384 protein-coding genes, 11 tRNA genes, 1 other RNA gene, 6 pseudogenes and 1 riboswitch (2 of these 403 running past the window's edge) are annotated in these 461,373 nt (G+C 72.3%); of the genes and pseudogenes, 189 read left to right on the top strand and 213 right to left on the bottom strand.

The features are described 5' to 3' along the window. From BTM25_RS04275 to BTM25_RS04255, 5 genes are all read right to left on the bottom strand, one after another. Window positions 1–1,451, bottom strand: partial view of an AAA family ATPase gene (locus tag BTM25_RS04275; protein WP_103561428.1) — the 5' portion only. Its footprint begins 904 nt before the window's first position; the window shows 1,451 of its 2,355 coding nt (coding positions 1–1,451); its start codon is at window positions 1,449–1,451; its stop codon lies off the left edge, out of view. Continuing rightward, on the bottom strand, window positions 1,345–3,060 hold the full coding sequence (locus tag BTM25_RS04270; RefSeq protein WP_103561427.1) for a hypothetical protein: 1,716 nt from the start codon (window positions 3,058–3,060) through the stop codon (window positions 1,345–1,347). Before BTM25_RS04270 ends, BTM25_RS04275 begins: the two co-directional genes overlap by 107 nt. Window position 3,061: 1 nt before the next feature. After that, window positions 3,062–6,490: a DEAD/DEAH box helicase gene (locus BTM25_RS04265; RefSeq protein WP_103561426.1), complete on the bottom strand. Its 3,429-nt coding sequence runs from the start codon at window positions 6,488–6,490 to the stop codon at window positions 3,062–3,064. Beyond that, window positions 6,487–7,938: a protein kinase domain-containing protein gene (locus BTM25_RS04260; protein WP_168211997.1), complete on the bottom strand. Its 1,452-nt coding sequence runs from the start codon at window positions 7,936–7,938 to the stop codon at window positions 6,487–6,489. Before BTM25_RS04260 ends, BTM25_RS04265 begins: the two co-directional genes overlap by 4 nt. Before the next feature lie 77 nt (window positions 7,939–8,015). Continuing rightward, window positions 8,016–8,708, bottom strand: coding sequence for a vWA domain-containing protein (locus tag BTM25_RS04255; RefSeq protein ID WP_103561424.1), 693 nt, complete (start codon window positions 8,706–8,708; stop codon window positions 8,016–8,018). Between the two features lie 457 nt (window positions 8,709–9,165). Between BTM25_RS04255 and BTM25_RS04250 the strand changes: the two genes are divergently transcribed. Next, window positions 9,166–9,777, top strand: a complete 612-nt coding sequence (locus tag BTM25_RS04250; RefSeq protein WP_146058953.1) for a hypothetical protein — start codon at window positions 9,166–9,168, stop codon at window positions 9,775–9,777. A 1-nt stretch (window position 9,778) separates the two neighbouring features. Here the strand turns inward: BTM25_RS04250 and BTM25_RS04245 are convergent, their stop codons facing one another. The 8 genes from BTM25_RS04245 to BTM25_RS04210 all read right to left on the bottom strand — a co-directional run bounded on the left by BTM25_RS04245 (window position 9,779) and on the right by BTM25_RS04210 (window position 19,825). Next, window positions 9,779–12,022, bottom strand: coding sequence for a hypothetical protein (locus BTM25_RS04245; RefSeq protein WP_146058952.1), 2,244 nt, complete (start codon window positions 12,020–12,022; stop codon window positions 9,779–9,781). After that, window positions 12,019–12,555, bottom strand: coding sequence for a hypothetical protein (locus BTM25_RS04240; protein ID WP_146058951.1), 537 nt, complete (start codon window positions 12,553–12,555; stop codon window positions 12,019–12,021). Before BTM25_RS04240 ends, BTM25_RS04245 begins: the two co-directional genes overlap by 4 nt. A gap of 29 nt (window positions 12,556–12,584) precedes the next feature. Beyond that, a complete protein-coding gene (locus BTM25_RS04235) occupies window positions 12,585–15,113 on the bottom strand; it encodes a hypothetical protein (protein WP_146058950.1) in 2,529 nt (842 codons plus the stop codon). 65 nt (window positions 15,114–15,178) lie between these two features. Then, window positions 15,179–15,559: a hypothetical protein gene (locus BTM25_RS04230; RefSeq protein ID WP_103561419.1), complete on the bottom strand. Its 381-nt coding sequence runs from the start codon at window positions 15,557–15,559 to the stop codon at window positions 15,179–15,181. A 59-nt stretch (window positions 15,560–15,618) separates the two neighbouring features. Next, window positions 15,619–16,194: a PadR family transcriptional regulator gene (locus tag BTM25_RS04225; protein ID WP_168211996.1), complete on the bottom strand. Its 576-nt coding sequence runs from the start codon at window positions 16,192–16,194 to the stop codon at window positions 15,619–15,621. Between the two features lie 31 nt (window positions 16,195–16,225). Next, the gene (locus tag BTM25_RS04220) at window positions 16,226–17,113 is read right to left on the bottom strand and encodes an alpha/beta fold hydrolase (protein WP_103561418.1); all 888 of its coding nucleotides are present in this window, start codon (window positions 17,111–17,113) and stop codon (window positions 16,226–16,228) included. Window positions 17,114–17,129: 16 nt separating this feature from the next. Then, window positions 17,130–18,530: an NAD(P)/FAD-dependent oxidoreductase gene (locus tag BTM25_RS04215; protein ID WP_146058948.1), complete on the bottom strand. Its 1,401-nt coding sequence runs from the start codon at window positions 18,528–18,530 to the stop codon at window positions 17,130–17,132. A gap of 59 nt (window positions 18,531–18,589) precedes the next feature. Beyond that, window positions 18,590–19,825: a lipase family protein gene (locus tag BTM25_RS04210; protein ID WP_235828219.1), complete on the bottom strand. Its 1,236-nt coding sequence runs from the start codon at window positions 19,823–19,825 to the stop codon at window positions 18,590–18,592. Between the two features lie 203 nt (window positions 19,826–20,028). Between BTM25_RS04210 and BTM25_RS04205 the strand changes: the two genes are divergently transcribed. Next, window positions 20,029–20,256, top strand: coding sequence for a hypothetical protein (locus tag BTM25_RS04205; protein WP_103561416.1), 228 nt, complete (start codon window positions 20,029–20,031; stop codon window positions 20,254–20,256). A gap of 55 nt (window positions 20,257–20,311) precedes the next feature. Here the strand turns inward: BTM25_RS04205 and BTM25_RS04200 are convergent, their stop codons facing one another. Both BTM25_RS04200 and BTM25_RS04195 read right to left on the bottom strand, forming a co-directional pair. Further along, window positions 20,312–21,454 carry a sensor histidine kinase gene (locus BTM25_RS04200; protein ID WP_103561415.1) on the bottom strand — a complete coding sequence of 381 codons (1,143 nt, stop codon included), beginning with the start codon at window positions 21,452–21,454 and terminating at the stop codon, window positions 20,312–20,314. After that, a complete protein-coding gene (locus tag BTM25_RS04195; protein ID WP_103561414.1) occupies window positions 21,441–22,115 on the bottom strand; it encodes a response regulator transcription factor in 675 nt (224 codons plus the stop codon). The genes BTM25_RS04200 and BTM25_RS04195 overlap by 14 nt, the downstream gene beginning before the upstream one ends. Before the next feature lie 122 nt (window positions 22,116–22,237). Here BTM25_RS04195 and BTM25_RS29460 point away from each other — a divergent pair, with 122 nt between their 5' ends. From BTM25_RS29460 to BTM25_RS04160, 8 genes are read left to right on the top strand one after another with little or no spacing between them, the layout of a single operon-like run. Then, window positions 22,238–22,714, top strand: coding sequence for a hypothetical protein (locus BTM25_RS29460; protein ID WP_168211995.1), 477 nt, complete (start codon window positions 22,238–22,240; stop codon window positions 22,712–22,714). Then, window positions 22,711–23,781: a peptidoglycan-binding protein gene (locus BTM25_RS29455; RefSeq protein ID WP_168211994.1), complete on the top strand. Its 1,071-nt coding sequence runs from the start codon at window positions 22,711–22,713 to the stop codon at window positions 23,779–23,781. Before BTM25_RS29460 ends, BTM25_RS29455 begins: the two co-directional genes overlap by 4 nt. Next, entirely contained in the window at window positions 23,778–24,467 is a 690-nt protein-coding gene (locus BTM25_RS04185; protein WP_103561412.1) for an ABC transporter ATP-binding protein, read from the top strand. Before BTM25_RS29455 ends, BTM25_RS04185 begins: the two co-directional genes overlap by 4 nt. 1 nt (window position 24,468) lies before the next feature. After that, window positions 24,469–25,689 carry an ABC transporter permease gene (locus BTM25_RS04180; protein WP_103561411.1) on the top strand — a complete coding sequence of 407 codons (1,221 nt, stop codon included), beginning with the start codon at window positions 24,469–24,471 and terminating at the stop codon, window positions 25,687–25,689. A gap of 3 nt (window positions 25,690–25,692) precedes the next feature. Further along, a complete protein-coding gene (locus tag BTM25_RS04175) occupies window positions 25,693–26,196 on the top strand; it encodes a D-alanyl-D-alanine carboxypeptidase family protein (protein ID WP_103561410.1) in 504 nt (167 codons plus the stop codon). 32 nt (window positions 26,197–26,228) lie between these two features. After that, window positions 26,229–26,993, top strand: a complete 765-nt coding sequence (locus tag BTM25_RS04170; RefSeq protein ID WP_103561409.1) for an SDR family NAD(P)-dependent oxidoreductase — start codon at window positions 26,229–26,231, stop codon at window positions 26,991–26,993. Beyond that, window positions 26,990–28,087, top strand: coding sequence for an MBL fold metallo-hydrolase (locus tag BTM25_RS04165; RefSeq protein WP_103561408.1), 1,098 nt, complete (start codon window positions 26,990–26,992; stop codon window positions 28,085–28,087). Before BTM25_RS04170 ends, BTM25_RS04165 begins: the two co-directional genes overlap by 4 nt. Then, the gene (locus BTM25_RS04160) at window positions 28,084–28,722 is read left to right on the top strand and encodes a TetR/AcrR family transcriptional regulator (RefSeq protein WP_103561407.1); all 639 of its coding nucleotides are present in this window, start codon (window positions 28,084–28,086) and stop codon (window positions 28,720–28,722) included. The genes BTM25_RS04165 and BTM25_RS04160 overlap by 4 nt, the downstream gene beginning before the upstream one ends. On the opposite strand, the gene BTM25_RS04155 is transcribed toward BTM25_RS04160, so the two are convergent. The 3 genes from BTM25_RS04155 to BTM25_RS04145 form a co-directional block, all read right to left on the bottom strand. After that, entirely contained in the window at window positions 28,712–29,677 is a 966-nt protein-coding gene (locus BTM25_RS04155) for an NAD-dependent epimerase/dehydratase family protein (protein ID WP_103561406.1), read from the bottom strand. The genes BTM25_RS04160 and BTM25_RS04155 overlap by 11 nt on opposite strands. Before the next feature lie 24 nt (window positions 29,678–29,701). Beyond that, window positions 29,702–30,829, bottom strand: a complete 1,128-nt coding sequence (locus BTM25_RS04150) for a fatty acid desaturase family protein (protein WP_235828217.1) — start codon at window positions 30,827–30,829, stop codon at window positions 29,702–29,704. 74 nt (window positions 30,830–30,903) lie between these two features. After that, window positions 30,904–32,175, bottom strand: coding sequence for a lipase family protein (locus tag BTM25_RS04145; RefSeq protein WP_235828215.1), 1,272 nt, complete (start codon window positions 32,173–32,175; stop codon window positions 30,904–30,906). Between the two features lie 148 nt (window positions 32,176–32,323). Between BTM25_RS04145 and BTM25_RS04140 the strand changes: the two genes are divergently transcribed. Next, entirely contained in the window at window positions 32,324–32,938 is a 615-nt protein-coding gene (locus BTM25_RS04140) for a TetR/AcrR family transcriptional regulator (RefSeq protein WP_168211993.1), read from the top strand. Here BTM25_RS04140 and BTM25_RS04135 read toward each other — a convergent pair. The 3 genes from BTM25_RS04135 to BTM25_RS04125 are packed head-to-tail and all read right to left on the bottom strand — an operon-like array spanning window position 32,935 to window position 35,083. Continuing rightward, entirely contained in the window at window positions 32,935–33,276 is a 342-nt protein-coding gene (locus BTM25_RS04135; RefSeq protein WP_205647956.1) for a GatB/YqeY domain-containing protein, read from the bottom strand. The genes BTM25_RS04140 and BTM25_RS04135 overlap by 4 nt on opposite strands. Window positions 33,277–33,306: 30 nt before the next feature. Continuing rightward, window positions 33,307–34,524 carry a flavin-containing monooxygenase gene (locus BTM25_RS04130; RefSeq protein WP_103561404.1) on the bottom strand — a complete coding sequence of 406 codons (1,218 nt, stop codon included), beginning with the start codon at window positions 34,522–34,524 and terminating at the stop codon, window positions 33,307–33,309. A gap of 10 nt (window positions 34,525–34,534) precedes the next feature. Further along, window positions 34,535–35,083 (bottom strand): OsmC family protein, encoded by a 549-nt coding sequence (locus tag BTM25_RS04125; protein ID WP_103561403.1) that lies wholly within the window; start codon window positions 35,081–35,083, stop codon window positions 34,535–34,537. Between the two features lie 70 nt (window positions 35,084–35,153). Between BTM25_RS04125 and metX the strand changes: the two genes are divergently transcribed. From metX to BTM25_RS04100, 5 genes are all read left to right on the top strand, one after another. Then, window positions 35,154–36,314, top strand: coding sequence for a homoserine O-acetyltransferase MetX (gene metX / locus BTM25_RS04120; protein ID WP_103561402.1), 1,161 nt, complete (start codon window positions 35,154–35,156; stop codon window positions 36,312–36,314). 14 nt (window positions 36,315–36,328) lie between these two features. Continuing rightward, entirely contained in the window at window positions 36,329–37,645 is a 1,317-nt protein-coding gene (locus tag BTM25_RS04115; protein ID WP_103561401.1) for an O-acetylhomoserine aminocarboxypropyltransferase/cysteine synthase family protein, read from the top strand. Next, complete coding sequence (locus BTM25_RS04110; RefSeq protein ID WP_103561400.1) at window positions 37,642–38,112, top strand: CoA-binding protein; 471 nt, start codon at window positions 37,642–37,644, stop codon at window positions 38,110–38,112. The genes BTM25_RS04115 and BTM25_RS04110 overlap by 4 nt, the downstream gene beginning before the upstream one ends. A 63-nt stretch (window positions 38,113–38,175) precedes the next feature. Then, complete coding sequence (locus BTM25_RS04105) at window positions 38,176–39,030, top strand: hypothetical protein (RefSeq protein WP_103561399.1); 855 nt, start codon at window positions 38,176–38,178, stop codon at window positions 39,028–39,030. Window positions 39,031–39,169: 139 nt separating this feature from the next. Further along, window positions 39,170–40,486 (top strand): esterase-like activity of phytase family protein, encoded by a 1,317-nt coding sequence (locus BTM25_RS04100; RefSeq protein WP_103561398.1) that lies wholly within the window; start codon window positions 39,170–39,172, stop codon window positions 40,484–40,486. A gap of 275 nt (window positions 40,487–40,761) precedes the next feature. Here the strand turns inward: BTM25_RS04100 and BTM25_RS29450 are convergent, their stop codons facing one another. After that, the gene (locus BTM25_RS29450; protein ID WP_168211992.1) at window positions 40,762–40,914 is read right to left on the bottom strand and encodes a hypothetical protein; all 153 of its coding nucleotides are present in this window, start codon (window positions 40,912–40,914) and stop codon (window positions 40,762–40,764) included. Window positions 40,915–41,107: 193 nt separating this feature from the next. Between BTM25_RS29450 and BTM25_RS04095 the strand changes: the two genes are divergently transcribed. Further along, window positions 41,108–41,611, top strand: a complete 504-nt coding sequence (locus tag BTM25_RS04095) for a hypothetical protein (RefSeq protein ID WP_146058947.1) — start codon at window positions 41,108–41,110, stop codon at window positions 41,609–41,611. Between the two features lie 14 nt (window positions 41,612–41,625). Here the strand turns inward: BTM25_RS04095 and BTM25_RS04090 are convergent, their stop codons facing one another. Together BTM25_RS04090 and BTM25_RS04085 are read right to left on the bottom strand one after the other, a co-directional pair. Further along, the gene (locus tag BTM25_RS04090; protein WP_146058946.1) at window positions 41,626–42,315 is read right to left on the bottom strand and encodes a hypothetical protein; all 690 of its coding nucleotides are present in this window, start codon (window positions 42,313–42,315) and stop codon (window positions 41,626–41,628) included. Window positions 42,316–42,515: 200 nt separating this feature from the next. After that, the gene (locus BTM25_RS04085) at window positions 42,516–43,367 is read right to left on the bottom strand and encodes a hypothetical protein (RefSeq protein WP_103561395.1); all 852 of its coding nucleotides are present in this window, start codon (window positions 43,365–43,367) and stop codon (window positions 42,516–42,518) included. 152 nt (window positions 43,368–43,519) lie between these two features. Between BTM25_RS04085 and BTM25_RS04080 the strand changes: the two genes are divergently transcribed. The 3 genes from BTM25_RS04080 (at window position 43,520) to BTM25_RS04070 (ending at window position 46,391) form a co-directional block, all read left to right on the top strand. Next, a complete protein-coding gene (locus BTM25_RS04080) occupies window positions 43,520–45,106 on the top strand; it encodes a PHP domain-containing protein (RefSeq protein WP_235828211.1) in 1,587 nt (528 codons plus the stop codon). After that, complete coding sequence (locus tag BTM25_RS04075; protein ID WP_103561394.1) at window positions 45,103–45,621, top strand: hypothetical protein; 519 nt, start codon at window positions 45,103–45,105, stop codon at window positions 45,619–45,621. Before BTM25_RS04080 ends, BTM25_RS04075 begins: the two co-directional genes overlap by 4 nt. 125 nt (window positions 45,622–45,746) lie before the next feature. After that, a complete protein-coding gene (locus BTM25_RS04070; protein WP_103561393.1) occupies window positions 45,747–46,391 on the top strand; it encodes a ferritin-like domain-containing protein in 645 nt (214 codons plus the stop codon). Window positions 46,392–46,414: 23 nt separating this feature from the next. On the opposite strand, the gene BTM25_RS04065 is transcribed toward BTM25_RS04070, so the two are convergent. Further along, window positions 46,415–47,455, bottom strand: coding sequence for a pyridoxal-phosphate dependent enzyme (locus tag BTM25_RS04065; protein ID WP_235828209.1), 1,041 nt, complete (start codon window positions 47,453–47,455; stop codon window positions 46,415–46,417). A 2-nt stretch (window positions 47,456–47,457) separates the two neighbouring features. After that, entirely contained in the window at window positions 47,458–47,640 is a 183-nt protein-coding gene (locus BTM25_RS30210) for a hypothetical protein (RefSeq protein WP_407923366.1), read from the bottom strand. Window positions 47,641–47,734: 94 nt separating this feature from the next. Here BTM25_RS30210 and BTM25_RS04060 point away from each other — a divergent pair, with 94 nt between their 5' ends. From BTM25_RS04060 to BTM25_RS04050, 3 genes are read left to right on the top strand one after another with little or no spacing between them, the layout of a single operon-like run. Further along, window positions 47,735–48,478 (top strand): MerR family transcriptional regulator, encoded by a 744-nt coding sequence (locus BTM25_RS04060; RefSeq protein WP_235828207.1) that lies wholly within the window; start codon window positions 47,735–47,737, stop codon window positions 48,476–48,478. A gap of 41 nt (window positions 48,479–48,519) precedes the next feature. Further along, a complete protein-coding gene (locus tag BTM25_RS04055) occupies window positions 48,520–49,395 on the top strand; it encodes a serine hydrolase (RefSeq protein ID WP_103561390.1) in 876 nt (291 codons plus the stop codon). Between the two features lie 16 nt (window positions 49,396–49,411). Then, window positions 49,412–51,172, top strand: a complete 1,761-nt coding sequence (locus tag BTM25_RS04050) for a prolyl oligopeptidase family serine peptidase (protein WP_103561389.1) — start codon at window positions 49,412–49,414, stop codon at window positions 51,170–51,172. Between the two features lies 1 nt (window position 51,173). On the opposite strand, the gene BTM25_RS04045 is transcribed toward BTM25_RS04050, so the two are convergent. Together BTM25_RS04045 and BTM25_RS04040 are read right to left on the bottom strand one after the other, a co-directional pair. Further along, the gene (locus BTM25_RS04045; RefSeq protein WP_168211991.1) at window positions 51,174–51,440 is read right to left on the bottom strand and encodes a DUF6295 family protein; all 267 of its coding nucleotides are present in this window, start codon (window positions 51,438–51,440) and stop codon (window positions 51,174–51,176) included. A gap of 2 nt (window positions 51,441–51,442) precedes the next feature. Continuing rightward, complete coding sequence (locus tag BTM25_RS04040; RefSeq protein WP_235828205.1) at window positions 51,443–52,174, bottom strand: dienelactone hydrolase family protein; 732 nt, start codon at window positions 52,172–52,174, stop codon at window positions 51,443–51,445. Window positions 52,175–52,224: 50 nt separating this feature from the next. Between BTM25_RS04040 and BTM25_RS04035 the strand changes: the two genes are divergently transcribed. Next, window positions 52,225–52,656, top strand: a complete 432-nt coding sequence (locus BTM25_RS04035) for a MarR family winged helix-turn-helix transcriptional regulator (protein WP_103561387.1) — start codon at window positions 52,225–52,227, stop codon at window positions 52,654–52,656. A gap of 171 nt (window positions 52,657–52,827) precedes the next feature. Here the strand turns inward: BTM25_RS04035 and BTM25_RS04030 are convergent, their stop codons facing one another. Genes BTM25_RS04030 through BTM25_RS04020 form a run of 3 tightly spaced genes read right to left on the bottom strand, consistent with a single transcriptional unit; the run spans window position 52,828 to window position 55,619 of the window. Continuing rightward, window positions 52,828–53,493, bottom strand: coding sequence for a TetR/AcrR family transcriptional regulator (locus BTM25_RS04030; protein ID WP_103561386.1), 666 nt, complete (start codon window positions 53,491–53,493; stop codon window positions 52,828–52,830). 9 nt (window positions 53,494–53,502) lie between these two features. Next, complete coding sequence (locus BTM25_RS04025) at window positions 53,503–54,897, bottom strand: sensor histidine kinase (RefSeq protein ID WP_103561385.1); 1,395 nt, start codon at window positions 54,895–54,897, stop codon at window positions 53,503–53,505. Beyond that, window positions 54,894–55,619, bottom strand: a complete 726-nt coding sequence (locus BTM25_RS04020; RefSeq protein WP_235828203.1) for a response regulator transcription factor — start codon at window positions 55,617–55,619, stop codon at window positions 54,894–54,896. The genes BTM25_RS04025 and BTM25_RS04020 overlap by 4 nt, the downstream gene beginning before the upstream one ends. Window positions 55,620–55,742: 123 nt before the next feature. Between BTM25_RS04020 and BTM25_RS30205 the strand changes: the two genes are divergently transcribed. From BTM25_RS30205 to BTM25_RS04005, 3 genes are read left to right on the top strand one after another with little or no spacing between them, the layout of a single operon-like run. After that, a complete protein-coding gene (locus tag BTM25_RS30205) occupies window positions 55,743–57,326 on the top strand; it encodes a ferredoxin reductase family protein (RefSeq protein ID WP_235828201.1) in 1,584 nt (527 codons plus the stop codon). 14 nt (window positions 57,327–57,340) lie between these two features. Continuing rightward, a complete protein-coding gene (locus tag BTM25_RS04010) occupies window positions 57,341–57,760 on the top strand; it encodes an FMN-binding protein (RefSeq protein WP_103561384.1) in 420 nt (139 codons plus the stop codon). Then, window positions 57,753–58,526, top strand: a complete 774-nt coding sequence (locus tag BTM25_RS04005) for an FAD:protein FMN transferase (RefSeq protein ID WP_235828199.1) — start codon at window positions 57,753–57,755, stop codon at window positions 58,524–58,526. The genes BTM25_RS04010 and BTM25_RS04005 overlap by 8 nt, the downstream gene beginning before the upstream one ends. A 4-nt stretch (window positions 58,527–58,530) precedes the next feature. Here BTM25_RS04005 and BTM25_RS04000 read toward each other — a convergent pair whose 3' ends face one another. The 6 genes from BTM25_RS04000 to ffs all read right to left on the bottom strand — a co-directional run bounded on the left by BTM25_RS04000 (window position 58,531) and on the right by ffs (window position 64,148). Then, complete coding sequence (locus BTM25_RS04000; RefSeq protein ID WP_103561383.1) at window positions 58,531–59,805, bottom strand: aspartate kinase; 1,275 nt, start codon at window positions 59,803–59,805, stop codon at window positions 58,531–58,533. A 100-nt stretch (window positions 59,806–59,905) separates the two neighbouring features. Beyond that, window positions 59,906–60,430 carry a DUF5063 domain-containing protein gene (locus BTM25_RS03995; protein WP_103561382.1) on the bottom strand — a complete coding sequence of 175 codons (525 nt, stop codon included), beginning with the start codon at window positions 60,428–60,430 and terminating at the stop codon, window positions 59,906–59,908. Next, a complete protein-coding gene (gene recR / locus BTM25_RS03990) occupies window positions 60,423–61,022 on the bottom strand; it encodes a recombination mediator RecR (RefSeq protein ID WP_103561381.1) in 600 nt (199 codons plus the stop codon). The genes BTM25_RS03995 and recR overlap by 8 nt, the downstream gene beginning before the upstream one ends. Window positions 61,023–61,038: 16 nt before the next feature. Further along, window positions 61,039–61,395 carry a YbaB/EbfC family nucleoid-associated protein gene (locus tag BTM25_RS03985; RefSeq protein WP_146058945.1) on the bottom strand — a complete coding sequence of 119 codons (357 nt, stop codon included), beginning with the start codon at window positions 61,393–61,395 and terminating at the stop codon, window positions 61,039–61,041. 239 nt (window positions 61,396–61,634) lie between these two features. Continuing rightward, complete coding sequence (locus tag BTM25_RS03980; RefSeq protein WP_103561379.1) at window positions 61,635–63,986, bottom strand: DNA polymerase III subunit gamma and tau; 2,352 nt, start codon at window positions 63,984–63,986, stop codon at window positions 61,635–61,637. 66 nt (window positions 63,987–64,052) lie between these two features. Beyond that, window positions 64,053–64,148, bottom strand: an RNA gene (gene ffs, locus BTM25_RS03975) — signal recognition particle sRNA small type. A gap of 57 nt (window positions 64,149–64,205) precedes the next feature. On the opposite strand from ffs, the gene BTM25_RS03970 reads away from it, so the two are divergent. Beyond that, window positions 64,206–64,544, top strand: coding sequence for a DUF952 domain-containing protein (locus tag BTM25_RS03970; RefSeq protein ID WP_103561378.1), 339 nt, complete (start codon window positions 64,206–64,208; stop codon window positions 64,542–64,544). 10 nt (window positions 64,545–64,554) lie between these two features. Continuing rightward, a tRNA-Ser gene (locus BTM25_RS03965) sits at window positions 64,555–64,642 on the top strand. Window positions 64,643–64,837: 195 nt separating this feature from the next. Here the strand turns inward: BTM25_RS03965 and BTM25_RS03960 are convergent. Continuing rightward, complete coding sequence (locus BTM25_RS03960; protein ID WP_103561377.1) at window positions 64,838–66,952, bottom strand: hypothetical protein; 2,115 nt, start codon at window positions 66,950–66,952, stop codon at window positions 64,838–64,840. After that, window positions 66,949–67,989 carry an AfsR/SARP family transcriptional regulator gene (locus BTM25_RS03955; protein WP_103561376.1) on the bottom strand — a complete coding sequence of 347 codons (1,041 nt, stop codon included), beginning with the start codon at window positions 67,987–67,989 and terminating at the stop codon, window positions 66,949–66,951. The genes BTM25_RS03960 and BTM25_RS03955 overlap by 4 nt, the downstream gene beginning before the upstream one ends. A gap of 194 nt (window positions 67,990–68,183) precedes the next feature. On the opposite strand from BTM25_RS03955, the gene BTM25_RS03950 reads away from it, so the two are divergent. Next, complete coding sequence (locus tag BTM25_RS03950; protein ID WP_235828197.1) at window positions 68,184–68,447, top strand: DUF397 domain-containing protein; 264 nt, start codon at window positions 68,184–68,186, stop codon at window positions 68,445–68,447. A gap of 38 nt (window positions 68,448–68,485) precedes the next feature. Here the strand turns inward: BTM25_RS03950 and BTM25_RS03945 are convergent, their stop codons facing one another. Beyond that, window positions 68,486–69,388: a helix-turn-helix domain-containing protein gene (locus BTM25_RS03945; protein ID WP_103561374.1), complete on the bottom strand. Its 903-nt coding sequence runs from the start codon at window positions 69,386–69,388 to the stop codon at window positions 68,486–68,488. Window positions 69,389–70,025: 637 nt separating this feature from the next. Between BTM25_RS03945 and BTM25_RS03940 the strand changes: the two genes are divergently transcribed. Both BTM25_RS03940 and BTM25_RS03935 read left to right on the top strand, forming a co-directional pair. After that, window positions 70,026–70,295, top strand: coding sequence for a type II toxin-antitoxin system prevent-host-death family antitoxin (locus BTM25_RS03940; protein ID WP_103562734.1), 270 nt, complete (start codon window positions 70,026–70,028; stop codon window positions 70,293–70,295). Beyond that, complete coding sequence (locus tag BTM25_RS03935; RefSeq protein ID WP_103561373.1) at window positions 70,285–70,767, top strand: type II toxin-antitoxin system VapC family toxin; 483 nt, start codon at window positions 70,285–70,287, stop codon at window positions 70,765–70,767. Before BTM25_RS03940 ends, BTM25_RS03935 begins: the two co-directional genes overlap by 11 nt. Before the next feature lie 133 nt (window positions 70,768–70,900). Here BTM25_RS03935 and fabD read toward each other — a convergent pair whose 3' ends face one another. The 12 genes and pseudogenes from fabD to BTM25_RS03885 form a co-directional block, all read right to left on the bottom strand. Continuing rightward, complete coding sequence (gene fabD, locus BTM25_RS03930; protein WP_205647955.1) at window positions 70,901–74,029, bottom strand: ACP S-malonyltransferase; 3,129 nt, start codon at window positions 74,027–74,029, stop codon at window positions 70,901–70,903. After that, window positions 74,026–91,932, bottom strand: coding sequence for a non-ribosomal peptide synthetase (locus BTM25_RS30630; RefSeq protein ID WP_103561372.1), 17,907 nt, complete (start codon window positions 91,930–91,932; stop codon window positions 74,026–74,028). Before BTM25_RS30630 ends, fabD begins: the two co-directional genes overlap by 4 nt. A 54-nt stretch (window positions 91,933–91,986) precedes the next feature. After that, entirely contained in the window at window positions 91,987–94,569 is a 2,583-nt protein-coding gene (locus BTM25_RS03920; protein WP_103561371.1) for a type I polyketide synthase, read from the bottom strand. Window positions 94,570–94,579: 10 nt separating this feature from the next. Next, a complete protein-coding gene (locus BTM25_RS03915; RefSeq protein ID WP_103561370.1) occupies window positions 94,580–95,713 on the bottom strand; it encodes an adenine nucleotide alpha hydrolase family protein in 1,134 nt (377 codons plus the stop codon). 53 nt (window positions 95,714–95,766) lie between these two features. Next, a complete protein-coding gene (locus BTM25_RS03910) occupies window positions 95,767–99,201 on the bottom strand; it encodes an amino acid adenylation domain-containing protein (protein WP_103561369.1) in 3,435 nt (1,144 codons plus the stop codon). Next, window positions 99,198–113,393: an SDR family NAD(P)-dependent oxidoreductase gene (locus tag BTM25_RS03905; protein ID WP_268877636.1), complete on the bottom strand. Its 14,196-nt coding sequence runs from the start codon at window positions 113,391–113,393 to the stop codon at window positions 99,198–99,200. The genes BTM25_RS03910 and BTM25_RS03905 overlap by 4 nt, the downstream gene beginning before the upstream one ends. A 64-nt stretch (window positions 113,394–113,457) precedes the next feature. Then, entirely contained in the window at window positions 113,458–114,894 is a 1,437-nt protein-coding gene (locus BTM25_RS03900) for a DHA2 family efflux MFS transporter permease subunit (RefSeq protein WP_146058944.1), read from the bottom strand. A 2-nt stretch (window positions 114,895–114,896) separates the two neighbouring features. Beyond that, complete coding sequence (locus tag BTM25_RS03895; protein WP_103561367.1) at window positions 114,897–116,378, bottom strand: tryptophan 7-halogenase; 1,482 nt, start codon at window positions 116,376–116,378, stop codon at window positions 114,897–114,899. Then, window positions 116,371–119,226, bottom strand: a pseudogene (locus BTM25_RS30870) (condensation domain-containing protein); the annotation flags it as partial. The pseudogene BTM25_RS30870 and the gene BTM25_RS03895, both read right to left, overlap by 8 nt. Before the next feature lie 201 nt (window positions 119,227–119,427). After that, window positions 119,428–120,762: pseudogene (locus BTM25_RS30865) on the bottom strand (amino acid adenylation domain-containing protein); the annotation flags it as partial. A gap of 231 nt (window positions 120,763–120,993) precedes the next feature. Next, window positions 120,994–125,598 (bottom strand): annotated as a pseudogene (locus tag BTM25_RS30860) (amino acid adenylation domain-containing protein); the annotation flags it as partial. Next, window positions 125,598–137,564, bottom strand: a complete 11,967-nt coding sequence (locus BTM25_RS03885) for a non-ribosomal peptide synthetase (RefSeq protein ID WP_103561365.1) — start codon at window positions 137,562–137,564, stop codon at window positions 125,598–125,600. The gene BTM25_RS03885 and the pseudogene BTM25_RS30860, both read right to left, overlap by 1 nt. A gap of 691 nt (window positions 137,565–138,255) precedes the next feature. Here BTM25_RS03885 and BTM25_RS03880 point away from each other — a divergent pair. The 5 genes from BTM25_RS03880 (at window position 138,256) to BTM25_RS03860 (ending at window position 147,440) form a co-directional block, all read left to right on the top strand. Then, window positions 138,256–139,377 carry a DUF6421 family protein gene (locus BTM25_RS03880; RefSeq protein WP_103561364.1) on the top strand — a complete coding sequence of 374 codons (1,122 nt, stop codon included), beginning with the start codon at window positions 138,256–138,258 and terminating at the stop codon, window positions 139,375–139,377. Window positions 139,378–140,742: 1,365 nt separating this feature from the next. After that, window positions 140,743–142,248: a DUF3375 domain-containing protein gene (locus BTM25_RS03875; protein WP_103561363.1), complete on the top strand. Its 1,506-nt coding sequence runs from the start codon at window positions 140,743–140,745 to the stop codon at window positions 142,246–142,248. Beyond that, a complete protein-coding gene (locus BTM25_RS03870) occupies window positions 142,241–142,876 on the top strand; it encodes a DUF4194 domain-containing protein (protein WP_103561362.1) in 636 nt (211 codons plus the stop codon). The genes BTM25_RS03875 and BTM25_RS03870 overlap by 8 nt, the downstream gene beginning before the upstream one ends. Window positions 142,877–142,878: 2 nt before the next feature. Then, window positions 142,879–146,220, top strand: a complete 3,342-nt coding sequence (locus tag BTM25_RS03865; protein WP_235828346.1) for an ATP-binding protein — start codon at window positions 142,879–142,881, stop codon at window positions 146,218–146,220. After that, window positions 146,172–147,440, top strand: a complete 1,269-nt coding sequence (locus BTM25_RS03860; RefSeq protein WP_103561360.1) for a Wadjet anti-phage system protein JetD domain-containing protein — start codon at window positions 146,172–146,174, stop codon at window positions 147,438–147,440. The genes BTM25_RS03865 and BTM25_RS03860 overlap by 49 nt, the downstream gene beginning before the upstream one ends. A 22-nt stretch (window positions 147,441–147,462) precedes the next feature. Here the strand turns inward: BTM25_RS03860 and BTM25_RS03855 are convergent, their stop codons facing one another. Both BTM25_RS03855 and BTM25_RS03850 read right to left on the bottom strand, forming a co-directional pair. Beyond that, window positions 147,463–147,672, bottom strand: a complete 210-nt coding sequence (locus tag BTM25_RS03855) for a tautomerase family protein (RefSeq protein ID WP_103561359.1) — start codon at window positions 147,670–147,672, stop codon at window positions 147,463–147,465. 17 nt (window positions 147,673–147,689) lie between these two features. Continuing rightward, window positions 147,690–148,427: an SDR family NAD(P)-dependent oxidoreductase gene (locus BTM25_RS03850; protein WP_103561358.1), complete on the bottom strand. Its 738-nt coding sequence runs from the start codon at window positions 148,425–148,427 to the stop codon at window positions 147,690–147,692. A gap of 103 nt (window positions 148,428–148,530) precedes the next feature. Between BTM25_RS03850 and BTM25_RS03845 the strand changes: the two genes are divergently transcribed. Together BTM25_RS03845 and BTM25_RS03840 are read left to right on the top strand one after the other, a co-directional pair. Further along, a complete protein-coding gene (locus BTM25_RS03845) occupies window positions 148,531–149,466 on the top strand; it encodes a LysR family transcriptional regulator (RefSeq protein WP_103561357.1) in 936 nt (311 codons plus the stop codon). Between the two features lie 10 nt (window positions 149,467–149,476). After that, a complete protein-coding gene (locus BTM25_RS03840) occupies window positions 149,477–150,304 on the top strand; it encodes an isocitrate lyase/PEP mutase family protein (protein WP_103561356.1) in 828 nt (275 codons plus the stop codon). Between the two features lie 9 nt (window positions 150,305–150,313). On the opposite strand, the gene BTM25_RS03835 is transcribed toward BTM25_RS03840, so the two are convergent. The 11 genes from BTM25_RS03835 to BTM25_RS03785 are packed head-to-tail and all read right to left on the bottom strand — an operon-like array spanning window position 150,314 to window position 167,030. Next, the gene (locus BTM25_RS03835) at window positions 150,314–151,627 is read right to left on the bottom strand and encodes an aminotransferase class III-fold pyridoxal phosphate-dependent enzyme (protein WP_103561355.1); all 1,314 of its coding nucleotides are present in this window, start codon (window positions 151,625–151,627) and stop codon (window positions 150,314–150,316) included. Window positions 151,628–151,658: 31 nt separating this feature from the next. Beyond that, a complete protein-coding gene (locus BTM25_RS03830; protein WP_103561354.1) occupies window positions 151,659–152,414 on the bottom strand; it encodes an AfsA-related hotdog domain-containing protein in 756 nt (251 codons plus the stop codon). Next, window positions 152,411–152,653, bottom strand: a complete 243-nt coding sequence (locus BTM25_RS03825; protein WP_168211990.1) for a phosphopantetheine-binding protein — start codon at window positions 152,651–152,653, stop codon at window positions 152,411–152,413. The genes BTM25_RS03830 and BTM25_RS03825 overlap by 4 nt, the downstream gene beginning before the upstream one ends. 26 nt (window positions 152,654–152,679) lie before the next feature. Further along, complete coding sequence (locus tag BTM25_RS03820; RefSeq protein ID WP_103561352.1) at window positions 152,680–153,687, bottom strand: beta-ketoacyl-ACP synthase III; 1,008 nt, start codon at window positions 153,685–153,687, stop codon at window positions 152,680–152,682. A 32-nt stretch (window positions 153,688–153,719) separates the two neighbouring features. Beyond that, complete coding sequence (locus BTM25_RS03815) at window positions 153,720–154,922, bottom strand: dihydrolipoamide acetyltransferase family protein (RefSeq protein WP_103561351.1); 1,203 nt, start codon at window positions 154,920–154,922, stop codon at window positions 153,720–153,722. 5 nt (window positions 154,923–154,927) lie between these two features. After that, a complete protein-coding gene (locus BTM25_RS03810) occupies window positions 154,928–155,899 on the bottom strand; it encodes an alpha-ketoacid dehydrogenase subunit beta (protein ID WP_235828195.1) in 972 nt (323 codons plus the stop codon). Window positions 155,900–155,902: 3 nt separating this feature from the next. After that, the gene (gene pdhA / locus BTM25_RS03805; protein ID WP_103561350.1) at window positions 155,903–156,964 is read right to left on the bottom strand and encodes a pyruvate dehydrogenase (acetyl-transferring) E1 component subunit alpha; all 1,062 of its coding nucleotides are present in this window, start codon (window positions 156,962–156,964) and stop codon (window positions 155,903–155,905) included. Between the two features lie 48 nt (window positions 156,965–157,012). Further along, entirely contained in the window at window positions 157,013–158,533 is a 1,521-nt protein-coding gene (locus BTM25_RS03800; RefSeq protein ID WP_407923365.1) for an FAD-dependent monooxygenase, read from the bottom strand. A gap of 38 nt (window positions 158,534–158,571) precedes the next feature. Next, the gene (locus BTM25_RS03795; protein WP_103561349.1) at window positions 158,572–159,594 is read right to left on the bottom strand and encodes a ketoacyl-ACP synthase III family protein; all 1,023 of its coding nucleotides are present in this window, start codon (window positions 159,592–159,594) and stop codon (window positions 158,572–158,574) included. Continuing rightward, the gene (locus tag BTM25_RS03790) at window positions 159,591–166,334 is read right to left on the bottom strand and encodes a type I polyketide synthase (RefSeq protein ID WP_103561348.1); all 6,744 of its coding nucleotides are present in this window, start codon (window positions 166,332–166,334) and stop codon (window positions 159,591–159,593) included. The genes BTM25_RS03795 and BTM25_RS03790 overlap by 4 nt, the downstream gene beginning before the upstream one ends. Before the next feature lie 45 nt (window positions 166,335–166,379). Beyond that, a complete protein-coding gene (locus tag BTM25_RS03785; RefSeq protein WP_235828191.1) occupies window positions 166,380–167,030 on the bottom strand; it encodes an HAD family hydrolase in 651 nt (216 codons plus the stop codon). Window positions 167,031–167,323: 293 nt separating this feature from the next. Between BTM25_RS03785 and BTM25_RS03780 the strand changes: the two genes are divergently transcribed. Further along, a complete protein-coding gene (locus BTM25_RS03780) occupies window positions 167,324–167,638 on the top strand; it encodes a type II toxin-antitoxin system VapB family antitoxin (RefSeq protein ID WP_103561347.1) in 315 nt (104 codons plus the stop codon). Here the strand turns inward: BTM25_RS03780 and BTM25_RS03775 are convergent. The 7 genes from BTM25_RS03775 to upp all read right to left on the bottom strand — a co-directional run bounded on the left by BTM25_RS03775 (window position 167,635) and on the right by upp (window position 173,276). Then, the gene (locus BTM25_RS03775; protein ID WP_103561346.1) at window positions 167,635–168,840 is read right to left on the bottom strand and encodes a CynX/NimT family MFS transporter; all 1,206 of its coding nucleotides are present in this window, start codon (window positions 168,838–168,840) and stop codon (window positions 167,635–167,637) included. The two genes, BTM25_RS03780 and BTM25_RS03775, sit on opposite strands and share 4 nt — an antisense overlap. Before the next feature lie 37 nt (window positions 168,841–168,877). Then, window positions 168,878–169,546, bottom strand: coding sequence for a FadR/GntR family transcriptional regulator (locus BTM25_RS03770; RefSeq protein ID WP_103561345.1), 669 nt, complete (start codon window positions 169,544–169,546; stop codon window positions 168,878–168,880). Window positions 169,547–169,656: 110 nt separating this feature from the next. Continuing rightward, the gene (locus BTM25_RS03765) at window positions 169,657–171,078 is read right to left on the bottom strand and encodes a helix-turn-helix transcriptional regulator (protein WP_103561344.1); all 1,422 of its coding nucleotides are present in this window, start codon (window positions 171,076–171,078) and stop codon (window positions 169,657–169,659) included. A gap of 267 nt (window positions 171,079–171,345) precedes the next feature. Continuing rightward, a complete protein-coding gene (locus tag BTM25_RS03760) occupies window positions 171,346–171,867 on the bottom strand; it encodes a PH domain-containing protein (RefSeq protein WP_103561343.1) in 522 nt (173 codons plus the stop codon). Window positions 171,868–171,874: 7 nt separating this feature from the next. Then, window positions 171,875–172,033: a hypothetical protein gene (locus tag BTM25_RS29445; RefSeq protein WP_161103607.1), complete on the bottom strand. Its 159-nt coding sequence runs from the start codon at window positions 172,031–172,033 to the stop codon at window positions 171,875–171,877. A gap of 74 nt (window positions 172,034–172,107) precedes the next feature. Then, complete coding sequence (locus BTM25_RS03755) at window positions 172,108–172,368, bottom strand: three-helix bundle dimerization domain-containing protein (RefSeq protein ID WP_103561342.1); 261 nt, start codon at window positions 172,366–172,368, stop codon at window positions 172,108–172,110. Window positions 172,369–172,637: 269 nt separating this feature from the next. Beyond that, complete coding sequence (gene upp, locus BTM25_RS03750) at window positions 172,638–173,276, bottom strand: uracil phosphoribosyltransferase (RefSeq protein WP_103561341.1); 639 nt, start codon at window positions 173,274–173,276, stop codon at window positions 172,638–172,640. 450 nt (window positions 173,277–173,726) lie between these two features. Here upp and BTM25_RS03740 point away from each other — a divergent pair, with 450 nt between their 5' ends. The 4 genes from BTM25_RS03740 to BTM25_RS03725 all read left to right on the top strand — a co-directional run bounded on the left by BTM25_RS03740 (window position 173,727) and on the right by BTM25_RS03725 (window position 175,286). Beyond that, window positions 173,727–174,215 carry a tRNA adenosine deaminase-associated protein gene (locus BTM25_RS03740; protein ID WP_103562728.1) on the top strand — a complete coding sequence of 163 codons (489 nt, stop codon included), beginning with the start codon at window positions 173,727–173,729 and terminating at the stop codon, window positions 174,213–174,215. A gap of 56 nt (window positions 174,216–174,271) precedes the next feature. Further along, window positions 174,272–174,712 (top strand): tRNA adenosine deaminase-associated protein, encoded by a 441-nt coding sequence (locus tag BTM25_RS03735; protein ID WP_103561339.1) that lies wholly within the window; start codon window positions 174,272–174,274, stop codon window positions 174,710–174,712. A 38-nt stretch (window positions 174,713–174,750) separates the two neighbouring features. Further along, window positions 174,751–175,191, top strand: a complete 441-nt coding sequence (locus BTM25_RS03730; protein WP_103562727.1) for a nucleoside deaminase — start codon at window positions 174,751–174,753, stop codon at window positions 175,189–175,191. 10 nt (window positions 175,192–175,201) lie between these two features. Further along, window positions 175,202–175,286 (top strand) — tRNA-Ser (locus tag BTM25_RS03725). Window positions 175,287–175,445: 159 nt separating this feature from the next. Here the strand turns inward: BTM25_RS03725 and BTM25_RS03720 are convergent. Then, window positions 175,446–176,012, bottom strand: a complete 567-nt coding sequence (locus BTM25_RS03720; protein WP_103561338.1) for a PGRS family protein — start codon at window positions 176,010–176,012, stop codon at window positions 175,446–175,448. A gap of 272 nt (window positions 176,013–176,284) precedes the next feature. Here BTM25_RS03720 and BTM25_RS03715 point away from each other — a divergent pair, with 272 nt between their 5' ends. Then, a complete protein-coding gene (locus BTM25_RS03715; RefSeq protein ID WP_103561337.1) occupies window positions 176,285–177,958 on the top strand; it encodes a flavin-containing monooxygenase in 1,674 nt (557 codons plus the stop codon). Between the two features lie 105 nt (window positions 177,959–178,063). On the opposite strand, the gene BTM25_RS03710 is transcribed toward BTM25_RS03715, so the two are convergent. From BTM25_RS03710 to BTM25_RS03700, 3 genes are all read right to left on the bottom strand, one after another. Further along, complete coding sequence (locus tag BTM25_RS03710) at window positions 178,064–179,149, bottom strand: hypothetical protein (protein ID WP_146058943.1); 1,086 nt, start codon at window positions 179,147–179,149, stop codon at window positions 178,064–178,066. Continuing rightward, window positions 179,136–179,756 (bottom strand): RNA polymerase sigma factor, encoded by a 621-nt coding sequence (locus tag BTM25_RS03705; RefSeq protein ID WP_103561335.1) that lies wholly within the window; start codon window positions 179,754–179,756, stop codon window positions 179,136–179,138. The genes BTM25_RS03710 and BTM25_RS03705 overlap by 14 nt, the downstream gene beginning before the upstream one ends. A 178-nt stretch (window positions 179,757–179,934) precedes the next feature. Beyond that, entirely contained in the window at window positions 179,935–180,798 is an 864-nt protein-coding gene (locus tag BTM25_RS03700) for an EamA family transporter (protein WP_235828189.1), read from the bottom strand. A gap of 174 nt (window positions 180,799–180,972) precedes the next feature. Between BTM25_RS03700 and BTM25_RS03695 the strand changes: the two genes are divergently transcribed. After that, window positions 180,973–181,536, top strand: a complete 564-nt coding sequence (locus tag BTM25_RS03695) for a helix-turn-helix domain-containing protein (RefSeq protein ID WP_103561333.1) — start codon at window positions 180,973–180,975, stop codon at window positions 181,534–181,536. A 5-nt stretch (window positions 181,537–181,541) separates the two neighbouring features. On the opposite strand, the gene dnaN (BTM25_RS03690) is transcribed toward BTM25_RS03695, so the two are convergent. From dnaN (BTM25_RS03690) to BTM25_RS03680, 3 genes are read right to left on the bottom strand one after another with little or no spacing between them, the layout of a single operon-like run. After that, a complete protein-coding gene (gene dnaN, locus BTM25_RS03690; RefSeq protein ID WP_103561332.1) occupies window positions 181,542–182,687 on the bottom strand; it encodes a DNA polymerase III subunit beta in 1,146 nt (381 codons plus the stop codon). Between the two features lie 55 nt (window positions 182,688–182,742). Continuing rightward, window positions 182,743–183,228 carry a methylated-DNA--[protein]-cysteine S-methyltransferase gene (locus BTM25_RS03685; RefSeq protein ID WP_103561331.1) on the bottom strand — a complete coding sequence of 162 codons (486 nt, stop codon included), beginning with the start codon at window positions 183,226–183,228 and terminating at the stop codon, window positions 182,743–182,745. Continuing rightward, complete coding sequence (locus BTM25_RS03680; RefSeq protein ID WP_103562726.1) at window positions 183,225–184,697, bottom strand: AlkA N-terminal domain-containing protein; 1,473 nt, start codon at window positions 184,695–184,697, stop codon at window positions 183,225–183,227. Before BTM25_RS03680 ends, BTM25_RS03685 begins: the two co-directional genes overlap by 4 nt. 129 nt (window positions 184,698–184,826) lie before the next feature. On the opposite strand from BTM25_RS03680, the gene BTM25_RS03675 reads away from it, so the two are divergent. Next, complete coding sequence (locus BTM25_RS03675) at window positions 184,827–185,186, top strand: nuclear transport factor 2 family protein (RefSeq protein WP_103561330.1); 360 nt, start codon at window positions 184,827–184,829, stop codon at window positions 185,184–185,186. On the opposite strand, the gene BTM25_RS03670 is transcribed toward BTM25_RS03675, so the two are convergent. After that, on the bottom strand, window positions 185,167–185,535 hold the full coding sequence (locus tag BTM25_RS03670; RefSeq protein WP_235828188.1) for a YrdB family protein: 369 nt from the start codon (window positions 185,533–185,535) through the stop codon (window positions 185,167–185,169). The genes BTM25_RS03675 and BTM25_RS03670 overlap by 20 nt on opposite strands. A gap of 64 nt (window positions 185,536–185,599) precedes the next feature. Between BTM25_RS03670 and BTM25_RS03665 the strand changes: the two genes are divergently transcribed. Beyond that, complete coding sequence (locus tag BTM25_RS03665) at window positions 185,600–186,724, top strand: methyltransferase (RefSeq protein ID WP_103561328.1); 1,125 nt, start codon at window positions 185,600–185,602, stop codon at window positions 186,722–186,724. 336 nt (window positions 186,725–187,060) lie between these two features. Here BTM25_RS03665 and BTM25_RS03660 read toward each other — a convergent pair whose 3' ends face one another. Together BTM25_RS03660 and BTM25_RS03655 are read right to left on the bottom strand one after the other, a co-directional pair. Then, window positions 187,061–187,939 (bottom strand): LysR family transcriptional regulator, encoded by an 879-nt coding sequence (locus BTM25_RS03660; protein WP_103561327.1) that lies wholly within the window; start codon window positions 187,937–187,939, stop codon window positions 187,061–187,063. Window positions 187,940–187,969: 30 nt separating this feature from the next. Then, window positions 187,970–188,899 carry a quinone oxidoreductase family protein gene (locus BTM25_RS03655; protein ID WP_103561326.1) on the bottom strand — a complete coding sequence of 310 codons (930 nt, stop codon included), beginning with the start codon at window positions 188,897–188,899 and terminating at the stop codon, window positions 187,970–187,972. Window positions 188,900–188,973: 74 nt separating this feature from the next. Here BTM25_RS03655 and BTM25_RS03650 point away from each other — a divergent pair, with 74 nt between their 5' ends. Then, window positions 188,974–189,438, top strand: coding sequence for a MarR family winged helix-turn-helix transcriptional regulator (locus tag BTM25_RS03650; protein WP_103561325.1), 465 nt, complete (start codon window positions 188,974–188,976; stop codon window positions 189,436–189,438). A gap of 7 nt (window positions 189,439–189,445) precedes the next feature. Here BTM25_RS03650 and BTM25_RS03645 read toward each other — a convergent pair whose 3' ends face one another. Then, a complete protein-coding gene (locus tag BTM25_RS03645; protein ID WP_103561324.1) occupies window positions 189,446–190,078 on the bottom strand; it encodes a hypothetical protein in 633 nt (210 codons plus the stop codon). A gap of 262 nt (window positions 190,079–190,340) precedes the next feature. Here BTM25_RS03645 and BTM25_RS03640 point away from each other — a divergent pair, with 262 nt between their 5' ends. Continuing rightward, window positions 190,341–191,780 carry a lysyl oxidase family protein gene (locus BTM25_RS03640; protein ID WP_205647951.1) on the top strand — a complete coding sequence of 480 codons (1,440 nt, stop codon included), beginning with the start codon at window positions 190,341–190,343 and terminating at the stop codon, window positions 191,778–191,780. 41 nt (window positions 191,781–191,821) lie between these two features. Here the strand turns inward: BTM25_RS03640 and dnaB are convergent, their stop codons facing one another. After that, window positions 191,822–194,041 (bottom strand): replicative DNA helicase, encoded by a 2,220-nt coding sequence (gene dnaB / locus BTM25_RS03635; RefSeq protein WP_103561322.1) that lies wholly within the window; start codon window positions 194,039–194,041, stop codon window positions 191,822–191,824. A 335-nt stretch (window positions 194,042–194,376) separates the two neighbouring features. Here dnaB and BTM25_RS03630 point away from each other — a divergent pair, with 335 nt between their 5' ends. Together BTM25_RS03630 and BTM25_RS29045 are read left to right on the top strand one after the other, a co-directional pair. Continuing rightward, window positions 194,377–195,681 carry an MATE family efflux transporter gene (locus BTM25_RS03630; RefSeq protein ID WP_103561321.1) on the top strand — a complete coding sequence of 435 codons (1,305 nt, stop codon included), beginning with the start codon at window positions 194,377–194,379 and terminating at the stop codon, window positions 195,679–195,681. Between the two features lie 45 nt (window positions 195,682–195,726). Then, complete coding sequence (locus BTM25_RS29045) at window positions 195,727–195,909, top strand: hypothetical protein (RefSeq protein ID WP_146058942.1); 183 nt, start codon at window positions 195,727–195,729, stop codon at window positions 195,907–195,909. Between the two features lie 2 nt (window positions 195,910–195,911). Here the strand turns inward: BTM25_RS29045 and BTM25_RS03625 are convergent, their stop codons facing one another. The 6 genes from BTM25_RS03625 to BTM25_RS03600 form a co-directional block, all read right to left on the bottom strand. After that, window positions 195,912–196,604, bottom strand: coding sequence for a peptidoglycan recognition protein family protein (locus BTM25_RS03625; protein WP_235828186.1), 693 nt, complete (start codon window positions 196,602–196,604; stop codon window positions 195,912–195,914). Window positions 196,605–196,754: 150 nt separating this feature from the next. Beyond that, a complete protein-coding gene (gene rplI, locus BTM25_RS03620; RefSeq protein ID WP_103561319.1) occupies window positions 196,755–197,201 on the bottom strand; it encodes a 50S ribosomal protein L9 in 447 nt (148 codons plus the stop codon). Between the two features lie 17 nt (window positions 197,202–197,218). Continuing rightward, window positions 197,219–197,455, bottom strand: a complete 237-nt coding sequence (rpsR, locus tag BTM25_RS03615; protein ID WP_019631633.1) for a 30S ribosomal protein S18 — start codon at window positions 197,453–197,455, stop codon at window positions 197,219–197,221. Between the two features lie 67 nt (window positions 197,456–197,522). Next, window positions 197,523–198,101, bottom strand: a complete 579-nt coding sequence (locus BTM25_RS03610) for a single-stranded DNA-binding protein (protein ID WP_103561318.1) — start codon at window positions 198,099–198,101, stop codon at window positions 197,523–197,525. 38 nt (window positions 198,102–198,139) lie between these two features. Next, window positions 198,140–198,430 (bottom strand): 30S ribosomal protein S6, encoded by a 291-nt coding sequence (gene rpsF, locus BTM25_RS03605; protein ID WP_103561317.1) that lies wholly within the window; start codon window positions 198,428–198,430, stop codon window positions 198,140–198,142. Between the two features lie 164 nt (window positions 198,431–198,594). Continuing rightward, complete coding sequence (locus BTM25_RS03600) at window positions 198,595–198,783, bottom strand: hypothetical protein (protein ID WP_103561316.1); 189 nt, start codon at window positions 198,781–198,783, stop codon at window positions 198,595–198,597. A 163-nt stretch (window positions 198,784–198,946) separates the two neighbouring features. Between BTM25_RS03600 and BTM25_RS03595 the strand changes: the two genes are divergently transcribed. From BTM25_RS03595 to BTM25_RS03585, 3 genes are all read left to right on the top strand, one after another. Further along, window positions 198,947–199,270 (top strand): hypothetical protein, encoded by a 324-nt coding sequence (locus tag BTM25_RS03595; protein ID WP_103561315.1) that lies wholly within the window; start codon window positions 198,947–198,949, stop codon window positions 199,268–199,270. 77 nt (window positions 199,271–199,347) lie between these two features. After that, complete coding sequence (locus BTM25_RS03590; RefSeq protein ID WP_103561314.1) at window positions 199,348–200,118, top strand: deoxyribonuclease IV; 771 nt, start codon at window positions 199,348–199,350, stop codon at window positions 200,116–200,118. A gap of 187 nt (window positions 200,119–200,305) precedes the next feature. Beyond that, window positions 200,306–200,680: a DUF4190 domain-containing protein gene (locus tag BTM25_RS03585; RefSeq protein ID WP_103561313.1), complete on the top strand. Its 375-nt coding sequence runs from the start codon at window positions 200,306–200,308 to the stop codon at window positions 200,678–200,680. 7 nt (window positions 200,681–200,687) lie between these two features. Here BTM25_RS03585 and BTM25_RS03580 read toward each other — a convergent pair whose 3' ends face one another. Together BTM25_RS03580 and BTM25_RS03575 are read right to left on the bottom strand one after the other, a co-directional pair. Next, window positions 200,688–201,125, bottom strand: a complete 438-nt coding sequence (locus BTM25_RS03580; protein WP_103561312.1) for a barstar family protein — start codon at window positions 201,123–201,125, stop codon at window positions 200,688–200,690. A 21-nt stretch (window positions 201,126–201,146) separates the two neighbouring features. Next, a complete protein-coding gene (locus tag BTM25_RS03575) occupies window positions 201,147–201,560 on the bottom strand; it encodes a ribonuclease domain-containing protein (RefSeq protein WP_103561311.1) in 414 nt (137 codons plus the stop codon). Between the two features lie 123 nt (window positions 201,561–201,683). Here BTM25_RS03575 and BTM25_RS03570 point away from each other — a divergent pair, with 123 nt between their 5' ends. Further along, entirely contained in the window at window positions 201,684–201,926 is a 243-nt protein-coding gene (locus BTM25_RS03570; protein ID WP_103561310.1) for a hypothetical protein, read from the top strand. A 9-nt stretch (window positions 201,927–201,935) separates the two neighbouring features. On the opposite strand, the gene BTM25_RS03565 is transcribed toward BTM25_RS03570, so the two are convergent. From BTM25_RS03565 to BTM25_RS03545, 4 genes are all read right to left on the bottom strand, one after another. Next, entirely contained in the window at window positions 201,936–202,778 is an 843-nt protein-coding gene (locus tag BTM25_RS03565; protein WP_146058941.1) for a D-alanyl-D-alanine carboxypeptidase family protein, read from the bottom strand. Between the two features lie 52 nt (window positions 202,779–202,830). Next, window positions 202,831–204,246, bottom strand: a complete 1,416-nt coding sequence (locus BTM25_RS03560; protein WP_103561308.1) for a glycosyltransferase family 87 protein — start codon at window positions 204,244–204,246, stop codon at window positions 202,831–202,833. A 63-nt stretch (window positions 204,247–204,309) separates the two neighbouring features. Next, window positions 204,310–206,871 carry a transglycosylase domain-containing protein gene (locus tag BTM25_RS03555; RefSeq protein ID WP_235828184.1) on the bottom strand — a complete coding sequence of 854 codons (2,562 nt, stop codon included), beginning with the start codon at window positions 206,869–206,871 and terminating at the stop codon, window positions 204,310–204,312. Between the two features lie 368 nt (window positions 206,872–207,239). Further along, window positions 207,240–209,453: a transglycosylase domain-containing protein gene (locus BTM25_RS03545; RefSeq protein ID WP_103561305.1), complete on the bottom strand. Its 2,214-nt coding sequence runs from the start codon at window positions 209,451–209,453 to the stop codon at window positions 207,240–207,242. A gap of 990 nt (window positions 209,454–210,443) precedes the next feature. On the opposite strand from BTM25_RS03545, the gene BTM25_RS03540 reads away from it, so the two are divergent. From BTM25_RS03540 to BTM25_RS03520, 5 genes are all read left to right on the top strand, one after another. Continuing rightward, complete coding sequence (locus BTM25_RS03540; protein ID WP_103561304.1) at window positions 210,444–211,058, top strand: PadR family transcriptional regulator; 615 nt, start codon at window positions 210,444–210,446, stop codon at window positions 211,056–211,058. Window positions 211,059–211,131: 73 nt separating this feature from the next. After that, window positions 211,132–212,211 carry an inositol-3-phosphate synthase gene (locus tag BTM25_RS03535; protein ID WP_103561303.1) on the top strand — a complete coding sequence of 360 codons (1,080 nt, stop codon included), beginning with the start codon at window positions 211,132–211,134 and terminating at the stop codon, window positions 212,209–212,211. A 156-nt stretch (window positions 212,212–212,367) separates the two neighbouring features. After that, the gene (locus tag BTM25_RS03530) at window positions 212,368–214,137 is read left to right on the top strand and encodes an ABC transporter substrate-binding protein (RefSeq protein WP_235828182.1); all 1,770 of its coding nucleotides are present in this window, start codon (window positions 212,368–212,370) and stop codon (window positions 214,135–214,137) included. Window positions 214,138–214,254: 117 nt separating this feature from the next. Continuing rightward, a complete protein-coding gene (locus BTM25_RS03525) occupies window positions 214,255–215,553 on the top strand; it encodes a PP2C family protein-serine/threonine phosphatase (RefSeq protein WP_205647950.1) in 1,299 nt (432 codons plus the stop codon). A 95-nt stretch (window positions 215,554–215,648) separates the two neighbouring features. Continuing rightward, window positions 215,649–216,548: a DMT family transporter gene (locus tag BTM25_RS03520; RefSeq protein WP_103561301.1), complete on the top strand. Its 900-nt coding sequence runs from the start codon at window positions 215,649–215,651 to the stop codon at window positions 216,546–216,548. A 30-nt stretch (window positions 216,549–216,578) separates the two neighbouring features. Here BTM25_RS03520 and BTM25_RS03515 read toward each other — a convergent pair whose 3' ends face one another. Beyond that, the gene (locus BTM25_RS03515; RefSeq protein ID WP_103561300.1) at window positions 216,579–216,776 is read right to left on the bottom strand and encodes a hypothetical protein; all 198 of its coding nucleotides are present in this window, start codon (window positions 216,774–216,776) and stop codon (window positions 216,579–216,581) included. 209 nt (window positions 216,777–216,985) lie between these two features. Between BTM25_RS03515 and BTM25_RS30180 the strand changes: the two genes are divergently transcribed. The 6 genes from BTM25_RS30180 (at window position 216,986) to BTM25_RS03490 (ending at window position 223,107) form a co-directional block, all read left to right on the top strand. Beyond that, complete coding sequence (locus BTM25_RS30180; RefSeq protein ID WP_235828180.1) at window positions 216,986–217,105, top strand: DLW-39 family protein; 120 nt, start codon at window positions 216,986–216,988, stop codon at window positions 217,103–217,105. Between the two features lie 158 nt (window positions 217,106–217,263). Further along, a tRNA-Ala gene (locus BTM25_RS03510) sits at window positions 217,264–217,337 on the top strand. 224 nt (window positions 217,338–217,561) lie between these two features. Continuing rightward, on the top strand, window positions 217,562–218,203 hold the full coding sequence (locus BTM25_RS03505) for a Crp/Fnr family transcriptional regulator (RefSeq protein ID WP_103561299.1): 642 nt from the start codon (window positions 217,562–217,564) through the stop codon (window positions 218,201–218,203). Between the two features lie 76 nt (window positions 218,204–218,279). Then, window positions 218,280–219,026 (top strand): hypothetical protein, encoded by a 747-nt coding sequence (locus BTM25_RS03500; protein WP_103561298.1) that lies wholly within the window; start codon window positions 218,280–218,282, stop codon window positions 219,024–219,026. A 1-nt stretch (window position 219,027) separates the two neighbouring features. Further along, window positions 219,028–221,169: a hypothetical protein gene (locus BTM25_RS03495; RefSeq protein WP_103561297.1), complete on the top strand. Its 2,142-nt coding sequence runs from the start codon at window positions 219,028–219,030 to the stop codon at window positions 221,167–221,169. A 468-nt stretch (window positions 221,170–221,637) separates the two neighbouring features. Further along, window positions 221,638–223,107 (top strand): DEAD/DEAH box helicase, encoded by a 1,470-nt coding sequence (locus BTM25_RS03490; RefSeq protein ID WP_103561296.1) that lies wholly within the window; start codon window positions 221,638–221,640, stop codon window positions 223,105–223,107. 293 nt (window positions 223,108–223,400) lie between these two features. On the opposite strand, the gene BTM25_RS03485 is transcribed toward BTM25_RS03490, so the two are convergent. Beyond that, on the bottom strand, window positions 223,401–224,474 hold the full coding sequence (locus BTM25_RS03485; protein ID WP_103561295.1) for a cytochrome P450: 1,074 nt from the start codon (window positions 224,472–224,474) through the stop codon (window positions 223,401–223,403). After that, window positions 224,464–225,870 (bottom strand): ABC1 kinase family protein, encoded by a 1,407-nt coding sequence (locus BTM25_RS03480; RefSeq protein ID WP_103561294.1) that lies wholly within the window; start codon window positions 225,868–225,870, stop codon window positions 224,464–224,466. Before BTM25_RS03480 ends, BTM25_RS03485 begins: the two co-directional genes overlap by 11 nt. Before the next feature lie 53 nt (window positions 225,871–225,923). Between BTM25_RS03480 and BTM25_RS03475 the strand changes: the two genes are divergently transcribed. Then, on the top strand, window positions 225,924–226,511 hold the full coding sequence (locus tag BTM25_RS03475) for a TetR/AcrR family transcriptional regulator (protein ID WP_103561293.1): 588 nt from the start codon (window positions 225,924–225,926) through the stop codon (window positions 226,509–226,511). Window positions 226,512–226,527: 16 nt separating this feature from the next. Here BTM25_RS03475 and BTM25_RS03470 read toward each other — a convergent pair whose 3' ends face one another. Together BTM25_RS03470 and BTM25_RS03465 are read right to left on the bottom strand one after the other, a co-directional pair. Beyond that, entirely contained in the window at window positions 226,528–227,370 is an 843-nt protein-coding gene (locus BTM25_RS03470) for an acyltransferase (protein ID WP_103561292.1), read from the bottom strand. Between the two features lie 88 nt (window positions 227,371–227,458). Then, window positions 227,459–227,929, bottom strand: a complete 471-nt coding sequence (locus BTM25_RS03465; protein WP_103561291.1) for a hypothetical protein — start codon at window positions 227,927–227,929, stop codon at window positions 227,459–227,461. 154 nt (window positions 227,930–228,083) lie between these two features. Between BTM25_RS03465 and BTM25_RS03460 the strand changes: the two genes are divergently transcribed. After that, entirely contained in the window at window positions 228,084–228,614 is a 531-nt protein-coding gene (locus tag BTM25_RS03460; RefSeq protein ID WP_103561290.1) for a peptidylprolyl isomerase, read from the top strand. Between the two features lie 41 nt (window positions 228,615–228,655). Beyond that, window positions 228,656–229,549 (top strand): rhomboid family intramembrane serine protease, encoded by an 894-nt coding sequence (locus BTM25_RS03455; protein WP_103561289.1) that lies wholly within the window; start codon window positions 228,656–228,658, stop codon window positions 229,547–229,549. A 124-nt stretch (window positions 229,550–229,673) separates the two neighbouring features. Here BTM25_RS03455 and BTM25_RS30855 read toward each other — a convergent pair whose 3' ends face one another. Beyond that, window positions 229,674–229,931, bottom strand: coding sequence for a cell division protein CrgA (locus BTM25_RS30855; protein ID WP_103561288.1), 258 nt, complete (start codon window positions 229,929–229,931; stop codon window positions 229,674–229,676). A gap of 171 nt (window positions 229,932–230,102) precedes the next feature. On the opposite strand from BTM25_RS30855, the gene BTM25_RS03445 reads away from it, so the two are divergent. The 3 genes from BTM25_RS03445 to BTM25_RS03440 are packed head-to-tail and all read left to right on the top strand — an operon-like array spanning window position 230,103 to window position 231,565. Continuing rightward, window positions 230,103–230,729 carry a class E sortase gene (locus tag BTM25_RS03445; protein WP_235828178.1) on the top strand — a complete coding sequence of 209 codons (627 nt, stop codon included), beginning with the start codon at window positions 230,103–230,105 and terminating at the stop codon, window positions 230,727–230,729. A 10-nt stretch (window positions 230,730–230,739) separates the two neighbouring features. Then, window positions 230,740–230,916 carry a hypothetical protein gene (locus BTM25_RS29435; protein ID WP_168211989.1) on the top strand — a complete coding sequence of 59 codons (177 nt, stop codon included), beginning with the start codon at window positions 230,740–230,742 and terminating at the stop codon, window positions 230,914–230,916. A 34-nt stretch (window positions 230,917–230,950) separates the two neighbouring features. Next, complete coding sequence (locus BTM25_RS03440) at window positions 230,951–231,565, top strand: anthranilate synthase component II (protein ID WP_103561287.1); 615 nt, start codon at window positions 230,951–230,953, stop codon at window positions 231,563–231,565. Between the two features lie 216 nt (window positions 231,566–231,781). On the opposite strand, the gene pknB is transcribed toward BTM25_RS03440, so the two are convergent. The 6 genes from pknB to BTM25_RS03410 all read right to left on the bottom strand — a co-directional run bounded on the left by pknB (window position 231,782) and on the right by BTM25_RS03410 (window position 239,867). Further along, window positions 231,782–233,602, bottom strand: a complete 1,821-nt coding sequence (gene pknB / locus BTM25_RS03435) for a Stk1 family PASTA domain-containing Ser/Thr kinase (protein WP_103561286.1) — start codon at window positions 233,600–233,602, stop codon at window positions 231,782–231,784. A gap of 354 nt (window positions 233,603–233,956) precedes the next feature. Beyond that, window positions 233,957–235,426, bottom strand: coding sequence for a penicillin-binding transpeptidase domain-containing protein (locus BTM25_RS03430; protein ID WP_235828344.1), 1,470 nt, complete (start codon window positions 235,424–235,426; stop codon window positions 233,957–233,959). Window positions 235,427–235,466: 40 nt separating this feature from the next. Then, entirely contained in the window at window positions 235,467–237,053 is a 1,587-nt protein-coding gene (locus tag BTM25_RS03425; RefSeq protein ID WP_103562722.1) for an FtsW/RodA/SpoVE family cell cycle protein, read from the bottom strand. Window positions 237,054–237,055: 2 nt separating this feature from the next. Next, on the bottom strand, window positions 237,056–238,603 hold the full coding sequence (locus tag BTM25_RS03420; protein WP_103561285.1) for a Stp1/IreP family PP2C-type Ser/Thr phosphatase: 1,548 nt from the start codon (window positions 238,601–238,603) through the stop codon (window positions 237,056–237,058). Continuing rightward, window positions 238,600–239,100 carry an FHA domain-containing protein FhaB/FipA gene (locus BTM25_RS03415; RefSeq protein WP_103561284.1) on the bottom strand — a complete coding sequence of 167 codons (501 nt, stop codon included), beginning with the start codon at window positions 239,098–239,100 and terminating at the stop codon, window positions 238,600–238,602. Before BTM25_RS03415 ends, BTM25_RS03420 begins: the two co-directional genes overlap by 4 nt. 11 nt (window positions 239,101–239,111) lie before the next feature. Further along, window positions 239,112–239,867: an FhaA domain-containing protein gene (locus tag BTM25_RS03410; protein WP_103561283.1), complete on the bottom strand. Its 756-nt coding sequence runs from the start codon at window positions 239,865–239,867 to the stop codon at window positions 239,112–239,114. Window positions 239,868–239,995: 128 nt separating this feature from the next. Between BTM25_RS03410 and BTM25_RS03405 the strand changes: the two genes are divergently transcribed. Then, window positions 239,996–240,078, top strand: a tRNA-Leu gene (locus BTM25_RS03405). Between the two features lie 192 nt (window positions 240,079–240,270). On the opposite strand, the gene BTM25_RS03400 is transcribed toward BTM25_RS03405, so the two are convergent. From BTM25_RS03400 to BTM25_RS03385, 4 genes are all read right to left on the bottom strand, one after another. After that, entirely contained in the window at window positions 240,271–241,221 is a 951-nt protein-coding gene (locus BTM25_RS03400) for an esterase/lipase family protein (RefSeq protein WP_103561282.1), read from the bottom strand. A 95-nt stretch (window positions 241,222–241,316) separates the two neighbouring features. Next, the gene (gene dapA, locus BTM25_RS03395; RefSeq protein WP_103561281.1) at window positions 241,317–242,195 is read right to left on the bottom strand and encodes a 4-hydroxy-tetrahydrodipicolinate synthase; all 879 of its coding nucleotides are present in this window, start codon (window positions 242,193–242,195) and stop codon (window positions 241,317–241,319) included. Window positions 242,196–242,236: 41 nt separating this feature from the next. Beyond that, window positions 242,237–244,021 carry a sensor histidine kinase gene (locus BTM25_RS03390; protein WP_235828169.1) on the bottom strand — a complete coding sequence of 595 codons (1,785 nt, stop codon included), beginning with the start codon at window positions 244,019–244,021 and terminating at the stop codon, window positions 242,237–242,239. Further along, window positions 244,018–244,701 carry a response regulator transcription factor gene (locus BTM25_RS03385; RefSeq protein ID WP_103561279.1) on the bottom strand — a complete coding sequence of 228 codons (684 nt, stop codon included), beginning with the start codon at window positions 244,699–244,701 and terminating at the stop codon, window positions 244,018–244,020. Before BTM25_RS03385 ends, BTM25_RS03390 begins: the two co-directional genes overlap by 4 nt. 117 nt (window positions 244,702–244,818) lie before the next feature. Between BTM25_RS03385 and BTM25_RS03380 the strand changes: the two genes are divergently transcribed. Together BTM25_RS03380 and BTM25_RS03375 are read left to right on the top strand one after the other, a co-directional pair. After that, on the top strand, window positions 244,819–245,547 hold the full coding sequence (locus BTM25_RS03380; protein WP_103561278.1) for a L,D-transpeptidase: 729 nt from the start codon (window positions 244,819–244,821) through the stop codon (window positions 245,545–245,547). A gap of 14 nt (window positions 245,548–245,561) precedes the next feature. Then, window positions 245,562–245,876, top strand: a complete 315-nt coding sequence (locus tag BTM25_RS03375; RefSeq protein WP_103561277.1) for a hypothetical protein — start codon at window positions 245,562–245,564, stop codon at window positions 245,874–245,876. A gap of 397 nt (window positions 245,877–246,273) precedes the next feature. On the opposite strand, the gene BTM25_RS03370 is transcribed toward BTM25_RS03375, so the two are convergent. Together BTM25_RS03370 and BTM25_RS03365 are read right to left on the bottom strand one after the other, a co-directional pair. Then, window positions 246,274–247,188, bottom strand: a complete 915-nt coding sequence (locus BTM25_RS03370) for an AraC family transcriptional regulator (protein WP_103561276.1) — start codon at window positions 247,186–247,188, stop codon at window positions 246,274–246,276. Then, entirely contained in the window at window positions 247,145–247,366 is a 222-nt protein-coding gene (locus BTM25_RS03365) for a hypothetical protein (protein ID WP_103561275.1), read from the bottom strand. Before BTM25_RS03365 ends, BTM25_RS03370 begins: the two co-directional genes overlap by 44 nt. A 1,078-nt stretch (window positions 247,367–248,444) precedes the next feature. Between BTM25_RS03365 and BTM25_RS03360 the strand changes: the two genes are divergently transcribed. Then, window positions 248,445–249,335, top strand: coding sequence for an SGNH/GDSL hydrolase family protein (locus BTM25_RS03360; RefSeq protein WP_103561274.1), 891 nt, complete (start codon window positions 248,445–248,447; stop codon window positions 249,333–249,335). A 243-nt stretch (window positions 249,336–249,578) separates the two neighbouring features. After that, window positions 249,579–250,367 (top strand): alpha/beta fold hydrolase, encoded by a 789-nt coding sequence (locus BTM25_RS03355; protein WP_103561273.1) that lies wholly within the window; start codon window positions 249,579–249,581, stop codon window positions 250,365–250,367. 127 nt (window positions 250,368–250,494) lie between these two features. On the opposite strand, the gene BTM25_RS03350 is transcribed toward BTM25_RS03355, so the two are convergent. The 6 genes and pseudogenes from BTM25_RS03350 to recF all read right to left on the bottom strand — a co-directional run bounded on the left by BTM25_RS03350 (window position 250,495) and on the right by recF (window position 258,426). Further along, window positions 250,495–250,568: transfer RNA gene (locus BTM25_RS03350), tRNA-Ile, on the bottom strand. Window positions 250,569–250,746: 178 nt separating this feature from the next. After that, a pseudogene (locus BTM25_RS30850) lies at window positions 250,747–251,118 on the bottom strand (DUF3566 domain-containing protein); the annotation flags it as partial. A gap of 693 nt (window positions 251,119–251,811) precedes the next feature. Then, window positions 251,812–254,322, bottom strand: coding sequence for a DNA gyrase subunit A (gene gyrA, locus BTM25_RS03340; RefSeq protein WP_103561272.1), 2,511 nt, complete (start codon window positions 254,320–254,322; stop codon window positions 251,812–251,814). Between the two features lie 46 nt (window positions 254,323–254,368). Beyond that, complete coding sequence (gene gyrB / locus BTM25_RS03335; RefSeq protein WP_407923376.1) at window positions 254,369–256,330, bottom strand: DNA topoisomerase (ATP-hydrolyzing) subunit B; 1,962 nt, start codon at window positions 256,328–256,330, stop codon at window positions 254,369–254,371. A gap of 364 nt (window positions 256,331–256,694) precedes the next feature. Beyond that, window positions 256,695–257,285, bottom strand: a complete 591-nt coding sequence (locus BTM25_RS03330; protein ID WP_103561270.1) for a DUF721 domain-containing protein — start codon at window positions 257,283–257,285, stop codon at window positions 256,695–256,697. A 16-nt stretch (window positions 257,286–257,301) separates the two neighbouring features. Continuing rightward, entirely contained in the window at window positions 257,302–258,426 is a 1,125-nt protein-coding gene (recF, locus tag BTM25_RS03325) for a DNA replication/repair protein RecF (protein ID WP_103561269.1), read from the bottom strand. A 143-nt stretch (window positions 258,427–258,569) separates the two neighbouring features. On the opposite strand from recF, the gene BTM25_RS03320 reads away from it, so the two are divergent. Further along, window positions 258,570–259,094, top strand: coding sequence for a GlcG/HbpS family heme-binding protein (locus BTM25_RS03320; RefSeq protein ID WP_103561268.1), 525 nt, complete (start codon window positions 258,570–258,572; stop codon window positions 259,092–259,094). Window positions 259,095–259,144: 50 nt separating this feature from the next. Here BTM25_RS03320 and gnd read toward each other — a convergent pair whose 3' ends face one another. The 3 genes from gnd to dnaA all read right to left on the bottom strand — a co-directional run bounded on the left by gnd (window position 259,145) and on the right by dnaA (window position 264,253). Beyond that, on the bottom strand, window positions 259,145–260,116 hold the full coding sequence (gene gnd / locus BTM25_RS03315; protein WP_146058939.1) for a phosphogluconate dehydrogenase (NAD(+)-dependent, decarboxylating): 972 nt from the start codon (window positions 260,114–260,116) through the stop codon (window positions 259,145–259,147). 33 nt (window positions 260,117–260,149) lie between these two features. Further along, window positions 260,150–261,280 carry a DNA polymerase III subunit beta gene (gene dnaN, locus BTM25_RS03310; RefSeq protein WP_103561266.1) on the bottom strand — a complete coding sequence of 377 codons (1,131 nt, stop codon included), beginning with the start codon at window positions 261,278–261,280 and terminating at the stop codon, window positions 260,150–260,152. A gap of 525 nt (window positions 261,281–261,805) precedes the next feature. Then, window positions 261,806–264,253 carry a chromosomal replication initiator protein DnaA gene (dnaA, locus tag BTM25_RS03305; protein ID WP_103561265.1) on the bottom strand — a complete coding sequence of 816 codons (2,448 nt, stop codon included), beginning with the start codon at window positions 264,251–264,253 and terminating at the stop codon, window positions 261,806–261,808. An 814-nt stretch (window positions 264,254–265,067) separates the two neighbouring features. On the opposite strand from dnaA, the gene rpmH reads away from it, so the two are divergent. The 5 genes from rpmH to BTM25_RS03280 are packed head-to-tail and all read left to right on the top strand — an operon-like array spanning window position 265,068 to window position 267,402. Continuing rightward, complete coding sequence (rpmH, locus tag BTM25_RS03300; protein WP_103561264.1) at window positions 265,068–265,205, top strand: 50S ribosomal protein L34; 138 nt, start codon at window positions 265,068–265,070, stop codon at window positions 265,203–265,205. 31 nt (window positions 265,206–265,236) lie between these two features. Continuing rightward, the gene (rnpA, locus tag BTM25_RS03295) at window positions 265,237–265,608 is read left to right on the top strand and encodes a ribonuclease P protein component (RefSeq protein WP_103561263.1); all 372 of its coding nucleotides are present in this window, start codon (window positions 265,237–265,239) and stop codon (window positions 265,606–265,608) included. Then, the gene (yidD, locus tag BTM25_RS03290) at window positions 265,605–265,931 is read left to right on the top strand and encodes a membrane protein insertion efficiency factor YidD (protein WP_103561262.1); all 327 of its coding nucleotides are present in this window, start codon (window positions 265,605–265,607) and stop codon (window positions 265,929–265,931) included. Before rnpA ends, yidD begins: the two co-directional genes overlap by 4 nt. Continuing rightward, entirely contained in the window at window positions 265,924–266,880 is a 957-nt protein-coding gene (gene yidC / locus BTM25_RS03285; protein ID WP_103561261.1) for a membrane protein insertase YidC, read from the top strand. Before yidD ends, yidC begins: the two co-directional genes overlap by 8 nt. Window positions 266,881–266,916: 36 nt before the next feature. Continuing rightward, the gene (locus BTM25_RS03280) at window positions 266,917–267,402 is read left to right on the top strand and encodes a Jag family protein (protein WP_103561260.1); all 486 of its coding nucleotides are present in this window, start codon (window positions 266,917–266,919) and stop codon (window positions 267,400–267,402) included. 82 nt (window positions 267,403–267,484) lie between these two features. Here BTM25_RS03280 and BTM25_RS03275 read toward each other — a convergent pair whose 3' ends face one another. Further along, the gene (locus tag BTM25_RS03275; protein ID WP_103561259.1) at window positions 267,485–267,910 is read right to left on the bottom strand and encodes a DUF6458 family protein; all 426 of its coding nucleotides are present in this window, start codon (window positions 267,908–267,910) and stop codon (window positions 267,485–267,487) included. A gap of 129 nt (window positions 267,911–268,039) precedes the next feature. Between BTM25_RS03275 and rsmG the strand changes: the two genes are divergently transcribed. The 5 genes from rsmG (at window position 268,040) to BTM25_RS03250 (ending at window position 272,698) form a co-directional block, all read left to right on the top strand. Beyond that, a complete protein-coding gene (gene rsmG, locus BTM25_RS03270; RefSeq protein ID WP_103561258.1) occupies window positions 268,040–268,690 on the top strand; it encodes a 16S rRNA (guanine(527)-N(7))-methyltransferase RsmG in 651 nt (216 codons plus the stop codon). A gap of 236 nt (window positions 268,691–268,926) precedes the next feature. Continuing rightward, a complete protein-coding gene (locus BTM25_RS03265; RefSeq protein WP_103561257.1) occupies window positions 268,927–269,811 on the top strand; it encodes a ParA family protein in 885 nt (294 codons plus the stop codon). Beyond that, window positions 269,808–270,773 carry a ParB/RepB/Spo0J family partition protein gene (locus BTM25_RS03260; RefSeq protein WP_103561256.1) on the top strand — a complete coding sequence of 322 codons (966 nt, stop codon included), beginning with the start codon at window positions 269,808–269,810 and terminating at the stop codon, window positions 270,771–270,773. Before BTM25_RS03265 ends, BTM25_RS03260 begins: the two co-directional genes overlap by 4 nt. After that, window positions 270,770–271,726 (top strand): pentapeptide repeat-containing protein, encoded by a 957-nt coding sequence (locus tag BTM25_RS03255; RefSeq protein ID WP_103561255.1) that lies wholly within the window; start codon window positions 270,770–270,772, stop codon window positions 271,724–271,726. The genes BTM25_RS03260 and BTM25_RS03255 overlap by 4 nt, the downstream gene beginning before the upstream one ends. Window positions 271,727–272,158: 432 nt before the next feature. Beyond that, complete coding sequence (locus BTM25_RS03250; RefSeq protein ID WP_103562720.1) at window positions 272,159–272,698, top strand: AAA family ATPase; 540 nt, start codon at window positions 272,159–272,161, stop codon at window positions 272,696–272,698. A 15-nt stretch (window positions 272,699–272,713) separates the two neighbouring features. On the opposite strand, the gene BTM25_RS03245 is transcribed toward BTM25_RS03250, so the two are convergent. Both BTM25_RS03245 and BTM25_RS03240 read right to left on the bottom strand, forming a co-directional pair. Continuing rightward, a complete protein-coding gene (locus BTM25_RS03245) occupies window positions 272,714–273,664 on the bottom strand; it encodes a D-alanine--D-alanine ligase family protein (RefSeq protein WP_103561254.1) in 951 nt (316 codons plus the stop codon). Between the two features lie 69 nt (window positions 273,665–273,733). After that, a complete protein-coding gene (locus tag BTM25_RS03240) occupies window positions 273,734–274,969 on the bottom strand; it encodes an aminotransferase-like domain-containing protein (protein WP_407923375.1) in 1,236 nt (411 codons plus the stop codon). A gap of 308 nt (window positions 274,970–275,277) precedes the next feature. Here BTM25_RS03240 and BTM25_RS03235 point away from each other — a divergent pair, with 308 nt between their 5' ends. Then, window positions 275,278–275,880, top strand: coding sequence for a GNAT family N-acetyltransferase (locus BTM25_RS03235; RefSeq protein ID WP_235828165.1), 603 nt, complete (start codon window positions 275,278–275,280; stop codon window positions 275,878–275,880). 65 nt (window positions 275,881–275,945) lie between these two features. Here the strand turns inward: BTM25_RS03235 and trxA (BTM25_RS03230) are convergent, their stop codons facing one another. Continuing rightward, complete coding sequence (trxA, locus tag BTM25_RS03230; protein ID WP_103561252.1) at window positions 275,946–276,263, bottom strand: thioredoxin; 318 nt, start codon at window positions 276,261–276,263, stop codon at window positions 275,946–275,948. 52 nt (window positions 276,264–276,315) lie between these two features. Continuing rightward, window positions 276,316–277,299: a thioredoxin-disulfide reductase gene (gene trxB, locus BTM25_RS03225; RefSeq protein ID WP_103561251.1), complete on the bottom strand. Its 984-nt coding sequence runs from the start codon at window positions 277,297–277,299 to the stop codon at window positions 276,316–276,318. 111 nt (window positions 277,300–277,410) lie between these two features. Between trxB and BTM25_RS03220 the strand changes: the two genes are divergently transcribed. Further along, a complete protein-coding gene (locus BTM25_RS03220; protein ID WP_103561250.1) occupies window positions 277,411–277,980 on the top strand; it encodes a dienelactone hydrolase family protein in 570 nt (189 codons plus the stop codon). A gap of 33 nt (window positions 277,981–278,013) precedes the next feature. On the opposite strand, the gene BTM25_RS03215 is transcribed toward BTM25_RS03220, so the two are convergent. The 5 genes from BTM25_RS03215 to BTM25_RS03195 all read right to left on the bottom strand — a co-directional run bounded on the left by BTM25_RS03215 (window position 278,014) and on the right by BTM25_RS03195 (window position 285,068). After that, on the bottom strand, window positions 278,014–278,763 hold the full coding sequence (locus tag BTM25_RS03215; RefSeq protein WP_103561249.1) for an anti-sigma factor family protein: 750 nt from the start codon (window positions 278,761–278,763) through the stop codon (window positions 278,014–278,016). Then, window positions 278,760–279,383, bottom strand: coding sequence for an RNA polymerase sigma factor SigM (gene sigM / locus BTM25_RS03210; RefSeq protein WP_103561248.1), 624 nt, complete (start codon window positions 279,381–279,383; stop codon window positions 278,760–278,762). Before sigM ends, BTM25_RS03215 begins: the two co-directional genes overlap by 4 nt. 160 nt (window positions 279,384–279,543) lie before the next feature. After that, entirely contained in the window at window positions 279,544–281,064 is a 1,521-nt protein-coding gene (locus tag BTM25_RS03205) for a protein kinase family protein (protein WP_103561247.1), read from the bottom strand. A 184-nt stretch (window positions 281,065–281,248) separates the two neighbouring features. Continuing rightward, complete coding sequence (murJ, locus tag BTM25_RS03200; RefSeq protein ID WP_407923363.1) at window positions 281,249–282,994, bottom strand: murein biosynthesis integral membrane protein MurJ; 1,746 nt, start codon at window positions 282,992–282,994, stop codon at window positions 281,249–281,251. Continuing rightward, the gene (locus BTM25_RS03195; RefSeq protein WP_205647949.1) at window positions 282,903–285,068 is read right to left on the bottom strand and encodes a DUF6049 family protein; all 2,166 of its coding nucleotides are present in this window, start codon (window positions 285,066–285,068) and stop codon (window positions 282,903–282,905) included. The genes murJ and BTM25_RS03195 overlap by 92 nt, the downstream gene beginning before the upstream one ends. A 196-nt stretch (window positions 285,069–285,264) precedes the next feature. On the opposite strand from BTM25_RS03195, the gene BTM25_RS03190 reads away from it, so the two are divergent. Both BTM25_RS03190 and BTM25_RS03185 read left to right on the top strand, forming a co-directional pair. Beyond that, the gene (locus BTM25_RS03190) at window positions 285,265–286,698 is read left to right on the top strand and encodes a CCA tRNA nucleotidyltransferase (RefSeq protein WP_103561246.1); all 1,434 of its coding nucleotides are present in this window, start codon (window positions 285,265–285,267) and stop codon (window positions 286,696–286,698) included. Further along, the gene (locus tag BTM25_RS03185) at window positions 286,695–288,008 is read left to right on the top strand and encodes an adenosylmethionine--8-amino-7-oxononanoate transaminase (RefSeq protein WP_103561245.1); all 1,314 of its coding nucleotides are present in this window, start codon (window positions 286,695–286,697) and stop codon (window positions 288,006–288,008) included. The genes BTM25_RS03190 and BTM25_RS03185 overlap by 4 nt, the downstream gene beginning before the upstream one ends. A gap of 170 nt (window positions 288,009–288,178) precedes the next feature. Here the strand turns inward: BTM25_RS03185 and BTM25_RS30165 are convergent. The 3 genes and pseudogenes from BTM25_RS30165 to BTM25_RS03170 all read right to left on the bottom strand — a co-directional run. Next, window positions 288,179–288,376: pseudogene (locus tag BTM25_RS30165) on the bottom strand (helix-turn-helix domain-containing protein); the annotation flags it as partial. 162 nt (window positions 288,377–288,538) lie between these two features. Continuing rightward, the gene (locus BTM25_RS03175; protein WP_103561244.1) at window positions 288,539–289,000 is read right to left on the bottom strand and encodes a hypothetical protein; all 462 of its coding nucleotides are present in this window, start codon (window positions 288,998–289,000) and stop codon (window positions 288,539–288,541) included. 5 nt (window positions 289,001–289,005) lie between these two features. Then, window positions 289,006–289,191, bottom strand: a complete 186-nt coding sequence (locus BTM25_RS03170) for a hypothetical protein (RefSeq protein WP_103561243.1) — start codon at window positions 289,189–289,191, stop codon at window positions 289,006–289,008. Between the two features lie 317 nt (window positions 289,192–289,508). On the opposite strand from BTM25_RS03170, the gene BTM25_RS03165 reads away from it, so the two are divergent. The 3 genes from BTM25_RS03165 (at window position 289,509) to BTM25_RS03155 (ending at window position 291,448) form a co-directional block, all read left to right on the top strand. Further along, the gene (locus tag BTM25_RS03165) at window positions 289,509–290,327 is read left to right on the top strand and encodes a helix-turn-helix domain-containing protein (protein ID WP_168211988.1); all 819 of its coding nucleotides are present in this window, start codon (window positions 289,509–289,511) and stop codon (window positions 290,325–290,327) included. Further along, complete coding sequence (locus BTM25_RS03160; RefSeq protein WP_103561241.1) at window positions 290,324–290,524, top strand: DUF397 domain-containing protein; 201 nt, start codon at window positions 290,324–290,326, stop codon at window positions 290,522–290,524. Before BTM25_RS03165 ends, BTM25_RS03160 begins: the two co-directional genes overlap by 4 nt. A 312-nt stretch (window positions 290,525–290,836) precedes the next feature. Next, window positions 290,837–291,448, top strand: a complete 612-nt coding sequence (locus BTM25_RS03155) for a hypothetical protein (protein ID WP_235828149.1) — start codon at window positions 290,837–290,839, stop codon at window positions 291,446–291,448. On the opposite strand, the gene BTM25_RS03150 is transcribed toward BTM25_RS03155, so the two are convergent. From BTM25_RS03150 to BTM25_RS03130, 6 genes are all read right to left on the bottom strand, one after another. Beyond that, on the bottom strand, window positions 291,426–292,295 hold the full coding sequence (locus BTM25_RS03150) for an aldo/keto reductase (RefSeq protein WP_235828147.1): 870 nt from the start codon (window positions 292,293–292,295) through the stop codon (window positions 291,426–291,428). The two genes, BTM25_RS03155 and BTM25_RS03150, sit on opposite strands and share 23 nt — an antisense overlap. Next, the gene (locus tag BTM25_RS03145) at window positions 292,229–293,440 is read right to left on the bottom strand and encodes a JmjC domain-containing protein (protein ID WP_103561240.1); all 1,212 of its coding nucleotides are present in this window, start codon (window positions 293,438–293,440) and stop codon (window positions 292,229–292,231) included. The genes BTM25_RS03150 and BTM25_RS03145 overlap by 67 nt, the downstream gene beginning before the upstream one ends. A 73-nt stretch (window positions 293,441–293,513) precedes the next feature. Further along, window positions 293,514–293,654, bottom strand: a complete 141-nt coding sequence (locus BTM25_RS29430; protein WP_168211987.1) for a hypothetical protein — start codon at window positions 293,652–293,654, stop codon at window positions 293,514–293,516. Window positions 293,655–293,746: 92 nt separating this feature from the next. Beyond that, entirely contained in the window at window positions 293,747–294,604 is an 858-nt protein-coding gene (locus BTM25_RS03140; protein WP_268877633.1) for a helix-turn-helix domain-containing protein, read from the bottom strand. After that, window positions 294,605–295,093, bottom strand: a complete 489-nt coding sequence (locus BTM25_RS03135) for a DUF6879 family protein (RefSeq protein ID WP_103561238.1) — start codon at window positions 295,091–295,093, stop codon at window positions 294,605–294,607. A 19-nt stretch (window positions 295,094–295,112) separates the two neighbouring features. Further along, window positions 295,113–295,439, bottom strand: coding sequence for a hypothetical protein (locus tag BTM25_RS03130; protein WP_146058938.1), 327 nt, complete (start codon window positions 295,437–295,439; stop codon window positions 295,113–295,115). 81 nt (window positions 295,440–295,520) lie between these two features. Between BTM25_RS03130 and BTM25_RS03125 the strand changes: the two genes are divergently transcribed. Together BTM25_RS03125 and BTM25_RS03120 are read left to right on the top strand one after the other, a co-directional pair. Next, entirely contained in the window at window positions 295,521–295,871 is a 351-nt protein-coding gene (locus BTM25_RS03125) for a hypothetical protein (protein WP_146058937.1), read from the top strand. A 38-nt stretch (window positions 295,872–295,909) separates the two neighbouring features. After that, window positions 295,910–296,716: a UTRA domain-containing protein gene (locus BTM25_RS03120; protein WP_103561235.1), complete on the top strand. Its 807-nt coding sequence runs from the start codon at window positions 295,910–295,912 to the stop codon at window positions 296,714–296,716. A 52-nt stretch (window positions 296,717–296,768) separates the two neighbouring features. Here the strand turns inward: BTM25_RS03120 and BTM25_RS03115 are convergent, their stop codons facing one another. The 7 genes from BTM25_RS03115 to BTM25_RS03085 all read right to left on the bottom strand — a co-directional run bounded on the left by BTM25_RS03115 (window position 296,769) and on the right by BTM25_RS03085 (window position 300,861). Further along, window positions 296,769–297,587 (bottom strand): protein kinase family protein, encoded by an 819-nt coding sequence (locus tag BTM25_RS03115; protein ID WP_146058936.1) that lies wholly within the window; start codon window positions 297,585–297,587, stop codon window positions 296,769–296,771. Window positions 297,588–297,592: 5 nt separating this feature from the next. Further along, entirely contained in the window at window positions 297,593–298,165 is a 573-nt protein-coding gene (locus BTM25_RS03110) for a glycine-rich domain-containing protein (RefSeq protein WP_146058935.1), read from the bottom strand. After that, window positions 298,162–299,001 carry a helix-turn-helix domain-containing protein gene (locus BTM25_RS03105; protein WP_103561232.1) on the bottom strand — a complete coding sequence of 280 codons (840 nt, stop codon included), beginning with the start codon at window positions 298,999–299,001 and terminating at the stop codon, window positions 298,162–298,164. Before BTM25_RS03105 ends, BTM25_RS03110 begins: the two co-directional genes overlap by 4 nt. Beyond that, window positions 299,001–299,519 (bottom strand): DUF6879 family protein, encoded by a 519-nt coding sequence (locus BTM25_RS03100; RefSeq protein WP_103561231.1) that lies wholly within the window; start codon window positions 299,517–299,519, stop codon window positions 299,001–299,003. Before BTM25_RS03100 ends, BTM25_RS03105 begins: the two co-directional genes overlap by 1 nt. After that, a complete protein-coding gene (locus BTM25_RS03095; protein ID WP_103561230.1) occupies window positions 299,503–299,688 on the bottom strand; it encodes a hypothetical protein in 186 nt (61 codons plus the stop codon). Before BTM25_RS03095 ends, BTM25_RS03100 begins: the two co-directional genes overlap by 17 nt. 35 nt (window positions 299,689–299,723) lie before the next feature. After that, window positions 299,724–300,035 carry a hypothetical protein gene (locus tag BTM25_RS03090; RefSeq protein WP_205647948.1) on the bottom strand — a complete coding sequence of 104 codons (312 nt, stop codon included), beginning with the start codon at window positions 300,033–300,035 and terminating at the stop codon, window positions 299,724–299,726. Between the two features lie 79 nt (window positions 300,036–300,114). Further along, window positions 300,115–300,861 (bottom strand): phosphotransferase enzyme family protein, encoded by a 747-nt coding sequence (locus BTM25_RS03085; RefSeq protein WP_103561229.1) that lies wholly within the window; start codon window positions 300,859–300,861, stop codon window positions 300,115–300,117. Between the two features lie 174 nt (window positions 300,862–301,035). Between BTM25_RS03085 and BTM25_RS03080 the strand changes: the two genes are divergently transcribed. Continuing rightward, window positions 301,036–302,034 carry a trypsin-like serine peptidase gene (locus tag BTM25_RS03080; RefSeq protein WP_168211986.1) on the top strand — a complete coding sequence of 333 codons (999 nt, stop codon included), beginning with the start codon at window positions 301,036–301,038 and terminating at the stop codon, window positions 302,032–302,034. A gap of 75 nt (window positions 302,035–302,109) precedes the next feature. On the opposite strand, the gene BTM25_RS03075 is transcribed toward BTM25_RS03080, so the two are convergent. Beyond that, window positions 302,110–303,225, bottom strand: coding sequence for an alpha/beta hydrolase (locus BTM25_RS03075; protein ID WP_168211985.1), 1,116 nt, complete (start codon window positions 303,223–303,225; stop codon window positions 302,110–302,112). Window positions 303,226–303,375: 150 nt separating this feature from the next. Here BTM25_RS03075 and BTM25_RS03070 point away from each other — a divergent pair, with 150 nt between their 5' ends. Continuing rightward, the gene (locus tag BTM25_RS03070; RefSeq protein ID WP_146058934.1) at window positions 303,376–303,984 is read left to right on the top strand and encodes a TetR family transcriptional regulator; all 609 of its coding nucleotides are present in this window, start codon (window positions 303,376–303,378) and stop codon (window positions 303,982–303,984) included. On the opposite strand, the gene map is transcribed toward BTM25_RS03070, so the two are convergent. Then, complete coding sequence (gene map / locus BTM25_RS03065; protein ID WP_103561226.1) at window positions 303,981–304,745, bottom strand: type I methionyl aminopeptidase; 765 nt, start codon at window positions 304,743–304,745, stop codon at window positions 303,981–303,983. The two genes, BTM25_RS03070 and map, sit on opposite strands and share 4 nt — an antisense overlap. A gap of 86 nt (window positions 304,746–304,831) precedes the next feature. Between map and BTM25_RS03060 the strand changes: the two genes are divergently transcribed. Then, window positions 304,832–305,101, top strand: coding sequence for a helix-turn-helix transcriptional regulator (locus BTM25_RS03060; RefSeq protein WP_103561225.1), 270 nt, complete (start codon window positions 304,832–304,834; stop codon window positions 305,099–305,101). Here BTM25_RS03060 and BTM25_RS03055 read toward each other — a convergent pair. Continuing rightward, entirely contained in the window at window positions 305,098–306,354 is a 1,257-nt protein-coding gene (locus BTM25_RS03055) for an MFS transporter (RefSeq protein WP_103561224.1), read from the bottom strand. The genes BTM25_RS03060 and BTM25_RS03055 overlap by 4 nt on opposite strands. 88 nt (window positions 306,355–306,442) lie before the next feature. Between BTM25_RS03055 and BTM25_RS03050 the strand changes: the two genes are divergently transcribed. The 3 genes from BTM25_RS03050 (at window position 306,443) to BTM25_RS03040 (ending at window position 309,411) form a co-directional block, all read left to right on the top strand. Continuing rightward, window positions 306,443–306,970: a pyridoxamine 5'-phosphate oxidase family protein gene (locus BTM25_RS03050; RefSeq protein ID WP_103561223.1), complete on the top strand. Its 528-nt coding sequence runs from the start codon at window positions 306,443–306,445 to the stop codon at window positions 306,968–306,970. 130 nt (window positions 306,971–307,100) lie between these two features. Further along, window positions 307,101–308,531 (top strand): hypothetical protein, encoded by a 1,431-nt coding sequence (locus BTM25_RS03045; RefSeq protein WP_146058933.1) that lies wholly within the window; start codon window positions 307,101–307,103, stop codon window positions 308,529–308,531. An 82-nt stretch (window positions 308,532–308,613) separates the two neighbouring features. After that, window positions 308,614–309,411 (top strand): SAM-dependent methyltransferase, encoded by a 798-nt coding sequence (locus tag BTM25_RS03040; protein WP_103561221.1) that lies wholly within the window; start codon window positions 308,614–308,616, stop codon window positions 309,409–309,411. A 1-nt stretch (window position 309,412) separates the two neighbouring features. Here BTM25_RS03040 and BTM25_RS03035 read toward each other — a convergent pair whose 3' ends face one another. From BTM25_RS03035 to BTM25_RS03015, 5 genes are all read right to left on the bottom strand, one after another. Beyond that, a complete protein-coding gene (locus BTM25_RS03035; protein ID WP_103562713.1) occupies window positions 309,413–310,570 on the bottom strand; it encodes a cytochrome P450 family protein in 1,158 nt (385 codons plus the stop codon). A gap of 31 nt (window positions 310,571–310,601) precedes the next feature. Continuing rightward, a tRNA-Met gene (locus BTM25_RS03030) sits at window positions 310,602–310,677 on the bottom strand. 16 nt (window positions 310,678–310,693) lie between these two features. Further along, window positions 310,694–310,765: transfer RNA gene (locus BTM25_RS03025), tRNA-Arg, on the bottom strand. A gap of 25 nt (window positions 310,766–310,790) precedes the next feature. Further along, window positions 310,791–310,860 (bottom strand) — tRNA-Ala (locus BTM25_RS03020). Window positions 310,861–310,874: 14 nt separating this feature from the next. Continuing rightward, window positions 310,875–310,947, bottom strand: a tRNA-Trp gene (locus BTM25_RS03015). 195 nt (window positions 310,948–311,142) lie between these two features. Between BTM25_RS03015 and BTM25_RS03010 the strand changes: the two genes are divergently transcribed. Beyond that, complete coding sequence (locus tag BTM25_RS03010; RefSeq protein WP_103561220.1) at window positions 311,143–311,421, top strand: hypothetical protein; 279 nt, start codon at window positions 311,143–311,145, stop codon at window positions 311,419–311,421. A gap of 44 nt (window positions 311,422–311,465) precedes the next feature. Here the strand turns inward: BTM25_RS03010 and BTM25_RS03005 are convergent, their stop codons facing one another. From BTM25_RS03005 to BTM25_RS02995, 3 genes are all read right to left on the bottom strand, one after another. Next, window positions 311,466–312,911 carry a DHA2 family efflux MFS transporter permease subunit gene (locus BTM25_RS03005; protein WP_103562712.1) on the bottom strand — a complete coding sequence of 482 codons (1,446 nt, stop codon included), beginning with the start codon at window positions 312,909–312,911 and terminating at the stop codon, window positions 311,466–311,468. Window positions 312,912–312,916: 5 nt separating this feature from the next. Continuing rightward, complete coding sequence (locus BTM25_RS03000; protein ID WP_103561219.1) at window positions 312,917–313,492, bottom strand: NADPH-dependent FMN reductase; 576 nt, start codon at window positions 313,490–313,492, stop codon at window positions 312,917–312,919. Between the two features lie 151 nt (window positions 313,493–313,643). Continuing rightward, complete coding sequence (locus BTM25_RS02995) at window positions 313,644–314,054, bottom strand: hypothetical protein (protein ID WP_103561218.1); 411 nt, start codon at window positions 314,052–314,054, stop codon at window positions 313,644–313,646. A 317-nt stretch (window positions 314,055–314,371) separates the two neighbouring features. Here BTM25_RS02995 and BTM25_RS02990 point away from each other — a divergent pair, with 317 nt between their 5' ends. Then, entirely contained in the window at window positions 314,372–314,980 is a 609-nt protein-coding gene (locus BTM25_RS02990) for a TenA family protein (protein WP_103561217.1), read from the top strand. A gap of 24 nt (window positions 314,981–315,004) precedes the next feature. Next, window positions 315,005–315,583 (top strand): GNAT family N-acetyltransferase, encoded by a 579-nt coding sequence (locus BTM25_RS02985; protein WP_103561216.1) that lies wholly within the window; start codon window positions 315,005–315,007, stop codon window positions 315,581–315,583. Here BTM25_RS02985 and BTM25_RS02980 read toward each other — a convergent pair. After that, entirely contained in the window at window positions 315,568–316,509 is a 942-nt protein-coding gene (locus BTM25_RS02980) for a LysR family transcriptional regulator (RefSeq protein ID WP_103561215.1), read from the bottom strand. The genes BTM25_RS02985 and BTM25_RS02980 overlap by 16 nt on opposite strands. A 116-nt stretch (window positions 316,510–316,625) precedes the next feature. On the opposite strand from BTM25_RS02980, the gene BTM25_RS02975 reads away from it, so the two are divergent. The 3 genes from BTM25_RS02975 (at window position 316,626) to BTM25_RS02965 (ending at window position 318,507) form a co-directional block, all read left to right on the top strand. Beyond that, entirely contained in the window at window positions 316,626–317,015 is a 390-nt protein-coding gene (locus BTM25_RS02975) for a hypothetical protein (RefSeq protein ID WP_103561214.1), read from the top strand. Continuing rightward, on the top strand, window positions 317,012–318,052 hold the full coding sequence (locus tag BTM25_RS02970; protein WP_103561213.1) for a radical SAM protein: 1,041 nt from the start codon (window positions 317,012–317,014) through the stop codon (window positions 318,050–318,052). Before BTM25_RS02975 ends, BTM25_RS02970 begins: the two co-directional genes overlap by 4 nt. 92 nt (window positions 318,053–318,144) lie before the next feature. Continuing rightward, the gene (locus BTM25_RS02965) at window positions 318,145–318,507 is read left to right on the top strand and encodes a hypothetical protein (protein ID WP_103561212.1); all 363 of its coding nucleotides are present in this window, start codon (window positions 318,145–318,147) and stop codon (window positions 318,505–318,507) included. A 119-nt stretch (window positions 318,508–318,626) separates the two neighbouring features. On the opposite strand, the gene BTM25_RS29425 is transcribed toward BTM25_RS02965, so the two are convergent. The 4 genes from BTM25_RS29425 to BTM25_RS02945 all read right to left on the bottom strand — a co-directional run bounded on the left by BTM25_RS29425 (window position 318,627) and on the right by BTM25_RS02945 (window position 322,185). Further along, entirely contained in the window at window positions 318,627–318,803 is a 177-nt protein-coding gene (locus tag BTM25_RS29425) for a hypothetical protein (protein WP_168211984.1), read from the bottom strand. Between the two features lie 62 nt (window positions 318,804–318,865). Next, window positions 318,866–321,073 carry a heavy metal translocating P-type ATPase gene (locus BTM25_RS02955; RefSeq protein WP_103561210.1) on the bottom strand — a complete coding sequence of 736 codons (2,208 nt, stop codon included), beginning with the start codon at window positions 321,071–321,073 and terminating at the stop codon, window positions 318,866–318,868. 13 nt (window positions 321,074–321,086) lie between these two features. Beyond that, window positions 321,087–321,977, bottom strand: coding sequence for a hypothetical protein (locus BTM25_RS02950; protein WP_103561209.1), 891 nt, complete (start codon window positions 321,975–321,977; stop codon window positions 321,087–321,089). Between the two features lies 1 nt (window position 321,978). Next, a complete protein-coding gene (locus tag BTM25_RS02945; RefSeq protein WP_103561208.1) occupies window positions 321,979–322,185 on the bottom strand; it encodes a heavy-metal-associated domain-containing protein in 207 nt (68 codons plus the stop codon). 310 nt (window positions 322,186–322,495) lie between these two features. Here BTM25_RS02945 and BTM25_RS02940 point away from each other — a divergent pair, with 310 nt between their 5' ends. From BTM25_RS02940 to BTM25_RS02925, 4 genes are all read left to right on the top strand, one after another. Next, a complete protein-coding gene (locus tag BTM25_RS02940; RefSeq protein ID WP_103561207.1) occupies window positions 322,496–323,359 on the top strand; it encodes an Fpg/Nei family DNA glycosylase in 864 nt (287 codons plus the stop codon). Window positions 323,360–323,425: 66 nt separating this feature from the next. Further along, on the top strand, window positions 323,426–323,824 hold the full coding sequence (locus BTM25_RS02935; protein ID WP_103561206.1) for a MerR family transcriptional regulator: 399 nt from the start codon (window positions 323,426–323,428) through the stop codon (window positions 323,822–323,824). Beyond that, window positions 323,821–324,153: a thioredoxin gene (gene trxA, locus BTM25_RS02930; protein ID WP_103561205.1), complete on the top strand. Its 333-nt coding sequence runs from the start codon at window positions 323,821–323,823 to the stop codon at window positions 324,151–324,153. The genes BTM25_RS02935 and trxA (BTM25_RS02930) overlap by 4 nt, the downstream gene beginning before the upstream one ends. 54 nt (window positions 324,154–324,207) lie before the next feature. After that, a complete protein-coding gene (locus BTM25_RS02925) occupies window positions 324,208–324,609 on the top strand; it encodes a tautomerase family protein (RefSeq protein ID WP_103561204.1) in 402 nt (133 codons plus the stop codon). Here BTM25_RS02925 and BTM25_RS02920 read toward each other — a convergent pair. Further along, window positions 324,576–325,115: an NUDIX hydrolase gene (locus BTM25_RS02920; RefSeq protein ID WP_103561203.1), complete on the bottom strand. Its 540-nt coding sequence runs from the start codon at window positions 325,113–325,115 to the stop codon at window positions 324,576–324,578. The genes BTM25_RS02925 and BTM25_RS02920 overlap by 34 nt on opposite strands. Before the next feature lie 117 nt (window positions 325,116–325,232). On the opposite strand from BTM25_RS02920, the gene BTM25_RS02915 reads away from it, so the two are divergent. Beyond that, entirely contained in the window at window positions 325,233–325,703 is a 471-nt protein-coding gene (locus BTM25_RS02915) for a MarR family winged helix-turn-helix transcriptional regulator (RefSeq protein ID WP_205647946.1), read from the top strand. Here BTM25_RS02915 and BTM25_RS02910 read toward each other — a convergent pair. The 3 genes from BTM25_RS02910 to BTM25_RS02900 all read right to left on the bottom strand — a co-directional run bounded on the left by BTM25_RS02910 (window position 325,700) and on the right by BTM25_RS02900 (window position 327,867). Next, window positions 325,700–326,797 carry an NAD(P)/FAD-dependent oxidoreductase gene (locus tag BTM25_RS02910; RefSeq protein ID WP_103561202.1) on the bottom strand — a complete coding sequence of 366 codons (1,098 nt, stop codon included), beginning with the start codon at window positions 326,795–326,797 and terminating at the stop codon, window positions 325,700–325,702. The two genes, BTM25_RS02915 and BTM25_RS02910, sit on opposite strands and share 4 nt — an antisense overlap. Window positions 326,798–326,893: 96 nt before the next feature. After that, the gene (locus BTM25_RS02905; protein WP_103561201.1) at window positions 326,894–327,427 is read right to left on the bottom strand and encodes a cysteine hydrolase family protein; all 534 of its coding nucleotides are present in this window, start codon (window positions 327,425–327,427) and stop codon (window positions 326,894–326,896) included. Window positions 327,428–327,456: 29 nt separating this feature from the next. Next, window positions 327,457–327,867: an SSI family serine proteinase inhibitor gene (locus BTM25_RS02900; protein ID WP_235828145.1), complete on the bottom strand. Its 411-nt coding sequence runs from the start codon at window positions 327,865–327,867 to the stop codon at window positions 327,457–327,459. Between the two features lie 89 nt (window positions 327,868–327,956). On the opposite strand from BTM25_RS02900, the gene BTM25_RS02895 reads away from it, so the two are divergent. The 4 genes from BTM25_RS02895 (at window position 327,957) to BTM25_RS02880 (ending at window position 332,639) form a co-directional block, all read left to right on the top strand. Beyond that, a complete protein-coding gene (locus BTM25_RS02895; RefSeq protein ID WP_103561199.1) occupies window positions 327,957–328,292 on the top strand; it encodes a rhodanese-like domain-containing protein in 336 nt (111 codons plus the stop codon). Between the two features lie 34 nt (window positions 328,293–328,326). Beyond that, a riboswitch (TPP riboswitch) is annotated at window positions 328,327–328,441 on the top strand. After that, window positions 328,435–329,757, top strand: coding sequence for a purine-cytosine permease family protein (locus BTM25_RS02890; RefSeq protein WP_103561198.1), 1,323 nt, complete (start codon window positions 328,435–328,437; stop codon window positions 329,755–329,757). Its footprint overlaps the riboswitch before it by 7 nt. A gap of 89 nt (window positions 329,758–329,846) precedes the next feature. Further along, window positions 329,847–331,739 (top strand): sensor histidine kinase, encoded by a 1,893-nt coding sequence (locus tag BTM25_RS02885; protein ID WP_103561197.1) that lies wholly within the window; start codon window positions 329,847–329,849, stop codon window positions 331,737–331,739. 381 nt (window positions 331,740–332,120) lie between these two features. Continuing rightward, on the top strand, window positions 332,121–332,639 hold the full coding sequence (locus BTM25_RS02880) for an ATP-binding protein (RefSeq protein WP_235828131.1): 519 nt from the start codon (window positions 332,121–332,123) through the stop codon (window positions 332,637–332,639). 3 nt (window positions 332,640–332,642) lie between these two features. On the opposite strand, the gene BTM25_RS02875 is transcribed toward BTM25_RS02880, so the two are convergent. The 5 genes from BTM25_RS02875 to BTM25_RS02855 all read right to left on the bottom strand — a co-directional run bounded on the left by BTM25_RS02875 (window position 332,643) and on the right by BTM25_RS02855 (window position 339,232). Then, the gene (locus tag BTM25_RS02875) at window positions 332,643–334,451 is read right to left on the bottom strand and encodes a WD40 repeat domain-containing serine/threonine protein kinase (protein WP_103561196.1); all 1,809 of its coding nucleotides are present in this window, start codon (window positions 334,449–334,451) and stop codon (window positions 332,643–332,645) included. A gap of 1 nt (window position 334,452) precedes the next feature. After that, window positions 334,453–336,390, bottom strand: coding sequence for a WD40 repeat domain-containing serine/threonine protein kinase (locus BTM25_RS02870; protein ID WP_103561195.1), 1,938 nt, complete (start codon window positions 336,388–336,390; stop codon window positions 334,453–334,455). Window positions 336,391–336,618: 228 nt separating this feature from the next. Then, window positions 336,619–337,836, bottom strand: coding sequence for an arginine deiminase (locus BTM25_RS02865; RefSeq protein WP_205647945.1), 1,218 nt, complete (start codon window positions 337,834–337,836; stop codon window positions 336,619–336,621). A gap of 34 nt (window positions 337,837–337,870) precedes the next feature. Next, the gene (locus BTM25_RS02860) at window positions 337,871–338,632 is read right to left on the bottom strand and encodes an SDR family NAD(P)-dependent oxidoreductase (RefSeq protein ID WP_103561193.1); all 762 of its coding nucleotides are present in this window, start codon (window positions 338,630–338,632) and stop codon (window positions 337,871–337,873) included. A 15-nt stretch (window positions 338,633–338,647) separates the two neighbouring features. Beyond that, window positions 338,648–339,232, bottom strand: a complete 585-nt coding sequence (locus BTM25_RS02855) for a TetR/AcrR family transcriptional regulator (RefSeq protein WP_103561192.1) — start codon at window positions 339,230–339,232, stop codon at window positions 338,648–338,650. Window positions 339,233–339,350: 118 nt separating this feature from the next. Here BTM25_RS02855 and BTM25_RS02850 point away from each other — a divergent pair, with 118 nt between their 5' ends. Further along, the gene (locus tag BTM25_RS02850; protein ID WP_103561191.1) at window positions 339,351–340,646 is read left to right on the top strand and encodes an MFS transporter; all 1,296 of its coding nucleotides are present in this window, start codon (window positions 339,351–339,353) and stop codon (window positions 340,644–340,646) included. On the opposite strand, the gene BTM25_RS02845 is transcribed toward BTM25_RS02850, so the two are convergent. Beyond that, window positions 340,616–341,827: an MFS transporter gene (locus BTM25_RS02845; RefSeq protein WP_103561190.1), complete on the bottom strand. Its 1,212-nt coding sequence runs from the start codon at window positions 341,825–341,827 to the stop codon at window positions 340,616–340,618. The genes BTM25_RS02850 and BTM25_RS02845 overlap by 31 nt on opposite strands. An 83-nt stretch (window positions 341,828–341,910) precedes the next feature. On the opposite strand from BTM25_RS02845, the gene BTM25_RS02840 reads away from it, so the two are divergent. From BTM25_RS02840 to BTM25_RS02825, 4 genes are all read left to right on the top strand, one after another. Further along, window positions 341,911–342,828: a LysR family transcriptional regulator gene (locus tag BTM25_RS02840; RefSeq protein WP_103561189.1), complete on the top strand. Its 918-nt coding sequence runs from the start codon at window positions 341,911–341,913 to the stop codon at window positions 342,826–342,828. Between the two features lie 154 nt (window positions 342,829–342,982). Continuing rightward, a complete protein-coding gene (locus tag BTM25_RS02835; protein WP_235828129.1) occupies window positions 342,983–343,264 on the top strand; it encodes a type II toxin-antitoxin system Phd/YefM family antitoxin in 282 nt (93 codons plus the stop codon). Window positions 343,265–343,270: 6 nt separating this feature from the next. Next, complete coding sequence (locus BTM25_RS02830) at window positions 343,271–343,552, top strand: type II toxin-antitoxin system RelE family toxin (protein ID WP_103561188.1); 282 nt, start codon at window positions 343,271–343,273, stop codon at window positions 343,550–343,552. 132 nt (window positions 343,553–343,684) lie between these two features. Then, window positions 343,685–344,575: an endonuclease/exonuclease/phosphatase family protein gene (locus BTM25_RS02825; RefSeq protein ID WP_103561187.1), complete on the top strand. Its 891-nt coding sequence runs from the start codon at window positions 343,685–343,687 to the stop codon at window positions 344,573–344,575. 1 nt (window position 344,576) lies between these two features. Here the strand turns inward: BTM25_RS02825 and BTM25_RS02820 are convergent, their stop codons facing one another. Beyond that, a complete protein-coding gene (locus tag BTM25_RS02820; RefSeq protein ID WP_103561186.1) occupies window positions 344,577–346,136 on the bottom strand; it encodes a long-chain-fatty-acid--CoA ligase in 1,560 nt (519 codons plus the stop codon). Between the two features lie 90 nt (window positions 346,137–346,226). Continuing rightward, window positions 346,227–346,397, bottom strand: coding sequence for a hypothetical protein (locus BTM25_RS29420; RefSeq protein WP_168211983.1), 171 nt, complete (start codon window positions 346,395–346,397; stop codon window positions 346,227–346,229). A 307-nt stretch (window positions 346,398–346,704) separates the two neighbouring features. Here BTM25_RS29420 and BTM25_RS02815 point away from each other — a divergent pair, with 307 nt between their 5' ends. Beyond that, entirely contained in the window at window positions 346,705–348,090 is a 1,386-nt protein-coding gene (locus tag BTM25_RS02815) for an FG-GAP-like repeat-containing protein (RefSeq protein ID WP_103561185.1), read from the top strand. Window positions 348,091–348,258: 168 nt separating this feature from the next. Here BTM25_RS02815 and BTM25_RS02810 read toward each other — a convergent pair whose 3' ends face one another. After that, the gene (locus BTM25_RS02810) at window positions 348,259–348,621 is read right to left on the bottom strand and encodes a hypothetical protein (RefSeq protein ID WP_103561184.1); all 363 of its coding nucleotides are present in this window, start codon (window positions 348,619–348,621) and stop codon (window positions 348,259–348,261) included. A gap of 168 nt (window positions 348,622–348,789) precedes the next feature. Between BTM25_RS02810 and BTM25_RS02805 the strand changes: the two genes are divergently transcribed. From BTM25_RS02805 to mptB, 3 genes are read left to right on the top strand one after another with little or no spacing between them, the layout of a single operon-like run. Continuing rightward, entirely contained in the window at window positions 348,790–349,125 is a 336-nt protein-coding gene (locus BTM25_RS02805; RefSeq protein ID WP_205648046.1) for an STAS domain-containing protein, read from the top strand. Between the two features lie 32 nt (window positions 349,126–349,157). Next, window positions 349,158–349,874 (top strand): glycosyltransferase family 2 protein, encoded by a 717-nt coding sequence (locus tag BTM25_RS02800; protein WP_103561182.1) that lies wholly within the window; start codon window positions 349,158–349,160, stop codon window positions 349,872–349,874. Further along, a complete protein-coding gene (mptB, locus tag BTM25_RS29040) occupies window positions 349,871–351,334 on the top strand; it encodes a polyprenol phosphomannose-dependent alpha 1,6 mannosyltransferase MptB (RefSeq protein ID WP_146058932.1) in 1,464 nt (487 codons plus the stop codon). The genes BTM25_RS02800 and mptB overlap by 4 nt, the downstream gene beginning before the upstream one ends. On the opposite strand, the gene BTM25_RS02790 is transcribed toward mptB, so the two are convergent. Continuing rightward, entirely contained in the window at window positions 351,231–353,429 is a 2,199-nt protein-coding gene (locus BTM25_RS02790; protein ID WP_235828127.1) for a hypothetical protein, read from the bottom strand. The two genes, mptB and BTM25_RS02790, sit on opposite strands and share 104 nt — an antisense overlap. A gap of 39 nt (window positions 353,430–353,468) precedes the next feature. On the opposite strand from BTM25_RS02790, the gene BTM25_RS02785 reads away from it, so the two are divergent. The 5 genes from BTM25_RS02785 to serS all read left to right on the top strand — a co-directional run bounded on the left by BTM25_RS02785 (window position 353,469) and on the right by serS (window position 359,601). Further along, entirely contained in the window at window positions 353,469–354,791 is a 1,323-nt protein-coding gene (locus BTM25_RS02785; protein ID WP_103561179.1) for a glycosyltransferase 87 family protein, read from the top strand. Next, window positions 354,791–355,243 carry a DUF4446 family protein gene (locus BTM25_RS02780; protein WP_103561178.1) on the top strand — a complete coding sequence of 151 codons (453 nt, stop codon included), beginning with the start codon at window positions 354,791–354,793 and terminating at the stop codon, window positions 355,241–355,243. Before BTM25_RS02785 ends, BTM25_RS02780 begins: the two co-directional genes overlap by 1 nt. A 48-nt stretch (window positions 355,244–355,291) precedes the next feature. Beyond that, entirely contained in the window at window positions 355,292–356,209 is a 918-nt protein-coding gene (gene pheA, locus BTM25_RS02775) for a prephenate dehydratase (protein ID WP_103561177.1), read from the top strand. Window positions 356,210–356,382: 173 nt separating this feature from the next. Beyond that, window positions 356,383–358,293: a carboxypeptidase-like regulatory domain-containing protein gene (locus BTM25_RS02770; RefSeq protein ID WP_103561176.1), complete on the top strand. Its 1,911-nt coding sequence runs from the start codon at window positions 356,383–356,385 to the stop codon at window positions 358,291–358,293. 48 nt (window positions 358,294–358,341) lie between these two features. Next, window positions 358,342–359,601: a serine--tRNA ligase gene (serS, locus tag BTM25_RS02765; protein ID WP_103561175.1), complete on the top strand. Its 1,260-nt coding sequence runs from the start codon at window positions 358,342–358,344 to the stop codon at window positions 359,599–359,601. A 43-nt stretch (window positions 359,602–359,644) separates the two neighbouring features. On the opposite strand, the gene BTM25_RS29415 is transcribed toward serS, so the two are convergent. The 3 genes from BTM25_RS29415 to BTM25_RS02755 all read right to left on the bottom strand — a co-directional run bounded on the left by BTM25_RS29415 (window position 359,645) and on the right by BTM25_RS02755 (window position 361,856). Next, window positions 359,645–359,809, bottom strand: coding sequence for a hypothetical protein (locus BTM25_RS29415; RefSeq protein ID WP_168211982.1), 165 nt, complete (start codon window positions 359,807–359,809; stop codon window positions 359,645–359,647). Beyond that, window positions 359,810–361,159, bottom strand: coding sequence for a glycosyltransferase family 2 protein (locus BTM25_RS02760; protein ID WP_205647943.1), 1,350 nt, complete (start codon window positions 361,157–361,159; stop codon window positions 359,810–359,812). Window positions 361,160–361,229: 70 nt separating this feature from the next. Further along, complete coding sequence (locus BTM25_RS02755; RefSeq protein ID WP_103561173.1) at window positions 361,230–361,856, bottom strand: class F sortase; 627 nt, start codon at window positions 361,854–361,856, stop codon at window positions 361,230–361,232. A 106-nt stretch (window positions 361,857–361,962) separates the two neighbouring features. On the opposite strand from BTM25_RS02755, the gene BTM25_RS02750 reads away from it, so the two are divergent. Continuing rightward, window positions 361,963–362,766 carry an HAD family hydrolase gene (locus tag BTM25_RS02750; RefSeq protein ID WP_235828125.1) on the top strand — a complete coding sequence of 268 codons (804 nt, stop codon included), beginning with the start codon at window positions 361,963–361,965 and terminating at the stop codon, window positions 362,764–362,766. On the opposite strand, the gene BTM25_RS02745 is transcribed toward BTM25_RS02750, so the two are convergent. Next, window positions 362,763–363,296, bottom strand: coding sequence for a bacterial proteasome activator family protein (locus BTM25_RS02745; protein WP_103561171.1), 534 nt, complete (start codon window positions 363,294–363,296; stop codon window positions 362,763–362,765). The genes BTM25_RS02750 and BTM25_RS02745 overlap by 4 nt on opposite strands. 10 nt (window positions 363,297–363,306) lie before the next feature. After that, window positions 363,307–364,266 (bottom strand): NAD(P)H-quinone oxidoreductase, encoded by a 960-nt coding sequence (locus BTM25_RS02740; protein ID WP_103561170.1) that lies wholly within the window; start codon window positions 364,264–364,266, stop codon window positions 363,307–363,309. Window positions 364,267–364,459: 193 nt separating this feature from the next. Between BTM25_RS02740 and BTM25_RS30160 the strand changes: the two genes are divergently transcribed. The 5 genes from BTM25_RS30160 to BTM25_RS02715 all read left to right on the top strand — a co-directional run bounded on the left by BTM25_RS30160 (window position 364,460) and on the right by BTM25_RS02715 (window position 369,004). Continuing rightward, window positions 364,460–366,877 carry a MinD/ParA family ATP-binding protein gene (locus BTM25_RS30160; protein ID WP_235828123.1) on the top strand — a complete coding sequence of 806 codons (2,418 nt, stop codon included), beginning with the start codon at window positions 364,460–364,462 and terminating at the stop codon, window positions 366,875–366,877. A 19-nt stretch (window positions 366,878–366,896) separates the two neighbouring features. Then, the gene (locus BTM25_RS02730; protein ID WP_103561169.1) at window positions 366,897–367,262 is read left to right on the top strand and encodes a cupin domain-containing protein; all 366 of its coding nucleotides are present in this window, start codon (window positions 366,897–366,899) and stop codon (window positions 367,260–367,262) included. 147 nt (window positions 367,263–367,409) lie between these two features. Beyond that, window positions 367,410–368,219, top strand: a complete 810-nt coding sequence (locus BTM25_RS02725; protein WP_103561168.1) for an SAM-dependent methyltransferase — start codon at window positions 367,410–367,412, stop codon at window positions 368,217–368,219. Between the two features lie 55 nt (window positions 368,220–368,274). Next, window positions 368,275–368,718, top strand: coding sequence for a GNAT family N-acetyltransferase (locus tag BTM25_RS02720; protein ID WP_235828121.1), 444 nt, complete (start codon window positions 368,275–368,277; stop codon window positions 368,716–368,718). A gap of 13 nt (window positions 368,719–368,731) precedes the next feature. Next, window positions 368,732–369,004: a hypothetical protein gene (locus tag BTM25_RS02715; protein WP_103561166.1), complete on the top strand. Its 273-nt coding sequence runs from the start codon at window positions 368,732–368,734 to the stop codon at window positions 369,002–369,004. On the opposite strand, the gene BTM25_RS02710 is transcribed toward BTM25_RS02715, so the two are convergent. Continuing rightward, window positions 369,001–369,474: a hypothetical protein gene (locus BTM25_RS02710; protein WP_103561165.1), complete on the bottom strand. Its 474-nt coding sequence runs from the start codon at window positions 369,472–369,474 to the stop codon at window positions 369,001–369,003. The two genes, BTM25_RS02715 and BTM25_RS02710, sit on opposite strands and share 4 nt — an antisense overlap. Continuing rightward, the gene (locus BTM25_RS02705) at window positions 369,471–370,823 is read right to left on the bottom strand and encodes a helix-turn-helix domain-containing protein (RefSeq protein WP_103561164.1); all 1,353 of its coding nucleotides are present in this window, start codon (window positions 370,821–370,823) and stop codon (window positions 369,471–369,473) included. The genes BTM25_RS02710 and BTM25_RS02705 overlap by 4 nt, the downstream gene beginning before the upstream one ends. 129 nt (window positions 370,824–370,952) lie before the next feature. Here BTM25_RS02705 and BTM25_RS02700 point away from each other — a divergent pair, with 129 nt between their 5' ends. Both BTM25_RS02700 and BTM25_RS30155 read left to right on the top strand, forming a co-directional pair. Next, the gene (locus BTM25_RS02700) at window positions 370,953–371,189 is read left to right on the top strand and encodes a hypothetical protein (protein WP_103561163.1); all 237 of its coding nucleotides are present in this window, start codon (window positions 370,953–370,955) and stop codon (window positions 371,187–371,189) included. A 17-nt stretch (window positions 371,190–371,206) separates the two neighbouring features. Continuing rightward, window positions 371,207–371,377, top strand: a pseudogene (locus BTM25_RS30155) (helix-turn-helix domain-containing protein); the annotation flags it as partial. Between the two features lie 150 nt (window positions 371,378–371,527). Here BTM25_RS30155 and BTM25_RS02690 read toward each other — a convergent pair. Together BTM25_RS02690 and BTM25_RS02685 are read right to left on the bottom strand one after the other, a co-directional pair. Then, window positions 371,528–371,617, bottom strand: a tRNA-Ser gene (locus BTM25_RS02690). Between the two features lie 32 nt (window positions 371,618–371,649). Further along, on the bottom strand, window positions 371,650–372,240 hold the full coding sequence (locus tag BTM25_RS02685) for a helix-turn-helix domain-containing protein (protein ID WP_103561162.1): 591 nt from the start codon (window positions 372,238–372,240) through the stop codon (window positions 371,650–371,652). Window positions 372,241–372,344: 104 nt separating this feature from the next. Here BTM25_RS02685 and BTM25_RS02680 point away from each other — a divergent pair, with 104 nt between their 5' ends. The 5 genes from BTM25_RS02680 to BTM25_RS02660 are packed head-to-tail and all read left to right on the top strand — an operon-like array spanning window position 372,345 to window position 377,613. Continuing rightward, window positions 372,345–373,736: a purine-cytosine permease family protein gene (locus BTM25_RS02680; protein ID WP_168211981.1), complete on the top strand. Its 1,392-nt coding sequence runs from the start codon at window positions 372,345–372,347 to the stop codon at window positions 373,734–373,736. Then, window positions 373,733–374,677, top strand: coding sequence for an isopenicillin N synthase family dioxygenase (locus tag BTM25_RS02675; protein WP_103561160.1), 945 nt, complete (start codon window positions 373,733–373,735; stop codon window positions 374,675–374,677). The genes BTM25_RS02680 and BTM25_RS02675 overlap by 4 nt, the downstream gene beginning before the upstream one ends. After that, window positions 374,674–375,699 carry an adenosine deaminase gene (gene add / locus BTM25_RS02670; RefSeq protein ID WP_103561159.1) on the top strand — a complete coding sequence of 342 codons (1,026 nt, stop codon included), beginning with the start codon at window positions 374,674–374,676 and terminating at the stop codon, window positions 375,697–375,699. The genes BTM25_RS02675 and add overlap by 4 nt, the downstream gene beginning before the upstream one ends. Further along, window positions 375,687–376,709: an isopenicillin N synthase family dioxygenase gene (locus BTM25_RS02665; RefSeq protein ID WP_103561158.1), complete on the top strand. Its 1,023-nt coding sequence runs from the start codon at window positions 375,687–375,689 to the stop codon at window positions 376,707–376,709. The genes add and BTM25_RS02665 overlap by 13 nt, the downstream gene beginning before the upstream one ends. Window positions 376,710–376,758: 49 nt before the next feature. Next, window positions 376,759–377,613 (top strand): alanyl-tRNA editing protein, encoded by an 855-nt coding sequence (locus BTM25_RS02660; protein WP_235828111.1) that lies wholly within the window; start codon window positions 376,759–376,761, stop codon window positions 377,611–377,613. Between the two features lie 4 nt (window positions 377,614–377,617). On the opposite strand, the gene BTM25_RS02655 is transcribed toward BTM25_RS02660, so the two are convergent. After that, window positions 377,618–377,989 (bottom strand): winged helix-turn-helix transcriptional regulator, encoded by a 372-nt coding sequence (locus tag BTM25_RS02655; RefSeq protein ID WP_103562706.1) that lies wholly within the window; start codon window positions 377,987–377,989, stop codon window positions 377,618–377,620. A 94-nt stretch (window positions 377,990–378,083) separates the two neighbouring features. On the opposite strand from BTM25_RS02655, the gene BTM25_RS02650 reads away from it, so the two are divergent. Further along, window positions 378,084–378,914, top strand: coding sequence for an alpha/beta fold hydrolase (locus BTM25_RS02650; RefSeq protein ID WP_205647942.1), 831 nt, complete (start codon window positions 378,084–378,086; stop codon window positions 378,912–378,914). A gap of 5 nt (window positions 378,915–378,919) precedes the next feature. On the opposite strand, the gene BTM25_RS02645 is transcribed toward BTM25_RS02650, so the two are convergent. Continuing rightward, window positions 378,920–379,654, bottom strand: coding sequence for a M15 family metallopeptidase (locus BTM25_RS02645; protein ID WP_103561157.1), 735 nt, complete (start codon window positions 379,652–379,654; stop codon window positions 378,920–378,922). Between the two features lie 126 nt (window positions 379,655–379,780). Here BTM25_RS02645 and BTM25_RS02640 point away from each other — a divergent pair, with 126 nt between their 5' ends. Then, complete coding sequence (locus tag BTM25_RS02640; RefSeq protein ID WP_103561156.1) at window positions 379,781–380,185, top strand: hypothetical protein; 405 nt, start codon at window positions 379,781–379,783, stop codon at window positions 380,183–380,185. Here BTM25_RS02640 and BTM25_RS02635 read toward each other — a convergent pair. Next, complete coding sequence (locus BTM25_RS02635; RefSeq protein ID WP_103561155.1) at window positions 380,182–380,640, bottom strand: MarR family winged helix-turn-helix transcriptional regulator; 459 nt, start codon at window positions 380,638–380,640, stop codon at window positions 380,182–380,184. The genes BTM25_RS02640 and BTM25_RS02635 overlap by 4 nt on opposite strands. A gap of 151 nt (window positions 380,641–380,791) precedes the next feature. Here BTM25_RS02635 and BTM25_RS02630 point away from each other — a divergent pair, with 151 nt between their 5' ends. Continuing rightward, entirely contained in the window at window positions 380,792–381,799 is a 1,008-nt protein-coding gene (locus BTM25_RS02630; RefSeq protein ID WP_103561154.1) for a pirin family protein, read from the top strand. A 224-nt stretch (window positions 381,800–382,023) separates the two neighbouring features. Further along, complete coding sequence (locus BTM25_RS02625) at window positions 382,024–383,205, top strand: ATP-binding protein (protein WP_456356085.1); 1,182 nt, start codon at window positions 382,024–382,026, stop codon at window positions 383,203–383,205. Between the two features lie 103 nt (window positions 383,206–383,308). On the opposite strand, the gene BTM25_RS02620 is transcribed toward BTM25_RS02625, so the two are convergent. Further along, entirely contained in the window at window positions 383,309–384,136 is an 828-nt protein-coding gene (locus tag BTM25_RS02620; protein ID WP_103561152.1) for a MauE/DoxX family redox-associated membrane protein, read from the bottom strand. Beyond that, entirely contained in the window at window positions 384,130–385,065 is a 936-nt protein-coding gene (locus BTM25_RS02615) for a hypothetical protein (RefSeq protein WP_103561151.1), read from the bottom strand. The genes BTM25_RS02620 and BTM25_RS02615 overlap by 7 nt, the downstream gene beginning before the upstream one ends. Window positions 385,066–385,352: 287 nt before the next feature. Between BTM25_RS02615 and BTM25_RS02610 the strand changes: the two genes are divergently transcribed. Continuing rightward, window positions 385,353–385,850, top strand: coding sequence for a SigE family RNA polymerase sigma factor (locus tag BTM25_RS02610; RefSeq protein ID WP_103561150.1), 498 nt, complete (start codon window positions 385,353–385,355; stop codon window positions 385,848–385,850). Window positions 385,851–386,064: 214 nt separating this feature from the next. Further along, complete coding sequence (locus BTM25_RS02605) at window positions 386,065–387,798, top strand: RNA polymerase sigma factor (RefSeq protein WP_235828109.1); 1,734 nt, start codon at window positions 386,065–386,067, stop codon at window positions 387,796–387,798. A 1-nt stretch (window position 387,799) separates the two neighbouring features. Here BTM25_RS02605 and BTM25_RS02600 read toward each other — a convergent pair whose 3' ends face one another. Beyond that, window positions 387,800–388,564, bottom strand: coding sequence for a MerR family transcriptional regulator (locus BTM25_RS02600; protein ID WP_103561148.1), 765 nt, complete (start codon window positions 388,562–388,564; stop codon window positions 387,800–387,802). 87 nt (window positions 388,565–388,651) lie between these two features. Between BTM25_RS02600 and BTM25_RS02595 the strand changes: the two genes are divergently transcribed. Next, entirely contained in the window at window positions 388,652–389,677 is a 1,026-nt protein-coding gene (locus BTM25_RS02595) for an adenylate/guanylate cyclase domain-containing protein (RefSeq protein ID WP_103561147.1), read from the top strand. Window positions 389,678–389,680: 3 nt separating this feature from the next. Here the strand turns inward: BTM25_RS02595 and BTM25_RS02590 are convergent, their stop codons facing one another. Both BTM25_RS02590 and BTM25_RS02585 read right to left on the bottom strand, forming a co-directional pair. Continuing rightward, a complete protein-coding gene (locus BTM25_RS02590) occupies window positions 389,681–390,247 on the bottom strand; it encodes a class E sortase (RefSeq protein WP_103561146.1) in 567 nt (188 codons plus the stop codon). Window positions 390,248–390,511: 264 nt separating this feature from the next. Then, window positions 390,512–390,772, bottom strand: a complete 261-nt coding sequence (locus tag BTM25_RS02585) for a hypothetical protein (protein WP_103561145.1) — start codon at window positions 390,770–390,772, stop codon at window positions 390,512–390,514. A 531-nt stretch (window positions 390,773–391,303) separates the two neighbouring features. Here BTM25_RS02585 and BTM25_RS02580 point away from each other — a divergent pair. From BTM25_RS02580 to BTM25_RS02525, 12 genes are all read left to right on the top strand, one after another. Continuing rightward, window positions 391,304–391,849, top strand: a complete 546-nt coding sequence (locus BTM25_RS02580) for a hypothetical protein (RefSeq protein WP_103561144.1) — start codon at window positions 391,304–391,306, stop codon at window positions 391,847–391,849. A 319-nt stretch (window positions 391,850–392,168) separates the two neighbouring features. Then, on the top strand, window positions 392,169–393,596 hold the full coding sequence (locus tag BTM25_RS02575; protein WP_235828107.1) for an exopolysaccharide biosynthesis polyprenyl glycosylphosphotransferase: 1,428 nt from the start codon (window positions 392,169–392,171) through the stop codon (window positions 393,594–393,596). Beyond that, the gene (locus tag BTM25_RS02570; RefSeq protein ID WP_103561143.1) at window positions 393,593–394,942 is read left to right on the top strand and encodes an O-antigen ligase family protein; all 1,350 of its coding nucleotides are present in this window, start codon (window positions 393,593–393,595) and stop codon (window positions 394,940–394,942) included. The genes BTM25_RS02575 and BTM25_RS02570 overlap by 4 nt, the downstream gene beginning before the upstream one ends. Continuing rightward, window positions 394,939–396,756 (top strand): lipid II flippase MurJ, encoded by a 1,818-nt coding sequence (locus BTM25_RS02565; RefSeq protein WP_103561142.1) that lies wholly within the window; start codon window positions 394,939–394,941, stop codon window positions 396,754–396,756. The genes BTM25_RS02570 and BTM25_RS02565 overlap by 4 nt, the downstream gene beginning before the upstream one ends. After that, complete coding sequence (locus tag BTM25_RS02560) at window positions 396,753–397,457, top strand: polysaccharide deacetylase family protein (RefSeq protein WP_235828100.1); 705 nt, start codon at window positions 396,753–396,755, stop codon at window positions 397,455–397,457. Before BTM25_RS02565 ends, BTM25_RS02560 begins: the two co-directional genes overlap by 4 nt. Continuing rightward, window positions 397,454–398,638, top strand: coding sequence for a glycosyltransferase (locus tag BTM25_RS02555; RefSeq protein ID WP_103561140.1), 1,185 nt, complete (start codon window positions 397,454–397,456; stop codon window positions 398,636–398,638). The genes BTM25_RS02560 and BTM25_RS02555 overlap by 4 nt, the downstream gene beginning before the upstream one ends. Then, the gene (locus tag BTM25_RS02550; protein WP_103561139.1) at window positions 398,575–399,204 is read left to right on the top strand and encodes a YveK family protein; all 630 of its coding nucleotides are present in this window, start codon (window positions 398,575–398,577) and stop codon (window positions 399,202–399,204) included. The genes BTM25_RS02555 and BTM25_RS02550 overlap by 64 nt, the downstream gene beginning before the upstream one ends. Next, entirely contained in the window at window positions 399,201–400,286 is a 1,086-nt protein-coding gene (locus BTM25_RS02545) for a glycosyltransferase (protein WP_168211980.1), read from the top strand. Before BTM25_RS02550 ends, BTM25_RS02545 begins: the two co-directional genes overlap by 4 nt. An 8-nt stretch (window positions 400,287–400,294) precedes the next feature. Further along, window positions 400,295–401,461 carry a carboxylate--amine ligase gene (locus BTM25_RS02540; protein WP_235828092.1) on the top strand — a complete coding sequence of 389 codons (1,167 nt, stop codon included), beginning with the start codon at window positions 400,295–400,297 and terminating at the stop codon, window positions 401,459–401,461. Continuing rightward, window positions 401,458–402,663 (top strand): FAD-dependent oxidoreductase, encoded by a 1,206-nt coding sequence (locus BTM25_RS02535; protein WP_103561136.1) that lies wholly within the window; start codon window positions 401,458–401,460, stop codon window positions 402,661–402,663. The genes BTM25_RS02540 and BTM25_RS02535 overlap by 4 nt, the downstream gene beginning before the upstream one ends. Before the next feature lie 411 nt (window positions 402,664–403,074). Continuing rightward, complete coding sequence (locus BTM25_RS02530) at window positions 403,075–403,512, top strand: hypothetical protein (RefSeq protein ID WP_103561135.1); 438 nt, start codon at window positions 403,075–403,077, stop codon at window positions 403,510–403,512. A 48-nt stretch (window positions 403,513–403,560) separates the two neighbouring features. Then, window positions 403,561–404,745: a homogentisate 1,2-dioxygenase gene (locus BTM25_RS02525; RefSeq protein ID WP_103561134.1), complete on the top strand. Its 1,185-nt coding sequence runs from the start codon at window positions 403,561–403,563 to the stop codon at window positions 404,743–404,745. 1 nt (window position 404,746) lies between these two features. Here BTM25_RS02525 and BTM25_RS02520 read toward each other — a convergent pair whose 3' ends face one another. Further along, window positions 404,747–406,066, bottom strand: coding sequence for a DUF1266 domain-containing protein (locus BTM25_RS02520; RefSeq protein ID WP_103561133.1), 1,320 nt, complete (start codon window positions 406,064–406,066; stop codon window positions 404,747–404,749). Window positions 406,067–406,169: 103 nt separating this feature from the next. On the opposite strand from BTM25_RS02520, the gene BTM25_RS02515 reads away from it, so the two are divergent. Then, the gene (locus tag BTM25_RS02515; protein WP_235828090.1) at window positions 406,170–407,372 is read left to right on the top strand and encodes an alanine racemase; all 1,203 of its coding nucleotides are present in this window, start codon (window positions 406,170–406,172) and stop codon (window positions 407,370–407,372) included. Here the strand turns inward: BTM25_RS02515 and BTM25_RS02510 are convergent. Next, window positions 407,363–408,013, bottom strand: coding sequence for a TetR/AcrR family transcriptional regulator (locus BTM25_RS02510; RefSeq protein ID WP_168211979.1), 651 nt, complete (start codon window positions 408,011–408,013; stop codon window positions 407,363–407,365). The two genes, BTM25_RS02515 and BTM25_RS02510, sit on opposite strands and share 10 nt — an antisense overlap. An 84-nt stretch (window positions 408,014–408,097) precedes the next feature. Here BTM25_RS02510 and BTM25_RS02505 point away from each other — a divergent pair, with 84 nt between their 5' ends. Together BTM25_RS02505 and BTM25_RS02500 are read left to right on the top strand one after the other, a co-directional pair. Then, a complete protein-coding gene (locus tag BTM25_RS02505; RefSeq protein WP_103561131.1) occupies window positions 408,098–408,799 on the top strand; it encodes an SDR family NAD(P)-dependent oxidoreductase in 702 nt (233 codons plus the stop codon). Window positions 408,800–408,967: 168 nt separating this feature from the next. Next, complete coding sequence (locus tag BTM25_RS02500; RefSeq protein WP_103561130.1) at window positions 408,968–409,243, top strand: helix-turn-helix domain-containing protein; 276 nt, start codon at window positions 408,968–408,970, stop codon at window positions 409,241–409,243. A gap of 11 nt (window positions 409,244–409,254) precedes the next feature. Here BTM25_RS02500 and BTM25_RS02495 read toward each other — a convergent pair whose 3' ends face one another. Further along, entirely contained in the window at window positions 409,255–409,467 is a 213-nt protein-coding gene (locus BTM25_RS02495) for a hypothetical protein (RefSeq protein WP_103561129.1), read from the bottom strand. Between the two features lie 86 nt (window positions 409,468–409,553). Between BTM25_RS02495 and BTM25_RS02490 the strand changes: the two genes are divergently transcribed. From BTM25_RS02490 to BTM25_RS02475, 4 genes are all read left to right on the top strand, one after another. Further along, entirely contained in the window at window positions 409,554–410,162 is a 609-nt protein-coding gene (locus BTM25_RS02490) for a phosphatase PAP2 family protein (RefSeq protein WP_103561128.1), read from the top strand. A gap of 62 nt (window positions 410,163–410,224) precedes the next feature. Further along, window positions 410,225–410,587 carry a BlaI/MecI/CopY family transcriptional regulator gene (locus BTM25_RS02485; protein WP_103561127.1) on the top strand — a complete coding sequence of 121 codons (363 nt, stop codon included), beginning with the start codon at window positions 410,225–410,227 and terminating at the stop codon, window positions 410,585–410,587. Between the two features lies 1 nt (window position 410,588). Continuing rightward, window positions 410,589–411,539 (top strand): M56 family metallopeptidase, encoded by a 951-nt coding sequence (locus BTM25_RS02480; protein WP_103561126.1) that lies wholly within the window; start codon window positions 410,589–410,591, stop codon window positions 411,537–411,539. Window positions 411,540–411,575: 36 nt separating this feature from the next. Continuing rightward, complete coding sequence (locus tag BTM25_RS02475; protein WP_146058931.1) at window positions 411,576–412,844, top strand: glycosyltransferase family 4 protein; 1,269 nt, start codon at window positions 411,576–411,578, stop codon at window positions 412,842–412,844. Here the strand turns inward: BTM25_RS02475 and BTM25_RS02470 are convergent. The 5 genes from BTM25_RS02470 to BTM25_RS02450 all read right to left on the bottom strand — a co-directional run bounded on the left by BTM25_RS02470 (window position 412,823) and on the right by BTM25_RS02450 (window position 415,539). Further along, window positions 412,823–413,200: a BlaI/MecI/CopY family transcriptional regulator gene (locus BTM25_RS02470; protein WP_103561124.1), complete on the bottom strand. Its 378-nt coding sequence runs from the start codon at window positions 413,198–413,200 to the stop codon at window positions 412,823–412,825. The two genes, BTM25_RS02475 and BTM25_RS02470, sit on opposite strands and share 22 nt — an antisense overlap. A 132-nt stretch (window positions 413,201–413,332) precedes the next feature. Continuing rightward, on the bottom strand, window positions 413,333–413,929 hold the full coding sequence (locus tag BTM25_RS02465; RefSeq protein ID WP_103561123.1) for an Rv1733c family protein: 597 nt from the start codon (window positions 413,927–413,929) through the stop codon (window positions 413,333–413,335). Window positions 413,930–414,147: 218 nt separating this feature from the next. After that, the gene (locus BTM25_RS02460) at window positions 414,148–414,570 is read right to left on the bottom strand and encodes a VOC family protein (protein ID WP_103561122.1); all 423 of its coding nucleotides are present in this window, start codon (window positions 414,568–414,570) and stop codon (window positions 414,148–414,150) included. Window positions 414,571–414,688: 118 nt separating this feature from the next. After that, window positions 414,689–415,084 (bottom strand): MarR family winged helix-turn-helix transcriptional regulator, encoded by a 396-nt coding sequence (locus BTM25_RS02455; protein WP_103562702.1) that lies wholly within the window; start codon window positions 415,082–415,084, stop codon window positions 414,689–414,691. 35 nt (window positions 415,085–415,119) lie between these two features. Then, the gene (locus BTM25_RS02450) at window positions 415,120–415,539 is read right to left on the bottom strand and encodes an SRPBCC family protein (protein ID WP_103561121.1); all 420 of its coding nucleotides are present in this window, start codon (window positions 415,537–415,539) and stop codon (window positions 415,120–415,122) included. A 278-nt stretch (window positions 415,540–415,817) separates the two neighbouring features. On the opposite strand from BTM25_RS02450, the gene BTM25_RS02445 reads away from it, so the two are divergent. Continuing rightward, window positions 415,818–417,668 (top strand): DUF262 domain-containing protein, encoded by a 1,851-nt coding sequence (locus tag BTM25_RS02445; RefSeq protein WP_103561120.1) that lies wholly within the window; start codon window positions 415,818–415,820, stop codon window positions 417,666–417,668. 907 nt (window positions 417,669–418,575) lie between these two features. Here BTM25_RS02445 and BTM25_RS02440 read toward each other — a convergent pair. Next, window positions 418,576–420,129 (bottom strand): CBS domain-containing protein, encoded by a 1,554-nt coding sequence (locus BTM25_RS02440; RefSeq protein WP_103561119.1) that lies wholly within the window; start codon window positions 420,127–420,129, stop codon window positions 418,576–418,578. Window positions 420,130–420,354: 225 nt separating this feature from the next. Here BTM25_RS02440 and BTM25_RS02435 point away from each other — a divergent pair, with 225 nt between their 5' ends. The 7 genes from BTM25_RS02435 to BTM25_RS02405 all read left to right on the top strand — a co-directional run bounded on the left by BTM25_RS02435 (window position 420,355) and on the right by BTM25_RS02405 (window position 439,380). Further along, window positions 420,355–421,374, top strand: a complete 1,020-nt coding sequence (locus BTM25_RS02435; protein WP_168211978.1) for a serine/threonine-protein kinase — start codon at window positions 420,355–420,357, stop codon at window positions 421,372–421,374. Between the two features lie 50 nt (window positions 421,375–421,424). Then, complete coding sequence (locus BTM25_RS02430) at window positions 421,425–424,190, top strand: DEAD/DEAH box helicase (protein ID WP_235828081.1); 2,766 nt, start codon at window positions 421,425–421,427, stop codon at window positions 424,188–424,190. Further along, window positions 424,187–429,253: a restriction endonuclease gene (locus BTM25_RS02425; protein ID WP_103561117.1), complete on the top strand. Its 5,067-nt coding sequence runs from the start codon at window positions 424,187–424,189 to the stop codon at window positions 429,251–429,253. Before BTM25_RS02430 ends, BTM25_RS02425 begins: the two co-directional genes overlap by 4 nt. Window positions 429,254–429,281: 28 nt before the next feature. Continuing rightward, complete coding sequence (locus BTM25_RS02420) at window positions 429,282–435,797, top strand: DEAD/DEAH box helicase (protein WP_103561116.1); 6,516 nt, start codon at window positions 429,282–429,284, stop codon at window positions 435,795–435,797. Next, window positions 435,794–437,995: a UvrD-helicase domain-containing protein gene (locus tag BTM25_RS02415; protein ID WP_103561115.1), complete on the top strand. Its 2,202-nt coding sequence runs from the start codon at window positions 435,794–435,796 to the stop codon at window positions 437,993–437,995. The genes BTM25_RS02420 and BTM25_RS02415 overlap by 4 nt, the downstream gene beginning before the upstream one ends. A gap of 271 nt (window positions 437,996–438,266) precedes the next feature. Then, a complete protein-coding gene (locus tag BTM25_RS02410) occupies window positions 438,267–438,980 on the top strand; it encodes a DUF433 domain-containing protein (protein ID WP_146058930.1) in 714 nt (237 codons plus the stop codon). Further along, window positions 438,955–439,380, top strand: coding sequence for a PIN-like domain-containing protein (locus tag BTM25_RS02405; protein WP_103561113.1), 426 nt, complete (start codon window positions 438,955–438,957; stop codon window positions 439,378–439,380). Before BTM25_RS02410 ends, BTM25_RS02405 begins: the two co-directional genes overlap by 26 nt. Window positions 439,381–439,609: 229 nt before the next feature. On the opposite strand, the gene BTM25_RS02400 is transcribed toward BTM25_RS02405, so the two are convergent. Further along, window positions 439,610–439,683, bottom strand: a tRNA-Pro gene (locus tag BTM25_RS02400). 88 nt (window positions 439,684–439,771) lie between these two features. Beyond that, the gene (locus tag BTM25_RS02395; RefSeq protein WP_103561112.1) at window positions 439,772–440,692 is read right to left on the bottom strand and encodes a metallophosphoesterase; all 921 of its coding nucleotides are present in this window, start codon (window positions 440,690–440,692) and stop codon (window positions 439,772–439,774) included. A gap of 68 nt (window positions 440,693–440,760) precedes the next feature. Between BTM25_RS02395 and BTM25_RS02390 the strand changes: the two genes are divergently transcribed. Continuing rightward, window positions 440,761–441,216 carry a GatB/YqeY domain-containing protein gene (locus BTM25_RS02390; RefSeq protein WP_103561111.1) on the top strand — a complete coding sequence of 152 codons (456 nt, stop codon included), beginning with the start codon at window positions 440,761–440,763 and terminating at the stop codon, window positions 441,214–441,216. 4 nt (window positions 441,217–441,220) lie between these two features. Here BTM25_RS02390 and BTM25_RS02385 read toward each other — a convergent pair whose 3' ends face one another. Both BTM25_RS02385 and BTM25_RS02380 read right to left on the bottom strand, forming a co-directional pair. Beyond that, window positions 441,221–441,814 (bottom strand): hypothetical protein, encoded by a 594-nt coding sequence (locus BTM25_RS02385; protein WP_103561110.1) that lies wholly within the window; start codon window positions 441,812–441,814, stop codon window positions 441,221–441,223. Window positions 441,815–442,310: 496 nt separating this feature from the next. Then, window positions 442,311–444,626, bottom strand: coding sequence for a penicillin-binding protein (locus BTM25_RS02380; RefSeq protein WP_168211977.1), 2,316 nt, complete (start codon window positions 444,624–444,626; stop codon window positions 442,311–442,313). Between the two features lie 324 nt (window positions 444,627–444,950). Between BTM25_RS02380 and BTM25_RS02375 the strand changes: the two genes are divergently transcribed. Then, window positions 444,951–445,262 carry a WhiB family transcriptional regulator gene (locus tag BTM25_RS02375; protein ID WP_103561108.1) on the top strand — a complete coding sequence of 104 codons (312 nt, stop codon included), beginning with the start codon at window positions 444,951–444,953 and terminating at the stop codon, window positions 445,260–445,262. A 238-nt stretch (window positions 445,263–445,500) separates the two neighbouring features. Here the strand turns inward: BTM25_RS02375 and BTM25_RS02370 are convergent, their stop codons facing one another. Together BTM25_RS02370 and BTM25_RS02365 are read right to left on the bottom strand one after the other, a co-directional pair. Further along, entirely contained in the window at window positions 445,501–446,631 is a 1,131-nt protein-coding gene (locus tag BTM25_RS02370) for an ArsA family ATPase (protein WP_103561107.1), read from the bottom strand. 17 nt (window positions 446,632–446,648) lie between these two features. Next, complete coding sequence (locus BTM25_RS02365; protein WP_103561106.1) at window positions 446,649–447,644, bottom strand: ArsA-related P-loop ATPase; 996 nt, start codon at window positions 447,642–447,644, stop codon at window positions 446,649–446,651. Window positions 447,645–447,819: 175 nt separating this feature from the next. Here BTM25_RS02365 and BTM25_RS02360 point away from each other — a divergent pair, with 175 nt between their 5' ends. From BTM25_RS02360 to BTM25_RS02345, 5 genes are all read left to right on the top strand, one after another. Then, window positions 447,820–448,770 (top strand): slipin family protein, encoded by a 951-nt coding sequence (locus tag BTM25_RS02360; RefSeq protein WP_103561105.1) that lies wholly within the window; start codon window positions 447,820–447,822, stop codon window positions 448,768–448,770. A gap of 67 nt (window positions 448,771–448,837) precedes the next feature. Beyond that, window positions 448,838–448,996: a DUF4177 domain-containing protein gene (locus BTM25_RS29035; protein WP_146058929.1), complete on the top strand. Its 159-nt coding sequence runs from the start codon at window positions 448,838–448,840 to the stop codon at window positions 448,994–448,996. Next, on the top strand, window positions 448,993–449,460 hold the full coding sequence (locus BTM25_RS02355) for a RidA family protein (RefSeq protein ID WP_103561104.1): 468 nt from the start codon (window positions 448,993–448,995) through the stop codon (window positions 449,458–449,460). Before BTM25_RS29035 ends, BTM25_RS02355 begins: the two co-directional genes overlap by 4 nt. 83 nt (window positions 449,461–449,543) lie before the next feature. Then, window positions 449,544–450,338 carry an NUDIX hydrolase gene (locus BTM25_RS02350; protein ID WP_103562700.1) on the top strand — a complete coding sequence of 265 codons (795 nt, stop codon included), beginning with the start codon at window positions 449,544–449,546 and terminating at the stop codon, window positions 450,336–450,338. Further along, window positions 450,335–451,246, top strand: coding sequence for an MBL fold metallo-hydrolase (locus BTM25_RS02345; protein WP_235828079.1), 912 nt, complete (start codon window positions 450,335–450,337; stop codon window positions 451,244–451,246). Before BTM25_RS02350 ends, BTM25_RS02345 begins: the two co-directional genes overlap by 4 nt. Window positions 451,247–451,283: 37 nt before the next feature. On the opposite strand, the gene BTM25_RS02340 is transcribed toward BTM25_RS02345, so the two are convergent. Then, on the bottom strand, window positions 451,284–451,970 hold the full coding sequence (locus BTM25_RS02340; protein WP_019633543.1) for a Crp/Fnr family transcriptional regulator: 687 nt from the start codon (window positions 451,968–451,970) through the stop codon (window positions 451,284–451,286). Between the two features lie 520 nt (window positions 451,971–452,490). On the opposite strand from BTM25_RS02340, the gene BTM25_RS02335 reads away from it, so the two are divergent. Continuing rightward, complete coding sequence (locus BTM25_RS02335) at window positions 452,491–456,531, top strand: bifunctional nitrate reductase/sulfite reductase flavoprotein subunit alpha (protein ID WP_235828077.1); 4,041 nt, start codon at window positions 452,491–452,493, stop codon at window positions 456,529–456,531. Window positions 456,532–456,691: 160 nt separating this feature from the next. After that, a complete protein-coding gene (locus BTM25_RS02330; protein WP_103561102.1) occupies window positions 456,692–460,168 on the top strand; it encodes a bifunctional glycosyltransferase/CDP-glycerol:glycerophosphate glycerophosphotransferase in 3,477 nt (1,158 codons plus the stop codon). Window positions 460,169–460,445: 277 nt separating this feature from the next. Here BTM25_RS02330 and BTM25_RS02325 read toward each other — a convergent pair whose 3' ends face one another. Then, window positions 460,446–461,373 carry the 3' portion of an NAD(P)-dependent oxidoreductase gene (locus BTM25_RS02325; protein WP_103561101.1) on the bottom strand. It continues 62 nt past the right edge of the window, so only the last 928 of its 990 coding nucleotides appear in the window; its start codon lies beyond the right edge, outside the window; it ends in the stop codon at window positions 460,446–460,448.

The following is a 461,373-nucleotide window of genomic DNA, read 5'->3' as shown; positions in this document are numbered from 1 at the left end:
TTGCCGATGCCGCTGATTCCCTGGAGCAGGTGGAGCCTGCTGGTCGCCAGTCCCGCGACGAAGCACCGCATGTCCTGCTCGGAATAGAAGAGCCCGAGATCGGCGGCCATGCGGTGCCGGACGCGCGTCACGAGATCGGCCAGGTCGACCGGACCGACGGACAGCGGGGGACGGTGGTTGAGCGTCGGATCGGCGTCCATGGAGAAACAGGACGGGAACGGTGAGGTGCGCTGGGATTCCGCCTGGAGTTGTTCCAACGTCACCGTCTGCTGGTGGATTTCGGCGCGGAGCGTTTCGTTGAGCCGTTCCAGCGCCTGGTTCACCATGCGGCTGTTCTCGCGCTCCACCGTCGAGATCTTCGCGGCGGCGACCTGGCGGCGCAGCTCGGCGTTCCGCTGGGCGAGCCCTTCCCGCTCGACCGTCAGATCGTGGAAGCGGGACTCCAGTTCGGCGACCCGGTCCTGGTCCGCGACGGGCCGGGCCGCCGCATCGCGGCGTAGCTCGGCGTTCTCGGCGCGGAGGCGGGTGAGCTCCTCGGCGATCTCGTGCTCGCTCCGGCCGCCGAACACGGCGATCGCGACGTCCCGCTCGGCGAGCGCCCGGTCCCGTTCCTCGGCGAGCCGGTTGACGGCCTCCCACCGCAGGCGCCAACTGGACGCGTTGTGCCGCTCGCGCTCCAGTTCGGCCTCCAGTTCGGCCCGCAGGTCGTCGGCCCGGTCCGCGGCCTCCTGCTCCAGGTACTCCTCGCGCGCGGCGAGGCGCCGTTCGGTGCGCTGTTGTTCGAGCCGGACGGCTTCCAGCTCGGCTTCCCGGTCGCGCGCCTCCTCCTCCCGGCGCGCCAGCGCGCTCTCCCGCTCGGCGAGGGCGCGGACCAGCCGTTCTTCACGGGCGTGCAACTCGGCGTCGAACAATGCGCGCCGCTCGTCCAGTTCGCCGCGCAACCGTTCGAGTTGTTCGTGGCGGTAGCCCGCGAAACCGCGTTTGGCGTCCTCTTCCAGCTCCAGGACGCGTTCGGAGCGTTCCGTCAGCGACAGCTCGCGTTCGTCCAGCGCCGATTCGCGGCGGTCCAGTTCGGCGGCGCGCGTTGACAGGGCGGTCTTCTCGGCCTCCAGTTCGCGCACGTTCGCAGCGAGCCGGTCCGCCTCCCGCCGGTACTTGTTCTCGAGCGCCTCCTCGGCGGCCTGCGCGGCGGCCGCGCGCCGGTCGGCGAGTTCGCGGGCGCGCTCGGCGCGGACGACGGCCTCGCGCAGGTGCGCCTCGTCGACCGGACCGGTGGACGCGGGCGCCTCGACGAGGTCGGTGCTCCGGTCCCCGGTGGTCTCCAGCTCAGCGGCCTCCAGCTTCTCAGCGTCGGCGGCCAGGCGCGCGGCGTCCCTCGCGGCGTCCGTCCGTGCGCCCGCGCGCGCCCTGGTGCGCTGGGCGTTGGTCCGCTTGCTGCGGCTCTTGGCCATCGTCCTGGTTCCTCTCGGGGGCCGGCGGCGGAAGTGTGATCAGGAGGCGGGCCGCGTCCAAGGCGAGCTCGCGGCACCATGCGATGTCGTCTTCGACGGTGGCGTCCCGTTCCGCATGGGAGCCGCGGTTGCGCAGGTGACCCAACGCTTCGAGATCGACGAGAAGGGCGGGTCGCCGCGCGGCGAGGTCGCGCAACGGATGGCCGGTCCGGTGCACGCTCCGGGCATCGGCCGCGGCGACCAGGAGATAGGGGACAAGCTGGGGCACGAAGGCGCGCGCAAGGCCCACGGGCGGATTTCCAGCGCGGACCCGGCCGGGATACTTCCGCAGCCCTTCGAGCGGCCTGCCGGTGAAGGCGGGCGGGAGCGTCGTGAATCCGATCTCGTCGGCCGCCTCGCCGAGAGCGGACCGGACGACCTCGGCCGCCGCCGCGGAGTTCGCCCGGTCCCAGCTCGGCCGATCGGGCACCGGATACTCCCGCGCCAGCAGGCGGAACAGGTACTCGTACAGCCGGTACGCCTCGCGGGCGACCTCTTCCACGCCGCTGTCACCGCCGCGCGCCGCCGCGTCCTCCAGCCCGAGCAACAGCGTCAAAGCCTCGGGACGGCGCCGGATCTCGGCGCCGAGCGCCTGCACCAGCCTCGCCTCCGCGCTCGCGCGCAGGTCGTTCGCGGCGGATCGGTAGGCGGCGCGCCGGCGTGCCTCCCCGGCCTCGCCGAAACCGAGCACCCGGGCGGCGAGGTCGGCGTCGTCGCGCAGCCGGTCGGCCAGCAGGCGTTGCGGAAACGGGTTCGGGTCGAGGCCGAACGGATCTTCGGCCCGCCGTCCGCCGCCGTCCGGGCCGTCGTCGCGCCACCAGAGCAGGAGGTACTCGGGCAGGGGCCGGCCGACGTCGAGGACCTGGCGCACCGTGTCATCGGACGGCATCGTCAGCTCGGTCGTGAACGCCTCCAGGTCGCGTTCGGCGAGGTACGCCGCCGGCGCCCGCCCGCCGCGCGCGTCGGCGAAGTCCTCGGCCCGGTGCGCGATCTTCGCCCTCCGGTGCGCGGCGACGGCGTCGATGATCTCCTGCGCGGTGGGCCGGGGGACGTCGGCGGGATCGACGGGGCACCCGACCACGTGCGCCGTCACCGAACGCGGCGCCCCGGCGGTGTTCAACCGCAGGTCGGCCGTGTCGCCGTCGCTGCGCCGCACTTGCCGGTACCGCAGGTCGTCGGCGGTCCTCGGCCACAGGCGCCGCGTGACCGGATCTTGCAGGACGTGGGTGACGATCAGCTCCGGCTCCTCGCCCAGCTGGCTGGTGAGCAGTGTCCGGACACCTTTTTCGGTCGGCGCGTTGGCGCCGTCCAGCTGCCCGGCGGCGTGCAGTCGGCCCAGGACGAACTTGCAGAGCTCGATGTTCTGGTGGATCCGCGCGGCGATGTCGGGCGGATGCCGGAGACCCGCGTGGCAGAGCGCCAGGACCACTTTTTCCAGGATGTTCAGATGCCGGACGCGGACGACCGGCGCCGTCACCCGGTACACGAGCACCGGCCAGCACAGGAAGAGGAGGTCGTCGTCGTCCGGCGGACGTGCGGCCTGGATCACCCCGCGATGGATGCGGAACATGTCAGCGCTCCCCGCTCAGCACGACCCCGGACGCCGCGCAGAGCTCGTAGAAATCCCGGATCGGCCGTGCACCCGGCGGCGTCACCGGCGAGGTGAACAGCGCCTCGTCGCCGGCCACGACGAGAAGGCGCTGCTGCCGGCTCATGGCGACGCACAGCCGGTTCTGGAGCAGCAGGTGCCCGTAAGTTCGCCGCACCCAGCGTTCGTAGGCGGCGTGACGGGGATGGTCGGGACGCGTCTGACCCGGCTCGAACGCCGGGACGGGACCGGACCGGGTGACGGACAGGATGACGACGTCGAATTCCTTGCCCTGGAACGCGTCCACCGTGCCGACGTGCAGCCGCTCCCGCAGCGTGTCGACGGGCCGGTGCCCGCCGTCGGCGGTCTCCGCGAGCCCGTCGCGGACGAGCTGCTCCCAGATGAGCCGGACCTGCGCGCTGTAGAAGCTGATCACCCCGAACGTCAGGTCCGTCCGGTGCAGCACGTGGCGTTTCAGCTCCCGCGCGATCGCGCGCGCCTCCGCCGGACGCGACTTGCTCTGCCCGGCGTGCTCACGACCCGCCGAGGCGGGCACGCTCAGCCACGCGGCCGGACGTCCGTCGTAACCGTCCAGCCCGTGCTCGAAGCCAGCGGTTCCGCGCGGCGACTCCAGGTGCCCGCCGTAGAAGTGCCGCCCGACGAAGTCCCCGAGCGTCTTGTGCATCCGGTACTGCTCGTTGAGGCGCACGGCCCGGCGCCGTCCCCCGGTGTCCCCCTCGTGCAGGAGGGCGAACAACCGTCCGAAGAGGCTTTCGCGCAGCAGGCCGAGCGCGTCGTTCCCGCCGGTGCCCAGTTCCTGTTCGACGTCGGGTTCGAGCATGTGCGGAAGCTGGTTCTGGTCGCCGACGAGGATCACGCGCCGCGACGCGAGGGTGAGCGGGATGAGCAGGTCGAGCGGGTTGGCGCGGGCGGCCTCGTCCACGATCACGGTGTCGAACAGCTGCGCGCCGTCCCGGGCGTCCTGGACGGCGCGCGAGTCGGCTTGCTGGCAGGTCGCGGCCAAGGACGTCGTGTAGAGCCGGAGCATCGCGAGCACCGCCTCCGGGTCGCCCTCCAGTTCGTCGAGGAACTCCAGCAGCGCCGTGCTCACGCCGGCGGCGCCCGAGCGCCGCCGCGCGTCGAGGTCGTCGATGATCGCGTTCAGCAGGTCCACCACGTCCTCGCGGGCGACGGGCCGGACGAGCCGGTCCGCGCCGCCGGTCAGCCGGTCCAGCAGTTCGTCCCGGGCCGCCGTCAGGTCGGAGAGGAAGTCCGGCGGGTCGTCGTCCGTCCAGTCCGCCGCCCGCCGGACCAGGTCGAGATGGGCTTCGTCGACCCCGGGGGTGCGTTCGAGGTAGGTGAGCGCGGCGGCGGCCATCTGCGGGCCGTCGTCGCCGAACGCGAGGGGAAGATGGCGGATGCCCCGTACCGCCCGCAGCACGCTCTCCCGCCGGCGGTCGACGCGCAGGTCGGCTGCCTTCTGGGCGGCGCGGATCTCCATGCGCAGGTTCTCCAGCCGGACGCGCAACGCATCGGAGATGAGTCCGGACGCCTGCTCGGCGACGTCCGCGAGGAGCGAATCGAGTTCTTCGGTCGAGACGGGCGCCGTGCAGTACGCGGCGGTCCTGCGGGCTATGGTCCGCATCGCGGTCGCGATCCGGCCCTCCTCGGTGCCCGCCAGGTCGCTCCGCAGCGCGGCGATCGTCGCGTCCCGCCATTCCTCGATGTGCGCGGTCGAGCCTCGGTTCTGCGAGTCGATCTTCATCGACGGCAGATCCCACACTTTCGAGCGCTCGACGAGATTGTCGACGGCGGCGTGCTGGTAGCTGGTGAGCAACATGCTCTGGCTGATCACGGCGTGCGGCCGTCGCGTTTCGGCCAGCCTGACCTGGAGCGCGGCGATGAGCTGTGTTTTCCCGGTACCGGGCGGCCCCTGAATGACGGCGATGTCGGGGGTGTTCAGCGCGGTCTCCAAGGCGAGCCGCTGCATGGCGTTCGGTGTGTCCCGGAAACACGCGGCGACGGCCTCCGACATCGCCTTCACACCCCGCACCGGTTCTTTTCCTCGCGCGGGCGACCCCTGGAGCAGGGAGAGGAGCTGCGGCAGCGGAACTTGTCCTCTGAGCAGCCGCTTCAGCGCCCGGCTTCGCCGTTCCAGGCGCCGCCGGTCGCCCCAGACGGCCGCGTGCAGGAACCCCCGGCGCGGCGGGTCGACGGGCATTCCCGAGGACGCGCGGCGCGGGATCATGCGCAGGTCGACGACGTTCTGCGCCACGTCGACATGGGTGACGACACCGACCGTGTTGCCGCGGGCGATTTCCTCTTCCAGCAGCCCGTCGGGCGTTTCGGCCCGGGCGGCGCCGCCGAGGACGGCGGGCAGTTCGACCGCGCATTCCAGTTCGGTCTCCTCACCGGCGTCCAGGTCGTCGCGCAGCCGACGCAGGAGCGCGTTGCCCGTCCCGTCGACGTGGAAGCGGACAACGCCCTCGCTGTCGTCGAGCGGGGTGCGTCCGGTGTAGACGAGGAAGCCGAAGTCCCGCAGTTTCCGCAGGCCGTGCCTGTTGTCCAGCTCGTGGTACCGGCGCCAGACGGCGAGGAAGGTCTCCGCGCCGTCTCCCTCGCCGAGCCGGTCGAGTTCCTCGCGCATTTGGAGCCGCAGTCGCGCTTTGACCGTGGTCTCGATGAAGTCGACCTTGGCGTGGACGAGCGCGGGCCGCATCCATTCCCGTGTCGTCGAGGCGTCGCGATGCAGCCGGTTCAGACGCCATTCGCCGTCGACGAGCTGCATTCGGGCGACCACGCCGTCGCCGCGCAGCAGGCATGCGGTCGGTGCGCGCAGGTCCTGGCCGGGCGCGGCGAGGACCACCAGGCGCCGCATCTCCTTCCGCGTCGCGCCCGGTCGCGCGTCGAGCGGTGTCGGCGCGGCGGCGCTCATGCCGGACGGCGCCGGGAACAGCAGGGTGCGGCGCAGCCAGCCGAGCGCCTTGGCGGGGCTTCCTGCCTGGTCGCGCCCGGCGATGCGGCGGACGGCCGCGATCGCTTCGTCGTCCACCCCGATGTCCAGCGGCTCCCACGCGTAGCGACCCTCGATCTCGTAGACGCGCAGCCGCAGCCATCGGCGCGCCGGGTCGTCCGGGTCGACGTCCTGCGCGAAGGCGGCCACCCGGCCGTTCTCCGTTACCAGCGCGTCCAGCAGGTCGTCGTCCGCGGCGGTCCTGCCTCGTACGACATGCTCGTTCGAGGCGCCGCCGGGGCCGTGATGGGTCGCGAAGAGCGCCGTCCCCACGCGTTCCAGGTGGATCTCCTGGTCGAGCGTCGGTTGCGCGAGCCCGGCCGGCAGCTCGACCCACACGAACGCGGGCGGTCCCGGCAGCGCGTCGGCGAGATGCGCCGTCGCGGCGCGGGCGCTCATCGTGCCCCCATACGCGGAACCAGCAGGGTGAGGTAGCGGTGGGGCTCGCGTCCCGTGCCGAACCGGACGGTCCAGCGGCCCGCCTCGGAGAGGTCGATCGGCCGGACATCACCGGTACCGAGTTCGAAGGAGCGGTTCTCGGGCCGGTTGACCACCCACACGTGATGCCGTCCCGCACACCGCACTAGGACGCGCGGTCCTCCGTCCCAGCGGAGTTCCGCCACCGGTTCGCCCAGGTCGACGGGCGCATGGGACGGGCCGCGGTCCAGCCAGAGCAGCACGTCCCGCGCCCGCAGCACCTGCGGCCGACCCGGCGTCAGGATCACCGAGTAGAGCCGGCCGGTGTCCCCTTCCTCCTCGACATCCGGAATGCCGCCGGGCGGGACGTACCCGTGCGCGTCGCAGCGCAGCAGCACGGGCCGCGCACGCCCGCACCAGGGGCAGATGGCCCGTCCGGCGTGGAACGTCCCGCCGCACCCGTCGCACGCGACCATCAGGAACGCCGCCTGCTCCAGCTTTTCCTGCCACTCGCGCATCGTCGGCCGCGCGCCCGGGTCGTGGAGTCCTTGCTCGAACGCCCGGCCGGCGAGAGACCGCAGCCCGCGGGTGAGCACCGTCTCGCGGTCGAGTCCCGTGGTGGACCGATTGCGGTCGTCATCCGGATGGTCGATCCAGGGGAGCGCGCCGGAGAACGCGTCGGCCTCGTAGCGTTCGGGTTCCTGGTCGACGAGGTCTCCGACGAACGGATGCGTCAGGGTGAGGACCTGGAACGCCAGGACGGCGAACGAGAACACGTCGGTGAGGCTGTCCGGGCCCGACGTGCCGGCGACCACCTCTGGTGCCGAGTATCCGGGCGTGTAGTAGGACGGCTCTCCGGGGACCGTCTCCACCGACAGGTTGTCCGGATCGATCAGCCACACCTGGTCGTGGTCGCTGCTCGCCGACACGAGGACGTTGCCCGGTGAGATGTCACCGTAGGCGATCCCGCGCGCGTGCAGCCGGGCGAACGCCTCGGCGGCGAGGGCCAGGAGACGGAGCCGGCGCCGCAGTCCGCCGGTCCCGTGGAACCAGTCGCCCACGCCGGACGCGGGGACGGCGGCCAGGTTCCCGATCGGCATGAGGTCGGCGAGCAGCTCCATCGTGTAGCCGACGTGGTCGCCGACGAGGAGGGACAGCGGACGCGCGATCGGAATGCCCGACAGGTCGAAGCGGCGGATGACCGCGAGCCGCGCCCGCAACCGGTCGGCGCTCATCGCGTGCTCCGGCCGGACGATCTTCACCGCCGCCTGGCCGCCCGCAAGCGTCCAGACCGTGCCCTGGCCGCCGCTGCCGATCTCCGCGGACAGTTCGAGGTCCTCGCCGCGGTCGTCGCGGACGAGGTCGCCCGGTCGTGGCCGACGCCGGGCACGGCGCGGGTGAGGCGTCCTCTCACCGGAAAGCGCGGACACGTCGTCTCCCTCGCATTCGTCGTCCTTGCCGACCCGCACCGCGGTTCCCGGCATTGCGGAACGTTCGGTCCCCGAATTCAGTCGCTGAGATCGAACAGATCGTCCAGGTCGAACATCGAGGCGTCATCCGGGCGCGTGCTTCGCGCGCGCACGCTGACGCTCCGGGTGATCGAGCGGAAGATCTCCGCGATTCTGGGAGCCTCGTCCGCGCGTACCACCGGATACCGGGGATCTCTGACGAAGGATTCCAGAACGCGATAGGCGCGCGTACCGGTTTCCGATCCGATCGCCACGGCGAGACGCAACGACCGCGCACCGCGCGGGGACGACAGGAATCTGTCGAGATGCTGTTCCCATTCGCTTGTGGGGGCGCCGTCGGAGACGAGCACGAGCGTCGGCGCGTAGGCACGGGACGGCACGACGTCCTCATCGTGCAGGACCGAACGTGCGAGCTCGAATGCGTCGCCCATCGGGGTTCCGTGCGGGCCGCCCACCGCGCTCATATCGGCCCAGCGGAAGTCGGCGGCGGGTGTCGGGGGGTGGTGCAGCGCGACGCCCGTGCCGCCGAACGCGATGACGCCGACCATGATCTCCCCATGGACCGACCGTTCGGCGGCGAAACTCCGGACCATTTCCGCCATGGCGCTGTTAAGGGATTCGATCTTGCCGTCCTGCGCCATGCTGCCGCTGACGTCCGCGAGGACCAGGACCGGAAGGGGACGAGGCCGCCGCACGGCCGCGAAAGGAGAGTCAGGTTCGTTGCCCGCCATCGAGACTGTTCAGTTCCTCATCACGAAAAGAGCCCGGGGAATTCGCCCTCCAGGTGGAGAACATTGCAACCTACTACCGGGCTGCCGTCCGGTCAAGCCACTATTGATTCAGCCCGTCCGTGAGACACACGGGTCAGTGGCAGCGGGGACCGGGTGGTGGGTGCGGACGGAAAGCTGATCTCGATGGTGAGACCTTCAGCGGGCGTGGCCGATCAGGCGAACGCCGTGGGCAGCCGCTACCGCGCGAACGATCGAGGTCGAGTCCAGAGTGGTCATCGTCGCGGCTGTCCGGGCGGCTAGGCGCTGGAGGGCCTCGATAGTGCGGGGAACCTGGTCCGCAGGACGGGCGCCGGTCCGAGGTGGAGCGCCGTCGTGGTGCCGTGGGGGACGTTCGGCCGGGTGGGGCGGGTGCCTGTGATCCGTCTCACTCAAACGTGGTCGTTCATCAATGCGTCTGATGGACGTGACGGCATCGATCATTCGAGGGGGCGCGGCCACCGCCGCGACCGCGGCCGGGATCGGCGGCTACGTCGCCGTGGGCTGGCTGGACTTCTACGGGCCCGGCAGCCTCTCTTGGCTGGGCGTGATCGTCGCCCTGTCGGCCACCGCCCTGGGCGTTGGCGCGGCCTTCGCCGCGTCCGGGCACATGGCGACTCCGGTCCTGCTCCTCCTCGCCCTCCCGTTCTGCGGGTTTTTCCTCCACAACGCCGCCGAGGACCGTGTTCTGGCGGTCCGGGGCGTCAGCGGCGCCTGCCGGGTGGACGACGTTCGCAAGACGTCCGCGACCGTCCTCAACGGAGCCCCGGAAGGGGGCAACTCGACCATCACCGGCAACGTCCACCGGCTGAGTTGCCCTTCCGGCGGCCCCAGCGAACTGAACATCGAGAAGGCCGCGCGGCCCGGTTCGACCCTCCACCTCACCTGGGACCCCGATCGGCGAGTGGACCCCCGTCCCACCGCCGACGTCCCGCACGGCGAAGAACTCGTCTTGCCGTCCCTGGCGGTCGTGGCCGTCCTGCTGCTGGCCATGACCGCAGGCTTCGGCCACGACCGGACCGAGCCGTCATGACTCAGCCGGTGGCGGCGTCCAGGACCGCTCGGGCCGCGGTGACCTGCGCGTCGTCGTCGCGGACCGAGCGCCACTGGTCGTGCGGAACCGGGCGTTCGTCGGCGTCGATCAGTGCGCGGAGGGCCGGGATCGCGGGGGCGACCGATTCCGGGTCGGCGGCGGCGACTTCGGCGAGAAGCGCAAGCGGTTCGAGGACGGTGAGGCGAGCGGAGCCCGGCGGCCCGCACGTGTGGAACAGTTCGATCAGTGGCGGCGCGGCCTGCCGCGGGTCGCCGGTCAACTTCCACAGGGTCCGGGCGATCCACATGACTTCGAACGTGCCGGAGCCGAAAGGGCTGGTCTTCTGCGCACAGAAATCGCGCAACCGGGGGACGACGGTCTCCGCCAGGGACGGATGAGTTTCGGCGATTTCGGCGAGCAGGGACAGGCGGCTGTATTCCGTCACGTCGGCTCTCCGAAGGACGCGCTGGGCTTCTTCCGGGTCACCGGTGATCCGCCACAGCGCCTGAGCCACGAGCGCGCTGTCGTCCGATTCCCGGATGGGGCCGGCCAGGAACGTCGCGCGCAGGTGGCCGGCCATCGGGGCGGCGGCCGGGCCGAGGGCCGAGCAGACACGGAGCAGCAGCGCACGCTGGTGCGCTCCGTCGCCGGGTCGCTCCAGCGACGCCAGCAGGGTGCGCAGCGGGCCGTCGTCACCGGTCAGCTTCTGGAAGTCGAACGCGTCGATCCGGTCGGGATATTCGTGTAGGAACGGCACGGTCGGGACGAGCTTTTCGCGGAGCAGTTCCCGGTGACGTTCCGAGACGATGCCCTGGTGGACACGCCGCAGCGCGCTGACGTCGGCCAGCGGATCCCGGCGGTCGAGGAGGTCGAGGAAGTACGGAGCCAGGTCCGCGCCGTCGCGCTGCCAGGCGCGGATAATCGCATACATCCCCAGCCGGTAATCCGGACGGGCGTTGCGGATCCGGGTGAGCAACGGTTCGAGGAACGTCCCGGCGTGCGCGGGAAAGGGGGCGAGCGCCTCCCCCAGGTTGATCTCGTGACCACTCCAAGGTGTCGATCCATCGCCATAGCTATGGTCGTTGTGAAAACCGCTGTCGGGCTCGGTCAGCATCCGTGCCAGCGGGGCGACGCACCTGTCATCGCCCATCAGGGCCAGGGCCCAAATTGCGTTGCGTCGTGCGACGGCGTCCGGCTCCTCGGCTTCGGTGATGTGCGCGGCGACACGGTCGGCGAAGGGACGCGCGGCCGGTCCGCACATGGCGAGGATCCGCAGGGCGAGGGCCCGGTGCTCGGATCCGGCGTCATCGACCCGGCGGGCGACGCCGGGCAGGAGGTCGGGAACGGCCGAGCGCCACCGGGACATCAGCGACGCGGCGAGCCGCAGGCCGACGTCACGCTGACTCGCCGGGCCACGGGACAGCAGCATGTGGGCGAACGGAACCCGTCCGAGCACGGCCGCGCCGAGTTCCCGGTCGAGCGGGACGGCTTCGGTCCCGGCGGCACGGACGCCGGACGCGGCGCTGCCGGATTCGTGGCCGGTCAGTGCCAGCTCCAGGCCGGACGCGGCCCGGTCACGGAGGTCGTGGAGCGCGACGCCCTCTTCGTCCCGGAGCCTCCGCAACCAGGTCAACGCCTCGTCCCGCCGGTGCGCGGCATGGCGGGCGAGCTTGCCCACGCTCTCGGCCAGCAGCCCCGCCACGTTCTCGTCGGGCTCACGCGCACAGCGCTCCCGGAGCACGTCGATGAGCTCGTCGGCGCGGCCGGCGGCCTCTCCCAGCGCGGCGGCCTTGGCCGCCCTGACGTCGACGGGGTCGAGCCGCGACGGCACCAGGAGCGGGGCCGCCCGGTCCCACGCGGCCTGCCAGGCCGGGTCGACGTGCGGGTACCAGCGTCCCTCCCCGGCCAGGGTCGCCTGGGCGGCGGTGTTCCCCGTGACGGCGATGTCGTCGATCATCCGCACGATCGCCACCCGGTTCTCCAGGGCCCGGTCGTTGGCCGCTTCGACCAGGAACGGCAGCAACTGGGCCGCCGCGGGCCACACCGCGCTGCCATCGCCCAGGCACGCGATGCGCAGGTCTTTCACGGCCTGACTCGCAGGGTGGTGGCCCGGCTCCCAGAGATTTTCCAGGACGTGCCACCCGTAGCGTCTGATGCCGTACGGGTCCAGGACCTTCGACCAGTCGACCTCCCGATGGAACCGGGCTGCCCGCCCCCTGGTCTCCCAGCTCAGTTCGTCCATCACGCGCCCCAGCTCTGGCCGGGCGGGCGCCCGTTGTAGGGTCCCGGCTGCTGCGGGACGGGGTACGCGGGCCGTACCCGGGTGGGCCCGCGCAGGGCGAAGGCCGCGGTCAGGCCGCCGGCCACGAGCGCGGTGAGCAGGGCGGACGCCCAGCTCAGCATGGTGTAGCGGTCGTGGTCGCTCATCGACAGGTGCAGCGAGATCGTGATGTCCCGGCCGGTGAACCCGGTGAGGTGTTCGACCGCCAGCCAGCCCGCGCGTTCGGCGATCAGTGCTCCGGCCGCCGCCGCGACGGGCGCGACGGGGCCCCGCGCCTTCGCGACCACGAAGGCCACGGCCATGACCGCCCCGATCACGACCGCCGCGATCAGGTGCACGGCGCTCGGCACCAGGACCGCGCCGGTCGCCTCGATCGCGAACCGGGCTGCGAGGGCGAACAGGGCCGCGACGGCGCCGGCGGCGGCACCGCCGCCGAAGAACGCGGCGACCAGACGGCCGGGAGACACGACCGGGGGCGTCGAATGAGGCTGCATCATCAGTCCAATAGTCATTCGCGCTGACGCGCTCAGTGCGGGTCGGCGAGTTCGGGCAGCGTTTTCCGCAGCGCGGTCACGGTCGGCAGTGTGAGGGGGACGGAGTCGGGCTTTTTCCTGGCGTAATTCCGATCGCACCATGCGTTCCAGGCTTCCCGATCCATCACGAAGTCCGGTTCCGGGTCCGGGGTGCGTTCCACGAGTTCGCGGAGCCAATCCACCGCATCTTCGCGCCACACCTCGGCGTTCGCCGCCAGCTCACCGATCACCCGCACCAGGTCGTCCTTGGAGACGGCGCCCAGGACCGGGTCTCGCGCCAAGAGGCGTCTGAGGAGTCCGTCCGCCCTGTCGGCGGAGGTGCGGTGGACGGCGTAGGACAGGATCGTGACCGCGTCGTCGGCGTGGGCGTCGTCGTCAAGGAGCGGGATCAGGTCCGTCATCGCATTGTCGAAGGCGTCGTCCCAGTCCGCGTCGGGCTCCATCGGGCGGGTCACGTGGTTGCCCTGCTTCTCCGACCTGTGCGCCATCATGACGATGTACTCGATCGTTTGCAGCACCGACGAGCGGGCAGGTGCGGCCGGATCGAGAGCGGCTTCGACCAGGAAGGGGAGGAGCACCGCCGCCGTCCGCGGGCGGAAGTACACGAGGGAGCCTCCGCATTCGCGGCGCATCTCCTCCACCGTGATCCGCTCGACGTCGTACAGGAAATGCCGCACCCGGTCCGGATCCCAGAGTTCCAGGAGCTTTTCCGGGCCCTCCATGCGCTCCCCGCGGACATCGAAGAAACTGACGAAGCAGATCCGGTGGATCCGCCGCCATTCCTTGTCCGTGAGCGGGCGCGGAATCGTTCCGGCCGCGGCGCGGAGGGCGTCGTCGTCCAGGACCGCGCGCCATTGCGGGGTGCGCGGCGGGCAGAAGTACCAGCGGGTCCGGGGGCGTTCGTCGGCGTCGGTCGCGGCCTGCAAGAAGGGGTAGGCCGGCGCGATCGCCCGGGGGTCGGCGGCGGCGATGCCGGCGAGGAGTTCCAGGGCCGCGAGGATGTTCGGCGGACGGCTGCTCGCGGGCGGGCAGATACGCAGCAGGCCGGCCATCAGAAGCGTGAGGTCGTCGTAATAAGGCGTGCCGATGTTGTCCCAGAGAGCTTGCAGAAAGCGCAGGGCGTCGCGGTGATTCCCCTTTCTGATGCACGTGGACGCTCCCCGCGACAGTTGCCCTGTGTAATATCCATGCATCGGACGGCCCTTTCCCCAAGCCGCCGCGATCAAAAGCAGCGGCTCGGGGTCGAAATCTCGGTGGCCGGACTTCTCGGCGAGCCGGGTCAAGGGGTCGATGATCTCCCCCTGATTCCCAGTGAGCTTCCACAGTGCGCGGGCCAGCCACACGGGGTCGGCGGGCTCGGTGAACGGAGGCCTGGTCTCTCCGCGAAGCGCGGCGCGGAACGCGTCGCGCGCCGAGTCGGCGAACCGGTCGGCGAGCGCAGGCCCCAACGCGATGCAGGCGTTGATCATGTTCCGCGCCTTGACCTCGGAACGCTGCCGGGGGAACCCGCTCCAGTCCGACGGTCCGATCATCCTCCGCAGGGGGGCCGCGTCGCCGGTGATCCGCAGGAAGTCGAACGGGTCGAGAAGGGTGCCGTCCTTCACGTGCTCGGGCAGGCGGAGCCGTTCTTCGAGCCGTTCCTTGTGGCGGGGGGCGAGCGTTCCCGTCCGCACCCAGATGAGGTCCTCGACGGCCGCCAGCGGGTCGTCGTCATCGAGGAGCCGCAGGATTCGCGCGGCCACGTCGGCGCCGTCGTCCTGCCACCGGTTGATGATCTTGTAGTAGCCGGCGCGCTCCGTCGGCGGGGTCGCCCGGACGCGGGCCAGCAGCGGGTCCAGGAGTACGGCGGTGTGCGCGGCAAAGGGGGCCAGCGCCTCGGCGATGTTGGGTTCGTTGGCCTCCCGGCCGCGCTCGCCGTCGGGCAGGTCGATGAGGAACCCGTCGTGACCGGCGGCGAGCAGGTCCGCCAGCGGCGGCACGGCGCGCTCGTCGCCCATCCGGCTCAGCGCCATGAGGGCGTACCGCCGGGCGACGCCGTCCGGTTCGCGGTCCGCGGTGAGATGCGCGGCGGCCAGGTCGGCCCACGGACGGGCGGCGGGGCCGCACATGTCCAGGATCCGCAACGCCAGGATCCGGTGCTCCGCGGATGGGTCGTCGGCGAACCCGGCGACGGCGGGCAGGAGTTCCGGGACGGCCGACCGCCACCGGGACATCACCCGCGCCGCGACCAGCAACCCGCCCAGCCGGTGCTCGGCGTCCGCGTGGTGCAGCAGGGAGCGGGCCAGGGCCAGGCGTCCGTCGCGGTCGCCGTCCAGGGCGTGGTCGGCCCTCGCCGCCTCCCGCACGTGACCGCTCCGCAGCCAGATCGTCACGTCAAGACGGCGCTGCGGGTCGTGCGGGGCGAGGGCGCCGAGGGTCTCGCCGAGCAGGTCGGCGACGCCGGGGTCGGGCTCGGCGTCGAACCTGGCGAGCAGCGGCGGAATCACGTCGGCGGCGTGCCCGGTCGCATCGCGAAGGCGCACGGCGGCCTTCGCGCGCCGCGCGGACTCGGGGTCATCGAGCTCCCGCAGTGCGTCGGCCCAGGCGTTCACCACCAGCGCCGGATCGCGGCGCCCAGCTCGTCGGTCCATTCGACGTCGGCGGGGACGTAGTCGCGGTCCCGGACGTCCTCGACGAAAAGGGCGGGAAGGACGAGCGGACGGGCCGTCAAGTACACCAGGCTGTCAGTGCGCCACACCCAGATTCCATCGGTGCTGAGCGACGGGCCGCCCGGAATGTACTCGCCGGACCGGAACAGGTTGGGCACCGATTCCATCACGTCGAAGCCCTGCCGGGCCTTGCGCATATAGTCCAGGATCCGCTCCCGGTCCGGCTCGACGATCCTGGCGGCCGCGTTCTGGATCGACGGCAGATCCTCGCGCTCGCCCTGGTACATCTCCCGGTACAGCGCCACCGGCTTCAATTCCATGATTCCCTCTCCTCTTCGTTCAGAGAACGATCATGTCTATCTAACCGGGGCGGGCCGGGTCAACCGTCCGTCGGCGGAGACTTCTCGGCGGCTTGTTCCAGCCGTTCGATGGTTTCGTCCACCCAGTCCACCCACGTTTGCGCGACCATCTCGCCGGCCCGGCGCACCGAGTCCCAGATCAGCGGGTCGAGTTCGGTGGCGTTGGTGCTCGCAGCGAAATTGGTGATGTATCCGGGAAGCTCTTCGGCGAGCTGGTCCCGGGCCTTGACGTGCAGATCGCGCATCACCCGGAGCTGGGTCACGAGGTCCTGCGGCGGCCGGGTGCCGCCGAAGAAGAACCGGACGAGGAACGGCACGCGGATCGGGTCCAGTTCGGTCACCAGTTCACCGACCCATGACTCGAACGCCTGCCGTCCGGCGTCGGTGGCCGAATAGACGCGGCGATCGGGCCGGCCCTGCTGCGGAATCACCTCGGACACGACCAGGCCGTCGTCCTCGAGCTGCCCCAAAGTGCGGTAGATCTGACTGAGCTGGGCGGGCCAGACGAAATTGATGCTGTTTCGGATCACCGCGGCCAGGTCATATCCCGTCATCGATTGCCGCAACAGAAAGCCGAGCAGGGCGAATTTGAGCATGGAACTCCTTCCGGCGGATGCGGGAAGGATATCAATGGCTCGCGTCAGACTCCTCGGCATGCCGCGCGCACCAGGACGTGAGAAGTTCGGTCACGCGCAGGGGCTCTTCGCGATGGGGCCAGTGCCGGGTGTCGAGCCAGTGCAGTTCGGACTCTTCGCACATCGCGGCGCTCGGTTCGGCGAGGTGCCGGCCGAGTACGCCGTCCCGGCGTCCCCAGATGATCTGGGTCGGCACGCGCACCGTCATGTCGGGCAGCGCGCGTCCCGCGCGGATCGACGGCAGCATCGTCCGGAACATCGCGCGGTACCACATCAGGGGCCGCTGGATGGTTCCCGGATGGCGCCAGACGGCGCGGTGCCGTTTCAGGTCGGCGTCGCTGAGGCGTGCACCGTGTTTGAGCATCGACGCGAGGAACGCGCCGTCGCGGGCGCCGAGCACCGCCTCCGCCAGGCCGGGAATCTGGAACGCGATCATGTACCAGCTCCGCAGCATCTGCGACGGCTTGCGCGTCAGCGCTTCGGCGAACACCTGCGGATGCGGGCAGTTGACGATGGTGAGCGAACGCACCAGGTCGGGCCGCTCGATCGCCAGCGCCCACGCGACCGCGCCGCCCCAGTCGTGCCCGACGAGATGGACCGGCCCCAGCTCCTGGCGCTCGATGAGCAGGACGATATCGCCGATCAGCTTGGGCATCGCGTAATCGGAGACCGCGGCGGGCTTGGACGACAGGCCGTATCCGCGCTGGTCCGGCGCGAGCACCCGGTAACCCTGTTCGACGAGCGCGTTCATCTGCTGCTCGAAGGTGAACCAAAGGTCGGGCCAGCCGTGCAGGAAAAGGACGGGCGGGCCGTCTTCGGGGCCGTCGGCCTCGACGTGGAGCAGGACGTCGTCGGCGTCCACGAATTGCGGCAGGAACATGGGGGGCGCTCCTCGTTCAGGAAAGGCCGAGCACGGCGAGGACGGTCTCGGACAGCACGGCGGGATTGCGATCGCGCAAGGGCCGCAGCACCCGCCGGGCGATGCGCGGGGAGCCGAGCGACGACAACGGCCGCTGGAGATTGAGGACGTCGTTGAAGGCCATCGCCACCTCCGGATCCAGTGCCGCCGCCCGCTCCAGCCGGTCGCGGTAGCCCGCGTCGAAGCGGACCGACAGGGGCGTCCGGACGCCTTCGGTGCGGCAGCCGTAGCGCAGGTCCTCCCCGAGGGCCAGGCGCCAGGCTCCGGACGAGGTGGCGGCGACGGCCCGCGCCGCGCGCCGCTCGAACCCCGTCCGCAGCGCACCGCCCTCGGCGGTGAGCAGCCGGCCGAGGGCGACCGCCGACAGGGCGGCCACGCTCATCCCCTGGCCGTAGACCGGGTTGGACGCGCTGGCAGCGTCGCCGAGCGCGACGAGACCGGCCGGCATCTCGATCATCCGGTCGTAGTAGCGGCGGACGTTCTTGCGGATGTGGAACGTCCGGACCGGGCCGAGGGGCGTCGAGCGGCGGAGCGCTTCGGCCGTGACCGGTGCGGTCGTCCGGTCGGCGAAGGCGCGCAGCCCGTCGATGTCGGTGGGAATGGGCGCCTGCCCGCCGGTCGTGCCCAGCGAGATGTGCAGCAGGCCGTTCTCGATGCTGAGGACGACGCCGCCGACGGACAGGCCGGCGGCGGCCTGCGCGCCGAGGACGATCAGCCATTCGGGAGCGAAGTCCGAGTCCGGTTCGGCGAGCAGGCTGGCGTACCGCACGTCGGAGTGGACCACCGACTCCGGCGGGGGCCGGTACCCGATCTTCTCCAGCCATTCCGGCAGGGGCGAGCGGCGGCCGGACGCGTCCACGACCAGGTCGGCGCCCAGGTCTCCGTCGGGCGTCTGGACACCGGTGACCAGGCGCCGGGACGCGCTGGTGACCAGCCCGAGGGCGGGCGTCCGATCGCGCACCGTCACGTTCGGCAGCGCCCGGACGCGGGCGCGGACCGCGTGCTCGATCAGGATGCGGCTGGCGCAGAACCCGCCGGTCCACCAGATGGGGATCCGGATGGTCGTGCCGCCCCGGACGACGAAGATCGACCGATCGCCCATCTCCGGGCCGCTCGACGCCGCGGTGATCGCCCCGGCTGCCTCCATCTCCGCGGAGAAGCCGGGGAACAGGTTGATCAGCACCTGACGGCCCGAGCCGAGCAGGCCGTGCGCGTGATGCGACTGGGGCACGAACCGCCGGTGGTCCGGACGGTCCGGAAGCTCGTCGCGTTCGACCACGACGACCTCGTCGTAGTGCTCGGACAGGACCCGGGCGGTCAGCAGCCCCGCGATCCCGGCGCCGAGCACCACCGCCCGACCGTTCTCTCCATATGACATGATTCATATATAACTTGTTGAACATCGACCGTCAATGGCCGGTGCGGCGGACGGACGCCTCAGCAGTTGCCGGTGACGGGCTTGCCCTGGAACCGGTCGTTCAGGAAGTTGCTGGCGTCCGGGTAGGACTGGACGGCGCCGAGAAGGTGCTCGGCGAGGGGGTAGACCTTCCAGGTCAGATTCGCGCCGAGCTTGCACCAGTCCTTGTGGACGGCGTCGGCCTGGCCGAGCGGCAGCACCTCGTCGAAGAGCGCGTGGCCCTGGAAGACCGGGACGGACGGCTTGACGGCCCCGAGCTTGTTCTCGGCGAACCGGGCGAGCCACGCGGGGTCGTGCATGAGGTCGCGGGTGGTGAAGTCGCTGAACCGGCGGAACGCGGTGTCGAACGCGGCGGGCCCGAGATCCACGCTGACGAAGCAGAGCCCCGAGTAGCGTTCCTTCATCCTGCGGCCGTCGGCGTTGAGGTAGGAGTCGAGCTTCAGCTCGGGGTAGGCGGCGTCGAAGCCGAGGGCCGCCATGAGGGCCGAGCCCACGAACAGGCCGCCTTCTTCGAAGGCCCCCACGGCGACCATGTCGGAGATGACCCCGCTGGCCGAAACGCCTTTGAGGTCGAGGTCGGGGGCGTAGGTCGCCGCCAGTTGCGCGGCCCAGCCGGCCGAGCCGCCGCCCTGGGAGTAGCCGAGGATCCCGACGGGCGTCGCGGCGTTCAGGCCGGTGCCGGGCAGGCGTTCCGCGGCGCGGGCCATGTCCAGCACGGCGCGGCCCTCGGACCGGCCGACGACATACGTGTGGACGCCGGGCGTGCCCAGGCCCTCCATGTCGGTGACGGCGACGGCCCAGCCCTTGTTGAGCAGGTCGTTGATGGCGAGCTGTTCGTAGTCCAGGCCCCGGCTGAGGGAGTAGGAGGGGGCGCAGGAGTCCCCGAGCCCCCTGGTGCCGACCGCGTAGGACACCAGCGGCCGCTGCCCCTTCCCCGACCACGCCGTCTTGGGGACGAGCACCGTCCCCGACACCGCGATGTGCTTCCCCGTCGCGTTCTGGGTCCGGTAGAGCACCTGCGTCGAAGCCACCTCGGACGACAACGGATAGGCGGCCGGCCTGGACCGCACGATGTCGCCCGACGCGCCCGGGGGCAGCGGGGACGGCGGACGGTAGAACGGGTCGGCGGACGGGACCGGCACGGTGTCGGCGTCGGCCGGGACGGCGGCGACCGCGCCCCCGCCGAGCAGGCCGGCGGCGCCCAGGGCCAGGGCGACGCGAACCGGTGGCCGAAGTCGCGCACGTCGGGTTCTCACAGGCGGTTCCTCGCTCCTCGACGGGCGGCGGCCATGGGGAAACCGGGCCTCCGGCACGGCCGATAGTCTATTTTGGACTATCGTCCAGGGACGGGCCGGAACCGTCAAGAGCGAGCCGGCGAGTCTTCATCGCGGCCGATGAAAAAAACGGAATTCTGCGTTCGTACGGTGTACGCACCACCGATGTGACCGCATACTGAGGTATGACACGTCCCCGGCTCTCCGCCCGCCGCCACCTTCCCACCAGCCCGTTCGCTCCTCCGGCGCCCGCCGCGCCGCTGGAGACCTACGAGGTCGACGACCGCGTGACCCACGATGCGTACGGTCTCGGCACCGTGGTGGGAGTCGAGAACAACCGGGACGTCCTGGTCGACTTCAGCACGCGCAAGGTCCGCATCCGCGCTCCCTACGCCCGGATGTACAAGCTCTGATTCGTCCCGGCGAGCGCGCTGCCGAACCGGGATCCCGCGTCAGCCCGTCCGCGCGTCAGGCGTGGACGGGGACGCGGCTCGCGGGGAAGGCGATCTCGATCGCCAGACCGCCGTCCGGACGGGCGCGGGCGGTGATCGACGCGCCGTGCGCCGTCGCGATGGCGCGGACGATCGAGAGACCGAGGCCGTGGTGCCCGTCGGCACGGGCCGTCCGTCCGGCGAGGCGTTGGAACGGCTCGAAGAGGCCGGCCACCTGATGCGGTGAGATCAGCGGGCCGCTGTTGGCGACCCCGACGAACGCCCGTCCGCCCCGGAGTTCGGTCACGATCTCGACGTGACCGCCCGGAACGTTGTGGTGGACGGCGTTGTCCACGAGGTTGGCGACGAGACGGCCCGCCAGGGCAGGGTCGCCGGTGGACGGCGCCGAGGCGATCCGGGCGTTGATCCGGACGCCGCGCGCGTCCGCCTCCAACCGCGCCGTGTCGAGCGCCTGGCGGGCCAGGTCCGACAGGTCGAAGGGCTCCCGGCGGTTGAGGCCGCGTTCGCTGCTGGTCAGCGTCAGCAGGGCTTCGAGCAACTGCGCCTGGTCCTTGCTGAGCGAGAGCAGCCGTTCCGACATGGCCCGGTAGGTGTCCGGCGTGGCCGCGCGGTCGGTGAGCGTCTCTTCGAGCAGCGCGCGTTCCAGCGTGAGCGGCGTGCGCAGTTCATGGGCGGCGTTGGCCACGAAGCGCTTGTGCGCGTTGAGCGCGGTCTCCAGGCGGCCGAGCAGGCCGTCGACCGTGTCGGCGAGGTCTTTCAGCTCGTCGCGCGGCCCGGTGACGGCGAGCCGTTCGTGCACGTTGCGGGCGGAGATCCGCTGGACGGTGGCCGTCATCGTCCGCAACGGCCGAAGGACGCGTCCGGCGACCACCCACCCCAGCGCGATCGAGATCACCACCATGATGGCGAACGCGATGCCGAACTGCAGCAGGAGCTGACGGAGTTGCGCCCGCCGGAGCTGTTCCATCTGCTCGCGGCGCCACGGCCCGCTGTCGTCGTAGACGATGAGCACCCATTTGGTGCGGCGCATGAGCACGTAGGTGATGACGAGAAGCAGGCCGCTGGAAATGGTGAACAACGAGCAGTACAACGCGGTGAGGCGCATCCGCACCGTCCGGAAGGGCAGCCCGGACGCGAGCAGCCGTTCATGAAGGCGCATGCGCGTCACCGATCCGGTAGCCGCCCTGCGGGACGGTCTCGATCACGGGCGGCGGGCCGAGTTTCGACCGCAGCCGGTTCATCGTCGCCTTGACGGTCGTCGTGAACGGGTCGGCCATCTCGTCCCAGACCCGTTCCAGCAGTTCTTCGGCCGACACCGCGCGCCCCCCGGCGGCGAGCAGGTACTCCAGCACCGCGAACTCCTTCGGGCTCAGCGCCAGCCGCATCCCGGCCCGGGTCGCGATCCGCTGCGCCGGGTCCAGCCGCAGGTCACCGCGCTCAAGGACGGGCGGGACCGCCGGTTGCGCCCGGCGCCCGAGCGCCCTGATCCGGGCGACCAGCTCGGCGTACGCGAACGGTTTCGGCAGGTAGTCGTCGGCGCCGAGGCTCAGCCCGGTGACGCGGTCCGCGACCGTCCCGGACGCCGTCAGCATCAGCACGCGCGTCCGCCCGGCCCGGCGCACCAGCGAGCGGCACACGTCGTCGCCGTGGACGACGGGCAGGTCCCGGTCGAGGACGACGACGTCGTACTCCAGCAGCGCGGTGTGCTCCAGGGCCGCCGCGCCGTCGTGCACGACGTCGACCGCCATCCCCTCGCGGCGCAGCATCCGCGCGACGGACGCCGCGAGTTCGACGTGATCCTCGGCCACCAGCACTCTCATCGTCTTCAGGATGCCCCTGCCCTGGTCACAGCGGAGTCACAGGCGCTCTGACCGTCGTGTGACCGCCTCTTGCCTAGAAATGGCCTCCGACGCACGTCCACCGACGCGAAGGAGACCATCCCGTGTTCAACCGGATTCTGCCGCTGGCGGCGCTCCCGATCCTCCTCCCGGCGCTCACCGGGTGCGGCGGCTCCGGCGGCTCCGGCACGTCGACCGCCGCGCAGAGCGACCTGTTCGTCAAGTACGCGCAGTGCATGCGGCAGAACGGCGTCCCGGAATGGCCCGACCCGATCGACGGGGACAAGTACCGCTTCAAGATGGGCACCGTCGATCCCAAGTCGCCGCAGTTCAAGGCCGCGTTGCAGAAGTGCAAGGACCTCGCGCCGCCCGGCTGGGACGGCAAGCCCACCAAGCAGGATCCGGCACAGCAGACGCAGATGCTGAAATACGCCCAGTGCATCCGCAAGAACGGGGTGCCGAGCTTTCCCGACCCTCAGGGCGGAACGCTCGACCCGGGGAACGTCGACCTGGAGTCCCCGCAGTTCAAGGCCGCCGACGAGAAGTGCAAGGAGCTGCGCCCGGCGGGGGCCGGCGGATGAGCGCGAAACGAAGAGTGCTGGCCGGGGCGGGCGTCCTGGCCGTGCTGGCAGCGGGCATCGTCGTCCTGAACCCGTTCGGCGAGGAGAAGGCGAAGTCCGCGCCGGCCACCGGTGGCACCGAGCTGGCGGCGGTCCGCGAAGGCTCGCTGTCCACGCAGGTGACCCAGAGCGGGACGCTCTCCTACGCGGCCCACGCCGACGGCACCCCGTACACCGTGGTCAACCAGGCCAAGGGCATCTACACCTGGATCCCCGGGGCGGGGAAGCAGGTCGACTGCGGCAAGGCCCTCTATCGGGTGGACGAGCGACCGATCGTCCTCATCTGCGGTGACACCCCGGCGTACCGAACGCTGTCGGTGGGCGACAAGGGCCGCGAGGTGCGCGACCTCAACGCGAACCTGGTGCGCCTCGGTTATGCCGCCACGTCCGTACGCACGTCCGACTACTACAGCGCGGAGACGGCGGACGCGGTCGCCGAGCTTCAGGACGACCTCGGCGTCACCGCGACCGGACGCCTGGACCTCGGCGACGCCGTCTTCCTGCCCGGCCCGCTCCGCGTGACGAAGACGATCGCCGAGCCCGGGACCCCGGCGGCGCCCGGCGGCCGGGTCGCCACCGCCACGACGGCCCGCCGCCAAGTGCTGGTGGAGCTGGACGCGGGCCAGCAGGCGCAGGTCAAGGTCGGCGACCGCGCCGAGATCACGCTGCCGGACGACCGGACGACCACCGGCCGGGTCGGCCGCATCGGGACGGTCGCCCGCGCCGACGACGACAAGAACCCCACAATCCCCACGTACATCACCCTCGACCGCCCGAAGGACGCCGGCACGCTCGACGCGGCCCCGGTGCGCGTCCGGATCACGACCGACGGCGTCGCGAGGGCGCTGATCGTCCCGGTGACCGCGTTGCTGGGCCGGCCGGAGGGCGGCTACGCCGTCGAGGTGGCCGCGAACGGACGGAACCGGCTGGTCAAGGTGACGCTCGGCATGTTCGACAACGACAACGGGCTCGTGCAGGTGTCCGGCGCCCTGTCGGCCGGCGACCGCGTGGTGGTGCCGGCCTCATGAGCGCGGCACTGGACCTCGAAGGCGTCACCAAGACCTACGGCGGACGGGCGCCCGTGCCCGCGCTGCGCGGTGTGAGCTTCACCGTCGCGCACGGCGAGCTGGTCGCGATCGTCGGCCCGTCCGGGTCGGGGAAGACGACGCTCCTGCACGTCATGGGCACGTTGGAGCGTCCGACCGAGGGCGTCGTGAAGATCGACGGCATCGACGCGGCGGGCCTGAACGACCGGCAGCTCGCCGCGCTGCGCGCCCGCAGCATCGGGTTCGTGTTCCAGCAGTTCTTCCTGGCCGAGCACGCGACCGCGCTGGAGAACGTCGCGGACGGCCTGCTGTACGCGGGCGTGGAGGTCGCCGAGCGGCGGCGCGGGGCGGCCGAGGCGCTGGAGCGCGTCGGGCTCGCGCATCGCGGCGGGTTCCGGCCAACGCACATGTCCGGCGGCGAGCGGCAGCGCGTGGCCATCGCCCGCGCGCTCGTCGGACGGCCCGCGATCGTCCTCGCCGACGAGCCGACGGGCAATCTCGACAGCGCGACGGGCGCGTCGATCCTCGACCTGCTGCGTGAGCTGAACGCCGAGGGCGCGACGATCGTCATGATCACCCACGACGGCGGGCTCGCCGCGCGGCTGCCGCGCCGGATGCGCGTCCTGGACGGCCGGGTCGTCTCCGACGAGCACGGCGAGGCGGCCTGACATGGCGACCGCTCTCGTGCCGGCGCGGCTGCGCGCCGGCGACCAGGCCCGCGTGGCGAGCACCGGCCTGCGCGCCCGTCCGCTGCGCGCGGCGCTGTCCGCGCTCGGGATCGCGATCGGGACGACGGCGATCGTCGCGGTCCTCGGCCTGTCGTCGTCGTCCCAGGCGGGCCTGCTGGCGCAGATCGACCGGCTCGGCACCAACCTGCTGACCGTCAAGACCGGACAGAGCTTCACCCAGGAGGAGGCGGTGATGCCGCTCGCGGCGCCCGCGCGGGTGTCGCGGCTCCCGTCCGTCGAGGCGGTCGCGCACACCGGGACGGTCGACGACGCGAAGGTGTACCGCAGCCCGCTGATCCCGTCCGTCAGCACGAACGGCCTGCAAGTGCAGGCGGCGAGCCTGAACCTGCCGCAGGTGGCGGGCGCCGGGGTCGCGCACGGACGCTGGCTCAACACGGCGACGGCCACCCGGCCGGCCGTCGTGCTCGGCGCGGCGGCGGCGCGACGGCTCGGCTTCGACCGCGTCTATCCGGGCCAGCGCGTGTGGCTGGGCAGCCAGTGGTTCTACGTCGCGGGCATCCTGTCCCCGGCGACGCTCGCGCCCGAGATCGACACGAGCGCGCTGGTCGGTTATCCGGCGGCGAGCCGCTATCTCGGCCACACGAGCGACGGCACGGCGGACGGCCCGCCGAGCACGCTCTACGTGCGGTCCGCGACGGACGCCGTCGAACGGGTGCAGTCCGCCCTGGCGCGGACGGCGAACCCGGAGGCGCCGAACGAGATGGACGTGAGCCAGCCGTCCGACGCGCTCACCGCCCGCGCCGCCGCCAAGGGCGCGTTCAACAGCCTGTTCCTCGGCCTCGGCGTGGTCGCGCTGCTGGTCGGAGCGGTCGGCGTGGCCAACATCATGATCATCTCGGTGCTGGAGCGCCGCGCGGAGATCGGCCTGCGCCGCGCGCTCGGCGCGACGCGCGGCCAGATCCGCACGCAGTTCCTCGCGGAGGCGATCATGCTGGCGGTTCTCGGTGGGGTGGCCGGCGTGGCGGCCGGGGCGGCGGCGACGGCGGTGTACGCGGGCGCCAAGGGATGGACGGTCGTCGTCCCCGCCGAGGCGTGGGCGGGCGGGCTCGGCTCGGCGCTCGTCATCGGCGCGGTCGCGGGGCTCGTCCCCGCGCTGCGGGCCGCGCGGCTCGCGCCGACCGAGGCCCTGCGGACGGCCTGAGCGATGAAGGCGCACGTCCTCGCGGCCGTCACCCGGCTCGTCGCGGTGCTGCTGGTCCCGGCCGCGTTCTGCCGCGCGCCGGGCCGCGCCCGCTTCCTCGCCTGCCAGTGGGCGCTCAGCCTGCGGTTCCCCGCCGAGGACCTGCGCGGCCTGGCGGCCGAGACCCGGACGGCCTTCACCCGCGCGCGGGCCGAGGCGTTCTGGCGGGACGGCCAGTTGATCGGCCTGACGTCCGGGCACCGCGACGCGGCCGAGCAGTACCGGATCTTCCTCGCGGAGGTGCGGCGCACGGGCTCGGTCGCGGCGGCGCGGCGCCGGGTGCTGCCGCCGCAGGAGTCCAGCCACGTGCGGGGGCTCGCGCTGGACGTCCGGCCGACCGAGGGCGCGCGGTGGCTCGAACGGCACGGCGGACGGTACGGGCTCTACCGCGTCTACGACAACGAGTGGTGGCACTTCGAATACTGCCCGGCCGAACCGATCCGGCTGCCGCATCCGGGCGCCGCTTGACAGCCGCCGCGCAATCCTGAAATCTGTATTTCATGATTGCGGTCGTCACCGGAGCGGCGGGCGGACTGGGCGCGGCCCTGTGCCGGGCGCTCGCCGCGCGCGGCTACGCGGTCACCGGCGTGGACGTCGCCCCGGGCCCGGACGTCGCCGAGATCCTGGACGTCACCGACCTCGCCGCCTGCCGCGACCTGGCCGAACGCCTGCGGCCCCGGGTCTGGATCAACAACGCCGGGGTGCTGGCGGCCGGGGACGTCCTCGGCCAGCCCGACGCCGACGTCCGGCGCTGCGTCGAGGTCAACCTGCTCGGCGTCATCAACGGCAGCCGCGCGGCGGCCCGGGTGATGGCCGAGGACGGGCGCGGCCACATCCTGAACATCGGGTCGCTCGCGTCCTGGGTGCCCGTGCCCGGCGAATCGGTGTACGCGGCGACCAAGCACGGCGTCCGCGCGTTCACGCTCGGCCTCGCCGCCGAGTTGCGGACGTCGAACGTCAAGGTCTCCCTGCTGTGCCCGGACGGCATCTGGACGCCGATGCTGCACGACCGGCTGCGCGACGGGCACGCCGCCATGAGCTTCACCGGCCGCCGCCTGCTGGACGCGCCGCGCGTCGCGTCCGCCGCGCTGGACCTGCTGGACTCCGGCTCGCTCGTCGCGAGCGTGCCCCGTGCGCGCGGCGCGCAGGTGCGGGTGCTCGGCGCGGTGCCGGAGCTGTGGCTGGCGCTCGCGCCCGTGCTGCGCCGGATCGGTTCGTTCAACCAGCGGCGCCTCGTCCGCCGGAACGCTGAGGAGAGGTCATGACGGTCAACGAGCGCGGCGACCTGCCGTCCGGGTTCCGCGGGATCGAGGTGTTCGACGAGGTCAACGCCATCGCCGAGCCCGGTCGGCAACTCCAGGCGATCCGGTCGCGCGCCCCCGAGTTCCAGAGCTGGTTCCGCGCGCAGGGCACGGCCGTCGCGGTCGAGACGTGCGACCTGGTCGCGACGCCGTTCCCCCGGGAGTACGCGCTGTGGCGGGCGGCGCTGTCGCCGACGCCGTTCGTCCGGATCTACAACCGGATGATGGTCGTGCGGTTCGACGACTTCGACGGCGTCCGGCGCACGCTGCTCGTGGAGCCGACCGACTCCAGGCTCGCCGAGAACACGCCGTTCTTCCGGGCGCTGGCCGACCGGTTCGGCCCGCGGATGCGCGACCTGGCCGTCGTGTGGGGGCCGACCGTCGCCGAGCACCTGGCCCGGCTCGGCATCGACCCGGCCGAGATCGACTACATCACGTTCGACCACCTGCACGTCCAGGACCTGCGCCCGCACCTCGGCACGACGACGCCGCAGCCCGACCTCGGCACGGCGGAACCGCTGTTCCCGAACGCGAAGCTGCTCGTCATGCGGCCGGAGTGGGAGCAGATGCAGCGCCTGCATCCGTTGCAGCGCAACTTCTTCCAGCCGGAGACGTACCGCGACCTGCGCACGGACAACGTCGTCTGCCTGGACGGGGACGTCCTGCTCGGCCCCGGCGTGGCCATCATCGCGACGCCAGGGCACACGATCGGTAACCAGACGCTCGTCCTCAACACCGACAGTGGGATCTGGACGCAGTCGGAGAACGGCGTGCACCCCGAGAGCTACCAGCCCGAGCGGTCCCGGATCCCGGGCCTGGCGCGGTGGGCGAGGTCGTCCGGCCAGGAGGTCGTCATCAACGCCAACACCCCCGAGCTGGCCGCGCTGCACTACAACTCGATGGTCAAGGAGAAGCTCATCGCCGACCGGGGCGGGCCGGGCGGCGGCTGGATGCAGCACTTCGCCAGCTCCGAGCTGACGCCCTGGCGGCTCGCGCCCCTGGTGTCGCCCTCGTTCACGTACGGCGCGCTGCGCCACGGTAGCCTCAAGGAGGAATGACAGGACGACCGTACGGCGGACGCGACCCGCAGCAGCGCCAGCGCGAACGACGGGACCGGCTGCTCGCGGCGGCCCTGGAGCTGTACGGCACGGCCGGCTACAACCCGACGACCATCGCCGACGTCTGCCGGACGGCGGGCGTCGCCCCCGCGCACTTCTACGAGCTGTTCGGCAGCCGCGAGGAACTGCTGCGCGTCCTGTACGACGAGATCGTCACGACGACCTTCGACGCCGTCCTCGCCGCCGTCGCCGACCAGTCCGTCGACCCGGCGGTCCGCGTCCGCGCCGGGCTGACGGCCTACTGCGACCATCTGCTGACCGATCCCCGGCGCGCCCGCGTGCAGTGCATCGAGGTCGTCGGCGTGTCCGCCGAGATGGAGGCGCACCGCCGCGCGGTCATCCGGCAGTACGCCGAGTTCCTGGCCGCCGAACTGAACGCCATCAACGACCGGAGGCCGAACCCGGCCGAACCGGACCCGGCCTCCGACGCGCTGCTGGCCACGGCCGTCGTCGGCGGCGTCAACGAGGCGATGATCGACTGGCTGCTGCTGGACGAGCGGCCCCCGGTCTCCGCGCTGCTGTCCGGCCTCACGCTGATGCTCACCGCGGTGGCCGACGCGCGGCTCAACCCGTAGGGACCAGGCCGCGCGCGGCGAGCCACTCCCGGGTGAGGGCCATGCCGTCCGCGAGGACGACGGCGGGCTGGTAGCCGAGCGTCCGGCGGGCCTTGGCGATGGAGTACGTGCCGGTCCGCGTGAGGTAGCGCAGGCTGACGGGGTTCAGCTCGCTGCGCACGCGGGCGACCCGGGCGAGCGCCGCGAGCGCCGCGACGGCCGGGAGCCCGGCGGCGGTCGGCACGACGAGCGGCCCGCGCTTGCCGAGCATCCGGTGGTAGTACCCGAAGAACTCCTTGCAGGTCACGCCGGTGCCGCCGCTGAGCGTGAACACCTGCCCGGCGGCGCCGGGATGCCATGCGGCGAGCAGGAGGCCGTCCACCAGGTCGTCGATGTAGACCGGGCTGAAGACGCCGTTGCCCATCGCGGGCAGCACGAACCGGTTCTTCCTGATCAGTTCGACGGGCAGGACCGTCCACGGCCGGCACCCCGGTCCGTACACGTCGCCGGGCCGGACGATCACGGCCTCGATCTCCCCGGCGGCGTGCGCCTGGAGCGCGACCTGCTCACACGCGATCTTGGTGTCGACGTACGGGTTGCCGTCCGGGCGCACGGGATGGTCCTCGGTGACGCCGTCCGGGAACCCGGTGTCGGAGAACGCCCGCACCGACGACAGTAGGACGAACCGGGACACTCCGGCGCGCCCGGCGGCGTCGAGGACGCGGCGCGTGCCGACGGTGTTGACCCGCCACTGCGCGTCCATCCCGGCGGCGTTGGAGACGATCGCGGCGGTGTGGACGACCACGTCCGCGCCGGCGAGCCCGTCCTGCCACGCCCCCGGCTTCGTGATGTCACCGCCCTCGACGCCGGGGCCCGGCACCAGGTCGACGCCGGTCACGACGTCCCCGCGCGCGGTCAGCCGTTCGGCGAGCGCGCGGCCGATGAAGCCGTTCGCGCCGGTGATGAAGACGTGCATCGGCCACCTTTCGAGGGGGGCGTCTCAGCCCCAGTGCTTCCCGCGGCTCGGGAACGCGTGCCGGACGACCTTTCCCCAATGGCTCGCGACCTGCCGGGGAAAGGAGCCGGAATGGTAGGGCAGCCCGTAGCGGGCGCAGATCTCCTGGACGCGCGGCGCGATGCGGGCCAGGCGGTTGCTGGGGACGTCCGGGAAGAGGTGGTGCTCGATCTGGTGCGACAGGTTCCCGGTGAGCAGGTGCAGCAGCGGGCCGCCGGTGATGTCGGCGGAGCCGAGGAGTTGCCGCAGGTACCACTGGCCGCGCGTCTCGCCGTCCAGGACGGTTTCCGGGAACACGTCGACGTCGCCCGGGAAATGGCCGCAGAAGATGACGGTGTGGACCCAGGCGTTGCGCAGGATGTTGGCGGCAAGGTTCGCGGTCAGCACGTACCGGGCGTTGCGCCCGGCGAGCACCGGGAAGGCGACGTAGTCCTTGAGCGCCTGGCGGGCGAACTTGCGTCCGATGTCGGCGAGGCCCTGCTTCAACTCCTCCTCGGTCTTCTCGCCCGATTCGAGCTGGGCGCCGAGGTCGTACACGGCGTTGCCCAACTCGAACAGCCCGGCGAACAGCAGATTGTAGAAAGGCTGGGCCAGATGGACCGGGTGCCACGGCTGGGCGCCGTTGACGCGCAGGATCGTGTAACCGATGTCGCGGTCTTTTCCGAGGATGTTGGTGTAGGTGTGGTGCAGGACGTTGTGGGCGTGCTTCCACTGGTCGGCGGGGCAGGCGTTGTCCCACTCCCAGGTCGTGGAATGGATTTTCGGATCCCGCATCCAGTCCCACTGGCCGTGCATGACGTTGTGGCCGATCTCCATGTTCTCCAGCGCCTTGGCCACGGTCAGGCAGGCCGTCCCCGTCCACCACGCCCACCGGCGGGACGCGCCGAACAGCAGCGCGCGGCCCGCGACCTCAAGGCCGCGCTGCGCCGCGATGACGCGCCGGATGTAGCGGGCGTCGGCGGCGCCGAGATCGGCGAGGACCTCCTGGCGGAGCGCGTCGAGTTCGTTCCCGAGTTCTTTCACGTCCGCGTCGGACAGGTGCGCGCCCGCGCGCGGGACGGAACCGTCGTGGGCGAGCAGCCGCATCATGCGGGACACCACGGTGCTGGTCATGTCGAGGGCTCCGTTCCTGCGTCGGGCGGGGAGACCGGGGCCCCGGGGAGGTGTGTCCGGGGCCCCGGCCGGGATCAGCAGCCGTTCTGGAACGGCTTGCCGTCGAAGCGGTCGGTCAGGAAGTTCAGGACGTCACCGGCGGCGCCGAACATCGTGGTCGCGTGCTCCAGCGGGTACCCGATCTTGTAGGTGTTCTGGACGCCGGCCTGGCAGTAGGCCTTGTGGAGCTGGTCCTGCGGCTCGTGCGGCAGGATCTCCTCGAAGAACCCGCGGTACAGGAAGACCGGGAAGCCGATCTTGTACGTGGCCGAGGAGTTCGGCCCGCCGACGTCCTGGCCGAGGTTGAGGCTGTCGGCGATCTCGCCCCACGTCTGGCCGTTCGGGCCCTTCACGGCGTAGAGCTGCTCCAGCGACAGCTTGTCGGTGGAGAAGTTCTCGACCTTCGCGCCGGCGAACACCGCGAGCGTCCCGAACAGGCAGTTGGCCTTGACGTCCTTCTCCGCCTGCCGGCCCGCGTCGTTCATGAGCTGGTCGAAGGGCATCTCGGGGTACTGCGCCTTGAGCCCGATGAGCGTGTCGGCGAGGAACCCGGCGAAGAAGCTGCCGTTGAGCTGCTTGGCGGCGGCCTTGAGGTTGGCCGGGATGCCGCCCGCCGCCGCACCCACGACGTTGAGGTCGGGGGCGTAGGACGCGGCGAGCTGCGCGGCCCACCCGGCGGTGTTGGCGCCCTCGGAGTAGCCGTCGATGGCGACCTTGCCGTCCGCCGTCAGGCCGGTGCCCGTCAGCTTGCGGGCCGCGCGCACCACGTCGAGGGTGGCCGGGCCGTTGGCCTTGCCGTTGACGTAGTAGTGGGTCTGGCCGTCCAGGTAGCCGACGCCGTCCGTGGCGGCGAGCGCCCAGCCCTGGTTGAGGAAGCCGGACAGGTTCGGCGCCTCGTACTGGTCGTTGAACCCGGTCGTCATCTGCTTGGACAGCGAGCACTGCGAGCCCGAGCCGTGCGTGAACGGCGCGTAGGCGACGGTCGGCCGGGATCCGCCCTTGGTCCAGGCGGCCTCGGGCACGGCGACCGTGCCGGACGCGGCGACCTTGTTGCCCTTGGCGTCGGTGGTGACGTACTGGACCTTCCACGCCTTGAGCTTGGGCGCGTTCGGGATGAACGTGAGCTGCGTCGGCGCGCACGCGAGAATGTCGCCGGGGCTGCCCGTCACGGACGCGGGCGGCTTGTAGATGTCGGCGTCACTGGCGGAACACCCGGTGTCCGCCGACGCGGTCTCGGCCCAGGCGACGGGGACCGTCACCAGCGCGGCACTTACACTCAGTGCCGCGAGCGCGGACGTGATCTTCACAGCTCCTCCTCGGGGGGCATCAGAGACGGCCCCGTCTCCGATGAGCAGGACGCAAATGTGACAGACGACGGCGACGGAAACTATGAAGCCGGAGACGAAAACGACGATGGCGGGACCGGAATCCAGTGACAAGCGTCGCTATCGCGGCATGGACGGCGACGAACGCCAGGCCGCACGTCGCACCGGCCTGCTCGAAGCCGGGCTGGAGCTGTTCGGCACCGTGGGATACCCCGCCACCACCGTCGAGGCCGTCTGCCGGCAGGCGGGGCTCGCCAAGAAGTACTTCTACGAGTCGTTCGCCGACCGCGAGGCCCTGATGCTCACGATCTACGACGACCTGATCCGGCAGGGGCAGGAGGCGGCGCTCATCGCCGTCGCCGAAGCCGGTCCCACGATCGAGCAGCGGATCACGGCCGGGCTGACCGCCACCGTCCACGCCTTCGGCACCGACCCGCGCGTGACGCGCCTGGCGTTCCGCGAGATCATCCGGGTCGCGACGCACGGCTCCGAGGAGCGGTACCGGCAGGTCAAACGCGACTTCGCCGAGTTCATCATCGGCGTCCTGACCGAGACCGTCGGGATCCCGCGCACCAAGCGCATCCAGATGGGCACGACGCAGCTCGTCGGGGCGTTCAACGAGCTCATGACCGAACGGGTCCTCGGCCATCTGGACGCCACGCTGGACGAGATCACCGAGATCTCGATCACCCTGTTCACCGTCTTGTACGAGCAGTACATGCGCGAGCTGGCCGAAGGGCGCTAGCCGAGGACGCCGGCGAGGACGTCGGCCTCGGCCTGGAAGCGCTCGGCCTGCTCTGCCTTCCCGGCGCGGGCGTAGTCGGCGGCGAGCGTGCGGCGCTCGGCGAGTTCCGCGCGGACGATCTTCTCGACGTCGTCCTCGGTGAGGTCGCGCCGGGGCACCTCGGTCGCGCCGACGCCGACCGGGGTCAGCTCGACGGCCTGCGCTCCCGCGTCCGCGACCGCGACGGCCCCGGCGTTGTCGATCGCGGCGAGCGTCGTCCGCAGGACGGACGCGGCGGTCCGGTCCCGGCTCTTCATCGCGACGACGAGCGCGTCCTTGAGTCCCTGGCGCAACGGCACGGCAGCCCCCTTTTCGGGCTTACCGTACCGTCACAGCGCGGCGGCGAGGTGCGCGATCACCTCGCGGGCGTCGTCCTCGACGCCGTGCAGGAACGTGGACTTGCGGCGCCGCAGCACCGGCAGGCCCAGCGCGTACAGCCCGGGTCCGACGACGCCGCCGTCGTGGCGCAGGCGTCCCTTGTCGTCCAGGACGGGCACGTGCAGCCAGCCGTACTCGGGCCGGAACCCGGTCGCCCACACGACCGTGCGGATCTCGCCGCCGCGCAGGTCGAGCCGCAGCCGGGGCGACGCGGGGACCCGTGTCGGCGCGAACCGCTCGGGCGGCGGCGCGTCGGTCCCGGACGAGGCCGCCCACGCGTCGAACGTGTCCAGCAGCCGTTCCATCTTGAGGTCGGCGAGCGACGCGACGTTGCGCAGCCCGCCGGAGAACAGCGCCCACCCGTCGCGCACGGCGGCGAGCCGTCCGACGATCTCGACGCCGAGCGCCGACAGCTCGTTGAGCCCCAGCGTCTCGCGCGCGGGAGACCCGACGAGCTGCGGCGACGGCAGCCGCCGGGCGCGCGTCAGGTCGTCGATCTCGTCGTACCGCTGGTCCCAGACGCCGGACGCCTCCATCCACCCGAGCACGTCGCGGCCCCGGTAGGTGCGCGGCAGCCGGACGTGCTCGCCGGCCGCGAGCGTGACCGGACGGCCCGTCCGGCGGATCTCGGCCGCGAGCTGCACGCCGGTCGCCGACGCGCCGACGACGAGCACGCCGCCGTCCGGGAGCCGGTCGGGCGCGGCGTAGTCGAACGGCGTCACCTGGACGACGGACGCGGGCACCTCGGTGTGGAACGGCGGCACGACGGGCCGGTTGCACGCGCCCGACGCGAGGACGACCGACCGCGCGCCGAGCGGCCCGAGGCTCGTCTCCAGCTCGTAGCCGGTGCGCCCGGCCCGCACCGACGTGACGTCCACGCCGGTGCGGACGGGCGCGTCCGCGACCTTGGCGAACCCGGCGATGAAGTCGGCGACCTCGCCCGCCGTCATGTAGCCGTCGGGGTCCGGGCCGTCGTAGCGGTGGCCGGGCAGGCGGCTCTGCCGGTTGGGCGTGAGCAGCCGCAGCGAGTCCCAGCGTTCGCGCCGCCAGGAGTTGGCGATCTCGCCGCGTTCCAGGACGACGTGCTCGATTGAGCGGTCGCTCAAGAAGCGGCTCGCCGCCAGGCCCGCGTGCCCCGCGCCGACGACGGCCGTCGTGACGTGCTCGATGTCGGCGCTCCTAGGCCACTTCGACGGTGACGCTGGTCGGGTTGGTGAGCGCGTCGAACACCGCCGACCGCTTCTGCGACTGGGCGACCAGCGCCTCGATGTCCTTCTCGGACGCGTCGGCGTCGATGGTGAACGTCACCTTGATGTCGTTGAACCCGTTGCGCACGTCGCTGTCCGCGCCGAGGATGCCCCGGATGTCGTGGTTGCCCTCGACCGTGGACTCGACGGACCGGAGCTGGATCCCCCGGTTCTGCGCGACGGACGCGACCCCGGCGGTCAGGCAGCTCGCGAGCCCGACGAGCAGGTACTCGATCGGCGTGATGCCGTTGTCCTCGGCGGCGAAGACCTCGGGGTGGTCGGCCTCGAAGACGGCCTCGGACTTGTGGTTCTGCTCCTGGCCGAGGCCGAAGAACTGCTGGATGCGCGTCGTGCTGTGGACGCCGTCCTGCCACTTCGACGTGGCGCGCCACGTGAACTGGGCGGCCTCGGGGGCGCCCTTCAGCGCGTCCCGCGCGTCGAGCAGCGCCTTGACGTTGACACCGTTGGAGACCGTGGTCATGGCGACCCTTTCCATGTTTGCCTACCGGTAAGCTTGACAATACACGCGGTGAGCCGGGCAACATAGCCCCATGAAGCTCGCGGCCGGTTCCGTCGGAACCGTCGAGACGCGGATCCTCGACCTCCCCGGCCCGGTCCCGCTCGACTGCGGGCGTGCGCTGTCCCCCGTCCGCGTCGCCTACGAGACGTACGGGACGCTGTCCCCCGCGCGCGACAACGCGATCCTCGTGTGCCACGCGCTGAGCGGCGACGCGCACGCCGCCGGGACGTCCGCGACGCCGACCGGCACGCGCGACGGGTTCGCGGCGCGCGGCGGCCGGAACCTCGGCTGGTGGGACGGCATGATCGGCCCCGGCAAGGCGTTCGACACCGATCACTTCTTCGTCGTCGCGGCGAACGTGCTCGGCGGCTGCGGCGGGACGACCGGGCCGTCCGCGCCCGATCCCGCGACCGGCCGCCCGTACGGGCCGGACTTCCCGGTCGTCACGGTCGCGGACATGGTCCGCACCGAACGCGCGCTGCTCACCGCCCTCGGCGTCGACCGGCTCGCCGCCGTCGCCGGGGGCTCGCTCGGCGGGATGCGGGCGCTGGAGTGGGCCATCCTCTACCCGGACAAGGTGGACGCCGTCGTGGCCATCGCGTCCACGCACGCGCTGTCGCCGCAAGGTGTGGCGTGGAACGCCATCGCGCGCGAAGCGATTCTGCGCGACCCCGATTGGCAGGACGGCCGCTACTACGGCACCGGACGCTCCCCCGACTCAGGGATGGGCCTCGCGCGGATGGTCGGGCACATTACGTACCTGTCCGCCGCCGCACTCGACGGCAAGTTCGGACGGCGTCTCCAGTTCTCCGACGACATCCGCCACACGCTCACCGAACCCGAGTTCCAGGTCGAGAACTACCTGCGGCACCAGGCGGACGGGTTCGTCCGCCGGTTCGACGCGAACACCTACCTGCTGCTGTCGCGGGCGCTGACGTACTTCGATCTCGCGCGCCAGCACGGCGGCTCGCTGGAACGGGCGTTCGCCGACGTCACGGCCCGCACGCTGCTGATCTCGTTCGACTCGGACTGGCTGTACCCGCCGTCCGGGTCGCACGCGATCGAGCGGGCGCTGCGGGCGCTCGGCAAGCCGGTCGAGGCGCACGTGCTCGACGCGCCGTACGGGCACGACTCGTTCCTGCTGGAGGAGGCGCGGCAGATCCCGATCGTCCGGCGGTTCCTGTCCCTGTGAGATCCGAGGAAGCGATGACCGACACACCTCCGCGCGCCGAGGACGGCCGCGCGTTCGGGTTCGAGACCCGGCAGTTGCACGCCGGGCAGCGGCCCGACCCGAACACGGGCGCGCGGGCCGTCCCGATCTTCCAGACGACCAGCTACGTCTTCGAGGATCCGGAGTCGGCGGCGGCGTACTTCAACCTCCAGGAGTACGGCAACACCTACTCGCGGATCATGAACCCGACGGTCGCGGTGCTGGAGGAGCGGGTCGCGAACCTGGAGGGCGGCTGCGGCGCGGTCGCCTTCGCCAGCGGGATCGCGGCGCAGGCGGCGGCGCTGTTCACGCTGCTGGAGCCCGGCGACCACGTGGTGTCGTCCACGGCTCTGTACGGCGGGACGGTCAACCAGCTCAAGCACCTGCTGCGGAAGATGAGCGTCGAGCTGACCTGGGTGGACCCGGGCGATCCGGACGCGTGGCGGAAGGCCGTCCGGCCCACGACGAAGGCGTTCTTCGCCGAGACGATCGGGAACCCGGCCGGGAACGTCCTCGACATCGCGGCCGTGGCGGACGTCGCGCACGAGCACGGCCTGCCGCTGGTCGTGGACAACACGTTCGCGACGCCGTACCTGTGCCGTCCGATCGAGTGGGGCGCGGACATCGTCGTCCACTCGGCGACGAAGTTCCTCGGCGGGCACGGGACGAGCATCGGCGGCGTGGTCGTGGAGGCCGGGACGTTCGACTGGTCCAACGGGCGTTTCCCGGTCGTCGCCGACCCGTCGCCCGCCTACCACGGCCTGAAATTCCACGAGACGTTCGGCACGTACGGCTATCTGATGAAACTCCGCGCCGAGACGCTGCGGGACCTCGGCGCCGCCCTGTCGCCCTTCAACGCGTTCCTTCTGCTCCAAGGCTTGGAGACGCTGTCGCTGCGGATGGAACGGCACGTCACGAACGCCCGGACGGTCGCCGAATTCCTTCGGGGCCATGACCAGGCGTCGCGGGTGACCTATGCCGGGCTGCCGGGCAGCGAATACCGTCCGCTGGTCGAGAAGTATTTGCCGCGCGGCGCCGGCGCGGTGTTCTCGTTCGACTGCGCGGGCGGGCGGGACGGCGGCCAGGAATTCATCAAGGGCGTCACGCTCTGGTCCCACCTGGCCAACGTCGGGGACGCGAAGAGCCTGGTCATCCACCCTGCGAGCACCACGCACCGGCAGCTCTCCGACGACGAGCTGGCGGCGGCCGGCGTGAGCCCGGGAACGGTGCGGCTGTCGGTCGGGCTCGAATCCGCCGATGACCTGCTGTGGGATCTGGAACAAGGCTTCGCGAACGCCAGGGCGGTGGCATGAGTAATCAGGATCCGCTGACCATTCAGCGAGTGCTCAACTCGGCCCGGACGGTCGCGATCGTCGGCCTTTCGTCCAACGAGCTGCGGGCCAGCTATTTCGTCGGCTACTACCTCAAGCGGCACGGCTACCGCGTCATCCCCGTGAATCCGCGCGAGACCGAGATCCTCGGCGAGACGTCCTATCCGAGCCTTCTCGACGTGCCCGTCCCGGTGGACGTGGTGAACGTGTTCCGGGCGCCGTCCGCACTGCCGGGCATCGCACGCGACGCCGTCGCGATCGGCGCGGGCGCCCTCTGGTGCCAGTTCGGCGTCATCGACGAGGAGGGCGAGCGGATCGCGGCGGACGCCGGGCTCGCGGTCGTCGTGGACCGCTGCCTCAAGATCGAGCACGCGCGGTACCGGGGACGGATGCACTGGCTCGGCTTCGACACCGGACGCGTCACGTCCGTCCGGACGGGCCTGCAGTAGCGGTTCACGTCCCGCACACGCGGCGGCCACGCGGAGATCATCCCCGGCGGCGAAGGTCCCCGCATGACCATCATGTCTCTGGTGCGCCGGTCCGCCGCCGCGTCGCTGCTCGCCCTCTCGACGTCGGCCGCGTTCGCCGTGCCCGCGCACGCCGCGTCCAACGCCGTCCCGACGTACGAAGTGAAGATCAACCTGACGGTCGCGGCGCTGGACGCGTCGCACAATCCGACGTCGGCGGTGAAGTCGGCGTTCGGCATCACGGGGTCGGCGAACGCGCGGTCGTACGCGTACTACGACACGAACCCGCTGGAGCTGAACGGTGAGGGCTGGGACGTCCGGCTGCGCCACAAGTCCGGCAAGTCGTTCGAGGAGACGTACAAGAAGCGCTGGCCCATCACCAACGGTGACATCAACGGCGCGCTGACGACGGCGAACAATGACGGCTTCGACAGCAGCGACACCAACTACGACTGCGAGGTCGACTGGGGCTACGCCAAGCAGACGTTGAGCTGCGCGACCGAGAAGAGCCACAGCTCCAGCGGCTACTCGGGCACGGCGCTGCCGACGAGCGACACCGGACGCACCTGGCTGGTCAACGACATTCCGGGCAAGCTGACGGACTGGTCGGCCAGCGGCTGGGGCAAGACGATCCTCAAGGCGTCGCGGGCGCACGGCCCGGTGACGTCGAAGGTCTACGGCGGCGCGTGGGGCGCGTCCGACGACGCGAGCATCGAGGTCGTGCCCGTCGTCGGCGCGGACGGGACCGGCACCGAGTACATCGTCGAACTGTCCTTCAAGACGGACAACTACAACGACGCCGCCACACTGCACAACGACGCCATCGCCGTGGCGGACGCGCACGGCTGGCTCTACCACGGGGACATCCTGAAGACGCAGCTCGTCCTCGGCCGCTACTGACGACCTGCGGGGTTCCGGTCGCCGCCGACAGGTGTTCCGGACGCGGCGGATCTGGGTTCACGACGATGTCAGCGCCGGTTCACGCGTTCCGTGGACCGTCTCGGAAGAATCTTCACGTCTCGCCGAGGAGCGCATCTTCATGGCACGACCCATCCGCCGCGGGATCACCGTCGCGGCGACCGCCGCCGCGCTGCTGGCGCCGGCCGCCGCCCACGCCGACGCGCCGCCGCCCGGCACCGTCGTCGCCACGGCGACCCTGCCGGACATCCCCCTCGGCACGTTCTCCAACGCGCTGCTGCCCGGTTCCGTCGCCGACGACCGCGGCGTCGACCTCGGCGGCATCGGCAGCGACCTCTACCCCGCCGGCCGGCCCGGCGAGTTCTGGACCGTCACCGACCGCGGCCCGAACGGCCAGATCAAGATGGACGGCGACAACCGCCGCACGTTCCCCGTCCCCGGCTTCGACCCGGCGATCGTCAAGGTTCGCGTCCACGGAAAGCGCCTGGACGTCATCAAGGCCCTCCCGATCACGACCGCGCACGGCAAGCCGGTGACCGGCCTGTCCAACCAGCCGGTGCGCGACGAGACGCCCTACGACTACAACGCGACCGCCAAGCTGGACTTCAACCCGAACGGCCTGGACACCGAGGGCGTCGTCCCGGCGCACGACGGGACGTTCTGGCTGGTGGACGAGTACGGCCCGTCCCTGGTCCACGTCTCGGCGAAGGGCCGGGTGCTCGCCCGGTACGTCCCGAAGGGCCTGGCTCTGACCGGCACGGACTACCCGGTGGTCGAGGCGCTGCCGTCGATCTTCCTCACCCGCAAGGGGAACCGCGGGTTCGAGGGCCTGACGCCGCTGCCCGGCGGCGACCTGGTCATCGCGCTCCAGAGCCCGCTGCTCAACCCGTCCAAGGCGGTCGGCAACGCGTCCCGGACGACGCGCCTGCTCCGCTTCTCGCCCCGCCTGAACAAGGTGACGGCCGAATACGCCTACCGCTTCGACCCGGTGAACGTGGTGGACCCGTCCGCGACCGACACCAGCGACCTCAAAATCTCCGCACTGGCGGCGATCGGCCCGGAGACGCTGCTCGTCCAGGAGCGCACCGACAACGCGTTCCGCCTGCACCGCGTCACCCTGACCCGTTCCGCGAACATCCTCGGCACCCCGTGGGACGCGCCCGCGACGACGCCGTCCCTCGAAGCCCTGCCCGACCCGGCCGCCGCCGGCGTCCCGGTCCTGCCCAAGCGCCTCGCGATCGACTTCACAAAGGTCGCGGGCGCACCGAAGAAGGTCGAGGGCATCGCCGTCCTCAACCCGTGGACGATCGCCGTCATCAACGACAACGACTTCGGCATGACCGACGGCCCCGCCGCCTTCGACACGAACGGCCGCCTGGTCGACAGCGGCGTCCAAACCACACTGGTCACCATCCACCTGACCACCCCCCTGCACTGACCCCCACCGAACACGGCCGGACGCCCCACAGCGCCCGGCCGTGCCCCATTCCAGGCCGTCCACAGGATCCGCATGGCGCCGGCACCATCGCCATCGAACTAGGGCTGTGCAGAACGGCCAGCGCCCGCGCACGCGCCTCCGGCTCGCCGACGTTGAGCAACCGGTGGATCGCGTCCACGCTGTACCGGCGGTGCCTGACGTCGTCCTGCCGTCGCGGGTCGGGAAGCAGCTTTCCCGGCTCCTCGGGGGCGAGGCCGTCGAGTGCGGGACGGGATTCACCCCGGCGCGGCCGACCGCATCGTGGTCACGAGCCGGGACGGAGTCTCGTCCCGCTGGTTCGTGAAGACATCCGGCATGATCATGCTCTCGCCGCCAGGTATCGAGGCGAAGGTGGCGAGATCGCTGCCCCCTTCGGTCGTGATTCCCACCTTCGCTGGTCGGGCGGCTCGGCGACCGGACGTTCTGGTCTTCGCCAGCGCCGGGTCCCATGACGCTTGACGCACGCCCCACTGATCCGTGAAAGCTACGTAGCGGGCATGTGTTCCCGCTAACTTGGTGCCGCCCGGAAACCGGTAGTTGAGGATGGTTGTGAGAAATTACGCCGTGCGACTCGGGGGCAGCGTGCTGACGCTGGCCGTTGTCTTTGCCGTGTCCGCGTGCGAGGACGACGCGAAGCCCGGCAGCGCCGTGTCCGGGCCGCAGGCTGGGCGGACGACGGTGAGTTCCACGCCGTCGGTGCCCGCGCCGCCTCCGTCGCCGTCCCCGACTTTGGTGCCCAGGACCGTTGACGCGGCGATTGCGCGTTATTTGACGGCTGTGCGCGCGCTTGGCTCGGGGGATCTTACGACCGTGTGCGTCATTGCCGGGCCTGCGGCGAAGCGGGCCGAGGCGCAGGGGTTCGGCAAATGCCGGACTACCTTCTCCATCACGCGGAGCATGTTCTCCGACGCTCAGTTGGCTGCGCTGCGGACCGCGACCGTCAACAAGGCGATGGTGACGAAGCGGGCCAACGGTGACGTGGACGTCCCGGCGCGCGCCGTCGTCGCCGCCACTCGGTTCACCGCGCATGACCTGAGCGACCTGACGCTGTCCTATCGTCACGGCGACTGGTTCATTGTCGACTGATTCGTGGACGGCTCTCAGGCGGGTGGAGACGTCAGGCCGGCGGTCTGGGCCGTGTGAAGGGCTGCGGCGAGGTCGAGTGGGAATGCCGCTAGCCAGGTGAAGTCGTCTGTTGAGAGTCGGCGGGCGTGGGCGGCTCGGATCAGGTGTTCCAGGGCGCCGGATTGGGCTTGGTGGATCGCTTCGTCCAGGGCTTCCTCCAGGGCGTCGAAGTCTTCGGCGTCTTCATCGAGGGTCTCGCCGAGTTTGTAGCCGAGCAAGACGTCGGCGGCGCTGTGGATAAAGGTGCTCAGGTCGGCGGCGCGGCCTACCGTGGCGGCTACGCCGTCGTCTTTCAGGTCCTCGGGATAGGGGACGCGGTGCCACGCGGTGTCGTGCCAGTAGACGAAGCCGAGTTCGTTGGCCTTCTGGAGGTCGGCCAGGTCGTCCAAGGGGAGCCAGGACGGTGCGCCGGACAGGAGGTCCAGGCCCGCGTCACGGGTGTGACTCATTTCGTGGTCGCAGCCGTAGAGGACGGCCCGGTCGTCCGTGAGCAGCAGCGTCCACGTGTTGCCGCCGCCGTCGTCGTGCGTGACCTCGGCGCCGCGCAGCGCGAAGGTCGGGTACCCGTCGAACGGGATCGCGGCCTCCAGGGCGGCCATCGCGGCGGCTCGCGCCCACAGGTCCCAGGGGGCGGGCAGTTCTTCCGGACGTGCTGGCTTGTGCATCGCCGTCCCATCGCATGGCGGAATGTCGTAGATCAGATGATGCGCGTGCCGGAGAGGTTCGCGCGCGGGAACGGCCGATCTGCGGCCGTCGGCCGGCTGGCGCGGACGTCCGGCGGAGATCCGGGTGGAGCGGGGCGCTTCGGGAGCTGAGCGCTCGGGCCGTCCGGCGCGCAGGCGTCGCGCGCCGGACGGGCCGGGGGTCAGCGGCGGAAAGTGTAGACGGTCGTGTTCGCGTCGCACGGGGCCGGCGGGACGACCTCGACGCGCAGCAGCCCGGTGGCGGGGTCGTAGTCGTTGCCCTCGGTCTCGAACTCACCCTGGCACTTGCTGACCAGCGGAAGCTGGCCGAGCGAGGTGACCCGGGCGGTGACGTCGCGTCCCCGCAGCGGACGGCTCAGCTTGATCTGGAGGAGCTGCTTGGTGGTCGGGAACAGGTCGGTGCCCGTGTCGTCGGTCGCGCAGAGCAGCGTGGTGGGGTTGACGAAGTCGCAGCCCTGGACGTCGCGGACGGGACGGTCCAGCGTGATCCGACCCGCGAGCTGGAGCGTTCCACCCGCGCGCGGCGTCGACCGGTTGAGGATCGGCGTCGGCAGCACCAGGAGCCGGTTCATCGTGCCCCACTCGCCGCTGACCAGCCACTGCCCGTCCGGCGAGACGGCGGCGTAGGAGTTGTTCATCAGCTCGCCGGGCGCCAGCGGGTGGACGTACCGGTAGTGCTCGCCGCGCGGGGTCGTGACGTAGAACATCTTCGCGGCGGGGTCGGCGGCGGTCCACTGGTAGGCGTCGAAGAGGTAGCCCCGGGCGGCGTCGGGGTCGCCGACGTGGCCCCAGCCGTCGGCCCGCAGCGCGTCCGGCACGGTGCCGTTCCCCTCGAAGTGCAGTTCGTGGCGCAGCGTGGTGAGGCCCTGGTTCGCCAGGGGCGACGGCTGCTCCGCGCTGCCGGTCAGTTTCCAGGCGCCGAGGCGGAAGGTGCCGGCGGACGCCGTCCCGGCCAGCGCCACGACGAGCGCGGCCACGGCGGCCAGGCAGCGGGCGGTACGTGAGGTGATCATGGCGGGCAACCCTGGCAGCCACGCGTTGCCCGATGGTGAACCCTGTCCCGACATCCGGTGAGTTTCGATGAATGATCACTCTTCGTACGCCTGGCCGTCGTTTCGCTCGCCTACGGTCACGCTCGCTGAAGATTGTCATCGAGGAGGACCACGTGGGCCATCACCACGACAACGCGGCGCCCTACGCCGACACGACGGTGCCGGACGCCGAGCTGCCGCCGGGCGAGCTGGCGCGGCGCCGCTTCCTGCAACGGCTCGGCCTCGTGGGCGCGGCGGCGGCCGGGAGCGGCCTGCTGGAGGGCACCGCGTCGGCGGCGGCGCGGCCCGGCCCGGACCCGGGACGGCTCCAGTGGCTCGCCGGGGACCACCACGTCCACACGCAGTACAGCTACGACGCGATGCACACGGTCGCCCAGCAGGTCACGGCCGGACGGCGGCACGGCCTGGACTGGATGGTGATCACCGACCACGGGCACGTCGCGCACGAGAAGTTCGCGGTGGAGACGACGTACGCCGACGTCCTCAAGGCCCGCGCCGCGAACCCGTCGATGCTGCTCTGGCAGGGACTCGAATGGAACGTGCCATCCGGGGAGCACGCGACGGTGTTCTTCGACGCGACCAAGAACGAGATCGCCGCGCTGCACGCCTTCGAGAAGCTGTTCGACGGCAACGTCAACGGGACCAACCACACGTCCGACGCCAATGAGGCGACCGCGCTGGCCGCGCTGCGCTGGATGTCGGGCCAGATCGACCGGGGCGCCATCGACTCGGCGCTGATGATCGCCAACCACCCGAGCCGCAACGGCCGCTACACGCCGCACGAATTCCGCAACTACCGCGACACCGCGCCGCACATCGCGGTCGGCATGGAGGGCTCCCCCGGCGCGCAGAACGACGGCGGGCACCGGGGCGGCTACGGCAACGCGCCGGGCGGCGACTCCTGGACCGGCTGGCCGTCGGAGTCGTACCGGACGTTCGGCGGCTTCGACTGGATGACCGCCAAACTCGGCGGGCTCTGGGACGCCCTGCTGGCCGAGGGCAAGGGCTGGTGGATCACCAGCAACTCCGACATCCACCAGGCGAACGGCAGCACGCTCGTCCGGCCCGACACCCCGGGGGACTGGTACGACACCCACGGCGGTTATCCCGCCCCGGTCGATTCCGGCACGCCGCAAGAGCACGCCGACTTCTGGCCGGGCGAGTTCAGCCGGACGGTCGTGGGCTCGACCTCGCGCAGCTTCCACGGCGTCATGGCGGCGATCCGCGCGGGCCGCGTGTGGGTCGGGATGGGCGGCCTGGTGTCCGCGCTGGACGTGCGCGTCCACGGCGGCGGACGGCCCGCCACGCTGGGCGGACGGGTCCGGGTCCGGCGCGGGGACGACGTCACGGTGCGCATCACCGTGCGCCCGGCCACCACGCCGAACACCACCGGCCGGATTCCCCGGCTGGCGCGGCTCGACCTGATCCGGGGCGCCGTCACCGGCCCGGCCGCCGACCGGGACGCCTTCACCAACCCGGACGTGTCGGTGGTCGAGTCCTTCACCCCGTACGGCCGGAGCCCGGTTCTTCACTTCGAGCACCGGTTCCGCAAGGTGCGCGACCCGTTCTACGTGCGCGTCCGGGGCACCGACGGCCACCGGTCGAACGGGCTGGAACCGATGATGGACGTCCAGGGCGCCCCCGCCCCGTGGGACGACCTGTGGTGCTACGCCAACCCCGTCTTCGTGGACGTCGTATGACCGTCCTCGGTGTGAACGCGGGCCTGCGCGATCGGTCGGCGCTGGAACAGATGGTGCTCGACGTGGTGCCGGACCCGGTGTTGTTCTGCACGCATCCGGGGCGCGGCCACCAGGCGGCGTCGGTGGAGCTCGGGACGCAGGACGTGGAGTCGGTCGTCGCGGCGTTCGTCGCCCGGGGCGCGGCGGTGGCGCTGGACGACCGGATCGCCGGCCCGGACGAGCACCGCCCCGGGGCCGTGGCCGCTCGTGCCGCGCACCGCCGCGCGGGCCGCGCCGTGCGGTTCCCGGGCCAGCACCTGCTGTGCGGCACGCTGACGGTCGAGGACGCGGTGGCGACGGGCGCCGTGGACCGCGTCGAACCGCTCGGCGGGCCGGTGCCGCCCGGCACGCCGCTCGTCACGCACGATTTCGTCCGGCCTGTGTACCGCGCGGGGACGCTGGTGCTGGAGGTGACTCCGGCGGCGGCCGGGGTGATCCCGTTCGAGCTGGAGCACCAGGACCTCTGCGGCCACTGATTTGAGCGGTTGCTCAACCACCGCGTTGAGCAACCGCTCAAATCCTGCGGTTGACCGTCCCGCCGGTCCACAAACCGCCATATTCAGGACGAACCACCTGGGCATTCGCCGCGTCAGACCCGGTCATGACCTTCGTCTCCTGGCGCACGAACTTCGAGCAGGCCGCCCTCCACCGTCCGAGCGACCCCGACTGGACGCGCGGCGCGCGGCTCCCGCGGGCGGTCGTGCGCAGCGTCCAGCGGTTCCAGCTCGGCGAGAGCGGCGACGGCGCGGGCCTCATCCGCAAGGCCGAGCGGACCGGCGACGCCGACTACGCGACGGCCGTGAAGCTGTTCGTCGCCGAGGAGCGCGACCACGCCCGGCTGCTCGCCGAACTCCTGTACGCGGCCGGCGCCCCCACGATCGACGCCCACTGGACCGACACCGCGTTCGTCCGGATGCGCCGCCCCTTCGGACTGCGCGCGGAACTGCTGGTGCTGATGGTCGCCGAGGTCGTCGCGCTGCGCTACTACCGGGCGATGCGCGACGGGTCCACCGACCCGCTGGCCGCCGAGGTGGGCCGCCGGATCCTCGCCGACGAGCGCCGGCACGTCCCGTTCCACCTGGCGAGACTCGACGGCCTGCCCGTGCCCGTCCGCTGGGCGTGGCGCGCGGTCGTCGCGGCGGCGACCGTGGTGGTGGCCGTCGACCACGGCACGGCGCTGCGCGCGTGGGGCGTGTCCCGGCGCGCGTTCATCCGCGACACCCTCGCCGAAGCGCACCTCGCCTGACCAACGGTCCGTGGCGGGAGGGCTCAGAGGACGGACGGGTTGGCGGACGCGCCCTCGGTGCTGAGCAGGACGACCGTCTCGGCGTGATGCGGGGCGAGGAGCGGGCGCCGGTCGGGCGTCAGAGCGGCGCGTGCGCCGGCCAGGGCCGCCGCGCCGCAGGGGCCGGCGGGGACGCCGAGCGCGGCGAGGTCGCGGGCGGCCCGGACGGCCGCGGCGTCGGCGACGGCGACCGCCGCGTCCAGGCCGTCGCGCAGGTACGGCCAGGCCAGGCTGGACAGCGTCGCGCAGTTGAGGCCCTGCATGATCGTCCGGCCGGGCGCGAGCGTGGCGGGGGCGCCGGCGCGCAGGCTCGCGAGCGCGCACGCCGCCGACGTCGGCTCGACGGCCAGCACCGACGGCGCGGCGCCCGGACGGCTCCGGTAGTGCATCACGGCCGCCTGCGCGAGCGACCCGACGCCGACCGGGACGCCCACGAGCCCGGCCGGGGCGGCGCCGAGCGCGGCGAGTTGCGCGTCGATCTCGGTGAACAGCGTCGCGTAGCCCTCCACGATCCACGCCGGGACGCGCTCGTAGCCGGGCCAGGCGGTGTCCTGGACGAGCAGCGCGTCCGGGTCGGCGGCGGCCTCGGCGGCGTGCCGGACGGCCGTGTCGTAGATCCCGTCGACCAGGACGACCTCGGCGCCCTCATCGCGGATCGCCTCGATCGAGGCGGGGTGGACGCCGTCCGGCACGAAGATCGTCGCGGCGAGCCCGCGCAGCCGCGCGATCGCCGCCACGGCCCGGCCGTGGTTGCCGTCGGTGGCCGCGACCAGCCGCTTCTCGCCGCGATGCGCCCGGTGGACGCCCCACGACGCGCCCAGCATCTTGAACGCGGGCAGCCCGAGCCGCTCCGACTCGTCCTTCACGAACAGCCGCCGCACGCCCAGCTCGCGGGCCAGCGCGGGAAGCTCGACCAGCCGCGTCGGCGCGTAGCCGGGCAGGGTGGCGTGGAAGGACGTGACGTCGGCGGGCGGAGCGCACGTCCAGTCCCGGGCGGCGGGCCGGGCGAACCACTCGGCGGGCACGGTCAGTGCTTCTTCTTGTGGGAATGGCCGGTCTCCCACTCGTAGCCCCGGACGTGATTCTTGCAATACCGATCGGCCACCTTCGTGTCGGTCGCATCGTGTTCGCACCAGCGGTGGCTGCTGGAGCATCCGGACAGACCGAGCCCGGCGGCCAGGACGATGAGGGGGACGAGGGCGCGCATCACGATGCCTCCGGCAGGGGACGGGAACGTCACCCGAGCGTATCCCGGCCATCACGCACGGATCGGGACGAGCCGCCCCGGAACTATGCTGACGGACGTGACCGACGACGTGCCCGAACCCCCTGCCGAGTACCGGCTCGGCGAGCTGGCCGAGGCGGCGGGCGTCCCGGTCCGGACGCTGCGCTACTACCAGGAGCGCAAACTGCTGCCCCCGCCGCGGCGCGTCGGGCGGATCGGCCTGTACTCGGCGGAGCATCTGGCGCGGCTGCGGATGATCGCGAACCTGCTGGAGCGCGGCCACACGCTGGAGGGCATCCGGGAGCTGCTGGCGGCGTGGGAGGAGGGCCGCGGCATCGCGGCCGTCCTCGGCGTGGAGAAGGCCGTGACGGCGCCGTGGTCGACCGAGACTCCGGTGACGATGCCGCTCGCCGAGCTGGCCGCGCTGTTCCCCGGCGAACTCGACCCGGGCGCGGTCGAGCGGGCCGTCGAACTCGGGATCCTGCGTGTGGACGGCGACCGCGTCACGCACTGGAGCCGCCGCCAGCTCGACGCGTCGGTGGCGCTGGTGCGCGCGGGCGTGCCGCTGGCGGAGGTGCTGGAGGTCAGCCGGGATCTCCAGCGGGCGATGGACGACCTCGCCGCGCGGTTCGTCGGGCTGATCACCCGGCACGTCGTCGGGACGTTCGCCGCCGACGGCCTGGACGCGCTGGAGGAGACCCTGGCGGAGCTGCGGCCGGGCGCGCAGGTGTCGGTGGAGGCGGGCTTCGCGCGGTCGATGGACCGGCAGGTCCGGACGGCGATCGAGAAGGTGCTGGCGGATCTCGCCGAGTCCCGGGAATGATCTTGGCTGCGCGCTGACTTCAAGATCGTTAACGTGGGGGGATGCGCTTTCTCCGCGTTCCGGTCGCCCTGTGCGCCGTCCTCGCGCTCCTTCCGGTCCCGGCGGCGCGGGCGGGCGGCCCGTGCGCGTCCGCGACGCGGCCCCGGCTGGCGGCGTCGCTCGGGCGGCAGGTCGCGGCGGCGCTGCGCGGCCGCGCCGGGACGGAGTCGGTGGCCGTCCTGGACCGCGAGCACGGCATCGTGTGCAGCGTGCGGGGCGACCGGCGGTACGACTCGGCGAGCGTCGTGAAGGTGACGATCCTCGGCGCGCTGCTGTACCAGCGTCGCGGCCTGACGTCCCGTGAGAAGGCCCTCGCCCGCCGGATGATCACGCGGTCGGACAACGACGCGGCGTCCGCGCTGTGGCGGCAGATCGGACGGACGCGGATGAACCGGTTCCTCGTCCGGGCCGGGATGCGGCACACCAGGCTCGGCCCCACGCACTTCTGGGGCCTCACGCAGATCACGGCGAACGACGAGCTGCGGTTGTTGCGCGTCCTCACGTCGCACGGGACGGTCCTCAGCGACAAGGCACGCCGTTACATCCTCGACCTCATGCACCAGGTGATCCCGCAACAACGCTGGGGCGTGCCCGCCGGACGTCCGCCCGGCGTCGTCTGGCACGTGAAGAACGGCTGGCTGCCCCGGCACGATCGGTACTGGCGCGTTCACAGCATCGGGTCCTTCAGCGGACGCCACCGCGACTACCTCATCGTCGTGCTCACGCAGGACACCCCGTCGATGCGGTACGGCGTGGCGACGATCGAGCGCGTCGCCCGCGCCGTGCACGGGACACTGAACCCCGCCGATCGGTCCGCGCTCCCGCCGGAGCCGCAGGTCCGGGAGGAATCGGACGGATCGGTCCCGCCCTGGGCCTGACCCCATACTGGGACGCATGGTCGACGACACGCGCTGGAAGGCGCGCTTCCGGGCCGCCCGGGTGAGCCTCCCCCGCTGGGCGCGGGACGCGCCGCACCGCTGCCTGTACCGCTCCAACGTGACGGGCACCTGGGAGCTGTACGCGTGGGACCGCCGCGCCGACACGCGCCGGCAGGTCACCGACCGTCCGCACGGCACCGAGTACGGGCTGCTCACGCCCGAGGGCGACGCGATCTGGTGGTTCGCCGACACCGACGGCGACGAGTTCGGCGTGTGGATGCGGGAGCCGTTCGACGGCGGGACGGCCGTCCCGGCGGTTCCCGAGTTGCCCTCGACTTATCCGTCCGGGCTGGCGCTCGGCGCGGACGGGGTCGCGCTGGTCGGGAGCACGGGCGAGAGTTCCGGAACCGTCCATCTGTGCCGTCCGGGTGCCCCGCCCGTCACGCTGTACGAGCACGCCGAGGACTCCTACGCCGCCGCGCTGTCCCGCGACGCCGCGCTGGCCGCGATCGGGCACAGCGAGCACGGCGACAGCCGCCACATGGCGCTGCGCGTGCTGCGTCCGGACGGCACCGTCGTCGCCGAGCTGTGGGACGGCCCCGGCAGGGGCGTCTGGGGCCTGGCGTTCGCGCCCGGCGGCTCCCGGCTGCTCGTGACCCACGAGCGCCACGGCCGCGAGGAGCCGCTCGTCTGGGACCCGCTGACCGGCGCGCAGGACGAGATCGCGCTCGGCCTGCCCGGCGAGACCGACGCGAGCTGGTACCCCGACGGGTCCGCGCTGCTCGTCGCGCACTCCTTCGAGGCGCGCGTCGAGTTGTACCGGTACGTCCTGGCCGACCGGTCGCTGACCAGGATCGACACGCCGCGCGGCGTGATCGGCTCGGCGGCGGCCCGCCCGGACGGGACGGTCGAGTACTCCTGGTCGTCGGCCGCCGCGCCGCCGGTCGTGCGGTCCACGTCGGGCGCGGTCGTGCTCGTCCCGCCCGGCGAGCCCGCGCCCGCGTCGGTGCCGGTGGAGGACGTCTGGGTCGAGGGGCCGGGCGGACGCGTCCACGCGCTGGTCAGCCGGCCGGTCAACGCGTCCGCGCCGCACGCGACGGTGTTCGAGGTGCACGGCGGGCCGATGGCGCAGGACGAGGACGCGTTCGCCCCGTCCGCCGCCGCCTGGGTGGACCACGGGTTCGCGGTCGTCCGCGTCAACTACCGGGGGTCGACCGGGTACGGGTCGGCGTGGCGGGACGCGATCGAGGGCCGCGTCGGGCTGACCGAGCTGGAGGACGTCCAGGCCGTCCGGGACTGGGCCGTGGAATCGGGGCTCGCGGATCCATCCAAGCTGGTCGTTACCGGCGGGTCCTGGGGCGGGTACCTGGCGTTGCTCGCGGTGGGCGTGCATCCGGGCGCGTGGTCGGTGGCCATCGCGTCCGTACCGATCGCGGACTACGTCGCCGCCTATGAGGACGAGACCGAGCCGCTGCGCGCGTTCGACCGCTCCCTGTTCGGCGGGTCGCCGGACGAGGTCCCCGATCGGTACCGCGCGTCGTCCCCGATCACCTACGTGGACCGCGTGACGGCGCCGGTGCTCGTCATGGCCGGGGAGAACGACCCGCGCTGCCCGATCCGGCAGGTCGAGAACTACCTGGCGCGGCTCGCCGACCTCGGCCGTCCGCACGACGTGTACCGCTTCGACGCGGGCCACGGCTCGCTGGTCGTCGAGGAGCACATCGAGCAGATGGAGGCCGAGATCACCTTCGCGCGCAAGCACCTCGGGCTGGCCTGAGTCAGGTGAGCATCTCGCCGGGGACGGCGGCCAGCGCGTCCTGGATCGCGGCGACGAGCCGCCGCGCGGACTCGGCGCTCAGCTCGACGGCGACGCGCCGCGCCGGGTCCGCCGACTGATCGCTCAGGTCGATGTTGAGCGTGTGCTCAAACTGCGCGTGGACGGGGTGGTCGAAGTAGACGGTCGCGTCGGCGACGTGGAACCAGGCGCCGCCCGGCCCCTTGGCGCTGCCGTCGATCGCGGCCCGCACGGTCGTGTAGGTGCACATGGTCAGGCTCCCAGGTGGGTTGCGAAGAAGGCGGCGATCTTCTCCCAGCCGTCGTTGGCGGCGGCCACGTCGTAGGACGGACGGTCGACGGCGAAGAACGCGTGCCCGGCGCCGTCGTAGGTGTGGAAGTCGAAGTCCTTGCCGTGCGCGGTGAGGACGCGGGCCAGCTCGTCCACCTCGGCCGGGGCGGGGAACTTGTCCTCCGCGCCGAACAGGCCGAGCAACGGGGCGCGCAGCGCGGGCAGCCGGTCCTCCAGGCCGGACACCTTCAGCGGGAAGCCGTCGGGCGGGGCGGCGAGGACGAACGCGCCGTAGCAGTCGACGGCCGCGTCCACGTCGAGTTCGCAGGCGGCGAGGACGGCCTGCCGTCCGCCCGAGCAGTGGCCGATCACCCCGGCCCTCCCGTTGGACGTGGGCAGGGCGCGCAGGTGCGCGAGGGCTCCGGCGACGTCGCCGAGCAGCCGCTCGTCGGGGACGCCGCCGTTGGCCCGGCCGACCGCCGCCGCGTCGTCGGGCGCCGCGCCGGGCGCCTCGCGGAAGAACAGGTTCGGGCAGATCGCGTCATAGCCGAGTTCGGCGAAGCGCCGGACCATCTCCTTGGTGGCGCGGTCGTAGCCCGGCAGATGGTGGATCACGACGACGCCGCCGCGCGGGCCGCCGCCGTCGGGACGGGCGAGGTAGGCCTCGATCTCGTCGCCGCCGTGCCCGGTGACGCGTACGGTCGTCGCGCTCATGTCGCTCATGGTCCCAGCTATACCACAGGCAAGACTGATAAGTTCAGACTGTGAGAAGTGATCCGGAGGTCCTCGCCACCGACCTGCGCGCCTGCCTCGGCCCGCTGCTGCGCCGCCTCCGCCAGGCCAAGGTGGACGACGAGCTGACGCCGTCGCAGACCGCCGTCCTGGTCCGGCTCTACCGTGAGGGTCCCTCGACTTCCAGCGCGCTCGCCGTCGCCGAGGGCGTCCGGCCGCAGTCGATGGGCGCGATCGTCGCGGCGCTCGTCGCACGCGGGCTCGTCGTCCGCGCGCCCGACCCGGCGGACGGACGGCGCGTCGTCCTGTCCCTGTCCGACACCGGACGCGACGGGGTGCGCGGCGCCCGGCGGGAACGGTCGCGGCGGCTGACGGCCGCGCTGCGCGACGAGCTGACCGCCGACGAACGCGCGCTGCTCGCCGCCGCCGTCCCGCTGCTCGACCGCGTCAGCCGACGCGTCTAGAGGTATTTCGAAGTCACCCAGCCGTCGCGCGAGCGCGTTAACTGAGGGCCGGGACGAGCCGAAGGCGAGCCCCGGACCGAAGATCGCGAAGCGATGCGCGCTCGCAAAGGCACGGTTGCGGAGCGAGCCGCCAGGCGAGCGCAGCAGGCCGGGACTTCTAAAAACACTCGTCTAGTCGCGGACCTCGCGGATGATGCCGACGAGCTGGCGCGTGACGGACTTGAAGCCCGGCAGCCGCGACATCGACACCATGCGGTCGACCAGCGGCACCGTCCGCTCCACCAGCAGGTACGTCTTGCGGCAGCCCGGCGAGGAGTCGTGCACCCAGTACAGGACGATGCCCATCGAGTAGATCCACAGCAGCTCGGGCAGCTCCTGCCGGAACCCGTCGTCGATCTTGAGGCTGGAGCCGTCCACGACCTCGCGGTACAGCGCGACGGCCGCCGAGCGCGACGGTCCCGCCTCGGCGCTGAACGGGTTGAGCGGACTCGTCGGCTCGGCGGCGAACTTGAAGAACTTCCCGGCGAACGCGTGGTAGGGGACCATCGTGTCGACGCGGGCGCGCAGCACGCCGAGCAGCCGGGGCGCGAAGTCGCGCTCCTTGGCCAGGACCTCCCGGCAGGCGCGGGCGTGCTCCTCCTGGAGTTCGTCGTAGTACGCCTGGATCAGTTCTTCTTTGGACGCGAAGTAGTAGTAGGCGTTGCCGACCGAGACGCCCGCCTCCTTGGCGATGACGCGCATCGTCGTCGCCTCGTAGCCGCGCTCGCGGAACAGCCGCAGGGCGGTGGCGACGATGAGCGCGCGCGTCTGCTCGGACTTGGCGGCCTTCTCGTCCACGGTGTCAGCCTAGACGGGGAGGGTCACGCGGAAGACCGTCGCGCCGGGCTCGCTGGTGAACGCGACCGCGCCGCCGTGCGCGGCGGCGACGCCGTGGACGATCGACAGGCCGAGGCCCGCGCCGCCCGCGCGCCGCGATCGGGACGGGTCCGCCCGGACGAACCGGTCGAAGATCTCGTCGTGCAGCGCGTCCGGAATGCCCGGACCGTCGTCGGCGACCTCCACGGTCACGTGGTCGTCCGCCGGGACCAGCCGGACGGTCACCGTCGTGCCCGGCGGCGTGTGGACGCGGGCGTTGGCCAGCAGGTTCGCGACGGCCTGGTGCAGCCGGTGCTCGTCGCCGGTGATCTCGACGGGCTCGCCGGGGAGTTCGAGCGTCCACGCGTGGCCCGGGGCGGCGGCGCGGGCGTCGCTCGTCGCGTCCAGGACGAGCCGGGTGAGGTCGACGGGTTCGGCGGCGAGCGGGCGGCCCGCGTCCAGCCGGGCGAGGAGCAGCAGGTCCTCCACGAGGTCGCCCATCCGGGTGGCCTCGGCCTGGATGCGGCGCAGGGCGTGCGGGACGTCCGCGTCGGCGCGCAGCGCTAGTTCGGCGTGGCCCCGGATCGCGGCGACGGGCGTGCGCAATTCGTGGCTGGCGTCGGCGGCGAACGCGCGCAGCCGCTCCTGCGACTGCTGGCGCCGGACGAGCGACGTCTCGATGTGGCCCAGCATCCGGTTGAACGCGCTGCTCAGCCGGGCGACCTCGGTGCCCGAGCCGGTCGCCGGGACGCGCTGCGCCAGGTCCACCTCGCCGCCCGACAGCGGCAGTTCGGCGACGCTGCCGGCGAGCGCCGTCACCCGGCGGAGCGGACGCAGCGCCACCCGCACCCAGGCCGCCGCCGCGCCGCCCGCCGCGAGCACCGCCAGCCCGAACACGACGCCTTCGATTCCGAGCAGCCGGGTGACGGCGCTGTTCACCGGTTCCATCGGCAGGCCCGTGATGAGCAGGTCGTTGTCGTCGCCGCGCACGGCCAGCAGCCGGTAGTCGTCCAGTCCCGACAGGTCGGCCGTGCGGGGACGGTTCGGGCGCAGTGACCTCAGCACGCGCCGGTCGGCGGCGCTCAGCGGGGTGCCGACGGTGGCGCGGCCCCGGACGATCCACTCGCCCGTCACCGCGCCGTCCACGACGCGGGCGCAGAACGTGCCCTCGGACTGGCCCCGGCTGTCGGGACGGTTGTCGGCGTCGGGCGGCCACTCGTGCTCCAGGCTCGCCGGGAACCGTCCGCGCTGGTCGGCGAGCTGCTGGTCGAGGCGGCCGACGAGGAACCGGCGCATCTCGACGGCCGTCGCCGCGCCGACCGCGACGCAGCTCAGCGCCAGCAGCAGCACCAGCCCGGCGGTGAGCCGCACCCACAGTGACCTCATGCGGCCCCCGGCCGCAGCACGTACCCGACGCCGCGCACGGTCTGGATCATCGGCGGACGGTCCCGGTCGATCTTCTTGCGCAGGTAGCTGATGTACAGCTCCACCACGTGGGCCTCGCCGCCGAAGTCGTAGTTCCAGACGTGCCCGAGGATCTGCGCCTTGCTGAGCACGTGGCGCGCGTTGCGCATGAGGTAGCGCAGCAGCTCGAACTCGGTCGGCGTGAGGTCGATGAGGTCGCCGCCGCGCGTGACCTCACGGGCGGACTCGTCCATCTCCAGGTCGCCGACGGTGAGCAGGCCCGGACGGGCCGTCCGGCGGGCGATCCCGGCGCGGCGGACGAGCCCGTTCAGCCGTGCCAGCACCTCTTCCAGGCTGAACGGCTTGGTGACGTAGTCGTCGCCGCCCGCCGTGATGCCGGCGACCCGGTCCTCCACGGCGTCGCGGGCCGTGAGGAACAGGACGCACACCTCCGGGGCGCGGGCGCGCAACTCGCGCAACACGGCGAACCCGTCCATGTCGGGCAGCATGACGTCGAGGATCACGGCGTCGGGCCGGACGGCGCGGGCGGCGGCGAGCGCGGCGGTCCCGTCGGCGGCCTCGGCCACCGCCCAGCCCTCCGCGCGCAGCATCCGCACCAGGACGTCGCGGATGTCCGGTTCGTCGTCCACGACGAGGACGCGGACGGGCGTGCCGTCCGCTCGGCGCGGGCCGGTGCCCGTCACGGTCGCTCCCGAGATCGCATCTCTGAATGTTCGCTGAGAATCGGGTGAGATCGTTCCATCTCAGAGGAAACACAGAGGTTGGTGGCCCAGGGTGGCGGCAGTTCACCCAGGGAGGCACACTCCGTGACGTCCACCACCTCTACCCTGCCCCGCAGCGCGCCGGGCCGAACGCGGCGCCGGGTCCGGCTGCCGTTCTCCGTCCCGGCGGCGCTCGTCCTGCTCGGCGCTCTGGCCGTGCTCGCGCTGTGGTGGCGGACGACCCCGGACATCGGCTCCGGCCCGGCGGGCTGGACCACCGAGGCCGGCCGGATCACCGGGCTCCTCGCCGGGTACGGCTGCGCGGTGCTGGTCGGGCTGATGGCGCGCGTCCCGGCGCTGGAACGCGGCGTCGGCGCGGACCGGATCGCCCGCTGGCACGCGCTGGGCGGGCGGTACACCGTCAGCCTCGTCTGCGCGCACGCCCTGTTGATCGTCCTCGGGTACGGGATGACCGCGCGCACCGACCCGCTGCACGAGACCGCGACGGTCGTGTTCGACTACCCCGAGATGCTCAAGGGGACGCTCGGCTTCCTGCTCCTGCTCGCGGCCGGCCTCACGTCGGCGCGGGCGGCGCGGCGGCGGCTGCCCTACGAGCTTTGGCACCTGATCCACCTCGGCTTCTACCTGGCGTTGTTCCTGGCGTTCTCGCACCAGCTCGCGAACGGCGCGAGTTTCGCCGCGTCGCCGCTCGCCCGGACGCTCTGGTACGCGCTCTACCTCTCGGCGGCGGCGCTCGTGCTGTGGTTCCGGGTGCTGACGCCCGTCCGGCAGGCGCTGCGGCACCGGCTGCGGGTCGCGGACGTGACGTGGGAGGCGCCGGACGTCCTGTCCGTCACAATGACCGGCCGCTCCCTGGATCGCCTCGCCGCCGAACCGGGCCAGTTCTTCCGCTGGCGCTTCGCCGCGCGGGGCCTGTGGTGGGCGGCGAACCCGTACTCGCTGTCCGCGCCGCCCCGGTCCGACCGGCTGCGGATCACCGTGAAGACCGTCGGCGGCCACAGCGCGGCCCTCGCCCGCCTGCGCCCCGGCACGCGCGTCTTCGCCGAAGGCCCGTACGGCGCCCTGACAGCGTCCCGCCGCGACCGCTCACCGCGAACGTTGCGGCGCAGCGGGCGCTCGACGGCGGCAGACCCGCGCGCGCCGCGGACGGCGGCGATCCAGCGGTCGCCGTCGGCGGCGCGGCGGGACGGGGGCTCGCTGCCGACGGCGCAGTGGGACCCGGGCTCGCCGCTGGCGGCGCGGCGGGACCGGGACTCGCCACTCGCGGCGCGGCGGGGCTGGGGCTCGCTGCTGGCGGGGCGGCGGGGCGGGGGCACGTTGTTGCTGGCGGGCGGGGTGGGGATCACGCCGTTGCGGGCGTTGTTCGAGACGCTGCCCGGGGACGTCGTCCTGCTGTATACCGCGCGACGACCTGAGGACCTGGCGTTGCGCGGCGAGCTGGACGCGATCGCGGCGGCGCGCGGCGCCCGCGTCCTCTACTTCGTGGACGAGCCCGCCGCGCACCGGCTGACGCTCACCGGCCCGGCGCTGCGCCGGTTCGTCCCGGACGTCGCCGACCGCGACGTCTACCTGTGCGGGCCGCCCGGGATGGCCGCCGCCGCGCGCACCGCGCTGCGGGACGCGGGCGTGCCGCGCGGGCGCGTCCACCACGAGTCGTTCGAGTTCTGAGTCCGGGGGTTCCCTTGCGTCGCATTCTCGCGTCCACCGGCGGCACCGTCGCCGGGATCGCGCTGCTCATCGCGCTGAAGCCGACCCACGCCGCGCCGCCCGCCCGCGCCGCCGCACCCGAGCCGTCCGGGAGCCCGGCGCCGTCCGCCGGGACGGTCAACGGCACCTTCACCGGGGACGCGATCGAGACGCGGTTCGGACCCGTCCAGGTGAGAATCACCGTGCGGAACGGAAAGCTGGCGAAGGTGAAGGTGCTCCAGGTGCCGTCCACCCGGGGTCCCGAACCCGAGATCGCGCGCGTCGCGGTGCCGCAGCTCAACAAGGCCGCCGTGACCGCCGGAAACGCCCGGATCGACAGCATTTCGGGCGCGACCTACACCAGCGAGGGCTACCGCGAGTCCCTCCAGAGCGCGCTGGACGAGGCCGGTGTCTGAACCGCTGCGGCACGTCGAGCACGTGATGGGGACGGTCTTCTCCTTCGACGTCCGGACGCCCCCGACGCCCCGGATCCGCGCCGCGCTGACCGTCGCCGTCGACTGGCTGCACCACGTGGACGCGGTGTTCTCCCCCTACCGTCCGGACAGCCAGATCAGCCGGCTGCGCGACGGAACCCTCACCCTCGCCGAGTGCGATCCGGACGTCCGGGACATCCTCGCCTTCTGCGCCGAGGTGGCCGCCGAGACCGGCGGACGGTTCACCGCGTCCCCCGGCGGACGCCTGGACCCGAGCGGCGCCGTCAAGGGCTGGGCGATCGAGCGCGCGTCGGACCTGCTGTTCGCGGCGGGCGCCGTCGACCACTGCGTGAACGGCGGCGGCGACGTCCAGGCGCGCGGCGGGCCCGCGCCCGGCGAGCCGTGGCGGATCGGCGTCGCCGACCCCCGCGACCGGACGCGCGTCGCCGCCGTCGTCGAGGGCCGGGACGTCGCCGTCGCCACGTCCGGCACCGCCGAGCGCGGCCCGCACATCATCGACCCCGCGACCGGCCGGCCCGCGACCGCGCTGCTGTCGCTCACGCTCGCGGGCCGCGCCCTCACCCGGACCGACGCTCTCGCCACCGCCGCCTTCGCGATGGGCGCCGAGGCTTGCGCATGGCTCGCCGCCCGTCCCGGCCTGCACGCCTGCACGGTCACCGCCGCGGGCGACGTCCGCACCACGCCCGCGTTCACCGCGCGCGGCGACGTCCCGTGGCTGTGCCTCTGACGCGTCAACGGCCGGAGCCGCCGTAGACGACCGCTTCGACCTGCTCGGCGTCCAGGTCGAAGGCGCGGTGCGCGGCGGCGACGGCCGTGTCGATGTCGTCCTGGGCGACGACCACCGAGATCCGGATCTCCGAAGTGGAGATCATCTCGATGTTGACGCCCGCGTCGGCGATGGCGGCGAAGAACGTCGCGGTGACGCCCGGGTGCGAGCGCATGCCCGCGCCGATCAGCGACACCTTGCCGATCCGGTCGTCGTAGCGCAGCGACTCGAACCCGATGCGCTCCTTCAGCTTGTTCAGCGCGGCGAGCGCGCTCTGCCCGTCGCTGGCCGGGAGCGTGAACGAGATGTCGGTGCGTCCGGTGGACGCCGCCGACACGTTCTGCACGATCATGTCGATGTTGATCTCGGCCTCGGACAGCACCGTGAAGATCGTGGCGGCCTCGCCGACCTTGTCGGGCACCCCCACCACGGTGATCTTGGCCTCGCTCCGGTCGTGCGCGACGCCGGAGATGATCGCCTGCTCCATCTCGTGCCCCTCGATGTCACTGCTGTCGACGACCCACGTGCCCTCCTTCTGGGAGAACGAGGACCGCACATGGATCGGGATGTTGTAGCGCCGCGCGTACTCGACGCACCGCAGGTGGAGGATCTTCGCGCCGGACGCCGCCATCTCCAGCATCTCCTCATAGGAGATCCGCGGGATCCGGCGGGCCGCCGCGACGATGCGCGGATCGGCGGTGAACACGCCGTCCACGTCGGTGTAGATCTCGCAGCAGTCGCCCTCCAGCGCGGCGGCGAGCGCGACGGCCGTCGTGTCCGAGCCGCCCCGGCCGAGCGTCGTGATGTCCTTGGTGCCCTGCGAGACGCCCTGGAACCCCGCGACGATGCAGATCGAGCCCTCGTCCAGCGCGGCGCGGATCCGGCCCGGCGTCACGTCGATGATCTTGGCTTTGCCGTGGGCGCCGTCGGTGATCACGCCGGCCTGGGAGCCGGTGAAGGAACGGGCCTCGTGGCCCAGGTTGGCGATGGCCATCGCGAGCAGCGCCATCGAGATGCGCTCGCCCGCGGTGAGCAGCATGTCCAGCTCGCGGGCGGGCGGCAGGGGGCTGACCTGCTCGGCCATGTCGATGAGGTCATCCGTCGTGTCGCCCATCGCGGACACCACGACGACGACGTCGTTGCCCGCCTTCTTCGTCGCGACGATGCGCTGGGCGACCCGCTTGACGCACTCGGCGTCGGCGACGGAGGAGCCACCGTACTTCTGCACGATAAGAGCCACGAGTGGGCGCTCCTCGGATCGGGGTCTGGCGTAACGCCACGAGTCTACCGATGCCGCCGCCGACGGTTACGAGCAGGTAACTCCCCAGATGGCGGACACGTCAGCGCACCGCCACGTCCAGCCGCGCACCCGCGATGACCGCGTGCAACGCGCGCAGCGCCGCCCCCGCGTGGTTGCCCCAGTGGTTGAAGTACGAGTACTGCCACCACCACAGCGCCTCCAGCGGACGCTCCTGCTCGAAGTGGCGCAGGCCGTGGACGAGGTCGCTCGCGACGTCCACGAGATCGTCCGACAGCCGGTACGACGTCGGCTCGGTGTCCTTGTACGGGTCGAAGACCTCGACGTACTCGTCCACCGACGCGAGCCGCTCGCCGAGCCCCTGCCGGACCGTGTCCAGGTCCGGGTCGGGGCCGACCTCGGGCTCCCAGTTGTCGGGGAGGATCACGTCCGCCGTCGCACCGAGCTGCGCGCCCGCCAGGATGACCTGCGACACCTCCAGCAGGAGCAGCGGGATCGTGTGGACGCCGCCGTCGCCGCGCGCCACCGCCTCCAGCCCGTTCAGGTAGTTCCGGACATGGGTCGCGACCCTTTCGGCCAGGGCGTTCCAGGTGCCGGTGTCAGACATCGAGCAGCCTCCGTCCTTCAAAAGCGCGTCCCAGCGTGACCTCGTCGGCGTACTCCAGGTCGCCGCCCACCGGCAGCCCGCTCGCGAGGCGGGTCACCGTGAGTCCCATCGGTTTCACGAGCCGGGCGAGGTACGTCGCGGTCGCCTCGCCCTCCAGGTTCGGGTCGGTCGCGAGGATCAGCTCGGTGACGGCCCCGTCGGCGAGCCGCTGCATCAGCTCACGGATGCGCAGGTCGTCCGGGCCGACGCCCTCGATCGGGGAGATCGCGCCGCCGAGCACGTGGTACCGGCCGCGGAACTCGCGCGTCTTCTCGATCGCGACGACGTCCTTGGACTCCTCGACCACGCAGATCACGGCCGGGTCGCGGCGGACGTCCCGGCAGATGCGGCACTCCTCCTCCTCCGCGACGTTCCCGCACGTCCGGCAGAACCGGACCTTGTCCTTGACCTCCTTGAGCGCCCGGCCGAGCCGCTCCACGTCGGCCGGGTCGGCTGCGAGGAGGTGGAAGGCGATCCGCTGCGCGCTCTTGGGGCCGACGCCGGGCAGCCGGCCCAGCTCGTCGATGAGGTTCTGGACGACCCCTTCGTACAACGGTCTCTCCTTCTGGTCAGGCGCCGGGAAGGCCGGGAAGGCCCGGCATGCCGCCGCCGAGGCCGGACGTCAGCGGGCCCATCTTCTCGGCCGCCAGCTCCTCCGCGCCGCGCCTTGCGTCCCGGATCGCGGCGACGACGAGGTCGGCGATCGTCTCGGCGGTGTCGGCCGGGTCGTCGGCGTCGATCGTCTTCGGGTCGATGGTGAGGGCCGTCAGCTCGCCCTGGCCGTTCACCGTCGCGGCCACCAGGCCGCCGCCCGCGGTGCCCGTGACCTCGGCCTCCGCCAGCTCCTGCTGCGCGGCGACGAGCTGCTCCTGCATGCGCTGCGCCTGCTGGAACAGCTCCTGCATGTTGAAACCACCGGGTTCCACGGGGTGCGCTCCGTTCCGTCTCGCCCGCCGGGCGTTCGCACTCCCGACGACCGCGCCCGACCGTCGGACGTGTTGTCTTCCACGAGCCTACGGCTTTACACCCACATCCGATACGCACCTGTCGTCCCCACCGTCCTGCGCGTGGTCCGGGGGTGCGTCTAGCGGTTCACGGGGCGCGTTCGGTGGCGCACGTTCGGGTGTTCCGCGGGGGTCGCATTTCTGACGCGCGTTCCGGGCGGTCAGAAGTCGTCGAGTTCGCGGATGACCTGGCCGCCGAGTTCGCGCTGGATGAGGGCCATGCTGTCGGTGTAGGTCTCGGCGCCGTCGGCGTCCAGGTCGCCGTCGAAGTCGACCTCGTCGGTGTCGTCCACCGGGGTGGGGCCCGGCGGCGGGGGCGGCTCGTCCGGCGGTGGGGCCGGGCTGGGTTCGCGGCGGACGGGCGCGGTGCGCTCCGGCTGCGGCGGAGTGATCGGCGGGGCCGATGGCCGTGCGGGCGGAGGGGCGTCCGCGGGCGGGGCCGCCGGGGGCACGGACGGGGTGGTCGGCGCTGCGGGCGCCGGGGCGGGGGGCGGTGCGGGCGCGGCGAAGCCCGTCGGCGGGGTGGATGGCGTGCCCTGCCGGGACGGGGGCGTTCCGCCGCCGCCCTTGAGGACGGTGTCGATGCGCCAGTCGACGTTCAGGCGCTCTTTGAGCACGTCGCGGACGATGGCGTCCCGGCCGCCGTTGGTGAAGTTCGTCCGCTTGCCCTCGGCGTCGAAGGCCAGGGTGAGCAGGTTGCGGTCGAGCGAGAACGGCTCGACGCCCGACATGATCATCATCCAGGCGACGCGGCTCTTGCGCTTGACCGCCTCGACGATCTCCGGCCAGAGGCGCTGCACCATGACGATGTCCGTGCCGCCTGCCGGCGCCTGGGTGCCGTGGGCTGCGCCCGGCTGTCCTGGGTGTGTCGCCTGGCCCGCGTAGTTGCTCTGGCCTGCTGGGACGTCCTGGTGTCCACCTTGCGTGCGCTGTGGCCGTCCGTCCGACGGGCCGTTGGGCTGGCTCGCGGAAGAGCCGCTCGGCTGGGCGGAGTGTCGCTGCGCCTGGTCGGCCGGGGTGTCCGGCTGGGCGGCGGGAGTGTTCGGCTGGGTCGGCGCGTGGTCGCCGGGCGCGTGGTTATCCACAGAACGGGCTTCGACTGTTGCCGGGGTGTCCGGGCGTTGGACACTGGAAGTGGGGTCGCCCCCCTGGGCGGGAGGGGGCTGTTCTGGGGGCGAAACGTTCGCGGGCGGCGGCGCTGCGGACGACGGGCCCGGGCCCGCCGGACCCCGCCCGCCGGAGCCCGGCGCGGACGCCGCCGGCCGCTGGGCCTCGGGCCGGCCGCCCTCCGGCGGCGCGAACCGCTGCGGCCCGTCCGCCGAGGACATCCCGGCCCCGGCGAACCCGCCGCCCGACGCGCCCTGACGCTCCAGCCGGTCCAACCGCGCGTACAGCGAGGCCTCGTCCTGATAAGCCGCAGGCAGCAGGATCCGAGCCGAGATCAGCTCCAGCAGCAGCCGGGGCGACGTGGCCCCGCGCATCTCGGTCAGCCCGGTGTGCAGCAGATCAGCGGCCCGCGCGAGATCCCCCGGCCCCATGGACGAGGACTGCGCCCGCATGCGCTCCATCTCGTCCGCCGGCCCGCTCAACAACCCCGTCCCCACGGCGTCCGGGACGTTCGCCAGAATCACCAGGTCACGGAACCGCTCCAGCAGATCGGCCGCGAACCGCCGCGGATCCTGTCCGCTCTCGATCACCCGGTCGATGGCCGCGAACACGGCCCCGCCGTCCCGACGCGCGAACGCCCCGACGACGTCGTCCAGCAGCGACGCGTCCGTGTACCCGAGCAGCGACACGGCCCGCGCGTAGGTGATCCCGTGCTCGTCCGACCCGGCGAGGAGCTGGTCGAGGATCGACAGCGTGTCCCGCGCGGACCCGGCCCCGGCCCGGACGGCCAGCGGCAGCGCCGCCTCCTCGTACGGGACGTTCTCCGCGTCCAGGATCTCCACGACGAGCTGCGTCAGCACTCCGGGCGGAATCAACCGGAACGGGTAGTGATGGGTGCGCGACCGGATCGTCCCGATGACCTTCTCGGGCTCGGTCGTGGCGAACACGAACTTGAGGTGCGGCGGCGGTTCCTCGACGAGCTTCAGCAGCGCGTTGAAGCCCTCCCGGGTGACCATGTGCGCCTCGTCGATGATGTACACCTTGAAGCGCGCGGACACCGGCGCGAAGAACGCGCGTTCCCGCAGGTCACGAGCGTCGTCCACACCACCGTGGGACGCGGCGTCGATCTCGATGACGTCGATGTGCCCGGTCCCGGTCGGCCCGAGCGCGACACACGAATCGCAGACGCCGCACGGATCGGGCGTGGGCCCCTTCTCGCAGTTCAGCGAGCGGGCGAGGATCCGGGCGCTGGACGTCTTGCCGCAACCGCGCGGCCCGCTGAACAGGTACGCGTGGTTGATCCGCCCGTTGCGCAACGCCTGCTGCAACGGCTCGGCGACATGTTCCTGCCCCTTGAGCTCGGCGAACGTCGCCGGTCGGTACTTGCGGTACAGAGCCAAACTCATCGGGGTGTCCGCCCTCCTCGGGAGCAGAGCGTTCGGCGGGGATGCGCGTCAGACCGCCCCCGCAAGCAAAGGGACCCCCCGCACACCCGCCAGAGCCCGCTTATCCTTGCTGCCTTCCGGCCCTGGGGAGGTTCACAGGATGACGCCGCGCGAGGGGTCTGACCCGAGTCTATGCCATCCCCGGCCCCCTCTTCACACCTTCCGCCTAAGCTGCACCCCATGACCCTCGCGAAGACGATCCTGCACATCGCCGAACGCGAGCACTGGGACGCGGCCCGCACGGCGGACGCCCCCTACACCCGCTCCACCCGCGGCCGGTCACTGGCGGAAGAGGGTTTCGTCCACTGCTCGTCCGACGAAGCACAGGCATCCGCCGTCCTGTCCCGCTTCTACGCGGACGTCCCACCCGCCGACCTGATCCTGCTGGTCATCGACGTCGCGTCCCTGGACGCCCCCGTCCGCCACGAGCCCGCGGACGGCGAACTCTTCCCCCACGTCTACGGCCCGATCCCCCTCCACGCGGTAATCGAGGTCCGCCCAGTCCCCGCGACCCGGTAAGCTCGCACGCGGAGGATTCGCCTAGTGGCCTAGGGCGCACGCTTGGAAAGCGTGTTGGGTGCAAGCCCTCACGAGTTCGAATCTCGTATCCTCCGCCAGCCTGACCAGGCAAGACACAAGCCCCGGGTCCCTGTTGGGAACCGGGGCTTCGTCTTGCGTGGTTGCAGTTGGCCTCCAGAGGCCCAGCCAGGTGCTGCTACCGGGCCTTCTCCCCCTTCTTATTGTGGCCCGCCACCAGCTGGACGGTCATCGTCATGACCGGTGCCGGATTCCACCCGGCCCTGCTTGCCAGGTCAAAGGATGATCTGTTGGGCGCGCATCTGCGCATGCCGTACCCAGTCGCTGCCCTCGGCCGCCACCTGCTCGAGGATGCGCAGCGCGCTGCTCACTCCTGAGTCGTCGAGCGCCAGTCGTCGCAGGTAGGTCACATCGTCCCCGACCGTCTCGTCGACCTCGGCCAGTTGCTCCACCGTCACGGTGAACCGCTCTCTGTTGACCAGCATGAGCCGGAATAGCTGCAGCATCACCGGTGCCACGTTCGTGTTCGACGTCGACTTCGGCGTTTCGTTCTCCTCCGTGTCCGGCTTCCCGTCCGATTTCTCCTTCACCTCCGTGTCAGGTATAGAGGCCGGTGGCCGACGTTTCCGTTGACTCGGCGGGAGCACAGCCCGTCTGTCCTCGTCGAAGCAGATTCCGATCTCGATGATGCTCGCTGAAGCGACCGAGTCGTACCGGAACGCCGTACGCTCCTGGTTGCTCAGCGTCCCGCTGGCGAAGTCCAGGTGCACGGCGATTTGCCTTACTCCGGAGTTGGTCAGCAAGTAGATCCACATTCTGTACGACGAGTACCGCCAAGGGCCACGGCGAACCCGCGATCGTCTGGCGCCAGGGGCTGGCTCTGTGAGTACCGCATCGGCGATGACGTCTTCGCTATCCATGCCGTACTGCTTCAATACGAGGGTGCGGAAGTAGTGCTTGTCGTCGTCCAGCCAGCGGGCCATCTCGGTGTCGTCAGGCCGGTCGGCCAGTTCCTCCAGCCGTTTTACGTAAAGTTCCTTCTCGACGAGTAACCGCTGGGCTGCCATGACTCGCTCGCGGCTCCGGTGCAGCAACCGGATGAGGAAGACGTCTCCATGGCTCGCAGGAAGTATCAGACCGGCACAGAACGTCAGGCCGATCGGGCCCGCTGCCAGCGTCGGTTCGACGAGGAGGAGCCGGATCACAGTGCCGAGTGCGATGACTGCGAGGGCGACGGCCGCGCAGTCGAACCATGTAGCTTCTCTCGGCCGTGTGTTGAGCTTCCCGTCGCGGAAGCGTTTCCAGGCGTTTTGGGCATGTCTCTTGATCAGATAATCGACACCGCCGGGCGGAACCTTGGGGCTGCCGTAGACGCTTGCGTACTCCCTGGTCAGGACTGTTTGGACAGCCCGTGTCGCCGCACTCCACCCCTCTGTGCTCTCTCCGTCTGAGGCGTTCCTGCGGACGCGTTCGAAGACCCGCTTCACAGCGGCTCTCATCTTGTCGCTCGTCTTGGTCGCCGGGTCCTCTTGCCACGGGGAGAAGCGGATCGGGAAGCGGACCGGGGCAAGCCAGCCAAGCAGTGCCGCGCACACGAGAGCCGATACCGTCAGCACAGGCCCCGTACCGCCATGCCGCAGAGAGAGGCTTTCCCCCCAGAGCGCTCCGGTCGCACCCATCAGGATGGCGACGCTGGCAACCACCGCTTGGGCCGGGTGGAGTGTCGGGCGAGGTGACAAGGTGCTCTGCGGCGGGTAAGGCACCGGCTCGAAGAACTTCGGGACTCGTCTCTTGCGCTCGTTCCCAAGCCTCTGGCCGCGTATCCGTTCTGCACGGATGTGCTCGAGCTGCCGCCGAAGTCCTGTGGTGAACAGGGTGTCGAGGTGGCGGCGGATCTCCTCGCGACGTTCTTCCGGTAGGTCCTCAAACGACGCCAGCACCTGGTCCATTCTCGCTGTTCCCGCCGCGTCGCCCTGCGGGTCCTGAAGCAGCACGATCAGGTCTTTGATCACCTTCGCCGCGGCGAGCCAGTGGTCATCGCTTTGCTCGACCTGTTTCCAGGCGCTCCGGAACCGGTAGCGGCCCTCCTCGTCCAAGTCGGCCAGCGCCTTGCCGCTCAGGATCGCGAGCATCCAGTAATAGGCGGCCTCGCCCTGGCAGTACCGCTCGGCGATCACTGACGTCAGGAGCTCTTGGGCTTGGCTCGGAAGCAGGGCTGCGAGATAGTTCTTGGCGACCCGCAGCCTCTGCTCGGGAGGATCGTCAGGACCGGCTACATAGATGGTGACTTCATCGTTGAAGACACCCTGCGCCCCGACGGTCCCGTCAGCGTTGGAGAACGTGGCGTCCGAGTCCTTCTCGTCCTTGGGAGCGGGCTTCTGATCCTTCATGATGCCTGGCCGCTGGTGTCGTCCTTAGGCGGCCCGGACTGCTCCTTCTGCTCGGGCGCGCGCTTCTGGGGAAGACCTCCGAGGTTGATGGTGACCTCCTGGTTGAACTCCTTAGCCTGTGCGCCGATGTACGAGTGCTCGTTGTGGAACAAGGCATGCTCCTCCTGCTCACTCACGGTCGTCGTCTCCTTCGTTTGGCCTGTGATGGCGGTGAGGGGGTAGGCGCTCGCTGTAGCTGAGTTACTGAGCCATGTGAGGGCAACGCCTCGGGGACCGGCCAGCTCGGGGTCGTGTTCTTGGATGCGGCGAGCCAGTTCCGCGAGTGGCTGGCTGACAGGACGCCCCAGTGAGCGCGTCCAGTGCTCTTCTGCCCTGTGGAAGACCCATAGCGGGAGGTCGGGCCCACTCGTGCAGTAGGCGGTGACCATCCACATCGCGACGAATTTTTCGTCGAGCATCGCGTCGGCGTTGTCGTCCAGCATGCGGCACTCTTCGGCCACCTGTTCGTGCCCACCGTTCTGCGCGATGCGCTCCATGCGGAAGAGGTTGGCGCTGCGGTGCTCCATTCGCAGCTTTTCGCGGTTGCTGTATGCCCAGGTCCCTGGGATGCCCGCGAGAGGCCGGCCGTACAGGCCGTGGCCCTCGGTCCACTCATCCAGGGCATCGCCGATCATCTGTATCGCTGCGTCGTCGGCCAGCGTCTTGGCCTTCGCAGCTTTCGCGCGGAAGCGATGTACGTCGGCTTGCTCTGGGCGCATCACGAGCTTGTATGCGTCCCCTGTGCCGGGCACCGGGTCGGGTACCTCGGGGGCGACTGCTCGGAGACGTTGCCGGAGTTCGCTGGCGATCCGCGTGAGCCGAGCATCACGACCGATCGGATCGGGGTCGTCCCACAAGATTTGGATTAGCCGCTGACGTGACACCGGCTGCCCGTTCTCCAGGACGAGAACGGCGAGCAGGTGCTGGCACTGCTGCGGAAGCTGCATGTTCCGCTCGTTCGACAGGACGGCCACGGGGCCGAGGACTTGGTATTCCATTGCTGCCTCCTCGCACGTCGAGTGCGTACGCGAAGCGGATCGATGGCGAATCGACCGGACGGAAAACGGATCGAAAGCGGATCGGGATCGGATTGGCAGCGGATTCGTAGCGGATGTTCGCCTGGGAATCTGATGCCAGCGCAGAAAGCACGAAGCCTCAGAGAAGGGACAATGTAATGCGAGAGGCTAGCGAGATGCCGGAGTTCGATTTCCGGTGCAACGGCGGCGGCTGCGTTATCGTCGAGCGGGTCGCAGGGGCCGTCGTCATCAGGGACTCCAAGAACCCGTACCAGCCCGGGCTCGTGTTCAGCCGGAAGGAGTATGCGGACTTCCGCCGGCGGGTGCGGAAGGGTAGGGGCGCGTGGCTGCGCGAGTTCGCCGTCCAGTCCGTCCAGTTCATCCTCCAGTCCGCTCAGCTCGCCGTGCGGTTCGCGCTGACGCGGATCGGCTCCGCCTGACCAGTTGAGGGCGTGGGGGTCGGCCGACCCCCGCGCCCTCATGGCGGGTGCGGGCATTGTTCCCACGCTCGCACTTCGGTGGTGAGTTCGTTGAGAAAAATACGAGCGTCCTCGCCGTATTGGGCCACCTCGCTCAGCAGGCACCATTCACGCTTGTAGCGTGCGACGCTCTCTGGATCGTTGACAGTGAGGTTCGCATGCACGGTCTCAACCATTGCGATGGTCTCGCCGTAATCGGCCTGAGAATCTTCGTGGAGGTCGAACAGAACGAAACCATGTGGCACATAGGTGACTGCTTCATCCGCGTGCGGGAGTAGCCCGATCAGCACGTTGTCGAGCGTTGCCAGCGAAGCGATCCGGTCGAGTTGCGCCTGGAGTAGACGGGGCGGCCCGGGGCGCCAGCGTAGTGCCGCCTCGGTGATCAGGAACTCAAAGTGGTGGTCGTGATCGAAGAGAGCAAGCTGCCGGTCCAGCCGCCCGGCCACGGCCGCCGACAGGTTGGCATCATCATCGTCCGGCGCGAAGAACGAGAAGACACGGCGAGCGTATTCGGCGGTTTGCAGCAATCCCGGCACGATCGTGTTCTCGTAGACCATGATTCGGTGAGATCGGGCCTCCACCTCCTGCACGTCGCCTTGCACGTGCGGGCGATCTCGCAGTGTCCGCGACCAGCGCTGCACCTCCGTGAAAGCAGCCTCCGTGAGCGCTTCCAGCAGCGTCACCGTATCGACTGGCGCATTAACGGCAGCCGACCACGCCGCCACCTCAGGCGCGGTGGGCAGAGTGCGGCCCGACTCGATGCGCGACACCTTCGACTGGCTGATGCCGACCCGCCTGGCCAACTCCCGCCCGGACACCCCGGCCAAGTCGCGGAGCCGCCGCAACTCGTCGGCGAGCCGCCGTCGACTCACCGACGGTTCCGCATGGTCAGAGCCAGCCACCCAAAATCCTTCCTCGTGACTCGTTGTGAATCAGGTTGAATCATACAGGGTCGCGCCATGCTCGGCCATGAGCAGAACGATGGAAGTTGCGGTCGTCAGTCGCTTCGTGCCACCAGTTGAGTTGGCGATGGCCCTGGTGGCAGTGGAGATGGCGACAATCGGCGCTGACGCCCACGTCAGCATCTACGGCCGACCGGCTGGCCACGGCCTTAGCCCGGCCTCAGCGGTTGCAGTTGTGGTCGCATTTGCACGTGTTCGGGGGCGTTCAGGAGCGTCCAGTGGAACGCCAAAACCCAGGCCAGCCGGGGTTACGACCACCGGCGAACACCAAGGCGCAGTCTTGGAAAGCGTGTTGGGGGCAACCCCTTACGAGTTCGAATCTCGCACCCTATACACAGCCTGACCAGGCAAAACAACAGCCGGTGCTCGCACGAGCACCGGCTTTTTGTTGTCTTCGATCTGAGTTGGCCGCTCTGGCTCGTAGCGCAGGCGGCTGTCCTGGTTCAGTCGGGATGGCTGAGCCAAGAGCAGGCGGGAGTGCCCTGCCGTCTCGATGGGTCGGCCAGGCGGGTTGCCAGTGGATCGTGCGGTGTCACGTTGCGGCACTGGGTGGCACACGTGGTCTATCCTGGTCGGTATGAGCGCTCAGCCTGAGGTCACTCAGCGGGACCTGCGCAGCCGGTCCAAGGAGATCATGGACGCGGTCGAGCGCGGTCAGGCGTTCACCGTGACGCGCGACGGGCACAAGATCGGTGAGCTGGTTCCCTTGCGGCGTCGCCGCCGGTTCGTCCCGCGTGCCGAGTTCGCGGCCATGTCCGCCAACGCGCCGGCCATCGCCTTGGAGGCGTTCCGGGAGGACCAGGATGCGGTCGCCGAGCAGGAGCTGAGTGATCCCTATGAGCGCTGAACAGCGCGTGCAGGGGTTGCTCGATACCAACATCATGATTTTGCGCAGTTGGATCGACCCGGCGGAACTGCCCGACGAGATGGCGATCAGCGCGATCACGCTCGCCGAGTTGTCGGCCGGTCCGCATGAGGTTCGGCGCAATGAGGAACAGACGGTCTATGACGAGCACATTGAACGGGCCCGGCGCCTGGACGTGCTGCAGCGGGCCGAGAACGAGTTCGATCCGATTCCGTTCGACGTCGAGGCCGCCCGGATCTACGGGCGGGTGTGCGCGGCGGTGGTCGCGGCGGGCCGTAAACCGCGGCGTCGGATCGCGGACCTGATGATCGCCTCCGTCGCCATTGCCGAGGGGCTGCCTCTCTATACGACCAATCCGCAAGACTTCCACGGGCTTGAAGATCTGCTGGCCATCGTTCCCGTCACCAGGCCCGATATTCCGCACGAATCGCGACGCGCATCCGGGACGTCCTGATTGCCCGAAGAGCGGGGCGGTGGCTGTTCAAGACTTCGCGAGACCGCTCGTTGGTTCTCAAAGCTCGCACCGGCTGACCGGGTAGGACGCTAGGCCGGTACCTCTGTGGGTACCGGCCTTCGTCGTTGGTCGGTCAGGACGGGTTGGGGAAGGATTTCAGGCGGGTGTTCAGGTAGGTCGCGGCTTCTGTCATGAGGTAGTCGGCGATCGCTTCTACCGTGCGGGATTGCCAGGGGCTCAGGTCGGTGCCTTCGACGGCCTGGTTGAAGGCGCCCATGGCGGGGCCGCAGTGGATCAGGTAGTCGACCTTGGATCGCTGGTCGCCTGTTATCGCTAGGCGGAAGGCTCGGTCGAAGTAGGTGCGGAACAGGTTCGCCAGGTCGGCTTTGGGGTCGGTGCTGGTGAGGGGGCGGGGTTCGTCGGCTAGGAAGCGGTCGAAGATCTGGGTTCTGGTCGCCTCGTCTAGGTCGTCGATCGAGGAGTGGCGGCGCCAGAGGTCGCGTAGTTTCGTCGCGCGGACGGGGAAGAACAGGCCGTGTTTGAGGTAGTTGGCCTGTGTTTCGAATTCCAGCATCTCGCCGAAGGGGGCGGGGGCGACGTCGAACTCGCGGGCCTTTCGCAGCAGGTCTTTTACTTCGGGGCTGGTGGCTGCCTCTACCGAGCACTGGTTGACCGAACCTGCCAGCACGAAGTCGGCTCCGAGCAGGAACGCCGCTGCGGCGGCTTCGGGGGTGCCCACGCCGCCGGAGTAGCCGACGTGGACGCGGTGGCCGGGGCGTGCCAGGCGGTCGCGGAGCCGGAGGACGGCCGGGAGCAGGGACGGCATGTCCCCCGTGCCCGTCAGCCAGCCGCCGGACGCCTCGACGCACAGGTCGTCGGCCATGGGTCGGTCGGCTGCGCGTCGCGCCTCGTCCTCAGTCACCTCGCCGGACGCGAGCAGTCGCGCCACCAGGTGGTCGGGCGGCGGGGCGAGGAATTCGGCGGCGACGTCGGTGCGCGCGACCTTCGCGATGATCCGTCCGCCCTTGAGGCGGAACCGGACCAGGGCGGGGGTCATCAGCGGGAAGCCGGACGCCTCGACCAGGTCGACGCCGTGCCGCAGGAGCAGGTCGACCATCGCCGACTCCTCCTCGGGAGCGGTGTGGCGGTACAGCAGGTTGACGCCGAACGTCTTGGGGTCGCCGGCCAGGTCGCGGAGCTGGCGGTCCACTTCGGTGGGGCTCTGGCCGCCCGCTCCGAGGAAGCCGAGGAGTCCTGTTTTGGCGAGGGAACGCAGCATCTCGGGGCCGGAGATGCCGCCGTACAGCGAACCGGCCAGGTAGGCGAGGCGGAGGCCGTACCGTTCGCGGAAGCTTCGCGCGCCTAGGTCGGCGGCGCCTAGGTCTCCTGCCTGGGCCGACGCGGGGGCGGACGTGGGACGGGTCGTGGGTGCGGGGAGCGGCTCGGCCGCGGCTTTGATGCGCGACACCAGCTTGGTGAGGACGGTGCCGGGGCCTAGTTCGACGAACTCGAAGTCGCCGTGGCCCATCAGGCGTCGCACGGTCTCCGTCCAGCGGACGGGTGCGGTGATCTGGCGGGTCAGCGTGTCCTTGACCTCGCCGGGCCCGTAGGGCTGCGCGTCGGTGTTCGCCAGCACCGGGACGGCGGGCGGACGGAAGGTGAAGCCGTCCAGGAACCCGCCGAACTCCCCGGCGACGGCCGCCATGTGCCGGGAGTGGAACGGCGCGCTCACGTTCAGGCGGACGGCCCGCGCGCCCGCGGCCTCGAAGGCGGCGCGGACGGCGTCGATCCGGTCCGCAGGCCCGGACAGGACGAACTGGTCGAGGGCGTTGTGGTTGGCGACGTCCACGTCGTCGATGCGCGACTCGGCGAGGACCCGGACGACCGTCGCCTCGTCGGTTCCGACGACGGCCGCCATCCCGCCGCCCTCGACGGCGGACATCAGCGCGCCGCGCCGCTGCACCAGGCGGAGCCCGGTCTCGAAGTCGAAGACCCCGGCGGCGAACAGCGCGACGTACTCGCCCAGGCTGTGGCCGATCAGGTAGTCGGCCGGGACGGGGTCCTGGGCCGTCCGTTCGAGGAACGACAGGGCGCCGACCACGTACAGGGCGGGCTGGGTGAACTCGGTGCGGCCGAGCCTGCGCAGCGGGTCGGTCAGGCACAGCTCCGCGATCGAGTAGCCGAGCACCCGGTCGGCGATCGCGGTCTCCTCCGGGTACCGCTCGAAGAGGCCTTCGCCCATCCCGCGCCGCTGCGATCCCTGACCGGGGAAACCGTAGACCTTCACTGAGTGCGCCTTCCTTCGTGACCGCCGGGCGGCGGCGGCCCGGGCCCGGGCCAGCGGGCCCGGGTCGTGGCCGAACGGGTTGAGAAACGGCAGGGACCGCGACCGGGTCTCCGGGGGGAGGTTGCCGCGGACGAAGTTGTGCAGCGTGCCCGCCGGACCGAGGTCGAAGTAGTGGAAGTCGCCGCGGTCGCGCATGGCCGCCATCGTCAGCTCGAACTCGACGGGCAGCCGGGCCACCCGCCGGAAGTGCTCGGCGGACGGCCGGCCGACCGGCAGGCCGTCCACCGAGGAGATCCACGGGACGCGCGGCGCCGCGAACGCGACGTCCGCGAACGCGGCCTCGCCCGCGCCGACCGCGTGGTCCATGAGGTGGGAGTGGTAGCCGTACTCCACCGGGATCCGCTGGTGCAGGACCTCGGCGTCGCGCAGCGCCGCCTGCACGCGGTCGACGACCCGCAGCGGGCCGGCGACGACGAAGTGGCCCGGCGCGTTCCGGGCGGCCACCTCGCACTCGCGCAGCGCCGGCACCCGGTCGAACACCTCGGGCGCGGCGAGGACGGCGAGCATGCCGCCGGGCGGGCTCGCCCGCAGCGCGTCGGCCTGCCGGACGAGCAGGCGCAGGCAGTCCGCGCCGTCCAGAGCCCCCGACACGACCGCGGCGGCGTACTCGCCGAGGCTGTACCCGAGGACGTAGTCGGGTTCGACGCCCGCGGACCGCAGCGTCTCGGCCAGGGCGAGTTCGACCATCACGATCGCCGGATGGGTGAAGCGGGTGTCGGTGAAGGGCTCGTCCTTGCGCCGTCCCGCCTCGTAGACGCGGTCGAGGACGGACGCGCCGAGTTCGTCGGCGGCCACGGCGTCGAAGCGGCGCAGCGCCGCCCGGAACACCGCGTTCTCCCCGTAGAGTTCCCGGCCCATCTGGTAGTACTGCGAGCCCTGGCCGGAGAACATGAAGACGATCGGCAGATCGGTCACGCCGGTTCCCCCGCTTCCTGGTATTCGTCCCAGAACATTCCGTTCGACGGCGCCGGGTAGGCGTCCCAGAACAGGCCGGGGCCGGTCTCCTCGACGCCCCGGATCACGAGCCTGCGGTCGAGCGGAGGCGCGTCCAGCGGGACCCGGGAACTCTCGCCGACGGGAGCCGGGGCGACCAGCAGATGCGCGTTCGTCCCGCCGTCGGCGAAGCAGTTGATCGCGGCGACGTTCGCGGCGTCCGGCCAGGGACGGCCGTCGCGGGGCAGGTGGAGCGGGGACGCGTCCAGGTCGAAGTGCTCCAGCGGCCGCTGGCCGGACCGGAACGGGACCTGCCGCCCGTGGTGCAGCATCAGCACGACCTTGATGAAGGCCGCGATCCCCTCGGCGGCGAGGGGGTGCCCGATGTTCGGCTTGATCGACCCGAGGGCCACCGGCCGGTCCGGCTCCGTCCCGTAGACGGCCTCGACCGCCCGCAGTTCGAGCAGGTCGGTGACGGTCGAGCCGGACCCGCTCGCCTCCACCCAGCCGACGTCCCCCGCCCGGACGCCGCCGCTCGCCAGCGCGTCGGTCATCACCGCCCGCAGCGCCCGCGGGTTCGGGGCCGACGGGCCGGCGGTCCGGCCGTCGTTGTTGATCGCCGCGCCCTTGACCACCGCCAGGACGCGGTCACCGTCGGCCATGGCCCTGGCCAGCGGCTTCAGGACGGTGACGCCGACGCCCTCGCTGAGCACGATGCCCGCCGCCCTGCGGTCGAAGACGTGGAACTCCGCGCCCGGGTTGAGCAGCCCCCGGTTCCCGAAGATCTGGAGCGCCCGGTCGTCGGCGAGCAGGCTGACGCCCGCGACGACCGCCGAGTCGAGCGCGCCCGAACGCAACGCCTGGATCGCCAGGTCCATCGCGACGAGCGCCGAGGAGCAGGCGGTGTCGACCACCAGGCTCGGGCCCCGGAAGTCGAAGAAGTGCGAGATGTTCGCGGCCAGATAGTTCTGGCCCGTGGCCACCACCGGGTTCTTCGCCTGCTCCAGCCGTTCCGGGTCGAACGCGTGGGTGCCGCGTCCGCCGACGTAGACGCCGACCCGGCCGCCTCGCAGCTCGTCCGGGCGGTACCCGGCGTGGCGGACGGCGTTGGCGACCTCCTCCAGCAGCAGCAGCGCCTGCGGGTCCATCGCCAGGGCGTCGGCGTCGGCGAGCAGGAAGGCGCCCGGGTCGAAGCGGAGCAGGTCGTCCAGCAGGCCCGCGTGGAACCCGTTGGGGCCCCCGAGACGCCGGTCGGCGGCCGTGATCCGGCGCAGCGCCGAACGTCCTTCGCGCAGCAGCTCCCAGTACTCCGCCAGGGACGGCGCGTCCGGGAACCTGCACGCCATGCCGATCACGGCGATGTCGCCGGAGTCCCCCACGGGGCCCCGGTCCGGGGGTTCGGCCGTCCGGACGGCCGCCACCGGCACCGCCTCCCCCGTGCCGGACGTGCCGGACGTGCCGAACGCGGCGGCCAGTTCGGCGGGATGCTCCTCGGCCAGGTACGCCGCGAACCCGTCGACCGTCGGGTACTCCAGCAGCGAGGACGGGTCGAGGGACACCCCGAGCCGCTTCGCCAGGGTCTGCACGAGCTGCGACACCAGGATCGAGTCCACCCCGTAGTCGGGCAGCGGCACGTCGCCCGCCAGCTTCGACCGGTCGAACCGGAGTTCGGCGGCGAGCTGGTCGAGCAGCCACGCACCCACCGCCCCGACCGAGTCCGCCGAGCCGACAGCGCCGACCTGAGCCGCCGAGCCCGCCGGGACAGCCGGTCCGGCCGGGGCCGCAAGGGCCGAGCTGGCCGAGGCAGCCGCGCCTACCTGAGCCGACAAGTCCGGCGAGGCCGCCGGTCCGGCCGGGACCGCGACCGGAGCCGGGACCGCGACCGGAGTCGGGGACGCGGTGGGCGCCGGGGTGAGGCGGCGGGCCGTCAGGCGCTCGGGCCGCCAGTCGGCGTCCGGGCGCGGCACTGCCGGCATGACCACGCGGGTGTCGGCGGCGAGCGCGCGGTCGAGCAGCGCCAGTCCTTGCGCGTCGGTGAGCGAGTCCAGCCCCGAGGCGCGGTAGGCGGTGCCGCGCGCCTTGCCCATGCCGGTGTCGCGCCAGCTCGGCCACTGGACGCTCACCAGCGGCAGCCCGTGCGGGCGCGCCTCGGCCACGGCGTCCAGGTAGGCGTTGGCCAGCGCGTAGTCGGCCTGGCCGACCGCGAGCGCCGGAACCGCCGCCACGACCGAGGAGAACAGCACGAACACGCTCAGCGGCTCGTCGCGGAAGCACTCCACGAGCGTGTCGACGCCCTGCACCTTCGGGGCGATGATGTCGGCCATCCCCGCCGGTGTCTTCCGCACGAACGCCGGGTTCTCGAAGTCGGTCAGCCCGGCGCTGTGGACGACTCCGCCCACCGGCCCGAGCCTGCTCCGCACCCCGGCCAGCGCCTCGGCGGTCGCGCGCCGGTCGTCCAGCGGGACGGCGAGGCACTCCAGTTCGACGCCCTGCCCGGCGAGGTCCGCCAGGTCGCGCAGTTTGCGGCCCAGCGCGCCGCCTGCGGCGATGTGCGCGGCCCACTCGTGGCGCGGCGGCAGTTCCTCGCGGCCGGTGAGGACGAGCTTGCGCACGCCGTACCGGGCGACGAAGTGCCGGGCGGTCAGCAGGCCGATGCCCCGCGTGCCGCCGGTCACCCACAGCACGTGGCCGGACGGGAAGACCGGGGCGCGGCCCGCACCGTCCGGCAGCGCGCGGAGTTCGGAGCGGAGCCGGACGCCGTCGCGGTAGGCGACCTCGGCGAGTTCGGAGTCGAGGGCCAGCTCGTCGGCGATCACGCGGCAGCACACGTCGTCGGGCAGGTCGTGGGCCAGCCGCACCTGGCGGGAGCGGACGTGGCCGTACTCGCTCTGGAGCATCCGGTAGAGGCCCGCCCGCGCGGCGCCGCCGAGCGCCGTCCGGGAGACCAGGAGAAGGCGCTGGTCCCGGCTCCCCAGCCGGACGAGCCGCTGGAGCCAGGCCAGCCAGGGCGCGAGGTCCGCGTGGCCGGGCGCGGCGGGTTCGGCGCACCCGGCGAGGTCCACCACCGCGTCGAAACGCTCCCAGTCGGTGCGCGGGTCGTCCGCCTCGGCCGCGAGACGGTCGGGGGTGATCGTCTCGGCCGCCGGCAGCGCGGCGGCCAGCCGTGCCGCCAGCGCCTCGGTTCCCGGCGCGACCAGCACGGCCGTGCGCGCCGGCGGCCCGGTGCGGGCCTCGGGCGCGGCGGGCTCCCAGTGCCGGCCGAGCAGCGTCCCTTCGAGGGCCGCCGGGCCCGCGAGGTCGGCTTCGGCCGCCGCCAGCCAGACGCGGCCCCCGTCGAACGGGTAGCCGGGCAGCGCGGTCTTGGCGGGGGCTCCCGCCGGGTGCAGGACGGACCAGTCCACGCGTCCGCCCGCGACGAAGGCCGCCGCGCAGGACGCGGGGTCGGCGGGCGCCGTGCCGGTGGCGGCCGGACGGCGCACGTCCACGACGCCCGTCGCGACCCCGGCCGGTTCCCCGCCGGCGAACGCGTCGAGCCGGGCGGCCAGTTCGGGGACGTCGTGGAAGACGACCGCGAGCCGGTGCGCCATGGCCTCGCGTCCCGTCTGGAGCGTCCAGGCAATCTCCTCGGGCGCGGACGCGGCGCCGTCGCCGCGCAGGAACTCCGCGAGGCGGCGCGCCTGCGCGCGGAGCGGGCCGTCCTCGCGGGCGGACAGGACCGCCACCTGCGGGCCGCCCGCCGACGGCCGCGACGGTGCGGCGCCGGTGTGCTCCTGGAGGACGAGGTGGGCGTTCGTCCCACCCGCCCCGAACGAACTCACCACGGCGGTCCTCGGCCGCAGCGCGCCGTCGGCGCCGGTCCGGCGGGGCCACGGGGCCGGCTCGCGCTGCACCGAGAACGGCGTGGCGTCGAAGTCGATGTTCGGGTTCAGCTCGTCGGAGTGCAGCGACGCCGCGAGTTCGCCGTGGCGCAACTGCATCAGGACCTTCGTCACGGCGGCGATCCCGGCGGCCGACTCGGCGTGCCCGATGTTGGACTTGACCGAACCGATCGGCAGATGCGCGGGCATGTCGTCCTTGAACGCGCGGAGCATACCCGTGACCTCGATCGGGTCGCCGAGGACGGTTCCCGTGCCGTGCGCCTCCACGTAGTCGAGGTCGCCGGGACGCAGCCCGGCCCGGTCCAGCACGGAGCGGAGCAGGTCGCCCTGCGCCTTCGGGTTCGGGACGCTGTAGCCCTTGCCCGTCCCGCCGTGGTTGACGGCCGAGGCCCGGACGACGGCGAGGACCCGGTCGCCGTCGGCCAGCGCCGCGTCCAGGCGCTTCAGCAGGACCGCGCCGGATCCCTCCGCCGGGACGTATCCGGTCCCGCCCGCGCCGAAGCTGCGGCAGCGGCCGTCCTCGGCGAGGAACCCGCGCTGCGCCAGTTGCAGGTACTTCACCGGGTGGCTCGAAATGTTCACGCCGCCCGCGACGGCGACGTCGCAGTCCCCGTTGCGGATGGCGAGGCAGGCCTGGTGGATGGTGACCAGGGACGACGAGCACATCGTGTCCAGGGCCACGCTCGGGCCGGTGAAGTCGTAGAAGTACGACACCCGGTTGGCCACCGACGCGTACGACGACGACGCGGCGATCCCGCCGCCGTGCAGGGCGTCCCGCGCGCCGTACAACTGGTAGTGGCCGTACATCAGGCCGACGAACACGCCCGTGCGGGCGCCCCGGAGGCTCGCGCGGGTGTGGCCGGCGTCCTCCAGGAGGTGCCAGACGGTCTCCAGGAAGACCCGCTCCTGGGGATCGACGTGCTCGGCCTCGATCTGCGACATCCGGAAGAACATCGGGTCGAAGCGGTCCGCCCCCCGGACGAAACCGCCCCATTTGCCGTAGGTCTTGCCGGGGACGGACTTGTCGGGGTCGTAGAACCGGCCGTGGTCCCACCGGTCGGCGGGGATCTCCTCCACGCAGTCGCGGCCCTCCCGCAGGTTGCGCCAGAACTCCGTCACGTCGTCGGCCTGCGGGTAACGGCCCGCCACCCCGATGATCGCGATGTCGTCCCGTCCCGGCCGGGACGCCGGTGTCCCGACCTGCACGGGCACGGCGGTGCGCACGGCGCCGTCCTCGGCGGCGTTCTCGACGGCGTGCTCGGCGGCGTTCCCGGCAGCGTTCTCGCTGGCGTGCGCGGCGGCGGGCGAGGTGGCGGGCGCGGGCGTGTCGGCGGGGACGGTCAGCGCTCCGGCGTGCTCGGCGGCCAGGTGCTCGGCCAGTTCGCGGACGGTCACGTACTCGAACAGGAGCGTCTTGGACAGCGGCCCGAACCGCTCTTCGAGCCGCCGGACCATGCTCATCGTGATCAGCGAGTCGACGCCGTAGACGTCGAACGGCTCGGTCACGTCGATCTCGTCCGCCGGGATCTTCGCCTCCTCCGCGAGGACGCGGAGGACCAGTTCCTCGGCGCGGGTGCGGGCGTCGCCCGGCTGCCCGGCGGGTTCCGCCGGGACGGGCGGGGACGTCCGGGAGCCGTCGAGGGCGCGCTCGATGCGGGCGGGGTCGCCCGGGGCGAGCAGGAGCCGCGTCGCGGTGCCGCGCATCGCCCGCTCCAGGGCGTCCAGTGCGGGCGCCGTGCGCAGCGGGCGGATGCCGAGCACCCGCTCCATGTAGCGGGCCGCGTCGGCGTCCACGCTCATCGCGCCCTCGGACCAGACCGGCCAGGCGGCCGCGAGCGTGCGGCCCCGGCGCCGTCCGGCGCGGACCTCCCGTTCGCGCCACGCGGCGAAGTGGTCGAGGAACGCGTTCGCGAACGCGTAGTCGGACTGGCCCGCGTTGCCGAACGCGGCGGCGGCCGACGAGAACGCCACGAAGTAGTCCAGCGGCTCGTCCCGGGTCACCTCGTCGAGGAGGACGGCGCCGCGCAGCTTCGGCCCGAGGACCGCGTCGGCGTCCGGGCGGCTCTTGCGCGCGAGGAGGCCGTCCCTGAGCTGTCCGGCGAGGTGGAGCACGCCGCGCACCGCGCCGTGCGTCCGGCGCGCCTCGGCGACCAGCGCGGCGACGTCGGCCGCGTCGGTGACGTCGGCCCGGACCAGGACCGCGCCCGCCGCCTCGGCGCGGGCGCGCGTCTCGGGACCGGGGTCGGAGCGGCCGACGAGCACGATTCCGGTGCGCGGCGCCCCCGCCGCCCGCCGCGCCGCCGCGACGTGCTCGGCGAGCAGCAGCCCGAGCGCCCCGGTGCCGCCCGTGATCACGTGCGCGCCGTCGCCTGTGAAGGACGATCCCGCGGCGGCGGGCAGGTCCGTCCGGCGCCACGTCCGGCGGGTCCGGCCGTCCGCGCCGTACCGGACCTCCGGGTCGGCGTCGGAGCGGAGTTCGCCGAGCACCGCGTCCGCGAGCGAGCCGGACGCGACCGCGACGGCCCGGAAGTCGATCGCCGGGTGCTCCTGGACGACGCAGCGCCCGAACGCCGCCATCGCCGGGTGCGCCGGGGACGCCGCCGGGTCGCGGTGGACGTACAGGTACCGCAGCGGGCCGCGCCGGAGCCGCTGCCACTCCTGGAGGAAGGCCAAAGCCTGGTGGAAGTCGGACTCCGGGGCCGCGTACTCGTCGGCGACGTGGACCACCTGGACCGGCCCGGCGGCCTCGGCGTCGCGCGGCCCGGACCGCCGGACGGTCAGTCCCGCCGCTTCGAGCGCCGGACGCAGTGAGGCGTCCTCGGGGCCGAGCAGCAGGACGGTCCCGGCGGCCTCGCGGACGGCCGGGGCGGCGGGTTCCCACCGGGCCTCGAAGGCCGCGACCGTGTCGGCGGACGTCACCGCCCGGAGCGTGAACCCCTCGATGGCCGCCACGACCGCGCCGGTGCCGTCGAGCAGCGCGACGTCGAAGGCGAGCATCCCCGCCGGGACGGGACGCGCCGCCGCGCGGGCGTGCGCGTGGACCTCCTCGGGCAGGTCGGCGTACAGCCGGACCGAGCCGAGCGAGAACGGGAGGTAGGGCACGGGCCCGGCGGGACCGCCCGAGGCGGGAGCGAGCCTGCCCGCCGTCTGGAGCGCGGCGTCCAGGAGCGACGGGTGGAAGACGTAGTCGCCGAAGTCCGCCCGCAGAGCCTCGGGGAGACGCAACCGGGCGAGCGCTTCGTTCTCCCCCGTCACCAGGTGTTCGATCACCCGGAACCCGTCGCCGTAGTCGAAGCCGAGCCGGGCGAACTCCGCGTAGCAGTCGGAGCCGCTGTGGACGCGTCCGCAGCGGGCGCGCACGGCCGCGAGATCGACCGGGACGGGGCGCGCGCCCGGATCGCCGAGGACGAGCACCCCCCGGGCGTGCACGGGGGAACCCGCCGCGCCCGTGACCTCGAACGCGGCCCGGTCCGGCCCGGTCTCGACGGCCAGCCGCAGCCCCGTCCCGTCGGCGAACCGGACCGGCGCGGCCCACACGAGGTCGTCGACGCCCCGGACCGGGACGCCGCCGGAGGCGAGTTCGCCCGCCAGCCGGGCCATCTCCAGGTACGCGACGCCGGGCAGGACGAGTTCCCCGCCCACCACGTGGTCGCGGAGGAAGAACTCCCGGCCCGTGAGCGTCTTGGTGAACGCGGTTCCGCCGGCGTCGGCGGCGTCCAGCAGGGTGCCGTGCAGCCGGGGGGACGACGCGGGCTCCACCCAGTGCCGTGGCCCGGCGAACGGGTAGGTCGGCAGGTGGACGCGGCGGCGCGGCCTGCTCCGGTGGAGCTGCGCCCAGTCCACCTCGGCTCCCGCCAGCCACTCGTCCAGGACGGCGGCCGGGTCGGTGTGGTCGGTGACCTTCCGGGGCGTCAGCGTCCGCTCGGCCGTGCCGGTCCGCACCGACGACGGGCGTCCGGCCAGGTGGTCGAGCAGTTCGGCGCGCAGGGCCGCGACGCTGTCGGCGACGACGGCGAGCCGCTCCCTCATCGGCTCGCGGCCGACCTGGAGGGTGTAGGCGAGGTCCCCGGCCGGGACGTCCTGCTCACCGAGATGGTCGGCGAGCCGCCGGGCCGTCCCGCGCAGCGCCTCGGGATCCCGTGCGGACAGCACGTACACCTGCTCGCCCGGGTGCTCCGCGTCGGCTTCCGGCATCCTTGCCTCCTCCAGGACGACATGGGCGTTGGCGCCGCCGAACCCGAAGGAGCTGACGCCGCCCCGGCGGGGCGCGGGGTTCCCGGCCGCGTCGCGGGGACTCGGCCAGGGCCGCGTCGCGGCGGCGATCTCGAAGGGCCCGCCGCCGAGGTCGAGGCGCGGGTTGTGCTCGCGGAGGTGCAGGCTCGCGGGGATCGTCGCGTGGCGCAGGGCGAGGACGACCTTGAGCAGCCCGGCGACCCCGGCGGCGGCCTCCAGGTGGCCGATGTTCGTCTTGACCGAGCCGAGGACGCAGCCCGCGGACTCCTCCCCGTCGGCGCGCAGGCGGCGGAACGCCGCGCTGAGGCCGAGGGTCTCGATCGGGTCGCCGAGCGCGGTGCCGGTGCCGTGGGCCTCGATGTACCCGACCGTCTCCACCGGCACGCCGGCGGACCGGTAGGCGTCGACCAGCAGTTCGGCCTGCGCGTCGGGGTTCGGCGCGGTCAGGGACGTGGCGCGGCCCCCGTGGTTGATCGCGGCGGCCTTGATCACCGCGTGGACGGCGTCGCCGTCGGCCTCGGCCCGGTCGGCGGCCTTCAGCAGCACCACGCCGACGCCCTCGCCCCGGACATAGCCGTTCGCGCCGCTGTCGAACGCCTTGCAGCGCCCGTCCGGGCTCAGCATCTCCCCCTCGCTCAGCGCCTCATAGACGGCCGGGGTGAGGATCAGGCTGACGCCGCCCGCGATCGCCAGATCGCAGACGCCCGCGCGGAGGGCGGCGCCCGCCTGGTGGACGGCGGTCAGCGACCCGGAGCAGGCGGAGTCGATCGCCATGCTCGGGCCGCGCAGGTCCAGCAGGTACGACACCCGGTTCGGGATGATCGACAGGGCGGCGCCGGTGAGGGTGTGGCCCGCGCTGGGGCGGCCTGCGGCGCGCTGCACGTCCAGGTAGTCGGAGTTGGTGGCGGCGAGGAACACGCCGACCCGGCGGCCGGCCAGGTCCGACGGCCGGTAGCCGGCGTCCTCGATCGCCGCCCAGACCACTTCGAGCACCAGCCGCTGCTGCGGGTCCATCAGCTCCGCTTCACGCGGGGAGATCCCGAAGAACGCGGCGTCGAACCGGTCGACGCCGGACAGGAAGCCGCCCCACCGGGAGCGGGAGCGCGGATGGTCGCGCCAGTCCCAGCGGTCGGCGGGGACCTCGCCGACCAGGTCGTCCCCGGCGGCCAGATGGCGCCAGAACTCGGCCAGGTCGGACGAGCCGGGAAGCCGTCCCGCCATGCCGATGATCGCCACGTCCCGGCTCGCGGGCTCGCGCCGCTCCTCGGCGGGGGACGCGGGCACGGGTTCCTCGGCGGCCCCGAACCGTGCCGCCAGCTCGGCCGGGTGGTGTTCGGCGAGGTGGGCGGCGAGCGCGGTCAGCGTGCCCCGGCTGTAGAACAGCGTCGGCTCCACCTCGATGCCGAACGCGCGGCCCAGGTCGGCGCTGAACGCCGTGAACGTCACCGAGTTCATGCCGAGTTCGCCGAGCGGCGTGCGCGGGTCGGCCTCGCCGGGCTCCAGCCCGGCCAGCCGCTCGACCATCGCGGCCAGTTCGGCGACCAGCTCGGGGTGGCGCGGCCCGCCGGACGGCACCGGACGTCCGGGCTCCGCCGCGCCGTACCGGGCCCGCAGCTCGGCGTCGGGCAGCGCCGCCAGCGCCGTCCGGTCGGCCTTCCCGTTGAGCGTGCGCGGCAGCCCCGTCACCCGGACCAGCACGTCGGGGATCATGTGGGGCGGGAGCCACGCGGCGAGCTGCTCGCGCGCCGGTTCGGGCGCGCCGTCCGCGAGGACGTAGCACCCGACCAGCGACCGGACGTCCCGCCGCTCCCGGACGACCACCACGGCCTCGCGGACCCCGTCCATCCGCCGCAGCGTCGCCTCGATCTCGCCGAGTTCGACGCGGAAGCCGCGGATCTTGACCTGGGAGTCCATCCGCCCCACGTACTCGATCCGCCCGTCGGGCAGCCGCCGGACCAGGTCGCCGGTCCGGTACATGCGGGCGTCCGGACGGCCGTCGAACGGGTCGGGCGGGAAGCGCTCGGCCGTCAGCTCGGGACGGCCCAGGTAGCCGTCGGCGACGCCGTCCCCGCCGATGTAAAGCTCCGCCGCGACCCCGGACGGGACGGGCCGCCGCTCGCCGTCCAGCACGTACAGCCGGGTGTTGGCGATGGGGCCGCCGATCGTCACCCGGTCGCCGGGCTCGAGCCGGCTCGCCGCCGACCAGATGGTCGTCTCGGTCGGCCCGTACAGGTTCCACACCGCGCGGTTGGCCGCGACCAGCGCGTCGGCGGTGGCGGCCGACAGCGCCTCCCCGCCGCACAGGACGGTCAGGTCCGGGCTGCCGCGCCAGCCCGCGGCGAGCAGCATGGTCCACGTCGCCGGGGTGGCCTGGATGATCGTCGCCCCGCTGCTCTCGACGGCCTTGCGCAGCAGGACGCCGTCGCGGGCGGTCTCCGCCGGGAGCACGTCCACCGTGGCCCCGGTGACGAGCGGCAGGAGGAGTTCCAGCGCGGAGATGTCGAAGCACACGGTCGTCAGCGCGAGCAGCGTGTCGCCCGGTCCGCAGCCGGGTTCCCGCGCCATCGACCACAGGAAGTTCGTCAGGGCGCGGTGCGGGACCTGGACGCCCTTGGGACGGCCGGTCGAGCCCGAGGTGTAGATCACGTACGCGGGGTCGGCGGGTCCCGCCGGGCCGGGCCACGTCGCCTCGGCGGGCTGCTCGGCGGTGTCGGCGACGAGCCGGGGCACGTCCCCGAACCGCGCCCGCACGGACGAGTGGGTGAGCATGAGGTGCAGGCCCGCGTCCTCGGCCATGTAGGCGAGCCGGTCCTCGGGGTAGGACGGGTCGAGCGGCACGTAGGCGGCCCCGGCGGCGTGGACGGCGAGCAGCGCGACCGGCAGGTCGAGACTGCGGGGCATCAGGATCCCGACCGTCCGGCCGCGCCCCGCCCCGCACGCGCGCAGCCGGGCGGCGAGCGCCTCGACCCGTTCCACGAGCAGCCGGTAGGTGAGTTCACCGTCGCGGAACCGCACGGCGACGTCGTCGGGGCGCTCCCCGGCCTGCCGCCGGACCAGCTCCCACACCAGCGTCTCGGACGGGTACGCGACCGGCTCCACGGCGGCCTGTTCCGCCTCGGTGAGCAGGTCCAGTTCGCCGACCGGCGCGTCCGGCGCCGCGACCGCGTGGGACAGCAGCGTCGTCAGGTGCTCGCCGAGCCGCCGCACGGTCGCGGCGTCGAACAGGTCGGGGTCGTACTTGAGCGAGAAGCGGCACGCGTCGGCGTCCTCGATCACCTCCAGGGTGAGGTCGAACTCGCCCTCCTGGTGGACGCCGTCCACCGGGCCGAGCACGACGCCGTCGCCGCCCGCGCCGCGCGTCCAGTTCTGGAAGTAGAACGCCACGTTGAACGGCGGCGACTGCTTCAGTTCCTCGGCGAGCGCGAGCAGCGGGTAGGCGCTGTGCTCCAGCGCCGCAAGGACCGTGCCGCGCACCCGGCCGACGAGCGCGCGGAACGGCGCCCGGCCGTCGATCCGCTCGGCCAGCACGACCATGTTCATGAAGTAGCCGAGCACGTCGTCGAACCCCTCGGCCGGGCGTCCGGCCGCCGGGGTGCCGACCGCCACGTCGTCCTGGCCGCTGTAGCGGTGCAGCACCGCGAACCAGCCGGCGAGCAGGACGCCGAACAGGGACGTCCGCTCCTCGGCGGCGAGCGCGCGGGCGTTCCGGGTGACGTCCGCCGGGATGCGTCCCTCCAGGACGTCGCCCCGGAACCCGGGCACGGCCGGCCGGGGACGGTCCAGCGGCAGCTCGACCGTCGTCGTCCGGTCCCGCAGGCGTCCGACCCAGTAGTCCCGCAGGCGGCGGCCCTCCGCCCCGGCGAGCAGGTCGTCCTGAAGGCGGACGAAGTCGCCGTAGGTGCGCTCGGGCCGGACGGCCGGCGGCGCCCCGCCGGCCGCCACGGCGGCGTGGCCGCGCCGCAGCTCGTCCAGCAGCAGGGCGATCGACAGGCCGTCGAAGACCAGGTGGTGGAACGTCAGGAGCAGGGCGTGCCGGCCGTCGCCGAGCGTGTAGAGCGTGGCGCGGACCAGCGGGCCTTCCGCCAGGTCGAACGGGCGGCGCAGGTCGGCGCGCATCCGGGCGCGGAGGTCCGCGTCGTCCACGCTGGTCAGGAACACGTGCTGGAACGGCAGCTCCGGCTCGGCCGCGATCCGGACGAACGGGCCGTCCTCGCCGGTCCGCACGGTCGCCCGCAGTTCCTCGTGCCGGTCGACCAGGTTCTGGAGGACGACCCGCAGCGCGAGCACGTCGAGGTCGGGGCCGAGCCACAGGGCCAGCGGCAGGTTGTAGGCGTAGCCGCCGGGGGCGATCCGGTCCAGGACCCACAGGGCGCGCTGCCCCGCCGACAGCGGGTGCCGTCCGGCCTCGGCGTCCGCGCGGGGGCGCAGGACCTGCCGGGCCGCCGCCTGGCCGCCCGGGGCGGCGGGCGCCGGGACCGGGGCGGGGGCCGCGGGGGCGTCCGCGAGCAGGTCCCCCGCCAGGTGGCGCGCCACCTGGCGCAGGGTCGGGAACTCGAAGAACTCGCCGAGGGCCACCGGGACGCCGAACGCGTCGTCCACCGCCTTGACGATCTTCATTCCGCTGAGCGAGTCGAAGCCGTAGTCGGCCAGCGGACGGTCCGGGTCGATCCGGCCGTCCAGCTTGAGGACCCGTTCGACCAGCTCGCCGAGGCGGCCGGTGAGGGCGTCCACCGCGTCGGCCGCGCCGGACGCCGGGGCCGCGGACGCTGCGGGGGCGGGCGCCGGGGCCGTCCCGACGACGCCGTCGCTCACCGCGACGATGACCGTCTGGCCGGTCTCGGCCCGTCCGCCGTCCAGCGTCGTGACGCCGGTGAATCCCTCTTCGTGCAGGAGCCGCGTCCACTCGCGGGGCGAGGCCAGCGGGGAGTCGGGGAGGCGCAGCTCGGCGTCGTCGAACGCCCACCAGCCGTCCAGGACGCCGCCGCCGAGGGTGAGCAGCGGCCGGACCTCGGTCAGCTCGTTCAGGACGAGCCGCCCGCCGGGCCGCAGCAGCGCCTTGGCCCGGCGCAGCGTGGCCCGCAGGTTCCGGGTGGCGTGGACGACGTTGGTCGCGAGGACCATGTCGGCCGCGCCCGTCGCGAACCCCTGCGCCCCGAGGTCCTTCTCCGCGTTCAAGACCTGGAAGCCGACGAACGGGAAGCGGTCGGCGAACCGCTCCCGGCCGTGGTCGAGGAAACGCGGCGAGATGTCGGTGAAGGTGTAGCGGACGGCGGACGGGTCCCCCGCGAGCACCGGCAGGACCGCCTCGGTGGTCGCTCCGGTTCCCGCGCCGAGTTCGACCACGTGGAACGGCTCGGCCCTCGACGGGCGCCGCGCGTCCAGGTGGCGGCGCACCTCGTCCCGCACGAACCGGTTGAAGGAGTCGGTGAGCGGGTTCCCCTTGTAGAAGTTCTGCACCAGCTTCATCGACGTGCCGGGGAACATGATCTCGGTGGCGCCGACCTCGCCGCGCAGGATCTCCGGATACGCCGCCAGGAACAGCCGGTTCAGCGTGACGGTCGGTTCGATGTCGGGGTAGTCGGCCGCGATCCGGTCGAACTCGCCGTCCCGGGGCGCGGCGCCCTCGACGGCGGCGGTCGTGGTGACCCGGTCGCCGTCCCGGGTGAGGTAACCCGCCGCGGCGAGGATGTTCAGCAGCGCCTCGTGCAGGCGCGCGAACCTTTCGGCGATGCCGAGGCTTTCGCGCAGGGCTGCGGCGCCGTGCGTCTCGCCCCGTCGGCGGAAGACGCCCATGCGCCGGTACGCGTCCAGCAGGACGGGGAGCGCCGCCGCCTCCAGTTCGGCGTACCCGGCGAGGACGGCGGCGGCCCCGGCGTCCACGTCCCCGGCCGCGTCCGGGCGGACGGTCGCCGGTTCTTTCGCGAGGGGCGCGACCAGTTCGGCGTCGAGCGCGGGATCGTGGCCCATCGCCTCCAGGGCGTGCCGTCCGGCCCGGATCGGCATCGCCTGCGCCACGCCGCTGCCGAGGACGCGCGCCATCGCCGCGATCCCCGCGTCGGCGCTGAAGCCCTCGATGCCGAGGCCGTCGAAGATCTCGGCGAGGCCGGGGCGGGACCCGGAGCCGACCAGGCCCCAGTAGCCCTGGTTGATGACGGTGACGGGGACATCCAGCCGCTCCCGCAGGAACAGCGCGTAGGCGTCCTCGGTGGACGACGCGCAGATGTAGGCGGAGTTCCCGGCGAAGCTGCCGAAGGACCCGGCCGAGGAGAAGAAGACGAGGAAGTCCAGCGGCTCCCCGGCGACCGCCGCCGCCAGCGCCGCCGCCCCCTCGGTCTTCACCCGCGTGGCGGCCGTGAAGGCGGCCGTGTCGAGTTCGTCGATCCGGTGGTCGTCGAACGCCATCGCCGCGTGGACGACGCCGTGGAGCGCGCCGAAGCGGTCGTGCGCCTCGGCGACGGCGGCTGCCGCGTCCCTTGCCGAGCAGACGTCGCCGCGCACGTGGGCGACGTCCCCGCCCAGCTCTCTGATCCGCTCGGCGGTCTCCTGCTGCTCCTTGCCGAGCGGGCTGCGGCTCAGCCACACCAGCCGCGCGCGGTGCTTTCGGGCCAGGTGGACGCTGAGTTCGGCGGCGATGCCGCCGGTGCCGCCGACCAGCAGGTAGACGCCGCCGTCCCGGAACACCGGAGCGCCCGCGGGCAGCTCGATCCGGCCGAGCCGCCGGTGGTAGCGGACGCCGCCGCGCAGCGCGACCGTCCGTCCCGCGCCGTCGGCGGCCTCGGCCAGCAGGGCTTCGGCCAGTGCCGCGCGCGACGCGTCGTCGGTGACGTCGGCGGCGGCGAAGTCCACCCCCGTCACCCGGAGCGCGGCGCGCTCCTTCGGCGCGACCTGGAGCAGCCCGTGCACGCCCGCCGCGAACGGGTTCGCCACGGGGCTGCCCGCCACCGCGTACACGTCGCTGGTGACCGCGACGATCCGGTCGGCCGCACCCGACCGCAGCAGCTCGAACAGGGACAGCGACGCGTGGCGCATCTGCTCCCGCGCCTCGTCCGCGCCGCCCCGGACGGACGCGCGGGCGCCGACCCCGCCGAGGTGGAACACCAGCTCGGCGCCGCGCACCGCGTCCGTCAGATCCGGCGCGACCGCCCCGTCGAGCCGGACCAGGTCGACCCGCCCGGCGGGGAACCGGTCGGCGATGGCCGCGCCGAGCCCGGCCGACGCAGCCGTCACCAGGACGACCACTCGCCCGGCCGAAAACGCCCCGTCCCGCCGCTCCACGCTCCCGGCCCGCACCCAGACCGGCCGATAGAACGGCGGCACCCCGTCCCCGTCCGACGCGGACACGCCCAACGCGGGCACGCCCGACGCGGGCACGCCCGACGCGGGCACGGCCTGCGCGGGCATGGCCTGCGCGGGCATGGCCTGCGCGGGCATGGCCTGCGCGGGCATGGCCTGCGCGGGCATGGCCTGCGCGGGCATGGCCTGCGCGGGCATGGCCTGCGCGGGCATGGCCTGCGCGGACACAGCCGACGCGGGCACAGCCGACGTGGATACGGCGTGCGCGGGCACAGCCTGCGCGGACACGGCCGACGCGGGCACAGCCGGCGCGGAGACCGCCTGCGCAGGCGCGGGCTGCGCGGGCGCGGGCTGCGCGGAGGTGGCGTGCGCGGGGGTGGGCTGTGCGGGGGTCGGGGGGAGGTCGGGGATCCAGTAGCGCTTGCGCTCGAACGGGTAGGCGGGCAGGTCGATCCGGCGTGCCGAGGGCGGGGTGATGCGCTCCCAGTCGATCCGTGCCCCGGCCGTCCAGCGTTCGGCGACCGCGTTCAGGTCGCGCCGGGCGAGGGCGCGGTCCAGTTCGGCCGCTTCGGCGGGGGCGAGCGGTACTTCGGCGCGGGCCGCCGTGCCCGTTCTGATCTCGGGGCGGCTCTCGCCGGCGGCGTAGGCGTCCAGGGTCCGGACGGCCTCGGCCACGGACGCGGCGGGGAACGCCATGCGGTGTTCGTGGGCGGTCCGGCCGGTCTGGAGGGTGAGCGCGGCGTCCGCGAGCAGGTGGTCGGGCTCCCGTGGGGCCGGGACGGCGACGGCGCGGGCGATCTCGGCGATCGTGCGGGCGACGGCTACCGTGGCCGGCAGCTCGGTGCCGAGTTCGGCCGCCAGGCGGTCGTGGTAGCGGGCGCGTTCGGCGACGCCGAAGCCGTAGTCCGCCAGGTCGGCGGCCGGGTCGAGGTCGGCGGCGGGCACGCCCGCCGTCTCCGCCGCGAGCCGCAGGCACAGGTCGTCCGCCGCCGGGGAGGCCGCCGGTGCGTCGGTCGCGCGGAGGCGGGCCGCCAGCCGGGCCGCCGACACCCGCAGGCGTTCTTGGCTCTTGGCCGACAGCACGAGAAGCTGGGGCTGCCCGGTGGCGGCGGCCTCGCGCGCCTCGGCGCGGTGTTCCTCCACGAGCACGCAGGCGTTGGCCCCGCCGCCGCCGAACGAGCTGACGAGCGCCCGCAGCGGCGGGGCGTCCCCGTCGCCGCGCCGCTCCCAGGGCGCGAGCGTCTGCTGCACCGCGAAGGGGACGGCCTTGAAGTCGATGTCGGGGTTGCGGCGCTCGGAGCCGAGCGACGGCGCGAGCATCCGGTGCCGCATCTGGAGCAGGACCTTGGTCAGGCCCGCGATCCCGGCGGCCGACTCCAGGTGCCCGATGTTGGACTTCACCGAGCCGATCGCGACGGGCGGCGTCCCCTCCGGACGGGCGCCGCCGAACGCCCCGGCCAGGCCGGCGATCTCGATCGGGTCGCCGAGGGGCGTGCCGGTCCCGTGCGCCTCGACGTAGCCGATCGTGTCCGCGGGCACGTCCGCACGGCTCAGGGCGGCGCTGATGACCGTGGTCTGGGCCTCCGCGCTCGGCACGGTGTACCCGCCGGTCTTGCCGCCCGCGTTGACGGCCGAGCCGCGGATGACGCCGAGGATGCGGTCGTTGTCGGCGACGGCCGCCGACAGCGGCTTGAGCAGCACCGCGCCGACGCCCTCGCCGTCCACGAAGCCGTCGGCCCCGGCCCCGAAGCTCCGCAGCCGGTCGCCCCGGGAGATCATCCCGCGCTGCGCCAGGGTGCGCAGGTGCATCGGGTGGAGGATGAGGTTGACGCCGCCCGCGATGGCCGCGACGCACTCGCCCGACCGGATGCTCTCGCAGGCCAGGTGGACGGCCGTGAGCGAGGCGGAGCAGGCGGTGTCGATCGCGAGGCTGGGGCCGGTGAAGTCGAAGAGGTAGGACACCCGGTTGGCGATCGACCAGTGCCCGGAGTGCGCCTCGGTCCAGACGCCGCGTGCGCTCGCCTCGCCGCCCATCCACTCGTAGTCGTTGTTCATCACCCCGGCGAACACGCCGACCGGGCCCCGGGCGGCGAGCCGCGCCGCCGGGTACCCGGCGTCGTCCAGGACGGCGGCGGCGGTCTCCAGGAACAGGCGTTCCTGCGGGTCCATCCCCTCGGCGTCGGCGGGCGAGATCTGGAAGAACAGGGGGTCGAACTTATCGACGTCGTCGACGAAGCCCGCCCACTTGCTGTAGGAGGCGTCCGCGCCGGACGGGTCGTAGTGCGCGTCCGCGTCCCAGCGGTCGCGGGGGACCTCCCGGACGCAGTGGCGTCCCGCCGCCAGGTTGTCCCACAGCTCGTCCACCGAACCGGCCAGCGGATAGCGGCCGGCGACACCGACGACCGCCACGCCCTCGCGCGACGAAGCGGGGGCGGACGCCCGGCCCAGCAGGCTCAGCAGCAGCTTCCTCTTGTCGTCCACAACTACTCTCTCTCAGGGTCGGGCGTCCGCGGGGGGTCGGGCTCGGGGCGCGGGTCAGTGCCCGCCGTCGTGTCGGGTCGCGGCGCGCATCGCCCGCCGGGACGTCCGCACCGCGCCCGCGGCCGGGGGACCGGACGCGGCGATGCCCAGCAGCTCGGCGAGGTTGCCGGTGAAGGAGCGGATGGTCGGGAACTCGACGAACGCGGTGGCCGGCACCGGTTCGTCCAGTTGCTCGCTGAGCTTGGCCGCGACCTCGATCAGCACGAGCGATTCGAGCCCGAGTTCGAAGAGGTTGGTGTCGAGCGCCGCGTGCTCGCGTCCGCCGAGGACCTGGCCGATCTGGTCGACCACGTAGTCGGTGATGAGCTGCCGGTTCCGCTCCGGGTCGTCCGGGACGAACCGGTCGACGAGACGGTCCCCGGCCACGGGCCCGGCCGGACGCGGGTCGCCCGGGTCGATCCAGTACCGGCGCCGCTCGAACGGGTAGGTGGGCAGCGGAACCCGTCCGGCCGGGGCCCCTTCGAGGACGGCCGCGAAGTCGACGCGGGCGCCGTGCACCCACTGCTCGCCGCAGAGCAGGAGCAGGTGGGCGAGCCCGGACGGGCCGTCCGGCGCGACCCGCACCGGACGCAGCCCGCTGCCGTCCAGGAGCGCGTCCAGCCCGGACAGGTCGCCGTCGCCGGTCCAGGCGGCGGGCGAACCGGCCTCCGCCGCCGTCATCCACCGGCCGGTGCGCGGTGAGTAGACCGGCAGGCGCGGCTCGCTCGGCGGCCCGGCGGCCTGCGTCAGCGCTTCGGCGAGGGAACGCGACCCGGCGAGCACCGCGGCGACCGCGGCGCCGGTCCCGGTGGCCGCGAGCGCCGCGGGGGCGACGCCCCAGGCGATGAGCGCGGACGCCAGCGCGTACTCGTGCGCGAACGCGCCCCGCTCGGCGGAGTGCGCCGCGCACGCGTCGATCGCGGCCCGGTAGGCGGGGACGGACCGGTACAGCTCGGCGTCGTCCTCGTCGCTGAGCCGCGCCCCGGTGAGGACGAGCACGGGTCCGTCGGGCTGGTCGGCGGCGACGCCCCGGCGCTGGCGCTCGCCGTCGCCGAGCGCGAGGACCATGGCCGCGTCCCGGACGTCGCGGGCGACCAGGGCCAGCCGGTGCGCGTGGGCGCGGCGGCCGAGGCCGAGGGTCCGCGCGACCGCCGCGAGGTCCAGCCCCGGGTTCTTGCGCAGGTGGCGGGCCAGCGCGCCGGCGAGCTGCTTCAGCGCCGCCTCCGACCGCGCCGAGAGCACGAGCAGCCGTCCGTCGGCCGCGTCCCCGGCGGGGGCGGGGACGCGTTCGGGCGGCTCCTGGAGGATCACGTGGGCGTTGGTGCCGCCGATGCCGAACGAGCTGACCCCGGCGCGGCGCACCCCGGACGCGTCGGGGAGGGGCCAGTCCGCGGTCTCGGTGCCGACGTAGAACGGCGACGACGCGAAGTCGATCTCCGGGTTCGGGGTGGTGAAGTGCAGGCTCGGCACCAGGGTCCGGTGCTCCAGCATCAGCGCGGTCTTGATCAGGCCGGCGATCCCGGCGGCGGTGTCGAGATGGCCGATGTTCGTCTTGACCGAGCCGAGCGCGCAGTAGCCCGTCGCGTCGCCGTCGCCCTGCCGGAACGCGCGGGTGAGCGCCGCCACCTCGATCGGGTCGCCGAGCGGGGTCCCCGTCCCGTGCGCCTCGACGTAGCCGATGCTCAGCGGCTCGACGTCGGCGACCTCCTGGGCGTCGGCGATGACCTCGGCCTGCCCGGCGATGCTCGGCGCGGTGTAGCCGGTCTTGTTGGAGCCGTCGTTGTTGACCGCCGAACCCTTGATCACCGCGTGGATCCAGTCGCCGTCGGCGAGGGCGTCCTTGAGGCGCTTCAGGACGACGACCCCGGCGCCGCTGCCGATGACGGTCCCCCGCGCGGCGGCGTCGAAGGCGCGGCAGTGCCCGTCCGGCGAGAAGATCATGCCTTCCTGGTACTGGTGGCCCCGGCCGGGCTCGCCGACGTGCACCGCCCCGGCGAGGGCCAGGTCGCACTCGCCGCCGAGCAGGCCGAGGCACGCCGTGTGGACGGCGACCAGCGACGTGGAGCAGGCCGTGTTGATGTTGATGCCGGGGCCGCGCAGGTTGAGCTTGTAGGCGACCCGGGTCGCCAGGAAGTCCTTGTCGTTGGCCAGCATGAGCCGGTAGCGGTCCACCGACGTGCCGGTCCGGTAGCGGTCGCCCAGGTTCTCCAGCAGGTAGGTGTTCATTCCGGCGCCCGCGTAGACGCCGATGTGGCCTTCGGCGCGGTCGGGGTCATAGCCCGCCCGCTCCAGGGCCTCCAGGGCGCATTCCAGGAAGATCCGCTGCTGCGGGTCGAGGATCTCGGCCTCGTCGTGGGTGATCTGGAAGTGGTCGGCGTCGAAGAGCTCGATTCCGGTGAGGTCCTGGCCCGCCTTCACGAAGTTCGGGTCGGCGAGGCGCGCGGCCGGGACTCCGGCGGCGAGCAGTTCCTCGTCGGTGTACCGCGTCAGCGTCTCCCCGCCCTCGCGCAGGAGGTCCCAGAACCGGTCCACCGAATCGGCCCCCGGAAAACGGCAGGCCATCGAGATGATCGCGATGTCAGCGTCAGAAACGGTCATGATGTCCCCGTCAGTTCAGTTCGATGCCGAGATCGGCCGCGACCGCGCGCATTTCCAGAAAGCTTCCGGCCACGAACCGTGCCGCGTCCTCGGACGCGTCCATGCGCTGGAACAGGTCGATCAGGGTCCGTTCGTGTTCGGACCGGTCCCCCTCGTCGGCGGCGAGCGACAGGACCACCTCGCCCAGGCGCTTTTCGACGTCCGCGAGGTCGAGGGAGCGGGGGAACTTGATGCTGAAGGTGTTGCGGTCGTGGTCGGCGTTCCGTTTGACCGCCCGCACGTGACTGGCCGCGTTCAGCTTGTAGAACATGCAGTCCCAGTTCTTGTACGAGTAGAAGTTCAGCAGCGGGAAGAGCGTGCAGTGCGTCTCCATCGGCGAGGACTGGTACAGCCCCTTCGCCTGGAGTTCGGCGACGATCGTGTCGGGGTCGTACTCGTGCCGGGTCGCGATGAACGGGAAGACGATCTTCGGCAGCTCGGCGTCGTCGGCGAAGAGGATCTCCTCCAGTTCGCCGCCGAAGAGCGTGTCGGTCAGCCGCTCCCCGAAGGTCCGGTAGAAGCCCCGGACGATCTCGCGGACGTTCGACTCCATCGTGAGGATCTGCTGCGGGTCCGCGCACAACGCGATGTAGGGGATTTTCCGGCGGTGGGCCGTCAGGATCGCCCGGAGCACGAAGAAGGTCCGGCAGGAGACGCACGGAAGTTTCTCGTCCAGATAGGAGCCCGGCTTCTTCGGCGCGGGCCGGTTGAAGACCTCCCGCATCATGGCCTTGATGTTGTCGTCGTCGGAGTCCACGACGAACGTCGCCGGAATCTTCTCCTTGGCGAGCGCGATGTTCTGGGCGGCGTGGACGCTCTCGAACGGCACGTCGAAGGTGTACGCGAGGACCCGCCTGCCGTACTCGTTGACGAACTTGTCCAGCATGTAGGTGCTGTCCTTGCCGCCGCTGTACATGAAGAGGCAGTCGAATTCACCGGACGCCGGCGGCGCCTGCTGGAACTCGGCGAACACCTCGCTGGTGTAGCGGTAGTTGTCCAGCAGTTCCTCGGCGAAATTCATCGTGCACAGGTTGCACACGCCCTGCGCGTCCAGCACCACCCCGGGATGGCCCTCTTTGAGGGAGCAGACCGTGCAGCTTGCCATCGGATCCCCTGTTTTCACTCGTGAGATGGAATGACGTTCCGTGCTCGTCCGGTTCATGACGTCCCGCGCCTGCGGTCGCGGCGCCGCGCGAGCGCGTCGGCGTTCCGGCTCCGCCGCTGCGCGGGCGCCGGTTCGGCGTCGCCGCCCGCCAGGTGGACCGCCATGGCCCGGACGGTCGGATGGCCGAACATGTCGAGGCGGGTGACCGGACGGCCGAGCCGCCGCCGCAGCAGCGCGACGACCGAGGTGAGCTTCAGCGAGTCGCCGCCCTGGTCGAAGAAGTTGTCCTCGGCGCCCACCCAGTCCACGCCGAGGACCTCGCACCACGCCGCGGCGACCCGGCGTTCCATGTCCGTGCGGGCGGGCGCCGCCGCGCCGGCCGGACGGGCGGCGCGCGGCTCGGGCAGGGCTTTGCGGTCGATCTTCCCGTTCGGGGTGAGCGGCAGGCTCGGCAGGATCGTGACGGTCGCCGGGACCATGTAGCCGGGCAGCCGTTCGCGCAGGGCGGCGCGCAGCTCGGCGGAGGCGGCGGGCGTCCCGGCCCGCACGGTCGCGTACGCGGCGAGCGCGCGGTCGCCGGGCCGGTCCTCCCGGATCACCGCGACCGCCGACTCGATCCCCGGCAATCGGCGCAGCGCCGACTCGACCTCGCCCAGCTCGATGCGGTGGCCGTGCAGCTTGACCTGGCCGTCGATCCGTTCGAGGTATTCGAGGCGGCCGTCGGGCAGGTACCGCACGAGGTCGCCGGTGCGGTACGCCCGTCCCTCGCCCGCGGGGGACGGGACGAAGCGCTCCGCGGTGAGTTCGGGCCGTCCGAGGTAGCCGTCCGCCACGCCGTCGCCCGAGAGGTACAGCTCGCCGGGCACGCCGGGCGGCACGGGGACGCCCCGCTCGTCGAGCGTGTGGCAGCGGGTGTTGCCGATCGGGCGCCCGATCGTGACCGGCCCCCCGCCCGGGACGACCCGGTCGACGGTCGACCAGATGGTCGTCTCGGTGGGGCCGTACATGTTGTGGAGTTCCCCGACGATGCCCGACAACCGGCTCGCCAGTTCGGCGGGCAGCGGCTCGCCGCCGCACAGCGCCCGCAGCGCGGGGTCGCCCGCCCAGCCCGCGGCGATCAGCATCTGCCAGGTGGTGGGCGTGGCCTGGAGCACCGACGGGGCCGACCGCTCGATCCGCTCCCGGAGCGCGAACCCGTCCGCGCAGACGTCGGCGGTCAGCACCTCGACGGTCCCGCCCCGGACGAGCGGCAGATACAGCTCCAGGCCCGCGATGTCGAAGCAGACCGTGGTGAGCGCCAGCAGGGAGTCGTCCGAGCCGAACCCGGGCCGCCGCGCCATCGTCCAGAGGAAGTTGACCAGCGCCCGGTGCCCCACCTGGACGCCCTTCGGGACACCGGTCGAGCCCGAGGTGTAGATGACGTACGCCGCCGCGTCCGGGTCGGACCGGTCGACCGGCGGCCCGGACGGCGTTCCCGCGAGATCGGCGACGACCCGCGTCACCGCGCGGCCGTCCGGGACCCCGTCCAGCGTCCCGGCAAGCCCCGCGTCGGTGACGACCAGCGCGGTGCCCGAGTCCGCCAGCATGTGGCCGATCCGGGCGGGCGGGTACACCGGGTCGATCGGCACGTAGGCCGCGCCGGTCTTCATCACCGCCAGCAGCGCCACGACGAGTTCGGGCGACCGCTCCAGGTAGACGCCCACCCGGCCGCCCGGCCCGGCGCCGAGCCCGATCAGCTCGTGGGCCAGGGCGTCGGCGGCCTCGTCCAGCGCGCCGTAGGTCAGGTCGCGTCCCTCGAACCGGACCGCGACCGCGGCCGGGGCGGCGCAGGCGACGTCGGCGACCAGCGCGCTGACCGTGCGGTCGCGCGGGTAGTCCTCGGCGGTGTCGTTGACGGCCGCCAGCGCGCCGCGCTCGGCGTCGGTGAGCAGCGGCAGATCGCCCAGCGCGACCGTCGGCGCGGCCGCGGCGGCGTCGAGGAACAGCGCGAAGCGGGCCGCCAGCCAGTCCTCCCGGCCGCCTTCGGCCGTGAAGGTCACCGTCCCGTCCTCACCGACGCGGATCGTCAGGGGACGGTCGGCGGCGACCGCGCCGGGGCGCAGGACGGCGACCGGCAGCCCGATCGCGGTGACGCCGGGACGGCGCAGCGGCAGGTCGCCCCGGACCGGACTCCGCCCGGCCAGGCGGTCGAGTTCGGCGGCGACCAGCGCGGCAAGGTCGGGCAGCGTCCGGTCCAGCGGCGCGTCCGGGGCGCGGAACGGCACGTCGGCCGCGACCAGCCCGGACGTCACGCCGATGCCTGTCCCGGCGGAGAGGGCGATGTCGCGTTCCCCGCCCCGGACGAGCCGGGCGAGGAAGGCGAGGACGGCGGCGACCGCCCACGCCTCGGCGCCGCCGTCCGGGCGCAGCGCGGCGGGCAGCGCGACCGGACGGGCCGGTTCCCCGACCGGGGCGAGGTCGCCGAGCCGGGGCGGCAGCAGCGGTTCGAGGGCGCCGAGGACGCGCAGCCAGCGCTCCTCCTCGCGCAGCGCGGCACGTCCCGCCGCGACCAGGGCCGCGACGTCCTCCTCCGGCGGGTCGGCGAACCGCCCGCCGACGTCGCGGGCGACCGCGACCGGGTCGAGCCGCTCGCCGTCCAGGCTCGCGAGGTCGGTGAGGCGGACGTCGTGGTCGACGGTCGCCACGGTGAGCGCCTCGGCGGCGGCCTCGACCACCGTCCCCGGCGGGAGCGTGGACGGGCGGCCGGTCGTCTCGACGCCCCGGACGGCGATCAGCCGGGACCCGGCCGCCAGCAGCGCGACGCCGAAGCCGTTGCCCTTGCGCCCGAACGTCGTGGCCCTGACCAGGGCGTCCAGGTCCCCGGACGGGCGCCGCCAGTCGACGATCCCGCCGCCCGGAGGCCCGTCGTACTTCCCGTGGTAGGTGCGCTCCGCGAGGTCCTGCGGCGTCCGGGTCGCGGTTCCCCGCGCCAGCTCGTCGATCAGCTCGGCGAAGGACTCGACGCCCGCCTCGAAGCACGCGAGGTCCAGGTCGTGCGCCGTCGCGGCGGGATCGACCGGGACGGTGACCTGCTTCAGGACGTCCCCGGTGTCGGCCTCCTCGGTCATCACGTGCCAGGTGACGCCGTGCTCCTTCTCGCCTTCGAGGATCGCCCAGCTCGTGGCGTAGAGGCCGGCGTGCCGGGGCAGCGGGCCGTCGTGGAAGTTGACCGGCAGCGCCGCCGGCAGGGCCAGGACCTCCGCCGGGAGCATCCGCAGGTTGGCGATGCTGAACAGGTAGTCGAAGCTCAGGGACGCCAGGCGGTCGGCGAGGCCGGGCCCGAACGGGACCGTCGGCAGGCCCTCCCGGGCGGCCCACGCCACCAGTTCCGCGCCCGAGAAGACCACGGCCGCCACCCGGTGCCCGCGCTCCAGCAGGAGCCGCGTGCACTCGGCCGCCAGGGTCTCCTCGCCCACGACCACGCAGGTGAAGGTCTCGCCGTGCGTCATGCTCGGTCCCCGTTCTCGCCGAGCCGGGCGAGCAGCTCGCCCAGCAGTTCGTCAACGACGTCGTCGGGAAGGTCCGCGACCAGCCGCTCGGCGTCGCCGGACGGCACGGGCGCTGGCACGGGCACCGGCGCGGGCACCGGCTCCTCGGGCGGCTCGGGCTCGGACCGCAGGTGCCCGGCCAGCTTCCGGATCGTGATCCGCTCGAAGAGCAGGGTCGCGGGCTGCGGCCCGTACACCTCCTCCAGGGCGCGCGTGAGCTGGAGCGCCACCAGCGAGTCGACGCCGTAGTTCTCGAAGGTCAGGTCGGGGTCGAGCCGGTCCGCCGGGATCTCCAGGACCGAGGCGAACACCGCCGTCACCCGGGCGAGTTCGTCGCCCGCGGGGACGTCGGCCCGAACCTCGGTCCGGGCCTGTGCCGGGGCCGCCGGGGCGGCCGGAGCCGGAGCCGGGGCCGCCGGGACGAGTCCGTCGCTGACCGCCGCGATGACGCTCTGGAACAACGGCCCGGACGGCGACCTGGGGGCGTCCGCGCTGACGTCCCGGAACCCGGCGTCGGCCAGCAGGTCGCGCCACTGCCGTTCGGTCGCCAGCGGCGAGGACGGCATCCGGTGCTCCGGATCGGTGAACCGCCACCACCCGGACGTCATGCCGAAGACCAGGGACAGCCGGTGCTGCGGCCGCGTGCCCTCGGCGAGGAGGAGCACCCCGCCCCGGCGGAGCAGCCGCTTGGTGCGGGCCAGGGTGTCGGCGAGCCGCCGGGTCGCGTGGAAGACGTTCGTGCCGAACACCACGTCGAACCCGCCCGGGGCGAACCCCTGGCCGTCCGGGTCCGCCTCGATGTTCAGGACCTCGAACCGTCCGAAGGGATGCTCGGGTCCGAACCTGGCCCGGCCTTCGCGGACGAACCCGCCCGAAAGGTCGGTGAAGACGTACTCGACGCGCCCGGCGTGGGGGGCGAGCGCGGCGAAGACGGCCTTGCTCGTCCCGCCGGTCCCGGCGCCCACTTCGAGGACCCGCACCGTCCGTCCGGGCTCGGCCGCCAGCCGCGTCCGGACCTGCTCGGCGACGAGCGCCGCCGTCTCGGCGTTGCACAGGTCGGTGACCGGATCGCCCGCGTAGACGGCCGCGACCCGTTCGTGGGAGCCGCCGGGGAAGAGCACCTCCATGCCGTTCCGGCGTCCGGTGAGGACGTCGGGCAACGCGATCAGGCAGTCCCGCAGGAGCGTCGTGGCGGGGGCGAGGTCCGGGCGGCGGGCGGCGAGGTCGGTCAGCGCCGCGACGAGCGCCGCCTCCGGCTCCACCGCGCGGGCGGCGCGCCGCCAGCCGCCGTCCGCCGGGCGCAGCCACCCGGTGTCGGCGAGGGCGTCGAGCTGGGACCGGAAGAAGGACTCGTGCTCGGCGACGACGCCGAGCCCGGCGACCAGCTCCGCCTGCCCGGCCGGACGGTCCAGCCGCCGGAACAGGCCGAGACGGTCCAGGACCGACGCCAGCAGGCGCGTCGCCAGGTCCTCGGCCTCCGCGACGGCGGCCTGGAACGGCTCCAGTTCCGGCGACGGCGCCCAGGCCGACCCGACCACGGGCGGCCGCGCCGTCCCGTCCCCGGGCAGGACGACCAGCGCGGGGCCGGGTTCGGCGCCGAGGTCGTCGAGGATGCGCCGGTCGGCGTCCAGCGCGAGCACCTGGGGCTGGTCGCCCGCGAGGACGCGCTCCACGACCGCCATTCCGCGCTCCGCGCTCAGCGGCCGGATGCCCGCCGCCTCGAACCGCCGCAGCACCCGCTCCCGGTCCGGGTCGCCGGCCGCGTGCCAGTACCCGAGGTTGAGGACCCGCACCGGGAAGGGGACGTCGCGGGCCGCGCCCAGCGCGAGCGCGTCCGCGAACGTGCAGCCCGCCGCGTACCCGGCCTGGCCGTGGTTGCCCTCGAACGCCACTCCCGAGGAGTAGAAGAGGACGAAGTCCAGCGGCTCGTCCGCGACCGTCCGCAGGAGGCTCCAGGCGGAGTCGGCCTTCGACTCCAGCGCCGACCGCAGCTCGGTCTCGGGCAGCTCCCGGAGGGGGCGGTTCACCAGGACCATCGCCGCGTGGATCACGCCGTGCAGCGCGCCGAACTCGCGTTTGGCGGTCTCCACTGCGTCGCGCAGCGCCGCCGGGTCGGTGGCGTCCGCCGTCAGGTACCGCACCTCCGCGCCCAAGCCCTGGAGTTCCGCGACGGCCGCCGCGCGGCGGCCGTCCAGCGGCGACCGTCCGACGACGACGAGCCGCGCCCCGTACTCCCGGGCGAGGTACCGGCAGGTGTCCGCGCCGACGACGCCGAGGCCGCCGACGACGAGGTAGACCCCGCCCCGCCGGAACCGGGACGGCCCGGCCGGGAGGTCGACCCGGCGCAGGGTCCTGACCCGGCGGACGCCCGCCCGCAGGGACACCGGGGCCGTCCGCGCGGGCAGCGGCTCGGCCGCCAGCGCGGCGGCCGGTTCCGCGCCGTCCGCCGAGCGGACGTCGATCAGGGCGACGCGCAGGTTCGGGAACTCCTTGCCCGCGACCATCGCCAGCCCGGCCAGGCCCGCCGACCAGGGCGCGTGCCCGTCCCGCTCGCCCAGGGGGTGGACGTCGGACGTGACGACCTTCAGCCCGATCCGGCCGTCGCCGGGGCACCGCCGGTCCAGCGCCCGCACCAGGCGGTAGAGCGCGACGACGTTCGCGTCCGTCACGGCGCGCAGGTCGGCGGGTTCGCCGTCCGGTCCCGAGCCGAGGAAGTACACCAGGTCGGGCGTTTCGGCCAGCGCCCGGTCCAGGTCGGTCTCGGTGAGGCCGCCGGACGGGACCGGCAGCGAGCGCAGGTCGGCGTCGGCGTGCTCGCCTGCGATCCCGGCGGCCAGCGCGGTGTCGAGCCGCGCGCCGACCAGGAGCACCCGGCGGGGGCGCGCGTCTTCGGTCGTGTCGGCGCGGCGCGGCGTCCAGACCGGGAGGTGGCCCGGCACGGCCGCCCGCTTGGCCGCCCGGTACACCAGGCCGGAGAAGCGCACCCGGACCGCGCCGGTCTCGTCGGCCAGCAGGACGTCGCAGCGGTCCCGGCCGGTCTCCCGCACGTGCGACCAGCCGGCGACCGGCACCGGGCCGAACACGTCGACCCGGTCGAGCGAGAACGGCAGCATCGGCGGGGCTTCCGGCCCGCGCCGCGCGAACAGCGCCGCGATCGTGTGCAGGGCCGCGTCCAGGACGCCGGGGTGCAGCGCGTACGCCGGGTCCGCCGTCGTCTCGATCCGGCCGAGGGCTTCGCCGGGACCCGTCCAGACCCGGCGCACCAGCCGGAAGAAGCCGCCGTAGGCCAGCCCTTGGGCGTCGAGCGCGCGGTAGAAGTCCGCGTGCCCGGGGCCTTCGTCCAGACGGTCCCGGATCTCGGCGACGTCGAGGCGCGGCGGGGCCGGGAGCGCGTCGGCCAGGCGGCCGGTGGAGCGGACGGACCCGTCGTCCGCCAGCACGTCGTACCGGTCGCCGTCGAAGCGCACCGACACCGGCGTCTCCGCGCCCGTGCCCCGCAGGGGCGCGAGCCAGCGGACGTCGGCCACGGCCCGGCCGTCCACGCCGCGCGCCCGCGCCACGAGATCGAGGTGGCCGACGCCCGGCAGGATCGGCGTGCCCTGGACGACGTGGTCGGCGAGCACCGGGTCGTTGTCGCGCAGCACCGTCGTCCACAGGGCGTCAGCCGCAGGCGGCGCGCTCGTGTCCAGCCAGTGCCGCACGCGCTCGAACGGATAGGTCGGGAGGGGGACCCGCCGCCGCGTCCCGCCCCGCAGGCCGGACACCAGTTCCCAGTCGACGGCGACCCCCGACACCCACAGGCGGCAGAGCAGGTCGTCGTCCCCGGCGCGGATCTGGGCGGTCAGGAACTCCTCGCCGCCCACCCCGTCGGTGAACAGCCCGGCCAGCGGGGGGTGCTGCCCGACCCGGCCCCGGTGCAGCCACTGCCCTTCCTCGCCGCGCCCGAAGGCGGCGAACCGCTCGGCCGCCTCGCTCAGGCTCGTCGCGACGAACGCCAGGCGCTCGGCCATCGGCTCCCGGCCCGTCCGCAGGGTGTGCGCGACGTCGGCGAGCGCGCGGGTCCCGGACGCCGCCAGCTCGCGTCCCAGTTCGGCCGCGTAGCGGCGGAGCCGGTCCTCGTCCCGGGCGGAGAGCACCAGCGCCTCGGGACCCGTGGCGCGCTCGGCGGGCGCGGCGTCGCGGTACTCCTCCAGGATGATGTGCGCGTTCGTGCCCCCGGCCCCGAACGAGCTGACCGCCGCGCGGCGCGGCAGTTCCCCGCCGTCGGCGTCGCGCGGACGCGGCCACGGCGCCGTCTCCCGCTGGACGGCGAACGGGGACCGGCTGAAGTCGATGACGGGGTTCAGCTCGTCGGCGTGCAGGGTGGGCAGCAGCGTCCCGTGTTCGAGCTGGAGGATCGCCTTGGTGAGCCCGGCGACGCCCGCCGCGCCCTCCAGGTGCCCGATGGCCGACTTCACCGAGCCGAGGGAGCAGAACCCGACGTCGGAGGTGTGCGCGGCGAACGCCTTCGCCAGGGCCGAGTGCTCGATCGGGTCGCCCAGCGCCGTGCCGGTGCCGTGCGCCTCGACGCAGCCGATCGTCCGCGCGTCGATGCCCGCCGCCGCCAGCGCCCGTTCCACGAGCGCCTGCTGCGCCTGGGGGTTGGGGACGGTGTAGCCGCTGGTGCGGCCCCCGTGGTTGACCGCCGACGCGCGGATGACCGCGTGGACGGTGTCGCCGTCGCGGACGGCCTCCGACAGCCGTTTGAGGACGACCGCCCCGACGCCCTCACCGGGGACGTAGCCGTCGCCGCCCGCGCCGAACGCGCGGCAGCGGCCGTCGGAGGAGAGCATCGTCTTCGCGCTGAGATGGACGTACCGATCGGGGTGGACGGCGACGTTCACGCCTCCGGCGACGGCGTAACCGCACTCGCCCCGGCGCAGGCTCTCGCACGCCTGGTGCACCGCGACCAGGGACGCCGAGCAGGCGGTGTCCACCACCACGCTGGGGCCCCGGAAGTCCCCGAAGTACGACACCTGGTTGGCGATCGAGGACCGGTTGGCGAGGACGACCTGGGGGTTGCCGCGCGCCGACTCGGCGGCGGCCAGCACCGCGTAGTCGCCCCACATGACGCCGACGAACACGCCGACGTCGTGCCCCTGCCCGCCGAACGCGGGCGGCGGGATCCGCGACGGCGGGTAGCCCGCGTTCTCCAGCGCCGACCACGCGGTCTCCAGGAACAGCCGCTCCTGCGGGTCCATCGAACGCGCCTGGGCGGGCGAGATCTGGAAGAACAGCGAGTCGAACTTGTCGACGTCGTCCAGGAAGCCGCCCCACCGTCCGTGGCTGCGGCCCGGAGCGGACGGGTCGGGGTCGTAGAGCGCGGCGGCGTCCCAGCGGTCGGCGGGGACCTCGGTCACGCAGTCCCGGCCGGCGGCGAGGTTGTCCCAGAACTCCGCGAGGTCGCGGGCGCCGGGATAACGGCCGCCGATGCCGATGACGGCGATCGGCTCGTCCGGGTCGGTGCCGCGTCCGGCGGGTGCGCGCCGCTCCACGGTCCGCGCCGGGGGTTCGGGCCGCTCCACCGGGGCCGGCTCGGCGGTCTCGGGGAACAGCCGGGCCACCGCGTCCGCGTGCTCGGCGTCCAGGTGGTCGGCCAGCTCCTCCACGGTCCGGTGCTCGAAGAACACGGTGCCGCGCAGGTCGGGGAAGTCGCGGACGAGCACGGAACTGGACTCCATGACCAGCACCGAGTCGAGCCCGTAGTCGTCGAGCGGGACCCGGCTGTCGAGTCGGCCCGGCGGCAGTTTGAGCACGTCGGAGAACGTGCCGCGCAGGTACTCGACCAGCCGGTTCCGCCGTCCGGCCGGGGCCGCCGCCGGGCGGCGCGGCGCGGCGGCGGCCGGGCGGGGCGCGGCCAGTGCCGCGTCCACCTGCGCGGGGACGCCCCAGGCCGGGACGAGCCACGGCCCGTCCGCCGCCAGCGCGAGTTCCAGCGCGGCCACGCCCTGCTCGGGCGTGAGCGGACGCATCCCGCTCCGGCGGCTGTAGGCCGCCAGCTCCTCGGCCCCGACGAGTTCGTCCACGCCGCCGGCCGCCCACAGCGGCCAGTCGAGCGTCAGTCCGCGACCGCGCCGCTCGCCCCGGGCGACCCGCGACGCGCGCAGGACGGTGAAGGCGTCGGCGAAACGGTTCGCCGTGGCGTAGGCCGCCGCGCCGAAGTCCCCGATCACCGAGGCGATGGAGGAGAACACGACGAACAGGTCCAGCGGGTCGTCCCGGGTCAGCCGGTCCAGGTTGAGCAGGCCCCGGGTCTTCGGGGCCAGCACCCGGGCGAACCGTTCGCGGTCGCCGTCGGCGAGGGTCCCGTCGTCGGCGGTCCCGGCCAGGTGGAAGACGCCGTGGAGTTCGCCGAAGCGGTCGCGGGCCTCGGCCAGGGCGGCCCCGAGCCGGTCGGCGTCCGTCACGTCGGCGCGCGGGGCGAGCACCTGCGCGCCGAGATCGGCGAGCCGGGCGTGCCACCGGGCGACGGTCTCGTCCGGTTCCGACCGGCCGACCAGCACCAGCCGCGCCCGGTACTCGCGGGCCAGGTACTCGGCGAGGGTCCGGCCGAGGGCGCCCCCGCCGCCGGTGATCACGTAGACGCCGTTCTCGCGCAGGTCCCGGGCCGGGCCCGCGGCCTCGGCCCGGCGCAGCACGCGCACCTCCCGGTCGCCCCGCGCGGTCCGGCGGACCTCCAGGCCGGCGGCGCGCGGCCCCGCGCGCAGTTCGGCGACGAGCGCGGCGGCGGTCCCGCCGGGCGGCGTCCCGGCGGGAAGCGCCAGCGTGAGCAGCTCGACCCTGGGAGCGACCACGGACGCGGACCGGGCGAACCCGGCGAGCGCGGCGTGCTCCGGTCGTTCGCGCCCGTCCTCGTGCGCGTGGACCACCGCCGCCCGGACCCGTCCCGCGACCGCTCGCGCGGCGAGGACGACGTCCGTCAACGTCCGGAACGTCGCGTCCGGAACGTCCGCGGCTTCTTCGGGGACGACGACGAGATCCAGCCCGTCCGTCGTGCCGAGGTCCGCGAGCCGGCCGGGCGTCTCGTCCGCGCCGAGGGCGGTCACGCGGGTCCACGCGCCGGTCGCGGCGAGGGCGGACTCCAGCGCGGCGTCCCCGCCGATGAGGACCAGCGGGCGGAGCGCGCCCTCGGCGGCGGGGGCGGGGACGGCCGTCCAGAACGGCTCGTAGAGGAGCGGCCGGCCCGCCTCGGGGGCGGCGGCGCCGAGCAGCCTGCCCGCGAAGTCCCGGACGGACGCCAGCACGCGGCCGGTGTCGTCGCACAGGGACACGTCGAAGCGGCGCACGCCCGCGGCCTCGCCGAGGAGGCGGGCGTGGGCGTGGCTCACGTCCGCGAGGTCCCCGTGGACGTCGAACGCGTCCAGGCTGAACGGCACGGCCAGTTCCCCGGCGCGGGGCGGCGCGGTCCGGCCCGCCCAGTGGCACGCGCGCAGCGCGCCGTCGAGGACGGCAGGGGCCGGTCCGCCCGGGGCCAGCCGCACCAGCGCCTCGTCCCGGCCGCTCCGGATCGCGTCGATGACCTGGAACGACGGCCCGTAGGCGAACCCCGCCGCGCGGTAGTCCGCGTACGCGCCTTCGCGGTCCCGGACGACGTCGGTCCGGCGGCGGACGGCGTCGAGGTCGAGGTCGCCGGGGACGTCGGCCGGGGCGGCGGCGACGGTCCCCCGGGCGTGCACGGTCCGGTCCGGGCCGCTGTGCACCTCGAAGGAGAACCCGTCGGCGAAGGAGACGTGGAGGTCGAGGTCGCCGCCCGCGGGCTCGATCGTCGTCCCCCACACCACCGAGCGGAGCACGTGCCGCACGCCGGGTTCGGCCAGCGCGGCGGCGGCGCGGACGAACTCCAGGACGGCCGCGCCGGGCAGCACCGCCCGTCCGTCGATCACGTGGTCCCGGAACAGCGGGTCGGACGGGCCGAGCGTCTTGCGGAACCGCAGCCCGGCGACGGTGGACTCGTTCGCGTCGACCAGCGGGTGCGGAGCGGGCGCCCCCAGCTCGGGATCGAGGGGGATCCAGTAGCGCTCGGGCGCGAACGGGTACAGCGGGGCGCGGACGCGGCGCGGCGCGGGACCGGAGGCGTGCAGCGCGGACCAGTCCACGTTCTCGCCGGCCAGCCACCGGCGCGCGAGGTCGCCGAGCGGCCCGGCGGCGGTGACGTCCGGCCGCTCGCCCGTCGCGGCGAACCGGCGGAGGGCCGCGACGATCTCGTCCGCCGTGACGGCCGGGATCGCCAGCCGCCGGTCCATGGGTTCGCGGCCGACCTGGAGGGTGAAGCACAGGTCGGCGAGCGACGTCGGCCCGGTCTCCAGGAAGGACGCGGCATTCTCGGCGTAGGCGCGCAGGCGCTCCTCGTCGCGCGCCGACAGCACGAACAGCACGGGCCCGGCCGCGCGTTCCCCGGCCGGGGCGGCGGGTGCCTCCGCGAGGACCAGGTGCGCGTTCGAGCCGCCCGCGCCGAAGGAGCTGAGCCCGGCCTTGCGCGGCCCGTCCCCGGCCGTCCAGGGCTCCAGCTCGCGCTGGACGCGGAACGGCGCCCGGGCGAAGTCGATGTTCGGGTTCAGCTCGGCGGAGTGCAGGGACGGCACGAGCGTGCGGTGCCGGAACTGGAGGAGGACCTTGGTCAGTCCGGCGATCCCGGCGGCGGACTCCAGGTGCCCGATGTTGGACTTCACCGAGCCGACGGGCCAGCGTCCGGGCGCGGCGGCGTCCCCCGCGTACGCGCCGGTCAGGCCGGTCACCTCGATCGGGTCGCCGAGGGACGTGCCCGTGCCGTGCGCCTCGATGTAGCCAATCTCCGCCGGGGCCACCCCGGCGCGCTCCATCGCGGCGCTCACGGCGCGCTGCTGGGCGCGCGGGCTCGGCACGGAGAAGCCGTTGGTCCGGGCGCCGTGGTTGATGGCGCTGCCGAGGATCAGCCCGTGGATCTGGTCCCCGTCGGCCAGCGCCTGCGCGTAGGGCTTCAGCAGGACCGCGCCGACGCCCTCGCCGGGCACGTAGCCGTCGCCGTCCGCCCCGAACGCGCGGCAGCGGCCGTCGGACGACACGAACCTGCCCTGGCTCAGGAAGGCGTACTTGTACGGGTGGATCGAGACGTTGACGCCGCCCGCGATCGCCATCTCCGTCTCGCCGCGCCGCAGGCTCTCGCAGGCCAGGTGGATCGCGGTGAGCGACGACGAGCACATGGTGTCCAGCGCCAGGCTCGGCCCGGTGAGGTTGAGGACGTAGGAGACCCGGTTGGCGATCGTCGCGAAGGACGAGCCGGTGAGGGGACGTCCGCCGCGCAGCACGTCCACGGCCCCGTGGAACTGGTACTCGCCGTACATGACGCCGACGTAGACGCCGACCGGGCGGCCGGCCAGCGCGGACCGCCGGTACCCGGCGTCCTCCACCACGTGCCAGGCGGTCTGGAGGAACAGCCGCTCCTGCGGGTCCATCAGCTCGGCCTGGCGCGGGGAGATGCCGAAGAACAGCGGGTCGAAGCGGTCGACGTCGCGCAGGAAGCCGCCCCAGCGGGTGTGCGCGCGTCCGGGCGACGCGGGATCGGGGTCGTACCAGCGCGTGGCGTCCCACCGGTCGGCCGGGATCTCGGTCACGCAGTCGCGGCCCTCGGTGAGGTTGGTCCAGAACTCGTCCAGGTCGTCGGCCATCGGGTAGCGGCCCGCCACGCCGATGATCGCGATGGCCGAGTCGTCGACCTCCGGGCTCGGGGGCCGGGGGGCCGCCGGGACGGGCGCGCTGATCGCCGCCCCGTGCTCGCCCGCGAAGTGGTCGGCGAGTTCGCCGAGCGTCGGGTACTCGAAGAAGAGGGTCTTGGACAGGTCGCCGAACCGGCGCTCCAGCTCCCGGTTGAGCTTGGTGATCATCAGGGAGTCGATGCCGTGCCGGTCGAAGGTGTCGTCCTCGCCGAGTTCGTCCGGGTCCAGCCCGGTCTCCCCGGCGATCAGCAGCCGCAGCATCCGCAGCGCCTCCGGGCGCGTGCCCGCGTCGGCGGGCGCGGCGGCGGACGGTGCGGGCGCGGCGGGCGCGGGACGGCCGAGCGCCGCTGCGATCCGCTCGGTGTCGCCGTACGCGGCCACCACCGCGCCGGGACGGCCCAGCACCCGCTCGAACAGGTCCAGGCCGACGCCGGTCGGCAGGACGCCGAAGCCGGTGCGCGCGGCGATCTCGGCCGCCGCGTCGGCGGTCTGGCGCATCCCGCCGTCCGCCCACATCGGCCAGGCGACGGCCGTCAGCCCCGGGACCCGTTCGGCGAACGCTTCGAGGAAGGCGTTCGCGTAGGCGTAGTCGGCCTGGCCGACGCTTCCGATGTGCGCGGCGATCGAGGAGAACGCCACGAAGAAGTCGAGCGGGTCGTCGGCGGTCGCGGCGTGCAGCGCCCGGACGCCCGACACCTTCGGCGCCAGCACGGCCGCGACGTCCGCGTCGGACTTGGTCATCGCGAACCCGTCGCGCAGCACGCCCGCCGCGTGGACGACGCCGTTGACCGGCCCGAACTCCCGCCGGACGTCCGCCAGCAGCGCGGTGAGCGCCGCCGGGTCGGCGACGTCGGCGCTCCGGTACGTCACGCGCTCGTCCAGGCCGGACGCCGTCGCGGCGCGTCCGACCAGGACCACCCGCGCGTCGGCGCGCTCCAGCAGCCGGCCCGCGACGGCGCGGCCGAGACCGCCGGCCCCGCCGGTGACCAGGTAGACGCCGCCGTCGCGGACGGCGACCGGTTCGGTGTCGGGGGCGGGCACGAAACGGGGGACCCGCCGGCCGGACGCGGTGTGCGCGACCTCCGGGTCGCGGCCGTCCCCGGCCAGCTCCGCGCGGAGCGCAGCCGTCTCGTCCACGCCCGCCGCCAGGCCGACCGCCTGGACGGCGAGCAGCGGGTTCTCCGCCCGCACCGTCCGGGCGAGGCCGGCGAGCGCCGCGCGTTCCGGCAGCGGCCCCGACGCGTCGTGGCGGTGCAGCAGCACCACGCGCACCGGCTCGGACGGGCGGCCGTGCAGCAGCCGCCGCACGACGTGCAGGACCAGTTCGGGTTCGGGCTCGTCCAGGACGACGGCGGAGACGCCGGTCAGCGGGCCGTCGTCGGTGGGCGCGGCCCGTCCGGCCTCGGGCAGGGCCGCCGCGAGGGCGCTCGCACGGTCGTCGGCGGCGATCACGAGCACCGGCCCGGCGGGAGTCGCCGCGGGCACGGCCGGGGCGTCGTCCCACTCGCGGACCAGCAGGTCGGCGGCGTCGGTGCGGCGCAGCACGCGGACGGCGAGCCCGCGCAGCCGGGCCAGGACCGTCCCGGCGGCGTCCAGCAGGACGAGGTCGGCGCGGACGGAGCGGTCACCGCGCTGATCGACCGTGACGTGCACGCGGCACGGTCCGGTGACGGGCGCGAGAACCGTCAGTTCCTCCAGGGCCAGCGGCAGGAACCCGCGCGCCCCGCCGCCGTAGGTCCGGGCGAGCAGGACGACGAGCGCGTGCAGCGCCCCGTCCAGCAGCGCGGGGTTCAGCACGGCGCCGTCCAGGGCGGCTCCGTCGGGGAGCCGCAGCGTCCCCCACGCCTCGTCGGCGCCGAGCGCGACCTCGGCGAGGGCCCGCATCCGCGCGCCGTAGTCGAGGTCGTGCTCGCGCAGCAGCGCGTAGCAGCGCTCGTGGGAGACGGTCTCGGCGTCCGGTCCGGCCGGTTCCGGGACGGGCCGGACGGTCCCGTGGTCGAGCGGGCTCACCGATCCCGAGGCGTAGACCGTGCCGTCGTCGGTGATCTCGAACGCGGCCGTGCCGGGCTCGCGCCGCAGCGACACCCGCGCGGCGCGCGGCCCCGAGGCGTAGGACATCAGCCGGTCGAACGAGACGTCGTGCAGCCGCACCGGACCGCCGGTCGCCAGTTCGCCCGCCGCGCGGGCGAGTTCGAGGAACGCGGCGGCCGGCATGACCGGCTCCCCGCCGACCCGGTGGTCCGCCAGGTAGAACTCGGTCCCCGACCACGCGCTGCGGTAGGCGAAGGACTCCAGCGTGGACACGTTCTCCGCGAGCATCGGGTGCGGCCCCGGCCCGGCCGGGGCGTCCGCGGGGACGTCCATCCAGCAGCGGCGTCCCTCGAAGGGGTAGGTGGGCAGCGGCACCCGGCCGCGCGCCTCACCGGCGAACCAGGCCGTCCAGTCGATCTCGGCGCCCGCCTGCCAGGCCCGCGCGACGGCTCCCCAGGGGCCGTCCGCCACGCTCAGCGCGACGCCCCGCACCTCGGCGTCCGCGCCGCGCAGCGCGCGGTCCGGGGGCGGCGGTCCCGTGTGGCGGGCGGCGTCGGCGAGGTCGAGGACGCCGAGCACGGCGGCTCCTGCGGCCGGGCCGTCGCCGTGGATCGCGACCGGCCGCAGGCCCCAGCCCAGCCAGAGCTTGCCCAGCGCGTACTGCACGGCGAACGACGCCGCCTCTTCCTCCGGACGGTCCGCCGCCGCCAGCGCGGCGGCGTAATGCTCCGCGAACGCCGGTTCGGCGGCGCCCCACTCGGCGGCGAGTTCGGCCGCCCCGGCGACGTGCTCGGCGAAGACGAACGACACGCCGCCGCCCGCCGGAGCGCCGGGGACCGGCGCCGAGCGCAGGGCGGCGGCCAGGTCGGCCCGGCCGGTCCCGGCGACGGCGATCCGGTACTCGTGGACGCGCCGTCCGACGGCGAGGGTGTGGGCGACGTCCGCGAGCGCCGCGCCGTCGTCGCCGTCGAGGTGGTCGGCGAGCAGCCGGGCGGCGGTGCCGAGCGCCGACGGGGTCCGCGCCGACACCACCAGGACCTGCGCGGGACGCGACGGCGCGGCGACCCCGGCGGCGGGCGCCTCCTCCAGGACGGCGTGCGCGTTGGTCCCGCCGATGCCGAACGAGCTGACTCCGCCGCGCAGGGGGCCGGGGGCCGTCCACGGCGCGGTCCGGGTGCTGACAGTGAACGGGCTCGCCGGGAAGTCGATGGCGGGGTTGGCCGTCGCGAAGTTCACCGTCGGCACCAGCGTGCGGTGCCGCATCATCAGGACGGTCTTGATCACGCCCGCGACGCCCGCCGCCGCGTCGAGGTGCCCGACGTTGGACTTGACCGAGCCGATCGCGCAGAACCCGGTGTCGCCCGTCGCCTCGCGGAACGCCCGGGTGAGCGCCGAGACCTCCACGGGGTCGCCGAGCCGGGTGGCGGTGCCGTGCGCCTCGACGTGGCCGATCGACCGGGGGTCGACGCCGGACACCAGGTGCGCCTCGCGGACGACGGCCGCCTGCCCGGCGGCCCCCGGCGCGGCGAAGCTGACCTTCCCCGCGCCGTCGTTGTTGGTGGCCGTGCCCTTGATGACGGCGTGGATCGTGTCCCGGTCGGCGAGGGCGTCGCGCAGCGGCTTGAGGACGAGCACCCCGACGCCGTTGCCGAGCACGGTCCCGCCGGCGTCGGCGTCGAACGTCCGGACGCGCCCGTCCGGCGACAGGATCGCGCCCTCTTCGTACAGGTAGCCCTTGGTCTGCGGGAACTTGACGGTGACGCCGCCCGCGAGCGCCACGTCGCACTCGCCGTTGATCAGCCCCTGGCACGCCAGGTGGATCGCGACCAGCGACGTCGAGCACGCCGTCTGGACGGTGTAGGCGGGCCCGCGGAGGTCGAGTTTGTAGGCGAGCCGCGTGGCCAGGAAGTCCTTGTCGTTGCCCACCATGACGGCGAAGTGGTCGCTCGTGGCCGTCTGGTCGACCGCGGGGAGCACCTGCTGCTGGAGGTAGGTGTTGATCGCCGCGCCGGCGTAGACGCCGATCAGCCCGTCGTGGCGCGCGGGGTCGTAGCCGGCGTGTTCGAGCGCGGCGTGCGCGGTGGTCAGCAGGACGCGGTGCTGCGGGTCGGTGATCCGCGCCTCCGCCGGGGTGAACTCGAAGTAGCCCGTGTCGAACAGGTCCACGTCGGGGATCACGCCGTGCGCCGCCACGTAGGCGGGGTCGTCCAGCAGGCGGGCGGGCACTCCGGCCGCCGCCAGCTCGTCCCGGCCGAACCGGCTGATCCCCTCGCGGCCCTCGCTCAGCAGCCGCCAGAAGGAGTCCAGGTCGTCCGCTCCGGGAAACCGCCCGGCCATGCCAATGATCGCGACATCCGTCTCGACCGCCGTGCCACGCTCGGCGCCGTCCACCAGACACCCTCCCCAGGCCGGGCCGCGCGGAAGCAACGGGCCTCCGCGCGGCGTTCCGGCATCGTCAGTCCTGCCGCCGCATCCAGTTCGCGGGCAGCCCAAACAGCAGTGCGAATACGACGGCCGTCCCCGCCACCGCCCACCACAGGGCGGTCTGGCCGTGCCCCGGGTAGTCGTACGGCGCGCCGAGCGCGGGGGCGAAGACCAGGCCGACCAGCGCGACGCCGATGGCGCCGCCGAGCTGCCCGGCCGTGTTGATCAGTCCGGTGGCCGAGCCCGCGTCCCGGGGCGGCACGCCGGACAGGATCGCGTTGGTCAGCGGGGCCACGATCAGGCCCATGCCGAACCCGACGACCAGCAGGGCGGGCGCCTGCTCCAGCGAGTTGAACGACGTCCCCTCCCAGGCCATCCCCCCGGCGAACAGGGCCAGCCCGGACGCCATCACCAGCGCGCCGATCATCATCGTGCGCCGGCCCAGGCGGGGCACGAAGGACTTGAACGCCACCGTCGCCCCGACCGCCACCGCGAACGAGTAGGGCAGCGCCGTCAGGCCCGCGTGGATCGGCGACCAGCCCATGCCGCTCTGCATGAACAGCGTCCACACCACGGCGAAGCCCGAGATCACCAGGGTGAAGATCAGCATCACCAGCAGCCCCGCCGCGAACCCCGGCGCCCGGAACAGGCCGAGCGCCACCAGCGGGTCGCCGCCGCGCCGCCGCCGCGCCACCTGGTGCGCGACGAGCACGCCGAGGATCACCACGGCGGCGGCGATCGCCCCGATCGACCAGGCCGGCCAGTGCCGCGCCCGGCCCTCGATCAGCGCGTAGGTGAGCAGGCCGACGCCCGTGCTGGCCAGCAGCATGCCGACCGGGTCCGCCTTGAGCGGCACCGGCGACCTCGACTCCCGCACCAGCCTGGCCGCCGCGACGAGCGCGAAGACGCCCACCGGCACGTTCACCAGGAACACCGAGCGCCAGCCGAGGCCGAACAGGTCGATCTGGACCAGGAACCCGCCGAGGACCGGCCCGAGCACGGCGGCCAGGCCGGTGATCGACCCGTAGAGGCCGATCACCTTGCCGATCTCCTGCGGCGGGAACCCGACATGGATGATCGCGAGGACCTGCGGGATCATCAGGCCCGCCGCCGCGCCCGCCGCCAGCCGCGCGACGATCAGCGTCTCCGGGCTGCCCGCCAGCCCGCAGGCCAGCGAGCTCACCGTGAACGCCGCCATGCCGACGAGGAACACGCGCTTGCGCCCGTAGATGTCGCCGAGCCTGCCGCCGGTGATCAGCAGCACCGCCAGGGCCAGGCCGTAGGCGGCGATCGTCCACTGGAGGGCCGAGTACCCGGCGTCGAGGTTCCGCTGGATGCTCGGCACCGCGACGTTGACGATGGTCGCGTCCAGCAGGTCCATGAACGCCGCGATGAGGATCACCGCCAGCGCGGTGAACCGCTTCGGGTCGGCCTGGACCTCCGGCGCGGCCGGCGGCCGGTCGCTCACGCTCACGTGCTCTTCCGCCAGAGCAGCCCGTCCGCCGACGGGACGAGACCGCCCTCGAACAGCGGCGGCTCCTCCTCGGCGTCCTCGCCGAGCATCGCCTGCAACTGCACCTTCGAGCCCTCGACCATCGCGTCCCGGACGACCGGGGAGTTCATCATCGGCACCCAGCCGCCGCCGTCCCCGCCGGTCGCGCCGACGGCGGAGCCGAACTCCGCCGACTGCTGCTCCAGCCGCTTCATGAGGGTCTCGGCGTCGCCGAGGGCGGCCTCGCCCGAGGAGACGCCGCCGACCAGCTCCACGAACGCCTCCAGCTCCGGCCGGGCGCTCTGGGTGAGCTGCTTGGCCGCCCAGAAGTAGGAACCCTCGGCCTGGTGGGTCTGGTAGAACGACACCAGGAACTCGTAGAACACCCCGTACTCGCGCCGGTAGCGGGCCTCGAACTCCCGCAGCGCCGTCTCCTCGTCCAGGACGCCGCCGAGCACGCTGTTGATCGACCGGGCGGCGAGCAGGGCGCTGTAGGTCGCCAGGTGCACCCCGGACGAGAAGACCGGGTCCACGAAGCAGGCCGCGTCGCCGATGAGGACGAGCCCCGGCCGCCAGAACTCCGTCTGGTGGTAGGAGTAGTCCTTGCGGACGCGGATCTCGCCGTACTGGCCGGTCGTCACCCGCTCGGCGGGGGACAGGAAGTCCGCGATCATCGGGCACTCGGCGATCAGGTCGTTCAGCGCCGTCTCGGGGTCGCCCTGGACCTTCTCGGCCATGTCGCGCCGCACGACCGCGCCGACGCTGGTCAGCGAGTCGCTCAGCGGGATGTACCAGAACCAGCCGCTCTCGAACGCGACGCAGAGGATGTTGTAGCGCGTCGGCTCGGGAAGCCGCTTGCCCCCGGTGAAGTACCCGAAGAGGGCGAGGTTGCGGAAGAACTCGGAGTACTCGCGCTTGCCGCCCACCTTGTCGTGGAGCCGGCTCTTGTTGCCGGACGCGTCGACCACGTACTTCGCCGTCGCCCGCCGCTCCGCGCCCTGGTCGTCGGTGTACCGGACGCCGGTGACGCGGTCGCCGTCCTCCAGCAGGTCCAGGACCGAGCAGCCCTCCTGGACGCGCGCCCCGCGCTCGCGGGCGTTGTCGAGCAGGATCTTGTCGAACTTCGACCGCTCGACCTGGTAGGCGGTCGAGGTCGGTCCCGCCATCTGCGGGGACACCGCGAACGAGAACGTCCACGGCTCCGGGTTCGCGCCCCAGCGGAACGTCCCGCCCTTCTTCAGCGGGAAGCCGGCCTTCGCCAGCGCGTCCGCCGCGCCCGTCAGGCGGCAGACGCCGTGGATCGTCGACGGCAGGAGCGACTCGCCGATCTGGTACCGCGGGAAGTGCTCCTTCTCCAGGACCAGCACCGAATGTCCCTGCTTGGCGACCAGGGCGGCCAGCGTGGAACCGCCGGGCCCGCCACCGACCACGATGACGTCGAACTCTTCGGCACTACTCACGTTCGGCCTCTTTCTCTTGGGTTCCCGAAAGGTCCTGCTGCGTGGTCTGTTCGTCCGGCCCGGAACGCAGGCGGTCCAGGTCCCGGTCCGGGTGCCGGACGGCCCGGTCGAGCAGGAGCGTGAAGTCGCGGGCCAGCCGTTCGGCCGTGGCCCGCGCGAACAGGTCGGTGCTGTACTCCAGGTGGCCCGCCAGGCCCGCGCCGGTCTCGCGCAGCGACAGGTTCAGGTCGAACCGCGCCGTCCCGGCTCCGCCCGGCAGCAGCTCGACGTCCAGACCGCCGGTGTCGGCCGGGGGCCGGGCGCCGCCGCCGGGCGTCGCCGCCAGGTTGAACATCACCGGGAACAGCGGCGGGCGGGACGGGTCCGGGTCCGGCACGAGGTCCCGGGCCAGGTCCTCGAACGGCAGGTCGCGGTGCGCCTGCGCCTCGGCCACCGTCTTCGCCGTCGCGGCCAGGACGTCGGCGAAGGACGTCCCGGGGGCGACGCCGATCCGCATCACCAGGGCGTTGACGAAGTAGCCGACGACCTCCTCCAGTTCCGGCGCGGGCCGGTTGGTCACCGGGGAGCCGATCGCCAGCTCCGGGTCGTCGGAATGTCCGCCGAGCAGCACGGCGTAGGCCGCGAGCAGGGTCGTGTAGAGCGAGACCCCGTGCTCCGCGCCGAACGCGCGCACCCGGTCGGCCAGCTCGCCGGGGACGGTGAACTCGACCGCCGCGCCCTGGTGCGTCCGCACCGGGCAGCGCGGGTAGTCGGTGCGCAGCGACGGCCGTTCCGGCAGCCCCGCGAGCCGGGTCCGCCAGTAGTCCCGCTGCCGGTCGAGGACGGCGCCGTCGACCACGCTCCGCTGCCAGGCCGCGTAGTCGGCGTACTGGAGGGACAGGGGCTTGAGCAGCGGTTCCCGGCCGTCGCTCAGCTCCCGGTAGGCCGCCAGCAGTTCGGCCAGCAGGATGCCGGTCGACCAGCCGTCGAAGATCCCCCAGGGCCGGGTGAGCACCAGCACGTGGTCGTCCTCGGCGAGGGCCGCCAGGTGGGCGCGGAGCATGTGCCGGTCGGCCGGCGCGAACGGGCGCAGCCGCTCGGCCCGCGCCCATTCGGCGAACGCGGCCTCCCCGGGGATCGCGACGGGGACGACCTCGAACCCGTCCGCGCCGTTCACCCGCTGGACGGTGACCCCGTCCCGCTCCACGTAGCTGGTGCGCAGGATCGCGTGCCGTTCCACGAGGACGCGCACGGAGCCCGCGCAGGCCGCCCGGTCGAGCGGGCCGCGCAGGCGCAGGGCGACCTGCACGTTGTCGTGGGCGGCGCCGAGGTGGTCGGGGCCGCGCAGGAACCACAGGTCGCGCTGCCCGGTGGACAGCGGCGCCTCCGTCCCCTCCGCCGCCGGGACGTCCGGCACCAGGTCGGGCGGCGACTCCGGCGCCGCGTCGGCCAGCGCCTCGGCCAGCGCGGCGGCCATGTCCTCGATCGTCGCGGCGGCGAGGATCAGTTCCAGGGGCAGCTCGGCGCCCGTCGTCTTCTTGACCCGCAGGTTGAGGCGCGTCGCCAGCAGCGAGTGCCCGCCCAGGTTGAAGAAGTTGTCGTGGACGCCGACCCGTTCGATCTCCAGGACCCCGGCGACGAGACGGCACATCGTGCGTTCGGCCTCGGTGCGCGGCGCGACGTACATCTCCTTGGCGACGTCCTGCTCGTCGGGGGCCGGGAGGGCGCGCTTGTCGACCTTGCCCTGCGCGGTGACGGGCAGGTCCTCCAGCACGACGAACGCGCTCGGGACCATGTAGTCGGGCAGCCGCTCGCCGAGGTGGTCGCGCAGCTCCCGCACCAGCCCGCCGCCCAGCAGACCGGCCTGCGGGACGTTCGCCGGGCGCGGGTTCCGGTAGGCCGAACGGGCGCGGACGGGCGGCAGGCCGCCCCGGCCGAGCACCAGGTCCAGCCCGTCGGGCCGGTCCTGCGACCAGGTGGCCGCCACCTCGTACCCCAGCTCCTCGGCCCGTGCGAGCGCGGCCTCCAGGTCCGCGATCCGCCGCCGGGCGTCCGCCGACAGCCGGTCGCCGCCGGGCAGCGGCTCCACCTGCCGGGACGGCGCGAGGGTCGTCAGCGACGCCTCGACGCGCACGTCGTCGGCGATGCGCGGGTTGGTCAGGCCGACGACGCCGAACCGGTCGGGCGCGCCGGATTCCAGGAGCGCCACCAGGTCGGCCGGCTCGGCGGCCTCCAGCCACGGATGGTCGCCGGCCGGGACCGCGGAACCCTTGGTCAGCACCACGTCGTAGCGGTAGGAGAGCATCTCGTTGCCGCCGAGCCCGCGCTTGACCAGGACGTCCACGGAGCCGACCCCGTCGAAGCGTCCGGGCAGCCCCGTGAAGTAGGCGGGGCTCACCAGCAGCTCGGTCTCCTGCCTGCGGCGGCGCTGCACCTGCGCCGCCAGCGCCCCGGCGGTGCTCGGGACGCCCGCCCGGCTGCGCTCGACGGCGCAGACGTGGGCGGAGAACAGGTCGAGGTTGCGGATGTCGCCCAGCAGGACACGGCCGCCGTCGGCGACCAGGGGCAGGATCCGGGTCAGCACCTCGTCGAGGTACGCGCGGCTCGGGAAATACTGGACGACGGAGTTGAGCACCACTACGTCGAAGGGGTCCTCGCCCGCCAGCTCGGCCACCGCGAGGGCGTCGCCCTGCCGCAGCGCGACGTGGTTCCAGCCCCGGCGTTCGGCCCCCCGGCGCACGTCGGCGAGGGCCGCGCCGGAGATGTCCATGCCGTGGACGGCCGCGCAGTCCCCGGCGTACCGGAACAGCAGCAGGCCCGTCCCGCAGCCGACCTCCAGGATCCGCTTCGGGCGGAGCCCGGCGATGCGCGCGACCGTGCCGTCGATCCATTCGCGCATCTCGGGCTCGGGGATCGGCTCGCCGGTGTAGCTGCTCTCCCAGCCGGCGAGGTTCAGGTCGTCGGGCGTCTCCTCCTCGCCGGTACGGGAGTACTGCTCCTCGAACAGCCGCCGCCACTGGCCGAGATGCTCGGCGACCTGCGCTTCGGCCGCCGCGTCCAGCCACTCCCGGGTGGGGCTCAGGTAGGCGTTCAGGGTGTGGACCTCGCCCGCCGTCCGCGGCACGACCACCGCGCTGTGCACCGACGGATGGGCTTGGAGGACGGTCTCGATCTCGCCGGGCTCGACCCGGAACCCGCGGACCTTCACCTGGTCGTCGACGCGGCCCCGGAACTCAAGCGTCCCGTCGGGGAGCCTGCGCACCAGGTCGCCGGTCCGGTAGAGACGCCCGCCGGGGTCGTCGCCGAACGGGTCGGGGACGAACCGCGCGGCCGTCAGGACCGGGTCGCGGAGGTAGCCGCGCGCGACGCCCGCGCCGCCGAGGCACAGCTCGCCGATGACGCCGTCCGGGACGAGCCGGAGGTTTTCGTCGGTGACGTAGGCGGTGGTGTGCGGGATCGGACGGCCGATCGGGATCCGGGCGTCGTCGGCGATGTCGCGCGGGATCACGTGGTAGGTCGAGGCGATGCTGTTCTCGGTCGGGCCGTAGCCGTTGACCACGGTCAGGTCCGGGCGCTCCGCGCACAGCCTGCGGACGTCCCGGGCGGAGAAGGTGTCGCCGACCACGGCCAGGTAGCGGAGCGGCAGGTCCCGGCCCGTCGCGGCGACCACGAAGTCCGGGAGGAGCGCCGCCGAGAGCAGCATCGTGGTGACGCCCGCGCGCCCCACGACGTCCAGCAACTGGGCGGGGTCCTTGGAGTCGCCGTCGTGCAGAATCAGGACGCCGCCCGCCAGCAGCGGCGTCAGCACCTCCTGCGGGCCGGCGTCGAACGAGATGGACGAGTGGTGCATGACCACGGTGTCCTCGTCCGCCGCGAAGTAGTCCGGGTTGCGGACGAGCCGGGCCACCCCGCGCTGCTCCACCAGGACGCCCTTGGGCCTGCCGGTGGAGCCCGAGGTGAAGATGACGTAGGCGAGGTTCCCGGGGGACGCGCCGGCGTGGGACGGGTCGTCCTCGGGCATCGCGGCGAGGACCTGCGCGCCGTCGGCGGCCCGCGCGCCCGTGTCGAGGTGGATCACCTCGTCCACGCCGTCGAGCAGGCCGTCCCGCAGGGTCGACTGCCCGAGGACGACGCGCACGCGGGACCCGTCGAGGATGGCGCGGACCCGCTGCTCGGGGTAGCCCGGGTCGATCGGGACGTACGCGCCGCCCGCCTTGAGGACGCCGAGCAGGCCGATCACCAGGTCGGGGGACCGGTCGGCGCAGAGCCCGACGAGCACGTCGGGGCCGACGCCGGTCGCCCGCAGGTGGTGGGCCACCCGGTTCGCGCTCCGGTTCAGCTCGGCGTAGGTCAGCGTCCGGCCGCCGAAGCGCACCGCCACCGCGTCGGGCCGCCGGGCCGCCTGCCGCTCGAACAGCTCCGCGAGGCACGCGTCCCGCTCGTAGGGGTGGAGTTCGCCCCGCCCGGTCGCGACGAGCCGCCGCCGCTCCTGCGCGGGGAGCACGTCCACGTCGAGCGCGCGGGTGCCGTGGCCGTCGTCGGCGGCGAGCGCGTCCACGATCCCGGCGAGGGCGGTCTCGACGTAGGTCAGCAGCGCCTCCGGCTCCACGCCCTCCTCGACCTGGACGGTCAGCGACATCTCGTCGCCGAGGTCGTCCAGCGACATGCCCATCGGGTAGTTCGTGCGGTCCACGAACTCGACCGAGCCGATCCCCTGGGCCGCCAGCGTCGGCACCGCGGCCTCCTCGGCCGGCGCGTCGAAGTGGCGGAAGTTGATGGCGGCGCTGAACAGCGGCGTGTCGCTCTCCAGGCCGCTGCACCGCTGGGCGAGGCTCAGCGAGGACTGCTCGCGGACGATCAGCTCGCGCAGCCCGGTCGCCACCTCCTCGACCAGTTCCCGGACGGTCCGGTCGGCCAGCCGCACCCGCAGCGGGAGGGTGTTGATGAAGTTGCCGAGCATCCGCTCGATCCCGGGCACCGCCGCCAGGCGGCCCGACATCACGGTGCCGAACACCACGTCGTCCCGGCCGCTCGCCGCCGCGATGACCCGGGCGCACGCCGCGTGGTACAGCCACGCCGGGCTCAGGCCGAGCCGCCCGGACTCGGCCCGCAGCCGCCGGGTGAGGTCGGCGGGCAGCGAACGGCGCGGCTTGCGGGTCCGGCGGCCGTCGCCCCGCACGTTGGCGAGGCCGAACGGCACGGTCGGCTCGGTGACGTCGCCGAGGACGTCGCGGAAGTAACTCTCGGCGTCGCCCGTGCGCAGCCCGTGCAGGGTGCGGGCGACGAAGTCCCGGTAGGCGGGCGCCGGGCCGATCAGGTCGTCCCGGCCCGCCATGTGGGCCGTCAGCTCGTCGACGATCAGGCGCAGCGACGTCGCGTCCTCGATGAGGTGGTGGAAGTTGACCACCAGGAAACGCCGTCCCGAGTCCGGGTCGGGGACCAGGCGGACCTTCAGCATCGGCGGCCGGTCCGGCGGCAGGACGGCCGGGTCGCCGAGCAGCTCACGGGCGTGCGCCTCGGCGTCCCCCGTGGGCTCGATCCGCTCGACCGGCAGCGTCGCCGACCGGTGCACCACCTGCACCGGCTCGGGCAGCCCGGCCGTGAGCACGGCCGTCCGCATCACGTCGTGGCGGTCGATGAGCGTCTGGAGCGCGTCCAGGAAGGCCGCGCACGCCGCCTCGTCGTCGGCGACGAACATCCCGGACATGACGTACGGGTCGTTCTCCGGGTCCATCAGGTGGTGGAACAGGATGCCGTCCTGCGACGGCACCAGCGGGTAGACGTCCTGGACGTTGGGCGCCCCGCCGGGGACGTGCGCCGCGATCACGTCCAGGTACTCCTGCTCCAGCGCGACCAGCGGCAGCATGGCGGGCGTCAGCAGCTCGCAGCCGTCGGGGACCAGGTTCGGCGGCACGACGGCCTCCGCGCGGCCGGCCGGGGCGCCGTCGCCCGCGTCGATCCGCGCCGCGAGCGCGGCCAGGGTGGGGATGCTGAACAGGTCCCGCACGGTGAGGCCGAGGCCCTGTTCCCGCAGCCGGGCGGCGAGGACGGTGACGAGCAGCGAATGCCCGCCGAGCGCGAAGAAGTTGTCCTCGACGCCGATCTGCCCGGCCGGGAACCCGAGCAGGTCGGCCCAGATGTCGGCGAGGGCCCGTTCGGTCGCGGTCGCCGGGGCGACGTGCTCGCGTTCCTCGCGTCCGGTGTAGGAACCGATGTCGGGGACGGGGAGCGCGGCCGTGTCGAGCTTCCCGTTGGTGGTCAGCGGCAGCCGGTCCAGGAGGACGTAGGACGCGGGCCGCATGTAGTCGGGCAGCGACCGGCGCGCGAGTTCGTCCAGCTCGGCGCGCAGGCCGGGCGCGGCGTCGCCGTCGGGCACGACGTAGGCGACGAGCTGCCGGACGCCCGGCTGGTCCTCGCGCACCACGACCGCGCACCCGCCGACGCCGGGGTGCCGACGCAGCGACGCCGAGATCTCGCCCGGCTCGATCCGGAAGCCGCGGATCTTCACCTGGTCGTCGTTGCGGCCGACGAAGTCCAGCGTGCCGTCGGCCCGGCGGCGGGCGAGGTCCCCGGTCCGGTACATCCGGGCGCCCGGACGGAACGGGTCGTCCAGGAAACGTTCGGCGGTCAGCTCCGGCCGGTTCAGGTAGCCGCGGGCCACGCCCTCGCCGCCCACGAACATCTCGCCGACGGCGCCCGGCGGCACCGGCACGCCGTGGCCGTCGAGAACGTACACGTACAAGTCGGGCAGGGGTGAGCCGATCGGGCTGGCGGAGCGCTCCGCGTCGGCCTCGGTGATGACGCGGCTGGTGACGTGCACGGTCGTCTCGGTGATCCCGTACATGTTCACCAAGGTCGTCGCGCCGTTGACGGGCCGCGCGAACCAGGGGCGCAGCGCGGCGGTGTCCAGCGCCTCGCCGCCGAACACGACCGTCCGCAGCCGGTGCGGGCGGCCGTCGTCGCCCTGCGCGGCGGTGAGCTGGGCGAACGCGCTCGGCGTCTGGTTCAGGACGGTCACGCCCTCGTCGCACAGCAGCGCGTAGAAGTCGGCGGCGCTGCGCGCGATCTCGTGCGGGACCACGACCAGCCGGCCGCCGTACAGGAGCGCGCCCCACATCTCCCACACGGTGAAGTCGAACGCGAACGAGTGGAACAGGGTCCACACGTCGTCGGGGCCGAAGCCGAACTCGTCCTCGGTGACGGTGAACAGCCGGGACACCTGCCGGTGCTCGACCACCACGCCCTTCGGACGGCCCGTGGACCCGGACGTGTAAATCACGTAGGCGGGGTCGGACGCCGAGGCCCCGGCGAGCGGTTCCGGGTTCCCGTCCGGCAGGCCCGTCCACTCCCCGGCCTCGACGTCGATCACCGTGACGCCGCCGGCGTCCAGGTCGGCGGGCACTCCGCCCGCGACCAGCAGGACCGTCGGGGCGGAGTCCGTCAGCACGTGCCGGGCGCGCTCGGGCGGCGCCGCCGGGTCCAGCGGCACGTACGCGCCGCCCGCCTTCAGCACCGCCAGCGCGCACACGGCCGGCCACTCGCCGCGCGGCAGGCACAGCGCCACGAGCGACCCGCGCTCCACGCCCCGCTCGCGCAGGGACCGGGCCAGCCGGTTCGCCCGCGCGTTCAGCTCGGCGTAGCTCAGCTCGCGGCCGTCGCACCGCACCGCCACCGCGTCGCCGCGCTCGCGCGCCACGTCCTCGAACCAGGTGTGCAGCGGCCGGGGGCGCGGCGCGGGGACGGCGGACGGCGCCGTCCACTCCCCGACGAGGCGGTCCGTCTCCTCCCGGTCCATCAGCTCCAGCCGCGAGACGCGCTCGCGCGGCCGGTCCGCGACGGCGGACAGGAGCGTGGTGAAGTGGCGCACGAAGCGCTGGATCGTCGCGCGGTCGTACAGGTCCGTGTTGTACTCCACCGCGCCCGTCAGGCCGTCGGGGGCCTCGCGCAGGTCCAGGGTGAGGTCGAACTTGGCGAGGTCGAAGTCGAAGTCGACCGGGTCGACCCGCAGGTCGCCGAGCCGCAGATCCGGTTCGGCCTGGGCCTCCTGGAGCACGAGCACGGTCTGGAAGACCGGCGAGAGGCTGAGGCTCCGCTCGACCTGGAGGGCGTCCACCACGGCCTCGAACGGCACGTCCTGGTGGTCGTAGGCGTGGAGGGCGGTCTGCTTCACCTGGGCGAGCAGGTCGGCGAACGTCGGGTCGTCCGCCAGGTCGTTGCGCATGACGAGCGTGTTGGCGAACAGGCCGATGAGCCCTTCGGTCTCGGCCCGGTTGCGGTTGGCCACCACGGTCCCGACGGCGATGTCCGTCCGCTGGGTGTAGCGGTGGAGCACGACGGAGTAGGCGGCCAGCAACGTCATGTAGAGGGTGGCGTCGTACCGTCCGCTCACCTGCCGGAGCCGTTCGAGCAGGTCGGCGGAGCACCGGAAGTGCTCCCGCGCGCCGGCGTGCCCCCGGACGGGCGGACGCGGACGGTCCGTGGGCAGGGTCAGGCCCGCCTCGGCCCCGGCGAGCCGCTCCTTCCAGTAGTCGACCTGGCGTGCCTGGACGTCGCCGGTGAGCCATTGACGCTGCCAGTGGGAGAAGTCCGCGTACTGCATCGGCAGCGGGTCCAGGGCCGCGTCCCGGCCCTCGCGCGCCGCCTCGTAGAGGACGTTCAGCTCCCGGAACAGCACGCCGATCGACCAGCCGTCCGAGGCGATGTGGTGGATCGTCAGCACCAGGACGTGCTCGGTGTCGCTCCGCCGCAGCAACAGCGCCCGGATCAGCGGGTCGCGGGCGAGGTCGAAGGGGGCCAGCGTCTCTTCGCGGCACAGCTCGGCGAGGTCGTCGGCGACGCCGAGATCCCGCTCGCGCACCGTGAAGTCGGAGCCGTCGCCGACGCACTGGAACGGGACGCCGTCGCGGTCCTCGAACCGCGTGCGCAGCGCCTCGTGCCGGTCCACCAGCCCGGTCAGCGCGCGGCGCAGCGCGTCGCGGTCGAGCTTCCCGTCCAGGCGGAGCGCGATGGGCACGTTGTACTGGGGGCTCGCGCCCTCCAACTGGGCGAGGAACCAGAGCCGCTGCTGCGCGAACGACGGCGCGATCGGCTCGTCCCGAGGCACGCGCGGGATGAAGTCCAGCGCCGACACGTCGACGCCGCGCTTGCGCAGCAGCGCGAGCACCGCGCTCTGCCGGTGCGCCGGCAGAGCCTGGAGTTTCCGGATCAGTTCGTGCCCGCTGTCCGGCTGCGGTGTGCTCATCATCGCCTCTCTGCCTGGCTGTCGCTGTCGAGGAATGCGGTGTCGAGGTCCAGATCGCCGAGTTCCGCGTCGGTCAGGCTCTCGATGAGGCTGATGCTCCGGCTGATCTCGTCCAGGTCCAGCGCGGCGTCGGGGCCGTCGCCGGACGTGCAGGACTCGACCACGGCCGCCAGCTCCGCCAGCCGGTGCGCGTCGAAGACGGTCTGGACGCGCAGTTCGGCGCCGGTCCGCTGCTTGACCATGTTGATCACGCGGGTGACCAGCAGGGAGTTGCCGCCGAGGGCGAAGAAGTCGCTCTCGGTGCTGAGCAGGCCCGGGTCGAGATGGAGCAGTTCGGACCAGATCGCCGCGATGACGTGCTCGGCGTCGGTGCCCGGCGGCGTCTCGGGGCCGTCGGGCCGCCGCATGGCCTCGGGCTCGGGGAGGGCGCGCTGGTCGAGCTTGCCGTTGCCGGTCAGGGGCAGTTCGTGCAGCACCGCGTACCCGGACGGCACCATGTACGGCGGGAGCGCCACCCGCAGGACGGAGTCCAGCTCCACCAGCAGGACCTGTTCGTCCGTCCACCGGGGCAGCGCGGTCGGGCGGGGCGGCGGCGCGGCCGAGCCGGTGCGGCGGGCGTAGACGTCGTACCGGTCCGGGACATCGTCGTCGGGCTCGCTCACGGCGTCGAATCCGTGTTCCTTCAGCAGCGCCATGACGTCGTCGTGGCGTCCTCCGACGTCGCGGAGCCCGACGACCAGCCGGTCGACCACGGGTTCCGCCGACGCGACGGCGGACCGGAGCACGTCGTACCCGACGCGTTCGGCGTCCAGCAGCAGCAGGTCGATCCGGTCGGTCCCGGCCTCGGCCGGGTCGGCGCTCTCGAGAATCTCGACGGCCAGGCCGTAGAGGGCGGCGTTGCGGCGGAGCGCGTCGCGGGCCGCCGGCTCGGGCTCGTAGGCGTACACCCTGCCGTCGGGGCAGTGCAGTCCGGCGAACAGCGCGCCGAGCCCGGAACCTGCGCCGAGGTCCACGACGCGGGCGTCCTCGGCGAGGGTGATGCCGTGCCGCAGCGGGCTCGCGTCGTCGAAGACCCTCTGCGAGCGGGTTCCGGTGCCGTCCCGTCCGAACACCGGCAGCCCGTTGGGCAGCTCGCGGAGATCCGCGAGGGCTGCGGGGTCGGTGGCGGCCAGGCGCCGCAGTTCGCGCACCGGCCGCGCGGTCCGCGCCGACGGCACCACGTAGGCGACCAGGCGGCGGTCGTCGCCGTCGCCCCGCACGACCACGCGGCTGTCCTCCACGGCCGGGTGGTCGTTGAGGCGCGCGGAGATCTCGCCGAGTTCGATGCGGTAGCCGCGGATCTTCACCTGGTCGTCGTTGCGGCCGAGGAACTCCAGCGACCCGTCGGGGAGCCTGCGCCCGAGGTCGCCGGTGCGGTACATCCGGGCGTCCGGACCGTCCCGGAACGGGTCGGGCAGGAAGCGCTCGGCCGTCAGCTCCGGCCGGTTCAGGTAGCCGCGTCCGACGGCCCCGCCCGCGATGACCAGCTCGCCCACGCCGCCGGTCGGCATCGGACGGCCGTTGCGGTCCAGCACGTACACGCCGAGGCCGGGCATCGGCGTGCCGATGGGCCGGGTCGTCAGCCGGGTCTCGGACTCCTCGACCTCGCGGTAGTTGGTGACCACCGTCGTCTCGGTGGTCCCCCACATGTTCACCAGGGTCGTGTCGGCGTTCATCGGGCGCTCGAACCACGGGCGCAGCGCGGTCGCGTCGAGCGGTTCACCGCCGAGCACGACCGTCCGCACCCGGTGGGAGCGTCCGCTCTCGTCCTGCGCCTCGATGAGCTGGCCGAACCCCGTCGGCGTCTGGCCGAGCACGGTCACGCCCTCGTCGCACAGCAGCTCGTAGAACGCGCGGGGGCTGCGCGCCACGTCCCGGGTGACGACCACGAGCAGGCCGCCGTGCAGGAGCGCGCCCCACATCTCCCAGACGGTGAAGTCGAACGCGAACGAGTGGAACAGCGTCCACACGTCGCCCCGGCGGTAGCCGAACCACTCCTGGGCGGCCAGGAAGAACCGCGTCACGTGGCGGTGCTCGATCATCACGCCCTTCGGGAGCCCGGTCGAGCCCGACGTGTAGATCACGTACGCGAGGTCCGCGGCCGACGACTCCGCCGGCGGCTCCAGGTCCCCGTCCGGCAGGTCCGCCCACTCCGCCCGGTTCTCGACGTCGACCACGGCGGTGCCGTCGCCGACCGTCAGGCCGTCCGGGACGCCGCCCGCGACGAGCACGACCTTCGGGGCGGAGTCGCGGAGCACGTGGCCCGTCCGCTCGGCGGGGGCCGACGGGTCCACCGGCACGTACGCGCCGCCCGCCTTCACGACCGCCAGCGCGCCCACCACCAGCCACTCGCCGCGCGGCAGGCACAGCGCCACGAGCGACCCGCGTCCCACGCCCCGCTCCCGGAGGCGGCGGGCCAGGCGGTTCGCCCTTGAGTTCAGTTCGGTGTAGCTCAGCTCGCGGCCGTCGCACCGGACGGCCACCGCGCCGCCGCGCTCGCGGGCCACGTCCTCGAACCAGCGGTGCAGGGGACGGTCCGCGTCTCCCGCGTCCGATGCCACAGCCGTCCAGCCGTGCTCGACCAGTTCGCGGTGGAGCATCGTCTCGGACGTCACGGACAGGCCGAGCGCGGGGAGGTCGGCGCTTTCGTCCGCGAGGGCGTCGAGCAGCGAGGCCATCGCCGTTTCGAGGCAGTCGATGACCGCGTCCGCGCTCTGCGCCCGGTGGATCTGCGCGTCGATCTCGAACGCGTCGCCGTGGTCGTCCACGGAGACGGTCACCGGGAAGTTGTTGCGCTGGATGGCCTCCGACAGCGGGGTGACGCCCACGCGGGCGAGGAGCCGGTCGACGCGCTCGTCGTCCGGGAGCTGCCGGTAGTTGAAGATGACGTTGAACAGCGGCGCCTCGGGGCCGGTCAGCGCGCTGTGGCTCTTGGCCTCGCCGAGCGGGACCTGCTCGTGCCGGACGAGCCCGTGCATCTGTTCCTCGGCGCGCGTCACCAGGTCCCGCGCGCTCAGCCCGGCCAGGTCGAAACGGATCGGCAGCGTGTTGATGAACGTGCCGATCATCCGCTCGACCCCGGCCGGTCCCCGCATCCGGCCCGACATGACGGTGCCGAACACGACGTCGTCCCGGTTCGCGCAGGCCGCGACGACCAGCGCCCAGCCGGCGTGGAACAGGACGGCGGGGCTGGTGCGCAGCTCGGCCGCCACCGCGCGGACGCGTCGGCCCAGCGCCTCCGGCAGCGGCCTGCGCACGTCGAGGACCTGCCGTCCGTCGCCGTGGACGTCCCGCAGCCCGAAGACCACGGTCGGCTCGTCGACGTCGCCGAGCATGCCGGTGAAGAACGTCGCGGGGTCGAGGTCCGCGCGCTGCCGCAGCGTGTGGGCCACGAAGTCGCGGTAGTGCGGCGGTTCCGGCAGCGTCTCGGCGCGGCCCTCGGCATGGGCGACGATCTCGCCGAACAGCAGACCGAGGGAGGACGCGTCGTGGATCACGTGGTGCAGGCTCATCGCCGCGTGCCACGTCCCGGTGTCGGGGTGCCGTCCCGCCCGCAGCCGGATCAGCGGCGCGCGGTCGAGCCGGATCGGCGGGGCTTCGGCGAGCAGTTCTTCGAGCTGGTCCGTGGCGGGACGGCCCGGCGTCAGCTCGATCTCCTCGACCGGGACTTCCACGTCGCGCAGCACCGCCTGCAACGGCCGGTCCAGGCCCGCCGAGAGGATCACGGTCCGCAGCGCGTCGTGCCGGGCGGTCACGGCCCGCAGCGCCGCGACGAACCGGTCGAGCGCGGCGCGGTCGGCGAACGCGAACAGGCCGGACGAGACGTACGGGTCGTGCCCGTCCTTGGCGTAGAGGAGGTACATCCCCTCCTGCATCGGGGCGAGCGGGTAGGCGTCCTGGACGTTCGCCGCTCCGCCCGGGACCGCGGCGGCGACCGTCGCCCGCTCCTCCTCGGTGAGGGACATCAGCGGGGCGGCGGACTCCGCGACGGGCGGCGCCTCCGGTGCCGCCGCGTCGGCGATGGCCGCGATCGACCGGGCCCGCAGGATGTCGACCGGGTCGCAGTGGACGCCCCGGTCGCGCAGCCGCACGCTCAGCCGGTGCGCGAGCAGGGAGTGGCCGCCGAGGGCGAGGAAGTCGTCGGCGGCGCCGATCTCGTCCGGCCGGTAGCCGAGCACGTCGGCGACGGCCGCGAGGACGACGTCCCGCGTCCCGCCGGGTTCCACGGCCTCGACGGTCTCGACGACTGGGGCCGGGGCGGGGGCGGGCGCTCGGTCCAGCCAGTAGCCGCCCCGCCGGAACACGGTGCCCGGCAGGGGCAGCAGCCGCCGGCCCGGCGTGTGCAGCACGTCCCAGGGGACCGGGACGCCGCGCACCCAGAGTTCGGCGAGCCGGTCCAGGTCGCGGTCGGCGGCCAGCGCCGCGAGGAACGCCTCGCCGCGCACGCCGTCGAGCATTGCCAGGAGCGGCGCGGCGGTGTCGTCGGCGGCGTCGCCGGTACGCGTCACCGGCCCGGCGAACGCGGCGACCTGCTCGTCCCCGGCCAGGTACCGCGCGAGGCCGCTCCTCAGCTCCGCGACCGAGCCCGCCACGACGGCGAGCCGCGCCGCCATCGCCTCGCGGCCCCGGTGCAGGGTCGCGGCGACGTCCACGAGGTCCACGGTGTGCTCGGCGAGGTAGTCGTCCAGTCGCCGCGCGGCCTCCCGCAACCGGTCCGTGTCGGGGGCGGACAGGACCACGAGCTGGGGCCTTGTGTCCGGCTCGGCCTCCCGCGCGATCTCCGGCGGCGCCTCGACCACCAGGCTGACGTGGCTGCCGCCCGCCGCCACGGAGTTGATCAGGGCGCGCCTGGCCGTGCCGGAACGTTCCGCCCACGGCGTCAGCCGTTCGCACAGGACCAGCGGGCCGCCGTCCAGGCCGAGGTCGGGGTTGGGCGCGCCGACCTGCGCGAGCGGGGGGAGTTCCCGGTGCCGGAACTGGAGCGCGACCTTGGTGAGCTGCGCCACGCCCGACGCCGCCTCGGGATGCCCGAGGTTGGACTTGACGCTTCCGACCGCCACCGGCTCGCCCGCGTCCGCGAACACCTCGCGCAGCGCGCTCAGCTCGATCTCGTCGGACATCGCGGTGCCGTTGGCCGACGACTCGACGTACCCGATCGTCTCCGGCGCGACGCCCGCGTTCTCCAGCGCGCGGCGCATGACCGTCTCCTGGGCCTTGCGGCTCGGCGCGAGGAAGCCGTTGCCCCGGCCGCTGTGGGCCGACGCGGTGCCCTTGATGACGGCGTGGATCGTGTCGCCGTCGCGCAGGGCGGCGTCGAGCGGCTTGAGCAGCACCGCGCCGACGGCCTCGGCGGGCAGATAGCCGTCCCCGGCGCGGAAACTGCGGCTGCCCGCGTGGGTGCCCAGCAACCGCATCTCGGCCAGGCCCCGGAACTTGTCGGGGTGCGCCGCCAGGTTCACGCCCCCGGCGACGGCCAGTTCGCTCTCACCGCGCGCGAGGTCGGCGCAGGCCAGATGGATGGCGACGGTCGAGGACGTGCACATGCTGTCGACGGCCAGGCTCGGGCCCTCCAGCCCGAAGAAGTGCGAGACCCGGTTGGCGATGAGGTTGTAGGACGCGGTGGACGTGAGCGCGGCCAGCGCGGGGTCGGCGGCGTCCGCGCGGTACAACTGGTAGGCGGCCCCGACGTAGACGCCGACCCTCCGCTCGTACTTCCGCTGAAGGACGTCCTGCGTGACGCCGCAGCTCTCCAGCAGTTCCCACACGGTCTCCAGGAACAGCCGCTGCTGCGGGTCCATCACCTCCGCCTCGCGGGGCGCGACGCCGAACAGGGCGGCGTCGAACCTGTCGATCCCGTCGAGGAAGCCGCCGAGCGACCCGGCTCCGCCGAGGCCGTCCCAGCGTCCGGCGGGCGGGCCGGTCACGCAGTCGCGGCCGTCGCGGAGGACGTCCCAGAGCGCGTCCGGGTCCGCGGCCTGCGGGTAGCGGCCGGCCATGCCGATGACGGCGACGTCCCCGGACCCGCGCACGCTCCGGGACGACCGGGCCGGCGCGGCCTCGGCGACGGCCGGTGCGGCCTCGGCGCGGACGACGGCGGGTGCGGCCGGGGCCGGGGCGGGCTCGCCCACAAGGGCGCGCAGCGCGGGCGCGTGGTCGGCGACGAGGTACCCGGCCAGATCCCGGAGCGTCGGCCACTCGAACAGCAGCGTCCGGGCCAGCGGGCCGAAGACCTCCTCCAGGGAGGTGACCGTCTCGACCGCGAGGACGGAGTCCATGCCGTACCGCTCCAGCGGGGCGTCCGGGTGGATGCGCTCCGGAGCGATCTTCAGGACCCCGGCGAGGACCCGGCGGAGATGGGCGATCGTCCGCTCCTCCAGCGCCCCGAGGTCCGCCGACGCGGACACCGGCGGCGCGGAGGCGGCAGGCGCAGTGACGGCGGGGACGGGGGCGGCAGGCGCCGGGGCGGCCGGTGCGGTGAGGCGGGACAGCGTCTCGCGGGTGCCGGAGTACACGATCGTTCCGCCTTCCGCCGTGGCGTCGGCGTCGCTCATGATCCGGTGCAGGGCGGCCAGGCCCCGCCGGGTGTCGAGGGGGACCACGCCCATGGCCCGGAGCCGGTCCGCGACCGCCGCGTCCGTTCCCATGCCGCCGTCCGCCCACAGGGGCCAGCCGATGGACACGCTCCGGCCGCTGCGCTCGCCCGCCGCGACCAGGCGTTCGCGGTGCGCGGTGTAGGCGTCGAGGAAGGCGTTGGCGGCGGCGTAGTCGGCCTGGCCCGGATTGCCGAAGACGCCGCTCGCCGAGGAGAGGCAGACCAGGAACTCCAGCGGCTCGTCGCGGCTCAGCTCGTCCAGGTGGACGAGCCCCGCGACCTTCGGGGCGAGGACGCGCTCCAGCTCGGCGGCCGACTTCGCCACGATGAGCCGGTCGTCGGTGGACCCCGCGCCGTGGACGATCCCGGTCAGCGGTCCGTGGTCGGCGCGGACACCGGCCAGCAGCCGCTCGGTCGCGGCGCGGTCGGCGACGTCCGCGCGGCGGTGCTCGACGGTCAGGCCTGCGGCGCGCAGCGCGTCGAGCGCGGCGGCCTGCTCGGCGGTGAGCGCCGACCGGCCGACGAGAACGACCGTGGCGTGCCCGACCGAGGCGGCGACGTCGGCGGCGATGATCCGCCCCAGCGCCCCGGCGCCTCCGGTGACGAGGTAGACGCCGTTCTCGCGCCACGGGGCCGCGTCCGGGCCGTCCGCGCCGAGTTCGTCGAGGACGGCGGTGTACCGGCGGCCGTCGCGGTACCGCACCTCGGGCTCGGCGTCGGCGGTCAGCCAGTCGGCCACCTGCGCGGCGGACGCGCCGTCGAGGCAGTCGAGAAGCTGGGTGCGCAGGCGCGGGTCCTCAAGTGAGGCCGTCCGCAGCAGGCCGGTGAGGCCGCGCAACCAGCCGAGCCCGTCCGGTTCCGGCCCGGTCAGTACGACTTGCAGGAGCGCAGGCCGCGGCCCCCCGTCCCGCAGCATCTCCTGGACGACCGCGAAGGTCTCCGTGACCGCCTCGGTGTACCGGTCGCCGACGGTCCCGTCGGCGAGGTCGAAGAACCGGCACGTGGTCCCCGGCGGCAGCGCGGCCCGCAGCGTCTCGCGCTCGGCGGCGGCGAGCGCGCCGAACACGACCACCGCGCGGGCGGCGAACACGCCGCTCGGCGGCAGCGACTCACCGGCGACCCAGCGGCGGCGCAGCAGCACCACCTCGCCCGACGCGTCCGCCCCGGCCGGGGCGGGTTCGCCGAGGTCGACCCAGCAGCGTTCGCGGGCGAACGGGTAGCCCGGCAGCGGGACCCGGCGCGGCGGCGGTCCGCCCGCGCGGGACGTCCGCACCGTCTCCCACGGCACCGTGGCGCCCGCCGTCCACGCCCGGAGCAGCGGGCCGGCGTCGCTTCGGCCGGACCACGCCGCGACGGCTCCGGCGAGTTCGGCCTCATCGGTGGCGACGTCCCGGTAGACCGAGCCGCGCAGCCAGTCACCCGGCGCGTCCGGCGCGTCCGCGAACCGGGTCAGCAGCGCGCGGGCCTCGGCGACCGAGTCCGCCGCGAACGCCAGCCGCTCCTCCAGGACGAGTCGGCCGGTCTGCAACGTCCAGGCCACGCCGGGAAGCTCGTCCTCGGTGAGTGCGCCGAGCCGGGCCGCCAGCCGCCGCGCCTGCTCGGCGAGCTGGGCCTCGCTCATCGCGGAGAGCACGAACAACTGCGGGCGCGGCCCGCCGGACGGCGGCGCGGGCTGCTCGTACTCCGCGAGGACGACGTGCGCGTTCGCCCCGCCCGCGCCGAAACTCGACACGCCCGCGACGCGCGGGGAACGTTCCCCGGCGGGACGCGGCCACGGCGCGAGGTCCTGCTGCACCGACAGCGGGGTCCCGTCGAGGCCGAGGCGCGGGTTCAGGGTGGCCGAGTGCAGGCTGGGGACGAGCTGCCCGTGCCGCAACTGGAGCAGCACCTTGGTGATCCCCGCGATGCCCGCGGCGCTCTCGGCGTGGCCGATGTTGGACTTGACCGAGCCGACGGCGAGGTGTTCCGGCGCGCCGTCCAGGGCCCGGAACGCCTTCGTCAGCCCGGCGATCTCGATCGGGTCGCCGAGCGAGGTCCCGGTGCCGTGCGCCTCCAGGTAGCCGACGGTCCGGGGATCGACCCCGGAGTCCTCGATCGCCGCGACGATGACCTGGCTCTGCGCGGCGGGGCTGGGCACCGAGTAGCCGGTGGTGCGTCCGCCGTGGTTGACCGCCGTCCCCTTGATGACGGCGTGGATGTGGTCGCCGTCCCGGACGGCCTGCGCCAGCGGCTTGAGCAGCACCGCTCCGACGCCCTCGCCCGGCACATAGCCGTCGCCGCCTTCGCCGAAGCTGCGGCACCGGCCGTCGCCGGCCAGGTAGTCGCGCTGTCCCAGCAGCAGGTACTTGCCGGGGTGGGAGGTCAGGTTCACGCCGCCCACGAGCGCGGCACCGATCTGGCCGCTCCGGATGGCCTCGCAGGCGAGGTGGAGGGCGGTCAGCGAGGACGAGCACATCGTGTCGACCGTCATGCTCGGCCCGGTGAACCCGTAGAAGTAGGACACGCGGTTGGCCACCGACGCCGCGCTGGCCGACAGCGCGACCGGCAGCCCCCGCTCCTGGGCCTGCGCGCCGTAGAGCTGGTAGTCCTGGTACATCACCCCGGTGAAGACGCCGACCTTGCCGCTGGTGCGGCTCAGCAGGTCACCGGTGTACCCGGCGTCCTCCAGGACGTGGTGCGCGCATTCGAGGAACAGCCGCTCGTGCGGGTCGAGGTACTCGGCCTCGCGCTGGGAGATCTGGAAGAAGACCGGGTCGAACAGGTCGATCCCGTCCAGGAACCCGCCCCAGTGGTCCTCGCCGTCGGCCCAGCGGTCGGCGCGGGTCACGCAGTCCCGGCCGGAGCGCAGGTTCTCCCAGAACGCGTCCAGGTCCGCCGCCTGTGGATAACGTCCCGCGACTCCGACGATGGCGACGTCGCCGTCCGCCGGAGCGGGGGCCTCGGCGGGGACGGCCGGCAGGGCGCGGGTGGCGAGGCCCGCCAGGTCCACCGCGACGCGGCCGGACTCGTCGAAGACGGTGACGTCCAGCAGCGGTTGCCGCGTGTCCGGGCCGTTGCCGGGGCGGTAGCGCGTCCAGGCGAACGCGCGGGCCGGGGTCGGGCCGTGCACGTCGATCCGCCCGACCGAGAACGGCAGCGCGGGCCGCCGCTCCTCGGCGTCGCCGGACGGACGCAGCCCCGCCGTCGCCTGGAGCGCCCCGTCCAGGATCGCCGGGTGCAGGACGCACCCCGGCAGCGGATCCGCGTCGGCGGGCAGGCTCAGCTCGGCGAGCACCTGGGGATGGCCGGCCGCGTCGGTGCCGGTGCGCAGCGCGGTCAGGGAACGCTGGGCGGGACCGTAGGCCAGCCCGGCGCGGGCGTGGCCGTCGTAGACCTGCGCCACCGGGATCTCCCCGGCGCACGCCTCCCGGGCCTGCGCGAGGCTCGCCGGTTCACCTCCGGCGTCCGCCGCGAGGCTCGCCCGGCCGAGGCAGCACGGGGCGCCGTCGTCGCCGGTGATCTCGAACTCCACGCGTCCGCCCGTGCCGCGCACGGTGACCCGCAGGTTCAGGCCGTCGGGACCGGACGCGGCGGGCCGCAGCCAGGCGACGTCTTCGAGCCGCACCGTGTCCCCGGGCCCCGCGCCGAGCGCGGCGGCCGTCGCGGAACGTGCCAGTTCCAGGTGGACGACTCCGGGCAGCAGCGCGGTTCCGCGCACCCGGTGGTCCCGCAGGTACCCTTCGCCGCCGTCGAACCGCGCCTCGCGCACGACTCCGTCGGCGCGGTCCGTCGCGGGCCCCAGCATCGGATGCGCGGCCGTCCGGACGTCCGGGCCGCCGAGCAGGGCGGCCACGTGGTCGGCCAGTCCGCCCACGGTCGGGTGCGCGGCGAGCGCCGCGGGCGTGAGCGCGAGGCCGTAGCGGTCGTTCAGCCACTCCACGAAGGCGGACCCGCCGGCGAGGTCGAGACCGAGTTCGGTGAACTCGCCCGTCTCGTCCAGCTCCCCGGCGGGCAGGCTCAGCAGCGCGGCCAGTTCGCCGCGCAGTTCGGCCAGGACGCCGTTCCCGGCCGGCCCGTCGCCCCGGAGCATCTCCACGTGGGCGGCCAGTTCCGCGATCGTGGTGTGCTCGAAGATGACGGTCGGCGACAGCGCCAGGGAGAGCCGGTCCTCCAGCGCAGCCACCACGCCCACGAGGTCGGCGGAGGCGAGCCCGAGCTGGTAGTAGCCGACGTGGGCGCTCACGTCGGCGGCACTCGTCCCGAGGCGCGACGCCACAAGGTCGCGCAGCAGCTCCACCAGATCCGTGCCGTCCGCGCCGGACGCGGGTCGCGGCGCGGCAGGCGCGGGTCGAGTCGCGGCACGCGCGGGCTGCTGCGCGGCAGGCGCGGGTCGCTGCGCGGCGGCGGGTGGCGTCGCGGCGGTCGCGGGTCGCTGCGCGGCAGTCGCCGCGGGTCGCGGCGCGGCGGGGGCGGGGCGCGGGGCGGCGGGGGCGGGGCGCGGGGCGGTCGTGCTCCGGGTGCGCAGCGCCGAACCGGCCCGTACCCGCTTGGCCGCGAACCGGTCGAGCCTGGCCACCTGCCGGCCCTGGGCGTCGAAGAACTCCAGCGACATCCGGATCAGCTCGTCGTCCCGCCGCACCGCCTCGGCCGGGACCCGGACGTAGCACCGGTCGCCGAGCGGAGCCGTCGCCCGGAACGACTCGAACGCGAGCGGCAGGTAGAGGCCCGCGCCGGGCTCGTCGTCACCGTCGTAGAGCATCCCGGCGGCCACGCCCGCGCCCAGCAGCCCGGCCTCGAACAGGGCCGGGTGGAAGAGGAAGCGGTCCGCGCCGGAGCGCTGGTCCTCGGCCAGGCGCACCTCGGCGACCCAGCTCCCGGGGGTGCGGTGCACCGTTCCGGTGGGCTTCATCATGCCGGAGTGGACCAGGTCGTGGTCGCGGCACCAGGCGTAGATCTGGTCCATCGGGATGTCCGTGGGGGCGTCCGCCGGAAGGTCGAGCCGTCCCGGCAGCGGCCCGGCGGGGCCGGGCTCGGCCACGGCGGTCGCGTGCAGCACCTCGGCCGAGCCGACGGCACGGCCCCGCACCTCGACCCGCACTCCGCCCGCGGGCGCGGGACGTCCCTCCAGCGTGACCGTGACGGGCGCGTCGGGCCGGACGACCAGCGGTTCCAGGATCACGAGACTGCGCAGTTCGGCCTCGGCGAGCGGGACGCCGTTGCGGGCGAGGACCTCCAGCACCAGTTCCACGTGGCCGACCCCCGGCAGGAAGGGGTCGCCGTACACGACGTGCCCTCCCACCAGCGGATTGTCAGCGGTGATCTTGAAGGTCTCGGCGAACATCCGTGGATCGGTCATCGGGTCCTTCCCGGGACGGCGTGCCGCCGCCGTCGAAATCGCTGGAGATTGCCCGTTCAACGAACACACAAAAGCGGACCCCGGGCACTCTCCGTAATGGATCAACGACCCAATAAGGCATTTCCCGAGGTCAGCCCACGTGCGAATGACGAATTAACACCATCGGCCTTCGGGCAACCTTTGGAAGTATCAATCACAGCCCTTTGCGCTTCAATGTGACATGGATCACCCGACTTCCGATTGCGATTCTAGGTTATGGTGAGGCGCGAATTCCGGGATCACAACTGGCCACGATAGAAGTGAACAACAGGAGCCTAACTTCCGTATTTATCGTGACCGATCGGCCGTGCACTCGAAGTGGAACCGATCCGAGGCGCCGTCACCACCTCTTCACCGCGCACGAATCGGCTGCGCCAAGGCCGGATGATCTGTTGTTCGTCAAGACGGGCGCCGTGACCTGTAGCGATACCGGCGGTATTGGCAGAGGCTCGGCGACCCCCCGACGGGGAGGTTGCTTCACTTGCCGTTAACGGCCGTCCCGCCGGCGTCCCGGCCGCCCCCGGGAGCGTGACCGACCCACCGGACCCACGCCGCGGGACCCTCCCCGTCGGCGCCCGGCCGCCGCGTTCGCCGAGCGCGGCCGGCCCCTCTCACGTGCAAGCACCCCATCCAAAGAAGGCCTGCCACTGCCATGTCACACAGCACGGCATCCGAGGTAATCGAAGAGGTCAACCAGATCCGCGAGAAGATCAAGGAGTCGCGCGAGTCCTTCCGCGACCCGGACTTCCTCGGTCGGCTCGCCCAGCAGATCGAGGACTCGCCCGCCCTGAGCCGTCAGCCCATCGCCCGGGCGCTGGCCGACGACCTGCGGAAACTCCCGTCGGAGCCGCGTCTGTCCGCCGTCAAGGCGCACATCAACGAGCAGCGGGACAACCATCTCTTCTCGCTGTTCGACGCCTCGTACTTCCCCGCCCTGTCGCTGGAGTACCTGACGTACGAGACGCTGCCGACCAACCCGCACCTGGCCGCCCGGTACGCGAGCAACACCATGCCGGTCAACATCACGGAGTGCTCGGAGGGGTTCAAGTCCCGGGTGGTCGTGGCCCTCTTCCCCGAGAACCACGTCGACGGCGTCCAGCACGGCGACGACATGATCTTCTACTTCATCGACAAGTTCGTGGAACGCCACAACCGCATCACCCGCAAGATGATCGACGCGGTCATGGCGGACGGGAGTTTCCCCGCGCTGCGCGGCATCGACGACAAGACCGTCGAGCAGGCTTCGTCCTGGTGGGTGCGGTTGCACGAGTACCACCACCGGCAGGGCGACATGCCCATCCCGGAGTTCCTTCCCATCAAGAAGTTGAAGCCTCTAGCAGGGCTGGAAGAACTGCGGGTGGACGTCTCGGGAATGCTCGCCTGCCTGAATGACCCCGACCTGCCCGCGACCGAGGCGCAGCTCGCGTACGAGTACATCCTCTCCGAGCGGCTGCTCCGCTATTCGGTGGAGGGGATCCCGCGTCCGAACTACGACGCGGTGGCGTCCCAGCTCCTCTTCAACTACCTCTCCGAACACGGTGGAATCGGACTCGACGGAGGTTTGATCAGCCTGTACCCCGAGCTTCCCTCTGTACTGGCGGAGTTCCTCGGGGAGATCGAACGAATCGAAAGCGAGATCCACTTCCTTCCCGCGGAGGACGTACAGCGAAAACTTCTCACATTCACCAATCAGTACACCGACTACGACCCCGAGGCCCGCGACTACCGCCACATCCCGTTCTTCGGCGAGATCAAGGCCCGCCTGGGCGTCTGACCGACACCGGCCCGCCGCACCGCACGGCGGCCTTGGCGGGCCGGACCCGGGCCGGCGGACCGCGTTCACTGCGGACCGGTCCCGGCCTTCGAGGAACCTGATCGACGTGGAGAGGGGCGCGGGGCTGACCTGGAGCCGCCGGCCGACTTCGGACGCGGCGACGCTGCCGGATCGGTCGTGCAGCGGCAGACCAGCACCCGCGCCACCGTCTCGCCGGACCTGCCCGAACGCCGCCGCTCGCCGGCGTGCCGCACGCCCGGCGACCGCCTGAAGCTCCGGCCCTCCGTCGACCACGTCCGCGCGAAGCGTCGGATCTCTGCGCCGCACCCGTCTCCAGGTACGGATCCGGAACCAGCCTGACAGCCAAACTTACCGGGCCAATTCAATCAGAAAGGCCTGAAGAAGAGCTATCGGCAAATTCCGCACTGACATGCGAGAACACGGCGAACTCGGATCCCCGCCAGAACACCCTTCCTGGCGACACCACCGGCCTGAAGAGCCGTATCCCAGAAACGGACCGGCGAAGAGACCGCCGAGCGGCAAGGGCTGGCCGCCGACAGTTGCCCACGGTAACGATCGCAGGAAGAGGCAAGGCGGATGAGCGATCGCCGAGGCCGCGCGCTCGTCCCTTCGCCGTCAGAGATGGCGCCGGAATCCCCGTCTCGTTCACGGTCGTTCTCGCACCTCTAACAGTTTAACGTTTCCGCACGTCAGGGGCGGCGTGGACGTCCGCGAACGGCGTTTCACCGCATGGGACAGCGCGTCGAGAACGCCCCGCACGAGTTCGAATCAAGCATCGTTTGACCCGTCCTACCAGGCACAACGCAAGCCCCGGCCCCTTCTGGGATCCGGGGCTTCGTCGTTCGCGTTCACGGTCGAACTCGAAGGCTCGGCGAGTTTCCACTACCGACCTTTCTGGAGCCGACTGGTGGTGTTCAGGCCCGGCGGACCACCGGACGACACGGCGATGATGCCGACCTGCCAGCACCGGCACTTGCGGGCTTCAGTTTGGACATGTCCATCTTGAAAGAGAGCCCGATCCGCTCCTCGACCGCGACCTATCCGGCGACGAGAAGCACCGAACAGTCCCGCTCGCTCGGCGTCCGCACCTCGCGAACCGGGCCGCTCCCGACTTCGGCGGCGCCCGAGTGGAATATCCGGGGCGTGCGCCGCGACCCGCCGATCAATGGCGAGGACCCGCCACCACCGACATTTCTCGGACGAGGAACCATGACTTTCAAGGCGCACGTCCACCGCTCCCGAGCGTTCTCGTCGAGCCCGCCGACCGTGCACGCTCCGGAACCGGGCACGGAACCCGTCACGTTCGGGACGCGCCCACCGCCGCAAGTCGTACTCTGTTCGGCGATGGCTACGAGAGGCGTGGAGGGCGCGTACCAGGGTGCGCTCCGGGCGTTCCAGAGCCCCATGCTCGACCTGCTCCACCGGACCTACGCGCCCTTCGTCGTGACGGTGCTGGCGATGATGTTCACGCCGGAGCGTCCGATGGTGGCCGTGGCGGACGCCCACGCGGAGATCGCCGACGCGCTCGACCAGTTGCGGGCCGCCGGGTACGGCCACGCGGACGACCAGCCGTTGCCCGCGGGGAACGCCCGCGACCTGTGCAGGCAGTGGGTGAACGCGGGCTGGCTGGTGCGGCAGGTCCGCGACGACGTCGAGGTGTACCGGCTGTCCGCGCACGCCGTCGGCGCGCTCGAAGTGGCCGGACGGGTCGGCGGGGCGCGGACGAGGGTGTCGGAGTCGCGGGTCCGGACGCTGCTGGAGGCGGTCGAGCGGCTCGCGCGGGACGCGGACCCGGACGTGATGGCCCGCATGGCGCGCCTGCAAACCGAGATCGACCAGCGCCGCCGCGAACTCGCCCGGCTGGAGCGGGGCGGCGCCGTGGACGCCGTCGAGGACGACCAGCTCCTCGAAGCGGCCGAGAACGTGCTGCACCTGGCGCGGGAGCTGCCCGCCGACTTCGCCCGCGTCGCGGAGTCGATCAAGGCCATGCAGCGGGACGTCGTCGCCGAGCTGCGGCAGGACGTGCGGCCGACCGGTGAGGTGCTGCGCGAGTACCTGGAGCGCGGCCGGCAGATCATGGACGCGACGCCGGAGGGCCGCGCGTTCGCCGGGGCGCTCCGCCTGATCGGCGACCCGGCGCAGATCGAGGATCTGTGGAACCTGCTGCGCACCGTGCTGCGGCACGGGTTCACCGGCATGATGCCCGAACCGCAGCGGCGGGAGCTGGCCGAGATCGCGCGCCGGATCGAGCGGGGCGTCGCGGAGGTACTGGCCGCGCAACGGCAGGCGTCGCACGTCATCACCGCCCAGGTGCGCGACCACGACCCGCTGCGGGACCGCCAGGTGGACGAGCTGCTGCGGGACGTGATGTCCGGCCTCCACACCTGGGTGCCCGGGTCGCGGCGCGGCGCGCACGTCGCGCCGCTGCGCCGCCTGCCGGTGGCCGACATCGGGCAGTTGCGGCAGTCGCTGAGCGACCTGCGGCCGCCCCGACCGCCCACACCGCTCCAGGAATGGGACGAAGAAGACATGCCCGGCGCCGACACCCGCGCGTGGGGCGGTCCGCAGTACGCCGCGCTGCGGGCGCATCTGGGGGAGTTCGCGAACGACGCGGGCGACGCGGACGGCGTCGACGTGGCCGCCGCGTTCCGCGCCGCGGCCGAGCGACTGCGGCGGCCGGTGGACCTGCTGGGCCTGCTGGAGATCGCGCACGGCCTCGGGATGACCGACACGTCCGAGGTCGCGGTGGTCGACACGGTCCGGCCGGACCGGACCCGGCGGCGGTTCGCGTTCGGCGGCGTGCTGGCGGCGAACCCGTCCGGCGAGGAAGCGGGGGACGACGATGAGTGAACCGGCCAGCTTCATCGAACCGGTCCCGATGGAGGACGACCCCGCCGGGCTGTTCCCCGGCGACACCGGCGCGCTGGACGTGGAGGTGCGCCGGGTCCTGGTGCGCCTGCTGCGGCGCAGGTTCCTGCTGGCCGAGAAGAACACGGCGCAATGGCGCACGCTGCTGGAGAACCAGCAGATCATCGAGTCGCGGCTGCACGACCTGTTCGTCCGGCTCGTGGTCGATCACGATCGGGGCATCGCGTACAAGCAGCAGGTGCGCTCGGACGAGCTGGACGTCCCGATCCTGCTGAAGGACGACGCCTACAGCCGGGCCGAGACCCTGGTGCTGGTCCACCTGCGGACCGTCTTCCAGCGGGAGCGCGGCAACGGCGAGGCGTCCGCGCGCGTCGACATCGAAGAGCTGGAACAGACCGTCCTGACGTATTTCGATCCCGACGACCACAACCTCGCGCGCAGCCAGCACGAGATCCGCAACGCGGTGCAACGGCTGGCCAAGGAGGGGCTGCTCGCGGAGGAGTCCGCGGGCCGGTACCGGATCACCCCGCTGGTCGAGGTCGTGCTGAGCACCGAGAAGCTCACCGAACTGGCGCAGTGGCTGAGGGAACAGAACGGGGTCGCGCCGTGAGCATGATCGACACGCTGTTCGGACTGATCCCGGCGGCGTCGCGGGGGCAGCAGTGGGTGGCGCGGGATCTGCAGCTCGTCAACTGGGGCGGCTACGACGGGTACCACCGCATCCGGTTCGCTCCCGGCGCGACGCTGTTCAGCGGCGGTTCCGGGTCGGGCAAGTCGACGTTGATGGACTCCTACATCGCGTTGCTGATGCCGCACACCACGCCGTTCAACGGAGCGTCCAACGGCGGGGTGGTCGGCCGGCCCCGCGGCAAGGACCAGCGCAACATCCTGTCCTACGCGCGCGGCAAGCTCGACGAGTCGCGGACGGGCGGCGAGACGAGGTCGCGGGTGCTGCGCGGGGACGGCCGCGACACCTGGTCGGCCATCGCGATGACGTGGGCCGACCGGGGCGGTGCGGTGTTCACCGCGCTCCGCGCCTGGTACGTGCCGGCGTCCGCGCGCGGCCTCGACGACGTCGTCCCGGTGCGCGCCACCCGCGACGACGACTACGACCTGCACGAGCTGGAGGGCCCGGCGGGCGGCAGGCTCGCCCGCGCCGCCGTCGAGGCCACGGGGCTGACCTGCTTCGGCACCGACCGGGACTTCACGGCGCGGCTGCACACGACGCTCGGCATCGGCGCGGCCGGGGACGGGCACAAGGCGGTCGGGCTGCTCGGCCGGATCCAGGCCGGCCAGCAGATCACCACCGTCGACGCGCTCTACAAGACGATGGTGCTGGAGGAGCCGCCCACCCTGGCCACGGCGGACGCGGTCGTGCAGCAGTTCGACGAGCTGTCCGGCACCCGGGAGCGGATGATCACCGCGCGCCGGCAGGTGCGCGCACTGGCGCCGTGCCGCGAGCACCGGGACACGATCGACCGCGCGGTGACCCGGCTGCGCGTGATCGAGGACGTCGGATCGTTCACCGACCCCGGCTCCCCCGCGGCGCGGTGGCGGCACGAACGCCGGCTCGACCTGCTGCGCGCGGCCGAGGCGGACCTGACCGCGCGGCGCCGGCGGGCCGAGCAGGACGTGCGGGAGACCGACGCGCTGATCAAGGCGGCGGAGTCCCGGCGGGACGCGGTCCTGGAGACCCTGCGCGCCTCCGGCGGCGACCGGCTCGACACCGCGCGCCGGGAGGTCCGCGCCGCGGAGCAGCGGCTGGCCGACGTCGAACGCGCGCGGCAGCGGCTGGACCGGGCGCTGGACGTCCTCGGCGCCGCCGTGTCGGCCGCCGAGGACTTCGCCGCGCTGGTCGGCGCGGCGCACCGGGCGCTGGCCGACGCCGACGCCCGCAAGAAGGCCCAGAACGCGTTCGCCGAAGCCACGTCCGAATGTAGGGAAAGCGAGCGCGAACTCGCCGCGCTGCGCGCCGAGCACCGCGCCGTCACGTCCCGCCGGGGCAACATCCCCACCGACCTGCACGCCGCGCGCGACCTGCTGGCCGACGCCGCCGGGCTGACACCGGGCGATCTGCCGTTCGTCGGCGAGCTGATCGAGGTGCGCACGGAGTTCGAGCCGTGGCGGGAGGCGTTCAACCTGGCGCTCGGCGGGTTCGCCACCCGGATGCTGATCGACATCGGCCGGCTGAACGCGTTCCGCGCGGCGATCGACGCGGTGCCCGTCGCCCGGCGCGTCCACTTCGAAGGCGTCCGCACCGGCATGCGCGACGAGGTCGGGCTGAACGACAAGACGCTGCCCGGCCGGCTCGACTACCGGCCGTCGCCGTTCACCGCGTGGCTCAAGAGCGAACTCGTCCGCAAGTTCGACTTCGTCTGCGTCGAGACGCCGGCGCTGCTGGCGCAGTACGCCAACGCGCTCACGATCACCGGCCAGACGTCGCAGGGCGGCCGGGGCGCCCACGGCGGCCACGGCCGGGCCAACCTGCTGGGGTTCACCAACTCCCGGCTGCTCGCCGACCTCGGCGCCCGGATCGGCCGCGCCGAGGAGCGCCACGACGACGCCGTCGCGCGGGCGGCGCAGGCCGAGCGGGACCTCAACTCGTTCGAGGAGAGGCGCACCGCCCACCGGGCGGTGACCGAACTGTCCTGGGACCAGGTGGACGTGGACGCGGTCCGCGCCGACCGGGACCGCTGGCAGCGGATCATCGATGACGTCCGCGCGGGCAACCCCGAGATCGACCGGCTGCAAGGCGAGGCCGAAGACCTCAAACAGCAGGTCACCGACCTGACCGAGCGCGTCGGCGGGCAGAAGAAGGACGCGGCGGAACTCGACGGCGCCTGGGAGGCGATCGTCGACGAGGTGGACGTCACCCAGCGGGCGCTCGACGCGACCGGCGCCGAGGTCGGCCGGGAGCACCGGGAGTACCTGGCGGACCTGTTCGAGGCCGCCCCGCAGGGAGCTGACCCGGCGACCGCGCTGGCGGAGTTCGACGCCGCGCACCGCCGCGGCGTCGAGCGGATGAACGACGACCGCAAGTCCGCACAGGAGGCGATCGGCCGCGCGCGGGCGGCGCTGCGGGAGACGTTCTCGACGTTCGTCGAGCGCTGGCCGAACCCGAACCTCGGCACCGACCCGGACGCGTCCTACCGCGACTTCGAGCGCCTGCTCACCGACCTGGAGACCAGCGGCCTGCACGAGTTGGAGACCGAGTGGCGCGACAGCCTGCTCAAACTCTCCGGCAACGACCTGACCAGCCTGGACAGCGAACTCGCCGCCGCCGTCCGGGAGATCCGCGACCGGATCGACCCCGTCAACCGCATCCTCGCCGGACTGCCGTTCGCCGACGACGGCCACCGGCTGCGCATCGACCCGCAGGAGAGCCACTCCGCCGCGCGGGCCCGGTTCCGCAAGGAACTGCGCGACGTGCGCACGGTCATCGACAAGGCGGCCACCGACGCCGACCGCGAACGCGCCTACCACCGCATGGCCAAGGTGATCGACCGCATCCGCCGCACCGCGCCGGACTTCGCCGACCTGGTCGACGTGCGCAACCACGTCCGGATCAGCGCGGAGAAACGCGACCTCGACGGTCGGCACGTCGCGGTCTACGACCACATCGGCGAGAAGTCCGGCGGCGAGTCCCAGGAACTGGTCGCGTTCATCGTCGGCGCCGCGCTGCGCTACCAGCTCGGCGACGCGGGCGCCGAACGTCCCCGCTACGCCCCCGTCTTCCTCGACGAGGCGCTGATCAAGGCGGACGCGCACTTCACCGGACGGGCCATCGGCGCGTGGCGCGGGCTCGGCTTCCAGCTCGTCATCGGCGCCCCGAACGACAAGCACAGCGCGATCGAGCCCCATGTGGACGCGGAGTACCTGATCCTCAAGAACCCCGAGGGGCGGTCATGGGCGAAACCCATCGTGGCGATTCCCGACGCGCCGGCCCCCGGCTGATCGACCCCGCCGACGCGGTCGGCGAACTCGGCCGCAAGGTCGCCCGGACCTGGGCGGACGCCGTGTGCGCCGACCTCGCCGGCGACCCCGTCACGTTCTCGGTCCCGCTCCGTCCCGGCGTGGCGAGCGGCGGCGCGGTGGCGCGGATCGGGCACGCCGCCTGGCACGAGTGGCACATGCGCTGGCGCGAGTTCGCCGACCGGCATCCCGGCGTCGGGATCGTCCGTCGGCCGGTGTCCGTCCAGAACGTGACCGGCGACTACCCGGCCGTGCTCGCCGTGGATCTGGACACCGCCGTCGCGCTCGTCTCCGCGACCGGATCTCCGGCGGTCGACATCGTCCGCGCCCGCGCGCTCGCGTCAGCGCTGAGGTCCGCCGGAGCCGTGCTCACCCCGGCCGTCCTGCGCGCCGCCTGCCGCCTGGGCGCCGACGACGCGGACGTGCTGGTCAGCGCGCTGACCTGGCTGCGCCGGCACCCGGACGCGGGCGCGTGGACCGCACGCGGGCTCCCGGTCCCCGGCATGCACTCCAAGTGGCTCGACGCCCATGGCGCGTTGCTGCGCGACGCCGCAGGACGCGACGTCCGCGCCGAGGTCCGGGCCCGCCCCGCCGTGCTGCACCTGACCTACGTCGACCCGGGCCACCTCGCGTCGGGCCGCCGCCGGCACGACGCCTGGACCACCGGCGACACGCACGACGTCGGCTACCGGCCGCGCGTCGTGCTCGTGGTCGAGAACCGCGACTCCCGGCTCTGGTTTCCGCCCGTGCCGGACACGATCGTGGTCGAGGGCGGCGGGAAGGCCGCCGCCGCCCTGCTCGCGAACGTGCCCTGGATCCGCGCCGCCGACCACGTCGTCTACTGGGGCGACATCGACGCGGACGGATACGCGATCCTCGACCGGTTCCGCGCCGCGCTGGCCGAGCCCGCGCCCGACGACGCGCCGCCCAAACCCGTCACCTCCCTCCTGATGGACGCCGCCGACCTGCACCGTTACGCCCGGCACGGCGTGAACCACGACAGGTTCGGCCGCCCCCTCAAGCCGTCCCCGGCCGTCCTGCCGCACCTCACCGCGGCCGAGACGACGGCCTACGACACCATCGCGACCGCGGGCCCCACCCCGTTCCGCCGGATCGAGCAGGAGGCCGTCCCCCTCGACCACGCTGCGCAGCGCCTGCGGGAGGTCACCGCGCGGCGGCCGGACGACCGGGGAAACGCCTGATCGCAAGCCTGCCCGGCCGCCGTCAGGTCGCCTGCTTCCGGCGGCGGTACTCGTGGACGGGCAGCCCGCCGACTCCCCAGTCCCCCACCTCGACCTCGTCGATGACGACGAACGTCGCGGCCGGGTCCTTGTCGAGCACCCGCACCAGCAGATCGGTCACGCCCGCGATGATCTCGGCCTTCTGGTCGGCCGTGACGCCCTCTCGCGTCACTTTCACGTTCACGTACGGCATGGCGGTTCAGTCCCTTCTCACGCGCGTCCGGTCACGTGGCCGCCGTCCACGCGCAGGGCGTGGCCGGTGGTGAACTCGGCGCCCGCCAGGTAGACGACCGCGTCCGCGACCTCGGCGACCTCGCCGACGCGGTTCAGGAGGGCGAGACCGCCGAAGGAGTCGACGTCCCAGTCCGCGTGCAGGGGCGTTCGGATCATCCCCGGCGCCACCAGGTTGACGCGGATCCCGTCCGCCGCGAGTTCGGCGGCGAGGCTCGTGGTGAGCGCGTGCACGCCGGCCTTGCTGATGACCGGTGCCGACGCGGTGAGGCCCGCGACCGCGTGGTCGACCAGCACCGTGCCGACGTTGACGATGCTCCCGCCGCGCCCCTGCTCCCGCATCCGGCGCACGACGGCCTGGGTGGTCAGGTAGGTCCCCTTGAGGTTGGCCGTCAGGAAACCGTCCACTTCCTCTTCCGTCACGTCGGTGAAGGGCTTCGCCGCGAACGTGCCGGCGTTGTTGACCAGGACGTCCACGCCGCCGAAGCGCTCCACGGCCGTCCGGACGAGCGCGGCGCCGGTCGCCGCGTCCCCGATGTCGCCCGCCACCTGCGCGACGTTCGCGTCATGCCCGAGGTGCGCGGCGGCCTTGGCGAGCCGGCCTGCGTCCCGTCCGTTGATCACGACGTCGGCGCCCCGGGCCAGGAACGCCGCCGCGACGCCCAGCCCGATTCCGCTCGACGCGCCCGTCACGATGACGGTGCTGTTCTTCGCCATTTCGACCAGTCCTTCGCTCTCGTCTGTTCCGACACCAGCGAAGCTAGGACCGCACGACCGATAACACCACGTCGAAGTTTGGAGCCTGTAATAAGGTGGCGTTATGGACGTGGATCTGCGCGATCTCGAACTGCTGGCCGCGACCGCCGACGCCGGTTCGCTCACGGCGGCGGCGGAACGGCTGTACGTCAGCCAGCCCGCGCTCAGCCAGCGGCTCACCCGGCTGGAGGACCGGCTCGGCATGCCGCTGTTCGACCGCGCCGGCCGCCGGCTCGTCCCCAACGCCGCCGGACGGCGGATGCTCGTCGCGGCCCACCATGTCCTGAACGAACTGCGCTCGGCGACCCGCGACGTGCGGGAGATCCGGGACGGACGCGACCGCCGCGTCCGCTTCACCGCCGAGTGCAGCACCACGTTGCAGTGGTTGCCTCCGGTCATCCGCGCGTTCCGCGAGCGGTGCCCGCGGGCGGAGGTCCGCGTCGAGTCCGTCCCCGACGACGCGCCGGTGCCCGCGCTGCTCACCGACCACATCGACGTCGCGCTGATCACCAAGCCGCATCCGGAGATGGACCGGGTCAGCCTGACCCGCCTCTTCGACGACGAGATGGTGGCCGTCGTCCCCGCCGACCACCCCTGGGCCGGGCGCTCCCACCTCACCGCGCGCGACTTCACCGACGCCCACCTGATCCTGTACGACTCCTACGACCAGACCCGGATCCCGTCGATCCCGCTGCCCCTGCCGCCGCGCGCCCGTCCGGCCCGCATCACGACGATGCCCGTGGTGACCGAACTGGTCGTCGAGATGGTCGCCGCCGGGCAGGGCGCGACGATCCTCCCCAACTGGGTCGCCGCGCCCTACACCGGCTCGCACGACCTGGCGCTCGTCCAGATCGGCGCCGTCCCGATGACCCGCACCTGGTACCTCGGCACCCGCCAGGGCCCGCGCACGCCGCTGCTCCAGACGTTCGTCGACGAACTCGTCGCGCGCCTGACGCCGGAGGCCCCCCGGTCGGTGGTCCGCGCGGGGTCGTCCTCCTAGAGTGACGGGCATGACCGACGAGCTGCGCCGCGCGCAGGCTTCCGCGTTCCTGGCCCTGCACCACGGTCCCGTGCCGCTGGTGATCCCGAACGTGTGGGACGGCGGGTCGGCGCGGATCATGGAGCAGGCGGGCTTCCCCGTTCTCGCGACGACGAGCGCCGGCATCGCCTTCAGCCACGGCGTCCCCGACGGCGCGCTGGACCGGGGCGCGATGATGGCGCGGATCGCCCAGATCGTCGCCGCGACCGGCCGCCCGGTCACGGCCGACCTGGAATCCGGGTACGGCCCCGAGCCCGAGGACGTCGCCGATTCGGTCGCCGAGGTGATCGCGCTAGGCGTCGTCGGCGTCAACCTCGAAGACGTCCTGCCCGGCGCGTCCGGCCTGATGGACATCGCGCGGGCGGCCGACCGCATCGCCGCCGCACGCAGAACCGCCCCAAAGGGCACCTTCGTCCTGAACGCCCGCACCGACGCCTACCTGGCCGGCATCTCCGACCCGTTCGCCGAAACGCTGCGCCGCGCCGAGCGCTTCCTCGACGCGGGCGCCGACTGCGTCTTCGTCCCCGGCGTCGACGACCTGCCGACCATCGCCGCGCTAGCCGACCGTATCCCCGGCCCGCTGAACATCGTCGCCGGCCTCACCGGCAAGGCCAGAACAGTGGCCGAACTGGACAACGCGGGCGTCGCCCGCATCACCATCGGCGGCAGCCTGGCCCGCGCCGCCCTCGCCACCGTCGAGACCGCCGCCCGCACCATGCGCGACCACGGCACCTTCGACTTCGCCGCGACCGCCCTCCCCCACACCGACCTCCAACACCGCTTCACCCGCCCGAACTGAACCGCGCGGTCAGGGCGTCGTGTACTCGTCGGCCACGGACAGGGCTTTGTCGAGGACGGCCATCCCTTCTTCCAGTTCGGCGTCGCTGATGATCAGGGGCGGGGCGATCAGGGCGACGTTTCCGTTGGTGAGGACGTACAGGCCCGCGCCGAAGGCGGCGGCGCTGAAGCGGCGCATCGGCTCGGCCGCCGTGGCGTCGGGGTTGAACGGGACGAGCGGTTCGCGGGAGGTTCGGTCGCGTACGAGTTCCAGGCCCCAGAAGCAGCCGCTGCCGCGGATGTCGCCGATCGAGGGGTGGCGGTCGGCGAGCCGGCGCAGGTGGGACTCGATGACCGGGCCCAGCGCCGCCGCCCGCTCGATCAGGCCGTCGCGGCGGTAGACGTCCAGGGCGGCGACGGCGGCGGCGCACGCGACGGGGTGGCCGCTGTACGTCAGGCCGTAGGGGAAGACGGAATCGGCCAGCCAGTCGGTGAGGCGGTCGCTGACGGCCGTCGCGGCGAGCGGGACGTAGCCGGCGGTCAGGCCCTTCGCGCAGGTGAGGATGTCGGGGACGACGTCCCAGCGGTCGCACGCGAACCAGGTGCCGGTCCGGCCGAACCCGGTCATGACCTCGTCGAAGATCAGCATGATGCCGTGCCGGTCGCACGTCTCGCGGAGGGAGCGCAGGTAGCCGTCGGGCGGGACGACGACGCCGCTGCTCCCGGTGACGGGCTCCACGATCACCGCCGCCACGTTCTCCGGGCCCTCGTACTGGAGCAGTTCCTCCAGGTGGGGGCCGCCCGAGCAGACGGGGCACGGCGACGGGTGCCCGGCCGGGCAGCGGTAGGTGTACGGGTCGAGCATCCGCACGACGCCCGGGACGCCCGGCTCCCCGTGCCAGCGGCGCGGATCGCCGGTCACCGACAGCGCCCCGGCCGAACTCCCGTGGTAGGACCGATAGCGGGCGATCACCTTGCTGCGGCCGGTGCGGGCGCGGGCGAGCCGGATGGCCGCCTCGTTCGCCTCGGCGCCGCTGCCGGCGAAGAACATCGTGTTGAGGTCGCCGGGGGTCACCTCGGCGAGGCGGTCGGCGAGTTCGTGGACGACCGCGAGGTCCCACGGGCGGCCGAGGGTCGCCCCGGCGCCGACCTGTTCCCGGACGGCGTCCTGCACGCTCGCGCAACTGTGTCCGAGGTTGGCGTTCACCATCTGGGACGAGAAGTCCAGATAGCTTCGTCCCTCGGCGTCCTGGAAATGGCAGCCGTGCCCGCCGACGATCCGCGGTGCGGACGCCCCGCCCTGCGCGGACCACGACCGGATCACCTTTCCCCGGGCGGTTTCCATCGTGCCTCCATGTCGAGATGGTTGCCGGAATCTAGCTGTTTCCGCCCGCGAGGGACGGTGTGTGCTCTGCGGCCATCAGGCGCAGTGCGCGAGCGGCTCCTCTTTGCTCCTTGTGCGCCAGCGCGTCCGCGTGGACGGCGGAGCACACCATGCGGATCGTGGCCGCCGGAAGCCCGGACTGCATGATGTGGATACGGACGTCGAAAGTGAGGTGTTCCGGGTCGTCCAGGCCGACGGAGAGCACTTCGTATTCGATCGTCGCGGCCAGCGGGTACAGGAACGTGCGGAACTTGGTCTCCATCGACTCCAGGACGTAGCCGTACCGGTGTCCCGGCCACCGGGAGGCGTGGTAGCGCTCGCTCACGGCCAGGAACATCTGCCGCGCGGCCTCCAGGACGACCATTCCCTGGACGTGCCCACCCTGGTGGTCGAGCAGCAGTTCTTCGTCGTTGTGGAGCCGCAGCGCCGCCCGGAACGTCGTCTCGCCGGTCTGTTCGAGTCCGGCGATGAGGACGTTCTCCTCGCGGTGCTTGTGAATTTCCGTGTCCCGGGCGAGCGGTCCCGTGTCGTTCTCGCGGATGTCGGCGGTGACACCGGCGCGCGTCAGTTCGGCGCGTATTCGTTCCCAGTCCCGGGCGTCGATTCCCTGGCCCTCGATCAGGACCAGGTCCCCTTCGTACGCGCGGGCGCGCAGCGCCGCTACCAGGCCCGAGACGGTGAGGGCGCCGGTACCGTCGGCGAAGGGGGCGAACCGGTCGCCCACGACACAGAGTTTCGTGGGCGTCATCCGACGGCGCTCCTTTCTTCCAGCAGGGCCATGACGGCGCGCACGGTTCCCGCTTCGACCAGTTCGTCCTCGAAGATCTTGACGCCGCAGGTGCGTTCCAGGACCACCGAGAGTTCCAGCAGCACCAGTGAGTCGATCTCCAGATCGGCGAACCGGGAGTCGGCGTTTATCTCCGGTACTTCGATATGGCTGTCCGCCACGATTTTGCGGAGGGTTTCGAGAACAACGTCGCCGGTCATGAAAAGCTCCTTCGTCATGGGTCGGGTCAGATGCTCAGGACGTCCATTGCGGGCCAGCGGACGGCCGTCGACCCCCAACTGAGTCCGCCGCCGAAAGCCGTCATCAGGACGCCGTCACCCGCCTGGAGGCGCCCGGCCCCGGCGGCGTCGGTCAGCGCCAGCGGAATGGACGCGGCCGACGTGTTGCCCACGCGGTCCAGATGGACCAGCATGCGTTCGCGCGGCAGTTCGAGAACGTCGGCGATCGTGTTGATGATGCGCACATTGGCCTGGTGCGCCGCGCACCAGGTGACGTCTTCGACGCCCCAGCCGATCCGGTCGAGAAGCCGCTGGGACGATTCGGCCATGCGGTTCACGGCGTGCGTGAACATTTCCTTGCCCTGCATGGTGAGATAGGCGTCGTCGGGGCGCGGCGGCCGTCCGGCGGACAGTTCCCGGGAACCGCCGCCGGCCACCTGGGCGAGTTCGCGGCCGGAACCGTCGCTGCCGAGTTCGAAGCCGAGGAGCGCGCCCGGCTCGTCGGCGTCTCCGGCGCGCAGCACGGCGGCGCCGGCCCCGTCGCCGAAAATGATCGCGGTGGACCGGTCGTCGGGATTGAGGCGCGTCGACCAGACGTCGGCGCCGACCACGAGCACGCGTTCCGCACCGCCGATCGCCAGCGCTCCCGCGGCCGAGGAGAGCGCGTAAATGAATCCGGCGCACGCGGCCGACACGTCATGGGCGGCGACACGGCCGAGGCCGAGCGTTTCGGCGACCTCGGGCGCGGTGGCCGGCATGACCTGGTTGCCGGTGCTCGTCGCGAGAATGACCATGTCGACGGAATCGACGCCCGCCGATTTCAGGGCGCGCTGCCCCGCCTCGGCGGCCAGGTCGCCCGTCGTGGTGCCCGCGTCGGTCCAGTGGCGCTGACCGATTCCCGTCCTGGTGCGGATCCACTGGTCATTGGTGTCCAGCGACCGGGACAGTTCGTCGTTGTCCACGACGCGGGGCGGGACGACGGCACCGATTCCTTGGAGTACTGCTGCGCGTGACACGTTGCATCGACCCCTTTCCTGTTTCGCCGGGGCTAGGACCATCCGATGATCCGTTTGGGCTGTTCGAGAACCGCTCCGGTCCGGGCGAGCACCTTCGACCCGAGTTCGCCGTCGACCAGGCGGTGGTCGAAGGAAAGCGCCAGGGTCACGACGTGGCGCGGCTTGATCTCGCCCTTGTGCACCCACGGCTTCAACCGGATCGCGCCGACCGCGAGAATCGCTGCCTCGCCGGGATTGAGGATCGGCGTTCCGGCGTCCACGCCGAAGACCCCGATGTTCGTGATGGTGACGGTTCCGCCGGTCAGGTCACCGGGTTGTGTGCGCCCGGACCGTGCGGTCTCCGTGAGGTCCTGCAACGCCTGGGCGAGTTCGGGCAGCGTGCGGGCGTGCGCGTCCTTGATGTTGGGGACGATCAGGCCGCGCGGCGTCGCCACGGCGATGCCGAGGTTGACCGCGTCGTGCAGGACGATCGCCTGTCCCTCTTCGTCCCAGGACGCGTTGATCTCCGGATGCGGACGGATCGCGACCAGCAGGGCTTTGGCGACCAGCAGCAACGGCGTCACGCGCAGACCCGCGTATTCGGGATCGGATTTGAGGTCGCCGACGAGCCGCATCGTGCGCGTCACGTCGACCGTGAGGAATTCCGTGACGTGCGGCGCCGTGAACGCGCTTTCGGTAGTGGCACGCGCCATGGCCCGGCGCACTCCGTTGACCGGAATCCGCCGACCGCCCTTCTCCGGTTCGGTGGAACGCGCGGCCGACTGGACGTCCTCACGCGTGACGACGCCATTCGGGCCGGTGGGCACGACGGACGCGAGATCCAGGCCGAGGTCTTTGGCCAGTTTGCGCACGGGCGGCGTCGCGGCGGTCCGGTGATCGCGTCGTTCGACGTCCGGACGTTTGCGCGGACGGCGCCGGACGGCCGGTTCGCTCGCGCCGTACCCCACCAGCACCGGCTCCGCCGCGGGCTCCTCGGCCTCCGTTTCCACCGTGATGAGGACGGCCCCGACGTCCACCGTCGCGCCCCGCTCGAAATGCAGCGCGTGCACCTTCCCGTCGAAGGGAATGGGCAGTTCGACCAGCGCCTTGGCCGTCTCGATCTCGCAGACGGCCATGCCGTCGCGCACCGGGTCGTCCGGCGCGACGAACCATCGGACGATCTCGGCCTCGGTCAGTCCTTCGCCGACGTCGGGCAGTGTGAACTCGCGGAGCCTGCGCACCGTTCCTCCTCCCATTCCGGTCAGTAGGCGAGAGTTCGCTCGGCCGCGTCCAGCACGCGGTCGAGGTCGGGCAGGTAGTCCCGTTCCATGCGCCCGGCGGGATAGGGCATGTGGTAGCCGCCGACCCGCAGGACCGGCGCCTCCAAATGGTGGAAACAGCGTTCGCTGATCCGGGCCGCGATCTCGGCGCCCGCCCCGAAGAACACCGGCGCCTCATGGACCACGGAAAGGCGGCCGGTCCGGCGCACCGACGCCTCGATGCCGTCGAAGTCGATCGGGGAGAGCGAGCGCAGGTCCAGCACTTCGAGGCTGACGCCGTCCTCTTCGGCCGCCGCCGCCGCGTCGAGGCACGTCCGGACCGTCGGCCCGTAACCGACGAGCGTCATGTCGCGGCCCGGCCGGACGACGCGGACCGAATGCAGTGTCGCCGCCGGCGCCGTCGTGTCGACCGGCTCCTTTTCGTAATAGCGCCGTTTCGGTTCGAGGAAGATGACCGGGTCGTCGCAGTCGATGGCCTGCCGGAGCATCCAGTAGGCGTCGCTCGCGCAGGACGGCGAGACCACCCGCAGCCCCGGGACATGGGCGAACAACGCTTCCGGCGATTCGCTGTGGTGCTCGACCGCGCCGATTCCGCCCCCGTAGGGGATACGGATCACGACGGGAAGTCCGAGCCGTCCGCCGGATCGGGCCCGCATTTTGGCGAGCTGCGTGACGATCTGGTCGTAGGCGGGAAAGACGAAGCCGTCGAACTGGATTTCCACCACCGGCCGGTGACCGCGCAGCGCGAGGCCGATCGCGGTGCCGACGATCCCGGATTCGGCGAGCGGCGTGTCCAGGACTCGGTGCTCGCCGAAGTCCTTCTGAAGCCCTTCCGTCGCGCGGAAGACGCCGCCCAGTTTTCCGATGTCCTCGCCCATCAGCACGACCTTCGGGTCGTCGGCGAGAGCGCCGCGCAGCGCTTCGTTGATCGCCCTGACCAGGCTGAGCGTCACCGGTCACCCCTCCTCTGCGGCGACGAAGGACGCGGAGTACTCGCGGAACCACGCCAGTTCCTCGGCGACCAGCGGATGCTCGCTTCCGTACGTCCGGCCGAACGCGTCGGCCAGACCCGGATCGGGCATGCCGCGGACGCTCGCACGCAGGTCCGCGGCCAGGTCCGCGCCTTCCCGGTCCGTCCGCGCGAAGAATTCGTCGTCGGCGAGGCCCGTTGTGCGCAAATGGAGCCCGAGCCGCGCGATCGGGTCCTTGCCCCGCCATTCCTCGACCTCGACCGGATCCCGGTAGCGGCTCGCGTCGTCGGCGGTGGTGTGCGCGCCCATGCGGTAGGTGAACGCCTCGATCAGCATCGGTCCCGCCCCGCTCCGGGCGCGGGCGAGAGCCGCGCGGGTCACCGCGAGGCAGGCCAGGACGTCGTTGCCGTCCACCCGGACGCCGGGAAACCCGAATCCGGCGGACCTCCGGAAGAGCGGCACCCGGGACTGCCGTTCGTTCCCGGCGGAGATCGCCCATTGGTTGTTCTGGCAGAAGAAGACGATCGGCGCGTTGTAGACGGCCGCGAAGTTGAACGCCTCGCTCACGTCGCCCTGGCTCGTGGCGCCGTCGCCGAAATAGACCGCGACGGCCGTCCCCGCGTCCTCGGCGGCCACCCCCATCGCGTATCCCGTCGCATGGAGGACCTGCGACCCGATCACCAGCGTGTAGAGGTGGAAATTGTGGTCGGCCGGATCCCAGCCGCCGTGCGTGACGCCACGGAACAGCCGGAAAACGTGCAGGGGATCGAGGCCGCGGCAGAGCGCGACGCCGTGGTCCCGATAACTGGGGAAGACGTGGTCGTCGTCGCGCAGCGCCCGCGCCGACCCGATCTGCGCGGCCTCCTGCCCGAGCAGCGACGGCCAGAGCGCCAGTTCGCCCTGGCGTTGCAGGGTGACGCCCTCGCCGTCGGCGGCGCGGGCCAGCACCATGTCCCGGTAGAGCCCGCGCAGTTCGCCGGGCGTCGGATCCAGTTCGTAGTCGGGATGGGGAACTCGTTCGCCGTCCGGGGTGAGAAGCTGCACCATTTCCCCCGGCGTGTGCTCGGTCAACCCGCTTCCCTCCGGTGAGCGTTCTTACGCATTGCCGCGCACGGTCTCGGCCGGCGCACGGCGCGGGACGCCGTGCTCGATCTCGGCGCGCAGCCGGTTCAGGTCGTCGGCATGGCCGTGGGCGGCGATATGCCCGTCGGGCCGGATCAGGTAATAGCCGGGCTTCTCGCATAGTTGGGGCGTTTCGGGGGCGGCGCCGACGTTCAGCCCCGGCGTCGCCTCGGCGAGACGGCGCAGGGCGGGCAGCAGACCGGGCGACGCGGTCACGACCGTCCACCGGCCGTGCACGACGCCGAGCGCGTCCGCGAGCCGGTACGGCACGGCCGCCCCGGGACGCAGCCCGCCCCGCCCGCACCGCCGGCCCGGCACCTGGGTCGCACGCGTCGGCGGATAGCGCAGCCGCCGCCCCGCCATGACGGGCAGGTAGAAGCGTTCGATCGCCCCGCTGCGGTCGGCGGCGCGGAACGCCAGATCGCGCAGCCCGGTCCAGGGCTTGCGCCGGACCATCCACGCGCGGGTCTGGAGATCGGTCTCGCGGACGACCCGCGCCGCGACGGCCAGGCGCTCCTGCTCATAAGTGGCGAGCAGGTCGTCCGGCGCCTCTCCGCTCAACACGGCGGCGAGCTTCCACGCCAGGTTGTGCGCGTCCTGCACGCCGGTGTTGAGCCCCTGCCCGCCCGCCGGGCTGTGCACGTGCGCGGCGTCGCCCGCGAGGAACACCCGTCCGCGCCGGTAGATGTCGGCCTGCCGGGCGTGGACGCGGAACGCCGTCTGCCACACCGGATCCGCCAGGCGCACCCCCGCCGGACCCCGCTCGTCCACGGCCTTCTGCATCCACGGCAGGCTCATCTCCTGACCCGGCGGCAGGACGGAGAAGAACCGGAACACCCCGCCCGGCAGCGCGACGACCGCCAGCACGCCCTGCGCGGACAGGTAGTAGTGCGCGCGGTCGGTCGGCAGCTCCGCGCCGGTCGGGCGGCAGTCCACCAGCGCGAACGTGCTCGCGTAGGTGGCTCCGGTGAAGCTCGCCCCGATCTGGCCGCGCACCGCGCTGCTCGCGCCGTCCGCACCGACGACGAACGCGGTGCGGATCCGTTCGACGCGTCCGTCCGGGTGTTCCAGGATCGACGTGACGCCGTCCGCGCTCCCCGAGAAGTCGAGGTCGTCGAACGCCAGCAGCCGGACGCCGCGTTCGATCCGTCCGCCGAGAGCGTGCAGCCGATCGGTCAGGACCCGTTCGGTGTCGTTCTGCGGGATGCACAGCGGGACGAGTTCCTCCGGCATCGTGAACGTCGCCACGTGCGCGCGGTCGGAGAAGTAGCTGAACGCGTTGAGCGTGTGCCCGGCGGACCGGGCCGCGTCCAGCGCGCCCAGGTCCTCCAGCAGGTCGAGCGTGCGCGGCCACAGCAACTGGGCCCGGGCGTACGGCGACGCGGCGGGGGCCCGGTCGACGAGCCGCACGCCGACTCCCCTGCGGATCAGTTCGCACGCGGCGACCAGCCCGGTGGGGCCGGCTCCGACGATGAGGACCTGGGCGTCCAACACTTCTCCTCCCGACTGACGGTTCGGCACGGACGGCGGACTCAGTCCCGCCAGCCCGGGTTCTCGTCGATCGCGACGACCGCGCAGGTGACGGTGACTCCCGCGCCCTGGGCCATGAGCAGCACATGGTCGCCCGGACCGACCTCCCCGGACCGCACCAGGTGCTCCAGGCCGACGACCTGGTCGTTGACGGTCAGGTGGCCGAAACCCCGGGCGAATTCGAGGATCCCCCGGTCGGTGCTCAGCCCGAGGGGGTCGAGGATCGTCTTCACGTAGCTCTCCAGGCCGGTGAAGATGTGGACGACCCGGGTCACGTCCGACATGTCGATGTCGGCCTCCGCGACGGTGCGGATCGCCAGATCGGTCCGGCAGTCGCCCTGCCGCCGGACGATCTCGGCCAGCGCCTCCGGCTCCTGCGCGGCGAAGTCCGCCGGCTGCCGGCGCTTGGGCGGACGCGGCGGGAACATCGGCACGTCCCGCCGGAAATGCTCTTCGACCTCGGCGGTCGATCCGGTGTTGACGGCCAGCAGCCGACCGAATCCCGAGCGGGTGGAGAGCACGACGGCGCTTCCGGCGTCCCCGATCACGCCGTTCATGAGGCCGATGCCCCAGCGGTTGACTTCGGGAATGCCGATGTTGTCGGCCCCGGTCACCAGCGCGGCCCTTCTTTCCGGGCTCGCCAGGAGATGGGACGCCGCCAGTTCCAGGGCGCCCATCAGCCCGCTGCACGCCTGCATCACGCCGAACGACGGAATGTCCTTGTCGGTCACCTGGCTGAGGACGTAATGCGTCGCCGGCCACCCTTCCGGGCCCTGGTCGTGGAGATAGGCGTGGAGATGGACGTCGAGGTCGTCGCCGGGGATCCCGGCCCGCTCCATCGCCTGGCGGGCCGCCGACACGGCCATGTCGGGCGCCGGGGTGTCACCCGCGACGGGCGTTCCCGTCCAGCCGTACCATTCGTAGTCCTCTTGGGCGTAGAGGCCGAGTTCGACCGCCTCGCGCGCGTCCATGATGGGCGGGATGTGGACGCCGAGACCGGCGACGTGGATGCCGGGAGTCTTCACGCCGCGCCCTCCGCCATGAACTTGCGGATCGCGGTCGCGACGGACGTGATGTTGCCGCCCTTGAGAAGCTGGACGATCGGGAGCGTCATTCCCAGCTCTCGCTGCAAACGGTTCCGCAGTTCCACGGCCATGAGCGAGTCGAGTCCCATCTTGTTGAGCGGACGCTTGGTGTTGACCCGATCCGGGTTCAGCCCGAGGACCTCGGCGACCTTCGCCCGGAGAACGTTCTCGACGTCGTCGTCCGCCGCGCTCTGCTGCGGAGGCCGCTCGGCGGGACGACTCGCGGCCGGGGCGGGCGCGGCCTGGGGTGCCGGCCGCGAAAGCCGCTCGGACGGCTCCGCCCGGACCGGGGCCGGTGCCGCCGGGGCCGCCGCGCTCTGTCGCGGCAGCGGCTCGGCGGGACGGCTCGGGGCCGGGGCCGCCTGAGGCGCCGGTCGCGAAAACCGGTCCGCGAGTCGGCTCGCGGCCGGAGCGGCCTGGGGCAGCGGTCGCGCGAGCCGGTCGGCGAGAGGACCCGCGAACGCCTCGGCCGGCACCGGCGCGGGGGCCGGGGGAGCCTGGCGCGCGGGCCGCTCGGCGGGACGGCTCGCGGCCGGGGCGGGAGACGGGTCTCGGTGCGGGAGCTGGTCGGACGGAGCCTCCGCGACCGCCGGGTCCGGGTCCGGGAGCACCGGGCGCGGCACGACGTTCTCCGGCCGGTCGCCGACGAGGCCGCTGAGGAACCGGCTCGTCGCCGCCTCCGGATACGCGTCGGCCCATTCGTTCCAGTCGGTCGGCAGCACGGCCGTGTGGGGCGCGTCCGTCGCCATGAGGTGCCCGAGGACCGCCAGCCCCTCGCCGGGGCTGAAGCCCGTCACGCCCGTCGGGAGCAGGCTCCGGCCCTCTTCGCGCTCGAACCGGGGCACCAGCCCGACCTCGTTCCAGTACCCCCAGTTCACGGTGATCGCGGCGGCGCCCCGCGCGCGGCGCCGGTGCGCGACCGCGTCGAGGAACGCGTTCCCGGCGGCGTAACCGCCCAGGAACGGCGAGCCCAGCAGCGCGGCGCCGGACGAGAACAGCACGAAGTGGTCCAGGTCGTCGGGCACGAGCCGGTCCAGGTTCAGCGTGCCGCGGACCTTGGGCCGCAGCAGGCCGTCCAGTTCGCTCGCGCCGAGCCGCCGCACCAGCGCGTACCCCAGGGTCCCGGCGGTGTGGAAGACGCCGCGCAGGTCGGGGAGCCGGGCCAGCAGGTCTTCCATGGCGTCCGCGTCGGCCACGTCCACCTGGGCGTACGCGCAGTCGGCGCCGCGCGCCCGCAGCCCTTCGAGAACGGGGTGCTCGGGGCTCGCCGCGCTGCGGCCGGTCAGCACCAGCCGCCGGGCGCCGTTCTCGACGAGCCATTCGGCGACCTTGGCGCCGATCCCGCCGAGTCCTCCGGTGACCAGGTAGGACGCGTCGGCCCGGAACTGCGGGACGGCGGCGGCCGGCGCCGGGTCCTCGAAGGAGAGGATGACCTTGCCGGTGTGCCGCGCCTGCCCCATGTACCGGAACGCTTCGACCGCCTCGGACGCCGGGAAGCACGTGTACGGCAGCGGGTCGATCACCCCCTCGTCCACGAGGGCGCACACCTCCCGGAACATCCGCGCGATGCGTTCGGGCGCGTCGTTCAACGTGTCGACGTGGTCGACCGTGTGGAGGCTGCGGTTCCGGGTGAACGCCGCCAGCGGGATCGTGTTCCCTTCGAGGATGTCCCGCTTGCTCAGCTCCAGGTAGCGCCCGTACGGCGCGAGCAGCGAAAGGTTCGCTTCGAGCGCGGGTCCGGTGAGGGTGTTGAGGATCAGGTCGAAGCGGACGTCGGCGAAGTCCTCGGCGAACTCCGTCGAGCGGGACGTGGACGTCCCGGCCACCCCGAGGTCTTCGAGCATCCGCCGCTTCTCGGGGCTGCCGGCGGTGCCGTAGACCACCGCGTTCTTCCAGCGGGCGATCTGGAGCGCCGCGAGTCCGACGCCGCCGGTCGCGGTGTGGACGAGCACCTTGTCGCCCGCCTCCATCCGGCCGAGTTCGCACAGCGCGTGGTAGGCGGTGATGACCGCGGACGGCAGCGTGACGGCCTCGGCCGCCGTGAGCCGCCGGGGCTTCGGGACGACCAGCGCGGCCTTGGCGACGACCCGCGACGCCATCGCGGCCTCGGCGATCGCGAGCACCTCGTCGCCGACGGCCACCTCCGTGACGTCGGAACCGACGGCGGCGACGACGCCGCAGCACTCCCAGCCGAGGGCGGGCGGGTCGGTGAGCGACTGGCCCGGGTACATGCCGACGGCCAGGAGGACGTCGCGGTAGTTCAGGGACGCGTGCGACACCTCGATAACGACTTCGTCCGCCGCCGGGCGCAGGTCGCCGAGCGGGACCTCGGTGAGGTCGTCCAGCACGCCCGGCATCGGCATGGTCACCCGCCGGGCCCCGCCCGTCACCGGACGTTCGGCCAGCCGCGCGGTGTAGGCGCGTCCGTCGCGGACGGCGATCTGGTCCTCCGGGGTGCCGGAGAGCAGGACGTCCACCGCCGTGCGCGCGCTCGCCTGGTCGTGGTCCAGGTCGAGGAGCCCGACGCGCAGGTTCGGCTGCTCGGCGGCGGCGGCGCGGCCGAGCCCCCACAGCGGCGCCTGCATGTAGCCGGTCACCTCGTCGCCGGGCAGCGCCTTCTGCGCGTCCCGCGTGACGAGCCACAGCCGGGGGTCGCCGGGCAGGCCGAGGTCGGCCAGCGCCTGGACGAGATGGACGGCGGACCGGCAGGCCAGCAGTTCCGCCCGCTCGATCTCCTTCCCCGACGGGACGGGCGAGCGCGTGGCGTCCGGCGACCACAGATGGACGACCCCGCTGATCTCTCCCTGCTCCGCGATCTCCGTGAGCGCGGCCCGGTAGTCCGCCGCCCGGTCGGGGTCGACGCGGAACTGGTCCGGCGCGACGGCGTGGAACCGTCCGGCCGCGGTGATCACGATCGGCCGCGCGCCCTGCTCGCGCAGCGCGTTCACCACGCGCCGTCCGGACACGCCGCCGTCGGCGAGCACGACCCAGGTCCCCGGGCGTCCGGCGGGCCGCCGTACCGCCGGAAGCTCCACGAAGTCCACGTCGTACAGCCAGCCGACGCGTCCGCCCCGCGGAGCGGGCTCGGCAGCGGGTTCGGCAGCGGGCTCGGCACGGGTTTCGGGAGCGGGCTCGGCCGCCCGGCCGAGCAGGTACTGCAGACGTGCGCCGCGCATTTCGGCCACGAGGTCGTCCTCCTGATCGTAGATCTTGACTTCGCCCATGAAGGAGTCACCGCGCGCGGAGCGGGCGAGCAGCGCGTGACTGTGGCCGTCCGCGGTCGCCGCGCCGTAGACGCGGACCTCCTCCAGACCGCCGAGGACGAACACCTGGTCCTGTCCGGCCGCCACGTCCGGACGGGCCGCGACGAGCGCCTGCCCGGACGCGTCGAGCAGAGCGGGATGAAGGTCGTGCCCGCCGAGCGAGGGCCGCAGCGCGGGCGGGCACTCCACGCGGGCGAGGGCCTCGCCGCCGGTGCGCCAGACCTCGGCGATCCCCTGGAACGTGCCCTCCCACTGGTTGCCGCGCGCGGCGTGCGTCCGGTAGAAGTCCGCGCGTTCCTGGTGCTCGGTGCAGCGCGCCTTGATCGCGTCCCACGATCCCCGCTGCGGTGCTGGCGCCTCCAGCGTCATGGCGACGGCCTGGCTGTGCAGCGTCGGCGTCCCGTCGTCCCCGACGCTTTCGACGGTGCAGCGCACCGAGCCTGCGGAGTCCGGGACGACGCTGACGCGGATCGGCTCTGCCGGTTCGTCCGGGTCCAGGAAGATCGCCCGGAGGAGCTGGACCTCGGTGAGCCGGAGCGGTCCCGCGCCGATGATCGTCCGGGCCGCCGCGATCATCATTTCGAGGTGGGCGGTGCCCGGCAGGATCACCGTCTCCTGCACCAGGTGGTCCAGGAGGTAGGCGTTGCGCTCAAGGTCGATGGGGCCTTCGAAGACGAACCCCCCGTCCGGGCCGGCCGACCGGACGCCGAGCAGCGGATGGTCCGGCTCCGGTTCGGGCTCGGGCGCCGGTTCGTCGGCGGGCAGCCAGAAGTCCGTCCGCCGCCACGGGTGGTGCGGGACGGGAACGAACTCGCCCGGACCGAACAGCGCCGGATAATCGACCGGCACCGCCGCCGTGAACAGCGCGGCCACGCCCGCGAGCAGCGCGGCGCGTTCCGGCTCGTCCCGGCGGAGCGAGCCCACCGAGGTGATCTCCTCCCCGCGCGCCCGGGCCGTCTCCTTGACGGCGTTGACGAGCAGCGGATGCGGGCTCATCTCGATGAACACGGTGTCGCCCGTGTCGAGCTGGGCGTGCACCGCGCCGACGAAGTCGACGGGCTCGCGGATGTTGCGGACCCAGTAGCCCGCGTCCAGCTCGGCCCCGGAGAGCGGTTCCCCGAGCAGTGTGGAGTGCAGCGGGATCGTTCCCGCCCGGGGCGCGACGTCCTTCAGCTCCCGGCGCAGGTCGTCGGCGATGCCGTCGATCTGCGGGCAGTGCGACGCGAAGTCGACGCGGACGACGCGGTTGAAGACGTCGCGGCGGTCGAGGTCGGCCAGGATCGTCCGGACGGCGCCGGCGTCCCCGGAGATGAGCGTGGACGTCGGGCTGTTGCAGGCCGCGACGGCGACCGACCGCTCGTGCCCCGCGATGGCTTCGGCGGCCTCGGCTCCCGACAGCGCGACCCAGGCCATGATCCCCTGCCCGGCCAGCCGCTCGGCGAGCTTGCTGCGCCGGCAGATGACGGCGGCGGCGTCCGCCAGGCTGAGCGCGCCGGAGACGTGCGCGGCGGCGGCCTCGCCCATGCTGTGCCCGATGACGACGTCGGGCTCGACGCCCCACGACCGCCAGAGCGCGGCGAGGGCGATCTCCATCGCCCACAGCGTCGGCTGGACGATCGAGGTCAGCTCGAACCAGTCGCCGGTGCCGTCCGCCAGGAGGTCGAGCAGGGACCACCCGGCCTCCTTCTCGATGGCGGCGGAGCACTCCTCGATCGCCCGGGCGAACACCGGCTCGGACGCCAGCAGCTCGCGTCCCATGCCGACCCACTGCGACCCCTGGCCGGGGAACACGAACGCCACGCGCGGACGGCTCGCGGCGTCGGTGTACTCGCTGGTCGCCAGGTCCGGCGCGTCGCTGCCCGCGACGAACTCGCGGAGCGCTTCGGCCGCCTGCTCGCGCGACGCGACGGGCACCGCGAGCCGGCTCTCCAGATGGGACCTGCGCGTGGCGAGCGAGAAGCAGACGTCGTGCAGGGACTGCCCGGTGTCGGCCAGGTGGTCGGCCGCGCGGGCCGCGAGGTCCGTCAGCGCCTCGGGACCGGCCGCCGAGAGCACCAGCAGTTCGTCGCGTTCGGGCACTGGGGTCGGGACGGGCCGCTCGGGCGCCGTCGTGAGGACGACGTGCGCGTTGGCCCCGTTGAACCCGAAACTGCTGATCCCCGCGATGGACGGCCGGTCCCCGCCGGGCAGCGGCGTGGTCTCGGTGACGACCGTGAGGGGAATCTCGTCCCACGCCACCTGCGGGTTCGGGTCGTGCAGGTGCAGGTTCCCCGGGACGACGCCGTGCTCCAGGCTGAGGACGGTCTTGATGAGCGCGACGATCCCGGCGGCGGCCTCGGTGTGCCCGACGTTGGTCTTGACGGACCCGACGAGGCACGGACGGTCGGCCGGCCGGCCCCGTCCCAGCACCTCGGCGAGCGCCGCCAGCTCCACCGGGTCGCCGACCGCCGTGCCCGTGCCGTGCGCCTCGACGTAGTCCGCGTCGGCCGGGTCGATCCCGGCGTCGGCGAAGGCGCGGCGGATGACGGCGCTCTGCCCCTCGACGGCAGGCGTGACGAGGAAACCGCTGCTGCGTCCGTCGTTGCCCACGGCCGAGCCGCGCAGGACGGCGCGGATCCGGTCCCCGTCGGCGAGTGCCCGGTCCAGGGGCTTGAGGATGACGGCGCCGATGCCGTCGCTGCGGACGAAGCCGTCGCCGGACGCGTCCCCGAACTTGCAGCGGCCGTCGGTGGCGAGCATCCCCGCGCTGGAGTAGACGACGCCCTCGTCGGGGAGCAGGACGAGGTTCGTCCCCGCCGCGATCGCCAGCCCGCACTCGCCCAGCCGGATCGCCTGCACCGCGTGGTGCACCGCGACCAGCGACGACGAGCACGCGGCGTCCACGGTCACGCACGGTCCGCGCAGGTCGAAGACGAACGACACGCGGCCCGAGGTGATGGACCGGGCGGCGGAGCCGGTCATCGCGTACAGGTCGGGACGCTGCGCCAGCCGGGACCGCATGGTCCAGTAGTCGGCGCCGATCTGGCCGACGAACACGCCGGTGTCGCTTCCCGCGAGCGCGTCCAGCCGCTGGCCGGCGTCCTCCAGCGCCTCGTGCGAGACCTCCAGCAGGATGCGCTGCTGCGGGTCCATCATCTCGGCCTCTTTGGGGGCGATGCCGAAGAACTCGGCGTCGAAGCCCCGCACGTCGTCCAGCAGGCCGCCCCACTTGCTCACCGTCTTGCCGGGCGTCTGCGGCGTCGGGTCGTAGACGGCGTCGATGTCGTAGCGCGAGCGCGGGATCTCCGACACCGCGTCGGCCCCGGACAGGAGCAGCTCCCAGAACGCGTCGGGGTCGTCCGCCCCGGGGAAACGGCCGGCCATCCCGATGATCGCGATGGGCTCCGCCGGGCGGGCGCGCGAGAAATCAGCGGACATCATGGTTCCTTTTCCAGCGTGCGGTTGCGGAAATGGGCGTTCGGCTCAGGCGGCGGCCGGTTCCAGGCGCGTCCAGCCGTTGCGGCGGGCGTGGGCGGTCAGGACGGGGTCCGCGCCGACGACGACGGGACGTCCGACCGACTCCAGGAGCGGCAGATCGCTCACGTGGTCGCCGTAGGCCGTGCACGCCGCCCGGGGGACGCCGACGACCACGGCCGCCGCGCGGGCGGCGTGGCCCTTCGCGGCGCCGATCATCGGCACCAGCACCTCACCGGTGAGGCGGCCGTGCCGCAGGAGCGGACGGGTGCCGAGCGTCCAGTCGGCGCCGACGGCGGCGGCGATCGGGTCCAGGCAGGGGAAGAACGACCCCGACAGCAGCACGATCCGGTCACCCGCCGCGCGGTGCCGCCGCAGCGCCTCGACCGTGCGGGGGTTGAAGAGGCGGTCGTCCCGCGCGTCGAACCAGTCCCGGCCGGCGTCGGCCAGGGCGAGCGCCCGCTCGCCCGCGAGGAAGCGGTAGTAGGAGCGGTTGATCTCGTCCCGGGGAACGCCCCGGGCCGCCGACGCGCGCAGGCTCGCCGCGATGCGCTCGAAGGTGCCGGAAGGCTCGCCGCGCCGGCGGAGGTGGAACTCCAGGAAGGAGAACATGCTCTTGATCGAGATCAGGGTCTCGTCGACGTCGAAGAAGGCGATCACGCGTGCGTCCCCACGTCCGGCACGTGTCCGGCCATCCCGCTCCCCCCGGCGATGCGGTCGGCGCGGCGCCGCCCTCCCGGCGCCACGCTCAGCGCGGACGCTACCAGACAATCGTGTCTATTTAATGGCCGCACAGCGGCGCACACCCCGTTCCCCCTCGTAGATCCGGACGAAAAGGAAGTTACGGAGTCGCCGGACGGAGATCGTCACCGTCGCGAGGGAGCGGCGTCCCCCGCGCGGGGGACGCCCGCGCGGACCGGACGGACGGCGCGGCGAGCCTTTAGACTCGCGGTGTGATCTTCAAGGCGGTGGGCGACGGGAAGCCGTATCCCGAGCACCGGCTCTCCTCGGGGGACTGGGCCCGGATCCCGCCGCGCCAGGTGCGGCTGGACCAGCTCATCAGCACCAAGCGCGAGCTGGACCTCCAGTCGCTGCTGGCCAAGGACTCGACGTTCTACGGCGACCTGTTCCCGCACGTCGTCCAGTGGAAGGGCGACCTGTACCTGGAGGACGGCCTGCACCGCGCGCTGCGGGCCGCGCTCCACCAGCGGCAGGTGCTGCACGCGCGGGTGCTCGACCTGGACGCGATCGACCTCGGCTCGTCCTAGCGGACGGCGACCGGCTCCGGCGCCGGGACGGGCGCGCCCGCGGCGGCCCGGACGAACCCCGGCCGCGCCGCGACCAGCCCGAACACCACCTCGGGCACGACGAGGACGAGCAGCAGCGTCAGGGAGACCGTCCAGCCGCCCGTGGCGTCGCGCAGCACGCCGACCGCGAGCGGCCCGAACCCGGCGAGCAGGTAGCCGCCCGTCTGCGCCATCCCCGACAGCCGCGCGGCGACGGCCGGGCTCGGCGAGCGCAGGTTGAGCAGCGTGTAGGCGAGGGGGAACGCGCTGCCGGTCGCGACGCCGAGCAGCACCACCCAGACCCAGCCGATCCCGGGCGCGGCGATCAGTCCGCCGACGCCCGCGACCATGCAGCCGCCCACGGCGAGGACGAGGACGCGCTGGTCCGGCAGCCGCGCCGCGAACACCGGCACGACGTAGCCGAGCGGGATGCCGATGAGCAGCATCGCCGACATCATGATCCCGGCCGTCCCCGCGGCGACGCCGTGGTCGCGCATGATCTCCGGGAGCCACGACATCAGGACGTAGAACATCAGGGACGCCAGCCCCATGAACGTCGCGACGGCCCAGGCGAGCGGGCTGCGCAGCAGCGACACCGAAGCGGTCCGCGTCGGTTCCGGCGGGGCGCTGCGCCGGGCGAGCGGCCCCCACGCCACCACGGCGATCAGCGACGGCACGGCCCAGACGGCGAGCGCGAGCCGCCAGCCGCCCGCGTCGTCCAGCGGGACGGCCAGCGCTGCCGCGAACGCCCCGCTGCACGCCATCAGCATCATCGCGAGGCCCGTCAGCGGCCCGACGCGGTCCGGGAACGCCCGCTTGATGACGGCGGGCAGCAGGACGTTCCCGAGCGCGATCCCGGCCCCGGCGACGATCGTCCCGGCGAACAGCGCGACCGCCGACGGCACCAGCCGCAGCGCGATCCCGCCGGTGATGAGCGTGAGCGCCCCGGCGATGGCGGTCTCCGTCCCGAACCGCCGCGCGGCGGCCGGCGCGAGCGAGGCGAACGCGCCGAGGCACAGCACGGGCAGCGTCGTGAGCACGCTGACCTCGACCCCGGACAGGCCGAGCGCCGTGCGCAGGTCGGCGAGGACGGGCGCGACGCCGGTGATGGCGGCGCGCAGGTTGACGGCGAGCAGGACGAGACCCGCGAGGGTCCAGGCGGCGGTGAGACGGGCGTGCGACATGGGCCTTGAGTTCTGCGCGAACGCGGTAGGGGGCGGGTCAGTCGAGGGTGCGCAGGATGTGGTCGAGGCAGCTCTGCGCGGCGGCAGCGGCGGCGGAGGCGTCCCCGGCGCGGACGGCGTCGGCGATCGGCGCGTGCGGGACGTCGGCGTGGTCGAGGGCGTCCCCGGCCCCGCCGATGCTCAGTTTCAGCGCGGCGCCGAAGTCGCGGTAGAGGTCGGTGAGCACGCGGTTGTGGGTGGCGTCCACGACGGCGGTGTGGAAAGCCAGGTCGGCGTCCACGAACGCGTCGCGGTCCCCGGCGGCGAAGGCCGCGTCGCGGTCGGCGAGCGCGGCGTCGATCGCGGCGATGTCGGCGTCGGTGCGGCGGGACGCCGCGAGCCGCGCCGCCTCGACCTCCAGCCCACGCCGGACCTGGAGGATCTCGATCAGCTCGGCCGTCGCCAGCCGCCGCCGGACGGCGCCCGACAGCTCGCTGGTCGCGATGACGTACGTGCCGTCGCCCTGGCGTCCGGCGAGCAGGCCCGCGTGGGTCAGGGCGCGGACGGCCTCGCGGACGGTGTTGCGTCCCACGCCGAGCTGTTCGACCAGCGCCGGTTCGGCGGGGATCCGGCCGCCGAGGGGCCAGGCGCCCGACGCGATCTCGGCGCGCATCTGGTCGATGACCTGCTCGACCAGTGATGAACGTCGAGCCGTCCGCAACGTCATTCCGTCTCCTCGGTCTGCCGGTGACCCAATCATCCCATGTTTGAGCTCGCAAAGAACCGTGACGCTCGTCGCACCGGCCCCGGGAGCGGCCCGGGGCCGGTGCGAACGCGTCAGACGCGCGGCAGGTCGGCCCCGGCCGGAACCGGACGCGTCGCGCGCAGCCCGGTCGCCTCCAGCGCCCGGCGGTAGGCGTCGGCCGCGGCCGGCCGATCACCCGCCGCCTCGAACAGTTCGCCCAGCTCCCGGGCCAGATGCGCGGCCGGACGGCCCGGCGGCAGCGCCGCGAGCTGCCCGGCGGCGGCGCGCAGGACGACCAGCGCCGCCGCGCCGTCCCGCTGCGCGACGCGCGCCCGCGCGAGGACGAGCCGGGCCTGCACGGTCGTCCGCGTCCGGGCGGACGGGGCACCGTCCGGACGCTTGACCGTGCTCTCCGGCGCCGCGAGCGCGTGCCCGGTGTCCAGGAACTCCTCCAGCGCGGCGATGGCCGCGCCGACGTCCCCGGCGAGCACCAGCCCGCGCGCCCGTTCGATCGTCGCCTCCGCCGCCTCGCCGCCGACGAGCGAGCCCGTCCCGGCGAGCAGGTCGAGCGCGGCGCGGGCCGCCGCCGCGCTCGGCACGGCGCGCGGGGCGGCCGGGTCGAGCGGTTCGGGCGCGGTGGCGTCGGTGAACGGCGGGACGCCGCGCAGCAGCGCCCGCGCGGCGGCCAGCCGCAGCCGCGCCTCGGCGCGCTCGGCGTCCTCCCCGCCGCGCGTGGCGAGGGCCTGGTCGGCGAAGTAGAGCGCGTCGCCGATCGCGCCCTCGTCCAGCGCCCGGATGCTGGCCCGGCGGTAGTGGGCGCACAGCGGCATGACCTCGGCCGGGGGCGCCAGCAGGCGGCGGCCGAGGGCGTGGGCGCGCACGACGTCCGCGCGGTCCAGGTAGCCGGTGAGCAGGACGCGGCCCGCCTCGGCGCGCTCGGCGCCGGCGGTGAGCCCGAGGGCGGTGAGCCGGTCGAGCGCGCGTTCGGCCAGCGCGATGGCCTGGCCGAGGTCGCCGACGGCGTGGTAGCAGCGGGCCAGCGCGATCACGGCGGGCAGCCGGCTGGACCGGCCCGGATCGCGGTCGGCCTGCTCGCGCAGGTCCTCGAAGAGGGCGATGGCCTCCTCGACCCGGCCGAGTTCCTCCAGGGCGCGGGCACGGCCCCAGCGGGCGCGGGCGACGAGGTCGGCGTCGTCGCTGCGGTCCAGGACGTCCTCGAAGGCGGCCTCGGCCGCGGCGGCGTCGCCGGCGAGCAGGGTGAGGTGCGCGTGCCGTTCCCGGACTTCGAGGTGGGCGCGCTGTTCGGGCTCGACGCCCTCGGCGAGGTATTCGGGGGTGCAGCCGAGGCGTTCGGCGAGCATCCGCAGGACGGTGGGGGTCGGAGTCCGCTTACCGGACTCGATCAACGAGATGTAGCTGTCGGAGAGGTCGTGACCGGCGAGCTGCGCCTGCGAGAGGCGTCTGGTCAGCCGCAGGTTGCGGACGCGTTCGCCGACATTGCCTGGACCCGGCATGTGGACTCACTTAGCGGAAGTATTCAGGCGGCTGGGGTGCCGACATGATGGCACATTGCCGGATATCGCACACCGGAAGTCACGAAGCGGCACGAGATCACCCGATCGGTCCCCGGCCCGCCGTCGCTCGGCAGGTCAGCAGCACGGCCGCCGCCGCACCGCTCCCGGCGCAGCGAAACCACGCTGTACTCCGACATTATCGGACGTTGACCGGGTGTCCGGCCACCGCACCGGAATGGGTCAGGACGTCAGAGCGCGGATCAGCCGTCACGCGTTCTTGTTCGGGAAGATCATTTCGCAGACCTCCAGGTACAACTGCTCCGGATACGGCAGGTACGGGACGCGGTCCAGCGCCTGGTCCTGGCCGGCGGACTCCATGATGAACTCGCCGTAGCCGAGCATCCGCCCCGCCAGCGACCGTTTGAAGCCCATGTCGGTGACCTTGGCCAGCGGCATCATCGCGACGTTGCGCGTGATGATCCCGGTGGTCAGCAGCATCCGCTGGTTGGTGATGACGAAGTAGTCCACCGACCACTCCGCGACCCGCCACACGAACCAGGCCAGCAGCGCCAGCCACGCCCACCAGATGTAGCTGATCGCGCTGCCCGCGCCCGACCCGGCGCCGATGTTGCTCAGCACGCCCGCGACGATCAGCCCGCCGAGCACCAGCCCGACCGGGACCATCAGGACGGCCGGGTGCCGCCGGACGGTGATCACCTGCGTCTCGTGCGGCAGCAGGTACTTGTTGACGGACGCCGGGGCGGAGTCCCCGGGGGTGACCAGTCGCATGGCGTCCTCAGCCCAGCTCGGTGACGAAGGTCGCGAACGCGTCGCCGGCCCGCGCCAGAGCGCCCGCCGCCTCGTTGAGGGACTGGGTGGCCTCGGCCGGACGGCGGATCACGACGAACACGACGAGCGCCGCGGCGGCCCACGTCAGGTACTTTCTGGCGGGCACGTCAGCCTCCCGGAGCGATCACCCTCAGACCCCCGGCAAGTCTCGCACAGCCGGGAGTCGGCGCAAAGCGCCCGTCACGGCGCGTTGCCGAGGGTGCTGCGCGGCCGTCGCCGCCGCCGCTCGGCCGCGACGAGCGCGAGCACCTCCAGATGTTTTCGCGCGATCCGTTCCACCAGGCCCGGTTCGGCCGACCCCACGACCTCCAGCGCCCCGTAGCGGGCGGCGGCGACGCAGCGCGCCACGGTCTCGGGCGGGTGCGCCGCGGCGAACTCGGCGGCCAGGCGCTGCTCGACGTCCTCGTACGGCTGGCGTTCGTCATCCCCTGGGTGAGTCATCACGCATCCTCGCGACTCGCTCGCGCCGCCCCGGTCCGAAACCGATCCCCTGTGCGCCGGGACGACGGACGGAACGATTCTGACGTTCCGTTATTCGCTATTACCCAAGGTGATGCGTCGGCGAACATGCGGCGAGCCCGAGCAAAGCGGTCCTGGCCGGGACGGATGGTGACGACCCGTCCGCCGCGAAGTCAGGGAACTCTCACTTCGTCGGCCGATCGGGCGAAGAATCCGCCCTTTATTGGACGAGCAATGAAATAAAGCCGCGCTCACACCACGCCGTAGAGCCGGTCGCCCGCGTCCCCGAGGCCCGGGACGATGAAACCGCGCTCGTTCAGCCGCTCGTCCACGCCCGCCGTCACGACGCGGATCGGCGCCTCGGTCCCGGCGAACGCGTCCTCCAGGAAGCGCAGGCCCTCGGGGGCGGCGAGGAGGCACAGCGCCGTCACGTCGTCCGCGCCCCGGTCCAGCAGGAGCCGGATCGCCGCGGCCAGCGTGCCGCCCGTCGCGAGCATCGGGTCCAGGACGTAGCACTGGCGGCCGGACAGGTCGTCGGGCAGCCGCGACGCGTACGTCTCCGCCTGCAAGGTGCCCTCGTCGCGGACCATGCCGAGGAAACCGACCTCGGCGGTCGGCAGCAGGCGCGTCATGCCGTCCAGCATCCCGAGGCCCGCGCGCAGGATCGGGACGACCAGCGGCTTCGGGCTCGTGAGCTGCACGCCGTGCGTCCGCGTGACGGGCGTCCGCACCTCCACGTTCGTGACGCGCACGTCCCGGGTGGCCTCGTAGGCGAGAAGCGTGACCAGCTCGTCGGCCAGCCGCCGGAACGTCGGCGAATCGGTCTCGACGTCCCGCAGCGTGGTCAGCTTGTGCGCGACGAGCGGGTGATCGACGGCGAGGGTCTGCATGCGCTCACCGTACCGGCAGCGAACTGATCGGCCGCGACAGGATAGGGAGCGTTCCGTTCGGGCAGTATGGCGATATGACCAGCCATCGGGAACAGGAGAACCCGCAGGTCGGAGACCGTCGACGGGACGATCCGGACCGTCGGTCCGCGACGGCGCCGACCCCGGAGGAGGTCCGCGAGCGCCTGCGCCGCCGGGCCGTCTTCCTCCGGGAACTGGCCGAGGCCCGGGAACTGCGCCGCCGCGTCACGCCGCACCGGTCCCGGCGGGCCCGCATCCACGCCGCCCTTCGCAGGCGTACTTTCCGCATCAATTAACGGCATCCGGTAGGTTCGTCCGGCGGCGTCGGTCGACGCCGCCCATCCGCGCCGGACGGAGTTCGGCGGTGATGGCCGCGAGGGCGCGCTGCATCTGCGACCATGCCGTGGCAGGAGACGGGCCGGTGGGGTGGAGATGACGGATGTTGACGACGCGACGGATTTCGCCGTCGTCGTGTATCGCGAGGACGAGCGCTGGGAAGCGGAGATCCTCCCGGTCGCGCTGACGGAAGATCTCGACGGGCTCGTCCACGCCCTCCGCCAGCAGCCCAGCCTCGGCGGCACGATCGGTCTCGTGGCGGTTGGCGACGATTTCTTCGTCGGTATCCGGCTGCTCGGCGACGAGACGATGATCTTCCTGTCGGACGTGACCGCGTCGGTGGACTGGTCGCTCGCCCGCCAGGTCCTCGACCGGCTCGACATCCCCGTCCCCGACGACGAGGAACTCGACCAGGTCCTCCCCGTCGGCGACATGTCGATCTTCGCCGACCTCGGCCTGGACGAGATGGAACTCGGCGCCATCTCCGGCGACCTGGAGCTGTACCCCGACGAGATGCTGCTCAGCATCGCCGGCCGCCTCGGCTTCGCCCAGGCCTTCGAACGCGCCCTGGACGCCCTCGGCTGAGCCAACTCTTCGTTTTGCCTTCGCCCGTCCGGGGTTGCGGCTGCGAGAATGAGACGGTGCACACATTCGCGGCCGTCTTCGCCCGCGCGCCGGAAGGCTGGTCGGGCGCCGAGACCCCGCTGGACGAAGCCGAGGACGTCGCCGACGTCGCCGACCTGATGCGCGGCGTCGCCGCCGAGACCGCCGGGGACCCCGTCCTCCTGCTCGTCGAGGAGAACGACGACTGGTTCGGCGTCCTGCGGATGGACGCGATGGGCGAACCCCGCGCCTACGTCTCCGCCGTCCGCGACGACGGGCTCGGCGCGCTGTTCCGCCCACTGTTCGAGGACGTCCCCGTCGGCTCCGCCGGCGGCGACCCGGCCGTGCTGCGCGACCTCGGCGTGGACCCCGTCCGGCTCGGCGACCTCGCCGACCGCGCCCTGCCCGGCGACCCGCTCGGCGCCCTCGCCGAACTGGCGGGCTTCGCCGACGAGTTCGACCGGCTGCGCGACGCGTGACCGACCCGTCCGCGGCCCACCCCGAGTACGTGCCCGCGATGCGCCGCGCCCTGGTCGAAGCCCGCGCCGCCGCCGAGCACGGCGACATCCCCGTCGGCGCCGTCGTCCTGGACGCCGCCGGGACCGTCCTCGGCGTCGGCCACAACGACCGCGAACGCACCGGCGACCCCACCGGGCACGCCGAGATCATCGCCCTGCGCGCCGCCGCCGCGTCCCACACCGACGGCTGGCGCCTCACCGGCTGCACGCTCGTCGTGACCCTCGAACCCTGCACCATGTGCGCCGGCGCCGCCGTAGCCGCCCGCGTCGCCCGCATCGTCTACGGCGCGGTCGACCCCAAGGGCGGCGCCGTCGGGTCCCTCTGGGACGTCGTCCGCGACCGCCGCCTCAACCACCGCCCCGAAGTCCTCGCCGAGTACCTCGCCGCCGACTGCGCCGAACCCCTTATCGAGTTCTTCGCGCACCGCAGAGTCCGGTAAGCTCTCCGGCGGTGGTGTCGCCTAGTGGACGAGGGCGCACGCCTCGAAAGCGTGTGAAGTGCAAGCTTCCGTGGGTTCGAATCCCACCACCACCGCTGGGTCCGGCTGTTCGGTGCGCTTCGCCGCACCTTCCCGGTGGCCCGCAGCGTCCATCGGGGGGACGACCCCCCGAACCCCCCGATGTGGGGGCTCCGCCCCCACGCCCCCGCGCGTGGGTTGCGGACGCCCGTTCTCCTTTGTCCTTGTTCTTTCTGTTAGACCGGCAGGGACATCAAGGGGGTCTTGTAGGCCGCCGCCTGCTTCTTTGTCAGAATCCCTGATATGCGCAGCAGGACGCCGCCCTTGATCAGGTGGTACTCCTTCGTCAGGATTCCCACCGCCGCGATGGACGCCTTGATGTAGGCCGAGCGCGCCTGGGCTCCCGCGTTCGTCGCGAAGACCTCGACGTCGCAGCCCAGGTCCACGTTGCCCTTGCTGCGGTCGCGCACCTTCGACAGGTTGACGCGCTCGTCGGCGCAGGTCGCCTTGCTCGTGTACTTGCCCTCTTTGCCCAGCATCTCGTTCGGGTCGGTCTTCGCCGTGTAGACGACCGTCGTCTTGATCGGAAGCCCCGCCGCCTCCAGCGCCTTCAGGACGTCCGCCGCCGTCATCGGCTTCTTGGGGGCCGGTTTCGGCGCCGAGGTCGTCGGCGCCGCCGCTGCCGAGGCCGCCGGGTCCTTGTCCTTCGTGGACGAGTCGCAGCCCGCCAGTGTGATGAGCAGTGCCCCCGTCAGGCCCGCCAGCGCATAGCGCTTCGTGCTCTTCCGCTCGTTCATGATCATGGGCGGAAACTATCCGGGCCCGCGGCGGGCGGGCTAGTGGATACAGCCAGAGTCGTCCGGATCCGGCAACTTTCTGTCAGCCGTTCCGTCAACTTACCGTGATCAGGGCGATACTCGTCACCACCCTTCTCCGGGGCGCGTTTTCGGTCCTGAACCAGGTTCTTCGGCGCGACTTCCATGTCTGATTATGTGTTTTGGATAAGTCTTGACTGGTCAATCCCCAGCCACTAGCTTCGGTTTTCATCGTCGCCCATGGCCGGAGGATGGCCCGCATGATCGAAGAAACTGATGTCATCGTGGTCGGTGCCGGATTCGCCGGTCTCTACGCGATTCACCGGCTCCGCCGGTCGGGCTGGCGGGTCCGGTGCTTCGAAGCCGGCAGTGGGGTGGGCGGGACGTGGTACTGGAATCGGTATCCGGGCGCGCGGTGCGATGTCGAAAGCATCGAGTACTCCTATTCCTTTGACGAGTCGCTGGAACAGGACTGGACGTGGTCCGAACTCTACGCGGGCCAGCCGGAGATCCTTCGTTACCTCGAACACGTCGCCGACAGGTTCGACCTGCGGCGCGATATCCGTTTCGACTCCCGTGTCGAATCCGCCACCTATGACGACGGCACGAATCTTTGGACCGTTCGCACCCGAGACGGTGTGACGGCCAGGGGCCGCTTCCTGGTGATGGCCACCGGGGCGCTGTCCTCGGCCAACGTTCCGGACCTGCCCGGACTCGGCGACTTCACCGGCCGTGTCCTGCACACCGGCCGCTGGCCCCATGAACCCGTCGATTTTCGTGGTGCGCGTGTCGGCGTCGTCGGTACCGGATCGTCCGGAATCCAGGCCATACCGCGGATCGCCGAGCACGCCGAGCAAGTGGTCGTCTTTCAGCGAACCCCCGGCTATTCCGTTCCGGCGCGCAACCGGCCGCTTCCGCGCGAGGAACTGGACGAGGTCAAAGCGAACTACGCGCGACTGCGCGCGGAAGGCCGGAGCCGGGCCACCGCCTTCGGTGCCCGCACGCCGCTGGGAACGGCCGAAAGCCTCAGCACGCCCGCCGCCGCGCGCGAGCGAGAATTCGAGGAGCGGTGGCGGACCGGTGGCTTCGGGTTCATCTCCGCGTTCACCGATCTCGTCGTCGAACGCGCGGCCAATGATCTCGCGGCGGACTTCGTGCGCCGCAAAATCCGGAACGTCGTCCGTGATCCCGCGGTGGCCGACGCGCTCATGCCGACGGCCGCGATCGGCTGCAAACGGCTCTGCCTCGACTCCGGGTACTTCGAGACCTACAACCGTGCGAACGTCCGGCTCGTCGATCTCAACCGCTCGCCGATCCAGCGGATCACCCCGACCGGGATCCGGACGGCGACTGAAAGCCTCCCGCTCGACCATCTCGTCTTCGCGACCGGGTTCGACGCCATGACCGGGGCGCTTCTCGCGATGGACGTCCGAGGACAGGACGGGCTGCCGCTGCGCGAGGCGTGGCGGGATGGGCCGCGCACCTATCTGGGGCTCGGCGTTCCCCGCTTCCCCAACATGTTTATCGTCGCCGGGCCCGGCAGCCCTTCCGTCCTCACGAACATGGTGATGGCCATCGAGCACCACGTCGAATGGATCGGCGACTGCCTCGACCATGCGCGGCGCTCCGGGATCGTCCGCATCGAAGCCACGACGTCCGCTGCCGCGGGGTGGGTCCGGCACGTGAACAACGTCGCGGCGTCCACATTGTTGCCCACCTGCAATTCGTGGTACCTCGGCGCCAACATTCCGGGCAAGCCCAGGGTCTTCATGCCACTGCCCGGATTCCCGCAGTACGTCGAGCGCTGCGCCACGGTGGCCGCCAACGGCTACTTCGGATTCAACCTCACCCATCGGCGGATCCGCTCGCACGTCCCGTCGCCGACCGCGTTCACGGCCCAGGCGTCGCGGCCGCTCGCGGGGCTGCGCCGCTGACGACGTCCCACGCCCCCTCGGGCAGATGGCCGCTGACTCAGCCGAACGCGTTGAGGGTGGCACCAATCGGTGCCACCCTCAACATTTTCCAGTCTCAGCAGAGCCTCAGTTGACCGGGTTGGTGGTCCAATTCGCCTCGTCAACGCCGAGAATCGTCATCCGGTTGAACAGGCCCGCGAGCCCGCCGGTCCTGTTCAGCTCCGCCAGGATCGAGCCGGAGGCGCTGAGCTGGACGTCGAAGCCGTTGACTCCGTACACGTACATGAGACGCGGTGTCTGGTAGGCGGGATATCCGCGCAGCCTCGTGTTGGGGCGGGGCTTCGTGTTGTTGCGAAGATCCGATTCGACGATGCCGATGCCCAGTTCGGATGACGGCTCGGCGAAGTAACCTATGATGACGCTGACCTGCCCGTATGCGCCGTTGTTGAGCACCGTCCGATCCGGCTGCAACCCGCCGGGAACGCCGCCGACATGCAGGGGCAGTGCGATCGGCCGGCTGCCGCCGAACGTCGCGGACTCGGCGATCTTGTACGCCGTCCTGGTCAGCTCGGCGCTGTCCCCGGGAATCTGGTCGCCTTCCAGGTCGGCCCATCTGTTCGGGGCGTACTGCCAGCGCAGCTCGAACGACGACTGTCCGGATGGGTCCGGTTTGAAGATCCAGTAAGCGCGGTGGCCGTTGATGGGCATCGCGGGGATCCGCTTGGCCGGGACACCACCGGGAAGGTACCCCAGAGGCGGCTCCGTTCCGCGTTCGTAGGCGGTGAGAGTCACGCTCTTTCCCCCCTTCGCCTTTCCCGTCCGTGCGGTGACTTGGAAGTATTTCTCGTCCTGGCTGTCGGCGACGTAGCCGTTGGCGCGCATGCCGTCCGGCAGCCAGCCGAAGGCCGCGCGTTCCACCAGCGGATCGGCGTATTTGGCCCACTCGGCGGCGGGAGTGAGGTTGTGCAGCGTGACGGGGGAACCGCCGGTCCGGGTGGCCATGGCCACACCGGCGGCGGTGACCGCGGCCACGCCACCGGCGAGCAGCAAGCCCCACACGCCTCCGAAACGCCGGCCCGCCCCCGCGGCGCGCGGGGCCACGGACGGGGAGTCGATGGCAGCCAGCAGTTGCTCCCGGCCGGTGTCCAAACGCCGTTGCGACGGGATGGGAGCATCCACGCGCATCGTGCGCACGAGGTCAAGGTCGTTCACGGTCGGTACCTCCGCCGTTCCCTGTGACGAACATGGGGTTTGCGTCGCCGAGCGCGGCGCGGATCTTCTTTCGGGCCCGGTGCAGCCGTGACCGCACTGTCCCCACGGAGGTGTCCAGCGCGCGGGCCGTCTCCTCGTAGGACAGATCGGCCCAGGCGATCAGCAGCAGCACCTCCCGGTGCGCCCGGCTCAGGCCGGCGAGAGCCGCCGCGAGCGATTGGTGCATCCCGGTCGCCGTCACCCGGTCGTCGGCGCCTTCCAGCTGACCGCCGTAGGTCTGGGCCACGGGATCGGCGCCGCTGCGGGCGAACGCCCGCAGCATCCGGGTCTCCTTGCGGTGGTGCTGGGCCATGACGTTGGCGGCGATCCCGTACAACCACGGCCGGGCGTCCGGACGGTCGAGGTCGTAGTGTCGGCGTTTCTCGAACGCCCGGTAGAACGTCTCGGCGGTGACGTCATCGGCGAGATCGTCACCCAGCCTGCGGGCGACATAACGGCTGATGTGGGGTGCATGGCGCTCATACAGCGCGGCGAATACTCCGGGCTCTTGCCAGGACTGCTCGATGACAGCGGCGTCACTCATGCCCTGTCGAGTCGTCACCGTCATACGGCTCCTGTCTCCTGCAGCCGGTGATCCGGCCGTGCGCGGCGTGCGCCTCACCCGTTGTTCCCCGAAGCCGCGATCGGGTTCCCTCGCCAGGATGATCTTGGGCCGCGTCTGCGGTGGAAGAGCCACAACCGATCTTCCGAGCCCTCTCCCGCTCTCCGCGCTGACGAGTCCGGGCTCAGCCCACCGTGACCAGGGTGACTCCGGCCACCGCCAAGGCCATGCCCACCCGTTGGATCGCGCGCAGGCGCTCGCTGAAGGCGAAGCGGGCCAGCAGGACGGTCACCGCCGGGTACAGCGACGTCAGCACCGCCGCCAGGCTCAGCATCCCGGACTGGGCCGAGAGGAAGTAGAACGCGTTCGCGCCCGCGTCCAGCGTCCCGGACAGCACGGTCAGGCCGACGAGTCTGCGTCCCCGGATCGGTGTTCCGGGGAGGCCGCCGTGCGCACGCAGCAGGAACGCGGCCGCTACTGCCACGACCGCGAGGTTTCCGACGCGGGACGCCACGATCGGCCACAGGCCGCCGTCGCCGCCCGCCTCCTTCAGCAGGATGAAGAAGATCCCGAAGGAGACGCCGGAGACGCCCGCCATGATCGGGCCGTTGTCGAAGGCGCGCCGTCCCGCGACGGCCCGTTCCTCATCGCCCTTCTCCATGCTGACGAGCCCGATCGCGACCAGGCACAGCAGCACGCCGAGCACGACGGGCACGCCGAGGCGCTCCCCGCGCAGCACTCCCGCCGCGACCGGCAGCACGGCCGCCGCCAGCGCCGACACGGGCGCGACCACGCTCATCGGGCCCCGCGCGAGCGCCCGGTAGAACGCGAGCATCCCCGCACCGCCCGACAGGCCGGCGCCGAAGCCCCAGGCGATCCCGTGCCATGTCGGCGCAGCGCCCGGCAACGCCGTGGCGACGATCACGACGATCCCGGCCGGGACGCTCACCAGCAGCACCCGCACGGCCGTCGAACGCCGCGACACCGATCCGCCCAGGAAATCCGCGACGCCGTAGACGACCGCGGCCCCCAGGGCCAGCAACGTCACCACAAGTCACACTCCAGACCGGCGCAAGCCGACGCGCTCACCGACCGCACAACTCACCGATCGACCCGGCACATTCCGCCGGTCGGCGGCGCCCGGCGATCCCCGTGCGGTCATTTTAATGCACTACCGAGTTCATCATAACGAACTAACGCGGGGATCGTTAGGCTGAGCCGCGTGAGCGACCAGGAGGTGATCGGCGCGGCCGTCGCGCGCACCGTCCGATCGCTGCGCGCCGGGCACGGCTGGAGCCTGGACGAGCTGGCCGGACGCGCCGGGGTCAGCAAGGGCGTCCTCGTCGGGCTCGAGCAGGGACGCGGCAATCCCAACCTCGGCACGCTCATCCGTATTTCCGAGGCGCTGCGCGTCCCGCTCACCCGCCTGGTGCAGGTGGAGGAGACACCGCCCGTGCAGGTCTTCCCGCCGGAGCGGCACGTCGTCCTGTGGCGCGGCGACGACGGCGGCACCGGAACGCTCCTCGCGGGCAGCGATCCGCGGCCGTCGCTGGAGTTGTGGAACTGGCACCTGCGTCCGGGCGAGGCGCGGCGGACCGAGGCTCACGCGCCCGGCGTCAGGGAGGCCCTCTACGTGCAGGACGGCACGCTGACGCTCACCGTCGACGACCGGACGGACCAGATCCGCGCGGGCGGCGCCGCCGTGTTCGTCGGCGACCGACCACACGCCTACGTCAACGAGACCGGCGCGGACGTCCGGTTCGTCCTCGCGGTGCTGGACCCGTAAGCCGCTCAGGACGTCAGGCGGATCGGCATGACCAGGTACCGGAAGCCGGTGTCGGCGTCCTCGTCGGGTTCTTCGTCTCCTTCCGGGTCGGGGATGCCGGTGAGCAGCGCGGCCTTCGTGGACGTCGTGCACTCCAGCCGCGCGTACCGGCCGTGGACGCCCGCGAGGCCGTCCAGCAGGTACTGCGGGCTGAACGCGATGTCGAGGTCGGCGCCGTCGAGCCGGGCGGCCACCTCCTCGTTCGCGCGCGCCGCGTCGCCCGCCGCCGCGCGGACGCGCACGCGGTCGCCGGTGAACTCCAGCCGGACGGGCGTGGCCCGGTCCGCGACGAGCGCCACGCGGCGGATCGCCTCGGTGAACGGGCCGGTCTCGACGCGCGCGACCGACGACCAGGTGCCGGTGAGCCGGGAGCGGTAGTCGATGAACTGGTCGTCCAGCAGCCGCGTCGTCATGCTGCGGCCCCCGCCGGACACGCCGATCAGCGTCGCGCCGTGGCCGGCTAGGCCGATCGTGACCTCGGCGCCGGGGCGGATCGCCTTGGCGGTGTCGGCGAGCGTCCGGGCCGGGACGACCACCCCGGTCGCGAACTCGGGGTCGGCGGGCGTCCAGGCGACCTCGCGGGCCGCGATGCGGTAGCGGTCGGTGCAGGCCAGCCGCATGGTCGCGCCGTCGAAGTCGATGCGGACGCCGGTCAGCATCGGCAGCGTGTCGTCGCGTCCGGCGGCGGGCGTGACCTGCGCGACGGCCGCCGCGAACACCTCGGACGGGATCGTCCCGGCGGGGGCGGGCGGTTCGGGCAGCGCCGGATAGTCCTCGACGGGCAGGATCTGGAGGCCGAACTCCGCGCTCCCGCAGCGCAGCACGACCTCCGAGCCCGTCGCCGTGACCTCCACCGGCTGGGCGGGCAGGCTCCGGACGATCTCGGTGAGCAGCCGTCCGGGGACGAGCGCGCGGCCCGGCACGGTGACGTCCGCGTCGATCTCGGCGCGGGCGGAGACCTCCAGGTCGAAGCCGGCGACCGTCACCGTCCCCGACTCGTCCGCCGTCAGCAGCAGGCCCGCCAGGACGGGCAGCGCGGGCCGGGACGGGACGGTCCGCACGGCCCACGCCACGCCGTCCGCCAGCGTCTGCCGGTCCACCCGGAACTCCACGATGCTCTCCCTCGCTCGGTGCGTCCCCCGCACGGTAACTCGCGGGTCCGACAGTTCAGAAAAGGGCGCCGCCGCGCTCGAAGTCCAGCAGGGCCCGCTTGCGCTCCAGCCCGCCGCCGTAGCCGGTAAGGCTGCCGGACGCCCCGATCACCCGATGGCACGGGACGATGATCGACACCGGGTTCTTGCCGTTGGCGAGCCCGACCGCCCGTGCCCCGCCGGGGCTGCCGATCGCATCGGCGAGCTGTCCGTAACTCCACGTCGTGCCGTACGGGATGGCGAGCAGTCCTTCCCACACGCGGCGCTGGAACGGGGTGCCGTGCAACGACAGCGGGACGTCGAACGTGGTGAGGTCGCCCGCGAAGTAGGCGTCGAGCTGCTTGCGGACGGCGTCGAACGGCCCGTCGTCGGGTGGACCGAACGTCTCCTCGTCCGGCAGGTGCCGCTGCCGGTTCATGTAGAGGCCGCGCAGTCCGTCGTCGTCGGCGACGAGCGTCAACGGACCGATCGGGCTGTCCACAACGGTGTGCACAACGCTCATGTGAGGTCCTTTCCAGGGAGATGGTTGATGGCGTGGTCGCCCGCCGCCCACAAGTACTGGACGGCGTACGCCCGCCACGGCCGCCAGGCCGCCGACCGGGCGGTCAGCGCGCCCGGCGTGGCGGGCAGCCCGAGGTCGCGGGCCGCCGCGCGGACGCCGAGGTCGCCGGGGATGAACGCGTCGGGGTCGCCGAGCGCGCGCATGGCGATGGTCTCGATCGTCCAGGGTCCGATGCCGGGCAGGTCCGCGAGCCGGGCGCGGGCCTCGGTCCAGTCGCTGCCGACGCCGAGGTCCAGGCCGGGGAGGGCGGCGACGAGCGCGGTCAGGGCCGTCCGCCGCGCGCCCGGGACGGCGAGCCGCTCCGGATCGAGGTCCGCGAGCGCCGCCGGGCTCGGGAACAGGTGCGTCAGCCCGCCGGACGGGTCGGCGACCGGTTCGCCGTGCGCGGTGACGAGCCGGGCCGCGAGCGTGCGGGCGGCGGCGGTCGACACCTGCTGGCCGAGGACGGCCCGGACGGCGAACTCCGCCCCGTCCACCGTGCGCGGCACGCGGCGTCCCGGCGCCTTGTCGACCAGCGGGGCGAGGACGGGGTCGGCGCGCAGCAGGTCGTCCACGGCGACCGGGTCGGCGTCGAGGTCGAGCAGCCGGCGGCAGCGGGCGATGGCGACGCCGAGGTCGCGGTGGTCGGCGAGGGTGAGGGTCAGCGCGACGTGCTCGGGACCCGGGCGCAGGGCGGCGACGCCGGGGCCGTGCGGGAGCCGGAGCGTCCGCCGGTAGGCGCCGTCGCGCCACTCCTCGACGCCGGGGACGCCGGTCGCGGCCAGATGACCGAAGAGGTTGTCCGGATTGAGCGGTTTGCGGAAAGGCAGCCGGAGCGCGATCGTGCCGGGCGCGCCGGCCGGGGCGCCCGCGCGCCGGGCGCGGAGCTGGGTGGGCGTCAGCGCGAACACCGCGCGGACGGTCTCGTTGAACGCCCGGATGCTGGCGAACCCGGCGGCGAAGGCGATGTCCGACATCGGCAGCGCGGTCGTCTCGATCAGGACCCGCGCGGTCTGGGAGCGCTGGGCGCGGGCGAGCGAGCGCGGCCCCGCGCCGAGTTCGGCGGTGAGCTGCCGCTCGATCTGCCGGGCGCTGTAGCCGAGCCTGCTCGCGAGGCCGGGCAGGCCCTCGCGGTCCATGACCCCGTCGGCGATGAGCCGCATCGCGCGGGCCACGACGTCGGCGCGGTGGTTCCATTCGGGGGAGCCGGGACTGGTGTCCGGACGGCACCGCTTACACGCCCGGAACCCGGCTTCGGACGCCGCCGCCGCGCTCGGGTAGAAGCGCATGTTCTCGGGCTTCGGCGGGACGGCGGGGCAGCTCGGACGGCAGTAGATCCCGGTGGTTATCACGGCCGTGAAAAACCAGCCGTCGAACCGGTCGTCCTTGGCCTGGACCGCCCGTACGCATCGTTCCACGTCCTCGTGCATGTCCCCCAGCATCACCGATCGGGACGGGTGCTCACTGGCGGAAATCCGACATCGACCTCATGACCTCCGAGGTCATCGCCTTCGTGCCGCGGGTGCCGCGAAGCTGAGGACGTCGAAAGGAGCAAGGACATGAGCGACGTACACGACCTGGTGGAACGGTACCTGGCGGCCTGGAACGAGACGGACCCGGCGGCGCGGCGCGCGGCCGTCGCGGCGGTCTGGGCGGACGACGCCGTCTACGTCGACCCGCTGGCCGTCGCGGAGGGCCCGGACGCGATCGACGCGACGATCGGCGCGGTCCAGGGCCAGTTCCCCGGCTTCGTCTTCCGGCTCGTCGGCGCGGTGGACGCCCACCACGACATCGCCCGCTTCACCTGGGAACTCGGGCCCGCGGACGGACCCGCGCCGATCGAGGGGTTCGACGTCGCCGAGATCGCGGACGGGCGCTTCGTCCGCGTGAACGGGTTCCTCAACCGCGTCCCGGGCTGACGCGGTGGGCGTCGCGGTCCGCCGCAGCGACCAGCGCGTTAACGACCGCGACGCCTACGAACACGGCACCCCACACGGTGTGGCCGACGCCGTGCAGGGCCAGTCCCGCCGCTACGAACACGACGGCTTTGACGGTCAGGATCCCGGCGAGGGGCAGCCGCACCCTGGCTTTGGGCGCGGCGAACAAACCCCAGAGCACGGCGGCGGCCAGGGGCGCGGCGATGCCCAGCAGCACGCCCGGGACGCCGCCGATCGCGAACCCCCACCAGGCGAGCGCGGCCAGTGCCACGAGTTCCAGGACGAACGCCAGACCCTCGTTCGCCACGTGCATCGGGCCAGGAAGACGCATCAAAACCCCTTTTCGGTCAGCCCTGATCGTCTCACTCCGGGCCCGGAGCTGGAAGGATCGCCCCGTGGCCGACGTGATCGAGTGGGACGAGACGGGCACCGCACGATCGGCCGCCTGGCGGTCGGCGGCCGGTGCCCCGCCGCCGCGCCGCGTCGTGGCGGCCGACGACTCACTGCGCGCCGACGACGCGTACCGGCTCGTCTCGCAGGGGACGGCGGTGCTGTGGCGCGGCGACTACCAGAACGCCCGGACGCTGCTTCAAGCGCTGGCGCGACGCGTCGACCAGCCGAAACGGCGTCCGAAGGCCGTCCCGGACGGCCCGCAGGCGTTCCACCTGTTCCGCCAGGCCCGCGCGCAGCGGGCGCGGCAGCTCGGGTCGCTGCTCGTCCCGTTCGCGCCCGGCCACCGGCTGGACCTGCGGCGGGCGCCGGACGTCCGGACGGCCTGCGAAGAGGTCCACGGCCCGTCCGACGAGCCGTACGTGTCGTCGTTGCGCGAGGTCCTGGGTCTGATCGGCGCGCACGAGTGGCGGGTGAAGGGCGTGCCGATACCCGCCCTCGACGGCGACCGCATCCACCCGCACTACGGCGTCTTCTCCCCGGTCCGCGGCGAATACGTCGACCTGGTGGCGCAGGCCCCGCTCCCATCGTCCGCGCGGGCCTTCGACATCGGGACGGGCACGGGAGTACTCGCAGCGGTGCTGGCACGACGCGGCGTCCGCGAGGTCGTCGCCACCGACCAGGACCCCCGCGCCCTAACCTGCGCCCGCGCGAACCTGGACCGCCTCGGCTACGCGCGGACCGCGCAGGTCGTCCGCGCCGACCTGTTCCCCGCCGGCCGCGCCCCTTTGATCGTCTGCAACCCGCCCTGGCTCCCCGGCAAGCCCGCCTCACCCCTGGAACACGCCGTCTACGACCCCGACAGCCGCATGCTGCGAAACTTCCTCACCGGCGTCACCGCGCACCTGGAACCGGGCGGCGAAGCCTGGCTGATCCTCTCCGACCTGGCCGAACACCTCTCCCTGCGCACCCGCGAAACCCTCCTGACCCACTTCCGGGCAGCGAACCTGACGGTCCTGGCACGCGACGACATCCGCCCCCGCCACCCGAAGGCCCTGGACCCCACAGACCCCCTCCACACGGCCCGCGCCGCCGAAACAACCTCCCTCTGGCGCCTCACCCCCACGTAATCCCACCGAACGCCCTCAACCCGAGCCGCACCACAGCCGCAAAGCCACAGGCAGGCGCACAGCACACGCAGGCGCGGGCACAGGCGGGCACAGGCAGATGCGACCGAGACGGGCGCGGCAGACGCTGCCTCGCAAGCGGGCGCAGGCACAGGCAGTCGCGGCCCAGACGAGCGCGGGCACAGGCGGACGCAGCGGAGGAACCGCCGGCACGGCGCTGCCTGGTGACGGCGGACGCGAGCACAGACAGGCGCAGCCGAGGCGGGCGCGGGCACAAGCAGACGCAGTCACAAGCGAGCGCAGCCCACGAGCGAGCGCAGCCCCACGAGCGAGCGCGGGCTACAGGCGGGCGCGGGCTCGGGTGGTCAGGACGCGGGCGGCGGGGCTCACCGGGCCGTCGGAGCGCCACGCAAGGACGAGGCGGCCGCGCAGGACACCGCCTTCGATCAGGACGCGGCGCCACTCGTCCGAATGGGCGTCAGCGAGGGAGCGCGGAACGAGCGCCACGCCGAGGCCGCGTGCCGCGAGTTGCGCGACCACGTACGGGTCGGCGGCCTCGAACGCGACGCGGGGGGTGAGGCCCGCGGCGGCGAACGCGCGTTCGACGGCGTCCCGCACGCCCGTCCCGGTGGGCAGGACGGCGAGGGCGCGGTCGCCGAGCGCGTGCAGCGGCACGGTCCCGGCGGACGCCAGCGGATCGTTCGGCCCGACGACAGCGACGAACTCCTCGTCCCGGACGGTCTGCACGCCGACCCCGGCGGGCGGCTCCCCCGCCAGCCCGACGAACACCACGTCGAGCGCGCCCGCCAGCAGTTCCCTCAGGAGCCCGTGCGAGTTCCCCTCGACCAGCCGGATCTCGACGTTCGGATGGTCGCGGTGGTAGCCGGCGAGCAGGTCGGGGACGATGTCGGACGGCATGGACGTCACCATCCCGATCGACACGCGTCCCCGGACGAGGCCCGCCAGCTCGGCGACCGCGTCCCGCGCGCCGTCCACCGCCGCGAGCGCCGCCCGCGCGTAGGGGAGCACCGCCTCGCCCGCCGCCGTGAGGCGGACGCCGCGGCCCGTCCGGTCGAGCAGTTCCGCGCCGAGTTCGCGTTCGAGCAGCCGGATCTGCGCGCTGATCCCCGGCTGCGCGACGTGCAGCCGCTCGGCCGCGCGCGTGAAGCCGCCTTCTTCGACAACGGCGACGAAGTACCTGAACCGGCGCAGCTCCATGAGCCGATCAAACCATCGGACCTCCCGCGATCAGGGACGAAGGACGACCTTTCCGAGGTTGGCGCGCGCCTCGATGATTTCGTGCGCGCGGGCGGCGTCGGCCAGCGGGATCTCCGCGTGGACGACCGCCGTCAACCGCTTCTCGCGATGGTAGGTCCAGAGGTCGTCCGTGTGCCGCTCGTACACATCCCTGTGGATAACCGAGAACCGCCCCATCGTCAGGCCCGTGATCGTCTTGCCGCCGGCGAGCAGGTCGAAGGCCGGGACGGTCCCGCCGCCGGACCCGAAGAACACGAGCCGTCCGCCCGGGACGAGCGCGGCGAGGGCGCGCGGGAGGACGTCGCCGCCGACGCCGTCCAAGACGACATCGACCGGTTCGCCCCAGTCGCCCTCGTCGTAGGCGACCACTTCGTCCGCGCCGAGCCCCCGCAGGAAGTCCGCCTTGGCGCGCGAGCCCACCGCGGCGACCACCCGCCGGACGCCCTGGAGCTTCGCGAGCTGCACGGCGAGATGCCCGGCGCCGCTCGCCGCCCCGGTGATCAGGACGGCGTCGGACGGCGTGACCGCCCCGGTGACCAGCGCGGCGAGCGCGACGTGCCCGCCGCGGACGAGCGCGACCGCGTCCACGGCGTCCGCATCGTCCGGGATGCGACTGGCGAGGAACGTCGGGGCGACGACGATGTCGGCGTACGAACCGCTCAGCGTGAGCGAAGTCACGCGGTCACCCACCGCGAAGCCGTCCACCCCGGCGCCGACCGCGAGCACGGGTCCGGCGACCTCGCCGCCGAGCACGCCGGGCAGCGCGGTCCGCTCGTCCCGGACCCTGCGCACCGACGGAAGCGTCACCCCGATCGCCTCCGCGCGGACCAGCAGCTCACCCGGACCGGGTTCGGGGACGTCGGCCTCCTCCAGCCGCAGCACCTCGGGACCGCCGTGCTCATGGTGACGGATACGACGCACGCACCCTCTCCTTTCATTGGGATTCCCAACATTATCATGGGTTGACCCAACGACTTCCGGGATACGCTTTCCCCATGCCCGACGCTCCCGCCGCACCGCAGACCATCCGCGCGCTCCCGAGCTGGCTGCTCGGCCGCGCCGCCGCCCGTGGCCACCGCCTCGTCGCCGCCGCCCTCGCCCGCGCGGACCTGCGGATGACCCACCACGCCGTCCTCGCCGCCGTCGCCGAACTCGCCCCCGTCTCCCAGGCCGACCTCGGCCGCAGCCTCGGCGTCGACCCGAAGGACATGGTCGTGATCCTCAACGACCTCCAGGCCGACGGGCTGGTCACCCGTCGGCCCGACCCGCGCGACCGGCGCAAGAACGCGATCGAGCTGTCCGCCGAGGGACGGCGCCGGTTCGACCTCACCGAACGGCTCGGCCGCGAGGCGAACGACGAACTCGTCGCGCCGCTCACCCCGCGGGAGCGCGAACAGCTCATGGCGCTGCTGGCGCGGATCGTCGACCCGGACGAACCCTGCGGGCCCGCCCGGGTGTGAGGAACGGTCAGCGGCGCGCACTGCGGACGATCGAGATCCCGAGCGCGAGCAGCCAGTAGCTGAGGATCGCGCCCATGAGGGCCGTGGTCGCCCAGCCGTTCGCGGCGTAGAAATGGGCGGGCTCGTTCCCGAAGAAAAGGGACGGGATGAACGCCACGTTCACCACCGCGAGCACAAAGGCGGAAACGCTCGTCCAGCGCGGCAGGGCACGCGTCCGGGAGATCGCGAAGCCGATCGCGGTGAGGAACATCGCGAGGAGCATCCGGCCGATCGAGCCGTAAAGAATATAGGTTCCGTGGACGGTGATGGTCGGGTCGATGGACGCGTCCGTCGCGATGACGTCCCCCGCCTCCAGGCCGCTGGAGACGAGCGTGACCACGGAATACGCGAGCCCGGTGGCGAACGCGAGCGTCCCGATCCATTCGTGCTCCGGGCTCACCCGCTTGATCAGCTCGCGGAACCCGGTCGCGAAGAGGAGCAGGGCGCCGAGGGCGAGAATGCCGAGCAGCAGCCGGCTGAGAATGTTCGAGTCCGGCGGCGGACCCGAGTAGACGAAATACAGCGGCACTTCGACGATCAGCGCGACGGCGGCGGCGAGCGCGGTGCAACCGCTGAATCGGCGGGCGAGGACCTCGTTCATGGGGGGACTCCGTTCTTTCGACTTCCTGAATCCTCGCCCGCGGGAACGGTCCTGTCGGTGGGCGTGAGGGCCGTGTCACGGTGGGTCTAGGCCCACCCCGGATCGCCGGGAAAAGTTCCAGCCTCCGGCGTCCTCATGCGGACCGGACGGGCACCGAACCCCGCCCGCGTCGGTCGGCGTCTCATCGACGTCTCCGCCTTCATGGGGCGCCGATTCACGGAGGATCGCCATCAACAGAATTTCGCATCCGGGCCGTCCGGTCGTGCTCACCGTCGCGGGACTCGCCGCGCTCGCCGTCACCGGTGTGCCCGCGGCCGAGGCGGCTCCGGCGAAAAGCGGACTGGAACTGATCGCCGCGTCGTCCGAGGTCACGCTCACGCAGTACAAGGACTGGCCGCGCTCCGATCTCGACCTCGGCGTCTATCTGGGCGCGACGGGAACGCCGTTCGAGATCCGCGCGCAGCGGAAGTCCTACAAGGACCCGATCACCGCGAGCCGCGTCGTCCGGACGGGCGGGAAAACGCGCACCGAACCGCTGCCCGCCGGTCTCGTCAAAAATTTCGGCGGCTTTTCGCGCTTCCTGCACGTGACGCTGACCGACGCCAAGGGAAAAAAGGTCGTCGACCGGTACCAGGACGTATGCCCGTCCGCCTCGCCCGCCCGCGTAAAACCCGGCGCACCGGACAAGAGCCCGTATCCCGACGGCTGCTCCGACAACCCGTGGACGCTCGGCTCGGTCTGGGGCGTCCAGAACGGCTGGGCGACGGCCATCACCGGCTACAACCAGGCGAACCCGCAGGTGAAGCTGGCGGACGGGACGTACACCGCCACCGTCAGCGTCACCGCGCCCTACCAGCGGCAGTTCGGGATCTCCGCCACCGCGAAGAAGATCAAGGTGAAGGTGCGGACCGTCACCGACGACGAGGGACGCCCCCGCGCCAGCGGAACGCCGACACTGAAGGCCGGTCCGAAGCCGTCCGGCGGGGGCGCCGTGCCGAACGGCCCGAAGCCCGACCTGCGCGCCCTGCCCGCGTGGAACATCGAGGTGAACCACGACGCCGAGGAGCACGGCACGGCGGCGACCCGGCCCGACTACCTCGCGTTCGCCGCCAATGTGTGGAACGCCGGGCCGTCGCCGCTGGTCGTGGACGGTTTCCGCGTCAAGCAGGGCCTCATGGACGCCTACCAGTACTTCTTCGACGGCAACGGCCGCCAGGTCGGCTACGCCCGGACGGGCGGCATGGAATGGGACGCCCGCCACGGCCACGAGCACTGGCATTTCAAGGACTTCGCGAGCTACCGGCTGCTCGGCGCGGACAAGAAGGAGGTCGTGCGCAGCCAGAAGGAGGCGTTCTGCCTCGCCAACACCGACGCGATCAACCAGCTCGTCCGCAACGCCAACTGGAAGCCCGAGAACACCGACCTGCACACCGCCTGCGGTGACCTTTCATCGCTGTCGGTGCGCGAAGTGCTGGACGTCGGTTCCGGCGACACCTACGTCCAAGATCTGCCAGGCCAGTCGTTCGACATCTCCCATCTGAAGAACGGCACGTACTACATCCAGGTCATCGCCAACCCGGCGCACCGCCTGTTCGAGGGAAACCTCAACAACAACGTGTCACTGCGCAAGGTGATCCTCGGCGGCACGCCCGGAAAGCGCACCGTGAAGGTGCCCCCGGTCGGCCTCGTCAACGCCCCCTGATCCCCCCGCCGCCGGGCCCACCCGGTCCGGCGGCGGACCGATCACTGGGCCATGTCGACGAAGCGGCTGTAGTGGCCTTGGAAGGCGACGGTCACGGTTGCGGTCGGGCCGTTGCGGTGTTTGGCGACGATCAGGTCGGCCTCGCCGGCGCGGGGGGACTCCTTTTCGTAGGCGTCCTCGCGGTGGAGCAGGATCACCATGTCGGCGTCCTGCTCGATCGAACCGGATTCTCGCAGGTCCGACACCATCGGTTTCTTGTCGGTGCGTTGTTCGGGGCCTCGGTTGAGCTGCGACAGCGCGATGACCGGGACGCCGAGTTCCTTCGCCAGGAGTTTCAGTGAGCGGGAGAACTCCGAGACCTCCACCTGGCGCGACTCGACGCGTTTTCCGGACGACATGAGCTGCAGGTAGTCGATGATGACGAGGCGCAGGTCGTGCTGCTGTTTCAGGCGCCGGCATTTCGCGCGGATCTCCATCATCGACATGTTCGGCGAGTCGTCGATGAACAGGGGGGCCTCGGCGACTTCGCTCATCCGGCGGGCGAGGCGCGTCCAGTCCTCGTCCTGCATGGTGCCCGAGCGCATCGCGTGCAGCGCCACGCGCGCCTCGGCGGACAGCAGCCGCATCGTGATCTCGTTGCGGCCCATCTCCAGGCTGAAGAACGCCGAGGTCAGGCCGTGTTTGATCGAGGCGGCGCGGGCGAAGTCGAGTGCGAGCGTGGAGTTGTGCGTCGGGACGCAGGAGCGGCCCGCCAGGTACAGGTGGTCGGTGTTGTCGACCTGGACGCACCGGACCGGCACGCTGCGCACCGGACGCACCGCGACGATCGCGCGGCCCGTCCCGGCGGAGATCGCCACGCGGTAGCCGTCCGGCGCGGCGGCGACGACCGCGTGCCGGCCCAGGCCGAGCGCGAGTTCCCGCACGTCGTGCGCCAGGCCCTCGTCCGCGCAGGCGAATCCGGACGCCGACGCGCCGAGCAGGCCGTGCAGGAGCGCGCGGCGCTGTTCGGCGGACGCGCGCAGGTACCGCGCGGGGATCCGCGCCGCGCCGCGCCGCGCGAGCCGGGCACCGAGCGCGAACGGGTCCGTCGGCAGGTCGGCGTGCGGCAGCGCGAACGCCGCCGCGTGCTCGACCACGTGCCGGACGCCGCGGCGAAGGTCGTCCGCGATGGCCCGCGTCACCGTCACGCCCGCCGCGCCCCGGCACGCCATGACCGCACGCCGTCCCGCCCCGCCAGCACGCCTCAAACGGGCGCCCAGCACGGCTGTGCGCCCGTACCGGCGCTCCGTGAGGCCGTGGACGCCGCCGTGAGCCGTGATGCCGTGGGCGGTGACGGCGTGGGCGGTGGTGCTCCGGGCGAGGTGGCGTTGGGGCGTGGGGGTGGTGCGCCATTGGTGGTCGGCGTCGGCGACGATGGTCTCGCCGTCGCAGAACTCGATCTCGAAGCAGGGGCGGCCCGCCATGACCTCGGTCGCTGCGACGACGCGCGTCGGGCGGCCGTCGGCGCCGATCAGGCGGTCGCCGACGCGGACGCGGCCCATCGTCGTCCAGCCGGTGGGCGTGGGGAGCGGGGTGTCGAGGGCGAGGGCCTTGCCCATCGCGGGACGGGCCGCGACGACGATCATCTGCCCGGAGTGCAGGCCGTTGGTCAGGGAGTCCAGGTCGGCGAAGCCGGTGGGGACGCCGGTCATCTGGCCGCCGCGGCTGCCGATCGCCTCGATCTCGTCCAGCGCGTCCGGCATGATCTCGCTGAGCGGCAGGTAGTCCTCGCCGGAGCGCTTCTCGGCGATGGCGAAGACCTCGGCCTGGGCGCGGTCGAGGACGTCGTCGGCGTCGGCGCCGTCCGCCGCGTAGCCCATCTGGACGATCCGCGTGCCCGTCTCGACCAGTTTGCGCAGCACGGACCGCTCGCGGACGATCTTGGCGTAGTAGCCCGCGTTGGCCGCCGTCGGCACCGACGAGATGAGCGTGTGCAGGTAGGGCGCGCCGCCGACGCGCCCGATCTCGCCGCGTTTGGTCAGTTCGCCCGCGACCGTGACGGCGTCGGCGGGCTCGCCCCGGCCGTACAGGTCGAGGACGGCGTCGTAGAGGATCTGGTGCGCGGGCCGGTAGAAGTCGGCGGTGCGCAGCACCTCGACCACCTCGGCGATCGCGTCCTGGGAGAGCAGCATCCCGCCGAGCACGCCCTGTTCCGCGGCGATGTCGTGCGGCGGGGTGCGTTCGAACTCGCGCTCCTCAGAGCCGAGGTCCGTGACGCTCATGGCGGCCCCCTCCCTCGGCGCCGGCGGCCCCGTTCGCCGTCGCCGTGTGTTCATCCCACGTCTATCCCGAGCGTCTGACATTCTGCGAGCCCCCGCGCCCGGGGAGCAAAGAGCAATGTGGACGACCCTGTGGATAACCTGTGCAGACACGCCGTCAAACGTGTGCAGGACCTGTGGACAACCCCTGTGGACAACAACTGCCGTCGCGCCGCGAACACCGGTTGACCTGCACGGACTTCATCCACCGGGTGTGGGCGAAAGAAAGTTCGCCCGAAATGTCGTGTAAGTACTAAAATGGGATTGTCGGTTACCGGCCCGGCCGCGTGAGGAGGATCATGCTCGGCCCCCGCGACCGGGAGATCCTCCGCCTCGCCGTCCCGGCCTTCGGCGCGCTCGTCGCCGAACCCCTGTTCCTGCTGTCGGACTCGGCGATCGTCGGGCACCTCGGCACCGAGAGCCTCGGCGCGCTCGGCGTCGCCGGGCAGATCCTCGCCACGCTCGTCTACCTCTGCGTCTTCCTCGCCTACGGCACGACGGCCGGGGTCGCGCGGCTGGTCGGCGCGGGCGACCTGCGCGCCGCCGTCCGGCAGGGCGTGGACGGCGTCTGGCTCGCCGCCCTGATCGGCGTCGCGCTGGTCGTGCTCGGGTTCCCGCTCGTCCCGTCGCTCGTGGACCTGTTCGGCGCGTCCGCCGCCGTCGCGCCGCACGCCGAGACGTACCTGCGCGTGAGCCTGTTCGGGATCCCGGGGATGCTGGTCGTCCTCGCCGGGACGGGCGTCCTGCGCGGCCTCCAGGACACCCGCACGCCCCTCGCCGTCTCCGTCGGCGGCTTCTCGGTCAACCTCGCGCTCAACGCGCTGTTCGTGCTCGTCCTCGATCGGGGCATCGCCGGGTCCGCCGCTGGAACGGTCCTGGCGCAGACCGGGAGCGCCGCCGTCTACGTCGCGGTCGTGCTGCGCGCGGCGCGACGGCACGGCGCGTCCGTCCGGCCCGACACGGCCGGCCTGCGCACCGCCGCGACCGCCGGGGTCGCGCTGCTGCTGCGGACGGCCGCGCTCCGCGCCGTCCTCCTCGTCGGGACGTCCGTCGCCGCGCGCATGGGCGACCCGCAGATCGCGGCCTACCAGGTCGGCTTCCAGATCTGGACGCTGCTGGCCTTCGCGCTGGACGCCATCGCCATCGCCGGCCAGGCCGTCACCGGCCGGTACCTCGGCGCGGCGGACCCGGCGGACGCGCGCGACGTGACCCGCCGCATGGTGCGGTGGGGCGTCGGCTGCGGGGTCGTCTTCGGCGCGCTCGTCCTCGCCGTCCGGCCGTGGCTGCCCGGCCTGTTCACCGACGATGCGGACGTGCGGCGCCTGCTGCTCGCGTCCCTGATCGTCGTCGCGCTCATGCAACCGGTCGCGGGCGCGGTCTTCGTGCTGGACGGCATCCTCATCGGCGCGGGCGACGGCGCGTACCTCGCCCGGACGACCGTCCTCGCCACCGCCGTCTTCCTCCCCGCCGCGCTCGCCGCCCGCCACGCCGGGCTGGTCGCGCTGTGGCTCGCGATCGGCCTGTGGATGGCGACCCGGCTGGTCACGCTCACCGCACGGGCACGCGGCGACGCCTGGCTCGTCACGGGTGCCGTGCGTCACTAGCGCGAACACGGACGCGACAACGATCACTCTCGCTACGATCCGAACATGTGTTCTACGTACGGCGAGCGGATGGCCCGGCTCCAGCAGGCCATCGACGATCTCGCGGCCGACGGTCCCGCCGGCCTGCCGCCGGACGTGCTGGTGGAGCGCATCGCCCTCCTGTGGACGCTCGTCGAGACCGTCGACCCCGACATCGCCCGCCGCCGCACGCGCTACGGACGCGACTGACCTCAGTCGCGGCGGAACGTGCCATGCCGCCCCGCCACACGCGTCCGCCGGACGGCCCGCACGCGCCGGCCGAGCAGCGCCCCCACCTCCTGCCGCAGCTCCGGCAGCCGCGCGTACAGGACGTCGCCGGGGCAGTCCGTGGAGTTGAAATCGCGGTGCCCGACGATCGCGTCGCCCGGGTCCAGGTCGTACGCCGCGCACAGCCACGCGCAGGTCTCGGCCAGGGACGCCCACAGCGGATCGGGGACGTCCACGTCCATGTACGTGCCCTCGTTCTCGATGCCGAGCGTGTGCTCGTTGTGGCCGAGCACCTGCGCGCCGACGGTCAGCCGCCCGGACGCGATCGAGGCGAGACTGCCCGTGCGGCCCTCCATGACCTGGCCGCCCCGGCTGATCGTGAGCTGCTCCCCGATGTCGCTCCAGCCGCGTCCCTCCATGTGGAACCGCTGAATGGAACGTGACAACTCGTAGGCGTGCTCGACCGAGACGTCCGTGGCGTTCGCTCCGCCCGTGTGGTGGACGACGATGCGGTCCGGCGCGCGGTCCAGCACCCGGATCGCGGACGTCGCCGGAACCGCCCCCCACCGCTCCCGCGCCGCCACCTCCGGCCTGCGCGCCGCCGCCGCCGTGCCGCCGCCCAGCCCGAACGGCACCGCCGCCAGGCCCCCGAGCAGCACCCGCCGTGTGAACTCCACCGGCCACCCCCGTCCGCACATGATCTTGTAACGGACGGTAATCGACGCAGGCCGCGGGGGGCGGCAACCAGATGATCTTGGGCGTTGCGCCGGAACGCGGAACGGCCGGGCCCCCGTCGCGGGGACCCGGCCGTCGGTGCTCGCGTTGCGTCAGGCGGACACGACGTTGACGTCGATCGTCGCGCTGACCTCCGCGTGGAGGCGGACGCTGACCTGGTGCGTGCCGGTCGTCTTGATCGGGTTGCCGATCTCGATCCGGCGGCGGTCCAGGTCGGGACCGTCGGCGTCCTTGACGGCCGCGGCGATGTCGGCGGCCGTCACGGCGCCGAACAGGCGGCCGTTGGCGCCCGTCCGGGTCCGCAGCGTCACCTTGATCGACTTGAGCCGGCCGGCGACCTCCTTGGCGTGCTCGACCGTCGCGATCTCGCGCGCCGACCGCGCCTTCTTGATCGACTCGACCTGCGACTCCGCGCCGCGCGTCCACTTGATCGCGAACCCGCGCGGCACGAGGTAGTTGCGGCCGTAGCCGTCGCGGACCTCGATCACGTCGCCGGGCTCGCCGAGCCCGGACACCTGCTGAGTCAGGATGAGCTTCATCTCGGTGACCCCCCTTCTCAGCGCGCGGTGCTGGTGTACGGCAGCAGCGCCATCTCGCGCGCGTTCTTGATCGCCGTGGCGACGTCGCGCTGGTGCTGCGTGCAGTTGCCGGTCACGCGACGGGCACGGATCTTGCCGCGGTCGGAGATGAACTTCCGCAGCAGACCGGTGTCCTTGTAGTCGACGTAGGAGATCTTCTCCTGGCAGAAAACGCAAACCTTCTTCTTGGGCTTGCGGGGAGGTGGCTTCGCCATCGTGGTGCTCCTTAGAGAGAGCCCCGCTCACGCGGGAATGGACGTGGTGATTTCGTGCAAGTGCCGGTTAGAACGGCGGGTCGTCGGAGTAGCCTCCGCCGCCCCCGCCGCCACCGCCGCCGGTGGCCCAGGGGTCGTCGGCCGGGGCGCCGCCCTGACCGCCGCCCCCGTTGAACCCGCCGCCGCCCTGACCGCCGCCGTTGAAGCCGCCGCCCTGGCCGCCGCCACCGCCGTTGAAGCCGCCGCCGCCCTGGCCGCCGCCGAACCCGCCGCCGCCCTGCCGCTGGGTCTTGTTGACCTTCGCGGTGGCGTTGCGGAGGGACGGGCCGACCTCGTCGACCTCGACCTCGAACACGGTGCGCTTCTCACCCTCGCGCGTCTCGTACGACCGCTGCTTGAGCCGGCCCTGCACGATGACCCGCATGCCGCGGGTGAGGCTCTCGGCGCAGTTCTCCGCCGCCTGCCGCCACACGTTGCAGGTCAGGAACAGCGCCTCGCCGTCCTTCCACTCGTTCGCCTGGCGGTCGAAGAACCGCGGGGTCGACGCGAGACGGAACGACGCGACCGCCTGGCCGCTCGGGGTGAAACGCAGGTTGGGATCCTCCACGAGGTTCCCGACGATGGTGATGACGGTGTCGCCTGCCATGGTGGCTCGCTCCGGCTGGTGTGAGGGCTGGCCGTGGCTCAGTGGACCTCGGGGCGGATGACCTTGGTGCGGAGGACCGACTCGCTCAGGTTGAGCTGACGGTCCATTTCCTTGACCGTGGCAGGCTCAGCCGACAGGTCGACCACCGCGTAGATGCCTTCGGACTTCTTCTGGATGTCGTACGCCAGCCGGCGGCGACCCCAGACGTCGACCTTCTCGACGCTGCCGCCGTCGGTCTTGACCACGTTCAGGAACGGCTCCAGGGCCGCTCCGGCGGTGCGCTCGTCAATGGCCGGGTCGAGAATGGTCATGACTTCGTAACGACGCATGCTGTGTCCCTACCTCCTCTGGACTGGTGCGGTCACGGTCTTTCCGTGACAGGAGGGCTCGTGCGTCCACCGCGGCCGTCGGCTCCGGATGGGGGCGACCTGCCGCGGGACCGCTACAGGCTACCAAGCGCCGGTGACGACCGCGCCAGCCTCGGCGAACCCGCTCAGCGCCGGTGCGGACGCGGTGGATGCGGCGGACGGGACGGCGGCGGTGTCCGGTGCGTCCGCCGACGGTCGAGTTCGGCCATGATGTCGGCCATCCGGGCGCGCATCCGGGCCGTCTGGGTCGTCAGGATCGACAGCTCCTCGACCAGCTCCACGTCGCCGATGACCGCCAGTTCGCTCTCCCGCATCGCGCTCCGCCCTCCCGGTCTCTCGAAACCTTGTTCGACCGTACCGCCTGCGTCCGACGTTTTCGCCGACCGGCCCCCGGTTGATCCGGGATCATCCGGGAATCTCTACGGGACCGGCGCGCAAGCGCCGCCGCGCCGGGTCCTACCGAAAGGGGAGGTCGGCATGACGCAGCACGTCACCGGCGGCCGGGAGAGCGGAGCGGGCGACACCGCCCACGCCACGACCGCCGCCCACGCCCGGGTCGTCGCGCGGTTCAACATGGTCGCCGCGGTCGCGTTCGTCCTCGGCGTCGTCGCCCTGTTCCTCGGCTTCATCTCGGCCACGCACGTCGCCGGGCTCGTCCTCGGCATCATCGGGCTGCCCGTCGCGCTGTACTCGCAGATGATGTCGGTCACCACCGGGCAGCGGTGGCTGAACGTCGTCGGCATGGTCGGCTCCTTCGTGGGGGCGGGGTTCGCGCTGCGGCACGGCGGCTTCACCATGTGACCCCGAGCGTGACCCGGTGCGCGACCGGTACGGGCGTTCGGACGCGTCCCGTCCGGAGCCCGGCTACTCTCGGAAACATGCGCATCGGAGCCCATGTCGATCAGAACCGGCCGATCGAGAGCGCCCGCGAGCGCGGCGCGGACGTCGTCCAGTTCTTCCTCGGCGACCCGCAGGGCTGGAAGAAGCCGGTCCTGCCGGAGGGGATCGAGGCCGTCCGGGACGCGGACGTGGAGGTGTTCGTCCACGCCCCGTACGTGATCAACGTGGCGACGTCCAACAACCGCATCCGCATCCCGAGCCGGAAGCTGCTCCAGCAGCAGTTGGAGGCGGCGGCGGGGATCGGGGCGAAGGCGCTGATCGTCCACGGCGGCCACGTGCTCAAGGACGACGACCCGGAGAACGGCTTCGAGAACTGGCGCAAGGTGTTCGAGCGCCTGGAGACGCCGATCCCGATCTACATCGAGAACACGGCGGGCGGGGGCAACGCGATGGCCCGCCGGTTCGACCGGATCGCCCGGCTGTGGGAGATCCTGTCGGGCGTCACCGACATCGACAGCAAGGTCGGGTTCTGCCTGGACACGTGCCACGCGCACGCGGCCGGCGAGGAACTGATCGACGCCGTGGACCGCATCAAGTCCGTGACGGGCGGCATCGACCTCGTCCACTGCAACGACAGCCGGGACGCGTTCGGCTCCGGAGCGGACCGGCACGCCAACATCGGCAGCGGCACGATCGACCCCGAGCTGATCCTCGGCGTGGTGCGCGCGGCGGGAGCGCCGGTCGTGGTGGAGACGCCCGCGGCGGGGCAGGCGAACGACATCGCGTGGCTGCGGGAGAGCCTGGCCTGATCAGGCCGACCTCCGTTTTTCCGGTCTGCCGGGAACCGCGCCGTCGGACCCGGCATCTAACATCCTGAGGGACCGGGACGGCGACAAACCGCCCCCTGGGACGTCACACTGGCATAATCCGGAACCCAGCCCCCCAGCGCACAGTCCGGCCTACGGCGGCACGCGCGCGATCCCGATCAGGAATCCCATGTCGAATCCGTACGACCCCTATGGCCAGCACGACCCCTACGCGCAGTACTCCCAGCAGCCGCCTCCGGTGCAGCACCACTACTACGGCGGCCCGCCGGCCGTCGCGCCGACCAACGGCATGGCCACCGCGTCGCTCGTCTGCGGCCTGATCGGGTTCGTCGCGTGCGGTTTGACGTCGATCCTCGCGATCATCTTCGGGCACGTGGCGCAGAGCCAGATCAAGCGTACCGGCGAGGGCGGCTCGGGGATGGCGGTCGCCGGACTGATCCTCGGCTACATCGTGTCCGTCGGCTGGATCCTGTTCTGGCTGTTCTACATCGGCCTGTTCGCCGCGATGGGCCTGGCGGGCGCGGGCAGCAGCAGCACCTACTGACGGCCGGTCAGGCGAGTTTCGGGACGCCCGCGATCTCCGTGGTGGTGCTCGGGAGCAGCACCACCACGGGGGTGCCGGTGTCGCGCCACGTCTCGGCGGTCCGGGTGAGGACCTCGAGCGCCCGGCGGAAGGACGCCTCCTCGGTCTCGGCGAGTTCGGTCCACGCCTCGTAGACCAGCAGGCGCCCGCGTGCGGGGGGCAGCCAGGACAGGTCGGCGAGGCGGGTCTCCAGTTCGTCCCAGTCGGCCGGACGGGGGAACGCGAACGCCTCGGCGCAGTGGCGCAGCAGGGCGTCCTTGCCCCGGATGAGGTGCCCGTCCAGGTGGAACACGTGCCAGCCCGCCCGTTCGGCGGGGCCGCGCCAGCCGCCGCGCGCCGCTGTGCGCCACTGGTAGACGCCGGCCTTCACGCGCCCGGTCACGAGGTCGCCGACGGGGCCGTCCACGTCCTCTCCCTTCCTCCGCGATCACCGCGTCCGCTTCCACAGGACGCGGGCGAAACTGCGGTAGTGGTCGCCGCTGTAGTAGCGCTCGCCGTTCTTACCGGCCACGACGCGCCGGGCGCCGCGATCCTGCGAGCGCGGGGTCGGAACCGTGTACTCGCGGTAGTAGCCACTGGGCTCCTGGGGCAGTTTGTTCTCACGGTTCCGAAAGGTCGTTCCGTCCTTGCGGTAGGGGAACGGCCCGCCCCGGTCGATCAGTTCCAGCGTGCGGACGGCTTCTTTGGGCAGTTTGTCCGGCGAGACGTCCGGGAGCGCGGTCGACGCGGCGGGCCGCGGCGCCGCGGCCGTGGTCGCCTCGCCGCCGGTCCCGCAGGCCGTGCCGCCGAGCAGCAGGGCGGCGGCGAGGGCGCCGTGGGCGACGGTCCGGTGCGCGATCATGGTGGTCTCCTGTCGTGGCGGTCGTGGGAGAGCGTTTCCGGCCGCTCGTCCGGCGACGCCCCGACCGGCGCGAACGTCCCAGCGAGGTAAGCGAGGTCAAGCCGTGTGTGCCACGCTGCGGGCATGCAGGAATACCGCTACGTCCTCGACATGCGGCCCCGGCAGGGCATCATGGCCGGGCCGGTGCACCTCCACGCCGCCGACCGGGACGCCGCCGACGCGTCGATCCGGGCGTCGATCCGCCGGTGGGCGCAGGGCCTGGCGACCGACGCGGGCGAGCCGTTCTCCTGGACGATCCGCGAGAGCACCGGCCGTCCGGTGGACGAGGGCCGCGCCGAGCCGGACGCTCCCGCCCGGGTGCCCTGACCGGCGGTTTCACGTGGAACGTCCGGTGAAGCCCCGGTCGAGGAGCCGCCGGGCGTCGGCGAACCGGGCACCGCCGTCCGTCCGCGAGCTGTTCAGGACGATCCCGACCAGCGTCCGCCCCCGGCGCCGCGCCGCGAACAGCAGGCTGTAGCCCGCCGCCCGCGTGAAGCCCGTCTTGACGCCCGTCGCGCCGCGGTACGTCGTGAGCAGCGCGTTCGTCGTGCGCCAGACGTAGCGGCCGTGCGCCGCCGTGCGCGGCACGATGTATCGGGCACGCCGGACGATCCGCGCGAAACCCGGCACCCGCAGCGCGCGGCGGCCGAGCACTACTTGATCCCGGGCCGTCGAGAAGCTCGTGTCCGCGCCGGACGGCTCCGGCAGCCCCGCCGCGTCGGTGTACCGCGTGTTCCGCAGGCCGAGCGCGCGGGCGGTCGCGTTCATGCGCCGGACGAACTGCGTCCGTCCCGGCCCGTAGGCGTCGGCGAGCGCGGCGGCGGCGTCGCAGCCGGACGGCAGCAGCAGCGCGGCGAGCAGGTCCCGCGCCGTGAGCCGGTCGCCGACGCGCAGGCCCGCCGTCGAGCCGTGCCGGGCGACGGCGTAGGCGCGGTGGGCGGCGGCGATCCGGATCGTCCGGTCGAGATGCCCGGCGCGCAGCACGACGAGCGCGGTCATGACCTTGGTGATGCTCGCGACGGGACGCCGTTCGTCCGCGCGGCGCGACCAGAGCGTCCGGCCGGTCGCGTCGTCCACCAGCAGGCCCGCCCGCGCGCCGACCGGCGCCTCCCGCGCCACCGCGACCCCGGGTAGCCCGGCGATGAGCAACGTCATGACCAGCACGAACACACCACGCATGATCAACTGACTACCCCGCGCGGCGGCCTGGCAACACGGTCAGGCAACACGGTCAGGCGAGCGCGGGCTCCGGGTCGCGGACGGCGCGGCGGGCGCGCAGCCGCGCCAGGCTGAACCGGTCGGCCGCGCCGTCGAGGACGCCGCCCGCCGGGTCGTCGGAGCCGTCCGCGCGCACCGCGTCCGACCCGGGCCGCAGGATCTCCCACACCACCAGCACCGCGAGCAGCGCGACCGTCGCGAACCGGGCGAACAGCGCGAGGTAGTACACGTCCTCCGAGATGCCGTCGGCGGGCGCGCTCAGATGGACGACGGACGACAGCGTCGCCGACAGGTCCGCGCCGTGGCGCTGCAACGTCACCGACAGCAGGTACCACCAGATGCCGAAGAAGTAGGCGATCTCGCCCGCCTGCCACAGCAGGAACGCGGGCAGCTTCGGCCGCGCCAGCACGACCAGCGGCAGCAGCCACAGCACGTACTGCGGCGACCAGACCTTGTTCGGCAGCATGAACGCCACCAGCACCAGCAGCAGCAGTTGCGGCAGGCGCGGACGGCGCGGCGCGCACAGCGCCAGCACCGCGATCCCCGCCGCGAGGACGAGGAACGTCCCGGTGCCGAGCAGGTTCAGCGTGTCGCGCTCGGCGGCCTGCGGGACGCCGTGGTCGCGCAGGTAGAAGAACACCGAGCCCCAGTCGATGCCGCGCTCCTGGCTGAACCGGTAGAACTCCAGCCAGCCGTCCCACGACAGGACCATGATCGGGACGTTCACGACGAGCCACGCGCCGGCCGTCCCGGCGAGCAGCCGTCCGAGCGCGCGGTACTGCCCGGCGCGCACGCACAGCAGCACGAGCGGACCGAGGAACAGCAGCGGGTAGAACTTCGCCGCGATCGCGAGCCCCAGCAGGACCCCGGCGAGCGCCGGACGCCGCGCCGACCACGCCCACAGCGCGACGGCCGCGAGCGCGACGGCCAGCAGGTCCCAGTTGATGTACGCGGTGAGCAGCAGCGCGGGGGACAGCGCGACCATCAGGCCCGTCCGCAGCGAACGCCGTCCGGCCGCGTACGCGGTCGCGAGGACGGCGACGATCGCGAGCACGGCCAGCAGCCCGACCGTGATCCGGTAGAACGCCATGCCCCGGGCGTCCGCGCCGAACGGATGCGCCAGCCACGCCGTGACCTGCATGAAGAAGCCGCTGAGCACCGGGTACTCGACGTAGTGGATGCTGTCGCCGGCGAACGAGTCCAGGTAGGGGACCTTGCCGTCGGACAGTCCGCGCGCGAAGTACAGCGGGTAGACGTCGGTGTAGCAGGCGTTCGTCGTCGTCTTGACGAAGTCGAACCCGGCCCGCGCGCACGGCTGCTTCTGCGCCCAGCCGAGCAGCGCCACCAGCGCCGTCACCCCGGTCAGGACGGGGACGAGCCGCGCGACGCGCCCGGGGACGTCGCTTTCCTGCTGTTTCGGCGTGGACATGGGGCCAAGACTAGAGGCGCCCCGGGGTGGACCGCGCGCCCCCGGCGGGGCGCGCGGCCCGGGTCAGCCCGTGCCGTTGTTGCGGCCCGGCGGCTTCGGCGTCCGGGTCGTGGGCGGGGACGACGACGGCGTGCAGCCCGGCGGCTGGCCGAAGAAGTCGCACGGCACGCCCGGCGTCGGGGTCTTGGTCGGCATCGTCGGGGTCACCGACGGCACCGGCTTGCACGGGTTGCCCTCGGCGTCCTGACCGTCCTCGCCGGGGCCGCAGGTCGGCGTCGCCTCGGGCTTCGGCGTGTTGGTCGGCGTCGGCCTCGGCTTCGGCGCCGCCCAGTTGGGGATGTCCCCGCCGTTGACGGCGGCGGGCAGTTCCTTGATGGGGGCGTTCTCCAGCGCCTTCGTCATGTACCGCTGGAAGGTCATGGCCGGGACGTCTCCACCGTAGATCTGGCTGTAGCCGCCGATCCCCTGGAGCGAGAGGCGCTTCCTGCCGTCCTTGGTCTGCCGCCACATCGCCACGGCCGTCGCGTACTGCGGGGTGTAGCCGACGAACCAGGCCGACTGGTTCTTGTCGGTCGTACCGGTCTTGCCCGCGACCGGACGCGACCCGAGGCTCGCCTTCCGTCCCGTACCGGACGTCACCACCGCGCGCATCGCCTTGGTCGCGTCACCGGCGACGCCCGGCGAGAAGATCTCCTTCTCCTTGTAGGGCAGGCGCTTGATGACGTTGCCCCGCGCGTCGGCGATCTTCTTGATGACGTGGACCTGGGTGTGCTTGCCGCTGTTGGCGAACGTCGAGTACACCGACGCCATGTCGACGGCGCTGACGTTCATCGGCCCGAGCGGCAGCGACGCGTTGTTCGCGCTCAGTTCCTTGGACGCCGGGACGCCCATCTTCCGCGCCATCTCGACGACGTTGTCCAGGCCCACCTTCTGCCCGAGGTCGACGTAGGCGGTGTTGATGGAGAGCTGCGTCATCTGGACCAGGTTGTAGACGCCGTTCTCCGACCGGGAGTCGTTGGTGGGGGTGTAGTCGCCGAACGTCCGCTTGTAGGCGCCGTTCACCGTCGTGTTCAGGCTGATGCCCTTGTCCAGCGCCGTCGCGAGCACGATCGGCTTGAAGGACGAACCGGGCTGCACCGCGCCCTGGAACGAGTCGTTGAACGACTGCTTGGTGTACCCCGGACCGCCGTACGCCGCGACGACGCCGCCGGTCTGCGGGTCCACCGACGCCAGCCCGAAGTGGATCAGCCCGTCGAGGCCGTTCTCCTTCTTCACCTGCTGGATGAGCGTCTGCGTGTAGTTCGTCAGGTTCTTGTCGAACGTCGAGGTGATGCGCAGGCCGCCGCGCTCCAGCACCTGGTCGCTGATGCCGAGTTCGCGCAGCTCGGCCAGGACGACCTGCTTCATGTACTCGGTCTGGCCGCCGTCCTTGACGTCCGTCCAGACCTTGTAGGTCTTCGGGAACCGCTGCTGCGCCCGCTCGGACTCGTTCAGCCAGCCCTTCTTGACCATGCCGTCCAGGACGTAGTTCCAGCGCTCGATCAGGGCCTTCTTGGCGGGCTGGTCGTCCGGGCCGTACGTCACGAAGTAGTACGGACGCTGGATCATCGCGGCGAGCATCGCGGCCTGGCTGATCGAGAGCTTGCGGACGTCCGTCCGGAAGTAGGCCCGCGCCGCCGCCTGGATCCCGTACGCCTCACGGCCGAACGCGACCGTGTTGAGGTACTGGTTGAGGATCCAGTCCTTCTCCTTCTCGTTGCCGAGACGCACCGAGATGAGGACTTCCTTCAGCTTGCGGCTGATGCTGCGCTGCTGGCTCAGGCCCTCGTAGTAGTTGCGGGCGAGCTGCTGCGTGATCGTCGAGCCGCCGCGCACGTCGCCGCCGGTCGCGGCGCTGAACAGCGCGCTCGCCACGCCCCTCGGGGAGACGCCGGGCTCGCTGTAGAAGTCGCGGTCCTCGGCGGCGAGCACCGCCTTGCTGACGTGCGGCGGGACGTTCTTCAGGTCGACGTCCTCGCGCCGCGTGCCGATGCGGGCCAGCGGAGTCTCGCCGTCGCTGTAGTAGATCACCGACTCCTGCGCGGTGGCGGCCTCCTGGGTCGCCTCCGGGATCGGCGTCTGCCAGTACGCGACGCCGACGAGCGAGGCCATCGCGAGGATCAGCACGCCGGCGATGGCCAGCGACTTCTTCCAGCCGGGGACGTAGCGGCGCCAGCCGGTCGGCTTGTCGGCGTCCTGCTCGTCCTTGCGGGCGCGGCGGCCCTTGCGCTCGTCGCCCCAGAAGTCGTCCGGCCCCTTTGGGCCGCCGGGGCCACCCGGCCCACCGCCGCGCGGACCACCGGGTCCGCCCGGACCGCCCGGCCCACCGGGACCACCTGGACCACCGGGGCCGCCCGGACCGCGTGGGCCGCCGCCGCCCGGCGGGACGCCGGGGGGGCCGCCGGGACGCGCCGGGCCGCCCGGAGCCGCCGGGGGGACGCCGGGGGTGGGGTTGCCCGTGCGGCGCTGCGGCGGACCGCCCATGCGCCGCCGTCCGCCACCGCCGCCGGACGGGGCGCCGCGCCGGCCGGTGCCGCGCCGTCCGCCACCACCGCCCGCCGCGCGGCCACCCGGACGCGGGGGCACCGGGGACTCGCCCGGCACGCCGCCCGGTGCCGGGGGGCGGCCGGGTCGTCCGGGGACGTTCGGCCCGCCCGCTGCGGGCGGGCGCGGACCCCGTCCACGGGGGTCTCCGTATTCGGGTCCGAACTGGCTTCCGTTACTCACGCGACCTCATCACCTGGGGTACGGCTGCGTCGTCCGAGGGTACTGCGCCGTTCGCGGCAAGGGGTCCAGACCTGTGTGACCTGGTGATATCGCCCGCTCCCGGACGATCTGGACCACACGTTCCGTGCCGAAGCCGCCGTCCCGCCCAGGCCCGGCGAAACGGCCGCCAGCGCGTGGGACCGTTCCGAAAACGTCGTCGCCGACCCGTCCCGAAGGCGGGCACGGCGTCAGCGTGTTCGGCGCTGGGCATCGAGCGGGACCTCGTGCACGAACTGCTGGACGTACGGCCACCCGGGGCGCTGCCGTCCGCCGCCGCCCCGGCGGCACGCCTTCTCGCCCGGATGCATCGCGCACCACCACTGCGGCGGCGGGCTGGACGGCGGCTTGTTCGGGTCGCAGTTCTGCGCGAACGGGGAGTCGCACGCCGGCTTCTTGGAGTTGTCGCCCTTGCAGCGCGGGTCGATGCCGCCGAGCGGGCCCTTGCACCACTTGGGCTTGTCGGCGTGTTTCGGCGGCTTGTAGACCTGCGCCCACTTCTGCTGCGTGCCGATGTTGGCGGCGGGCGGGAACTGGTCCACGGGCGTCCCGGCCGTGGCCTGCGCCATGTAGGCGTGCCAGATCCGCGCCGGGACGCTGCCGCCCTCGACCACCGCGCCGTTGACGATCAGCGGCTTGCGCTTGTCGTTGTACATCGTCACGGCCGTGGAGATCTTCGGCACGTAGCCGACGAACCACGTGGCGATGTTGTTGTCCGTCGTTCCGGTCTTGCCCGCGACGGGACGGTCCGGCAGCGCCGCCGCGACGCCCGTCCCGCCCGGCTTGACGACGCCCTGGAGCGCGGCGGTGACGTCCGCCGTGACCCCCGCGGAGAAGGCGTTCTCGGTGGTCTTCCAGGTCAGCCGCCGGACGCGCTGGCCGTCGCGGTTCCGCAGGTCCCGGACGACGTGCGGCTGGTGGTACGTCCCGCCGCTGGCGAACGTCGCGTACCCGGCGGCCTGCTCGATCGGCCGCAGGTCGTTGATGCCGAGCGTCAGGCCGACCTGCCCCTTGCGCGCGTACGGCTCGACCATCGACGGGTCCACGCCCGCCTTCTCCGCCGCCCTCGCGACGTTCCGGATGCCCGTCTTGCCCGCGAGCTGGAAGAACGCGCTGTTCGTGGACTGCTTCATCGCCTGGAGCAGGTCGATGCCGCCCTTGGCGGGATGGCTGTTCGGGATCGGGCCGTAGCCGCGTCCGCGCGGGACGACGTTGCCGTTGCCGTCGAAGTAGAGCCCGGACCGTCCCTCCACCAGGCTCTTGAGGCTGTAGCCCTTCTCCAGCGCGGCGGCGAGCGTGTACGGCTTCATCGCGGACCCGGCCTGCGCGCTGCCGTACCAGACGTTGTCGTACTGGTCGTCCAGGTAGTCGGTGCCGCCGTAGATCGCCTCGACCTCGCCGTTGCGCGTGTTGACCGAGACCAGGCCGAGCTGGACGTGCTTCTTCGCCAGCTTCTTCGGGTCCACGCCGGGGACGGTCGTCTCGACGGCCCGCTTCGCCGCCGCCATCTTGCGCTTGTCGAACGTCGTGTAGACCTTGAGGCCCTGGTCCACGACGGTCTTCTGGTCGATCCCCTGCCGCTGCAGCTCCAGCAGCGCCCGGTTGATCATGTAGCCGCGCTGGCCGCCGAACACCTCGGGGCCGCCCATCGGCTTCGTCGTCGGCAGCTTCTTGCTGTACTTGTCGTAGTCGGCCTGCGTCAGCGTGTGCGACTTGCGCATTCCGTCCAGGACATAGAGGTAGCGCGCCCGCGTCAGGTCACGGGCCTTCGGGTCGTCGCTGCGCGGGTCCAGGCGGCCGGGACGGTTGATGACGGCGGCGATCAGCGCGCCCTCGTCCGGGGTCAGCTCCCCGACGTCCTTGCCGAAGAACGCCTTGGACGCCGCCTGGATGCCGTAGGCGTTGCGACCGAAGTAGATGGTGTTCAGGTACAGCTCAAGGATGCGGTCCTTGCTGCCGAGCTTGTCCTCCAGCTTCAGCGAGATGAACATCTCCTTGAACTTGCGGCTCATCGTCCGCTGGTCGCTCAGGTAGTAGTTCTTCGCGAGCTGCTGGGTGATGGTCGAGCCGCCCTGCGTCTCGCCGCCGGTGAGGTTGTTCCAGACCGCGCGGGTGAGGCCCTTGGCCGAGAAGCCGCTGTCGGTGCGGAAGCTGCGGTTCTCGGCCGCGATGACGGCGTCCTGGACGTACCGGGGCACCTGCCCGATCTTGATCAGCTCGCGGTTCTTGCCGAGCCGTCCGATCTCGGTCTTGCCGTCGGCGTAGTAGAAGATCGCGGACGTCTTCGTGGCGTCCGCGTTCCCCGTGTCCGGCACGGGCGTCTTGGCGTACGCGACGCCGACCAGCGTCCCCATCCCGGCCAGGCCGAGCCCGACCGTCCCGGCGACGACCTTCCACGACGGCACGAACCGCCGCCACCCGGTCTCCCGCGACCGCAGGAACGCCAGCCGCGACCGCTTCCCCGGCCCACCCGGCCCACCGGGTCCGCCTGGACCACGACCGCCAGGCCCGCCAGGACCACCGGGACCACCGGGTCCGCCAGGGCCGCCGAACCCGCCGGGACCACCCGGACCGCCGGAAGGCGGGACGCCGGGAGCGCCGAAGGCCGCTGGACGTCCCGGCCCACCGGTGCCGCCGAACGACGGGCCGGCGGGGCCGGCGGGGCCGCCCGCGCCGCCGGACGGCGGACCAGCGGGGCCGGCTCCCGCGTCGCGCGGACCGCCCGGGACGCCAGGGCCGCCGCGCGGGCCGCCTGCGGCATTGCGCGGCGCGCTGGGGGCGGGGAAGGCCGGGGTTGCGGCAGGGGTAGGGGACGGTGGCGGCCCGGACGGGCCGCCGGGGGAGCCCGCGGACGGTCCCGGGGCGACGCCGGGACGGGCCTGGTCCTCGGTCCGGCCGGGGCGGGGCTGCTGGTTCTCTCCGCCCGGCCGCGGCGACCCGGACTCCGGGCGGGGCTGGCCTGGATGACTCACGCGACCTCGATCAGCAGGGGACGACGGGCTCCGTTCGTCCGGAAGGGTACTGCGCGGGCCAGTGGGCGAGAGACGCAAGTCGCGCAGGTGAACCGCGGGTGTCCGGCCGTGCACGGGGTGCTGCGGACTGCGGGTCCGGCGAGCGGGCGGCGGATCGGCGTCGGTCCGCCTCCGGCCTCCCGGTACGACACACGAGAGGTTGGTCACCCAGCCTGGCACACTCTCCGGACAAACACCGCATAATACCGCGTTTCCCCCGACTGACCTGCGGCAACGTGGCAAGGAACGCCCCGCGTGACGTCCGCCACCGACGGAGCGACTTGCCAGGATCCGCGCCGCTACGTATCTTTCAGATGTATCGACTCGATACATTGAGTGGATACATCACGACGAGACATCGGCATCTGCGGAAGCGAGAGCGGCATGGCGGGCAAGAAGGGCGCGGGAGTACTCGAACTCGCCGTGCTCGGCCTGCTCAACGGAGCCCCGATGCACGGGTACGAGCTGCGCAAGCGGCTCAACGCCCTGCTCGGCATGTTCCGCGCCTTCTCCTACGGGTCGCTGTATCCGTGCCTCAAGCAGCTCCTCGCCAGGGGGCTGATCGTGGAGGACCGGCCCGAGGAGCGCGAGAGCGCGGCGCTCCCGCTGCAGAGCCGCCGGTCGAAGATCGTCTACACGCTCACCGCCGAGGGCAAGGAGCACCTTCAGGAGCTCCTGACCGAGGCGGGACCCGCCTCCTGGGAGGACGAGGGGTTCGGCGTCCGATTCGCCTTCTTCTCGCACACCCGGGCCGACGTCCGGCTCCGGATCCTGGAGGGACGGCGCAGCCGTTTGGAGGAGCGGCTGGAGAGCGTGCGCGCCGCGCTGGCGCGGACCCGCGAGCGGGTCGACAGCTACACCCTCGAGCTGCAGAACCACGGGCTCGAATCCGTCGAACGCGAGGTCCGGTGGCTCAACGAGCTGATCGGTCGCGAGCGGGCGGAACAGGAACAAGCAAAGACCACGAATCAGGACATGCCTCGGGACACGGGCCGCTGAAGCAGCGGCCCGACCCCCTCGGGGGCGGGTGAAGAAACACCACATGTTCCCCAAGAAGAGAAGGAGCAACCGGATGGGTTCGGTGCGCGTAGCCATCGTGGGTGTGGGCAACTGCGCCTCTTCGCTCGTCCAGGGTGTCGAGTTCTACAAGGACGCGAGCCCCGAGACCAGGGTGCCCGGCCTCATGCACGTGCAGTTCGGCGACTACCACGTGGGCGACGTCGAGTTCGTGGCGGCCTTCGACGTGGACGCCAAGAAGGTCGGGATGGACCTCTCCGAGGCGATCCACGCGAGCGAGAACAACACGATCAAGTTCGCCGACGTTCCGCCGTCCGGTGTCATCGTGCAGCGCGGCCACACGTTCGACGGCCTCGGCGAGTACTACCTCGAGACGATCGAGGAGTCGGACGCCACGCCGGTCGACGTCGTGCAGGCCCTGAAGGACGCCCGGGTGGACGTGCTGGTGTCCTACCTGCCCGTCGGGTCGGAGGAGGCGGACCGCTTCTACGCGCAGTGCGCCATCGACGCGCAGGTCGCGTTCGTCAACGCGCTGCCGGTGTTCATCGCGTCCGACCCGGAGTGGGCGCAGAAGTTCACCGACGCGGGCGTGCCGATCGTGGGCGACGACATCAAGTCGCAGGTCGGCGCGACGATCACGCACCGCGTGATGGCCAAGCTCTTCGAGGACCGCGGGGTCGAGCTGCTGCGCACGTACCAGCTCAACTTCGGCGGCAACATGGACTTCATGAACATGCTGGAGCGCAAGCGCCTGCAGTCCAAGAAGATCTCCAAGACGCAGTCGGTGACGTCCCAGATCCCGCACGAGATGGCGAAGGCCGACGTCCACATCGGCCCGTCGGACCACGTGCCGTGGCTGGACGACCGCAAGTGGGCGTACGTCCGCCTGGAGGGCAAGTCCTTCGGCGACACGCCGCTGAACCTGGAGTACAAGCTGGAGGTCTGGGACTCCCCGAACTCCGCCGGCGTCATCATCGACGCGGTGCGCGCCGCGAAGATCGCCAAGGACCGCGGGGTCGGCGGCCCGATCCTGTCGGCCAGCTCGTACTTCATGAAGTCCCCGCCGGAGCAGTACAACGACGACCAGGCCCGCGAGGCCGTCGAGGCGTTCATCCGCGGTGACGTGGAACGCTGATCCGCTTTCCGGCCAGGTGACGGCCCCGGTGTCCTCGGACACCGGGGCCTTCCCTTTTACCCCAAGGAAAATGGGGATGTAGCAGCCGTTATTACACTCTGGCCTTACTGTGGCACTGCGGGTGATGATGGACCGTACCGCAGTGAGGGGCGTTCGATGGCGCGTGACATGCGCGGCGCGGCGGCGGCTTTGGCCTGCCTCGCGCTCGGACTGGCGGGCTGCACGGCCGACGGGCCGGCCGGCGCGGACCCGGGACCGCCGCGCGACGGCGGGACGCTCCGGGTGATCGGGTCGTCCGACGTGGAGCACCTGGACACGGCGAGCGTGGCGAGCGTCGGCGGGTTCGGGCTGACGCGGCTGTTCTCCCGGACGCTGCTCGGGATCCGCGCGTCCAACGAGATCGGGGCGACGATGCCGGTGCGCGCCGACGTCGCCGCGAAGGTGCCGGCGCGCGGCCACGGGATCTCGGCGGACGGGCTGACGTACACGCTGCGGCTGCGGCCCGGCGTCCGGTGGGACACCGCGCCGCCGCGCGAGGTGACCGCCGGGGACTTCGAGCGCGGATTCAAACGGCTGTGCAACCCGGCGTCGCCGTCGTCGTCGCAGGCGTACTTCCTGCCGACGCTGCGCGGGATGGCCGAGTACTGCCGCGCGTTCGGCCGCGTGTCCGGACGCGACCCCGCCGCGATCGCCGCGTTCCAGCGCACGCACGCGATCCCGGGGGTGCACGCCGTCGACGACCGGACGATCGTGTTCCGCCTGATCCGTCCCGCGAGCGACTTCCTCAACCTGCTGACGCTCCAGGCGTCGGCCGCCGCGCCCGCCGAGTACGACCGGTTCCTCCCGGACGGTCCCGACTTCCGGCGGCACACGATCTCCGACGGCCCGTACCGCGTCGCCGACTACCGCGCCGGGCAGTCGATCACGCTCGGCCGCAACCCGGCGTGGAGCGCGGCGACCGATCCGCTGCGGGAGCGGCACGTCGCGACGATCCGGATCACGTTCGGGCAGGACTCGCCGGACGTCGTCCAGCAGCAGATCGAGGCGGGCGCGGCGGACCTCGCGTGGGACCAGCCCGTCCCGACGTCCGTGCTGCCCCGGGTGCGCGCCGATCCCCGGTTCGCGATCCAGCGCACGCCGAGCAACAGCCCGTACGTCGTGTTCAACACGCGCAGCCCGAACAACGGCGGGGCGCTCGCGCGGGTGGACGTGCGGCGCGCCCTGTCCTACGCGGTGGACCGGTCGGCGCTGGTGAAGCTGGTCGGCGGGCCGTCGGTGGCGCGTCCGCTGCACGGGGTGATCCCGCCGGGCAGTTCGGGGTTCGCGCCGTCGGACCCGTACCCGACGCCGGGCGACGCGGGGAACCCCGCCGAGTGCCGCCGCAGGCTCGCCGCCGCCGGGCGTCCGCACCTGACGCTCGTCTTCCCGTACCGGACGAACAGCGTCCACCGGCAGATCGCGGAGTCGCTGGCCGCGAACCTGCGCGCGTGCGGCGTCGAGACGAAGCTGCGCGCCGACAGCGGCGGCGACTTCTACCGGTCGACGATCTCCGACCCCGCGCAGGCCCGCGAGGGGCACTGGGACATCGCCGCGCCCGGCTGGACGCCCGACTGGTACGGCAACAACGGCCGCTCGGTGCTGCAACCGCTGCTGGACGGACGCCTGTACGGGCCGAACTCCACCAACTACGGCGGTTACGACTCGCCCGACGTGGACCGCCTCATCGACCGCGCGCTGACGGCGTCGTCCCCGGAGAGCGCGGCGCGGCTGTGGCGGCTCGCGGACCGGCGCGTGATGGCGGACGCGCCGATCATCCCGCTGCTCGACCGGTCCACGACGGTGTTCCACGCGTCCCGCGTCCGCAACGCCCAGTTCCTCCCGACGGCGTCGTCCTACGACTACTCCCGCCTGTGGCTCGCCGGCTGAAGGAGACATGACCGAACGTAGACGACATCGAGGACGTCACCGGCCGTGACGCGAGGCGGCGCCACGAGACGATCATGACGTCCGTTGTTGGCATATGCCCGCGTAAGGAAGGCGCCCGTGACCGAGTCGACCGACGACGACCATCCGAGCAGCTCGGGTGACGCGGACCTGGAGCAGATCCGCACCGCCGTGGCACACCTGACCGACCACCACAGCCAGTTGAGCGAACTGCTCGACGCCGTCATCACGCTCACCGCGAACCTGGACGTGAAAGACGTCCTGCGCACCCTCGTGGAGACCGGGCGGCGGCTCGTCCACGCCCGCTACGGAGCGCTGGGCCTGCACGACGAGCACGGAGACGTCACCGGGCTGCTGACGTCGGGGCCGGGCATGGACCACTTCATCGAGGACGGCGACCAGCTGCCGCGCGGCGGCGGGCTGATCGGCGAGCTGGTCCACACCGCCCGGCCGGTGCGGTCGGACGACATTCCCCACGATCCCCGCTCGGCCGGCTTCCCGCCCGGCCATCCGGTGATGACGACGCTGCTGGGCGTGCCGATCCGCGTCCGCGGACAGGTGTACGGCAACCTCTACCTGACCGACAAGGACGAGGGTCCGTTCTCCGACGACGACGAGAACGTCCTGACCGCGCTGGCGAGCGCGGCGGCCGTCACGATCGAGAACGCCCATCTCTACCGGCGGCTGCACAGCGCCACCGAGGACTTCCAGCGCCAGCTGCTCCCCGAGCTGCCGCGCCTCGACCTGTACGAGCTGGACGCGCGCTACGAACCGTCGTCGCAGGCCCCGCGCATCGGCGGCGACTGGTACGACGTCGTCCGGCTGCCCGACGACGCGCTGTGCGTCATGGTCGGGGACGTGATGGGCCACGACGTCCACGCCGCGTCGGTCATGAGCCGGATCAGCAACATGCTCCGGCTGATCGCGTTCACCCGGCGGGAACCGCCCAGCATGATCCTGCAGTATCTCGACGGCGCGCTGCACGACCTGCACGACGGGCCGATGGCGACCGTCCTGCTCGCGCGGCTGGAGCCGGACGAGAACGGGGGCCGGCGGCTGTGCTGGTCCAGCGCGGGCCATGTGCCGCCGCTGCTCGCCGTCCCCGGGCAGGGCGCCCGCTACCTGGACGGCGACGCGGACCCGCCGCTCGGCGTCGACCCCGAGATGCCCCGCACCGACCACACCCACGACCTGCCGCCCGGCGCGACCGTCGTGCTGCACACCGACGGGCTCATCGAGCGGCGCGGTCACTGCCTGCACGAGGGGATGGACGACACCGCCGCCGTCACCGCCGCCCACGCGTCCCGCGACCTGCGCGTCCTGTGCGACGCGCTGATGGGACCCCTCGCGGGCTCCTTCGAGGACGACGTCGCGCTCCTCGCCGCCCGTCTCCGCTGACCGCCCCGGGGGAATGTTCCCGAGTGCTCCGCAATTGCGTTCAAGACAGGCGCGGGACGTGAAGGAGAGCGTCGGGGGCACGGAAGGAGGGCGCGGTGAGCCGGCGTGGGTGGGCGTTGTTCGCGGTCATGTGCGTGGTGTGGGGCATCCCGTATCTGCTGATCAAGGTGGCGGTGGACGAGGTGTCCGTGCCCGTCGTCGTGTTCGCGCGGACGGCGGTCGGGGCCGCGCTGCTGCTGCCCGTCGCGCTGCGCGGCGGCGGATTCGGGATCGTCGCGCGCCACTGGCGGCCCGTACTGCTGTTCGCCGCGCTGGAGATCCTCGGGCCGTGGGCGCTGCTGTCGGACGCCGAGCGCACCCTGTCCAGCTCGCTGACCGGGCTGCTCATCGCGGCCGTCCCGATCGTCGGCGTCCTCGCCGCGCGGACGGCCGGGGACGCCGAACGGCTCGGGCCCGTCCGGTGGGCCGGGCTGCTGCTCGGGCTCGGCGGCGTCGCGTTCCTCGCCGGGCCGCACCTCGGCGGCGGGGACGTCGTGGCGGTCGGCGAGGTGCTGCTCGTCGTCCTCGGCTACGCGACCGCGCCGCTGATCATGGTCCGGCGGCTCGGGGACGTGCCGAGCCTCCCGCTGACCGCGTCCTGCCTCGGCGTCGCCGCGCTCGTCTACGCCGCGCCCGCCGCGCTGACCCGTCCCGCCGCGGTGCCGGGCGGGCGGGTGCTGCTCTCCCTCGCCGCGCTCGGGTCCGTCTGCACGGCCGTCGCATTCCTCGTGTTCTTCGCGCTGATCCGCGAGGTCGGCGCGGCGCGGGCCACCGTGTTCACCTACGTCAACCCGGCCGTCGCGGTCACCGCCGGGGTGCTGCTGCTGGACGAGCCGCTCACCGTCCCGATCGTCGTCGCGTTCGCACTGATCCTCTGCGGGTCCGTCCTCGCGACCGTCCGGACGCGCCCCCCGGCGCCCGTCACCGAGACGACGAGCGAACTGACCCCCGGCTGACGTGGCCGGGAGTGGACGCGTCGTCGCCGGTCAGAGGCCGCAGCGCCACAGCACGCCGATCACCCCGGCGAGGACCAGGCCCGCGACGCCCGCCGCCGTCCCGCCGAGCAGGATCAGCCCCGTGCAGCCGACGACGGTCAACGCCCCGGCCAGCAGCGCCTCCCCGCGCCCGTCCTCGGGGGGCTCGGCCGGGGTCAACTCCCGTTCCCACAGGTGGAAGTCGTCCACGCTCGGATTATCCGTCGAACCCCCCGATCCGCGAAGGTGTCCCCACCGCCACAGCCCTGTCCGGATTGGACGTTGGGTCCGATAGGCCGCGCGAGTGCGGAGCCGCGGCCTTCGGTTGCTAGGCTGCGAAGAACCTGGGGCTGACTCGCGAGCGATCCGACCGCGATCCCCGGGCCAAGCTTCATAGTCGAAGTGAAGGGGTCCCAACCGTGAAGAAGCTGCTTGTTCTCGCTGTGGTCGCTCTCGGCGGCTTCGCCATCTGGCGCCGGCTCCAGCAGGACCGCGCCGAGCTGGACCTGTGGACCGAGGCGACCTCCTCCGACAACTGACGCTCGGCGACGACGCTTTCGAGGAGGACCCCGGCGTGACCGGGTGCGGCACCGCCCCGCGCCCGCCCCGATCCCGCCGGGTCCACTGCCGTCCCGGCCGCCCGCCGGCGCACGGCCGTTTCAGGGTGCCCGCCGATCCGGTACCCTGACCACGATTCGGGGCCGTAGCTCAGCTGGCTAGAGCGCCTGCCTTGCACGCAGGAGGCCCGGGGTTCGACTCCCCGCGGCTCCACGAGTCGGGATCCCCTACTCGGTGCGGCTTCGCCGCACCTTCGCAGGGGACCGCCATGCCCTTCGGGGGGACGACCCCCCGAACCCCCCGATGTGGGGGCTCCGCCCCCACGCCCCCTCCTGGGGTTGCTGCTTCTGATCCCCTTGGGCTTTCTGTCCTGATCGGGACAGGCTTCCAGGGCTGATTTCGTGGGTGTGTCCGGCTTTGTCGGTAGAGAGTCTTGTATGGCTTTCGACGCTTCTACGTGGTGGCGGCTGGCCCGGGACGGCGGTGAGCGGCGGTTCGCCGCCCGGGACGTCCTGATGAGCCAGGGCGGTCCGCCGGACGTCGTGCACTTTCTCGTCAGCGGGCGCGTCAAGGTCACGCGGCACACGTTCGACGGCGACGTCATCCTGCTCTCCGTCCGCGGCCCCGGCTCGATCATCGGTGAGCTTTCGGTGCTCGACGGCGGACGGCGGTCGGCGACCGTCACGGCCCTCGACGCATGCCTGACCAGGACGATCGTCGCCGAGCGGTTCCGGGCACGCGTCCGTGAGCTGGATCTGCGCGACGAGCTGCTGAAAGGCGCCATCGCGCTCGTCCGGGAGAACGAGGCGTGGAACGCCGAGCTGGTCGGGTTGGCCGCCGGGCCGCGCGTCGTGCGGACGTTGCTCCGGCTCGCCACTCCCGGTCCCGATGGGGCTCTTGAGGTCGTTCTTGATCAGACGGAACTCGGGCAGGCCGCTCGGCTCGTGCGGACCGGGGTCGCCGCCGAGCTGGCCCGGCTGCGTCGTGCCGGGGTCATCGCCACTGGGCGTCGTCGCATCGTGCTCACCGACCCTGTCCGGTTGCGGGCGCTGGCCGGGTCGGGCCACGGCAATGTCTGATTTCCGACAATGCGCCGGGTCGGTGCTGTGCAGGCTTTGAGGCGTTCGTCCGCCGAGCCCGCAAGGGGAATCGTTCGTGGAATCGTTGCGCGCGTTGCTCGTGGTCGATGCCGAGAAGTTCAGTCGGCATCCCGGGTCTGAGCTGCCCGGTCTGCACCTGGCGATCGTGGACGCGGTGGATCGCGCCTGCGCCGGAAGCGGGCTGAAGGAGATCTGGGAGCGGGTCCGCTTCCGCCAGTCCACCGGCGACGGGCTGCTCTCCGCGCTTCCCGTCGAGGCGTTACCGCGACTCGTCCACCCGTTCCCGCACCGGCTCCAGGAGGCCCTCGCCGCCGCGGCGCCGGGGCTGCGGGCGCGCGGGGTGCGGCTGCGGCTCCGCGTCGCGCTGCACTTCGGGTTCGTGGACGACGAGCGCACCGACGCGCCCGGCATCTCGACCGCAACGACCGACGTCAACCGGCTGCTCGACAGCGGACCCTTGCGCGACGCGCTCGAATCCAGCGATCCGGATGTGACGTTCGCGGCCGTCCTGCTGTCGGACGAGGCGTTCCGGACGTTCGTCCTCGACGGCAAGACCGATCTCAAGCCCAGTCAGTTCACCGAGGTGCGGGTCGTGGTGAAGACGTTCGATCGTCCCGCGCACCTGTACGTCCCGACGCCCTCGCGGCGTGCCGCCGGGCCGTCCGACGCCGAGCCCGAACCCGAGCCCGCTCCCTCGCCTCCCCGGCCGTCGCTCGGGAACGTGCAGGTCAGCGGGGACGGCTCGCAGAACATCGTCGGCAGCGTCCTGAACGGCGACGCCCACCTGCACGGGCGCGCCTGACATGGACGGGCCCGAGTTCGGCGACGTCCACGTCGAGGGCGACGACGCCCAGAACCTCGTCGGCAACATCATCGGCGGGGACGTGATCGGCAGCCTCAAGCAGTACGTCAACCGCGAGCCGTCGATGGTGCTGTCGTCGGCGTGGATCGACGACGCGGTGGCGTCCTACGTCCCGGCCGCGAACCACGACCTGGTCGTCGGGGCGCTGGAGCGCGGCGGGGCGGTGGCGCTCGGCGGGCCGGAGGGGTGCGGGCGGACGGTCACCGGGCTCGCCGCCGTCCGCCAGCTCGCGCCCGGCCTGCCGATCCGCCGGTTCGCGACCGATCGCGAGGACGTCGAGGGCATCGCCGGCGACCGGCCGTGCGGCTACCTGCTGCGCGCGGCCGACGAGGATCCCGAGCGGGTGCACCGCTGCGTGGAGCTCGTCCGGGACGCGAAGGGCTTCCTGCTGCTGGTCGGCGAGCCGGCCGAGCTGGAGCCGTTCGCCGGCGACCACCTCGGCGTCGTGGCGCTCGCGCCGCCGTCCGCGCTGGCGGTGTACCAGCGGCGGCTGATGCGGCGGGGGCTCGGTTCGTCGGGGCTGCCGGGGTGGTCGACCGCCGCGCTGCTGCTGGGCGGCGCGACGCCCGCCGAGGGACGGCGGCTCGCGGAGATCGCCGAGGGAGTCCACCGGCGCGGCGGCGGGGCGGACGAGATCGAGCAGGCGTACCGGAACTGGACCGACCGGCTGGACCGCTGGTTCCGCGAGCACGAGGAGCCGCAGGACCGGGCGCTGCTCATCGCGGCGGCGGCGATCACGCCCGCCGACGAGGTCAGCGTCTACACGGCGGCGCGGTCGCTGGCCCGGCACCTGGACGTGCGGGTGAACGGGGCGGGGCTGGCGTGGCGTCCCGTCCGGGGGCTGTCCGCGCTGCTCGGCGCGGAGAAACGCGACCGGGTGCTGGAGTTCGGCGCGTACGGGTTCGCGGAGGCGGTCGTCCCGTTCGTCCTGGACGAGTACCCGCTGACGCACGTCGACCTGTTCTCCTGGCTGGCCGAGCTGCCCACGAGCGACATCACGCTGCCCCGGACGCTGCGCCGCAAGCTCGCCGAACTCCTCGCCGACCTCGCCGCCGAGCACGGCCGGGACGAGGCGATCACCGACACGGCCGCGCGCTGGGCCGGGCACGGCGAGGCGGAACTGGCGTTCGTCCTGCTGTCCCGGACGTGCCTGCACCCGCACGTCGGCGGCCGGGTCCGCCGCGCCCTCTACGACTGGTCCCGGACGCCGTCGCTGTCACCGCAGCTCAAGGAGACCGTCGCGCGGACGTGCGCGGTGCTCGGCGAGGCGCTGCCGTCGGTGGCGCTGACGCGGCTGAAGCACCTCGCGACGTTCGGGGACGCGACGATCCGGCGCATCGCGGTCGAGGTCGCGGCGGACCTGGCCGAGCGGGAGCCCGCGCTCGTCCTGCACGCGGCGCTGGACTGGTGCGGCGGAGACGGCCGGCGGCGCGCGGCGGGCGTGGACCTGTTCCTCGCCCTCGCGCGCCGCACGGACGGCTACGGCGCCCCCGCGCTGATCACGAGCGACCACACCGACCTGTCCCGGGTGGCCGTGGCCTGGGGGATCGCGCTGGAGCAGCCGGCCCCGGCGTTCTTCGCGGCGGTGGCGGTGTGGCTGGACGCGGCGGTGCGGTGGCCGCAGCTCGGCGCCGCCGTCGTCGGGACGCTGCTGGCCGCGGCCACGTCGGGGCGGCAGGGCGACACGCTGTTCCTCGCCCTCGCCGAGCGCGTCGGCCCGCGCGGGGCGCCGATCGTGCTGGAGCACGCCGATCCCCGGCTGCTGGCGGACCTGTGGGCGGTGGCGCTCGCGCGGTGGACCGAGGAAAACGGAACGGCGTTCCCTTTCGTGGCGGGCGTCTGGTTCGGCGCGGCGGCGCGCCTGCCGGAGCTGCGGCCCGTGCTCGTGGACATCCTCGCCGGGGCGACCCGGGACCGGCTCGCGGCCGGGAACGCGCTCGTGGGGCTGGTCACATCCTGGGCGGGCACGGACCGGGGCCGCCGCGACGTCCGCGAGGAATTCCTGCTGCGCCTGCTCGAACCGCCGTGGCGCCGGATCGTCCTGCGGGTGTGGATCCGCGTCCGCTCGGTAGTGGAACAGTGACCGTCAGGGCTGGTCGCGGCCTGCCAGAACACGCTTCGCCAGGCGGTAGCCGGACATCAAAAGCATGAGAATCACCACAATCAGCGCCGTACTGATGGCCATGTCGACCACGGACCTCTCCTTCCGTCGGCGAGCCGGGCCGGAGGGAGGGCCCCAGAGCGGCCGAACCGGGGTACGACGGCCGGACGGAACGTACCCGTCGTTTCACCGTGCGGAACCGAAGCGTCCGTCAAGGACGGGTCGACGGATCGCCACGACAAACCGGTCTTGGAGGGATGAAACGACTGGCACGGAAGAGAGAAGAAGACTTTCCACCGGGACGGGGCATAACCAGGCCGTGCGCCGACGTTAGACTGGACGAATCACTCTTACGACGCTGAACGCGTCCGGCTCGTCCTTGCAGCCCCCGGCCGACACCTGGTCCCGGTGGCCTTTCGAGAGACGTGCCCCCCTCTCGGAAGGTACTGCGTGACCAACGTTTCTGCTGCACTCGACCTCGCCGCGTCCACCGACGCCCCGGTCCCCTCCTTCGCCGAGCTGGGCCTGCCGGCCGAACTCATCGCCGCGCTCGCCCGCCAGGGCATCGAGGCGCCGTTCCCGATCCAGGCCGCCGCGATCCCCGACGTCCTCGACCAGCGCGACGTCCTCGGCCGCGGCAAGACCGGCTCCGGCAAGACCCTCGCCTTCGGGCTCCCGCTCCTCGCCCGCCTCGCCGGGCGCCGCGCCGCCGCCAAGCGCCCGCTCGGGCTCGTGCTCGTCCCGACCCGCGAGCTGGCCCAGCAGGTCCAGACGAACCTGGAGCCGCTCGGCCGCTCGCTCGGGCTGCACTTCAAGACCGTCATCGGCCAGACGTCGATGTTCAAGCAGATCGACGCGCTGCGCCGCGGCGTCGAGATCCTCGTCGCCACGCCCGGCCGCCTCAAGGACCTGATGCGCCAGGGCGCCTGCGACCTGTCCGACGTCGAGATCGTCGTGCTGGACGAGGCCGACCACATGGCCGACATGGGCTTCCTGCCCGACGTCACCGACATCCTCGACCAGGCCAAGCCCGGCGGGCAGCGGCTGCTGTTCTCCGCCACGCTGGACCGCGACGTGGACGTCCTCGTCAAGCGCTACCTGAAGGACCCGGTCACGCACGCGATCGGCCCGGTGGACGAGTCCGTCGACACGATGGACCACCACCTCCTCCTCGTCGCGCCCAAGGAGAAGGGCACGATCACCGCGGAGATCGCCAACCGCGAGGGCCGGACGATCCTGTTCGCCCGCACCAAGCACGGCGTGGACCGGCTCGCCAAGCAGCTCACCGACGTCGGCGTCCGCGCGGCGGGCCTGCACGGCGGCAAGAGCCAGGGCCTGCGCACCCGCACGCTCCACGAGTTCCGCGAGGGCTCGATCAACGTGCTGGTCGCCACCGACGTCGCCGCGCGCGGCATCCACGTGGACGACGTGTCGCTCGTCATGCACGTCGACCCGCCCGCCGACCACAAGGACTACATGCACCGCGCGGGCCGCACGGCGCGCGCCGGCGAGAAGGGCACGGTCGTCACGCTCGTCCTGCCGCACCAGGTGCGCTCCACCTCGGCGATGACGCGCCGCGCCGGGATCGAGGCGCCGCGCACGCGGGTGGCGTCCGGCGGCGACGAGCGGCTGGTCGTGCTGACCGGGGCGCGCGTCCCGTCCGGCGTGCCGATCCCCGAGCCGCTGATCCCCGAGCGTCCGCGCCGGGGCGAGGGCGGCGGCGGCCGTGGCCGTCCGGGCGGCGGCGGCCGTGGCCGCCGCTACGGCAGCGGCGGCAGCGGTGGCGGCGCGCGGCGCGGCGAGTTCCGCGACGGCGGCGGCCACGAGCGGCGCGACCGTCCGTTCGAGCGCGGCGAGCGCCAGGGCTCCGGCCACGCCGGCCGCCGCGGCGGCGAACGCCGCCCCGCCCGCTCCAGCTGATCCAACACAGTGAGCCCCCGTCCCGGGTTCGGGACGGGGGCTCACTGCGTTCTCAGAGCCAGACGCGCAACCCGCCCACCCCGCGGAAGGTGGACGAGACGCGCCACGCCGCCGCCCCTCCCCGGGACGAAGGCCGCCCCGTGGAAAGTCAACGACGTGCGTCACGCTGTCTCCCCGCCCGGGACGGAAGCTGCGCGGCGTTCTCAGAGCTGACCGCGCAACTCGTCCAGCTCGTGAGGGATCGACGACGCGCGCCCCCGTCCCAGGGCCTGGGACGGGGGCGCGTGGCGTGTTCAGAGGCGGACGCGTAGTTCGTCCAGTCCGTGGAAGGTGGACGAGGCGCGCCAGGTGGCGGCGCCGTCTCGTGTCAGGTTCGGGAACCGGGCGAACAGTCGGGACAGCGTTTCGGCGGCCTCCATGCGGGCGAGTGCGGCGCCGAGGCAGAAGTGCGCGCCCGCGCCGAACGCCAGATGGGGGAGCGGGGCGCGGGTCAGGTCGAGGCGGGACGCGTCCGGGACGTGGCGGGGGTCGCGGTTCGCCTCGCCGATCATCACGAACACCTGGCTGCCTGCGGGGATGGCGGCGCCGCCGACCGTTTGATCGGACAGTGCGACGCGGCCGGCGAGTTTCACCGGGCTCTGGTGGCGGAGCAGTTCCTCGACGGCGCGCGGCGGGTCGTCCAGCAGCGCGGCACGCCGGCCGGGGTCGTCCAGGACGGCCAGCGTGCCCGTCCCGATGAGGTTCGCGGTCGTCTCGTGCCCGGCGGCCAGCAGCAGGACGCAGGTCGCGAGGACCTCCTCCGGCTCGATGCCGTCCACGGCGAGCAGCGCGCTGACGAAGTCGTCGCCGGGCCGAGTGGTCCGCTCGGCGATCAGTGGGGTGAGGAACAGCATGATCTCCGTGGACGCCGCCGCCGCGCGCGCGACGCCGTCCTCGGTGACGTCGAGTTCCAGCAGGCCGGCGAGCGCGGGGGTCTCGTCCCGGAACAGTTCCGCGCCGGCCACGCCGACGTCGAGCAGTTCGGCGACCACCGCGAGCGGCACCAGGTAGGCCAGGTCGGCGACGATGTCGGCGCCGTCCTCCAGGCCGTCCAGCGCGGCGTCCACGATCGCGGTGACGCGGGGGCGCAGCCGCTCGATCGCGCGCGGCGTGAACGCGGGGCTCAGCATCCGGCGCAGCCGCGTGTGGTCGGGCGGGTCGAGGAACAGCAGGACGTTCGGGGGCAGGTCGGCGAACTGCGGCGGCGTCCGGGGGCTGCGGCGCGGGTCGCTGCTCCACCCGGTGCCGCGCAGGACGGCCGACGCCTCCTCGTAGCCGGAGATCAGGAACGCGCCGGCCGTCTCGTCCCAACGGACCTCACCGGACATGGCCGGCCGCCGTCCGGAACGCGAGGTCCTGTTCGCCGTAGGGGGTGGCGGGTGGTCCCGCTTCGTCCCATTCGCGGCGGATCGCCTCCCACGGGCCGGTGGCGTTCAGCTCGCCGAGGATCGCCGTCACGCCGAGGTCGATGCGCGACAGGAACAGGAAGTGCGGGGGCGGCGTCATCTTGCGGACCACGTCGCGGTGCTCGCCGTCGACGGAGTACTCGGCCGCCACGAGCCGCGCCGCGTACTCGCGCGTGAAGGTGAACGGCTGCGGCGCGACGGTCGCGCGCAGCGACTCCCGCATGTAGGCGAGCAGTTCGGCGGGTTCGGGGACCTCGGCGCCGTTCAGGAAGCCGTTCGCGCGGAACGTCGCGGTCAGCGCGTCGGCGTCGCCCGCGACCGTCGCGCGCACGGACTCGACGATCGTGTTCATCTGGGCGGCGGTGAAGCGCCGGACGCAGCCGAAGTCGAGGAACGTGACCGTCCCGTCGCGGTGGAACAGGTAGTTGCCGGGGTGCGGGTCGCCGTTGAACAGCCGCAGCGTCCGCAGCCCGCCGAGCGAGAAACGGAACACGGTTTCGCCCCAGAGGTCCTTGAGCCGCTGGTCCTCTTTCAGCGCGTCCGCGAACCGCAGGCCCTCGGCGAGTTCGGTCGTGAGGACGCGCCGCGTGCTCAGCTCCGGCACGACCTCCGGGATCCGGACGAACGGGTGCCCCCGGTAGAAGTCGGCGAACTCGCGCTGGTGGGCGGCCTCCGTCCGGTAGTCGATCTCCTCGCCGATGCGCTCGGCGACCTCCCGCGCCATCCCCCGCACGTCGAGCTGGACGGGCCGGGGCATCATCCCGCGCGCCAGCCGGAAGAACGTCGCCAGCAGCTCGGTGTTGGCGAGGTCCGCGCGGATCGCCTCCTCCACACCCGGATACTGCACCTTGACGGCGACGCGCCGGCCGTCGCGCAGCCGCGCCGCGTGCACCTGCCCGATGGACGCGGCGGCGAGCGGCTCCGGCGCGAACTCGGCGAACAGCTCGCCGGGCGGGGCGCCCAGCTCGGTCTCGATCGTCCGGGCGGCCAGCTCGGGCGGCATCGGCGGGGCGTCGTCCTGGAGCCGCGCCAGCGCCGCCTGGTAGACGGACTGGTACTCCTCGCCGACCATCGCGCCGAAGCTGACGAACGACAGCAGTTGCCCGGCCTTCATCAGCACGCCCTTGGACCGTCCGAGCCGCTCGGCGTACCGCTCGGCGGCACGCGCGTGCGCGGCGGCCCGCCCCTCGGCGCGGTCTTTCGCGCGCAGCCGGAGCGACGCGACGACGGTCTCCCCCGCCGTCCGTCCCGCGAGCCCGACGAGCGGCGCCGTGCGCGCCACCCGTCCGCCCCGGACCGGACGTTCCTCCTCGTCCATCACTGACTCCCCGTCAGTAGACACTGAGTTGGCCTCAGTGTTTACTTAGGTCCATGACGACGTCAAGCCCCACCCGGGACCGCATCATCGACGCGGCGATGGAACTGTTCGGCGCGCACGGCTTCCGCGGGACGAGCGTCGCCAAGATCGAGGCCGCCGCCGGCCTCACCCCCGGCGCGGGCGGCCTCTACCACCATTTCCGCAGCAAGGAGGACCTGCTCCGCGCGGGCATCGACCGCCACCTGGCCCGCCTGCACGCGCTCCGCGACATCCGCGCGACCTTCACCGGCGTCGGCGACCTGCGCACCGAACTGACCCTGACGGCCCGCTACGTCCTCGCCGAACTGGACGAAGAGCGCGAACTCCTCCAGATCCTCGCCGCCGAGGCCCGCTCCCGCCCCGACCTGGTCCGCGACGCGGTGAACCAGCTCCTCGGCACGTCCCAGACCGGCTTCGCCGCCCAGTTGGCCGATCTGGCCGGCCTGTCCCCCGACCGCGCCGACGCCGTCGCGGTGGTAGCCCTGGGAGCCCTCTTCTCCGCCCGCATGCCCCGCGACCTCTTCAACGCCACCCCCGCCCTGGACGACGAGACCTTCATCCGGACCTGGGTGGAAATGCTCAGCGCCCTCGTGGCGTCCTGACGGCCGGGACGGCGGGTCAGCCGGCCTCTTCGTGGAGATCGCCGGGAGTGACGTCGGCGGCCATGCGGGCGCGATCCTCCTCGCGGAGGCGGTCGGAGAGGATCTGGAGGCCGGCCATGCCGTCCATCGCCAGCAGCGGCAGGTCCTGAACCGGGACCAGCGGGGACGACGTCGGACGCAGCGGCGGCTGCCAGCCCGTCTCGGGGTCGTGGCTGCGCAGGATCTTGGCGGGGACGCCGCCGACGACCGCGTGGTCGGGGAACTCGCCGCGCACGACCGCGCCGCCCGCCACCGCCACGTTCCGGCCGAGGCGCGTGCCCGGCAGGATGATCGCTCCGGTGCCGATCCAGCAGCCGTCGCCGATGACGACCGGGTTGTTCTCGGGCCACTGCCGTCCGATGGGCATGGACAGGTCGCCGTAGGTGTGGTTCTGGTCGGTGATGTAGACGTTCGGGCCCGTGAAGACGTCGTTCCCGATCTCGATCGACTGGTGCCCGACGATGTGCGTGCCGCGGCCGAGCGAGCAGCTCTGCCCGATGCGGACGATCACGTCCGGGCCGAGGTCCAGGCCGGGCACGAACCCGGCCGAGATCGTCACATGGGTGCCGACCAGCGTGTGGTCGCCGATCGAGATCCACGGCTCGCCGTAGATCGTCCCGACCGGGAACCCGATCGCCGCGCCCTCGCCGAGGTAGGCGAACCGGCGCCGCCCGGGGGTGTGCGGGGTGATCTCGCCGTGCCGCTGGATCCACTCCCAGCCCTGGTGCACGGCGGTGTGCAGGCCCTGCCGGGCACGGCGCCGCAGCCGGGCGGCGAGCCCGGCGCCGAGGGGTTCCGCCCGGCCGCGATTCGCTGACATGCGTTCACGGTACCGGTTGGTAGAAAGCGCGGGAATCCACCCGGACGGTCAAGAGCCCGGCCCCCGCCGGCCGGGCTCCCGCCACCGCTCACGACGACGCTCGGGCGCCGTCCGCGCTGCTCGGCGACCCCGCGACGGGTTCCGGTTCGGTCGTGGACTCGTCGAACATCGCCGTCTGCGCCCGCCGCGTCCGGACCGCGCCGACGACGCCGGCGAAGGCCGCGACCGCGAGGCCGACGAACATCACCCGGCGGACGCGTCCGCGCTTGGGATCGGCGGGTTCGACGCGCTTGGCCGTGTCGGCCAGCACCGCGCTGACCTTGGGGCCGAGATCGCTGTCGACGTACTTCGAGGCGCGCTCCAGGCGGGGAGCGCTCCACGCGCGGGCGGCCAGCAGCCGGTCGGCCGTGACCTCCCGCGTCTGGCGTGCGGCCGGGCCGATCCGCTCGGCCGCCGCCGACGCGCCGCGCTGCGCGACGTCCACCCCCTGCACGACCGCGCCCTGGGCGCGATCGAAGGCGGCACGGACGTCCTGTTTGCGGCCACGACGGTTACTCAATCTGAGGGACACGCTAACCTCCCTGTTTGCGAGGTCCTGTCCTGCAGCCTTCCCCGCGGGCGAGGGGTAAACCCCATTCGGGTGATCTTGTGATGACGTGGGGTGATCATGGGCCCATCGCGTTCCGCACACCAACGACGAGGAGGCAGCCCACGTGGCTGAGGAAATCTTTGCGACGCTGAACACGACCGCCGGAAAGATCGTCGTCCAGCTCTACCCGCAGCAGGCGCCGGAGACGGTCGCGAACTTCGTCGGGCTCGCCGAGGGCGGCCGGCCGTGGACGCACCCCGCCACCGGCCAGAAGACCGAGGAGTCGCTCTACGCCGGGACGATCTTCCACCGGGTCATCCCGAACTTCATGATTCAGGGCGGCGACCCGCTCGGCACCGGCACCGGCGGCCCGGGCTACCAGTTCAAGGACGAGTTCGACCCGTCCCTGAAGTTCGACCGCCCGTACCTGCTCGCGATGGCCAACGCCGGGCCGGGCACCAACGGGTCGCAGTTCTTCATCACGACCAACGTCCAGAACACCGCGCACCTCACCGGCCGCCACACGATCTTCGGCAAGGTCGTCGAGGGCACCAACGTCGTGGACGCGATCTCCGGCGTCGAGACGGGCCGGGGCGACCGCCCGGTGCAGGACGTGGCCATCGAATCGGTGACGATCGAGCGCCGCCAGTCGTAATACAGGGTGAGACCCGACCCCGGCCCCGAGAGAGCCGCCCCATGACCTCAGATTCCCCGTCCGCCCCGGAGACGTCGGTGCCGTCGTGCTACCGCCATCCGGGACGGGAGACGTACGTCCGCTGCACCCGCTGCGACCGCTTCATCTGCCCGGACTGCATGCGCGAGGCGGCCGTCGGCCACCAGTGCGTCGAGTGCGTGAACGAGGGGGCCAAGAGCGTCCGGCGCCCGTCCGGCGCGCCGCGCGGCGGGGGCGACTGGCGGCCGACCGTGACGTTCGCGCTGATCGGCCTGTGCGTCGTCGCCTTCCTCGGCGAGATCGCGTCGTCGCGGTTCGTCTACGAGCTGCTGATGACCGGCGTCGCCGTCATGCCGGACGGTTCGGTCGGCGGCGTCGCCGAGGGCCAGTGGTACCGGCTCGTCACGTCGATGTTCCTGCACGAGCGGCCCAACGGCGACGCGCTCGCGATCACCCACATCCTGTTCAACATGTGGGCGCTGTGGGTCGTCGGGCCGCCGCTGGAGCGGATGCTCGGACGCGTCCGGTTCCTCGCGCTGTACCTGCTGGCGGGGATCGGCGGTTCGGTGCTGCTGTACGTCCTGGATCCGGGCGGGGCGGCGGTGGGGGCGTCCGGCGCGATCTTCGGGCTGTTCGCCGCGTTCTTCGTGCTGGGCCTCAAGCTGGGCATCCCGGTGCAGCCGATCGTGCTGGTGCTGGTGCTCAACCTGGTGATCACGTTCGCGCCGGGGACGAACATCTCGTGGCAGGGCCACATCGGCGGGCTGGCGGTCGGGGGGCTGCTCGCCGCCGCGTACGCGTACACGCCGCCGCGGTTGCAGCGCATGGTGAACGTGGCCGCTCCGGCGGTCGTGGCGCTCGCGCTGCTGCTCACGGTGGTGGTGAAGACCGCCGCGATCCCGGGGTCGGTCCTGTAGGTCACAGAACGGACGCCGCCCGCCCACAAGGGAAGGCGGCGTCCGTTCTGTGGAAAACCCGGCGGACGATCCCCAGCCTGTGGATAACTTCCGTGGATTCGTCCGGTCTGAAACGGGGTAAGGCTCAACGCCAGCGCGTCGCCGCCACCAGCCCCAGGATGATCAACGCGAACCCGATGCCCAGGTTCCAGTTGTGCAGGCCGCTCATCACCGGCACGTCCGTACCGGTGCTGGCCGTCACGTAGAACACCGCGATCCACAGCAGCCCGACCAGCCACAACGTGACCATCAGCGGCGCGAGCCAGCGTGGGCTGACCTCGGGGGCCTTGGACTTCTGCGGCGGCGTGTAGACGGCCTTCTTGCGCACTTTCGACTTGGCCACGGCGAGATCGGTCTCCTCGGGGCGGCCCGGAACGCCGGTCCGCGACGGTGATTGGTGTCGGTAAGCGTAGTCGCTGGTAGGCAGCGTACGGCGTTCGGAGCGGGTAAGCACCACCGCGTCCGCGCCAATACGCTGATCACCGGGCACGGCCATGAGGAAGGACGGGCAGCGGTGCGGGTGGTCATCCGGGGGATGGGCGAGCTGTGCGTCACCGCCGGTCTCGTCCTGCTGCTGTTCTTCGCCTACGAGCTGTGGGGCACCGGCGCCTACACCGCCGGGCAGCAGCACAAGCTCGACGCGGCGATGCGCAAGTCCTGGACGAACACCAGGGTCACGACCGAGAAGGTCCGGCTCGGGACGGGCGTCGCGCTCCTGCGGATCCCCCGGTTCGGGAAGAGCTACCACTATGTCGTCATCGAGGGCGTCAGCCGCGCCGACCTGCGCAAAGGCCCCGGCCACTACCCCGGGACGGCCCTGCCCGGACGCGTCGGCAACTTCGTCGTCTCCGGCCACCGCACGACCTACTCGGCGCCGTTCAACCGCGCCGCCGAACTGCGGCCCGGCGACAAGATCCTCGTGGACACCCGGGACGGGCAGTACACCTACACCGTCACCGGGCTCAAGATCGTCAAGCCGACCGAGGTGGACGTGACCGCGCCCGTCCCCCTCCACCCCGGCCGCCGCCCCACCGAGCGGCTGATCACGCTCACGACCTGCCACCCCAAGTACTCCGCCGCGCGCCGGCTGATCGTCTTCGGCCGGCTCACCGCGACCGTCCCGCGCGCCGCCGCACGCTGAAGGAGGCCCCGTGTACCTGTGGATCTGGCGACGGCTGCCGGACGACCCGCGCGTCAGGCTCCTGATCGTCGCGGTGGCCGTCCTGGTGGCGGGCCTGGTGCTCTGGTACGTCGTGTTCCCGTGGCTGGAGCCCAAGACCCAGTTCGACCACGGCGTGATGGACGGGACGCCGTCGCCCCACCGGTGACCGATTTCGGACGAATTCCGGGCACAATGTCCGGATGCGCGTCCTCGTCGTGGACAACCACGACAGCTTCGTCTTCACGATCGTCCAGTACCTGCGGGAGCTGGGCGCGACGTGCGACGTCCGCAGCCGCACCGAGGCCGCCGTCGCCGACGCCGCCGGGGCGGACGGCGTCCTGCTCAGCCCCGGCCCCGGCCATCCCGCCGACGCGGGCGTGTGCCTCGACCTGGTCGACGACGCCGTCCGGACGGGCCGGCCGCTGCTCGGCGTCTGCCTCGGCCACCAGGTCGTCGCGCACGCGTTCGGCGCGACGGTCGGGCACGCGCCGGAGGTCGTCCACGGGTACACGAGCGCCGTCCGGCACGACGGCGACGGAGTGTTCCATGACATTCCGGACGGGTTCGCGGCCATGCGGTACCACTCCCTGGCCGTCGTCCCCGGCACGGTCGCGGACCCGCTGACGATCACGGCCCGGACGGACGACGGCGTGGTCATGGGCGTCCGGCACCGGGACCGTCCGATCGAGGGCGTCCAGTTCCACCCCGAGTCCGTTCTGTCCGCACACGGGCACCGGCTCCTCGGAAACTGGCTCCTGACCTGTGCGAACACCCCCGTCCCACGGCATTCCGGGAATTACACCGGAAACGTGTAACACACGGACGGATCCCACCGAAGACCAGAGCGAGGGCTTCCGCCATTGCCCCCGAGTGGCGGAGGCCCTCTGCCAATTCTCGTCGGCGGCCCGAACTCCGCGGCCCCGCCCGTCGTCTCAGACGGTGGGGAGCCCGGGGGTGGGACTCCCCGGCGCAAGGACGAAGGCCCGGCCCCCCTCCCCGGGGGCCGGGCCTTCACCGTTTCCGCGAGCCCGCTAGTGCGGCCAGTTGAACCCGCCGCCGTTCCCGTTGCCGTTGCCGTCCCCCGGCGGGGTCGGCGAGGTGGGCTGCTGGGTCTGCTTGGGCACGACCATGATCGTCACCGACTCGCCCGGCGTGGCCTTCGACCCGGCGGGCGAGTTCTGCTGCCACACCCACCCGGCCTGCGTCGTGTTGCCGAGCGGCGGCGCGGCCTCCTGGATGTCGCACTTGAGGCCGAGCACCTTGAGCTGCGTGCAGGCCGTCTTCGCGCTCCGGTTCGTCAGATCCGGGATGGTGACCAGGTTCGCGCCCGACGACACGTACATCGTCACCGTCGAGTTCTTCTTCGCCTTCGAGCCGCCCGACGGGTCCGTCCGGATGACGTTGCCCTGCTGGACGCTGTTGGACTTCTCCTGCTTGATCTCGACGTTGAACCCGGCGCCTTCGAGCTGCTGCTGCGCGTCCGCCGACGGGTCGCCCCGGACGTTCGGGACCTCGACCTCCTCGGGCGGCTTGGGCCCGCGCGAGATCGTCAGCGTCACCTCGGAGTTCTTCTCGACCTGGTTCTCGGCCGGCGGGTCGCTCTCGATGACCTTGTTCTTGCCGACGTCGTCGTTGTACTCCCGCTTGATCTCGGGATTGACGCGCAGGCCCGCCTTCTCGATCGCCGCCTTCGCGTCCGTCAGCGACATGTCCGCGACGGCCGGGACCGCGACCTTCGGCGGCGCCTTGTCACCGCCGTTGGACAGGATCAGCCCGAGCACCGCCGCGCCCGCGATCACCAGCACGGCCACCGCGATCCAGATCGCGGCCTTCTTGCCGCCCCCGCCGCGCTCCGGCTCGTCGTCGTAGTGGACGGGCGGCAGATCGTCGTAGCCGTTGCGGACGGGACGCTGCATCTGCGTCCGTCCCGGCCCGCCCGGCACGCCGCCCATGACCTGCGTCGCCGGCGGCCCGCCCATCATCATCGTGGACGCGGCCGTGGACGCGACCGGCTGCCCGTGCAGGACCCGCTGGATCTCCTGCCGGAACTCCGTCGCGTTCTGGTACCGGTGGTCGGCGTTCTTCGCCATCGCCTTGAGGACGATCGCGTCCGCCCACTGCGGGATGTCCGGATCGACCTGCGACGGCGGGACCGGCTCCTCCCGGACGTGCTGGTAGGCGATCGCGACCGGCGAGTCCCCGGTGAACGGCGGACGCCCCGTCAGCAGCTCGTAGAGGACGCACCCCGTCGAGTAGATGTCGCTGCGGGTGTCGACCCGCTCGCCCCGCGCCTGCTCCGGCGACAGGTACTGCGCGGTGCCGATGACCTGCGCCGTCTGCGTCATGGTCGCCGCCGAGTCGGCCATCGCCCGCGCGATGCCGAAGTCCATGACCTTGACCTCGTGGTTGCGGGTCAGCATCACGTTCGCCGGCTTGATGTCGCGGTGGACGATCCCGCCCCGGTGGCTGTAGTCCAGCGCCCGCAGGATCCCGTCGGTGATCTCCAGCGCCTTCTCCGGCCGCAGCGCGCGGTTCTCCCGCAGGAGATCGCGCAGCGTGCTGCCGTCCACGTACTCCATCACGATGTACGGGATCGAGTTGTCGCCGATCATGTCCTCGCCGGTGTCGTACACGGCGATGACGGACGGGTGGTTCAGCGACGCGGCCGACTGGGCCTCGCGCCGGAACCGCTCCTGGAACGTCGGGTCGCGGGCGAGGTCTGACCGCAGGGTCTTGACCGCGACCACCCGGTCGAGGCGCAGGTCGCGGGCACGGTACACCTCGGCCATGCCACCGCGTCCGATGACGGTGTCGAGCTCGTACCGGCCGCCGAGCAGCCGAGGTTGACTCATATCCGTACTTTCCCTCGTACCTCTACGCCTGGTCCTCCGAACCTAGCTCCTCGACCGATGCGGGCGGGGGAGACGGGCTCTGAGTTGACGGAGTCGTGGTCGTCTCCGTCACGGTGGTCGGCCCCGGCCGGGGCGGCAAGGGTCGTCGAGATGTCATCGCCGCCGCGGTCACGGGCGTTGCCGTGGCGGACGGGAGAGCCGGTGCGCGCAGGCACCGAATCGGCCCGGTGGTCGGGCGGTGAGCGCTGGACGCCGGGCCTCTTCGCCCGGTCGCCGTTCTCCGCAGGAGGGTAGCCGGTGAGCGCGGTCCATCAAAAACCGGTGCGTCGAGGACCGGCCGGGCGCCGTCGCCGGTCACTTCCGCCGCACCTGCGCCATGATCGACGCGGCGATGGGCCCGGCGCCGGACGCGCCGTCGCCCGATCCCTCGGTCACGACCGCGAACGCGTACCGGGGGTTCTGGATCGGGCTGAACCCGACGAACCACCGCGCGTTCGGGAGGCCGGCGCCCTGCTCGGCGGTGCCGGTCTTGCCGGCGATGTTCTGGCCGATGAGGTTCTTGGCGGTGCCCTCGTTGACGACGGCGCGCATCATGTCCCGGAGCTGGCTCGCCGACCCGGACTTCATCGCCTCGGAGAACACCTTCGGGTCGACCTCGTACAGCGTCTTCTGGTCCTTGGTCGTGACCTTCTGGACGAGATACGGCTGCATGATCTTGCCGTCGTTGGCGACGGCCGCCGCGACCATCGCCATCTGGAGCGGCGTGGCCCGGACGTTCTCCTGCCCGATGCCCGACCGCGCGGTGCCGTCCCGGCCCGTCGTGACCTTGTTGCCGTTGGCGTCCACGTACGACAGCGGGACGTCGCTCTCGGCGGGCTTGACCAGCGGCTCGATCGACCAGTGCCGGTTGAAGCCGAACTTGCTGGACTCGTCGTGCAGCTTCTGGATGCCCGCGTCCAGCGCGATCCGCGCGAACGAGGTGTTGCAGGACTCGGCGAACGCGCCGAGCAGCGGCGCCGACCCCGCGCAGCTCCCGCCGTCGTGGGAGTTCGGCAGCGGGTTGCCCGACTCGGGCAGGATCAGCGGCCCGGTGTTCACCGTGGACGAGCTGGACATTCCCAGCTCGTCCAGCGCCATCGCCGCGACGACCGCCTTGAACGACGAGCCCGGCGGGAACGTCTGGCTCATGCCGTTGTCGATCAACGGCTGGATGACGCCGCGCTGCCCGTCGAGCTGCTCCAGGACCTTGACGCCCTTCTCGCCCGTCTGCGGCGCGACGAGGTTCGGGTCGAACGACGACGAGGAGGACAGCACCTTCACCGCGCCGGTCTTGATGTCGATCACGGCGGCGCCCGCCCGGCGGGTCGTCCCGTTCCGCAGGAGCTGGTAGGCCTTGCGCTGCGCGTCCGGGTCCAGCGCCAGCTCGACGTTCGCGCCCTCGGCCTTCTTGCCGATGAAGGTGTCGAACCAGCGCTGGTGCGTGATGCGCTTGTCCGTCCCGCCGAGCAGCGAGTTGTAGGCCAGCTCGACCTTGGACGCGCCGCCGTTGAAGTACCCGGTGACCGGGGAGAACACCAGGCCGTCCTTGTAGGTGCGGCCGTACTTGGGGTTGTCCTTGCCGGTCAGCGACGACGACGCCAGCACCTCGCCGCCCGCGGTGATCTGCCCGCGCGGGCTGTTGAAGACGTTCTGGTACTGCCGCGCGTTGTTCGGGTCGTTGCGCAGGCTCTCGGCCTCTGACCCCTGGACATAGTTGACCTGGATCATGAGCCCGAAGAACAGCAGCATTCCGAAGATCGCCACACGGCGGATCGGCTTGTCCATGTTCACGGGGCGCACCGCCGCGTCGTCGGGGGGAGGAAGGTCACCGGGTGCTCACGATCTGGGTCATGCCCTCGTCCTGGATGGACTGCGGCGCGGGCTTGCGCGCGTCGTGGCTCATCCGGACGAGGATCGCGATCAGAATCCAGTTCGCCATGAGCGACGAACCGCCCTGCGAGAGGAACGGGGTGGTCAGACCGGTCAGCGGGATCAGCTTGGTGACGCCGCCGACGATCACGAAGACCTGGAGCGCCACCACGAACGACACGCCGCCCGCGAACAGCTTCAGGAACGGATCTCGCGCGGCCACGGCCGTCTTCATCCCGCGCTGGACGATCAGCGCGTAGATCAGCAGCAGCGCCATGAGCCCGGTGAGGCCCAGCTCCTCGCCCATCGAGTCGAAGATGAAGTCGCTGAAGGACAGCGGCGTCTGCCACGGCTGGCCCTGGCCGAGGCCCGTCCCGAGGACGCCGCCCTCGCCGAGCGCGAACATGCCCTTCAGGAGCTGCGCGCTGTCGGAGTACTCGCCGCCGAGCTTGATGCAGGCCGACTGCCCGGGGAAGGCCGAGCCCGCCGCCTTCGCCGCCTTGAACAGGTCGGTGTTGGGGTTGACCGGGACGACCTTGCCGCTGTCCAGCAGGCACCCGCCGTCGTAGTACGGCGTGGGGTTCTGCCAGATGTCGATGCGCTGGTTGACGTGGCCCATGAACGGGAGCTGCGTCGCGACGAACACGCCCACCGCGAGCAGCCCGAGACCGATCACGACCCACGACACCCGCTGCGTCGCGATGTACAGCATCGAGACGAACAGGCCGAAGTAGAGCAGGGCCGTCCCGAGGTCCTTCTGCATGAACAGGACGCCGAGCGAGAAGAACCAGATCACGAGGATCGGGCCGAGGTCGCGGGCGCGCGGCAGGCTCAGCGGGCCGACCTTCTTGCCGATCAGCGACATCGCCTGCCGCTTGTTCACCAGATATCCGGCGAAGAAGACGACCAGGAACAGCTTCGCGAACTCGCCCGGCTGCACCGAGAACGGCCCGATGTGGATCCACACCCGCGCGCCGTTGATGGACGCGCCGATGCCCGGCACGATCGGCAGCAGCAGCAGCACGATCGCCGTCAGGCCGATGAGGTAGGTGTAGCGCTGCGCGGTCTTCGGGGTGAAGGACAGCGGGGCGTCCGGGCGTGTCGTGTCCCGCATGATCATGATGGCGGCGACGAACAGCGCGATGCCGACGAACGTCCACATGAGCTGGCCCGGGACGTCGGCCGCGTCTTTCAAGAAGTGCTTGCCGGCCATCTCGGCGACCTTGCGGTCCCGGCTGGTGTCCAGGTCCAGCCGGTAGATCATCGCCAGGCCGAGCCCGTTCAGCGCCACCGCCAACGGCAGCAGCAGCGGGTCGGCGTACGGCGCGTACTTGAGCTGGACGACGTACGCCACGACCGCCAGCACGACCAGCCCGCCGCCGTACACGAACAGGCCGCTCGGGATCGTGCCGTCCCGGGCGAGCCCGACCTCGGCGAACGCCGACAGCGTCAGGATCATCGCGAACGCCAGCAGCGCCAGGGACGCGGCGTTGCGGCGCTGGTAGGGGATCCGCGCCCGGATCTGCTCCCCGAGGGACGTCATCGTCATCGGTGGCCTTCCCCACCGGGGCAGTTCTTGATCGTCGCGGCGGCGGAGCGGCACTGGTCGCGGTGCTCGGTCAGCTCGGCGAGCTTCTGCTCGGCCTGCTGACGGCTCGGGAACGCCAGCGCCCCGGACCGGACCTTCGCCGCGTCGTCGGTCGGCAGCTCGGCGATCGCCACCTGACTCCCCGCGACCTTGCTCTCCTTGCAGTTCTGCTGCTTGCGGCCCCGGACGATCTCCAGCTTCCCGCCGCTCTCCACGACCGCGTGCCGGCACACCTGGGCGCGCAGGTCGTCCACCGCGCCCGGCCCCTTGACCTCGTACTTCGCGCGGACGGCGACCTGCCGGTCCTGCGGGAGGTCGGCGACCGTGATCGGCGGGTTCGGCTGGTTCTTCGCGCGCCGCGACAACGACAGGCCCGGCACCTTCTGCGTCGTCCCCCGGTACAGGACGACCGTGCCGTTCTCCTGGCCGATGTAATAACCGCTGCGGACGTTCTGCAGCACCACGAACGCCACGGCCCCGATCCCGACGACGGCCACGCCCGCGACGACGATCAGCCACGTCCAGCGGCGCATCCCGCCGCCGCGCGTCCGCCGGGGCGCCGGGTCGGGCCGGGTCACGCCCGGGTTCATCTGCGGCGGCGCGGCGGCCTGCGGCGGCGGCATCTCGTCCACCGCGACCGGCGGCTGCGGCATCGTGTCGCGGAGCTGCGCGGCCCGGCGCGCCGGCGTGTCCTGCCCCGGGCTCCCGCCCGCCGGATCCGGCGGGGACGCCGACGCCGCCGCGCCCACCGCGTGCCCCTGGCCCGGCCGCGGCGGCGGCCCGCCGAGTTCGACGACGTCCGCGACGACGCACGTGATGTTGTCCGGGCCGCCGCCCCGGTTCGCCAGGTCGATGAGCTGCCGGACGGCCTGCTCCGGCTCGCCCGTGTCCGTCAGCACCTGGAAGATCGTCTCGGCGGTGACCACGCCGGACAGGCCGTCGGAGCACAGCAGGTACCGGTCGCCGACCTTCGCGTCGCGCAGCGACAGGTCCGGGTCGACCTCGCCGCGTCCGTCCAGCGCCCGCAGCAGCAGCGACCGCTGCGGATGCGACGCCGCCTCGTCCGGGCTGATCCGGCCCTCGTCCACCAGCGACTGGACGAGCGTGTGGTCGTGCGTGATCTGGTACAGGCTGCCGTCGCGCAGCAGATACGCGCGCGAGTCGCCGATGTGGACCAGCGCGACCTGGTCCCCCGCCCACAGCATCGCCGTGAGCGTCGTCCCCATGCCCTGCAACGACGGATCGGACTCCACGATCCGGTGCAGGTTGTCGTTCGCCGTCCGGACGGTGTTCTCCAGCGCCGCCAGCAGCTCCGGCGCCGGCAGCTCCGTGTCCAGCTTGCGCAGCTCCTCGATCGCCGCCGCGCTCGCGATCTCCCCGCCGACGTGGCCGCCCATCCCGTCGGCCACGGCCAGCAGATAGGACCCCGCGTACGCCGAGTCCTCGTTGCCCTCGCGCAGCATCCCGACGTCGGAGCGCGCGGCGTACCGGATCCCGAGCGTCATTTGCGCAGCTCGATCACGGTCTTGCCGATACGGACGGGCACCCCCGGCGGGATCGGCATCGGCCGCGTCACCTTCGTGCGGCCGAGGTACGTCCCGTTGGTCGAACCGAGATCTTCCACGATCCACTGACCGTTCTGCGCGTAAATGCGGGCATGTCGGCTCGAAGCGTAGTCGTCGGTCAGCACCAGCGTCGCGTCATGCGCGCGGCCGATCGTGACCGGAACGTCGGTCAGGTCGATGACGGTGCCCGCCCGCTCCCCCTGCACCACGACCAGCTTGGTCGGCGCGTTCCCGCCCGTGGCGCCGCGCGGCGCCCGGGGGGCCTTGGGGGCGCGCGGCGCCTTCTGCGGCCGTGGCGCGGCTGCCCGCTCGGCCGCTCGCGCGGCGGCCTTCGAGCCGAACAGGTCGGCGCGGATCACTCCGACGGCCGCGATGACGAACAGCCAGAGCACCGCGAGGAACGCCAGCTTGATCAGCGTGAGAGTGAATTCGGACATCGGAGTGGGGGTTACTCCCTATCGCGGCGGAACACCAAGGTCGTCCGGCCCATCGTGACGCGGGAACCGTCGACGAGCGTCACCCGCCGGATCGGTTGACCGTTCACGAACGAACCGTTGGTCGACCCTAGATCCACGAGGACGACTTCGTGACCTTCTACACGGATCTCGGCATGATGCCGTGATACGCCCGGATCGACCAGTCTCAGATCGCAGTCCGTCCCCCGGCCGAGCAGGGTCACCGGAGTGGCGATCTCATACGTGCGCTGCGTGGCGTCCGAGCCCTCCACGGCCGTCGTCACCAGCAACCGCGGGTGCCCGCCGAACGCGCCCCCGCGGCCCCCCTGCGGAATGTCGCTCACCGGACGGCGGATCTCCCCGCCCTCCACCGTCGAACCCCGGATCACGCCCGACCGGATCCGGAACATGCCCGTGGCGAGGTCGCCCGCGTTCTCGAACCTGACCCGCACCGGCCCGACGAACGAGTAGCCCTGCTCCTTGGCGTACTCGCGCGCCAGATTCGCCAGCTCCTGGCTCAGGCTGTCGGCGTACACCTGGAGGCGCTGCCCGTCCTGCTGGGAGATCTCCACGACGAAGTCGTTGGGCACCAGCGTGCGGCCCTGCGCCACGATCGCGGCCCGATCGTCCATCTCGCGCTGCACAGCGCTGGCCACCTCGACCGGCTGCAGCTCCGACTTGAAGGCACGAGCGAAGGCCCCTTCGACCATGCCCTCCAGCCGTCGCTCGAAGCGCTGAATGACGCCCACGGGCACCTCCCTTCCCCACTGGTAGACGATCGTATAGGTGCAAAGGTTCTCCCGAAGTACATGGATACCTATCCACTGTCCGCTGCGTGCTAGTCTCTTCGAGCACCCCGGCGACGGGGCGGTCACTCGGGCGAGTGGCGGAACGGCAGACGCGCACGGTTCAGGTCCGTGTGTCCGAAAGGATGTGAGGGTTCAAATCCCTCCTCGCCCACGCGAGTTGGGTTGTGCTGGTCGGTGCGGCTTCGCCGCACCTTCCCTCTCGGCCCGCGTCGATCTTATCGGGGGGACGACCCCCCGAACCCCCCCGATGTGGGGGCTCCGCCCCCACGCCCCCCCCTTGGGCCGGGGGTTTCTTTGTTTCTTCTTGCCCACGGCTCCTTCTGGAGCCGTGGGCGTTTTCGTGTCAGACGTTCGGGCCGTAGTTCTTGCACTCCGGTTTGAAGTTCGGCGATTTCGGGCCCAGTTCGTTGAGGATGAGTTGCATGATCGGGCCGTCGAAGGACATTCCGGAGTGGCTCACCGGGTCGTCCGGGCACAGGTCCTGGAGCAGGATGTTCGTCGTGTCGCCGCCCTGGAGGAACGAGTTCGTCAGCGGGGTGACCGTTGTGTCGTGCGTTGTCGCGATGGTCAGGTAGCGGACGCCCGGGACGGTGTCTCCGTCTGCGAACAGCGCGTTCTGGAAGTCCGAGCCGTCTTCCTGCTGGGTGTGGGCCGGCGATCCGATGAAGGTGAGGAAGCCGTTCACCAGGCCTAGCACCTGGAGGGTCCTGCCCAGGTTGACCAGGCCGCCCATCGTCGTGCCGTGGTTGACCGGGGCCAGGCCGATCAGTGTTCTGACCTTGGCCTTCCCGCCTAGGCGCTTGATGTAGTAGTTCGGCATCATGCCGCCCTGCGATCCGCCGATCACGTCGACCTTTTGTGCGCCTGTGGACGTCAGGACCTTGTCCACGAACTTGCTCATGGTCTCGGCGGATTTCGCTATGTCGCCCAGGCCGTAGATGTGGCCGAAGCTGGAGTACGTCTCGCCGTAGTTGAAGCCGTAGACGCAGTAGCCGGCGTTGGCGAGGGTCGGGGCGATCATTGCTCCGGCCGAACCGAAGTTGGACGTCGTGCCGTGGACGATCACCACCGGGTTCGGGTGTTCCGCGGACGGGCGGCATGTCCAAATGTTGGCTCCTGCCACCGCGTCCGGGCTGAAGAAGAAGTTGCTGATCGCCGTTCCCAGGTCGCCCACTGGATAGGTCGTCTGGGTCTGCGTCTGCGCTTCGGCTTGTGGTGCCGTCGCCGTGGCGGTGGCCAGCGCTGCGCACGCCGCCGTCGCTCCTAGCGCGTGCCGGAATCGGGTTCTGCTCATGGGGCTCCCTGCCTGGGTGAGCGGTCGCTGAACAGTGGCGCGCCTCACTCAGACAAGCGTATCTATTTAGCCGTCGCCGCGGCCAGTGTCGTGGATCATCCGGGCAGGACGGCTGCGATCCGCTCCCTCTGTTCCGGTGTCGCCGGGGCGTTGGGCAGGCGTGGGTCTCCGACCGTCCGGCCCTGGAGTGCCAGTGCCGCCTTGGTGAAGGGGACGCCGCCCGTCTCGATGATCGTCCGGTAGAGCGGGACCAGTTCGTTGTGGGCTGTCCTCGCCATCGCCAGGTCGCCTCTGCCTACTGCGTTGACCAGTTCGGCGACCTTGTTCGGTGCGACGTGTGAGGCCACGCTGATGACGCCCGTCGCGCCGATCGCCAGCCAGGGCAGGTTCAGCGCGTCGTCGCCGCAGTAATAGGTCAGGCCCGTCTCCGCCATGACCGCGCTGCCGTGCAGCAGGTCGCCGCGCGCGTCCTTTACGCCGACGATCCTCGGGTGTTCGGCCAGCCGCCGGTAGGTGTCCCGCTCGATCGGGATGCCCGCGCGGATCGGGATGTCGTACAGCAGGACGGGCAGGTCGGTCGCGTCCGCCACCGCTGTGAAATGTGCTGCCAGGCCCTCTTGCGACGGCCTTGAGTAGTACGGCGTCACGACTAGCAGGGCGTGTGCGCCCGCCTTTTCCGCCTGCTGTGCCATCTCGATCGTGTGGTGGGTGTCGTAGGTGCCGACTCCTGCCGTCACCTTCGCGCGGTCGCCTACCGCTTCGAGCACCGCGCGCAGCAGGTCGGTCTTCTCCGCGTCGGACGTGACGGGCGATTCGCCGGTCGTCCCGCTCAGCACGATTCCGTCCGTGCCCTGGTCCACCAGGTGGGCCGCCAGGGACGCTGCCGCGTCCGGGTCCAGGTCGCCTGCGGGGGTGAACGGGGTGATCATCGCGGTCGCGGTCGTGCCCGCCGGGCGCTCGTTGTCCTGCGTCATGGGGGGACCGTACGCCCGGCGGCCTTTGGTACGCCCCTGGTTTATCCGGCGGGCAGACGCAGGGTGAACGTCGTTCCTTCGCCCGGTTCGCTCGTCGCCGTGGCCGTGCCTCCTTGTGCCTCGGTGAGCGTTCGGACGATCGCCAGGCCCAGGCCGCTGCCGCCCGTTCGCCTGTTCCTCGACTTGTCGGCGCGCCAGAAGCGGTCGAACACGTGCGGCAGCGCTTCCGCGTCGATGCCCGTGCCGGTGTCGGCCACCTCGATGAGCACGGTGCCGTCCGCCGCGTGGGCGCGCAGTTCCACGGCTCCGCCGCGCGGGGTGTAGCGCAGCGCGTTCGCCGTCAGGTTGCCGACGGCCTGGCGCAGCCGCACCGGGTCGGCGAGCACGTCGATGTCGTCGGCCCGCACGGTCAGTCGCAGTCCCGCCGCCTCCGCCTGCGCCCGGTGCGCCGTCGCCGTCTGGTCGAGCAGGTCGGCGACCGGGACGGGTTCGGGGCGCAGCCGCAGCCGTCCCGCGTCGGCCAGGGCCAACTGCTGGAGGTCGTCCACGATGTGCTGGAGCAGCAGCATCTCCTCGATCAAGGACGCCACGAGTGCCGGGTCCAGCTCGGCCACGCCGTCGTGGACCGCCTCCAGCCAGCCGCGCACGTTGCTCAGCGGCGTGCGCAGCTCGTGGGACACGTCGCTGATCATCTCCTTGCGCTGGCGTTCGGCGCTCGCCAGGTGCTCGGACATGTCGTTGAACGCGGCGCCCAGCCTGCCGAGTTCGCCGTCGCCCGCGCGGACGCGTGCGGTCCGGTCGCCGTCGCGCATGCGCTGGGCGGCGGCGGTCAGCGCGTGGATCGGGCGGACGAGACGCGTCGCGAGGAACGCGCTCACCCCGACCGCCAGCGCCAGCACGATGCCCGTCGCGGCCACGATCCTGCTGACGCCGGCCGCCGTCAGCCGCACGCCGGGCGCCGCGCCGTCGCCCGCGTCGCCGATGAACAGCAGCGCGGCGGGCGCGACGAACGGCTTGAGCTGGGCACGGCGGGCGCCGGACACGCAGTCGGGGACGGGGTCGTCGGGCAGGACCCTGCCCAGGTAGTCCCAGGAGCCGTCCAGGTTCAGGGTGATCGGTCCTGATCCTGTTGGTTTCAGGCATTCGTTGACGCGCTCGTTGAGGCTCTGGAGCGCGGTCATCTCGTCCCGCGTCGTGCCGGGGTCCCGCAGCGGCGGGCAGTTGATCGTGGTCGGGACGGGCACCGGTGTCATCAGCCGGGGCGGTCCGGGGGCCTGTTCGTCGGGGGCCAGGGTCTGGACGGTCGGGCGTCCGCTCAGGCCGTAGACGATCCGGACGTCCTGGCCGTCGCGACGCAGGCACGCGGCGTGCTTCTCCGCGTCCTTCGTCAACTGTGCGCGTTCGGTTGTGGACACGCCGAAGGGTGCGACCGCGCGTTGGTCGATGCGGGTCCCCGACGCCCCGGACGACAGGGTCACGTCCACTCGGAGCGGATCCACCACCGCTGACGCCCGCACGGGGAGATGGGTGCCCGGCCTCGCCGAGTCGGTGATCGGTTCCCGGTTCTCGGTGGTGAGGGCGATGCGTCGTCCGGTGGTGCGGGCCAGGTTCTGCACTGTGCCCGTCACACCGCTCCAGCTCGGGTGCGTGGCGGCATAACCGAGGAGCGTGTCATTGATGCGGGCGTCGTCGGAGAGCGTCCGGCCCTGCTGCTGGCGGATCGCCCCGGACGTGTTGCGCGTCGCCAGCCACGCCGTCGCGCCGATCGAGACCAGCGCCACCGAGACCGTCGCGAGCAGCATCCGCGCCAGCAGTCCGTGCCTCACGGCCGCGCCGCCATCTTGTAGCCGATGCCGAACACCGTGACCAGGCGTTCCGGACGGCGCGGGTCCTTCTCGATCTTCTTCCTGAGGTTCTTCACATGGACGTCGATGGTCCTGAGCGAGACATAGCCGCCGAAACCGTGCAGACGTTCGAGGACCTGCTCACGGGTGAAGACGCGGTCCGGCTCGGCGGCGAGGGCCTCCAGGATGCGGAACTCGGCGGGGGTGCAGTCGATCTCCCGGCCGTCCGCCCGGACGGTGTGCTTCCCCGGATCCACCACCAGACCGCCGACCTCCAGCACCGTCGGGGCCGGCGTCTTCGCGGCGCGGCGCAGCAGGACGCGGATGCGCGCCATCAGCTCGCGCGGGCTGTACGGCTTGGTCATGTAGTCGTCGGCGCCGAGGTCCAGGCCGAGCAGCAGGTCGTCCTCGGTGGCGCGGGCGGTCAGCATCAGCACCGGGACGTCGGACTCGGCGCGCAGCACGCGGCACACGTCCAGGCCGTCCACGCGGGGGAGCATGACGTCGAGCACGAGCAGGTCGGGACGGGAGCGGCGGGCCTCGTCGATCGCCGTCCGGCCGTCGTGGACGACCGTCGCCGCATGGCCCTCGCGGACGAGATAGCGGCGGATCAGCTCGGCCTGCTTGGGGTCGTCCTCCACCACGAGGACCGTTGCGCACACGTCCGATTTCTCCGGTTTCTGTCGGCTGGAGTGAGCGTATGTCCCCTGGTGCGCGGCACACGCGACCTTCACGGCGGCCCCACAGGATCTTCACATCCGTCCGCCAGCATCCCGGCCATGCCTTCGATCGGTGTCCGCACCGCCGCCGCGCTCGGCTGCGTCCTGGTGGCGGCGACCGCCTGCGGAACGGGACACGCCACCGCGCCCCGCCGCGTCGCGGCCTCGCCCTCCGGACCGGCGGCGTCGCCTTCGCAGGAGATCGCGACCGTGCGCGGCGCGCGGATCGACGTCTTCAGGACGCCCCGCGGGGGCGCGCCCTGGAAGACGCTGACCAGCCCGAACTCCTACGGCGCCCCACGCGTCTTCCGCGTGTCCGGCGTCCGGGACGGCTGGCTGGACGTCTACCTGCCGCTGCGCCCGAACGGCGTGCGCGGCTGGATCCGCGCGTCGGACGTCTCGCTCAGCCGGACGACGCTGCGGCTGTCGATCAGCGAACGCGCCCTGCGGTTCACCGTGCACGACGGCGACCGGGTGCTCCGGACGGGACCGGTCGCGACCGGCACCGGCGGCACACCCACCCCCACCGGGCGGTTCTTCGTCACCGAACTGGTCCAACCCGCCGACCCGGGCGGCCCGTACGGCGCGTACGCGTTCGGGCTCAGCGGCTACTCGCCGACGCTCACCCGGTTCGCCGGCGGCCCCGGCCAGATCGCGGTGCACGGGACGAACGCGCCCGGCCGTCTCGGCTCCCGGGCCAGCCACGGCTGCGTCCGGGTCGCCAACACCGATGTCACCTGGATGGCCCGGCACCTGCCGCTCGGCACACCCGTCGACATCCTTCCCTGAAAGAGGTCACTCCCATGCGCATCAGATCCCTCCTCGTCGGCGCCACCGTGATCGGCGGCGCCCTGCTCACCACGACCACGGCCGCCTTCGCCGCCGGGCCCAGCCCGCTCCCGCCCACCAAGGTCCCGGTGCCGACCCCCACCGCGTCCGCGCCCGCCCCGGCCCCGCCGACCACGGCCCCGACGCCCGTCCCCACGCGCCACCCCGGAAACTGCCTGCGCCCCGTGCCCCGCAAGCCGTCCGCGGCCCCGAGCCCGGCCGTCACCTTCTGCCCGCCCGTCGCCGCGCCCGCGCCCCCGCGCCCCGGGACCCCGACCTACACCGGCTGACCAAGGGTGGTGCGGCGCCCTTCACCGCCGCACCACCCCTCGACGCCCCACCGGCACGAGCAGCACGACTGCCCGCACACCGGCCCCGACCCCGCGTCCACCCGGCCGCGCAGCCACCCGCTGCGCGGCGCCGGTCTCCGACCCGCCCGCATGCCCCGCGTCCACCCGGACGCGCAGCCACCCGCTGCGCGGCGCCGGCCTCCGGCCCCGCCCGCATGGCCCCGAGTTCTCATTCGTCGCAGCATTGGCCGCGCGGAATCTGGTCTCGTCGGCGATCGGCTGGCCGGGGTGCGCCTGGCCACCTTCGCGGGCGATGAGTGAGGACGGCGTGACCTGCTGGTCGGGCGCGGGATTCTGTATGGCTCTACGGAGCGATGGGGGCAGCCTGCGGCGATGGTCAGGCGCAGGGCTGTTCTGGATGGGCTTTCGCTCTGTGGGCCGACGGGCAGGGGCGGGCGATGCCGGTGCGGTAGGCGCCGGGCGTCACGCCGAGCACCTTCCTGAACCAGCGCGTCAGGTGGGCCTGGTCGGCGAACCCCGCCTCGGCCGCCGCTTCGGCCGGACGGCGCCCCGCGTCGAGCAGGGTCCGGGCGCGTGCGACGCGGTGTTGCGCCAGCCACGCGTACGGCGGCATCCCCTTGGCTTCGCGGAACGCCCTGAGCACCTGGTAGCGGGAGAGGTCCAACTCGGCCGCCAGCGCCGCCAGCGTCGGCGGGGCGACCGGCTCGGCGGCGAGACGGTCGGCGACGGCTCGTGCGATCTTGGCCGAGCGCGTCGGGCCCGCGTCGTTCGCGGTCCGCGCGGCCGGGTCGGCGTGCCGTCCGACCAGCGCGTTGAGCATGGACAGCAGGTGATGCTCGGCCTCCAGCGGATCATCGCCCCGGCTCAGCGCGCGATGCGCTCGGCGGAGCGCCGCGTCCAAGCCCGGGTCGTCGAACACGCCCGCCCGGAAGTGCGGCGCGTGCCGCCGAGGCAGTGCCGCGTTCAGCAACGCGGCGTCGGGATAGAGCGCGACATAGCTGAAGCCGTCCAGGTCGGCCGGACCGCCGGTGTGCGCCTCGCCCGGCTCGATGACGATCACCGAGCCGACTCCGGAGAAGATCCGCTCTCCCCGATACCGCAAGACCTCGCGCCCCTCGACGCACACGCCGATCGCGTACTCGTCGTGGACGTGCGGCGCGTAGTGACGACGACCGATCCGCGCGGCGAGCAGGTCGAGCGGCGCACCCGCCGCGCCGAGCGGCGCGACGCGCGTCCAGACGGCCCGGTCAGGCCGGGAAGACGTGCCGGAGCCGCCAGTCACCGGCGTCACGCCCCAGTTCCACGATCGCGCGACCGTCCGCCCCGCTGACCCGGACCCGGTACACCCGCGCGCCGTACGACTTGAGAATCCCGTCGACGGTGTACCGGTCGCCCCGCCAGCGATACGCCGTGAGCCGCCCGGACGGATCGTGCTCGGCGATGACCGGCTCGTTCAGAAGCTGCCCCATGAGTCCGTGAGCCTAGCACCGAATCGAACATATGTTCGGCAAAGCCCGAGGTCACCGCCATGCCACCACCTCCGGCACCCCCTCGCAAGCGTGTCGGCGCGACGTTCGGCGGACCACCGCTCGTTCGGACAGGCAGGCGTGGTTATCCACAGGCTGGGGATGACGTTTCCCACAACGGAAGAGGCTGGTGGGCGGGCGATGGCGGCGGTTCGGTCCACAGTGATGTCCCCAGATAGACGGGTTTTCCACGGTCGTTCGGCGGTTGGAGCGCCGCCGAGTCGAGCCTTGTCCACCGGGCCGATCCACGTCCACCCTTTCCACAGGCTGTGGATAACTTCGTGCACAGGGTGTGCGTCGACGGCCCTCGCCGTTGTCCACCGGCCGTCCCCAGCGTCGTCCAGAGGCGCCCGCCGGTTTTCCACCTGGTGGATAACGTTCTGACCAGCCAGAACACCGGCGAATTAGCACTGTGTACACCTGTCGTCCACAGGCTGTGGGCAACTTCGGTCCACAGCGGCCGAAGTCCCGTGGATAACGTTTCCCACCGTCGGTCCCCAGGTTCGTCCCCAGAAGAAATGATCCACACGGCGGACTCCCCGAGGCTCGTTCGCCACGCCGAACAGATCACCCACTTCGTCACAATCCGCTGCGGCCCGGCGGCTCGCGCGCGGTCCGTCCCCAGGCTGTGGACGGACTTTGTCCCCAACCGGGATGCACTGTGGGCGACGAGTTATCCACCGACCGTCCCCAGGTCTTGTCGATCACAGCCCTCTTTCCACCGTCAAAGTCGCAGGTCAGAGGGGTTGCGACAAGACGATCCACAGGTTGTGGATAACTCGCGGGCAGACTGCCCACAGCCTGTGCGCGAACGTGTCCACACGTTATACGCAGCGTCATCCCCAGGTCAGGGACACGGCGCCGATCACCGATGATCCAGTTGGGGGCCGACGTCGGCCCCCGGGCAACTCGTCACCGGTCTGACAGAAAAATGATCGACAACGTGCCTTCCGGGACATAGGTGACGCGCATCACTATGCGGGACAATCGGCTGCCCCACCGCCCCGCCCCGGGAGCCCCCATGCCGCGCCGCACGTCGTCCCTGCTCATGTCCCTGGTCGCGGCGGTCGCGGCCGCGTCCGGCAGCGCCACCGCCGCCCGCGCCGATGAACAACCCGTCCGGTACGTGGCCCTCGGGGACTCGTACACGGCCGCGCCGCTCACGTCCTTCCTCCAGCCCGGCTCGCCGCTCGGCTGCATCCGCGGCGACCTCGACTACCCGACGCTCATCGCCAAGAGCCTGAAACCCGCGTCGTTCAAGGACGTGAGCTGCAGCGGCGCGAAGACGGGCCACATGACGTCCGCGCAGACGTTCTCCGTCGGCGACCCGAACCCGCCGCAGTTCGACGCGCTCACCGCCGACACGACGCTCGTCACGCTGACGATCGGCGGCAACGACATCGGCTTCAGCAAGGCGGTGAAGTGCTTCACGCTCAGCTACAGCGCCCCGGACGGCTCCCCGTGCAAGGACTCGCTCACCGCCGACGGCACGGACCCGTTCCAGCAGAGCATCGCCAAGGCCGCACCGGACGTCGGTCGCGCCCTCGCGGGAATCCACGAGCGATCGCCGAACGCGAAGGTCTTCCTGCTCCTGTACCCGCTCATCCTCCCGGCGGAGGGCACCGGTTGTTTCCCCTGGGTACCGATCGCGAAGGGTGACGTCCCCTACCTGCGCGGCGTCCAGTCGCAGCTCAACGGCATGCTGAAGGACGAGGCGGCGAAGAACGGCGTCACCGTCGTGGACACCACCGCGCCGGGCCACGACACGTGCCAGCCGGACGGGTCCAAGCGCTGGATCGAGGGCGTCCCCACCCAGTGGGCGGCCCCCGCGCACCCCAACCAGAACGGCGAACGCGCGATGGCCGACCTGACCCTGGCCGCCTACCGCGTCGGCTCGTCCACCGCCCGCTGACCTCCGGCGGACGCTGCGTCATCGGTTCCCGCCTGCCCGCATGCACCCCGCCGTACCGGCCGGACGAGTCGCGCACGAGGCGCGGGAGCGGGACGAGCCGGCCGGACGTGATCCTGGAGTCGACACCGAACGTTTCGTGCCTGGTCAGACAGGGGATCGGCGAATCTGTCAGTGGTGCGTGCCAGGGTGTGGTCGCGGGGCCGCCCCCGGTCCGCGTTCGGCTACGACCGGAGGAGCAAGGGCATGAGCACGGTGACGTCGGCGGACGGCACGCTGATCGACTACGACCGGCACGGCGACGGGCCGGCCGTCGTCTTCATCGGCGGCGCCACGCAGTTCCGCGCCATCGACCCGCGCACCGCGGAGGCGGTGAAGCGACTCGGCGACGAAGGGTTCACGGCCGTCAACTACGACCGGCGGGGGCGCGGGCCGTCCGGGGACACGGCGCCCTGGTCGCTGGACCGCGAGGTCGAGGACGTCGCGGCGCTGATCGAGGCCGTCGGCGGCGCGGCGACGCTGTACTCCAGCTCGTCCGGCGCGACGGTCGCGCTGGCGGCGGCCACCGCCGACGTCGGCGTGACCGCCCTCGCGCTCTACGAGCCGCCGTTCTTCGCCGGGGTCGACCAGGCGCACCACATCGACGTCCTGCGCGGCCTGCTGGCCGAGGGCCGCAACGAGGACGCGATGCGCTACAACATGAGCACGGTGATCGGCGTCCCGGCCGAGATCGTGGACGGCATGGCCGCCGAGCCGTGGTGGCCAACGATGATCTCGGTGGCGCCGACGCTGGTCTACGACCTGTCGGCCGTCCACGAGATCAACACCGACCCGGACTGGCGGGCGCGGTGGGCCGACGTGACCGTCCCGGCGATCGTCTACTCGGGCGACCGGACGTTCCCCGGCATGCCCGAGGCCGCCGACGCCACGGCCGCCGCGCTCCCGAACGCCGCCCGCCGCATCCTGCCCGGCCAGGACCACGGCCCGAGCCCGGACGCGCTGATCCCCGTCCTGGTGGAGTTCCTGCGCGGGTGACGGGACAAAGAAGAAGGTCGGCGGAAGGTTCCGCCGACCTGAAAGTGAAGAGTCCGGGGTGGGCCCCGGGGGTGTTCCCCCGAGTCAACACGGGCTCTGTGGGAAGCTGCCTCGGGCAGCGAACATGTGGGCCTAGGTGGACTTGAACCACCGGCCTCATCCTTATCAGGGATGCGCTCTAACCGACTGAGCTATAGGCCCGGATGTGCGCCGCTCTCCGGCGGCGCAACGAGAGATTACCCCATCCGGCGAGGTAACCGGTAATCCGTTACGGGCGGCGGCGCGGGGCGTTCGGCCTCGTCGCGCGTGGCGGGGAAGGGGGTGGCGGGGGGCGGCGGCCTGGGAGCTGGCCGCGCCGGTGATCAGGTGTGCCGGGGGGTTATTCGGCTTCCTTGAGGGTGACCTCGATGCCCCCGACGACGTCGGCGGCGAGGTTGTAGATGACCGAGCCGACCGTCGACAGGGCCGTGATCAGCAGGACGTTCAGCGCGCCGACGAGGACGGTGTAGCCGAAGACGCGGGAGAAGGAGAACCAGTTCCCCGCGTCCACGCCCCCGTTGTCGCCCGGGTTCTTGGTGACGCTGTTGACGGTGTCGCCGATCGCGTCGAACACGCCGAGGCCGGCGAGGATCGCGTACAGGACGACCACCGCGACGATCAGCACCACGAAGCACACCAGCGACATCATGAAGCTGAACTTCATGACCGACCACGGTTCGAGCCGCGCCAGCTGGAGCTGCGCCTTGCGCGCGGGCTTGCCGCCGGACCCGGTGGCCCCGCCGGACCCCGGCCGGGACGAATCGGACGGACGCGACGGCGACCCCATGAACCGGTCCCGCAGCGACGCCCCGAAGCCCGGCACGCGGTTCTGCCCCGACGTCCGCGGGCCGGCGGACGACGGGGGCAGCGGCCCCCCGAACGCCGACGGCGAGGAGGACGGCAACGGATCGTCCGCGCGCACCGCGGGCTGCGGGCCGGTCCGCGCCGCCGACACCGACCCGCCGGGCTCTTTGGGCTGCGTCCAGGCGGGCGCGTCCGTGCTCCGCGACGACGAGCCCACCGGCACCGGCTCGGGATCGGGGCCCGGGAGATCGGCCGGGGCGTCGGGGCGAACGGGGAGGTCGGTCGCCGTCTCCTCGGCGGCGGGCGCCGGGTCGGGCGTGGCCGACGGCTTGGGCTTCCCGCCGGGGCGCCCCCCGTTGCGGGACGCCCCCGATCCGTTGCGGGAGCGTCCCCCCGAGCCCGGCGAACCCGAGCCCGAACCCGGCGAGCCCGACGAGCCGGAGCCCGAACCGTTCCGCTTGGCCGCACCCGGCCGTCCGCCGGACGGGTTCGCACCCGTTCTGCGCGGCGTCCCGGGCGGTTTCGGCCTACCTCCGGAGGGCTTGGCGGGTTCGTTGTCGCCGCCGGGCTGGCTGGTCACATGTCCTCCTGCTCAGCGGACTCAGTCACCTTCGGTCGCCTCGACCTCGGCATCGTCCGCATCCACCTCGGACTCTACGTTCCTCGCGATGGCGACGATGCTGCCGCCTTCGCCGAGGCTCATGAGCCGGACGCCCATCGTCTGCCGGCCGGACTGCTTGATCTCGGCGGCCCGGGTGCGGATGACGCCGCCGCTCGCGGTCATCGCGAACACCTCGTCGTCCGGCCCGGCCATCAGGGCGCCCACCAGCCTCCCGCGGGTCTGGACGATCTTAGCGGTGAGCACGCCCTTGCCCCCGCGCCCCTGCCGCGGGTACTGGTCGATCGGGGTGCGCTTGGCGTAGCCGCCCTCGGTGGCGACCAGGACGTCCTGCCCGTTGTCCTGGACGACGAGCATGTTGAGCACCTCGTGCTCGGGGTCGAACCGCATCCCGATGACGCCGCTGGTGGCGCGGCCCATCGGACGCAGCTCGTCGTCGTCGGCGGGGAACCGGATGGCCTGCGCGCCGGTCGACACCATGATCAGGTCGTCGGAGCCGGAGACGAGCCGCGCCGCGATCAGCTCGTCGTCGTCCAGGAGGTTGATCGCGATGATGCCGCCGGTGCGCGGGGAGTCGAAGTCGCGCAGGGCGGTCTTCTTGACCCGGCCGCGCTTGGTGGCGAGGACGAGATACGGCGCGACGTCGTAGTCCCGCAGGTCCATGACCTGGGCGATGCGCTCGTCCGGCTGGAAGGCGAGCAGGTTCGCGACGTGCTGGCCCCGCGAGTCCCGCCCGGAGTCGGGCAGTTCGTATGCCTTCGCCCGGTACACCCGGCCCTTGTTGGTGAAGAACAGGATCCAGTGGTGGGTCGTGGTCACGAAGAAGTGGTCCACGATGTCGTCCTGCTTGAGCTGCGCCCCGCGCACGCCCTTCCCGCCGCGCCGCTGCGCCCGGTAGTGGTCGGTGCGGGTGCGCTTGGCGTAGCCGCCGCGCGTGATCGTGACGACGACGTCCTCTTCGGCGATGAGGTCCTCGTAGGACACGTCGCCGTCGAACGGGATGATCTCGGTGCGCCGCTCGTCGCCGAACTTCTCCACGATCGGAGCCAGTTCGTCACCGATGATCCTCCGCTGCCGCTCCGGCGACGCGAGGATGGCGTTGTAGTCGGTGATCTCCGCCATGAGCCTGTCGTGCTCGTCGGTGATCGCCTGGCGCTCCAGGGCGGCGAGCTTGCGGAGCTGCATGTCCAGGATGGCCTGCGCCTGGATCTCGTCGATCTCCAGCAGCGTCATCAGGCCCTGCTGCGCCTCCTGCGCGGACGGCGACCGGCGGATCAGCGCGATGACCTCGTCGATGCGGTCCAGCGCCTTGAGCAGGGCGCGCAGGATGTGGGCGCGCTCCTCGGCCTTGCGCAGCAGGTACCGGGTGCGCCGGACGATGACCTCGATCTGGTGGTCCACCCAGTGCCGGATGAACTGGTCGAGGCGCAGCGTGCGCGGCACGCCGTCCACCAGCGCGAGCATGTTCGCGCCGAACGTCTCCTGGAGCTGCGTGTGCTTGTAGAGGTTGTTGAGGACGACCTTCGCGACCGCGTCCCGCTTGAGGACGATCACCAGCCGCTGCCCGGTGCGCCCGGACGTCTCGTCCCGGACGTCGGCGACCCCGTCGAGCTTGCCGTCCTTGACCAGCTCGGCGATCTTCAGCGCGAGATTGTCCGGGTTGACCTGGTATGGCAGCTCGGTGACGACGAGGCACGTCCGGTTCTGGATCTCCTCGACCTCGACCACCGCGCGCATCGTGATCGAGCCGCGCCCGGTGCGGTACGCCTCGTCGATGCCCTTGCGGCCGACGATCAGCCCGGCGGTGGGGAAGTCCGGCCCCTTGATCCGCTCGATGAGGGCTTCGAGCAGTTCCTCGTCGGACGCGCCGTAGTTCTCCAGGAACCACTGGACGCCCTCGGCGACCTCGCGCAGGTTGTGCGGCGGGATGTTCGTCGCCATCCCGACCGCGATGCCCGCCGACCCGTTGATCAGCAGGTTCGGGTACCGCGACGGCAGGACGTCCGGTTCGGCGGACCGGCCGTCGTAGTTGGGGGAGAAGTCGACGGTCTCCTTGTCGATGTCGCGGAGCAACTCCATCGACAGCGGCGCCATGCGGCACTCGGTGTACCGCATCGCGGCCGCGGGGTCGTTGCCGCGCGACCCGAAGTTGCCGTTGCCGTCGACCAGCGGGTACCGCAGCGCCCACGGCTGCGCGAGCCGGACGAGCGCGTCGTAGATCGGGGAGTCGCCGTGGGGGTGGTAGTTCCCCATGACGTCGCCGACGACGCGGGCGCACTTGAAGTAGCCGCGGTCGGGGCGGTAGCCGCCGTCGTACATCGCGTACATGACGCGGCGGTGCACCGGCTTCAGGCCGTCCCGGACATCGGGGAGCGCACGCGAGACGATAACCGACATCGCGTAGTCCAGGTAGCTCTTCTGCATCGAGACCTGGAGGTCGACCGGCTCGATCCGCTCGCCGGGCGCTCCGCCCTCGGTGGTCACGTCCGTCACTTGCAAGACCTCGTTCTACGTGGTGGGAAGAGAGTTCGGCGGGCGCTCAGATGTCCAGGAACCGGACGTCCTTGGCGTTGCGCTGGATGAAGTCGCGCCGGGGCTCGACCTCCTCGCCCATGAGGACGCTGAACAGTTCGTCGGCCTGCGCGGCGTCGTCGAGCTGGACCTGCAGCAGGACGCGCTTCTCGGGGTCCATCGTGGTGTCCCACAGCTCGTTGGCGTTCATCTCGCCGAGGCCCTTGAACCGCTGCACCTGGTCGCGGGGCCGGGGGTCGCGCCGGCCCGCCGCCATGCCGGCCTCGATGATCGCGTCGCGCTCGGAGTCGGAGTAGGCGTAGTCGGCGTCGGTGCCGCGCGAGTCCCACTTGATCTTGTAGAGCGGGGGCTGGGACAGGTAGACGTGCCCGGCCTCGATCAGCGGCTTCATGAAGCGGAACAGCAGCGTGAGCAGCAGGGTGTTGATGTGGTGGCCGTCCACGTCGGCGTCCGACATCAGGATGATCTTGTGGTAGCGGAGCTTCTCGATGTCGAACTCGTCGTGGATGCCGGTGCCGAGCGCCGTGATGATCGCCTGGACCTCGTTGTTCTTGAGGATCCGGTCGATCCGCGCCTTCTCCACGTTGAGGATCTTGCCGCGGATGGGCAGGATCGCCTGGAAGTGCGGGTTCCGGCCGCCCTTGGCCGAGCCGCCCGCCGAGTCGCCCTCGACGATGTACAGCTCCGACTCGCTCGGGTCGGTGGACTGGCAGTCCGACAGCTTGCCGGGCAGCGACGTCGACTCCAGCAGGCTCTTGCGCCGGGTGAGGTCGCGGGCCTGCCGGGCGGCGACGCGGGCGCGGGCCGCCTGCGTGGCCTTGTTGATGATCTCCTTGGCCTCGCCCGGGTTCTCCTCGAACCAGTCGCGCAGGTGCTCGTTGCACGCCTTCTGGACGAACGACTTGGCCTCGGTGTTGCCGAGCTTTGTCTTGGTCTGGCCCTCGAACTGCGGGTCGGCCAGCTTGATCGAGATGATCGCGGTGAGGCCCTCGCGGACGTCCTCGCCGGTCAGGTTGTCGTCCTTGTCGCGCAGCAGGCCCTTGTCGCGCGCGTACCGGTTGACGATCGTGGTCAGCGCCGCGCGGAACCCCTCCTCGTGGGTGCCGCCCTCCGCCGTGTTGATCGTGTTCGCGAACGTGTGGACGGACTCGGAGTACGACGAGTTCCACTGCATCGCGATCTCGACGGACATGCCGTCGGTGTCGTCGTTGAAGTAGATGACCGACTCGTGGACGGCTTCCTTCCGGTTGTTGATGTACCGGACGAAGTCCTCGATGCCGCCCTCGTAGTGGTAGACGACCTCGCGCGCCTTCGGGGCCTCGCCGTCGGGCTCGGGCGCGGAGCCGTCCTCGACGTCGGCCTCGACGTGCCCGCGGCGCTCGTCCCGCAGCGTGATCGACAGGCCGCGGTTGAGGAACGCCATCTCCTGCATGCGGCGCGACAGCGTCTCGAAGTTCCATTCGAGCGTCTCGAAGATGTCGCCGTCGGGCCAGAAGGAGATCGTCGTGCCGGTCTCGTCGGTGGGCTCGCCCTTGGCGAGCGCGGTCTGCGGGCCCTGCCAGTTGTAGGTCTGCCGCCAGTAGTGCCCGTCGACCTTGACGACGGCCTCCAGCCGTGTCGACAGGGCGTTCACGACGGCTGAGCCGACGCCGTGCAGACCGCCGGAGACGGCGTAGGACTTGCCGTCGAACTTGCCCCCGGCGTGCAGCGTCGTCAGCACCAGCTCGATGGCGGGCCGCTTCTCCACCGGGTGCTCGCCGACGGGGATCCCGCGGCCGTTGTCGACGACGCGGACGCCGCCGTCGGCCAGCAGCACGACCTCGATCGTGTCGGCGTACCCGGCCAGCGCCTCGTCCACGGAGTTGTCCACGATCTCGTAGACGAGGTGGTGCAGTCCTCGTTCACCGGTCGAGCCGATGTACATGCCCGGTCGCTTGCGGACCGCTTCAAGTCCTTCGAGGACGGTGATCGAACTAGCGTCGTACGCCAACGGAAGATCCTCCTGCCGGGGAAACCCGACCGCCCCGCGCCGGAGAACGCGGTGTGCCCCGTAACACGTCAGGGCGCCCGTGTCCCCTGCTCTGAACTGGCAGGGCTCCGGGCGACCCTGGGCGGCGCAGCATCCTGAACCCGCCCGTCAGTCTACCGGGTGATGAGGGAAAAAGTGCCACTCGCGAGCGCTGTGCGCTCGTGTGGCGGCCGAGTGGGCGAGGAGGTACATCCCCCCATTCGGCCAGGGGGGTCCTCAAGCCTGTGAGGCGCTCGCTGCGGGAACGGGTGCCCGGACCCCCGAACAGATGTTCCCACCCGCCACTGACAATGGGACGCCCGTCTCAGCGCACCCGCCAGCCGCCCGGACGGCGCGGAGCCGTCGCCGGACCCACCACCTTGACCCGCTTCACCGTGCCCTGCCCCAGCTCCTGGTTCAGCCGTCGGACGAGCTGGGCCGCCAGCGACCGGACCTGCGTCGCCCACGTCGGCGAGTCGGCGGCGATGACCAGTTCGCCGTCCTCGAACCGCTCCGGCCGCGTGTGCTCGGCGAGGACCGGCCCGACGATGCCCGGCCAGTTCCCGAACACCCCGCCGACCGCCGCGCGCTGCTCCCAGCCCCGGTCGGCCAGCAGGTCGCGGATCGCGCCCCCGAACGGGCGCGGATCCCCGCCGCGCCCCGGCATCCGCCCCGGCGCCGGCACCCGCGCCCTCTTCTTGCCCTGGCCCGGCAGGGTGCCGCGCTTGCGGGCGTCCGCCTTGGCCTGCGCCAGCGCCTCCCGCGCCAGATCCGCCCCCGACTTGACGGCACCCCCGCCCCCACCCGGCGCGGCGGGCGCGGCGTCTCCGCTCGCGGGCACGGCGTCGTCCGTCGGCTGCGGACGGGTCGTACGCGGGACGGGGATGTCGTCCACAGGCTGGGGATCGTCGGTCATGGGTTCCTCCCGGGCGTCAGGCGGGGACGATCTTGCCGTCCGCCACCGCGTACGACATTCCGGTCAGTTCGGTGGGGACGTCGGCGGGGACGGCCGCGGTGATCAGGACCTGTTCGGCCGGGGCGACCATCGTGGCGAGGCGGCTGCGGCGGCCCGCGTCCAGTTCGGCGAACACGTCGTCCAGGATGAGGACGGGGTCGTCGCCGTCCGCGCGCAGCAGCTCGAACGCCGCCAGCCGCAGCGCGAGCGCGAACGACCAGGACTCGCCGTGGCTGGCGTAGCCGCGCGCGGGCAGGTCGCCGAGGCCGAGCAGCAGTTCGTCGCGGTGCGGGCCGACCAGGCTGACGCCGCGTTCCAGCTCCTGTTTGCGCGCGTCCGCGACGGCCGTCAACAGGCGGTCCGCGAGTTGTCCCCGGTCTGTGGACAACTCCTCGTCGCCGAGCGAGCTGCGGTAGCGGAGGGCCGCGGCGTCCGAGTGCGGGGCCAGCTCGGCGTACGCGGCGGCGGCGAGCGGACGCAGCGCCGCCGTCAGCTCCAGCCGCGCCGCGAGCAGTTCGGCGCCGGTGCGGGCGAGGTGCGCGTCCCAGACCTCCAGCGTCGCGATGACCTCCGCGCCGGGTGCCCGGCGGTGCGCCGCCGCCGATTTCAGCAGCGCGTTCCGCTGCTTGAGCACGCGGTCGTAGTCGGAGCGGACGCCCGCGAAGCGCGGGGCGCGCAGCGTCAGCAGCTCGTCCAGGAACCGGCGGCGCTCTCCGGGGTCGCCCTTGACCAGGGAGAGGTCCTCGGGGGCGAACAGGACGGTCCGCAGCATCCCCAGGATCTCGCGCGGGCGGGGGACGGGGGAGCGGTTCAGCCGCGCCCGGTTCGCCCTCCCCGGGTTGATCTCCAGTTCGACCAGGGCCTTGCGCCCGTCCTTGACCAGACCCGCGCGGACGACCGCGCGCGGCGCCCCCTGCCGGACGAGCGGCGCGTCGGACGACGCGCGGTGGCTGCCGTGCGCCGCGACGTACCCGACGGCCTCCACCAGGTTCGTCTTGCCCTGCCCGTTCGGCCCCACGAACGCGGTCACGCCGGGCTCGAACGCGACCTCGGCGGTGGCGTAGGAGCGGAAGTCCTGAAGCGACAGGTGGGCGACGTACACGAGACACGAGCGTAGGCCCTGCGCCCGGCGCCCCGCCCTCCTTCCCCAACCCTGTGGATAACCCCGACCCGCGCTCGCGATTACCTTCCGTGCCCGTGAGGGATACATCACGTGTTCACCAAGATCAACATCGGGAGCAGAGCATGACCACCAGGCATCTCGTCGGGACGGCCGCCGCGCTGGGCGCCCTCGTCGCCGGATCGCTGGCGGCCGCGCCGGCCGCGTCCGCCGACGCCGACCTCTTCGGCCACCACGCGCGCCACCACGGCTACGTCGCCTCGGAGACGGTGCTGTCGAACGACGCGCTGGCCCGCGCGTCCAAGGCGCTGGTGAGATCGGCCCGCCGCCACGGGAACCAGCTCGTGACGATGGTCATCATGGATCGGTCCGGCGTCATCCGGCTCGTGGTCCGGACGGTGAACGCCGGGCCGCAGACCTACGAGTCCGCCAAGCGGAAGGCGTACACGGCCGTCGCGTTCGGACGCCCCACCAGCGCCCTGGCCGGCAACGAGACCATCAAGCAGATCCCGGGGACGCTCGTCCTGCCCGGCGGCGTGCCCGTCATCCACCGGGGCTTCCCGATCGCGGGCATCGGCGTCGGCGGCGCGCCCGACGGCCGGATCGACGAGTCCATCGCCAACGACGTCCTCGCGGCCGTCCGGGGCTGAGACTCGCGCCCCGGACGGCCGACGAAGCCGTCCGGGGCCGTCCGGGGCCGTCAGACGGGCGGCGGCGGCACGTCGGCGCCGGGGGAGTCGGCCCCCTTCGCCCCCTCGACCGCGTGCCCGCCGAACTGGTTGCGCAGGGCGGCGACGACCTTCATCGCGGGCGAGTCGTCCTGCCGCGAGGAGAACCGGGCGAACAGCGACGCGGTGATCGCGGGCAGCGGGACGGCGTGGTCCACGGCGGCCTGGACCGTCCACCGCCCCTCACCGGAGTCGTTGGCGTATCCACGGATCTCGTCGAGCTGTGGATCGTCGGCGAGCGCCCGGTTCATCAGGTCCAGCAGCCAGGACCGGATGACCGTGCCCTCCTGCCAGCTCCGGAACGTCTCCGGCACGTTCGTGACGACGTCGGACGCCTCGATCAGCTCGTAGCCCTCGCCGAACGCCTGCATCATCGCGTACTCGATGCCGTTGTGGACCATCTTCACGAAGTGCCCGGCGCCGACCTTCCCGGAGTGGACGAAGCCGTACTCCCCCTCCGGCTTCAGCGTCTCGAAGACCGGCATCAGCCGGTCGACGTGCTCCTGCTCACCGCCGACCATCAGCGCGTAGCCGTTCTGGAGGCCCCACACGCCGCCGCTGACGCCGCAGTCCACGAACCCGACGCCGATGGCGCGCAGCTCGTCGCCGTGCTTCTGGTCGTCCACATAGTGGGAGTTGCCGCCGTCCACGATGACGTCGCCGGGCTGCAAGAGCTTCCCCAGGCTGTGGACGGTGTCGCGGGTCGGCTGCCCGGCCGGCACCATCACCCACACGGCGCGCGGCGGGGCGAGGCGCTCGACCAGCTCCTCCAGGGAGCCGACGTCGCTGACCTTCGGATCGCGGTCGAACCCGACGACCGTGTGGCCTCCGCGACGCAGGCGTTCGGCCATGTTGCCGCCCATCCTGCCCAGGCCGATCATGCCCAGCTCCATGCTCCGACTCCCCTTGTGGACGACTGTGGACGACGTTTTCTCCGTCCACATCCGATGATCCCGCTATGCCCCCGATATTTCTCCCTACCCCGTCAGACGCACCGGCATGATGAGGTACCGGTAGTTCGGGTTCTCGCCGTCCTGCGGCGGCTTCCCGGTGAGGACGGCCGGCTTGGTCGGCGTGGTGAACGACAGCCGCGCCGTGTCCGAGCCGATCGCCGACAGCCCGTCGAGCAGGAACCCGGGGTTGAAGGCGATGTCGATGTCCTCGCCCTCCAGCGTGGCCTCCAGCGCCTCGACGGCCTGCGCCTCGTCGCCCGTCCCGGCCTCCAGCACGACCTCGCCCTGGCGGAACGACAGCCGCACCGGCGTGTTGCGCTCGGCGACCAGCGAGACGCGCTTGACGGCCTCGATGAACGGCGCGGTGGTGACCTCGGCGAGGCCCGCGTACTCGCTCGGCAGCAGCGAGCGGTACTTGACGAAGTCGCCGTCGAGCAGCCGGGACGTCGTGCGCCGTCCGCCGCCCTCGAAGCCGATCATGCCCTCGCCCGCGCCGCCGCCGGTGGCCGCGAGCGCGATCGACACCTCGGCGCCGGCGGTCAGCGACTTGGCCGTGTCCGCGAGCGTCTTGGCGGGCACCAGCGCGACGGACGCGAAGTCCGGCCGCTCCGGCTTCCAGTGCAGTTCGCGGACCGCGAGGCGGTAGCGGTCGGTCGAGGCGAGCGTGACGGTCTCGCCCTCGATCTCGACGCGGACGCCGGTCAGCATGGGGATCGTGTCGTCGCGTCCGGCGGCGATGGCGACCTGGGCCACGGCCGCGGCGAACTCGTCGCTGCCGACCGCGCCCGCCGCCGGGGGCATCTCCGGCAGCGTCGGGTAGTCCTCCACAGGCATCGTCATGAGGGTGAACTTCGCGCTGCCGCAGCGGAGCATCACCTTGGCCCCGTCCGTGGTGACTTCCACAGGGTGGGGAGGAAGGCTGCGCGAGATCTCGGCGAGCAGCCGTCCGGACACCAGGGCCGTGCCCGGCTCCTCGGTCTCGATGTCGGTGGCGACCTGAGCGGACACCTCGTAGTCGAACGCCGACAGCTTCAGCCGGTCTCCGGCCGCGATGTGCATCCCGGCGAGCACGGGGACCGGGGGGCGCACCGGGAGGGTGCGCGCCGTCCAGGCCACGGCGTCGGCCAGGGCGTCTCTGTCGATGCGGAACTTCACGGAACCCGCCTCCTGCAGGTGTCGGACAGCGTGCGGTGCGCAGGCCCTGGGACGCGCTCGGCGCGCGTTTTCCCCAGGCCCTGATTTGAGCTGTTCTTTTTCTTGGTTAGAGACAAGGGGTAGTACTCGTAGTAGGGGCTGTGGATACTGGGGACAACCCGTGTTTCCGCAGGTGAGACCGCGAATCGTCGTCCCCAGGCCCTGTGGGTGGACGGTGGACGACGGAGGACGGCCTGGGGACGGCCGATCCTGTCCCCACAGGTCATCCCCACGTCATCCACCGGTTGTCCACGGGTTGTCCCCAGATCATTTTCGTCGGCGTCGCCGAGCCGGATTCGGTCCTGCGGTGTCCACAGTTCGTCCCCAGGACTTCCACAGGTTGTCCACGGCTTCGTCCCCATGATGCCGGGCGGCCGTCCACAGGGGTCGGCAAACCGTCCACACTTCATCCACACGTCTTCCTCAGGTTTTCCACGGGCGATCCCCAGGTTGTCCCCAAGGTTGTCCACAGGGTGTGCGTGGCGGTCAGTGCTTACGGGCCTGGTGCTTGATCCGGCCCGTAAGCTCCGTCACCTGGTTGTAGATGGCCCGCCGTTCGGCCATCAAGCTGCGGATTTTACGTTCCGCATGCATGACGGTCGTGTGGTCGCGCCCCCCGAACTGGGCGCCGATTTTGGGTAGAGATAGGTCGGTTAGTTCCCGGCACAGGTACATCGCTATTTGCCTGGCGGTCACAAGCATCCTCGACCTGGACGGTCCACAGAGGTCTTCGATCGTCGTCCCGAAGTACTCCACAGTCTGCGCCATGATCATCATGGCAGTGATCTCCGGACCGGAGTCGTTGGGGATGAGGTCCTTCAGGACGATGCCCGCGAGCTTCATGTCGACCGACTGCCGGTTCAGGCTCGCGAACGCCGTCACCCGGATCAGCGCGCCCTCCAGCTCGCGGATGTTCGTCGCGATCTGCGAGGCGATGAACTCCAGGACGTCCGGCGGCGCCGCCAGGCCCTCCTGCCGCGCCTTCTTCTGCAGGATCGCGATGCGCGTCTCCAGCTCGGGCGGCTGGACGTCCGTCGTGAGGCCCCACTCGAACCGGTTGCGGAGACGGTCTTCCAGCGTCACCAGCTCCTTGGGGGGACGGTCGCTGGAGATCACGATCTGCTTGCTCGCGTTGTGGAGGGTGTTGAACGTGTGGAAGAACTCCTCCTGCGTCTGTTCCTTGCCCTCCAGGAACTGGATGTCGTCCACGAGCAGGATGTCCACGTCCCGGTAGCGGCGGCGGAACCCGTCCGCCTTGCCGTCCCGGATCGAGTTGATGAAGTCGTTCGTGAACTCCTCGGAGCTGACGTACCGGACGCGCGCCCCGTTGAACAGACTCTGCGCGTAGTGGCCGATCGCGTGCAGCAGGTGCGTCTTGCCGAGGCCGGAGTCGCCGTAGATGAACAGCGGGTTGTACGCCTTGGCGGGCTGCTCGGCGACCGCCACGGCCGCCGCGTGCGCGAACCGGTTGGACGAGCCGATGACGAACGTCTCGAACGTGTACTTCGGGTTCAGCCGGTCGTGCTGCTGGGCCGCCGCGCCGCCCTTGCCCTTGCGGGACGCGGGGTCGTCGCCGGCGTCCGGCTCGGCGGGCTCGCGGCCGGTGCCCTGCGGCTCCTGCTGCCCGCCCCCCGGACGGGACGGGGCGCCGAGCGTGCGGTCGTTCAGGTGGGAGCCGCCCTGGAGCTGCGGCGGGACGGACGGGACGCCGCCCTTCTCGTACCCGCCCTGCCCGTCGTAGGGGTCGTCGAAGCTATCGGTCCCGGGAAGCGGTCGTCCGCCCCGGCCGCCGGTATAACTGCCGGCGCCCTCGAACGGGCCGCGTCCGCCGTACGCCGGAGGACGGGCGCCCGCCGGGTAGCCGCGCTCGACGTCGAGCTGCTGGCCCTCCCGGTCGCGCGGGTCACGCAGCTCCAGGTCACGCGGATCCCGCGCGTCGCGCAGTTCGACGTCGCGGGGATCCCGCGCGTCCCGGGTTTCGCGGTCGCGGGCTTCGGCGTCCCGTGGCTCTCGCCCGTCGCGCAGGTCGCGGGTTCCCAATTCGCGCGGGTCACGCGCATCGCGCAGGTCGCGGGGTCCCAGCTCGCGTGAGTCCCGTGCGTCGCGGGGTTCGAGTTCGCGCGAATCCTGCGGGTCGCGTGGTTCGAGGTCCCGCGGGTCTCGTGCGTCGCGGGGTTCAAGGCCCCGCGCCTCACGGGTCTCAAGGTCGCGCGGTTCGCGCTTGCCGCGAGCGTCGCGGTCGCGCGGTTCCCGGGCGTCGCGGTCCCGTGGCTCGCGCCCGTCGCGGTCACGGGGTTCGCGTCCGTCGCGGGATTCGCGGGATTCGCGGGGTTCGCGGGCGTCCCGGTCGCGGGGCTCACGGCCGTCGCGCGGGTCGCGGTCGCGGGGCTCGCGGTCGCGCGGGTCTCGGGCGTCGCGGTCGCGTCCGTCGCGCGGCGGCCAGCCGCGATCGTCCTCATCCTGTGGATAACCGCCCGGCGTGGGACCGGGGACGCCGTGCTGGGGACGTCCGCCGAAACCCTGGTCCTTATAAGAAGGTTCGCCGTACCCGCGGTCGCCGTACTCGCGGTCGTAGGAACGGTCCTCCGTGCCGTACGGCTTCTCGGGATACGGCTCGGCGCCGTGGTCGCGGCGCCCGCCCGGGGCGCCCTGGTCGCGGTCGGCGGGCGGCGGGGGCGGCTCGGGCTGGACGGTCACCGCGACGCGGATCTCCCGGCCCAGCTCGTGGGAGAGCGCCTGCGTGATGAGGTCGCGCAGGCGCGTTTCCAGGGCGTCCTTGGCGAACTCGTTGGGGGCGGCGAGCAGCGCGGTGCCCTCGATCAGGGCCAGCGGACGGACGAGCGGGAGCCACGCACGGTAGCTCGGGGCCAGGTCGCGCTCGGCCAGGGAGGAGAGGGCGCGTACCCAGACCGACCCGAGATCCTGACCGTCCATGCGCAAGGTCCCTCCCCCACTGCTCCGCTCACCGGAGCGTCTACCGCCCGGCCGTCACGACGGTTGCGGATCGTCTCTGCGAGCACGGTGCCGCCGCGGAAGCCCTTACTCTCTCATGAGTTGTCCACAGAGTTGTCCACATGCTGTGCATGACGGTGGAGTCCCCTGTGTAAAACCCCACAGCAGGGAACGAGCGACTTCTGGGACGTGGTGAGGCGGTGACCGCCGCGGAGCGCGGGGCAAGGGGAACAAGGCCGTTCGGACGTCGCCGATACGGCGAGAGGCACGACACTAACGCCGCAAGAACCCCGCTCGCAACACGAACGCCCACCTGTGGAGAACCCTCTCGAACCTTGTCCACAGCCTTGAACACCGTCCAGTCCCGACCATCCACAACCCGTGATCACCCGGCCCCCCGCGGACCCGGCCTTGGACAGTGATCTATGCGCGCCAAGGCCACGGAGAACAAGGCGCGCCGCACACCACCGACCACCGAAGATCCACACCGCGCCCCGAGTTATCCACAGCTTCACGCCCAACCGCCCCAACCAACCCGAAGCACACCCCATCCGGTGCGGCCGGGTCCGGAGAGGTGACGGGGGTCGGTTCGGGCCGGATTGCGGGAGTGGCGACGCGGTTCGGTTTGACCGGAAGGCGAATCGGCCCGTAACGTGCTGAGGTCGAGACGCATCGACGGAGATGACGCGTGCCCGCCGCCTGGCAGGCCCCCGCTGCGGGGGACCGGACGCGGACCCGTGATGCGAGCTATCGCGCCCTGGCAGACCGTATCGACCGCAGCACCTGGAGCCTTCAAGTGAGCAAGCGTACTTTCCAGCCGAACAACCGCCGTCGCCACAAGAAGCACGGCTTCCGGCTCCGGATGCGCACCCGCGCCGGCCGTGCCGTGCTGGCCGCGCGTCGCGGCAAGGGCCGCGCGCGCATCGCGGTCTGACCGGACCGACCCCGACCGCACCGAACCAGCCATGCTGTCGCCGGCGAACCGGATGCGGCGGCGGGACGAGTTCGGCGTGGCCGTCCGGCGCGGTCAGCGCGCCGGACGGCCGACGCTCGTCCTGCACCTGCTGACTCGTCCGGACGTGCCGGACCCGCCGCTCGTCGGCTTCGTCGTGGCACGGTCCGTCGGCAACGCCGTCGTACGCAACCGGGTACGGCGGCGGCTGCGTCACCTGATGCGCGATCACGTGCATCGCCTGCCGCGCGGTAGCCTGCTCGTAGTGCGCGCGAACCCCGCCGCGGCGGAGGCGCGCGCCGACGACCTGGCAGCGGACCTGGACTCGGCGCTGGAGCGCGTCCGTCGACGTCCGGCACGGCCCACGTCCAAGGGGCGGAGATGACGAGTGCCACCGACGACCCGAGCCTCGCGGCCCGGGCGCTGATCCTGCTCGTCCACGGCTACCGTCGCCTCCTCAGCCCGCTCCTCGGCGGGCAGTGCCGCTTCCACCCGACGTGCAGCGCGTACGGTCTCGAAGCGCTCCAGGTGCACGGCGCCCTGCGCGGCACCTGGCTGACGGCCCGGCGGATCGGCCGGTGCCATCCCTTCAACCGCGGCGGCCACGATCCCGTCCCGCCGCGCGGGGACGCGCCCGCGCCCGAGGCGCCCTCCGGCCGCTCCGGCGGCCCCGCCCTAGCAGAGCCCAAGGAGCTGCCCGGTGCTTGACTGGCTATACGAGATCGTCTCCCAGCTCATCGTGTGGATCCACGCCGCGCTGAGCCTGGTCGTCCCCGAGGACAGCGGGTGGGCCTGGGGCGGCTCGATCATCCTGCTCACGGTGCTGCTGCGGCTGCTGATGGTGCCGCTGTTCGTCAAGCAGATCCACGCGTCGCGGAAGATGCAGGAGCTGAACCCGAAGGTCCAGGCGCTGCGCAAGAAGTACAAGAACGACAAGCAGCGCATGAACCAGGAGGTCATGAAGCTCTACCAGGAGAACGGCGCGAACCCGCTGTCGGGCTGCCTGCCGCTCCTGGTGCAGATGCCGGTGTTCATCGGCCTCTTCCAGACGCTGAAGCGCATCTCCGACGCCAAGCAGGGCCACAGCGTCTTTGCGATGAGCTGGGACCTCGTCCACAGCGCGCAGCGCGCGAACATCTTCAGCGCCCACATCCCGGACACGTTCCTCAACGCGTGGAGCGACAAGACGTGGAGCGCGATCATCGTCACCGGCCTCGCCGTGGTGATCAGCTCGTGCACGACGTTCTTCAGCGTCCGGTCCAGCATGAAGCGCCAGCCCGCCGCCACCGGCGACGCCAACCCGATGGCGCAGGCGCAGAAGATGATGGTGTTCCTCGCGCCGCTGTTCGGCCTGTTCGGCCTCGGGTTCCCGCTGGGCGTCCTGATGTACTGGGTGACGTCGAACAGCTGGACGCTCGCGCAGCAGAACTACATCTTCGCCAAGTTCCCGCCGCCCGGATCCGAGGCGGAGAAGGCCAAGGAGGCCAAAGAGGCCAAGGCCGCGAAGAACGGGCAGGCGCCGGGCGGGCTGAAGACCAAGCTGACCAAGGCCGCCCAGGACGAGCCGGCGCCGGTGGAGGACGACAAGCCGAAGGTCGTCCGGAACCAGCCGACGCGCAAGTCGCGAAGCAAGCGCAGCGGCACCCCGAAGCGTTAGTTTGACTGTCCGGACTCGTCCACGAAGGAGTTCCCGTTGAGCCAGACCGACACCACCGAGGTCGACGTCCAGGCGCTCGAGCAGGAGGGCGAGATCGCCGCCGACTACATCGAGGGCCTGCTGGACATCGGCGACTTCGACGGCGACATCGACATGGACGTCGAGGGTGAGCGCGCCGTCGTCGCCGTGGTCGGGGCGTCCCTGGACGAGCTGGTCGGCAAGCGCGGCGAGGTGCTGGAGGCGCTCCAGGAGCTGACGCGGCTCGCCGTCCACCGGCAGACCGGGAACCGCACCCGGCTCATGCTCGACATCGGCGGCTACCGGGAGCGCCGCCGCGCCGAGCTGGCCGCGCTGGGCGCGGACGTGTCCGCCGAGGTCCAGAAGAGCGGGCAGCCGAAGCCGCTGGCGCCGATGACGCCGTTCGAACGCAAGATCGTCCACGACGCGATCGCGGCGGCGGGGCTGCGCAGCGAGTCCGAGGGCGAGGAGCCCGAGCGTTTCGTGGTGGTCTACCCGAGCTGATCCGCATGTCGAACGGCCCCGGCACCAGGGATGGTGCCGGGGCCGTCGCGTGTTCGCGGGCTCCCCGTCGCCCGTGCCGGGGTCAGCGGCGGCCCGGCGGGTTGTTCTGCCGGGCGGGGTCCTGCTGGTAGGCGGGATCGTTGGCGTAGGCGGGATCGTTGGCGAGCGCGGGATCGTCGGGTTCGCGCGGGCGCGACTCGGCGGCGGGCCGGGCCGCGACGGGACGTTCCACGATGCGTTCGGTCGGCGGGGCCTGCGTGACCGGACGCTCCACGACGCGCTCCTCGCGGAAGACCGTGTCGCCGTCGGGCGACGGCGGCGTCTCCACGAGCTGCGCGGCGCGGCGGCGCGGACGGGTGTAGGCGTAGGTGAACACCATGCTGGCGATTCCCACGAGCATGAGGATCGCGCCGACCAGGTGAATGTCGATTCCACTGAGGTCGAACCGGACGGCGAACGCGAGGATCGCCCCGATGGCGATGAACGCCAGACTGACTCCGATTCCCATCGGCCGGAGCCTCCTTCCATGACGAGCGGGCAGCACCGGAGGGCTCTCTACCCCGTCTGCCGCGAATATGCCTGCGGCACCGGGCCCGCGTGTGTCCGCCGTCCGCGGTTTTGTGGAACGATGCGTTCGGTGGGGATCGCAAGTGAGGTTTTCGGCGACGCGCTGCCGGTCGCGGAGCGGTACGCGGAGTTTCTCGCCGGTGCCGGGGTCGAGCGCGGTCTGATCGGGCCGCGCGAGGCGGACCGGCTGTGGGAGCGCCATCTGATCAACTGCGCCGTCGCGGCCGAGGCGATCCCCGAAGGGGCGACGGTCGTGGACATCGGCTCGGGGGCGGGGCTGCCCGGTCTCGTGCTGGCGATCGTCCGGCCCGACCTGGCGGTGACGCTGCTGGAACCGCTGCTGCGCCGGACGACCTTCCTGCACGAGGCGGTCGAGCTGCTCGGGCTGACGAACGTCGAGGTGCGGCGCGGACGCGCGGAGGAGTCGGCGCGGGACCTGTCCGCCGACGTCGCGACGGCGCGGGCGGTGGCGCCGCTGGAACGGCTCGTGACCTGGGCGCTTCCGCTGCTGCGTCCGGGCGGGGAACTGCTGGCGCTGAAGGGCGAGCGCGCGGCTGCGGAACTGGACGAGGCGCGTCCGGTCCTCCAGCGTTTCGGTGTGCGGACGGCCGAACTGCTCCAAGTCGGGCAAGGTAAGGTCGAGCCGCCGACAACGCTTGTCCGAGTGGTCGCGGATCGCACCCCCCGGCGCGCTCCACGGTCGAGGAAGAGGTCTTCATGAGCACGGGACCAGGACTGGGCCGGCCCGACCGCGCCGGCGAGCCCACCGACGACGAGCCGACCGAGACGTCCGGCGAACCGGGGGAGTCCGAGCCGGGTGAGCCCCGGTCCGGGCATGCGATGTGGGGAAGTACGACGTCCGGTACGGCGGAGAACGTCGGCTATGTACCGACGGGACGGAGCGCCACGGTGCCCGCTCCGCGTCGGGGACGCTCATCTCAGGGGGAGTCAGAACTCGTGCGCGAGGCGCTCAAGGACGCCAAGGTTTCACGGGAAACCGGAGCGGCGACCAGCACGGCCGCGAGCCGCAGCGGCGACCGGGAATGGCCGCGTCCGGAGCGCTGCCGGGTCATCACGATCGCGAACCAGAAGGGCGGCGTCGGGAAGACCACCAGTTCGGTGAACCTGGCGGCGTCGCTGGCGATGCACGGCGCGCAGGTGCTCGTCGTGGACCTCGACCCGCAGGGCAACGCGTCCACGGCGCTCGGCATCGACCACCACGCCGAGGTGCCGTCGATCTACGACGTGCTGATCGAGGACATGCCGCTGGCGGAGATCGTCGTCCCGGCGCCCGAGATCCCGAACCTGTTCTGCGCTCCGGCGACGCTGAACCTGGCCGGCGCGGAGATCGAGCTGGTCTCCAAGGTGGCGCGCGAGTCGCGGTTGCAGCGTGCGCTGGAGGCGTACGACAAGGAGAAGTTCGACTACGTCCTCATCGACTGCCCGCCGTCGCTCGGCCTGCTGACGGTGAACGCGCTGGTCGGCGGGGAGGAACTGCTCATCCCGATCCAGTGCGAGTACTACGCGCTGGAGGGCCTGGGCCAGCTCATCCGGACCGTGGACCTCGTGAAGGCGCACCTCAACCCGACGCTGAGCGTGTCCACGATCCTGCTGACGATGTACGACGCGCGGACGCGGCTGGCGGCGCAGGTCGCCGAGGACGTCCGCAACCATTTCGGGGACGTCGTCCTCGGCACGGTGATCCCCCGGAGCGTCCGCGTCTCCGAGGCGCCGAGCTACGGACAGTCCGTCATGACCTACGACCCGGGGTCCAGCGGGGCGCTCGCCTACAGTGAGGCGGCGTCCGAGATGGCCCACCGTGGAGCGGGAGCCGTGCAGTGAGCCAGCCACGCCGCGGTCTCGGCAAGGGACTCGACGCGCTCATTCCGACCGGGCCGCCGCCTTCGGTGCCCGCGCCGGCGGGTGCGGCTGATCCGGTGCCGTCCGGGCCACTGACGGGCGCGCCGGTCGCCGGCGCGTACTTCGCCGAGCTGGCACCGACGACGATTCGCCCGAACCCCTGGCAGCCGCGCGATCATTTCGATGAGGACGCGCTGGCCGAGCTGGCGGAATCCATTTCGATGGTGGGTCTGCTCCAGCCGATCGTCGTCCGGCGGATCGACGATCCGGAGCACGAGTACGAGCTGATCATGGGCGAGCGGCGCTGGCGGGCGTCGCAGGTCGCCGGGCTGAGCGCGGTCCCGGCGATCATCCGGGCGACGTCCGACGACGACATGCTCCGCGACGCGCTCATGGAGAACCTGCACCGCCAGCAGCTCAACGCGCTGGAGGAGGCGGCGGCCTACCAGCAGCTCCTGGACGACTTCGGCGTCACCCACGACCAGCTTGCCCGGCGCATCGGACGGTCGCGTCCGCACATCAGCAACACGCTGCGGCTGCTGAACCTGCCGCGGGCCGTCCAGGTGCGCCTGGCCGCCGAGGTGATCTCGGCCGGGCACGCCCGTGCGCTGCTGTCGCTGGACAGCGTCGAGGCGCAGGAGCTGCTGGCCAAGCGGATCGTCGCCGAGGGCCTGTCGGTGCGGGCCGTCGAGGAGATCATCGCACTGCGCGAGGTCGAGGACGGGCCGTCGGCGCCGCGTCAGGGCCGCCGTAAGAAGCCGGTCGCGCCGGAGCTGAAGCGGCTCGCGGACCGGCTGTCGGACCGGTACGAGACGAAGGTCCGCGTCGATCTCGGCCGGAACAAGGGCAAGATCGTGGTGGAGTTCGCGTCCCTGGAGGACCTGGAGCGCATCATCGCGTCGATGGCGCCGGAGGAGGCGGGCGTCGCGACGGAGGGTCCGTGACGTTCGCCGGGCTGCGCGGCGACTGCGGGCAGTGCTTCGGGCTGTGCTGCGTCGCGCTGCCGTTCGCCGTGTCGTCGGATTTCGCGGTGGACAAGGCGGCGGGCGAGCCGTGCCGCAACCTCCTCGCCGACTCGCGCTGCTCGATCCACGACCGTCTTCCCGCCGCCGGGTTCCGGGGCTGCACGGTGTTCGACTGCTTCGGCGCGGGGCAGCGGGTGTCGCAGGAGACGTTCGGCGGCCGGGACTGGCGCTCGTCCCCGTCGGCGTCGGCGATGTTCCGGACGTTCCCGGTCGTGCGGGCGCTGCACGAGCTGCTCTGGTACGTCACCGAGGCGCTGGAGCGGGCGGACGCGGCGGACGTCCACGACGAACTGCGCACGGCCCGCAAGGAGATCGACGCGGTGGCGTCCGGGACGCCGGACGAACTGGCCGCCGTAGACGTGAACGCTCTGCGCGACGCGGTGAACGCCCTGCTGCTGCGGGTGAGTGAGGCCGTCCGCGCCCCTGAGGCCACCCCCGGCGCGACGCCGGACGCCGGCTCACGCGAGCGGAACGCGGCCGGATCGCCGTCCAGAACGGCCCGGCAGGGCGCTGGCGCGTCGTCGCGCGGGAAGCGCCGTGGCGCGAAGGTGGCCGTCGTGCCACGGAGCGGGAAGCACGCTGATCTGCGTGGCGTGAACTGGCGGGGCGAGGATCTGGTCGGTGCGTCGCTGCGAGGCGCCGATCTGCGCGGGGCGAACCTGCGCGGCGCATGCCTGATCACGGCGGATCTGCGTGACGCCGATCTGCGGCGCGCCGACCTCATCGGCGCGGACCTCCGCGACACGGATCTGTGTGGGGCGGACCTGACGGACGCGCTGTTCCTGACCGTCCCGCAGCTCGCGGCGGCCCGAGGCGACGCGGCGACGCGTCTCCCCCGCCATCTCGACGCGCCCGCGCACTGGACGCCCTAACCGCGCTGTTTCACGGGAAACCAACAGCGACACGCACGCCGCCGAGCGCGCCGCTTTCCGGCCCGCCACCATGCGACACACCGAACGCGCCGGTGGCCGACGTGCGGGCGGGCGATGCGCCGGGCGAGCTGGTGGCCGACGCGCCGCCGGGCGACATGCCAGGTGAGCCGGTGGACCGCGCGCCGGGCAGCGGAGCGGCCGGCGCGCCCGAATCGGGCGGTCTCGGCCGCGAACTGGACATGCTCGGCCGCGTTCGAGGCGACCCGTTTCACGGGAAACCAACAGCGATACACACGACGCCGAGGGCGCGCCCGTATCGGCCGAGTCTGTTTCACGGGAAACGTGGTTTCACGGGAAACCGCAGGACGGGGTTTGCTCGTGATGGGGAAAGTTCGTGCCTGGTGCGGGGAAGGGGTGGGCGGGGAGGTGCGGATGTCGGACGGACGGGTCGTCATCGTCAGCGGGCCGCCGGGTGCGGGCAAGAGCACGGTGGCGCGGGTGCTCGCCGAACGTGTCGCGCCCAGCGTCCATGTCCATGGGGACGACTTCTGGGGGTTCATCCGGCGCGGGCGCATCGCGCCGTACCTGCCGGAGTCGGCGGCGCAGAACGCCGTCGTCATCGGTATCGCCGCGCGGGCCGCCTGTGGCTACGCCGCCGCCGGGTACGAGGTGTTCTATGACGGCATCGTCGGGCCGTGGTTCCTCGACGCGTTCCGGGCGGCGAGCGCGGAGCGCGGTGTCGAGCTTCATTACGTCGTGCTGTACCCGGACGTCGACACCGTGCTGCGCCGCGCCGCCGGGCGCGGCCCCGAGATGCTGCGGGCGCCCGAGCCGATCCGGTCGCTGCACGAGCAGTTTCGCGACCTCGGCGCGCTGCGCGCCCACGCGCTGGACTCGGCCGTCCTCACGATCGAGGAGACCGCCGACGCCATCGAACGCCGGCTCGCGAAGGGCGCGCTCCGCCTGCCGTAGTTTCCCGTGAAACCGTCAGCGGGTCTCGTCCAGGCGGCGCACCAGGAGGTCCCGGCAGACCGTCCCGAGGTCGAGGCCCGCCGCCGCGACGGCGCGCGGCAGCAGGCTCGTCTCGGTCATCCCCGGCGCCACGTTGACTTCGAGGAAGCGGACCTCGCCGGACGCGTCCACGATGAGGTCCGTCCGGGACAGGTCGCGCAGCCCGAGCGCCCGGTGCGCGGTGACGGCGGCGGCCGTGGCGGCGTCGGCGGCGGCCGTGGACAGCCGGGCCGGCGTCACGAACGCCGTGTCCCCCGCGTCGTACCGGGCGGTGTAGTCGTACAGCCCGTGCGGCGCGACGATCTCGACGGCGGGCAGCGCGACCGGCCCGGACGGCCGTTCGATCACGCTCACCGCCACCTCCGTCCCGGAGACGTACTGCTCGACGAGCGCCGCGTCCCCGTAGGCGAAGCACCCGACCATCGCCGCCGACAGGTCCGCCGCCTCCCGCACCACCGACGCGCCCAGCGCCGACCCGCCGCGCGTCGGTTTCACGAACAACGGCAGCCCGAGCCGCGACACGATCCGGTCCAGCACGGCCGCCGCGCCGAGGTCGTAGAAGATCTCCTTCGGCAGCGCGACGGAACGCGGCGTCGACACGCCCGCGCGCCGCACGACGGCCTTGGCGGCGGGCTTGTCCCACGCGACGCGGCATGCGTCCGGCCGCGCCCCGATGTACGGCAGCTCCAGCAGTTCGAGGACGCCGCGCACCGACCCGTCCTCCCCGGCCGTGCCGTGCAGGACGGGGAACACCGCGTCCGGACGGTCCCGCGCGAGGGCGTCCAGCAGTGTCGCGTCGGCGTCGCGCAGCTCGACGGGGACGTCCAGGGCGCGCAGCGCGTCCGCCACGCGCCGCCCCGAGCGCAGCGAGACCTCCCGCTCGTACGACAGGCCTCCGGCGAGGACGACGACGTGCCCGAGTTCCACAACTGCTCCCTCACACGAGAAAGGGTCGGCTCCCCCGGCGGAGGAGCCGACCCTGACGACGATCGCCGGTCAGACGACGCCAGGCCCGGGGGTGTGCACCCCGCCGGACGCGGCGCCCGGCCGGACTCCACCGAAAGTGTCCCGCATCCGGATCTCCGATTCGATCACGCCCGCGAGCCGCCGTACGCCCTCGCGGATCCGGTCCGGCTCGGGGAAGCAGTAGGACAGGCGCATGTTGCGCCGTCCGCCGCCGTCGGCGTAGAACCCGGTGCCGGGGACGTAGGCGACGCGCTCGGCGATGGCGCGGGGGGCCATCGCCTTGGCGTCCAGGCCCTCGGGCAGCGTGAGCCAGACGAAGAAGCCGCCGCCGGGACGCGTCCACGTGCAACCGTCCGGCATGAGCGCGTCGAGCGCGTCGAGCATCGCGTCGCGCCGCGACCGGTACAGCTCGCGGAACGACTTGATCTGCTCGCGCCACGGCTGCGTCGTCAGGTACTCGCGGACGGCCACCTGCGACAGCGCCGGATGGCACAGCACGGCGGACTCGGCGGCGAGGACGAGCTTGGCCCGGACGGCGTGCGGCGCGAGCGCCCATCCGACCCGCAGCCCGGACGCGATCGTCTTGGAGAACGAGCCGAGGTAGATGACGCGCTCGGAGTCGTCGGCGCGCATGGCCCGGGTGGGCTCGCCGTCGAAGCCGAGCAGGCCATACGGATTGTCCTCGATGACCAGAACGTCGTACGCGGCGCAGATCTCCAGGATCTGGGCGCGCCGGGCGGTGGTGAGCGTGACGCCGGACGGGTTCTGGAAGTTCGGCACCGTGTAGAGGAACTTGACGCGGCGGCCCTCGCGGGTGAGCCGGTCGAGCGTCTCGCGGAGCGCGGCGGGGATGAGGCCGCCCTCGTCCAGCGGGACGTGGACGACGTCGGCCTGGTAGGAGGCGAACGTGCCGAGCGCCCCCACGTAGGACGGCGCCTCGGCGAGGACCACGTCGCCCGGGTCCACGAAGATCTTGGTGACGAGGTCGAGGGCCTGCTGCGCGCCGACCGTGACGACGACGTCGTCGGCGGACGCGGTGATGCCCTCCAGGGCCATGACGTCGCAGATCCGCTCGCGGAGCACGACGTCGCCCTGCGCGGACCCGTACTGGAGCGCCTCGGCGCCCCGGTTCGCCACGAGGTCGCCGATCATGTCGCCGACGACGTCCAGCGGCAGCGCGGACACGTACGGCGCCCCGCCGGCCAGCGAGACGACCTCGGGACGGGCGACCATCGCGAACAGTGCGCGGATCTCCGACGGCACCATGCCTGCTGCACGGGCCGCGTAGCGATCGGAGTAGGCATCTGTTCGCGCGTGCTGTTCCACGAGGCACCTCCGAGGGGTGATCGGAATCTCTTTCAACCTACGGCATCGCGGCCGTCCGGCTGGACGGCGGGGGCGGTGTTCCGACCGTCTTCCGATACGATGCCCGAGGACCCCGGCCGGTTGGCGGGACTTTCGGGGAAGTGGCCGTCCGCCGCACCGGCCCGGCGCGGTCCGATTCCGCTCCGCCGCTCGCCCCCGCGACCGGCGGGCGAACTCAGGGGGTGGCCCGTCCGGTGTCGCGTCGGCTCGTGAACATCACGCTCGACAACCTCGACGACCTGCCGCACCGCTGTCGCCGGTGCGTGTTCTGGGAGCTGGACGCCGTCGCGCATGACCGGGCGGTCACGAGCGGGGGCGCCGCGCTGGAGAAGGAGGCCTGGGTCTCCTCCACGCTCCTGGAATGGGGCTCCTGCGGCAAGCTGCTCTACGTGGACGACGTCCCGGCCGGGTTCGTGCTGTTCGCGCCCCCGCTGTACGTGCCGCGCTCGGTGGCGTTCCCGACGAGCCCGGTGAGCGCCGACGCCGTCCTCCTGATGACCGCCCACATCCTGCCCGAGTACACCGGCGGCGGGCTCGGCCGGATGCTCGTGCAGGGCGTCGCGAAGGACCTGACGCGGCGCGGCGTGAAGGCGATCGAGGCGTTCGGCGACCTGAAGGGCGCGGACGGCGGCTGCATGGTCGCGGCGGACTACCTGCTGTCGGTCGGATTCAAGACCGTCCGGCCGCACCACCGCTTCCCGCGCCTGCGGCTGGAGCTGAAGTCGGCCCTGTCGTGGCGTGAGGACGTCGAGGTGGCCCTGGAACGCCTCCTCGGCTCCATGACCCCGGAAGGCATCCTCCGTCCCGCCTGAGCCCGCCTCAGACGCGCGAAGGCCCCCCGGCCGGACGGTCGGGAGGCCTTCGGGGACGGACGCGGTCAGCCGATGAACTCCTGGAGGTCGCGCAGGAGGGCGGCCTTGGGCTTGGCGCCGAGGATCTGCTTGACGACCTCGCCGTCCTTGAAGACGAGCAGGTTCGGGATCTGCATGATCCCGTACTTGCCGGCGGTGCCGGCGTTCTCGTCGGTGTTCAGCTTGACGATCTCCAGCTTGTCGCCGTGCTCCTTGGAGATCTCCTCCAGGACGGGGGCGATCATCCGGCAGGGGCCGCACCACTCCGCCCAGAAGTCGACCAGCACGGGCTTGTCGCTCTTCAGGACCGCGGTCTCGAAGTCGGCGTCGGTCACGGCCTTCATGGCGTCTCTCCTTAGTTCACGCTTCCGGGGCGGCGTCCCGCCCCGGGTCGTCTCAGCCCTTGACGGACAGTTCCGCGGGGTCCTGCTGCGGTACGAGGTCGGCGGCGCCCCGGTCGGCGAGCCAGCGCTCGGCGTCGATCGCGGCGGCGCAGCCGCTCCCGGCGGCGGTGATCGCCTGCCGGTAGACGTGGTCGACGACGTCGCCGCAGGCGAACACGCCGGGGATCTTGGTGCGGGTGGTGGGCGACTCGACGGTCAGGTAGCCCTCGGCGTCGGTGTCGAGCTGCCCGGTGAACAGCTCGCTGCGCGGCAGGTGCCCGATCGCGATGAACAGGCCCGTCACGTCGAGCTGAGACTCTTCGCCGGTGTCACGGTTCCGCAGGACGAGCCCGCTGACGCGGTCGTCGCCGAGGACGTCCGCGACCTCGGTGTTCCACACGAAGCGGATCTTGTCGTTGGCCCGCGCGCGGTCCTGCATGATCTTGCTGGCGCGCAGCGAGTCGCGGCGGTGGATCACGGTGACGGTGCGGGCGAACTTCGTCAGGAACGTCGCCTCCTCCATCGCGGTGTCGCCGCCGCCGACGACGGCGATGTCCTGCTCGCGGAAGAAGAACCCGTCGCACGTCGCGCACCAGGACACGCCGCGTCCCGACAGCCGCTTCTCGTTCTCCAGGCCCAGCTCGCGGTAGCCCGAGCCGGTCGCGACGATGACGGCGTGCGCGCGGTACACGTCGTCGCCGACCTTGACGATCTTGGGCTCGGCGGTCAGGTCGACCTCGGTGACGTCGTCGGTGATCAGCTCGGCGCCGAACCGCTCGGCCTGCTTGCGGAGGCCGTCCATGAGGTCGGGGCCCATGACGCCGTCGGGGAAGCCGGGGTAGTTCTCGACGTCGGTGGTGTTCATCAGCGCACCGCCCGCGGTGACGGACCCCTCGAACAGCAGGGGCTTCAGGTCGCCGCGCGCCGCGTAGATCGCCGCGGTGTACCCGGCGGGACCCGAGCCGATGATGATGACGTTCCTGACGTCGTCGCTCACTGTGCCAGCCTCTCCTCATTCGCCGCGCCGTGCAGTCGCGTCAACCGATCCTAGGGCCGGGTGATTCCCCGGCGGCCGGTGACCGTCACCACCCGCTCGTATGCTGACCGGATGGCGTCGATCCTGCTGTTCCACTCGATGTACGGGCTGCGTCCCGCCGTCACGGCCGCGGCCGACCGGTTCCGCGCGGCGGGCCACGTCGTTCATGTACCCGATCTGTACGAAGGACGCATCGCCGACACCCCCGAAGAGGGCGAGGCGCTCCGCGACGAGATCGGCCGGGACGAGCTGCTGCGCCGCGCGGTGGCCGCCGCCGCGCCGCACGCGGGCGACGGCCTGGTCTACGCGGGGTTGTCGCTCGGCGCGGCCGTCGCGCAGACGCTGGCGCTCGCGGACGAGAAGGCGCGCGGCCTCCTGCTGCTGCACGGCACGTCCGATCTGGCCGACGACGCGCGCACCGAGATCCCGGTGCAGCTCCACGTCGCCGACCCCGACACCTACGAGCCGGTGGACTGGCAGAACGCGTGGTACCTGCGGATGCGCAAGGCGGGCGCCGACGTGGAGGTGTTCCGCTACCCGGGCGCCGGGCACCTGTTCACCGATCCCGACCTGCCCGACTATGACGCCGAGTCCGCCGGGCGGGTGTGGCCGATCGCGCTGGACTTCGTCGACGGGCTGTGAGACGCGGGGCTCCCGGTGCAGGAGCCCCGCGTGTCAGCCGCTGTGCGCGAGGACGTCCGGGTTGCGCGAGGAGCAGCCCGGCCCGACGACCCAGACGTCGGGACGTCCGTCGGCGCCCCGGACCGCGATGATCGTGGCGGGCCGTCCGTCGTAGGTGGCGACGTCCACCAGCGCGGGCGCGCGGCCCTGCGCGACGCCCGCCACGCAGTCGCTCGTGCGCGCGTCGGGGATGGCGGCGGAGGCGGCCGTCCGGGAGAGCTGCCCGGTGACCTGACGGCCGAGCGTCGCCGCCCGGTACGCGGTGCCGCTGTGCACGACCCGCCACCCGGCACCGAAAGACTGCACCTTCGGGTGGCGCGGATCGGTCATCGGCTGCGGCGGCACGGACGCGCTCAGGTGCTTGCCGTCGTCGGCTCCGTCCAGCACGGCCCGGCCGACGAGTCCGCCCCCGCCGAGCACCACGATCGCCGCCGCGGCGGCCGACAGGGCCCGCCACGGGTTCCGTCGCGCGCGCCGCCGGTTCAGGTCGGTGACGCCCGGTGGCTCACCGGCGGCGCGGGACTCGGCGGCCAGGGCCGAGTCGATCCGTGCCGTGAGGTCGGGCGGCAGCGCCGGGACGGGCGCCGCGGCGAGGATCCGGGAGACGTCCGCAAGTTCGGCGGAGCGGTCCCGGCACTCGGCGCAGGCGGCGAGGTGCTCGTCGACGGAGGCGGCCCGGTCGTCGTCCAGAAGTCCTTCGGCCAGGTCGGCCAAAGTGTCGTAGTCGAGATGCGCGGGGTTCATGTGGGCACGCCACCTCCTTCCACACCTCCGACGTTTCTGGGGTCCCGTCGGTTCCTGTGGTGGTGGAGAAGGGGCGCCAGGCGGGCGCGGCCACGGGCGCAGCGGCTCTTGATCGTCCCGGGCGGGACCTCCAGGACGGCGGCGGCGTCGTCCACCGAGTAGCCCATCATGTCCACGAGCACGAGGGCGGCGCGCTGCTCGAACGGCAGGCTCGCCAGGGCCTCCTGGACGTCGAGGGACACGCCGTGCGCGTCCGTCGGGTCGGGCAGCTTGGGCGCGACGGCGTCGAACGTGGCGTCGTCGCCCATCGGCGTGGCGGGACGCACCGAACGGCGGCGGATGCGGTCCAGGCAGGCGTTGACGACGATGCGGTGCAGCCACGTGGTGACGGCGGCGTCGCCGCGGAACCGTCCGGCGGCGCGGAACGCCGACAGGCACGCGTCTTGGAGCGCGTCGGCGGCCTCCTCGGGGTCGCCGAGCGTGCGGACGGCGACCGCCCACATCCGGTCGCGGTGCCGCCGGACGAGTTCGGCGAACGCGTGCGGCTCGCCCTCGGCGTGCCGGGCCAGCAGTTCCTTGTCGGGCACCTCGGCGAGGGCCGTGACGCTCATCGCACCCATCGGACGACCCGTCCCCGACGCGCATCCGGACGACGGACGGACCGGATCGGTCCTCCTGCTGGGTTCGACACCGGCGGATCCTGAAAGTAAGGGGACATTCTGCTCAGGCGAACGATACCGACTGACCTGGTTCGGGGCACAGTCCGCGAAAAGCGTCCTTTTACTTGGTTCCGTACACGGTGATCTCGCCGATGCGGCCCTTGCAGCTCGGCGGAAGCTCGGTGAACCAGACGAGGACGCGGGTGCCGCGCTTCCCGCCGGTCTGGATCGTGGTCGTCCCGGCCTGCGCGGTGGCCTTCCCGGCGGAGCGCAGGTCGCCGAGCGCCGAGCCGTCGCCGACGCGGACGGCGAGCGTCCCGCCGCCCTCCAGCCCGGCGATCTTCACGCTGGTCACCTTGACCGGCCCGCCCATGTCCAGGACGACGCCGAGCCCGTTGACGAGGTTGCCGAACGCGGTGTCGCGGTAGGTCTGGGTCTCCCAGGTCGTCCCGGGGCGTCCGTCGATGACGGCGCCGGGGTCGCGGCCGATCTGGTCGTCGGGGTGCTCGCCCGCCGGGTCCTGGAACGGCGTGGCGCCGGTGGGCCGCAGCGTGGACGCGGTGGGCGTGGCCTTGCCGGACGTCTTGGTGGTCGGCCGTCCGCTCGCGCCCGTGCCGCCCCCGTCGCCGCCGCCGTCCGACAGCGCCCACGCGCCGAGCCCGACGATGACGGTGAGCGCGGCGGCGGCGACGCCGAGCAGTGCGCGGTTGCCGGGCCGCCGCGCGGGCGGACGCGGCACGGGCGCGGTGGCCGGCGCCGACGGCGGCGGGGCGGGACGACGCGGCGGTGTCTCGTTCCGGGTGCGGCGCGCGGCCGGTTCCGGCCGGTGCGCGGACGGCCGCGGCGGCGGCGTGTTGCCGAGCCCGGCGAACAGCGGCAGCGGGGTGCGCGGGACGCCGCGCAGCGCGGCGGCGACCTCGGCGGGGGAGGTCAGCGGCGCCTGCCCGGGGGTCTCGACGCCGAGGCAGCGGCAGACGATCGCGTCGACGGGGTGCGGGATGCCCGCCTGGACGAGCCGGGGCGCCTGGACGGTGTCGCCCGAGCGCGGCGCGGCGGGCAGCACGGACCGCTCGGGGTCGCCGGGCCAGTGCGCGGTGAGCGCGGCGTAGAGCATCTCGCCGAGGCCGCGGGCGTCCCGCGCGCCGGGGTCGTCGGCGTAGCGGTCGCCGAGGACGGCGTCGGTCGCGACGCCGAGGATCTTGACGGTGCCGCCGGTCGTCCACACCAGGTCGCGGGGGCCGAGGCACAGGTGGGCGAGCCCGGCGGTGTGCGCGGCGGCGACGGCCTCGGCGGCCTCATAGAGCAGGGTCGCGGCGCGGCCGGGCTCCAGCGGCGCCTTGAGCAGCATCTGCTCCAGCGTCTCGCCGACGACCCACTCGCTGACGACGTAGGCGTTCTCGCCGGTGTCGTCGGCGTCGAAGACCTGGGTGAGGCGGGGGTCGGTGAGGCGGCTGGCGGCGCGGGCGGAGGTGACGACCTCGCGGACGCGGGGGAACTCGTCGTCGAACGTGCGGACGGCGACGGCGCGGGCCAGGATCTCGTCCTTGGCCTTCCAGAGGGTGGAGCCGCCCGCCGCGATGCGCTCCTCAAGCCGGTAGCGGCCGGCGAGCCGGGTACCGGGCTCGATGACTGACGTGCTCACGGCAACGTCCTGCGCAGGTGGTCAGATCCCATGTTCGTGGCGTGGCAGCTTACGCCTCCGACCCTCCTCTTTGCGTTCCCCAGGGTGTCGCCCCGCAAGCCGTAGTCTCCCTCATGGTAGTGGCTATGCCGTCGGGTGGCTTCCTTATCGCCGCGCGTCCCGTGTACTTTGCGGCACTTGACGGTCAGCGGCGTCCCGGCAGCCGGGCCGTGACGGTCCCGATCATCGTCTGTACTTCGCCCACTCGCATCAGCCGCGCGAACAGCAGGTACAGCAGCCCGCCGCCCGCGCTGCCGGCCGCGAGGGCGAGCAGTCCGGGCACCAGTCCGGTGCCGAGTCCGGCCCGCAGGACGGCGTGGACGGCGTAGGCGAGGCCGAGCAGCGGCCACAGCGCGACGATCAGGCGGAGGTCGGTGGCGATGATACGTCGTCCGTCCATGCCGCCGAGCCGCCGCCGCAGGACGGCCCACCCGAGGAGGGCGCCGGTCGTCTGGGCGAGCGCGAACCCGCCCGCGATCCCGACGATGATCTTGTCGGTGGGCAGCAGCCGGGACGCGGCCAGCGCGCAGGCGATGTTCACCGCGACGACCGCGACGGCGATCAGCGCGGGCGTCCGGGTGTCCTGGAGGGCGTAGAAGACGCGCAGCGTGAGCTGGTAGGCGGCGAACGGCACGAGCGCGACCGCGAACATCCGCAGCACCTCGGCGATGACTTCGGCGTTGGCGACGCTCGTCTGGCCGTGCGCGAACAGGACGGTGGCGATCTCCGGCCCGAGCACGCCCATCAGCCCCGCCGCCGGAAAGATGATCACCGCGCAGAGCCGCATGCCGGTGGAGAAGTCGTCGCGGACGTCGCCGAACCGTCCGGCGGCGGCGTGCTCGCTCATCCGGGGCAGCAGCGCGGTGATCACCGAGACGCCGATGATCGCGTAGGGGAGCTGGAAGAGCTGGTAGGCGTTGAAGTAGGGCGTGTACCCGACGTCCCCGAGATGCTTCGCGCGTCCGGCCACGCCCGCCGAGTTGGCGAGCCGCGTCGTGATCGCGAACCCGATCTGGGTGATGACGACGTAGGCGAGCGTCCAGACGGCCATCCGGCCCATCTCGCCGAGTTCGCCGCGCCGGAAGTCCAGCCGGGGCCGCCACCGGAACCCGCTGCCGCGCAGCGACGGCCACAGCGCGAGCGTCTGGAGCGCCATGCCGCCGATGGTGCCCGCCGCCAGCAGGCCGACCTCGCCCGTCCCGATGGTGGACGGGTCCACGCCGCCCGAGGCCACCAGCAGGAACGCGCCCGCCGTGCAGCAGATCACGATGTTGTTCAGCACCGGCGCCCACATCGGCGCCCCGAACCGCTTGCGCGTGTTGAGGATCGCCCCGGAGAACGCGCTGACGCCGAGGAAGAAGATCTGCACCGCGAACAGCCGTGCGAACAGGACGGCCAGCTCGCGCTGGTCGCCGTGCATCGAGCCGCCGTAGATCGACATGAACACCGGCCCGAGCGCCACCGCGACCGCCGTGATCAGCGCGAGGCCGAGGACGGCGAGCGTGAACAGCCGCTGCTCGTAGCGGGCGCCGTGTGCGGGGTCCCGTTCGCGCGCCCGGACGATCAGCGGGACGACCACGGCCGTCAGCACGCCGCCGAGCAGCAGGTCGTAGACGATGAACGGGACGGTGTTCGCCGTGTTGTAGGCGTCCCCGAGCGCCCCGGTGCCGAGCGCGGCGACGAGCATGGCCGTCCGCAGGAAGCCGGTGACGCGGGACGCGAGCGTCCCCACCGCCATGATCGCGCCGGACCGCAGGATCCCCCCGGCGCCGCGTTCGGGCTCGGGCAGCGCGGGGAGGTCAGTCGCCGTTTCCTCGACCGGGGACCGCGGTGGGGGGAAGCGTGTATCCGGTCCCCAGGCCCGATTCCGGTCCTCCGGCTGTGTGGTCACCGGCTGCCTCCGCCTTCCGTCGCCGCCTCGCGCGCGCGGCCCGCACCCCGACGCCCGCGAACAGGACGGCGAGCCCGCCGCCGGTGATCAGGAGCGCGGCGCGACCGTAGCCGGTGGTGCGGACCGTGATGTCCTTGCCCTTGTCGAACTTACGGCCCGACAGGGACCGCAGTTGCAGGTGGATCTGGAAGTTGCCGTTGCCGTTGGCCTCGACGGGGATCGGACGCGACGTCTTCTGTCCCGGCCCGAGCTCGATCACGCGGTCGCCGTCGTCGATCCGGCCGATCTGGAGCTTGGCGCTGTTGAGGGACGAGACGTCCATCACGACGCGGATCCGCTGGTCGGGCAGCTCGTTGACCACGGTGACGAGAATGTGTCCGGACCGTCCGGCCAGCGACACCCGGGAGTTCAGGACGCGCACCTTGATGAGGGTGTGGTCCAGCTCGCTCGACAGCGCGTCCCGGGCCTGCTTGGCGCGGGCCTGCCGGCCGCGCCACGCCGCCGACTCCGCGCGCAGCACCGACCGCTGGTAGCCGACGTTGATCGGCGGGATCATCATGGACGTGAAGGCGTCCGCGCGCCGCTCGATCCCGCGCACCGCGCCGAGGTGGCCGGGGCCGAGTTCGTAGCGCTGGAAGTCGTCGGGGTAGCCGGTGGACGCGCGCTGCTGCGGCGCGACCGAGGCGATCTTGTCGAGCGGCTGGGCGCGCAGCCAGGGCGCGGTGCCGGTGTAGGTCAGGAGCGTCCGCGCGTAGGACGGCGACGGGTTCCAGTGCCGGTTCGGCGCGACGACGAGCGTGCGCGGCGTGTTCGGCGCCTCCGCCGTGATCATCGCGGTCTCGGCGAGGAACCGCTGCTCGGCGAGGACCTCGGCGCCCGGCCGGGACGTGTCGACGCTGACGAGCTGGCTCAGCTTCTCGTCGTAGGCGATGACGCCCTTGGTCCCGGCGCCGGTCTGGATCGTGGTGGTGGCGCGCGGCGTCCCGCCCGGCGGCGGCGCGAACATCGCGTCGGTGAGCAGGAACGACCCGTCGCCGGGCTTGCCGAGCTTGGACAGCCCCGCGAGCTGGGTGAGCGTGGACGGCCCGGCCATCCCGGCGGGCGGCCACGCGATCTTGGCGGTGGGCTGGCGGCCGAGGACCTGCGCGGCGATCGTCCGCTGGTCGTAGGCGGCGGTGAGGTCCTTGGTCATGCGGTACCGGACGAGCGCGACGGCGTCGGGGTCGGCGTACGGGACGGCGAAGTACGGGTCGCCCGCCGACGCGGCCTTGAGCGCGCGGATCCACTCGGCGGCGGCCTTGTCGGCGCCCTTCTTCTGCCGCCGGTCGCCCGTGCCGACCGTGTACGGACGGGTCATCGCGGTGACGTCGTCCAGCAGCGCGGGGTCGATCGCCCAGGTCACGGGCGTCTTGGTCTGCCCGGCGGCGTCCACGAGCCCGCGCAGCCGTCCGTTCGGGGCCAGTTCGCCGGCGAGCCGGCCGTCGAGGAAGGTGTCGTCGTCTGCGCGGTGCATCCGGTCGATCAGCGGCCACACCCAGCCGATGCTGACGGGCTTGTAGCCGGGGTTCGCGCCGGTGAACGTCACGAACGAGGTGACGCCCGCGACGGCCTGCTGCTGGGCGTTCACCACCTCGACACCGACCGGGTACACACCGAACGCGCGCATGCCGGCGGTCTTGGTGTTGAGCTTGAGCGCGAAGTCCTGCGCGCCGCCGGACGGGACGGCCTGCGGCAGCGGCGCGGCCTGGCCCGTCCCGACGAGCCGGGTCCCGGGTTCGGCCTGCGCGAGCTGGTCGAGCTGGCCCCGGCTGCCGACCGGGCTCCCGTTGTAGCGCAGGCGCACCGAAAGGCCGGGGACGCTGTGGCCGGTGTGATTCTCGATGCGTCCGTGCACCTGCACGATCGAGCGTTTGCCGGACGGTTCGGCGCGCGGCGACATCGCGGTGAGCGCGATCGTCACCTCGGCGCGCTCGCGCGGCTGGGCCTGCGCCTGCCCTCGCGCCGGCGCGAGGGGCACGCACGTCAGGAAGGGGACGACCGAGAGCAGCGCCGCCGCGCGTCTGGCCGCCCTCACGCCGGAGCCGTCCGCGCGCGGGGGGCTGGGTCGTCGAGTTCCCGCACCACGGGTCGATGTTAGCCGCGCCACGGGACCCGTCCGACCGATGGCCCGGGGCGTCGGCGGCTCCCGCTACCGTTGGTCGGAGGCGCTCCTGGTGCGGGCCGTCCCGCCGAAAGTCCTTTGCCCTTCATTGACCGAGGAAATACGTTAAATGGCCGTGCCCGAACAGAACGTCACCCGGCGGACCGCGATCGCCGACCTGCTGCGCGGCGCCGCGCCCGTCGCCGAGGCGCTCGGCGAGCGCTTCGCCGCGGCGGGCCACGAGCTGGCCCTGGTCGGCGGGCCGGTCCGGGACGCGTTGCTGCGGCGGACGACCAAGGACGTCGACCTCACCACCGACGCGCCCCCCGAGCGGATCCTCGCGCTCATCGACGGCTGGGCCGACGCGGTGTGGACGGTCGGGATCGAGTTCGGGACCGTCGGGCTCCGCAAGGACGGCCACGAGCTGGAGATCACGACCTACCGCAGCGAGTCCTACGACCCGAAGTCCCGCAAACCGGACGTCGTCTACGGGACGTCGCTGGTCGAGGACCTGCGCCGCCGCGACTTCGCCGTCAACGCGATGGCCGCGCGGCTGCCCGGCTACGAGTTCGTGGACCCGTTCGGCGGCCTCACCGACCTGAAGGACGGGCTGCTGCGCACGCCGGGCCGTCCGGAGGACTCGTTCGGCGACGACCCGCTCCGGATGCTGCGCGCGGCGCGGTTCGCGTCCCAGCTCGGCTTCTCGGTCGCCCCGGACGTCGTCGCGGCGATGAAGGAGATGGCCGGGCGCATCGAGATCGTGTCGGCCGAGCGCGTCCGGGACGAGCTGTCCAAGCTGGTCTGCGGCGTTCACCCCCGCGAGGGCCTGGCGCTCCTGGTGGACTCCGGGCTGGCGTCGTTCGTGCTGCCCGAACTGCCGAAACTGCGGCTGGAGATCGACGAGCACCACCGGCACAAGGACGTCTACGAGCACTCGCTGATCGTCTTGGAGCAGGCCATCGCGCAGGAGGAGGACGGGCCCGACCTCGTCCTGCGGCTCGCGGCGCTGCTGCACGACATCGGCAAGCCGCGCACGCGCCGGTTCGAGGACGGCGGCCGGGTGTCGTTCCACCACCACGAGGTGGTCGGGGCGAAGATGACGCGCAAGCGGCTCACGGCCCTGCGGTACCCCAAGGACGTCATCTCCGAGGTGTCGCGTCTCGTGGAACTGCATCTGCGGTTCCACGGCTACGGGAACGGGGAGTGGACGGACTCGGCCGTCCGGCGGTACGTCCGCGACGCCGGCCCGCTGCTGGAGCGGCTGCACAAGCTGACCCGCGCGGACTGCACGACGCGCAACCGCCGCAAGGCCGAACGCCTCCGCCGCACCTACGACGACCTGGAGGTGCGCATCGCCCGGCTCGCCGAGGAGGAGGAGCTGGCGGCGATGCGTCCGGAGCTGGACGGCAACGAGATCCAGTCCGTGCTCGGGATCTCGCCGGGGCCGCTGGTCGGGCGCGCGTACAAGTTCCTGCTGGACCTGCGGCTGGACCAGGGGATGATCGGCAAGGAGAAGGCGGCCGAGGAGCTGCGGCGGTGGGCGTCCGAGCAGGGGATCGCATGATCGACCTGCGACTGGGGCGGATGAGCCCGTTCGAGGCCGCGCGGCTGACCGAGTTCGACCGCTCGCACGTCTGGCACCCCTACGCCCCGCTGCCCGCCGCCGTGTCGCCGGAGCTGGTGGTCTCGGCGTCCGGGGTGCGGCTGACGCTGGCGGACGGCACCGAGCTGATCGACGGCATGTCGTCCTGGTGGGCGGCGATCCACGGCTACCGCCACCCCGATCTGGACGCGGCTGTGCAGCGTCAGCTCGGCAAGATGTCGCACGTCATGTTCGGCGGCCTGACGCACCCCACGGCGATAGGCCTCGCGGAGCGGCTGGTGACGCTGACGCCCGCGCCGCTGACGAAGGTGTTCTTCACCGACTCGGGCTCGGTCGCGGTCGAGGTCGCGATCAAGATGGCGCTCCAGTACTGGCGGGCGCGCGGGGTCGCGGGCCGGCACCGGCTGCTGACCGTCCGGGGCGGCTACCACGGCGACACGTTCGCGGACATGGCCGTGTGCGACCCGGTGAACGGGATGCACCACCTCTTCACGGATGTCCTGACCAAGCACGTCTTCGCCCCGCCGCCGCCCCTCGGCTACGACGAACCGCCGTCGGCGTCGTACCTGGACGACCTGTCCAGCCTGGCCGCGGCCCACGCCGACGAACTGGCCGGGATCATCGTCGAACCGATCGTCCAGGGTGCGGGCGGGATGCGCTTCTACGCGCCCGAATACCTGCGCGCGTTGCGCGACCTGGCCGACGAGAACGGCCTGCCGTTGATCCTGGACGAGATCGCCACCGGCTTCGGCCGCACCGGCCAGTTGTGGGGCTGCGATCACGCGGAGGTCGTCCCGGACATCATGTGCGTCGGCAAGGCGATGACCGGCGGCTACATGACGATGGCGGCGACGCTGTGCACCGGCGAGATCGCCGCCGTCATCTCGTCCGGCGAAGGCGGCGCCCTGATGCACGGCCCTACCTTCATGGGAAATCCCCTGGCAGCGGCCGTGGCCTCGGCCTCGATCGACCTCCTGCTCTCCCGCGACTGGCAGGACGAGGTGGACTGCATCGAGGCCACCCTCACGGCGGGCCTGTCCGGCGCGGAAGAACTGCCGGGGGTGGCCGACGTCCGCGTCCTGGGCGCGATAGGCGTCGTGGAGGCGAAGGAACCCGTGGACGTCCCGGCCGTCCAGGAGATCGCGATGGACCACGGCGTCTGGCTGCGTCCGTTCGGCAAGCTCGTCTACACGATGCCCCCGTACATCTGCACCGACGAAGAGACGGCCCAGATAGCCGACGCCCTCTACGCGATCGCCGAGTCCCTCTAACCCACGACGGCCGGACGCCCGACGGCGTCCGGCCGTGTCCCGTTTCAGGACGTCCGCAGGAACCTGACCACGGCGGCGGGGTCGCCGTCGAAGTAGTCGCGGATGACGCTGTGCAGGAGCGATCGCGCCCGCAGGCTCGGCTCGGGCTCGGGCAGCTCGTCGGCCGGGACGGGCGTTCCGGCGTTGAGCAGCCGGTGGATCTCGTCCGCGTGGTACCGGCGGTGCCCGGACGGCAGCATGACCGGGTTCAGCGTGCCCGTCCTGGCCCACCGGGTGACGGTCTTCGGATCGACGCGGAAGAAGTTCGCGACCTCCGACGGCGTGTACAGGGTCGGCTGCTGCGGCTCTTCGGGCTTCTTGGTCATCATCATGGCTTCTGTGCGGGACGGCGAAGCGCCGTCGGATGGGCGGTGGAACCTCCGGGCCGCGCGGACCCGCCGTGCGGACGACGCCGTCCGAGCGGCCCGGAGGGGCTTGCCGAGGACGCGCCGCTCGGGCGGCGCGTCGGGGGCCGCGCCGGTTCCGGTCCGTCAGGCGGGGCGGAACCGGCGCGACCGCCGCCACGGCCGCGCCCGGGCGCGCTGGCGGCGGTGGCCGGGCCTGTGCGCTCCCCTCCTGGACGCGGTCGTGGCGGGTTCGGACTGCGGTCCCGTGCCCGTGGCCGCGGGGTGATCCACGGGCACGGGACCTTCGCCCGGTGGCGCGGCACGGAGCGCCACCGGGACGTTCACCTCACCGGCCGCCGGGACGCCCACGGCGCCCGGCGCCGGAAGACCGTCCGGGCGTCCGGACGCGTGGGCGGGCGCGGGGAGGATGGGGGCGCGTTCGGCCGCGCGGATCGCGGCCGAGAGGGCGGCGACGGTGGCGGCCTCCACGAGCAGCGGCCCGGACGACCAGGCGGCCCAGGCGGTGTAGGCGCGGCGGTAGGCGCCCCACACCACGACCCAGCCCGGGTGGCGGGCTTCGGCCCGGCGCGCGAGTTCCGTCGCCATCGCCGTCACATCCGGGGGTCGAGGACGCGGGCGACCGCGCGGGCCGCCGCACCGACGTCGCCGCGCCCGGCGATGTCGTCGCCCCAGGACCAGACGAAGGGGATCGTCCCGTCGTCGGCGACGCGGGCGCGGACGGTCTCGCTGAGATTGGCCCGCCCGTCCCCGACTCCGGTGACGACGAGAACCGGCATTCCCGTGGCATGCGGCTCGGTTATCTTCCAGTGCATTCCACCGAGCCCGGTGAGTACGTCGGCGAGACGGTTCAGCGCGACGCGCAGCCGCGCATTCCGAACGCCCTCCAGTGCCGGTGATTCGGCGGACGTACCACTGCGGTGGTCAGTTCCTGAGATTCTCACCGGGCCGCGCCCGGAAGGGGTCGATTTCACCGATGGCTCGCCTTCGTCCTCGATCTCCGCCCTTTCTCGGGAGATCCGTCACGGACAAGCGTGTCCGATGTACCCTCCCGGCAGGAAGGCCGAGCGCATGGCGAAACGGAAGGATCAGAAACGTGGCCCGCCCCCCGAAGAAACTCCACCCAGACGAGTCATATGCCCAACACTACGGGGCCAAGATCCGGACATACCGGGAGGAAAAAGGCTGGACACAGGAGGAACTCTCACAGAAACTTCTGTGCGACGAATCCCAGGTCAGCCGCTATGAGCACGGCCATGCCGTCCCGGACGACAAGGGCGCCAAGATCCTCGACATGCTCTTCGAGACCGGCTACTTCAGCGAGCACCGCGCGGTCGCCGCCGCCAGCCGCATCCCGCCGAACGCCAGGGAACTCGCCAAGTACGAGGCCCAGGCAGGGACGATCAGGTCCTTCACGCCCTCGGGGATCGTCGGCCTGCTCCAGTCCCCGTCCTACGTCCGGTCGTTGGCGAAGGGTGGCTTGACTCCACAGGAAGCGGACGAAATCGTCGAGGAACGGGATCGGCGTCAGGGCATCCTCGACGGCGACCCGCCTGTGAAACTCCAGGCGATCATGGACGAGGCAGCGATCCGCCGACTGACCTACAAGCCGGATATCGCGCGTGAGCAGATCCAGAAGATCCTCGATCGTGCGGATCAGTGGAATGTTCAAGTGCAACTCGTGGATCAGGCGACCGTCACCTACATCGGGCTCCTATGTGGGATCCACCTCATCGGACCCCGGAAAAAGGGGGCGTTGGTGGCCTGGCACGATGGAATGGGCAAGTCGGGTCGGCTCATTGACGATGAGGAGGTGATCGCGGATCTGGTCGACAGCTATGATCTCGTCAGGTCAGCGGCGATGTCCGTGACCGAGAGCTACGAACTGTTGAAGAAGATCCAGGAGTCCCTGTGAACCAGATCGAACCCCGCAACTGGCGCAAGGCCAGCCACTCTGGCAGTGAGCACGGCAACTGCGTGGAAGCCGGATCGGACCGCGACAAGGTGGCCATCCGCGACACGGCCGCCCGCGAAGCAGGCGCGATCACCCTCCCGGCAGCTCACTTCGCCACCCTCCTCGCAGCGGCCCGCCAGGGATCCCTCACCCTCTGACCCCCAGAACCCAAACCCCCGCCCCGGCGGGGGTTTCCCCATCCCACCCGGGAGATCTCGTTGAGTGCCGTCCCGGCCCGTAATGGGGTCGATCTGCGTTCGCGGCCGGTCGACGACGTGCTGCACCGGGTGGAACGGTCGCTCGGCGTCCGACTCGATCGTGATCGGGTCACGCGAAAGCGTCGCACGCTCGGTGCGCCCACGGACCGGGCGACATGGGTGCGGATCGAGCGACGTTCGATCGAGCGGATCAGAGTCGAACGCCAAGGCTGGAACGGCGTCGAGTGCGCAGCGGTCTTGGACGGGGTCTCCATGCCGGACTGGTGGGGCGGCGTCGCCTGGAACGACCCGGCGGGCGACGCGATGTGGCGAGCGGACGAGACGAGCCTGCTCCCCGCACCTCCCCTCCAGCCGACCGGGATCGTCACCGCCGACCCGCGACTGCCGGACGAGTGGTGGACGGCGCTGAACGCGTCACTGGACGTGTTGGCCGTCCACCGAACGACGCGGGTCGCGACACCGGACACGGTCGTCATCAGTCAGGCGCATGTGACCGAGGTCGTCCGGACCGCCTTCGGTGCGTCGGTCGATACGGCGATCAGCACCTGGACGAGCGCGCACGCGGACCTGCACTGGACGAACGTCACGGCTCACCCGTTCTGCCTGTTCGACTGGGAGGACTGGGGCCGGGCACCGCGCGGTCTCGACGCCGCGAGCCTGTGGAGCAGCTCGCTGGGGGTCCCGGCTCTCGCCGACCGCGTCCGGCGCGAACGTCGCCGTGATCTGGACAGCCGGGACGGCAAGATCATGATGCTGTTCTGCTGCGCGAAGATCGTCGGCCCGCACGCGCACCCCGCCGACCCCCGCCTGGCAGGCGCACGCGCCGAATCGGCGCGCCTGGTCACGGAACTTCAGCAGGGCTGACGGCCGCACGTCGGCTCCGGAGCAGTTCGACGTACCGCCGGATCATGCGGTCGTCGACGGTGAGCCGAAGGCCGTCCAGAAGCTCGCCGAGATGCCGTGGATCGTCCGCGCCGACGGCGAGGGCGCTCACCACAGGCAGGCGGCACGCCACACGGAACGCCGCTTGGACGCGAGAGCACCCGCCGTCGCGCACGAACAGACGCGGGTCCGCTCCCGCCCGTCCCACGTTCGCAGCGTCTCCACCGAAAGGGCTCATCCCCCAGAGCGCACCGCCCGGCACCTGCCAGCGCGCCGCAAGCGCCGCCGACGCGTCAAGAGCCTCGATGCCGACGAAAAGCCCGGCTCGGACCATGAGCGCGCCGGGCCGCGGGATCGTCCGGTCGAGGAGCGCCGGCAAGGGCGAGGGATCCCACGACGCGACGCCCCACGCTCCGCACATGCCTTCGGACACCGCATCGTCCAGCGCGGCGCACGCTTCACCGAGCATCGTCCGCGCCCGGTCGGGACGCTCGCCGCGCAAGGAGCGCTCGGGATTGTGCAGAAAGACGAGGTCCGGCGTCCGGCCGAGGTCGCGGGCCGTCCGCTCTAACGCGGTACGGAGACGGAGCGGGTCGAGGGAGTGCCGGGGGCCGTCTCGCGTGGGAAAGAAGCCGACCTTGGTCGAGATCGTGAGCCGATCCAGAAGGTCTGGGACCTCGCGCGCCAACGTGGCGTGGGAGGTGAAGTCGCGGTAGCTGAAACTCGTATCGATCGCGTCGATCCCGAGGTCCAGGGCTTTGATCAGGGCACCGCGCCGGTGACCAGACCGGTGTAGCCCGAGGACAATTCTGGTGTCAGCCCGATGCACAGCTCTTCCCTCGTCAGGATTTCGGCCACGCGCCCGATCTCAGGCCCGACGACGTCGGCCGCCGTAGTGAGCCGCACGGGATCTCCGCTGAGCAGCAGGCGCAGAGCGGGGAGCGCCTTGCAGGTGAAGGTGAGCTTCTTGCCATGGGACGACACCTCGACACGATCACGGCGCTCGGTGATGCGCGGTGGGAACTCGGCAACGCACACGACCGAGTCGGACGTCCCGAAGATCGGCAGTTGCGGTATGTGCCGTGGCCGCGGACTCTCCTGTTCGCGTGCGGCCAGGAACTCGGCAGGGCTCTTCGCGTGCAGCAAGGCCGCCGCGGCCTCGGCGAGCCGCCGATGCCCGGCGGCCTGTTCCCCGGCTCCAGCCCACCGATTCAGGTCCTGGCGGAACAACTCGCTTTCACGGGACCGGTCGGCGAGCCAAGCCAGCCAGTTCACTCCGGTGCGCTGCACGAATCCGAACGTCGCGTGCAGGCTGAGGCCCGCGCCGAGGCCCTGGCGGGTCGCTTTGTGCCAATACCCGCGCGGGATGTGCATCACGTCGCCAGCGTGCAAGGTACCGGCCCAGACGACGTCCCGGCTCGGCACGGTATTGCGTTCGGCGTCACGGAACATCGGCACCGCGCGAGACGCCGAACGCACCTCCCAGCTCTTCTCGCCGGCGAGCTGCACGATCAGCACGTCGTGGTCGTCCCAGTGCAGGTCGAATCCGGCGGCATCGTTCGTCGTCAGATAGACGTTCGCCTGGACGTGTTCGCGTGACCACCACTGCCAGGCGCGGCAGGCCACCTCCATCGTCGGGTCGAAGACGTTGGTCTGGTCCAGCACCAGCGTCGCTCCGTCGCCGAGCAGACGGCCCAGACGGCGCATGTCCACCATCCGGATGCTCTGCCGTCTCCGCGTCAGCGTCTGCTCGCCGTAAGCGTTCGGGTGGATTTCGGCGCCGTTCTGGAAACACCGCACCTGCGGATCCGCCAGGCTGCGCCTCATCACCAGGTCCAAGAGGCGTAGCGGCGTCAGAATGCGTTCGGGAAGGTGCGGGTCGCTGAGCTTTCCTTTCGCGAACCCGACCCCGAGCGATCCCGGGCCGCTCCAGCCCAGCGCCTGCTCCACCTGCTCGATCAGTTGATGGCCCATGCGCGCCCTTCCCGCCGGTCGATCGAGGACGGCCGCGCGCCGGTGGGGCACGCGGCCCTGAACGAACGTCGGTTCAACCGGGAAGGTTCAGCGAATCGCCTTCCGGCCAGGGATCGTCGCCGCCGCCGTCGGGTGGCGGGTCGGATTGGCCGACGTCGGTCCGGTCATGGATCGCGGCGAGGATCTCCACCGCCACGAGCAGGTCGTCGTCCACGGAACAGCACCCTTCCGAAGTCGATCGCGAAAGTTCGAGCCGACGGTACGAACGTCCCGGGCCGCAGCGGAAGGGAACTTGCTCGAACTTGCTCACGAATCCAGGGCGGTGAGCGCGGCGGCGACCAGGGCGCGTGCCTCGGCCCCGAACGCCGCGATGGCGGCCAGTTCCTCGAAGGTCCGCACGTAGAGCTGCACTTCGTGCAAATCCACGATGTTGAGCTGCGCGGACACCGTTTCCACGAGCACCTCGGCGTCGTCGTAGATCCAGAATCCCTCGACGGGGTAGAGCGGGCGTTCGGCGTTCATAGGAATGACGCCGAACGTGATGTTGGGCTGGACGGCGATGGCCAGGAGATGCCCGAGTTGCTCGGCCATCATCTCCGGTGCGCCGATGCGCGACCGGAGCGCCGTTTCCTCGACGAGGAAGGCGAACCGGCGGCCGTGCTCGGCGAGCAGGCGTGTCCGCTCCGCGCGAGCGGAGGCGGCCTCCTCGACGTCCGCGGCGACCTGGTAGAAACGGGCCACCATGTCCAAGATCGATTTTCCGTAGGCGGTGGTCTGGCACAGGCCGGGGATGACGCCGGGTTCGTAGACCTTGAAGTGCCGCGTCCGCGACCACAACGGCGTGAAGGAGTCCTGCACATTGGTCAGGCCGCCGCGCATGGCCCGGCGCCACTCGACGTAGGACTTGTCGGCGCGACGGTTCAGCCGGATCACGCCGTCGGCCTGTTCCTCCGTCCCGCACACGCGGCACCAGGCGCGGATGTCGTCGTCGGAGACGCCCTGCTTCCCGGCCTCGATCTTGGAAACCTTGGACTCGTGCCAGCCGCAGGCCGAGGCGAGCGCGCGTGCGGTCAGCCGCGGAACGACGTCGAGTCGCATGTCGCGAAGCCGCGCGGCGACGGCCTCACGCGCCGCTTGAACCGACGAGGAAGGATGGACGGCCACTCAGACGCGGAACTCCGCGTGATCGGTGGCGAGCGCCCAGACGGCCTCGAACGACGTCCGGCACAGCTCCACCGCCGCCGGATCGTCGGTCACCTCGACTCCGAGCCACTCGCCGTCACCGGTGAAGTGGTTCCAGACGACGGTCTCATCGAACACCCAGAAGTCGTTCCCCGGCAGGGTCAGCATCGACGCCTTCCGGCGCGACAGCCAGCGCACCTGCTCTCCCGCCGCAACGTTGAGGCCCGCCGTCACCGCGTGCAGCCACGCCACGTACGCACTCACTGGTCCGGTCGAGACGATCCGCGCGCGCCGCACCTCAACGCCCCGGCCGACCGCGTCGGCGACGAGCGACATCCAGGCTTCGTCGTCTTCCGCCCGCGCGACCTGCGCCGGACGCCCGTCGGCCAGCCACCGGTCGAACTGCTCATCGGCCATGTAGCCGTCACGCATCTCCAGATGCACGGCCGACCGCCGGGTCTGCTTGAACATCGCCGGGAAGAATTCCTCGTCAGGCGGAACGAGCCCGGATGACATCGATCGCCTCCATGATCTTCGGCATGAGGTGCGGGGGCACCCGCACGGACGACTCGCCCGGCGCCGTCCGGCTGTGCCCATCGATCACGGCGAGCGTCGCAGTGTCAGTCTCGGTAAATCCCTGGATGACGAGCTCGTTGGTCTCGTCGTCCACGAATACGGCCGGGCTGCCGCCCGCCTTCGAGGTGTCGTCCTTGCCGATAAAGATTAGGCCCACAACAGCAACCTCCGCGTCGAGTGCGCGCGAACATGCGCACACAGGCGTCACCTCGCTCCACTGCTGCCAAACGTCCTTGGCCAAGGAAGGCCACAGGACGCGGACCTGGTCATCGCCGTCGAGAACCCTGACCGGCCAGACGCGGTGGGCGCTACCGTGACGACCGTGCCGTCCGGCTACCCGGTGCGCCCGGCGCGGCCCGGCGACGAACGGGCGGTCGCCGCGCTGCTCCGTGTCCGTGCCGCGTGGATGGCCGGACGCGGCTTGGTCCGCACCGTCCAACCCCACGGCGAACCGACACGCCTACTCGCGCGCCGCGCGGCCCTGGACCCGGCGCTGACCACAGCAGACCAGCACGACGAGGCTGCCGCGACGGCCGTGGACGCCGTGACGAGCGGCCTGCTCGTCCCGTCCAACCACTGGCGCGTCGCCGAAGTGATCACCGCCGTGCAGCACGCCGCCGTCCCCGCCACCGACCTCCGCGACGCCTACCACCACTTCTGCGCCGAGCCCTGAGACGGGCCAAGGCCCATGCCCCCCGGAAAGGGAAGATCGTGGATCTGAGGACGCTGGGCGAGATCGCCGCCATCGCCGATCCGATCGAGCGGGCGCGGGCGGTCAGCCGGGCGATGACCGAGCAGCAGGGGCTCACCGAGGAGGCCGCGCGGGTGCGGCGCGGCGCGATCGCGGAGGCGCGCGAGAACGGGCACAGCCTGGAGGAGATCGCGCGAGCGCTGGGCGTCACGCCGGGCCGGGTGTCGCAGATGCGCAAGGGTCCCGCCGCCAAGGCGCCGGCGCCGTCCGTCAGCCAGGGTCCGCGCGTTCTCGTGCAGCGGGCGCTGCCCACGGACCCGGCCACGCGCGGATCCGTCAGCTTGTTCCTGGTGGAGGCCGAGCGCCAGGGCATCCGCCCTGACCGCCGGATGCTTTACGTCGGCCTGGAGCCCGCGTCCGAACACGTCGCGGCCTGCCTGCGCGTGGACGCGGGCGACGAGATCGTCGCCCGCCGCAAGCTCATGCTGGCCAACGACGTCCCGGTCCGGATCGCGACGAGCTACTTCCGCGCGGACCTCTTCGCCCAGACCCGCCTGGCCGAGCCCGAGTTCGTCAAACCCTCACTCCAAGCCGCCATCGAAGCACTCGGCTACACCTTCGGCCACGCCGAAGAAACGCTGACCGCCCGTCCGGCGACGCGCTTCGAGGCCGACACCTTGGAACTCGACCCCGGCGAGTGGGTGGTGCAGGTGCTCCGGGCGTCCTACTCAACCGAGGGCACGCCGATCCACACACTGGAGACCATCTGCGCCGCGACCCGCCACATCTTCCCCATCGGCCAGGTGGGCGGCCTGGACGAGTTCTGACCCGCGCCTTCGTCGCGCAGACCGACGCTCGCACCACCGACCTGCTCGACGCCTACCCGCGATGAACGGTCCTCGTTCTTCGGTGCCGGGAGCGCCAGGTGATCCATTGGCGGGTCGCCGCGGCCATGGCTGTGGACCACTCGCGGTTTCCGCCCGTCGTCCGCTCCCATCGGGACAGGTTTCGGCGGGCCAGGGCGTCCACCGCGTCGGCCGAAGCTTGCTGCCAGGACGGGAACCTGCCGGCCCAACGCTCCGCCTCGTCCGGGGCGTGTCCGTGGCCGATGAGCCGGGGGAGCACGAGCGCGATCTCCACCCATGCGGCGCCGCGCGAGGCCCACGCCCAGTCGACCAGGCGCGGCCGGTCGCCGGTGAGCAGGAGATTCGCGGGGTTGAGGTCGGTGTGGAGGAGCGCGTCGCCGGACATCGCGGCGGTGAGCCGTTCGTCGTCGCCCGCCCACCTGGACGCGATCCGCTTGGTGACGGTCGACGGGCACGGCACTGCCGCCAGCTCGCCGAGGATCTCGGTCAGCGCGTTCAACGCCATGCCGCCCGGCTCGTATGGTTCGTGGCGTCCGTCGATGTGCTCGAAGCCGAGGACGAGCCAGTCGTCCGCCTCGACTGCCCAGAGCAGGGGTGCGGCCACGTGCCGTACGTGCGGACTGACGGCCCGCTCGTTGCGGAGGCCGCCGGCGAAAGGGCTGTCCAGACGCGCGGCCTTGACGAAGACCGGGCCGTTCTCGGCCGTCAGCGTCGAGGTCAGGTGCGACCGCGCCCCGAACCGCGTGGGAGACTCGGCCAGCACTTCTCCGGTGCGCTCCTGGACGGCCGTCCGCACGGCGCCCGGCAGCTCGACCCACGCGGTCCGGGGCATGGCGATCACTTGTCGTCGTCGCCGTCGGAGTCCGCGTCGTGGCAGGCGTGGTTGCAGGTGTTGAGGCAGGTGGGAGCCCGGACGAGAAGACGCTCGTCAATCGGCAGGCCGGTGCGGCGCATTGCGGTGACCGTACGCTCGTGCGCCCGGCCGGAGGCGATGTCGTCGTTGACGGTGGGGACGTGGTGAATGAACCGTCGTCCGATCGTCCGGCAGAACGTCGGGTAGAAAGTCGTGTGCGTGATCAGGTCGTGCCATATCTCGTCCGACTCCGTGGAGACGGGAGACAGTTCGGCTGTGGGGTTCTCTGCGCACGCGACGAGGAATACGAGCGTGACGTCGATGAGCCGGAGCGCGGCGGACCGGTCGTTGCCCCGCCGCATCGCGCGTGCGGCCAGGTGCTCCAGGATGTGACGCGGGACGAGATCGCGCGGATGTTTCCGCGGGGTCACGTGCCGCCGGTCGTCCGCACCGATCCGATCGAGCGTTGAAGATCGTTCTCCCTGGCCGTCGTGGTCGTGCCTGAACTCATCCATGCCGAGAAAGTAAGTCGGCCTCCGTCGTGATCGCCAGATCATTCCCGCCCTGAAATAAGTTCGCGACGAATCTCTTCGAGAAGACCTCGCATATCCGGACCCAGGGCGGCGTGCCGCTGGAACATTCCGAAGACTTCCAGATGATAGGAGACGTCCCTCGGATCGCGCATCATCAGTACACCCGAGAACGTCTCTGCGGTCGCCAACCGGTCGTCGTACACTGTAAATGTGTTCATCGGTCCGTCCGGGAGGACGTGGGCGCCCAGCGGCACAACACCCATGGTGATATGCGGCAGATCGAGTAGCGCCATGATGCGGCTGATCTGGTCGGCCATCGTGGACGGCTCGCAGAGCGGCCACCGCAGGGCCTGCTCGGTGAACAAGAACGAGAATCGTTTGCTCGGATCGTCCAAGATCTTCTGCCGGACCAAACGGCGTGCCAGTGCTTCGGCGTGATCGCCGGGAAACATGGCGAGGCTCGCGCGTGCGTACCGGGGCGTTTGGAGGAGCCCGGTGATCATAGAAGGTAGAAAGAACCTGATGTGGTCGGCCGTGGCCTCGAATGCGGCCAGTTCCCGCTGTTTGTGCTGGAGACCGCGTCGCAGTTCGGTGCGCAGGCTCTCGTATTCGGTGTTCGCCAGACGGGCGAGAGCGTAGATCTCGTCCCTGACATCCGCAGTGGCGCGGAGGGCGTCGAGCAACCGCTCCAGATCGGCCAGGGAAGGCAGGACCTTCGCGTTCTCGATCTTGGAGATCTTGCCCTGGCTGATTCCGCAGCGCGCGGCCAGGCGATCGCCCGTCAGGCCCGACGTGCGGCGCAGGTCTTTCAGCGCGTCTGCGAGGTCGCGTCGGCGTCCTATCTCGTCCGGTTCCAGCACTAGGCGGCGGGCCAGTACTCCTGGAACGGGACGGCGTCGGCAAGGGCGATGTCCCGGTAACGGCGGTAGGCGTCCAGGTCCGCCGCCTCGACGCGGTCGCGTTCGATCTGTGTCCCGTCCTCCCGGTAGAGCATGCGGACCACCGTGGAGTCGTCGAACATCCAGAAATCATGACCGGGCAGGCCGGGATCGGGCCGCTCCGTCAGATCGAGAATCCGGATGTCCTCCCCCGCGCGAACGTTGAAGGCGTATCCCCACTCGAACTCGAACCGCAAATAGTCCGAGAGCGGGCGGCGCACAACGTGGACCCGCTGCATCACTTTCCCGGACCGTACTCGCTCGGCCACCTGATCGAGCCACTCGTAATGCAGATCGGGCGGGGCTTTCTCGCCGGCCGCGAAGCGCGCGTAATCCTCCTCCTCGCCTGCCATGGAATAGACTGGATGCAGCTCCAGCCGGAAAGCGGACCGGTCGAAGCCCAAGAGCAGGCGAGACCACTCATCACCCGCCAAGCGCACGCGCCGCCTCCTTGATGATCTCGGCGGGCACGGAAACGATCAGCTCCCCGTCCCCGGCATGAATGCCGGTCAGCGGGACGCCCCGGACGGCCACGTTCCCGTCTCGGGTATCGAAGGCCGCCGGGCAATCACCGTTGCGGCAATCGCCTGCGATCTGTTCTGGATTCATTGTCCGGCCCTCCTGCGAGTCGGGGCACTGTGACGCTAAGTGGAAAGCGTTGCCGGGTCAACGCCTTCCGGATTATTCGCGCTCGCGAATCTCGCAGGCTGGGACGTCCAGGCGGGGGAATACGGGTTCGGGATCGGCGACGCGGGCGGAACCCGTGCCGCATTGGGTGTTGATGCGTTGGGCCGCGCTGGGGGGAACAGTGTCATGTGGTGGGCTAGATCGCGACAGGTGGCGACGAGTTCGGCCAGGACGGCGTCGAGCGCCTGCGGGGCGGCCTGTTCCTTGCGTTCGGCCTTGGCCAGTTCCCACGGCTTGGCCGCCTCGACGTAGTGCCGTCCGTCGGCCAAGGAGCGCGTGTCCTTGTGCAACGTGCGCTGCCCACTGATCCGGCTGCGCGCGGCTCGGTCAGATCGTGGTCGAGGCTGCTCAGACCGCTCGGATTTCGGCGAGCCGCTTGACTGCGAACTGGTCGGTCCCGCTGGGGTCCCAGCAGACGGCGGCTTCCCATGCGGCGTGCGCTTGCGCGGCGGTGTCGTAGGCGTCGTCGTCGAGACCGGCCGCGTTGTGCGGCAGTGCCAGGTCGAGGTCGGGGACGTCGACGTGCGACTCGTCCCAGTCGATCAACGCGACGCCCTCTGCGGTCATGCGGATGTTGCCCGGGTTGAGGTCGCCGTGGACAACGCACGTCCTGCGACCGACCAGGCGCGCCCACGCTGCCCGGCAGCGAACCACGCCCTCGGGCGGCATCACGCCGAGGTCGATCCTCGTCCCGGTCTCGGCGTGCAGAAGGTCGGTCGACGAGCGCCAGCCGGGGCGTTGCGGCCAGCCGTGCGTGAGCCGATGCAGCCGGCGCACGGTGTCGGCGACGCGACGCCAGTCGGCTCGGGTCTCGGGCGGCCGGCCGTCCACGTAGGTCATCACCACCAGACCGTCGGCGAAGTACCGGCCGTCGGTGGTCGGGATCGGCTCCGGCACCGGCATCCCTTCACGGTGCAGGTGCCGCAACAGGCCGGTCTCCCATGCGAGATCAGCGTCGCTGCGTCGGCCGAGACGACCGACCGCCGGGTGTCCGTTGACACGCATGCTCCACACCTGGTTGACGCCGACTCCGCCGGTGAGCCGTTCGCCGCGCACGACGCCGTCGCCCCACTGCTCCAGTGCCTCCCACCCCACCCGCCACATCCTCACAGAGGGGCACGAAGCATTCAACGAACAAACTCTTCGGGCAGTACGCGCACGCCGTCTTGGACACATGTCCACCTCCACCCTGGCGGCCCTGCCGTCCCGCTCGGTAGAGGGTGCCGTGTCTTAGATTGTTCTTATCTGTGGTGCTTAGCGTTGCGCCCCATGACGAAGATCAACTGGTTGCAGAGGCCGCTCGGGATGTCGGCGGCGGCGGTCGTGGCGGGGGTGCTCGCCGTCGCGGTGGTGCCCGGCGCGGAGGCGGGGACGGCGCCGGCGGGTGTGGCAGGGACGACCGCGAGTGTGGCGCGGCTCTCGGACGGGAGTCCGGTGAGCAGCGCCGCCGCCGCGAAGAAGGTCGAGACGTACTGGACGGCCGCGCGGATGAAGGCCGCCCGTCCCGCCCCGGTACCGAAGGCAGCGGCCGGGACGCGGTCGGCCACGACGGCGCGGATCGGGAAGCCGGGCTTCACGCCGCCCGCCGAGGCCGCGCGCGAGGGCGACGTCAGGGCGTCCCTCTACGAGTCGCCCGTGGTCGGCAAGGTGTTCTTCACGAACCCGGCCGGCGGCGACTTCGTCTGCTCGGCGAGCGCGCTCAACAGCCCGTCCAGGCAGCTCGTCATCACCGCCGGGCACTGCGTCCACCAGGGCAACGGCGGTACGTGGATGAAGAACTGGATTTTCGTCCCGCAGTACAACAACGGCTCGCGTCCGCACGGCACGTTCGCCGCCAAGTCGTTCCGCACGTTCAGCTCGTGGGCCAACAGCCGCGACACGCAGCGGGACGTCGGGCTGGTCACCACGTACCCGAACAACGGCACGAAGCTCGTCGACGAGGTCGGCGGGAACGGCCTGATTTGGAATCAGCCGAAGAGCGTCGCGACAACGGTCTTCGCTTATCCCGGGAACCTGAGCAACGGCATGATCCAGCACTGGTTCCAGGGAACCACGATGGACGGCGGAAACTACACGATCGCCCTCGACTGCGGGTTCGAGGGCGGCGCGAGCGGCGGCCCCTGGATGACGAACTTCGACAATGGCACGGGACGCGGCCTGGTCAACGGCGTGACGAGCACGGTCGATTTCTTCGGCATCACGAACCGCTCGTCCTACTTCGACGACGGCGTCGCGGCGATGGTCGACGCGCAGGGCCGCGCCACCTGATTCCCCGGCCGTCCTGGTCAGGACGCATGGAAGCGCCGGCCGGTTCGAGCTCGAACCGGCCGGCGATCGTCCGGGTCAGGGCTTGGGGGCGCCCCAGCCGTTCGGGCAGGTGGTGGGGGTCGTGCCGTAGCGGTAGTTCAGGAAGTCCTTCAGGTCAGCCCGCCAGTACTCCCAGTGGTGGGTGCCGCCTCCCTGGCAGTAGCGGTGGGCGAAGCCTTCGTCGTTGAGCTTTTTGTGGAAGACGTCGGACTGGCCCTTCGCGGCCCCTTCGAGGAGGTCCAGGCCGTGCGCGGCGTCGAAGCCGCTGCCGGAGTAGAGCGCGAGCTTGATGTCCTGGTCCCGGTAGACGGCGGCGAGGTCGAGGGGGTTGAGCCTCGTCCACGTGGATTCCGGGTCGCCGAAGACGTCCTTGATGTCGGCGGCCAGGTGGTTGCCGTCGCCGCCGTTCACCGGCCGCTCGGCCTCGGTGATCGCAGACCCCGAGATCAGCGTGAGGTTGTTGGCCACGATGATCTCCCGCGCCCCGATGTCGGTGCGGATGTCGGACGGCGGCGAGAACGCTCCGACGGCCGAGAACAGGTCCGGGTGGCGGGCCGCGTAGCTGAGCGCGCCGAAACCGCCCATGGACAGTCCGGCGATGGTGCGGTGCGCCCGGTCGGCGGACGTCCGGAAGTTGTCGTCGATCCAGGGGAGGAGCTGCTCGATGTGGAACGTCTCCCACAGCGGCCGGCGCAAGCCCTTGTCGCCCTTCGTCCAGTCGGTGTAGAAGCCGGACTTTCCGCCCTCCGGCATGACCACGATCCCGTTGAACGGGCTGCCGCTGGTCGCCAGCGTGTTCGCGATCTGCCCGGAGTCGGTGGACGTGTCCGCCCAGGGCAGCGCGCCGTCCAGCGGGTCGTTCGCCCCGTGCAGCAGGTAGAGGGAGTCGTAGCGGTTGGTGTCGCCGGGGTTGTTGTAGGTGGACGGCAGGTAGATGCGCACGTGGACGGGCTCGAAAATGGCCGCCGTGCTGACGACGGCGTCCAGCATGCGCGGGTCGCCGTTCACTTCGGTGATGCTGTTCAGCGTGATGCCGTGCGAGTTCGGGTTCGGGAGCACCGGGGCGGCGCGGGCGGACGGTGCGGTGAGGGCCAGCAGCAGGAGCGTCGCGAAGAAGATCGAGGACAGGCGCGCTGGGCGCGGAACGTGCACGTGAGCCTCCGGAAGCATCGTCACGGGCGGACGTGCCCGTGACGGGGGGCGAAACTTGCTAAACGTTCGCTTAGTAAGCGTGATCGACATCGTCCGCCCCGTCAAGCGCGATAAATTCACCGGCACGGTTCCCGAGCGGAGGAGGGGCAGGTGCCCAGCCAGGCAGCGCGGTCGGCGGCGTCCCGCCGGGAACTCATGGACGCGGCCATCGCCCTGTTCGCCGAACGCGGCTACCACGCCACCTCCGTCGCCGACATCGGCGCCCACGCCGGGCAGAGCCGCGCGGCGGTGAACTTCCACTTCGGTTCCAAGGAGGCCCTGCTGCTGGCGATCGTCCGGCACGTCGTGGACGAGTGGGAGGAGCACATGTTGCTGCCGGAGCTGGAGCGCGCCGCGGCGTCGCCGGAAGCCCTGACCGACGCCGGGTTCGGCGCGCACCGTCGGCTGCTCGCCGAGCAGCCGACGATGTTCGCGCTCCACCACCACCTGATGGCCGAGGCGATCGGGCCGAACCCGGCCGTCAAGGACGCGTTCGCCGCGCTGGACCGGCGGCTGCGCGACCGCATCGGCGAACTCCTCGGGCTCGCCAGGGCCGCGGGCGCCGTCCGGGACGACGTGGACCCCGGCGGCCTGGCCGGCTGGCTCCTCGGCGCGCTGCGCGGCATCGCCCAGCAGCATCTCGTCGACCCGTCCGGCCTCGATCTCGACGCCGCCTACGGGGAGCTGAAGCGGGCCGTCCTCGCCCGGGTCCGGCCCTAGCGGGCGGTGAGAACCAAAGGGCCGTCCTCGGTGATGGCGACGGTGTGCTCGGAGTGGGCGGTGCGGGAGCCGTCGGCGGAGCGGATCGTCCAGCCGTCGGGGTCGTAGACGATGCGGTCGGTCGTACGGGCGAACCAGGGTTCGAGCGCGAGGGTGAGGCCGGGACGGAGCTTCAGGCCGCGGCCCGCGCGGCCCAGGTTCGGGACGTGCGGGTCCTCGTGCATCGTGCGGCCCAGGCCGTGGCCGCCGAACTCGGTATTGACCGGGTAGCCGTAGTCGTGGGCCACCGCACCGATCGCGGCGGAAATGTCGCCCAGACGGTTGCCGGGACGGGCCGCGTCGATCGCCGCCTCCAGCGCGTCCTCGGTGGCGCGGACGATCCGCAGGTCTTCGGGGGCGGGCGTGCCGACGATGACCGTGCGCGCGGAGTCGGCCACCCAGCCGTCGATGCCGACGGCGAAGTCCGCGCTGAGGACGTCCCCGTCGCGCAGCGTGTAGTCGTGGGGGAGGCCGTGCAGGACGGCGTCGTTGACCGACAGGCAGATGACGTTGCGGAACGGGCCGCGGCCGAACGACGGCGAGTAGTCCCAGTAGCACGATTCCGCGCCGCGCTGTTTGATCATGCCGCGCGCGTGGTGTTCCAGGTCCAGCAGGTTCACGCCGACGTCGGCGAGCCGTCCGACCTCCGACAGCACGTCGGCGACGAACCGGCCGGTCACGTGCATGCGCTCGATCTCCGCGGGCGTCTTCAGTTCGATCACGAGTACCCTCAACAACGACGACTGGTATTTCTATACCGAAACCTTACTGCTTGACGGTATAGAAATACCAGCCCTACCCTGGGCGCATGGTCCGCCAACCGCTCACGCCCGAACAGATCGAGGCCGGCCGCCGGCTCGGCGCCCTGCTGCGCCTCGCGCGGGCGGGCCGCGATCTCGCGGACGTCGCGGACGCGGCCGGGATCTCGCCCGAGACCCTGCGCAAGATCGAGACGGGCCGGCTGCCCTCGCCCGGCTTCGGCACGATCGTCCGGCTCGGCGAGGCGCTCGACCTTCCGGTGCAGGAACTGGCGGACGTCTGGCGCGGCAGCGACCTGCCGCTGGAGGCCGTTTCCTAGACCGGCGCCAACGCCCGGCTGCCGAGGCGGAAGACGGCGGCCGAGGCCAGGTAGGCGGCGATGACGGCCGCCAGGACGGGCACGGACGCCCCGTCGCCGTGCAGAACGGCGGCGGTCGCGGCGGCCGAGGCGGCGAAGACCGCGTTGAAGAGCATGTCGTAGAGGGTGAAGACCCGTCCCCGGTAGGCGTCCTCGATCGACTCCTGCAACGTCGTGTCCGTGCACAGCTTCACGCCCTGCGAGACCACACCCAGCAGGAAGGCACCGATCGCCCACGGGACGGGGGCGAACGGCGGACCGAGAACGGCGAGCGCGAGCCCACCGGCGGACAGCAGCAGTGCGGTCCACACGGGCTTGCTTATACGGCGGACGATCGGTGGCGTGATGACGGCCGCCACGAAGTAGCCCACGCCGGAGACGGCCAGCATCGTTGCGAAGACGGTCAGTCCCGCGTCCGCGTCACCGTCGGAGAAACGCTCCCGGCACAGCAGCAACGTCATCATCAGGACCACGCCGTACAACAGGCGATGCACCGAGACGGCGGCGAGCGCCAGCGCGGCGGGACGGCGGTCCGCGACGTGCCGCGCGCCGTCCGCCAGCCCGCGCAGGACGTTCGCGAGCGCCGCGTGGTCCGCCCGGCCGAGCGGACCGTGCGGCAGCCGCGACGCGACGAGCCCGGCCAGCGCGAACAGCGCGGCGGCGGCCACGAGCAGCAGCGCCGTGCCGCGTGCGCCGCCGCCCGCGAGCCCCCGCAGCCCGTAGCCGATCCCCGCCCCGGCGAACGCGACGACCGTCCCGGACGTGACCGCGAACGCGTTGGCCGTCACCAGGTGCGGACGCGCCACGACCTGCGGCAACGCCGCCGACAGCGCCGCGAGGAAGAACCGGTTCACGGCCAGCGCGACCAGGACGAGCAGGAAGAACAGGGCCCCGTCGTGGCCCGTCCCGACGAGCGCCGCCACGAGCAGCAGGAGCGCGGCGCGCACCACGGGCGTCCAGATCAGGATGCGGCGCCGCCGCCACCGGTCGATGAACACTCCGACGAACGGGCCGAGCACCGAATACGGCAGCAGGGTCACGGCGAACGCGGCGGCGGCCTCCCCGGGCGACGCCTGCCGCTCGGGTGAGAAGAAGACGTATCCGGCGAGCGCGACCTGGAAGACGCCGTCGGTGAGCTGGGACGTCAGCCGCGTCGCGTAGAGGCGGCGGAAATCGCGTCCCCGCAGAATCGCCCCCAGCTCCCCCGCACGCACCGCCTCACTCTATGCGGCGGCCGAGCGATGAGTTTCGGTGCGCACGCGGGTCGGTACATCGGAGAAGGAACGACGGAACGGAGATCCGATGGCGGAGATCGAGCCGGTCGCCGAGTTGCACGAAGGCTTCAGCGAGCAGGGCGTCGAGCCGCGCCCCTGGTCGGACGTGGTGGACGTGCTGACGCGGCCGGAGATGTTCTGGTTGTCGACCGTGCGCCGCGACGGACGTCCGCACGTCACGCCGCTTCCGGCGATCTGGCTGCACGGCAGCCTGCACTTCTGCGTCGGCCCGGACGAGCAGAAGGCCAAGAATTTGGAGCACGACGCCCGCTGCGTCCTCACGACGGGCACGAACCGGCTGCGCTCCGGGCTGGACGTCGTCGTGGAGGGCACGGCCGCGCGCGTGACCGGCAAGGAGCGCATCCGCGAACTCGCGGCGCTGTGGGACGAGCGCCTGGACTGGCCGTTCGAGCCCACAGAAGACGGCTTCCGCGGCGCCGACGGCCGGTTCGCGCTGGTCTTCGGCGTCGCCCCGACGAAGATCCTCGCGTTCGGAAAGGCGCCCTACAGCCAGACCCGCTACCGCTTCCCGATCGTGACAACCGGAATGAAATAGCCGATCACGCGGCCGGGACCGAATCAGGGACGGCATTTGGGGCTCCCTTCGCGTTCGCCCGCGAAAGAGTCCGTGACCGGATTGCTACTCTTCGTGGCCGACCGATCTGTCGACCCCGAGGGACCTGCCCGTGCCCAGGATTCCAGTACGACGCGGCCTGCCGTTCCTCGCGGCCGGGCTGATCACGGTGGGCGCGTTCGCCGCCGGCAACGCCACCCGCGCGGACGGCCCCGTCGCGGGCGCGACCAAACCGGGCGCCGCGAAGACGCGTGTGGACAAGAACCGCTACCCGTTCGGCGTGCCGCAGGGCCGGCCCGTCCAGCCCCCGCCGCCGCCCGGTGAACCGACGCTCGCGCCCGCCTACGCGACCAAGACCACGACGCGGCTGTGGGGCGCGGACCCGTACCAGAAGGCGGTGTCGGTCACGCAGCACGTGTGGCCCGCCGCCCGGCCGCTGAACCACAAGGGCGAGATCGACAACGTCCCGGACCGTCCGTGGGGCGTCACGCTCGTCACCCCGGACGACCCGCTCGCCGCCATCAGCGCCACGCCGCTCATCCACTTCCCGAACGACGCACCGATCCTCTACGTATCGCGTCACGGCGTCCCGCAGGTCACGCTCAACGAGATCAAGCGGCTCGGCGACACCGGCATCGAACGGCACGGCGACGTGGACGCGTTCCTCGTCGGCGCGGCGGCCAATCCGGAGGTGAAGCGGCAGCTTGCGGCGATCGGCGTGAAGTTCACGAGCGTCACCGGACGGGACGTCTACAGCCTCGCCGACAACATCGACAAGCTGTACGGAAGCATCGAGAACCCGGACACGGGCGTCCCGCAGATGGGCATCAGCGCCAGCAGCGGCGGCAACGGGATGCAGAACGTGATGATCGGCGCGACGAACGCGTGGCAGTACGTCCTGCCCGCCACGCACTGGGTGTCGCACATGCCGACGGGCCTGCTGTGGGTGGACAGGAACCGCGTCCCGGACGCCACGATCGACGCGCTCAAGCGCCGGGGCATGCACGGGACGATCTACGTCTTCGGCGGCCCCGACCAGGTCTCGCCCGCCGTCGTGAAGCAGCTCGCCGAGTACGGCGCGGTGTCGCGCGTGACGTCCGACGACGGCGTCCTTTTCAACGCGCCGCCGAAGAACACGCCGGTCAACACGGCCGTCGCGTTCGCCAAGATGTACGACCCGATGGGCATGGTCGGCTGGGGGATCACCGGGCCGGGGCACGGGTTCACGCTGGTCAACCGGCACGACTGGCAGAGCGCCGTGGCGTCCGCGCCGCTGTCGCACCTGGGGTTCCACGCGCCGCTGCTGCTGACCGACAGCCCGTCCAAGCTGCCGAAGGAGGTGGACCGCTACTTCCGGTCGGTGGCGCCGCGCTTCCTCAACTCGCCGGCCGAGGGCCCGTACAACATGACGTTCGTGATGGGGAGCTGGACGGACATCACCTGGCGGATCCAGACCGACATCGACTTCGTCTCCGAAATGATCAACGGACGGGCCTGGAACAGCAGCGACGGCGGCCGGTACAGCGACTCCGGTCAGCCCTGAGCCGCGCGGGAACGTTCCACCACCGCAGGACGTCCGAAGTGTCTAGGCTGAGGCGGATCGGCCGAGACGACGGAGGTGTCCGATGGCGGACGAGCGGCCCCACACGGACCTGCGGACCGACCGTCCGCACCCCGCCCGCGTCTACGACGCCCTGCTCGGCGGCAAGGACAACTTCGCCGCCGACCGCGCCGCCGCGGCGGCGGGCATCGAGCGGTCGCCCGAGGTCCGCGACATCGCGCTGGCCAACCGCGCGTTCCTGCGCCGGGTCGTCACCGAGGCGGCGCGGGCCGGGGTCCGGCAGTTCGTGGACCTCGGGACGGGCATTCCGACCAGCCCGAACGTCCACGAGGTGGCGCAGGCCGTCGCGCCGGACGCCACCGTCGTCTACGTGGACAACGACCCGATCGTCTCCGCGCACGCCCGCGCGCTGCTCCCGGCCGGCGACACCACCGCGATCATCGAGGCGGACCTGCGCGCACCGGACGCCATCCTGGACGACCCCGCGTTCCGCGCGCTCGTGGACTTCTCGCGTCCGGTCGCGGTGCTGATGGTCGCGATCCTGCACCACATCCCGAACGAGGCGGACCCGGCCGCGATCATCGACCGCTTCCTCGGTCCGGCCGCGCCCGGCAGCCTGCTCGCGGTCTCCCACCTCGGCGCGGACCTCGCGCCGGAGAAGGCCGTCGGCGTCTCGACGGTGGCGGCGCAGGGCGGGATCACGCTGCTGCCCCGCGACCGCGCGGACGTCCTGCGCTTCTTCACCGGCCTCGACCTGCTCGAACCGGGCCTGGTCCCGCTGCCGCTGTGGCGTCCGGACGGCCCGGACGCGGGCGACGTCGCGAAGGTCTGGTCCTACGGCGGCCTGGCCCGCAAGCCCTGAGTCACGGCGTGAACGTCACCGGCAGCGCGTGCAGGCCCCGGACGACGAAGCTCGGCTGCCGGGGCAGTTCCGCGACGGGCACGGCGAGCGCGAGATCGGGCAGGCGCAGCAACGCGGCGAGCCCGATCCCGCCCTCCAGCCGGGCGAGCCGCGCGCCCGTGCAGTAGTGGACGCCCCACCCGAACCCGAGGTGGGGCGCGTCGTCGCGGGTGACGCGGAACGCGTCCGGGTCGGGGTAGCGCGCGGGGTCGCGGTGCGCGGCGGCGAGCGAGATCACGACCGGCTCCCCGGCCGGGACGACCGTGCCGCCGATCGTGACGTCCTCGGTCGCGAACCGCCACGCCGCGACCTCCATCGGACCGTCGTAGCGCAGGACCTCCTCGATCGCCGCGTCCACCAGCGCGGGGTCGGCGCGGACGAGTTCCCGCTGGTCGGGATGGGTGAGCAGGGCGACGAGCGCGTTGCCGAGCAGCGCCACGCTCCCCTCATGCCCCGCGATGACCAGCAGGAAGATCATCGACAGCAGCTCGGTCTCGTCGGCGTCGCTGCGGGCCAGGGCGCTGATCAGGTCGTCGCCGGGGGCGCGGCGCTTGGCGCGCAGCAGGTCGCGCAGATAGTCGCCGGGGGCGGGCGCGGGGTCGCCGGGGACGGCGTTGGACGTCCACTGCCGGAACAGCCCCCGCTCACCGGCCGGAACGCCGAGGATCTCGCCGATCACCGCCGCCGCGAGGGGGTAGGCGAACTCGCCGATCACGTCGGCCGTGCCGCGCGCGGCGAACGCGTCCACCAGCGTGTCGGCGATCTCCTGGACGCGCGGGCGCAGCGCGTCCACCCGCCGGGTCGAGAACGCGCCGGAGATCAGGGCGCGCAGCCGCGTGTGCTCGGGCGGCTCGCGCGTCAGGAGGTGGACGTCGAGCGCGGCCTCGTCCTCCAGCCGCCGTCCCCGGTCCGCGGCGCGCCAGGCCGCCACCGCGACGCGGGGGTCGCGGCTCAGCCGGGGGTCGGCCAGCGCGGCGCGCGCGTCGTCGTAGCGGGAGACCCACCAGCAGGACAGGCCGTCCCGGATCCGCACCCGGTGGACGGGGGCCTCCGCGCGGAGCCGGTGGTAGGCGGGATAGGGATCGACGTCGAAGTCCGGACCGAGCAATTCCCGTTTCATCTGCCGCACGATCCGCATCGTACGTCCTGTGACGCGCGGGCCGGATTCGAACCGGCGATCTCGGGCTTATGAGACCCGCGGGGACGGCCGAACTCCCCTACCGCGCGTTGGCATTTCCTCGCGTGCCCCGACCAGGAGTCGAACCTGGATCCCCGGTTCCGTAGACCGGTACTCTGTCCATTGAGCTATCAGGGCTCGGGGCGTGCGTACGCCCCGGTCGTGGACCCGGCCGGTTCGACCCGGCATCCTCCCGCGTGCAAGGCGGGGACTCTGCCTTGAGCTACAGGCCCGCGTTCTCCTTCCGCATGGACGGCAGGAATCGAACCTGCTTCTCACCGGCTTTGGAGGCCGGTCGCCCAACCGTTCGGCTCGTCCACTCGCGCCGTTCGGAATTGCTCCGTGCGGCGTGAGAAAAGGATGCGCCACCCGCAGTTCCGGAGGCAACGTATTTTCCGGGACGCCCGAGGTTTCACGTGGAACCGGCCTTTGCCGTTTGCTGGCCGCCGTCGGGACATGACGCGAACCCCGTCCGGGCAGGAGCCGAACGATCATCGCCTAGGAAGGGGTTCCCCATGCTCAGCGCGCTTCGCAAGGCCGGTCTGTCCTCGCAGATGATGTACACGGCCGGGTTCGGTTCCATCGGCGTGTCCGTCGTGTCGTGGATGGTGTCCCGCACCCGGCAGGACGTCAACCGCGCCGACCACTGGGGCCTGTTCGTCGGCCAGTGGGCGCCCACGTTCTTCGCCCTCGGCGCCGCGCTGCGCCTGGAGGAGCAGTGGGGCGACGAGGCGCCGTACCGCAAGTCGTCCGAGGCCGCGGAGCAGCTCCGGGAGAACATGCCCGTCGGCTGACCGCGTCCGGCACGCACGCCGGGAAGCGTGCGTGCCGACGGGTGTCAGCGGCGGCGGGGGAGCAGCAGCGCCGGGATCAGCGCGAGCAGGATCAGCCCGGCCGCCGGCAGATACGTCTTCTGGAACGCGTCCGCCAGTTCGGGCGCGAGCGCGGCGTGCGCGTCCGGGCTCAGCCGGTGGACGGCCTGGAGCCCGCCCGCGACCGGCAGCAGCGCCGCGAGGACGACCGAGGACACCGCCGTCCCGGCCGCGCCCATCGTCGTGTTGACCAGGTTGACCATCGTGCTGCCGCTCGGCGCCTGTTCCCGCGCCAGCTCGCGGGTCGCGACGGTGATGGCGGGCATCATCGTCCCGCCGCCGCCCGCGCCCATGACCAGCATCGTCGCGCACAGCGCCCAGTAGGGGGCGTCCGCGCTGAGCTGGAGCGTGAACAGCCCGAAGCCGGTGACCGCCACGAGGATCGAGCACGGCAGGTAGCGGCCGGGCGGGACGCGGTCGATGATCCGCCCCGCGACCTGCATCGTCAGCCCGGACGCGAGCGCGAACGGGATCCCGAGCAGCCCGGCCTGCGTCGCGCTCTCCCCCCGGACGACCTGGAGGTACAGCGGCAGCAGCAGCATCGAGCCGAAGTAGCCCGCGGAGAACAGCGTCAGCGTCCCGGTGGCGGCGGCGAACGACCGGTTGCGCAGCAGCCGCAGGTCGACGAGCGGATGCGGCGTCCGCAGCGCCCGCCGCACGAACCCGGCGACCAGCGCCGCGCCCGCGAGCAGCGGGACCAGCACCTTCGCCGCCGTGAAGCCGCCCTCCTGGCCCGCCGCCGTCACGCCGTAGATCAGCGCGGCGAGGCCGGGCGACAGCAGGAGCAGGCCGGGGACGTCCAGCCGGCGGCGCTCCTCGCGGACGTCGGCGGGGAAGAGCCGTCCGGCCAGCACGAGGACGGCCAGCCCGATCGGCGCGTTGATGAAGAACATCCACCGCCAGGACACGTCGTCCACGAGATAGCCGCCGAGCACCGGCCCGCCGAGCGGCCCGACGAGGATCGCGAGCCCGAGCAGGCTCATCAGCCGGCCGAGCCGGTCGGGCCCGGCGGCGCGCAGCAGGATCGTCATGCCGACCGGCATGATCAGCCCGCCGCCGAAGCCCTGGAGCACGCGGAAGGCGATCAGGGATTCGATGTTCCACGCGGAACCGGCCAGCACCGAGCCCAGCGTGAACGCGACGATGGCGATCAGATAGAGGCGTTTCGCCCCGAAGCGTCCGGCCGCCCAGGCCGACACGGGGACGACCGCGCCGAGCGCCAGCGAGTACCCCGTCGCGACCCACTGGAGCGTGGCGAGCGGCGCGTCGAACGTGACGGACAAATGGTTCAGCGCGACGTTCACGACGGTCTGGTCCAGGGCGACCATGACGCCGCCGAGCACCAGCACGAGCGCGATCGTCACCGGCCCGCGCGTCGCGGGGCGCGCCGGGGCCGCGGTGGCCGTGGTCATGGCGGTCACCCCGCGTACGGACGGACGGTCCGGGCGTCGCGCAGGGCCGTCCCCCACCAGGTCAGCCGGTCGAGCAGGACGGACGCGGCGGCGCCCGCCCCCTCCGGCTCGGCCAATGCCCCGGTGGTGTCAACCCGGCCCCAGGGGTTGTGGAAACTGACGGTGTCGCGGATCCCGACGGCGTGCAGCTCGGCGAACACGGCCCGCAGGTGCTCGACGGCCCGCAGCCCGCCCGACACGCCGCCGTACGACACGAACCCGACCGGCTTGGCCTGCCACTGCTGGTAGTGGGTGTCGATCAGGTTCTTCAGCGTGCCGGGGTAGCTGTGGTTGTACTCGGGCGTGATCACGACGAACGCGTCGGACGCCTCCAGTTTCGCGGTCGCCTCGGCGGCGCTCGGATGCGTCGCGGGAGCGCCGAGCATCGCGGGCAGCCGGGTCTCGGCGGTGTCGACCACGTCGACGGCCAGCTCACCGCGCTCGCGCGCCTTCGCCTCGAACCAGCGGGAGATCGTCGGGCCGAAGCGGCCTTCGCGGCTGCTGCCGACGATGATCGAAAGATTCAGCGGACGGTCGGTCATGGGGGAACTCCGGTCGTGAGGTCGTCGCGGCCGTTCTCGGCCGGTGACCCCACGATGAGACCTCAACTAATCTTGAGGTCAAGCGCATGTGACGCCCGACACGACGAAGCCCCGCTCCCGGGGCGGGAGCGGGGCGTCCGGTTCGTCCGTGCTATTTGGGGCTGCGCAGGTACTTGACGCAGGCGAGCGTCGCGGCGCGCAGCTTCTGCTGGTCGGCCGTCGGGGGAGCCGTCTGGCGCGGCGAGACGTTGATGCCGTGCCGCTTCATGCAGGCCGTGAACTGCGAGACCGCCTTCGGCGTCGGGATCGCCGTGATGCCGCTCGGCGTCCCGCCCGCGCGCGGCGTGCCCGGGGTGCGCCCGTCCGGCGCCCCGCCGGTGCCCGGAGCGCCGCCGTCGGGCGTCGCCGTGGACCCGCCCGGCGACGGCGCGCCCGACACGGGGGGCAGGGACGCCCCGGCCGAGGGCTTGCCGTCCTTGTCGTCGCCGCCACACGCGGTGAGCCCGAGCGCGAGCGCCGGGACCAGCGCCAGCGCGGCGATCCGGCCGCGGTCGATTCTCATCGGTGATCCTCTCCGGGGGTGGTCGGCCCACGCTATGCGCTCCCCCGGGCGGTGCGCCAGACGTGCGCGGACCAGAAGATCGGCGGCCGTTTTCGCGGTGGGGAACAATCCCGGGGGCCGCACCTGTTACAACTGGTGTCGATGCGTTCGGTGTCCCCGGGCCTCACCTACCGCCTTCGCGGAATACCGCGGGCGGCGCGATCCGCGTCCGTCCGGCAGGAGCCGCGTTGAGCTTTTCGCCGAGAGGCGACCCGGCGCATCGACGGCGGACCCCGCCCGGGCCTCGGCTCGGGCGGGGTTCGACCTATTTTGGGGGCATGAGTCTTGCCGCCCGTCTGGAGGAACTCGGCCGTCCGCTGGTCGAGGAGCAACTGTGCCACCCCACCGTCGCCGGGATCGCCCGGGGCGACCTGGACGCGGCGGTGTTCCGGTCCTGGCTCGAACAGGACTACCTGTTCCTGCTGGACTACGTCCGCGTGTTCTCCCGGCTCGCCTGGCAGGCGCCGTCCGCGCACCTCGGCGACCTGGTGGACCTCGCGCACGCCACCTTCCACGACGAGCTGGCCCTGCACCGGTCGCTGTCCGGCGCGTTCGGCGCCGACCTGGACGGCGCCCGCCCCGGCCCCGCCTGCGTCGCCTACACGACGTTCCTCCTGGACGCCGCCGCCGACTACGGCGACGGGCTGGCCGCCCTGTACCCGTGCATGTGGGGTTATTCCCGGCTCGGTGCGCTGCTGGCCGCGAACCCGCCGGCGGAGCCGCGCTTCCGCCGCTGGGTCGACACCTACGCCGATCCGGAGTTCGCCGCGCTGGCCCGGCGGATCGGGCAGATGATCGACGAGGCCGCGCCCGACCCCGTCCGGGCCGAGCGCCTGTTCCTGGACGGCATGCGCCACGAACTCGCCTTCTGGGACGTTCCAACCTGACCCCCCACCGGGTAGGGGGCGCCCGTGTTCACCCGGATGGGCCTGCCCGAGTCCGCGCGCTCCGACGCCGCGCGGCTCTACTGGGCGGGCTTCACGCGCAAGCTCGCGCCCGTCGTCGGCGGCGGGCGGACGGTCGGCGTGCTCGCGGACGCGCTGGTCCCCGCCCAGGTCATGGGCGCGTGGAACGGCGACAGGCTCGTCGGCATCGCCTGCCTCCAGGACGGCCCCGAACCGCCGCTGCGCCTGGACCGCACCGGGTTCCGGCGCGAGTTCGGGATCCTGCGCGGCGGCTGGCGGCGGCTGCTCAGCACCTTCGTGACGTCCCGGCCGCCGGGCGCGGACGAACTGCTGCTCGACGTCCTCGCCGTGTCCCCGGAGGCGCGCGGCCTCGGCGTCGGTACGACCCTGCTCAGTGCGGTCGCGGACGAAGCACGCACCCGTGGACGGCACCGCGTGAAACTGGAGGTCGTGGATACGAATCCGCGCGCCAAAGCCCTCTACGAGCGTTTCGGTTTCCGGACCGTCGACACCGTCCGCACGCCCTACCTACGCCGCCTGCTGGGATTCGGCGCGGTGGACACCATGCGCTACGACGTCCCCTGACCCGACGGTAGCGACGCGTACGGCACCAGGTCGATGAGTTCGGTGCTGACCGCGCGGGCCGTCCGGTGGAAGTCGGCGATGAGCGTGCCGTCGTGGTCGCGGCGGCTGACCACGGCCACCGCGCACGGCTCGGCCCCGATGATCGGCAGGTAGACCAGTCCGCCGACGTCCAGCGTGCGCGGGAGCGAGGCGGCGACGGAGAGGCAGCCGTCCGGCGCGGTCAGCACGAAGTGCAGCGCCTCGTTGACGGTCTCCAGCCGTTCCCCGAGGAAACGCGGCGGCTCGCCGTTGCGGTGGTCGTTCATGAGCCAGAAGTTCTGGAAGTGACGCGGCATTTCCTCGGGAATGGTGGGGGCGGGCAGGTCGAGATAGGACGGGATCGTGATCTCGCCGCCGTCGGCGAAACGGTGCCGCCGCGCGACCGCCAGCAGGCGCGGCTCCTCGAACAAGGTCGTCGCGCGCAGGAATTCGCGGTCGATGGGCAGCCGGAGAAAGGCGACGTCGACCCGGCCGTCCCGCACGGCGGGCTCGGCGCGGTGCGGCGGGAGGTCGGCCAGCGCGATCCGGACGGCCGGGTGCCGCGCCGCGAACGTCTCCAGGATCGGCGCCGTCAGCTCGGCCGCGCCGCCCGCGAACAGCCCGACCCGCAGCGTCCCCTGCTCCCCGCCTGCGGCGGCCCGCGCCAGGTCGAGGGCCCGCGCCGCCGACCGCAGCACCTCCCGGGCGGGTTGTTCGAGGGCCTCGCCGGCGGCGGTCGGGACGACGCGGCGGCTGTCGCGGACGAACAGCGGCCCGCCGACCTCGCGTTCCAGCGCCTGAATGTGCTGGCTGAGGGCGGGCTGGGTGAGGTGCAGCGACCGCGCGGCCCGGGTGAAGTTCCGTTCTCCCATGACGGCGAGAAACGAGCGGAGATGCCGGAGTTCCATAATGAGGGCTCCTTATTCCAGCGATAACATATCGCTTTCACCACGGCCGGGCGCGGGAACTTAGGGTGGGCGGTGCGGCCATTTCCGGCCGCACCGCTCTCGTGGAAGGCGCACCGATGCCGGCACCTCTCGTCCTGAACTCGATCACGCGCGCGGACCTCCTCGCCCTCTTCCGGGGGCTCGCCGACGACCCCGGCCGGGAGGCCCGTTTCCTCGACGACCCCGCCGCCGTCCTCGCCGCCGAACTCGGCTGGGACCGGGCGCAGCGGACGTCCGCCGGCAACGCCCGGCTCGTCGCCGCCCTGCGGTCGCCGGAGCGCCGGGCCGAACTGCGGGCGTCGTCGGGCGGCGTCCCGGAAGCGACGGCGGCGAGCTACTCCGTGACGGGCTCGACGGCCCGCACGGCGTCCAGCGCCGGCGCCACCGCGAACTTTTCGACGGGCGGAGTGGCGCGCGACGACGGCCCGCGCCTCGACCCCGCCGCGCTCCGGCTCGGCGCCCGATGACCGCCGAGAGCGTCGTCGGCGGGCGCAAGACGCTGTCGATCATGCCGACGTTCACCTGCACGGCCGCCTGCGCCGACTGCGGGACGCTCAGCAGCCCGCGCGTGCGGGAGCGCATCTCACTCGACGTGATCCTGTCGGCGATCACGCAGGCGCACCGGCTCGGGTTCGCGAACGTCGTGTTCACCGGCGGCGAGGCGACGCTGCGGTGGCGCGACCTGCTCGCCGGGCTGTCCCACGCCCGCGCGCTCGGGCTGCCGACGCGGCTCGTCACCAACGCGCACTGGGCGGCGACGCCGGACCGGGCGCGCGACCGGCTGCGCCGGCTGAAGGACGCGGGCCTGGACGAGATCAACTACAGCACCGGCGACGAGCACGTCCGGTTCGTCCCGGTCGAGCGGGTCGTGCACGCGTCGGTCGAGGCGGTCCGGCTCGGTCTGCCGGTCGTCGTGATGGTCGAGTTGCGGCGGGAGCGCGCGGTGACCGCCACGACGATCCGGGAGCACCCGCTCGTCACGGCGCTCGGCGCCGACGCCGCGCTCGTCCGGACGCACGAGAGCGCCTGGATGCCCCTGGACCCCGGCGAGACGGGCGACTACCCCGCCGGATCCACCACCGATGCCGCCACGCTGCCCACCCGGCGCGGCTGCGACCACGTCCTCCAGACCTACACCGTCCAGGCCGACGGACGGGTCGGCTCCTGCTGCGGCCTCGGCCTGCGGACGATCCCCGAGCTGAACACCGCGACGGCCGAGGGCGGCGACTTCCTCGACCGGGCCGTCACCGCCGCCGAGGACGACTTCCTCAAGCTGTGGCTGCACTACTTCGGGCCCGAACGCGTGCTGGCGTGGGCGGCGGAGAAGGACCCGTCCATCGACTGGGAGGGCCGGTACGCGCATCCGTGCCAGGCGTGCGGGCGCCTCTACAAGGACGAGCGCGTCCGGACGGTGCTCCGCGAGCATTATGCGGAGATGGTGGCGATCGTCCTGCAAAGCGCCTGGCTGGACGACCACTACACCCCCCGGATGCTCGCGGACTGACCGGCGGGGCAGGGAAACGGAACCGTCGCAGCACCCGCTTTTCTCACTCATCGTCATTATTCGGCGACGGAACGTGAGGTAGGTTCCGTGGCATGCGCGCCCGGACCGTCCTCGGCGGCCGCCGTCTCCGCACGGCGGCCGGGGCGCTGCTGCTCGTCCTCGCGCTGGCGCTGCCGGGCGTCCCGTTCGTCCAGGAGGCGGACGGGACGCCCGACGGCCCCGTCGCCACGGCCGCCGCCGACCCGGCCACCGGCCGCGCCGAGCCCGCGCCGGACCGGCAGCGCGTCCGCCGGCCCGTCCTGCCGCGCGCCCCGTTCGACGGCGCGGCGCTCGTCCGCCGCCTGGTCACCGGGCTCGCCACGCATCCGGCGTACGCGCTGGACCATGCCGCCCGCCGGGGCGATCGCGCGCCCGGCGCGCGGCTGCTGATCACACTCCGGGTGTCCCGGATCTAGAGCGTCCCGCGGAGTCCGCTTTCTTGCGGTTCCGCCTGCCTCTTTCGGTTTCTCAATCGGAGAACAGGGATGCTCATGTCCATCCGGGACGTCCATGTCAGTACGGAGACGTGGCGGTTTCACTGCGTCACATGCTCCCACCAGTGGGACCAGGACTTCGAGGCCCGGCACAGCGACGGGCCGGCGGGATCGTCGATCGCGTGGAGCCTGGACGGCGTCGCCAGCCAGCCGCCGTGGGTCGACCGGACCTGCCCCGAGTGCCGGAGCGTGCAGGTCAGGGCCCTGCCGCCGGACACGCCGATCCCCCGTCCCCGCTGACGGCCGCGCCGCGGGAGGGCGCGCCCTCCCGCGGCCGGGGTCACAGCGCCTTGAAGTTGCGCAGGCGCAGGCTGTTGCTCACGACGAACACCGACGAGAACGCCATCGCGCCGCCCGCGATCATCGGTGTGAGCAGGCCCGTCGCGGCCAGCGGCAGCGCCGCGACGTTGTAGGCGAACGCCCAGAACAGGTTCCCCCGGATGGTCCGCAGCGTCCGCCGGGAGAGCCTGATCGCGTCCGCCGCCGCGCGCAGGTCCCCCCGGACGAGCGTCAGGTCGGACGCCTCGATCGCCACGTCCGTCCCGGTGCCCATCGCGAGCCCGAGGTCGGCCTGGGCGAGCGCGGCGGCGTCGTTCACGCCGTCCCCGACCATCGCGACGCGGCGGCCCTCGGCCTGGAGGCGCTTGACGACGTCCACCTTGTCCTGCGGCAGGACTTCGGCGATGACCTCCTCGATGCCGACCTCGTCGGCGACGGCCCGCGCGACGGCCGCGTCGTCGCCGGTGAGCAGGACGGGCCGCAGCCCGAGGTCGCGCAGCCGCGCGACGGCCTCCGCCGACGTGGGCTTGACCTGGTCGGCGACGGTCAGGACCGCCCGCGCCGCGCCGTCCCAGCCGACCGCGACGGCCGTGCGGCCCTGCTCGCGGGCACGTTCCATCGCCTTCTCCAGGTCCGGCGGGAGGTGCTGCGCCCACTCGGCGAGCAGCCGGGGCCGTCCGACGAGCACCGCGTGCCCGTCCACCACGCCCTGGACGCCGAGGCCGTCGAGCGCGGTGAAGTCGGCGACGTCCGCGAGCGGCCCGGTGCGTTCGGCGGCGGCGCCCGCGATGGCCCGCGCGATCGGGTGCTCGGACGCGTTCTCCAGCGCCCCCGCGAGCCGCAGCGCGTCGTGCTCGGTGACGCCGTCGGTCGTGATGACGTCGACCAGCGCCATCCGGCCCGTCGTGACCGTGCCCGTCTTGTCCAGGACGACCGTGTCGATCGCGCGCGTGGATTCCAGCGCCTCCGGGCCCTTGATCAGGATGCCGAGCCGGGCGCCCCGGCCCGTCCCGACCAGCAGCGCGGTCGGCGTGGCGAGGCCCAGCGCGCACGGGCACGCGATGATCAGGACAGCGACGGCGGCGGTGAACGCGGCGGTGGCCGACCCGCCCGTCCCGAGCCAGAACCCGAGCGTCGCGACCGCCAGGGCGATCACGACCGGCACGAACACGCCGGAGATCCGGTCGGCGAGCCGCTGCACCCGCGCCTTGCCGGTCTGCGCCTCCTCCACCAGCCGCGCCATCTGGGCGAGCTGCGTGTCGGCGCCGACCTTCGTCGCCCGGACGAGCAGCCGCCCGCCCGCGTTGACCGTCGCGCCCGCGACCGTGTCGCCCGGCCCGACCTCGACCGGGACGGACTCGCCGGTCAGCAGCGACGCGTCCACCGCCGACGAGCCGTCCTCGACCACGCCGTCGGTCGCGACCTTCTCGCCGGGACGGACGACGAACACGTCCCCGGCCGTCAGCTCGTCCACCGGGATCCGCTGTTCGCGGCCGTCCCGCAGGACCGCGACGTCCTTCGCGCCCAGCTCCAGCAGCGCCCGCAGCGCCGCGCCCGCACGGCGCTTGGACCGAGCCTCGAAGTACCGACCGGCGAGGATGAAGGCCACGACGCCCGCCGCCGCCTCCAGGTACAGGTTGGACGAGCCGTCCGAGCGCGTCGCGCTGAACTCGAAGCCGTGCCGCATGCCCGGCTCGCCCGCGTCGCCGACGAACAGCGCCCACAGCGACCAGCCGAACGCCGCGAGCGTCCCGAGCGAGACGAGCGTGTCCATCGTGGCGGCGCCGTGCCGCAGGTTCGTCCAGGCGGCGCGGTGGAACGGCCAGCCCGCGTAGACGACGACGGGTGCGGCCAGCGTCAGCGACAGCCACTGCCAGTTCCGGAACTGAAGCGCCGGGGCCATCGCCAGCACGATCACCGGGACGGCCAGCACCACCGCGGTGACGAGCCGCTGCCGGAGCGGGGCCAGTTCGTCGGCCGGCGTCTCCTCGGCGCGCGGTGGCGCGGGGGGCGCGGCGGTGTATCCGGCCTGCTCGACGGTGGCGATGAGGTCGTCCAGAGTCACCCCCTCGGGGTATTCGACCCTGGCCTTCTCGGTCGCGTAGTTGACCGTCGCGGTGACGCCGTCGAGCCTGTTGAGCTTTCGCTCAACCCGGTTCGCGCAGGACGCGCAGGTCATTCCGCCGATCGACAGCTCCGTCGTGGACATCGGTCGCCTCCTCTCAGCGGGCCGTGACGGTGAACTCGGCGGTGCGGACCTTGCCCGCGTGCTGGAAGTCCAAGAACAGGCGGTACGTTCCGCCGCCGGGGACCTCCGCGTGGAACTCGATGCTCGGTCCGGGCCTGGTCGTTCCGTCGCCCGGTTCGCCCATCGGGTGGACGTGCAGGTAGGCGAGGTCGCCCGCGCGGATCGCCACGAGATGCCCGTACGCCTCCAGGTACGGTTCCAGGTCGGTGACGGGCCGTCCGTCCTTCTCGACGGTCAGCGTCAGCGGACTCGGCTTGCCCGGCACGAGGTCGCCGGCGAGCTTGACGCGGTAGCCGTCCACCTCGGCGACGCGCTCGGCCGGCGGCAGCGGACGGGGCCCGAAATCGCCGGGAACGTCGAGGTCGGTGCCCAGTGTGACCTGCTCCTTCGCGGTCGCGGGCCGGACGTCGGTGAAGATCCGGTAGGTGCCCGGGTCGCCCGCCGCGAGCGGGACGGACCAGACGCCCCGCGCGTCCCGCACCGGGTGCAGATGCTGGTAGCCCGACAGGTCGCGCCGGACGATGATGAAGTGCAGTTCCTTGCCGTGCAGCCGGGTGTAGCGCGTGACCGGCGCGCCGTCGGGACCGGTCACGGTGAACCGGAAGTCGGTGGTGCGACGGGCCGGGACGCTCGTCGTCGCGGGGCGGAGGGTGTAGCCGTCCTGCTCGGCCAGGAGCCCGCCGGGGAGGACGTCGTGGCCGGTCCCGTGGCCGGTCTCGTGGGTCGTTTCGTGCCGCATGTGGCTCGCGCCGCCCTTCTCATCGGTCGCGCCCACGGGGCCGGTGAGGGCACCGGCCCCGAGGGCGGCGGCGAAGACGGCGGCCAGCCCGGCGCCGTACGCGCCGAGCCTGGTCGCGGTGTTCATCTCACGCCTTCAGTTCGTATCCGGCCTCCTCGACGGCGGCCCGGACCTGGGCCTCGTCGAGGGGAGCCTCGCTGGTGACGGTGACGGCCCCGGACGAGAGTTCGACGTCCACGGCCGTGACGCCGGGGATCTGGCCGACCTCCTCCTTGACCGAGCTGACGCAGTGGCCGCAGGTCATTCCGGCGACGGTGTAGGTCGTGGCGCTCATCGGCTCGTTCCTCCTGGTCTCTGTACCCCTGGGGGGTATGTCGTGCGCCTCATGGTGGCACAACCCGTCAGGTGCGGCAACCCCTACCCCCTAGGGGTTATTTTGTGACGTCGCTCATGTTCGGTTCGTGCCTTCACCGTCGTGAGTTATCCACAGGCTGGGGACACGTCCCCCGATTCTGGCCCTCAACCTTTGTCGTGGTTTGTCGAGGTTATGAGGCTGTGCCGTGCCGTTCCGCTGGTGGGGTTTTGGTTATCCACAGGATCGTCCACAGGTGTCCACAGGGGTGTGGATCGCTGATACTGGACGTATGCCAGAGCTTCCCGAGGTGGAGTCGCTGGCCGCCTTCCTGCGGGAACGCGCGGTCGGCCACGCGATCGCGCGCGTCGATGTTCTCGCGATCTCCGCCCTCAAGACCTACGACCCGCCGATCACCGCGCTCGGCGGCCTGACGGTCACCGCCGTCGCCCGGCACGGCAAGTTCCTCGACCTGGACGCCGACGGGCTGCACTTCGTCGTCCACCTGGCCCGCGCCGGCTGGCTGCGCTGGCGCGACGAACTCCCGGCCCGCGCGGGCCGCCCCGGGGGCCGCAACCCGCTCGCCGTGCGCGTCCACCTGGACGACGGCTCCGGCTTCGACCTCACCGAGGCCGGAACGAAGAAGGGCCTGGCGGTCTACGTCGTCCGCGACCCGGCCGAGGTCCCCGGCGTGGCGACCCTCGGCCCCGACCCGCTGGCGGACGACTTCACGCCCGAAGCCCTCGCCGCCATCCTCAAAGACCGCCGGACGCAGATCAAGGGCGTCCTGCGCGACCAGAAGATCGTCGCGGGCATCGGCAACGCCTACTCCGACGAAGTCCTGCACGCGGCCAAGATGTCCCCGTTCAAGGTCGCCGCGACGCTGACCGACGACGACATCGCCACCCTCCACACCGCCATCCGCACCACCCTCGCCGAAGCCGTCACCCGGGCCGAGGGCGTGGCGGCCCAGGACCTCAAGGGCGAGAAGAAGTCGGGCCTGCGCGTCCACGGGCGCACCGGCCAGGAATGCCCCGTCTGCGGCGACACGATCCGCGAGGTCTCCTTCGCCGACTCGTCCCTCCAGTACTGCCCGACCTGCCAGACGGGAGGGAAACCACTGGCCGACCGCAGAATGTCCCGCCTCCTGAAATGACCGCGCGCCCGCTGTGTCCGGATCGGGCTTGCGTTGACGTCGGTGTGAAGGTTTAGCGTCGTTGACATGCGCATCGGTGAGCTTGCGGAACGTGCGGGGGTCAGTGCCCGCACGTTGCGGTACTACGAATCGCGGGGGTTGCTGCCGGCTCGGCGGTCCGTGAACGGGTACCGCGTGTACGGCGACGACGATCTGCGGTTGGTGGAGCAGATCCGGACGCTCCAGGACTTCGGGTTCGGCCTGGAGGAGACGCGGCCGTTCGTGGAGTGCCTGCGGGCCGGGCATCCGTCCGGGGACGCGTGCCCCGCGTCGTTGGACGTGTACCGGGCCAAGCTCGCCGAGATGGACGCGCTGATCGAGCGGCTGCGGACGGTCCGGGAGGAGGTCGCCGGGCATCTGCTGCGCGCGGAGGCCGATCTGCGCGGCGGGCCGGAGCCGCGTTGCGAACTGGAGGCTGGAGCATGATGGGTACTACGGGTGTCGTCGAGGTCTCGGACGCCAGTTTCGCCGAGGAGGTGCTGGGCGCGGACCGCGCGGTGCTGGTGGAGTTCACCGCGGAGTGGTGCCCGCCCTGCCGGCAGCTCGCGCCGGTGCTCGCCGCCGTGGCCGACGAGCACCGCGACCGGCTCAAGGTCGTCGCGCTCGACGTGGACGCCAACCCCCGGACCACCGCCGCGTACAACGTCCACTCGATGCCCACGCTCGTCGCCTTCCGCGATGGCGAGCCGGTGAAGGCGGTCGTCGGGGCCCGGTCCAAGTCGCGGCTGCTCAAGGACTTCGCCGAGGTGCTCTGAGCCCCGGGCCGCCCCGTGCCGTTCGCTGGCGCGGGGCGGCCCTAGGATCACGGGGTGGCTCAGGTCAAGGTGCACGGGCGGCGGGACGTCTGGGCGGGACGGCAGCGGGAAATCTCCGATCTCCTCCAGGCGTGTCTGGTCGAGGCGTGGGGGCTGCCGGAGGACAAGCGGTTCCACCGGTTCTTCCTGCTGGACGAAGCGGACTGGATCGTTCCGGGCCGGGACGCCCGCTACCTCATCGTGGAGATCGTCTGCTTCGAGGGGCGGGGCGACGCCGGCAAGCGCGCCCTCATCCGGAGCCTCTATGACCGCGTCGTCCCGGCGCTCGGGATCACGGCCGACGATCTGGAGCTGACGATCATCGAGACGCCCCGGCAGAACTGGGGCATCCGGGGTATGGCGGGCGACGAGCTGACGCTCACCTATTCGGTGACGCCGCCGGACGGCGCCGGCTGAGCGGGGATCCGCGCGGCCGGGCGGAACGGGCCGGACGGCCACAGCCACACGGTCCCCGGCGGCGTCTCGCCGCGCAGGTAAGCCACGATCGGGTCGCGGCGGGGCCGGAACCGGTGCGCGGACAGCCGGGCGATCGCCTCGTCGGCCGGGACCCAGGCCGCTTCGAGGACGATCCCGTCCGGGTCCGCGGCGCCGAGGACGCCGGACGCCGGGCCGGTGGTGAAGGCGAACACCGTCCATTCGCCGTTCCAGCCGGGCTCCCCGCCGATCGTGTACTGGGCGACGAACGCGAGTTCGGCGGGCCCCGCGACGACCAGCCCGGTCTCCTCGCGCACCTCGCGGACCAGCGCGTCGTGGACGAGTTCGCCCGGCTCGGCCATCCCGCCGGGCAGCACCCACTGCCGGTCGCGGCCGGGATGCCGTTCGTGGACCATGAGCACGTCGTCGTCCCGCCGGACGATCGCGGACACCAGGATCCCGGACGTCATTCGCGTAGCGGTACTCATCGCAACAGACCGTAACACCCCGCGCGTCGGAGCGCCGCGCGGAGACGATCCCCCGCGCGCCCACCGGCCGAGCGCGCCGTTTTAGTTCGCAAAGCGAATTAAGGTACCGTGGCGGGCATGGACAAGCCCGCGGACGAGCCCATGAACGTCGTGACGGCCCTCGTGCGCTCGTCGTTCCTGGTGGACGCCGTCTACGTCGCGTCGGCGCGCGACTACGGCCTCACCCAGCAGCAGGGGCAACTGCTGTGCGTCCTCATGCCGCAGCCGTACGGGATGGGCGAGCTGGGCACGATGCTCGGCCTGGCGAAGTCGAGCCTGTCGGGCCTGGTGGACCGGACGTCCGCGCGCGGGCTCGTCCGCCGCGAGCCCGACCCCCGCGACGGCCGCGCGCTGCGGGTCGCGCTGACCCGCGAGGGCCGGGCGCTGGCGGACCGCTTCTACGCCGAGACGTGCCGCCGCGTCGACCGCCTCCCGTCCGGGCTGGCCGAGCACGAGCGCGCCCAGCTCGCCGACCTGCTCGGCCGCCTGGTCCGGGCGAACGAGGTGCCGGTCGTGTTCATGGAGCTGGAGGACGGCGCCCCGGCCTAGCCGTCCCGCCCGAACAGCTCGACGAAGCGGCCGACCATGAGGTCGCGCCCCTTGTACTCGGCGACGGTCGCGGCGGGCAGCGCCATCGGGCCGTCGCCGGACGGCGCGGGGATCTGCCCGACCCCGCCGGACGGCCCGAGCGGCACCAGCGCGGACGGGAACGGCGCGGGCCGGTGGACGGCCGTCGGTTCCGCGCCGGCGAGCCGCGCCCGGATGTTGGCCGCGACGACCTCGGCGTGCCGCATCGCGTTCCCGGCCATCTTGGCCTCGGCGACGTCGGCGAGGTCCCCGAGCGCGAACACGTGGTCGTGGCCCTCGACGTTCAGGCCGGGCGTGACGCGGACGTGCCCGGCCGCCGTCCGGGGCGCGACGGCCGGGTCGAGCCAGTCGCCGTTCACGTCCACGCCGTGGCAGCGGAACCACAGGTCGGCGGTGATCTCGCCGCCGTCGGTGGTCGCGACGGTGAAGGTCTTCTCCCGGCCGGGCCCGACGGGCGGGGGCTCGGCGGGCGCGACGCCGAGCCGCAGGTCGACGCCGAGGCCGTCCAACTGGCGGTGCAGGTCGGCGCGCGTCTCGGGCAGGAAGCCGGGCAGCAGCTCGGCGGCGGGGTCGAGGACGGTCACCGCCTTGTCCGGCCAGACGGCCTTGATCTCGCCCGCCAGCTCCAGCCCGACCGGCCCGGCGCCCGCGATCAGCACGCGTCCGGCGCGGGCCAGCTCGTCGTGCGTGGCGCGCAGCCGCGCGAGCGCCTCGGCGGCCACGTCGGTCTCCGGTCTGGCCGGATACGGGTAGCCGGACCCGGTCGCGAGGACGATGTAGTCCGCGTCGACGCGCCGCCCCGAGGCGAGGGTGACGCCGCGCGGGTCCACCGCGACGGCCCGGTCGCGGACGACCGTGCCCCGCCGCAGCAGCCGGTCGTACGGAAAGAAGATGTTGTGCGCCCAGTCGGGGGCGACCAGGGCGCGCAGGGCGCCGGACGCGTGGACGAACGCGTCCTTCGGCTCGATGAGGACGACGTCGGCGTCCTCGTCCAGGGCCTTGGCGACGGCGGCGCCGCCGTACCCGCCGCCGACGACCGCGACAGTTCGGCTCATGACGAACCCCCCTCATTAATTCGTAACACGAACATATTGGTTCGTAATACGAACCGCAAGCCGATGTCACTCACATCCGTGCCGGGCGAAGGGGGCTCAGCGGAGGCAGGCGTCCGCCGTGACGAGATCGGCGCGCATGTTGCGCTCCATCATCCGGAGCGCCGCGTCGCCGAGGCCGGGGTCGATGGACGCCACCGCGTCGCGCGGGACCTTGATCTCCAGGTGGCGGATGTAGGCGTCCAGCGCCGTGTAGAGGACGCACTGCTCGGTGACCTGCCCGGTCAGCACGACCTCGCGGACGCCGAGCTGGTGGAGGATGTACTCCAGCGGCGTCCCGAAGAACGCGCTGTGCCGGACCTTCGGCAGGAACGCGCAGTCGTCCGGCGGCAGGACGGGTTTCACGAGGTCGGGCCGCTCGCCGCGCAGCGCCGCCGCCACGAGGTCGTCGCGCGTGGCGGAGAAGTCGCCGTGGTTGTCGTTGACGTAGATCACCGGCGTCCCGTCGCGGACGGCGCGGGCCACCAGGTCGGCGAGCGGGCCGACCATCTCCGCGACGCCGTCCTGGAGGACGCCCGCGTCCGCGTGCCGGTAGGGGTTCAGCATGTCGATGACGACCAGGGCGGTGCTCATGGCCGTCCCCCTTCCCCGGAAGGGGCGGGTCAGTTGCGCGCGATGTTCCCGAACAGCGGCGCGACGGCGTCCCAGCGGCTGACCTGGCAGCCGTCGGCCCGCCCGAACGTCGCGCTGACCGGCTTGCCGTCCCAGGTGCCCGTCACGGTGGCGGTCTGGGGGCCGCCGAAGATGTCGGTGCACATCTGGCCGGGGCGCGGCTTGGCGAACGCGGTGGCCGCGCCCGTCCGCAGCGCCGCGCACGCCTTGGCGCCGTCGGGATGGGAGCCGCCGAGGGGGTCGCAGGTGAGTGTCCAGGTGGTCGGCGCGGCGTCCTTCGACGCCTTGACCTGTACGGTCAGAGACGTGCCGGACGACGCCGACGGCCGGACGGAGCCCGTGCCGCCGGCCCCGGTGCCGGGCGCGTGCTCGGAGCCGCAGGCCGCCAGTGACAGGATCATGGCCGCACCGGGAACGGTGCGAAGAAGCGTCCGATACCGCATGCGTGATTCGACGCGCGGGGGCTCCGCGCGGTTCCATGGGAGGCGTGATGTTTATCGGGGATGACGTCCCTGCCGTCGACGCGGCCGAGGTCCCGGCCGACGCGTACCTCCTGGACGTCCGTGAGCAGGACGAATGGGTCGCCGGGCACGCCCCCGAGGCCGTCCACATTCCCATGCGCCACCTGAGCGACCGGGCGTCGGAGATCCCCCGCGACCGCGAGATCTACGTGATCTGCCGGTCCGGCGGACGGTCCGCGCAGGTGACCGTCGCCCTGAACCAGGCCGGCTGGCTGGCCCGCAACGTCGCGGGCGGGATGCAGCGCTGGGAGCAGGCCGGACGCCCGATGGACACCGATCTCGACGGCCCCCCGCACGTCCTCTGACCCCCGGGCGTTTTGGAGCGGTACGCTACCCCTTGACCGTATTCGCGGGAGCTTGGGCCGAACCAGGCTGAGAGGGCGACCACAGGGCGTCGCCGACCGCAGGAACCTGTCCGGGTAATGCCGGCGTAGGGAGCGTGCCCCCGTGCCATCCGCCGTCGAGACGCGGGCCGACGAGGTCCCGTACACGCTGGACGAACCGGCCCCGAAGGTCCTCGGCTTCTGGGACCAGAGCGCCTTCTGGGCCAACCTCGGCGTCAGCCTCTTCGCGTTCTCGGGCGCCTACACGGTGCTCGCCCCCGACGCCGCCGGCCGGCCGACCCTCCCGATCCTCGCGGGCATCGTCGCGATGGCGGTCGGCACCGCGCTCGGCGGGCTCATGCTCGGCCTGGCCGCCGCGCCCGGCGCGAAGACCGGGCAGCCCGCGATGGTGCTGCTGCGCGGGCTTTTCGGGGCGCGGCTCTCCTACGTCCCGACCGTGCTGAACATCGCGCAGCTCGTCGGCTGGGGGACGTTCGAGCTGATCGTCATCGCCGACGCCGCGCGGGCGCTCTGGGACGACGTCCCGCGCTGGGTCTTCGTGGTAGCGGCGGGCGTGCTGACGACCGCGCTGACGATCCGTCCGCTCGGCTCGGTGCGGCTGCTGCGCCGGTACGTCACGGCGGCGGTGCTCATCGCGCTCGTCTACTTCTATGTGCAGTTCCTGCGCGAGCCGCTGCCGGACCTGAACCACGGCTCGTGGAGCGGGTTCTGGACGGGCGCGGACGCCGCCCTCGCCGTCTCGATCTCCTGGGTGCCCGTCGCCGCCGACTACACCCGCCACTCGCGCACGCCCCGCGCGGCGTTCGGCGCGGCGGCCGTCGGCTACTCGGTGACGCAGATCTTCGCCTACGTTCTCGGGCTGCTGGCGCTGGCGCTCGTCGCGGGCGACTCGACCAAGGTGTTCGACCCGTTCCTGCACGTCAGCCTGGGTGTCGCGTTCTTCGCGGTGTTCGTGCTGCGCGAGGCGGACCAGTCGTTCGCGAACGTCTACTCGACGGCCGTGTCGATCCAGAACCTCGTGCCGCGCGCGGACCGCCGCGTCTTGTCCGTCGCGCTCGGCACCGGGATCACCGTGCTCGCGCTCGTGTTCGACATCGGCGACTACCAGAGCTTCCTGTCGCTGATCGGCTCGGTGTTCGTCCCGCTGCTCGGCGTCCTCGCCGCCGACTTCTTCCTCGGCGCGGGCCGGCGCGGCTGGGACACCGGACGCGCCGCCCCCGCCCGCTGGTCGATGATCGTCGCGTGGGCGGCCGGGTTCGCGGTGTACCAGCTCGTCTACCCCGGCGGCGTCGGCTGGTGGGCGCGCGGCTGGACGCACGTCCAGTCCTGGCTGCACTTCACGCCGCAGACCTGGATGAGCGCGTCGCTGCTGTCGTTCGCCGTGGCGGGCGCCGCCGCTCTCCTGGCCGGACGGACGCGCCGCTAGCCGATGGCGCGTTCCACCGGCGGCACCCGCGCTGACGTGGAAACCTTTCGGCACCGGTTGCCCGCGCGTCCGCGCGGGGCGATGGCACGATGACAGGCGTGCTGCCCCACGATCCGATCGCGCGCGCCGTCATCCAGAGCGCCGCCGACGCCCTGGTGGCGGTCGACGAGCGCTCCCGCGTGACGGTCTGGAACCCGGCGGCGGAGCGGATGTTCGGCTTCACGGCCGAGGAGGTCATGGGACGGGCGGCGCCGATCGTCCCGCGCGAGCTGAACGCCGAGCACAACGCGGTCCTGGAGCGGCTGCTCACCCGTCCGGGCCGGATCTCGATCGCGACCCGGCGGCGGCGCCGCGACGGCGACCTCATCGACGTCCGCATCGACACGAGCCTGCTGAAGGACGACGGGGGCGCGCCGCTCGGCTGGGTCATGGTCTACCACCCGGCGAGCGAGGACGAGGCGCTCCAGCAGCACATGGCCGAGCGGGCGCGGCTGGTGCGGCGGCTCAGCGACATCGTGGCCGACCTCAACACCGAGCTGGACCTCGACGTCGTCCTGGACCGGATCACGGCCGCGCTGATCGAGCTGACCGGCGCGGACGCGGGCGGGTTCGTCCGGATCGAGGGCGACCGGCTGAGCCTGGTCAGCCTGTCCGGGCTGCCCGAGCGGATGCGCGGCACGACCGCCGACCTGGACACGAGCCTGGTCGGGGAACTGCTGCGGTCGGAGAAGGCCGTCATGCTCGCGACCGAGAAGGAGCGGATCGAGGGGCTGATCTGGTCGGAGCTGCCGGGGCTCAGCTCGCTGGCGCTCGGGCTGTCGTTCCTCCAGGCGAGTCCGTATGGGGCGCTGTACGCGCTGTTCTCCGGCAAAAAGGTCGGGCACACCGAGCTGGAGCTGCTGGAACTGCTCGCCGGGCACGCGGGCGTCGCGGTGGGGAACGCGGTGGCGTACGCGGAGGTCGTCCGGCAGCGGGCCCACGAGCGCGCGGTGATCGACGCGAGCGCGGACGGCATCGCGGTGCTCGGCCGGGACGCGGTCGTCCGGCAGTGGAACCCGGCGGCGCACGCGCTGACCGGCATCCCCGCCGCGGACGCGGTCGGCGGCCGGCTCCCGTTCGACGCGCCGCCGCCCGGGGAGTCCCGGACGTTCCTGACCCCGTCCGGGACGTGGCTGAGCGCGGTCGCGGCGGAGATCGAGGACGCGGGCGAACTGGTCGTGGACTTCCGCGACGTCTCCGAGGCCAAGGCGCTGGAGGAGGCCAAGGACCTGTTCCTCGCCACGACGAGCCACGAGCTGCGGACGCCGATCACGGTCGTCCAGGGGTTCGCGAGCACGCTGGTGCGGCGCTGGGACGACCTGGCCGACGCCGACCGCCGCGCGGCCGTCGCGACGATCGCCGAGCGGGCGCAGTCGCTCGGCCGGCTGGTGGAGCACCTGCTGCTCGGCGCGCGGGCCGGGACGGGCGAGCTCGGCGTCACGGTCGAGCCGTTCGACGTGACGCGGGTGCTGAGCGGCGTCGTCGGCGGCTTCCGGTCGCTGTCGGGGGAGCCGGGAGATCGGTCGGGTGTCGGTCGGTCGGGGGAAACAGAGCACCGGGTGACGCTGTCGGTCGCGCCCGGACTGCCGCGGGTGCTGGGCGACGCGATGGCCACCGACATCGTCCTCGGACAGATCCTGGAGAACGCGTTCAAGTACTCGCCGGGCGGCGGAGAGGTCGTCGTGCGCGCTTACCGCGCCGATTCCGGGGACGTCGTGATCACGGTGGACGACCAGGGCATCGGCATTCCCGCCGACGATCTCGAAAGGGTGTTCGAACGCTTTGTGCAGGGCGAGACGGGCGACCGCCGCCGCTTCGGCGGAATCGGGCTCGGGCTCTACATCGTCCGGCAGCTCACGCGGGCGCAGGGCGGCGAGATCTCCGCGCACACCAGGCCCGGCGGCGGGACGCGGATGCGCCTGGTGCTGCGCGCGGCGCCCTGAACGAACCGCGCGGGAACCGATGTTCTACGCTCCTGCGAGAACGGGGTTTCCCCCTTCGGCACGGCTCCCAATACATGATCTTGAAAGCGCCACCGGTTCCGTTCGACGGAAAAGCGCGGTATCGCCGCGGTGTGACGGACGAAACGCATGCGTGAGGAGTAATCCGCCGGGCGCTGGATAGACCTTGTACGGGTTCTCGTTGGAGGAGGAGTTCCGTTGACCGTCACAACCGGGGGTGAACGTCGTGCGGCCAGGCCGGTTCGCTCGTGGCGGACGGCCCGGATCCGTCCGAACGGGTTTCCGGGCCAGCGCTACCGGGCATTTCGGTCGTATCGGAAGGTCGGCGGCGAGTTGCCGCCGGGACGCCGACGAGACGGGGAGGTGAGGACGACGGGTGTCGCACTGTTTCCGCACGCGCCGACCAGCGTCGCGCTCGCCCGTCGGCGGCTGCGCTCGGAACTGATCGACGCGGGCGTCTCGGAGGCCGCGGTCGACGACGCCAACCTCATCGTGAGCGAACTGCTGAGCAACGCGCTCCGGCACGCCCGCCCGCTCCCGTCCGGCAAGATCCGGCTGGCCTGGGGCCGCCGCGCCGACGGCATGATCGAGGTCGCGGTCAGCGACGGCGGCGCGAGCACCGAGCCGCGCTGCGGGCCGAGCACGCTGTCCTCGCTCGGCGGCCGGGGCCTCGGGATCGTGGAGAGCCTGGCCGCGCGCTGGGGCGTCCGGCACGACCACGGCGCGACGACCGTCTGGGCCCTGGTGGAGGCGCCCCCGGCCGGGGCGGGCGCCCGCATGGCGCCGCCGGTCGCGCACGCGGGCGTGGCCGAGTTCGCCGACCTGCCCGACCTGGACGACGGGTCGTGGGACGCGCCGTCCACCCGCGCCTTTCCGGCCTGACGCTCAGAAGCGGTAGAACCGGGTCGTCCCCGCGCCGCTCGTGGTGGCGAAGCTCTGCCCGTCGGGCGAGAACACGACCGCCTGCGCGTCATCGTCGTCCCCGGGGAACGTCGCCGTGACGCGGCGGGACGCCACATTCCACAGCCGGGCGTCCTTCTTGTCCAGGCTGACCAGCGTGCCGCCGTCCGGGCTGAACGCGAGCGCGCGCACCGACTCCTTGACGTCCTTCAGCGTGGCGCGCAGATCGCCGTCGGACGCGCTTCGCAGCTCGATCCCCCAGTTGTAGCTGTTGGACATCGCGACGGTTTTGCCATCCGGGCTGAACGCAAGGCAGTCGTAGTTTCCGCCCTCGGTCGACGCTTCGGCCGTCTTGGCGCCGTCGGACGGGTTCCAGACCATGAGCTTGCCGGACGAGAAGCGTCCGCCGAGGCGTTCGCCGTCCGGGGAGAACGCCAGCGCGCTCGGGGGCGTGTCGGTCTTCATGGTCACGGCGCGTCCGGTGACCATGTTCAGCACCTGCACGTACGGCCGGTCGCGGTTGGACGCGACGGCGAGCGTCCGGCCGTCCGGCGCGAAGGCGAGCGCGTTCGCGCCGCCCGCGACGGTCAGCTTCTTGCGGATTCGTCCGGTCCCGGTGTCGCGCAGATGGACGGCGCCGTCGTCGCCGCCCGTGGCGAGCGTCCGGCCGTCCGGGCTGAACGCCATCGGCTGCTTGTAGGTCGTGTCGTCCTTCAGCTCCCGGGCGGACACCCGCGCGGTGGCGAGGTCCCAGCGCAGGAGCGAGGAGAAGCCCGCGCCGACGAGGGTCCGGCCGTCCGGCGTGAACGCGACGTCGAACACGGCGACCTCGGTGCTCGGCAGCGTGAGCACGGAGGGGACCGTGTGCGGCGTCCGGGGCGCCTTCGGGCCGCCCGAACGCGGCCACAGCAGCACGGCCGGGACGGCGACCGCCGTGGCCGCCGCGCCCGCCCCGCCGAACAGCACGGCCCGGCGCGGCACGCGGCGCGGAACGCCGGTAGTGAGCCCGGTGAGCACGTCCGGGACGGACGGCCGCCGCCGCGGGTCCTTCTCCAGGCAGCGCCCGATGACGTCCCGCAGGCCCGGATCGGTGAGCCCGCCGAGGTCCGGTGGAGCGCTCACGATCCGCCGGACGATCGCCGGGATCGTCGGCGCGTCGAACGGCCCGTGCCCGAGCGCGGCGTAGGCGAGGACGCAGCCGAGCGAGAACACGTCGCTCGCCGGGCCGGTGACGTCCGCGCGGACCTGCTCGGGCGACATGAACGAGAACGTTCCGACGACCGCGCCGGTCGAGGTCAGCGCGGTCGCGTCGGCGGCGCGGGCGATGCCGAAGTCGATGATGCGCGGGCCGTCCGGACCCATGATCACGTTGCCGGGCTTGAGGTCGCGGTGGACGAGCCCGCACGCGTGGATCGCCGCCAGCCCCTCCGCCAGGCCCGCGCCCAGCCGCCGGACCGCGCCCGGCGCCATCGGCCCCTGCCGGAGCACCACCTGCCGCAGCGACGGCCCCGGGATGTAGGCGGTGACCAGCCACGGCGACGCGGCGGCCGGGTCGGCGTCCACGACCTGCGCGGTGTGGAACCCGCCGACGCGGCGCGCGGCCTCGATCTCGCGCGCGAACCGCCGCCGGAACTCGGGGTCGGCCGCGTACTCGGCGCGGACGATCTTGACCGCGACCGTCCGCCCGCTCGGCGAGACGCCGCGGAACACCTCGCCCATGCCTCCGGCGCCGAGGCGCCCGTCCAGCCGGTAGGGGCCGACCTGCCGGGGGTCGGCCGGGCGCAGCGGTTCCACGTCAGACCTTCCAGAGCGTGACGGAGCCGTCGGGCTTGGTGGTGCCGACCCCGGCGACCGTCCGGCCGTCGCGGGTGAGGGCGATGCGGTCGACGGCCTGGGCGTGGCCGACGAGCGTGACGCTGAGCGCGCCCGTCGCGGTGTCCCAGACGCGGACGGTTCGGTCCGAGCACGCACCGAACAGCGTCTTCCCGTCGGGGGAGAACTTCACGTCCCGCACGGTGGCGGCCTCCGTTTTCAGGATCCGCTTGGTGCGGTAGGTGTTCGTGTCCCAGATCCGGACGGTGCTGTCGGCCGCGCTGCTCACCAGCAGTTTCCCGTCCGGGCTGAACGTCACGCCGGTGACGTTCGCGGAGTGCCCGATGAGCTGGTGGACCTTGCGGAGCCTCCGGCCGTCGAAGAGTTGGACGGTGTTGCCCGGCGGCTTGTTGTAGTAGCCGTCCACGGCGACCGCGACGAGCGCGCCGTCCGGGCTGAACGCGACCGCGTTGACGCCGCTGTTGCCGAGGTCGGCCGACGCGATCGTGCGGCCGGTGCCGGGGTCGAACAGGTGGGCGCCCGGGTTGACGCCCGCGATCACCGAGCCGTCCGGGCTGTAGGCGACGGCGTTCAGGCCGAACTGATCGCCCGTCCGGGCGTTCACCTTGATCGCGCCCGTCGCGGCGTCCCAGATGAGCAGGGAGCCCGCGTTGCTGGCGGAACTGGCCAGGGACGCGCCGTCCGGGCTGAACGCGAGCGCGCTCACCCAGCCCGCCCGCTTGATCGTGCGCAGGACGCGGCGGGACGCGACGTCCCACAGCGTGATCATCTCGTCGAGCCCGCCGGCCGCGACGGTCCGGTCGTCGGGGGACAGGGCGATCTCGCTGAGGTTCTTGACGTCGGTGGCGGTGAGCGAGCCGCTGGCGGAGATCAGCCCGGTCGGGTTCGGGGCGGGCGGCGGCGCGGCGGGCTCGCCGTCGTCCCCCGTCAGCAGGACGGCCGCCGGGACGCCGACCGCGAGCGCCGCGACGGCGGCCCCGGCCCCGATCAGCAGCGCCCGCCGCCGCACGGGGGCGGGCGCGGGCACGCTGCGCGTCACGCCCATCGTCGCGTGCGCGAACGTGGCGTCCTCCGGCGGGAGGAACGACGGCGCGGGCGCCACGATGCTCTGCGGCGCGTGCATCAGCGTGTCCACGGTCGGCCGCCGCGCCGGGTCCTTGGCCAGGCACGCCGCGATGAGGTTGCGCAGGTCGGCGGGGAGCGCGGACAGGTCCGGCTCCTCGTGCAGGACGCGGTGGACGATCGCCGGGATGGACGTCGCGTCGAACGGCCCCTGCCCGAGCGCCGCGTAGGCGAGGACGCAGCCGAGCGAGAACACGTCGGCGGACGGCCCGGCGGGCGCGCCCGACACCTGCTCGGGCGCCATGTACGCGTAGGTGCCGACGACGACGTTGTGCGAGGTCAGGACGGTCGCGTCGGTCGCGCGGGCGATGCCGAAGTCGATGATGCGCGGCCCGTCCGCCGCCATGATCACGTTGCCCGGCTTGAGGTCGCGGTGGACGAGCCCGCACGCGTGGATCGCCGCGAGCCCCTCCGCGAGCCCGGCCGCGAGCGCCCGGACGGCGGCGGCGTCCAGCGGCCCCTGCGCCCCGACGACCTGCCGCAGCGACGGCCCGGGGATGAACGCGGTGACCAGCCACGGGGACGTCGCGGCCGGGTCGGCGTCTACGACCTGCGCGGTGTGGAACCCGCCGACGCGCCGCGCGGCCTCGACCTCGCGGGCGAACCGCTGCCGGAACCGCTCGTCCTCGGCGTACTCGGCGCGGACGACCTTGACCGCGACGCGCCGCGCGCCGGGCGACACGCCCAGGAACACCTGGCCCATGCCGCCCGCGCCGAGCCGCGCCTCCAGGCGGTAGGGGCCGATCTGGCGGGGATCGCCGGGATGCAGAGGTTCCATGTGCCACCGTCGTCGGTCCGGAAAACGTTCCAGCTTTCTAGCAGACGAAAGTGTTCTTCAAACACCGCGCCGGGCCCGTGTGACGCACCGCACGCACCCCCGGCGAAACGGACGTGCCGGACACCGGTAGGGTCCTCTCCAAGCTCGGGCGCTGTCGTGCCCCCGTCGGCACCGCCCGAGCGCCAAACCTCACGACGCCCCAGGTCTTCGGCCTGGGGCGGTCGCGTTTCAGGCGGGCGGCGCGCCCGGCGGCGGGTCCCGCAGGATCGGGCAGGACATGCAGCGCGGCCCGCCGCGTCCGCTGCCGAGTTCGCTCCCGCTGATCCGGATGACCTCGATGCCCGCGTGCTCCAGTTGCGCGTTCGTCTCCACGTTGCGCTCGTAGGCGACGGCGAGGCGGGGCGCGACGGCGAGGGTGTTGTTGCCGTCGTCCCACTGCTCGCGCTCGGCCGTCACCGGGTCCAGCCCGGTGTCGATCAGCCGGAGCCGCGCGACGCCCATCGCCTCGGCGGCGGCCGCCAGGAACGGACGCGGCCCGTCCGCGCGCGGCTCGCCGTCCACCGACGTGACGGTGTAGGCGGTGAGCGAGTCGGCGACCGGCGGGTACATGACGACGGCGTCCACGTCGACCATCGTGCAGATGGTGTCGAGGTGCATCGTCGCGCGCTGCTGCGCGATCGGGACGGCGAGGACCGTCCGCGCGAGCCCCGCAGCGAACACCTGGCGGGCCAGCCGCTCGGCCCCGGCGGGCGTCGTGCGCTCCCCGACGCCGACCGCGATCACGCCGGGCGCGAGCAGCAGGACGTCGCCGCCCTCCAGGTGCTCCAGCGACGGGTCGTACACCCGCTCCACGCCCGCGAACCGGGGATGGTGCCGGTAGATCAGGTCCGTCAGCGCGGACTCGCGGCGGCGCGCGGGCATCGCCAGGCTCGTCACCGCGACCCGCTCGCCGAGCCACGTGCTGCTGTCACGGGTGAACAGCAGGCTCGGGAGCGGGTCCACGATGAAGTCGGCCGGGTCCATCAGCCGGTAGACGAGCCCGTGGCCCGCCTTCAGCTCCTCGTGCGCGAGGCCGGCGATCAGGACGGACGCCAGGTCCTCGGGGTCCTGCCCGCACAGGTGGTCGCGGACGATCGCCCGCAGCCGGTCGCCCCAGCGCCGGTCCCCGGTGACCTGGTCGACGGCCTGCTCGCGGGCGTGCTCGAACTCAAGGACGTCCTGGAGCAGCTCGGTCAGGTAGAGGACCTCGACGTCCCGGTCGCGCAGCGCCTGCGCGAACGCGTCGTGCTCCTCCTGCGCCCGTCCCACCCACGGGATCGCGTCGAACAGGAGCTTGTCGCTGTTGCGCGGGGTGAGCCGCTTCAGCTCGGCGCCGGGCCGGTGCAGCAGGACGGTCCGCAGCCGCCCGACCTCGCTCGTGACCCGGTGCTCGCTTGTCTCCGTCACCCTTCGCAGTCTAAGTGGGCATGATTTTCTGACTTCAGGCGGAGGACCCTCCATCGACCAGCAGGTCCGTTCCGACCACGTACGACGCTTCGTCCGAGGCCAGCCACAGGACGGCGGCGGCGACCTCGTCGGCGTCCGCGACGCGGCCGATCGGCAGCGACGCCTTCATCCGCTCGGCGCGGTCGGCCTCGGTCTCGCCGGGACGCAGCGACATCGGCGAGTCGATCGGGCCGGGGCTGACGGCGTTGATCCGGACGCCGTCGCCGGTGTGCTCGCGCGCGGCGTTCATCGTCAGGACGCTCACGGCGGCCTTGGACGCGGCGTACGCGCTCGCGCCCGGCAGCCGTCCGTGCGCGCCGATCCGCGACGACGTGTTGACGATCGCCCCGCCGCCGGTCGCGCGCATCGCGGCGATCTCGTGCTTCATCGACAGGAAGACGCCCTTGAGGTTGACGTCGACCACGGCGGACCAGGCGCGCTCGTCCTGGTCGGCGACCGGGGCGAGCGTGCCGAACACCCCGGCGTTGTTGAACGCGACGTCGAGCCGTCCGTGCCGCTCGACCGCCGCGCCGACCATCGCGGCGACGCTCGCGGAGTCGGTGACGTCCACGGTGACGCTCGACGCCGTGCCGCCGGCCCGTTCGACGGCCGCGACGGTCCGGTCCAGTTCGGCGCGGTCGCGGCCGGCCGCGACGACGTTCGCGCCCGCGCGGCCGAACGCCACCGCCGTCGCGCGGCCGAGGACGCCGGACGCGCCCGTGATGAGGACCGTTCTGCCAGTGAATGCGGGAGACATGGGAAACAACCTTTGTTAGTTGACTGATCGTTCCTGAATCGCGGCCATGGCGTGCTCGACGGCGTCCCAGAGCCGGCGCGGGTCGGGGTCGGCGCGGCCGACGACCCGCAGCCCCTGGAGCACGACGAGCAGGAACCGGGCGAGCGACCGGGGGTCGCTCCCGGCGGGGATCTCGCCCTGCGCGCGGGCGCGGACGAGCGCGGCGGCGAGCGCGGTCTCCAGGCCGTCCCAGGACGCCGCGACGCGCCGCGCCGCCGCCGGGTCCCGGGGCGCCGTCTCGATCGCCGCGTTGACGATCATGCAGCCCCGCGACGAGGCGAGATCCGCCGTGACATAGGCGTCCAGCACGCCCCGGATCGCGGGCAGGGCCGCGCCGGGGCGGGCGAGGGCCTCCACCGCGTCCGACCGCTCCTGGTACCGCTGGAGCGCCGCCAGGTACAGGTCGCGCTTGCCGCCGAACGTCGCGTACAGGCTGGCCCGGCCGATCCCGAGCCGCGCCACGAGGTCCGCCATCGACGTCGCCTCGAAGCCGCGCTCCCAGAACAGCTCCAGGGCCTTCTGGAGCGCGACGTCCGGATCGAACTCCTTCGTTCTCGCCACGTCCCGACCGTAACGCTGTCTGGAACGAACGGTCAAGAAAAATAGCGGTCAGAACGAATCGTGAAAATGGCCGAAATCAAGGAAAGCGCTGTGACGCGGGGAATGTCACGATGCGAGGATGGCCGATCACGCATACGCACTGCCCCTCCACCTCACGGCCGCCACCCTGCTGCGGATCTCGGCCGAGGGACTCGCGACCGCGCTGGTGCTGACCGTCCAGGCCAGGACCGGCGACGCCGCCACCGCCGGCTTCCTCCAGACCGCGATGACCCTCCCGTACGTGCTGAGCGGCCCGGTCATCGGGCACGCGCTCGACCGGACGCGCCGGCCCGGCCGGTTCGTCGCCGCCGTCGCGGCCGGCTACGCGGTCGCGATGGCCGCCCTGCTCACGATCGCGGGCGACGCGCCGCTGTACGCCGCGTTAGCGGTCGCGCTCGTGATCGGCCTGACCGAGCCGGTCGTCGTGGCCGTGACCGGGCTGCTGCCGCGCTTCGTCCCGGCGGACCGGCTGCCCCGCGCGTACGGGCTGGAGGCGGCGAGCTACAACGTCGCGGCGATCACCGGCCCGGCGCTCGCCGCGACGATCGCGACCGCGACCGCCGCCGACTTCTCCGGCCTTCCCGTCATGGCGGGCGCGCTGCTCGGCGCGCTCGCGCTCGTGTTCCTCCCCGCGCCGGGGCCGGCGGCGATGCCCGCGCGCCCCAAGCGCGCCGCGCACGCGTCGGCGCACGACACGGGCGCCCCCGCGCCGCCGCGTCCGGTCCGTCCCGACGACCGCGCGCCCGAGCGGACGGGCGCGCTGCTCGGCGGGGCGCAGGTGCTGCTGCGCAACCGGGTCCTGCGCGGGCTGACGCTCGCGACGACGTTCGCCAGCGTCGGCCTCGGCGGCATCGCGGTCACGACCGTCCTGCTCGGGCGGCGGCTCGGCGGGGACGAGGCGTCCGGCGGCCGGCTGCTCGTCGCGCTGGCCGCCGGGTCGCTGCTCGGCTCGCTGCTGTCCAGCCGCCTGCTCACCGCGCGCTACGCCGAGCCGGTCATGCTCGGCGGGCTCGTCGCGTTCGGGACGGCCCTGGCGTCGCTGGCCGTCGTCCCCGACATCCTGTGGGCGACGGTCGCGTGCGCGGCGGCGGGCCTGTTCGAGGGGCCGGCGTTCGCGGCGACGCTGATGCTGCGCCAGCGCGAGGCGCCGCCGGGACGGCTCGGCCAGGTCAACACGACGGCGGGCAGCCTGAAGATCGGTGCGTCGGCGATCGGTGCGGCGCTCACCGGGGCACTCGCCGAACGCGTCGGGCCGTTCGTCCTGATCGCGGGCATCGGCGCGTTCCCGCTGATCGGCGTCGTCGCGGGCCTGCTGGTGTTGCGCGGACAGTCGTTGGGCCGACGCTACGAACCCACGCTCGAAGGTGAGGCGTGACGGATCGCCGGGAGCAGCAGCGGCGTCGCGAGCATGAGGAGACCGGCGGCGGCGACGGCCGTCCGGACGCCCGCGAGGTCGGCCAGCAGGCCCCACAGCGCGGTCAGGGCCGCGATGACGGCGCTGCTCGTGACCGTCCACGCCGCCAGCGTGCGCGCGATGCGGTCCTGGCCGGTGCAGTCGAGCCGGTAGGTGGCGAGCACCGGGTTGAACACGCCGATGCACGTGACCAGGCCGAACTGGAGGACGAGCACGAGCACGAGCCCCGCCGCGCCCGGCCGGATGAACGCCAGCCCGACCGGCCAGCACGCCCGCAGCGTCCCGGACGCGAGCAGCACCGCGTGCGGCCCGTACCGCCGGACGAGCGGACGGGCCAGCCGCGCCCCCGCCAGCCCGCCCGCGCACGGCAGCCCGAACACGAGCGTGTACTCCCACGGCGAGAAGCCGAGGCGGCCGAGCATGAGCACGGCCAGCAGCGGTTCCGTCGCCATGATCAGGCCGGACACCAGGACCGTGTTGAGGAACAGCGGACGCAGGACGGGATGGCCGAGGATGTGCCGCCAGCCGTCCAGCAGGCCGTCCGCGCCCCGGCGCCGCACGGTGGGTTCGGCCTCGGCGCCGCCCGCCGCGCCGAGGCACGCGGCCGACACCAGGTAGCTGGCGGCGTCCGCCACGACGGTCGCGACCGGCCCGCACAGCGCCATCACGGCGCCGCCGAGGGACGGGCCGAGCACGGTGGACGTCCAGGTCGTGGACTCGAACCGTCCGTTCGCGGCGAGCAGGTGCTCCGGCGCGACGATCATCTTCAGATAGGCGCCGCTCGCCGCCCGGAACGCGATCTTCGCGGCGGCGGCGACCACCGAGACCACCAGGAGTTGGGCGAACGTCAGCGCCCCGCACACGTACGCGACGGGCACGGTCGCCAGCGCCCCGAACCGGACCAGGTCCATCGCGACCATCACGGGGCGCTTGCGCCGGAACTCCACCCACGGCCCGAGCGGGATCGCCAGGGCCGCGCCGACCGCCGTCCCGGCCGCCGACAGCAGCGCGATCTCGGTCGCCCCGGCGTGCAGCACGCGGATCGCGAGAAATGCGAACGCGCCGAAGCCGAGCCCCGTCCCGTACGAACTGACGGCGTACGCCGCCCACAACCACCCGAAACGCCGTCCCACGCGAGCCATCCAAGCGAGCCCGGGACGGCCCCGGCAAACAACCGATCCGCCCCCCGCCGCACAACCCCGGGTTGTGCGGCACGATGACCGGCATGGACCTCGCCGCCGTGCGCACCTTCCTCGCCGTCGCGGACTGCGGACGCTTCCAGGACGCCGCCGCCGAGCTGTCGATCTCCCAGCAGGCCGTCTCCAAGCGCGTCGCCGCGCTGGAACGCGGCCTCGACGCGCGGTTGTTCACCCGGACGGCGCGCGGCGCGCTGCTCACCATCGACGGGCAGGCGTTCCTGCCGCACGCGCGCGAGCTGATCCGCGCGGCGGAGCGGGCCGCCGCGTCCGTCCGGCCCGGCCGCCGGGCGCTGCGCGTGGACGTCATCGGCCGCCGCCTCGCCCCCGCCGACCTGCTGCGCGGCTTCCACCGGACGCGCCCCGACCTCGACCTCGACGTCGTCACCCTCTTCGACGCGGACGCGGCGGTCGACGCCGTCCGGGCCGGGACGATCGACGCGTCCTTCCGCGCCGTCGCCCGCCGCCTGCCCGACGACGTCGCGGCCGAACGCGTCCACGACGAACCGATCCAGCTCGTCACCGGCCCGGACCACGCGCTCGCCGCCGCCCGCTCGATCCGCCCCGACGCGCTCGCGGGGCACCGGATCTGGATGCCCGGCCTGGTCCCCGGCACCGAGTGGGCCGCCTACTACGACGACCTGGCCACCGCGTTCGGCCTCACCATCGAGGTCACCGGCCCCGACTTCGGCACCGAACCACTCCTGGACACGATCGCCGACTCCCGCACGCTGGCGACGTTCGTCGGCGAGCGCACACGCCTCGTCTGGCCCGCCGACCACGGCCTGCGCCGCATCCCGCTGCGCGACCCCACACCCGTCTACCCGCACGCGCTGATCCGCCGCCCCGACAACCCGCACCCCGCGCTCGCCGCACTCCGCGCCCACCTCGGCGCACCCCCGGACGTCCCCGGAACCTGGACCCCGACATGGGCGAAAAACCCTTAGACACCGAACCATCCGATTCGTACTGTGGGCGGCACGTACTTCGCGGCCGGCACCCGCACGCTCGCGGACGCAAGTCCGCTGAGCGCGGTGCCGGCCGCCTTCCCCCTCCCAGCGCCCACTGCTGCCACTCATGTACATCTGATACATTTGTTACATGAACGAGCCGGTGGTCGAATCCATGGCGGACGTCCGCGCGCACCTCGCCGACGTCATCGATCGCGCCCGCCGGGAGGACACCCCGACGATCATCACTCGGCGCGGCAGGCAGGAAGCCGTCGTGCTCGACGTCCAGGAGTACCGGCGCCTGCGCGAGGTGGCGGAGAGCGCCGAGGAGGCGTGGCTCAACCGGCTGGCCGACGAAGCCGAGTCCGAGGGCACGGAAGGGTCGGTCTCCCTCGAGGAGATGGCCGCCTTGCTGCGCGCCGACCAGGGCTGACCCGGCATGGGGTACGCCACGCGCTTCACGCCGCACGCCCAGCGGGCGATGCTCAAGGTCCCGCGCCCGGACGCCCTGCGCATTCTCCACCGCCTCGCCGAACTCCAGAAGGCGATGGACGCGGGGGACACGGCGTCGTTCGACATCAAGGCTCTTCGGGGACACAGCGCCCGCTGGCGGCTCAGGATCGGTGACTACCGCGTCGTCTACACGGTCGAGGACGGCCAGTTGATCGTGTGGGTCCTGGCCGTCGGGGACCGCCGCGACGTCTACCGCCAGATCCCCTAGGACGCCGCGAGCGGGGGAGCCGTGCCGTTTCGGCGCCGGTCGGCGCGGGTGCGGGGGAATCGCTGGCGGGTGACGATCTTGTGTGGTGAGATTTCGGGGCAACCCCCGCTGAAACACCCCATGGAGTGACGTGTGCGTGTCCCCCGCGCCCTGATTCCCCTGCTCGCCGTCGCCGGTGCCGGTGCCGTCGTCGCGTTCGCCGGAGCCGGCGCGTCCATCGAGAAGGGGGACGCTCCCGTCCTCGCCGACGGCGCGCAGCAGGCGCCGAAGGCCGCGACGGTCACCGCGATGACCTGGAACGTCTGCGGCGACGCGGTGCCGGGCTGTCCGCTCGGGGCGCGTCCCGCCGACCTGGTCCGGGCGGTCGAGCATGAGGCGCGTGCCAACACCGTCGGGGGACGGCATGTGAAGGCCGACGTCCTGCTTCTCCAGGAGATCTGCTCCGCGCAGGTCGCGGCGCTCGGCGCGGCGCCGGTGTTCCACGGCTGGTCGTGGCAGTTCAGCCCGGAGGACAAGGACGCCAAGTGCGCGAACGGGCAGGGACGGCCCGGCGTCGCGATCGGCAGCCGCACCGCGCTCGGCGACGTCCGCAAGCTCCGCCTGCCCGCCCCGCGCGGGCACGAGCGGACGGCCCTCTGCGCGACGTCGGAGACCTGGCGGACGCGCCTGTGCTCCACCCGGTTCAGCGCGACTGCCGAGGACCCGCGCGGCGAGTGGCGGCGCAGGCAGGCCGCGCGGCTCGCCGAGGCGGCGGGCCCCGGACGGGTCGTGTTCGGCGGCGACCTGACCGACGTCCCGGCCGGGCGCCCGCTGGACGGCCTCTACCGCGACTACGCCGAGTGCGACCAGGGCCCGAACGCGCGCGACGGCGCGGCGACGCTCCAGAACTGGTCCGGTGCAGCGGTTTTCAAGACCGACTACCTGTTCACGAACCGGACGGCGGCCACGTCCTGCGGGGTGGCGCGGACGCCGAACCGCGCGTCCGACCACCGCGCGCTGACCGCCGTGATCCGGTTCTCGTGAGTCAGTGGACTGACCGCGTCTGGTCCGTCCAGTAGGGGGCGCGCAGCTCGCGCTTGAGGATCTTGCCGGTCGGGTTGCGGGGGATCGCGTCCCGCCGCTCGACCGACGACGGGCACTTGAAGTGCGCCAGCCGCTCCCGGCAGTACGCGATGAGGTCGGCCTCGGGCACGTCGGCGTCCAGGACGACCAGGGCCTTCGGCGTCTCGCCCCACCGCTCGTCCGGCACGCCGATCACCGCGCAGTCGGTCACCGCCGGATGGCTCATCAGGACGTTCTCCACCTCGGCCGGGTAGATGTTCTCCCCGCCCGAAATGATCATGTCCTTGACGCGGTCGTGGATGTAGACGTAGCCGTCCGCGTCCAGGTAGCCCGCGTCGCCGGTGCGGAAGAAGCCGTCCGGCAGCAGCGCGGCGGCGGTCGCGTCGGGCAGGTCCCAGTAGCCGGACAGGTTCATGCCGCCCCGGCACAGGATCTCGCCGACCTCGCCGGCCGGGACGTCCGCCAGCGTCGCCGGATCCACGACGCGGATCTCCGCGCACGCGTACGGGAGCCCGGCGCTGCGCAGCCGCTCGGGGTGCGGCCCGTCGGGGTCGTGGTCCTCGGGGGGCAGGTAGGTGATCGCGCCGGTGGTCTCCGTCAGGCCGTAGACCTGCATGAACGCGGTGCCGGGCAGCAGCCGCATCGCGCCGCGCAGGACGTCCTCGCTGATCGGCGAGGCGCCGTACAGGACGAGTTTCAGGCTGCTCAGGTCCGCCGCCCCGACCTCCGGGACGAGCTGGAGGAACTGGAGCAGCACCGGCACCAGGAACACGTGCGTCACGCGGTGCCGTTCGACGTCGCGGGCGATGCGCGCCGGGTCGGGCTCGCGGGTGATGACGCCGGTCATTCCGTTGTAGATCGTCGCGACGGCGAGGATGTTCCCGGCGATGTGGTACATCGGCATCGCCGTCATGAGCACGTCGTCCTCGGACGTCTCCCAGAGCGTCGCGGCGAGCGGCAGGACGGTCCCGTAGTTGGCGTGGGTGAGCATCACGCCCTTCGGACGGCCGGTCGTCCCGGACGAGTAGAGCTGCGCGAACACGTCCCCGGCCGCGGGGACGTGCTCCGGCGGCGCGGCGGCGTCGTGCGCCCCGACCCAGGCGTCGTAGTCGGTGTGCCCGTGGCCCTCGCCGCCGACGACCACGCTCAGCGCCACGTGCTCCAGCCGGCCCGCGACGGCGTCGAGCACCGGCACGAACTCCGGCCCGACGACGAAGACCTTCGCCCGCGCGTTGCCGACGATGTAGGCGACCTCGTCCGGCGCGAGCCGGTAGTTGACCGGCACCTGCACCGCGCCGATCCGCGCCGCCGCGAACAGTTGTTCCACGTACTCCAGCGAGTTCTTGTCCAGCATCGCGACCCGGTCGCCGGGCCCGAGCCCGGCCGCGGCGAGCGCCGCCGCGGCCCGGTCCACCCGGCGGTCGAACTCCGCGTAGGTGACGCTCGTGTCCCCCGCGTGGTAGGCGACGCGGTCGGGGTGCCGCCGCGCGCGTTCCCGCAGGACGTCGGTCAGGCCGGTCATGGGGAGCCCCTCTCGTCCGTGTGACGGGCGTCTCATACCGCCGCATCATCGGGGGAACCGGCGCCCGGACGCAAGTGGTTCCTTACATCGCTACCGGCCCTTCGACGACTTCGCCACCAGCGTGACGACGAGGTAGATCACGGCGGCGATCATGCCGACGATCACGAACAGCTTGAGCAGCGAGAACAGCCAGCCGAGCATGGTGAAGACCAGCCAGATGGCGAGGATCACGCCGAGAATCGTGAGGAGAGTGCGTCCCATGTCGTCAACGGTATGCGCCGGTCAAAGGGACGTCATCACACCATGGGAGGACTCCGACCCCGACCCGAGGCTGACCCCGACCCCGAGACGGCGCCCGGGACCGCCCCTGTGACCAGCGCCTCAGCACGTGATCTCGCTCATCTCCCGACCCGGCTCGTCCGGCCCGACCTGGGGTCTGACCTGCGAAAACAAGGCTCTGTGTGCGCCGCGTCACCATAAATCGGACATCCCTTACCCGGAGTAATGTCCGCCGCGGGTTATTGGACGGCGCGTCCTGCCGGGACGCGTATGACCCACGGGAGGAAACGTGCGCTTTCGGGCGGCTCATGCCCTGGCGCTCGCCGCCGTGACGGGTGCGTGCGGACTGGCTGCGGCCGGTCCCGCGACGGCCCGCGCGGCGGCGCGCCCCTACGACTTCGACGGCGACGGACGGCGCGATCTCGCGCTCGGCAGCCCGGCCGGAACCGTGGGAGACAAGAAGAAGGCCGGATTCGTCACCGTCGTGTACGGGTCGAAGACCGGCGTGGACCCGCGGCGCAGGCAGGTCGTGACGCAGGCGAGCGCGGGCGTCCCGGGCGCGCCGGAGGCCGGTGACCGGTTCGGCGCGTCGCTGACCTCGGCGGACCTCGACCGCGACGGCTACGCGGACCTCGCGGTCGGCGCGCCCGGCGAGGACGGCCGCGCCGCCGACACCGGGACGGTGACGGTCCTGTGGGGCTCGCCGTCCGGCCTGCGCGGCGCGGCGGCGTTCGGCGAGAACGGCGCGGCCGGGAAGGGCCACCGGTTCGGCGAGACGCTGACCGCCGGGGACCTCCAGGGCGACGGGACGCCGGAACTGTTCGTCACGGCGCCCGGCACGAGCACGTTCACCTGGCTGTCGTTCCGGGGACGCAAGGTGACCGTCCGGCCGGGAGCGCGTTCGGGCTACGGATTGGACCGTTCCTGGATCGCGGCGGGCGACGTCACCGGCGACGGCCGCGCCGACGTCGTCTACGGCTGGTACGACCACGACGACCCCGAGGTGGACCACCGGCGCGGCTTCACGCTGTTCACCGCGAACGGCCGGGGCGGGCTCGACCGCGGCCGCACGGTCTACACGACCGTCCACGCGCTCGCCGTGGCCGACTTCGACGGCGACGGCCGCGCGGACGTCGCGGTCGGCGACACCTACGACCGCCCCTGGACGGGCGGCGCCGTGACCGTCCACCGGGGCACGCCGTTCGGACTCGGCGGGACGTACACGCTGCACCGCGACACGTCCGGCGTACCGGGCCGCGCGGTCATGGAGGACAACTTCGGCGCGGCGCTCGCGGCGGGCGACGTGAACCGCGACGGTCGCGCCGACCTGGCCGTCGGCGCGCCGAAGACCGACCGCGGGAACGTTTTCGACGCGGGCTCGGCGTACGTGCTCTACGGTTCGCCGTCCGGCCTGACCGGACGCGGCGCGCAGGAGATCACGAGAAGCACGACGGGGGTCCCCGGCGCCGTCCGCGCCTACGAGCACCTGGGCGCGCAGGTGGCGCTGCTCGACCACGACGGCGACGGCCGCGCGGACCTCACGATCGGCGTCCCCGACGCCGACGGCGGCAACGGCACGCTCATCACCCTCGGCAAGAACGTCACGACCATCACCGCGACGACCCTCGGCGTCAGATCCCGCACCGCCGCGCTGGGCGGGCTGATCGGCGGCTAGGACGTGTTGAGGACGTCAATTTCAGCCATCGCGCGAGTGCGTTGACTGAGCGCCCGGGGACGAAGCCGAAGGCGAGTCCCCGGGCGGGAAGATCGCGAAGCGATGCGGCGCTCGCACAAGGCACGGTTGCGGGGGCGAGCCGCCAGGCGAGCCCCCGCAGGCCGGGACTCAATGAAACAACGCCTCGTCGACCGCGCGGAGGGTGGGGCAGGGCCAGCGGGCCATGCAGGAGCGGCAGCGCAGGATCGGACGGGACGGGTCGCTGCTGATGCCGCCGCCGTCCTGCGGTCGGTGCAGGTCGGCGAGGCGCAGCGCCATCCGCGTCAGCGCGAGGAGGTCGTCGCGCGCCGCGCCGAGGAACGCCAGGTCCTCGCGGGTGAGGCGGGCGCGGACGGGCACGTGCCCGGACCGGTTGACCAGCGGGGCGAGCAGCGGCACGGCGTCGCGCCACGGCGCGGCCTTCAGGGAGCGGGCGCGGACGGTCTCCAGCCGTCCGCGCAGCCGCGCGTCCCAGCGCTCGGGTTCGGTCATCGGCGCCTCCTTCGCGTCGGCCGGCGTCCAGCGTCCCGCACGCGGCGGCGGAGCGCGGCGGCGAATCGCCGGGCGACCTGCCCGGGACTCGCCCGGGGCGGGCCGTGCGGACGGGGTTCCGTGATGACGCTCTGGATCGAGGCGCGTTCGGTCGGTAGTGTGCCGGGGGTGGAGCTAAACGTCTCAACATCGTCTCAAGGGGGTCACACCGTCGTTACGGCGACGGGTGAGCTCGACCTCTACACCGCGCCGCGCCTCCAGGCCGCGCTCGCGGACCTGGCCGGCGACGCCGCCGACCGCATCACCGTGGACCTCAGCGGCGTGGAGTTCTGCGACTCGATCGGCATGAACGTCCTGCTGGCGGCGATGCAGCGGGTCCGGGACGGCGGCGGGTCGTTCGCGCTGGCCGCGCCGCGCACCGCCGTCCGCCGCATCCTCCAGGTCACCGGGCTCGACACCGTGTTCACCGTGGTGGAGGCGGCGCCCGTGCCCGGCGTGGGCTGACCGCCGCCGCCCGCCGCACTACGATCGCCGGTATGCAGGACGCAGCGGTGATCATTCCCGCGAAGGACGAGGCGGACCGGATCGGCGCCACGGTCAAGGCCGCCTCGGAACTGCCCGGCACCGATCTCGTCATCGTCGTGGACGACGGCTCCCGGGACGGCACGGCGCGCGCGGCCGAGGACGCCGGGGCCCGCGTCGTCCGGCACAGCCGCAACCGGGGCAAGGGCGCGGCGATGGAGACCGGCGCGGAGGCCGTCCGCCTGCTCGACTCCGGCGACCCGCGCCACCTGCTGTTCCTCGACGCCGACCTCGGCGACACGGCCCGGGACGCGGCGCCGCTCGTCGCCCCCGTCCGCGCGGGCACCGCCGACATGACGATCGCGGTGTTCAGCAGCACGGTGAAGCTCGGCGGCCACGGCTTCGTCGTCCGCCTCTCCCGCGACGGCATCCGCCGCGCCACCGGCTGGACCGCGACCCAGCCGCTCAACGGCCAGCGCTGCCTGACCCGCGCCGCGTTCGAGGCCGCCCGGCCGCTCGCCGCCGGGTTCGGCGTCGAGACGGCGCTGACGATCGACCTGCTCCGCAAGGGCTTCCGCGTCGAGGAGGTCGAGGTGCCGCTCGCGCACCGCGCCACCGGCACCGACTGGCGCGCCCAACTCCACCGCGCCCGGCAGTTCCGCGACGTCGGGCGCGCCCTCGCCGCCCGCGAGCCCGCGCTGGACGCGCTGCGGCGCGGCCGGGGCGCGTGACCCTGGCCCGTCCCCGCACCGGCGGCGCGGCGACCGCGCGGCGGCGCGCGACCGGCGGGCTCGTCCTCGGCGGGACGGGCCTGACCTGCTTCGTCGCCGTCGCCGTCCTCGGACCGTCGCCGTTCGAGCCCGCGCTGCCCGGCGGCGGCCCGCCGTTCGCGCTGGACGCGCGTCCGTCGCCGTATCTCGTGGTCGCGCTGGTCGTCGCCGGGCTGACGGCGAGCGCGGCGGGCCTCGCGCTGTGCCTGCGGGCGACGCGCGCGGTCCCGGTTCGTCCGCTGCTGGTCGCGGGGCTGCTCACGGCGGCGGTGCTCGCGTTCCTGCCGCCCGTCGGCTCGTCCGACCACCTCAACTACGCCGGGTACGGGCGGATGGCGGTCACCGGCCACGACCCGTACGCCACGACCGCCGATGATCTGACCGGCGACCCGGTCGCGGGGGCGGCGGAAGAGTGGCGGCGGACGCCGTCGGTGTACGGACCCGTCGCGACGGCCGGGCAGGCAGTTGCGTCCTGGATCGGTGGGGACTCGCTGCGGCTCACGGTGTTCGTCCTGTCCGTGATGAACGTGCTGGCGTTCGCAGGGACGGCACTGCTCCTGCACCGCATGGCCCGCGACGACAAGGGCCGCGCCCGCGCCGCACTGCTGTGGACGGCCAATCCGCTCGTGCTCTACCACCTCGTCGCGGGCGCGCACAACGACGTGTGGGCGATCGCCCCGATGGTCGCCGCGCTCGCGGTGTTCGCCCGTCCGGGCCGCGCCCGCACGCTGCTGACCGGCGTGCTCGTCGCGGTCGGCGCGGCGGTGAAGCTGCCCGCCGCGCTGGTCGGCGGCGGCCCGGCGTGGCTGCTGCTGCGCCGCCGCCGCCCGGCGGGCCTGGCCGCGCTGTTCGGCGCGGCGGTCGTGACGGCCGCCGTGCTGTTCGCGCTGGCCGGACCGCACGTCTTCGACCAGACCGGACGGGCCGGCGGCATGATCTCGCTGGCGACGCCGTGGCATCTCGTCCGCCCGTTCCTCGGCCGGGACGTGATCAAGTACCTGGCCGCCGCGACCGGCATCGCCCTCGCGCTGCTGCTCTACCGGGGGCTGCCGGTGTCCCGGGACGTCCCGCGCGACGACCCCCGCCGCGTCGCCGCCGCGCTGCTCGTCGGCTGGCTGTTCACCGCGCCGTACGTCCTGCCCTGGTACGACGGCTACGGCTGGGCGCTGCTGGCGCTGCTGCCGCTGTCCCGGTTCGACGCGGCGCTGCTCGTCCACACATTCGCGCTGAGCCTGGCCTACCTGCCCGCGCGCAAGCCCGAGCTGATCGGCCTGCCGGACGGCCTGACCTGGCTGTTCACCACGCTGCGCCCGGACGTCATCCCGTGCGTGCTGACGATCGCGGCGCTGACGGTCGCGGTTCTGTGCGTGCGCCGGTCTCCAGCGACCGCAGCGCCGCCGCCACGGTCAGCGGCACCGTGAGCAGCAGCGTCACGGTCAGGATGATGACGCCGGAGTCGTTGACGAGCGTCCCGATGATCCCGACGCTGAGCACGGCGATCAGCGCCGGGCCCATCGTCGTGGTGTCCCGGTAGGCGACGAGCAGCGGCCTCGCCCGCCACCGCGCCGGGTCGACCAGCGCGAGGTACAGGAACACGAGCGCGACCGCGAGCAGCGCCGTGACCGGCCAGAACCCGAGGCTGCGCGTCATCGCCTCGAACTTGCGCTGGACGACCTCGCCGCCGTTCCCCGCGACCAGGTCGTTCCAGAACTTCCCGAGATGCGTCGGATTGGCGCTGCGGGCGTTCCACCACGAGATCAGCAGGACCAGTGCCACGGCCGCCGCGCCGAACCCGGCGAGCCACCACCAGCGCAGGCGCCGTCCGGCCGCGAGCAGCGCGAGCATCGCGAACACCGGCACCATCGCGAGGACGCCGCCGAAGTCGCTGCCCCACATCGGCAGCCCATCGACCGCGACCGCACCGACGCCGACCGCACCGATCACGAGCGCGGCCGTCCACCGCTGCCCGGCCCTGACGCGGTACTCCGCCAGCCACGCCGCCGTCAGCACCGCAGCCGCCGCGAACAGGGCGAACGCCTGGTTCCCGAACCCGTAGAACCGGCCCGCGACGAGCGCCGTGTACCCGAGGAAGGTGTTCATCTGGAGGTGCGAGCCGGTCATGACGTCCAGCGCGAGGACGCCGGCCGTCACCGCCGCGATGATCAAGCTCGGGACGAGCTTGGACCGCCGCCACGGCCCGCCGAGCGCCGCGCCCGTCAACAGCGCCCCGACCACGACGACCGTCGTCACGAGCACGGCCGCCGGATGCGAGGACCGCCACCACGGGACGATCCCGGCGAGGAACGCCGAGACCGGCAGCGCCCCGCCGAGCAGCGCCACGACCCGCGCCGCGCCGAGCACGCGCCGCCGCCGCGCGCTCCCCGGCCGCCGCCGCAGCAGCAGCCACGCGGCGCCGAGCAGCACGATCTGCGCGACCACGACGGTCGAGATGAACCTGCCCTGCACGCTGCGGATGGCCTGCGCGGCGACGTCCTGGTTCTCCAGCGCCTCGATCTTCGGCGTCGCGGCCTGATCGGACTTCTGCGACCGCCACGCCGACCCGACCGCCTCGTCCGACTGCGGGAGGCCGAGCAGCTTGAGCGCGGTCGCGGTGACGTCCGTGAGCGTGACCAGGCCCGGCCGGTGCGTCGCCGACGACGTCAGCAGCCCGCGCGGGAACGACGACGGCCCGCCCGGGGTGGTCGCGCCGATCGCGATCCGCAGATGCGGCGGCACGCCGATGTCCGACAGGCCCGCGACCAGCACGTTCGTCCCGGGCGGGAGCGCGGCCAGCACCGCCGCGACGCGCTGGTCCGCCGTGCTGACGGCCCGCGCCCGGACCGCCTCGGCCACCGCCTCCTGCTCGCCCTTCGCGTCCACCCCGGCGGCCTGGTAGGCGCGGAACAGGTCGTCGATCTCGACGGCGGCCAGGCGGCAGCGCGTCCAGTCCTCCGGCCGCGCCCGGTCCGGGGCGGAGACGTAGCGGTCGACGCGGCCCGTGCCGTCCGCGAGCCCGTAGACCGCGCCCGCGCCGACCGCGAACGTGCAGTCGCCCGCGCGGTGGACGGCGTCGCCGAGCAGCCCGGCGCGCGAGTGGTAGGTCGTCGCGGCGTTGTCGGCGCGGATCGCGGGCCAGTCGGCGGCGGTCGCCCCGCCGGACGGCGTCGCCGACGGGGTCGCGGGCAGCAGGCAGTCGCCGTGCGCCAGCCGCGAGCGCTGGCCCGCCGAGACCGTCAGCCAGCCGTCCGTCGGGCAGGTGCCCGGCCGCGTCGTCCGCACCGAGAGCGCCGCCGCGCCGCCCCGGCCCGCCAGTTTCCACAGGGTGGGCGTGCGGGTCGCGGTGATGTCGCTCCACATCATCCCGGGGACGCCGATGACGACCGTCCGGGACGACGGCGCCGCCGCCGCGGCGGGCGCCGCCAACACGCCCGTTCCGGCGAGCAGCGCGGCGACCGCGACCAGCGCCCTGACCACCGCAGAGCACGGCCTTCCGGTTCCCGCCCCGTACTGCGCCATGAGGTCAGGTTAGTGGGCGAGTTGGTCCAGGATGGACGCATGCGTGCTGGCAGCAGGACCCCGCCGTGGATCGTCGGCCTCGGCGTTCTCGTCGCGGTCGCGGCCGTCGCGCCGATCGTCGTGAAGTGGCTGAACAACCCGCCGGACCAGCGGATGGTGGATCTGGAGGTCTACCGGGAGGGCGGCGCGGCGATCCTGCGCGGCGCCCCGCTCTACGACGTCCTGACGCAGCCGCCGCAGCTTTTGCCGTTCACGTATCCGCCCTTCGCGGCCGTGCTCGCGGTGCCGTTCACGCTGCTGCCGTGGAAGGCCGCGCAGTGGACGTGGACGGCTTTGATGTACGCGGCGCTGACCGTCGCCGTCCTGTACGCCTTCCGCGACCTGATCCGCCGCGCGGGCCGGTGGGCGCCGGTCGCGGCGGGAGCGCTCGTCGGCGCGACGGCCTGGCTGTGGCCCGCGTCCGACCAGATGCGCTTCGGTCAGGTGGGGTTCCTGCTGATGGCGCTGTGCCTCGCCGACTGCTGCGCCCGCTCGGCCCGCTGGCCGCGCGGCGTGCTCGTCGGCCTGGCGATGGCGATCAAGCTGGTGCCGGGCGTCTTCCTGATCTGGTTCTGGATCACCGGCCGCCGCGACGCCGCCGGGACCGCCCTGCTCACCGCGCTCGCCGCCTGGGGCGGGGCGTTCGCGCTGCTGCCCGCCGACTCCCGCGACTACTGGTTCGGCGCGTTCCTCCAGGGCGGGGACCGCACGGGCGCCGTCGGCGGCACCACCAACCAGGCCCTCAACGGGATGCTCGCGCACGTCCTGCCGGAGAGCCCGTGGCGGTCGCTGCTGTGGCTCGTCCTCGCGGTGGCCGTCGCGCTGCTCGGGCTGCGGCTCGCGCGCCGGGCGACGGTCGCGGGGGACGCGCTGGGACGTCCGGGGCCGTTCGGCGGCACCGACCTGACGCGCGCCGCCGCCGCCGGGCCGTCCGCCTACACGCTGCTGCTCGCCGGGGCCGCGATCACCGGGCTGCTGTCGGTGCTGCTGTCGCCCGTCGGCTGGATGCACCACCTCGTCTGGATCATCGCGGTGCTCGGCGCGCTGGCCGGTGACGGCCGCGACCCGCGCCGCTGCGTGCTCGCGCTCGGCGTCTGGCTGTACTTCCTCTTCCCGTTGCCCTGGCGCGGCGCCGCGCTGTCCGGACGCGAGCACCCGATGGCCGTCCGGATCGTCGGCCGGATCCTCCAGGACGCCTTCGGACTCGCCGCACTCGCCCTGATCGTCGTACTCGGCGTCTGGTTGGTGAACCGTGTGCGAACGTCCGGGGATCATGGGGAACGTACGCACGGCGACGCGCGGGTGGGTACCCTCACTCCGTGATGCTTGTCGCCGTGGCCGTGGTAGGGCTGGTCGCCGGAGTGGCCGGGGTCTCCGTCGGCGTGGCGGCCTACCGGCGGGCGAACCAGGTCGTGGACGAGTGCGCGGCCGTCCTGCGCCGCCAGCTCCAGCTCGCCGGCACCACCAGCGTGGACCCGAAGGCCCTGCGCGACCTCGCGATCGTCCACTACGACGCGCTCAAGGAGATGTCCGGGCACCGGTCGTTCTCGCTGGCGCTGATCAACGCGGGCGGCGACGGCGTGATCATCTCCTCGATCATCGGGCGCACCGAGACCCGGACGTACGCCAAGCCCGTCCGCGACGGCTACCCGGTCGACGGCCTGTCCCCCGAGGAGAACCAGGCACTCCGCGCCGCGCGGCTCGGCAAGGGCCCGATCGTCACGATGGACGACCCGTTGCCCGACTTCGGAATCTCGCCCAGCAAGGCGGGTTGACCGGCGGTTACAGTGGTCACGGTCCGTACCACCACGAAGGGTCGTCACGTGCGTTACGCCTATCTCGGTCCGCAGGGGACGTTCACCGAAGCCGCCCTGCTGCGTTTCCCGGGCACGGCCGACGCCGACCACCTGCCGCTCGCGACCGTCCCCGCCGTCCTGGACGCGCTGCGCCGCGACGAGGCCGACGGCGCGGTCGTCGCGCTGGAGAACTCCGTCGAGGGCTCGGTCCCGACGACGCTGGACGAACTGGCCACCGGGGAACCGCTCCAGATCGTCGGCGAGGTCAACCTGCCGGTGTCGTTCGCGCTGCTGGTGCGGCCGGGCACGCGCCTCGGGGACGTGAAGACCGTCGCGTCGCACCCGATCGCGCAGCCGCAGTGCCGCCGCTGGCTCGCCGAGCACGTCCCGGACGCCGAGTGGCGCGCGGCGACGTCCAACGCCGAGGCCGCCCAGCACGTCGCCGACGGCCACTACGACGCGGCGCTCGCGGGCTCGTTCGCCGCCGCCCGCTACAACCTGGACGTGCTCGCCGAGGACATCCACGACGTCGCGGACGCGGTGACGCGGTTCGTCGCGCTGCGCCGTCCCGGCCCGCCGCCCGCCCCGACCGGCGCGGACCGCACCACCGTCGCCGCGTTCATCGGCGCCGACCACCCCGGCGCGCTGCTGGAGATCCTCACCGAGTTCTCGGTGCGCGGGATCAACCTGACGCTGATCCAGTCGCGTCCGACGGGCGCGCGGCTCGGCTCCTACCTGTTCTGGATGGACTTCGAGGGCCACGTCCAGGACGCCCGCGTCGGCGAGGCGCTGATGGGCCTGCGCCGGATCTGCGCGGACGTGCGGTTCATCGGCTCCTACCCGCGCGCGGACGCCGTCCGTCCCGACATCCGGCGCGGCACCCACGACGCCGACTTCGCCGCCGCGTCGTCCTGGCTCGACTCCCTCCGCACCGGCACTCGTTGATCGACTTGTGACCTGACACGAGTCATCCTCACGTTCCCGCCCGGCGTCTCCTTCTACGGCCGCGATCATGCGGCCCGTCCCAGGAGGTCGTCTTCGTGCGGAAATCCGCAGTCGTTCACCGGCCTGACCGACTACGTCGACGTCCGCTGACTCAGCTTTGAGGTAAATCCCCCATGCGCAAGTCGTTCGTCCTGTCCCTGGCCGCGACCGCCCTGCTCGCCGCCGCCCCGCCCGCCCTCGCCGCCGCCCCCGACGTGCAGGCGGGCGTGACGCTCGCCGCGAGTGGTGCGCAGCGCGTCCTCACGCTCACCGTCACCGCCAAGGACCCGGTGGGCATCGCGAAGGTCGAGGCGGTGCTGCGGACGAAGGACGGCACGTCGTTCCAGACGGTGTCCGACTTCGTCCGTTCGTCGGGCACCGACGCCGACGGCGTGTGGACGGCCTCCTACCGCTCTGACATCGAGAACCACCCCGGCACGATCACGGCCGACGTGACGGTCGTGAACCACGACGGCGAGTCGACCGTCCGTCCGGTGAGCTACAACGACTGCTACCCCACGACGATCGAGGCGACGTCGACACCGGAGCGCCTCGACCTCGACCACCCCGCCGCCCACATCACCGGCCGCCTGCTGGCCCGCAGGGCGAGCGACGAGGAGCCCGTCCCCGTGCCCGGCGCGACCTTGAATGTGGTCCCGAACAAGACGGTCACGACGGCCGAGGACGGCACGTTCGCGCTGGACCTCCGGGGCAGGGTCCAGACGACGATCTCCTTCCCCGCCGCCGGCCGGTACTGCAGGGCGCCGTACAAGGACATGCGCTTCACGGTCGACCAGAGCGAGGTGACGCTGACCGCCCGGAAGACCGCGCCGTCACCGCTTCCGGTCGGCACCCCGGTCGTCGTCTCGGGGACCGTGACCCGGACGCGCGCCGACGGCACGACGGTCCCGGTGGAAGGCATCAGCGTCAGGCTGACGCCGACCATCGGGAACCGGTCCGTGGTCGCGACCACGGCCGCGGACGGCACGTACTCCATCTCGTTCGTTCCGCAGGGGACGGGGAACTGGAACGTGTACGCCGAAGGGTCGATCTACACGGTCCAGTCGCCCGCCCTCTGGGGGGACGTGCTCGTCCAGGACAAGACGCCCACATTCTCCCCGCTCACCGTCACCCCGTCGCCGGTCGCGCGCACCCGGCCCGTGGACATCACGGCGACCGTCAGCCGAACCGCCGTGGACGGCACGCGGACCCCGCTGTGGGGCGAGGAGGTGTTCCTGGAGTTCTCCTCCGACGGGAAGACCGGCTGGACGACACTGGACGAACTGCGGGTCCGCGACGGAAAGGTCTACGCGACGATCGACGCCGACCGCAACGGATACGTCCGGCTCCGCTACGCCGGCGACACGGCGACCAAGCCGGGGACGAGCGAGGCGCGCTTCCTCGACGTCCGGACGGGCACCGAGTTCACCCACTTCAACGCCGCACCCGAGCCGATCAGCCCGGGCGGGCGGCTGACGGTGAGCGGCGAACTGCTCCGGCTGCCCGGAACGAGCTGGATCCCCGCCGGAAGCGGCACACCGATCACGATCCAGTTCCGGGCCGACGGCTCCACGGCCTGGACCACGATGGGCACGACGACGACCGACAAGAACGGCGTGTTCCGCAAGACGTTCACCGCCTCCAAGTCGGGCACCTGGCGCGCGACCTACGCGGGCAGCGCGACGTACACGCCGGCCGCGAGCGGCACCGACAACGTGCGCGTGGGACGCCGGACGGCCTTCGCCAAGGGCTTCAACGTCACGCCGGAGCCGGTGCGCCGCCGCGCGACGGCCACCGCCGCCGGGAAGCTGCTGCGCTACGCCGGCGGCTGGCGCCCCGCCGCGCGCGGCACGAAGGTCGAGCTGCAGTTCCGCCCGTCCGGTTCGTCGGCCTGGAAGTACTTCGGCTACGCGTGGACCAACGCGGACGGCACCTTCCGCCTGGCCTTCTCCGCGCCCGCCGACGGCACCTGGCGCGCTGTCTACGCGGGCAGTGCGACGTATCTGCCGGCGACGAGTGGGACCGACTACGTGGACGTCCGGTAGGGGATACTCGCGCGCGGACGGGGTGCGCGGGCCGGTAGCCTCGGGTCTGTGATCGACCTGCGAGCTCTTCGAGAGGACCCCGAGCGGCTGCGCGCGTCGCAGCGCGCCCGCGGGGCGGATGAGGCCGTCGTCGGACGGCTGCTCGACCTGGACGAGCGGCGCCGCTCCGCGCTGTCGTCGTTCGAGCGGCTGCGCGCCGAGCAGAAGAGTTTCGGCAAGTCGGTGTCGCGGGCGCAGGGCGACGAGCGCGCCGCGCTGCTCGCCCGCGCCAAGGAGCTGGCGCAGCAGGTCAAGGAGGCCGAGGCCGACGCGGACCGGCTCGGCGAGGAGCTGACGGCGGTGCTGCGGCTCGTCCCGAACCTCGTGGAGGAGGGCGCGCCGGCGGGCGGCGAGGAGGACTTCGTCGTCCTGGAGCACGTCGGCGCGCCGCCGAGCTTCGACTTCGAGCCGAAGGACCATCTGGAGCTGGGCGAGGGCCTCGGCGCCATCGACATGGAGCGCGGCGCGAAGGTCGCGGGCGCGCGGTTCTACTACCTGACGGGCGTCGGCGCGCGGTTGCAGTACGCGCTGCTGAACCTGGCGATGGAGCAGGCGGTGGCGGCCGGGTTCGTCCCGATGTATCCGCCGGTGCTGGTCAAGCCGGAGGCGATGGAGGGCACCGGGTTCCTCGGCGCGCACGCCGCCGAGGTGTACCGGCTGGAGGAGGACGACCTCTACCTCGTCGGGACGTCCGAGGTGCCGCTCGCCGCGTACCACATGAACGAGATCATCGACGCGCTTCCGCGCCGGTACGTCGCGTGGTCGTCGTGCTTCCGCCGCGAGGCGGGGACGTACGGCAAGGACACGCGCGGCATCATCCGCGTCCACCAGTTCGACAAGGTGGAGATGTTCTCCTACTGCGACCCGGCGGACGCCCACGCCGAGCACCTGCGGCTGCTGGAGTGGGAGAAGGAGATGCTGGCGAAGGTCGAGCTGCCCTACCGGGTGATCGACGTCGCGGCGGGCGACCTCGGGACGAGCGCGGCCCGCAAGTACGACTGCGAGGCGTGGGTCCCGACGCAGGGGACGTACCGGGAGGTCACGTCCACGTCGAACTGCACGGAGTTCCAGGCGCGGCGGCTGGCCGTCCGGCACCGCGACGAGGACGGGAAGAACCAGCCGGTGGCGACGCTGAACGGCACGCTCGCCACGACGCGGTGGATGGTGGCGATCCTGGAGAACCACCAGCGGGCCGACGGTTCGGTGCGCGTGCCCGAGGCGCTGCGCAAGTTCCTCGGCCAGGACGTGCTGGAGCCCGTCAAGCGGTGAACGGGGAAAGCCGGGGTGCGGGTCGCCCCGGCTTTCGCGTCGGTCAGCCTCTCCGCGCGGGGAGGATCCGCTTCACGGCCAGTCCGGCGGAAACGAACGTGAAGACGGCCAGCCCGACCCAAAGCGCCTGGACGCCGAGCCACGGCGAGGCCGCGGCGGCACCGCCGAATCCGGCGGCCACACCGCCGACGGGGGGAGTGTTGTACATTTACCATTTCCTTTCTTTACGCCAGGCGGCCTGCCAGAACGCACGTGCCTGGACGATTTGCAGAAAGACGTCGAACACCATCTCGATGAAGATCGTGGCGGCGACGGCCATCTGGGTCTTTCCGCGCTGACGGACGGTCACCACGCGCTCCACCATGAAGATCACGGTGACGGCGCCCCAGATCGGGCTGAGCCGGATCCCGCCGAGCCAGATCGCCGAATAGGCGACCGAGGCGAGATACGCCGTGATGACGAGGATGCCGATCAGCGAAAGCAGTTGGCGGCCCCAATACGAGCGGGTGATCGGGGTCCACCCGTAGTCGATGAGGTTCTCCAGCGCGCCGCGCTTCCAGCGCAGCCGCTGCTGGGCCAGTTGTTTCCAGGTCGGCATGACCTCGGTGGTGAGCGTGCATTCCGGCGGGCACAGAATGCGGAATCCGAGGTGGAGGATTCCGAGGGTGAGTTCGTTGTCCTCGGTGAGCACCCGGACGTCGTACACGTGCGGCAGGCCGGGGAGCCTCTCGTCCTTCCGGGCGGCGACGACCTCCTGGAGCGTCGTGGCGCGGAAGATCGTGGCCGTGCCGGTCAGGACGAGCGCCTTTCCCTGCAACCGCCGGACGTCCCGGGCGTAGCGGGCGTACTCGTTGCGCTGGAACATGCCGACGAGCCCGCCGCCGGGCTTGCCGGTGAAGGTCCCGCCGACGGCCGCGTACCGTCCGGTCGCGAGGTACTCGACGCCGTTGTGGATGAAGCCGGAGTCGAGCGCGGAGTCGGCGTCCATCACCATGACCGCGTCCTGCGGGCCGAAGATCGGCAGCAGCGAGTCCAGGACCTGGTTGAGCGCGCCCGCCTTCTTGTGCTTGTTGCCGCGCGTGCCGACGATCTCGACGCCGCAGAGCTGGGCGAGCCCGGCGGTGTCGTCGGTGCAGTTGTCGGCGATCACGACGATGTGGTCCGGCGGGCGCCGCTGGAGGCGCAGGGACGCGATCGTCTCGGTGATCTGCTTGGCCTCGTTGTGCGCCGGGATCAGCACGGTCACCCGCATCTCGGCGGGGTCGAGGCGCGGGAGGTTCCGCTTGCCGTCGGAGTCGTCGCGGTCCGCGCGGCGGGCGTGCCGGGCCGCGGTGCGGTGCCCGGTGCCCTGCGGCGCGACGCGGTGCGCGGGGGCCGGGGGCGCGGGCGGACGCGGCGGCGCGACGGGCACGAACGGTGTCACGTCCGGCACGGTGACGGTCGCGGACGGCGTCCGCGTGCCCCGCGCCGCCGGCGACGCCAGATGCCCGGACGCCGCGGGCCGCCGGGCGCGCGGCGGCTCGGCGGGCGCGGGACGGGCGAAACGGTGCCGGGGCACGGCGTGGCCGGAACCCCGTGGAGGGAGGGAATTCATCTCATCTCCGACAGCGCCGGGAATCACACGAATGTCACCGCGTCGCGGCGGACGCGCGCAGGAGGTGCCCGTAGGCGATGACGTTGTCGACGTAGTGCCCGGTTCCCCGGTCGAACCGGCCGCCGCAGGTGATCAACCGGATGGCCGGATAGCCCGGGTCGGCGTAGACGCGCTCGGTCGGGAAGCGGTCTTTGGCGACGCGTTCGACCGAGTCGACGCGGAACACGGCGGTGCTCCCGTCGGCGCGCCGGACGCTGAACCGGTCACCCGGCCGCAGCTCCCCGAGCCGGTAGAACACGGCCGGCCCGCGCTGCGAGTCGACATGCCCGATGATCACGGCGGCGCCCCGGCTGCCCGGCGCCGGGCCGAGCCGGTACCACCCGGCCTCACCGGCGCGGCTGAGCGGCGGCGTCTCGACGGTCCGGTCGGGGTTCTTGGCGAGCTTCATCAGGGCCGTCCGGACGCCGATGCGCGGCACGTCCAGCCGGACGGGCGTGGACGGCGGCAGCGGCGCGACGGTGGCGGGCACGATCCGTCCGGTCGAGCTCGGCCCCGGCGCGGGCGGGGCCGCCGGGTCCGACGGGACGACGGCGAACAGGACCGCCGCGCCGATGCCGACGGCGCCGACGGCGAGAGCTATCTGACGGCCTGGAACGCCCATCGCCACCCCCGTCCGGAATCGGAATCCTGCCGGGGACGGTACCGTCCGAATGGTGCCGTCGAGTGACGTGGTGGGAAATAGTGCAGATGAGGGGTATGTTCCGGTGGTGACGACGCACCCGCCCCGGCTGATCGCCACGGACCTCGACGGCACGATCGTCCGCTCCGACGGCACGATCTCCGACCGCACCGTGGCCGCACTCGCGCGCGTCGAACGCGCCGGCGCGACGCTCGTTCTCGTCACCGGCCGTCCGCCGCGCTGGATGACCGACATCGCCGCCGCGCTCGGCCACCGGGGCGTCTCGATCTGCGCGAACGGGGCCGTCCTCTACGACCTGCACGCCGAGAAGGTGCTCGGCGCGCGGCTCATCGACCCCGCGACGCTCGCCACCGTCGTGGACCGGCTCCGCGCCGCCGACCCGGAGCTGCGGTTCGCCGTCGAGTATCCGTCCGGGTTCGTGTTCGAGTCGCGGTTCGTGCTCGGCCGCATCGACGCCGAATCCCTCGGCGGAACGGTGGTGGACGGCCCCGCGCTCGTCAGCGAGGGCGGCGCGAAACTGCTCGCGTTCCACCCCACCGCGCATCCCGACGAACTCGCCGCGGCCGCCGAGAAGGCGGTGGGCGATCTCGTGACCGTCACGCACTCGTCCGGGCGCGGGCTGCTGGAGATGAGCGCGCACGGCGTCACCAAGGCCAGCGCGCTCGCCCGCCTGTGCGCCGAGCAGGGACTCTGCGCCGCCGACGTCGTCGCGTTCGGCGACATGCCCAACGACCTGCCGATGCTGACCTGGGCGGGCACGTCCTACGGCGTCGCGAACGCCCATCCGCTCGTGCTGGCGGCCGTCACCGCGACGACCGCCCGCAACGACGAGGACGGCGTCGCCCAGGTCATCGAGCGCCTGTTCCCCTAGAGGTAGGGACCGGACGTCCGGGACGGCGGCTGCTGCTCGTCCTGCCCGCCCGGCACCATCCCCGCGGGCAGTGCGCGCCGCATCTGCTCCAGTTGCGCCCGCGCCGCCATCTGCTGCGCGAACAGCGTCGTCTGGATGCCGTGGAACAGGCCCTCCAGCCAGCCGACGAGCTGGGCCTGCGCGATCCGCAGCTCGCCCTCGCTCGGCACCTGCCCCTCGGTGAACGGCAGCGACAGCCGCTCCAGCTCGCTCACCAGCTCCGGCGCGAGACCGTCCTTCAGCTCCTGGATGGACGACTGGTGGATCTCGCGCAGCCGCGCCCGGCTCGCCTCGTCCAGCGGGGCGGCCTTCACCTCGTCCAGCAGTTGCCGGATCATCCCGCCGATCCGCATGACCTTGGCGGGCTGCTCGACCATCTCGGCGACGGACTTCTCGCCGCCGTCCTCGCCGGCGCCGCCGAGCGCGATGCCGTTCGGGCCCACGACGAGGACCTGCGGCTCCTGCTCGTTCTCCTGCGATGGCTCGCTCATAATCCCTCTCTCAGACGACCAGCAAAATCTTGCCGACGTGGCCGCTCTCCTCCAGCAGGCGGTGCGCGAGGGGCGCCTCCGCCATCCGGACCGTCCGGTCGACCACCGGGCGCACCTTCCCCGCCGCCAGCAGCGGCCACACGTGCTCGACCGCCCCGGCGACGACCGCCGCCTTCTCGGCGACCGGACGGGCGCGCAGGCCCGTCGCGTGGACGGACGCCCGCCGGGACAGCAGCGCGCCGAGGTCCAGCTCGCCCGTCGCGCCGCCCTGCATCCCGATGACGACGAGCCGTCCGCCGGTCGCGAGCGCCGTGACGTTCCGGGGAAGATACGCCGCGCCCATATTGTCCAGGATGACGTCGAAGGGGCCGTGCGCGACGAAGTCGTCGGTGCGGTAGTTGATCGCGACGTCCGCGCCGAGCGCCCGGCACGCCTCGGCCTTGCGCTCGCCGCCGACCGTGCAGGCGATCCGTCCGGCGCCCTTCGCGCGGGCGAGCTGGATCGCCATCGTCCCGATGCCGCTGCCGCCGCCGTGGACGAGGAAAGATTCGCCCTCTTTCAGGTCCGCGATCTGGAAGACGTTCGAGAAGACGGTGCAGACGACTTCCGGGAGCGCGGCGGCGGCCACCAGGTCCACGCCTTTCGGGACGGGCATGAGCTGGCCCGCCGGAACCGCCACCTTCTCCGCGTATCCCCCGCCCGCGAGCAGTGCGCAGACCGGGTCGCCGACCGCCCAGCCGGTCACGCCGGGGCCGATCCTCTCGACCGTCCCGGAGACCTCCAGGCCCGGGTAGTCGGGGGCGCCCGGCGGGGGCGGGTAGAAGCCCAGCCGCTGGAGGACGTCCGCACGATTCACCCCGGCCGCCGCGACGGCCACGACGACCTCGCCCGGCTGCGGTTCCGGATCGGGGACCTGCGTCCATTCGAGGACGTCGGCGTCCCCCGGTTCACGGATCACGATGGCGCGCATACCGCTCACGCTACCGGGCCGCCCAGCAGGACGAACCGGCCCGTCGATTTCCCTTCCCCGTCCGGATATGAGACGTTGCCGACCCGGCTTTGCGGTCGCGATCCGGGCCTTTTGCCGACGGGTATCCTGCCGTTGGGGCGATGCTGACCTACTCCGCTAATGATCGTTGAGAGCATGGCCGAGGGGAGAGACGGTGGCAAGGAACGATCACGACGGACGTTCCCTGGAGGAGCGCCTCGCGTCGCTGGACGCCATGAGCGGAGACCCCGAACCCCCGACCGGCAAGCTGAACCCCGCGCCGTCCGCCCCCGCCGCCCCCGAGGACGAGGGCGACGAGCCCGCCGCCAACCCCTGGCTCGCCGCGCCGCCGCCGGCCGCGCCGCCCTCCGCCGGTCCGGGCCGTCCGCCGCAGGACTTCGGGCAGTCGGGACCACCCGAGGGCTCCGGGCTGCCGCCGTACGGCGCACCGCTCGCGCCGCCGCCCTACGCGGTGGACCCCGCGCCGTTCATGGGGACGCCGCCGCCTCCCGGCGAGGAACGCTCCTTCGACGACGACGCCACCCAGACGCCCGACGACCCGCCGTACGCGGCGTGGCCCGCACCGCCGTCCGGTCCCGCCGCGCCGGAGCCGCCCGCCGACGAGGCGACCGCCGTGGAGCCCGAGGGCGGCCCCGGCGCGCCGCCGCCGTTCGCCGCGCCCCCGCCGTTCGCCGACGACGCGACGGTCACCGGCGCGGCCCCGCTCCCGCCGCAGCCCTTCACCGGCGGCCCGCCGCCGTTCACCGGCGCCCCGCCCGCCCCGCCGTTCCCCCAGGCGCCGCCCCCGGGCGCCCCGTTCAACGCGCCCCCGCCCCCCGGCCCCGGCGCACCCCCGCCCCCGGGCCTCCCGCCCTACGACCCTCGCGTCGGCCCGCCCCCCGGCCCCGGCGCCCCACCGTTCAACGGCCCGCCCCCGCCCGGCGCGCCGTTCGACGGCCCGCCGCAGTTCGACGGGCCGCCGCCCGGTCCGGGAGCGCCCGGTCGTGGCGTCCCGCCCGGTCCCGGCGCCCCACCGTTCGATGGCCCGCCGCCTGGTCCGGGAGCGCCCGGTCGCGGCGTTCCGCCTGGTCCTGGGGCCCCGCCGTTCGATGGCCCGCCGCCCGGCGCGCCGCAGTTCGACGGGCCGCCGCCCCGGCCCGGTGCGCCCGGCCCCGGCGTCCCGCCTGGTCCCGGCGCGCCTCCGTTCGATGGCCCGCCGCCTCCCGGCGCGCCGCAGTTCGACGGGCCGCCGCCCCGGCCCGGTGCGCCCGGTCCCGGCATTCCGCCTGGTCCTGGCGCCCCGTTCAACGGGCCGCCGCCCGGTCCGGGAGCGCCCGGCCCCGGTATGCCGTCCGGTTCGGGCGCGCCGTTCGATGGGCGGCCTGGCCCGGGTGCGCCGCCGTTCGACGGTCCGCCGGCTGGTCCGGGAGGGCCCGGTCCCGGCGCGCCGTTCGACGGTCCGCCGCCCGGCGCGCCGCAGTTCGACGGGCCGGGCGCGCCCGGGTTCGACGCGGCGGGGGCGCCGCCGCTCGACCAGCTTCCGCCCTATCCGGGCTACGGCCAGCCGCCCGGTCCGCCGCCGGGGCAGGCGTACGCGCCGCAGCCGGGGCAGCCGGTGCAGGGCGGGTATCCGCAGACGGGCGCTCCGCCCGCGCCGCAGTCCGCGGAGAGCCTCAGCTCGGAGAACCTGCTCGGCGAGCGGCGCATCGTCCCGGCCGGCGGCTGGCGCCGCGCGGTCTACAAGGCCAGCGGCGGCAACATCGTCCCAGGCGAGTCCCAGACCGAGCTGCGCCGCAAGGACCTCATCGAGCGCGCCCGCGCGGCCGTCGCGGGCGGCCACCACCGGGTCGCGGTGATGTCGCTGAAGGGCGGCGTCGGCAAGACGACGACCACGACGGGCCTCGGCTCGATGCTCGGCTCGCTGCGCGGCGACCGCGTCATCGCCGTGGACGCCAACCCCGACCGCGGCACGCTGTCGGACAAGGTGCGGCTGGAGACGGCGGCGACCGTCCGCGACCTGCTGAACAACCGCGACGAGATCCAGCGGTACGCCGACGTCCGGGCGTTCACGTCGCAGAACGCGGCGCGGCTCGAAGTGCTGGCGTCCGACCGCGACCCGGCGGTCAGCGAGGCGTTCAGCGCGGACGACTACGCGGCCGTCGCCGTCGTGCTGGAGCGGTTCTACTCGATCTGCATCACCGACTGCGGGACGGGCCTGCTGCACTCGGCGATGGCGGGCGTGCTGGCGCTGGCGGACCAGCTCGTCCTCGTCAGCTCCCCGTCGGTGGACGGCGCCCGCTCGGCGAGCGCGACGCTCGACTGGCTGGAGGCGCACGACCACGGCCATCTCGTCCGCAACGGCGTCGTCGTGCTGTCGATGGTGCGGAACCGGACGCGCAGCCAGGTCGACCTGGACAAGCTCCAAGCGCATTTCGAGAGCCGCTGCCGCGCCGTCGTCCGCATCCCGTACGACGACCACCTGGAGGAGGGCGCGGAGGTCGAGCTGGACGCGCTGGCCCCGCCGACGCGCGAGGCGTACCTGATGCTGGCGGCCGTCGTGGGCGACGGATTCGCGCATCAGCGTCCGTCCTGACGGAATAGAGTCGCCGTCCGTGGGCGACAGGATCTACGTCGGGAAGGCGGCGGACGACGCCGCGGGCGATCGCGGCTGGCTGCTCGGGCACTTCAAGACGCCCGGGGACATCCGGCACAGCGCGGACGTCGAGATCAAGTGGGGCGTCCACCGCAAGGGCGACCGGCGCGCGGACTGGGCGCGCGGCGAGCGGCGGACGGCGCTGCTGGTGCTGATCTCGGGACGGTTCCGGCTGGAGTTCCCGGGCGAGGACGTCGTCCTCACCGAGCAGGGCGACTACTGCGTCTGGGCGCGCGGCGTGGACCACTCGTGGGAGGCCGAGGAGGAGTCGGTCGTGATGACCGTCCGCTGGCCGTCGATCCCGGGCTACGCGCTGCCGGGCTGACCTGAGCGCGCCGCGCGCTGACCGGAACGCGCGCAAGATCCCTGTTCGCGGGACGGGCGCGGACGGCCCTGCCTACGATGCGCCCATGGGTGCCGTTCTCCGTCACCCTGGGACAAATTGCACAGCGGCCCCGAGGAGGACCCGGACATGGTGAACGAGCAGCGCGACTGGGCCTCCCTCGGGATCGACATCACCAAGCCGAGCATCGCCCGCACCTACGACGTCGTCCTGCGCGGCAAGGACAACTTCGAGGTGGACCGCGCGTTCGTGAACGAGATCGTGAAGGTCATCCCGGAGATCTACGACGTCGCGACGTACAACCGGGAGATCCTCGGCCGGGGCGTCCGCTACCTGGCGGGCGAGGCGGGGATCCGGCAGTTCCTCGACCTCGGGTCCGGGCTGCCGACCGTCCAGAACACGCACCAGGTGGCGCAGGCGACCGACCCGTCCTGCCGCGTCGTGTACGTGGACAACGACCCGATCGTGCTGGCCCACGGACGGGCGCTGCTCGCGGAGAACGACCGTACGACCGTCGTCACGGCGGACCTGCGCGAGCCGGAGGCGATCCTCGCCGACCCGGACGTGCGCGCGCTCATCGACTTCGACCAGCCGGTCGCGATCATGCTGGTCGGGATCCTGCACCACCTGCACGACGACGAGGGCCCGCAGCGGATCGTGGACACGTTCATGGACGTCGTCCCGTCCGGCAGCCACCTGTTCGTGACGCACTTCTGCGCGTCCAGCCCCGAGTCGCGGGACGCCGAGAAGAAGTACCTCGCGATGCTCGGCACCGGCCGGTTCCGCACGCCCGAGGAGATCACCGCCTACTTCGACGGCCACGACCTGCTCGCCCCCGGCGTGGTGCCGCTGCCGCTCTGGCGTCCGGACGAGCCCGTCACCGGCGACCTGTCCGTCGGCCAGCGCCTGATGTACGGCGGCATCGCGCGCAAGCCGTGACCGAAGATCTTCGATTCGCACCACGCGCCCGGCGGGGCGCGCTTACGCTGCCGTCGTGATCTACCGAACGGCGACGCGGGACGATCTGCCCGCCTTGGTCGCGCTGCTGGCGGACGGCGACGAGGCCGTCGATCCCGCGTCCGTCCGGCCCGGCGTGGACCAGGTGCGGGCCTTCGAGACGGTGGCCGGCGACCCGCGCAACGAGCTGCTGGTGCTGGAGAAGGACGCGACGGTCGTCGGCTGCATCCAGGTCACCTACATCCCCGACCTCGGCGGGGACTGCTCGGAGCGGGCGCACCTGGAGGCGGTCCGCGTCCGTCCGGACCACCGGCACAACGGGTTCGGGCGGCTGCTCGTGACGTACGCGATCGCCCGCGCCCGTGCGCGCGGCTGCACGCTGGTCCAGCTCACGACGGACAAATCGCAGATCGAAGCGCAGCGGTTCTGCGCGGCGCTCGGGTTCGTCCCGAGTCATGAGGGATTCAAGCTTCCTCTGTGAGCTCACCGAAGAAGTGCCCGAATCCGAAAAGGCGGGCCACCTCGCGCCGCTGATCGGACAACTCCTGCGCAAGGACCCCGACCGGCGGCCGACGGCCGCCCAGGCGCTGAAACGGCTCCGCGCCCGGCCGACCGCCGCGCAAATAGGCAATTGCCTGCATGAGGGCAAGAACGCGCAGTGGGTGGAGGTCCCCTGCTGGTCCGCGTGCGAAAGGTACGGCAGAGGCGGCCTGCTGGAGATCGAGGACGCCGCGTCCGGCCGCGTCCTCTGCACCAAGTCGACCTAGCCCCGCGCGGCACCGTCCGGCCACACGACGTCCACCGGCAGCCCGGCCGCGCGGGCGTGCGCGACGACGTCCGCCGTCCCGCCGTGCCCGCCCGCCGGACGCCCGTCCCAGACGGCGACCAGACGCTCCACGGACCCGACGAGCATCTCCGACGCCGCCATGTACGCCGCGTCGCCGGACGTCTCGAACGGCGCGTACCGGACGACGGACGCGCGGCCGAGCAGCGCGTCGAACACCACGGCGTTGTCCGGCCCCACCTTCGCGGCCCGGTAGTCGCGCGCCGGGAGCACGACCTCGACCCGTCCGCCCACGTCCAGCACGACCTGCGCGAACACCTGGTCCGCGCCGCGCGCGAGGCACGTCACGCCGGTCACGTCGTCCTGCCCGGCGAGCAGGTCGCGCAGCGCCCGGGAGACCAGCCCGGCCGTCGCGGGCGTGATGTTGGTGTGGCCGCTGACCCCGATCCTCATGCGCTCTCCCTGCTCCGCTCCGCGAGGTCCGCGCGCATCGCGGCGACGACGGGCGCGTCCGCGTACGGCGCGGCCTCGGCGTGCCAGTCCATCAGCCGCCGCTCGGCGCGACCGGACCGGATCGTGTCACAGATCGCCACGGCGTCCCGCACCGCCGCGACGGATCGTTCGCGCTCGCCGGCGAGCAGGTAGGACCGGCTGAGCCCGATCAGGTCGAACGCGCGGTTGCGCGCCTGCTGCGGACGGCGCAGCTCCAGCGCGGTGGAGATGTGGCGGACAGAACGTGCCGTCAGCTCCCGGTGATCCAGGCCGGAGGCGGCCTGCACGGCCGCGAGACGCCGGTACCCGGCGCCGACCGTGCCCACCAGCTCGGCGCGATCGAACGACCGCGCGAAATACGGGACGTCGTCCGAGGCTGCGTCGAACTGCTCCTCGGCGAGCCCGGCCGCGCGGTGGTACGCCTGCACACGGCCCGTCCGGGCGTACGCCCACGCCTGCCGCGTCTGGAGCATCGCGCGCACCTGCGGCGGCGCGTCGGCCCCGGCCCCGTCGAGCGCCAGCCGGACGATCTCCAGCGCGTCGCCGGGCTGGTCGAGGTCGAGCTGCTGCCGCGCCAGCGCGGCGAGGACGTGCGCGCCGAGCAGCCGCCCGCGCGGCAGGCCGGACGCGTGCGCGGCCCGGACCGCGAGCCGGTAGTACTCCTGCGCCACCGGATGGTGCCCGGCGTCGAACGCCATCGACCCGGCGACCTTGGCCAGTTCCGCGAGCGCGATGAACAGCCGTCCGGTGATCTCGGGGTCCTGCGGGACGGCGAGCAGGCCGACGACCTCGGCGAGCTGCCCGACGACCGCCTTGGAGCGCACGCCGAGCCGGTGGCGCGTCTCCCAGCGGTGCAGCAGCCGGGCGCCGGCCTCGATCCGCTCGACCTCGTCCGGGCCGATCGCGCCGCGCGGCGCGGCGGGCGCCGGCACCGGCCGGGTGATCCAGGGTTCGAGCCGTTCGAGGAGGTCCGGGCCGTTCAGGACGCGCGGGCGCGGCCGGGACCGGCGGTCCGGCCCGGCGAGGTCGGCGTCGGCGAGCCGGCGCGCCTCACCGACGACTTCGTGCGGGGTCCAGGCGTCGGGCGGCACTTCGTCCGGGGTCTCCTCCGGCGGGCCGAGCGCGGCCAGGCGTCCGTCCGCGCCGAGCACTTCGTCGAGCCGCCGTGCGAATCGCCTCGACGGGTCCCAGACCCCGTTGACGACCCGGGAGACGTACGCGGCGTCGTAGTTCGCCTTTTTCGCCAGCCCGCGCACCGACAGTTTCTGCTCGGTCATGAGCCGGCGCAGCAGATCCCGGAATGTCGTCATGATCCACCTAATACCGGAGATCGGATGTTGAGCGGATCATTGCTCACCATCTCAACGGGGGTCAACATCTCCCACGCTAACCGTTCGGGCGCAAAGCTGGAGGACGTCTCGTGAAACGGAGGTCCGAACGTGGAAACCACAGACGAGTCCGCCCGGAAAGGACGGTGGAACGAGCCGTACGCGGCCCGCGACGGGACGTGGCGGTGCGTCCTGCGCCATCCGCTCACCTACGCCCAGGAGCAGGCAGGACTCCTGTACGTCGTGGTCGCCGCCGACCGCGACGGCGTCATCGCCCTCATGAGGCACGAGGACGAGAAGGCGCGCCGAACGAACGTCCCCGCCCACATTCACCGCAACAGCGGATGACGATCCGGAAAGCCACCATGACCGAGAAGCCGGAACAGCCGATCCTTTACACGCCGGCCGAAGTAGCGCAGTTGCTCCGCGTGGATCCGAAGACCGTCACGCGCTGGGCCAAGACCGGAACATTGCGTCCGGTCACGCTGCCGTCCGGGCACCGCCGCTACCACGCGGACGAGATCCACCGCCTGCTCGACCCGGGCGGCTTCCCGATGGCGCCGCCGCCGGACGCGGGACGAAGCCCGTACGCCCGCGCGATCCTGCACGCCGTCGTCCAGACGTACTTCGGTGGTGATGCCGATGCGGCGGTCCGGGCGTTGCGGCCCGACTGATCCGGCGGTGAGCGGAGGCTGTGGGATTCGAACCCACGGAACCGGGGCTACCGATTCAACGGTTTTCAAGACCGTCGCACTCGTCCACTATGCGAAGCCTCCAGAGCGCTGAACACCCTAGCAAGCCGGGGGGTTCACTGGCCGTCGGACGGGTGCACGACCGCGAGGATCACGTGCGCGGGCTCGTCGCCGACGAGGAACCAGCGGTGCCGCAGCTCGGCGTTGTGGGAGATCATGTCGCGGGGGCCGAGGCGCCAGGTGCCCGCGCCCTCCACCTCGACGTCGAGCTGCCCCGTCACCACGTACACGGCAAGGTCGCCGCGCAGGCTGAACCATTCCTCCAGGTACTGGCCCGGCTCGATGAGGTACTCCATCACTTCGAGCGTGGTGTCGGGACGCATCAGCAGCGCGCGTCCCGCCGCGCTGTTCGGCTCGCCCGACACCGGCAGCATCCGGCCCTCGGACGCCCGGACGACCTGCACCGACGCCGTCCCGGGCGCGGGGAGCAGCGCGCCGGGCAGTACGTCGAGCGCCTCGGCCAGCCGGTAGATCGTCACCATCGACGGCGCGCTGGCGCCGCGTTCGATCTGGCTGAGGAACGGCTGGCTGATCCCGGCCCGCCGCGCCAGCTCCCGCATCGATAGCCCCGACTTCTCACGGAGTCGACGGATGGAGGAGCCGATCCGGGCGTTCAGGGCGGCCTCGTTGCCCGCGCTCGGCTCCACAGTTCACACAACCTTTACAAGAAACGATTGTCATCGGCGATCGCATGACTCACCTTGATTGCTGTCAGCAATCAGGTGGGGTCGCTTGTCCAGGAGTATGCCCGATGGTCTCTGTATCCGATGAACCGGTCGCCGTTCCGCCGCCGTCCAGATCCGGCATCGAGAAGCGCGGAATCGAGCGCGTCCCCGACGACGAGCGCCACGGCAGGCCCCGCCACCTGGGGTTCCTGTGGACGGGCGTCGTCCTCAACGTCCAGGTCGTCGTGTACGGCGCGCTGCTCGTCTCCTTCGGGCTCAACTGGTGGCAGTGCCTGCTGGCGATCGTCCTCGGCAATCTGACCTGGCTCGTCACGGGCGTCGCCAGCCTCGCCGGCCCGGCGGCGGGGACGACCACGTTCGCCGTCAGCCGCGCCGCGTTCGGCCACCACGGCAACCGCCCGATCGCCCTGTTCAACTGGACGATGCAGGTCGGCTACGAGGTGCTGGACCTGGTCCTGATGGCCCTCGCGGCGACGGCGCTGCTGGACCTCGCGGGCGTCCACGTCAACGGGCCGGGCAAGGCCGCTCTGGTCCTCGCGCTGGCCGTCGTGCAGAGCGTCCTGCCGCTGATCGGCCACGCGGCGATCACCCGGGCGCTGCACCTGCTGGTCGTGCCGTTCGCCGCGCTGTTCTGCGTGCTCGCCTGGCTGACGGCCGGCCGTCTCGACCACGCCGCGACCGCGCCCGCCGGGTGGGTCGCGTTCCTCGGCGGCGTCGCGCTGACGGCGAGCGGGTCGGGTCTCGGCTGGACGGCCAACGCGCCCGACTACTCCCGCTACCTCCCGAAGGACACCAGCAAGCGGGGCATCGTGGCCGCCGTCACGCTCGGCGGCGCGGTCCCGCAGATGCTGCTGATGGTCGTCGGCGCGTGCGCGGCGCTGGTCGTCCCGGCGGCGAACGACCCGGTCAGCGGGCTGCCGAACGCCTACCCGCTGTGGTTCGCCGTCCCGTACCTGGTCTTCGTGATCGCGCAGATGACGGCGCTCAACGCGATCGACCTGTACTCGTCGGGCGTGACGCTCCAGGCGCTCGGGGTCCCGATCGGCCGCTGGCAGGCGGTCGTGCTGGACGGTGTCATCTGCGCCGCGATCGGCCTCGCCGTCGTCTACTCCGGCGACTTCAACACGGTCCTGAGCGACTTCCTGCTGTTCATGATCATCTGGTTCGCGCCCTGGGCGGCGATCTTCGTGACCGATCTCGTCCTGCGCCGCGCGCGGTACGACTCCGCCGACCTGCACGGCGGACGGCCCTGGAACCGGCACGGCATCCTCGCGCAGCTCGGCGGCATGGCCGCCGCCGCGCTGTGGATCAACACGAGCGTGTACGTCGGCCCGCTGGCGAAGGCGGCGGGCGGTCTCGACCTCAGCGTCCCGGCCGGCCTCCTGGTCGGCGGCGGGCTCTACCTCCTGCTGGCCCGGACGAGCGTCCGGGCCGCGACCGAAGGGACGACCGCGTGAACATCCCGCTCATCGACCTGCGCCGCTGGCGCGACGGTGACACTTCCCTGGCCGTGGAGCTGGACAAGGCTCTCCGGGAATCGGGCTTCCTCCTGGTCGACGGCCACGGCGTCGACCAAGCGCTCGCGGCGGACGTCCGCGCCGCCGCCCGGCGCTTCTTCCACCTGCCCGCCGACCGGAAGGCCGCGTACGCCACGGCCGTCGGCGGACGCGGCTGGGTCCCGCCCGGCCGCGAGGCCAACGCCTACTACGGCGCCGAAGCGGACCGGACGCGCGCCGACCTCAAGGAGAGCTTCACGACCGGCCGCGCGTTCCGCACCGGCGACCCGGACGTGGACGACGCCTGGTTCGCCCGCAACGTCTGGCCCGTGGAAGTGCCCGAGCTGCGCACCCTCTGCGAGGCGTACGAGGCGGCGATCTGGACCGTCTACACCGACCTGCTCGAAATGTGCGCCGTGGCGCTCGGCCTGGAACGCTCCTGGTTCGTCGACCGCACGCGACGGTCCCCGTTCAACCTCAACCTGAACCGCTACCCGCCGCTCAGCGAGACCGGCCCGGCCCGCGACGGCCAGTTCCGCATCGCCCCGCACACCGACTGGGGCGTCCTGACGATCCTCGACCGGCAGGTCGGCTACGGCGGCCTCCAGGTGCTGACCGCCGACGGCCGGTGGGAGGACGCGCCGCACGTCGAGAACGCCCTGACCGTCAACATCGGCGACCTCATGGCCCGCTGGACCGGCGACCGCTGGCGCTCCACCCGGCACCGCGTGCTGCCGCCGTCCGACCGCGCGCCGGACGAGGAGCTGATCTCGCTCATCCTGTTCCTGGAGGCCGACGTGGACACCGTGGTCGAACCCCTGCCGGGCGGCGAGCGGACCTACCCGCCCGTGACCGTCGCCTCCTACCTGCGCGAACGCGCCGACGCGGCGACCGTCGCATGACGCCCGCCGAGTACGACGCCTTCGCCGCGCGGATCCCGAAGATCAGCCTGCACCTGCACCTGACGGGCTCGGTCGCGCCGGACACCGTCGTGGACCTGGCGCGCAAGCACGGCGTCCCGCTGCCCGCGGGCCGGGGCGTCTACGACATCGACGCCCACGCCGACCTCGACGCGTTCCTGCGCGTCTACGACACGGTCGGCGAGGTCGTCCGGGACGCCGACGACTTCCACCGCGTCACCTACGAGACCCTGGCGCTCGCGGCCCGCCACAACGTGCTCTACCGCGAGATGTTCCTGTCCCCGCCCGCGCATCCGCACACGCCCTACCCCGTCATGCTGGACGGCGTGGTGCGCGGGCTGCGCGACGCCGAGACCGACCACGGCGTCGTCTGCCGCCTCATCGTGGCCCTCGACCGCGAGCGCGACGCCGAGGAGAGCCGGCGGCTCGTCGAGACCGTCATCGAGCACCGCGACGAGCACGTCATCGGCATCGGCCTGGACTACGCGGAGGTCAACGGCCCGCCCGAGCGGTTCCGCGCGGCGTTCGCGCTGGCCGGACGCGCCGGACTGCACCGCACGGCGCACTCGGAGTCCGGCCCGCCGGCCAACATCCGCACGCTGCTGGACGACCTCGGCTGCACCCGCGTCGACCACGGCTACCACGTCGTCACCGACGCGGAGATGACCGCGCGCTGCCGCGACGAGGGCGTTCCGTTCACGTGCACGCCCGTCAGCTCCGACATCGGCCGCTACTCCGGCAGCGGCGACGGCACGCACCGGCGCATCGTGGAGATGCTCGACGCGGGGCTCGCCGTCACGATCGACTCCGACGACCCGCCGATGTTCGGCACCGACCCCACCCACGACCTGCGCGTCCTCGGCCCGGCGCTGGGCTTCGACCCCGCGCCGCTGCGCCGGATGCTCGGCCACGCCGTGGACGCCTGCTGGCTCGACGACACCGACCGCGCGGCCCTGCGCGCCCGCGTGGACGCCGTACTGAAGGAGGACCCATGCGTGAACTGACCGTCCCGACCATCGACGTGTCGGCCTTCCGCGCTCCCGGCGACGACGGACGCGACGAGATCGCCCGGCAGGTGGACCGGGCCGCGCGCGAGGTCGGGTTCATGCAGGTCGTCGGGCACGGCGCGGATCCGGACGCGCTGAGCGCCTTCACGCGGGCCATGGACGCCTTCTTCGCCCTCGACCTCGACGTGAAGAACGCCTACCGCTGCCCGCCGGGCGTCAACCGGGGCTACAGCCCGCCGAAGTCCGAGGCGCTGCGCGGCAGCCTCGGCCTGGCGAGCGCCGCCGACCTGTTCGAGGCGATGAACATCGGCACGTCGGCGGCGGACTTCCCCGGCGCGGACCTGCCCGCCGACGACTACGCGCCCAACGTCTTCCCTGCGGAGATCCCCGGCTTCGAGGCCGCCACGACGCGCTGGTTCGCCGAGGCCGGGGCCGTCGCCCGCGTCATGATGCGGATCTTCGGCCGCGCGCTCGGCCTCGGCGAGGACTATTTCGCGGCGTTCGACCGTCATCCCGTGGACGTGCTGCGGATGAACAACTACCGGCTGCCGTCCGCCGACGTGGAGCTGGAACCGGACCAGGAGGGCATGGGCGCGCACACCGACTACGGCATGGTGACGGTCCTGTGGGCGGACCCGGTGCCGGGCCTGGAGATCCATCTCGACGGCCGCTGGCATCCGGTGATGCCGCGCGCGGACGGCCTGCTCGTCAACCTCGGCGACGCCCTCGCCCGCTGGACGAACGACCAGTGGATCTCCACGATGCACCGCGTCGCGCCGCCGCGCGTCGGCGGACGGCTCGTCCCGCGCCGCTCGGCGGCCTACTTCCACGACGGCGACGTCGACGCGGTCATCGCGTGCCTGCCGGGCTGCGTGACCGACGACCGTCCCGTCGCCTACGAGCCGATCACGGTCGGTGAGCATCTGCGCGCCAAGCTGGACGGATCGCGCGGACGGCGGCTGAACCCCGCCGCCGGACGGGAGGCCGCCCGGCTCGCCGGAGCATGACGGGAGGTCCTGCCGAAACGGCGCGAGACGGGCTGCTAGCGTCGAACGGGTGGGGGAGATCCAGGGATCGACGCGGGTGACCTTCCCGGCCGGTGCGATGACGGGCTGGTCCACCGTGGTGGCATGCCTGCCGGTGGACGGCGGGCGCGGCATCGTCGTGGACGAGACCCCCTTCCACCCGCTGGACCCGTTCTGGCCCGACCAGCCCGGCGACGTCGGCCTGCTCCAGAGCGACGGCCTGGAGCTGAAGGTCGTGGACTCGGTGACGGGAGCGGTCCCGGCGACGGGCGGCGAGGTCCTGGTCGGCGCGGACATCCCGGTCAAGCGCGGCGATCCGGACTGGCACTGGCTCGTCGTCCACGTGGTCGAGCGGCGCGTGCCGCAGGGCGCGGAGATCCGGCTGATGGTGGACGGCGACCGCCGCCGCGCGTTCTCCGCCGGCCACACCGCCTGCCACCTGACCGCGCTCGCGCTGAACGCCGCGCTCGCCGGCCGGTGGCGCAAGGACGCGCCGCCGGACGGTCTCGGCCGTCCCGACTTCGACCGGCTCGCGATCACCCGGTCCCGGATCGTCCCCGGCGGCAGCGTCGACACCTACCGCCTCGGCCGCTCCCTGCGCCGGAAGGGCTTCACGACAGAGGGCCTCGCCGACGCGCTGCCCGACGTCGCCGGGCACATGGAGTCCCTGCTCGCGGGCTGGATCGCGTCCGGCGCTCCGGTGGCGGTCGAGGCGCCGAACGCGGAATTGACCGCGCCCCGGACGTGGCGCTGCGACCTGCCCGACGGCGTGGCGCGGCTGCCCTGCGGCGGCACGCACGTGGACGACCTCGGCGAACTCGGCCGCGTCGCGGTGACGCTGGAGCTGGCGCAGGACGAACTGGTGGTCGAGACCAGAACCGCCTGACCCGTCACCCGTCGGCCGCGTTGGCGCGGTCCACCTCGGCCATGTGCTCCTCCGCCCACGCTCGGACGGCGGCGAGCGGCCCGTCCAGCGACAGCCCGAGCGGCGTCAGCCGGTAGTGGACGCGCGGCGGCACGGTCGGTTCGACGCGGCGCGCGGCGAGACCGTCCCGGACCATGCCCTGGAGCGTCACCGACAGCATCTTCTGCGAGACGCCCGGCATGCGGCGCCGCAGTTCGGCGAAGCGCAGCTCGTCCGGGGACGCCTCGGCGAGCACCTTGACCGCCATCGACATCCATTTCGTCCCGATGCGGTCGAGCAGCCGCCGGGTAGGGCAGTCCGGGGAGAACAGATCGCCGCGTGGCCCGGGGGAGGTCACTTCGCGCTCACCACCTGTGGAGAAAGTGCCGTCTTCGCACCGCAAGGGTAGTTCCGTACGGTGCTCTAGTCACCTTTGGTTACCGGGAGGGCTTGTGCCGGACATCGAACTGCGCCGCGTCGAGGCGAACGGCGTCGCGCTGAACGTCGCGCTCGCGGGCGAAGGCCCCGCCGTGCTGCTGCTGCACGGGTTCCCGCACACCTGGCGGCTGTGGACGGACGTCCTGCCCGACCTCGCCGAGCGCCACCGCGTCATAGCCCCCGACCTGCGCGGATTCGGCGACAGCGAGCGCGCCCCCGGCGGCTACGACGCCCGCACCTTGTCCGAGGACGCCGAGGCGCTGCTGGACGCGCTCGGCGAGACGTCGGCGGCGGTCGTCGGCATCGACGCGGGCACGCCGCCCGCCTTCCTGCTGGCGCTGCGGCGTCCCGACCTGGTCCGGCGCCTGGTCGTCATGGAATCGCTGATCGGGACGCTGCCCGGTGCCGAGGACTTTCTCGCGCAGGGTCCGCCGTGGTGGTTCGGGTTCCATTCCGTCCCCGGCCTGGCGGAAAGGGTGCTCACCGGCCATGAGGACCGCTATCTCGACTGGTTCCTGACGACCGGGACGCTCGGCGACGGCGTGCGGCCCGAACTCCGCGACGCGTTCGTCCGCGCCTATACCGGCGAGGACGCGCTGCGCTGCGCGTTCGCCTTCTACCGCGCGCTGCCGCAGAGCGCGGAACAGATCGCGGCGGCCGTCGCGCGACAGCGGCTGACGGTTCCCGCTCTCGCGATCGGCGCGCACCCCGTCGGCGGCGCGCTGGAACGGCAGCTCCGCCCGGTCGCCGACGACCTCACCGGCCACGTCGTCGAGAACAGCGGCCACCTCATTCCGCTGCACCGCCCGGCGGAACTGCTCGCCCTGCTCTGTCCGTTCCTGTGATCCGGTCAGCGGGCGTTGCTCGAAAAGTGCTGGTAGTCCCGGGCGCCGTTCCAGACGCCGCCCCAGCCCCAGCCGATCGACGCGAACGCCCGGACGGTCTTGTCGCCGTCGTGAATGACGCCCGGGTCGCGGTTGTCGCGGTTCTTGTACTTCACGCAGTGCTTGTGCGCGACCTCGCCGCCCGCCGTCACGTACGGGTTCTCGCACGTGTTGATGTCGACCGCGAGCCCGTAGGCGTGCTGTGACCAGGAGCCCGAGCCGGTCGCGTTGCGGCAGTTGAAGGCCGAGGTGTTGTCGGCCTCGATGGAGTCGAAGTCGCTGCCCTTGTAGACGTCCACCAGCTCCATGCGCCGGATCGGATACCGGTTGTCGTAGAGCTTGCGGAACACCTTCACGAGGTCGTCGGCGACTTTCGCGTTGACGACGAGCTGCCCGTTGTCGTGCGTCCGGTCGTCCATTCCCCAGTACGTCATGTCGATCCGGCGCAGCCCGGACGGCGCGACCGGGCAGCCCTTGTGCCACGAATGCGGCAGATCGGCCGCCGACACCCGGTGGACGGACGCGCGGAATCCCGGCGACGGATTGGCCGACGGCGATACCGACACCGATCCCGTCGCGGTCGGTGGCGTCGCCGAGGCGGTGCCCCCGTTCCCGCCGTCCTTGTCCTGGCCGCATGCGGTCGCGGCGACGGCGAACACGGTCATGAACGCTGCGGTGCGCAGCAGGGTTCTCCCTGGCATCCGAGCAGGATGGCACGGCGGGGTCCCTGCGCGCGGACGCGTGGTTCGCTACGGTGCGAGTCAGGGAAGTGTCCACAGCGAGTGTTTTGGGACGAGCGGCGAATCGGGGATTTTGAGGAGCCGGACGTGACGAATCCCGGAAACGGGGAGCCCCCCAGCCTGGAGGACGAGATTTTCGCCGTCGCGGGCGAGGTCGAGACCGAACCGGCCGACGGCCCGCTGCTCCCGCTGCGCCTGGACCCCCCGCGCCTGCCGTCCGGCCGGGATCTGTGGCCCGGTTCGGCCGGGTTCGCGACGTTCCTGTTCGTGGACGCGGTCGTGATGTGGGCGCCGCTGATGAACTCGGTGCGCGCGACGCTCGTCCCGCAGACGGTCGTGCTGCTGCTCGTGGCGTTCGGCGTCGGCGGCCTGCTGATGTGGCGGGTCGGCGGGGCCTGGCGGCCGTTCGGGCTGGGGATGATGGCGTCCTGGGTGTTCCTGACGCTCGTCTCCGTCGGCTTCCTGACGGGCCTCGGCCCGCTGCTGTTCTAGCCCGCCTCGATGCGCTTGATGACGGCGTCGAACGCGCGCCCGATCGCGGCGAGGTCGGCGGGGTCGACGACGTCCACCAGATAGGTCCGGACGACCTCGACGTGGTCGCGGGCGGCGCGTTCGAGCGCGGCGAAGCCCTCTTCGGTGAGCAGGCACACGACGCCGCGCCGGTCGCTCGGGCAGTCTTCGCGGCGGACGAGCCCCTTGCCCTCCAGCCGCGCGCACGTGTGGGAGAGGCGGCTGCGGGACTGGCTGGCGTGCTCGGCGAGTTCGGCCATGCGCAGGGAGCGGCCGGGCGCCTCCGACAGCCGGACGAGGATCTCGTACTCGGAGACGGACAGGCCGTGGCGGGTCTTGAGGTCGCGGTCCATCAGTTCGGTGAGCCGCGCGCTGCCGTCCACGTAGGCGCGCCACGAGCGTTGCTCGGTGGCGGTCAGCCAGCGGGGTTCGGTCATGGGACGGAGTATAGCCAACAAATTGAAGCTTCAACGACTTCTGGGATACGCTCGGTGACGCAGCCTACGTGATCCCCGGCCGCGGGAATAGTTGAGATTTCAACCAGGTTGACGCGGCCGAAGGAACACGACGCGACCCCGAGGAGCCGAGATGCCCGCCGTCACCGCCGACACGCTCACCCTGCCCCGCCTGCCCCGGCTCCCCGACGCGACCACCGGCCGGCGCCGCGTCGCCAAGGTCGTCACCGCGCAGAAGCACCTGGAGGGCGAGGGCTTCCAGGTCCGCCGCCCGTTCCCCGGCGTCGACCTGCCGCTCGCCGACCCGTTCCTCCTCCTCGACCACATGGGCGCCGTCGAGTACGCGCCCGGCGAGGCGAAGGGCACCCCGTGGCACCCGCACCGGGGGTTCGAGACCGTCACCTACCTCATCGACGGCGCCCTCCAGCACCGGGACACGACGGGCGGCGGCGGCCTCATCGCCGACGGCGGCACGCAGTGGATGACGGCCGCGTCCGGGATCCAGCACATCGAGCAGCCGCCGCCGGAGCTGGTCGCCTCGGGCGGCCTGTTCCACGGCGTGCAGCTCTGGGTCAACCTGCCGCGCGCCCAGAAGTGGGTCGACCCGCGCTACCAGGACATCCGCGCGAACGACGTCACGCTGCTGTCCTCGGCGGACGGCGCGTCGCTCGTCCGGGTCATCGCGGGCTCGGTCGGCGGGTTCGACGGTCCGGGCGTCACCTACACCCCGATCAACTACGTCCACGCGACCGTCGCGCCCGGCGCGCGGCTCGAACTGCCCTGGCCGCGCGACTTCAACGCGCTCGTCTACGTCCTGTCCGGACGCGGGACGGTCGGCGCCGAGCAGGTCGCGCTGGAGGAGGGACGGCTCGCCGTCCTCGGCGGCTCGCACCACGCCGGCGACCAGGACGGCATCGTCGTCCGGGCCGCCGACACGCAGCCGGTGAGCAGCAAGAACGGCTGGGAGATCCTGATCCTCGGCGGCCTGCCGCTGCGCGAGCCGGTCGCCCGGTACGGCCCGTTCGTCATGAACACCAAGGACGAGATCGTCCAGGCGTTCGAGGACTTCCAGGCCGGGCGGATGGGCCAGGTCCCCGCCGCCGAGCTGCCGCACCGCTCGGCCACCGACCAGGCCCTCTGACCTGCGGCGGCCCCCGGCCGGACGGAGAATGCCGGAGTTTTCCGTCCGGACGGGGGACAGGGCGGACGCCCGTGCGCTACTGTCTCGAACATTCGTTCGACGGGCGCGGGAGGTGTCCGATGGAGGTCGTCCGCTGCCGGGCACGCGCGACACGCCGCAGGGATTTCTACGCAAATCTACGGCCACAGCTATACCGGCTCATAGAGTCCGAGACCGTGGACCCCGTGCGCAACCCTTATGCACCGGGCGCGGGCCAGCGCCCCCCGGAGCTCGCCGGCCGCGACCGCGAGCTGAAGCAGTTCGAGGTCGTCCTCGAACGCGTGGCGCGCGGACGCCCCGAGCGCAGCATGATCATCACCGGGCTGCGGGGCGTCGGGAAGACCGTCCTGCTCAACACGTTCCGGTCGATGGCGATCCAGCGGCTCTGGGGCACCGGGAAGATCGAGGCCCGGCCGGACCAGTCGATCCGGCGGCCCGTCGCGTCCGCGCTGCACGTGGCCGTCCGCGAGCTGGCGCCCCGGCACCGCGCGCCCGACCGCATCGAGGAGTTCCTCGGCGTGCTCAAGGCGTTCGCGCAGGCCGGCGAGGAGGATGGGCGGACCAAGGCCCGCGCGCACCGCTGGCAGCCGGGCATCGACGTCCCCGCCACCCGGGGCCGCGCCGACTCCGGCGACCTGGAGATCGACCTCACCGAGCTGTTCGTGGACGCCGCGTCCGTCGCGACCGACGTCGGCGCGGGCATCGCGCTGTTCGTGGACGAGATGCAGGACGTCCCCGCCGACGACGTCTCCGCGCTCTGCGCCGCCTGCCACGAGCTGTCCCAGAACGGCGGCCCGCTGATCGTCGTCGGCGCGGGCCTGCCGCACCTGCCCGCCGTCCTGTCGGCGAGCAAGTCCTACTCCGAGCGGCTGTTCCGCTACGCGCGCATCGACCGGCTCGACCGGGAATCGGCCGATCTCGCCCTGCTCGCCCCCGCCGAGCGCGAGGAGGTCACGTTCACGCCCGAGGCGCTGGACGCCCTGTACGGCGCGGCCGACGGCTACCCCTACTTCGTCCAGGCGTACGCGAAGGTCGTCTGGGACGTCGCTCCGGACACCCCGATCACCGCCGAGGACATCCGCGTCGCCGCGCCCGAGGCCGAGAGCGAGCTGGCGGTCGGCTTCTTCGGCAGCCGGTACGAGCGCGCGACGCCCGCCGAGCGCGACTACATGCGGGCGATGGCCGTCCTCGGGGACGACCCGGTGCCGACGGCGGCGGTGGCGGGCGAGCTGGGCCGCAAGCCGTCCAGCCTGTCGCCGGCCCGGGACGGCCTGATCAAGAAGGGCCTCATCTACAGCGCGGAACGCGGGCTGGTGGCGTTCACCGTGCCGCATTTCGGCCAGTTCCTCCGGACCCAGCCCGCCTGATTCGCCTCTCTACCCGTTTCTAGGACGAGCGCTAGACGCCAGTGCTCGTCATGTGCCTATAACGGACTCTTGGATATTCGCTAGAGAACGATAGAAAACCCGATCAGCGCACCGCGGGCTCCTCCGCCGGGACCAGCGCGACGCGCACCCGGCGCCCCCGCGCGGCCGTCGACACCGCGAAGACCAGTTCGGCCGGACGGCCGTCCGACACGGCCCGGTAGGCGAGGAACCGCCAGCAGCCCTCGCGCCACACGTCCAGCGGGACGGCGCTGACCAGGGCGTCCTCGTGCGCGGACCACGCGGCGCTGGCGCGCAGCGTCCGCATCGTCTCCGCCAGCGGGCTGTGCCGCCGGTCGCACGGCTCGTCCTCGCGCCGGATCCGCCACGCCGCCCGCTTCTCCCACAGCGTCGCGACCTCCGGCGAGATCAGGCCGAACAGCGCGACCTCGACGGCCAGCAGCACCAGCCCGACCGTCGCGTGCGCGTCGTGCAGCCACGCGAACCCGGCCCGGGGCGCGCCGAGCGCGGCCACGGCGGCCAGCGTGAACAGGAGCGCCCGCGCGACCGTCCGCCGGTCGACGTGCTTCACGCTGAGCCCGCCGAAGCAGCCGCACCCCGCGTCGGGACGCCGGACGCGCAACTCGCTCACCGTCCACGTCGCCACCGCGAACGCCAGCGCCGTCACCAACCGGACCGAGAACTGCGACGTCACGAGCAGCGCGATGCCGAGCGACCCCTCCACCAGCGCGACCGCGACCGCGAACGGACGGCTGTCCAGCCGGGTCGCCTGCGGCAGCCAGCCCGGCAGCGGCACGCCGTGGACGTGGTCGTGCGCGGGCTCGGGATGCCGGACGGCGAGCTTCGCCAGACACGCGGCCAGCAGGACGAACGACAGCAGCAGCACCTGGGTGTTCTGGAACGCGGTCACCATCGTCGGGTCCCCCTGTCGTGGCGCAGGACGGCGTTGAAGCAGCCCGTCTCCAGGTCGCCGCCGAGCGCGGCGAACGCGACCGGCGTCAACTCGACCAGCCGGCCGCGCGGCGACGTCCCGCACTGGACGCAGCGGTCGCAGAACCGGGCGGCGACGCAGCCGCACTCGGTGACGGGGATCCGGGCGGTACGGCCCGTGCAGGCGTTGTGGACGGTCAGGCCGCTCCCGATCGACAGCAGGGGCAGCGGAACGCAGCCGCGCGGCGCGTCCGCGCAGCCGCCCGCGCTGCCTTCGGGGTCGACGGCCGGGTAGGCGGCGCCGGGCGCGTCGCCGCCGTCGAACCAGGTGGCGGTGCCGTGCGACTCGCCCGGGACGGACGCGTCGGGCTCGGGAGCCGTCAGCGCGTCCGCGCGGTAGCCGGGCTGGGACGTGCCGGGCGCGACGGCGCGGGGACCGTCGGGCGTCCGGACGCACACGGCGTCGAACAGGTAGCCCGGCTCCAGGCGCGGGTGCCGCACGCGGATCCGGTCGTACACGGTCTCGGGGATGGTCACGGTCGTCGTGCCGCGATGGGGGCCGAGGTCGACGTCCACCGTGCGGCGCGCGGCGGCGGTGATCGTTCCGGTCACGCGGGCGGCGTCGATCCAGACGCGCTCGGTGCCGGGCCGTCCCCGGTACGGACGGGCGACGGCGCTCAGGCCGGGGCGCAGCGCGTCCGGCCCGGCGCGGTCGCCGTGCCAGATCGCGGTGGTGTCGCTGAGCGGCAGGCGGACCTCGCCGCCGGGGACGGCGAGGACGAGGAGGTGGGGGCTGGCGTCGAGCACGGTCCCGGCGTGGGCGCCCGGACGTGCGGGGGCTGCGGCGCTGTCGGGCGGCGCGCCGAGGACGGCGGCACGGCGACGACGCCGCGCGGCTTCCGGATGGTGCATGCGGGGCTCCGGCTTCCAGGCGGGGCGGCTGCGGCGGGAGGCATTGCAAGGTCTCCCACCGTAGTTAGTGCTGTGAGTCAAGCGTCACGCCCTGTGACCCTACCTGTCGACGGATTTGTCGGTATACGTCGTGCCGGGGATAAGAATTCCTCGCCGAGGGGTAAGGATTTTCCACCGGTTGAGCCGAATACCGCGTTCTGTTGGGACCGGAACAACGATCATCGTGCCACGCTGACAAGCGACGGGACGGGCTTTCGCCACCGGACGCGAGTCGGGGAACGGGTGACGTGAGGGATACCACGGACGAGGAGTTCCGCGCGTACGTCGCGGCACGCCGTCCCGCCCTGTTGCGCACGGCGGCCCGGATCGCCGGCGAGGACGCCGAGGACCTGCTCCAGGCCGCGCTCGCCGAGACCTACCTCGCCTGGGAGCGCATCGGCTCGCGCGCGGCGGTGGACGGCTACGTCCGGCGCGCGATGGCCAACACGCACATCTCCTGGTGGCGGCGCCGCCGGCGGCTGGACGTCCACCCGTCCGGGGACGTGCCCGAGCGTCCGGTGGCCGACGACGCGCCGCGCTGCGACCTGCGCGACGCCCTCGGCCGCGCCCTGCGGCGGCTGCCCGAACGGCAGCGGACGGCCGTGTTCCTGCGCTACTACGAGGACCGGCCCGAGCACGAGGTCGCCGCGCTCCTCGGCGTCAGCGTCGGGACGGTCAAGAGCACGGTGTCGCGCGCGATGGCGCGATTGCGGGACGACGCCGTCCTTGGCGCCGCGCGCCACTGATCGGCACCGGAAGATCGACTGAATAGCCCGATTTCGGGCCATCTGGTGGTGCCGAGGGCCCATGAGGGTGTATCACTGTCCGACGGACAGGAGCGCCCTTCACGGGGCGGTCCCATTTCGGTGCCGGGGAGCACGTATGCCGAGGTGGTCCCCCTTCGACGCGGCGGCCGACCGGAGGTTGGTCCACGGGCTGCACGAAGGCGACGATCGCGCCTTGCGCGACCTTTACGACGCCTACGCCGAGCGCCTTTTCGACTACGCCTCGTCGCTGACGGGGGACCGCCGCGCCGCCGCCGACGTCGTCCACGACGCCTTCGTCGACGCCTGCCGCCGAGCCCCCCGCATGCGCACCGGCCGGGCCGGCCTCGGCGCCTGGCTCTACGGCGCCGTCCGCCGCCGCTGCCTCCGCCAGGACGTCACCGGCACCCCCACCTTCCCCGACGCGAGCCCGTCCGCCGCCCCCCTCCTCACGGCCCTCGCCGACCTGGACCCGGCCGACCAGGAACTCATCGTCCTCGCCGAACGCCACGGCCTCACCCCGGCCGACGCCGCAGCCGCCACCGGCGCGAGCCTCCGCCGCGTCCGCACCCGCCTGGACCACGCCCGCGCCCACCTCACCCCCCCACCCACCCCCGCGCCCACCACACCGTCCACCACGGCGCCGCCCGGCGACGCGTCGCCTGCCACCGCGTCCACCGCACCACCCACCGCGTCCGCCGCACCGCCTGGCGTGCCCGCCACCGCGTCCGCTGCGCCGTCCACCGCGTCCGGCGCGCTGCCCGGCGATCCCACCGCGCCGCCTGGCGTGCCCGCCGCGCCGTCCGCCGCCACGCCGCCCGCCACCGCACCCGCCGCCGCGCCGTCCGGCGCGTCCGGCGCGCTGCCCGGCGATCCCACCGCGCCGCCTGGCGTGCCCGCCACCGCGCCCGACACGCCGCCCGCCGCCGCGTCGCCCGGGGACGCCCCCGCCCCTGCGCGGGCCGGCGACCCCGGCGCGCGGGCCGGGGGTTCCGGGGGGCGGGTCGATGATCCCGTCGCGGCGGCGGGCGACGCGCCCGCCGGGACGGTCACGCTGCCCGGCGACGCGGGGGACGGCGCGTTGCTGGACGACGAGGACTCCGTCGCGGTGCTCGCGGCGCGTGAGCCGCGTCCGGTCAGCGGGGCGGCCGGGCTGGCGGCGCCGATGCCGCCGGTGCTGCCCGCGTCGTTGCGGCACCGGTTCATGCACACCGCGACCGATCCCGAGCTGGCGGGCTACCGCGCCGACATCGCCGCGCGCGGCGGTGCGCTCACGCCCGACGGGATGCCGACGCAGCCGGACGTCACGTCGCCGTTCACGCGCCGCTGGCTGTTCACCGGCGGCGGGATGCTGGGCGCGCTCGTCACGGCCGTCGTCGCGGTGCTGCTGATGGGCCCGGGCATCGCCGGGACGACGACGTACTGGCCGCCGGGACGGCTGAAGGAGACGCCGCGCACGACCGTTGGCCCGTCCGGCGGGACGACCGGACGCCCGACCCCGCAGCCGACCGGGCGGGCGCCGAAGCTCCGCGCGGGCGCGCCGCCGCTGTCGCCGGGCGCGAGCGGCACGCCGAAGGACACGCCGGGGCAGGGGCCCGGCACGCCCGGCGGCGGCCCGTCCGCCACGCCGGGGCCGCGCGACGGGACGCTGCGCGTCGATCAGTCGAAGGTCGAGCTGTACGGGACGAAGACCGGCCGCATCACGCTGCACGCGACGGGCGGCCCGGTGAGCTGGCAGGGCGTGGCGTCGTCGGAGCAGCTCACGCTGTCCCCGGCGGCGGGGACGCTGGACGACGGCGGCACCGGCGCGCTGACCGTCACGTTGCAGCCGGGCCTGCTGATCCTGCCCGGCAAGGCCACCGTCACGTTCGCGGACGCGCGCGGCGCGCTGCACCACGTCGCCGTCGAGTGGGGCGCCTCGCTGCTGTGAGTCACCCCTCGGCGGGCGTCCGCAAGTGGTCGCGGATCAGCTCCAGCCGGTCGCCGAGGGACGCCTCGACGCGCGTCTCCATCGCCCGCGCGATGAACGGGTCCACGACCATCCGGACGAGGGGCCGCATCCGGTGCACGACGGCGGCCAGCTCCGACACCTCCTCGCCGGACGGGTTCTCGCCGTCGGCGAGCCGGGTGAAGACGTGCTCCTCGACGAGCGTGACGAACCGTCCGGCGATGACGGCGCAGTCGGCGCGGATCCGCGCGGCGATGTCGAGGACGGCGTCCAGCGGGATCCCGGCCGCGACCAGCTCGGCGCCGACGTGCAGCAGGCGCGGGCTCGGCACGCGGTAGTGCTCGCCGTCCGGTTCGATGAGCCCGAGGTCGCGGGCGCGGTCCAGCAGCCGCGCGACGTCGTCGGCGGGCAGCCCGGCGCCGAACCGGGCGACCAGCTCGTCCAGCGTGACGACGCCGGGCAGCTCGTCCGACCACGGGTCGGTGAGGACCTTCTCCAGGCCGAGGACCTCGCCGACGTCCTTGCCGGTCTCCCACGCGCCCAGCAGGTCCTTGATGATCGCGGCGGTGTAGCCGCGGCCGAGCAGCTTGCCGATGAGGCGCAGCCGCGCGAGGTGGGAGTCGTCGTAGATGCCGACGCGTCCCTCCAGCCGGGGCGGCGGGAGCAGGCCCCGGTCCTGGTAGGCGCGGATGTTGCGCACCGTGCTCCCGGCCGCGTGGGCCAGTTCGTCGATTCGGTAGTCGCCCATGCCCTGCCCGCACTCGTCTTCTTGACCGTCGGGATCGCCCTTCGGCACAATCATTACATCGTCCGATGACACATTAAGGGTTGTCTTATGGCGGAATCCAACGTGCCCGACCTCAGCGTGCAGATCCCCATCGAGGAGACGCTCCTCGGCGGCCCGCTGCGCTACACGCGCAAGGAGGTCGAGGCGCTCGCGGACGTGGACGAGGAGTACGCCCGGCGGATCTGGCAGGCGCTCGGCTTCCCGACCCCGCCCGACGACGAGACGGCCTTCACCGACGGCGACGTCGACGCGCTCCGCGAGATCCGCAAGCTCCTGGAGAACGACCTGGTCGACGAGGAGATGGTCGTCCAGCTCTCCCGCGCCGTCGGCCAGACGATGGGACGGCTCGCGAGCTGGCTCGCCGACGTCTGGGTGCGGCGGCTCAGCGAGGAGTGGCCCGAGGACGAGCCCATCACCGCCGAGATCGTCCGCGTGGCGTTGGAGGCGACCAGCGAGCTGGAGCCCGCGTTCGAACGGCTGATGCTGCACGGCTGGCGCCGTCAGCTCGCCGAGGCCGCGCTGCGCACCGCCGCCGCGACGGTCGGCCCGGCCGCCGCCGACCCCACGGTGGGCGTGTCGCAGCTCACCGTGGGATTCGCGGACGTCGTGTCGTTCACCCGCATGAGCCGCCGCATGGACGGCGGCGAGCTGGCCGAGTTCGTCGAGCGGTTCGAGCGCGTCGGCGCCGAGGTGATCGCCGAGCTGGGCGGTCGCGTCGTCAAGACGCTCGGCGACGAGGTGCTGTACTCGGCGGTCGAGCCGGCGGCGGCCGTGGAGATCGGGCTGCGCATCGCCGAGCTGTGCGACACCGACCCGTCCTTCCCGCGCGTGCGCGTCGGGCTGGCCTACGGCGAGGTCCTCCAGCGGCTCGGCGACGTGTTCGGCACGCCGGTCAACCTCGCCGCGCGGCTCACCGCGATCGCCTACCCGGGCACGGTCGTCGTGGACGGCCAGCTCGCGCGGGCGATCAAGGGCGTGGACGGCTACGACGTGTCGACGCTGCGGTCGCGTCCGCTCCAGGGCCTCGGGAAGGTCCGGCCGCGCGTGGTGCGCCGCCGGACGGCCCGGTCCTGACGGTCAGCGCTTTTCGAGCGTCGCGATCGCGACGAGCCGCCGCGCGTTGGAGTAGCGCGGCGTGCAGGTGACGAGCGTGAGGTAGCTGCCGGTGCGGCGGGCGCCGCGCCGCAGCGGGGTCGGGTTCAGGACGTCGGTCCGGTCGGGTGTGATGACGCGCAGCGACCGCACGCGGTAGCGGTAGCGGTGCCCGCCGGACCGGACGTCGACGACGTCGCCGCGCCGCAGCCGGTCCAGGTCGGCGAACGGCTTGGCGCCCATTGTGCGGTGCCCGAACAGGACGGCGTTCCCCGCCTGGCCGGGGAGCTGCGTGCTCGGGTAGTGCCCGACGCCGGACTCCAGGACGCGCGGCGAGACGCCTTCGCGGACGACGGCCTTCTCGTGCAGGCGCGGCAGGGACAGGAACGCGATCTCCTCGCCCTGCACCGGCGCGGGCGGCCGGGCGGACTCGGCGACCTGCATCGGCGCCGCGAGGCTCGCCGCGCCCACCGCGCCGGTCAGCCCGACGGCGGCGAATCCGGACCGCGCGGCGCGCAACGGGAAAGAACTCAGAAATCGACTGCGGAACATGACGCTCCCGGCATGATCGGCCGTACCGGAGGAAACCGGTCACGGCGGAGGGCCCGGAATTCGGGTGGCCCGAGCGTAGCCGCCGATGTGCGCCGTCCGATGCCGTCCTGGGAAAATCGATGCTCAATTCTGCGGGCACCGACCCATAATCCGGTTCTATCGTGCAAGTCGGTCGGGTCGGATTTCCCGGGAAAATGGGCGAGGCCGCCCGGACGGAATCCGGACGGCCTCGCCTGTGGACGGTGCCCGCTAGAGGCGAACTCGTCAGTGGTGCGCCTTGACCTGCGTGTGCTGGTTGGTGACCGACGAGTTGTTGAAGCACGGCCCCGACTCGTCGTCCGTCGCGAGCAGGTTCTTGATCGGCACGCCGATGAGGGCGGCGACCTGAACGTCGCGGCAGGTCTGGATCGGGATGAGCGAGTTGGCCGAGGGGTCGTCCCCGGCCACGCTGGCGGACGCCGGGACGGCGAAGGCCGAAAGGGCGGCGCCGGCGACGAGGCCGGAGACGATCGCACGCTTGAACATGGAGACTCCATTCGATGAAGTGTGTCCGGATTGCGTCCCGTGACCGGTGATGGCCCAACCGGGACACGGAAGAATGGCACCTCAGATGTGACCTCGCCGCAACCGAAGAAAACGCACTTTAAGGAATCTTGACATTCTCGCGGCGTGCGACCGGGGTACTTCATCGTGCCTTGTCGGGAGATCGGCAAATATTGCTTCCAGCGGAAGGTCCGATTTCGGCGAAGGCGACGCGCGCACGGTTCATTTCGGTAATAGCTGAGCTTGTGTGCTATGTGCTGAATCTGCGGTCGTCCGGCCGCGCGGCGCCGGCGAATTCCGTGACCGGCCGTCACGGCGCCGCGGGTCCTGCTACTGTCCGTGACTCGACCGCTACGCACGGCGCTGCGCGAGTGAGCGTCCCGGAGTCCCGCACCCCGGTGACGCGACCGCGTACCGGCGCACCGGTGCGGCGCCCACGGCGCCCCCGCGGTCCGCTTCGTCCGGCCGGGCGCCGGGCCTCCACTCGGGTCACACAGAACACAGGAGAACGACATGCGCACGTGGATCACGAACGTCGGCCGCGCCTTCCTGCTCGCCGCTGGGGTCGCGCTGCTCGGCTCCGGGCTCGCCGCGGGCCCGGCGCACGCCGCCGGGCCGCTGCCCCTCCCGGGGGACGGCCTGAAGAACCCGACCGACCTGCCCGTCGTCGGCAAGCTCACCCAGACGCTCGGGCTGAAGACCACCGCCGACCCGGCCGAGCAGAAGGCCCAGCAGGCGCAGCAGCTCCAGCAGTTCGAGATGGCCCAGCAGGCGAAGGAGGCCAAGCGGGCGCAGCAGGCGAAGCAGGCCCAGCAGCAGGCCCAGCAGGGCCGGCAGGCCGGCGCGCCGGCGGCCGACCGCCCCGCGACCGACCCGCGGGCCGAGGTCCAGCAGACTGTGCGCGGCCTGCTCGCCTCGCTCGGCGTCCAGGCGCCGGTGGCGAAGACCGACGCCAACGGCCAGATCGTCGGCCCGGTGACCGAGACCGCGCAGAAGCCCGCCCTGCCGCTCGTGAAGGGCGCGACGGTGACGTTCCACGGACAGCAGATCCTGCACTGACCGACGCCCGGAAAAGGGACGGCGCCACGGCGCCGTCCCTTTTTCTTTTTCCCCGCGCCCAGGCCGATGCCGGTCATCGCGCGATACGAGGTGAAAGTGACCGGGATTTTCGTCCGGAGTCGTTAAAAAAGACACCGCCATCGCCGAAAGAGGCGAGTGTCGCGGCGTCGTCGGCTGCCATGCTGGCGTGTGCTTCCCAGGAGGTCCTCGGTCCTTCGCCCCTGGTGGGGGACGCTCCCGGGGCGGCAGGGACGCTCCGGAGAACGGATCGGTTCGTGCTGAGGCTGTTTTCTTTCTCTTCGCACAAGGGGCAGTCGGGATGGGTACGCAGAGGCCGGTCGCCAAGACCCTGCCGGACGGCGCGCAACGGCTCGCGCCGACGATCTCCGGTTCGGGCGCGCCGGAGATCGGACCGCGTCCGCGGCCACGGACGCGCAGATCTCCGTTGCCGTTCCTGCTGGCCCTCTCCGACGCCGGACTGGCGTTCGCCGCCGCCCGCGCGATGCTCGGCGGCCGGGCCGCGAACCTCGCCGCGGCGGCCGGGGGCGCGCTGGTCCTGCTGAACCTCGCGGCGGGCCTCTACCGCGTCCGCCGCCTGCCGGTGCCGTCGGACGCGCGTCCGCTCGCGGTGCGCGCGGCGGCGGTCGTGGCGGCGCTCGGCGTGCTGGCGCCCGCCGTCGGCCCGGCCCGGCCCGCCGTGTGGTTCCCGGCGGCGGCGCTGTTCGTCCTCGCGCCCGGATCGGTGCGGCTCGCCGCGCGGCACGCCGTGCGGGCCGGGCGGCGCGGTCCGTTCCGCCCGCCGCTCACGCTGATCGTCGGGACGGGCGTGCTCAGCGACTACCTCGTCTGGTCCCTGCGGCGGCGCCCCGAGATCGGCCTGCTGCCGCTCGGCCGCCTCGCCGCCGGCCCACCCGACACCGCGGGCGGCGCCCCGGACCTGCGCCGCGTCATCGCCGCGCACCGCGTCGAGACGGCCGTCGTCGTGCTGGACGAGATCGAGCCCGAGGACGTGGAGCCGACCGTCCGGGCGTGCGCGGAGGCGGGCTGCGAGACGCTCGTCGTGCCGCTGTCGGGCGGGGCGCACGGGCTGCCGCCGGGGCCGTCCGGACGCGTCCGGTACCTGGCGGGCGTGCCGTGCGTGCCGCTGACGCGCCGTCCCTACGGCCCGGTCGCGCGGTGCGGGAAGCGGTTGTTCGACCTGGCCGGGGCGCTCGCGCTGCTGGCCGTCCTGTGGCCGGTGCTGCTGGCGTGCGCGGCGGCGGTGCGGCGCGAGTCGGGGCCGGGCGTGCTGTTCCGGCAGTCGCGCCTCGGGCTGGCGGGGCGTCCGTTCGTCCTGCTGAAGTTCCGGACGCTGCGCCCCGCCGACGACACCGAGGCCGACACGCGCTGGTCGGTGCACGGCGACGCGCGCATCGGCCCGGTCGGCGCGTTCCTGCGCCGCACGTCGCTGGACGAGCTGCCGCAGCTCTGGAACGTGGTGCGCGGCGACATGAGCCTGGTCGGGCCGCGTCCGGAGCGTCCGCACTTCGTCCGCCGGTTCGCCGAGACGTGCCCCGGCTACGTGCTGCGGCACCGCGTGCCGGTCGGCATGACGGGCTGGGCGCAGGTCCACGGGCTGCGCGGCGACACCTCGATCGAGATGCGCGCCCGGTTCGACAACCACTACATCGACCACTGGTCGTTCGCGATGGACCTGCGGATCCTGCTTCTCACGTTCAACGCGATGATCCTGCGGCGGAGCGCATGACGACCGCGCTGCTGCGTCCGCCGCGTCCCGGCCACGCCCGCGCCCGCCGGCCGGTGCCGCTCGGCCCGCTGCGCCCGCTGCTGCGGCGGCTCGGGCGGCGGCCGAGCTGGCTGGTCGCGGCGACGGTGCTGGCGACGGCCGTCCCGCCCGGCCCGCGCTCGCCCGAGGGCGGCGACCCGACGGTCGCGGACGCGGTGAGCGCCGTGCTCGTCGTCGCCGTCGTGACGCTGGCGGTCGTGCGGCGGCGGGCGCTGCCGTCCCGGGCGCCGCTGGCGTTCGGGCCGCTGGTCGTCGCGGCGGGCGTGGCGACGCTCGCGTCGCAGGACGTCGCGGCGAGCCTGCCGGGGTTCGTCCGGACGGTCCAGATCTTCGTGCTCGTCCCGCTGGCCGTCGTGCTGGCCGTCCGGGACCGCCGGGACGTCGCCGTCATCGGCGGGTCGGTGCTCGTCACCGCGCTCGGTGAGGCTCTGTTCGGTCTGTGGCAGTCGGCGTCCGGGCACGGCGCGTCGTACGGCGGGCAACCGGTCCGCGCGGTCGGGACGTTCGGGTCGCTGGACGTCATGGCGCTGTCCACGCTCGCGAGCTTCGGCGTCCTCGTCCTGGTCGCGTTCGCGCTGGCCGGGTCGCGGCGCGTGCGGTGGGCGGCGGTGCCCGCGCTGGCCGTCCTGCTCGCCGCGCTCGCCGCCGGGCTGAGCCGGGGGACGTGGATCGCGCTCGCGGCGGCCGTCGCCGTGCTGCTCCTGCTGTGGGACCGCCGTGCGCTGATCGCCGCGGCCGTCGGGTCGGTCGCGCTCGCGGTCGTGCTCGTCGGCGGGTTCGGCGTCGGCGCGGACCTGGTCGGGCAGCGCCTGCGCTCCATCGCGTCGTCGGTGGACGCGCCGGACCGCTCCGTCAGCGACCGCTACGGCCTGTGGGGCACGGCCCGCGACATCTGGGCCGCGCACCCCGTCACCGGCGTCGGCCCGAAGAACTTCGCCGCCTTCCGCGACACCTACGCGCCACTGGACCTGTCGTCCGGCGCGGAGACGGCCGACGAGGTCAACGGCTACGTCCGGCAGCCGCTGCTGTCGCCGCACGACGAGTATCTGCTGCTGCTCAGCGAGCAGGGCCTGCTCGGGCTCGGCGGCTTCGCGGTGCTCGGCGGCGCGCTCGCGCGCGGCCTGTGGCGCAACCGCGAACTCGGCCGGACGGTGGACGCGGGCTGGTGGCTGTCGGCCGGCTTCCTGGCCTGGCTGCTCGTGGACTTCGTGTACTCCGACCTCGGCGGCCCGACGTCCGTGCTGGTCGGCGTCCTGCTCGGCGTCGTCGCCGTCCGCGCGCTCAACCCACCCGGGGAGTCCCGATGACCGCGCCCGAAGCGCACGCCACAGGCGCCCGGGAGACCGCAGGCCCGCGGGAAGCACAGCGCGAGCCGGAGGCGCGCGCCGCGCGCTGGACTGAGGAGCGCGCGGAGCGAGGAACGAGCGAGCACGCGACGAAGGAAGCGCGCGGCTCAGAGCGCGCCGCAGGCTCGCGGGAAACACAGCGCGAGCTGGAGGCGCGCGCCGCGCGCTGGACTGAGGAGCGCGCGGAGCGAGGGACGAGCGAGCACGCGACGAAGGAAGCGCGCGGCTCAGAGCGCGCCGCAGGCTCGCGGGACACACAGCCGGCTGTTCGGCGGGTTTCGGTCGGGCGGGCCGCCGCGCTGAGCGCCGTGCTCGTCGCGGGTGGAACGGGGCTCGGGTTCGTCCGCGACCTGATCATGGCGCACACGTTCGGCGCGGGGCGCGACACCGACGCGTTCCTCATCGGGTGGATGATCCCCGAGACGGCGTCGCCGCTGCTCATCGAGGACGCGATGGCGTTGCTGGCCGTCCCGCTGGTGACGCGTGCGCTCCGCGATCGGGGCAGTGCCCGGCCGCTCGCCGCCGCCGTCCTGCCGCCGCTGGTCGGCGTGCTGTCGGTCGTCGCGGGCGCGCTGGCGCTCGGCGCCCCGGCGCTGGTCGCGGCGCTCGCGCCGGGCCTGGCCTCGCCCGACGACGCGGTCCGCTGCGTCCGCGCCGCCGCCGTGACGGTCGTGATGTTCGGCGTCGCCGGGTTCATGAGCGCGACGCTGCGCGCCCACGGACGGTTCGGCCCGCCCGCCGCGATCTACCTGGCCTACAACGCGGGGATCATCGCGTCGATCCTGCTGCTGCGGGACCGCTGGGGCGTGCTGAGCGCGGCGGTCGGCGTCGCGCTGGGCAGCGTGTTCATGGTGCTGGCGCAGCTCCCGGCGTTCGTCCGGTGCCTGCGTCCCGCGCCGCGCGCGCTGCCGTCCCCGGCGACCGCGCTGCTGCCCGCCGCCGTCGCGTCCGTCGCGGTGTTCACGCTCGCCCGGCAGGCGCAGGTGTTCGTCGAGCGTTTCCTCGGCGCCGGGCTCGCCGCCGGGACGATCTCGGAGCTGAACTACGCGCAGAAGGTCGCGCAGGTCCCGATGGTGCTGTCGCTGCTCGTCGTGACGGTGACGTTCCCCCGCCTCGCGCTGGCGTCCGCCGAGGACGACGCGCGCGCGGTCCGCGACCGCGTCGAGAACGACATCCTGCACGTCAGCGCCCTGGTGCTCGCCGCGACCGCGTTCCTCGTGGCGTGCGGCGGGGACGTCGTCGCGCTGCTGTTCCGGCACGGCGCGTTCGGCGCGGACGCCGCCGACGGCACCGCGCGCATCCTCCGCGTCTACGCGCTCGGGCTGTGGGGCCAGACGATGGTCGGCGTCGCGGCGCGCGCGTTCTTCGCCCGGCGCGGCCCGATGTGGCGGCCCGCGCTCGCCACCGCCTGCGGCCTGGCCGTGACGGTCGCGGTCGGCGTGCTCGGCGTCCGGCTCTGGGGCGCCCCCGCGCTCGCCGCCGCCAACGCCGCCGGGATCACCGCCGGGGCGCTGCTCATGCTCGCCGGGGTCCGCGCGCGCGTCGCGCGGATCCGGTTCCGGGTGCTCGCGCGCGGGCTCGCCCGGCTCGCCGTCGCGGCCGTCGCCGCGTGCGCGGCCGGGCTCGCGGCGCGCGACGCCGTCGCCGCGCCCCTGCCCGCCGCCCTGCTCGGCGGGCTCGCGGTGCTCACCGTCTTCGCTCTCGTCGCGCTGCCCCGGGCGGCCGTGCTCCGGCCGCCGTCCCGCTTCGCCCGCCGCACGGAAGGACTCCGATGACCCCGCCCATGCCGCTGGTGCTGATGTACCACTCGGTGGACTACTACGAGGACGACCCGCACCTCGTCACGATCACCCCGCCGCGCTTCGAGAGACAGCTCAAGTGGCTCGCCGCGCGCGGCCTGCGCGGCGTGAGCGTCCGCGAGCTGCTCGCCGCGCAGCGGGACGGCACCGCGCGCGGCCTCGTCGGGCTCACCTTCGACGACGGGTACGCCGACTTCGCGACCCGCGTCGTGCCGGTGCTCGTCCGGCTCGGGTTCACCGCGACGGTGTTCGCGCTGTCCGAACGGCTCGGCGGGCACAACGCGTGGGACACCGGGCCGCGCAAGAACCTCCTCACCGCCGAGCAGCTCGCGGCCGTCCACGACCTCGGGATGGAGGTCGCGTCGCACGGACGGCGGCACGTGTCGCTGACCGGCCTGTCCACGAAAGAGATGGACGACGAACTGGCGGCGAGCCGCACCGCGCTGGAGGACGTCCTCGGCGCTCCCGTCACCGGCTTCGCCTACCCGTACGGGCACGCGGGGCTGCGGGAGGTCACGGCGGCGCGGTGCGCGGGGTACGACTACGCGTGCGCGATCCGTCCGTCGTTCGGGTCGCGGCACGCGCTGGCCCGGACCTACGTCGGCGAGCGCGACCGGCGGCTGCGGCTGCACGCCAAGCTCCGCCGCCACGAACTCCAGTGGCGGGTGCGCGTATGACCCGGGTGCTGCAGGTCATCACGGGACTCGGACGCGGCGGCGCGGAGCGGCAGCTCGCCGGGCTGGTGCGGCGCCTGCCGGTGGAGTGCGAGGTCGTCTCGCTCACCGGCGGCGGCCCGGTCGCGGACGAGATCCGCGCGCTCGGCGTGCCCGTCCACGAACTCGGGATGCGCGGGAACCGGGACCTGACGGCCCTGCCGCGTCTCGTCCGGCTGATGCGGTCGCGGCGGTTCGACGCCGTCCACACCCACCTGTACCGGGCGTGCGTGTACGGACGGGTCGCGGCGCGGCTCGCCGGGGTCCGCCGGATCATCGCGACCGAGCACTCGCTCGGCGCGGGCGAGATCGAGGGACGGCGCGCGACGACGGGCGTCCGCCTCATCTACCGGTCGACCGAGAGGCTCGGCGCGGTGACGGTCGCGGTGTCCCCGACGGTCGCCGACCGGCTGCGCGAGTGGGGCGTCCGGGACGTCGTCGTCATCCCGAACGGCATCGACGCCACCGCGTTCGCCTTCGACCCGGGCCGCCGCGCCGCGCTGCGCGCCGAACTCGGCGTCCCGCCCCGCGAGCCCGTCTACGGCTGCGCGGGACGGCTCGTCCCGGGCAAGCGCGTGGACGTCCTGATCCGCGCGTTCGCCGGCCTGCCCGGCGGACGGCTCCTGATCGTCGGCGACGGCCCCGAGCGCCGCGCCCTGGAACGTCTCGCCTGGCGCCTCGGCGTCGGCCCCCGCGTGGTGTTCCGCGGCGAGACCGGCGACGTCGCGGGCGCGCTCGCCGCGATGGACGTGTACGCGACGCCGTCCCGGCAGGAGACGTTCGGGCTCGGCGTCGTGGAGGCGATGGCGGCCGGCCTGCCCGTCGTCTACACGACGTGCCCGGCGCTGGACGACCTGCCCGCCCGGCTCGCCCCGCACGCGCGGCGCGTCCCGGCGGACCCGGCGGCGTTCCGGGAGGCGCTCGCGCGCTTCCCCGTCCCGGACGCGGTGCGGCTGCCCGTCCCGGCGGCCGTCGCGACCTACGACATCGGCGAGCACGCGCGGGCGCTCGCCCACCTCTACACCGGCGTTTTCACCGGCCCCTCGACCGGCCCGGCCCCAGCGGAAGGCGGATCGACTCCATGGCCCACTACCGGGGAACTGCCCGAAGTCTCGTCCGGCGCGGCGGTCTCGCCGCGTCGCTGATCCTCGCGGGCACCGCGACCGGCGCGGGGTACGCGCTGCTGCGGACGCCCGAGTACGCGGCGACGGCGCACGTCATCGTCGTCGACGACGCCGGCGCCGGACCGGCCGGGGTGAACTTCGCCCAGGCCTACGGCCGGCTCGCGACGCTGCCGGAGACGCTGCGCTGGTCGGAGCGTCCGTGGCCGGGCGAGCGCGCGGGGGGTGGGGTGCCCGCCGCCGCGCAGGGCAAGCTGCGCGCGTCCACCTCGCCGGACGCGCCGCTCATCCGGATCACCGGCACCGACCCGTCGCCCGAGCGCGCCGCCGCCTACGCCAACGCGGCGGCCGACGCGCTCGTCCGGTTCGGCGAGGTGCGGCGCCGCGAGACCGGCGTGCGGCCGACGCTGATGAACGACGCCGCGCCGCCGCTCGTCCCGGCGGCGCCGCGCGGCCCGCTGGACGTGGCCGTCGGCACGGCCGTCGGCGTGCTGCTGGCGGGCCTGGTGTCGCTGGCCGGGCTGCGGCCGTCGCGCCGCCGCAGGCCCGCGCCCGCCGCGCCCCTCTCGCGTGAGCCGGTGTGGCCGTGAGGGTGCTGCATGTGGCGCAGCCGACGGTCGGCGGGGTCGCGGCGTACGTCGCGGCGGCCGTCGCCGACCAGGCCGCGCGCGGGTTCGAGGTCACCGTCGCCTGCCCGGACGGCCCGCTCGCCGACCACGTCGGGGACGCGCACCGCCTCTGGCCCGCGCGGCGGTCGCCGACGCGGTCGGTGTGGCGCGAGGTCCGGGCGCTGCGGCGGGTGGTGGACGAGGTCACGCCGGACGTCGTGCATCTGCACTCGTCCAAGGCGGGCCTGGCCGGACGGCTCGCCGGGCTGGACGCGACCGTTCTGTTCCAGCCGCACGGCTGGTCCTGGTACCCCGCGCAGGGCATGTGCTCGGTCGCGGCGCTGCTGTGGGAGCGGCGGGCCGCGCGCCGCGCCGACCGGATCATCTGCGTCGGCGACGGCGAGCTGGAGCGCGGCCGGGCCGCCGGGGTGGACGCGCGGTACGCCGTGATCCGCAACGGCGTCGACCTGAAGCGGTTCGCGGTCGCGGGCGACGCCGAGCGGGCCGCCGCGCGCCGCGCCCTCGGCGTCCGGGGCGGGCCGCTGGCGCTGTGCCTCGGCCGCGTGACCCCGCAGAAGGGCCAGGACGTCCTGCTCTCGGCGTGGCCGCGCGTCGTCGCGCGCCGCCCGGACGCGCGGCTCGCGCTCGTCGGCGACGGCACGCCGGACCGCAAGGTCCCGCGCGGCGTCCTCACGGTCCCGGCGGTCGCCGATCCGCGGCCGTGGCTGGTCGCGGCGGACGTCGTCGTGCTGCCGTCGCGCTGGGAGGGCCTGCCGTTCGTCGCGCTGGAGGCGATGGCCACCGGACGGTCCGTCGTCGCCAGCGACGTCCCGGGCCTCGCCGAGGTCGTCACGCCGGACGTCGGCGCGCTCGTCCCGCCCGAGGACCCGCGCTCGCTCGCCGCCGCGCTCGCCGAACGGCTCGCCGACGACTGCCCGCGCACCGCCGCCGAGGGCGTCGCCGCCGCCCGCGCCGCCACCGCCTACGACGCGGACGTCACCTACGCCGCGCTCGCCGCCCTGACCCTCGACGTCGCCGGTTTCGGCGCGCCCCCCGTGAAATGAGACCGCCCGTGCTGGACCCCGAGCTGCCCGTCCTGCTGCTGCGCACCGATCCGAACCCGTTCCACCACGGGACGCTCGGGGCGATCCGGTCGTTCGGCCGGGGCGGCGTCGCCGTCCACGCCGACCTGGCCGGACGGCCCGAGCCGTCGGCGGCGTCCCGGTATCTGCGGTCGCGGATGCCCGGGGAGCCGTCGGCCGCGCGGCCGGGCGCGCTGCTGCGGCGGCTCGCGGCCGACGCCGAGCGCATCGGACGGCGTGCGCTGCTCGTCCCGCTGGACGACGCCACGGCGATCTTCACGGCCGAGCACGCCGACGACCTCGCCGCGCACTTCGTCCTGCCGCCGCCCGGGACGCCGCGCCGCGTCGCCGACAAGGCCGCGCTGACGGACGCGTGCGAGCGGCGAGGCATCGCCGTCCCCGAGTGCCACCGGCCCGGGTCGCGCGACCATCTGGACGAGCTGGTCGCCAAGCTCGGCCTGCCGCTGATCGCCAAGTGGGCGCGGCCGTGGCTGCTGGCGCCGGGCGCCCGCAGCACGACGCTCGTCCGTTCCGCCGAGCACGCCGAGCGGTTGTTCGCGGCGGCGGGGGACGCGGCGGGTCCGCTGCTGCTCCAGCGGCTCGTCCCGCCCGGCGGCGACTGGTTCTACCAGGCGTACTTCGACCGCGCGGGCGCGTGCCTGTTCAGCGCGACCGGACGCAAGCACGTCGCCTACCCCGAGCACACCGGCCACACCGTCGCGGGCGAGTGGGTCCACAACCCGAAGCTGGACGAGCTGGCGACCGGGATCGCGGGCGCGCTCGGCTGCCGCGGCGTCGTGGACCTGGACTTCCGCTACGACGCGGCGGCGGGCGTGTACCGGCTGCTGGACGTCAACCCGCGGCTCGGCGCGCAGTTCCGGCTGTTCACCGACGGACGCGGGCTGGACCTCGCGGCCGTCCTGCACCTGGACGCGTCGGGCCGCGCGGTGCCGCCGTCCGTCCCCCGGCACGGCCGGACGCTCGTGGTGGAGAACCAGTACCTGCGGCGGGCGCTGCGCACGCCGGGCGCGCTCGGCCGCTTCCGGGGGCTCGCGGCGTCCGGTGAGACGGCCTGGTTCGACCGGGCCGATCCCGGCCCGTTCCTGGCGATGGCTCGGGCGAGCGCCGTCCGGGTCCTGACGAAAGGATGGAAATGACGCGGATAGGTGCGGTGGTCGTCGGTGCGGGCCCTTATGGGCTGTCAGCGGCGGCGCATCTGCGGGAGCGCGGTGTCGAGACGCGGCTGATCGGTACGCCGATGCAGTTCTGGGACGAGCACATGCCGCTCGGGATGTGCCTGAAGTCGGAGCCGTTCGCGTCCAGCCTGGGCGCGCCGCGTCCCGGCCTGGCGTTCCCGGACTACGCGCCGGACGCGGCGTCCATCGGCGACCCGGTCCCGCTGGACGTGTTCACCGCCTACGGGCGCTGGTTCGCCGAGCGCGCGGCGCCGACCGCCGAGGTCACCCGCGCCGAGCGGATCGAACCGGACCACACCGGCTACCGGGTCGTGCTGGCGACGGGCGAGACGGTGCGGACGGCGTCGGTGGTCGTCGCGGTCGGCGTGGGGCCGTTCGCGCACATTCCGGGCGAGCTGACGGACCTGCCGGCGCCGCTGGTGTCGCACAGTTCCGACCACCGCGACCTCGGCGCGTTCCGGGACCGGGACGTCGTGGTCGTCGGCGCGGGCCAGTCCGCGCTGGAGACGGCCGTGCTGCTCGCCGAGCAGGGCGCCCGCCCGACGCTCGTCGCGCGGACGTCCCGGCTGATGTGGAACACGGTTCCGCATGAGGCCGGCGGACGGCTGCCGACCGCGCCGCTGCACGGCCTCGGGCGCGGCTGGCGGACGTGGCTGTGGTCCGAGCGGCCCGCCACGACCCGCCTCCTGCCCTACCGGACGCGGCGCCGGATCGTCGCGACGACGCTCGGCCCGGCGGGCGCCTGGTGGCTGCGCGACCGCTTCGACGAGCGCGTCCGGACGCTGCTCGGCCACCGCGTCACCCGCGCCCGCGAGGACGCCGGCCGCGCCGTCGTCTTCACCCAGGGCCCCGACGGCCCCGAGCGCGTCACGGCCGACCACGTCATCGCCGCGACCGGGTTCGTCCCGGACCTGGACCGCATCCCGGCCCTCGCCCCGGCCCTGCGCGCGGGCCTGGCCCGCTGGAACGGCTCGCCGCGCCTGGACCGGAGTTTCCAGTCGTCCGCACCGGACCTGTACTTCGCGGGTCTCGCGGCGGCGGCGTCCTTCGGCCCGGTGATGCGCTTCGTCCACGGGACGGACTTCGCGGCGTCCCGCCTGGCCCGCGCCATCGCGTCCCGCACCCGCGGCCCGCGCCCCACCGACCGCCTCGCCCACGTCTGACGGCGTCCGCGCGCGACCTCGCCCGCGCGACCGTCGCCCTGCGCGGACGCCGGCCTGGCGGTCTGGCGGGTGGCGGGTGTGGGGGCGTCCGATGGGTGGGCCGTTCGTCGCTCGATATCGACCGTCCGTCGCACTGTGATGACAACACGTGAACTTACCGTGGAGTAGGCCCTACGTTCACAGAGTCGGTGCGGGCGACCGTCTCGGGGGGAGCGGTCGCCGCCCGCGTTTCGCCGGTGCGCGGCCGGACGGGTCGTTCAGGGGCTGACCCGTCCTGTGCACTGGAACGACGAGAGCGCACGCGGCGCCACCCGGTTCGGGGTGGCGCCCCGTGCGCTCATCGCGTTTTCCGTACTCTCCGTACTGGGAACATCACCCAAGGTAATGATCCTGTTGCGAAGGGGGACGACCATGAAGCTCCGCCGCAGTCTCGCCGGGACGGCGCTCCTCGCGCTGGTGCTGGCGGCTCCGCAGACCACGATCCCGCGCGCCCTGGCGAAGGGCGTCGTGCCGTGCCACGAGGGAACCGGCGACGCCGCCGCGCTCGCGAAGGCGTTCCGCGCGGGCGGGGAGATCCATCTGGCGAAGGAGTGCGTCTACACCGTCAAGGCTCCGGCGGCGGCGCGGGCGGCGCTGCCGCGCGTCACCCGGGACACCGGGCTGGACGGCGCGGGCTCGGCCATCCAGTGGAGCGGTCCACGCGCGCTGCTGGACATCGCGCCCGACGCGAACGTCACGTTCACGAACGTCCGGCTGGAGAACACCTCGGGCGGCGCGCAGATCGCCGTCGGCCAGGGCGGGCACCTCATCATCGGCGGCGGGAGCCACTTCTTCGGCCTGAACGCCTGACGCTCCGTCCGCCGGGTAGGGAGCACGGAGCACGTCCGAGGAGGAACCGTGGCCCACTACCGCCGGGTCGGCGACGTACCGCCCAAACGCCACACGCAGCACCGGGACCCGTCCGGCGCGCTGTACTACGAGGAGCTGATGGGCGAGGAGGGCTTCTCGTCCGACGCGTCGCTGCTCTACCACCGCGCCCTGCCCGCCGCGATCACGGACGCGCGGGTCTGGGAGGCGCCCGACGCCCGGACGGTCCCGAACCATCCGCTGAAACCCCGCCACCTCCGGCTGCACGACCTGTTCCCGGAGGGGACGCACGCGCGGACGGACGTCGTCACCGGACGCCGTCTCCTGCTCGGCAACGCCGACGTGCGGCTGTCGTACGCCGCCGGGACGGCCCCGTCGCCGCTCTACCGCAACGCGACCGGCGACGAGGTCGTCTACGTCGAGTCCGGGACGGCGACGGTCGAGACGGTCTTCGGCGCGCTCCCGGCCGAGCAGGGCGACTACGTGGTGCTTCCCGCATCCACCACGCACCGCTGGGTGCCCGCGGGGGACCGGCCGCTGCGCGCGTACGTGATCGAGGCGTCCGGGCACGTCACGCCGCCGAAGCGCTACTTGTCGCGGTACGGCCAGTTCCTGGAGAGCGCGCCGTACTGCGAACGCGACCTGCACGGACCGAACGCCGTGGTCCAGCGCGAGGGCGCGGACGTGGAGGTGCTCGTCAAGCACCGAACGTCCGCTGGCATCGCGGGCACCCGCCTCACCTACGCCGCGCATCCGTTCGACGTGGTGGGCTGGGACGGCTGCCTCTACCCCTACACGTTCAACATCCGGGACTTCGAGCCGCTGACGGGCCGCGTCCACCAGCCGCCGCCCGTCCACCAGGTGTTCGAGGGGCCGAACTTCGTGGTGTGCAATTTCGTGCCCCGCAAGGTGGACTACCACCCGCTGGCGATACCCGTCCCGTACTACCACTCGAACGTCGATTCGGACGAGGTCATGGTCTACGTCGGTGGCGACTACGAAGCGCGCAAGGGTTCGGGCATCGCGCAAGGCTCGCTGTCCCTCCACCCCGGAGGCCATCCCCACGGTCCGCAGCCCGGCGCCTACGAACGGGGCATCGGCGTTGAGTTCTTCGACGAGCTGGCCGTCATGGTGGACACCTTCCGTCCGCTGGAGCTGGGCGAGGCGGCCACGGCGTGCGAGGACCCGTCCTATGCCTGGTCCTGGTCCCGGTAGGTCACCAGTCGCGCTCCAGCGGGAGGTCCCACGGGACGCTCCACGGCCCGTCGGGGTCGGCGGCGAGGTCCCGGACGACCTCCTCGTACCGACCCTGGTTGATCGGTTCGCGTCCCGCCCACAGGTAGCGCGCCTGCAAGTAGCACGCCGCCATGTCCCGCCACGACACGTACCGCTGCTGGACGGCCCGCGCCGAGGCCAGGATGCGCGTCCAGCAGTCCTCGGCGTCGAGCCAGCCGACCATGTGGCCCCAACGGAGGACCATGAAGGCGCGTCCGGCGTCCCAGATCAGGTAGCGGCCCCGGTTGGCCTGGAAGGCGAGGTCGGCGTGCAGCTCCAGCCGGTCGGCCTCCACCTCGGCGAAGTCGGGACGGCCGAGCGCCTGCGTCAGGAACCAGTTCAGCTCGGCGGCGCCCGGCCCCGGCGGGCGCTCCCCGGTGAGCAGCGGGACGAGATGGGGCAGCAGGTCCACCGACGCCGTCCCGTACCGCAGTTCCACGAGCCGCGCGAGGGAGCCGACGTCGTCGCCCACGTCGTCGCCGAGCCCGATCCGGCGCGCGACGCGCAGCAGCCGGACGTACTCGTCCCGCTCGTCCCCCGCCAGGGCGGCGGCGACGGCGGCGCCCTCCTCGAACTCGGTGCGCATCCCGTGCCGGAGCAGGAAGCCGACCTGCTCGTCCAGGAGGTCGGCGTCGTAGGCGCCCCACACCTCGAACAGCATCCGCAGCGCGCCGATCCGGTCGGCCGGCGGCGCGCCGAGCCGGTCCACCGGGTAGCCGTTGATCGCCGCGAAGTGGGCGCAGAGGCCGAGCAGCCAGCGCTGCACCGGCGTCGGCGGACGCCCCTCGGGCGCCGTCCCGGCGTGCCACGGGGTGACCCGCGCCCGGTCCAGGCCGTGGACGACCGGCGCGTACACGTCCGGGTCGCAGGGGTCGAAGTGCTCCCGGACGAGTTCGGCGGGGTCGAGGGTGCGGGTCTGCTCGTCCAGGCCGGTGACGCGGAGGACGAAGGAGCTTTGCGCGGGGCGTCCGGGGACGTCCTCGACGACCCACCGGGCGCCGTGCGACCGGATGAGGACGTCCGCGAGGTAGGCCGCCAGAGCGATCTGGAGGGAGACCCAGGGGTCCTCGTCCGCGTCGTCGTCGGGGAACTCCGCGATGTAGTCCTCCAACGGTTCGAGCAGCGCCAGCGGACGCCGTTCGTAGGCGTCGTGGTCCATCCCGACCTCGTCGATCAGCCACGCCACGTGGGTCCACGCGTCCTCGGCGAACTCCGAGAGCAGCGCGCGGGCCCGTGCGACGTCCATGTCCTCGCTGATCACCTGGCACGCCTCCCGGAGAGTCGCGAAAGTCCGTAATGTTACCGTCCGGTGGCGCTGCGTCCAGGTGGACGGTTTTCGGTGCCGACGCGATCGGAGGCTTCCGGTGGAGATCCCCGACGAGATCGTGGACTGGCGCACCAAGGGGCTCTGGCTCCCCGACGGCCCCGTCGCCGCGTCCGCGTTCGCCGCCGCCCGCCACCCCCTGTTCGGCGGCCCGTTCACCTGGCCGGTCCTGGTCGCGCGCCGCGCCGCGCTGGACCGCAACATCGCGACGCTCGCCGCGTTCGCCGACCGGCACGGCCTGGCGTTCGCGCCGCACGGCAAGACGACGATGGCGCCGTCGCTGTTCGCGGCGCAGCTCCGCGCGGGCGCGTGGGGCATCACGGCCGCCACGGCGAACCAGGTGCTCGCGTACCGGCGGTTCGGGGTGCCGCGCGTCCTGCTCGCCAACGAACTGCTGGACCCGACCGCGCTGCGCTGGCTCGCCGCCGAGATCGCCGACGGCTTCGACGTGCTCCTCTACGCCGACTCGGTGGAGGGCGTCGCCGCGCTGTCGGACGCCGCCGGGCCGCGTCCGTTCCGCGTCCTGGTCGAGCTGGGCCACGCGGACGGGCGCACCGGCTGCCGGACGGCCGCGGAGCTGACGGCCGTGGCGCGGGCCGTCGCGGACGCCCCCGGCACCGAACTGGCCGGTGTTTCCGGCTACGAGGGCCTGTTCACCGAGCCCGACGGCGCCGCCGCCTACCTGGACGCCCTGCGCGACGCCACCCGCGCGCTCACCGGCCTGCTGCCGCCGTCGGTGATCGTCAGCGCGGGCGGCAGCGCCTACTTCGACCTGGTCGCGGACCGGCTCGGCGGCGACTGGCTGCCCGGCCACGACCTCACGGTCGTCCTGCGCAGCGGGGCGTACGTGTCGCACGACCACGGCCTCTACGTCGAGAAGACGCCGTTCAACCGCGTCGCCGGCTCGCTGGACGCGGCGCTGGAACTCTGGGCGCAGGTGACGTCCGTGCCCGAGCCGGGCCTCGCGATCGTCGGGATGGGCAAGCGGGAGGCGCCCTACGACGCCGGCCTGCCCGTCCCGCTGCGCGTCCGCCGCCGGGACGGCACGGTCGAGCCCGCCGACGGCCTGCGCGTCACCGGCACGTCCGACCACCACGCGTTCGTGGCGGGCGACGGCGTCCGTCCGGGCGACCTGGTCTGCTTCGGGATCTCGCACCCCTGCACGGCGTTCGACAAGTGGCAGGTGATCCCGGTCGTGGACGACGCCTACACCGTCGTGGACCTCATCCGCACCTACTTCTGACCCGTCCGGTGCGCCGCCGCGGCGGCCTGCTCGGCGGTCAGCGGTCCGGCCGGCAGCGGACGCGCGGCGGCGGCGCGCAGACCGTCGAGAGTGAACGCCAGCCCGCGCCGCCAGGCGTCCGGCGCGGCGTGCCGGGTGGCGGCGGCCTGCGCGGCGACGGCCGCGAAGACGAGCACGAGATCGTGCGGGCTGAAGTCCGCGCGCAGCGACCCGTCGGCCCGCGCCGCCGCCGCGAACGCGTGGCCGCGCGCGAAGGAGTCCGCGCAGACGGCCGCGAGCCGGGGCGTGTCGGCGAAGCGGCGGGTGATGACGTCGCCGAGCGCGGGATCGTCGGCCATCAGCGCCCCGATGCCCTCCACGTACCGGACGAACCGGTCCCACGGGTCGGCCCCCTCGTCCGCGTGCCGGACGGCGGCGGCGAGCTTGGCGGCGGCGACGTCCGGCACGACCGCGTCGATCAGCGCCTCGCGCGTCCCGAAGCGGTGGTAGAGCGTCCCGGTGCTCACCCCGGCGCGGCGGGCGATCTCCTCCAGCGGGCAGTCCAGGCCGCGTTCGGAGAACAGCTCGACCGCGGCGGCGGTGAGCTTGGCGACGCTGCGCTGCGCGTCGGCGCGCAGGCGCGGGCGTGCGGGTTCGCCCATCGGTCCTCCCATAACTTGACGGTTGCCTCAAATTAGCTGCTACCGTTGAACTTGACGGTCACATCAATTTACCGGGAGTCCACCATGCCCAAGACCATCGCCGTGCTCGGCGCCGGACCCGGCCTCGGCGCCGCCACGGCCCGCCGGTTCGGCCGCGAGGGATTCGACGTCGCGCTCGTCGGCCGCCGCCCCGAACCCCTCGGCGCCCTGGTCGAGATCCTGGACCAGGAGGGCGTCCGCGCCGCCGCGTTCCCGGCCGACCTGGCCGATCCCGCGGGCGTCCCCGCGCTCATCGACGCGATCACCGGGCGGCTCGGGCCGATCGACGTCGTGGAGTACGCCCCCATCGGCTCCGCCCCGCCGTTCGCCCCCGCCGCCGGGCTCGCCGCCGCGACGCTGCGCGGCCTCATGGACCTGCACCTCTACACGCCCGTCGAGGTCGCCCGCGCCGTCGTCCCGGGGATGGTCGAGCGCGGCGACGGCGCGTTCCTGCTGGCCCAGGGCGTGTCCGCGCTGGAGGGGGCGCCCGGCATGAGCGGCGTCGGGCCGGTGATGGCGGCGGCGCGCAACTGGGTCCAGTCGCTGCACGCCGAACTCGCCGACCAAGGCGTCTACGCGGGGACGCTGACGATCGGCGCCTGGATCGAGGGCAGCGCCGCGCAGCGGGCGGCGGCCGAACACGGGCACGGCGGGCCGGTCGTCGCGCCCGAGGACCTCGCCGACCACTACTGGGACCTCTACACCAAGCGCGACCGGGCCGAGCGGATCGTCCCGGCGCGCGGTTAGGCTCCGGGGCGGGCGCCGACGGAACGGTGAAACCGCTGGACATCCCCCGTCACCCGACGAAGGGTTGTCATTCGGTCACGCTGCGTGGCAAGATGGCGGCTCGCACGACCGTCGTCCGCCCCGGCCGTCCCCCGCCGGACGACTCCTCCCGAGGTCCAGGAGTTCCGCATGACCGAGCCGCCAGCCCGCGACCCCGACGTGCTCACCACCGCCGAGCTGGCGGCCAGACTCGCCCTGTCGCCGCAGACGGTGCGGCGGATGGCCAACGCCGGCCAGCTCCCCGCCCTCAAGACCGGCAAGGACTTCCGCTACTCGTGGGAGGCCGTCCGGCAGTGCCTGCGCCGGCCCTGGGACGACCCGGAGGCCGGGGACGGGCCGAAGAAGGGCGCGGGCGGCCAGGCCCAGCGCCGCGCCCGCGCCGGCGCCGCCCGCCACACCGAGTAGCGGCGCACCCGCTAGTGGCGGGCCGCGCCGCAGGACGGGCAGTGGCGCGCGTCGGCGCGCAGCGGCGCGGCGGCGCGCGTGCCGTCCTCGCCGCAGGCGTGGCAGCGTGCGTGTCGGCGGGCGGCGCCGAGGTCGGGCGCGACGATGGCGGCGAGCCCGCCCGCGAGCGCGGCGCCGTCCAGATGGCGGCCCCGGCGGCGCGGCGGGTCGGACGGTGCGGTCATGCTCTCCAGCCCATCAAGCCCGCGGGGGCGGCTCAACCGCGACATCCCCACCGGGACGTCAAAATCGTCCGCATAAGGTGGCGGCGATGACCCTCCGAGCGGCGGTGCCCGTCTTTCTCGTCCTCGCGGCCCTCTTCGCGGCCGTGCTGGTGCGGCACGGCGAGCCGTTCGGCGTGGACCGGGCGCTGCACGCCTGGTGCGTCGGCCACCGGCCGGGCGCGGTGCGGGACGCGGCCGTCGCGCTGACGTCCACCGGCGTCGGCGTCGTCCCGTACGCGATGGCGGCCGGGGCGGGCATGCTCGTGTACCGGCGCGTGCGCGGGGCCGTGGGCGCGGCGCTGTTCCTGCTGGGCGTGGCGGTCGTCCGGCGGCTGCTGGCGGACGTGGTCGCGCGCCCGCGCCCGCCGGTCGCCGACTGGGCTGTCCACGCCGGTGGATTCGCCTTTCCGTCCGGCCACACCACCACCGCCGCGACGGCCGCCGGGCTGCTGGTCTGGGCCGCGTGCGCGAAACTGCGCGGCGCGCGGCGGACGATCGTCATCGCCGCCGCCGTGACCTGGGCCTTCGCGGTCGGTGTTACGCGGATCTGGCTGGGCGTCCACTGGCCGTCGGACGTCCTCGGCGGATGGCTGCTCGCCGCCGCGACGGTCGGCGCGGCGGCCGCGGCGCTCCGCCGACCCGGAGCCCCGCGGTGAGACACCCGTGTCAAACTGTTCTTCTACGGATGGGTAGAAGGCCGTTTGTGCGGGGGTGCTCGATGGCCGAGGGCGGTGCGCGGCGTGCGGCGGGAACGCTCGAATCGAAGATCATGGCCGTCCTGCAGCGGGCGGGCGGGCCGCTCACGACGAGCGCGGTCCAGGCGCGGCTCGGCGAGGAGCTGGCGTACACGACGGTCGTCACGATCCTGACGCGCCTGCACGCCAAGGGCCTGCTCGTGCGCGCGAAGGAGGGCCGCGCGTACAGCTACGCGCCGGTCAGCGACGAGCCGGGCCTGGCCGCCCGGCGGATGCGCGCGGTGATGGACGGCCGGCCCGACCGCGCGACCGTCCTCGCCCGCTTCGTGGACTCGCTCACCGACCAGGACGAGCGGCTGCTGCGCGACCTCCTGGAAGGCGCGTGACGTGGACCTGGACGGCTGCCTGCCGCTCGCGGTGCCCGTCGTCGTGGGCCTGGCCGCCCGTCCGCTGTCGGGGCTGCTCCCCCCGCGCACGGCGACCTGGCTGCTCACCGCCACCGGCGCGCTCCTGGCCCTCACCGGGACGGCGACGCTCGCGCTCCTCGCGCTCGCCGGGGCGCTGCGGCTGCCGCTGATCGCGGCGCTCGCGGACCTGTCCCAGCGCGTCCTGCACCGCGACGACCCGACGAGCCCGCCGGTCGCGGCCGTGGCGGGCGCGCTGACGGTCGCGGCGCTCGTCGCGGCCGTCCGGACGGCCGTCCGGGAGGCCCGCGCGCTGCGGGCCGCCGCGCGGACGGCCCGCGACCTGCCCGGCGACGGTCTCGTGTCCGTGGTCGAGGACGCGGGCGTCGAGGCGTTCGCGCTGCCCGGCCGTCCGGGACGCGTCGTCGTGACGACCGGGATGCTGGCGCTGCTCACCGAGCCCGAGCGGCGCGTCCTGCTCGCCCACGAGCGCGCCCACCTGGCCGGGGGCCACCACCTGTTCCGCGCGGTCGTCCGGGTCGCGAGCGCCGCGAACCCGGTGCTGTGGCCGCTGCGCGCGGCGGTGACGTACACGACCGAGCGGTGGGCGGACGAGCGCGCCGCCGCGACGGCGGGCGACCGGCGCCGCGCCGCCCGCGCGATCGGCAAGGCGGCGCTGGCCGCCGCGCGCGACCCGGGACGGGTCGTGCTCGGCATCGGCGCCCCGGCGCTGTGCCGCCGCCGGACGCGTCCGGGCCCGGTGCCGCGCCGGGTCGCGGCGCTGCTGGCCCCGCCGCCGCCCCGCCGGCACGGGCTCGTCGCGGCGGTGGCGCTGCTGGCGGTGCTGGCGGTGACGGGCGTGCAGGACCGGGTGAGCGATCTGCACCAGGTCATCCACCGGGCACGCGAGGGGACCGCGCAGCCGCCCCGATGATCTACTACAATTTTTGTAGTAGATCGGGGGTCGGTCGTGGTCGTCAGGAAATGGCGTCGTCTCGTGCTGCGGGTGCTCGCCGCCGTCGCGGAGCCCGCGCTGATCGCGCTGCTGTGGCCCGCGAACCGCTGGCGGGCCCGGCGGGCGTCTGAACCGTCCCGTCGTGTCGTGTTCCTGGTGCAGCACGCGTACGGACAAGGCGGGACGATCCGGACCGTCCTGAACTGCGCGGGCTCCCTCGCCGACCGCTACGACGTCGCGGTCGTCGGCCTGGTCCGCACCCGCCGTGCGCCCGCGTTCCCGCTGCCCGACGGCGTCGCGGTGTCCTGCCTGGACGACCGCGTCGAACCGCCGTCCGGGCCCGTCCGCAAAGTCCTGTCGCGGCTGCCGAGCGTGCTGGTGCCGCGCGGCGAGCCGTCCTACAAGCACTGCTCGCTCTGGACGGACCTGCTGCTCCTGCGCTTCCTGCGGTCGCTGCGCGGCGGCGTGCTGATCACGACGCGGCCCAGCCTGAACCTGGCGGCGGCGGCGTTCGCGCCGCCCGGCGTCCGGACGATCGGGCAGGAGCACATGAACCTCGGCCGGCACCGTCCGGCCGTCCGCGCCCGGATCGCGCGCCGGTACGGACGCCTCGACACCGTCGTCACGCTCACCGCCACCGATCTCGCGAGCTACGAACGGGAACTCCCGCAGGTGCGGAGCCTGCGCTGCATCCCGAACGCCGTGCCCCCGCTGGACGGCCCGCCCGCCGACCCGCACGCCAAGGTCGTCGTCGCCGCCGGACGGCTCGTCCCGCAGAAGGGCTTCGACCTGCTGCTGGACGCCTGGGAGCGCGTCGCCGACCGGCATCCCGGCTGGGAGCTGCGCGTGTTCGGCGCGGGCCGGCTGGAGGACGAGCTGCGCGCCGACATCGTGTCCCGCGGCCTGACCGGCAGCGCGTTCCTCATGGGCCGCAGCGCCGCGATGGGCGCGGAGCTGGCGCGCGCGTCGGTGTACGCGCTCAGCTCACGGTTCGAGGGGATGCCGCTCGTCCTCATCGAGGCGATGAGCAAGGGCCTCGCGGTCGTCGCGTTCGACTGCCCGACCGGGCCGGGGGAGGTCATGACCGACGGCGCCGACGGCCTGCTCGTCCCCGCCGCGGACGTCGCCGCGTTCGCGTCCGCGCTGGACCGCCTGATGGACGACGCCGACCTGCGGATCCGTCTCGGCCGCCGCGCGGCGGCGACGGTCGCGCGGTACGCGCCGGAGATCGTCGCGGACGAGTGGGCGGCGCTGCTGGACGATCAGCCCCGCTCGTCGTCCTGACCGAGCAGGCGCAGGAGCAGGCGCTCGTCGGCGGGGGACAGCTCGTCCACGAACCGGGCGAGCACGTGGGCGCGCTCGCCCTCCTCGCCGAGCAGGTGCCGCATCTGCGCGGCCCGGCGGGACGCGTCGTCGCGCAGGAACGAGTAGGCGTAGGCGCGTCCGGCGCGCACGCGCCGCACCGCGCCCTTCTCGTGCAGCCGGACGAGGACGGTCATCACGGTCGTGTACGCGGGGGCCTGCCGCAGGCGTTCGACGACATCGCGGGGGGTGAGCGGAGCGTCCGCCGCGGTGAGCACCGCGAGGACCTCGGCCTCAAGATCGCCCTTGCCGCGGCGGCCACCTGCGGGTGTGGGCACGTTCGATCCCCTCCATCGCGCGCCGCCGGACGACGGACATCGTTGCCCATTCTATGTACTACTCAGTTGTAGTAGGAGTGTCGGGGCGGGCCGCTCACCCCGGACAGCGCCCCGGCGTGCGCGAACGTCACGTCAGATGATGCGGTGCCGTCCGAGCCGCGCCAACTCGGTCTCCCACTGGATCCGGCGCCGCCGGTCGCAGCTCTGCCGGACGAGCAGGTACGCGGCCAGGAACGGCAGCCCCGCCGCGCCCGCCGCGACGATCCCGGCCAGGGACGCGTTCGCGATCGTCTCGGCGTGCTTCTGCGGCCGTCCGGTCAGCCGGCCGTCGGTGTCGGCCCAGATGCCGCGCCGGTCGCCGGGGGCCGCGCCGAACCAGGCCCACGTCTCGGCGGTGCGGATGGTGCCGTCCGGGGCGTCCCAGCGCAGGACGGCGTACTTGGAGGAGTTGCGTCCGCCGTCCTGCTTCACCTTCACGTCCGTGACCCGCGCGACGGCGTGGTACCGGGACGCGCCCTGCACGCGCTCGGTGCGCAGGCCCGCGTCGTACGTCCGCGTCGCGGTGCGCCCGGCGACGAACGGCGCGACGACGAGGAACAGCCCGAGGAGCACGAGACCGACCGTCCACTGGACGCGGTCGACGGGGCGGCGCAGCGGATTGCGGTCGAACCCCAGCCGACGGCGCAGTCGGCCGACCCCGGCCGCCCCGGCGCGCACGCGCGTGATCATCGTGACTCCCTCAGAAACGTTCCGCCCAGGTCCACGGTAAGCGCCGGACGGCGCTCCCGACCACGGGCCGAAGGTCCCTGCCGCACGGGCCGCCCGCCCTCCGACGACCACCCGTCCCATCCGGTTCCCCGCGCATCACCAGCCGCGTCCGAACGGACCCGCGAGGAGACCCGCCCCCCGTCCCCGCCAGTACCGGAGTCAGGCTTTCACGCCACCATTCACCAAGCGGATGCGGTGACGTCCCGTTGCAGGAATTCGAGCCGGTTCCCGACGGCGTCGAACGCGTACAGCCGCCGATGCCCCGGGAAGTCGCCGTCCCATTCATGCGGGACGCTCTGCTCCGTGAGCCGCCGCGCGAGCCCGTCCAGATCGGCGACGTGGACGCCCGGATGCGCCTTGCGCGCGGGCCGGAAGTCGTCCTCGACACCAAGGTGGATCTCCAGCGTCTCCGCGCGCACCCACAACCCGCCGCGCGCGGCCAGGACCGGCGGTTTCTCGATCTCGGTCATGCCGAGGACACCGACGTAGAACGCCCGGCACGCGTCCTCGCTCCCCGCCGGAATCGCGAGCTGGACGTGATGCAACGCGAACCCGAACGGCGACGCGCACTCGGGTCCGTACCCCCGCTCCGATGTCTCCACGAGAACCCCCTTCCCTTCCTCCCGCCTTCTCACCCCGCCGCGCTCGATCGCAACTGGAATCATTGTGTCCGGCGACGCCGTCACGTCGCCGAACGCGAGCCGTCTCCTTTTGCCCGGGTTATTCGTCGCTCCTCTGCCGGGCGAGAAGGCGGAGCAGGCCGGCGGCCTCGGGCGCGGCGGCGAAGAAGCCGCGATCGACCTCGTCCACGACCTCGATCGTCCGCTGCGCCAACCGCGCTCCCGCATCGGTGACGCGGAGCAGCTTGGCGCGCGTGTCGGCAGGATCGACCTCGCGCCGGAGAAACCCCTTGTCCTCCAGCTTGCGCAGGACTTGAGACGTCATCTTCACATCCGTCCCGGCCTTGCGCGCCAGCGAGAGCTGGTTGGGATCCTCGCCGTGCGAGTTCATCCACCAGGCCGTGGCGAGCAGAACGAACTGGACATGCGTCAGGTCGAACGGCGCGAGCGCCCGGGCGATGTCCCGCTGCCACCGCAAGGTGACATGCCACAACATGAACCCCGGACTCCCCTCCGGATCACTGGCCACCCTCAGCCCTTCTCGGCCCGCCGCACCAACGCGTCGAGCACATCGGGGAAGTCGGCGGTGATGGCGGGCCCCAGCTCAGGCCCGACGACGTCCGCCGCCCGCCCGCTGATCTCCGTCCGGTAGACGACCCGCGTCCCCCCGCCCGCGCCCGGCTCCAGCCGATGCTCCGTCCGGACGACGAAGTCCCCGGCGTCCATGACGTCCACGAACCGCTCCCCGGCCACGACCTCGCTCAACGTCATCCGGATGACGTCCCCGTCGGGCATCGTCATGCTGAACGACGTCCCCGCCTCGAACGCCCCGTCCATAGCGACATTCACCACCCCCGAGTTCCACGACGCCCACGAGTCGACATCGGCCCACCACCGCCACACCTCCCCGGCCGCCACCGACGTCTCCACCGAGTGCTCGTACTCCCACATACCTCGCTCCTCTCGATTGCCTATGCACAGACTATCTCCGCACAGACTATCTGTCCACCCCTGGCGGCCCTGGTGCCGGCCTCGGGGGCACCCCGCTGTGAGCCTGCGCCTTCAGGGCTGTGGGGCCGTCTGCACCCGCGCACGAAAGCCTCTGCAATTCACCGCAAACTGGCTCAAAGCCCTTCCTTCGCCCGTGAATGTGGCAGAAGCCGCCGGACAGATCATCCCGATACGGTTACCATCGCCCTGCGGACCGGCCATCGACAGGGATGAGGAACGTGGGTTTTCAGACACCCCTCTACGAGCTGGACAAGTACCTTGAGTGGACGACCAGCGGCCGTGTCCAGCTCCCCGACTTCCAGCGGGGCTACAAGTGGGAAGACGAGCGGATCCGCCAACTGCTCGTCACGATCCTCCGGGGCCATCCGCTCGGCGTCGTCATGATGTTGAAGACGGGTAATGACCAGATCCGCTTCAAACCGCGTCCGGTTGAGGGCGTCGTGCTCCCTGCGGACACCGAGCCCGGTTGGCTGCTGCTCGACGGCCAGCAGCGATTGACCTCGCTGACCCAGGCTCTGACCGGTGACGGCGTCGTGCACACCAAGGACAGCCGCGGCAAGCTGATGGAACGCCGTTATTACGTGCACATCGCCACCGCGCTGCGAGGCGAGGACTGGATCGACGACGCGGTCCACTCTCTCCCCGGAGACGGCGTGCTGCGCAGCAACTTCGGCAAGGACATCGAACTCGACCTTTCGACGGCCGAGAAAGAACGTGCGAACGGATACTTCCCGGTCCGGCTGCTCTTCGGACCCGAGACCGTGAGCTGGCTCTTCAACTGTGTGGACAGGGAGCAGGCGAACGACTTCTATGCCAAGGTGATCAAGCGCTGCTCCACTTACAACATCCCGGCGATCGAACTGGACGAGACGACCAGCAAGTCCGCCGTCGCCACCGTTTTCGAGAAGGTGAACACGGGAGGCCTTCCGCTCAATGTCTTCGAGCTGCTCACAGCCACCTTCGCCGGCGACAAGAAGTATTACGACACTCACGGAACCGACTTTCGGCTCAACGACGACTGGCAGCAGACCCTCAGGATCTTCGCCGCGCACCCGGTCCTCGCATCGGTCGAGAACACCGACTTCCTACAGGCGGTGAGCCTGCTCGTAAGCCTCAAGCGGGCGAGGGAGGACGGCGTCGGACGGCCGTCCGCCGTATCCGCCCGGAAGGAGGACCTGCTCAAGCTCACGCTGGACGAGTACCTGGAGTGGGTGCGGCCGGTACGTGACGCGTTCGTGTGGTCGGCGACCTTCCTCGCCGACCAGCACATCTTCGACGTGAAGTTCCTGCCTTATCCGAAGCAGCTCGTCCCGCTCGCAGCCATCAAGGTCGTCCTCGGTGCGGACGCCGACCTTTATGGGGTGCGCGCCAAGCTCACCCAGTGGTTCTGGTGCGGCATCCTCGGGGAACTCTACGGATCCTCGATCGAGACCCGGTTCGCGCGCGACGTCGAGTCCGTACCGGACTGGGCGCGCGGAAGCGAAAGCGCCGCTCCGCGGACGGTCGCGGACTGCACCTTCGCGGCCTCCCGCCTCCTGTCACTGCGGACCCGCAACGCCGCGGCGTACAAGGGCATCTACTCCCTGGTCCTGTCCCAGGGAGCCAAGGACTGGATGTACGACAAGGCGCTGGACAAAGTCCAGTACGCCGAGCTGGCGGTCGACATCCATCATATTTTCCCGTACAAGTGGTGCCTCGGCCACGACATCGACCCGGCCAAACGGGAGAGCATCGTCAACAAGACGCCGATCTCTGCCGAGACCAACCGATCCATCGGCGGGGCGGCGCCCTCGGTGTACCTGCCGAAGATCGAGAAGAAGGCGGGCATCGTTCCCGCGCAGGTCGATGCGCTTCTCGCCACCCATCTGGTGGACGCCGCCGATCTACGGGCGGATGACTTCGACTCTTTCTTCAAGAGCCGGTTGGAGAAGCTCATCGCCGTCATCGAGGCCGCCACCGGCAAGCCCGTGCAGAACGACATGCAGGACAACGACGCCGAGGAGGAGCTGCAGAAGTTCGACCCGGAGGACGCCGCGGTAAAGCCCGACCTCGACGACCTGGAAGTCTGACGGACGGCTCTTGTGACGTGCCGCACCACCGGTATGCAAGGTGCATCGAAACGAAGATCGGAGCTGTCCGCACGCCGGGCGGGACATTTTCCGCACGGTAGTCCGCACGAAATCCGCACGAACGATTCCAGGCCCGCCCCCTCGGTGAGGGAACGGGCCTGTGAGCCGGTGTTTTCTGGGTCGGGGTGGCGGGACGGGATTTGAACCCACGGCCTGACTGGGTCCTGCACTGGTACAACGATGAGCTGGCCAAGGTTGCCCGACCGGCATGTACGGGCGTGCTACGTGCGCGAGCGGCTAGGAGTGTCCCGGCCGCTCGGAAGCCTCCGCCCAGGGGCACTATGCCGCCATCGTCGCCGCCCTGATCGTGGTCTTCTACCCGGCGTCGATTTCTAGCCGGTGGCCATGCATGGCACGGTGAGCGTCACAGGTCGCGTCCGTGGTACACGGCCGGTAACCAGGTGCACGGCGGCCGGTGAGTCAATCGCCTTGTCGCCGCGCACAGGGTGGTTCTATGCCGCGGTGGCGATGATTGATTTCCCCCGGCGGCCTGGCTATGAGGGCCTGGTCGCGGAGTATGTGGACACCGAGCCCGGCCAGGTGGTGCGGACGCTTCGGCCGATCATAGCCTTGAATAAGGTCATCGCCGTCTGTGAGGCGGTACGGACCGGTGCTGCTGCCGGTCGCCCACGGACCGGTCAGGGCCGTCGGGATGCGGCTTGGTGTCGCGCATTGCCGTGTGAAGCCGTCCAGGGCTGTCAGGTGCGTTCTAGGCACCAGCGTGCCCGGCAATCCCTTGAAGCGGCGCGGCGCCGTCCGAGCACTTGGCGCCCGATGGAATGCCGACGGGTGCATGTTCGAGGGTGCTGGGCCCTCGAACTCGTTGCGAAGACGGAAGCCTGGGAATTCATGCGTTCGGGTCGACCGTGCGAAGAAGGTCGAGGAAGCCGGTGAGCGTGCTCATCTGCTCGCCGGTCAAGGGGTCCGGGCTGAAGTGCATGGTTTCGTTCCTGATTCCGGCCACGGCCTTCATCAGATCCAGGAAGAGCTGGTGGTCCAGCGACCATTCGAGTTTGGCCCAACGCTCCGGCGGCTCCAAGAGGTACGGGAAGTTGCCCAATGTGAGGTCGCCTGCCGACCGCACATGTTCCGGCCGTCGCCGTGCGCTGCTGCGGATCTCGTCCAGCGTCAGCTTTTCGTTCACGCGGCGCCGCAACCGGCGTTCGATCTCTTCAATGAGGACGAACGGCCGGGCCAGGTCGTCGAATCGGCGGGTCAGGTCGGCCGCCGTGACGATCCCGCACAACCCCGACTTGTCCTGGCTGCGAACGAACACGAAGCCCCGGGTGTAGATCTGGTCGATCTGTTCGAGGAGCGGCTCGTGGTACTCCACGACCAGAGCCGCCACTGTCGCGTCGGCCAACGAGGCGCTCGCCCGCGCGACCTGGGCGCGTCCGATGGACTCCCAGCTCACCGCACCGTAGAACGTCCCGTCCTCCGAGACCACGGCGAGCTGCGAGTAATTCTTCAACACCATCAGGGTCGTCGCCTTGTGCAGCGAGTCTTCGGGCCGAACCGACTCGACGGCATCGTTCGCCGCCCGGAGGTCACCGATCCGCAGCGTGATCCTGGGCAGTTCGGAGGCGTCTTCGGTGTCGTCGGCCACCTGCGCCGGGAAGCTCGTCTCGCCGACGACCGGCTCCTCCCCGACCGGGACGAGCTGGATGAAGTTGTCGACCCAGCCTTCGGTGAACGCCGGCCGGGTCGCGAGGCCCTTCTCCTCGAGCGCCTCCTCGATCTCGGCGACGACGTTGGGCGTCCGGCGGGCGGCGTCCCAGTGGCCGAGGAGCGTCCTGATCGTGAGCCGAACGGGATCGTCGGGGCTGCGGTCGGCGGCCTCCGCCAGCAGTTCCGGGCGGCTACTCGCCTCGTACTCGCCCTCCGCTTTCTCAACGCCCGGATCAGTCCCATGGGCGGCGAGGTGCGCAACACGGCGCGCAGCGTCGAAACGGGTCAAGCCGCAAACCGTCAGCAGGGACCCGAGGCTGTCAAGCAGGTCCTGTCTGATGTCGTCGCGAGAAATATTGGTTCGGATCCATTTGACGGGCCGGACGTGCCGAAAGCCCTCCGGTGCATCATACCGATAGATGTACGGGCCGGTGATCCGCCCCACCGCCACTCGGCCAGGGTGGGTTTTGAGCGGGAGGACGACATGGTCACCCTCCTTGATGGTGTCCACGAATCGCCAAAGCTGGCCGGTCCAGTTGGCGATCCGCGCCTTGCCGTCGTCCGGATAGGTCTTCCGGACCATCCGTCGGAGGTCCTGTCTGGACTCGGCGCCTCCGATGTCCCCGAGTTCGTCCCAGCCCGCGATGACAAGCCCTTCGGTCAAAGCCTGGCTCTCACGCTCGCCGTCACGTCCGGCGCGGATCATCCAGGCCGCTGGAACCGACTCGGCCACGATCCACCACTCCCGTGATTCGACTCGTCTCTAAGATCCGACGACACTCTAACCCGAAGGTGAAGTGTGGTTCATCGACTTGCATCAGGAGCCCATTACTCGATACGCCGCCCACCCTCTCGGGCCATCAACTTCTCATTTCGTTCTGCGCCATCTCTGGTCAGAGTAAGATCCTGCGCACGACATCGCGGATCGTGACGAGGTAGGTGGTCTATGGAGTCCCTCATGCCGTCCGATCCGCGGCGGATCGGGGGAATCGAGCTGCACGGCCGGCTCGGTGAAGGCGGGATGGGGCAGGTCTTCTTCGGAGTCACCCCGGGTGGCGATCAGGTCGCTGTCAAGATCGTCCACAAGGCGTACGCCGATCGTGAGGACATCCGCGAACGGTTCGCTCGCGAAGTCACCGCAATGAGCATGGTGCAGGGCCCGCGCGTGGCCTCACTGATCGCCGCCGCCGGTCCGGACGACGACCAACCGTGGCTGGCGATGGAGTACGTCCGTGGGTTCACCCTGCGCGACTTCGTCCACGGGCACGGCCCCTTGGACGCCGGCATGGGCGCCGCGCTCGGTGACCTGCTCGCCGAAGGACTCGGCGCGGTCCATGAGGCCGGGCTGCTGCACCGCGATCTGAAGCCGGCCAACATCCTCCTCTCCGGCGACGGCCCTAAGATCATCGACTTCGGGCTGGTCTCGCTCGGCGAGGCGCTGGACAGCGGCGCCGCCGAGCTCACCACCAGCGGAGTCACACTCGGCACTCCGGTGACCATGTCGCCCGAACAGGTCTCGACGCCGACGAGCCTCACTCCGGCCGCGGACGTCTACTCGATGGGCGCGAGCCTGCTGTTCGCTCTGACTTCGCATTACCCGTACGAGCGTCGGCAGATGCCCGCCCTGCTGTGGGCGATCACGGACCCGGAGACGGCACCGGACCTGAGCGGGGTGCCACCAGAGCTGGTCCCGGTCGTCGCGGGGCTGATCGCCCACCGGGCGGACGAGCGTCACGACCTCGACGAAGCGCGGGACCGCTTCCAGCACTTGCTCGCGTCCGCCGGATTCGCGCCGGGCGAGGCGTACGTCCGGCTGGCAGCGGTCACCTACATCGAGCGGCCCTCCGATCCACCGGCTGATGTCGACCCTCCGCGCGCCGAGCCTCGGCGTGAGCGGACACCCCGTACACCGACCCCGGTCGTCGAGCGTCTAGCCAGTCGATTGAGTAGTGCCTACCAGCGCGACCGGTCCCTCTGACCGACTCCGGACGCCTACCCTGAGTGACTGGACGAGAAGGAGCCCTTGGAGTGACCGTCAGCGAGGCGACGCCGTACGCGCCGGGTGCGCGCATCGAGGTCCGCGACACCGAATGGATGGTCCGGACCTGCACACCGACCGAGCACGACGGTTACATGATCAGAGCCATCGGGGTGTCGGAGCTGGTCCGCGACGAGGACGGCGTCTTCTTCACCGGCCTCGACGACGTCAATCCGCTGCGGCCGGAGGACACCGAGCTCGTCGCCGACGACACTCCCCGCTTCGCCAAGAGCCGCCTGTACCTGGAGTCGGTGCTCCGCAGGACGCCGCTCCCCCAGTCGGAACGCGGCCTGGCTTTGCCGGACCGGTTTCTGCTGAACCCGCACGCCTACCAGCAGCGACCCGCCGAACTGGCCTTGAAGGGGCTGCGTCCGCGCGTCCTGATCGCGGACGTGGTCGGGCTCGGCAAGACGCTGGAGATCGGCCTGACCCTCGCCGAGCTGATCCGGCGTGGCCGGGGTGAGCGCATTCTGGTGGTCACTCCGCAGCAGGTGCTGGAGCAGTTCCAGCACGAGTTGTGGACGCGGTTCGCGATCCCGCTCGTCCGGCTCGACTCGGTGGGGTTGGAGCGCATCCAGCGGGACATTCCGGCGGGGCGGAACCCGTTCCTCTACTACAAGCGGGTCATCATCTCCGTCGACACCCTGAAGAACCAGGGGAAGTACGGCCAGCACCTGCGGAGCATGCACTGGGACGCCGTCGTCATCGACGAGTCCCACAACGTGATCAACAAGGGAAACCTGCGGAACGACCTTGCCGCACTGCTGGCCATGCACACCGATGCGCTGCTGCTGGCCAGCGCGACACCGCACAACGGCGTCGCCGAGTCGTTCGCCGAACTGATCAGCCTGCTCGATCCAGCTGCGATCGTCGACAAGAAGAAGTACTCCGCCAAGGACATCGAGCATCTCTATATCCGCCGCACGAAGGTGAGCTCGGAGGTGCGGGACCAGATCGGCGGCAAGTGGCCGGCGCGCGGTCCGTCCGAGGCGATCCACTGCACGGCGTCCAAGGCGGAAGAAGCCGTCTTCCGCGAGTTGAAGGAGACCTGGCTGCCAGGGCCCGCCCAGGCCGCTCCGGTCATCGGACGCGACCGACGACTGTTCCCGTACACGCTGGCCAAGGCGTTCCTGTCATCGCCCAAAGCCCTGTCCGTGACCGTCGGGAAGCGGATCGAGAACGCGACGGAGCCGCGCGAGATCGAGGCGCTGGGACGGCTGGCGCGGCTCACCGCCGAGGTCAGGGCCGACGAGACGTCCAAGCTGAAGGCGCTCGTCACCAAGCTCAAGGAGATCGGCGTCGACAAGGGCGACATACGCGCTGTGGTCTTCTCCGAGAGCGTTCCGACCCTGCAGTGGCTCCAGGAGGTTGTTCCAGGCGAGGTCGGTCTCAAGGACGACCAGGTCGAGATCATGCACGGCGGCCTGTCCGACCAGCAGCAACAGGGCATCGTCGAGAACTTCTCGCTCGCCGACAGCAAGGTGCGGGTCCTGTTCACGGGCGACGTCGCCTCCGAGGGCGTCAACCTGCACCGGCAGTGCCACCACCTGATCCACTACGACCTGCCGTGGAGCCTGATCCGGATCGAGCAGCGCAATGGCCGCATCGACCGGTATGGGCAGACGCACCAGCCCCGGTTCAGCGCGCTCATCCTCAAGTCGTCCCTTGAGGGCGCCCTGGACGACACGACCGTCTCCGAGAAGCTGCTGCGTCGCGAGGAGCAGGCGCACAACAGTCTCGGCACCGCGGAGGCCGTCACCGGCGAGTTCTCCGCCAAGAAGGAAGAGGACCGCCTGATCAAGGACCTGTTCGACGGCAAGACCGTCGAGCAGGCGCTGGAGCAGGCGGAGGGCACCGACGCCCTCGCCGACCTCCTGGGCGCGGTCGGGGAGCAACGCGGGCAGGCCGAGCCGCCTCGCGCGAGCGTCCCGCGGCTGTTCGCGTCGACCGAAGAATTCGTGCGCGAGGCACTGGACACGGTCGCTCCCGAACTGAAGATCGACGATGACGGGGCGTTGCTGGCGTTCGAGCCGCCCGCCGACCTCGTACATCGACTGTCCGCCCTCCCCGCCTCGTACCTGCGCACACACAAGATCAAGGAGCGGATGAAGGTCACCTTCGACCGCGACCTGGCACAGCGCAAGCTGGACGAGGCACGCAAGAGCAAGACGTTCTGGCCGGACATCGCCTACCTGTCGGACCTGCATCCGCTGGTGGAATGGGTGGTCGACAAGGTCCAGGTGCAGTTGGTCCGGCAACAGGCGCCGGTGCTCACCGCGGACGTCGCCGCGCCGACGTTCCTGGTGCAAGGCATCTACTCGAACGCTCTCGGGCAGCCGACCGTCGTGGAATGGATGGCCGTCAGCGGACTGCCGGACGCACCGGTGATCTGCAACATGACCGAGGTGCTGGCCGAGGCCGGAGTCGGTCCGCACATGATCAACACTTCGCGCAACCCGGACTTGGAGCGCCTCGGCACGCTCGTCCGGCCTGCGGTGGACGCCGCACGGAAGTACCTGGACGAATGCCGCACGGATCACGAAGCCGAGGTCGATCGGCAGCTGGAACCGTATGAGTCACGCGTCGTCGAGTGGGAGCAGGCAAGTCTGGAAGGGATCCCGGAGGACTGGCGGGCCGCGCAGAAGCGCGATTCCGTCCGGACCACCGCTGAGGAGCAGCGCCGCCTGGTCGAGTCGATGCGGACCACGGGCGAGCCGCTGCTGCGTATCCTTGCCGTCCTTGAGGGGGACAAGTGACGTACGACTCGCTGGTCAACCGGGGTGAGTACTTCTCCGCGCACTACCTCGCCGAGGTGCTGCCGAACGAGCTGAAGAAGAAGGACGGCATCCGGGCGCGGTGGGCCGCACGGGAGGAGTCGGGCAGGCCGACCCCGGCCGCAGGGCTGCGGGCGTTGAAGAGCTCTTACACCAAGGACCGGTTGTCCTTCTCGGACACGCTGGACGACATCCGCGAAGGTGTCGTGCCGAAGGACCCGGACGGCTGGCGCAAGGCGCTGAACGAGCTGCACGGAGATGTGCTGCGCGCGCTGGGGTTCTCTCCGGTGCCGCGTGAGCTGACGATCGTCCGGGGAGAGAAGCAGCACGCGGTTCAGGTCGCGCACGCGGAGCCGACCCTGATCGCCGTGGAGTGCGGTTGGGCCCCGGATGTGGACGCCGCGTTCGACCCCGACCAAGCCGGGCTGCTCCTGTCCCCGGTCGAGCTGGACGGCCGGGAGCGGATCGTCCTCGGTGACAAGCTCGCGACATGGCTGTTCGGCGCGGACGAGCAGGTGCGGTTCGTGCTGATCCTGGCCGGCGGCGTGGTCATCCTGGCCGACCGGCTGACGTGGGGCGAGGGACGGTATCTCGCCGTCAGTCTGGACGTCGCGCTAGGACGTGGAGACAACAAGGAACTGGAGACGATCGGCGCACTGTTCGGCGCCGATTCGCTGCTGCCTCCGGAAGAAGGCGGCGCAGAGCCGCTTTCAGAACTGCTGGACAGCTCCCGGCAGCACGCCGTCGGCGTGTCCAAGGAGTTGCGCGAGGGCCTGCGCAAATCGGTTGAGATCATCGCCAACGAGGTGCTGGACCGGATCCGTGAGCAGGGGTTCCGCCCCGAGGACATCATGGAGCCGAACGAACTGGGCAAGGAGCTCAGCCGCGAGGCCCTGCGATACCTGTATCGGATTCTGTTCCTGCTGTATGCGGAGGCACGGCCGGAACTCGGGATTCTGCCCACCGACGATGAGGCGTACGTCCGTGGATACAGCCTGGCTCGACTGGGTGACCTCGTCGTCCGTGATCTGGTGGGGGAGCAGCCGCGGCGGAGCGTCCACCTGTACGAGTCGCTGGATCTGCTGTTCCAGTTGGTGAACGGCGATCATCCATCGCAGCGGGTGGCTCGGCCCCGGGGTTCGTCCGATGGCGAGGGCCTGCGCTTCGAGCCGCTGAAGGCGGACCTGTTCGAGCACCGGCGCACCAAGCTCATCGGCAAGGACGCCATCGTTCTGGACGACGACGATCCGGACTCGCCGCGCATCGACACGCGACTGCGGAACAGCGCGCTGCACAAGGTGCTGCGGTTGCTCATGCTGACCAGGGGGAAGCGCAAGGAACGCGGCGGGTTCATCTCGTACGCGCAGCTCGGGATCAACCAGCTGGGCGCGGTGTACGAGGGGCTGATGTCCTACACCGGGTTCATTGCCAAGGAGGAGCTGTACGAGGTCGCCAAGAACGGCGACCCGAAGGACGGCTCCTGGATGATCACGCGCTCGCAGATGGAGTCCGGAGCGTACGCCGAGGACGTCTTCGTGATGCAGGTGGACGAGAACGGCGTCCGGACGAACGAGCGCGTCCGCTACCGGGCGGGCGCGTTCGTCTACCGCCTCGCGGGACGCGACCGGCAGACCAGCGCCTCGTACTACACGCCGCCTTCGCTGACGAAAGTCACCGTCGAGCTGGCGCTGAAGGAACGGCTCGACCAGGACGGCACCACCACATCAGCTCGCGAGATCCTCGGCTGGACCATCTGCGAGCCGGCGCTCGGCTCGGGCGCGTTCCTCAACGAGGCGATCGACCAGGTCGCCGCCGAGTACCTGAAGCGCCGCCAGAACGAGCTCGACGAAGAATTGGAGCCCGAGCGCTACCTAGAGGAGCTGCAGAAGGTCAAGGCGTACATCGCCCTGCACAACTCCTACGGCGTGGACCTGAACGAAACCGCCGTCGAGTTGGCGGAGGTCTCGCTGTGGCTGAACGTCATGCATCCCGGCTTGCAAGCCCCCTGGTTCGGCCTGCACCTGCGCCGGGGCAACTCACTGATCGGCGCCGGGCGTCGCGTGTACGAGCCGGAGCAGCTGAAGAAGAAGGCATGGCTCTCGACCGCGCCCAAGGACGTCCCGTTCCGCGATGGCGCGGTCCCTGACGGGCGCATCCATCACTTCCTGCTTCCCGCATCAGGCTGGGGCGCCGTGGCCGGCGAGAAGGAAGCCAAGGCGTTGGCTCCGGACGAGGCCAAGCGGCTCGCCGATTGGCGCAAGCGGCTTCTGAAGGATCCATCGCCCAAGAAGAAGCAGGGCCAGAAGCTCACCCAGGTCCAGCGCCTACAGGCGATCGCCCGACGCGCCGAGTTCCTGTGGGACCTGGTCGTCAAACGCTTGCAGATCTCCGAACGCGAGATCAGCCGTCCCATCACGGTCTGGGGAGCGGACGACCTGCCCCAGCCGCAGGAGGCGATCAGTCGTGACGCCGTTCTCGCCGACCTGACCGCTCCCGGCACCCCCTACTGGCGTCTCAAGACCGTCATGGACGTCTGGTGCTCACTGTGGTTCTGGCCCGTCGACAAGGCGGAACTGCTGGACGGTACCGCCGCTGCCTACAGCCGCTTCGGTGAACCGGAGTCATCCATCATCGAAGTCACCGAACCCGAAGCACCCGAGTCAATGGACGTCGGACTACCGGCCGTCGTGGAACAGGACTCGCTGTTCGGCGGCGAGACCAAGCAACTTCCGTTGACGGGTTCGCTGGCGACCCACCGTCCCGGCAAGAACCGGTCACGGCCTCTCGACCCGGTCCTCAGCATCATCGCGCTCGCCGACCTGGACGACTGGCTCGACTTCGCCGAAGCCGCTCTCGGCCGCGCGGACGTCCCGCCGGGTTCGATCCCCTCCGACGTCGACAGCCTGGGGGAACTCTCGGACTACGAGGACGAACTTCCCAAGTGGACCGGCATGGACTCCGCCGACCGCCTGTCGGAGCGTTTCCCCTGGCTCGACACCGCCCAGGACATCGCCACGGAACAGGGCTTCTTCCACTGGGAACTCCAGCTTGCCCAAATATTCCGGCGCGGCGGCTTTGACCTACAAATGGGCAACCCGCCATGGGTTCGCCCATATTGGTCCGAAGCATCCGCGATGGCGGAGATCGAACCATGGTTTGAACTTTCTTCAAAACCGCCGGTGAGCGAATGGGAGGCCAGAAAAAGGACAATCCTCAACGACAGCGACAATCGCCTTTTCTTTCTTCATGAATTTGCAAACATTGTAGGCGTTTCGAGATTTCTCGGCAATCTAGCGACCTACGAAGTCCTCACCGGCTCCGGACCTAACCTGTACCGGGCGTTTATGGTTCGAACCTGGCTCAATCTTCATCCCTGTGGAATTTCTGGGCTAATACATCCCGACTCGCATTTTAGCGGTGCGCGCGAGGGAAAATTGCGTGCAGCCGCATACCGCCACCTGCGCCTGCATGCGCACTTTCAGAACCGTCGACTCTTGTTCGCAGAGATCGACTGGAACATTGAATACGCTATCCAGATCTATGGCACGGCTCGCCCTGTTGGGTTCACGCACATCAGCTGGCTTTACGACACGGCACCTTTGGTGGAATCATTCGATCACGACGGATCAGGGGAGCGCCCAGGGATCAAACACAACGGCTACTGGGACCTTCGCCCGCACCGCGATAGAATTACGTGGGTCGATAAACAGACTCTGGAAGAGTGGAGAAGGCTGGCTGGCGAAGTAGCCGCACCTACCGAGGAAACCAAGCTACTCTATCCAGTAACGGTCGCCGAAAATGTGGCCATAGCCGCTCTTTCCCGCACTAAGCGCCGACTTGGAGATATGAATCCAAGGATTAGTTCGGGTTTCGACGAAACAGGCGCCAAAAAGAGGGGTCTCATCGAGTGGAAGACCGGATTTCCAGTCGATTGGCATGATGTCATCATGCGTGGCCCGCAGTTCGGCGCTGCAACTGCTTTCGCCAAGCAGCCGCCTTTTACGGGAAGAAATGACAAACAAGTAGACCTCGAAGAGCTCAGCCCAAACGCAATACCGTCAACGGACTATCAACGCGCGACCGACCTCGCCCGGTTCAGGCAAGCCCAAGATCAATGGGAAGATCATCGACAGGCAGTCACTGAGGGCGGGATCGCATCCGCACCTTTGGGACGAACCAGCGAGGGCCGGGGCGAGGACACAATCCTTAGGCCTTATACGGACTTCTATCGCCTCGCCTGGCGGGAAATGATCCCCAATAACACTGAGCGAAGCATCTACGCGGCGCTAATTCCCCCCGGGCCTTCCCATATCCATGGGGTGCGCTCCATGGCCATGATTCAGGATCGAGCAACCGCCGCCGTGGCTGGATTCTGGACATCCCTTCCGATCGACTACATGCTCCGAGTTACCGGAAGAGGGCACCTTGATGTGGCGGATGCGCGTGTAATACCTGCCCCAGACATGCAGCATCCGCTGATCGAGGAACTACTGCTAAGAACACTGCGCCTTAATTGCCTGACCTACGCCTATTCGACACTTTGGTCACAGGTCTACTCAGACCAATGGAGGGCCGATTGCTGGGCGATGAATTCCATGGATCTGCCGCCACTCCAGCTCGCCGGCGAGACGTGGTCACCTTCCACTCCCCTCCGGACCGAAGCGGCGCGCCGTATGGCTATGGTGGAACTAGATTGCCTAGTTTCCATCATGCTTGAAATTGACAACGATGCCCTTACCGCTCTCTATCGTGCACGCTACCCACAGATGTATGTTTATGAGAGTGAAATGTGGTTCGATTCGCGCGGAAGGCGGATATCAGAGAATTTCAATGCCCGGGGGAGTAAGCAGCAAAAGGAAACTTTTAGTTGCTTGATGGAACATCTGACCGACCCGGGGAGAATGCCGCCCCCCCAGGGATACACAGGGCCGTTCTACAAGGCCGACCGGGAGGCTGAGTATCGACAGGCGCATGCTGTCTTCTCGGAGCGGCTTGAGCGGGCCAAGGCTGAGGGCTGGACGCCTGACGAGGGAAGTAGAGCGTGAGTTCGTCCGCTGAAGGAAGGAGCGTCAGGTGAGGCCGACGCTGGCTGCCGATGAGGTGCGGCGGAACATCACGCAGTACCTCACCACGACGTTCGCCCTCGCGGACGAGCAGGTTCGTGACGGGCTTGAGCGGTTCCTCAACCACCCTGAACAGGGGATCTTCCGCGGTCCCTATCTGCGGATTCGGACGCCGTTCCTGCCGGCGGACGACGGTTGGCGCAGTCGGCTGGAGTGGGCTCCGGCCGGGTTCTCGCCCTATGCGCATCAGGCCAAGGCGTTCGAGCGGCTCAGCACCTTCAACCAGGACGCCCGGCCGACGCTGATCACGACCGGGACCGGTTCGGGTAAGACCGAGTCCTTCCTCATCCCCGTCCTCGATCACTGCCAGCGGCAGCGGAAGCTGGGGAAGGCCGGGGTCAAGGCCGTCCTGCTGTACCCCATGAACGCGCTCGCCACCGACCAGGCCGACCGGCTCAATAACTACCTGCGGCAGCCGGGCCTCGCGGACGTGACCGCCGGTCTTTACATCGGCGACACCCCGGAGACCGGGTACGCGCGGGTTCTCACGCGGCGATCGGAGATCCGCCGGTCCCGGCCGGACATCCTGATCACCAACTACAAGATGCTCGACCTGCTCCTTCAGCGAGCCGACGACCTGCCGCTGTGGGAGGACGCGGACCTCGCCTACATCGTCGTGGACGAGTTCCACACCTACGACGGCGCCCAGGGCACCGACGTCGCGATGCTGCTCCGCCGGCTCGCAGCCGCGACCGGCCACAGCGAGCCCGGCAGGCCGCTCGGCCGGATCTGCCCGGTGGCCACGAGCGCCACGCTCGGCGAGGGCGGCGACGGCGAGAAGATCCGGGAAGTCGCGTCCACCGTCTTCGGGACGGAGTTCGACGCGGACTCGATCGTCGGGGAGAACCGGCGCACGGTCGACGAGTTCATCGCGCGCAGTGCGATCGACTACGGCCTGCCGCTGCCCGACCCGCAGGAACTGGCGGCCTTCCCCGAACCGCACGAAGACCCGTCCGCCATGGATCGCATCGCGGAGGCCGTCACCGGGCGCACCGGCCTGTCCGAGGCCGAGCTCGGTGGAGTGCTCAAGCAGCACGTCCTCACCCGGGCGGTGCTGGCGGCGATGTTCGAGGACCTGGACGGCAATCCCGAACTCCCGGAGCGCATCCTGGAGTTCCTGCCCCAGCACAACGCCTACAGCTGGGGCGCGGCCTTCCGGCAACGGAAGACCCAGGCGATCACTGCGCTGAGTCGGTTCATCGCGCTTCTGTCCACGGCGCGCAATCCGGACGACCCCGCCCGCCCGTTCCTCCATATCGAGACGCACCTGTGGGTCCGGTCGGTGAGCCGCCTGCTGCGCGCGGTCGCTCCCAAGCCCGGTTTCGCCTGGCACGGGGAGGCCGCGCCGCCCATCGACGTCGACACGACGCTGACCGGCGGCGGCCGTGAGCTGCTTCCCGCCGTCTACTGCCGGCATTGCGGCCGGTCCGGGTGGGCCGCCATCTCCCCCGAACGCGACCCGCACGACCTGATCAACGATCCGGAGAAGATCTACCGGGCGGGCATCCAGGACAAGCGGCTTCTGCGCGCCCTCATCACCGCGACGAACGACGAGGTCGAGGCGCGGGCGGCCGGCCGGCCCGGCCCGGACGTCCTCGTCCTCGAAGCCGACGGCCGGCACGTGCGTCCGCTCGACCCCGCGCGAGATCTGCAAGCCGTGCGGACGGGCGAGCAGCCGGACGTCTTCGTCCTGGCCAACCTGACCCACTCCAGGGAGGCCAACAAGAACGCCGAGAACGATCGTTGCCCCGCCTGCAACATGGATCAGGGCACGCGCTTCCTGGGTTCCGGTCTGGCGGCGCTCGCCTCGGTCGCCGTCACCGAGCTGTTCACCGGCGGCCAGCTCCACGGCGCTCAGCGCAAGACGCTGCTGTTCAACGACTCGGTGCAGGACGCCGCGCATCGGGCCGGGTTCGTCTCCAACCGGTCCTACAGTTTCTCGCTGCGTGCGCTGCTGGCGTACGAGCTCGACTCCGTGACGGCGACCCCGCTCAACACGCTGATCTCCAACGTCATCAAGGAGGCCAGCGACCCGTCCTACCTGCCCTCGGTCGTTCCGCCCGACCTGCACGACCGCGACGACGTGGACGAACTCCTCGCGGGTGAGAGCGAAGGGTCGGCCCGGACCTGGGACCTGATCGGCGAACGGCTGGCGTTCCAGACCGTCATGGAGTTCGGACTGCGCTCTCGGCAGGGCCGCACGCTGGAGCTCACCCGCACTGCCGCCGCCGAGGTCCTCCTCGACGACCCCGGACGCATCGCCGACCTGGCCCGCGACCTGCAACTGCGCGGTCCCGCCGCGTTGACCGGCCTCCCCTCGCGAGAAATCTACGTCGCCTACATCCGCGGCCTGCTGGAACGCATGCGGATGCGCGGCGGAGTCAAGCACCACTGGCTCGATCGGTGGATCGAGCAGGCCGGCGCCAAGCGTTTCGGGACGATCTGGGGTCAGCGTCCCGACGGCATGCCCGCGTTCCCGCGCGGTCTGTCCGCTCCGCGTTTCGTCCTCGGCGGTCGCAAGGACCGGACCGAGTTCGACGGCATCACGAACCGCCAGGGCTGGTACCCCGACTGGACTTCGCGCTGTCTCGGTCTGAAACCCGAGGACGCCACCCCGTACCTGGCCCGCCTGCTGGACGTCCTCGTCGATGAGGACGTCATCGCGCGTCGTACCGCCGGGGACGGCAGCACGAAGATCTATGGGCTGCTGCCCGGACACATCCAGGTGTGGAAGCTGGCGAACGACCAGGTGGTGGACGCCGGAGTCATCTGCCCGGTGTGCCGCTGGGAGCAGACCGTTCACCCCGCGCACGCGAACCAGTGGTTGGGCTTCCCCTGCCCCCGCTACCGCTGCCCTGGAGTGCTCGGCCGCCCGGAGGACGCCCGGAACGAGCGGCACAAGGACGACTACTACCGCCGTCTGTATCTCAACACTCAGCCGTTCCGCGTCACCACCGCCGAGCACACCGGCGCTCTCACCCGGCCGCAACGTGAGCAGGTCGAACAGGCGTTCCGTGAGGGCAAGCGTTACAACGATCCGAACGTGCTTTCTTGCACACCCACCCTTGAGCTGGGTATCGACATCGGTGACCTGTCCGCCGTCATCCTCGGTTCCCTGCCCCACGGCCCCGCCAACTATGTGCAGCGATCCGGACGCGCCGGCCGAAAGTCGGGCAACGCGTTCGTGCTGACGATGGTCGGCCGTAATCCGCGCGACCAATACTTTCTGGCCGATCCGCGTCAGATGATCGCCGGAGAGATCGTCCCGCCCGGCAGTTATCTCTCCGCGGTGGAGATCCTGCGGCGGCAGTACGCGGCACACCTCGTGGACCTGGCGGCGCGCGACCGGCTTCCCGGTGTGCTGCCGCTACCGAACCTGGCATCGGCGCTGTTCGGCGATTCGGGTTGGCTGGCGTCCTTTCAGGAGTCCGCTCTCGCACAGGGCCGGACACTGGTGGAAGAGTTCCTCGCGCTCTTCGACGGCCGAGTCTCCGATGAGGCGGCGGACGAACTGCGCGCCTTCGCCAGCTCCGGGCTGAGAGAGACCGTCGAGCAGGTGGTGCGAGTCTGGAACGACCGGCTCGCGGACCTGCGCGCCCGGCTGGAGGTCATCGACAGCGCAATCGCCGCCATGGCCGAATCCGATGCCGAGCAGCTCGCCCGCAAGCGGGAACTTCAGGCGGAACGCAGGGCGGTGCAGAGACGCATCGGGGAGATCGGACGCGGCAACGCGCATCAGACACTGGTGGATCTGGGGTTGCTGCCCAACTACTCCCTTCTCGATAGCCGCACCGCGCTTGAGGCCACCCTCAAGTGGGAGGAGCGCTCCGACGCCGCTGGAAGCGACGAGCGGGGTGACCGTCGCTTCCACAGTGAACTGCGCGAGTACACGCGCGAGGCGTCGATCGCTCTGACCGAACTCGCGCCCGGTAACAGCTTCTATATCCGCGGCTACCGCCACACCGTGTCGGGACTGGACATCGGTTCGGCGCAGCGGCCCGCCTGGCGCCAATGGCGGGTCTGCCAGGACTGCGGTTACGTGAGGACCACCGCTGCCGCCGAGCACACCGCTCCCTGCCCTCGCTGCCGCAACACCCAGATCGGCGACAGCAGCGCGCTGCACAACGTCCTGGTGCCCACCCGTGTGACCGCCGAAGACCGGCGTGATGACGCACGGATCCGCGACGACCACGATGACCGGCAGCGCCGCTATTACGAGACCGCGGTCGCCGTCGACATCCCCCGGGACCAGATCGCGGCGGGCTCCTGGCGGCGCACCAAGCAGACGTTCGGAGTGGATTTCACCCGGCACGCGATGATCCGCGACTTCAATCTCGGTGCCGCGCGGATGGACAGGCCGCCGACTGATGCGTTCGCCGGGGACCTGCGGCGCATCAATCCCTTCTTCGTCTGCACCACGTGCGGTGGTGCGACCGCCGACGGCCCGCCGGAGGCGGCGGGCCGGTTCGCCGGAACCGGCACCGGTTACGACAACTCCCCCGGTCATCACCGCGGGTGGTGCCCACAACGCCGCGGCTCGGACGTCGAGCACCTGAAGCTGGTGCTGGCGCATGAGCTGCGTACCGAGGCACTGCGCATCCTCGTCCCGGTCGCCACCACGATGATCGCCGAACGGACGGTGACGTTCCGGGCGGCGCTGATGGCGGGGGTGGCCGCCAAATACGGCGGCGACCCCGCCCACCTCGACATCGTGACCGCCACGATGCCCGACCAACAGACCGGGTACCAGCGGCGCTTCCTCGTGCTGCACGACACGCTGCCCGGCGGCACCGGATACCTGCACCGCATGTCCTCGGAAGAGGGATTCAAAGAAGTACTGGAAAGAGCGCTCGACATCGTCCAGACCTGTTCCTGCGCCGAAGAGGGGGGCAAAGCGGCATGCCACCGCTGCCTTCTCTCCCACGTCCCAGGGCCGGAGTTCGACAAGGCCGATCGGGCACTCGCGGTCGAGATGCTCCAGGACCTGCTGCAGGACTGGGAGACCGACTCTGTCGCCAATACCGACGACATTTCCCTTTGGGACCAGGTGGAAAGCGAGCTCGAAGCCCGCTTCCTCACCGGTCTGAAGAGCTGGGCGGCCAAACCCGGCGCGGGACGCTCCCTCGGCCTGGGCGGGCGCGTCAACGATCGGCGGACCGCCGACCTCCGCATCACCGCCCCTGACGGTTCGGTCGTGCATTGGCAGGTAATCCTCCAGAACACCATCAAGGGCACCCGTCCCGACGTGACCTTCCGCCGTCTGGACGCCGCGCCGCTCCAGGTCGACGTCTACCTCGACGGCTACACCTGGCACGCGGCACCGGACAACAACCGGCTGGCCGGAGACTCGGCCAAGCGAGCCCGCCTGCGCGCGGACGGCCGCATCGTCTTCCAGCTGGCCTGGGACGACGTCAACGACTGGGCGCACGGTGGCGCACCGGAGTCGCCGGTCTGGCAGCCCTACCAGGGCAACGCCCAACAGGCCGCACGGCAGATCTACCTCCAGCTCGGCGGCGACCCCGCCGAGCTCGCCGAGCTGATCTGGACCAGCCCCGTTCAGACCCTCATGGCATTCCTCACCGAACCCGATCTTGAACGCTGGCAGCGCCGGGCCACCGCAGGACTCTCCGGCATGGTCGCCCAGAGCGGCGCGGAGAAGACGCAGGCCGCGCCTGGGGCGATCGGACGCGCGCTGAACGCCGCCCTCCGCTCCGAACCTCTACCGGCCGCGATGTCGGGAGATCTCGTCCTTGTACGGGCAAGGGACGACTCGGGCTGTCAGGTCGTCACCATCGTCGATAGGCGCACCCGCGTCTGGTCGGCGTTCACCCTCGTGGACGACCGCACCGAGACGATCGAGGCCGACGTCGACGGCCACGAGCGTCGCTGGCTGGCCTGGCTCTACTGGGGCAACCTGGTGCAGTTCCTCGCCTATGGCGGCGGTGACGGCGGGCAGCTCGCGTTCACCGCTCTGGACGGCTTCGACCCGTCCGCGCTCGCGCTGGCCGGCGGAATCGGCCTCAATCGGACGCTGAGCCTGCTTCCTCTCGATGACGAGGACGAGGGTGGTGCAGCGAAGCTCGACACCACCCGTCCCTACCCGGAGCCCACCCGGCCGCGCCCCACGCCGACGCCCGTTCCGAAGCCGCCCGCGTCCGCTCCGGATCGGGCCTGGGCGGAGGTGTTCGACATGCTCGACCCGGAGGAGACGGGATTGGCCGAGTTGGCGCGGGCACTGTCCGTGACCGGTGCCATCGCCCCCGAGGTGGGCTACGAATTGGGAGAACACGCTTGGCAGGCGGAGCTCGCCTGGCCAGAGACCAAGGTCGGCGTGGTCCTCCACGGCGACGACCAGGAAGCGGCCGACCGGGACCGTGCCTACTCGGCGGCGGGCTGGGAAGTGCGTCCGGCACAGGCGTGGACGGCCGACGAACTGGCCGCCAAGATCTCGAATGAGGGAGCATGAGCGTTCAGGACGGCGCGACGCTGCGACTGCTCGACAAGGCCGACAAGGAAATCCAGAAGCTCCCCCGCACGATCAAGGGCGCCATCTACGAATTCCAGCACAAGTTCCGCAAGAACCCGGACGCGCCGGGCCTGCGGCTGAAGCAGCTCAGGGGCGACTCGCAGCTCTACTCGGCGCGCGTCACCGACAGCTACCGGGCGCTGCTGCTGCACGCCGGGAACCGCGACTACATCCTGGTGGCCGTCAAGGACCGGAAGGACGTCTACGACAACCTCGACCGGTACCGCTACCAGATCAACCAGGTCACAGGCGGAATCGAGTTCGTCGACCTGAGCATTGTGGCGAGCACTCCGGTCTCCCCGGACGTCCCGAAGCCTTCCGCACCCGCTCCGGAGTCCGCCCGGCCCGCGCCCCTCCTGGCCGGGTTCGCCGAGGAGCAGTTGCGCGAACTCGGTGTCGCCGGGCCCCTGATCAAGCTCGCGCTGAAAATCACCACCGAGGAGGACCTGCTCGCCCTTGTCGAGTTCGCACCCGCACTCACCGAAGAGGTCCTGCTCGCCCTGCATGACGGCAAGACGTACGACGAGGTCCTCGAACAGGTCACCCGTCCGGTGAGGACCGACGACGAGATCGACCCGGCGGACTACGCCACCGCGCTCGCCCGTCCCGCGACCAAGGTCACGACCGAGGACACAGACCTGCAGTCGGTACTCGACGGCGACTTCGGGCGCTGGAAGGTGTTCCTCCACCCCACCCAGCGGAAGATCGTCGAGCGGGACTACCGGGGACCGGCACGGGTGAGCGGCGGGCCGGGTACTGGCAAGACGATCGTCGCCCTGCACCGGGTCAAGCACTTGGTCGACCGGCTCCCTCCCGGCGAGGACCGGCCGGTGTTGCTGACGACGTTCAACAAGAACCTCGCCGCCGACCTGCGCGATCGCCTCCTGGAGCTGGGCGGGCCGGAAATCCTCAAGCGCGTCGACATCGTCAACATCGACAAACTCGCGACCGGCATCGTCAGCGACACCCAGGCGGGGGGCAGACGACGCTGGATCGACGACGAACGGGCCGTCCGAGAATGGCGCGAGCTTTTGCTGGAGCTCGATGAGGACCAGTGGGACCCGCAATTCCTGCACGACGAATGGAGCCAGGTGATCCTCGGCCTCGGGGAGAGGTCCCGGACCGCCTACTTCCGCGCACGGCGAGCGGGCCGCGGACGCAACATCGGCCGCGCGCAGCGCAGCCAGATCTGGCAGCTCGTGGAAAAGTTCACGATGCGGCTGGACGAGAAGAACCTATGGACCTACCGGCAGGTCGCCTGGGAGGCCGCCCGGCTCGAACTGGAACGCGCGTCCAAAATCAAGGCACACGCGGAGAGCCCCCTCAACATTCACCTCGCCGACAGGTCGATCGCCCGAGAGAACTACCGGTACGGGCACGTCGTGGTCGACGAAGCTCAGGACCTCAACGTCGCGCACTGGAGAATGCTGCGGGCCATGGTGCCCGAGGGCGACAACGACATGTTCATTGCGGGCGACACCCACCAACGGATCTACGGCAATTACGTGACGCTCGGCAGCTTGGGCATCAACATCCGTGGACGGTCCTCCCGGCTGACTCTCAGCTACCGCACCACCCACGAGATCCTCGGCTCCGCCTTGGGCCTGCTCGGCGACGAGTCATGGGATGACCTGGACGACGGCAAGGACGACCTGAACGGCTACCGATCCGTCCTCCGCGGACCCCGACCGGTCTTCCGGGCGGCGAGCACCTGGCCGGACGAACTCGAACTCATCGCCGAGCAGGTCGCCGAGTGGGCCGGCACCACGGCCCCATCGATCGCCGTCTGCGTCCCTGAGCGGAGCATGGTCGCCGATGTCGAATCCCGGCTCGGCAAGGCCGGGATCCGCGCCGCGTCCATCGGCCCGGACGGCCCCAAGCTCGACGACGCCGTGCACGTCGGGACCATGCACCGCTTCAAGGGCCTTGAGTACCAGCACATGGTCATCGCCGGAATCAGCGAAGGCACGGTCCCGCGCGCCTTCATCCAGCAGTACGAGAACGCCGACCCAGTACGCCACCGCCGCGAACTCCAGCAGGCGCGCTCCCTGCTGTTCGTGGCCGCCACCCGGGCCCGCGACACACTGCTGATCACCTGGCACGGCAGACCAAGCCGCTTCCTGCCCACCGATCGGTGAACGCACAACGTAACGACGAGCGTCGGACACGGGCTTGGGCTGCGCCGGTCACGCGGGGCAACCGGACCCCGCCTCTCGCGTGCCGCGAGGTGATCGGCAAGATGGTCCAAAAATCGAGGATGGCCCCGGTGCAATACGGCGGGAACGAAGACTGAGCAGGGTATGAACCTTCGTACCTGACCGTGGGCTGGATGGGCCAGATCCGGCGAACGGCTTTCCTCGTCTGCTTGGATGCTCCATCCTGGGCAGTCGAGATCGGAGGTGGCCAGGTATGGCAGTGGATCGATTCTCCACTCCTCTCTACGGCATTGCGGAGGCGGCCGACTACCTTGCCGTGCCTGCGTCGACCCTCGCCACTTGGGCGTACGGGTATGAGCGGCACCGTCCAGGTGGCGCCCGTGTGCACGGTGAGCCTGTGATCACGGCCGTCCGTCCCGGAAAGCGCAACGAACCGGCGGTCCCGTTCGTGGGGCTGGCCGAGGCGTACGCCTTGGCGGCCTTCCGTCATGCCGGCGTACCCATGCAGCGGATCAGACCCGCGGTAGAGGTGATCAAACGGGAGCTCGGCCTGGAACATGCCCTGGCCAGTAGCAGGCTGTTCACCGACGGGGCAGAGGTCCTCTATGACTACGCGGAGCAGGAAGCCGACACACCCGAGGGCTCGTCGGCCAGGGAGCTCGTGGTCATGCGGAACAAGCAGGTGGTGTTCGCGGAGGTGGTTGAAGACTATCTGAGGAGGGTCGAGTTCGCCGACGACGGTTACGCGCGGATGATCCGGTTGCCTCAGTACCGCGTGGCCGACGTCCGCATTGATGCCGATCACTCGTTCGGCCGGCCGAGGTTCGCGCGCGGTGGTGCCAAGCTCGAGGACGTCATCGACCTCTTCCAGGCAGGGGAGCCGCTCCAGACGGTCGCCTTGGAGTTCGGACTGGCACAGGAAGAAGTCGAGGACGCCCTGCGTGCCGCAACAAGAGCAGCAGCCTAGGTTTTTCGTCGATCGGAGTTTGGGGCGCATCCTCGTCCCGAAGCTGCTCCGTGACGCCGGTTGGGAGCTCATCACGCTGGCCGAGCACTACGGCATCCCCGAGGACGAGCACGTCGCGGATGTCGAGTGGATCGAGGAAGCGGCGCGGCAGGGTTGGCCCGTGCTGATGAAGGACAAGAAGATCCGCTACCGCCGGGTGGAGATCGAGGCGGTCGCCCAGCACGAGGCCCGCTGCTTCGTGATCACGCGAGCCGATCTGAAGTCGACGGAGTATGCCGCCCGTCTCATCAGCAATCAGGAGGCGATCCTCCAGGCTGCTGGCCTGCCTGGCCCGTTCATCTACACCGTCCACGCTGATCGCTTGGACCCGCTGTATCCAAAGGACCGCACGTCTGAGTGAGTCGGCCCGGTCAGGGCCGATGGTCGCCCGCTTGGACGCGGCTGCTGCGGCGTGATCGACAGGTACCGGATCTGAACGCGGTCGCTCCGCAGGTCTTCGGTGAAGGAAGCCGACTGTGTCGCGGGAGCCAGAGTCGGTGCCGAGCTGACGTTCAGTTCCAGGATCGACGGGGGGTAAAAGACCTGAGGCCGGTCTCCGCAGGGGGAACCGGCCTCAAAGCTCTTCTGGGTCGGGGTGGCGGGATTTGAACCCACGGCCTCTTCGTCCCGAACGAAGCGCGCTGCCAAGCTGCGCTACACCCCGGTTGGTGGCTGCCTGGGAGTCGTACGTTCTCCCAGCGCCTCGCCTACTCTAGCGGATCCGTGGGGGTGATGCGTCCCTGATTCTTCCGTCAGCGCGGGACGAGGGTCAGGAGGGTCGCCTCGGGTGGGCAGCAGAAGCGCATGGGGGCCTTGGGGGACGTGCCGAGGCCTGCGGAGACGTGGAGCCAGGCGCCGCGGTGTTTGTGCAGGCCCTTCACGCGCGGACGGTCCAGGCCGCAGTTCGTCGCCAGCGCGCCGTAGAAGGGCACGCAGACCTGGCCGCCGTGGGTGTGGCCCGCGAGGAGCAGGTCGTAGCCGTCGGCGACGAAACGGTCCATGACGGACGGTTCGGGCGAGTGCATCACGCCGAAGTGGACGTCCGCCTGCGGGTCCACCGGGCCGGCGATGCGGTCGTAGCGGCCCCGGCCGATGTGGGTGTCGTCCACGCCGCCGAACTCGACGTCCAGGCCGCCGACCTTCAGGCGACCGATCCGGTTGTTCAGGTCCAGCCAGCCCGCGGCCTGCAGGGACGAGCCCAGTTCGCGGTAGGGCAGCGACGGTTCGCGCGAGCGCTTGGCGTAGTCGGACCGGCTCGTCCGCCACACGTAGCGCAGCGGGTTCTTGAACACCGGCGCGTACAGGTCGTTGGAGCCGTAGACGAAGACGCCCGGACGGTCCAGGAGGGGGCCGAGGGCGTCCAGGAACGGGCCGATCGCGTCGCGGTGGGCGAGCGAGTCGCCGGTGTTGACGACGAGGTCGGGTTCCAGGGCGTCCAGGGAGCGCACCCAGTGGATCAGGCGCGTCCGGCCGGGCGTGAGGTGCGCGTCGGAGAGGTGCAGCACCTTGATCGCCGGACGGCCGGGCGGCAGCACCGGCACCTCGACCCGGCGCAGCCGGAACCAGTTGCGCTCGATGACCGAGGCGTACCCGAAGGTGGCGGCGCCGGCGGCGGCGAGTCCCAGGGGTACGGCGTACAGCTTTCGCACGGTTCTCCTTCCCGATCGTCCCATCGTTCCAGACGCGGGGGACCGACGGTAATCGTGATGAGTGGGACGCGCCGGAAGGGCATGATGTGACCATGAGCGACCTGAAGGCGAGGCTGGAGACCGACCTGTCCGCCGCGATGAAGGCCCGGGACGAACTGCGCACCCGCACGCTGCGCATGGCGCTGACCGCGGTGAAGAACGAGGAGGTCGCCGGGAAGAAGGCGCGCGAGCTGTCCGACGACGACGTCGTCAAGGTGCTCGCGCGCGAGGCGAAGAAGCGCCGCGAGGCCGCGACGGCGTTCGCGGACGCCGGGCGCGCCGAGCAGGCGCAGGCCGAGCGCGACGAGAACGGCGTCCTGGACGCCTACCTCCCGGCGCAGCTCGCCGACGCCGAACTGACCGCGCTCGTCGCGGACGCGATCGCCGAGACGGGCGCCGCCGGCCCGCGCGGCATCGGCCAGGTCATGAAGGTCGTCAACCCGAAGGTCGCCGGCCGCGCGGAAGGCGGACGCGTCGCCGCCGAGGTGAAACGCCAGCTCACCGCCTGACCGGTCAGTAGCACGACACTTCCTTCGCGGCGGCTGGCCGGCCGACTGCGAGGACGACGCGGTAGCACGTCGTCATGTTCATGGATCCGCCCATCGAGGCCGGCCGTACGTAGGGCGACGAGATGCTGCGAAAGAAGAGCGTCGAAGTGCCGGGCGAAAACCATCGGATGTCGATCCCGGGGCCGCGGCCTGCGATCTCGCGCAGTGCGCTTTCCGGAGGCATCTTTCGCTCGGTCGCCGTGCTGAGCCGGTCGATGAACTGGGCGGCGAACTCCCGTGACTCGGCTCGTGCCGCGGCGTCGCGCTCCTTCGCGGTCATGACCATGAAACCGACCAGGATTGCGACAGCCGCGACGATCAGTGCGACGCACGCATAGAAGAGTCTCAGTAGCACCAGCCGTCTCCCGAGTCGGTACGCCGGAGCGGGGCCGCGGGACATGCGTCCTGCGACCCCGCCGATACCGGTATATCCGAACAGGGTAATGGCATCGGAGATGGCCAGCGCGTACAGGACGGTCCCCGTATTCTTTCGAAGAACACTCGGCCGACCCGCCAGGGTAGAGAAGTTTTCTTTGCTGAAATTCATCAGGTCGGTCACAGCGGTGGCGGTCCTGGCTGCGGCCGGGACTATGTGCTGACAGTCCCAGCCTCAGCGGCGACGTGCACGCGGGGCGGCTGCACCGGCAAGGGCCCCAGCCCACCAGGTGCAGTTCCTACGCAGGCGGCCGCGACGCGTTATGACCAGGACTCAGGCGCGATCACGACGCAGTTCCGCTACAACCACGCCTGCCATGCGGGCTGGGCGTGCATCAGCGTCGACAGCTTCGGGGCCGTCTGGCGGCGCGTCTACATACGCGAGTGCACGCGCGCGGAGAAGTATGTGCGCGGCTACTCCACGAACATCGGCGCGGCGTCCAACTACAGTCTCACGCGGTGGACGAAGATGCCCAGCTTGACCAATGGGCATTGTTGCCGAGCATGCTGGCGCTATATCGACACGCAAACCGGCCCTGCTTGAGGGAGCACGTACTGCACGAAGTACGTCTATTCCTACGGGTCAGGTGACAACGTCCGGCCCTTCCGCCGTCCGCGCGTCAGTGGCCGCCGCGGCCGGGGAGTGGGAAGTCGGGCGGGAGGTTCGGGGACGGCGGCGGGCTGTCGCCGTTCTCGGGCTTGTCCGGCTTGCCCTTGCTCACGTAGATGATGACCGAGCTGCCGATCGGGGCGTCGGTGCCGCCGTCGGGTGAGGTGGACGCGACGCGGCCCTTCTCCTCATCGGATTCGACGGCGCCGGACGCGACGCTCACCGAGAACTGTTCCGCCTTGAGGCGTGCGATGGCGTCGTCGACGGTCATGCCGCGGACGTCCGGGACGGTCGCGGTGTCGCCGAAGTCGCCGACCGGGCGGGAGAAGCCGAGGGCCGGGCGGCCGGAGAGGGCGCGCTCCATGCTCTGCTGCCAGATCGAGGCGGGCTGGTCGGCGCCGAAGACGCCGTAGACCTTGTAGCGGTTGGGGCCGCGCGGGTCCCAGTACGCGGTCGCGGCGGCGAGGTTCGGGGTGAATCCGGCGAACACGGCGCACATGTGCTCTTCACAGGTACCGGTCTTGCCGGCGGCGGGACGGCCGATGCTCCGTCCCCGCGCGGTGCCCCGGGTCAGGACGCCCTGGAGGATCGAGTTGACCTCGTCGGCCAGCGGCTCGTCGATGACCTGGCTGCAGTTGGAGCCGGGCACGGAGATCTTCTTGCCGTTCAGGTCGGTGACCGACGTGACCGAGATCGGCGTGCAGTACTTCCCGCGCGCGGCGAAACCGGCGTAGGCGGCGGCGAGGTGCACCATGTCGATGTCGTTGGTACCGAGCACCTGGGACGGGACCTCGTCCAGCGGCTCACCGGTCGCCTTCTTCATCCCGAACCGCTTGGCCATCTTGACGGCGTCGCAGAGCCCGACCTTCTTCTCCAACTGGGCGTAGAAGGTGTTCACCGAGTGCCACGTGCCGGTCTTGAGGTTGTAGGACCCGGCTTCGGCGGGGTCGGAGTTGCTCGGGCTCCAGATCTGCGTGGGGCCCCCCTTGCAGTTGGTCATGCCCGAGACCGTGGTGGAACTGCCGGATGAGAAGGACGTCGTGACGGGCAGGCCCTCGTCCAGCGCGGCGGCCAGTGTGAACACCTTGAAGGTCGATCCGGCCGAGATCCCCGCGCCGCCGCCATGCTGGCGGTCGGCGGCGAGGTTGATGGCCGTCCGGCCGGTGCCCGAGCCGAAGCGCTTGCTGAGGCCGATGGCGCGCAGTTTCCCGGTGCCCGGCTCGACCATCGCCTCCGCGCCGACCTTCTGGCTGGTCGGTGACACCGTGTTGCGCAGTGCCTGGTCGGCGGCCTTCTGTGCCTTCGGGTCGAGGGTGGTCCGGATGCGGTAGCCGCCCCGGTTCAGTTTGTTCACGACGCTCTGCTGCTGCTTCGACGTCATCGACCAGTACTTACCGCCCGACAGGATGTTGAGCATGTCGTACTTCACGTACTCGCAGAAGTACGGCACATCGCTGCTCTCGCACCCGCCGACGGGGTCGGTGCGGTTCAGCTCGATCGGCTTGGCGGCGGACGTCCGCGCCTGCTCCTGGCTGATGTGCCCGAGCTGCGCCATCCGGTAGAGGACGATGTCGCGCCGCTTGCGCGCCTCGGCCGGGTGCAGGATCGGGTCGTAGGCGGTGGGGTTCTGCGTGATGCCGGCGAGCAGCGCGGCCTGTTCCAAGCTCAGCTTGGACGCGGGCTTGCTGAAGTAGCGCTTCGACGCGGCCTGCACGCCGTACGCCCCGGACCCGAAGTACGCGATGTTGAGGTAGCCCTGAAGGATCTCGTCCTTGGACATGTGCTCTTCGAGGTCCAGCGCGTACCGCAGCTCGCGGATCTTGCGCCCGACGGTCGGCGCGGTGACCTCCTGGTACTCCTCCTTGGTCTTGGTGGCGTCCACCAGGATGTTCTTCACGTACTGCTGGGTGAGGGTGGAGCCGCCCTGCGTCTGCTCGGTCTCGACGTTGGACGCGAGCGCGCGGATGGTGCCCTTCAGGTCGAGCGCGCCGTGCTGGTAGAAGCGCGAGTCCTCGATGTCGACGATGGCCGTCCGCATGATGGGCGCGACCTTGGCGAGCTTGACCGACTCGCGGTAGCGGTCGAAGAACGTGGCGATCTGCTTGCCGTCGGCGTCGTACACGACGGTCTTCTCCGACGGCGGCTTGGAGCGCAGCCGGCTGTCCATGCCCTGGAAGTCGGTGGCGGCGTTGCGGGCGGTGAGGCCCGCGCCGCCGACGCCGGGCAGCGCGACGAACGCGACCAGGACGCCCGCGACCACCGCCGCGCCGAGCAGCCTGAACAGCGTGGAGAAGGGGTTCGCCCGATCGTGGTTCGCCTCGTTCACGGACCCTAGGGTACGCGGGACGACCGGTGCATACCGGGCGGCCCGGCGGGGGCGCACGGGATTCGGCCTGCGAAGCCCTTTATTGAAGATCATTCCAGTAGAGGGTCAAGGGCGACTCCGGGCGCCCTGTCCGCGGCGGGTGACTAGTCCGTTCCGGCGGTATGGCCCTGGTGGGCTATATCGAGAATGGGTCCATCGGGGACTGTTGAATCGCCCCCCGCTTCCGTAAGTTCTTCCCCACGGCTTTCGTTTGGCGGCCTGACGTCCGCGCCCGTCCGGCCAGGGAGCGCAAATCGACTGAGACCCTAGGGGAGTGGGGCCAAGATGTGGATCACGGATTGGACCGCACGCGCCGCCTGCCGTAACGCGGACCCGGACGCCCTGTTCGTGCAAGGCGCCGCGCAGAACCGAGCCAAGCTCATCTGCCGCGGTTGCCCCGTACGGACGGAGTGCCTCGCCGACGCTCTCGACAACCGGATCGAATTCGGTGTCTGGGGTGGGATGACCGAGCGTGAGCGTCGAGCTCTGCTGCGGCGGCGTCCGGATGTGCGTTCGTGGCGCGAGCTGCTGGAGACCGCCAAGGAGGAGTACGAACGATCGGTGGACGCCGAGGAGGCGGAGCTGGTCGCGAGTTAGCGGCGGTCACGGCGGTCCTCGGGCAGCGCGCCCGGTCGGCGGGGCCGCCGGTCTTCAGATGCAGTGGTGATACGGCCGCGGTGCCGTCGTCCCGGACGACGGTGCCGCGGCCGAATCCGTTCCCGGACGCGTAACGGGCGTGTTACCGGCTTCTCCGGCCATTCACAAGATCATCCCGTTGGAACGAAACGAACATCGCGTGAAATGTGTTGTTACTGATTGGTAAATGGCCACGCGGTCACGCGACGGACGAAGGCCCGGCCAAGTCGGCGCCCACCCGGCGCAATCCCGCCAGATCGTGGACGTCCTCGGCCTGCGCCGCGACCGCCGTCACCGGAACGGCCGGATGCGTCGTCGCGAACCCGTCCCGCAGCCGCGCCTCCCGGGCCGCGAGCTGCATCCGCCCGGTGTGCAGCCGCAGCAGCGCCGCCGTCACCGCGTGCTCGCCCCGGTCCTCCAGCGTCTCGGCGGCGGCCTGGGCGCGGGCGGCCGACAGGACGTCCTCGGCCTCGTGCACGCGGTTGACCACGACCCCGGCCAGCGGCATCCGCTCCCGTGCCAGCCGGTCCACGAAGTAGGACGCCTCGCGCAGCGCGTCCGGCTCGGGCGCCGCGACGACCAGGAACGCGGTCCCCGGCGTCTGGAGCAGCCGGAACGTCTTCTCCGCGCGCTCGCGGAACCCGCCGAACATCGTGTCGAACGCGGCGACGAACGTCTGGACGTCCCGCAGGAGCTGCACGCCGAGCACCTTGTTGATCGCGCCGGTGAACATGCCGAACCCGGCGCTGATGACCTTCACGCCGAACCGTCCGCCGGTCTTGGCGGGCGCGGCGAGGATCTTCATGAACCGTCCGTCCAGGAAGCGGCCCATGCGCTCGGGGGCGTCGAGGAAGTCCAGGGCGTTCCGCGACGGCGGCGTGTCCACGACGATGAGGTCCCAGGCGCCGGAGCGGTGGAGCTGCCCGAGCTTCTCCATCGCCATGTACTCCTGCGTGCCCGACAGGCTGGACGACAGCGACTGGTAGAAGGGGTTGGCCAGGATCTGGCGGGCCCGGTCGGGGTCGGCGTGCGCCTCGACGATCTCGTCGAAGGTGCGCTTCATGTCGAGCATCATCGCGTGCAGCTCGCCGTCGCCCTCGATCTCGATGCGGCGCGGGCTGTTGTCCAGCTCCGACAGCCCCATCGACTGGGCGAGGCGGCGCGCGGGGTCGACGGTGAGCACGACGACGTCGCGGCCCCGTTCGGCGGCGCGCACGCCGAGCGCGGCGGCGGTCGTGGTCTTGCCGACGCCGCCGGAGCCGCAGCACACGATGATCTTGGTGCGCGGATCGTCCAGCAGCGCGTCCACGTCGAGCGGCCGAGTCGTCACGGGGGTGTCTCCTCCGGTCAGGCCGCGCCCTGGTCGCGCAGCGCGGTCGCCAGCACGTGCAGCCCGGCGAGGTCCATGCCGTCGCCGAGCAGCGGCAGCGTGTAGCGCGGACGGTCGACGGTCTCCAGCCGTTCCTTCTCGCGGGCCTGGAGCGCGGTGCGGCGGGCGTGCTCGGCGGCCTCGGCGGCGAGGACGGCCGCGACGCGCCCGGCGTCGTCCTCGATCCCGGCGGCCTTCAGCCCGCGCTCGACGTCCTCCAGGTCCAGCCGGCCGGCGGCCGCGTCCGCGCGGACCTGCGGCGGCAGCACCGGCGCGTGCTCCATGTTCACGAACACGCCGCCGACGGGCAGGCCGACGGCGGTCAGCTCGGCGATGCCGTCCATGGTCTCCTGGACGGGCATCTCCTCCAGCAGCGTGACGAAGTGGACGGCCGTCTCCGGGCTCCGCACCACCTTCATCACGGTGTCGGCGTGGTTGCGGATCGGCCCGACCTTCGCCAGCCCCGACACCTCGTCGTTGACGTTGAGGAACTTCGTGATGCGGCCGGTCGGGGGCGCGTCCATCACGACGGCGTCGTACAGGAACGTGCCGTTCTTGGCGCGGCGGCGGACCGACTCGCTGGTCTTGCCGGTGAGGATGACGTCCCGCAGGCCGGGCGCGATCGTGGTCACGAAGTCCACGATGCCGAGCCGGGTCATCGCCTTCCCGGCCCGTTTGAGGCTGTAGAACATCTCCAGGTATTCGAGGAGGGCCTCTTCGGTGTCGATGGCGAGCGCGTGGACGTCCCCGCCGTCCCGGCCGGACGCGACGCGGCGCTCCTCGTAGGGGAGCGGCGGGCAGTCGAAGAGCTGGGCGATGCCCTGGCGTCCCTCGACCTCGACCAGGAGGACCTTCTTGCCGCCGGCGGCCAGCGCCAGCGCCAGCGCGGCGGCGACCGTCGTCTTGCCCGTGCCGCCCTTGCCGGTGACGACGTGGAGGCGCACGCCGTCCCAGTCGGTGTCTCTCGCGCTCACTCGATCGACCATATCGCCTGTTCTCCGATGACTCCGGACGGCCGTCCGACCAAGCAAGTGATTCCTGACACGGTGGCCGACGCCACCGTCCCGGGTCAAGGCGCACGTGCCCTCGATCGTGGGTAGATAACCCTGCGAACCGGACGTCCGGCGTCCGGGGAAGGGACGTGACGCCATGACGGTGGTCTTGGTCGTACTGATCGCGGTGGTCATTGTGGGGCTGTTCGTCGCGGGCTCGTCGGTCCGCGTCGTCCAGCAGTACGAACACGGAATCGTGTTCCGTTTCGGTCAGGTGCAGCGTGCGGGCGGGCTGCGGCCGGGCGCGGTGCGGACGCCGGGGCTCACGGCGATCGTGCCGGTCATCGAGCGGATGCAGAAGGTCAACCAGCAGACGGTGACGATGAACGTCCCCGGCCAGGAGGGGATCACGCAGGACAACGTGAGCGTCCGGGTCGACGCGGTCGTGTACTTCCGGGTGGTCGATCCGATCAAGGCGATCGTGAACGTCCAGAACTACGGGTACGCGGTGGCGCAGATCGGCCAGACGTCGCTGCGGTCGGTCATCGGGCAGACCGACATGCAGGAACTGCTCGGCGAGCGCGAGAAGATCAACGCCCGGCTGCGGCGGATCATGGACGAGATCACCCGCGACCCGTGGGGCGTCCTCATCGAGCGCGTCGAGATCAAGGACGTGTCGCTGCCCGAGGGCATGAAGCGGTCGATGGCGCGGCAGGCCGAGGCCGAGCGGGAGCGGCGGGCCCGGATCATCGCGGCGGACGGCGAGTTCCAGGCGTCCAAGCGCCTCGCGGCGGCGGCCGAGATCATGTCGCAGGACCCGGCGTCGCTCCAGCTCCGCCTGCTCCAGACCGTGGTGGACGTGGCGGCGGAGAAGAACAGCACGCTGGTCATGCCGCTGCCGGTGGAGATCCTGCGCTTCTTCGACCGGTTCGCGCCCGACGGGGTCGCCAAGAGCGAGGCCGAGAGCCGTCCCGACCTCGCCGCGCGGCTGGCGAAGGCCGAACGGGAGCTGGCGAAGGCGGCCGAGTCCACGGCCGGCCTCGGGTCGCCCGAGGACGTCCCGCCCGTCATCGGCCTCGACGAGCCCAAGCCCGCCGAGGGCGACTGAACTGCCAGGCGCGCAGGCGCGCAGGCGCGCGACGGGCGGAGGCGGCGTGGGCTCTAGGCTTGCTGGCATGACGAAGTGGGAGTACGCGACCGTGCCGCTGCTGGTGCACGCGACGAAGCAGATCCTCGACAACTGGGGCCAGGACGGCTGGGAGCTGGTGACCGTCGTGCCGGGACCGAACCCGGAGAACCTCGTCGCCTACCTCAAGCGCGAGCTGGCGTCGTGAGCACGGCCGAGGAGCGGCTGGCGGAGCTGGGGCTGACGCTGCCCGAGGTCGCGGCGCCGCTCGCGGCCTATGTGCCGGCGGTGCGGACGGGCTCGCTGCTCTACACGTCCGGACAGTTGCCCGTGGTCAAGGGCGAGCTGCCGGTCACCGGCAAGGTCGGTGCCGAGGTGACGCCCGAGGACGCCTATGAGCAGGCGAAGGTGTGCGCGCTGAACGCGCTCGCGGCGCTGCGGTCGCAGGCGGGCGGGCTGGAGCGGATCCGGATCGTCAAGGTCGTCGGGTTCGTGGCGAGCGCGCCGGGCTTCACCGGGCAGCCGCAGGTCGTCAACGGCGCGAGCGAGCTGTTCGGCGCGGTGCTCGGCGAGCGGGGCGTGCACGCGCGCAGCGCGGTGGGCGTGAACGTGCTGCCGAAGGACGCGCCGGTCGAGGTCGAGGTGATCGCGGAGCTGCTGCCGGACGCTTGACAGAACCGCGTTCGGTATGCCCGAATGGGGCCGATCGGGACCCGGGGGGTGGAGCGGTGAGCGGCGTGCGGCTGCCGGCGGAGATGCGCGGACGCGTCGAGGACGTCCTGTCCGGGCGCGTGCGGCCCGCCGTGCCCCGGGACGCCGCGACCGTCGCCGTCCTGCGCGACCACGACCGCCACGGCCTCCAGGTGTTCCTGCTGCGCCGCGTGTCCTCGATGGCGTTCGCGCCGGGCGCGTACGTGTTCCCCGGCGGAGCGGTGGACCCGCGCGACGGGGACGCCGACCTCGCCTGGGCCGGGCCGTCCCCGGCGGAGTGGGGCGCCGCGTTCCGCGCGGACGACGGCCTGGCGCGGGAACTGGTCTGCGCGGCGGTGCGCGAGACGTTCGAGGAGTCGCTCGTCCTGCTCGCCGGCCCGGCCCCCGACGCGGTCGTGGACGACACCTGCGGCCCCGGCTGGGAGACCGACCGGCAGGCCCTGTTGAACCGGTCCGTGTCGCTGGCGGGCCTGCTCACGCGGCGCGGGCTCGTCCTGCGGTCGGACCTGCTGCGCCCGTGGGGCCACTGGATCACCCCGGCCGTCGAGCCGAAGCGCTACGACACGCGGTTCTTCGTCGCGGCGATGCCGGCCGGGCAGCGGGCGCGGGACGTGTCCACCGAGTCCGACCACGCGGTGTGGGCGCGTCCGGACGAGGCCGCCGAGCGCGCGCTGGCGGGCGAGTGGCCGATGCTGCCGCCGACCCTCGCGACGCTGGCCGAGCTGGCGGAGTTCCAGGCGGTCGCGGACGTCCTGGCCGCGTCCCGGACGGTCGTCCCGTACGAGCCGCGCGCCGAGATCATCGACGGTGATCCCTATCTCGTCCTGCCGGACGCGTGAGGCGCCGCCGCCCACTTCTCCATGAGGCCGCGCTGCTGCTCGCGGGCACGTCGGCGCTGCGGCACCTGGAGCGGATCGGCTGGAACCCGTTCCGCTCGCCGGACGCCGCGTCGGGCAGGATGGGTGAAATGAGCGAGATCGACGGGACGGGAACCGAGCGGACGACCTGCGTCCTCGCGCCCAACCCCTCCATGATGACGCTGGACGGCACCAACACCTGGATCATCGCCGAGCCCGGCGCCGCCGAGGTCGTCGTCGTGGATCCCGGCCCGAACGACGGCGTCCACCTGCGCCGGATCGCCGACACCGTCAAGGAGCAGGGCAGACGCGTCGGCGCGATCCTGATCACGCACCGCCACCCCGACCACTCCGAGGGCGCCGGGGAGTTCGCGAGGCTGACCGGGGCGGGCGTGCGGGCCGTCGACCCGGCGCACCGGCACGGCGCCGAGGGCCTGGCGGACGGCGACGTCATCACCACGGGCGGGCTGGAGCTGCGGGTCGTGGCCGTCCCCGGCCACACCGACGACTCGGTCGCGTTCTGGCTGCCCGCCGACCGCGCGCTGCTGACCGGGGACACCGTCCTCGGCCGGGGCACGCCCGTGCTGGACGGCAGCCTCGGCGACTACCTGCGCACGCTGGAGCGGCTGCGGGACCTCGTCGCGGCCGAGGAGATCGGGACGATGCTGCCCGGCCACGGGCCGCTGCTCGCCGACCCCGCCGGAACGATCGACTACTACATCCGGCACCGCAGGGAACGCCTCGCGCAGGTGCGGAAGGCGGTCGCGGCGGGCGCGACGACCGCCGGGGAGGTCGTCGCGCACGTCTACGGCGACATCGACCGCAAACTGTGGCCGATCGCCGAATGGACGGTCCAAGCGCAGCTCGACTACCTGGCCGAACGCGATTGACCGTTCCCGGGAGCCGCCGCGTGCGGCTCCCGGACCGTCAGCGGGACCGCTTGCGGAGCCGTTCGATGTCGAGGATGACGACGGCGCGCGCCTCGATCCGCAGCCAGTTGCGCTGCGCGAAGTCGGCGAGGGCCTTGTTCACGGTCTCCCGGGACGCGCCGACGAGCTGCGCCAGTTCCTCCTGGGTGAGGTCGTGGTGGACGTGCAGCCCCGCCTCCGACGGCTGGCCGAACCGCTCGGCGAGGTCCAGCAGGGCCTTGGCGACCCGGCCGGGCACGTCGGTGAAGACCAGGTCGGCCATGACGTCGTTGGTCTTGCGGAGCCGCTGGGCGAGGGCGCGCAGCAGTTGCACCGCGACCTCGGGGTGGCCGGTCAGCCAGGGACGCAGGTCGTCGTGGCCGAGACCCGCGAGGCGGCACTCGGTGACGGCGATCGCGCTGGCCGTGCGCGGCCGGGGATCGAACAGGGACAGCTCGCCGAACATCTCGCTCGGGCCGAGGACGCTCAGCAGGTTCTCCCGGCCGTCCGGAGCCGTGCGGGTGAGCTTGATCTTGCCTTCGAGCACCACATAGAGCCGGTCGCCGGTCTCACCCTCGTTGAAGAGGGTCTGACCGCGGGCGAGCCGGACCTCGGTCACGTTAGCGCGCAGCGCCTTGGCGCCCTGCTCGTCGAGCGCCTCGAACAGCGGGGCTCGGCTCAGGACGTCCACGTCGCGGTCGGTCACGCTTCTCCTCCTCCAACACCTGCATACATAGTGTGACGTACGTCCCACCGCGTACGTGAAAGACCAGGGGACGCGGCGCGCCGCGGTCGCGGGACGAGAGGGGGACCCTCGCCCGGCGGGGCGTCGCCCGTCCGGGCCGTCGGCCGCCATGACCCCAGGTGACCAGTGTACGGACCTGCGGGTGAATGCAGTCACACCAGGGCCGATCGCCTGTTCCGGTAGGTACGCAGTGGCATGCTGGACTCTCGCCCTGAACCACCCGATCGGTGATGAATCCGGCGAACCTCTATGGCTCGGGAGCGGGTCTCCGCTCGCCCGTCCGGCACCGGATTCTGACCGCCGTCCGGCCGTATCCGGCCACCGCGGACCGTTTCGTCGGCGGGATCTCACAACCGCCCAGGCCGGTGGTTGGGCGGATGTAACAGGGCACCCGACTCAGGGGTCACATTCACGTAACAGCGGCTTTCTACCGTCCGTAACGGTTGCGTGCCCGGTTCGTCCGTTCGGGGGAGGAGACGCCGTGTCGGCCGTCACGTCGGTGAAAACCGTCTGCTCGTACTGCGGGGTCGGCTGCGGCATGGTGCTGGACGTCGCCGTCGAGCCCGCGACGGGCCGCCGCAAGGTGATCAAGGCGGCCGGGGACCGCGAGCACCCGGCGAACTTCGGCCGGCTGTGCACCAAGGGCGCCACCAGCGCGGACATGCTCGCCGCGCCGGGCCGCCTCACGACCGCGCTGACCCGCGCCGACCGGGGCGGCGAGCCCGACCCGTGCGAGGTGGACGCGGCGATCGGCCGGGTGGCGGCGCGGCTGCGCGGCGTCCTGGACGAGCACGGCCCCGACGCGCTCGCCTTCTACGTCTCCGGGCAGATGACGCTGGAGGCCCAATATCTGGCGAACAAGCTGGCCAAGGGGTTCGTCCGGACGTCCAACATCGAGTCGAACTCGCGGCTGTGCATGGCGAGCGCGGGCACCGGCTACAAGCTGTCCCTCGGCGCGGACGGCCCGCCCGGCTCCTACGAGGACCTGGACCGCGCCGACCTGTTCCTCGTCATCGGCTCGAACATGGCCGACTGCCACCCGATCCTGTTCCTGCGGATGATGGACCGGGTCAAGGCGGGCGCGAAGCTGATCGTCGTGGACCCGCGCCGCACCGCGACCGCCGCGAAGGCCGACCTCTTCCTCCAGGTTCGTCCGGGTACGGACCTCGCGCTGCTGAACGGCCTGCTGCACCTGCTCGTCGCGGACGGCGCCGTGGACGACGAGTTCATCGCCGCCTGCACCGAGGGCTGGGACGAGATGCCCGCGTTCCTCGGCGACTACGCCCCGGACGCCGTCGCGGAGACCACCGGCATCCCCGCCGACGACCTGCGGACCGCCGCGCGCTGGATCGCCGAGGCCGGCGAGTGGACGAGTTGCTGGACGATGGGCCTCAACCAGAGCACCCACGGCACCTGGAACACGAACGCGCTGGTCAACCTGCATCTGGCGACGGGCGCGATCTGCCGTCCGGGCAGCGGCCCGTTCTCGCTGACCGGCCAGCCGAACGCGATGGGCGGCCGGGAGATGGGCTACATGGGGCCGGGCCTGCCGGGGCAGCGGTCCGCGCTGGTGGACGCCGACCGCGCGTTCACCGAGGAGCTGTGGGGCCTGGAGCCGGGCACGCTGCGCGCCGAGGCGGGCACCGGGACGGTCGACATGTTCGCGCGGATGGCGGCCGGGGAGATCAAGGCGGCCTGGATCATCTGCACGAACCCGGTCGCGTCGGTCGGCAACCGGCGGACGGTCATCGAGGGCCTGGAGGCGGCCGAGTTCGTCGTCACGCAGGACGCGTTCGCCGACACCGAGACCAACGCCTACGCCGACGTCGTGCTGCCCGCCGCGCTGTGGTCCGAGGCGGACGGCATCATGATCAACTCCGAGCGGAACCTGACGCTCGCGCCGCGCGCCGCCGACGCCCCCGGGGGTGCGCTGCCGGACTGGCTGCTCATCGCGCGCGTGGCGACCGCGATGGGCTTCGACGGGTTCGGCTACTCCTCCGCCGAGGAGATCTTCGAGGAGATCAAGGGCGCGTACAACCCGGTGACGGGCTACGACCTGCGCGGCGTCACCTACGAGCGGCTGCGCGAGACGCCGGTCCAGTGGCCGAGCGCGGACCCGTCCGGGCCGCACCGCAACCCGATCCGGTACGTCTCCGGCGGCGGACGGCCGAAGTTCCCGACGCCGAGCGGACGGGCGCGGTTCTTCGCGCGTCCGCACCTGCCGGCCGACGAGATGCCCGACGACGACTACCCGTTCCTGCTCAACACCGGCCGCGTCCAGCACCAGTGGCACACGCTGACCAAGACGGGCAAGGTCGCCAAGCTCAACAAGCTCAACCCGGGCCCGTTCGTGGAGATCCACCCCGACGACGCCAAGGCGCTCGGCGTCGCGGACGGTGACCAGGTCGAGGTCGCGTCGCGGCGCGGACGGGCCGTGCTCCCGGCGACCGTCACCGACCGAGTGCGGCCCGGCGCGTGCTTCGCGCCGTTCCACTGGAACGACCTGTTCGGCGAGTACCTGAGCGTGAACGCGGTGACGAGCGACGCCGTGGACCCGCTGTCGCTCCAGCCGGAGCTGAAGGTGTGCGCGGTGTCGCTGACGAAGGTGAACGTCGTCCCGCCCGCCGAGCCGGACGCGGCACCCGACGGGACGTGGGAGGGCGCGCTCGCGACGGTCGGGGGCGTCCTCGGCGTGGAGGTGGAGCACAAACCGCAGCTCACGGCTGCCGAATTGCAGTACATGTCCGGGTTCTTGAGCGGTGTCGGGTCCGCGCCGGGCGGCGTGCCGGTCCTGCCGCCGCACGCGCCGATCGCCCCCGAGCGGGCGCTGTGGGTGAACGGGCTGCTGGCGGGCGTGTTCTCGCGCGAGACCGCCCCGGCGACCGCCGCGCCCCGGCCGGACGAGCCGGGCCGCGAGATCGTCGTGCTGTGGGCGTCCCAGACCGGCACGGCCGAGGAGTTCGCGGCCAACGCCGCGTCCCGGCTCAGCGACGCGGGCTGGACGCCCCGCCTGGTCGCGATGGACGACTGCACTCCGGAGATCCTCACTGGGTCCGCAACGGTCGCGGTCATTACGAGCACGTTCGGTGACGGCGACGCCCCCGACAACGGCGCGGGCTTCTGGGAGGAGCTGGCGGGCGACGACCATCCGCCGCTGACCGGCCTGTCCTACGCCGTCCTGGCGTTCGGCGACTCGGGCTACGGCGACTTCTGCGGCCACGGCCGGCGGCTGGACGAGCGCCTGGCGCAGCTCGGCGCGACCCGGCTCGTCCCGCGCGCCGACTGCGAGCCCGACTACGAGCCGGTCGCCGAACCGTGGCTGGACTCGCTGCTCACCGCGCTCGGCGGCACGCCGTCCCCCGCGAAGGCCGCGCCGCGGACCGGGCCCGCGTACACCCCCGCGTACACCAAGGCGTCGCCGTACACGACGAAGCTCATCGGGAACCGCCTGCTCAGCCTGCCCGGCGCGGCCAAGGAGGTCCGCGAGTTCACGTTCGCGACCGGCGACGGCGAGCTGGCCTACGAGGCGGGCGACGCGCTCGGCGTCTGGCCCGTCAACGCCCCCGAGCTGGTCGCCGAGTGGCTGGAGGCGACGGGCATCGCCGCGACCGAGCCCGTCACGCTCGCCGACGGCACCGAACTGGCGTTCCGCGAGGCCCTCGAAACCCGGCTGGAGATCGCCCGCCTCACCCCCGACCTGCTGCGCTTCACGCTGGACCGCACCGGGGACCGCGAGCTGAAGCACCTGCTGCGTCCCGACAACACCGACGAGCTGGCGAAGTGGATGTTCGGCCGGCAGGCCGTGGACATTCCGCGCCTGTTCGGTCTGCGCGCGTCCGCGCAGGAGTGGGCGGCGCTGCTGCGGCCGCTCCAGCCGCGCCAGTACTCGATCTCGTCCAGCCCGGCCGCCGAGCCCGGCGTACTGCGGCTGACCGTGTCGGTGATCCGCTACGAGGGCGAGAACGGGCGCCCGCGCGGCGGCGTCTGCTCGACCTACCTCGCCGACCGGGCCGAGAAGGACGACGTCCGCGTCTACGTGCAGCGGTCGCCGCACTTCCGGCCGCCCGCCGACCCGTCCGCCGCCGCGATCATGATCGGGCCCGGGACGGGCGTCGCGCCGTTCGTCGGCTTCCTCGCCGAGCGCCGCGCGACCGGCGCGGCCGGCCCGAACTGGCTGTTCTTCGGCGAGCAGCGCCGCGCGACCGACCACTACTACCGCGACGAGCTGGCCGCCCACCAGCGCGACGGCGTCCTGACCCGGCTGGACCTGGCGTTCTCCCGCGACCAGCGCTCGAAGATCTACGTCCAGGACCGGATGCGCGAGCACGGCGCGAAGCTGTGGGAGTGGCTGCGCGACGGCGCGCACGTCTACGTCTGCGGCGACGCGACGCGCATGGCCAAGGACGTCGACCGGACGCTCCGCGAGATCGCCGCGCTGCACGGCGGAATGGACGCCGAGGCCGCCGCCGCGTACGTCAAACGCCTCGCCGCCGACAAACGCTATGTGCGTGACGTGTACTGATAACGGGGGCCTGACCTGCGCGGATCCGGTGACGTCCGACATGTGACCGCGCGGTCAAGTCTGGGCAACGCCGGGTCCAGGCTTGGGTTTTCGCGCTGTACCGGGTGCCGGACCTTTCCGACGCTGTTCGGAACCCGTCCCCGTCCCGAGGAGCCCGCACATGGCCCCCACGCTGAGCGTCGTCGTGCCGATCCACAATGTGGAGGACTACCTGGAGGACTGCCTCGCCTCGCTGGCCGCCCAGACCTTGACCGATATCGAGGTCGTCATGGTGGACGACGGCTCCACCGATGGCAGCGCCGTCATCGCGAAGGCGTTCGCGGAGCGGGACATGCGGTTCCGTCTCTTCCAGCAGGAGAACCAGGGCATGGGCCCGGCGCGGAACACGGGGTTGCGGCACGTCACGGGCACGTTCCTGGCTTTCGCCGACAGTGACGACGTGGTGCCGTTCTACGCCTACGAACGGATGGTGGGGACGTTGCGGCGCACCGGTTCGGACCTGGTGTGCGGCGGGGTGGAGCAGTTCGATTCGCGCCGGTCGTACCCGGCGCGGTTCCCGTTGGACGCGTTGCGCACCACGCGGTCGCGGACGCACGTCACCCGCGACCCCGCGCTGCTCCGCGACCGGACGGTCTGGAACAAGGTGATCCGCCGGACGTTCTGGGACGAGCACGGCATCACTTTTCCGTCCGGGGCGTACGAGGACATTCCGGTGGCGGTCGCCGCGCACGTCCACTCCCGGAGCACCGACATCATCAGCGACGTCTGCTACTGCTACCGGAAGCGGGAGGAGTCGGAACGTTCCATCACCCAGCGCCGCACCGAGCCCGGCAACCTGGAGGACCGCCTCGCCGCCGCCCGTCGCATCTCCCGCTTCCTCACCGCGCACGCCCCCAACCTGCGCGCGTCCTACGAGCTGAGCACGCTGGACGACGACCTCATGCTGTTCGTCGACGAGGCCGAGGACGGCGACGACGCCTACCGCGAGCGGATGTGCCGGCTCGTCGGCGAGCACGTCCGGGCGCTGGACCCCCGGCTCCTGGAGCGGCTGCCCTCGATCAAGCGGCTGAAGTATCACCTGGTCGCCGAGGAGCGCGCGGACGACCTGGTGACCGTCCTTGAGTACGAGCGCACCGGCCTGCCCGCCGCGCCGACCGAACCGCGCGGGTTGTTGCGCCGCCGGTGGTACGCGGGCCACCCGTTCCGGGACGACGCCGACCGCGCGTTCCCGCCGCGTCTCTACGACGTCACCGACGAGCTGCGGCTCGAAGCGCGCGTGGACGACATCGTCTGGGTCGGGGACCGGCTGCGGGTGGCGGGGCACGCCTACGTCCCGTTCATCGACATGACGCAGGACGACGCGATCGACGTCTGGCTGGAGCGTTCCGGGTCCACGCGGCGCCATCCGCTGCGGGTGTCGCGCGTGCCGTCCCCGCAGGTCACGGCCGACACCAAGCAGGCGGCGGCGTGCTACGACGGCGCCGGGTTCGTGGTCGAGATCGACCCGGCGGACTTCGTGGAGACGTCCGCGCGCAAGGTCGAGTGGCGGCTGCACGCCGCCGTCCGCGCCGGGGTGGGCCGCGACCGCGTGGCCGTGTCCGGCGTGGTCGCGAGCTGCGGCCCGGCCGCGCAGTGGCCCCGGTTCCGCGACCTGTTCGGCGGGACGCGGGTCCAGCTCGTCCCGCACGGCGGCGCGGTGACGCTGCGGTTCCGCCGGCCCGAGGCGATGATCACCGGGCAGGCGCCGGTCCGGGGCGGCGTCGAGGTCGGCGGCTGGGTCGCCCGGCTCCGCACCGCCGACGACGCGGTCATCGTGACGTGCCGGGAGCGCGGCGCGTCCACCCGGATCCCGGTGCGCTACGGCCCGCCCGACCCCGACGGGCGCGTCCCGTTCCGGTTCCGGCTGACCGCGCGCGACCTCGGGCCGCGCCTGACCGGGCTGGCCGGGCCGTCGTTCGCGTCCCGGCTGCACCACGACCTGTCGTTGCAGGTCGGCGAGACGCGGCTGCGGCTGCCTGTCTCCGATGACTTCGCCGGGTTCGCGCATGACGGCGTCCTGCTGGACCGGACGCGGTACGGGAACGTGACGGCCACCGCCGAGACCGGGCTCGTCCTGACCGGCGTGCACTGGGAGGGCGACGCGCTGGTCGTCTCGGGCGTGCCCGCCGACGCCGAGGACGCCCCCGACCTGCTCGTCCTGCGGCACCGGCGGACGGGCGCGTCCCACGCCGTCCCGCTGGACGACGAGGACGGCGCGCTCGTCGCCCGCCTGCGCCCCGACGCGATGCCCGGCGTGGTCGAGGCGCCGCTCGCCGCCGGGGTCTGGGAGCTGACGGCCGCGTCCGGCGACGGGCGGCGCGACCTCGCCGTCACCCGCGACTGCCTCACCACGCTGCCGCACCCGCGCGACGGCGCCGGGCTGCGGTTCACCGTCCGGCCGTCGCGGCGCGGCGCGGGGGTCCACCTCGGCGTCCGGATCGCCTGGAACGACGACGAGGACGGCCCGTACGCGCGCCGCGTCCTGCGCGAGCGCCACTACCCGGCGTTCCTGCGCCGCGAGATCCGCGACGTCGCGGTGTTCGAGAGCTACTTCGGCGGCGAGTACTCGTGCAACCCGAAGGCGATCTACGAGGAGTTCCAGCGCCGCGAGACCGGCCTCGACCTGGTCTGGACGGTCGGCGACGGGCATGTCGCCGTGCCCGGCGGGCGCACCGTCCGGCGGCTCGGCCGCGAGTACTGGGAACTGGTCGCGCGGGCGCGGTACATCGTCAACAACGTGTACCAGCCGGAGGGGTACCGGCCGCGCCTCGGGCAGGTCTACCTCCAGACCTGGCACGGGACGCCGATCAAGAACGTCGGGTTCGAGACGCGCTGGGACGTCCTCGGCCGCCGCGACCAGCGCACCCGGCTGATGGCGGCGGACGCGGCGGCGTGGGGGCTGCTGCTGTCGCAGAACCCGCACAGCACCGAGACGCTGACCCGCGCGTTCCGCTACGACGGCGAGGTGCTGGAGACCGGGTACCCGCGCAACGACCGCGCGCACGGCCCGGACGCGGCGTCGCTGCGCGAGCGGGTGCGGGCGCGGCTCGGGATCCCGCCGGGCAAACGCGCGGTGCTGTTCGCGCCGACGTGGCGGGACCGCACGCCCGGCCACCGCACCGGGCCGTACCGGCTGGGGCTGGACTTCGAGCGGGCCGCCGCCGCGCTCGGCGAGGACACCGTGCTGCTGCTGCGTCCGCACCGGCTGCTGGACGCGCGGCTGCCCGCGCCGACCGGGTTCGTGCGGGACGTGTCCGCCTATCCGGACGTCACGGAACTCTTCCTCGCCTCGGACGCCCTTGTCACCGACTATTCGTCGCTGATGTGCGACTTCGCCGGGCTGCGGCGGCCGATCCTGCTGTTCGCGCCGGACCTGGAGGCCTACCGGGACGACGTGCGCGGCTTCGCCTACGACCTGGAGGAGCGTCCGCCGGGACCGCTGCTGCGCACGTCGGACGAGCTGATCGAGGCCCTGGAGGAGTTCGACGACACGGCCGCCGCGTCCGCGCCTGCCCTGGACGACTTCGCGGCGACCTTCTGCCCGCACGACGACGGCCACGCCGCCGCCCGCGTCGTGGACCGGCTGCTGGCACTGTAGGCCGCCGACGCCGACCGACAGGCCCACGCCCGTTCGTCCCTGGAGGTCGGCGGCACCGGACGACAGGCCCGAGCCCGTTCGTCCCCGGACGGCGGCGGGCGACAGGGCCGAGGCCGTTGACGACGCGGTCGATGGGCTCGCCCTCGGAGGTCGGCGGCGCCTGGCAGGGCGGAGCCCGTTGACGACATGGGAGACGGGCTCGCTTCTGAAGGTCGGCGGCGCGTGGCGATAGGCCCGCGCCCGTGGACGACGTGCTCGCTGGGCTCGTCCCTGGAGGTCAGCGGCGCGTGATGACGGGGCCGAGGCCGTTGACGACGTGGTCGACGGGCTCGCCCCGGACGGCGGCCTGAACGTTGTCGGCGACCGTTTGGATGATCGCGAGCTGCGCCTGCACGGTGCCGCCCGCGACGTGCGGGGACACGAGCACGTTGTCGTGGGTGCGGAGTTTCGCGTCCTGCGGCGGGGGCTCGTGCTCGAAGACGTCGAGCGCGGCGCCGGCCAGGGAGCCGTCGTCCAGGGCCGCGAGCAGGGCGTTCTCGTCCACGATGCCGCCGCGCGCGACGTTGACGAGCAGCGCGCCGTGCTTCATGCGGCCGATGCGCGCGGCGTCGAACAGCCCGGCCGTCTCCCCGGTCAGCGGCAGCGCGAGGACGACGATGTCGGACTCGGCGAGCAGGTCGTCCAGCGGACGGTACTCGGCGCGTGCGTTCTCGCGTCGCGTGCGCGACCAGTAGGCAACGGGCGCACCGAGCGCGGCGAACAGGTCGGCGGCCAGCGCGCCGATCGCGCCGTGGCCGACGACGCCGACGCGCTGCGCGTGGATCTCGCGGGTGCCCCGGGCGAGCAGTTCGCCCTGCGGCCAGCCGCCCGCCCGCACCTGCCGGTCAGCCCAGGCGAGGTGGCGGCAGAGCGCGAACGCGGCGCCGACGGCCCACTCGGCGACGGCGCGGCTGTTGGCGCCCGCCGTGTTCGCCACGGGGACGCCCGCCCGCGTGAGCGCGTCGAGGTCGACGCCGTCCACGCCGACCTGCGGCATCTGGACGAACGCGAGCCGCCGCGCGTGCGCGACCGCCGCCGCGTCCAGCGCCAGCTCGCCGGTGTAGTCGCCGACGACGATCTCGGCGTCCTCGATCGCCCGGTGCAGCGCGGCCGTCGTCCGCGCCTCGGGGACGACTAGCTCCGCCGCGCCGCCGAGCGGGTCGGTG

Origin of the sequence: Actinomadura rubteroloni, from assembly GCF_002911665.1 — a bacterium.
GTDB lineage: Bacteria > Actinomycetota > Actinomycetes > Streptosporangiales > Streptosporangiaceae > Spirillospora > Spirillospora rubteroloni.
This window is presented reverse-complemented; position numbering and strand designations above follow the sequence as displayed.

Bases quoted from the DNA above. Each gene is read 5' to 3' on its own strand.
- BTM25_RS02835 (WP_235828129.1), top strand. From the start codon at position 342,983: ATGAACGAGCCGGTGGTCGAATCCATGGCGGACGTCCGCGCGCACCTC.
- BTM25_RS03050 (WP_103561223.1), top strand. From the start codon at position 306,443: ATGGCGGAGATCGAGCCGGTCGCCGAGTTGCACGAAGGCTTCAGCGAG.
- sigM (WP_103561248.1), bottom strand. From the start codon at position 279,383: ATGGGTGCGATGAGCGTCACGGCCCTCGCCGAGGTGCCCGACAAGGAA.
- BTM25_RS04185 (WP_103561412.1), top strand. From the start codon at position 23,778: ATGAGCGCGGCACTGGACCTCGAAGGCGTCACCAAGACCTACGGCGGA.
- BTM25_RS02560 (WP_235828100.1), top strand. From the start codon at position 396,753: ATGACCCCGCCCATGCCGCTGGTGCTGATGTACCACTCGGTGGACTAC.
- BTM25_RS02970 (WP_103561213.1), top strand. From the start codon at position 317,012: ATGACCGCCGAGAGCGTCGTCGGCGGGCGCAAGACGCTGTCGATCATG.
- BTM25_RS03740 (WP_103562728.1), top strand. From the start codon at position 173,727: ATGACGGATGTTGACGACGCGACGGATTTCGCCGTCGTCGTGTATCGC.
- BTM25_RS03185 (WP_103561245.1), top strand. From the start codon at position 286,695: ATGATCGACCTGCGACTGGGGCGGATGAGCCCGTTCGAGGCCGCGCGG.
- BTM25_RS03825 (WP_168211990.1), bottom strand. From the start codon at position 152,653: ATGACCGGCGACGTTGTTCTCGAAACCCTCCGCAAAATCGTGGCGGAC.
- BTM25_RS03565 (WP_146058941.1), bottom strand. From the start codon at position 202,778: ATGCGTGGTGTGTTCGTGCTGGTCATGACGTTGCTCATCGCCGGGCTA.
- BTM25_RS03815 (WP_103561351.1), bottom strand. From the start codon at position 154,922: ATGGGAGGAGGAACGGTGCGCAGGCTCCGCGAGTTCACACTGCCCGAC.
- BTM25_RS03585 (WP_103561313.1), top strand. From the start codon at position 200,306: ATGTCGAATCCGTACGACCCCTATGGCCAGCACGACCCCTACGCGCAG.
- BTM25_RS03425 (WP_103562722.1), bottom strand. From the start codon at position 237,053: ATGACGTCCCTCGGGGAGCAGATCCGGGCGCGGATCCCCTACCAGCGC.
- BTM25_RS02585 (WP_103561145.1), bottom strand. From the start codon at position 390,772: ATGTTCAAGCGTGCGATCGTCTCCGGCCTCGTCGCCGGCGCCGCCCTT.
- BTM25_RS02860 (WP_103561193.1), bottom strand. From the start codon at position 338,632: ATGTCTCCCGCATTCACTGGCAGAACGGTCCTCATCACGGGCGCGTCC.
- BTM25_RS03955 (WP_103561376.1), bottom strand. From the start codon at position 67,989: ATGGAATACCAAGTCCTCGGCCCCGTGGCCGTCCTGTCGAACGAGCGG.
- pknB (WP_103561286.1), bottom strand. From the start codon at position 233,602: ATGAGTCAACCTCGGCTGCTCGGCGGCCGGTACGAGCTCGACACCGTC.
- BTM25_RS03420 (WP_103561285.1), bottom strand. From the start codon at position 238,603: ATGACGCTCGGGATCCGGTACGCCGCGCGCTCCGACGTCGGGATGCTG.
- BTM25_RS02995 (WP_103561218.1), bottom strand. From the start codon at position 314,054: ATGAGAATCGACCGCGGCCGGATCGCCGCGCTGGCGCTGGTCCCGGCG.
- BTM25_RS02535 (WP_103561136.1), top strand. From the start codon at position 401,458: ATGACGCGGATAGGTGCGGTGGTCGTCGGTGCGGGCCCTTATGGGCTG.
- BTM25_RS03380 (WP_103561278.1), top strand. From the start codon at position 244,819: ATGCCTTCGATCGGTGTCCGCACCGCCGCCGCGCTCGGCTGCGTCCTG.
- BTM25_RS03995 (WP_103561382.1), bottom strand. From the start codon at position 60,430: ATGTCTGACACCGGCACCTGGAACGCCCTGGCCGAAAGGGTCGCGACC.
- BTM25_RS03845 (WP_103561357.1), top strand. From the start codon at position 148,531: ATGGACGTGGATCTGCGCGATCTCGAACTGCTGGCCGCGACCGCCGAC.
- BTM25_RS02740 (WP_103561170.1), bottom strand. From the start codon at position 364,266: ATGCGCGCCATCGTGATCCGTGAACCGGGGGACGCCGACGTCCTCGAA.
- BTM25_RS03715 (WP_103561337.1), top strand. From the start codon at position 176,285: ATGATCGAAGAAACTGATGTCATCGTGGTCGGTGCCGGATTCGCCGGT.
- gnd (WP_146058939.1), bottom strand. From the start codon at position 260,116: ATGTGGACGGAGAAAACGTCGTCCACAGTCGTCCACAAGGGGAGTCGG.
- BTM25_RS03675 (WP_103561330.1), top strand. From the start codon at position 184,827: ATGAGCGACGTACACGACCTGGTGGAACGGTACCTGGCGGCCTGGAAC.
- BTM25_RS03080 (WP_168211986.1), top strand. From the start codon at position 301,036: ATGACGAAGATCAACTGGTTGCAGAGGCCGCTCGGGATGTCGGCGGCG.
- BTM25_RS03950 (WP_235828197.1), top strand. From the start codon at position 68,184: ATGCCGGAGTTCGATTTCCGGTGCAACGGCGGCGGCTGCGTTATCGTC.
- BTM25_RS03215 (WP_103561249.1), bottom strand. From the start codon at position 278,763: ATGAACCCCGCGCATCTCGACTACGACACTTTGGCCGACCTGGCCGAA.
- BTM25_RS03320 (WP_103561268.1), top strand. From the start codon at position 258,570: ATGACCACCAGGCATCTCGTCGGGACGGCCGCCGCGCTGGGCGCCCTC.
- BTM25_RS02830 (WP_103561188.1), top strand. From the start codon at position 343,271: ATGGGGTACGCCACGCGCTTCACGCCGCACGCCCAGCGGGCGATGCTC.
- add (WP_103561159.1), top strand. From the start codon at position 374,674: ATGACGCCCGCCGAGTACGACGCCTTCGCCGCGCGGATCCCGAAGATC.
- BTM25_RS03135 (WP_103561238.1), bottom strand. From the start codon at position 295,093: ATGTTCAAGCAGACCCGGCGGTCGGCCGTGCATCTGGAGATGCGTGAC.
- BTM25_RS03115 (WP_146058936.1), bottom strand. From the start codon at position 297,587: ATGCCCCGGACCGCGTGGGTCGAGCTGCCGGGCGCCGTGCGGACGGCC.
- BTM25_RS04240 (WP_146058951.1), bottom strand. From the start codon at position 12,555: ATGATGCAGCCTCATTCGACGCCCCCGGTCGTGTCTCCCGGCCGTCTG.
- BTM25_RS02350 (WP_103562700.1), top strand. From the start codon at position 449,544: ATGCGCGGACGCGTCGAGGACGTCCTGTCCGGGCGCGTGCGGCCCGCC.
- BTM25_RS02790 (WP_235828127.1), bottom strand. From the start codon at position 353,429: ATGGCGCAGTACGGGGCGGGAACCGGAAGGCCGTGCTCTGCGGTGGTC.
- BTM25_RS29035 (WP_146058929.1), top strand. From the start codon at position 448,838: ATGACGAAGTGGGAGTACGCGACCGTGCCGCTGCTGGTGCACGCGACG.
- BTM25_RS03430 (WP_235828344.1), bottom strand. From the start codon at position 235,426: ATGGACAAGCCGATCCGCCGTGTGGCGATCTTCGGAATGCTGCTGTTC.
- BTM25_RS03470 (WP_103561292.1), bottom strand. From the start codon at position 227,370: ATGTCAGCGAATCGCGGCCGGGCGGAACCCCTCGGCGCCGGGCTCGCC.
- BTM25_RS03560 (WP_103561308.1), bottom strand. From the start codon at position 204,246: ATGTCCACGCCGAAACAGCAGGAAAGCGACGTCCCCGGGCGCGTCGCG.
- trxA (WP_103561205.1), top strand. From the start codon at position 323,821: ATGATGGGTACTACGGGTGTCGTCGAGGTCTCGGACGCCAGTTTCGCC.
- BTM25_RS03860 (WP_103561360.1), top strand. From the start codon at position 146,172: ATGGGCGAAACCCATCGTGGCGATTCCCGACGCGCCGGCCCCCGGCTG.
- BTM25_RS03645 (WP_103561324.1), bottom strand. From the start codon at position 190,078: ATGAACGAGGTCCTCGCCCGCCGATTCAGCGGTTGCACCGCGCTCGCC.
- BTM25_RS03855 (WP_103561359.1), bottom strand. From the start codon at position 147,672: ATGCCGTACGTGAACGTGAAAGTGACGCGAGAGGGCGTCACGGCCGAC.
- BTM25_RS03765 (WP_103561344.1), bottom strand. From the start codon at position 171,078: ATGCCGGGTCCAGGCAATGTCGGCGAACGCGTCCGCAACCTGCGGCTG.
- BTM25_RS02745 (WP_103561171.1), bottom strand. From the start codon at position 363,296: ATGAGCGAGCCATCGCAGGAGAACGAGCAGGAGCCGCAGGTCCTCGTC.
- BTM25_RS02820 (WP_103561186.1), bottom strand. From the start codon at position 346,136: ATGACCGGCCTGACCGACGTCCTGCGGGAACGCGCGCGGCGGCACCCC.
- BTM25_RS03610 (WP_103561318.1), bottom strand. From the start codon at position 198,101: ATGGCAGGCGACACCGTCATCACCATCGTCGGGAACCTCGTGGAGGAT.
- BTM25_RS03530 (WP_235828182.1), top strand. From the start codon at position 212,368: ATGGCGCGTGACATGCGCGGCGCGGCGGCGGCTTTGGCCTGCCTCGCG.
- BTM25_RS02710 (WP_103561165.1), bottom strand. From the start codon at position 369,474: ATGAGGATCGGGGTCAGCGGCCACACCAACATCACGCCCGCGACGGCC.
- BTM25_RS02870 (WP_103561195.1), bottom strand. From the start codon at position 336,390: ATGGAACCTCTGCATCCCGGCGATCCCCGCCAGATCGGCCCCTACCGC.
- BTM25_RS03400 (WP_103561282.1), bottom strand. From the start codon at position 241,221: ATGAGCAGAACCCGATTCCGGCACGCGCTAGGAGCGACGGCGGCGTGC.
- BTM25_RS04050 (WP_103561389.1), top strand. From the start codon at position 49,412: ATGGTCGACGACACGCGCTGGAAGGCGCGCTTCCGGGCCGCCCGGGTG.
- BTM25_RS03705 (WP_103561335.1), bottom strand. From the start codon at position 179,756: ATGACGGTGACGACTCGACAGGGCATGAGTGACGCCGCTGTCATCGAG.
- BTM25_RS03485 (WP_103561295.1), bottom strand. From the start codon at position 224,474: ATGTCCGGTGAGGTCCGTTGGGACGAGACGGCCGGCGCGTTCCTGATC.
- BTM25_RS04270 (WP_103561427.1), bottom strand. From the start codon at position 3,060: ATGTTCCGCATCCATCGCGGGGTGATCCAGGCCGCACGTCCGCCGGAC.
- BTM25_RS02500 (WP_103561130.1), top strand. From the start codon at position 408,968: ATGACCGAGCCGCCAGCCCGCGACCCCGACGTGCTCACCACCGCCGAG.
- BTM25_RS04250 (WP_146058953.1), top strand. From the start codon at position 9,166: ATGGACGTGACGGCATCGATCATTCGAGGGGGCGCGGCCACCGCCGCG.
- BTM25_RS02665 (WP_103561158.1), top strand. From the start codon at position 375,687: ATGCGTGAACTGACCGTCCCGACCATCGACGTGTCGGCCTTCCGCGCT.
- BTM25_RS02990 (WP_103561217.1), top strand. From the start codon at position 314,372: ATGAGTCTTGCCGCCCGTCTGGAGGAACTCGGCCGTCCGCTGGTCGAG.
- BTM25_RS04165 (WP_103561408.1), top strand. From the start codon at position 26,990: ATGACGGTCAACGAGCGCGGCGACCTGCCGTCCGGGTTCCGCGGGATC.
- BTM25_RS02810 (WP_103561184.1), bottom strand. From the start codon at position 348,621: ATGACCGAACCCGAGCGCTGGGACGCGCGGCTGCGCGGACGGCTGGAG.
- BTM25_RS03575 (WP_103561311.1), bottom strand. From the start codon at position 201,560: ATGATCGCGCACCGGACCGTCGCCCACGGCGCCCTCGCCGCCGCCCTG.
- BTM25_RS03595 (WP_103561315.1), top strand. From the start codon at position 198,947: ATGACGCAGCACGTCACCGGCGGCCGGGAGAGCGGAGCGGGCGACACC.
- BTM25_RS03720 (WP_103561338.1), bottom strand. From the start codon at position 176,012: ATGATCATGAACGAGCGGAAGAGCACGAAGCGCTATGCGCTGGCGGGC.
- BTM25_RS04265 (WP_103561426.1), bottom strand. From the start codon at position 6,490: ATGAGCGCCCGCGCCGCGACGGCGCATCTCGCCGACGCGCTGCCGGGA.
- dnaB (WP_103561322.1), bottom strand. From the start codon at position 194,041: ATGAGCGTCACGGACCTCGGCTCTGAGGAGCGCGAGTTCGAACGCACC.
- BTM25_RS03415 (WP_103561284.1), bottom strand. From the start codon at position 239,100: ATGTCCGAATTCACTCTCACGCTGATCAAGCTGGCGTTCCTCGCGGTG.
- BTM25_RS02635 (WP_103561155.1), bottom strand. From the start codon at position 380,640: ATGACCGAACCCCGCTGGCTGACCGCCACCGAGCAACGCTCGTGGCGC.
- BTM25_RS04045 (WP_168211991.1), bottom strand. From the start codon at position 51,440: ATGTGCACCTACACGACCGTGCGGGCCGCGATCGACGGCAGCGCCAAG.
- BTM25_RS03935 (WP_103561373.1), top strand. From the start codon at position 70,285: ATGAGCGCTGAACAGCGCGTGCAGGGGTTGCTCGATACCAACATCATG.
- BTM25_RS03850 (WP_103561358.1), bottom strand. From the start codon at position 148,427: ATGGCGAAGAACAGCACCGTCATCGTGACGGGCGCGTCGAGCGGAATC.
- BTM25_RS02895 (WP_103561199.1), top strand. From the start codon at position 327,957: ATGTTTATCGGGGATGACGTCCCTGCCGTCGACGCGGCCGAGGTCCCG.
- BTM25_RS04040 (WP_235828205.1), bottom strand. From the start codon at position 52,174: ATGAGCGCGACGACCGTACGCGTCACCGGGCACGGCGGCGACGAGATC.
- BTM25_RS02410 (WP_146058930.1), top strand. From the start codon at position 438,267: ATGGCAGTGGATCGATTCTCCACTCCTCTCTACGGCATTGCGGAGGCG.
- BTM25_RS02600 (WP_103561148.1), bottom strand. From the start codon at position 388,564: ATGGGCGACTACCGAATCGACGAACTGGCCCACGCGGCCGGGAGCACG.
- BTM25_RS02915 (WP_205647946.1), top strand. From the start codon at position 325,233: ATGGACAAGCCCGCGGACGAGCCCATGAACGTCGTGACGGCCCTCGTG.
- BTM25_RS03240 (WP_407923375.1), bottom strand. From the start codon at position 274,969: ATGGTGCCGTCGGAGATCCGCGCACTGTTCGCGATGGTCGCCCGTCCC.
- BTM25_RS03275 (WP_103561259.1), bottom strand. From the start codon at position 267,910: ATGGGAATCGGAGTCAGTCTGGCGTTCATCGCCATCGGGGCGATCCTC.
- BTM25_RS03005 (WP_103562712.1), bottom strand. From the start codon at position 312,911: ATGACCACGGCCACCGCGGCCCCGGCGCGCCCCGCGACGCGCGGGCCG.
- BTM25_RS03480 (WP_103561294.1), bottom strand. From the start codon at position 225,870: ATGGACGAGGAGGAACGTCCGGTCCGGGGCGGACGGGTGGCGCGCACG.
- BTM25_RS04125 (WP_103561403.1), bottom strand. From the start codon at position 35,083: ATGACCACGGTCTCCAACGGTGTCAACGTCAAGGCGCTGCTCGACGCG.
- BTM25_RS04055 (WP_103561390.1), top strand. From the start codon at position 48,520: ATGCGCTTTCTCCGCGTTCCGGTCGCCCTGTGCGCCGTCCTCGCGCTC.
- BTM25_RS02705 (WP_103561164.1), bottom strand. From the start codon at position 370,823: ATGACGACATTCCGGGATCTGCTGCGCCGGCTCATGACCGAGCAGAAA.
- BTM25_RS02800 (WP_103561182.1), top strand. From the start codon at position 349,158: ATGCAGGACGCAGCGGTGATCATTCCCGCGAAGGACGAGGCGGACCGG.
- BTM25_RS04105 (WP_103561399.1), top strand. From the start codon at position 38,176: ATGACCATCATGTCTCTGGTGCGCCGGTCCGCCGCCGCGTCGCTGCTC.
- BTM25_RS03095 (WP_103561230.1), bottom strand. From the start codon at position 299,688: ATGAATCCAGAACAGATCGCAGGCGATTGCCGCAACGGTGATTGCCCG.
- BTM25_RS04215 (WP_146058948.1), bottom strand. From the start codon at position 18,530: ATGTCATATGGAGAGAACGGTCGGGCGGTGGTGCTCGGCGCCGGGATC.
- BTM25_RS03840 (WP_103561356.1), top strand. From the start codon at position 149,477: ATGACCGACGAGCTGCGCCGCGCGCAGGCTTCCGCGTTCCTGGCCCTG.
- BTM25_RS03940 (WP_103562734.1), top strand. From the start codon at position 70,026: ATGAGCGCTCAGCCTGAGGTCACTCAGCGGGACCTGCGCAGCCGGTCC.
- BTM25_RS03790 (WP_103561348.1), bottom strand. From the start codon at position 166,334: ATGTCCGCTGATTTCTCGCGCGCCCGCCCGGCGGAGCCCATCGCGATC.
- BTM25_RS03760 (WP_103561343.1), bottom strand. From the start codon at position 171,867: ATGCGACTGGTCACCCCCGGGGACTCCGCCCCGGCGTCCGTCAACAAG.
- BTM25_RS03970 (WP_103561378.1), top strand. From the start codon at position 64,206: ATGACCCTCGCGAAGACGATCCTGCACATCGCCGAACGCGAGCACTGG.
- BTM25_RS03670 (WP_235828188.1), bottom strand. From the start codon at position 185,535: ATGCGTCTTCCTGGCCCGATGCACGTGGCGAACGAGGGTCTGGCGTTC.
- BTM25_RS03175 (WP_103561244.1), bottom strand. From the start codon at position 289,000: ATGGCGACGGAACTCGCGCGCCGGGCCGAAGCCCGCCACCCGGGCTGG.
- BTM25_RS02900 (WP_235828145.1), bottom strand. From the start codon at position 327,867: ATGATCCTGTCACTGGCGGCCTGCGGCTCCGAGCACGCGCCCGGCACC.
- BTM25_RS03835 (WP_103561355.1), bottom strand. From the start codon at position 151,627: ATGGAAACCGCCCGGGGAAAGGTGATCCGGTCGTGGTCCGCGCAGGGC.
- BTM25_RS03960 (WP_103561377.1), bottom strand. From the start codon at position 66,952: ATGAAGGATCAGAAGCCCGCTCCCAAGGACGAGAAGGACTCGGACGCC.
- BTM25_RS02395 (WP_103561112.1), bottom strand. From the start codon at position 440,692: ATGGGACGATCGGGAAGGAGAACCGTGCGAAAGCTGTACGCCGTACCC.
- upp (WP_103561341.1), bottom strand. From the start codon at position 173,276: ATGCAGACCCTCGCCGTCGATCACCCGCTCGTCGCGCACAAGCTGACC.
- yidD (WP_103561262.1), top strand. From the start codon at position 265,605: ATGACGAGTGCCACCGACGACCCGAGCCTCGCGGCCCGGGCGCTGATC.
- BTM25_RS02840 (WP_103561189.1), top strand. From the start codon at position 341,911: ATGGACCTCGCCGCCGTGCGCACCTTCCTCGCCGTCGCGGACTGCGGA.
- BTM25_RS03650 (WP_103561325.1), top strand. From the start codon at position 188,974: ATGCCCGACGCTCCCGCCGCACCGCAGACCATCCGCGCGCTCCCGAGC.
- BTM25_RS02550 (WP_103561139.1), top strand. From the start codon at position 398,575: ATGGCCCACTACCGGGGAACTGCCCGAAGTCTCGTCCGGCGCGGCGGT.
- BTM25_RS02950 (WP_103561209.1), bottom strand. From the start codon at position 321,977: ATGAACACCGCGACCAGGCTCGGCGCGTACGGCGCCGGGCTGGCCGCC.
- BTM25_RS03980 (WP_103561379.1), bottom strand. From the start codon at position 63,986: ATGAGTTTGGCTCTGTACCGCAAGTACCGACCGGCGACGTTCGCCGAG.
- BTM25_RS02980 (WP_103561215.1), bottom strand. From the start codon at position 316,509: ATGGAACTCCGGCATCTCCGCTCGTTTCTCGCCGTCATGGGAGAACGG.
- rpsR (WP_019631633.1), bottom strand. From the start codon at position 197,455: ATGGCGAAGCCACCTCCCCGCAAGCCCAAGAAGAAGGTTTGCGTTTTC.
- BTM25_RS02580 (WP_103561144.1), top strand. From the start codon at position 391,304: ATGCGCACGTGGATCACGAACGTCGGCCGCGCCTTCCTGCTCGCCGCT.
- BTM25_RS02435 (WP_168211978.1), top strand. From the start codon at position 420,355: ATGCCGTCCGATCCGCGGCGGATCGGGGGAATCGAGCTGCACGGCCGG.
- BTM25_RS03455 (WP_103561289.1), top strand. From the start codon at position 228,656: ATGACCTCAGATTCCCCGTCCGCCCCGGAGACGTCGGTGCCGTCGTGC.
- BTM25_RS29415 (WP_168211982.1), bottom strand. From the start codon at position 359,809: ATGTACAACACTCCCCCCGTCGGCGGTGTGGCCGCCGGATTCGGCGGT.
- BTM25_RS03540 (WP_103561304.1), top strand. From the start codon at position 210,444: ATGGCGGGCAAGAAGGGCGCGGGAGTACTCGAACTCGCCGTGCTCGGC.
- BTM25_RS02955 (WP_103561210.1), bottom strand. From the start codon at position 321,073: ATGTCCACGACGGAGCTGTCGATCGGCGGAATGACCTGCGCGTCCTGC.
- BTM25_RS03535 (WP_103561303.1), top strand. From the start codon at position 211,132: ATGGGTTCGGTGCGCGTAGCCATCGTGGGTGTGGGCAACTGCGCCTCT.
- BTM25_RS03365 (WP_103561275.1), bottom strand. From the start codon at position 247,366: ATGGGGCAGCTTCTGAACGAGCCGGTCATCGCCGAGCACGATCCGTCC.
- BTM25_RS04110 (WP_103561400.1), top strand. From the start codon at position 37,642: ATGAGTAATCAGGATCCGCTGACCATTCAGCGAGTGCTCAACTCGGCC.
- BTM25_RS03040 (WP_103561221.1), top strand. From the start codon at position 308,614: ATGGCGGACGAGCGGCCCCACACGGACCTGCGGACCGACCGTCCGCAC.
- BTM25_RS02575 (WP_235828107.1), top strand. From the start codon at position 392,169: ATGGGTACGCAGAGGCCGGTCGCCAAGACCCTGCCGGACGGCGCGCAA.
- BTM25_RS03590 (WP_103561314.1), top strand. From the start codon at position 199,348: ATGCGCATCGGAGCCCATGTCGATCAGAACCGGCCGATCGAGAGCGCC.
- BTM25_RS04150 (WP_235828217.1), bottom strand. From the start codon at position 30,829: ATGACCAGCACCGTGGTGTCCCGCATGATGCGGCTGCTCGCCCACGAC.
- BTM25_RS04070 (WP_103561393.1), top strand. From the start codon at position 45,747: ATGACCTTCGTCTCCTGGCGCACGAACTTCGAGCAGGCCGCCCTCCAC.
- BTM25_RS02905 (WP_103561201.1), bottom strand. From the start codon at position 327,427: ATGAGCACCGCCCTGGTCGTCATCGACATGCTGAACCCCTACCGGCAC.
- BTM25_RS02390 (WP_103561111.1), top strand. From the start codon at position 440,761: ATGAGCGACCTGAAGGCGAGGCTGGAGACCGACCTGTCCGCCGCGATG.
- BTM25_RS03505 (WP_103561299.1), top strand. From the start codon at position 217,562: ATGGCTTTCGACGCTTCTACGTGGTGGCGGCTGGCCCGGGACGGCGGT.
- BTM25_RS03865 (WP_235828346.1), top strand. From the start codon at position 142,879: ATGATCGACACGCTGTTCGGACTGATCCCGGCGGCGTCGCGGGGGCAG.
- BTM25_RS03000 (WP_103561219.1), bottom strand. From the start codon at position 313,492: ATGACCGACCGTCCGCTGAATCTTTCGATCATCGTCGGCAGCAGCCGC.
- BTM25_RS04170 (WP_103561409.1), top strand. From the start codon at position 26,229: ATGATTGCGGTCGTCACCGGAGCGGCGGGCGGACTGGGCGCGGCCCTG.
- BTM25_RS04220 (WP_103561418.1), bottom strand. From the start codon at position 17,113: ATGTTCCTGCCGCAATTCGTGGACGCCGACGACGTCCTGCTCCACGTC.
- BTM25_RS03910 (WP_103561369.1), bottom strand. From the start codon at position 99,201: ATGACGCACGGCGAGACCTTCACCTGCGTGGTCGTGGGCGAGGAGACC.
- BTM25_RS03110 (WP_146058935.1), bottom strand. From the start codon at position 298,165: ATGATCTGGCGATCACGACGGAGGCCGACTTACTTTCTCGGCATGGAT.
- BTM25_RS03010 (WP_103561220.1), top strand. From the start codon at position 311,143: ATGCTCAGCGCGCTTCGCAAGGCCGGTCTGTCCTCGCAGATGATGTAC.
- BTM25_RS03920 (WP_103561371.1), bottom strand. From the start codon at position 94,569: ATGACCGTTTCTGACGCTGACATCGCGATCATCTCGATGGCCTGCCGT.
- BTM25_RS02465 (WP_103561123.1), bottom strand. From the start codon at position 413,929: ATGATCACGCGCGTGCGCGCCGGGGCGGCCGGGGTCGGCCGACTGCGC.
- BTM25_RS02785 (WP_103561179.1), top strand. From the start codon at position 353,469: ATGCGTGCTGGCAGCAGGACCCCGCCGTGGATCGTCGGCCTCGGCGTT.
- BTM25_RS03775 (WP_103561346.1), bottom strand. From the start codon at position 168,840: ATGTCGCACGCCCGTCTCACCGCCGCCTGGACCCTCGCGGGTCTCGTC.
- BTM25_RS03495 (WP_103561297.1), top strand. From the start codon at position 219,028: ATGGACGGGCCCGAGTTCGGCGACGTCCACGTCGAGGGCGACGACGCC.
- BTM25_RS03680 (WP_103562726.1), bottom strand. From the start codon at position 184,697: ATGCACGAGGACGTGGAACGATGCGTACGGGCGGTCCAGGCCAAGGAC.
- BTM25_RS02455 (WP_103562702.1), bottom strand. From the start codon at position 415,084: ATGTTGTGGCATGTCACCTTGCGGTGGCAGCGGGACATCGCCCGGGCG.
- BTM25_RS04075 (WP_103561394.1), top strand. From the start codon at position 45,103: ATGACCGTCCTCGGTGTGAACGCGGGCCTGCGCGATCGGTCGGCGCTG.
- BTM25_RS04085 (WP_103561395.1), bottom strand. From the start codon at position 43,367: ATGATCACCTCACGTACCGCCCGCTGCCTGGCCGCCGTGGCCGCGCTC.
- BTM25_RS02375 (WP_103561108.1), top strand. From the start codon at position 444,951: ATGTGGATCACGGATTGGACCGCACGCGCCGCCTGCCGTAACGCGGAC.
- BTM25_RS03660 (WP_103561327.1), bottom strand. From the start codon at position 187,939: ATGGAGCTGCGCCGGTTCAGGTACTTCGTCGCCGTTGTCGAAGAAGGC.
- BTM25_RS02615 (WP_103561151.1), bottom strand. From the start codon at position 385,065: ATGCACCATCCGGAAGCCGCGCGGCGTCGTCGCCGTGCCGCCGTCCTC.
- BTM25_RS02415 (WP_103561115.1), top strand. From the start codon at position 435,794: ATGAGCGTTCAGGACGGCGCGACGCTGCGACTGCTCGACAAGGCCGAC.
- BTM25_RS02360 (WP_103561105.1), top strand. From the start codon at position 447,820: ATGACGGTGGTCTTGGTCGTACTGATCGCGGTGGTCATTGTGGGGCTG.
- BTM25_RS02850 (WP_103561191.1), top strand. From the start codon at position 339,351: ATGGCCGATCACGCATACGCACTGCCCCTCCACCTCACGGCCGCCACC.
- dnaA (WP_103561265.1), bottom strand. From the start codon at position 264,253: ATGGACGGTCAGGATCTCGGGTCGGTCTGGGTACGCGCCCTCTCCTCC.
- BTM25_RS04090 (WP_146058946.1), bottom strand. From the start codon at position 42,315: ATGCACAAGCCAGCACGTCCGGAAGAACTGCCCGCCCCCTGGGACCTG.
- BTM25_RS03440 (WP_103561287.1), top strand. From the start codon at position 230,951: ATGCGCGTCCTCGTCGTGGACAACCACGACAGCTTCGTCTTCACGATC.
- pdhA (WP_103561350.1), bottom strand. From the start codon at position 156,964: ATGGTGCAGCTTCTCACCCCGGACGGCGAACGAGTTCCCCATCCCGAC.
- BTM25_RS03685 (WP_103561331.1), bottom strand. From the start codon at position 183,228: ATGAGCGTTGTGCACACCGTTGTGGACAGCCCGATCGGTCCGTTGACG.
- BTM25_RS04200 (WP_103561415.1), bottom strand. From the start codon at position 21,454: ATGCGCCTTCATGAACGGCTGCTCGCGTCCGGGCTGCCCTTCCGGACG.
- BTM25_RS03170 (WP_103561243.1), bottom strand. From the start codon at position 289,191: ATGCCGGTTCTCGTCGTCACCGGAGTCGGGGACGGGCGGGCCAATCTC.
- BTM25_RS02510 (WP_168211979.1), bottom strand. From the start codon at position 408,013: ATGGGCGAACCCGCACGCCCGCGCCTGCGCGCCGACGCGCAGCGCAGC.
- BTM25_RS04100 (WP_103561398.1), top strand. From the start codon at position 39,170: ATGGCACGACCCATCCGCCGCGGGATCACCGTCGCGGCGACCGCCGCC.
- BTM25_RS29045 (WP_146058942.1), top strand. From the start codon at position 195,727: ATGTGTTCTACGTACGGCGAGCGGATGGCCCGGCTCCAGCAGGCCATC.
- BTM25_RS02845 (WP_103561190.1), bottom strand. From the start codon at position 341,827: ATGGCTCGCGTGGGACGGCGTTTCGGGTGGTTGTGGGCGGCGTACGCC.
- rnpA (WP_103561263.1), top strand. From the start codon at position 265,237: ATGCTGTCGCCGGCGAACCGGATGCGGCGGCGGGACGAGTTCGGCGTG.
- BTM25_RS02330 (WP_103561102.1), top strand. From the start codon at position 456,692: ATGGCCCCCACGCTGAGCGTCGTCGTGCCGATCCACAATGTGGAGGAC.
- BTM25_RS04225 (WP_168211996.1), bottom strand. From the start codon at position 16,194: ATGCTCAAATTCGCCCTGCTCGGCTTTCTGTTGCGGCAATCGATGACG.
- BTM25_RS04180 (WP_103561411.1), top strand. From the start codon at position 24,469: ATGGCGACCGCTCTCGTGCCGGCGCGGCTGCGCGCCGGCGACCAGGCC.
- BTM25_RS02565 (WP_103561142.1), top strand. From the start codon at position 394,939: ATGACCGCGCCCGAAGCGCACGCCACAGGCGCCCGGGAGACCGCAGGC.
- rplI (WP_103561319.1), bottom strand. From the start codon at position 197,201: ATGAAGCTCATCCTGACTCAGCAGGTGTCCGGGCTCGGCGAGCCCGGC.
- BTM25_RS02725 (WP_103561168.1), top strand. From the start codon at position 367,410: ATGGTGAACGAGCAGCGCGACTGGGCCTCCCTCGGGATCGACATCACC.
- BTM25_RS02450 (WP_103561121.1), bottom strand. From the start codon at position 415,539: ATGTGGGAGTACGAGCACTCGGTGGAGACGTCGGTGGCGGCCGGGGAG.
- BTM25_RS02505 (WP_103561131.1), top strand. From the start codon at position 408,098: ATGCCCAAGACCATCGCCGTGCTCGGCGCCGGACCCGGCCTCGGCGCC.
- BTM25_RS02555 (WP_103561140.1), top strand. From the start codon at position 397,454: ATGACCCGGGTGCTGCAGGTCATCACGGGACTCGGACGCGGCGGCGCG.
- BTM25_RS02965 (WP_103561212.1), top strand. From the start codon at position 318,145: ATGCGCGCCCGGACCGTCCTCGGCGGCCGCCGTCTCCGCACGGCGGCC.
- BTM25_RS02885 (WP_103561197.1), top strand. From the start codon at position 329,847: ATGACAGGCGTGCTGCCCCACGATCCGATCGCGCGCGCCGTCATCCAG.
- BTM25_RS02935 (WP_103561206.1), top strand. From the start codon at position 323,426: ATGCGCATCGGTGAGCTTGCGGAACGTGCGGGGGTCAGTGCCCGCACG.
- BTM25_RS04195 (WP_103561414.1), bottom strand. From the start codon at position 22,115: ATGAGAGTGCTGGTGGCCGAGGATCACGTCGAACTCGCGGCGTCCGTC.
- BTM25_RS03875 (WP_103561363.1), top strand. From the start codon at position 140,743: ATGGCTACGAGAGGCGTGGAGGGCGCGTACCAGGGTGCGCTCCGGGCG.
- BTM25_RS02920 (WP_103561203.1), bottom strand. From the start codon at position 325,115: ATGAGTACCGCTACGCGAATGACGTCCGGGATCCTGGTGTCCGCGATC.
- BTM25_RS03155 (WP_235828149.1), top strand. From the start codon at position 290,837: ATGCCGGACTGGTGGGGCGGCGTCGCCTGGAACGACCCGGCGGGCGAC.
- BTM25_RS02940 (WP_103561207.1), top strand. From the start codon at position 322,496: ATGCCAGAGCTTCCCGAGGTGGAGTCGCTGGCCGCCTTCCTGCGGGAA.
- BTM25_RS03330 (WP_103561270.1), bottom strand. From the start codon at position 257,285: ATGACCGACGATCCCCAGCCTGTGGACGACATCCCCGTCCCGCGTACG.
- BTM25_RS02780 (WP_103561178.1), top strand. From the start codon at position 354,791: ATGCTTGTCGCCGTGGCCGTGGTAGGGCTGGTCGCCGGAGTGGCCGGG.
- BTM25_RS03885 (WP_103561365.1), bottom strand. From the start codon at position 137,564: ATGACCGATCCACGGATGTTCGCCGAGACCTTCAAGATCACCGCTGAC.
- BTM25_RS03630 (WP_103561321.1), top strand. From the start codon at position 194,377: ATGCTCGGCCCCCGCGACCGGGAGATCCTCCGCCTCGCCGTCCCGGCC.
- BTM25_RS02495 (WP_103561129.1), bottom strand. From the start codon at position 409,467: ATGACCGCACCGTCCGACCCGCCGCGCCGCCGGGGCCGCCATCTGGAC.
- BTM25_RS04140 (WP_168211993.1), top strand. From the start codon at position 32,324: ATGGACGGCGACGAACGCCAGGCCGCACGTCGCACCGGCCTGCTCGAA.
- BTM25_RS03730 (WP_103562727.1), top strand. From the start codon at position 174,751: ATGCGCCGCGCCCTGGTCGAAGCCCGCGCCGCCGCCGAGCACGGCGAC.
- metX (WP_103561402.1), top strand. From the start codon at position 35,154: ATGAAGCTCGCGGCCGGTTCCGTCGGAACCGTCGAGACGCGGATCCTC.
- BTM25_RS03060 (WP_103561225.1), top strand. From the start codon at position 304,832: ATGGTCCGCCAACCGCTCACGCCCGAACAGATCGAGGCCGGCCGCCGG.
- BTM25_RS04025 (WP_103561385.1), bottom strand. From the start codon at position 54,897: ATGAGGTCACTGTGGGTGCGGCTCACCGCCGGGCTGGTGCTGCTGCTG.
- BTM25_RS04115 (WP_103561401.1), top strand. From the start codon at position 36,329: ATGACCGACACACCTCCGCGCGCCGAGGACGGCCGCGCGTTCGGGTTC.
- BTM25_RS03220 (WP_103561250.1), top strand. From the start codon at position 277,411: ATGGCGTCGATCCTGCTGTTCCACTCGATGTACGGGCTGCGTCCCGCC.
- BTM25_RS03870 (WP_103561362.1), top strand. From the start codon at position 142,241: ATGAGTGAACCGGCCAGCTTCATCGAACCGGTCCCGATGGAGGACGAC.
- BTM25_RS03375 (WP_103561277.1), top strand. From the start codon at position 245,562: ATGCGCATCAGATCCCTCCTCGTCGGCGCCACCGTGATCGGCGGCGCC.
- trxA (WP_103561252.1), bottom strand. From the start codon at position 276,263: ATGAAGGCCGTGACCGACGCCGACTTCGAGACCGCGGTCCTGAAGAGC.
- BTM25_RS02770 (WP_103561176.1), top strand. From the start codon at position 356,383: ATGCGCAAGTCGTTCGTCCTGTCCCTGGCCGCGACCGCCCTGCTCGCC.
- BTM25_RS02620 (WP_103561152.1), bottom strand. From the start codon at position 384,136: ATGGTGACCGCGTTCCAGAACACCCAGGTGCTGCTGCTGTCGTTCGTC.
- BTM25_RS03915 (WP_103561370.1), bottom strand. From the start codon at position 95,713: ATGGCAAGCTGCACGGTCTGCTCCCTCAAAGAGGGCCATCCCGGGGTG.
- BTM25_RS29420 (WP_168211983.1), bottom strand. From the start codon at position 346,397: ATGGGACGCACTCTCCTCACGATTCTCGGCGTGATCCTCGCCATCTGG.
- BTM25_RS03600 (WP_103561316.1), bottom strand. From the start codon at position 198,783: ATGCGGGAGAGCGAACTGGCGGTCATCGGCGACGTGGAGCTGGTCGAG.
- BTM25_RS03035 (WP_103562713.1), bottom strand. From the start codon at position 310,570: ATGAAACGGGAATTGCTCGGTCCGGACTTCGACGTCGATCCCTATCCC.
- BTM25_RS02945 (WP_103561208.1), bottom strand. From the start codon at position 322,185: ATGAGCGCCACGACCTACACCGTCGCCGGAATGACCTGCGGCCACTGC.
- BTM25_RS04255 (WP_103561424.1), bottom strand. From the start codon at position 8,708: ATGGCGGGCAACGAACCTGACTCTCCTTTCGCGGCCGTGCGGCGGCCT.
- BTM25_RS03355 (WP_103561273.1), top strand. From the start codon at position 249,579: ATGAGCACGGTGACGTCGGCGGACGGCACGCTGATCGACTACGACCGG.
- BTM25_RS03190 (WP_103561246.1), top strand. From the start codon at position 285,265: ATGGCCGTGCCCGAACAGAACGTCACCCGGCGGACCGCGATCGCCGAC.
- BTM25_RS03475 (WP_103561293.1), top strand. From the start codon at position 225,924: ATGACGACGTCAAGCCCCACCCGGGACCGCATCATCGACGCGGCGATG.
- BTM25_RS02485 (WP_103561127.1), top strand. From the start codon at position 410,225: ATGGCCGAGGGCGGTGCGCGGCGTGCGGCGGGAACGCTCGAATCGAAG.
- BTM25_RS02595 (WP_103561147.1), top strand. From the start codon at position 388,652: ATGGCGGAATCCAACGTGCCCGACCTCAGCGTGCAGATCCCCATCGAG.
- BTM25_RS03145 (WP_103561240.1), bottom strand. From the start codon at position 293,440: ATGGGCCATCAACTGATCGAGCAGGTGGAGCAGGCGCTGGGCTGGAGC.
- BTM25_RS02630 (WP_103561154.1), top strand. From the start codon at position 380,792: ATGCCCGCCGTCACCGCCGACACGCTCACCCTGCCCCGCCTGCCCCGG.
- BTM25_RS02645 (WP_103561157.1), bottom strand. From the start codon at position 379,654: ATGCCAGGGAGAACCCTGCTGCGCACCGCAGCGTTCATGACCGTGTTC.
- dapA (WP_103561281.1), bottom strand. From the start codon at position 242,195: ATGACGCAGGACAACGAGCGCCCGGCGGGCACGACCGCGACCGCGATG.
- BTM25_RS04205 (WP_103561416.1), top strand. From the start codon at position 20,029: ATGACACGTCCCCGGCTCTCCGCCCGCCGCCACCTTCCCACCAGCCCG.
- BTM25_RS03755 (WP_103561342.1), bottom strand. From the start codon at position 172,368: ATGACTCACCCAGGGGATGACGAACGCCAGCCGTACGAGGACGTCGAG.
- BTM25_RS04160 (WP_103561407.1), top strand. From the start codon at position 28,084: ATGACAGGACGACCGTACGGCGGACGCGACCCGCAGCAGCGCCAGCGC.
- BTM25_RS03570 (WP_103561310.1), top strand. From the start codon at position 201,684: ATGCAGGAATACCGCTACGTCCTCGACATGCGGCCCCGGCAGGGCATC.
- BTM25_RS03880 (WP_103561364.1), top strand. From the start codon at position 138,256: ATGTCACACAGCACGGCATCCGAGGTAATCGAAGAGGTCAACCAGATC.
- BTM25_RS02680 (WP_168211981.1), top strand. From the start codon at position 372,345: ATGGTCTCTGTATCCGATGAACCGGTCGCCGTTCCGCCGCCGTCCAGA.
- BTM25_RS04175 (WP_103561410.1), top strand. From the start codon at position 25,693: ATGAAGGCGCACGTCCTCGCGGCCGTCACCCGGCTCGTCGCGGTGCTG.
- BTM25_RS29455 (WP_168211994.1), top strand. From the start codon at position 22,711: ATGAGCGCGAAACGAAGAGTGCTGGCCGGGGCGGGCGTCCTGGCCGTG.
- BTM25_RS03250 (WP_103562720.1), top strand. From the start codon at position 272,159: ATGTCGGACGGACGGGTCGTCATCGTCAGCGGGCCGCCGGGTGCGGGC.
- BTM25_RS02910 (WP_103561202.1), bottom strand. From the start codon at position 326,797: ATGAGCCGAACTGTCGCGGTCGTCGGCGGCGGGTACGGCGGCGCCGCC.
- BTM25_RS04155 (WP_103561406.1), bottom strand. From the start codon at position 29,677: ATGCACGTCTTCATCACCGGCGCGAACGGCTTCATCGGCCGCGCGCTC.
- BTM25_RS04230 (WP_103561419.1), bottom strand. From the start codon at position 15,559: ATGGAATTGAAGCCGGTGGCGCTGTACCGGGAGATGTACCAGGGCGAG.
- BTM25_RS03360 (WP_103561274.1), top strand. From the start codon at position 248,445: ATGCCGCGCCGCACGTCGTCCCTGCTCATGTCCCTGGTCGCGGCGGTC.
- rpsF (WP_103561317.1), bottom strand. From the start codon at position 198,430: ATGCGTCGTTACGAAGTCATGACCATTCTCGACCCGGCCATTGACGAG.
- BTM25_RS02490 (WP_103561128.1), top strand. From the start codon at position 409,554: ATGACCCTCCGAGCGGCGGTGCCCGTCTTTCTCGTCCTCGCGGCCCTC.
- BTM25_RS02530 (WP_103561135.1), top strand. From the start codon at position 403,075: ATGAAGCTCCGCCGCAGTCTCGCCGGGACGGCGCTCCTCGCGCTGGTG.
- BTM25_RS03830 (WP_103561354.1), bottom strand. From the start codon at position 152,414: ATGACGCCCACGAAACTCTGTGTCGTGGGCGACCGGTTCGCCCCCTTC.
- BTM25_RS02590 (WP_103561146.1), bottom strand. From the start codon at position 390,247: ATGTTCCGCAGTCGATTTCTGAGTTCTTTCCCGTTGCGCGCCGCGCGG.
- BTM25_RS02570 (WP_103561143.1), top strand. From the start codon at position 393,593: ATGACGACCGCGCTGCTGCGTCCGCCGCGTCCCGGCCACGCCCGCGCC.
- BTM25_RS02755 (WP_103561173.1), bottom strand. From the start codon at position 361,856: ATGGGCGTTCCAGGCCGTCAGATAGCTCTCGCCGTCGGCGCCGTCGGC.
- BTM25_RS03770 (WP_103561345.1), bottom strand. From the start codon at position 169,546: ATGACGTTGCGGACGGCTCGACGTTCATCACTGGTCGAGCAGGTCATC.
- BTM25_RS02975 (WP_103561214.1), top strand. From the start codon at position 316,626: ATGCCGGCACCTCTCGTCCTGAACTCGATCACGCGCGCGGACCTCCTC.